This is a genomic window from Xenorhabdus bakwenae, from assembly GCF_030272115.1.
In the GTDB taxonomy this organism is placed as follows: domain Bacteria; phylum Pseudomonadota; class Gammaproteobacteria; order Enterobacterales; family Enterobacteriaceae; genus Xenorhabdus; species Xenorhabdus bakwenae.
Window position 1 is genome coordinate 864862 of record NZ_CP119194.1, and the last position, 461373, is coordinate 1326234.

General features: G+C 44.0%; 396 protein-coding genes, 3 tRNA genes, 28 pseudogenes and 1 other annotated feature (1 of these 428 only partly in view). Of the genes and pseudogenes, 211 read left to right on the plus strand and 216 right to left on the minus strand.

Going from position 1 to position 461373, the window contains the following annotated elements; translation table 11 throughout:
• Positions 1–12 precede the first annotated feature (12 nt).
• The 12 genes and pseudogenes from PXH59_RS20040 to PXH59_RS20045 form a co-directional block, all read right to left on the minus strand.
• Positions 13–144: an Arc family DNA-binding protein gene (locus PXH59_RS20040; RefSeq protein WP_352232115.1), complete on the minus strand. Its 132-nt coding sequence runs from the start codon at positions 142–144 to the stop codon at positions 13–15.
• The gene (locus PXH59_RS04910; protein WP_285810591.1) at positions 137–406 is read right to left on the minus strand and encodes a PDDEXK family nuclease; all 270 of its coding nucleotides are present in this window, start codon (positions 404–406) and stop codon (positions 137–139) included. Before PXH59_RS04910 ends, PXH59_RS20040 begins: the two co-directional genes overlap by 8 nt.
• Positions 366–599 (minus strand): ANR family transcriptional regulator, encoded by a 234-nt coding sequence (locus PXH59_RS04915; RefSeq protein WP_285810592.1) that lies wholly within the window; start codon positions 597–599, stop codon positions 366–368. Before PXH59_RS04915 ends, PXH59_RS04910 begins: the two co-directional genes overlap by 41 nt.
• Positions 600–609: 10 nt before the next feature.
• On the minus strand, positions 610–876 hold the full coding sequence (locus tag PXH59_RS04920; protein WP_285810593.1) for a hypothetical protein: 267 nt from the start codon (positions 874–876) through the stop codon (positions 610–612).
• Between the two features lie 7 nt (positions 877–883).
• Positions 884–2944 (minus strand): DNA polymerase, encoded by a 2061-nt coding sequence (locus PXH59_RS04925; protein WP_285810596.1) that lies wholly within the window; start codon positions 2942–2944, stop codon positions 884–886.
• Complete coding sequence (locus tag PXH59_RS04930) at positions 2937–3566, minus strand: Nmad5 family putative nucleotide modification protein (protein ID WP_285810598.1); 630 nt, start codon at positions 3564–3566, stop codon at positions 2937–2939. The genes PXH59_RS04925 and PXH59_RS04930 overlap by 8 nt, the downstream gene beginning before the upstream one ends.
• A gap of 54 nt (positions 3567–3620) precedes the next feature.
• Positions 3621–4181: a DUF2815 family protein gene (locus PXH59_RS04935; RefSeq protein ID WP_285810599.1), complete on the minus strand. Its 561-nt coding sequence runs from the start codon at positions 4179–4181 to the stop codon at positions 3621–3623.
• Positions 4182–4214: 33 nt separating this feature from the next.
• Complete coding sequence (locus tag PXH59_RS04940; protein ID WP_285810600.1) at positions 4215–5501, minus strand: DUF2800 domain-containing protein; 1287 nt, start codon at positions 5499–5501, stop codon at positions 4215–4217.
• A 2-nt stretch (positions 5502–5503) separates the two neighbouring features.
• Positions 5504–6307 carry a hypothetical protein gene (locus PXH59_RS04945; RefSeq protein WP_285810602.1) on the minus strand — a complete coding sequence of 268 codons (804 nt, stop codon included), beginning with the start codon at positions 6305–6307 and terminating at the stop codon, positions 5504–5506.
• A 242-nt stretch (positions 6308–6549) separates the two neighbouring features.
• Entirely contained in the window at positions 6550–6954 is a 405-nt protein-coding gene (locus PXH59_RS04950; RefSeq protein ID WP_285810604.1) for a hypothetical protein, read from the minus strand.
• A gap of 5 nt (positions 6955–6959) precedes the next feature.
• Positions 6960–7187: a hypothetical protein gene (locus PXH59_RS04955; protein WP_285810605.1), complete on the minus strand. Its 228-nt coding sequence runs from the start codon at positions 7185–7187 to the stop codon at positions 6960–6962.
• Between the two features lie 6 nt (positions 7188–7193).
• A pseudogene (locus PXH59_RS20045) lies at positions 7194–7373 on the minus strand (helix-turn-helix domain-containing protein); the annotation flags it as partial.
• A 540-nt stretch (positions 7374–7913) separates the two neighbouring features.
• Between PXH59_RS20045 and tnpA (PXH59_RS04960) the strand changes: the two are divergent.
• Positions 7914–8369 (plus strand): IS200/IS605 family transposase, encoded by a 456-nt coding sequence (tnpA, locus tag PXH59_RS04960; protein ID WP_047767579.1) that lies wholly within the window; start codon positions 7914–7916, stop codon positions 8367–8369.
• Between the two features lie 136 nt (positions 8370–8505).
• Here the strand turns inward: tnpA (PXH59_RS04960) and PXH59_RS04965 are convergent, their stop codons facing one another.
• Positions 8506–9180 carry a S24 family peptidase gene (locus PXH59_RS04965; RefSeq protein ID WP_285810607.1) on the minus strand — a complete coding sequence of 225 codons (675 nt, stop codon included), beginning with the start codon at positions 9178–9180 and terminating at the stop codon, positions 8506–8508.
• A gap of 140 nt (positions 9181–9320) precedes the next feature.
• Here PXH59_RS04965 and PXH59_RS04970 point away from each other — a divergent pair, with 140 nt between their 5' ends.
• The 29 genes from PXH59_RS04970 (at position 9321) to PXH59_RS05110 (ending at position 31628) form a co-directional block, all read left to right on the plus strand.
• Positions 9321–9521: a helix-turn-helix transcriptional regulator gene (locus tag PXH59_RS04970; protein ID WP_047771058.1), complete on the plus strand. Its 201-nt coding sequence runs from the start codon at positions 9321–9323 to the stop codon at positions 9519–9521.
• 13 nt (positions 9522–9534) lie between these two features.
• Positions 9535–11793: a DUF5906 domain-containing protein gene (locus PXH59_RS04975; RefSeq protein WP_285810609.1), complete on the plus strand. Its 2259-nt coding sequence runs from the start codon at positions 9535–9537 to the stop codon at positions 11791–11793.
• A 384-nt stretch (positions 11794–12177) separates the two neighbouring features.
• Positions 12178–12570, plus strand: coding sequence for an antiterminator Q family protein (locus tag PXH59_RS04980; protein WP_285810611.1), 393 nt, complete (start codon positions 12178–12180; stop codon positions 12568–12570).
• Between the two features lie 402 nt (positions 12571–12972).
• Positions 12973–13143 (plus strand): hypothetical protein, encoded by a 171-nt coding sequence (locus PXH59_RS04985; protein WP_285810612.1) that lies wholly within the window; start codon positions 12973–12975, stop codon positions 13141–13143.
• A gap of 88 nt (positions 13144–13231) precedes the next feature.
• The gene (locus tag PXH59_RS04990; protein ID WP_285811637.1) at positions 13232–13564 is read left to right on the plus strand and encodes a phage holin, lambda family; all 333 of its coding nucleotides are present in this window, start codon (positions 13232–13234) and stop codon (positions 13562–13564) included.
• Positions 13545–13940, plus strand: coding sequence for a structural protein (locus PXH59_RS04995; RefSeq protein ID WP_285810614.1), 396 nt, complete (start codon positions 13545–13547; stop codon positions 13938–13940). The genes PXH59_RS04990 and PXH59_RS04995 overlap by 20 nt, the downstream gene beginning before the upstream one ends.
• A complete protein-coding gene (locus tag PXH59_RS05000; RefSeq protein WP_285810616.1) occupies positions 13937–14398 on the plus strand; it encodes a lysis protein in 462 nt (153 codons plus the stop codon). The genes PXH59_RS04995 and PXH59_RS05000 overlap by 4 nt, the downstream gene beginning before the upstream one ends.
• Positions 14395–14625 (plus strand): crAss001_48 related protein, encoded by a 231-nt coding sequence (locus tag PXH59_RS05005; protein WP_285810617.1) that lies wholly within the window; start codon positions 14395–14397, stop codon positions 14623–14625. The genes PXH59_RS05000 and PXH59_RS05005 overlap by 4 nt, the downstream gene beginning before the upstream one ends.
• Positions 14626–15140: 515 nt before the next feature.
• Positions 15141–15710: a terminase small subunit gene (locus tag PXH59_RS05010; protein WP_047771787.1), complete on the plus strand. Its 570-nt coding sequence runs from the start codon at positions 15141–15143 to the stop codon at positions 15708–15710.
• A gap of 4 nt (positions 15711–15714) precedes the next feature.
• Positions 15715–17334 carry a TerL protein gene (locus tag PXH59_RS05015; RefSeq protein ID WP_285810619.1) on the plus strand — a complete coding sequence of 540 codons (1620 nt, stop codon included), beginning with the start codon at positions 15715–15717 and terminating at the stop codon, positions 17332–17334.
• Entirely contained in the window at positions 17334–19010 is a 1677-nt protein-coding gene (locus tag PXH59_RS05020; RefSeq protein WP_352232116.1) for a DUF1073 domain-containing protein, read from the plus strand. Before PXH59_RS05015 ends, PXH59_RS05020 begins: the two co-directional genes overlap by 1 nt.
• 19 nt (positions 19011–19029) lie before the next feature.
• Entirely contained in the window at positions 19030–19623 is a 594-nt protein-coding gene (locus tag PXH59_RS05025) for a phage head morphogenesis protein (RefSeq protein WP_352232118.1), read from the plus strand.
• A 142-nt stretch (positions 19624–19765) separates the two neighbouring features.
• Entirely contained in the window at positions 19766–21004 is a 1239-nt protein-coding gene (locus PXH59_RS05030) for a DUF2213 domain-containing protein (RefSeq protein WP_285811639.1), read from the plus strand.
• On the plus strand, positions 21001–21492 hold the full coding sequence (locus PXH59_RS05035) for a structural cement protein Gp24 (protein ID WP_285810621.1): 492 nt from the start codon (positions 21001–21003) through the stop codon (positions 21490–21492). The genes PXH59_RS05030 and PXH59_RS05035 overlap by 4 nt, the downstream gene beginning before the upstream one ends.
• Before the next feature lie 8 nt (positions 21493–21500).
• Positions 21501–22439, plus strand: coding sequence for a DUF2184 domain-containing protein (locus PXH59_RS05040; RefSeq protein ID WP_285810622.1), 939 nt, complete (start codon positions 21501–21503; stop codon positions 22437–22439).
• Positions 22439–22804 carry an STY1053 family phage-associated protein gene (locus PXH59_RS05045; RefSeq protein WP_285810624.1) on the plus strand — a complete coding sequence of 122 codons (366 nt, stop codon included), beginning with the start codon at positions 22439–22441 and terminating at the stop codon, positions 22802–22804. Before PXH59_RS05040 ends, PXH59_RS05045 begins: the two co-directional genes overlap by 1 nt.
• Entirely contained in the window at positions 22785–23195 is a 411-nt protein-coding gene (locus PXH59_RS05050) for a DUF4054 domain-containing protein (RefSeq protein WP_047771319.1), read from the plus strand. The genes PXH59_RS05045 and PXH59_RS05050 overlap by 20 nt, the downstream gene beginning before the upstream one ends.
• Positions 23192–23737, plus strand: a complete 546-nt coding sequence (locus PXH59_RS05055; RefSeq protein ID WP_047771321.1) for a hypothetical protein — start codon at positions 23192–23194, stop codon at positions 23735–23737. The genes PXH59_RS05050 and PXH59_RS05055 overlap by 4 nt, the downstream gene beginning before the upstream one ends.
• Before the next feature lie 2 nt (positions 23738–23739).
• Positions 23740–24120, plus strand: a complete 381-nt coding sequence (locus tag PXH59_RS05060) for a head-tail adaptor (RefSeq protein WP_285810626.1) — start codon at positions 23740–23742, stop codon at positions 24118–24120.
• Complete coding sequence (locus PXH59_RS05065) at positions 24117–24656, plus strand: phage neck terminator protein (protein WP_285810627.1); 540 nt, start codon at positions 24117–24119, stop codon at positions 24654–24656. Before PXH59_RS05060 ends, PXH59_RS05065 begins: the two co-directional genes overlap by 4 nt.
• Positions 24657–24659: 3 nt before the next feature.
• Positions 24660–26126, plus strand: coding sequence for a DUF3383 domain-containing protein (locus PXH59_RS05070; protein WP_285810628.1), 1467 nt, complete (start codon positions 24660–24662; stop codon positions 26124–26126).
• 4 nt (positions 26127–26130) lie between these two features.
• Positions 26131–26571, plus strand: a complete 441-nt coding sequence (locus PXH59_RS05075) for a DUF3277 family protein (RefSeq protein WP_285810630.1) — start codon at positions 26131–26133, stop codon at positions 26569–26571.
• A 17-nt stretch (positions 26572–26588) separates the two neighbouring features.
• Positions 26589–26996, plus strand: coding sequence for a phage tail assembly chaperone (locus PXH59_RS05080; RefSeq protein WP_047771329.1), 408 nt, complete (start codon positions 26589–26591; stop codon positions 26994–26996).
• Positions 26997–27046: 50 nt separating this feature from the next.
• A complete protein-coding gene (locus tag PXH59_RS05085; protein ID WP_434223343.1) occupies positions 27047–27202 on the plus strand; it encodes a DUF6889 family protein in 156 nt (51 codons plus the stop codon).
• On the plus strand, positions 27189–29531 hold the full coding sequence (locus PXH59_RS05090; RefSeq protein WP_285810632.1) for a lytic transglycosylase catalytic: 2343 nt from the start codon (positions 27189–27191) through the stop codon (positions 29529–29531). Before PXH59_RS05085 ends, PXH59_RS05090 begins: the two co-directional genes overlap by 14 nt.
• Entirely contained in the window at positions 29531–30148 is a 618-nt protein-coding gene (locus PXH59_RS05095; RefSeq protein WP_285810634.1) for a phage baseplate protein, read from the plus strand. Before PXH59_RS05090 ends, PXH59_RS05095 begins: the two co-directional genes overlap by 1 nt.
• Complete coding sequence (locus tag PXH59_RS05100) at positions 30145–30447, plus strand: phage baseplate plug family protein (protein WP_285810636.1); 303 nt, start codon at positions 30145–30147, stop codon at positions 30445–30447. The genes PXH59_RS05095 and PXH59_RS05100 overlap by 4 nt, the downstream gene beginning before the upstream one ends.
• 173 nt (positions 30448–30620) lie before the next feature.
• Positions 30621–30917, plus strand: coding sequence for a superinfection immunity protein (locus PXH59_RS05105; RefSeq protein WP_053014324.1), 297 nt, complete (start codon positions 30621–30623; stop codon positions 30915–30917).
• Between the two features lie 21 nt (positions 30918–30938).
• The gene (locus PXH59_RS05110) at positions 30939–31628 is read left to right on the plus strand and encodes a lysozyme inhibitor LprI family protein (RefSeq protein ID WP_053014325.1); all 690 of its coding nucleotides are present in this window, start codon (positions 30939–30941) and stop codon (positions 31626–31628) included.
• Between the two features lie 21 nt (positions 31629–31649).
• On the opposite strand, the gene PXH59_RS05115 is transcribed toward PXH59_RS05110, so the two are convergent.
• On the minus strand, positions 31650–32015 hold the full coding sequence (locus tag PXH59_RS05115) for an Arc family DNA-binding protein (protein ID WP_047771333.1): 366 nt from the start codon (positions 32013–32015) through the stop codon (positions 31650–31652).
• Positions 32016–32116: 101 nt separating this feature from the next.
• Between PXH59_RS05115 and PXH59_RS05120 the strand changes: the two genes are divergently transcribed.
• From PXH59_RS05120 to PXH59_RS05170, 11 genes are all read left to right on the plus strand, one after another.
• Positions 32117–32269 carry an Arc family DNA-binding protein gene (locus PXH59_RS05120; protein WP_285810640.1) on the plus strand — a complete coding sequence of 51 codons (153 nt, stop codon included), beginning with the start codon at positions 32117–32119 and terminating at the stop codon, positions 32267–32269.
• Between the two features lie 70 nt (positions 32270–32339).
• Positions 32340–32891 (plus strand): Rha family transcriptional regulator, encoded by a 552-nt coding sequence (locus PXH59_RS20190; RefSeq protein WP_434223344.1) that lies wholly within the window; start codon positions 32340–32342, stop codon positions 32889–32891.
• Complete coding sequence (locus tag PXH59_RS05130; RefSeq protein ID WP_285810641.1) at positions 32851–33462, plus strand: KilA-N domain-containing protein; 612 nt, start codon at positions 32851–32853, stop codon at positions 33460–33462. The genes PXH59_RS20190 and PXH59_RS05130 overlap by 41 nt, the downstream gene beginning before the upstream one ends.
• A gap of 644 nt (positions 33463–34106) precedes the next feature.
• Complete coding sequence (locus PXH59_RS05135; RefSeq protein WP_285810642.1) at positions 34107–34367, plus strand: hypothetical protein; 261 nt, start codon at positions 34107–34109, stop codon at positions 34365–34367.
• A 104-nt stretch (positions 34368–34471) separates the two neighbouring features.
• On the plus strand, positions 34472–35425 hold the full coding sequence (locus PXH59_RS05140; RefSeq protein ID WP_285810643.1) for a phage protein: 954 nt from the start codon (positions 34472–34474) through the stop codon (positions 35423–35425).
• Positions 35422–36177: a phage baseplate assembly protein V gene (locus tag PXH59_RS05145; protein ID WP_285810644.1), complete on the plus strand. Its 756-nt coding sequence runs from the start codon at positions 35422–35424 to the stop codon at positions 36175–36177. The genes PXH59_RS05140 and PXH59_RS05145 overlap by 4 nt, the downstream gene beginning before the upstream one ends.
• Positions 36177–36524, plus strand: a complete 348-nt coding sequence (locus tag PXH59_RS05150; RefSeq protein ID WP_285810646.1) for a contractile injection system sheath initiator — start codon at positions 36177–36179, stop codon at positions 36522–36524. The genes PXH59_RS05145 and PXH59_RS05150 overlap by 1 nt, the downstream gene beginning before the upstream one ends.
• A gap of 159 nt (positions 36525–36683) precedes the next feature.
• The gene (locus PXH59_RS05155; protein ID WP_352232120.1) at positions 36684–37715 is read left to right on the plus strand and encodes a baseplate J/gp47 family protein; all 1032 of its coding nucleotides are present in this window, start codon (positions 36684–36686) and stop codon (positions 37713–37715) included.
• A complete protein-coding gene (locus PXH59_RS05160) occupies positions 37712–38362 on the plus strand; it encodes a DUF2612 domain-containing protein (protein ID WP_285810649.1) in 651 nt (216 codons plus the stop codon). Before PXH59_RS05155 ends, PXH59_RS05160 begins: the two co-directional genes overlap by 4 nt.
• Positions 38363–38369: 7 nt before the next feature.
• A complete protein-coding gene (locus tag PXH59_RS05165; protein WP_285810650.1) occupies positions 38370–39791 on the plus strand; it encodes a phage tail protein in 1422 nt (473 codons plus the stop codon).
• 2 nt (positions 39792–39793) lie between these two features.
• Positions 39794–40153 (plus strand): tail fiber assembly protein, encoded by a 360-nt coding sequence (locus PXH59_RS05170; RefSeq protein WP_285810160.1) that lies wholly within the window; start codon positions 39794–39796, stop codon positions 40151–40153.
• 26 nt (positions 40154–40179) lie between these two features.
• Here the strand turns inward: PXH59_RS05170 and PXH59_RS05175 are convergent, their stop codons facing one another.
• Both PXH59_RS05175 and PXH59_RS05180 read right to left on the minus strand, forming a co-directional pair.
• Entirely contained in the window at positions 40180–40359 is a 180-nt protein-coding gene (locus tag PXH59_RS05175) for a hypothetical protein (protein WP_285810162.1), read from the minus strand.
• On the minus strand, positions 40346–40699 hold the full coding sequence (locus tag PXH59_RS05180; RefSeq protein ID WP_285810651.1) for a hypothetical protein: 354 nt from the start codon (positions 40697–40699) through the stop codon (positions 40346–40348). Before PXH59_RS05180 ends, PXH59_RS05175 begins: the two co-directional genes overlap by 14 nt.
• A 437-nt stretch (positions 40700–41136) precedes the next feature.
• Between PXH59_RS05180 and PXH59_RS05185 the strand changes: the two genes are divergently transcribed.
• Entirely contained in the window at positions 41137–43083 is a 1947-nt protein-coding gene (locus PXH59_RS05185) for a DNA topoisomerase III (protein WP_047771906.1), read from the plus strand.
• Between the two features lie 56 nt (positions 43084–43139).
• On the opposite strand, the gene xthA is transcribed toward PXH59_RS05185, so the two are convergent.
• Complete coding sequence (xthA, locus tag PXH59_RS05190; protein WP_285810653.1) at positions 43140–43946, minus strand: exodeoxyribonuclease III; 807 nt, start codon at positions 43944–43946, stop codon at positions 43140–43142.
• Positions 43947–44597: 651 nt separating this feature from the next.
• Between xthA and PXH59_RS05195 the strand changes: the two genes are divergently transcribed.
• On the plus strand, positions 44598–45461 hold the full coding sequence (locus tag PXH59_RS05195; RefSeq protein ID WP_047770987.1) for a helix-turn-helix domain-containing protein: 864 nt from the start codon (positions 44598–44600) through the stop codon (positions 45459–45461).
• A gap of 328 nt (positions 45462–45789) precedes the next feature.
• Here the strand turns inward: PXH59_RS05195 and PXH59_RS05200 are convergent.
• From PXH59_RS05200 to PXH59_RS05210, 3 genes are all read right to left on the minus strand, one after another.
• Positions 45790–45874: transfer RNA gene (locus PXH59_RS05200), tRNA-Tyr, on the minus strand.
• Positions 45875–46084: 210 nt separating this feature from the next.
• A complete protein-coding gene (purU, locus tag PXH59_RS05205; RefSeq protein WP_047770986.1) occupies positions 46085–46933 on the minus strand; it encodes a formyltetrahydrofolate deformylase in 849 nt (282 codons plus the stop codon).
• A gap of 67 nt (positions 46934–47000) precedes the next feature.
• A complete protein-coding gene (locus PXH59_RS05210) occupies positions 47001–47462 on the minus strand; it encodes a YchJ family protein (protein WP_285810655.1) in 462 nt (153 codons plus the stop codon).
• A 245-nt stretch (positions 47463–47707) separates the two neighbouring features.
• Here PXH59_RS05210 and galU point away from each other — a divergent pair, with 245 nt between their 5' ends.
• The 3 genes and pseudogenes from galU to PXH59_RS05225 all read left to right on the plus strand — a co-directional run bounded on the left by galU (position 47708) and on the right by PXH59_RS05225 (position 51010).
• Positions 47708–48625, plus strand: coding sequence for a UTP--glucose-1-phosphate uridylyltransferase GalU (gene galU / locus PXH59_RS05215; RefSeq protein ID WP_285810656.1), 918 nt, complete (start codon positions 47708–47710; stop codon positions 48623–48625).
• Positions 48626–48649: 24 nt separating this feature from the next.
• Positions 48650–49994, plus strand: a pseudogene (locus PXH59_RS05220) (UDP-glucose dehydrogenase family protein).
• Positions 49995–50002: 8 nt separating this feature from the next.
• On the plus strand, positions 50003–51010 hold the full coding sequence (locus PXH59_RS05225; RefSeq protein WP_285810658.1) for an NAD-dependent epimerase: 1008 nt from the start codon (positions 50003–50005) through the stop codon (positions 51008–51010).
• Between the two features lie 238 nt (positions 51011–51248).
• Here PXH59_RS05225 and PXH59_RS05230 read toward each other — a convergent pair whose 3' ends face one another.
• Positions 51249–51650: an H-NS family histone-like protein gene (locus PXH59_RS05230; RefSeq protein ID WP_047770981.1), complete on the minus strand. Its 402-nt coding sequence runs from the start codon at positions 51648–51650 to the stop codon at positions 51249–51251.
• Positions 51651–52293: 643 nt separating this feature from the next.
• Here PXH59_RS05230 and PXH59_RS05235 point away from each other — a divergent pair.
• Positions 52294–52890 carry a thymidine kinase gene (locus PXH59_RS05235; RefSeq protein WP_047770980.1) on the plus strand — a complete coding sequence of 199 codons (597 nt, stop codon included), beginning with the start codon at positions 52294–52296 and terminating at the stop codon, positions 52888–52890.
• A 238-nt stretch (positions 52891–53128) separates the two neighbouring features.
• Here PXH59_RS05235 and adhE read toward each other — a convergent pair whose 3' ends face one another.
• Positions 53129–55786, minus strand: coding sequence for a bifunctional acetaldehyde-CoA/alcohol dehydrogenase (gene adhE / locus PXH59_RS05240; protein WP_285810661.1), 2658 nt, complete (start codon positions 55784–55786; stop codon positions 53129–53131).
• Positions 55787–56835: 1049 nt separating this feature from the next.
• On the opposite strand from adhE, the gene PXH59_RS05245 reads away from it, so the two are divergent.
• The 6 genes from PXH59_RS05245 to oppF all read left to right on the plus strand — a co-directional run bounded on the left by PXH59_RS05245 (position 56836) and on the right by oppF (position 64173).
• A complete protein-coding gene (locus tag PXH59_RS05245; protein ID WP_285810663.1) occupies positions 56836–58476 on the plus strand; it encodes an ABC transporter substrate-binding protein in 1641 nt (546 codons plus the stop codon).
• A 122-nt stretch (positions 58477–58598) separates the two neighbouring features.
• The gene (oppA, locus tag PXH59_RS05250; protein WP_285810664.1) at positions 58599–60242 is read left to right on the plus strand and encodes an oligopeptide ABC transporter substrate-binding protein OppA; all 1644 of its coding nucleotides are present in this window, start codon (positions 58599–58601) and stop codon (positions 60240–60242) included.
• A gap of 81 nt (positions 60243–60323) precedes the next feature.
• Positions 60324–61244 carry an oligopeptide ABC transporter permease OppB gene (gene oppB / locus PXH59_RS05255; protein WP_047770976.1) on the plus strand — a complete coding sequence of 307 codons (921 nt, stop codon included), beginning with the start codon at positions 60324–60326 and terminating at the stop codon, positions 61242–61244.
• A 14-nt stretch (positions 61245–61258) separates the two neighbouring features.
• Positions 61259–62167: an oligopeptide ABC transporter permease OppC gene (oppC, locus tag PXH59_RS05260; protein ID WP_047770975.1), complete on the plus strand. Its 909-nt coding sequence runs from the start codon at positions 61259–61261 to the stop codon at positions 62165–62167.
• Between the two features lie 9 nt (positions 62168–62176).
• Complete coding sequence (locus tag PXH59_RS05265; RefSeq protein WP_285810665.1) at positions 62177–63175, plus strand: ABC transporter ATP-binding protein; 999 nt, start codon at positions 62177–62179, stop codon at positions 63173–63175.
• The gene (gene oppF / locus PXH59_RS05270; protein WP_285810666.1) at positions 63172–64173 is read left to right on the plus strand and encodes a murein tripeptide/oligopeptide ABC transporter ATP binding protein OppF; all 1002 of its coding nucleotides are present in this window, start codon (positions 63172–63174) and stop codon (positions 64171–64173) included. The genes PXH59_RS05265 and oppF overlap by 4 nt, the downstream gene beginning before the upstream one ends.
• A gap of 106 nt (positions 64174–64279) precedes the next feature.
• On the opposite strand, the gene PXH59_RS05275 is transcribed toward oppF, so the two are convergent.
• Positions 64280–64609, minus strand: a complete 330-nt coding sequence (locus PXH59_RS05275) for an HI1450 family dsDNA-mimic protein (RefSeq protein WP_047770993.1) — start codon at positions 64607–64609, stop codon at positions 64280–64282.
• A 161-nt stretch (positions 64610–64770) separates the two neighbouring features.
• A complete protein-coding gene (gene cls, locus PXH59_RS05280; protein WP_285810667.1) occupies positions 64771–66231 on the minus strand; it encodes a cardiolipin synthase in 1461 nt (486 codons plus the stop codon).
• A gap of 369 nt (positions 66232–66600) precedes the next feature.
• Here cls and PXH59_RS05285 point away from each other — a divergent pair, with 369 nt between their 5' ends.
• The 3 genes from PXH59_RS05285 to PXH59_RS05295 all read left to right on the plus strand — a co-directional run bounded on the left by PXH59_RS05285 (position 66601) and on the right by PXH59_RS05295 (position 67687).
• Complete coding sequence (locus tag PXH59_RS05285) at positions 66601–66783, plus strand: YciY family protein (RefSeq protein ID WP_285810668.1); 183 nt, start codon at positions 66601–66603, stop codon at positions 66781–66783.
• Between the two features lie 234 nt (positions 66784–67017).
• Positions 67018–67287 carry a hypothetical protein gene (locus tag PXH59_RS05290; protein WP_285810669.1) on the plus strand — a complete coding sequence of 90 codons (270 nt, stop codon included), beginning with the start codon at positions 67018–67020 and terminating at the stop codon, positions 67285–67287.
• Complete coding sequence (locus tag PXH59_RS05295; protein WP_285810670.1) at positions 67268–67687, plus strand: TonB family protein; 420 nt, start codon at positions 67268–67270, stop codon at positions 67685–67687. Before PXH59_RS05290 ends, PXH59_RS05295 begins: the two co-directional genes overlap by 20 nt.
• A gap of 66 nt (positions 67688–67753) precedes the next feature.
• Here the strand turns inward: PXH59_RS05295 and yciA are convergent, their stop codons facing one another.
• Both yciA and PXH59_RS05305 read right to left on the minus strand, forming a co-directional pair.
• Positions 67754–68191 carry an acyl-CoA thioester hydrolase YciA gene (gene yciA, locus PXH59_RS05300; protein WP_047770992.1) on the minus strand — a complete coding sequence of 146 codons (438 nt, stop codon included), beginning with the start codon at positions 68189–68191 and terminating at the stop codon, positions 67754–67756.
• A 77-nt stretch (positions 68192–68268) separates the two neighbouring features.
• Positions 68269–68805: a septation protein A gene (locus tag PXH59_RS05305; RefSeq protein ID WP_047770970.1), complete on the minus strand. Its 537-nt coding sequence runs from the start codon at positions 68803–68805 to the stop codon at positions 68269–68271.
• A gap of 228 nt (positions 68806–69033) precedes the next feature.
• Between PXH59_RS05305 and PXH59_RS05310 the strand changes: the two genes are divergently transcribed.
• Positions 69034–70740 (plus strand): SulP family inorganic anion transporter, encoded by a 1707-nt coding sequence (locus PXH59_RS05310; RefSeq protein WP_047770969.1) that lies wholly within the window; start codon positions 69034–69036, stop codon positions 70738–70740.
• A gap of 61 nt (positions 70741–70801) precedes the next feature.
• Here the strand turns inward: PXH59_RS05310 and PXH59_RS05315 are convergent, their stop codons facing one another.
• On the minus strand, positions 70802–71557 hold the full coding sequence (locus PXH59_RS05315) for a YciC family protein (RefSeq protein ID WP_285810672.1): 756 nt from the start codon (positions 71555–71557) through the stop codon (positions 70802–70804).
• 473 nt (positions 71558–72030) lie between these two features.
• Here PXH59_RS05315 and ompW point away from each other — a divergent pair, with 473 nt between their 5' ends.
• The gene (ompW, locus tag PXH59_RS05320; RefSeq protein WP_047770967.1) at positions 72031–72672 is read left to right on the plus strand and encodes an outer membrane protein OmpW; all 642 of its coding nucleotides are present in this window, start codon (positions 72031–72033) and stop codon (positions 72670–72672) included.
• Between the two features lie 77 nt (positions 72673–72749).
• On the opposite strand, the gene trpA is transcribed toward ompW, so the two are convergent.
• The 6 genes from trpA to PXH59_RS05350 form a co-directional block, all read right to left on the minus strand.
• Positions 72750–73556 (minus strand): tryptophan synthase subunit alpha, encoded by an 807-nt coding sequence (trpA, locus tag PXH59_RS05325; protein ID WP_047770966.1) that lies wholly within the window; start codon positions 73554–73556, stop codon positions 72750–72752.
• The gene (trpB, locus tag PXH59_RS05330; protein ID WP_285810673.1) at positions 73556–74746 is read right to left on the minus strand and encodes a tryptophan synthase subunit beta; all 1191 of its coding nucleotides are present in this window, start codon (positions 74744–74746) and stop codon (positions 73556–73558) included. Before trpB ends, trpA begins: the two co-directional genes overlap by 1 nt.
• Positions 74747–74776: 30 nt before the next feature.
• Positions 74777–76141 (minus strand): bifunctional indole-3-glycerol-phosphate synthase TrpC/phosphoribosylanthranilate isomerase TrpF, encoded by a 1365-nt coding sequence (gene trpCF / locus PXH59_RS05335; protein ID WP_285810674.1) that lies wholly within the window; start codon positions 76139–76141, stop codon positions 74777–74779.
• The gene (gene trpD / locus PXH59_RS05340) at positions 76138–77142 is read right to left on the minus strand and encodes an anthranilate phosphoribosyltransferase (protein WP_285810675.1); all 1005 of its coding nucleotides are present in this window, start codon (positions 77140–77142) and stop codon (positions 76138–76140) included. Before trpD ends, trpCF begins: the two co-directional genes overlap by 4 nt.
• 63 nt (positions 77143–77205) lie before the next feature.
• Positions 77206–77784 carry a glutamine amidotransferase-related protein gene (locus PXH59_RS05345; RefSeq protein WP_285810676.1) on the minus strand — a complete coding sequence of 193 codons (579 nt, stop codon included), beginning with the start codon at positions 77782–77784 and terminating at the stop codon, positions 77206–77208.
• Entirely contained in the window at positions 77784–79343 is a 1560-nt protein-coding gene (locus PXH59_RS05350) for an anthranilate synthase component 1 (protein WP_285810677.1), read from the minus strand. Before PXH59_RS05350 ends, PXH59_RS05345 begins: the two co-directional genes overlap by 1 nt.
• 27 nt (positions 79344–79370) lie before the next feature.
• Positions 79371–79476, minus strand: a sequence feature (Trp leader region).
• A gap of 284 nt (positions 79477–79760) precedes the next feature.
• On the opposite strand from PXH59_RS05350, the gene rnm reads away from it, so the two are divergent.
• The 3 genes from rnm (at position 79761) to rluB (ending at position 82278) form a co-directional block, all read left to right on the plus strand.
• Entirely contained in the window at positions 79761–80633 is an 873-nt protein-coding gene (rnm, locus tag PXH59_RS05355) for an RNase RNM (protein ID WP_285810679.1), read from the plus strand.
• A 19-nt stretch (positions 80634–80652) separates the two neighbouring features.
• Complete coding sequence (locus PXH59_RS05360) at positions 80653–81273, plus strand: L-threonylcarbamoyladenylate synthase (protein WP_285810681.1); 621 nt, start codon at positions 80653–80655, stop codon at positions 81271–81273.
• Between the two features lie 81 nt (positions 81274–81354).
• Entirely contained in the window at positions 81355–82278 is a 924-nt protein-coding gene (gene rluB / locus PXH59_RS05365) for a 23S rRNA pseudouridine(2605) synthase RluB (protein ID WP_047770958.1), read from the plus strand.
• 80 nt (positions 82279–82358) lie between these two features.
• Here the strand turns inward: rluB and cobO are convergent, their stop codons facing one another.
• Together cobO and PXH59_RS05375 are read right to left on the minus strand one after the other, a co-directional pair.
• On the minus strand, positions 82359–82955 hold the full coding sequence (gene cobO, locus PXH59_RS05370) for a cob(I)yrinic acid a,c-diamide adenosyltransferase (RefSeq protein WP_285810682.1): 597 nt from the start codon (positions 82953–82955) through the stop codon (positions 82359–82361).
• Positions 82955–83719 carry a YciK family oxidoreductase gene (locus tag PXH59_RS05375; protein WP_047770956.1) on the minus strand — a complete coding sequence of 255 codons (765 nt, stop codon included), beginning with the start codon at positions 83717–83719 and terminating at the stop codon, positions 82955–82957. The genes cobO and PXH59_RS05375 overlap by 1 nt, the downstream gene beginning before the upstream one ends.
• A gap of 234 nt (positions 83720–83953) precedes the next feature.
• Here PXH59_RS05375 and sohB point away from each other — a divergent pair, with 234 nt between their 5' ends.
• The gene (sohB, locus tag PXH59_RS05380; protein WP_047770955.1) at positions 83954–85000 is read left to right on the plus strand and encodes a protease SohB; all 1047 of its coding nucleotides are present in this window, start codon (positions 83954–83956) and stop codon (positions 84998–85000) included.
• 91 nt (positions 85001–85091) lie between these two features.
• Here sohB and PXH59_RS05385 read toward each other — a convergent pair whose 3' ends face one another.
• Positions 85092–85235 (minus strand): DUF2498 family protein, encoded by a 144-nt coding sequence (locus PXH59_RS05385; RefSeq protein WP_083446712.1) that lies wholly within the window; start codon positions 85233–85235, stop codon positions 85092–85094.
• Positions 85236–85542: 307 nt separating this feature from the next.
• On the opposite strand from PXH59_RS05385, the pseudogene topA reads away from it, so the two are divergent.
• Positions 85543–88141: pseudogene (gene topA, locus PXH59_RS05390) on the plus strand (type I DNA topoisomerase).
• A 361-nt stretch (positions 88142–88502) separates the two neighbouring features.
• Complete coding sequence (cysB, locus tag PXH59_RS05395) at positions 88503–89477, plus strand: HTH-type transcriptional regulator CysB (protein WP_047770953.1); 975 nt, start codon at positions 88503–88505, stop codon at positions 89475–89477.
• Positions 89478–89576: 99 nt separating this feature from the next.
• Here cysB and PXH59_RS05400 read toward each other — a convergent pair whose 3' ends face one another.
• Positions 89577–90416 carry a hypothetical protein gene (locus PXH59_RS05400; protein WP_285810686.1) on the minus strand — a complete coding sequence of 280 codons (840 nt, stop codon included), beginning with the start codon at positions 90414–90416 and terminating at the stop codon, positions 89577–89579.
• 295 nt (positions 90417–90711) lie between these two features.
• Here PXH59_RS05400 and acnA point away from each other — a divergent pair.
• Positions 90712–93403, plus strand: a pseudogene (acnA, locus tag PXH59_RS05405) (aconitate hydratase AcnA).
• 102 nt (positions 93404–93505) lie between these two features.
• On the opposite strand, the gene ribA reads toward acnA, so the two are convergent.
• A complete protein-coding gene (gene ribA / locus PXH59_RS05410; protein WP_047770950.1) occupies positions 93506–94102 on the minus strand; it encodes a GTP cyclohydrolase II in 597 nt (198 codons plus the stop codon).
• A gap of 370 nt (positions 94103–94472) precedes the next feature.
• On the opposite strand from ribA, the gene PXH59_RS05415 reads away from it, so the two are divergent.
• The 4 genes from PXH59_RS05415 to yciH all read left to right on the plus strand — a co-directional run bounded on the left by PXH59_RS05415 (position 94473) and on the right by yciH (position 97104).
• A complete protein-coding gene (locus PXH59_RS05415; protein WP_047770949.1) occupies positions 94473–94787 on the plus strand; it encodes a LapA family protein in 315 nt (104 codons plus the stop codon).
• A gap of 6 nt (positions 94788–94793) precedes the next feature.
• Positions 94794–95963: a lipopolysaccharide assembly protein LapB gene (lapB, locus tag PXH59_RS05420; RefSeq protein WP_285810688.1), complete on the plus strand. Its 1170-nt coding sequence runs from the start codon at positions 94794–94796 to the stop codon at positions 95961–95963.
• Positions 95964–96047: 84 nt separating this feature from the next.
• Positions 96048–96788: an orotidine-5'-phosphate decarboxylase gene (gene pyrF, locus PXH59_RS05425; protein WP_047770947.1), complete on the plus strand. Its 741-nt coding sequence runs from the start codon at positions 96048–96050 to the stop codon at positions 96786–96788.
• Positions 96781–97104: a stress response translation initiation inhibitor YciH gene (yciH, locus tag PXH59_RS05430; protein WP_047770946.1), complete on the plus strand. Its 324-nt coding sequence runs from the start codon at positions 96781–96783 to the stop codon at positions 97102–97104. The genes pyrF and yciH overlap by 8 nt, the downstream gene beginning before the upstream one ends.
• A gap of 58 nt (positions 97105–97162) precedes the next feature.
• On the opposite strand, the pseudogene bla reads toward yciH, so the two are convergent.
• From bla to PXH59_RS05485, 11 genes and pseudogenes are all read right to left on the minus strand, one after another.
• Positions 97163–98117 (minus strand): annotated as a pseudogene (bla, locus tag PXH59_RS05435) (class A beta-lactamase).
• Positions 98118–98212: 95 nt separating this feature from the next.
• Entirely contained in the window at positions 98213–100150 is a 1938-nt protein-coding gene (locus PXH59_RS05440; protein WP_285810690.1) for an exoribonuclease II, read from the minus strand.
• A 400-nt stretch (positions 100151–100550) separates the two neighbouring features.
• A complete protein-coding gene (gene nth, locus PXH59_RS05445) occupies positions 100551–101183 on the minus strand; it encodes an endonuclease III (protein ID WP_285810692.1) in 633 nt (210 codons plus the stop codon).
• Between the two features lie 11 nt (positions 101184–101194).
• Positions 101195–101896: an electron transport complex subunit E gene (locus tag PXH59_RS05450; protein WP_285810694.1), complete on the minus strand. Its 702-nt coding sequence runs from the start codon at positions 101894–101896 to the stop codon at positions 101195–101197.
• 2 nt (positions 101897–101898) lie between these two features.
• Positions 101899–102525 (minus strand): electron transport complex subunit RsxG, encoded by a 627-nt coding sequence (rsxG, locus tag PXH59_RS05455; protein WP_285811650.1) that lies wholly within the window; start codon positions 102523–102525, stop codon positions 101899–101901.
• Positions 102526–102807: 282 nt separating this feature from the next.
• Positions 102808–103827, minus strand: a complete 1020-nt coding sequence (locus PXH59_RS05460; RefSeq protein ID WP_047771998.1) for an IS110 family RNA-guided transposase — start codon at positions 103825–103827, stop codon at positions 102808–102810.
• Between the two features lie 150 nt (positions 103828–103977).
• Positions 103978–105057 carry an electron transport complex subunit RsxD gene (gene rsxD / locus PXH59_RS05465; RefSeq protein WP_285810696.1) on the minus strand — a complete coding sequence of 360 codons (1080 nt, stop codon included), beginning with the start codon at positions 105055–105057 and terminating at the stop codon, positions 103978–103980.
• 12 nt (positions 105058–105069) lie between these two features.
• Positions 105070–107085 (minus strand): electron transport complex subunit RsxC, encoded by a 2016-nt coding sequence (rsxC, locus tag PXH59_RS05470; protein ID WP_285810698.1) that lies wholly within the window; start codon positions 107083–107085, stop codon positions 105070–105072.
• Complete coding sequence (gene rsxB / locus PXH59_RS05475; protein ID WP_285810700.1) at positions 107078–107701, minus strand: electron transport complex subunit RsxB; 624 nt, start codon at positions 107699–107701, stop codon at positions 107078–107080. The genes rsxC and rsxB overlap by 8 nt, the downstream gene beginning before the upstream one ends.
• Positions 107701–108282, minus strand: a complete 582-nt coding sequence (gene rsxA / locus PXH59_RS05480; RefSeq protein ID WP_047770938.1) for an electron transport complex subunit RsxA — start codon at positions 108280–108282, stop codon at positions 107701–107703. Before rsxA ends, rsxB begins: the two co-directional genes overlap by 1 nt.
• A gap of 117 nt (positions 108283–108399) precedes the next feature.
• The gene (locus tag PXH59_RS05485; RefSeq protein ID WP_047770937.1) at positions 108400–108840 is read right to left on the minus strand and encodes a DUF2569 domain-containing protein; all 441 of its coding nucleotides are present in this window, start codon (positions 108838–108840) and stop codon (positions 108400–108402) included.
• A gap of 149 nt (positions 108841–108989) precedes the next feature.
• On the opposite strand from PXH59_RS05485, the gene PXH59_RS05490 reads away from it, so the two are divergent.
• Positions 108990–110030 (plus strand): oxidoreductase, encoded by a 1041-nt coding sequence (locus PXH59_RS05490; RefSeq protein WP_285810703.1) that lies wholly within the window; start codon positions 108990–108992, stop codon positions 110028–110030.
• A 37-nt stretch (positions 110031–110067) separates the two neighbouring features.
• Entirely contained in the window at positions 110068–111057 is a 990-nt protein-coding gene (locus PXH59_RS05495) for a bile acid:sodium symporter family protein (RefSeq protein WP_285811652.1), read from the plus strand.
• 39 nt (positions 111058–111096) lie between these two features.
• Here PXH59_RS05495 and add read toward each other — a convergent pair whose 3' ends face one another.
• From add to manA, 3 genes are all read right to left on the minus strand, one after another.
• Positions 111097–112098, minus strand: a complete 1002-nt coding sequence (gene add, locus PXH59_RS05500) for an adenosine deaminase (protein ID WP_285810705.1) — start codon at positions 112096–112098, stop codon at positions 111097–111099.
• A 206-nt stretch (positions 112099–112304) separates the two neighbouring features.
• Complete coding sequence (locus PXH59_RS05505; RefSeq protein WP_285810706.1) at positions 112305–113837, minus strand: YdgA family protein; 1533 nt, start codon at positions 113835–113837, stop codon at positions 112305–112307.
• A gap of 113 nt (positions 113838–113950) precedes the next feature.
• Positions 113951–115123 (minus strand): mannose-6-phosphate isomerase, encoded by a 1173-nt coding sequence (gene manA / locus PXH59_RS05510; protein WP_285810708.1) that lies wholly within the window; start codon positions 115121–115123, stop codon positions 113951–113953.
• 172 nt (positions 115124–115295) lie between these two features.
• Between manA and fumC the strand changes: the two genes are divergently transcribed.
• A complete protein-coding gene (gene fumC / locus PXH59_RS05515) occupies positions 115296–116690 on the plus strand; it encodes a class II fumarate hydratase (RefSeq protein ID WP_047770931.1) in 1395 nt (464 codons plus the stop codon).
• 59 nt (positions 116691–116749) lie between these two features.
• Here fumC and tus read toward each other — a convergent pair whose 3' ends face one another.
• The gene (gene tus / locus PXH59_RS05520; protein ID WP_285810710.1) at positions 116750–117676 is read right to left on the minus strand and encodes a DNA replication terminus site-binding protein; all 927 of its coding nucleotides are present in this window, start codon (positions 117674–117676) and stop codon (positions 116750–116752) included.
• A gap of 211 nt (positions 117677–117887) precedes the next feature.
• Between tus and PXH59_RS05525 the strand changes: the two genes are divergently transcribed.
• On the plus strand, positions 117888–118520 hold the full coding sequence (locus tag PXH59_RS05525; protein WP_285810711.1) for a helix-turn-helix domain-containing protein: 633 nt from the start codon (positions 117888–117890) through the stop codon (positions 118518–118520).
• 112 nt (positions 118521–118632) lie between these two features.
• On the opposite strand, the gene PXH59_RS05530 is transcribed toward PXH59_RS05525, so the two are convergent.
• Positions 118633–119838: an MFS transporter gene (locus PXH59_RS05530; protein WP_285811654.1), complete on the minus strand. Its 1206-nt coding sequence runs from the start codon at positions 119836–119838 to the stop codon at positions 118633–118635.
• 201 nt (positions 119839–120039) lie between these two features.
• Between PXH59_RS05530 and PXH59_RS05535 the strand changes: the two genes are divergently transcribed.
• Together PXH59_RS05535 and bioD are read left to right on the plus strand one after the other, a co-directional pair.
• Positions 120040–120954 (plus strand): LysR family transcriptional regulator, encoded by a 915-nt coding sequence (locus PXH59_RS05535; protein WP_285810713.1) that lies wholly within the window; start codon positions 120040–120042, stop codon positions 120952–120954.
• A 152-nt stretch (positions 120955–121106) separates the two neighbouring features.
• The gene (gene bioD, locus PXH59_RS05540; RefSeq protein ID WP_047770927.1) at positions 121107–121775 is read left to right on the plus strand and encodes a dethiobiotin synthase; all 669 of its coding nucleotides are present in this window, start codon (positions 121107–121109) and stop codon (positions 121773–121775) included.
• Between the two features lie 57 nt (positions 121776–121832).
• Here bioD and PXH59_RS05545 read toward each other — a convergent pair whose 3' ends face one another.
• The 6 genes from PXH59_RS05545 to PXH59_RS05570 form a co-directional block, all read right to left on the minus strand.
• Positions 121833–122123: a DUF1161 domain-containing protein gene (locus PXH59_RS05545; RefSeq protein WP_200897793.1), complete on the minus strand. Its 291-nt coding sequence runs from the start codon at positions 122121–122123 to the stop codon at positions 121833–121835.
• A 33-nt stretch (positions 122124–122156) separates the two neighbouring features.
• The gene (locus PXH59_RS05550; protein ID WP_285810715.1) at positions 122157–122513 is read right to left on the minus strand and encodes a DUF1283 family protein; all 357 of its coding nucleotides are present in this window, start codon (positions 122511–122513) and stop codon (positions 122157–122159) included.
• Positions 122514–122583: 70 nt separating this feature from the next.
• Positions 122584–123330 (minus strand): bifunctional NADP-dependent 3-hydroxy acid dehydrogenase/3-hydroxypropionate dehydrogenase YdfG, encoded by a 747-nt coding sequence (gene ydfG / locus PXH59_RS05555; RefSeq protein WP_285810716.1) that lies wholly within the window; start codon positions 123328–123330, stop codon positions 122584–122586.
• Positions 123331–123554: 224 nt separating this feature from the next.
• Positions 123555–125198, minus strand: a complete 1644-nt coding sequence (locus PXH59_RS05560; protein ID WP_285810717.1) for an ABC transporter ATP-binding protein — start codon at positions 125196–125198, stop codon at positions 123555–123557.
• Between the two features lie 251 nt (positions 125199–125449).
• The gene (locus tag PXH59_RS05565; protein ID WP_285810718.1) at positions 125450–126376 is read right to left on the minus strand and encodes a dimethylarginine dimethylaminohydrolase family protein; all 927 of its coding nucleotides are present in this window, start codon (positions 126374–126376) and stop codon (positions 125450–125452) included.
• Positions 126377–126409: 33 nt separating this feature from the next.
• Entirely contained in the window at positions 126410–127135 is a 726-nt protein-coding gene (locus PXH59_RS05570; RefSeq protein ID WP_285810719.1) for a phosphatidylserine decarboxylase, read from the minus strand.
• Between the two features lie 865 nt (positions 127136–128000).
• Between PXH59_RS05570 and PXH59_RS05575 the strand changes: the two genes are divergently transcribed.
• From PXH59_RS05575 to PXH59_RS05605, 7 genes are all read left to right on the plus strand, one after another.
• Positions 128001–129431, plus strand: coding sequence for a gamma-aminobutyraldehyde dehydrogenase (locus PXH59_RS05575; protein WP_285810720.1), 1431 nt, complete (start codon positions 128001–128003; stop codon positions 129429–129431).
• A 16-nt stretch (positions 129432–129447) separates the two neighbouring features.
• Positions 129448–130221 carry a nuclear transport factor 2 family protein gene (locus tag PXH59_RS05580; protein WP_285810721.1) on the plus strand — a complete coding sequence of 258 codons (774 nt, stop codon included), beginning with the start codon at positions 129448–129450 and terminating at the stop codon, positions 130219–130221.
• 53 nt (positions 130222–130274) lie between these two features.
• A complete protein-coding gene (locus PXH59_RS05585) occupies positions 130275–131030 on the plus strand; it encodes a FadR/GntR family transcriptional regulator (RefSeq protein ID WP_285810722.1) in 756 nt (251 codons plus the stop codon).
• A 34-nt stretch (positions 131031–131064) separates the two neighbouring features.
• The gene (locus PXH59_RS05590) at positions 131065–131820 is read left to right on the plus strand and encodes a cache domain-containing protein (RefSeq protein WP_285810723.1); all 756 of its coding nucleotides are present in this window, start codon (positions 131065–131067) and stop codon (positions 131818–131820) included.
• A 36-nt stretch (positions 131821–131856) separates the two neighbouring features.
• Positions 131857–133143 (plus strand): 4-aminobutyrate--2-oxoglutarate transaminase, encoded by a 1287-nt coding sequence (locus tag PXH59_RS05595; RefSeq protein WP_285810724.1) that lies wholly within the window; start codon positions 131857–131859, stop codon positions 133141–133143.
• A 98-nt stretch (positions 133144–133241) separates the two neighbouring features.
• Positions 133242–133652 (plus strand): DUF805 domain-containing protein, encoded by a 411-nt coding sequence (locus PXH59_RS05600; protein WP_047769074.1) that lies wholly within the window; start codon positions 133242–133244, stop codon positions 133650–133652.
• Between the two features lie 12 nt (positions 133653–133664).
• Entirely contained in the window at positions 133665–135206 is a 1542-nt protein-coding gene (locus PXH59_RS05605) for an NAD(P)/FAD-dependent oxidoreductase (RefSeq protein ID WP_285810727.1), read from the plus strand.
• A gap of 299 nt (positions 135207–135505) precedes the next feature.
• Here the strand turns inward: PXH59_RS05605 and PXH59_RS05610 are convergent, their stop codons facing one another.
• Both PXH59_RS05610 and PXH59_RS05615 read right to left on the minus strand, forming a co-directional pair.
• Positions 135506–135901: a negative control protein of sporulation gene (locus tag PXH59_RS05610; protein WP_285810729.1), complete on the minus strand. Its 396-nt coding sequence runs from the start codon at positions 135899–135901 to the stop codon at positions 135506–135508.
• Between the two features lie 160 nt (positions 135902–136061).
• Positions 136062–136259 (minus strand): hypothetical protein, encoded by a 198-nt coding sequence (locus tag PXH59_RS05615; RefSeq protein ID WP_285810731.1) that lies wholly within the window; start codon positions 136257–136259, stop codon positions 136062–136064.
• Positions 136260–136386: 127 nt separating this feature from the next.
• Here PXH59_RS05615 and PXH59_RS05620 point away from each other — a divergent pair, with 127 nt between their 5' ends.
• The 9 genes from PXH59_RS05620 to PXH59_RS05660 all read left to right on the plus strand — a co-directional run bounded on the left by PXH59_RS05620 (position 136387) and on the right by PXH59_RS05660 (position 143492).
• Positions 136387–137670 (plus strand): phage/plasmid replication protein, II/X family, encoded by a 1284-nt coding sequence (locus PXH59_RS05620; RefSeq protein ID WP_285810732.1) that lies wholly within the window; start codon positions 136387–136389, stop codon positions 137668–137670.
• Positions 137671–137688: 18 nt separating this feature from the next.
• The gene (locus PXH59_RS05625; protein ID WP_285810735.1) at positions 137689–137982 is read left to right on the plus strand and encodes a DNA-binding protein G5P; all 294 of its coding nucleotides are present in this window, start codon (positions 137689–137691) and stop codon (positions 137980–137982) included.
• A 69-nt stretch (positions 137983–138051) separates the two neighbouring features.
• Positions 138052–138126 (plus strand): tail virion protein G7P-2, encoded by a 75-nt coding sequence (locus PXH59_RS05630; protein ID WP_434223361.1) that lies wholly within the window; start codon positions 138052–138054, stop codon positions 138124–138126.
• Positions 138127–138241: 115 nt separating this feature from the next.
• Complete coding sequence (locus tag PXH59_RS05635) at positions 138242–138445, plus strand: major coat protein (RefSeq protein WP_434223362.1); 204 nt, start codon at positions 138242–138244, stop codon at positions 138443–138445.
• A 61-nt stretch (positions 138446–138506) separates the two neighbouring features.
• Positions 138507–139952: a hypothetical protein gene (locus PXH59_RS05640; RefSeq protein ID WP_285810739.1), complete on the plus strand. Its 1446-nt coding sequence runs from the start codon at positions 138507–138509 to the stop codon at positions 139950–139952.
• Between the two features lie 2 nt (positions 139953–139954).
• Entirely contained in the window at positions 139955–140296 is a 342-nt protein-coding gene (locus tag PXH59_RS05645) for a minor coat protein (RefSeq protein ID WP_285810741.1), read from the plus strand.
• Entirely contained in the window at positions 140296–141354 is a 1059-nt protein-coding gene (locus PXH59_RS05650) for a zonular occludens toxin domain-containing protein (RefSeq protein WP_285810742.1), read from the plus strand. Before PXH59_RS05645 ends, PXH59_RS05650 begins: the two co-directional genes overlap by 1 nt.
• A complete protein-coding gene (locus PXH59_RS05655; protein ID WP_285810744.1) occupies positions 141335–142600 on the plus strand; it encodes a secretin GspD/PilQ domain-containing protein in 1266 nt (421 codons plus the stop codon). The genes PXH59_RS05650 and PXH59_RS05655 overlap by 20 nt, the downstream gene beginning before the upstream one ends.
• Positions 142601–143333: 733 nt before the next feature.
• Positions 143334–143492 (plus strand): hypothetical protein, encoded by a 159-nt coding sequence (locus PXH59_RS05660; RefSeq protein WP_285810745.1) that lies wholly within the window; start codon positions 143334–143336, stop codon positions 143490–143492.
• A gap of 533 nt (positions 143493–144025) precedes the next feature.
• Here the strand turns inward: PXH59_RS05660 and PXH59_RS05665 are convergent.
• Both PXH59_RS05665 and PXH59_RS05670 read right to left on the minus strand, forming a co-directional pair.
• On the minus strand, positions 144026–144421 hold the full coding sequence (locus PXH59_RS05665; RefSeq protein ID WP_285810729.1) for a negative control protein of sporulation: 396 nt from the start codon (positions 144419–144421) through the stop codon (positions 144026–144028).
• Between the two features lie 160 nt (positions 144422–144581).
• Positions 144582–144779: a hypothetical protein gene (locus tag PXH59_RS05670; RefSeq protein ID WP_285810731.1), complete on the minus strand. Its 198-nt coding sequence runs from the start codon at positions 144777–144779 to the stop codon at positions 144582–144584.
• A gap of 127 nt (positions 144780–144906) precedes the next feature.
• On the opposite strand from PXH59_RS05670, the gene PXH59_RS05675 reads away from it, so the two are divergent.
• The 10 genes from PXH59_RS05675 (at position 144907) to PXH59_RS05720 (ending at position 152013) form a co-directional block, all read left to right on the plus strand.
• Positions 144907–146190 (plus strand): phage/plasmid replication protein, II/X family, encoded by a 1284-nt coding sequence (locus tag PXH59_RS05675; protein WP_285810732.1) that lies wholly within the window; start codon positions 144907–144909, stop codon positions 146188–146190.
• An 18-nt stretch (positions 146191–146208) separates the two neighbouring features.
• Entirely contained in the window at positions 146209–146502 is a 294-nt protein-coding gene (locus PXH59_RS05680) for a DNA-binding protein G5P (protein WP_285810735.1), read from the plus strand.
• 69 nt (positions 146503–146571) lie between these two features.
• The gene (locus PXH59_RS05685) at positions 146572–146646 is read left to right on the plus strand and encodes a tail virion protein G7P-2 (protein WP_434223361.1); all 75 of its coding nucleotides are present in this window, start codon (positions 146572–146574) and stop codon (positions 146644–146646) included.
• A gap of 115 nt (positions 146647–146761) precedes the next feature.
• A complete protein-coding gene (locus PXH59_RS05690; protein WP_434223362.1) occupies positions 146762–146965 on the plus strand; it encodes a major coat protein in 204 nt (67 codons plus the stop codon).
• A 61-nt stretch (positions 146966–147026) separates the two neighbouring features.
• Positions 147027–148472, plus strand: a complete 1446-nt coding sequence (locus tag PXH59_RS05695; protein ID WP_285810739.1) for a hypothetical protein — start codon at positions 147027–147029, stop codon at positions 148470–148472.
• A gap of 2 nt (positions 148473–148474) precedes the next feature.
• Positions 148475–148630, plus strand: a complete 156-nt coding sequence (locus PXH59_RS05700) for a hypothetical protein (protein ID WP_285810746.1) — start codon at positions 148475–148477, stop codon at positions 148628–148630.
• A 16-nt stretch (positions 148631–148646) separates the two neighbouring features.
• The gene (locus tag PXH59_RS05705) at positions 148647–148817 is read left to right on the plus strand and encodes a DUF5455 family protein (RefSeq protein ID WP_285810748.1); all 171 of its coding nucleotides are present in this window, start codon (positions 148647–148649) and stop codon (positions 148815–148817) included.
• Positions 148817–149875, plus strand: a complete 1059-nt coding sequence (locus PXH59_RS05710; protein WP_285810742.1) for a zonular occludens toxin domain-containing protein — start codon at positions 148817–148819, stop codon at positions 149873–149875. Before PXH59_RS05705 ends, PXH59_RS05710 begins: the two co-directional genes overlap by 1 nt.
• Positions 149856–151121, plus strand: coding sequence for a secretin GspD/PilQ domain-containing protein (locus PXH59_RS05715; protein WP_285810744.1), 1266 nt, complete (start codon positions 149856–149858; stop codon positions 151119–151121). The genes PXH59_RS05710 and PXH59_RS05715 overlap by 20 nt, the downstream gene beginning before the upstream one ends.
• A 733-nt stretch (positions 151122–151854) precedes the next feature.
• Entirely contained in the window at positions 151855–152013 is a 159-nt protein-coding gene (locus PXH59_RS05720; protein WP_285810745.1) for a hypothetical protein, read from the plus strand.
• Positions 152014–152681: 668 nt separating this feature from the next.
• Here PXH59_RS05720 and aptA read toward each other — a convergent pair.
• Positions 152682–154013, minus strand: a complete 1332-nt coding sequence (gene aptA / locus PXH59_RS05725) for an omega-aminotransferase AptA (protein ID WP_285810750.1) — start codon at positions 154011–154013, stop codon at positions 152682–152684.
• A gap of 284 nt (positions 154014–154297) precedes the next feature.
• Here aptA and PXH59_RS05730 point away from each other — a divergent pair, with 284 nt between their 5' ends.
• Entirely contained in the window at positions 154298–154699 is a 402-nt protein-coding gene (locus PXH59_RS05730; protein ID WP_285810752.1) for a DUF2946 domain-containing protein, read from the plus strand.
• Between the two features lie 86 nt (positions 154700–154785).
• Positions 154786–156899, plus strand: a pseudogene (locus tag PXH59_RS20195) (TonB-dependent copper receptor).
• Positions 156900–156936: 37 nt separating this feature from the next.
• Here the strand turns inward: PXH59_RS20195 and PXH59_RS05745 are convergent.
• Positions 156937–157437, minus strand: a complete 501-nt coding sequence (locus PXH59_RS05745; protein ID WP_047769083.1) for a MarR family winged helix-turn-helix transcriptional regulator — start codon at positions 157435–157437, stop codon at positions 156937–156939.
• A 266-nt stretch (positions 157438–157703) separates the two neighbouring features.
• On the opposite strand from PXH59_RS05745, the gene PXH59_RS05750 reads away from it, so the two are divergent.
• Both PXH59_RS05750 and PXH59_RS05755 read left to right on the plus strand, forming a co-directional pair.
• Positions 157704–158591, plus strand: coding sequence for an EamA family transporter (locus PXH59_RS05750; RefSeq protein ID WP_285810754.1), 888 nt, complete (start codon positions 157704–157706; stop codon positions 158589–158591).
• Positions 158592–158609: 18 nt separating this feature from the next.
• Positions 158610–159206, plus strand: coding sequence for an NADPH-dependent FMN reductase (locus PXH59_RS05755; RefSeq protein ID WP_285810756.1), 597 nt, complete (start codon positions 158610–158612; stop codon positions 159204–159206).
• Between the two features lie 109 nt (positions 159207–159315).
• Here the strand turns inward: PXH59_RS05755 and PXH59_RS05760 are convergent, their stop codons facing one another.
• Positions 159316–159468, minus strand: coding sequence for a hypothetical protein (locus tag PXH59_RS05760; RefSeq protein ID WP_285810758.1), 153 nt, complete (start codon positions 159466–159468; stop codon positions 159316–159318).
• Positions 159468–159899, minus strand: a complete 432-nt coding sequence (locus PXH59_RS05765; protein ID WP_285810760.1) for an N-acetyltransferase — start codon at positions 159897–159899, stop codon at positions 159468–159470. The genes PXH59_RS05760 and PXH59_RS05765 overlap by 1 nt, the downstream gene beginning before the upstream one ends.
• A 547-nt stretch (positions 159900–160446) precedes the next feature.
• Here PXH59_RS05765 and PXH59_RS05770 point away from each other — a divergent pair.
• From PXH59_RS05770 to PXH59_RS05780, 3 genes and pseudogenes are all read left to right on the plus strand, one after another.
• Entirely contained in the window at positions 160447–163479 is a 3033-nt protein-coding gene (locus PXH59_RS05770; protein ID WP_285810763.1) for an autotransporter domain-containing protein, read from the plus strand.
• 180 nt (positions 163480–163659) lie between these two features.
• On the plus strand, positions 163660–165144 hold the full coding sequence (locus PXH59_RS05775) for a trypsin-like serine peptidase (protein ID WP_285810765.1): 1485 nt from the start codon (positions 163660–163662) through the stop codon (positions 165142–165144).
• A 170-nt stretch (positions 165145–165314) separates the two neighbouring features.
• Positions 165315–165530, plus strand: a pseudogene (locus PXH59_RS05780) (IS66 family transposase); the annotation flags it as partial.
• Positions 165531–165637: 107 nt separating this feature from the next.
• Here PXH59_RS05780 and PXH59_RS05785 read toward each other — a convergent pair.
• Together PXH59_RS05785 and PXH59_RS05790 are read right to left on the minus strand one after the other, a co-directional pair.
• Positions 165638–165814, minus strand: a complete 177-nt coding sequence (locus PXH59_RS05785) for a winged helix-turn-helix transcriptional regulator (RefSeq protein ID WP_285810767.1) — start codon at positions 165812–165814, stop codon at positions 165638–165640.
• Position 165815: 1 nt separating this feature from the next.
• Positions 165816–165998, minus strand: coding sequence for a winged helix-turn-helix transcriptional regulator (locus tag PXH59_RS05790; protein WP_285810769.1), 183 nt, complete (start codon positions 165996–165998; stop codon positions 165816–165818).
• A 119-nt stretch (positions 165999–166117) separates the two neighbouring features.
• On the opposite strand from PXH59_RS05790, the gene PXH59_RS05795 reads away from it, so the two are divergent.
• The gene (locus tag PXH59_RS05795; protein WP_285810771.1) at positions 166118–166675 is read left to right on the plus strand and encodes an NAD(P)H-dependent oxidoreductase; all 558 of its coding nucleotides are present in this window, start codon (positions 166118–166120) and stop codon (positions 166673–166675) included.
• Here PXH59_RS05795 and PXH59_RS05800 read toward each other — a convergent pair.
• Positions 166667–167101, minus strand: a pseudogene (locus PXH59_RS05800) (IS630 family transposase); the annotation flags it as partial. The gene PXH59_RS05795 and the pseudogene PXH59_RS05800 overlap by 9 nt on opposite strands.
• Between PXH59_RS05800 and PXH59_RS05805 the strand changes: the two are divergent.
• Positions 167088–167213 carry a helix-turn-helix domain-containing protein gene (locus PXH59_RS05805; RefSeq protein ID WP_285811864.1) on the plus strand — a complete coding sequence of 42 codons (126 nt, stop codon included), beginning with the start codon at positions 167088–167090 and terminating at the stop codon, positions 167211–167213. The pseudogene PXH59_RS05800 and the gene PXH59_RS05805 overlap by 14 nt on opposite strands.
• A 211-nt stretch (positions 167214–167424) precedes the next feature.
• Here the strand turns inward: PXH59_RS05805 and PXH59_RS05810 are convergent, their stop codons facing one another.
• The 6 genes from PXH59_RS05810 to PXH59_RS05835 all read right to left on the minus strand — a co-directional run bounded on the left by PXH59_RS05810 (position 167425) and on the right by PXH59_RS05835 (position 183892).
• Positions 167425–168279 (minus strand): 3-hydroxyacyl-CoA dehydrogenase family protein, encoded by an 855-nt coding sequence (locus PXH59_RS05810; protein WP_285810773.1) that lies wholly within the window; start codon positions 168277–168279, stop codon positions 167425–167427.
• Between the two features lie 150 nt (positions 168280–168429).
• Entirely contained in the window at positions 168430–169161 is a 732-nt protein-coding gene (locus tag PXH59_RS05815; RefSeq protein ID WP_047769101.1) for a GNAT family N-acetyltransferase, read from the minus strand.
• Positions 169162–169296: 135 nt separating this feature from the next.
• On the minus strand, positions 169297–170409 hold the full coding sequence (locus PXH59_RS05820; protein WP_047769103.1) for a cupin-like domain-containing protein: 1113 nt from the start codon (positions 170407–170409) through the stop codon (positions 169297–169299).
• Between the two features lie 10 nt (positions 170410–170419).
• On the minus strand, positions 170420–175438 hold the full coding sequence (locus PXH59_RS05825; protein ID WP_285810776.1) for a beta-ketoacyl synthase N-terminal-like domain-containing protein: 5019 nt from the start codon (positions 175436–175438) through the stop codon (positions 170420–170422).
• Positions 175439–175565: 127 nt separating this feature from the next.
• Positions 175566–182075, minus strand: coding sequence for an AMP-binding protein (locus PXH59_RS05830; RefSeq protein WP_285810778.1), 6510 nt, complete (start codon positions 182073–182075; stop codon positions 175566–175568).
• Between the two features lie 11 nt (positions 182076–182086).
• Complete coding sequence (locus tag PXH59_RS05835) at positions 182087–183892, minus strand: condensation domain-containing protein (RefSeq protein ID WP_285810779.1); 1806 nt, start codon at positions 183890–183892, stop codon at positions 182087–182089.
• Between the two features lie 56 nt (positions 183893–183948).
• Between PXH59_RS05835 and PXH59_RS05840 the strand changes: the two genes are divergently transcribed.
• Positions 183949–184655, plus strand: a protein-coding gene (locus tag PXH59_RS05840) for an IS1 family transposase (protein ID WP_285808308.1) whose coding sequence is annotated in 2 segments (ribosomal slippage) — positions 183949–184198 and positions 184198–184655 — 708 coding nt in all. Because the reading frame shifts where the segments join, the coding sequence is not laid out codon by codon here.
• On the opposite strand, the gene PXH59_RS05845 is transcribed toward PXH59_RS05840, so the two are convergent.
• The 4 genes from PXH59_RS05845 to PXH59_RS05860 form a co-directional block, all read right to left on the minus strand.
• Positions 184652–185548, minus strand: coding sequence for an AMP-binding protein (locus PXH59_RS05845; protein WP_285810780.1), 897 nt, complete (start codon positions 185546–185548; stop codon positions 184652–184654). The two genes, PXH59_RS05840 and PXH59_RS05845, sit on opposite strands and share 4 nt — an antisense overlap.
• Before the next feature lie 85 nt (positions 185549–185633).
• Positions 185634–186788, minus strand: a complete 1155-nt coding sequence (locus PXH59_RS05850) for an acyl-CoA dehydrogenase family protein (protein WP_285810782.1) — start codon at positions 186786–186788, stop codon at positions 185634–185636.
• Positions 186781–187032 carry an acyl carrier protein gene (locus tag PXH59_RS05855; RefSeq protein ID WP_053014242.1) on the minus strand — a complete coding sequence of 84 codons (252 nt, stop codon included), beginning with the start codon at positions 187030–187032 and terminating at the stop codon, positions 186781–186783. Before PXH59_RS05855 ends, PXH59_RS05850 begins: the two co-directional genes overlap by 8 nt.
• 451 nt (positions 187033–187483) lie before the next feature.
• On the minus strand, positions 187484–188197 hold the full coding sequence (locus tag PXH59_RS05860) for an intradiol ring-cleavage dioxygenase (RefSeq protein WP_285810785.1): 714 nt from the start codon (positions 188195–188197) through the stop codon (positions 187484–187486).
• 302 nt (positions 188198–188499) lie between these two features.
• Here PXH59_RS05860 and PXH59_RS05865 point away from each other — a divergent pair, with 302 nt between their 5' ends.
• Complete coding sequence (locus PXH59_RS05865; RefSeq protein WP_285810787.1) at positions 188500–189279, plus strand: class I SAM-dependent methyltransferase; 780 nt, start codon at positions 188500–188502, stop codon at positions 189277–189279.
• Between the two features lie 156 nt (positions 189280–189435).
• Here the strand turns inward: PXH59_RS05865 and PXH59_RS05870 are convergent, their stop codons facing one another.
• Both PXH59_RS05870 and PXH59_RS05875 read right to left on the minus strand, forming a co-directional pair.
• Positions 189436–191379, minus strand: coding sequence for a pyridoxal phosphate-dependent decarboxylase family protein (locus PXH59_RS05870; RefSeq protein ID WP_285810788.1), 1944 nt, complete (start codon positions 191377–191379; stop codon positions 189436–189438).
• A gap of 468 nt (positions 191380–191847) precedes the next feature.
• Complete coding sequence (locus PXH59_RS05875; protein WP_285810790.1) at positions 191848–192735, minus strand: dimethyl sulfoxide reductase anchor subunit family protein; 888 nt, start codon at positions 192733–192735, stop codon at positions 191848–191850.
• Positions 192736–192999: 264 nt separating this feature from the next.
• Here PXH59_RS05875 and fnr point away from each other — a divergent pair, with 264 nt between their 5' ends.
• Together fnr and uspE are read left to right on the plus strand one after the other, a co-directional pair.
• Positions 193000–193755 (plus strand): fumarate/nitrate reduction transcriptional regulator Fnr, encoded by a 756-nt coding sequence (fnr, locus tag PXH59_RS05880; protein ID WP_285810792.1) that lies wholly within the window; start codon positions 193000–193002, stop codon positions 193753–193755.
• 126 nt (positions 193756–193881) lie between these two features.
• Positions 193882–194826, plus strand: coding sequence for a universal stress protein UspE (uspE, locus tag PXH59_RS05885; RefSeq protein ID WP_285810793.1), 945 nt, complete (start codon positions 193882–193884; stop codon positions 194824–194826).
• A 79-nt stretch (positions 194827–194905) separates the two neighbouring features.
• Here the strand turns inward: uspE and PXH59_RS05890 are convergent, their stop codons facing one another.
• The 5 genes and pseudogenes from PXH59_RS05890 to PXH59_RS05910 form a co-directional block, all read right to left on the minus strand.
• A complete protein-coding gene (locus tag PXH59_RS05890) occupies positions 194906–195772 on the minus strand; it encodes a 2OG-Fe(II)-dependent halogenase WelO5 family protein (protein WP_285810794.1) in 867 nt (288 codons plus the stop codon).
• 39 nt (positions 195773–195811) lie between these two features.
• Positions 195812–196828, minus strand: a pseudogene (locus PXH59_RS05895) (fatty acid desaturase family protein).
• Positions 196829–196883: 55 nt separating this feature from the next.
• A complete protein-coding gene (locus tag PXH59_RS05900) occupies positions 196884–197975 on the minus strand; it encodes an amidinotransferase (RefSeq protein WP_285810795.1) in 1092 nt (363 codons plus the stop codon).
• Positions 197976–198148: 173 nt separating this feature from the next.
• Positions 198149–199006, minus strand: a complete 858-nt coding sequence (locus PXH59_RS05905; protein WP_285810796.1) for a DMT family transporter — start codon at positions 199004–199006, stop codon at positions 198149–198151.
• A 93-nt stretch (positions 199007–199099) separates the two neighbouring features.
• Positions 199100–200017: a tyrosine-type recombinase/integrase gene (locus PXH59_RS05910; protein WP_285811658.1), complete on the minus strand. Its 918-nt coding sequence runs from the start codon at positions 200015–200017 to the stop codon at positions 199100–199102.
• Between the two features lie 551 nt (positions 200018–200568).
• On the opposite strand from PXH59_RS05910, the gene PXH59_RS05915 reads away from it, so the two are divergent.
• On the plus strand, positions 200569–202233 hold the full coding sequence (locus PXH59_RS05915) for a cyclic peptide export ABC transporter (protein ID WP_285810797.1): 1665 nt from the start codon (positions 200569–200571) through the stop codon (positions 202231–202233).
• A 10-nt stretch (positions 202234–202243) separates the two neighbouring features.
• On the opposite strand, the gene PXH59_RS05920 is transcribed toward PXH59_RS05915, so the two are convergent.
• The 4 genes from PXH59_RS05920 to PXH59_RS05935 are packed head-to-tail and all read right to left on the minus strand — an operon-like array spanning position 202244 to position 206827.
• Positions 202244–203479: an HlyD family secretion protein gene (locus PXH59_RS05920; RefSeq protein ID WP_285810798.1), complete on the minus strand. Its 1236-nt coding sequence runs from the start codon at positions 203477–203479 to the stop codon at positions 202244–202246.
• On the minus strand, positions 203472–204908 hold the full coding sequence (locus PXH59_RS05925) for a TolC family protein (protein ID WP_285810799.1): 1437 nt from the start codon (positions 204906–204908) through the stop codon (positions 203472–203474). The genes PXH59_RS05920 and PXH59_RS05925 overlap by 8 nt, the downstream gene beginning before the upstream one ends.
• A complete protein-coding gene (locus PXH59_RS05930; protein ID WP_285810800.1) occupies positions 204901–206097 on the minus strand; it encodes an ABC transporter permease in 1197 nt (398 codons plus the stop codon). The genes PXH59_RS05925 and PXH59_RS05930 overlap by 8 nt, the downstream gene beginning before the upstream one ends.
• Entirely contained in the window at positions 206090–206827 is a 738-nt protein-coding gene (locus PXH59_RS05935; protein WP_285810801.1) for an ABC transporter ATP-binding protein, read from the minus strand. The genes PXH59_RS05930 and PXH59_RS05935 overlap by 8 nt, the downstream gene beginning before the upstream one ends.
• Before the next feature lie 306 nt (positions 206828–207133).
• Here PXH59_RS05935 and PXH59_RS05940 point away from each other — a divergent pair, with 306 nt between their 5' ends.
• Together PXH59_RS05940 and PXH59_RS05945 are read left to right on the plus strand one after the other, a co-directional pair.
• Positions 207134–207406, plus strand: a complete 273-nt coding sequence (locus PXH59_RS05940; RefSeq protein WP_285810802.1) for an LCI fold-containing protein — start codon at positions 207134–207136, stop codon at positions 207404–207406.
• Between the two features lie 293 nt (positions 207407–207699).
• The gene (locus tag PXH59_RS05945) at positions 207700–207963 is read left to right on the plus strand and encodes a hypothetical protein (RefSeq protein WP_285810803.1); all 264 of its coding nucleotides are present in this window, start codon (positions 207700–207702) and stop codon (positions 207961–207963) included.
• 224 nt (positions 207964–208187) lie between these two features.
• Here PXH59_RS05945 and pntB read toward each other — a convergent pair whose 3' ends face one another.
• Both pntB and pntA read right to left on the minus strand, forming a co-directional pair.
• The gene (pntB, locus tag PXH59_RS05950) at positions 208188–209576 is read right to left on the minus strand and encodes a Re/Si-specific NAD(P)(+) transhydrogenase subunit beta (RefSeq protein WP_285811660.1); all 1389 of its coding nucleotides are present in this window, start codon (positions 209574–209576) and stop codon (positions 208188–208190) included.
• A gap of 25 nt (positions 209577–209601) precedes the next feature.
• Entirely contained in the window at positions 209602–211137 is a 1536-nt protein-coding gene (gene pntA, locus PXH59_RS05955; protein ID WP_285810804.1) for a Re/Si-specific NAD(P)(+) transhydrogenase subunit alpha, read from the minus strand.
• A gap of 386 nt (positions 211138–211523) precedes the next feature.
• Between pntA and ydgH the strand changes: the two genes are divergently transcribed.
• From ydgH to PXH59_RS05990, 7 genes are all read left to right on the plus strand, one after another.
• A complete protein-coding gene (gene ydgH, locus PXH59_RS05960; RefSeq protein WP_047770128.1) occupies positions 211524–212477 on the plus strand; it encodes a DUF1471 family protein YdgH in 954 nt (317 codons plus the stop codon).
• 548 nt (positions 212478–213025) lie between these two features.
• Entirely contained in the window at positions 213026–214417 is a 1392-nt protein-coding gene (locus PXH59_RS05965; RefSeq protein ID WP_285810805.1) for a basic amino acid/polyamine antiporter, read from the plus strand.
• A 136-nt stretch (positions 214418–214553) separates the two neighbouring features.
• Positions 214554–215876, plus strand: coding sequence for an IS4 family transposase (locus PXH59_RS05970; protein ID WP_285810806.1), 1323 nt, complete (start codon positions 214554–214556; stop codon positions 215874–215876).
• Between the two features lie 879 nt (positions 215877–216755).
• On the plus strand, positions 216756–217286 hold the full coding sequence (locus PXH59_RS05975; RefSeq protein ID WP_285810807.1) for a fimbrial protein: 531 nt from the start codon (positions 216756–216758) through the stop codon (positions 217284–217286).
• Positions 217287–217372: 86 nt separating this feature from the next.
• Positions 217373–218077 (plus strand): fimbrial biogenesis chaperone, encoded by a 705-nt coding sequence (locus PXH59_RS05980; protein ID WP_285810808.1) that lies wholly within the window; start codon positions 217373–217375, stop codon positions 218075–218077.
• Positions 218078–218217: 140 nt separating this feature from the next.
• Positions 218218–220662 carry a fimbria/pilus outer membrane usher protein gene (locus PXH59_RS05985; RefSeq protein WP_285810809.1) on the plus strand — a complete coding sequence of 815 codons (2445 nt, stop codon included), beginning with the start codon at positions 218218–218220 and terminating at the stop codon, positions 220660–220662.
• Between the two features lie 32 nt (positions 220663–220694).
• Positions 220695–221726, plus strand: coding sequence for a fimbrial protein (locus PXH59_RS05990; protein WP_285810810.1), 1032 nt, complete (start codon positions 220695–220697; stop codon positions 221724–221726).
• Between the two features lie 149 nt (positions 221727–221875).
• Here PXH59_RS05990 and hrpA read toward each other — a convergent pair whose 3' ends face one another.
• A complete protein-coding gene (hrpA, locus tag PXH59_RS05995) occupies positions 221876–225790 on the minus strand; it encodes an ATP-dependent RNA helicase HrpA (protein ID WP_434223345.1) in 3915 nt (1304 codons plus the stop codon).
• Positions 225791–226091: 301 nt separating this feature from the next.
• Here hrpA and PXH59_RS06000 point away from each other — a divergent pair, with 301 nt between their 5' ends.
• Positions 226092–226730, plus strand: a complete 639-nt coding sequence (locus PXH59_RS06000) for an FMN-dependent NADH-azoreductase (RefSeq protein ID WP_285810811.1) — start codon at positions 226092–226094, stop codon at positions 226728–226730.
• A gap of 57 nt (positions 226731–226787) precedes the next feature.
• Here PXH59_RS06000 and PXH59_RS06005 read toward each other — a convergent pair whose 3' ends face one another.
• From PXH59_RS06005 to PXH59_RS06020, 3 genes and pseudogenes are all read right to left on the minus strand, one after another.
• Positions 226788–227108 carry a YdbL family probable chaperone protein gene (locus tag PXH59_RS06005; RefSeq protein WP_047770079.1) on the minus strand — a complete coding sequence of 107 codons (321 nt, stop codon included), beginning with the start codon at positions 227106–227108 and terminating at the stop codon, positions 226788–226790.
• A 9-nt stretch (positions 227109–227117) separates the two neighbouring features.
• Positions 227118–227294, minus strand: a complete 177-nt coding sequence (locus PXH59_RS06010; RefSeq protein ID WP_285811662.1) for a YnbE family lipoprotein — start codon at positions 227292–227294, stop codon at positions 227118–227120.
• 44 nt (positions 227295–227338) lie between these two features.
• Positions 227339–229964: pseudogene (locus PXH59_RS06020) on the minus strand (YdbH family protein).
• A gap of 246 nt (positions 229965–230210) precedes the next feature.
• On the opposite strand from PXH59_RS06020, the gene PXH59_RS06025 reads away from it, so the two are divergent.
• On the plus strand, positions 230211–231206 hold the full coding sequence (locus tag PXH59_RS06025; RefSeq protein WP_285810814.1) for a 2-hydroxyacid dehydrogenase: 996 nt from the start codon (positions 230211–230213) through the stop codon (positions 231204–231206).
• A gap of 445 nt (positions 231207–231651) precedes the next feature.
• Here the strand turns inward: PXH59_RS06025 and ghoS are convergent, their stop codons facing one another.
• From ghoS to PXH59_RS06050, 5 genes are all read right to left on the minus strand, one after another.
• A complete protein-coding gene (gene ghoS, locus PXH59_RS06030; RefSeq protein ID WP_285810815.1) occupies positions 231652–231963 on the minus strand; it encodes a type V toxin-antitoxin system endoribonuclease antitoxin GhoS in 312 nt (103 codons plus the stop codon).
• Between the two features lie 162 nt (positions 231964–232125).
• On the minus strand, positions 232126–232563 hold the full coding sequence (ycgN, locus tag PXH59_RS06035; protein WP_200897778.1) for a cysteine cluster protein YcgN: 438 nt from the start codon (positions 232561–232563) through the stop codon (positions 232126–232128).
• Between the two features lie 17 nt (positions 232564–232580).
• Positions 232581–233237: a fumarylacetoacetate hydrolase family protein gene (locus PXH59_RS06040; RefSeq protein ID WP_285810816.1), complete on the minus strand. Its 657-nt coding sequence runs from the start codon at positions 233235–233237 to the stop codon at positions 232581–232583.
• Between the two features lie 45 nt (positions 233238–233282).
• The gene (locus tag PXH59_RS06045) at positions 233283–234383 is read right to left on the minus strand and encodes a lytic murein transglycosylase (protein WP_285810817.1); all 1101 of its coding nucleotides are present in this window, start codon (positions 234381–234383) and stop codon (positions 233283–233285) included.
• 49 nt (positions 234384–234432) lie between these two features.
• Positions 234433–234714, minus strand: a complete 282-nt coding sequence (locus PXH59_RS06050) for a YcgL domain-containing protein (protein WP_285810818.1) — start codon at positions 234712–234714, stop codon at positions 234433–234435.
• A gap of 156 nt (positions 234715–234870) precedes the next feature.
• Here PXH59_RS06050 and minC point away from each other — a divergent pair, with 156 nt between their 5' ends.
• The 3 genes from minC to minE are packed head-to-tail and all read left to right on the plus strand — an operon-like array spanning position 234871 to position 236663.
• Positions 234871–235554: a septum site-determining protein MinC gene (gene minC, locus PXH59_RS06055; protein ID WP_285810819.1), complete on the plus strand. Its 684-nt coding sequence runs from the start codon at positions 234871–234873 to the stop codon at positions 235552–235554.
• Between the two features lie 23 nt (positions 235555–235577).
• Positions 235578–236390: a septum site-determining protein MinD gene (minD, locus tag PXH59_RS06060; RefSeq protein ID WP_047770055.1), complete on the plus strand. Its 813-nt coding sequence runs from the start codon at positions 235578–235580 to the stop codon at positions 236388–236390.
• 3 nt (positions 236391–236393) lie between these two features.
• The gene (minE, locus tag PXH59_RS06065) at positions 236394–236663 is read left to right on the plus strand and encodes a cell division topological specificity factor MinE (protein WP_047770052.1); all 270 of its coding nucleotides are present in this window, start codon (positions 236394–236396) and stop codon (positions 236661–236663) included.
• Between the two features lie 280 nt (positions 236664–236943).
• Here minE and rnd read toward each other — a convergent pair whose 3' ends face one another.
• From rnd to PXH59_RS06080, 3 genes and pseudogenes are all read right to left on the minus strand, one after another.
• On the minus strand, positions 236944–238074 hold the full coding sequence (gene rnd / locus PXH59_RS06070; protein WP_285810820.1) for a ribonuclease D: 1131 nt from the start codon (positions 238072–238074) through the stop codon (positions 236944–236946).
• A 93-nt stretch (positions 238075–238167) separates the two neighbouring features.
• A pseudogene (fadD, locus tag PXH59_RS06075) lies at positions 238168–239860 on the minus strand (long-chain-fatty-acid--CoA ligase FadD).
• A 384-nt stretch (positions 239861–240244) separates the two neighbouring features.
• Entirely contained in the window at positions 240245–240868 is a 624-nt protein-coding gene (locus tag PXH59_RS06080) for a Slp family lipoprotein (RefSeq protein ID WP_434223346.1), read from the minus strand.
• A gap of 204 nt (positions 240869–241072) precedes the next feature.
• Between PXH59_RS06080 and PXH59_RS06085 the strand changes: the two genes are divergently transcribed.
• Positions 241073–242041, plus strand: coding sequence for an IS110 family RNA-guided transposase (locus tag PXH59_RS06085; RefSeq protein ID WP_285808913.1), 969 nt, complete (start codon positions 241073–241075; stop codon positions 242039–242041).
• An 87-nt stretch (positions 242042–242128) separates the two neighbouring features.
• Here PXH59_RS06085 and tsaB read toward each other — a convergent pair whose 3' ends face one another.
• Complete coding sequence (gene tsaB / locus PXH59_RS06090) at positions 242129–242824, minus strand: tRNA (adenosine(37)-N6)-threonylcarbamoyltransferase complex dimerization subunit type 1 TsaB (protein ID WP_285810822.1); 696 nt, start codon at positions 242822–242824, stop codon at positions 242129–242131.
• A gap of 77 nt (positions 242825–242901) precedes the next feature.
• Entirely contained in the window at positions 242902–244821 is a 1920-nt protein-coding gene (gene yoaA, locus PXH59_RS06095) for a DNA repair helicase YoaA (protein ID WP_285810823.1), read from the minus strand.
• A gap of 100 nt (positions 244822–244921) precedes the next feature.
• Between yoaA and PXH59_RS06100 the strand changes: the two genes are divergently transcribed.
• Complete coding sequence (locus PXH59_RS06100; protein ID WP_285810824.1) at positions 244922–245266, plus strand: RidA family protein; 345 nt, start codon at positions 244922–244924, stop codon at positions 245264–245266.
• A gap of 91 nt (positions 245267–245357) precedes the next feature.
• Here the strand turns inward: PXH59_RS06100 and mdtI are convergent, their stop codons facing one another.
• From mdtI to zwf, 3 genes are all read right to left on the minus strand, one after another.
• Positions 245358–245690 carry a multidrug/spermidine efflux SMR transporter subunit MdtI gene (mdtI, locus tag PXH59_RS06105; protein WP_047770043.1) on the minus strand — a complete coding sequence of 111 codons (333 nt, stop codon included), beginning with the start codon at positions 245688–245690 and terminating at the stop codon, positions 245358–245360.
• A gap of 1 nt (position 245691) precedes the next feature.
• The gene (gene mdtJ / locus PXH59_RS06110; RefSeq protein ID WP_047770042.1) at positions 245692–246102 is read right to left on the minus strand and encodes a multidrug/spermidine efflux SMR transporter subunit MdtJ; all 411 of its coding nucleotides are present in this window, start codon (positions 246100–246102) and stop codon (positions 245692–245694) included.
• Positions 246103–246675: 573 nt separating this feature from the next.
• Positions 246676–248151: a glucose-6-phosphate dehydrogenase gene (gene zwf, locus PXH59_RS06115; RefSeq protein ID WP_047770040.1), complete on the minus strand. Its 1476-nt coding sequence runs from the start codon at positions 248149–248151 to the stop codon at positions 246676–246678.
• A gap of 470 nt (positions 248152–248621) precedes the next feature.
• Here zwf and PXH59_RS06120 point away from each other — a divergent pair, with 470 nt between their 5' ends.
• Together PXH59_RS06120 and pyk are read left to right on the plus strand one after the other, a co-directional pair.
• Positions 248622–249470 (plus strand): MurR/RpiR family transcriptional regulator, encoded by an 849-nt coding sequence (locus PXH59_RS06120; RefSeq protein ID WP_047770038.1) that lies wholly within the window; start codon positions 248622–248624, stop codon positions 249468–249470.
• A gap of 228 nt (positions 249471–249698) precedes the next feature.
• The gene (gene pyk / locus PXH59_RS06125) at positions 249699–251141 is read left to right on the plus strand and encodes a pyruvate kinase (protein ID WP_285810827.1); all 1443 of its coding nucleotides are present in this window, start codon (positions 249699–249701) and stop codon (positions 251139–251141) included.
• 82 nt (positions 251142–251223) lie between these two features.
• Here the strand turns inward: pyk and lpxM are convergent.
• From lpxM to znuA, 4 genes and pseudogenes are all read right to left on the minus strand, one after another.
• A pseudogene (lpxM, locus tag PXH59_RS06130) lies at positions 251224–252193 on the minus strand (lauroyl-Kdo(2)-lipid IV(A) myristoyltransferase).
• 173 nt (positions 252194–252366) lie between these two features.
• Positions 252367–252822: an IS200/IS605 family transposase gene (gene tnpA, locus PXH59_RS06135; RefSeq protein ID WP_047767579.1), complete on the minus strand. Its 456-nt coding sequence runs from the start codon at positions 252820–252822 to the stop codon at positions 252367–252369.
• 222 nt (positions 252823–253044) lie between these two features.
• Positions 253045–254361 (minus strand): murein DD-endopeptidase MepM, encoded by a 1317-nt coding sequence (gene mepM, locus PXH59_RS06140; protein ID WP_285810829.1) that lies wholly within the window; start codon positions 254359–254361, stop codon positions 253045–253047.
• A gap of 20 nt (positions 254362–254381) precedes the next feature.
• Positions 254382–255338 (minus strand): zinc ABC transporter substrate-binding protein ZnuA, encoded by a 957-nt coding sequence (znuA, locus tag PXH59_RS06145; protein WP_285810831.1) that lies wholly within the window; start codon positions 255336–255338, stop codon positions 254382–254384.
• A gap of 57 nt (positions 255339–255395) precedes the next feature.
• Between znuA and znuC the strand changes: the two genes are divergently transcribed.
• Together znuC and znuB are read left to right on the plus strand one after the other, a co-directional pair.
• Positions 255396–256178, plus strand: coding sequence for a zinc ABC transporter ATP-binding protein ZnuC (znuC, locus tag PXH59_RS06150; protein ID WP_285810833.1), 783 nt, complete (start codon positions 255396–255398; stop codon positions 256176–256178).
• Positions 256175–256960 carry a zinc ABC transporter permease subunit ZnuB gene (gene znuB, locus PXH59_RS06155; protein ID WP_285810834.1) on the plus strand — a complete coding sequence of 262 codons (786 nt, stop codon included), beginning with the start codon at positions 256175–256177 and terminating at the stop codon, positions 256958–256960. The genes znuC and znuB overlap by 4 nt, the downstream gene beginning before the upstream one ends.
• Before the next feature lie 89 nt (positions 256961–257049).
• On the opposite strand, the gene ruvB is transcribed toward znuB, so the two are convergent.
• The 6 genes from ruvB to aspS form a co-directional block, all read right to left on the minus strand.
• Positions 257050–258057 (minus strand): Holliday junction branch migration DNA helicase RuvB, encoded by a 1008-nt coding sequence (gene ruvB, locus PXH59_RS06160; RefSeq protein WP_285810835.1) that lies wholly within the window; start codon positions 258055–258057, stop codon positions 257050–257052.
• 16 nt (positions 258058–258073) lie between these two features.
• The gene (ruvA, locus tag PXH59_RS06165; RefSeq protein ID WP_285810836.1) at positions 258074–258691 is read right to left on the minus strand and encodes a Holliday junction branch migration protein RuvA; all 618 of its coding nucleotides are present in this window, start codon (positions 258689–258691) and stop codon (positions 258074–258076) included.
• 78 nt (positions 258692–258769) lie between these two features.
• Positions 258770–259291, minus strand: a complete 522-nt coding sequence (ruvC, locus tag PXH59_RS06170; RefSeq protein WP_047770020.1) for a crossover junction endodeoxyribonuclease RuvC — start codon at positions 259289–259291, stop codon at positions 258770–258772.
• A gap of 108 nt (positions 259292–259399) precedes the next feature.
• Positions 259400–260143: a YebC/PmpR family DNA-binding transcriptional regulator gene (locus PXH59_RS06175; RefSeq protein WP_047770018.1), complete on the minus strand. Its 744-nt coding sequence runs from the start codon at positions 260141–260143 to the stop codon at positions 259400–259402.
• A gap of 30 nt (positions 260144–260173) precedes the next feature.
• Complete coding sequence (gene nudB, locus PXH59_RS06180; protein ID WP_047770016.1) at positions 260174–260608, minus strand: dihydroneopterin triphosphate diphosphatase; 435 nt, start codon at positions 260606–260608, stop codon at positions 260174–260176.
• Positions 260608–262377, minus strand: a complete 1770-nt coding sequence (aspS, locus tag PXH59_RS06185) for an aspartate--tRNA ligase (protein ID WP_285810837.1) — start codon at positions 262375–262377, stop codon at positions 260608–260610. The genes nudB and aspS overlap by 1 nt, the downstream gene beginning before the upstream one ends.
• Positions 262378–262647: 270 nt before the next feature.
• Here aspS and PXH59_RS06190 point away from each other — a divergent pair, with 270 nt between their 5' ends.
• The 3 genes from PXH59_RS06190 (at position 262648) to cmoB (ending at position 265006) form a co-directional block, all read left to right on the plus strand.
• Positions 262648–263046, plus strand: a complete 399-nt coding sequence (locus PXH59_RS06190) for an MAPEG family protein (RefSeq protein ID WP_047770012.1) — start codon at positions 262648–262650, stop codon at positions 263044–263046.
• 191 nt (positions 263047–263237) lie between these two features.
• The gene (gene cmoA, locus PXH59_RS06195) at positions 263238–264038 is read left to right on the plus strand and encodes a carboxy-S-adenosyl-L-methionine synthase CmoA (protein ID WP_285810840.1); all 801 of its coding nucleotides are present in this window, start codon (positions 263238–263240) and stop codon (positions 264036–264038) included.
• Positions 264035–265006: a tRNA 5-methoxyuridine(34)/uridine 5-oxyacetic acid(34) synthase CmoB gene (gene cmoB / locus PXH59_RS06200; protein ID WP_047770008.1), complete on the plus strand. Its 972-nt coding sequence runs from the start codon at positions 264035–264037 to the stop codon at positions 265004–265006. Before cmoA ends, cmoB begins: the two co-directional genes overlap by 4 nt.
• Before the next feature lie 99 nt (positions 265007–265105).
• On the opposite strand, the gene cutC is transcribed toward cmoB, so the two are convergent.
• The 6 genes from cutC to PXH59_RS06230 form a co-directional block, all read right to left on the minus strand.
• The gene (cutC, locus tag PXH59_RS06205) at positions 265106–265858 is read right to left on the minus strand and encodes a copper homeostasis protein CutC (protein WP_047770006.1); all 753 of its coding nucleotides are present in this window, start codon (positions 265856–265858) and stop codon (positions 265106–265108) included.
• Positions 265859–265886: 28 nt separating this feature from the next.
• Positions 265887–267179, minus strand: a complete 1293-nt coding sequence (locus PXH59_RS06210) for an MFS transporter (RefSeq protein ID WP_285810842.1) — start codon at positions 267177–267179, stop codon at positions 265887–265889.
• A 112-nt stretch (positions 267180–267291) separates the two neighbouring features.
• Positions 267292–268440, minus strand: coding sequence for a galactonate dehydratase (dgoD, locus tag PXH59_RS06215; RefSeq protein ID WP_047769998.1), 1149 nt, complete (start codon positions 268438–268440; stop codon positions 267292–267294).
• A complete protein-coding gene (locus tag PXH59_RS06220; RefSeq protein ID WP_285810844.1) occupies positions 268437–269054 on the minus strand; it encodes a 2-dehydro-3-deoxy-6-phosphogalactonate aldolase in 618 nt (205 codons plus the stop codon). Before PXH59_RS06220 ends, dgoD begins: the two co-directional genes overlap by 4 nt.
• Positions 269005–269916, minus strand: coding sequence for a 2-dehydro-3-deoxygalactonokinase (locus tag PXH59_RS06225; RefSeq protein WP_285810846.1), 912 nt, complete (start codon positions 269914–269916; stop codon positions 269005–269007). The genes PXH59_RS06220 and PXH59_RS06225 overlap by 50 nt, the downstream gene beginning before the upstream one ends.
• 212 nt (positions 269917–270128) lie before the next feature.
• A complete protein-coding gene (locus PXH59_RS06230; protein ID WP_047769991.1) occupies positions 270129–270677 on the minus strand; it encodes a VOC family protein in 549 nt (182 codons plus the stop codon).
• A 192-nt stretch (positions 270678–270869) separates the two neighbouring features.
• Between PXH59_RS06230 and argS the strand changes: the two genes are divergently transcribed.
• Positions 270870–272600: an arginine--tRNA ligase gene (gene argS, locus PXH59_RS06235; protein WP_285810848.1), complete on the plus strand. Its 1731-nt coding sequence runs from the start codon at positions 270870–270872 to the stop codon at positions 272598–272600.
• 76 nt (positions 272601–272676) lie between these two features.
• Here argS and murJ read toward each other — a convergent pair whose 3' ends face one another.
• Positions 272677–274215: a murein biosynthesis integral membrane protein MurJ gene (gene murJ, locus PXH59_RS06240; RefSeq protein WP_285810850.1), complete on the minus strand. Its 1539-nt coding sequence runs from the start codon at positions 274213–274215 to the stop codon at positions 272677–272679.
• A gap of 400 nt (positions 274216–274615) precedes the next feature.
• Between murJ and PXH59_RS06245 the strand changes: the two genes are divergently transcribed.
• Positions 274616–275449, plus strand: coding sequence for a serine/threonine protein kinase (locus PXH59_RS06245; RefSeq protein WP_434223363.1), 834 nt, complete (start codon positions 274616–274618; stop codon positions 275447–275449).
• On the opposite strand, the gene rimJ is transcribed toward PXH59_RS06245, so the two are convergent.
• Entirely contained in the window at positions 275438–276013 is a 576-nt protein-coding gene (gene rimJ / locus PXH59_RS06250) for a ribosomal protein S5-alanine N-acetyltransferase (RefSeq protein WP_285810852.1), read from the minus strand. The two genes, PXH59_RS06245 and rimJ, sit on opposite strands and share 12 nt — an antisense overlap.
• Positions 276014–276285: 272 nt before the next feature.
• Between rimJ and PXH59_RS06255 the strand changes: the two genes are divergently transcribed.
• Positions 276286–276849, plus strand: a complete 564-nt coding sequence (locus tag PXH59_RS06255) for a lipoprotein (RefSeq protein WP_285810853.1) — start codon at positions 276286–276288, stop codon at positions 276847–276849.
• 94 nt (positions 276850–276943) lie between these two features.
• On the opposite strand, the gene PXH59_RS06260 is transcribed toward PXH59_RS06255, so the two are convergent.
• Both PXH59_RS06260 and ghrA read right to left on the minus strand, forming a co-directional pair.
• The gene (locus tag PXH59_RS06260) at positions 276944–277486 is read right to left on the minus strand and encodes a TorD/DmsD family molecular chaperone (RefSeq protein ID WP_285810855.1); all 543 of its coding nucleotides are present in this window, start codon (positions 277484–277486) and stop codon (positions 276944–276946) included.
• An 85-nt stretch (positions 277487–277571) separates the two neighbouring features.
• Positions 277572–278522 carry a glyoxylate/hydroxypyruvate reductase GhrA gene (ghrA, locus tag PXH59_RS06265; protein WP_285810857.1) on the minus strand — a complete coding sequence of 317 codons (951 nt, stop codon included), beginning with the start codon at positions 278520–278522 and terminating at the stop codon, positions 277572–277574.
• Positions 278523–278838: 316 nt separating this feature from the next.
• Between ghrA and PXH59_RS06270 the strand changes: the two genes are divergently transcribed.
• Both PXH59_RS06270 and PXH59_RS06275 read left to right on the plus strand, forming a co-directional pair.
• Positions 278839–278928, plus strand: a tRNA-Ser gene (locus PXH59_RS06270).
• A gap of 131 nt (positions 278929–279059) precedes the next feature.
• Positions 279060–279149, plus strand: a tRNA-Ser gene (locus PXH59_RS06275).
• Positions 279150–279355: 206 nt separating this feature from the next.
• Here the strand turns inward: PXH59_RS06275 and PXH59_RS06280 are convergent.
• Entirely contained in the window at positions 279356–279865 is a 510-nt protein-coding gene (locus PXH59_RS06280; RefSeq protein ID WP_285810858.1) for a DUF6622 family protein, read from the minus strand.
• A gap of 411 nt (positions 279866–280276) precedes the next feature.
• Positions 280277–280783 (minus strand): VOC family protein, encoded by a 507-nt coding sequence (locus PXH59_RS06285; protein ID WP_285810859.1) that lies wholly within the window; start codon positions 280781–280783, stop codon positions 280277–280279.
• 83 nt (positions 280784–280866) lie between these two features.
• On the opposite strand from PXH59_RS06285, the gene PXH59_RS06290 reads away from it, so the two are divergent.
• Positions 280867–281190 carry an IS630 transposase-related protein gene (locus PXH59_RS06290; protein WP_285808283.1) on the plus strand — a complete coding sequence of 108 codons (324 nt, stop codon included), beginning with the start codon at positions 280867–280869 and terminating at the stop codon, positions 281188–281190.
• Complete coding sequence (locus tag PXH59_RS06295; protein WP_285811610.1) at positions 281159–281707, plus strand: IS630 family transposase; 549 nt, start codon at positions 281159–281161, stop codon at positions 281705–281707. The genes PXH59_RS06290 and PXH59_RS06295 overlap by 32 nt, the downstream gene beginning before the upstream one ends.
• Here PXH59_RS06295 and PXH59_RS06300 read toward each other — a convergent pair.
• Together PXH59_RS06300 and PXH59_RS06305 are read right to left on the minus strand one after the other, a co-directional pair.
• On the minus strand, positions 281699–282001 hold the full coding sequence (locus PXH59_RS06300; protein ID WP_285810861.1) for an SRPBCC family protein: 303 nt from the start codon (positions 281999–282001) through the stop codon (positions 281699–281701). The genes PXH59_RS06295 and PXH59_RS06300 overlap by 9 nt on opposite strands.
• An 84-nt stretch (positions 282002–282085) precedes the next feature.
• On the minus strand, positions 282086–282772 hold the full coding sequence (locus PXH59_RS06305) for a helix-turn-helix transcriptional regulator (protein WP_285810862.1): 687 nt from the start codon (positions 282770–282772) through the stop codon (positions 282086–282088).
• A 240-nt stretch (positions 282773–283012) separates the two neighbouring features.
• Between PXH59_RS06305 and PXH59_RS06310 the strand changes: the two are divergent.
• The 3 genes and pseudogenes from PXH59_RS06310 to PXH59_RS06320 form a co-directional block, all read left to right on the plus strand.
• A pseudogene (locus tag PXH59_RS06310) lies at positions 283013–283267 on the plus strand (CDP-alcohol phosphatidyltransferase family protein); the annotation flags it as partial.
• A 16-nt stretch (positions 283268–283283) separates the two neighbouring features.
• Complete coding sequence (locus PXH59_RS06315; protein ID WP_285810863.1) at positions 283284–283484, plus strand: hypothetical protein; 201 nt, start codon at positions 283284–283286, stop codon at positions 283482–283484.
• 18 nt (positions 283485–283502) lie between these two features.
• The gene (locus tag PXH59_RS06320; protein WP_285810865.1) at positions 283503–283778 is read left to right on the plus strand and encodes a class I SAM-dependent methyltransferase family protein; all 276 of its coding nucleotides are present in this window, start codon (positions 283503–283505) and stop codon (positions 283776–283778) included.
• Between the two features lie 1174 nt (positions 283779–284952).
• Here PXH59_RS06320 and PXH59_RS06325 read toward each other — a convergent pair.
• Complete coding sequence (locus tag PXH59_RS06325; protein WP_285810866.1) at positions 284953–285273, minus strand: hypothetical protein; 321 nt, start codon at positions 285271–285273, stop codon at positions 284953–284955.
• Between the two features lies 1 nt (position 285274).
• Positions 285275–285718, minus strand: a complete 444-nt coding sequence (locus PXH59_RS06330) for a Panacea domain-containing protein (RefSeq protein WP_285810867.1) — start codon at positions 285716–285718, stop codon at positions 285275–285277.
• Between the two features lie 471 nt (positions 285719–286189).
• On the opposite strand from PXH59_RS06330, the gene PXH59_RS06335 reads away from it, so the two are divergent.
• Positions 286190–286813: a gp53-like domain-containing protein gene (locus PXH59_RS06335; RefSeq protein ID WP_285810868.1), complete on the plus strand. Its 624-nt coding sequence runs from the start codon at positions 286190–286192 to the stop codon at positions 286811–286813.
• Between the two features lies 1 nt (position 286814).
• Positions 286815–287240, plus strand: coding sequence for a tail fiber assembly protein (locus PXH59_RS06340; RefSeq protein ID WP_285810869.1), 426 nt, complete (start codon positions 286815–286817; stop codon positions 287238–287240).
• 26 nt (positions 287241–287266) lie between these two features.
• Here PXH59_RS06340 and PXH59_RS06345 read toward each other — a convergent pair whose 3' ends face one another.
• Genes PXH59_RS06345 through PXH59_RS20200 form a run of 7 tightly spaced genes read right to left on the minus strand, consistent with a single transcriptional unit; the run spans position 287267 to position 292094 of the window.
• Entirely contained in the window at positions 287267–287863 is a 597-nt protein-coding gene (locus PXH59_RS06345) for a tail fiber assembly protein (RefSeq protein WP_285810870.1), read from the minus strand.
• Entirely contained in the window at positions 287863–288984 is a 1122-nt protein-coding gene (locus tag PXH59_RS06350; RefSeq protein WP_285810871.1) for a phage tail protein, read from the minus strand. Before PXH59_RS06350 ends, PXH59_RS06345 begins: the two co-directional genes overlap by 1 nt.
• Before the next feature lie 10 nt (positions 288985–288994).
• Entirely contained in the window at positions 288995–289618 is a 624-nt protein-coding gene (locus PXH59_RS06355) for a baseplate wedge 1 family protein (protein ID WP_285810872.1), read from the minus strand.
• Positions 289619–290809, minus strand: coding sequence for a baseplate J/gp47 family protein (locus PXH59_RS06360; protein ID WP_285810873.1), 1191 nt, complete (start codon positions 290807–290809; stop codon positions 289619–289621). It abuts the gene before it with no gap.
• On the minus strand, positions 290806–291159 hold the full coding sequence (locus tag PXH59_RS06365) for a hypothetical protein (protein ID WP_285810874.1): 354 nt from the start codon (positions 291157–291159) through the stop codon (positions 290806–290808). Before PXH59_RS06365 ends, PXH59_RS06360 begins: the two co-directional genes overlap by 4 nt.
• Before the next feature lies 1 nt (position 291160).
• Positions 291161–291850, minus strand: coding sequence for a Gp138 family membrane-puncturing spike protein (locus PXH59_RS06370; RefSeq protein WP_285810875.1), 690 nt, complete (start codon positions 291848–291850; stop codon positions 291161–291163).
• Positions 291831–292094, minus strand: a complete 264-nt coding sequence (locus PXH59_RS20200; protein WP_434223364.1) for a baseplate hub protein — start codon at positions 292092–292094, stop codon at positions 291831–291833. The genes PXH59_RS06370 and PXH59_RS20200 overlap by 20 nt, the downstream gene beginning before the upstream one ends.
• A 95-nt stretch (positions 292095–292189) precedes the next feature.
• On the opposite strand from PXH59_RS20200, the gene PXH59_RS06375 reads away from it, so the two are divergent.
• A complete protein-coding gene (locus PXH59_RS06375; RefSeq protein WP_285808283.1) occupies positions 292190–292513 on the plus strand; it encodes an IS630 transposase-related protein in 324 nt (107 codons plus the stop codon).
• On the plus strand, positions 292482–293030 hold the full coding sequence (locus tag PXH59_RS06380) for an IS630 family transposase (protein WP_285811610.1): 549 nt from the start codon (positions 292482–292484) through the stop codon (positions 293028–293030). The genes PXH59_RS06375 and PXH59_RS06380 overlap by 32 nt, the downstream gene beginning before the upstream one ends.
• Here the strand turns inward: PXH59_RS06380 and PXH59_RS06385 are convergent.
• The 4 genes from PXH59_RS06385 to PXH59_RS06400 are packed head-to-tail and all read right to left on the minus strand — an operon-like array spanning position 293022 to position 294897.
• Positions 293022–293633 (minus strand): baseplate hub protein, encoded by a 612-nt coding sequence (locus tag PXH59_RS06385; RefSeq protein WP_285810876.1) that lies wholly within the window; start codon positions 293631–293633, stop codon positions 293022–293024. The two genes, PXH59_RS06380 and PXH59_RS06385, sit on opposite strands and share 9 nt — an antisense overlap.
• Positions 293623–293895: a phage baseplate plug family protein gene (locus PXH59_RS06390; protein ID WP_047771100.1), complete on the minus strand. Its 273-nt coding sequence runs from the start codon at positions 293893–293895 to the stop codon at positions 293623–293625. The genes PXH59_RS06385 and PXH59_RS06390 overlap by 11 nt, the downstream gene beginning before the upstream one ends.
• Complete coding sequence (locus PXH59_RS06395) at positions 293895–294695, minus strand: phage baseplate protein (RefSeq protein ID WP_285810877.1); 801 nt, start codon at positions 294693–294695, stop codon at positions 293895–293897. The genes PXH59_RS06390 and PXH59_RS06395 overlap by 1 nt, the downstream gene beginning before the upstream one ends.
• Positions 294682–294897, minus strand: a complete 216-nt coding sequence (locus PXH59_RS06400; RefSeq protein ID WP_285810878.1) for a lysis system i-spanin subunit Rz — start codon at positions 294895–294897, stop codon at positions 294682–294684. Before PXH59_RS06400 ends, PXH59_RS06395 begins: the two co-directional genes overlap by 14 nt.
• Positions 294898–294916: 19 nt before the next feature.
• Here PXH59_RS06400 and PXH59_RS06405 point away from each other — a divergent pair.
• From PXH59_RS06405 to PXH59_RS06420, 4 genes are all read left to right on the plus strand, one after another.
• Positions 294917–295623, plus strand: a protein-coding gene (locus tag PXH59_RS06405; protein WP_285808308.1) for an IS1 family transposase whose coding sequence is annotated in 2 segments (ribosomal slippage) — positions 294917–295166 and positions 295166–295623 — 708 coding nt in all. Because the reading frame shifts where the segments join, the coding sequence is not laid out codon by codon here.
• Between the two features lie 162 nt (positions 295624–295785).
• Positions 295786–295968, plus strand: a complete 183-nt coding sequence (locus tag PXH59_RS06410; RefSeq protein WP_047771413.1) for a hypothetical protein — start codon at positions 295786–295788, stop codon at positions 295966–295968.
• Entirely contained in the window at positions 295958–296380 is a 423-nt protein-coding gene (locus PXH59_RS06415; RefSeq protein WP_285810879.1) for a hypothetical protein, read from the plus strand. The genes PXH59_RS06410 and PXH59_RS06415 overlap by 11 nt, the downstream gene beginning before the upstream one ends.
• A 172-nt stretch (positions 296381–296552) precedes the next feature.
• Complete coding sequence (locus PXH59_RS06420; RefSeq protein WP_352232125.1) at positions 296553–296918, plus strand: MT-A70 family methyltransferase; 366 nt, start codon at positions 296553–296555, stop codon at positions 296916–296918.
• Here the strand turns inward: PXH59_RS06420 and PXH59_RS06425 are convergent.
• Positions 296919–297625 (minus strand): IS1 family transposase gene (locus PXH59_RS06425; protein WP_285808308.1). Its coding sequence is split into 2 segments (ribosomal slippage): positions 296919–297376 and positions 297376–297625, totalling 708 coding nucleotides; the frame shifts between segments, so codons are not numbered across the junction.
• Between the two features lie 56 nt (positions 297626–297681).
• Here PXH59_RS06425 and PXH59_RS06430 point away from each other — a divergent pair.
• Positions 297682–297798: a class I SAM-dependent methyltransferase family protein gene (locus tag PXH59_RS06430; protein ID WP_434223347.1), complete on the plus strand. Its 117-nt coding sequence runs from the start codon at positions 297682–297684 to the stop codon at positions 297796–297798.
• Positions 297799–297969: 171 nt separating this feature from the next.
• Here PXH59_RS06430 and PXH59_RS06435 read toward each other — a convergent pair whose 3' ends face one another.
• Entirely contained in the window at positions 297970–298347 is a 378-nt protein-coding gene (locus PXH59_RS06435; RefSeq protein ID WP_047767245.1) for a hypothetical protein, read from the minus strand.
• Positions 298348–298661: 314 nt separating this feature from the next.
• Between PXH59_RS06435 and dauA the strand changes: the two genes are divergently transcribed.
• Both dauA and PXH59_RS06445 read left to right on the plus strand, forming a co-directional pair.
• Positions 298662–300350, plus strand: a complete 1689-nt coding sequence (dauA, locus tag PXH59_RS06440) for a C4-dicarboxylic acid transporter DauA (RefSeq protein ID WP_285810880.1) — start codon at positions 298662–298664, stop codon at positions 300348–300350.
• Positions 300351–300476: 126 nt separating this feature from the next.
• Positions 300477–301388, plus strand: coding sequence for a hypothetical protein (locus PXH59_RS06445; RefSeq protein WP_285810881.1), 912 nt, complete (start codon positions 300477–300479; stop codon positions 301386–301388).
• Positions 301389–301455: 67 nt separating this feature from the next.
• Here the strand turns inward: PXH59_RS06445 and kdsA are convergent, their stop codons facing one another.
• From kdsA to hemA, 5 genes are all read right to left on the minus strand, one after another.
• Positions 301456–302310, minus strand: coding sequence for a 3-deoxy-8-phosphooctulonate synthase (gene kdsA / locus PXH59_RS06450; protein ID WP_285810882.1), 855 nt, complete (start codon positions 302308–302310; stop codon positions 301456–301458).
• A gap of 85 nt (positions 302311–302395) precedes the next feature.
• Positions 302396–303205, minus strand: coding sequence for an invasion regulator SirB1 (gene sirB1, locus PXH59_RS06455; RefSeq protein WP_285810883.1), 810 nt, complete (start codon positions 303203–303205; stop codon positions 302396–302398).
• Positions 303189–304049, minus strand: a complete 861-nt coding sequence (gene prmC / locus PXH59_RS06460; RefSeq protein ID WP_285810884.1) for a peptide chain release factor N(5)-glutamine methyltransferase — start codon at positions 304047–304049, stop codon at positions 303189–303191. The genes sirB1 and prmC overlap by 17 nt, the downstream gene beginning before the upstream one ends.
• On the minus strand, positions 304049–305131 hold the full coding sequence (gene prfA, locus PXH59_RS06465) for a peptide chain release factor 1 (RefSeq protein WP_285810885.1): 1083 nt from the start codon (positions 305129–305131) through the stop codon (positions 304049–304051). Before prfA ends, prmC begins: the two co-directional genes overlap by 1 nt.
• A gap of 35 nt (positions 305132–305166) precedes the next feature.
• Entirely contained in the window at positions 305167–306429 is a 1263-nt protein-coding gene (gene hemA, locus PXH59_RS06470) for a glutamyl-tRNA reductase (RefSeq protein ID WP_285810886.1), read from the minus strand.
• 297 nt (positions 306430–306726) lie between these two features.
• Here hemA and lolB point away from each other — a divergent pair, with 297 nt between their 5' ends.
• The 5 genes from lolB (at position 306727) to PXH59_RS06495 (ending at position 314210) form a co-directional block, all read left to right on the plus strand.
• Complete coding sequence (lolB, locus tag PXH59_RS06475) at positions 306727–307344, plus strand: lipoprotein insertase outer membrane protein LolB (RefSeq protein WP_047767160.1); 618 nt, start codon at positions 306727–306729, stop codon at positions 307342–307344.
• Positions 307344–308264, plus strand: coding sequence for a 4-(cytidine 5'-diphospho)-2-C-methyl-D-erythritol kinase (gene ispE / locus PXH59_RS06480; RefSeq protein WP_047767162.1), 921 nt, complete (start codon positions 307344–307346; stop codon positions 308262–308264). Before lolB ends, ispE begins: the two co-directional genes overlap by 1 nt.
• 54 nt (positions 308265–308318) lie before the next feature.
• On the plus strand, positions 308319–309266 hold the full coding sequence (gene prs / locus PXH59_RS06485) for a ribose-phosphate diphosphokinase (protein ID WP_120211349.1): 948 nt from the start codon (positions 308319–308321) through the stop codon (positions 309264–309266).
• Between the two features lie 776 nt (positions 309267–310042).
• Positions 310043–312034: an autotransporter outer membrane beta-barrel domain-containing protein gene (locus tag PXH59_RS06490; RefSeq protein ID WP_285810887.1), complete on the plus strand. Its 1992-nt coding sequence runs from the start codon at positions 310043–310045 to the stop codon at positions 312032–312034.
• Positions 312035–312281: 247 nt separating this feature from the next.
• Complete coding sequence (locus PXH59_RS06495) at positions 312282–314210, plus strand: autotransporter outer membrane beta-barrel domain-containing protein (RefSeq protein ID WP_285810888.1); 1929 nt, start codon at positions 312282–312284, stop codon at positions 314208–314210.
• Positions 314211–314326: 116 nt separating this feature from the next.
• Here PXH59_RS06495 and ychH read toward each other — a convergent pair whose 3' ends face one another.
• Entirely contained in the window at positions 314327–314602 is a 276-nt protein-coding gene (gene ychH, locus PXH59_RS06500; RefSeq protein WP_285810889.1) for a stress-induced protein YchH, read from the minus strand.
• Between the two features lie 263 nt (positions 314603–314865).
• On the opposite strand from ychH, the gene pth reads away from it, so the two are divergent.
• From pth to PXH59_RS06515, 3 genes are all read left to right on the plus strand, one after another.
• Positions 314866–315456, plus strand: coding sequence for an aminoacyl-tRNA hydrolase (gene pth, locus PXH59_RS06505; protein ID WP_047767170.1), 591 nt, complete (start codon positions 314866–314868; stop codon positions 315454–315456).
• Between the two features lie 110 nt (positions 315457–315566).
• The gene (ychF, locus tag PXH59_RS06510; protein ID WP_285810890.1) at positions 315567–316658 is read left to right on the plus strand and encodes a redox-regulated ATPase YchF; all 1092 of its coding nucleotides are present in this window, start codon (positions 315567–315569) and stop codon (positions 316656–316658) included.
• Between the two features lie 420 nt (positions 316659–317078).
• Entirely contained in the window at positions 317079–317261 is a 183-nt protein-coding gene (locus PXH59_RS06515) for a hypothetical protein (protein WP_152669758.1), read from the plus strand.
• Between the two features lie 238 nt (positions 317262–317499).
• Here PXH59_RS06515 and PXH59_RS06520 read toward each other — a convergent pair whose 3' ends face one another.
• Positions 317500–318330: an alpha/beta fold hydrolase gene (locus tag PXH59_RS06520; RefSeq protein WP_285810891.1), complete on the minus strand. Its 831-nt coding sequence runs from the start codon at positions 318328–318330 to the stop codon at positions 317500–317502.
• Positions 318331–318622: 292 nt separating this feature from the next.
• Between PXH59_RS06520 and PXH59_RS06525 the strand changes: the two genes are divergently transcribed.
• On the plus strand, positions 318623–318742 hold the full coding sequence (locus tag PXH59_RS06525) for an amidase family protein (RefSeq protein WP_285810892.1): 120 nt from the start codon (positions 318623–318625) through the stop codon (positions 318740–318742).
• A 196-nt stretch (positions 318743–318938) separates the two neighbouring features.
• On the opposite strand, the pseudogene PXH59_RS06530 reads toward PXH59_RS06525, so the two are convergent.
• Positions 318939–319082: pseudogene (locus PXH59_RS06530) on the minus strand (IS5/IS1182 family transposase); the annotation flags it as partial.
• A gap of 604 nt (positions 319083–319686) precedes the next feature.
• Between PXH59_RS06530 and PXH59_RS06540 the strand changes: the two are divergent.
• Together PXH59_RS06540 and PXH59_RS06545 are read left to right on the plus strand one after the other, a co-directional pair.
• A complete protein-coding gene (locus tag PXH59_RS06540) occupies positions 319687–319953 on the plus strand; it encodes a hypothetical protein (protein ID WP_285810893.1) in 267 nt (88 codons plus the stop codon).
• Positions 319954–319973: 20 nt separating this feature from the next.
• A complete protein-coding gene (locus PXH59_RS06545; RefSeq protein WP_285811665.1) occupies positions 319974–320672 on the plus strand; it encodes a methyltransferase in 699 nt (232 codons plus the stop codon).
• Positions 320673–320714: 42 nt separating this feature from the next.
• Here the strand turns inward: PXH59_RS06545 and PXH59_RS06550 are convergent, their stop codons facing one another.
• Together PXH59_RS06550 and PXH59_RS06555 are read right to left on the minus strand one after the other, a co-directional pair.
• Complete coding sequence (locus PXH59_RS06550; protein WP_285810894.1) at positions 320715–323807, minus strand: MexW/MexI family multidrug efflux RND transporter permease subunit; 3093 nt, start codon at positions 323805–323807, stop codon at positions 320715–320717.
• 13 nt (positions 323808–323820) lie between these two features.
• Positions 323821–324957: an efflux RND transporter periplasmic adaptor subunit gene (locus PXH59_RS06555; protein WP_434223365.1), complete on the minus strand. Its 1137-nt coding sequence runs from the start codon at positions 324955–324957 to the stop codon at positions 323821–323823.
• 446 nt (positions 324958–325403) lie between these two features.
• On the opposite strand from PXH59_RS06555, the gene PXH59_RS06560 reads away from it, so the two are divergent.
• The gene (locus PXH59_RS06560) at positions 325404–326534 is read left to right on the plus strand and encodes a thioester reductase domain-containing protein (protein WP_285810896.1); all 1131 of its coding nucleotides are present in this window, start codon (positions 325404–325406) and stop codon (positions 326532–326534) included.
• A 192-nt stretch (positions 326535–326726) separates the two neighbouring features.
• Here the strand turns inward: PXH59_RS06560 and PXH59_RS06565 are convergent, their stop codons facing one another.
• Both PXH59_RS06565 and PXH59_RS06570 read right to left on the minus strand, forming a co-directional pair.
• Complete coding sequence (locus tag PXH59_RS06565; protein WP_285810897.1) at positions 326727–327527, minus strand: GNAT family N-acetyltransferase; 801 nt, start codon at positions 327525–327527, stop codon at positions 326727–326729.
• 38 nt (positions 327528–327565) lie between these two features.
• Positions 327566–329053: a class I adenylate-forming enzyme family protein gene (locus PXH59_RS06570; RefSeq protein WP_285810898.1), complete on the minus strand. Its 1488-nt coding sequence runs from the start codon at positions 329051–329053 to the stop codon at positions 327566–327568.
• A 171-nt stretch (positions 329054–329224) separates the two neighbouring features.
• Between PXH59_RS06570 and PXH59_RS06575 the strand changes: the two genes are divergently transcribed.
• From PXH59_RS06575 to bhsA, 4 genes are all read left to right on the plus strand, one after another.
• The gene (locus PXH59_RS06575; protein WP_285810899.1) at positions 329225–330403 is read left to right on the plus strand and encodes a Cmx/CmrA family chloramphenicol efflux MFS transporter; all 1179 of its coding nucleotides are present in this window, start codon (positions 329225–329227) and stop codon (positions 330401–330403) included.
• A gap of 239 nt (positions 330404–330642) precedes the next feature.
• Complete coding sequence (gene trxA / locus PXH59_RS06580; RefSeq protein ID WP_047767188.1) at positions 330643–330963, plus strand: thioredoxin; 321 nt, start codon at positions 330643–330645, stop codon at positions 330961–330963.
• 101 nt (positions 330964–331064) lie between these two features.
• Positions 331065–331361: a geranylgeranyl reductase family protein gene (locus PXH59_RS20205; protein ID WP_434223348.1), complete on the plus strand. Its 297-nt coding sequence runs from the start codon at positions 331065–331067 to the stop codon at positions 331359–331361.
• 174 nt (positions 331362–331535) lie between these two features.
• Positions 331536–331787, plus strand: a complete 252-nt coding sequence (gene bhsA / locus PXH59_RS06590) for a multiple stress resistance protein BhsA (protein WP_047767192.1) — start codon at positions 331536–331538, stop codon at positions 331785–331787.
• Between the two features lie 275 nt (positions 331788–332062).
• Here the strand turns inward: bhsA and PXH59_RS06595 are convergent, their stop codons facing one another.
• On the minus strand, positions 332063–333004 hold the full coding sequence (locus tag PXH59_RS06595) for an omptin family outer membrane protease (protein ID WP_285810900.1): 942 nt from the start codon (positions 333002–333004) through the stop codon (positions 332063–332065).
• Between the two features lie 304 nt (positions 333005–333308).
• Positions 333309–333878: a HutD/Ves family protein gene (locus tag PXH59_RS06600; protein ID WP_047767195.1), complete on the minus strand. Its 570-nt coding sequence runs from the start codon at positions 333876–333878 to the stop codon at positions 333309–333311.
• Between the two features lie 233 nt (positions 333879–334111).
• Between PXH59_RS06600 and PXH59_RS06605 the strand changes: the two are divergent.
• Positions 334112–334193 (plus strand): annotated as a pseudogene (locus PXH59_RS06605) (IS5/IS1182 family transposase); the annotation flags it as partial.
• A 63-nt stretch (positions 334194–334256) separates the two neighbouring features.
• Here PXH59_RS06605 and PXH59_RS06610 read toward each other — a convergent pair.
• The 5 genes from PXH59_RS06610 to PXH59_RS06630 all read right to left on the minus strand — a co-directional run bounded on the left by PXH59_RS06610 (position 334257) and on the right by PXH59_RS06630 (position 342040).
• On the minus strand, positions 334257–335009 hold the full coding sequence (locus PXH59_RS06610) for an energy transducer TonB (RefSeq protein ID WP_285810901.1): 753 nt from the start codon (positions 335007–335009) through the stop codon (positions 334257–334259).
• A 28-nt stretch (positions 335010–335037) separates the two neighbouring features.
• On the minus strand, positions 335038–337275 hold the full coding sequence (locus PXH59_RS06615) for a M16 family metallopeptidase (RefSeq protein WP_285810902.1): 2238 nt from the start codon (positions 337273–337275) through the stop codon (positions 335038–335040).
• Entirely contained in the window at positions 337166–337843 is a 678-nt protein-coding gene (locus PXH59_RS06620; protein ID WP_285810903.1) for a M16 family metallopeptidase, read from the minus strand. The genes PXH59_RS06615 and PXH59_RS06620 overlap by 110 nt, the downstream gene beginning before the upstream one ends.
• Positions 337840–339510, minus strand: coding sequence for an ABC transporter ATP-binding protein/permease (locus PXH59_RS06625; protein ID WP_285810904.1), 1671 nt, complete (start codon positions 339508–339510; stop codon positions 337840–337842). Before PXH59_RS06625 ends, PXH59_RS06620 begins: the two co-directional genes overlap by 4 nt.
• A gap of 181 nt (positions 339511–339691) precedes the next feature.
• Positions 339692–342040 carry a TonB-dependent receptor plug domain-containing protein gene (locus PXH59_RS06630; RefSeq protein ID WP_285810905.1) on the minus strand — a complete coding sequence of 783 codons (2349 nt, stop codon included), beginning with the start codon at positions 342038–342040 and terminating at the stop codon, positions 339692–339694.
• Between the two features lie 409 nt (positions 342041–342449).
• On the opposite strand from PXH59_RS06630, the gene PXH59_RS06635 reads away from it, so the two are divergent.
• From PXH59_RS06635 to efeB, 5 genes and pseudogenes are all read left to right on the plus strand, one after another.
• Positions 342450–343004, plus strand: coding sequence for an iron transporter (locus PXH59_RS06635; RefSeq protein ID WP_047767203.1), 555 nt, complete (start codon positions 342450–342452; stop codon positions 343002–343004).
• A gap of 114 nt (positions 343005–343118) precedes the next feature.
• Positions 343119–343421 carry a cupredoxin domain-containing protein gene (locus PXH59_RS06640; RefSeq protein ID WP_285811667.1) on the plus strand — a complete coding sequence of 101 codons (303 nt, stop codon included), beginning with the start codon at positions 343119–343121 and terminating at the stop codon, positions 343419–343421.
• A gap of 22 nt (positions 343422–343443) precedes the next feature.
• Positions 343444–344283, plus strand: coding sequence for an FTR1 family iron permease (locus PXH59_RS06645; RefSeq protein WP_047767205.1), 840 nt, complete (start codon positions 343444–343446; stop codon positions 344281–344283).
• Positions 344273–345172 (plus strand): EfeM/EfeO family lipoprotein, encoded by a 900-nt coding sequence (locus PXH59_RS06650; RefSeq protein ID WP_285810906.1) that lies wholly within the window; start codon positions 344273–344275, stop codon positions 345170–345172. Before PXH59_RS06645 ends, PXH59_RS06650 begins: the two co-directional genes overlap by 11 nt.
• Before the next feature lie 57 nt (positions 345173–345229).
• Positions 345230–346463, plus strand: a pseudogene (efeB, locus tag PXH59_RS06655) (iron uptake transporter deferrochelatase/peroxidase subunit).
• A 161-nt stretch (positions 346464–346624) separates the two neighbouring features.
• On the opposite strand, the gene PXH59_RS06660 reads toward efeB, so the two are convergent.
• Positions 346625–348034 carry an aminotransferase-like domain-containing protein gene (locus tag PXH59_RS06660; RefSeq protein ID WP_047767210.1) on the minus strand — a complete coding sequence of 470 codons (1410 nt, stop codon included), beginning with the start codon at positions 348032–348034 and terminating at the stop codon, positions 346625–346627.
• A 136-nt stretch (positions 348035–348170) separates the two neighbouring features.
• Here PXH59_RS06660 and PXH59_RS06665 point away from each other — a divergent pair.
• Positions 348171–348485, plus strand: a pseudogene (locus PXH59_RS06665) (molecular chaperone); the annotation flags it as partial.
• 545 nt (positions 348486–349030) lie between these two features.
• Positions 349031–349978, plus strand: coding sequence for a hypothetical protein (locus PXH59_RS06670; protein WP_285810907.1), 948 nt, complete (start codon positions 349031–349033; stop codon positions 349976–349978).
• 484 nt (positions 349979–350462) lie between these two features.
• On the opposite strand, the gene PXH59_RS06675 is transcribed toward PXH59_RS06670, so the two are convergent.
• Entirely contained in the window at positions 350463–350864 is a 402-nt protein-coding gene (locus PXH59_RS06675) for a hypothetical protein (RefSeq protein WP_285810908.1), read from the minus strand.
• A 25-nt stretch (positions 350865–350889) separates the two neighbouring features.
• The gene (locus tag PXH59_RS06680; RefSeq protein ID WP_285810909.1) at positions 350890–351999 is read right to left on the minus strand and encodes a hypothetical protein; all 1110 of its coding nucleotides are present in this window, start codon (positions 351997–351999) and stop codon (positions 350890–350892) included.
• 449 nt (positions 352000–352448) lie between these two features.
• Between PXH59_RS06680 and PXH59_RS06685 the strand changes: the two are divergent.
• The 4 genes and pseudogenes from PXH59_RS06685 to PXH59_RS06700 all read left to right on the plus strand — a co-directional run.
• Positions 352449–352598: pseudogene (locus PXH59_RS06685) on the plus strand (IS982 family transposase); the annotation flags it as partial.
• Positions 352599–352885: 287 nt separating this feature from the next.
• Complete coding sequence (locus PXH59_RS06690) at positions 352886–354238, plus strand: cytochrome ubiquinol oxidase subunit I (protein WP_285810910.1); 1353 nt, start codon at positions 352886–352888, stop codon at positions 354236–354238.
• Positions 354228–355234: pseudogene (gene cydB / locus PXH59_RS06695) on the plus strand (cytochrome d ubiquinol oxidase subunit II). Before PXH59_RS06690 ends, cydB begins: the two are co-directional and overlap by 11 nt.
• Positions 355215–355373, plus strand: a complete 159-nt coding sequence (locus PXH59_RS06700; protein ID WP_285810911.1) for a DUF2474 domain-containing protein — start codon at positions 355215–355217, stop codon at positions 355371–355373. Before cydB ends, PXH59_RS06700 begins: the two are co-directional and overlap by 20 nt.
• A gap of 293 nt (positions 355374–355666) precedes the next feature.
• Here PXH59_RS06700 and PXH59_RS06705 read toward each other — a convergent pair whose 3' ends face one another.
• From PXH59_RS06705 to adiA, 5 genes and pseudogenes are all read right to left on the minus strand, one after another.
• The gene (locus tag PXH59_RS06705) at positions 355667–356707 is read right to left on the minus strand and encodes an endonuclease (RefSeq protein ID WP_285810912.1); all 1041 of its coding nucleotides are present in this window, start codon (positions 356705–356707) and stop codon (positions 355667–355669) included.
• Positions 356708–356938: 231 nt separating this feature from the next.
• Positions 356939–357376: a universal stress protein gene (locus PXH59_RS06710; protein WP_047767226.1), complete on the minus strand. Its 438-nt coding sequence runs from the start codon at positions 357374–357376 to the stop codon at positions 356939–356941.
• A 93-nt stretch (positions 357377–357469) separates the two neighbouring features.
• A complete protein-coding gene (locus tag PXH59_RS06715; protein ID WP_285810913.1) occupies positions 357470–357898 on the minus strand; it encodes a universal stress protein in 429 nt (142 codons plus the stop codon).
• A 552-nt stretch (positions 357899–358450) separates the two neighbouring features.
• Positions 358451–359795: pseudogene (adiC, locus tag PXH59_RS06720) on the minus strand (arginine/agmatine antiporter).
• Positions 359796–359812: 17 nt separating this feature from the next.
• Positions 359813–362086 (minus strand): arginine decarboxylase, encoded by a 2274-nt coding sequence (gene adiA, locus PXH59_RS06725; RefSeq protein ID WP_285810914.1) that lies wholly within the window; start codon positions 362084–362086, stop codon positions 359813–359815.
• A gap of 414 nt (positions 362087–362500) precedes the next feature.
• Here adiA and PXH59_RS06730 point away from each other — a divergent pair, with 414 nt between their 5' ends.
• The 8 genes and pseudogenes from PXH59_RS06730 to PXH59_RS20060 all read left to right on the plus strand — a co-directional run bounded on the left by PXH59_RS06730 (position 362501) and on the right by PXH59_RS20060 (position 401633).
• Positions 362501–362833: a phage holin, lambda family gene (locus tag PXH59_RS06730; protein ID WP_047767235.1), complete on the plus strand. Its 333-nt coding sequence runs from the start codon at positions 362501–362503 to the stop codon at positions 362831–362833.
• Positions 362814–363209, plus strand: coding sequence for a structural protein (locus PXH59_RS06735; RefSeq protein ID WP_047767237.1), 396 nt, complete (start codon positions 362814–362816; stop codon positions 363207–363209). The genes PXH59_RS06730 and PXH59_RS06735 overlap by 20 nt, the downstream gene beginning before the upstream one ends.
• 287 nt (positions 363210–363496) lie before the next feature.
• On the plus strand, positions 363497–363712 hold the full coding sequence (gene cspG / locus PXH59_RS06740; RefSeq protein ID WP_047767238.1) for a cold shock protein CspG: 216 nt from the start codon (positions 363497–363499) through the stop codon (positions 363710–363712).
• Positions 363713–364277: 565 nt separating this feature from the next.
• Positions 364278–377090, plus strand: a pseudogene (locus PXH59_RS20210) (amino acid adenylation domain-containing protein); the annotation flags it as partial.
• 108 nt (positions 377091–377198) lie between these two features.
• Positions 377199–378506 (plus strand): annotated as a pseudogene (locus tag PXH59_RS20215) (condensation domain-containing protein); the annotation flags it as partial.
• Entirely contained in the window at positions 378483–386915 is an 8433-nt protein-coding gene (locus PXH59_RS20220) for a non-ribosomal peptide synthetase (RefSeq protein ID WP_434223366.1), read from the plus strand. The pseudogene PXH59_RS20215 and the gene PXH59_RS20220, both read left to right, overlap by 24 nt.
• The gene (locus PXH59_RS20055) at positions 386915–395212 is read left to right on the plus strand and encodes an amino acid adenylation domain-containing protein (protein ID WP_352232126.1); all 8298 of its coding nucleotides are present in this window, start codon (positions 386915–386917) and stop codon (positions 395210–395212) included. The genes PXH59_RS20220 and PXH59_RS20055 overlap by 1 nt, the downstream gene beginning before the upstream one ends.
• Positions 395118–401633: an amino acid adenylation domain-containing protein gene (locus PXH59_RS20060; RefSeq protein ID WP_352232127.1), complete on the plus strand. Its 6516-nt coding sequence runs from the start codon at positions 395118–395120 to the stop codon at positions 401631–401633. The genes PXH59_RS20055 and PXH59_RS20060 overlap by 95 nt, the downstream gene beginning before the upstream one ends.
• A 133-nt stretch (positions 401634–401766) precedes the next feature.
• Here the strand turns inward: PXH59_RS20060 and sfnG are convergent, their stop codons facing one another.
• Positions 401767–402849, minus strand: a complete 1083-nt coding sequence (sfnG, locus tag PXH59_RS06755) for a dimethylsulfone monooxygenase SfnG (protein WP_047770700.1) — start codon at positions 402847–402849, stop codon at positions 401767–401769.
• A 489-nt stretch (positions 402850–403338) separates the two neighbouring features.
• On the opposite strand from sfnG, the gene PXH59_RS06760 reads away from it, so the two are divergent.
• Together PXH59_RS06760 and fghA are read left to right on the plus strand one after the other, a co-directional pair.
• Positions 403339–404448 carry an S-(hydroxymethyl)glutathione dehydrogenase/class III alcohol dehydrogenase gene (locus PXH59_RS06760; RefSeq protein WP_285810916.1) on the plus strand — a complete coding sequence of 370 codons (1110 nt, stop codon included), beginning with the start codon at positions 403339–403341 and terminating at the stop codon, positions 404446–404448.
• Between the two features lie 120 nt (positions 404449–404568).
• Positions 404569–405399, plus strand: coding sequence for an S-formylglutathione hydrolase (gene fghA, locus PXH59_RS06765; protein ID WP_285810917.1), 831 nt, complete (start codon positions 404569–404571; stop codon positions 405397–405399).
• Positions 405400–405571: 172 nt separating this feature from the next.
• Here fghA and flgL read toward each other — a convergent pair whose 3' ends face one another.
• The 11 genes and pseudogenes from flgL to flgB form a co-directional block, all read right to left on the minus strand.
• Positions 405572–406534 (minus strand): flagellar hook-associated protein FlgL, encoded by a 963-nt coding sequence (gene flgL, locus PXH59_RS06770; protein ID WP_047770698.1) that lies wholly within the window; start codon positions 406532–406534, stop codon positions 405572–405574.
• A gap of 35 nt (positions 406535–406569) precedes the next feature.
• Positions 406570–408207 (minus strand): flagellar hook-associated protein FlgK, encoded by a 1638-nt coding sequence (flgK, locus tag PXH59_RS06775; protein WP_285810918.1) that lies wholly within the window; start codon positions 408205–408207, stop codon positions 406570–406572.
• A 102-nt stretch (positions 408208–408309) separates the two neighbouring features.
• Complete coding sequence (gene flgJ, locus PXH59_RS06780) at positions 408310–409308, minus strand: flagellar assembly peptidoglycan hydrolase FlgJ (protein WP_285811670.1); 999 nt, start codon at positions 409306–409308, stop codon at positions 408310–408312.
• Positions 409305–410422, minus strand: a pseudogene (locus PXH59_RS06785) (flagellar basal body P-ring protein FlgI). The gene flgJ and the pseudogene PXH59_RS06785 overlap by 4 nt, the downstream one beginning before the upstream one ends.
• Positions 410423–410437: 15 nt before the next feature.
• A complete protein-coding gene (locus tag PXH59_RS06790; protein ID WP_285810919.1) occupies positions 410438–411217 on the minus strand; it encodes a flagellar basal body L-ring protein FlgH in 780 nt (259 codons plus the stop codon).
• 67 nt (positions 411218–411284) lie between these two features.
• Positions 411285–412064, minus strand: a complete 780-nt coding sequence (flgG, locus tag PXH59_RS06795) for a flagellar basal-body rod protein FlgG (protein ID WP_047770693.1) — start codon at positions 412062–412064, stop codon at positions 411285–411287.
• Between the two features lie 17 nt (positions 412065–412081).
• Positions 412082–412837 (minus strand): flagellar basal body rod protein FlgF, encoded by a 756-nt coding sequence (locus PXH59_RS06800; protein WP_285810920.1) that lies wholly within the window; start codon positions 412835–412837, stop codon positions 412082–412084.
• A gap of 21 nt (positions 412838–412858) precedes the next feature.
• The gene (gene flgE, locus PXH59_RS06805; RefSeq protein WP_047770691.1) at positions 412859–414094 is read right to left on the minus strand and encodes a flagellar hook protein FlgE; all 1236 of its coding nucleotides are present in this window, start codon (positions 414092–414094) and stop codon (positions 412859–412861) included.
• A 15-nt stretch (positions 414095–414109) separates the two neighbouring features.
• Positions 414110–414829 carry a flagellar hook assembly protein FlgD gene (locus PXH59_RS06810; protein ID WP_285810921.1) on the minus strand — a complete coding sequence of 240 codons (720 nt, stop codon included), beginning with the start codon at positions 414827–414829 and terminating at the stop codon, positions 414110–414112.
• 13 nt (positions 414830–414842) lie between these two features.
• Entirely contained in the window at positions 414843–415247 is a 405-nt protein-coding gene (flgC, locus tag PXH59_RS06815) for a flagellar basal body rod protein FlgC (RefSeq protein WP_047770689.1), read from the minus strand.
• Between the two features lie 5 nt (positions 415248–415252).
• Complete coding sequence (gene flgB, locus PXH59_RS06820; protein ID WP_047770688.1) at positions 415253–415669, minus strand: flagellar basal body rod protein FlgB; 417 nt, start codon at positions 415667–415669, stop codon at positions 415253–415255.
• A 217-nt stretch (positions 415670–415886) separates the two neighbouring features.
• Here flgB and flgA point away from each other — a divergent pair, with 217 nt between their 5' ends.
• The 7 genes from flgA (at position 415887) to PXH59_RS06855 (ending at position 422877) form a co-directional block, all read left to right on the plus strand.
• Positions 415887–416564 (plus strand): flagellar basal body P-ring formation chaperone FlgA, encoded by a 678-nt coding sequence (gene flgA, locus PXH59_RS06825; protein WP_285810922.1) that lies wholly within the window; start codon positions 415887–415889, stop codon positions 416562–416564.
• Between the two features lie 122 nt (positions 416565–416686).
• A complete protein-coding gene (gene flgM, locus PXH59_RS06830; protein WP_047770686.1) occupies positions 416687–416986 on the plus strand; it encodes a flagellar biosynthesis anti-sigma factor FlgM in 300 nt (99 codons plus the stop codon).
• Between the two features lie 24 nt (positions 416987–417010).
• Entirely contained in the window at positions 417011–417451 is a 441-nt protein-coding gene (locus tag PXH59_RS06835; protein ID WP_285810923.1) for a flagella synthesis protein FlgN, read from the plus strand.
• Positions 417452–417915: 464 nt separating this feature from the next.
• The gene (locus tag PXH59_RS06840) at positions 417916–418464 is read left to right on the plus strand and encodes a fimbrial protein (protein ID WP_285810924.1); all 549 of its coding nucleotides are present in this window, start codon (positions 417916–417918) and stop codon (positions 418462–418464) included.
• Positions 418465–418661: 197 nt separating this feature from the next.
• Positions 418662–419384: a fimbrial biogenesis chaperone gene (locus PXH59_RS06845; protein WP_285810925.1), complete on the plus strand. Its 723-nt coding sequence runs from the start codon at positions 418662–418664 to the stop codon at positions 419382–419384.
• A gap of 55 nt (positions 419385–419439) precedes the next feature.
• Entirely contained in the window at positions 419440–421923 is a 2484-nt protein-coding gene (locus PXH59_RS06850; protein WP_285810926.1) for a fimbria/pilus outer membrane usher protein, read from the plus strand.
• 12 nt (positions 421924–421935) lie between these two features.
• Positions 421936–422877: a fimbrial protein gene (locus PXH59_RS06855; RefSeq protein WP_053014286.1), complete on the plus strand. Its 942-nt coding sequence runs from the start codon at positions 421936–421938 to the stop codon at positions 422875–422877.
• A gap of 202 nt (positions 422878–423079) precedes the next feature.
• On the opposite strand, the gene flhA is transcribed toward PXH59_RS06855, so the two are convergent.
• The 3 genes from flhA to PXH59_RS06870 form a co-directional block, all read right to left on the minus strand.
• Positions 423080–425182 carry a flagellar biosynthesis protein FlhA gene (gene flhA / locus PXH59_RS06860; protein ID WP_285810927.1) on the minus strand — a complete coding sequence of 701 codons (2103 nt, stop codon included), beginning with the start codon at positions 425180–425182 and terminating at the stop codon, positions 423080–423082.
• On the minus strand, positions 425175–426326 hold the full coding sequence (flhB, locus tag PXH59_RS06865) for a flagellar biosynthesis protein FlhB (RefSeq protein ID WP_285810928.1): 1152 nt from the start codon (positions 426324–426326) through the stop codon (positions 425175–425177). The genes flhA and flhB overlap by 8 nt, the downstream gene beginning before the upstream one ends.
• A 195-nt stretch (positions 426327–426521) precedes the next feature.
• Complete coding sequence (locus tag PXH59_RS06870) at positions 426522–427898, minus strand: alanine/glycine:cation symporter family protein (protein WP_047770680.1); 1377 nt, start codon at positions 427896–427898, stop codon at positions 426522–426524.
• 312 nt (positions 427899–428210) lie between these two features.
• On the opposite strand from PXH59_RS06870, the gene PXH59_RS06875 reads away from it, so the two are divergent.
• Positions 428211–428774 (plus strand): recombinase family protein, encoded by a 564-nt coding sequence (locus PXH59_RS06875; RefSeq protein ID WP_285810929.1) that lies wholly within the window; start codon positions 428211–428213, stop codon positions 428772–428774.
• A 168-nt stretch (positions 428775–428942) separates the two neighbouring features.
• On the opposite strand, the gene PXH59_RS06880 is transcribed toward PXH59_RS06875, so the two are convergent.
• The 15 genes and pseudogenes from PXH59_RS06880 to mgtA all read right to left on the minus strand — a co-directional run.
• Complete coding sequence (locus PXH59_RS06880) at positions 428943–429155, minus strand: hypothetical protein (protein WP_047771146.1); 213 nt, start codon at positions 429153–429155, stop codon at positions 428943–428945.
• A gap of 64 nt (positions 429156–429219) precedes the next feature.
• Positions 429220–429876 carry a protein phosphatase CheZ gene (cheZ, locus tag PXH59_RS06885; protein ID WP_047771147.1) on the minus strand — a complete coding sequence of 219 codons (657 nt, stop codon included), beginning with the start codon at positions 429874–429876 and terminating at the stop codon, positions 429220–429222.
• Positions 429877–429885: 9 nt separating this feature from the next.
• Entirely contained in the window at positions 429886–430275 is a 390-nt protein-coding gene (cheY, locus tag PXH59_RS06890) for a chemotaxis response regulator CheY (RefSeq protein ID WP_047771148.1), read from the minus strand.
• 80 nt (positions 430276–430355) lie between these two features.
• A complete protein-coding gene (locus PXH59_RS06895; RefSeq protein WP_047771149.1) occupies positions 430356–431408 on the minus strand; it encodes a protein-glutamate methylesterase/protein-glutamine glutaminase in 1053 nt (350 codons plus the stop codon).
• Positions 431401–432288, minus strand: coding sequence for a protein-glutamate O-methyltransferase CheR (gene cheR, locus PXH59_RS06900; RefSeq protein WP_285810930.1), 888 nt, complete (start codon positions 432286–432288; stop codon positions 431401–431403). The genes PXH59_RS06895 and cheR overlap by 8 nt, the downstream gene beginning before the upstream one ends.
• Before the next feature lie 6 nt (positions 432289–432294).
• On the minus strand, positions 432295–433926 hold the full coding sequence (locus tag PXH59_RS06905) for a methyl-accepting chemotaxis protein (protein ID WP_047771151.1): 1632 nt from the start codon (positions 433924–433926) through the stop codon (positions 432295–432297).
• A 55-nt stretch (positions 433927–433981) separates the two neighbouring features.
• Positions 433982–435674: pseudogene (locus tag PXH59_RS06910) on the minus strand (methyl-accepting chemotaxis protein).
• 178 nt (positions 435675–435852) lie between these two features.
• Positions 435853–436350: a chemotaxis protein CheW gene (cheW, locus tag PXH59_RS06915; RefSeq protein WP_047771153.1), complete on the minus strand. Its 498-nt coding sequence runs from the start codon at positions 436348–436350 to the stop codon at positions 435853–435855.
• A 4-nt stretch (positions 436351–436354) separates the two neighbouring features.
• Positions 436355–438391 carry a chemotaxis protein CheA gene (gene cheA / locus PXH59_RS06920; RefSeq protein WP_285810932.1) on the minus strand — a complete coding sequence of 679 codons (2037 nt, stop codon included), beginning with the start codon at positions 438389–438391 and terminating at the stop codon, positions 436355–436357.
• The gene (locus PXH59_RS20225; protein ID WP_285810933.1) at positions 438346–438588 is read right to left on the minus strand and encodes an Hpt domain-containing protein; all 243 of its coding nucleotides are present in this window, start codon (positions 438586–438588) and stop codon (positions 438346–438348) included. Before PXH59_RS20225 ends, cheA begins: the two co-directional genes overlap by 46 nt.
• A 6-nt stretch (positions 438589–438594) precedes the next feature.
• The gene (gene motB / locus PXH59_RS06930) at positions 438595–439608 is read right to left on the minus strand and encodes a flagellar motor protein MotB (protein ID WP_285810934.1); all 1014 of its coding nucleotides are present in this window, start codon (positions 439606–439608) and stop codon (positions 438595–438597) included.
• Positions 439609–439610: 2 nt separating this feature from the next.
• Positions 439611–440492: a flagellar motor stator protein MotA gene (gene motA / locus PXH59_RS06935; RefSeq protein WP_047771156.1), complete on the minus strand. Its 882-nt coding sequence runs from the start codon at positions 440490–440492 to the stop codon at positions 439611–439613.
• Positions 440493–440626: 134 nt separating this feature from the next.
• The gene (gene flhC, locus PXH59_RS06940) at positions 440627–441208 is read right to left on the minus strand and encodes a flagellar transcriptional regulator FlhC (protein ID WP_047771157.1); all 582 of its coding nucleotides are present in this window, start codon (positions 441206–441208) and stop codon (positions 440627–440629) included.
• Between the two features lie 2 nt (positions 441209–441210).
• Entirely contained in the window at positions 441211–441561 is a 351-nt protein-coding gene (gene flhD, locus PXH59_RS06945; protein ID WP_285810935.1) for a flagellar transcriptional regulator FlhD, read from the minus strand.
• Positions 441562–443121: 1560 nt separating this feature from the next.
• Positions 443122–444630, minus strand: a pseudogene (mgtA, locus tag PXH59_RS06950) (magnesium-translocating P-type ATPase); the annotation flags it as partial.
• An 80-nt stretch (positions 444631–444710) separates the two neighbouring features.
• Between mgtA and PXH59_RS06955 the strand changes: the two are divergent.
• A protein-coding gene (locus tag PXH59_RS06955; protein WP_285808308.1) for an IS1 family transposase occupies positions 444711–445417 on the plus strand; the annotation gives its coding sequence in 2 pieces (ribosomal slippage) (positions 444711–444960 and positions 444960–445417; 708 coding nt in all).
• A gap of 3 nt (positions 445418–445420) precedes the next feature.
• Here the strand turns inward: PXH59_RS06955 and PXH59_RS06960 are convergent.
• Positions 445421–446372 (minus strand): annotated as a pseudogene (locus PXH59_RS06960) (P-type ATPase actuator domain-containing protein); the annotation flags it as partial.
• Positions 446373–447527 (minus strand): annotated as a pseudogene (locus tag PXH59_RS06965) (ISAs1 family transposase).
• A gap of 496 nt (positions 447528–448023) precedes the next feature.
• On the opposite strand from PXH59_RS06965, the gene PXH59_RS06970 reads away from it, so the two are divergent.
• Positions 448024–448431 (plus strand): tetratricopeptide repeat protein, encoded by a 408-nt coding sequence (locus PXH59_RS06970; RefSeq protein ID WP_053014348.1) that lies wholly within the window; start codon positions 448024–448026, stop codon positions 448429–448431.
• A 315-nt stretch (positions 448432–448746) separates the two neighbouring features.
• Here the strand turns inward: PXH59_RS06970 and fliT are convergent, their stop codons facing one another.
• The 3 genes and pseudogenes from fliT to fliD form a co-directional block, all read right to left on the minus strand.
• Complete coding sequence (fliT, locus tag PXH59_RS06975) at positions 448747–449121, minus strand: flagella biosynthesis regulatory protein FliT (RefSeq protein ID WP_285810936.1); 375 nt, start codon at positions 449119–449121, stop codon at positions 448747–448749.
• Positions 449121–449531 (minus strand): flagellar export chaperone FliS, encoded by a 411-nt coding sequence (gene fliS, locus PXH59_RS06980; RefSeq protein ID WP_047771768.1) that lies wholly within the window; start codon positions 449529–449531, stop codon positions 449121–449123. The genes fliT and fliS overlap by 1 nt, the downstream gene beginning before the upstream one ends.
• A gap of 13 nt (positions 449532–449544) precedes the next feature.
• Positions 449545–451004 (minus strand): annotated as a pseudogene (fliD, locus tag PXH59_RS06985) (flagellar filament capping protein FliD).
• A 275-nt stretch (positions 451005–451279) separates the two neighbouring features.
• Here fliD and PXH59_RS06990 point away from each other — a divergent pair.
• From PXH59_RS06990 to fliZ, 3 genes are all read left to right on the plus strand, one after another.
• A complete protein-coding gene (locus PXH59_RS06990; protein WP_285810937.1) occupies positions 451280–452215 on the plus strand; it encodes a flagellin N-terminal helical domain-containing protein in 936 nt (311 codons plus the stop codon).
• A 273-nt stretch (positions 452216–452488) separates the two neighbouring features.
• Complete coding sequence (locus tag PXH59_RS06995) at positions 452489–453211, plus strand: RNA polymerase sigma factor FliA (RefSeq protein WP_047771773.1); 723 nt, start codon at positions 452489–452491, stop codon at positions 453209–453211.
• Between the two features lie 53 nt (positions 453212–453264).
• A complete protein-coding gene (fliZ, locus tag PXH59_RS07000) occupies positions 453265–453777 on the plus strand; it encodes a flagella biosynthesis regulatory protein FliZ (protein ID WP_047771774.1) in 513 nt (170 codons plus the stop codon).
• A 130-nt stretch (positions 453778–453907) separates the two neighbouring features.
• Here the strand turns inward: fliZ and putA are convergent, their stop codons facing one another.
• Positions 453908–457888: a trifunctional transcriptional regulator/proline dehydrogenase/L-glutamate gamma-semialdehyde dehydrogenase gene (gene putA, locus PXH59_RS07005; RefSeq protein ID WP_285810938.1), complete on the minus strand. Its 3981-nt coding sequence runs from the start codon at positions 457886–457888 to the stop codon at positions 453908–453910.
• A gap of 516 nt (positions 457889–458404) precedes the next feature.
• Here putA and putP point away from each other — a divergent pair.
• Positions 458405–459889, plus strand: coding sequence for a sodium/proline symporter PutP (gene putP / locus PXH59_RS07010; RefSeq protein ID WP_285810939.1), 1485 nt, complete (start codon positions 458405–458407; stop codon positions 459887–459889).
• Positions 459890–459917: 28 nt separating this feature from the next.
• Here the strand turns inward: putP and PXH59_RS07015 are convergent, their stop codons facing one another.
• The 3 genes from PXH59_RS07015 to PXH59_RS07025 form a co-directional block, all read right to left on the minus strand.
• Entirely contained in the window at positions 459918–460103 is a 186-nt protein-coding gene (locus PXH59_RS07015) for a transposase domain-containing protein (protein WP_200897811.1), read from the minus strand.
• Between the two features lie 114 nt (positions 460104–460217).
• Positions 460218–461027: an OB-fold protein gene (locus PXH59_RS07020; protein ID WP_047771777.1), complete on the minus strand. Its 810-nt coding sequence runs from the start codon at positions 461025–461027 to the stop codon at positions 460218–460220.
• Positions 461028–461123: 96 nt separating this feature from the next.
• Positions 461124–461373: the 3' portion of a hypothetical protein gene (locus PXH59_RS07025; RefSeq protein WP_285810940.1), read on the minus strand. It continues 95 nt past the right edge of the window; 250 of the gene's 345 nt are visible here — the last part of the coding sequence; the start codon falls outside the window, past its right edge — the gene reads right to left on this strand; the stop codon is at positions 461124–461126.

Consider the following 461373-nt stretch of genomic DNA (forward strand, 5'->3'; position numbering starts at 1 on the left):
AAGAAATACTTACTACTTTTTTAATCTAACAAGTATTTCGGCATTTATTGACCTCATATTTTCTTTCGCTGATTTCTTTAATTCCTCTGCTAATTCACGAGGAATTCTGAGTTTAAATTGCAAACATTCGCTAGGTTTATTCAATTATCCCCTCCACATTTTTACTGTCCAAAACAACAACTGTTTGCCCCAGTGCCCGTAGACGTTCGTGTTCCCGTAACTGGTCAGGGCGAGGTTTTTCGCCCGGTGCTTTGCATTCGACGAACACGACACGCCCATTGGGTAAAATAACAATACGGTCAGGAACACCACGGCGACCAGGGGAAACAAATTTATAGGCGATACCCCCCGCTTTTTTCACCTCATTAACCAGATGTCGTTCTATTACGTCCTCTCGTATTTTCACTTTCCCTCTCCAATTGCTTTAAACAAAAATCAGAACAATTTTCTGCCCCTTCGATATTTAATGCGTTGCGCGAATGGCGAGCTGCTTTGTTCCAAACTTTTGACGCCCGTCGATAATCGCCCTCGCGTTCAATTTGCGCAGCCTCTCGTGCAGCCCGAAAATATAACGGGCTGTCTCGGTATTTAAATGACATAGACGTTCTCTCAGGTACGGGAACAGGTACAATAACCAACAAAGGCGAGCGTAAGCGGTGATGGATCATCGGGGTGGGTGATGCTGTCAACATGATATATGGTTTTACGGTAGATAACGGAGTAACCATCATTTTTAATGAGAAACAATTTCCCAGTTACTGCGCGGTATTTGATTGAAAGCCCGTTACCGGTGGTAATGGTAAAACCGCATTTCTCGCCAACAGCAACGGGTTTCGGTTCACCGTAATAACCACGGCATTTTTCACAACGTTCCATAAACCATTCAATCCTTTCTGTATCGATATGCCTCAAATCCGCCAGCGCTCAGAGGTAGGTCTGGCGCCCAATCGGGATTTGTAGCGAGTAATGAGCTGAGATGCTCATGGGAGTAATCGGGGGTGTCAGGCGCTTCCGTCAACACTTCATCATGTACGGTTAGCACAATGTCATAGCCCGCGTAGCCAATGAGTGGCATGTTACCTGCCAGTACATCACGTGCCGCGGCCTGTGTGACGTTTTCGACCAGTTTCCCGCCGTAGGTTTTGAGCCGTTGCCATTTGCGGCTGTACGGGTTAGTGCCCATGTAACTGATCTGCCCGTCATCGAGACGAGGTGAGGGATAACACACTGCGCGACCCGATGGCAAAACAATACGGAGCCAAGCGCCATCGCGTCGGACTCGTAATTTACGGCAAGGAATAGTGACATTGGGTGAACTGATAGCCCGCTTCACTGCCTCTTCCAGCTCATACCAGAACGGTACTGTAGCGGTATGGGCGTTACGCCACATGCGTTTGAGTGAATCACAGGTAATGAAGACCCGCTCGCTCAATCCGTAGGTCTGTTTCTGCTCGACCGATTGTTTATACCAATTCATCGCATTCCGCTGAACTGAGACAGGAATGTTGGGTAACGCAGCGGTCGCCAGTTCGTCTAAATCGAGTGCATAGGTGAGGGCGAATGTCACGAACGCAGCGACGCCACCCCCGTATCCCAATCCTAGCTCCATCACTTTACCGATCTGGCGCTGGTCTTTTGTGACGTCATCCGGTTCGATGTTGAATGCGCGGGCATAGGCCAGTTTGTAGAGGTCTGCACCAATGTCATTGTCATATTCACTAAACGCCCGCAGTTTCCAGTCTTCACCCGCCAGCCACGCGAGCATTCGCCCCTCAATGTTGGACAGGTCACTAACGACGAGCTTCTTGCCGTTCGGCGCGATGATAACACCACGTAATGCCGAACTAGTCAGTTCCATGATATTGTCAAACAGCAGATCCGCGCAGTCAGATTTCAACGCCTCAATACCTGTGTCAATAGTGGCCTGATTGAGGGTGGCTCTCGGTAAATTTTGGGGCTGGAATAGGCGTCCTGCCCAACGTCCGGTACGTGATGCGCCACAAAATTGTAATGTTCCGCGTAAACGCCCATCGGCGCTTATCCCGTTCATTAGCGCTTTGTATTTACTGGTACTGGTAGTGCTGGCTTGTAACCGGATGGTGAGCAATTCCCGTAACGCGACGGGTAGATCGGGGTCTGCTATGCGTCGTTCCAACGTGCTTTTTTGCATATCAGGTAATTCAATACCAAATGCCGTGGTGATATGCCGTAGCATGGCGTCACGCTGGGTCGCGGCCTGTACATCACCCTCGGTCAATGCCTGCGTGCGTTTTGCCAACCGTTTCTGTTCCTGCTCAACGGCTGCGATGGCTGATTTTGCCAACTCGATGTCCATATACACGCCACGGTCATTAATTCGCTGGTCATAATGCCAGAGTGCCAGCTCATCGCCCTGATAGTTCCATTTGGGTAGGCGTTTATGTACCTCGCGCATGGCGACGATATCTAGCGCTGCGTACTCAACGAACCGTTGCCACTCCTCTGAGTGGGTTTTACTGGTGGCACGGCGAATGGCGACATTTTTCGGGCGGGGTTTGCAGAATAATTGGATCAGCGCTTTGCCCTCCTTGTCTTTGGCTCTGTCTGATGGGATACCCAGCACCTCACACAATGCCCCTAACGCACCAGGTAAACCATGCGCCAGCGCCTGAACCATCGTGTCACGCCAGCGGCTGATATCGTGATCAAATCCAGGCCAATAACAGCGTAAAACTGTGCGGTCAAAATGCGAATTGTGTGCAAATAGAATAACGTTCGGATCGAGTAATGCAGTGCGTAATTCGGTAGGTATGTCTGTACCGCTGGTAACATCCCACACCTGAACGGGGTTGTCGTCAATTGCCCACGCAAACAGCATGATTTCTGCATGCGCGGCGTAGGCATGAGTGCCATTTTTGATCGGTATCTCACTATAGGTTTCGAGGTCGAGCCACAATTTATCCATTGTTCGCCTCTGTCGGTAGCCCAATTAACTCATTAAGTGCCTCACGGCGAACGGCGGGAACAGGTGCTGCTTTCGCCGTTGATTTAGGCAGTAATTCCGTCGCTTCCGGCCATTCTGCTAATAAGCGTTTAACAGTTCGCACTTTTGATAGAGCAGCTTCTACAATATTGGTAATATCTTCCCTTTGGTTTTCTAATGTTTTATGTCGATTTTCCAATTCATAGAATTCATTAACTAATGGATTATCGGCTAATATTACATTTTTAATTTTTGGCGTTATTTTAAATACACGTTCACGATATTCACAACGTGAATATCGTAGGCTGCCGTTGTAAAATGCTAACACTGAAATGCCCGCTAAATTAATTTCTATATAGCTGGATTCATAAATAGGAAATGCATCTATCCGCAATGCTGGTGGTATTTTATTAGCTAGTTTTTTAATCTCGGAAATAATATCATTTATCCCCGAATCCGTATTCGAACCGCCAATAGCCTCTATTCTAACTTTTTCAGCCCAATCCGCGCGGTCTTTAAATAACTGCTCTTCTTTTTCGAAGATACCGGATTTTACCAAAGCGTTTTTAACAATTTCGCTTTTTATATCTTTAGTTAGTGTCATGGTTTTGTACCCTAATAAATGCCCCACATAATTATGTGGGGCAATAATGGTTAATTAACTAAAAATATCAGCTTCTGCGTCAGCACCTTCGCTGATATCGTCAAAATCATCGACAGAAGCAACACCGCCACCTGCGAATGCGTCGCCATCTCGGAAGTACTGAACCCCCGCGAGCGATGCGGAAATGCCCTTGCCGTTATTGTCGTAGGCAAAAATATTGATGGTGGCATTTACATAACAACCTGAATAGGGGCGACCATCCTGAGCAGTGAGTGGCGTTCTGTCGCGGTCAATAACCAGCGGACGCGATTTATTACTGGCGGAAATATACATACACCCCGGGTAGCCGTCATAATCGGGTTTATCATCGCCATCACGGAAATTAAAACGCATGTTATTTCCGCGAATAGATTTTAAAATAGATTCCGCTTTAGCACCCCATTTTTCAGTTGCCACTTTTTTAATTGCGGCTTCAATTTGATTAATTAACTCTTTTTGGCGCTCCTTGTCGATTAAAAAAGTAGAGCGAAATTTAAAATCGCCTTGGCCGTTAACTTGGGTTGCTTCATATAAATCAGGAAATGCCAAACGTACAATTGGTAATTTAATTTTCATGCTATTTTGTGCCTTGTTATTGGTTAGATGTAATTATGCGAATATATCGTCTGATATATCGTCAAAATCATTTATGGGGTTGACGTCCAATGCTGGACGGGGATCGGATTCCGGTACAACAGTGGGTTTACCGTCAGCCCGAATAATAAGGGGTTCCAGTTTGGCCCATCGGCGCGGGTTGTCCTTTTTAATCAGCTTTTCCGCTTGGGTCGGACTGATAATTTTCTTGGCGTACATCTGGTCTTGTTTGAGCTTAAACGATTTCAACATCGCTTCAGCTTCTGACTCTATACCCCAAGAACGGTTGCCCTGTTTACCCTCGACCAGTTTAAATCCTGGTATTGGGTATCCTGCATTCAACTCATCGCTGACGCGGGCACGGATCGATTTACACCAGTTCTCAACAAACTCTACCTGAGCATATTTGGCAGCGAGTGTTTGGTTGTCATAAAGTGGGATTTGCTCGGTTGCTTGTTTTATTTGCGGCTCTAATGGTTGCGTCAGATCGTCAAAATCATCTAAGACAGTGTTCATCACGTGCTTCGCTAATGCAGGGCAATCCGCCTTTGCCTTGCAGAAACGACACTGTTTATCGCCTGGGGTGAAACTGTCAGCGGGCAGTGTTTCTACGCCATCACACTGAGCGATATTGAACATGATAATGACCGATGCGGCGGCATCTCTGGCGCGTTCCCCAAATTGCCGTAACTCGTCGACATTGACCGTCCATTCTGATACATGGTTTAATCGGGGCTGGTGGATGAATAAACGCACTGTGTTAAAATCGTACAACATATCGAACTGATCGAGGGCACCTAGCGCGTATAACATCAACTGCTCATTGCTCTCTGCATCAACACGCACGCCGCGGCCGTATTTCAGGTCATGGATTTGTAGCTCATTACCGTTGATGATTATCGCGTCCGCTGTGCCGAATGAATTTTCGACGCCAATCACATCGGAAAAATCGACACGTTGCTCGATCAACAACTCATTACCCTGAGCCAGCCCCCATACCGTTTCGACATAGTCACCCACCATCTCCACCATCTCATCATCGACGGTTGGGGTGTTGGGTTTGAGCAGGACGTTTTGCCCCAGATACTCGGCGGTGGTTTGCCCCATAGTGCAGGGTTTACCTGCTAGTGTCGGGTTTTGGCGATTACGTAATACTGTTTCGGCGAGGGTATGTGCCGCGGTGCCCTCCAGCGCGAACGGTGATTCGGTATTTGGCAGTCCAGCCTCCATCGCCAGACTGCCATGACAGCGCAACCAGCGATGTGATGCTGAGGGGGATAGTTTTGCGTGTACCTCCGGCATAGCTATTCCTCCACCCACGCGGCCTCAGCCATTTTTAAAACCTCTGGGAGTTTTTCTGGAGGGATATCGCTAACTTTTATAGCTCCAAATTTCTGTACTATGCTGACAGCCTCCCTGCGATACCCCCCTGTTGACAGACGTAACAATGCCTGTCGGGCCTGTTCAAATATTACTGCGGGATCAACCTCTGGTTCTGGTTCTGGTTCTGGTTCAGTGGTGTGTTTGCCCTCATTCAGCAATGCCAACGCAAATTCGCGGCGTTCAGTAATGCCTGGTATTTCGTCCCAGCTCGCTACCATTTCCAGACACAGGTCTAAAATAACAGCGTTCGTCAGTGATTTTAATTCCGGTAGACCTTGTAGTGCACAGTCCAGCGCGTCTACCTGTCCGTTGCGGGCTTTACCCACGCCATCAATAACCGCGCGAGCCTGAGCCAGTTTATCGGCGGTCAGGGTGTAGGCGTCATTTTTGAACAACACGGCGATGGCGGACACAGTTTCCAAATCCAGCGTTTCGATATCCACGGGGGTGTTATCTACAACTTTTTTAACGCTGGATTTTTTCGGTTTGGCGGGTCGGCTATCCCACGCCTCATCAACAGCTTCTGCAAGGATTCCCTCAACCACCACCTCCTCCTCCGGGAGTTCCATAGCGTAGGTTTTAAGGTCTGCCTCATGTATGTCAGAATTAGCAGCTGGTGCTACCGCTGTTTGAGGCGTAACAAATGTCGAAAGGAGTTGTGATAACAGCGCGTTATTTGTTTCCAATAACGCATTATTTTTATCTAAAGATGTTTCTAAGCTCATTTTCCAGCCCTTTTATTATGAATACAAAGTGATTGGGAATTTACTATCAGGATTGCGTTGTAATTCTTCGAGTTTCCGTTGCCAGCGTAGGCGGCGAACGGTGTTATTTACCGGGTATCGGTCAACTGGTATTATTTTTGGTTTCATAACGCTTTTTTACACACCAAAAAGCACACCCACCAAAACTGGCAGATGGGTGTGGTAGCCAAAGGACGATAATTTGGTACGGACGTAATGCGGTTTTATTTCGTAGCGGTCAGCGCTATCAACGCCCGGGCGTGCAGTTCGGCGGATTCGCGGTCGAGGTGGATTAGGCCGTTTTGCAACCTGTCTTTATCGTTATCATCCCCATCCCACAAATGGCAATCTGCGTCCGAGGTTCCGAATGTATTTATATCAGGGCAATAATATTCAGTATATTCCTCCAACGGCTCCCTCACTGGCTCTGGAACCTCGATATCCCCGATTTTGATAGTACGGGGTTTCAGGCGATACTCACGGTCGAACCAGAATGCAATAGGTGTAATGCAATCATCCCAATCGTTATTGGTGAGCGTTTTACATTGAAAATGTCGCCACGGTTCATTATCTGTTTGCGCCATTTCTGCGTATGTCGCCATTAAATCGGCGTGAATATGTTTAGTCATTGTTATTAGCTCTCAATAACTTTTGAAAAACCGTGTACTAAAGCGGAAGCCAGATCTTCTAAGCTATCTGTGCCAGGATATAATCGTTCCTCACGTGTCACTATTTCGCAGTACGTATTAATGACGGCGGCCTGTACTTCTGGCGGGAAATTCTGGTATTTCGATGTTGGCGTACTATCGGTAAAGTGGATATAGGGGTTACCACCGTCAAGATCCGCTAAATCGAGTTCCATTAGCCCGCTAGTTGTGCGTCCGAAATAGTCTGCAATGGTTTTCAAAGTAAAGTATTTAGGGTCTTCCACTTCGCCGGACACTATTCGGTGTAGTGTTGATTGGGGTATTTCAAGAGTTTCAGCTAGCTTGGTTACGCTTTTTATTCCATGTATCGCCATTAGGTACGATATGTTTCTTATTAGCATTTTAGTTATCTCATGTTGTAGGTTGGCTCACCATAGATCACTCATTGAATGGCCTACAGTTAGCCGCTCTTTATTGGTAATTTTCCTCCTATAGGTTGAATTTTGCGTTCGCACACTCCCTACCGCCAGTGTTGCCCGTTCGCGCCCATTTGGGGCTAATCTTCCCATCGACCGGATCGCGCTCGATGGTACGTCGCATTTCATGCGTAGGGGTCTAAACAGCAGGTAGTGTGCGTTCCGACTTTCTAAAATGTTAAAGAGCGTTATATACGAAATTGAATTCGTATTCGATAATGTATTTGTATACCATCATGGTTTAAATGTAAATACGAAAAAGTATATTTTTAGGAAAAAGAAAAGCCACCCTGATGGTGGCTTCATTTATTTAGGGCTTTAGCCAGTTTAAGAAGCCCTATGCTTCTTAAACATAAAACCACCCGCTATGCGGGTGGAGATCAGGGGGTTATACCAAGAAAAACACCTTTCCGTTACGATATAGATGTTCAAGCTAATATGCGTAACTAAGAAGGAAAGGTGTTTATGGGAATTAAAGCACAAAGCTTGGCCCACACAAAGTGGCTCTGCAAATACCATATCGTCTTTTCGCCGAAATACAGACGTAAAGTTATTTTTGCAAGTTTACGTTCAAGTATAGGTGAGATTTTAAAAAACCTTTGTAAGTACAAAGGGGTAGAAATAATAGAAGGACATTTGATGCCAGATCATGTGCATATGTTGGTGAGTATCCCGCCGAAAATCAGTGTATCGAGTTTCATGGGATATTTGAAAGGTAAAAGTTCACTGATGATATTTGATAAGCACGCGAATCTAAAATACAAATTTGGCAACAGGAAGTTTTGGTCAGAAGGATATTATGTGAGTACAGTAGGACTCAATGAAGCCACGATCCGTAAGTATATCCGAGAGCAGGAAAAGCAAGATTTCATACAGGATAAATTGAGTGCACGTGAGTATGAGGACCCCTTTAAGGGGTAAGCCAAAGAGACAATGACATTTAGCTTGAACAAAGAGAAAGCGGCGTCATTTTGGCGCAGTCGGTAACATGCCCTTATAGGGCGAGAGCAAACCACCCGCTATGCGGGTGGTTTTGATTGTTTTATAAGTAATTTAATTATCTAATTAACGCGGTTAATTTTGCTATCCCTGCTACGTAGTGCATAATTTCAATTGTGTTTTTAGGTATAAGTGCGGGGGCTTGGTCTTCGTTTACTGGTAGTAGGTGATAGTACCCGTCCCGCTCAAACAAAAAAGTTTTTATAAATGCGGTATTATCCGTTGTCACAATTAGAACCTCATCCCCTGGGGCTAATATGTGATTCGGTTCTATAACAACAAATTCGCCCTGTTTAATGCGTGGCATCATAGAGGTTCCGATACAACGTACCGCGTATACGTCTTTATCATAGGATGCCCACCTAATATACATTGAGTGTTGGTTTTTTGGGGGAGGAGGTGCACTTTTTTCAACATCACCAATAATGATGTCGTTGCGAATCGGTACATTGGTAAACGTATGGGAGTGATGATCCCCCTCTGTCTCAACAATAGCGGTAGATTCTGAACTCGTTAAATCACATTCGACCAGATCTATCGGTGAAACTCCAAAAAAATCAGCTAGTTGTTTTAGAGTTGAGTATTTTGGCTCTTTAACTTCCCCTGTCAATGTTCGGTGTAGGGTTGGTTGGTGCATTTTTATACGTTTAGCTAGATCTTTTACAGTTGTTATGCCGTGTATATCCATCAAGAAACGTATGTTGTTAGTTAACATGCTCAGTTCAGATGTCATCTGTCACACCTCAAGTTGGGTGATTACTAATCGATTATTCATATTCGCATATTCTAGAACGTTTTTGTTTACGTTTCTGTATTGCCTTTGAATTCGTTTACGTATAATTTAAATTCATTCACCAAATGAGGGTTTTGATTATGTACGAAATTCATCCGCAAGATTTGATCAAAAAAATTATAGATGCTGGATTTAGCCAAGCCCAAGTAGCTAAACAAATCGGCGTTAGCCAGGCATCGCTAAGCCGTATTATGACTGGAACCAGCCCAGATCCCCGTTTATCTACCGTTAGAGCTATTGAGCGTTTTTATACGGAATTTGTGAAAGAAAATAACAAATAAGGCGCGTACCCATATGTCAGAACAAACAAACTGGGGGGCGACGCCTGATGAATGGTTCCATATGGATCTGATACTGGGCTGTGCGGAGAATCTGCTACCCGTGGTATGTAATCCTGATGCCCTCGTTTCCCCTGATTCATCATTGAAAAGCATTGGCAAAACTCCTAGCCGTTACAATCGATTACGGCAAGTGGTGGGTATCCCCCGGTGGACAGAAAAAATAGTCACGGATTCGGATATTACAACATGGTCGAACGAACCGGACTACGGTATTTGTATGCGTACCGGGCGTAATGAGCTGGCGGTGGATTGCGATAGCGAAGATGAGAAAATACAGGCGCAAATTCAGGCGCTGTTAACCCAGATGTTCGGCAAGCTGCCTCCGCGCCGTTATCGCAATAACAGTAATAAGTGCCTGTATTTGTTGTCAGTTAAGGGCGAGTATCGTAAGCGCGTCCATCGTTTGGACGGCGATTTGGGTATCATTGAACTGCTGGCCGACGGTCAGCAATTTGTGGCTGCGGGCACGCATCCTAGCGGTGCTCGCATTCAATGGGATGGCGGTTTACCCAGCGACCCGCTCGAAATAACACCTGAACAGTTAGAAATGCTGTGGTCAGCGCTGGCTGAACAGCTGCCCGTTGCCGTGTCTACCGAAGCGGGTGTTGCCGGAAAGCTCCGTGATCGTGGCATATCTACCCCCAATGCTACTGACGAGACCGCCGACTATCTGGACGCGAACGGCTGGACGTTGGGCGTTGGCAAAAATGGCGAGCGCTATATCACATGTCCGTTTGCGGACGGACATAGCATTGATAGTGACCCGACCAGTACCGCGTATTTTCCGTCAAGTACCGCGGGGTTCACAATGGGGCATTTTAAGTGCCTGCACGCCTCGTGTGCACATCGTAATGATGGCGATTTCCTCAATATTATTGGGTTTGGGGTGCGCGATTTTGAGGATCTGACCGAGCAAGAAGGCGCACCGAATTTCACTGATATCAATACCGATATGACCAGCCATTTTATTGAGCGGTTTATCTATGTTGTGAAAGGGGATCAGGTCTGTGATCTGTCCAGGCCTCCCTATCGTAGCATCATGGATATGAAGTCGTTTAAAAACCTAATGGCTCCGTTCCAGTTTCCGGCTATGGGGAAAGGGCAGCCTACACCTGCGACTAAACGTTGGTTGGAACACCCTAAAAAACTGGTTGCGGAGAGCACAGGGTATCACCCAGGTAAAGGGCGACTCATACAGGGGCAAGATGGTTGGCTAGAAATTAATGAGTTCTATTTACCTGAACACCAGAAAGTGGCCAATTTCACCAAAGCGGAAGCCATTTTCCTTAAACACATCGCGTACTTAGTGCCGGATGAGTCCCAACGTTTGTTTTTTATCGCCCGTCTCGCATGGATGGTTCAGCGACCAGAGCGCCGTTGTCCGGTTACCGTGCTTCATATATCCGTACTGCATGGTACGGGGCGCGGCTGGGTTATTCAGTTAATGGAATCGATATTAGGCCATTGGAATTGTACCCGAGCAAAGATGGATGTGATTTGTAAGAACCAATATCACGATTATCTGTACCACTCGTTGTTGTGTACCGTCGATGAGGTGAAGGAAAACATAGAGAAACGTTATTCAGTCAATGATCAGCTTCGTGATTTGCTGACCGAACCCCGGTTTGAGGTCAATAACAAGTACGGCAAGAAGATGACAATGGATATCTTCACGCACTTTCTGCTTTTCTCTAACCATATCGACGCTATTTACTTGCCTCCAGAAGACCGCCGTATTGCCGTGTTTGGTGGCCCTGACTTTTTGCAGGGCGACAATTACTTCAAGCAGTTGTACCAGGCACTAAAAGATCCAGAGTTTATCGCTCAGGTCTACTGGTATCTGATGGGTATCGATTTAGATGCGTTTGACTGGCAGCGTGCCCCAGAGACCGAAGAACGGCAATTAATGATTGATAGTAGCCGGACAGATGCCGATAAGGTGCTATTCGACTTGTTGGCTGACCCCCCAGTTGCTGCTATGACCTATCAACAAATAGTGAGTTATATCGTCGCGGAACTTGGTCTTGACGCTGATATCAATCCGAAGCGTGTTAGCGGCATTTTGCGAAGTAAAGGGTTGGGGCAGGCAGGAGCTATTAAGTTCGAGGGGAAGACGGAGCGACCTTGGGTATTGGTAAAAAATCGCAAGTTCAGTAATGAACAGCTTCGCACTGAGCTAGAAAGTTGCAAAAAATTACTAATTGAGATGTAAAAGGTTGCAGATAGGTTGCAGATAAAAACAGACCTGCAACCCTTTAAAATAAAATAAAAACAATATGTTAGATGAAAAAGGTTGCAGGTTGCAGTTATTTTTAACATACACATGTGAGAGAGATTATATACACCTCATATATATATATATATGTTTTAAACATCTGCAACCCGCAACCTAAAACGGGACAAACCAGAAAATACGCGGGGTTAGGCAGGTTGCAGATAGCTTTTTATCTGCAACCTATCTGCAACCCAGAAGTATAAAAATTGAAGCAAGAGGCCATCGAGCTTGGTTTAGCCTTTTAATAATCACACCGGCACGTAAGCACGACGGCAACTGGTAAAAATTTTCACAGTACACGAAACTACAGGGCAAAATTCTATGCGCAATATTCAGCAAGTTTTAGTTCGATGGGGCGGGTGGTCGTCAAATCTAACCAATGTTGGCTGGTCGTCTGTTGCTGCGGGGTTCAGCGGCCTCCTGCCCGCGAACGGCGATACCCGGCTGACATGCAGCGACGAGGACGGATTGATCATTGATTTGTGCGTGGCACGACTCCAGGCAATAGGGCAGGGCGAGGAATTGGAATATATCCAACAGCATTACATACACGGGCGTTCTAAACGCGAGATTGCCCGCCAATACGAAACAAACGAGCGAGAGGTCAGGCACCGTATACAATGCGGTGAGCGTTTCGTAGCCGGGTGTCTAGATACACTGGGAATTCAATTAGATATGGATTTAATGGTTAAAAAGAAACCAATCGAAACATGAAAACTAGTGCGACCCGCAAAAACTGTGCTATTGTGATAAGAGTGGTTTTTATACCCTACGAAAAGGCGCCCAATGTTAGGCGCCTTTTCTTTTGGGCGAAAAGTGGAAACTTGGGAAAACAACCGTTAGACATCGAGATTTACCTGAACCCTAATAGTGGCGATTTGTTAACAAAATGTTATATCGAGAAATGACCTAAAATGAGCGAGAAGATTGTCGCTTTTACATGTTTGGGGTGACATTTTGATTGAGTTGAAAAGTCGGGGTTCATGTAAGAACCATTATGTTAAATAGAACCTGTTTTTAACAAATTATCTGTGCCATTCGTTGACCGCTCACAATCGTTTAAATCTCGCTATACGGGGGTATTTTGAGACGGCAACTGGGGTGAGCGGTCAGCCAATGGCATATTTGGTCGCCAACTACCGAGACAGTGTTGGGTGCGTTGCGGAGTTACCTATTCCAGCCGACCGCAAACGCTCATATTGGCAGGATCACAATTTAACATCTGAAATTATGCAGGGTTATACCTGCTATCAGTACGCACTGCGTATCTACCGCCCTCAATTCTGAGGGCTGGCATCCCACTCACTACAACTCACAGGGGTAACCATCGTTCACCCCACGGACGCCCATTGTTCAAATGGGGTGGAATATGAAGATGAAAGAAAATCCTGATATCTGGGTACAACTCGGAGACTGGCTCATATCGGTAAGGGAGCAAGGTATCTGGGCAACTCTCGCCGGAACAATGGCATTTTTCCGAGGCCGCTACAACGGTGGCGGCTGGGTAAAGGTCTCAATCGATGCCTTTATGTGCGCCATGTTCGCCTGGTTCATTCGTGATGTATTAAATCTGTTCGGTCTGAATCCTGACTTGGCCTACATCGGCAGTGTGGTGATTGGCTATCTGGGGACAGATTTCATTGGCCAATTGCTGCGTAAGATGGCAGAGAAAAGAGCGGGAGCCAACAATGACGAGAGGCATTCGTAATAACAATCCGGGCAATATCCGCCACGGGGATAACTGGCAGGGACTGTGCAGCAGGCAGACAGATAAGTCATTTTGTCAGTTTATTGCACCAGAGTACGGTGTACGCGCTATGATCAAAATCCTGCGCACTTACGAGCGCAAATATGGTGATAACACTATCCGCCAGTTTATATCCCGCTGGGCACCACCGAATGAGAATGACACTGAGGCCTACATTGCTTATGTGAGCGATGCAGTGAGTGTCTCTCGCGATTCGGTGATTGATGTTAATAATCAGGACGTCATGACAGCGTTAGTCAAAGCGATGATCCAGATGGAGAACGGCAAGCAGCCTTATTCCGATGACACTTTCACACGGGCATTTGAGATGCTATGAAATTCAACACTCAATACCTGACTTTCGGTTATCTGGCGATTCTCACTACTTTGGTCTGGTTCGGCTACGGCAAATATCAGGACAAGGCTAAGGAATACCATAACTTAAAGTTAACGTATAACGAACAGGTCACCATCAACACCACCCAGCAAGAGCGCATCCAGCAACTCGCAGAACTGGACACCCAACACACTCAGGAACTCGCCAATGCCCAGATTGAAATCGATACTTTGCGCACTGATGTTGCCGCTGGCCGTCGCAAGCTGCGCATCAAAGCCACCTGTCCCGTGTCTGAAACCACTCCCTCCGGCAGCGTGGACGCTACAACCACCGTCGAACTCACTGGAGAAACTGGATCAACTGTTCTCGATATCCGAGCAGGCATCATTAACGACCGGGCAAAACTGAGATATTTGCAGGATTACATAAACACTGAATGTTACAAGGTGACAAAATGAACGACCAGCAAACTCTACAGCCACATCAACAACGTGTTATTGATGAATTAGCAGAACTCAATAAGAGAATCGAAAAGCTGTCTGGTTTCATAGGTGGCGATATTTATAACGCACTGGAGGAGACTGACCGCTACCTGTTAAGAGTACAACAGTCAGCAATGTATAATTATGCTGAAATCCTGCATATGCGCGTTAAGCGGTTTTCATCACCACCTCAGAGCAAATGATACTGAGGTGGGTAAACCCTAACAAGTGGGGCGGAGCCCTCCGACCGCCTTACTCGCAGAATGTTCCGCTTCCTCCAGCTTCGAAGCACTGAGTTATACAATCTTTCCAATCGGGGCTGCCTGGAGAATATAGCCGAGAGCAGATCAAAGCGGAAGCTTGCGCTGAAGCTAAAAGTGTAGTGCCTGCCAACAGGCAAAGAAGAATGAACTTTTTCATTTTACTCACCCCATTTCACTAACAACAACAAAAACCAATCAACCTGGTAAACCCATTTCCACACAATAACAAGCGAATAATACTTAACAATTAGTTACTCTCTGAAACTAAATGAAATATTTCGGTGTCCATTCCCTGAGTGGGGCAGGACTATGTTAGAGGGCGGTGTCAGTGGGATAGTTCCTCTCTGTAATCGCTTTGCGATTATATCCAACCAAAGTGATTAAAAAGTGATCTACATAACCTTTACTGCCACCCGCGTTAACGGATGGCTTTTTTCTTTTTAGGAACTCAGAAAATGACCAGTACAAAAATGACGACAAAACAAAAAACGTTTTGTCGTGAATACCTGGTCGATTTAAACGCAACGCAGGCAGCAATCCGAGCAGGGTACAGCCCGAAACGTGCCAGTGAAATTAGCTATCAATTGATGCAAAAACCGTTTGTTATCGCGCTGATCGATGAGCTGAAACAGACGCGCAACAAACAACTGGGGATTGATGCTAACTATGTACTGATGCGCCTCGTTGAAATCGACCAGATGGATGTGGCTGACATTCTGGAGGAGGATCTTAGTATCAAACCGTTGTCCAAATGGCCGGAATCGTGGCGTCGTTATCTCAGTGGGTTCAATCTGGCTGAGATGTTCGAGGGCAGGGGCGACGACCGCGATATGGTCGGCATACTCAAAAAAATCAAATGGCCGGACAAAGTAAAAAATCTCGAATTGCTGGGTAAACACGTCTCTGTTCAGGCATTCCGTGAGAATGTGAAAAACGAACTGACGGGAGCGAATGACGGCCCGATAGCGGTGGCTAAACTGACACCCGAACAGGCAGAGGCTGCCTACAAGAAAATGATGGGGTGATGCAATGCCTGTGCCGTTTCCGTTTGATTTTCGTAAACCCGATTATAACGCGATATTCGAATGGCGGATGGAGCGGTTACAACGCATTCGCCAGAACCCCACGCTATTACCTGCGATGCGGACATTTTACCGCGATAATCCAGGGCAATTTATTATTGACTGGGGCATGACGGTAGACCCCCGCAACGTTGAGCGGGGTTTACCTGCCCGTATCCCCTTTATTCTGTTCCCCCGTCAGGAGGAATGGATTGAATGGTTTATGGAATGCTGGCGTACTCAGGAGCCGGGGATCACTGAAAAAACCCGCGACATGGGGATTAGTTGGCTGACCATCGCCACGGCCAGCTCAATATGTCTGTTCAATCGGGGGGTTGCTGCGGGTTTCGGTTCTCGCAAAGAGGAATATGTCGATAAGCTGGGTTCACCCAAGTCGTTGTTTGATAAGGCACGAAATTTCATCAACTTGTTGCCCGCCGAATTCAGAGGCACGTGGGATATTCGCAAGCACGCCCCCCACATGCGTATTCTGTTCCCTGATACTGACTCAGTTATTACAGGTGAGGCAGGCGATGGCATCGGGCGGGGTGACCGTGCCAGCTTCTATTTTGTGGATGAGGCCGCGTTCCTCGAACGTCCAGCGCTGGTGGATGCGTCGTTGTCGGCCACAACCAACTGCCGACAGGATGTTTCGACACCAAACGGTATGGCGAACTCATTCGCCCAGCGCAGGCACAGTGGCAACATCAAAATTTTCACATTCCACTGGCGAGATGACCCACGGAAAGACGATGCCTGGTACAAAAAACAGGTGGAAAAACTTGACCCGGTCACGCTGGCGCAGGAGGTTGATATCAACTATCAGGCGTCGGTAGAGGGAATATTGATACCGTCTGAATGGGTGCAATCCTCCATCGATGCGCATATCAAACTCGGTATTCAACCAACAGGTATTCGCATGGGGGCGATGGACGTAGCCGACGAGGGTAAAGATAAAAACGCGTTTTCATGGCGGCACGGCGTCTTGTTGGGGGGAATCAAAGAATGGTCTGGCAAAGGCAGTGATATTTTTGGTTCCGTTGAAAATGTCTTCGGTTGGTGTGAGCAGAATAATCTAGATTCGTTTCGATTTGACTCTGACGGACTGGGCGCGGGTGTACGGGGCGATGCCCGTATTATCAACGAACAACGTAAATCCCTGCGAATGAGCGCGGTAACCGCGACACCGTTTCGGGGGAGTGGTGCCGTGTTTGATCCTGATGGCGAAGCTGTGCCGGGGGATGCATTCAGCGAACCCCGACTAAATAAAGATTTTTTCGCCAACGCGAAAGCGCAGGCATGGTGGGCGCTGCGCACCCGCTTTCAGAAAACCCACAGGGCAGTGAGTGAGGGGCGTTTTTACGATCCTGATGAGCTGATAGCTATACCTGGTGAAATGCCGCTGAAAGATAAGTTAATCATGGAATTATCACAGCCTACCTATTCAGTGAATGGTGTCGGAAAAATCGTTGTGGATAAAAAGCCGGACGGGACAAAATCCCCGAACTTAGCAGATTCCACCATGATCTTATACGCCCCGATGGATATCTCAATGGAAATCTGGGAAATATTAGGACGAGGTTCTTAATGGCGAAAAATAATCGCAAACCGCAGCTCACCGCAGACAGCTACGAGAACATGATGGCGCGTGTTGGGATGCACACACCGAACCAGCACGCGGCGTCTACGTATCGTCCAAACTGGACGAGCCGTAACCAAATGCTGATAGAAAACGCCTACCGTTCGTCCTGGATTATCGGTGCTGCGGTGGATTCGGTGGCCGACGACATGACCCGCAAGGGTTTTCGCATCACCTCAGAAATAGACCCCAAAGCGCGTGGTGTGCTGGAATCACTGTTTGATGAGCGGGAACTGTGGGAAAACCTGAACAATATCATCAAATGGTCACGGCTCTACGGCGGAGCGGTCGGATTAATTCTGATTGAGGGGCAGGCGCCATTTACGCCGCTACGCCCTGAAACTATCGGCAAAGGCAAATTCAAAGGGCTGTTGCCCCTCGACCGCTGGCAGGTTGAGCCTGATTTAAACCGCCGTATTAACGAGATAGGTAAAGATCTGGGTAAGCCCGAATTTTACCAAATCACGAATACGGGGCGTGGGATACCCGCATGGAAAATTCATCACAGCCGCTTGATTCGGTTCGATGGTGTAACCCTGCCATACCAGCAGGCGCAGACCGAAAACGAGTGGGGTATGTCGATTGTTGAACGCATTTACGACAGGCTCACGGCATTCGATAGTGCCACAACCGGTGCGGCACAGTTGGTTTATAAGGCGCATCTGAGAACTTACAGTATCGACAAACTGCGAGAAATCATTGCGATGGGCGGGGCACGATTGGACGCGTTGCTCAAACACATGGACATGATCCGTCAGTTCCAGAGTAACGAAGGCATGACACTGATGGATAAAACCGATGAGTTTGAAACGCATCAATACTCGTTCAGTGGTCTGGATAATGTGCTGGCACAATTTGCTGAACAAATATCAGGCGCGGTGGGTATTCCGTTGGTACGTTTGTTCGGGCAGTCGCCACAGGGTTTTTCTACCGGCGATGCGGATCTTGCCAACTATTACGACAATATCGGCACCCAACAGGAGCGGCGGTTACGCCAACCTATCCGCCGTTTATTGGATGTGATGCACCGCTCTGAGTTTGAGAAACCATTACCGGATGATTTTACATTCGAGTTTAATCCGCTGTGGCAAATGTCCGATCTCGACCGCTCCACAATTGCAGTGAATACCGTCAACGCCCTGAATGGCGCACTCGATGGCGGCATGATGAATTTACAGGCAGCCATGAACGATTTACGCGAAATGGCTGATGTTACGGGCATTGGTGGCTCAATAACCGATGAGGATATCAACAACGCTGATGATGGTGCACCGCCTCAACTCGATGAGCTGGACAGCACGATACTACCCAATACCCTTGTTGAAAATACGGGCAATACCGATCTGAATGGTGCTCAAATATCGAGCATGGTTGAAATTGTCAGTTCTGTAGCATCGGGGGTGCTCCCCCGTGAAACCGGAATTCAAATGCTGATATCGGCCTATCACATGGAGCAATCGGAGGCTGAACAAATCATGGGGAGTGTAGGTAATGGTTTTGTCGCGAAATCGGAAACGGAAAGTGCCGAAAATATCCAGTCAACCAGAAAAACAGTATCGAACAAGCCTACGGGCGATAGCACAGGCGGTAGGCGACATCGTAAGAAATTCCTACGATGGTTCTAATGATTCCGTCACGGAAATCATGGACGCACTGGACAGTTACAGCGAGTTAATTACGCCGTGGGCGCAGCGAGTGGCACAACGTTTTGCGTTGGATGTGAATCGCCATAACGAGAAAGAATGGCGTCAGCGTAGCCAGTTAATCAGCCAGGAACTTCGCCATTTAGTGAACAACACGCCCGTTGGGCATGTGATGCGCTCCATCGTTGATGAGCAAATTAAATACATCAAATCACTGCCTATAGCGGCGGCGGATCGGGTGTACGACATCCACAATCAGGCGATAGAGGCTGTTGTTACTGGTGGTCGGCATGAGCTGTTCGCACAGGAAATTGCCAGAACGGGCGAGGTGGCATTATCCAGAGCTAAATTCATCGCCAGAACAGAACTAGGCAGGGCACAAGTTGCGCTGACGCAGTCACGGGCACAATCTATTGGTTCAACCGGTTATATCTGGCGCACGGCTGACGATCCGGACGTTCGCTATTCTCATCAAAAAATGGAGGGGCAATTTGTTGAATGGGCTAAACCTCCGACACTGGACGGCCTGACAGGACACGCGGGCACGCTGCCTAATTGCCGTTGCTACTGCGAGGTTGTCATACCGGAGGATTGATCATGAGCGATTTTGAATTCTATAGTTGGGTAACCCCATTACTCGGGGGACTCTGGTTCATGTTACATGGTACATGGGTCGATTTTCTGTATGGGCTATCGTGTTGGAGTATTTCCGCGGTCTGGATGTGGTGGAGGATACGTTGAAATATTTTTTCACTACTCGTCTGGGTAACACTCGTTACCAACTGGCAGACGGTTCCTTATTGTGTAAGGACGTTCCCATAGCCAGAACGGGAACGCAGCTTTACGCGGATTTTGATTTGCCCGATTTAGAGCCAGACGATGATGGCGAGATTGTTGTTGAACGCTCAGCTGACGAGGTTTTCAGTGAGGCAACGCTAGCCTCGTTTGAGGGGATGACGGTCACGATACAACACCCTGAAGACGACAACGGCAATATCATGTTTGTTGACCCTGATAATTGGCGTGAACTGGCCTACGGCCATGTTCAGAATGTCAGGCGCGGCGAGGGTGAACAGTCTGATCTGATGTTGGCTGACCTCATCATCAAAGATAAGGAGGCGATGGCGGCCATTGATATGGGGCTGGATGAGGTTTCATGCGGCTATAACGCAGAGTACCGGCAAATCGCCGCAGGTAAAGCCGAACAGTATCAAATTACGGGTAATCACGTGGCGCTGGTTCAAAATGGCCGCGCCGGTACACGTTGTTCAATTGGAGATAGTATGTCTACTACATTACAAACATGGTATCAGCGCATAAAACGAGCGCACAAAACCAAAGACTCGGCGGCGATGGAAGCGGCACTAAACAGCGCCCCTGAATCGGTCACGGGTGATGAAGGCACGGGCGAAGTGCCTAAAGCGATCAATATTAATATCAGCCCGCAACACCCGCTACCCAACACCAATCCAGAGATGGGTAAGGGGAACACAGGAGATAACGATATACCCTCATGGGCGCAGGTCATTCTGTCTCGTCTAGATGCGCTGGAAGGAAAAACAGGGGATAACGGCACTGACTCTGAAAAGGATAAACCGACGGGAGACGATGACACCTCCCCTGAAGAGAAAAAGGAAAAAGAGGAAAAAATCACAGGCGATTCAGCCTATAAAGCGGAGCTAATCATACCCGGGGTTGATTTGTCTCAACCATCAAAATTGACTGCGTTCAAACGTCAGGTACTGGTCAGTGCCGATCAGGCGATGGTTCGTAATATCGTTGGCGATGCTGAAATCAGAAAATTGCCTAAACACGTCGTCGATCTGGCGTTTAATGCCGTGGCTGAACTGGCAAAAAATCGCAATGTCCAGACGCAAACAGGCGATAGTAGCACACGTAAACAATCATCTGGCAACACCATTGCCGACTTGAACAAACAAAATGCCGAATTCTGGGCGAACAGGAGTAAACAATGACAGCATATCTAAAACGTATGCCGATGGGCATTGCGGGGGCTATCTCACGTCTACAGGACATGACCGTTGAGCCGGTATTGCTGAAATCGGCAAATGCGTTTTCAGCGTATGGGCTGGTGGGTAAATACGACGGTGACTATTTCGTGCCATTGGCGGAGGGTGATACCGCAGACAAAATTCAAGGCATTTATGTTCGCCCCTACCCCACAACCAGTATGCCGGATAAGTCATACATTATCGGCACTGGCAATAACTACACTGGCGACGCTCTGAAACGCGGGTACATGACAGTGAAATTGGATGGTGACGCATCTAGCATCAAAAAAGGGGCGCTGGTCTATGCGCGAATCGGTAAACCTACCGAAAACAGCCCCTTGGGTAGCGTTCTGAATGTAGCGATAGACGGTGAGTCCGTTTTATTCCCGAACGCTCAGTTTACCGGCGCGGGCGATGCTGACGGTAATGTTGAAATTTCTTACAAAATTTGAGGGAAATTATGCTTACATTTGACCAAAAAACTATTGATGGCAGCGGTACTTTCCTGATAGGTGAGCTGGAACGACTCGATCAGACTCTCAATCTGCCTCTGACGCAATACACGTACAGCCGCGATATTCGGTTTCGCGAGGACGTGACTATTGCTGATGAAATGGCGACGTGGACAAACACGCAGTTTGCCGCCGCAGGTTCAATCAACCCGTATGGTAAAAACTGGGTAGCTGGAAACTCAACAGCGCTAGCCGGGATCAGCGTTAATATTGAACGCGACGGACACCCATTGACCCTGTGGGGAATGGAATTAGGCTGGACGATTATCGAACTGAACGCAGCACAACAGGTTGGACGCCCCATCGATTCCCAGAAACACGACGGCATGACATTGAAATGGAACATGGATACCGACGAGCAGGTTTATATGGGTGATGAGAGTCTGGGGTTACAGGGGTTGTTGAACCAGAAACGCGCCAATCTCAGCAATGCACGTAAACCGTGGGCGCAGTCCACACCGGACGAAATTCGCGAGAGTATCAACCATTTGTTGAGCGATGCGTGGGCACACTCCGCGTATACCATGGTGCCAACCGATTTGTTGATTCCACCTGAACAGTACGCGTTGCTCTCGTCGATTATTGTTTCCACGGCGGGTAACCAATCATTGCTAACGTATCTGCAAACTAACACCATTGCCTACCATCAAAACGGTACACCGTTGAATATCCGTGCGGTGAAATGGGCTAAAAATGCTGGCGTTGCGGGTAAAGATAGAGCGATTGCCTACACCAACGACAAAAAGTTCATTCGCTTCCCAATGGTGCCATTACAGAGCATTCCGATCCAGTATCGCGGACTGTACCAGATGGTGACCTATTACGGAAAATTGGGTGCGGTTGAGCTGGTCTACCGTGAAACTCTGAACTATATGGATGGTATTTAATGATGAAAATCAGGGTACATACGCCATTTCGGTTTACCCATGATAACGGTGAGTCTGAAACATTCACTGGCGGAACACATAACGTCAGTGAATCAGTAGCCCAACACTGGTTCGTGCAAGCACACGCCGAAGTTATCGATGCAGTAGAGAACACGGAACAGGTTGGTCATGAGTTGCTCATTGCTGAACTCCGGGCATCAACTACTGATTTGACCCAACAATTGGCAGAGCGAGATACCCAAATTGCTGAGTTAAAACAGCAACTGGAGGAACGTGATAACCAGATAGCCAGGCTGATTCTACACGGCGATCCGGAACCTCAGACCACCAATAGCGGGGGTAAAAATGGGGGCAACAAAAAATAGGGTTCTGCCCACCGTAGCTCAGTTCCGCCTCGATTTTCCTCAGTTCTCTGACACCGTCAAATTCCCCGATACTCGAATCCAGTTCCGGTTGAATCTGGCTGATAAACAGCTAGACGAAAACAGGTTCGGGGATATGTTCGGCTATGTGGTGGAATTGATGGTAGCCCATTACATGACACTGTGGGCGGCGGATAGTCGGTCGGTAGCAGCGGGCGGAACAGGTGGCGCTAATAGTGGCGTAGTATCCTCTAAATCGGTGGATAAAGTCAGCGTCAGTTATGACACTGGCGCGACCCTGAACCCTAACGCCGGATTCTGGAACAACACCCGCTATGGTTCTGAGTTCTACGAACTGTTGATGTCGTTTGGCGCAGGAGGTATCCAGTTATGAAAAGCGGGCTGAAAATCAGAGTTGACAGGGCTAACGCCATTTTAGACGCGCTAAAAACCATCGGCAATCGTGACGTACTGGTGGGCGTTCCCGCTGAAAACAGTAGTCGTGATGATGTGCCGTTCGGCAATGCTGGGATTGGCTATATCAACGAATTCGGTTCCCCTGCTCAGAATATTCCGCCCCGTCCGCATCTCCGCCCCGGGGTTCATTCAGTGGAAGATAAAACCACAGAACAACTGAAAATCGCGGCGGAAGCGGTACTGGACGGTAAACAGGACAAGGCGGAAAAAGCGTTGAATAAAGCGGGGATGCTGGCAGTTCAGGGCGTGCAACGTTACATGACGACGCATGATTTTGAACCACTGGCAGACCCAACCGTTGCCGCCCGCGCCAGACGAGGGCGCAAAGGGGCGAAAGCTGAGATGGAGAATCGACGGGCAGGGAATACACCCGATAATTCTAACGCCCGACCACTGATAGACACAGGTTCGTACCGTCGTTCAATCACCTATGTGGTTCGGAATAAATCGGAGAAATAACCATGCCACTATTGGATGTCACGGATGTGCTATTCGACCCTGATTTTTGCGACACATCATTGATATATCGACGCAGACAGGTTGGGGTAGATGCAGATGGGTTTCCAAAATCGACCGATACCGTCAGTCAATTCGCTGGGGTAGTGACGGTTGATCGGTCGGTAGAGGCGCAAATTCGTATGTCAGGGCAAACCGTCACGGGCAATATTTTAGTGATAACCACTGAACGTTTGATTGCGGGTGAAACAGGTCACGCGGGTGATATCGTCACCTACCAAAACCGTGAATACCTCGTCAAATCCGTTGACCCCTACACCACGTATGGGTCGGGATTTGTTCAGGCGCACTGTGAGTTGTTGCCATTTGATGGAGGTTCGCCATGAACACCTCAGAACAGGCAGGGTGGCTAACGCCGGATAATGAACACGTCTATGATGAGGCGTTGGAGCGTTTACTTAGTCAATGGTTGCGAGGTGTAACAGAACTACCGGCTCAGATGGTTCGCCCCCGATGGACGCCTGTTCCGGTTGCACAGCCGCCTGCCAGTACTGACTGGTGCGGGTTCGGTATTGTTGAGCTGCCTGCGGACGATAATCCGGCCTGCGCCGGCCAAACCGATGAGCACGGGGAACTCTGGCGCCATGAGGAATTCGAATGCGCAGCCTCGTTTTATGGCCCTCGCAGTCAGGGGTATGCCTCGCGTTTCCGCGACGGTATTACGCTGAGCCAGAACAACGCTGAACTCAACCAATTAGGGCTATCGGTAGTTAAACATTCCCGCATCACATCGTTCCCTGAACTCATTAATAACCAATGGGTACGCCGCCATGACATTACCGTCACATTGCGGCGTAAATCGGTTCGTCGATACGGCGTTAAATCGCTACTCGACGCACCAGTTAAATTCTTTGGAGATTAGCCCATGCAGGGTTTACCAATTTCAAGCATTGTTAATGTCAAGATTAACATGGCCCCCCGCGCAGCTTCAGCCAGAAATTTTGGCTCGTTGCTGGTTGTGGGTGCCAGCAACGTAATCAACACGCACGAACGGCTGCGTTATTACACGGATATTGAGGGTGTTGGTGCCGATTTTGGCATGGATACCCCTGAATATCAGGCCGCAGCGCTGTACTATTCGCAATCACCCCAACCCGTTGATTTGTATATCGGACGCTGGGCAAAAACAGCGGTATCTGCGGCTGTGCGGGGGGCCGTATTGACCAAATCAGAACAGGCTATGAGTCGATTTACCTCGATTACCGATGGCTCATTCAAACTCACTGTTGACGGTAAATCAACGGCCATTATTGGCATCGATTTTAGCAACGAGACCAATTTAAATGGCGTCGCGGAGCGGGTGTCTGAAAAATTGAAAAATGCCTCAGTTCACTGGGACAGCACATCATCCCGTTTCGCCGTGACTCTGCAAACCACGGGGAAACTAGGCTATGTCGCCCGCGCAGACAGTGGTAGCTATATCGGCGATATTCTGAAACTGGATGATATATCCGGCGCTACCGTTATTGATCCCTCCCAACCGGAGACTATCGCGGAGGCAGTCGCGGCATTGGGTGATGCATCGAGCGCATGGTACGGGCTGGTAGTTGCGGATAATTCCCTGTCTGACAGTGATGTGCTGAGTGTGGCTCGTTACATTGAATCGGCGTCTGTTTCCCGTATTTACGGGCATACGGTCACCAAAACCGATGTCCTCGATCCTGATGTAGACACTGATATCGGTTCGCAGCTCACAGGCACATTTCTGAGCCGCACGCTGTGGCAATACTCAGCACAACCCTACGCTGTGGCATCGTTATTTGGTCGTATGTTCACGGTGGATTTTCAGGGTAACCGCACCACTATCACCCTGAAATTCAAACAGGAACCTGCTATCAGTGCTGAGTTATTGACCGCTACACAGGCGAATTCACTCAAATCGAAAAACGGCAATGTTTTTGTCCATTACAACAACGACACCGCCATCGTCCAAGAGGGTGTGATGGCGAACGGGACGTTCATTGACGAACGCCACGGGCTGGATTGGCTACAAAACTATGTCCAGACCAACCTCTATAATCTGATGTATACCAGCACGACTAAAATTCCACAGACCGACGAGGGGGTGACCCAATTGTTGGCCAACGTGGAGCAATCACTGGCTCAGGGCGTCACCAATGGGTTGATAGCCCCCGGTCTCTGGGGCGGAGATTCATTCGGGGCACTGAACCGGGGCGAAATGCTGACTAAGGGGTACTATACCTATGCTCAACCAATATCAGAACAGGTTCAGGCTGTGCGCGAGAAACGGATAGCCCCGGTTATTCAGTGTGCTATCAAATTGGCAGGTGCGATCCATTTCGCTGATGTCATCATTAACGTAAACAGGTAATCACATGGCTACATACTCATTTCTGGATGTATCCGCCACGATAACGGGCATTGGGGGAATGGTCGATTTGGCTAACGGGGCGGCGACCTCGGAGGAGGGGATCGTTATCGCCATGTCAGAGGCCAAAAACACCATGACCGTAGGGGCTGACGGCGAGGTCATGCACTCACTGGCGGCGACCAAATCAGGCACCATCACAGTGACATTGCTGAAAACCTCACCTGCCAATGCCAAACTCATGTTGATGTACAACGCCCAACAATTTTCGTCAGCGACGTGGGGGAATAACGTCATTCTCGTGCGTAACAAACACTCAGGCGATATACACACGGGGCGTTCTGTCGCGTTCCAGAAAATACCGGATATTTCCAACGCCAAAATCGGCAACACAGTCAGCTGGGTTTTTGATTGCGGCAAAATCGACATGATACTCGGCACATTTTAACGAGGGTTAATAATAGTATGGAATTCGAAATTAACGGCAAAAAATACCGTGCAGGTAAACTGAATGCGTTCCAACAACAGGATCTAGCAGTCGCATTGATACCCGCCATACCGGCGTTAAAACCGATTTTTGACACGCTCAAACCTACCGTCGGTATCACACCAACACTGGGCGATATGGCCGATTTTATCACACCATTGGCAGAGGCTATTCGCTCAATGGGTAAAGAGGCGCGATACGAAATTAATGACATATGCCTGTCTGTGGTCAGTCGTGAATCAGGGGGTGCCTGGAGCGGTATTTACAGCGGTCAGCAATTGATGTTTGACGATATCAACGGATTGGATTTATTGAAAATTGTCGGGCATGTCATTAAATCGTCGCTCAGTAATTTTTTTCCCGACCTGCCAGAGAGCGACGCGTAATCCCTGGTCAGCCAAACCTAGACCTAGAAACCCTGCCTGATGGACGCGGCATGCTGATGCGTCCTGTGCGCCACGGTATGTGTAGCTATGAGTCATTAAAAAATGGCGATATCGATCTGGCCGATATCGCTCTGATGAATGACGCATTGGACGTAGACGCCGAAAACGAGGCACTAATAAAACGGTGGCATGATGAGCAACACTAATGCAGAAACAATCCGCGATTTTCTGATTTCTCTGGGTTTTGAGGTCGATGGCGCGGGTGAGAAAAAATTCAGTGCGATACTGGCAGGTGTCACCGGTAATGTCCTGAAACTCGGTGCCGCCGTGGAGAGCGCGGCGGCCTCTGTGGTTGGTTTTACGGCGATTGTGGCTAATGGTCTGGATAAATTGTACTGGCAGGCACAACGCACAGGCGGAGCCGCAGAACAGATCAAATCGCTGGGCTACGCGGTCAGTCAGGCAGGCGGCACGGTCGAGGGGCTGAACGCGTCGCTGGAGGGCGTCGCCAAGTTTTTACGCAATAACCCCGGTGGCGAGGGATTCTTGCGTAACATGGGTATCCAGACCCGTGATGCCAACGGGAACCTGCGCGATACCGCCTCATTGGTGGCGTTGATAGGTGAACGGTTGTCAGCGCTACCAACGTACCGGGCAAATCAATATGCCAGTATCCTAGGTATTGATGAAAATACCCTCATGGCGATGCGTCGGGGTGTGGGCGAATATGCCGCTGATTATCAGAAGATCATAAAAGCGCTGGACTATGACCCCGAAGTAGCAGCCAAGCACGCCAATACTTTCATGACCGAGTTCTCACGATTCGGATTGGTTATAAAGTCCGCGAAAGAAAAGGTCGGTGGTGAACTGGCACGGATATTAACACCGAGTTTAGAGAAATTCACCAAGCTGATCCTAGATAATTGGCCGACTATTGAAAAAGTCATTATGTCGGTAGTCGATGCCATCATGGCTATGGCGGATATTCTAGGCCAGTTGGTTTTTCGCGGCGCCAAAGGCATTCAAGATCTGATTGGCTGGTGGGGTAGGCTGGATGATGAAAGCAAAACGCTCATTAAAACATTCGGTTTAGTCGCGGCGGCATGGTGGGCGCTTAACAAGGGCTTCCTGACCTCACCTATCGGTATTATCATCGCCTTGCTAGCAGCAATGTTCCTGCTCTATGACGATTACCAAGGGTGGAAAGAAGATAAAAATAGTTTTATTGACTGGAGTAAGTGGGAAGGTACGCTAAAGGCACTGGGGAAAAAGCTCGAGTCCTTTAAAGAAACGCTATTAGGGATTAAAGATGCTGTCGGCGGTTGGGAAAATATTTTCTGGGGATTTGCCTTGTTTCTTGGTGGCAAGTGGTTAACCAGCGTACTAGGGTCATTAACTAAGTTATCCACGCAGTTAGGTAAAGGTAACTTAGTTAAAATATTACGAGCTGCGGGATGGCTGGCGTATGCAGAATATTTATATTCTGATTGGGACAACATAAAAGCCAGCGCGGAATCTTCATGGAACTCTAACGTTAAAGATGTAAAACACCTTATAGGTAACGCGGGGCAGGCTTTGGGCGTAGAAAATACATGGGGTAGTCAACACCAGGGCTATCATTTCACAGAAACCACAATAGATATACCAACAGGCGATCCATACCTTGATCAGCTTCAGCGTAAAGTTCAGCGTAAAGAACTGACGCTAGAGGAAGCCAACAAAATTCTTGACGAAAAATTTGCTCCAAATAAAAACGGTGGAAAAGCACAGGAAGCACTAACACGAGGTGAACGCAACAATAACCCGCTGAATATAGAATTTGCTAAACAACGGGGCGCAGTGAAAGAAGATCACCCTCAAAAACGCTTTGCTAAATTCAGCACGCCTTACGTAGGTTTAGAGCGCACCGCTTGGCAATTACGCCGTTATTTCAATGGACTGACAGATGACGTTAAACGCCAATCCGTCGATTTAATTGTACGAAAATGGGCACCCCCGGGTGGAAAAGATAAGAACCACACAGAGGATTATATTGATAGAGTGGCGCAACTGCTGGGTGTAGGCAGGCATGATCGCCTAGATTTAAATAACGACGATGTTATGTTCGCGTTGATGAACGCCATGAGTCGGGTAGAAATAGAAAAACCGCTTCCGTATCCCAAGCCTCTTGTCATGGCTGCAATCCAGGGACAGGGCGACCCGACACCAGCGCTGGCTAAAAACCTGAACTTTGGACTACGGGCACTTGAGAACTCAATGGCGAATATCAGCAGTATTATAGGTCCTGTTGACCCGAAAAAGTTCGATAATACAATGGCGAATGCCAATAACATGATGAGCTATAGGAGTAATCCCCCTGAGCTAACAAGGTTGGCATCCTCTAATACCACCCATAGGCAGACCACAGTTGCACCGGTATATAACATTAATGTCACGGGCGTTGAATCCCCGCACGAAGCAGCCGCACTTACTGGCGAAACAGTGCAGCGCAACACGGCGATATTGGTACGTAATCTACAAACTAAGGTGAGTTAATGGACATTTTATCAACGTTACTCTTTCAGAATACGCGAAAAATAGGGCTGATAGTGCCGAGTGTAGTGATATCGGAAAAACACTACGACACCTCAGAGATTACTGAGCATCCGGTACAGCATGGTGCAGCTATCAGCGATCATGCTTACGATAAGCCGTCAGAAGTGACAATGGAAATTGGCTTTGCTGGTGGTGGTGGTTCATTGATTGACGGCTTTGATATGCCAACGAAGGTGTTTGACTTTGACACCGAAGAAGTCTTGGGCAAAAGCCCTAAAGAGATATACCAACAATTGCTCGAACTCAGAGCTTCTAAGGAGCCATTCGACGTCATCACGGGCAAACGTCGGTACAGAAATATGCTGATCAGGGCAATCGAGGTTAAGACCGACAAGACCTCTGAGAACGTGCTTATGGTCACGTTGACCTTGCGTGAGGTGATTATTGTCGATATCGCAACGGTCGAGGGTGTGAAAGTCCCGCCACCTGAGCGAATGAAAGACCCGCTTAGTAACGGACCTGTTGTGGATAGGGGGACGGTGACGCCAGTAGTGCCCAAAAACAACGACACGTTGCTAAACCAAGCGATAAACGGGATTAAGGACTTGTTGTCATGAACATAGTTGAGATCCCTGTATTAAATGGAAACCAATTATTTGATATTCAGCTAGGCGGCATAGAATATCGCATGAGAATACAGTACAGGGGAATTGCGGGCTGGATACTAGATATTATGCGCCCGAATGGCGAGCCGATAGTGATGGGTATACCATTAGTTTTTGGCGTAGATATTTTGGAGCGGTATAGGTATCTAGGTTTTAACGGTAATTTGATTTTTATGAATCATAATCCAAAAAATGAGACAAACGGGGAAGAGTTAGGTAGCAGTAACAGGCTATACTTTATCAAAATTTGATGCTTATGGCACCGGAGGCTCCTATGCTAAGTGAGTATATTTTACCCTTGCCCTAGTCGCATCCTTAGCGTGTGTCGGATTTAACATTTATATCTATATAAAAATAAAAAAAACTGGTTACTAATCAGTTGGTTTTCTTCATAACAAGTGGAAATTAACTTGAGGAGGTATTAATGGAAGGCTTTATAGGCTTACTTCTGGCAATTGCTGCACTCTTTGTCTATTTCTTTCCGACCTATGTAGCCTCTAGAAAGATACATAGTAAGATCTATATCATTGCTTTTATAAATCTCATCGTGGGATGGACAGTTATTGGATGGCTAGGATGTTTGGCGTGGGCAATGAATGAAAATAAGGGAGTAGCTCCGGTTATGGCTAAGATCGATGAGGATTTAACAAACTGCCCATACTGCGATGAATTAATCAAAAAGAAAGCCATATTCTGTAAGCATTGCCGTAAAGACCTATAGCTTATTACCAACGGAGTTATGATGTTAAAGAAAATAGCCGTCGCACTATCTCTGGTAGCTACTACTGCAACCTCTACTAGTTTCGATTGCACCAAAGCAACGAGTAAGGCCGAAAAACTAATATGTTCCACACCAGCTCTATCTCAGGCTGACGATACGCTTTATGTTGATTATCTTCAAGCTAAAGTTGTTACGGGTAATAGTAATGACTTTAAAAAGTTAGTTAAGCAAAACTGGAAACTGCGCGAGAAGAATTGTGAAACAGAAGAATGTTTGCTTGGTTGGTATAAACGGTCTACCGAATTATATAGACAGATCGCAGCTATTAGACCAAAACAAAATGTACAAGCAGAGCAACAAGCACAGCCCGAACGTAAAGCACCTGAGCGAAGCAAATCTGTACGGCAGACCATAGATGATTTCTTTGATGATAATCCGGAACTATCTGAAAATATATACCTCAGAAAAGCCATAAAAGATGCAGTATCTGGGGAATCTTTCTCTGATACATTCTCTAATGCTCTTACCTCAAAACAGGAAGGGGTAAGTATGCTCAGAGCTATGAAAGATAATGTAACGGAAAATGGGTATAACTACGCAAGATTGGCAGTTAGGTCATTACAAGATAGTTGTAACATAGGTATGGGAAGTGTATTTGGTCTTCGAGGTACTGAGTGTCAAATACTAAGTAGATACCGAGATACGTATTAGTCTAAAAGGTAATACGCCCCATCACGGGGCTTTTTTTCTATCGGGGAGGGGGGTTAATTCATCCATGTCAACACCTAATTTCTCAAGTCTAGCGGTTAAATCTTCCAGATACCCCATGATCTCAGTTCTAAGCTCCTCGTTTAGTTTCATCGCATTTTTAACATTCTGAGATTCTTTAGGGGTAGATGTGTTTTCGTCTATGTTTTCTAATTTTTGATGCTCATTAACTAGATTGGGCATGCTGTGGTCTTGTGCCGCTAAAGCGAACTCTATAAGAGTAATAGCCTCTGCATTCGCTGTTCTGTTATTTGCTTTAGCTGATGCCTCTATTCTGTCCTTTAGATCTCTAGTCATTCGTATGTTCAGTTGAACGTCTTTTTTAGTCATGTTGGTAGCCCTAAAATGAAACTATTGACATGTTAGCATTTGATAGCTAGACTTGGCAAATGGTAGCAAATGATATCATTTGATAGCATAAGAGAGGAAACATGCAAAAAGAAACCGTTAAGCAAAAAAATATACGTCTGCCCGAAGAGTTATTCTGGAAGATAAAAGATGCAGCATTGAAAAATCGCAGGGCTGAATATCAGGAAATAATTATTCGTTTGGAGAGGTCATTTGATGAAACAAGTGAACAATAAAAGCAAAACCCCAACGGCTGCAACCATCGGGGCTTCAAGAACAACGTTAAATTTAACAGGAAATAACGCTATGAACATTTTAGCACCTACAACACAAGCTGTCACCATGTCAAGCCGTGAGATTTCTGACTTAGTTGAATCACGCCATGATAGCGTAAAAAGAACTATCGAAAGGTTAGCAAAACGTGGTGTTATCCAACTTCCACCAATGGTGGAAGTTAATAATAATCAATCAGATAGCCCGAATGCGCGCAGTAATGTTTATGTTTTCTCAGGCGAAAAAGGCAAGCGCGATAGCATCGTTGTAGTTGCTCAATTGTCGCCTGAATTTACTGCACGTTTAGTTGACCGTTGGCAGGAGCTGGAGAATGAACTGGCAAAACCACAAGCACCTCAACCTGCTGTTAGCAACATCATACTTATCACAGATGCACTAGGGCGGATTAACCTGAATATGTTGCAGCGGTCGAGCGGTATTGACCTCAACTTTAAAAGACCGTATCAGTGGGTGCGCAGTAAACAAGCTCAAGAATTGATTGCAGAGCTAACGCCAAATCTGTCGGTAGGCCAAGGCGATCACCATGGTACGAGGCGGAGCAATTCAGGGAACTTTTGCGCATGAACTCTTAGCCGTTGCCTATGCAGGTTATATAAGCTCTGAGTTTCAAACGCAAGTCACGAAAGCACTTACTGATAAGCAGTTACGTAGCAAAAAAAGTATTGAGGTTAACCACTCGGAATGTAACGTGGCAGTATCATTCAATAGAAGTCTGCCTAAGGGGGTTTACCTGCAAAACAGCAAGGTCAACCCGTACCGGGCGATGGTTTGGGTGAATTCCAAGCAAATTTCTGTTGGTTGCTACCCCACAGTTGAAGCCGCTGTCGATGCACAGAACCGATTTTTCGATACGGATAACATCGAACACACCAATAACCAGCCATCGAAACCCATTAACTTTAACTTTAGCCGAGACGGCCAGTACTTAGTTACGGTCACGAACGGGAAAGTTTCGAAATATAAAATCATGGATGATAAAACGCTGGTAAATGCAGAGTCTTATTGGAGGCTCCGCAAAGACCTTAACGTCACCCGTGACATGCTCACTGAGCTACTTAATAGGATGCGATTCATCCATGAGGATAAGTGCATTACCGGTTTTGATTACCCCATTAACGAAATAGTTTTACGCTAAGTAACATGTTCCCCGCGCACGCGGGGATAAACCGGCGAGGGAAGAAGGTTTGTCTATTAACGCGGCATGTTCCCCGCGCACGCGGGGATAAACCGGTATCAGCTATTCGGAACAAGTTCTTTCGGAGCTTAAAAACCGTATGAGATTTGTTCACGATGAACGCAGTATAGCCAGTATCGACTACCCTATAAATGAAGTGCTTTCACGCTAAGTAGTAATATGTTCCCCGCGTACGCGGGGATAAACCGCATCCTGAGTACGATCAATGAGGCAACTGGAGATGTTCCCCGCGTACGCGGGGATAAACCGCCCCTTAACTTTAGCCGGGACGGACAATACTTATGTTCCCCGCATCTGCGGGGCTTTTTTTTGTACGCCGGATAAGGAGATCGGTATTTGATCTATAAAAAAGAATTGACCAATTTAACAGTGGTTGCCGACGTTAACAATAGGTTTTTACCTGTATTTGGTGTAGAAATAGTTTAATATTCGAAGCGTATCGCAATTTAAAATTAACTTTCTTTACAATACGTTACAATTTCATATTAAATAGTACCGCTCTACAACGGCGAAGCCCTGACTGTCTGGCAGGACGTCAGGGCTTCTTGTGAAATAGTCTAATACCCAATTCGAGGAACATAGACATGACGATTATAGCAGTTAACGAAACACGTAACGCAACAACAAATGCTCAATTTTATGACGATACGCAAACTATCGCCAGCGATAGTGTTCTGCCCGAGGGTAAAGTTTTAGTCGATGCCGAGGCGTATTGGAGACTCCGCAAGGATCTAAAAGCGGTGGAGAAAATCGTTGCGGAGCTGCTTAATCGGATGCGTTTCATCCACGATGGAAACAGCATAGCTGAACACGACTACCCCATACACGAGGTATTTTTACGGTAAGGGTGAGTCTAAGTTATTGATAATTTCGGAATCCACCAATGGTGGAAGCCGGATAACGCAACCCGCTCAAAAGGCGGGTTTTTTCTTTTATACGGAGTCACGCTATGTCAAAACAATGGCTACGTGAATGCAAGCTGATTGTGGCAGATGAACAGGGTAACGGCCTCGACCTCTCTGAGCTGAAAATCAAATTCAGCATTACCCGTCCTAGTTTCGCTTGGCCTGCCACGGGCATTTTCAAAATCTATAACCTGAACGATGAGACACGCAATAGGATACGCAAGCACGAGTACAAAATCGTAAAATTCTCAGCGGGATACCGTGGTAACTCAGGACAGATATTCTCCGGTCAGATCCAATACACCTACACGGGGAGGGACAGCCCCACTGATACCTATGTCGTGATACAGGCAGGCGATGGTGACCGGGCGTACAATAATGCGACAATCAGTATCACCATATCGGCGGGGTACACACAGGAGGATGTAGACCGGGTACTCATGCGGGATATTGAGCAATACGGAGTTCTCGCCGGTTTGCGTCCTGAATTTAAACAGAATATTGCCCCTCGCGGTAAAGTATGTTTTGGTATGCACCGCGATGAACTCAGCAATCTGGCAAAACAAAACAATGCTGAATGGCGCTACGAGGACGGGCAATGTCACATTATCCCGAAACGTACCTATCTCACGGAGGCTGTGGTACTGACCTATCAAACCGGGCTGATTGGAATGCCGGAACAAACGATTGGCGGCGGGATCAACGTTAAGTGCCTCATCAATCCCAAGATTCGCCCCGGAACATTAATCCGGCTGGATAATGAGTCTATCAATATGGCGGGGTTATCTACGGGTGGGATTGCGCAGGGCAATAGCACTAACGGTTCCACGGAACAACCCGCTCCGATTGATGCTGACGGCGACTACGTTGTTATCAACGTCAGTTATTTCGGGGATACGCGCGAGACCATGTACTACATGGAAATGGTTTGCGTAGCGAAATCCGACCAAACAATACTCAACCAATCCGCAGTACAAGCAGACGTGAGGCAAGCATGATTACTAATACCGAACGGATCAACCAGCCTGAAACACCGTTCCTGCTAATGCAGGAGGCGATTAGTTCAGGCCTGTATGTGGCAATACCTGGCATTATCCAGTCATTTAACGCCGATGCGGTGACCGTGACGGCACAACCCGCGATACGTTGGTCAGTCACGGACAGTGACGGCAAAACGGAGTCAGTGGCGCTCCCGTTGCTGGTGGACGTGCCCGTTATTTTTCCTCGCGGCGGCGGCGTAACTCTGACGTTCCCCGTTAAATCGGGGGATGAGTGCCTGGTTATTTTTTCTGACCGTTGCATTGATTACTGGTGGCAGAACGGCGGCATTCAGGAACCCGTAGACCCGCGTCAGCACAATCTGTCTGACGGGTTCGCCATTGTTGGCCCTCAGTCACAGGCGCGAAAAATAGGTAATATTAGCACCAGCACAGCACAACTGCGCACAGATGACGGCGCAGCGTACATTGAACTGTCACCCGGTAACCATAACATCACGGTTAAAACCCCCGGTAAATTAACTGCAACGGCTAACAGCGGCACCGAGATCAATTCACCTGAGATTGTGCTCAACGGCAACGTGACGATTAACGGTAACCTGTCACAGGGGATGGGCGCGGATGGTGGGGCGGCCACGATGAATGGCCCTGTTACCGTGAAAAATGATGTAACTGCGGGGGGTATCAGTTTGATGAAACATCGACATGGTGGTGTTCAATCAGGTGGCGGAACAACCGGAGGGCCTCAATAATGCGATACCGACGAGAGGATAGTAACGGCGATTACAGTTTCGGACAGGGTGACAACACCTGCTGGATCAATTCGCCTGACGCAGTCGCACAGGCAGTTAAAACACGGCTCAATTTATGGCGCGGGGACTGGTTCCTAGACATAGCGGAGGGCACCCCCTACCGCGAGGCGGTATTAGAGAAAAACTATGCTAGTGCAATGGCCATTCGTGAGCGCATTCTCGGCACTGAGGGCGTGACTGAGATAGTTTCACTCGATGCCAGTCGTAATCCCGATACCCGAAAAATTACCCTCACTGCCACTATCAACACCCGCTACGGCAGAGCCACAGTAACCAGCGAAAGATAAATTATGCTCAATCTAGAATCATTAGGGCTTGCGGCCAAAATTACCGCGAGCGGCATTACCGCGCCTGATTACCCGACCATATTTGCCCGGCTCAAAGGTTATTTTCGCCAGATTTACGGCGAGGACGCCTACCTCGAGCCGGACAGCAAAGACGGGCAGATGATCGCTATTTACGCGCAGGCATACCACGATGCGAACAACGCTGTTATTGCTGCGTTTAACTCCTATAGCCCGTCAACGGCGATGGGTGCGGCATTGTCCAATAACATAGCAATCAACGGTATGACACGTCACAGTTCAACGAAATCCACCTGTGACGTGGAGATCATTGGTCAGGTCGGTACTATGATCAAAAACGGCACTGTGCGCGATGTACAGGGCTATTCATGGAACTTGCCTGATACTGTCGCCATTGGCACTCACGGAACCGTAACAGTGACGGCAACGTGCCAGACAATCGGAGCGGTTACCGCTGCGGTGGGTGATATTGCTGAAATCGGTACACCAACACGCGGCTGGCAGAGCGTCAAAAACCTCTCAGTCGCGACTCCGGGGCGAGCCGTAGAAACAGATGCCGATGTCCGGGTGCGCCAACGTAACTCTGTTGCTCTACCCTCCAGAACCGTACTCGATGGCATGCTGGGTGCTATTAGTTTGATACACGGTGTTTCTCGTCTGCGGGGATTTGAAAACGATACCGGTGAAAACAACGAGCACGGCATATCGGCGCATTCCATCGCGGTGATCGTTGATGGGGGTGACGCTATGGAAATAGCCAGAGCCATTGCATTGAAAAAAACACCGGGCGGGGGAACCTATGGCGACACCGTCATCAAAATTACCGACTGCTACGACATTGTACGCCCTATACGGTTCTCTCGCCCGGTAGATATAGAGACGTTTATTGAAATCCACCTGATCCCGTTTGAGGGCTATACAACTGCGGTAGGTAACAAAATCAAAACCGCGATAGCGGACTACATCAATTCGCTGCGTATTGGTGACAGTGTTTATCTCACCAAAATTTTTGTACCAGTGAACCTGCCAGGTGACGAGGAGGGGAAAACCTACGACATTACCGAAATCAAAATAGGGCGATCGTTTAAATCGGCAATATCTGGCAATTTAAAAATTCGATTCAACGAGGCAGCAACCTGTAAACCGGACAATATAAAACTGGTGGTGACATGAGCGACTATCTAAAACTCATTACCCCTCAGCACCGTGATTCACCTAAATTTGTCGCCCATATCGATCTCGTCACCCGAATATTTTCAGACATTACCCAAACAGCTCGACAACTCAATGCAGCCTACTCACTGGACAACGCAGTAGGCGAGCAGCTTGACGCAACGGGGGAATGGATAGGGTTATCGCGATACGTGCGTACACCTATTGTTGGCGTGTATTTTTCGCTCGATACCGCAGAATTGGGCTTTGATCACGGTAGTTGGCAGCGACGGTACGACAGTGAGAGCGGATTTACTGAGCTGGACGATGAAACGTACCGTACGTTGCTGCGGGTGAAAATCGCGGCCAATCACTGGGATGGTTCGGGTGAAATGCTGGAACGGATCTACCAGCGGATATTACCGGATGGGGAATCGCGAATATTTTTCATGGATAACCAGGACATGTCGATGGACGTATTTCTAACCGGAGGTGCAATACCAGAGGTCATCAAATCGGTTATTCGTCAGGGTTATCTGAACATTAAACCAGAGGCAGTGCGGGTTAATAATTATATTAACTCAGCGTCCGGCGGGCTATTTGGTTTTGATATTAACAATGATTATGTCGCGGGTTTTGATACTGGCGGCTGGGCTGTGAAATTGTGAGGTAAGTATGGCAAAAAATGAGTTTCTACCGTTCGGACTCGCGGACGGATCGAACGTATTATCGAACGAGGAATATGGGAAACTGGCCGCACGAACTAATGGGTTTAGCTCCGGTGTGGCTAAATCACAGGAGTTAAACAAAGTTTGGCGTCAGGCGTCAGTAATTACAACTGTGGTAGCACAGTTTATTGCTGAAACGACGGGTAGTGACGTTTTAGATGATGGTAATTTGGTAACGTTGCAAAACGGATTACTCAACGCATTACGGGCTACGGTTGATTCTACTGTACCCGCCGCGTCATTGACGACTGCGGGTATCACCAAATTGAGCAATGCTATTGATAGTAATGCTGAAAATATGGCAACGACGCCTAGAGCGGTAAAAACTGTTGCCGATACTCGCCTCGAAAAATCCAAGAACGGCGCAGACATTCCCAACAAACCGGAGTTTGTGAAAAACCTCGGTTTGACGAAAACAATGGAATGGGCAGAGGATGCCTACCCTAAAACAGGCGGTGTGGTTGACGGCTCCGTCTCTGCTGAGGGTGAAATCACGGGAAACAATATCGTCCGTGCCCGCAGTAATCTATCAACGGTCGAGATTAATGCGTCTGAGTCTAGTCCTAAATTGACTAGCCGTCAGGGTAATGGTGACTGGAATAGCGCTTATATTCCGCAAAAAAACGGAACCATCGCATTTTTGGACGATATCCCAGCACCTATAACACCCACTACAATTGCCCAATCCACAGGCCAATCGACAACCAGTATTATGAGTCAGCAGGCAACAACTCGGGCATTGGAGACGAAATTTAGCAAATCTGGCGGTAATATTGATGGTTCTGTTTCTGTTGCGGGTGAAATCACGGGAAACAATATCGTCCGTGCCCGCAGTAATCTATCAACGGTCGAGATTAATGCGTCTGATCCCCAACCGCAGCTAACCAGTCGCATTGGAAATAACGCGTGGTTTAACGCCCGTATTCCACAAAAAAACGGCACACTGGCCTGTTTGGATGATATACCCGCGCCAACCCGTATCGCGCAGTCAACTGGCACGGCAACAGATGTGGTAATGAGCCAGAAATCGGTCACCGATGCCATTTCTGCTCACGGGGTCGGGTATGCCCAGTCGTGGGTTCATGTGACAACGAGCCGGGTGATTGGCGCCTGGTATGTCAATGACACAAACAGGCCCATATTTGTTGTCATAGCGGTATCCCGCGACACTCGCGAGGGAACAGAGCAGTCAGCCGCGAATATTTCGTTTAAACAGGGCGGGGACGTTATACATATTCCCCTGGTTAGGGGGGCCAATAGTGGGGGCGCCCAGCGTGGGACAGGCAGTGCAATCATACCTGTCGGTGCTGCCTATTCAGTGACGACGGAATTTGATAATAAAATTACGAATTGGTGGGAGTTACGATAACAATGACAATGATGAAATATTTCAAATCACTGGATAATCAGGTATATGGATATACTGCCGACGGGTCGCAGGACGCGTGGATTAGACCAGATTTAATCCCAATTACTGAAGCTGAGGCCATAGCCATCGGCACGCCGCCGCCAACGCCGGAACAACTACAGCAGCGTGCGGCGTATGAGAAACGCGGCCTGTTGAGAACGGCAACCGAAAAAATTGCGATTTGGCAGGATGCGATTGACCTCGATATGGCCACCGACGCCGAAAAATCCGCATTAACCGAATGGCGTAAATACCGGGTGCTGCTCAATCGGGTGGATTGCTCTACCGCCCCCGATATCCAATGGCCTGAGCAGCCGGAGTGATTAAAGGGGCTACGTGCCCCTGATTGTTATTCAGTTGGTGCATCAATCAAAATAGGCTCACCTACCTCATTAACTGATAATATTTTCCCCTGCGGTATTTCCCGTTCGCGGAAAAACCAGCAATCATCGGGTAATTCAATCGCCCCTGTTGTGTCGTGAATGGCCGGTAACACCTCAGTCATCGTGTTTGGATTAAATAGGCGCATAGTATAATCTCCATGAAAATCCGTTAGTGGACGTAAACCCACTCACCATTAGGCAGCGAGCCTGAAATCCTGTGCGGGTTAATGTTGAATCAATAATCATTGATGTGTGAGCTGTGTTTGCTGTTCCTGTGTCACTCGCTAAACGTTCTGCAATGCTAATAAAATATGAGACCCCGGGTAGCTCAATTGGGAAATACATAGTAGCGAGGCCATTTACTGGTGAACCCAGTCCAAACAGTTCAATCGCACCATCTGACCACCTCACCCACGCACCATTAGCATTGCGCCCGCGCTCAACCACAAATTTCGCATTTTTCGCCAGCTCCACTGTTTCCGCCAAACCGAGGTTTTCTAGAATTACGCACTGGGTTGATTTGGGCAGTAGAGACGGGTAATTGACTATTGAACGGGTTGAAATTAAACAAATTTTCAGTTCAATAAATGTACAAAATGTGAGTTTGGAGGAACATCGGCGTTGATGGGTAAAATTTGGTCGGTTATTGGTTGTGAAATCTCATATACTGAGTGGACTGAGGGGCATGGGAAGGTAGGGGTTACCACTAGTATTGATCTGGCTGAATAGATGGAGCGAGGTGAAGGATTTAGAAATAAGTGGGTATGTAATGAAAAATGATATAGACGCTGATATATTTATTTATCAATACAAAATGAACTCAGAAGATGTTTTACCAAAGGTTTTGATAAACAGGACAATATACCGGATAATATTTAGTGTTTAATTATAATTTAAATTTAAAATCAAATGGATAGAATTCCATGCGTCTTTTTATTGCAGAAAAACCCAGTCTTGCGAGAGCCATCGCGGATGTTTTACCGAAGCCCCATCGACGTGGGGATGGGTTTATCGAATGCGGTGATAACCAGTTTGTGACTTGGTGTGTTGGTCATCTATTGGAACAGGCCGAACCCGATGCTTACGATAGCCGTTACGCTCGTTGGGTATTGGCTGATTTACCGATCATTCCTGAAAAATGGCAACTAAAGCCACGGGCAGCCGTGGCCAAACAGCTCAACATTATTAAATCCCTGCTGGAAAGAGCGACCGAAATCATCCATGCAGGTGACCCTGATCGTGAAGGTCAATTGCTGGTGGATGAAGTGCTGGATTTTTTAGATCTGGATACTGAGAGAAAATACAATGTCCAGCGATGCCTGATTAATGACCTGAATCATCAGGCGGTCGCAAAAGCGATTGAACGGCTGAGGAGCAATCGGGAGTTTATCCCCTTATGTGTTTCTGCACTCGCCAGAGCCAGAGCAGACTGGCTTTATGGTATCAATATGACCCGTGCTTATACCTTATTAGGCAAAAGTGCAGGTTATCAAGGGGTATTATCGGTTGGGCGGGTTCAAACGCCTATTTTAGGTTTGGTTGTGCGTCGTGATGAAGAGATAGAAAATTTCGTGCCGAAAGACTTCTTTGAGGTCAAAGCACATGTTGTTACACCTGATGAAGAGCGATTTACCGCTTTATGGCAACCCAGTGAATCGTGCATTGATTTTCAGGATGAAGAAGGGCGAATTATTCACCGGCCGTTAGCTGAACATGTCGTTGCGCGTATTGCCGGACAACCCGCCTATGTCTCTTCCTATCAGGATAAGCGTGAATCAGAAACAGCCCCATTGCCTTTTTCTCTTTCATCCTTACAGATTGAAGCGGCCAAACGTTTTGGCTTGAGTGCTCAGGATGTACTTGACATTTGTCAGCGGCTTTATGAAACCCATAAATTGATCACTTATCCGCGCTCTGATTGTCGTTACCTGCCGGAAGAGCATTTTGTCGGGCGTCATGCGGTCCTGAATGCCATTTCGATTCATGCTACCCATTTACTTCCACAGAATGCTTTAGATATAGGGCAAAAGAACCGCTGTTGGGATGATAAGAAGGTTGATGCTCATCATGCCATTATTCCTGCTGCACGTAGTAGCCAAGTCAATTTAACCGAAAATGAAAGCCATATTTATAGCTTGATTGCGCGGCAATATCTGATGCAGTTTTTTCCTGACGCGGTATTTCGGAAATGTACGATTGAACTTGATATTGCAGGTGGAAAATTTATCGCCAAGGCACGTTTTCTGGCAGAAGCGGGTTGGAGGACCCTGCTTGGCAACAAGGAACGGGATGAAGAGAATGAAGGCACGCCATTACCTGTTGTTGCTAAAGGAGATGAATTATTGTGTGAGAAAGGCGAAGTGGTGGAAAGACAGACACAACCTCCACGGCCTTTCACAGATGCAACATTATTGTCTGCAATGACTGGCATAGCTCGGTTTGTGCAGGATAAAGCTTTGAAAAAGGTGCTTCGTGCCACTGATGGCCTGGGGACGGAAGCGACTCGAGCAGGGATCATTGAGCTGCTATTCAAACGGGATTTCCTGTACAAAAAAGGGCGTTATATTCACGCGACTCCGGCTGGCAGGGCTTTAATTCATGTCTTGCCGGACATGGCGGTATTGCCGGATATGACTGCACATTGGGAATCTCGGTTGACGCAAATCAGCGAAAAGCAATTCCGTTATCAGGATTTTATGTTCCCCCTTCAGGAAACATTGCAGCAGTTGATTTGGCAGGCAAAACAACATCGTAATTTGACGGCTTTTAGGGACTTGCCTCCTGTTCCCGTTAATGCCAAAAAAGGGAAAGGAAAGCAGGCAAAATCCAGCAAGAGCAGGGCAAAGAAAGATCAAGCCAATCAGGGATGATCCCGAAATGCTGACACAGCACCATAATGGGTGGTGCTGTGTTTCATGGTCGCTGTTTATATCTTAAACTCAGTCCAGACAGGGGCATGATCGGATGGTTTTTCCATGCTGCGGATAGCATAATCGATACCAGAAGAGATACATCTTTTTGCCAACGGATGGCTGGCAAGCAGCAAATCAATGCGCAGCCCACGATTATCATCAAAGCCTTTTGAGCGATAGTCGAACCAAGAAAACTGGTCATTGACTTCGGGGCTTAGTGCTCGGAATGTATCGATGAGTCCCCAGTTTTTCAAGCGTTCTATCCATTCACGCTCTTCTGGCAAAAAAGAACATTTCCCCGTCTTTAACCAGCGTTTCTGGTTGTTTTCTCCGATGCCAATATCGAGATCTGTTGGACTGATATTCATGTCTCCCATAATCAGAATGTGTGATTCTGGAGAATGGTTAATTTCCAGGTAAGACAGTAGATCCTGATAAAACTTTTCTTTTGCAGGAAATTTAATCAGATGGTCACGGCTCTCCCCTTGCGGAAAATAGCCATTGATTACAGTTAATAAACCAAGCGGTGTCTCGATATCGGCCATAATAATGCGGCGCTGTGCATCATCGTCATCAGTAGGAAAACCTTTACGGATATCTACGGGTTGTTGGCGAGTGAGCAGTGCGACACCGTAGTGTGATTTTTGACCATGGTAAAAGACGTGATAACCCAGCTTACTGACTTCTTCCAGAGGAAACATTTCATCATGGACTTTTATTTCTTGTAATCCGATAACATCAGGTTGGTGTTGTTCAACAATGGCAGCAAGTTGATGATGACGTGCTCTTAATCCATTAATATTGAATGATATAAATTTCATATTGTTATAATCACCTATAAAATATTCTTATTCTTAATATTAACAGATACAAATAAGGATGTAACTATTTATTAAATAATAAATTTCACCTGATTATCTTGATAATTCGCTATTTTACTCACATATGTAATACTATACTGATTATAATACTCTCGTTACCTCAAATTTAAAGTGTCGAATCGATTTTTAAATAATAAAAAGACACCAAATCAATAAATAGTAAATTAATGGATTTATAATAATTTACTAATTGTTATGTGTTATATTCAACAGTTGATATTATAATTTCCCGTGAGAGTTTTTATTATTGAAATTTATTTTATGTTGTGTGTTACAAAAATTAATTAATGAAAAAGTAGAAGAGTTAATCAATCTCTGATAGAAATTTGAATGTGTAGGTCATGGTTATATTTATTAATGGCTTACAATCACAGTGGAATATTCATCATGATATAGATGAATAATATAGTTCATCTAAACCGCATTATTGCATCAGGGACTGGTATTTTATATAAATGCCATTTGAAAAATACTTATTTTTATTGTACAAAGCTATACCTTCATAATATCAAGTTTGATTTAGCGGTTACCTGATGGAAGGCCATTTCAAGGAAATTATTTTAGCCACAAGTTACATAGGAACGGTGAATTATGTTTTTTTCTCGTAAATTAGAAGCATTCATGGCGGTGGTGGAAATGGGTTCTTTAAGCAAAGCGGCAAGAGTGATGAACCGTACGACTCCCCCAGTCGCTAAATCAATTAAAGACTTTGAAGCGACGTTAGGAAAGCGCTTATTCAAAAGGGAGAAGTTTGGGATGATTCTGACCAAAGACGGAGTGGAGTTATATAATGACTTAAAAGAGCTCTATTTGAAAGAGAAAGAAATTACAAAGAAACACATTAGCGGGAGTATTTGTAATGTTGTAAATATATACCATGATTGGGGTAAGAAAAAGCATCTGATTTCACTTTATAAAGCAGCGGACAGAAATAATGCTCAAGTGAATATATTACGCTTCAGTTATGATAACATTGATGAAATAGTTGACTATGAGGGCAATACAATAATTTTAAGTTCGGAAAAAATACTTAGTGATCGATTCAGTCTGGTAAGGAAAATTGATGGCCCAAATTTGGGGATCTGCTGCCGCAAAGAGTTATTGGATGAAGTCAATGGGGACTTTACTCAATTGCTGAGAAAGAGAACGTGGTTATGTGATCCCGTGCTCTATAAAGGCAATTTGATAAAGAATCTGGAAGAGGAAATGATAAAAAACGGAGAAAAAGTTAATATTCGACAGATGGATAATATAGAATGCTGTCTCAATTTTATCCAGTCAACCGATTATATTTTTATTACAGATTCCCACTCCGGTGCACTGGAAGAGGGAGAAAGTCTGGGCTTCATTCCTATATCACGGCCTGATGCAATTAATCAGTGTTATGTCTACAAATCAAAATCTCATTCAAGCGTGTTAAATCGTTTCATCGACTCCGTCAGTGATATGGAGTAACTGACAGCATGAGCGGAGTTTCTCAGCTCCGCTATGGGTGTTTACCTAAATGCATTAAAAGAGCTTAGAACAGATTTTTTGATGGTGGTGAGGAAGGATGATGTGCCATTTCGTTCCTCACCTTTGGCTTATCTAGGTATTACGCATCTTGACATTTCATCTTGCTTCTCCTTGCCCATAACCATTCTATGGTATTCCAATTTGAATGTTAGCTTGAACGTATTAACACTTTCCAAATCGAGATATTTTATGAACCAGTAAGCTATAATTTACTGTTTAGTAAGATAAGTATGTTTTTTGATTTTTATATAATGAAATGTGTTCTTGATGGTGGTGGGGGAAGGATTCGAACCTTCGAAGTCTGTGACGGCAGATTTACAGTCTGCTCCCTTTGGCCGCTCGGGAACCCCACCAGATTTTGAATTATATACTGTCGTTAGCAGCGAGCGGCATAATATCAGATAAACCGCCGCTGTAAAGCAGATAATTGAAAATAAAGTATCGTACGCTTGCTTTTTGATCCGGATGCTCATATTACAACCTATTGGGTGATAAGGTTGCATTTTGTCCAAACAGCTATAGGCACAATACCTTATTGTTTATTAAAAAGATAACATGGTTTATTAAAGAATGACGGTACGGTTGCCATATACAAAAACCCGCTGGGAAAATACCCAGTGTAATGCTTGGCTCAATACATTCTTTTCGACATCCCGTCCTGCACGCATCATCTCCTCAGCGGTATAGGTGTGATCCACATTTATCACATCTTGGGTGATAATCGGGCCTTCATCCAAATTGTCATTTACATAATGAGCCGTCGCACCAATAATTTTCACACCACGCTCATAAGCCTGATGGTAAGGGCGAGCACCGATAAATGCGGGTAAGAATGAATGGTGAATGTTGATTATTTGATTTGGGTAATATTGAACAAATGCTGGTGTTAAGACTCGCATATACTTGGCCAGCACAACATAATCCGGCTTATATTGATCAATTTGAGCCATCAATGCTTCGTCATGTTGTTCACGGGTTAGACCTTCATGACTGATGTAATGGAATGGGATATCAAACTGCTCAATCAATTTTTGCAAAGTAGTATGATTGCCGATGACAGCCGCAATTTCGACATCCAGTCCACCATAGACACTTTTGACTAAAATGTCGCCAATGCAATGCGCTTCTTTTGTCACCATGATAACGATACGGCGTCGGCCTGCTGTATTTAATTCACGGTTTGAACCCGCTGGGAGAGCGTCATCCAAATCGGCCAGAAGAGTTTCGTCATTAAAAATACCCTCCAGTTCGGTACGCATAAAAAATCGTCCAGTGCGATGATCAACAAACTCATTATTTTGAACGATGTTTAATTGATGTTTGTAACAAATGTTTGTGATTTTTGCGATTAATCCTTTGGAATCAGGACAAATCGTACGCAAGATTTTTTTTTGTATGTTTGCGTTTTGCATGGATTACGAGAACCTCAAATATTCTTCACTGTGTGTGAGTGGTTGCGTTTGATATTTAGATGCTGATTTAACCACAGCATTTCTTATATTTTTTGCCTGAACGACATGGGCAAGGGCTATTTCGGCCTATTTCAGGGCGTATGCCATCTATATAAAACCAACGCTGATCAAGGCACAAAAAACGTGAGCGCTCATGAATCAATTGCTTATCTTGCTTTCCTTGTTCAATAAAGCAAGCAGAAAATTCAACATAAGCTTCGTTATTATGTTTCCCCTGATTAGTTTCGAGGACATTTAATCCCAGCCATTGTACACCGGCAAAACTTTGTTCTATTTCAGTACGCCAATTTTCAGACTGGCAATCCGGGTGCCAGGTTGCGATAAGATAGTCTGCATTTTGTGTAACGTAAGCACTATATCTGGAACGCATCAGGGATTCAGCATTTGGGGCATGAAGATGGTTTTCAAGATAGGGGCTACAGCAAAAGTCGAAAGATGAGCCACTGCCGCAGGGACACATGTTTGTCAAAATAGCTCCAGTTATTTAAAGTGGTTGCAGATTATCGTTAATTGTAAGGTAAATCAGTATTTATTGAACAGGATTAAATGCCAGCGCACTGTATATCTGGCCGAATTAACTGGTGTATACTCGTGCGCGTTATTTTTTGCGAGTGCTATTTTCCTCACACATACGATTTTTTTTTGAGAGTTAATGCTATTGTTTAAACTGTAAAGGAATTTTTCAGTGAAAACATAGCAGTAGGAGACGATGTAATGTCAGTAATAAATAAAAAGGTCAAAAAAGCGGTTATACCTGTTGCTGGTTTGGGAACCCGGATGTTGCCAGCCACCAAAGCCATCCCAAAAGAAATGCTCCCCTTGGTGGATAAACCACTTATTCAGTATGTGGTCAATGAGTGTATCAAAGCAGGGATTAATGAGATCATTCTGGTCACACATTCATCCAAGAACTCGATAGAAAACCATTTTGATACCAGCTTTGAGTTGGAAGCGATTCTTGAGAAAAGAGTTAAGCGCCAGTTATTGGACGAGATACAATCTATCTGTCCAAATCATGTGACCATCATGCAAACCCGTCAAGGAATAGCAAAAGGATTGGGACATGCCGTGTTATGTGCTAAACCCCTTATTGGTGATGAGCCGTTCGCTGTTGTTCTGCCTGATGTTATTTTGGATGAGTACAGTACCGACCTATCAAAATATAATTTGAGCGAAATGTTATTACGCTTCAACAGCAGTGGTGCAAGCCAAATTCTGGTTGAACCTGTCCCTGTAGAAAGTGTTGCGGATTATGGCATTGTTGATTGCCTGGGTGAAAGTTTACAGCCTGGGGATAGCAAACCTATTGTCCGTGTGGTTGAAAAACCAAAACCGGAAGAAGCACCATCGAATCTTTCCATTGTTGGTCGTTATGTATTATCCGAAAAAATCTGGCCATTATTGGCTAAAACTGCGCCAGGGGCAGGCGATGAAATACAACTGACAGATGCTATTGCCATGCTGATGGAAAAAGAGTCCGTTGAGGCTTATCACTTGCAAGGTCGTAGTCATGATTGTGGTAATAAGTTGGGTTATATGCAGGCATTTGTTGAATATGGCATGAAACATAAAGAATGGGGCAAGTCATTCACGGATTGGATCATGACCCTGCAAAATCAGTTTGAAAAATAATCTACTCGTACTTTAAGGTGTGATATGAAAGTTACTGTATTTGGTATTGGCTACGTAGGTTTAGTGCAAGCAACCGTATTTGCTGAAGTAGGGCATGATGTTCTTTGTGTCGATGTTGATGCAAAAAAAAGTCGAAAACCTAAAAAACGGTCAAATTCCTATCTTTGAGCCGGGCTTGACGCCCTTGGTAAAGAAAAATCATGCTGAAGGACGGCTGAATTTTACAACGGATGCCAAAGCCGGTATTGCTCATGGCAAATTACAGTTTATTGCAGTAGGCACACCTCCCGATGAAGATGGCTCTGCTGATCTTAAGTATGTTACTGCTGTAGCCAGAACGATTGCGGAAAATATGGATGGTTACAAAGTTGTTGTTGACAAGTCAACTGTGCCGGTAGGTACGGCTGATAAAGTCAGGGCAGTGATGCAAGCAACACTGGCAGAGCGTAATCTGGAACTTCCATTTGATGTCGTTTCCAATCCTGAGTTTTTGAAAGAAGGCGCCGCTATTGCTGATTGTATGCGACCTGAACGCATTATTATTGGTTGTGATAATGATGATGTGGTTGATGTCATGCGTGAACTGTATGAGCCATTTAATCGTAATCATGATCGCATGATAGTCATGGATATCCGCAGTGCTGAATTGACTAAATATGCAGCTAATTGCATGTTGGCGACAAAAATCAGTTTTATGAATGAAATGGCTAACTTGGCTGAAATGCTGGGAGCTGACATTGAGCATGTGCGTCAGGGAATTGGTTCCGACTCACGCATCGGATATCACTTTATTTACCCTGGATGTGGATATGGCGGATCATGTTTCCCTAAAGATGTTCAGGCATTGATCCGGACTTCTGAACAAATTGGATATACACCCAAAATTCTTCAGGCAGTGGAGCAGGTTAACGAAAAACAGAAAAGTAAATTACCTGCTTTTGTAAGACACCATTTTGGTGATGATTTATCGGACAAGACATTTGCTATTTGGGGGCTGTCATTTAAACCTAATACAGATGACATGCGTGCAGCATCGAGCCGTGTCTTGATGGAAACGTTATGGAAATACGGCGCTAACGTTCAGGCGTATGATCCTGAAGCTATGCAGGAAGCCCAACGTATTTATGGGCAGCGTGATGATCTCTCTTTAATGGGAACAAAAGAAGCGGCATTAAAAGGTGCTGATGCTTTGATTATCTGTACAGAGTGGCAAAATTTCAGAGCACCTGATTTTGATGTGATTAAGGATTCATTAAAAACGCCTGTGATTTTTGATGGACGCAATCTTTATGATCCCGAACGCCTGCAATCGCGTGGTTTTACTTATTATGGTATTGGTCGCGGTGCCTCAATCAAACCCGTCATTTGAGTTAATTTATGAAATTTTTAGTTACAGGCTCTGCTGGTTTTATAGGTTTTCATGTTAGTCAGCGGCTATTGAATATGGGGTATGAGGTTGTTGGTATCGATAACCTCAACGATTATTATGATGTTAATTTGAAACAGGCGAGATTAAATTTATTACTCTCTTATTCAAATTTCAAATTTCAAAAATTAGACCTGGCTGACAGAGTTGCAATACCCGAATTGTTTGCGAAACATCAATTCCAGCGAGTTATCCATTTAGGGGCTCAACCGGGTGTGCGTTATTCAATACAAAACCCTATGGCATATATAGATGCCAATATCGTCGGTCATATCAATATACTTGAAGGTTCCCGCCATCATTCTGTAGAGCATCTATTATATGCATCTTCCAGTTCAGTCTATGGCTTAAATAAAAAGCAACCTTTTTCTACTGATGACTCCGTTGATCACCCGGTTTCTTTATATGCAGCAACAAAAAAAGCCGATGAGTTAATGTCTCACAGCTATTCACATCTTTATCAACTTCCCACTACAGGATTAAGATTTTTTACCGTATATGGACCGTGGGGGCGTCCTGACATGGCTTTATTTAAATTCACTAAAGCTATGTTAGAAGGTCAGCCAATTGATGTTTATAATCATGGTAATATGGTGAGAGATTTCACATATATTGATGACATTGTTGAATCTATAATCAGATTGCAGGATATCATTCCTGCCTCCAATAAAGACTGGTCAGTTGAGGATGGGCAAATATCTGCCAGCTCTGCGCCATACCGGGTTTACAATATTGGAAATGGACAACCGACAAAACTGGGTGACTTTATTGAAGCCATTGAAACCTCATTAGGAATTGAGGCAAAGAAAAACTTTATGGAAATTCAAGATGGCGATGTATTGTCAACATGTGCAGATTCAAACGCGCTTTACAATAAGATTGGTTTTTCACCTAACACACCGGTAAAGGAAGGGGTGAAACGATTTACCGATTGGTATTTAGGCTTTTATCAGAAGTGATGACAGCAAAAATAGAAAAGGAGCGGTTAGCTCCTTTTCTATAAGTTTATGTTAATAAAAAACTAAGTTAGTGTTAAATTGTTTTTTATCACATCGAGAATATGAAGATGACTTAGTCACTAATATAGCTCTTTGTGTTTCTACATCAGCCCGTAATTAACCTAGTTAGTTAATATTAATCATAAAACAAAAATACCCTATCAAGGGTATTTTTGTTATCAGGTCTTAAAGCAACTGATTAGATCAGGAAATCTTCCAGTTTTTTACCTTCTTCTTCAATTGCTTTTTTGATTACAGCGGGGGTACGGCCTTGGCCAGTCCAGGTTTTAGTTTCACCTTCATCAATGTATGAATATTTAGCTGGACGCGCGGCACGTTTAGATTTACCAGTAGATTTACCACTTAAAGCATCTACTAAATCGCTTAATTCAATACCATCTTTTTCCAGCATTTCACGGTATTCTTGAAGTTTACGTGTACGCTCTTCTATTTGTACACGAGCCTGATTTTCTTCGTCACGACGTTCTTCAACAACAGTCGTAAGTTTTTCCAGCATTTCTTCCAAAGTAGTAAGTTCACATTCTCTTGCTTGTGCGCGCAAGGTACGGATGTTATTTAAGGATTTTAAATTTTCGCTCATTGTCCTGGTCTCAAATTATAATGATGATAGCTGATGTAGAGATAATAATAGAATGCTATTTTATTTTCTGCAATAGTGAATTTACTTTCTTAGGCTAAAACATGTCATTTTAAAATGCAATTTTTGAAGTAATCGATATATTGCGTTTTAATCCGGCTATTAGGTTTACCATTTTTCAATAAGAATGAAGGGGATTACTGTAAAGTTTAGTAAGGGATAAAACTTAGGGTATAAAACTAATTTATAGTCAATGCGTAAGAAACATTAACTGTTTTTCTGAAAATAAGTTGATGAGTAAGTGTAAGATGAAAGTTTTTTATGGGTAATCCATTAGTTATGATCATGGTGGGTGAATTGAACAAAAGTAAACCACTATGATTATTAATATTCAAAGGATGAGGGTAAAAATAGCTATTTTCTTTTTATGTTAATTTTGTGCATTTGGTATGCAGGAAGTCCTTGTGGTGCTGATTTTATATGCGCAAATGTGATGATTATCATGAAAATAATCTTTTCTTATTCATTTTAATTTGTTTCTGTTACTCCACATTTGACAATGACAGGGATAATTTTAACCAGAGTTTGTGGTAAACTGGTGCTGTTATATCGCCTGATTAAATTTGACAAGAGGATGAACAGGCCAATGGCTCAGCTTTATTTTTATTATTCCGCCATGAACGCAGGGAAATCAACTTCCTTATTGCAGTCTTCCTATAACTATAACGAAAGGGGAATGAGAACGCTGATCTTTACAGCAGAGATCGATACTCGATTCGGTAAAGGAAAGGTCAGTTCCCGTATTGGATTATCCGCTGGAGCGTTGTTGTTTTCACCAAAAACAAATATTGCTGAACTTATCAGAAAGGAAAATAGGGCAGAAAAAGTCCATTGCGTTTTGATTGATGAATGCCAATTTTTAACGAAAGAGCACGTCGAGCAACTGTGTGAAATTGTAGATTATGATGATATCCCTGTTCTTTGTTATGGTTTAAGGACAGATTTTCAAGGTGAGTTATTCAGCGGCAGTGAATATCTCCTTGCGTGGTCAGATAAATTGGTAGAGTTGAAAACAATCTGTCATTGTGGGAGAAAAGCCAGCTGTGTACTTCGTTTTGGCAACGATGGCAACGTTGTTTACGATGGTGCTCAGGTTGATATTGGTGGTAACGAAAAATACGTCTCTGTGTGTCGCAGGCATTATACTGACGTTATTCGTGAAGCCAGGGCCAAAAAGGTTTAATACGCCGCCAGTTGTCATCGAGAAATCTAAAACTATATATACCAATCCAACGTCAGGATGCGTGTTATATTTCCTCGCGCAGCGGGGAAATATAAGGCCTCGCGTCGTCAGGCGGATTGCAACTTGAAGTTTATCGAGTATAGGCTGAGAAGGCTGGAAAATAAAATAGTAAAAAGGCGCCGGGTTGCCCTAACGCCTTTTAAGTTACATCCATCAGCCTATCATTTATTATTCTTTCTTACTTATTATTTTTTCTATTTGATTTGACTGCCCCCAGTGGTTTGTCCTCTTCGGTAAATTTACGGCCATAAAAAGAATCTAGCAGCAGTTGTTTCAATTCAGAAATTAATGGGTAGCGCGGATTTGCACCGGTGCATTGGTCATCAAATGCGTCTTCTGCAAGCTTGTCGATTTTTGCCAGGAAATCAGCTTCTTGCACCCCTGTTTCACGAATTGAAGCTGGAATATCTAGTTGAGACTTCATTTCGTCCAGCCAGGCCAATAGTTTTTCAATCTTGGCAGCAGTACGATCATCTGATGAGGTTAGCCCCAAATGATCTGCAATTTCCGCATAGCGACGTCGTGCTTGTGGACGATCATATTGGCTAAAAGCAGTCTGTTTTGTTGGATTATTATTAGCGTTGTAGCGGATTACGTTACAAATTAACAGGGCATTAGCTAAACCATGAGGGATATGAAACTCAGAGCCAAGCTTGTGGGCCATAGAGTGGCATACGCCCAAGAACGCATTAGCAAAGGCAATACCTGCTATCGTCGCTGCATTATGGACACGTTCGCGCGCAACGGGGTTTTTTGCCCCTTCGTGGTAACTAACCGGCAGATAATCTTTTAGCAGCTTTAGTGCTTGCAGTGCTTGCCCATCAGAATATTCATTGGCTAAAACAGAAACGTAGGCTTCCAATGCGTGGGTTACTGCATCCAGACCACCAAAAGCACATAGCGATTTTGGCATATCCATGACCAGGTTCGCGTCAACAATCGCCATATCAGGGGTGAGTGCGTAGTCTGCCAAAGGATATTTCTGCCCGGTGACGTCATCGGTAACAACCGCGAAAGGTGTGACTTCTGAACCCGTGCCTGAGGTGGTGGTAATGGCGACCAATTTAGCTTTTACACCCATTTTGGGGAATTTATAGATACGTTTACGGATATCCATAAAGCGCAGAGCCAGTTCCTCAAAATGGGTTTCTGGATGCTCATACATCACCCACATAATTTTAGCCGCATCCATCGGGGAACCGCCGCCAAGGGCAATGATGACATCCGGTTTAAACAGATGCATGTGTTCAGCACCTTTGCGAACGATGCTTAATGTTGGATCTGCCTCGACTTCGAAGAATACTTCAGTTTCAACGCCATAAGATTTCAAGACATTAATAACCTGATCGGCATAACCGTTATTGAATAAGAAACGGTCTGTCACAATAAAAGCGCGTTTAACACCATCGGTAGCGACTTCTTCCAACGCAATGGGCAGAGAGCCGCGTCGGAAATAAATTGATTTTGGAAGTTTATGCCACAACATATTTTCGGCTCTTTTAGCGACGGTTTTTGTATTGATCAGGTGTTTTGGCCCAACATTTTCAGAAATAGAGTTGCCTCCCCAAGAACCACAACCTAGCGTCAGAGAAGGAGACAGCTTAAAGTTGTACAAGTCTCCGATACCACCTTGAGATGCAGGTGTGTTGATCAAAATACGTGCGGTCTTCATTTTGTGACCAAAGTATTTAATACGCTCTGCCTGATTATCTTGTTCGGTATAGAGGCATGAAGTATGTCCAATACCCCCCATCTCAACCAGTTTCTCGGCTTTTTCGACTGCATCTTCAAAGTTTTTGCCACGATACATGGCAAGCAGTGGTGAGAGCTTTTCATGGGCAAAAGGCTCGGTTTCATCTGCCAGAGTCACTTCACCAATCAGAATTTTAGTGCTTTCAGGAACATTGAGACCGGCCATTTCAGCAATTTTTGTTGCAGGTTGACCTACAATCGCTGCATTTAAGTTACCGTTTTTCAAAATAATATCCTGTACGGCTTTTAACTCTTCTCCCTGGAGAAGATAGGCACCATGAGTTGAAAACCGCTCACGAATCTGCTCATAAATAGCATCAACAACAATGACAGATTGTTCTGAAGCACAAATCACGCCGTTATCAAACGTCTTAGACATCAGGATAGATGCAACAGCACGTTTAATATCCGCTGATTCATCAATCACCACGGGGGTATTGCCAGCACCGACACCAATAGCGGGTTTACCTGAGCTATAGGCTGCTTTGACCATGCCAGGGCCACCGGTTGCCAGAATCAGGTTAATATCCGGGTGGTGCATTAAGGCATTGGAAAGTTCAACGGAAGGTTCATCTATCCAACCAATAATGTCTTTTGGTGCCCCTGCGTTCACCGCTGCATTTAAGACGATTTCTGCCGCTTTGTTCGTCGCTTTTTTGGCGCGTGGATGAGGAGAAAAAATAATACCATTACGGGTTTTCAGGCTGATAAGTGCTTTGAAAATGGCAGTAGATGTTGGGTTTGTTGTTGGAATAATTCCGCAAATCAGGCCAATAGGTTCAGCAATAGTAATAGTACCGAAAGTACTGTCTTCAGACAAAATACCGCAAGTTTTATCATCTTTATAGGCATTATAAATATACTCAGAAGCGAAGTGGTTTTTGATCACTTTATCTTCCACAATTCCCATACCTGATTCAGATACGGCTAATTTTGCCAGTGGAATACGAGCGTCAGCAGCGGCAAGGGCCGCAGCCCGGAAAATTCGGTCAACTTGCTCCTGAGTAAAATTAGCAAATTCATGTTGGGCTTTTTTTACGCGAGCAACTAATTCATTGAGTTCTGCGACTTGAGTTACAGCCATAAAAATTACTCCTGATAAATGTTAAATTTTTTAAGGCAATCAGATGCAATATTGTTAGGGTATTAAATAATATTATGAGATTAATCGTTTGGATTTCATCGTGAATACCGCTAATTGCCTTAAAAAATTGCTTAACAAAATGATTAATCTAGTAATAGTTTCTTTCCTTGAAATTCTACGTCGGATACAGCTTATCATTCACAGCTATTAGTATTGTGATTTAGATCATGAAAACATTAAGCTGACTCAATTCAGCTATTGTTTCTGGAACAATAGTATCTATTGATATCTGAATGGCGTTTACCTGCGGATTTAACGGTGCAAATACAACCTATTAACTTTGCAGCGAACTGATATTAATATGATTATTCGAACATGGAATTATTGTTAATATCTTTATTATAAGACCCTGACCTTATTTTCTGGGTTGCTGTGATTGTGATATAGAAAAGATAACTTATGTATTTATTTAAACTGTTTATGCAATAAGATGAAATTTCACCTTTGGATTGGGAGTAAATTAATCAAAAGCTAACCGATAAATGACCAGTTAAAGCGTGATTAATCGATAACATCATTCCGGTGTAATTTCCTTGAAACCATTGTTTATGTTTTATTCCTTTTTAGTCTGTGGTTTTCTTAAAACAATACTGTAATTTTCTACACGTATTTTTCGTTTCATAATCTTGTTTGACTGGTGGCTTGTGTCGTTACTTTGTGATGAAGATGGACTTTTACTCCGTAGTGATTGCATTTTGTTAAAATAATGTTTATTTTCTCTTTTGATAACATTCCATGAATATCGTCGGGAGATAATAGAATAAAATTCATTATTATCAGATTATTACATTAATTTTTCGAATGCATTGTATGCAGGGGTAACGAATATTATTAATGTTTTAATAAATTTATTGTAAAAATCAAATAACAATTATTATGTGAACATCATTTTTTAGTAGGTTAATTACCCTTTGTTAACGTGATAAGTGAATTATTGGAGTGAGTAGATTAAAAACGATTCATTTGCTGTTTATAACTTGGAGCAAAATATGAGAAAAAAAACATCAAAGTTAGGTCAGTTGATTTCGAATATCGTTTTATTCTCTTTTCCCGCCGCGCAGAGTATTGCTGCAACTGTTCCCGCAGGCGTTACACTCACCGAAAAACAAGAAATAACCGTTAACAATGGTGTCGAAGTCACTTCATTGGACCCTCATAAAGTTGAAGGTACTCCAGAAACCGTCATCATCCGCAATCTGCTGGAAGGGTTGGTAACGACAGGGCCAAATGGTGAAACCGTGCCTGGCATAGCAGAAAGATGGGAGAATGAAGATTATAAAGTATGGACGTTCTATTTACGCCATGATGCCAAATGGAGTGATGGTAAGCCTGTGACTGCGCAGGATTTTGTCTATAGCTGGCGCCGGCTCGCTGATCCAGATACTGGGTCGCCTTATATCAGTTATTTGCAATATGCCTATATTCAGAACGTTGACGATATTCTGAAAGGAATAAAATCACCGGAACAATTGGGGGTCAAGGCGTTAGATGATCACCGTTTTCAGGTAACACTCAGCCAGCCTGTGCCTTATCTGGTCGACATGTTAAGCCATACAGCGATGAAACCTGTCAGGCAAGATGTGATTGAAAAATGGGGAAATAAATGGACATTGCCAGCAAACTATATTGGCAATGGTGCTTATACATTGAAAGATTGGGTGGTTAATGAGCGAATTATCTTAACGCGCAATCCTCAGTATTGGAACGATAAAGAAACCCTCATTGAAAAAGGCACTTTCCTGCCGATTGTCTCTGGCGTTAGTGGTGTTAACCGCTATCGTAGCGGGGAAGTGGATATGACTGATAACGCTATTCCTCCTGATCTATACCAAAAAATGAAACGGGATATACCCGAACAATTGCAAGTTTCACCTTATCTGTGCACGTTTTACTACGAAATCAATAACCAGAAGCCCCTGTTTAAAGATAAACGGGGGCGTGAAGCCATAAAACTGAGCCTTGATCGCGATATCATCACCGAAAGAATTATGGCACAGGGGCAAATTCCGGCGTATGGATTTACTCCGACTTATATTGGCGACGGTTTGACCATTAATCCAGAATGGGCAAGCTGGACCCAGGGACAGCGTAATCAACGGGCGAAAGAATTGTTGAAGGAAGCGGGTTTTGATGCCAGCCATCCCCTTAAATTTACCTTGTTGTACAACACATCAGAACAAAATAAACAACAAGCCATTGCTGCGGCTTCTATGTGGCAGAAAAATATTGGCGCAAAAGTCACTTTGCAAAATCAGGAGTGGAAAACCTCTCTCCAGAACCGCCATCAAGGAAATTATGACGTTGCGAGGGCAACATGGTGTGGCGATTATAACGAACCTTCTTCCTTCTTGAATATGTGGCTGTCAAATAGCAGTAACAATACTGGTTTTTATCAAAGTGAGGCTTTTGATAACTTTCTTAAGCAGGCCCTGACTGCCAAAGAGAGTGCAACCCGTAAGGAATTTTATCAGCAAGCCGAAGCCCAGCTTGATAAAGATTCAGGGTTGATCCCCGTTTATTACCGCGTCAGCGTACGCCTCATTCGCCCGACAGTTGGGGGAATGACTGGGAAAGATCCCCAAGATTATGTTGATCTAAAGAATTTGTATATTAAAAAGGTGAATCACTGATTATCGTCACAACATATTATTTTGCCGTAAACAAAATAGTTCCTTTTGGATACGGAAAATGACCGGCCCAATGCGTGGATATGACTTTAATGGGTCAAATGATATCAATTGGAGAGAATAAGATGATAAACACAACAAAGAAAAAACTGGCTACTGGCATTACGGTAACGTTAGGCATGATGATAGGGTGGCCGGCCTTTGCAGCACAAGTGCCTGCTGGCGTGCAACTTGCCGATACTGCAAAACAGGTGTTAGTCCGCAACAATGCCTCTGAACCACAATCGTTGGACCCGCATAAAATTGAAGGTGTGCCAGAATCTAATATCGCGCGGGATTTGTTTGAAACTCTGGTGATCAATGCCCCTGACGGTAAAATTATACCGGGAGTCGCAGAAAGCTGGGAAAATAAGGATTTCACAGTTTGGACATTCCATCTGCGCAAAGATGCAAAATGGTCCAATGGTGACCCTGTCACTGCACAGGATTTTGTCTATAGCTGGCGCCGTCTGGTAGATCCCAATACCGCATCCCCATATGCAAGTTATCTGCAATATGCCCATCTGCTTAATGTTGACGATATCATCAGGGCTAAACAGAAACCGGAAGCGCTGGGCGTTAAGGCATTAGATGACCATACATTACAATTAACACTCAGTGAAGCCGTTCCCTATTTAGTCAAATTATTTGTTCACCCGACGACCTCTCCGGTGCATCGTGCAACCATTGAAAAATATGGTGAGAGATGGACACAACCACAAAATTTTGTCGGTAACGGTGCCTATAAGCTGAAAAGCTGGGTGATTAACGAGCGCATTGTTCTGGAACGCAGCCCAACGTATTGGGATAACAAACACACCGTTATTAACCAGGTCACAGTCTTGCCTATTTCCTCGGAAGTCATGGATGTTAATCGCTATCGTGCCGGCGAAATTGAAATGACTTATAACAACTTACCGGTCGAACTATTCCAAAAGCTAAAAAAAGACATTCCCGAACAGTTGCATATCAACCCGTATTTATGTACTTATTTTTATGAAATAAATAACCAGAAACCCCCATTTAATGATCCCCGTGTGCGTACCGCACTGAAATTAGGGATGGATAGTAATACGATAACTTATAAGGTTAAAAATCAGGGAGATTTACCTTCCTATGGTTATACTCCTCCTTATATTGCTGATTTTAAAGATGAAAAACCGGATTGGTATACCAGGCTGAACCAGCAGCAACGTAATGAAGAAGCGAAAAAACTTTTGGCAGAAGCGGGTTTTACTAAAGATAACCCACTGAAAATTAACCTGTTGTATAACACTTCTGATCTCCATAAAAAATTGGCCATTGCTGCCGCATCCATTTGGAAAAAGAATCTTGGTATTAAAGTTAACCTCGAAAACCAAGAATGGAAAACTTATCTTGATTCCCGCCATCAGGGAAATTTTGACGTTGCCCGTGCAGGGTGGTGTGCCGACTACAACGAAGCGTCCAGTTTCCTGAACGCTATGCTATCCGATAGCAGCAATAATACAGCCCATTATAAAAGCAAAGCGTTTGATGCCCTGATGGAACAATCCCTGCAAGTCCAAACTGATGAAGAGCGTGCGGAAGTTTATGCCAAGGCAAATGCTTTATTAGACAAAGATTCTGCGATAGTTCCTATTTTCTACTATGCCAATACTCGCTTAGTGAAACCTTATGTCGGTGGTTATACCGGTAAAGATCCCTTAGATAACTTCCATACCAAAGACCTATACATAATAAAGCATTAGAAATTAGCAGGTGATCTCGTTGGATCGCCTGCTTGTCAAATAATTAAAGGCCACGGTTTGGCTAAACAGTAGGAGCGGGCAATGCTAAAATTTATTTTACGTCGCTGTTTAGAGGCGATCCCGACACTTTTTATCCTTATTACTATTTCGTTTTTTATGATGCGGCTTGCGCCGGGTAGCCCATTTACAGGAGAAAGAAAGCTGCCGCCAGAGGTTATGGCAAATATTGAAGCGAAATACCATTTAAATGATCCTATTTATAAGCAATATTTCAATTACTTAATCCAACTCTCTAAAGGGGATTTTGGCCCTTCATTCAAATATAAAGACTACAGTGTCAATGATCTGGTTGCAGAAGCTTTGCCGGTTTCTGCTAAATTGGGATTTGCCGCCTTTGTTATGGCGGTAATATTCGGTGTCAGTGCAGGCGTTATTGCGGCATTGAACCAGAATACGAAATGGGATTACACGGTAATGGGGTTTGCCATGACAGGTGTCGTGATCCCTGGTTTCGTGGTCGCCCCCTTATTAGTTTTGATATTCGCCATTACATTAAGATGGTTGCCGGGAGGAGGCTGGAATGGCGGGGCACCTAAATATATGCTTTTGCCAATGGTCGCACTTTCCCTCTCTTATATTGCCAGCATATCCCGTATTACCCGGGGTTCCATGATAGAAGTTTTGCATTCCAACTTTATTCGTACAGCACGGGCCAAGGGTTTGCCACTGCGGAAGATTATTTTCCGTCATGCGTTAAAACCTGCCTTATTACCCGTTATTTCTTACATGGGTCCAGCATTTGTCGGCATCATTACGGGTTCAATGGTTATCGAGACTATTTTCGGCTTACCCGGTCTGGGGCAATTATTTGTTAATGGCGCATTAAACCGCGATTACTCACTGGTACTGAGTTTGACGATTCTGGTGGGGAGCCTGACCATTATGTTTAATGCCATCGTTGATGTGCTGTATGCCGTCATTGATCCGAAAATTCGTTATTAATACTGGAGCACGCAATGTTACTGAATAAAAAAAATAGCGAAGCTCTGGAAAATTTTTCTGAGCAACTGGAAATTGAAGGCCGCAGTTTGTGGCAGGATGCACGTCGCCGTTTTAAGCATAACAAGGCGGCGATTACGAGTTTATGTATTCTATTCCTGATCACATTATTTGTGATCTTAGCACCGATGTTGTCCCAATTTGCCTACGATGACACTGATTGGAATATGATGACAATGCCGCCGGATTTTGAGTCCAAACACTATTTTGGCACTGATTCATCAGGGCGTGATCTGTTGGTGCGCGTTGCCATTGGCGGGCGTATTTCACTGATGGTCGGGGTTGCCGCCGCTTTGATTGCTGTGTTATTGGGCACTTTATATGGTGCGATGTCAGGCTATCTTGGCGGCAAAACTGACATGGTCATGATGCGTTTGTTGGAAATCCTCAATTCTTTCCCATTCATGTTCTTCGTTATCCTTCTGGTGACTTTCTTTGGTCAAAACATTCTGTTGATTTTCGTTGCAATAGGCATGGTGTCGTGGCTGGACATGGCACGTATCGTCCGTGGTCAGACACTGAGTTTAAAACGCAAGGAATTCATCGAAGCCGCGTTGGTTTGTGGTGTTTCTACCCGTCATATCGTTTTGCGCCATATCGTGCCAAACGTATTGGGTGTTGTGGTGGTTTATGCCTCATTACTTGTACCCAGCATGATCCTGTTTGAATCCTTCTTGAGCTTCCTTGGCTTGGGTACTCAGGAACCCCTCAGTAGTTGGGGGGCTTTGTTAAGTGATGGGGCTAATTCAATGGAAGTGGCTCCGTGGTTGCTGTTATTTCCGGCAGGCTTTCTGGTGATAACCCTGTTTTGTTTTAACTTTATTGGTGACGGCCTGCGAGATGCCCTCGATCCGAAAGACCGTTAAGGAGAGCCTGTGAATAGCGTAGAAACGTCGAAAAATGTTGAATCACTTTTATCGGTAAAAGACCTGAATGTCGTATTCAGCACGCCAGACGGCAACGTGACGGCCGTAAACAAATTAAATTTTGACTTACAAGCCGGAGAAACCCTGGGGATCGTGGGAGAGTCTGGCTCAGGTAAATCGCAGACGGCGTTTGCATTAATGGGATTATTGGCCAGCAATGGTTTTGTCAGTGGTTCTGCTCATTTTCATGGGCGAGAAATCCTCAACCTGAAAGAAAAAGAGCTGAACCGGATGCGGGCAGAAGAGATCTCGATGATATTTCAAGATCCCATGACTTCCCTTAACCCTTATATGCGGGTAGGTGATCAATTAACTGAAGTATTGATGTTGCATAAGCGTATGAGTAAAAGCGCGGCTTTTGAGGAATCCATCCGTATGCTGGATGCCGTTAAGATGCCAGAGGCCCGTAAACGCATGAAAATGTACCCACATGAATTCTCCGGGGGGATGCGTCAACGAGTCATGATTGCCATGGCATTATTGTGTCAGCCTAAGTTATTAATTGCCGATGAACCGACAACGGCATTGGATGTAACGGTTCAGGCACAGATCATGATGTTGCTTAACGAGCTGAAAAATGAGTTTAACACGGCCATTATTATGATCACCCATGACTTGGGGGTGGTTGCCGGCATTTGTGACAAAGTATTAGTAATGTATGCCGGAAGAACGATGGAATATGGCACAGCGCGTGACGTATTTTACCGGCCTACCCATCCATACTCTATCGGGTTACTGAATGCTGTTCCTCGTCTGGATGGTGATGGGGAGTCATTGGAAACGATTCAAGGCAATCCCCCCAATTTATTGCGTTTGCCAAAGGGATGCCCATTCCAGCCGCGCTGTCAGTTTGCCACAGAGCATTGTGTTCGTGAGGAACCACAGTTGGAAAAATTTGGCCTTGGGCGCTTGCGTGCCTGCTTTAAACGCCAGGAGGAGTTAGTATGAACACAATAGCTGAAAAACGTGTCTTATTGGAAGTGGATGACCTCAAAGTTTATTTTGATATTAAAGATGGAAAACAGTGGTTCTGGCAGCCGGCAAAAACCTTAAAAGCGGTAGATGGCGTTACCTTAAGACTATATGAAGGTGAGACTCTGGGCGTTGTAGGAGAATCTGGCTGCGGGAAGTCAACACTTGCCAGAGCCGTTATTGGGTTAGTGAAAGCGTCTGGCGGGGCAGTCACCTGGCTTGGTCAAAATCTGCTGGCTATGAGTGACAAACAATGGCGGGATATTCGCAATGATATTCAGATGATTTTTCAAGACCCTTTGGCATCGCTGAATCCGCGTATGACCATTGGTGATATTATTGCAGAGCCATTGAAAACGTATTACCCCAAAATGAAAGCTGGGGAGATAAAAGAAAAAGTTCAAAAAATGATGATGCGGGTAGGATTGTTACCTAACCTGATAAACCGTTACCCGCATGAATTTTCAGGCGGACAGTGCCAACGTATTGGCATTGCCCGCGCCCTGATCCTGGAGCCTAAATTAGTTATCTGCGACGAACCTGTTTCAGCGCTGGATGTTTCTATTCAGGCACAAGTCGTTAACTTGTTGCAGGAATTACAGCGGGAAATGGGGCTTTCCCTGATATTTATTGCTCATGACCTATCAATAGTAAAACACATATCAGACCGCGTTTTGGTGATGTATTTGGGGAATGCTGTAGAATTAGGCACTTACGACGAGGTTTATCATAATCCGTTGCATCCATATACCAGAGCGCTTATGTCGGCGGTGCCAATTCCTGATCCAGACAAAGAGCGCAACAAGCATATTGAATTGTTGGAAGGAGAACTGCCTTCACCCATTGATCCCCCGTCTGGATGTGTATTCCGTACTCGCTGCCCAATGGCTGATGCTGAATGTGCCAAGACTCGACCACTGCTTGAAGGAAGTTTTAAACATGCGGTATCTTGCCTTAAGGTTGATCCACTCTAACCAGCCAGATTCGGTTAATGTGACGCTGTCACGACTTTAAATTCAATGCCCTCACAATGAGGGCATTTTTGCCGATCAAGGAAGTGTATTGAGGAAGGCGGTCTGATTATTTTTTCCATAGGATATGGCAGATGGGGTAAGATTTTTCCCGGCAGAGCAAGATACGGGCAAAGATGTCATCAATTTCGGCATCGTCTGATTCAGCCAGGCCAATAATGACTTCTGAGAAAAAGTCTGGATCCAAATCAAAATCAACATGTTCAAGCCAGACTCTTGAAGGCTCCAATAATTCAACCCCTCCCCGTTCTTCAAATTGCAAATTAAACAATAGGCTGTCAGCCGGATCAAGGTGAGAAAGCGCTTGTTCCAAAAAGATGTCGTAAGCTTTTTCAAGCGCGTCATCTTCAGTCATTCGGTTATTTAAGTCTAATTGCATAGCGTGTGTCGGTTGATTTTCCATGATGCAAGGTCCGAAATTAATTACAAGATGAAATTAAAACATGTTCTGTATTGAATGAATACTGTTATTCGTGGTGAAAATATTCATGTTGAAAAAGTGACTGGTCAATTTATTTTCTGTCTGTTTTCAGTCATGAATTATAAAAGCGGGCTGAAAAAGTAGCAGATACGTTCAAGAATACGATGCCACATAGGCCGTTTTTCCCATTCACTGTTCGCAAGTAGTACTGAACGCATAATATAGTCTTGTTGAACCAGTGCTAAATCATTGCCAAAGTGTTCATCATCAATGACCACCGTAATTTCAAAGTTCAGCCATAAGCTGCGCATATCTAAATTGACAGAACCGACCATACTGAGCTGGCCATCGACCAACACACTTTTAGTATGTAATAAACCATCTTCAAATTGATAAATTTTCACACCCGCTTCCAGTAATTCTGAAAAAAACGCACGGCTGGCCCAGCGAACAAGAAATGAGTTGTTTTGGCTTGGTACAATGATACTGACATCAACACCACGCATAGCTGCGGTACAAATTGCATGCATTAAATCATCGCTGGGAACAAAATAGGGAGTGGTAAGAATAAGTTGTTTGCGGGCAGCAAAAATAGCGGTCATCAGGGATTGTTGGATCAATTCATCAGGGAACCCTGGCCCGGAAGCAATAACTTGCGCGGTATGACCGCTGGCTTGTTCGAAGGGCATGGTAGTACTGTCAGGAGGAGGGGGAAGATGACGCTCTCCTGTTTCCATTTCCCAGTCAAAAGCATAAATGATCCCCAGTGTTGTCGTAACAGGGCCTTCCATTCTCACCATGATATCGACCCATTGACCGACCCCGGCATCTTGTTTAAAAAAACGGGGGTCAACCATATTCATGCTACCGGTGTATGAAATATGGTTGTCGATCAGAATAATTTTTCTATGCTGGCGTAAGTCCATACGACGCAAGAATAAACGGAAGAGATTAACTTGTAGCGACTCGATAAATTCAATACCTGCCTTTCGCATAATATCAGGATAAGGGCTGCGGAAAAATTGCCAGCTTCCTGCCGAATCTACCATGATTCGACATTTAACACCGCGTTTGGCTGCACGCATCAGGGCATCAGTGACCTGATCAACCAGCCCTCCCGATTGCCATATATAAAACACCATCTCGATATTGTATTTGGCGTTTTCAATATCATGAACAATCGCTTTTAGCGAATTATCATAAGATGTCATTAATTGCATTTTATTCCCTCTGACACCTTTGATATTTTGTCGACGCTCACACAGCTGAAACAGCGGAGTAGCAACTTCACTGTTTTCATCGGCAAAAATTTGCGGAGAATTTCTTAATTCGGCCAGCCACTTGACTACAGATGAACGCATTTGTTTGGCTTGCTCAACTCTGCGTTTGCCAAGGTGTAATTCGCCGAATGACAAGTAAGCAATGATCCCGACTAAAGGAAAAATATAAATAATGAGTAACCACGTCATTGCTGATGTCACAGGACGACGTTTCATCAAAACTCGAATAGTGATACCGGCAATAATCAGCCAGTAGAAGAAAATCGTCAGCCAGCTCAGTACAGAGTAGAAAGTTGTCATACGTGGCAATCAATCCTATTTATTTAAGTATCTTATGCAGTCATTGCCGCAAGTTTCTAGAAATTTTGGCAAACTATCAACCTAATAATTATTAATTAAACAGCCGTAATTTTAGCAAAAAAGCGCCAAGTATAATGAATATCATTACTATTTAGCCACTTATAACGACTGACTTTGGCTTCATGCACTGTATGCAGATTGATACGAAAAAATCATGAATGGTTTATCATAATTATTAAACTGATAATTTTGGGTAATATACTATTATGGCAGAATCACGAACCAGATTGGCAATTGATTGACATTGAGAATAGTGACGATTAAGAATAATGTTATTTACCCACTGAGAGAATTAGCCTGGAATAGCTTATGAAACATAGCAGAAGAGAAGTCGGGCGTTGGAGAATGCTCCGCCAAGGTATTCGTATCCGCCGTCGCTGGTCGGAAGGGCAGTCACGTCGTAACTTACGAATATATGCACTGCGTAAGGCAGATGCTTATAAGCGTCATAGATCGATTCTATTTATCCAGAATATAGAGTGGATTTTATAGTAATACCTTAAATTGATGCATGATACGACTCGTGACGAATGGGTTCACGGTCGATATCAACTCTGTTCTAGATAATAATGCATATCTGACGCGTTGTTTTCCCCTTACTACCGACTGAAAAATGCAAGTCATGCTGAGATGTTTTTGAATCTTTATTGAATATGATAGTCATTTGCATTTAAACTAATACCTATCTGAAAACTGACTATCATGCTGTTAAACAAGAATTCTCTTATGCGTTGGATACATTGGCCGATACTACTTTCTGTTTGTTTACACATTTCTATTGCGGCGGCGCTTTTCCATGCCATTAAACCTGAAAAACAGGTAGAAGCCCCGTCTATATCTGTTGCCATGATCCAGTTGGCGGCTGAAGAGGCGCCTGTCTCTAAACCTGCCATACCTGAATCAATTCCTGAACCGGAGCCAGAGCCAGAACCTATTGCGAAAATTGCTCTGCCTAAACCTAAGCCTGAGAAAAAAATTGTCAAAAAAAGAAATTAAGCCAAGAGAGAAAAAGACAGAAAAAGCTTCAGAACAACCACTGAAACCTGTTTCTGATCAGGAACCTCAGACGGCAAAAAGGTTGGACAATCAAAAATCGGAGCACCATACCATTAATGAAAACGTGGGTACACGAAGCGGACCAAAAGCACTAAACAGGCCAGATCCCATTTACCCATCCAGAGCACAACAGTTGGGGACAGAGGGGACGGTAAAAGTAAAATTTGATATTGATGAAAATGGTCGAGTTAAAAATATCGAAATTATTTCTGCCAATCCGAAGAATGTCTTTGACCGTGAAGTGAAAAATGCGATGAGGAAATGGCGTTATGAAAAAATACCTGCTGCCGGGCACATAACGACTATCGAGTTTAAAACTACGGGTATTTCACAATCCTGACTTAACCAAAGTTTCTTACCCGGTCAGGGGATGCAAAGCATCCCCTGACTTCATCAGCAAAATGAATTATGACTCTGAATCACTGCTTGCCAATTTAAAGTGCCTTTTATCTTCAGGCAAAGGACGGGAAGCGTTATTTTCATCAACGGCAACATAGGTGAAAACAGCATCTGTCGCACGATAACGCTGACCGACTGGCTCAGAAGCCACTTTTTTCACCCACACCTCAATATGAATGGTAATAGATGAATTTCCCGTTTTAAGACAACGGGCGTAGCAGCATACGACGTCACCTACCGCAACCGGTTTTAGAAAACTGATGCCATTTACGCTAACAGTTACTACGCGTCCCAGAGCAATCTCTTTTGCCAGGATTGCGCCGCCAATATCCATTTGAGACATCAGCCAGCCACCGAAAATATCCCCATTGGCATTAGTATCAGCAGGCATGGCCAGTGTACGGAGAACCAATTCTCCGTTTGGTAAGCATTGTTGTTGTGTCATTAGAAAACTTGCTTTATTTGGTGAATACAACAATACCTGCCGCTGCATCGGCAGGTATCCATATGAAGGTTATTATATTATTTTTGTTCGCGAGGCAGATGACGGTAGATATATACCACACTCAATACAGTAAAGACCAGTGTCAATGCCGTTAACCCGAACACTTTAAAGTTTACCCAAACATCTTGAGGTAGCCAGAAAGCGACATAAATATTTGCTAATGCACAGGCAATAAAGAAGATTGCCCAAGCCATATTCAGTTTGTTCCAGACAAAATCAGGTAATTCTAACTCCTTGCCTAACATGCGTTGAATTAATGGCTTTTTCATCACCCATTGGCTGATAAATAGTCCCAGAGCAAAAATGGCATAAATGACAGTCACTTTCCATTTAATAAATAAATCACTGTGGAAAGCCAGTGTCAGAGTGCCGAAAACAGCAACCATAACAAATGTAATTAAGGAGGATTTCTCAACGCGACGATAAATGAGGTAAGTAATGACAACCACTAACCCTGTTGCAGCAATTAAGGCACCAGATGCATAGAAAATGTCGTACATTTTGTAGACGACAAAGAAAACGACTAGCGGCAAAAAGTCTAAAAGTTGTTTCATAAATTGAACCCATTGTGAAGTCAATGATGGCATGTTTTTGAATTTGTGCCAGAGTGTACCAGATCTCAATGAAATGGTTTATTTATCAGGTAAAAAACATTTTTCATCTGTTTGGCTAATTTTATCACAATGAGCGACAAGCTAAGTGTGAGAGAGGGGAAACGGGTGAGTTTCCATTTAGCAACGCACTATAACTAGGTTTCATTTTCACAAAAGGGCATAAAGGTCATGTTGTGGGGAAGATTACATCGTTGGATGCCGGGCTTGGGAAATATTTGTCATTACCGTAGAGAGTATTTCAGCCATGATATGCGGGCGGGTCTCTCTGTTGCCGCAGTCGCGCTGCCTGTTGCGATTGCTTATGCTGAATTAATGGGAATTAGTGCCATTATTGGTTTATATGCCTGTATTTTACCGATGTTTGCGTATGCACTGTTTGGTACTTCGCGGCAGTTGATTGTTGGGCCAGATGCTGCAACTTGTGCGGTTATTGCTGCTGCTGTGACACCGCTGGCATTGGGAAATGAGCATGTGCGCTGGCAACTTGCCATAGTTATGACGTTAATGACAGGGTTTTGGTGTATTTTGGCCAGCCATTTTCGATTGGGTGCCTTCGCTGATTTTATATCTCATCCCATTTTGAAGGGCTTTATTAACGGCGTTGCGATTACCATTATGGCGGATCAGCTGGCTAAAGTTTTTGGGCTGTCTGGGTTGCCTGTGGAATTGATTGAACGATTAATTGCACTTCCCCGTAAACTATTAGAATCTCACTGGCCGACGGTAGGGGTGTCAGTAATGACGCTGCTGGTACTGCTTAGTGTGCATTTCCTCCGTCCGAGTTGGCCTGCGCCACTGGTAGCAATGATCGTATCGACTTATATCAGTTGGCAATTTGAACTCAGCCAATATGGTATCCAGATTGTGGGTAGTATGGGGAGCGGTTTGCCTATTGTTCCTGTACCCGAATTTGAACCCGGTATCATACGTGATTTAGTTGTTCCTTCCATTAACTTAGCGGTGATCAGTTTCGTCAGTTTTATGATGACTGCTCGTAGTTTTGCCAGTAAAAATGGCTACCAAGTCGATGCAGATCTGGAACTTAGGGCATTGGGTATCGCCAATATTGCTTCGTCATTATCACAAGGTTTTGCTGTCAGTGCTGCCGGTAGCCGTACTGCGGTCAATGATGCGCTTGGTGGTAAAACGCAAATGGTTTCGGTGATAGCGGCTTGTGCTATTTTGCTGGTATTGCTGTTTATGACAGAATTTTTGGTGTCTATTCCTCTGTCATCACTGGGTATTGTTTTGATCTTTTCCACTTGGTCTTTATTGAGTTTAAAAAACCTTTGGGCTTATCGAAAACGTAATCGTCAGGCTTTTACTCTGTCAATTTTTACGTTAATTGCCGTCTTGCTGGTGGGGGTGATCGATGGTATCGGTTTTGCTGTTTTGTTAGGATTATTGCAATTTTTGCGGATAGTTTTTCGGCCTTCGGATCAGCTGCTGGGCGTGAATGACCAAGGTATGGTTCGTTCTATCCATAAACATAATGATATTAAACCCATAGATGGCATTATGATGTACCGCTTTAACTCTCCTCTCACTTATTTTAACGTTGGATATTTCAAAAAACGGGTATTACTGCATGTGAAAAGTGCTGCAAATGATCCTGTGTGGTTAGTGGTCGATGCGACGGTCAGTTTTACCTATGATGATGTCAGTGTTTTTGCCGTGTTGGATGAGTTAATCACAGAATTAAAAGAGAAAGGTGTAACATTGGTTTTGGCAGGGCGCAGAACAGAGCTAAATCGCTGGATTAAACAGAACAAACTAAGTCGTAGCGATGACGATTTAATAGTTGTGCCGGATCTCTACTTTGCCATTCGTTTACTTCAAAGTAAGCAGCAGGTGGAGGACAAACAGGAAAAGTAAACTGCGGTTCACCCCGCTGCATTAGTATTACAGCGAGGTGAACTATTTTAAGTGCTTTTTATTAAATACCGTTTATGGTTTTATTTTGTGGCTTGACTAACATATACAAACGAAATAGGTAAATCAGTAACAGAGATGATAAGAAATTATCCAGTGTTGATAGCAACATATCGGGCATTTTTGTCAGCACAAGAGCCAGGATTAGCTTGGCGACAAGCCATAACAATATAGCTGGGATCAACAACCGCATATTACCAAATGCCAACTTCCAACTATTTTGCATGGCTGCAAAAACATTTTTGCTTTTTTCAAACAAAAAAATTGGAGCCAGTGAGAATGCAATAGAAAACAGTAGCCCCGGCAGGACCATTAAAGCGTAGCCGATTTGGACCAACAGGGTACAAATCAGCATTAGCAAGAACATCTTAGGTAGTTGTGTTATTGATAATGTACTGGCATGAATGGCATTAGTTTTCTGACCGCGAGAGATAGCATTGATGAGTACCAGCACACTGGCCGTTAGTAGGGTATTACCAAATATGTGGGTAAATAAAACCCCGAACATTGTGCGCATTAACGTGAATTGCTCATCTGGCGTTAATTGCATCACGAAACGTTGGATACCTGTATTGCCGGACTCTCTGACTATATTTTGCAACTCGGCTAATAGATTGAGCTGTTCATCATTCGGCATGAGTAAATGCCCCAGCAGTGTTGTCACCAGCGCGGCCAGGACAGAGAGGATGACAATATTCAACAGTTGATTCTTTAAAAAGTTGATGCTGTCACGATACAGGGTATTTGCCGTGATGGGCATGAAAGTGGCTCCTATCAAATAAAACAATAATAGTGCACAATTGTACCTTGTTAGGGGGATTATTGGATACCTAAGATTTACTCCTGTATCTTGAGGCTGATGGGGCACGAAATCTTGTTTGCCAGGCTCCTTATTGTCGATTTTATAAAAATGATCAACTCATTAACTTTGTGTTAATAAATTGAGGGTGGGCTGGAATATTAAATAAGGTTTTTTAATGTATAATTTCTATTGTTTTTTATTGTTATTCATTTAAAAATTGATATTAAGATATAAATCATGGGTGGCATTAAAATTAATATGCAGAAAATTTTGATTTGGATCAATTTTAAATATCCAGTAAATGAAATAATAAAGCAGTAAATACCTTATTTAGCCAAAAATATTTAAAAGATGTGATCTGTCTTAGATCATAATAGTAAACAAACGGGTATATTTCTGACTGTTTTAAAACCACATAAATGGGATGGATAATGAAGAAGATTTCTGCGCTTGTATTGGCTGTTGCTACGTTAGCCCCGTCATTGACTTTTGCCCATGAAGCAGGTGACTTCCTGTTCCGTGCAGGTACAGCAACGGTAAGACCGCATGCGGGTTCTGATAATGTATTAGGATTGGGATCTTTTGGTGTCAATAATAATACTCAGTTGGGGTTAACTTTTGGTTACATGATTACTGATAATATTGGTGTTGAATTATTGGCAGCAACACCATTTCAGCATAAAGTCAGTTTGCCGGGCGCGGGTGAAATTGCTGAAGTTAAACATTTACCACCAACACTAATGGCACAATATTATTTTGGTTCTTCAGAAAATGAATTTCGTCCTTATGTCGGAATTGGTGTTAACTACACGACATTCTTTAGTGAAAAATTTACTAATAATGAGACGGTAAAAGGCGTTAATTTAAATAGCCTGGATCTGAAAGATTCTTGGGGTATCGCTGGGCAGGTTGGCCTGGATTATCAACTGGACAAAAACTGGATGCTGAATACTTCGCTTTGGTGGATGAATATTGAAACTGATGTGAAATTCAAAGTCGGTGATGTAGATAAAAAATATAAAACTCGCCTTGATCCGTGGGTCTTTATGTTCGGTGTTGGTTATAGTTTCTAACTAAAGCTACGTGTGTTTGACGTTGACATAAGAGAAGAACCAATGGGGCGTCATTGCCCCATTTTTTGGTAGCTTGCTTATAATTGTGTGGCGTTTTTCATGGCACGAACAAAATCCGTTAACTTTTCCAGCATGATGTTGGGTTGATGTAAGTTATCTTCAATAATTTTGACAATAGCTGAACCTGAAATTGCACCCGCAGCACCGGCATTGAGAGCGCTCATAACCTGTTCTGGCTCTGAAATGCCAAAACCTTGTATAGCCGGGGCAGCGTGATATTCTTTGAGCTTATTGACAATATGATTAAATGGCTGTTGAGCGCGATTTTCACTGCCTGTCACTCCCGCTCTTGATAGCAGATAGGTATATCCCCGTCCAAATGAAGCAACTTCACGCAGTAAATCATCATCTGCATTAGGGGGACAAATAAAGATCGGGGCAATATCATGCTTTATGGCAGCTGAACGGAAAGGCGATGACTCGGGTAATGGCACATCAGCGACAAGTACGGAGTCAACACCTGCACTTTTGCAGCGACGATAAAATTCATCAATGCCATTGTGAAAGGCGAGATTGGCGTAAACTAACAGGCCAATGGGTATATCAGGGTGTTTAGCGCGAATTTTAGCCAGCAGGTCAAAACATAGTGTGGGCGTGACTTTGGATGATAACGCCCGCAGATTGGCATTTTGGATAGTTGGGCCATCAGCCAGGGGATCTGAGAACGGAATACCCAATTCAAGCGCATCAGCACCACCTGAAATTAAGGTATCAATAATTTCCAATGATAATTCAGGATTAGGATCACCAAGGGTGACAAAAGGAACAAAAGCGCCTTGATTTTGGTGTTGTAACTTCTTAAAAAGTTGTTCGTAACGTCCCATCAGATTTCCCCCTTGGATTTTAAAATATCGTGAACGGTAAAGATGTCTTTGTCACCACGACCAGATAAATTGACAATTAATAGTTGTTCCTTGTCTGGAGATTCATGGATCATTTTCAAGGCATAAGCCAACGCATGAGCGGATTCCAGTGCAGGAATAATCCCTTCATTGCGTGAGAGTTCCTGGAAGGCCTCCAGGGCTTCATCATCAGTAATTGAAACATAATCGGCTCTACCGATGCTGTTTAAATAGGCATGCTGTGGGCCGACGGAAGGAAAATCTAAACCCGCCGAAATGGAATAAGATTCTTCAATTTGCCCGTCTGCTGTCTGCATCATTGGCGCTTTCATGCCAAAGTAAATTCCCAATCTTCCGTGTTTCAATGGGGCACCATGCTCTCCGGTTTCAATACCATGCCCCGCAGGTTCAACACCGATCAAGCGAACATTATTTTCTGGAATAAATTCAGCAAACAAACCGATGGCATTTGAACCACCACCAATGCAGGCGATAACGGCATCAGGTAAACGGCCTTCTTTTTCCAGAATCTGAGCTTTGGCTTCTTCACCAATCATACGTTGAAATTCTCGTACCATTGTCGGATATGGGTGAGGGCCAGCCGCAGTGCCTAATAGGTAATGTGCTTTTTCATAGCAACCCGACCAGTCACGCATTGCTTCGTTACAAGCATCTTTCAAGGTTGCCGAGCCGCTGTGGACAGGGATCACTTCTGCACCCATCAAACGCATGCGAAAAACATTGGGCGATTGGCGTTCAATATCTTTTGCCCCCATATAAATACGGCATTTCAGCCCCAATAGCGCACAAGCCAGGGCGGTGGCGACGCCATGTTGACCCGCGCCTGTTTCAGCAATGATCTCATGCTTTCCCATGCGTTTTGCCAACAATGCTTGCCCTAAAACCTGATTGGTTTTGTGAGCACCGCCGTGGAGTAAATCTTCACGTTTCAGGTACAAACGTGTTTTTGTCCCTTTTGTCAGGTTTTGACACAGCGTTAAGGCAGTGGGCCTGCCTGCGTAGTTTTTCAAGAGATCCTGAAAGGTATGCTGAAACTCTGGATCTTTCTGTGCTTCAATAAAGGCTTCTTCTAATTGGTTAAGTGCAGGGATCAAAATTTGTGGCACAAATTGCCCACCAAAATCGCCAAAATAAGGATTCAATTTACTCATTGTTCTACTCATCCATTTTTATCTGAAAAATTAGTGATAACAGCGTAATTGTTGAAACACCTGTTTGATTTTCTGGCTGCTTTTGATACCCGGAGACACTTCAACTCCTGAGTTAAAATCCAGTCCATAACAGCCAAATGTTGCTGCCAGTTGGCAGTTTTCAGCGTTCAGGCCACCAGCCAGAAAACTGTTATGCTGAATGAGTGGGTTGATTAACTGCCAGTCAAATGGTTTTCCTGTTCCGCCTGCTCCGTTATCCAACAATAAGTGTTCAACATGGGGTATTGCGGAAACTTCCTCAACCTTAGACATATTAATGGCTTTCCAAATTTCACAATGTTCAGGCAGCCCTGAACGTAGGGAGTTAATGTAGTTTTCATCTTCATCTCCGTGCAATTGAACTGCGGTGAGCGAAAGCTGACGGGCGGTATTATTGACAAAATCAATGGATTGATTTTGAAACACGCCAACATATAGAAGAGAGGCTTCATTGATGATTTGTTGAGCTTTTTGCAGGCTGATTTTGCGCGGTGATTTTTCGGCAAAAATTAAACCACCGTAAACGGCTCCCATTTGCAATGCGGCTTTGGCATCCTGTGGGCGAGTCAGGCCACAGACTTTGTTGTCACCCAAAATCAGGCGGCGTAAAGCGAGATCTAAATTTTGTTGTGCCATTAAAGAACTACCAATAAGAAAACCATCGGCAAACCGGCTCAATTCCCGCACCTGACGATGCTGGTGGATACCGGATTCACTGATAACGATCGTGTCTTTGGGTAAATCAACTGACAATTTACGGGTACGCCCTAAATCAATGGACAAATCACGCAGATCCCGATTATTGATACCAATAACTTTTGCCCCCAATATAATCGCGCGTTGCTTTTCATCTTCATTACTGACTTCGGTCAGTACGCCCATCCCAAGACTGTGTGCCAGTGATGACAGCTCACGATACTTATCATTATCAAGAACGGAGAGCATAAGTAAAATAGCGTCAGCCTGATAATAACGGGCAAGATAAACCTGATAGGCATCAATAATAAAATCTTTGCACAGAACAGGTTGATGTACAGCAGAACTGACCCTGGCGAGAAAATCATAACTGCCCTGAAAGTATTTTTCATCAGTCAGAACAGAAATTGCAGCAGCATAAGGCTGATAAGTTTTTGCAATGTAAACAGGATCGAAATTTTCACGAATTATCCCTTTTGACGGAGAGGCTTTTTTGCATTCCAAAATAAAAACGGTTTGCTTATGGGTCAACGCCTGATAAAACCGACGGTGACTTGGAACGATAACCTCAATAAAGCTCTCCAGCGGTTGCTCTGCCTTACGAGTAATCAGATATGCCGCTTTATCATCAACAATTTTCTGTAATATGCTGGTTTTCATGATCGAGTCCTTGCTGCCAATGCCATTACTTTTTCATAAGCCTGGCCGCTGTAAATAGTATTAAGGGCCAGTTGCGTGTTTTCTCGCAGATTTTCATGTCCGTGAATTTTCATCAAAAGAGCCACATTTGCGGCTACCGCATCAGCATGGGCCTTTCGTCCCTGGCCTTGCAGTAACATTGCCAGCATATCGCGATTCTCTTCTGGGGTTCCACCTTGCAGTGAAGATATCGGATGGCCCGGTAAGCCAAAATCGGTTGCTGTTAACTGGTATTGATTAATCTCACCGTGACTGAGTTCTGCAACATAGGTTGGGGCATGTAAAGCAACTTCATCCATTCCGCCACTGTGTACAACGGCGGCGCGTTGATAACCCAAGGCATGTAAGGTATGGGCTATCGGTTCAACTAATTCAGGGCTATAGACTCCGATAAGAGACACAGGAGGGTGCGCCGGATTGATCAACGGGCCAAGCACATTAAATAATGTTCGGGTTTTTAGTTGCTGGCGAACTTGCACCGCATGACGGAATCCACGGTGATATTGAGGTGCGAACAGGAAACAGACACCAATATCATCTAAGGCTCTGCGTGATTCTTCAGCCTGGGCATCCAATGCAATGCCGAATGCAGCTAATAAATCGGATGAGCCAGATCGACTGGAAATACTGCGATTTCCATGTTTTGCTACCTTAAGGCCACAGGCAGCAGCAATAAAAGCGCTGGCTGTTGAAATATTGATGCTATTGGAACCATCTCCACCTGTGCCGACGATATCACAAAATGTGTAATCGGGGCGTGGAAAGGGGGCTGCGTTTGCCAGGAACGCCCGGGCTGCGCCCGCAATTTCTTGTGGCTGCTCGCCCCGCAGCTTCAGGCTAATTAATACAGCAGCCAGTTGTGTATCGCTCAACTCGCCATGAATAATGGCAGTGAATAGCTGTTGGCTTTCTTGTTGTGTCAGTGCTTGCGCACTGAATAATTTGTCAAAAATCAACTGCATCTTCCCATTCCTTTAAGTTTAGTGCCTTTAATTCGATACCCTTAAACTCACGACCTTTAATTGTTAGCTCAATGCCCAGGTTAGCGTTTGTTCAAGCAGTTTGGCACCTTGTGTAGTCAAAATAGATTCGGGATGGAACTGAAAACCACAAACTTTGTGCTCATCATGGCGCACCGCCATCACGATATCACCGCATGAAGCAGAGACAGTCAGGGCTGTCGGAACGTGCACAGCGGCAAGAGAATGGTAACGAGCGACAGACAAAGGATTTGGGAGGCCGGAAAACATATTTTTCCCATCATGGATAGCTGATGTGGCTTTGCCATGCAGAATTTCCTGAGCAGCAGAGACTTTTCCTCCGTAAGCTTCAATAATCGCCTGATGTCCAAGACAAATTCCGATTATCGGGATCTGGCCTGTTACTTGCCTGAGCAATTCAGGCATACAGCCTGCCTCTGAGGGTTTCCCTGGACCGGGGGATAACATCAAAAGAGGAGATTCCATCTCATTAAGTTTGGTAATAATGATGTCTGCTAACACGGTATTGCGGTAAATAACGACATGGTGACCATGAGTACGCAGTTGATCCACAAGGTTATATGTAAAGGAATCTACATTATCAAGTAAAAGAATAGTAGCCATCAGAATGTCACCTCCACATGATGCGCTTGTGCAATTGCACGAATAACGGCTCTGGCTTTACTGTGCGTTTCATCTACTTCTGACTGAGGAATGGAATCCAGTACCACACCGACTCCAACCTGAATGGTCGCTTGATTGTTTTCCACGTAGGCAGAACGGATCACTATGCAGGTGTCAAAATCCCCATTGCCCGTGAAGTAACCGACGGCTCCGCCATAACTGCCACGCCGTTCACCTTCATATTCTGCGATGAATTGCATCGCCCGAACTTTAGGGGCCCCTGTCAATGTGCCCATATTCATGCAGGCTTGATAGGCATGGAAGACATCTAAATCATGCCGGAGTGTGCCGACAACACGAGAAACCAGATGCATAACAAATGAATAGCGATCGACTTTGGTTAAATCGGCGACATATCGACTGCCCGGTTCGCAGATACGGGCTAAATCGTTGCGAGCCAAGTCAACTAACATCACATGCTCAGACATTTCTTTAGCATCTGTGCGCATTTCCAGTTCAATTCGGCTATCAAGATCGGCATCCAATTCTCCGTTGTTATCGCGTCCACGTGGTCGAGTACCGGCTATCGGATAAATTTCGATCTGGCGGTTGTCGGCATCATATTTAAGCGCACTTTCTGGTGAAGCCCCAAACAGGCAAAAATCCTGATCTTGCATAAAAAACATATAAGGGCTTGGGTTTTGTTTTTTCAATACATGATAAGCGCTCAGAGGAGAAGGGCATGGCAAGGTGAAACGACGTGATGGAACGACCTGAAAAATATCCCCTTGACGGATAAATTGCTGTAGCTGGTGCACTATATTTGCGTATTGTTCATCACTTTGGTTGCAGCCAACAGTAATACCGGGCAGAGTGACAGGTAAGAGTGGCTGAAGTGGGGCTGAAATGGCGGCAACTAAGGTTGTTAAACGTTTTTTAAGGCGTTTTCTTTCTGAATCGGATTCGCCAAACAATGAAGTTTGCAGACGTGAGTGTTTATCTTGATGATCGATCACTAATAGCGCTTCTGCGAGATAAAAACAGAAATCAGGGCAGCGCTGGTGATCTTCTACTGTCGGCAATGGTTCAAACCCGGCGACTAAATCATAAGCAAACAATCCACCAACAAAAATGGCATCGGGAGCGTCTGAGAAGGATGCTAATGCTGCCAGGGCACGTAATGCGTCAAAAACGGAATCGGATTTTAGCCGGCTATCTTCGTCCAGATTGTGCTCAATAGCAGGAAACCGTGCTCGCATAACCTGTGGCTCTAAATCTAATAGGGCTTTGTCTGAAAGTAAATTAGCGAGTATTGGGATCAGGTTTTGGCCATTTTCAGTGAGTGCTTCAAAAGTAACTTGACGCCCGTTGGCTGTAATGCGCATAGCACTATCAATGATCAGGATGCTTTTGAGATTCTTTTTACTGTGAATTTCAGCCGAATCCAGCAATAACGTTGCTGGGCGATTACTACAAAGTTGATGAAAAAGCCGTGTCGGATCTGTCTGATAGAGGGTATCTACCTGATTTATAGAAATATTAAATTCTTTGCCTGTCATCTTCATACCCCGTTTCTAATCTTTATTCATAAAAAACCCGCCTCTTAGGGCGGGTTTTGGCACTTGCGTATCTATTCTTAACTTATGTGCGCGAGCCAACCGCCCTGACTGGGAAGTTGTGCCACCAACACTTTGACTGCTTAGTTTGCATAAATACGCTCATTTCGAGTGCCTCATCAGTTCAATAGTTTTTTTAATAAAGAGTGTTTCAGTTAACCCATGTACTAGTAAACTAGTTCGATGGTTGCTTGTCAATGATTTTTTATGTTTGCAAACCACATTCATTATCATTGTTTCAACAAACTCGCCTCTTGAACTTTACTCTTGTGTTATCATTAGCGCCTTGCGCTTGATAGCGCTGCATATCACTTAATCGATAGTGCCTTTTTCCCCACCCGAAAAACAGGTAAAAAAATAATGACTGAAGCCGCCAGTGAAACGACAAAACGCTATGATCTGCATAGCCATACGACCGCTTCAGATGGCGTTTTATCACCTGAGCAGCTCGTGGACAGAGCCATTGCTATGGGGATTGATGTACTGGCCATCACCGATCATGATACGACGGAGGGTATTCCGTCTGCTTTAAACCATATTCAGCAAAATAATTTGCCATTAACTTTGATACCCGGCGTTGAAATTTCGACATTATGGCAAAATCTGGAAATTCATATCGTTGGCTTACATATTGATATCAACGCTATTTCCTTAAGGAAGTTATTAGCGCATCAGGTTGATTTAAGGCAACAGCGTGGTATTGAAATGGGGCAACGGTTGGCCAAAGCAGGTATTGCTGATGCCTGGGAAGGGGCATCCAGATTAGCCAATGGTGGACAAGTCACTCGCGGTCATTTTGCCCGTTATTTGGTCGAGGCGGGAGTTGTACCGACTATCCCGAAAGTGTTCAAAAAATATCTGGTAAAGGGAAAAATCGGTTATGTCCCACCGCAATGGTGTACAATTGAGCAAGCTATTGAAACCATTCACCAGGCAGGGGGACAAGCTATAATTGCTCATCCCGGTAGGTATAATTTGTCGACGAAGTGGCTAAAACGGTTAATAGTTTGGTTTAAACAACATGGTGGTGATGCAATGGAAGTTGCCCAGTGCCAGCAAGCCCCTAATGAAAGACAGCAACTTGGTCAACTGGCAAGAGAATATGGGTTGAAAGTATCATTAGGATCGGATTTTCACCAACCTTGTTCATGGATAGAACTTGGGCGCAATTTGTGGTTACCCGGTGATGTTGTACCGATATGGCACGACTGGTCACGGCGTGGGGCTGCATAGAAGTATAGAGGTTATTTGTATGAGCCAGTTTTTTTATATCCACCCTGACAATCCACAAGTCCGTCTTATTGACCAAAGTGTGGATGTACTGAAAAAGGGCGGAGTTGTCATCTATCCGACTGATTCAGGTTATGCCATGGGTTGTTGCCTTGAAAATAAAGAGGCTATGACCCGTATATGCCGTATCCGCCAATTGGAAGGACGCCACAATTTTACGTTGATGTGTCGTGATTTGTCTGAAATTGCCACTTATGCCCATGTAGATAATCAGGCGTTCAGGTTGATCAAAAATAACACGCCAGGCAATTACACTTTTATTTTACAGGCGACAAAAGAAGTACCGCGCCGCTTGATGAACGAAAAACGCAAGACTATTGGCCTGCGTGTTCCTTCTAATCCTATTGCGTTGGCACTGCTGGAAAAGATGCGTGAACCACTGATGTCATGTAGCTTGATTTTGCCTGGAAATGATTTTGCTGAATCTGATCCTGAAGAGATTAAGGATACTTTGGGTAAACAAGTTGATTTAATCATTCACGGTGGTTATCTTGGGCAGCAACCGACGACGGTAGTGGATTTAACTGGGGATTCACCAGTCATTCTTCGTGAAGGCGAAGGTGATGTAACCCCTTTTTTATAAAGTGTACGTTTTTTTAAAGTATATGATTCAATTTTTATTTAGTATCACGACGCCTGTGAAGGCGACAATAGAGGTTGCTCAATGAGCGATAAAACAGAAAAGTTACAAAAAGTTCTTGCCCGTTCTGGTCATGGTTCCCGGCGCGAAATCGAGGGGTATATCCAACAAGGTCGCATTAGCATTGATGGTAAGATCGCAACGTTGGGTGATCGAATTGAAATTAAGCCCTCAGTAAAAATTCGTCTGGACGGACGGATCTTAAATATCAAAGAGCCACAGAAAACAGTTTGCCGTGTTTTAGCTTATTATAAACCGGAAGGGGAATTGTGTACTCGCCATGATCCTGAAGGTCGTCCGACGGTGTTTGATCGTCTGCCAAAAATGCAGGGCGCACGCTGGATTGCGGTAGGGCGTTTGGATATCAATACCAGCGGGTTGTTGTTGTTTACTACCGATGGGGAATTGGCTAACCGTTTAATGCACCCAAGCTGCGAAGTTGAGCGTGAATATGCAGTTCGTGTGTTCGGTGAAGTAGATAGCGCAAACCTCCGTCAATTGACACAAGGTGTACAACTGGAAGATGGCCCGGCTTCATTTAAGACCATTGCGTTTAAAGGCGGAGAAGGTATCAACCAATGGTATAACGTCACTCTGACAGAAGGTCGTAATCGCGAAGTCAGACGCTTATGGGAAGCCGTTGGTGTGCAAGTTAGCCGCCTGATCCGTGTGCGTTATGGCGATATCAATCTGCCGAAAGGTTTGCCACGTGGTGGCTGGACTGAATTGGGGTTGGAACAGACTAACTATTTACGTCAGTTGGTTGATTTGGATGAAGAGATTATGACCAAAGTCGCAGTTGGACGTGATCAACGTCGCGTTAAGGCTAATCAGATCCGCCGTGCGGTAAGACGACATACTCAGGTTGCATCCCGTCCGGCAGGGAAACGTCCTGCAAGCAGCTCTCGTCAGAATGCAGGGAAGACGACGACATCTAAAGGTCGTTAATACGCTTAAGCCGCTGTTTCAGCTTATATCAACATTTATATCAACATTTATCTAAACGAGATATGAAACAGCGGATTCATTTACCAATCAATGCCTTTTTGTGCCTTGATTCCGGCATTAAACGCATGTTTTGCCGGACGCATTTCCGTAATCGTATCGGCATATTCCAGTAATTCTCGATGACATCCTCTGCCAGTGATAATCACACTTTGATGAGCCGGACGCTGTTTAAGGGCAGCCAGAACATCAGTGAGTTCTAAGTAACCATAACTGACCATATAGGTTAATTCATCCAGCACGACAAGGTGTAATGAAGGGTCAGATAGCATTGCCACAGCATGTTGCCAGGCTGTTTGGCAGGCTGCGGTGTCTGATTCTCGATTTTGAGTCTCCCAGGTGAAACCTGTTGCCATCACATGAAATTCAACACCTTGCTGTATCAGCAAGTTCCTTTCGCCGCTTTCCCATGTTCCTTTGATAAATTGGATAACACCAGCACGTTGGCCGTGTCCGATTGCACGAGTCACTGTGCCAAGTGCTGCGGTCGTTTTTCCTTTACCGTTTCCAGTGAACACAATGACAATCCCTCGTTCTTGTTGTGCTGCTTCAATGCGGGCATCGATTTTTTCTTTCAGGCGTTGTTGCCTTTTCTGGTACTGGCTGTTATTTCTGGTCATTATTCGGCAGGTCCCGCTTTACGTCCGGGTTGAGCATCAAAACTGATGCCGGAATCATTTCGGCTGTCATCTCCCATTACATAAAGATAGACGGGCATAATATCCGCTGGTGTTTTTAACTTAGCGGAATTTTCATCAGGAAAAGCATTTGCTCGCATGTTGGTACGTGTTCCGCCGGGATTGATGCAGTTGATACGCAGGGAAGTATCCCGATATTCTTGTGCCAAAACTTGCATTAGGCCTTCTGTAGCAAATTTGGAAACAGCATAGGCCCCCCAACCACGTCTGCCCTCACGGCCGACACTGGAGCTGGTGAACACCAAAGAAGCGCTGGTGGATTGTAATAACAGAGGGAGCAATGCCTGAGTCAGCATAAAAGTGGCGTTGACATTCACTTGCATCACTTCATGCCAAAGCTGAACAGGCTGTTCTGAGATAGGAGAAACAGCACCAAGAAGCCCCGCGTTGTGCAAGACGCCATCCAAACGTGAATAGCGCTGTGCCAGATCATTGGCGAAAATTTGGCATTCTTCTGCGGTCACGGTCAGCAGATCCATCGTATACATGTCAGCTGGTAAACCACCATCATTTGCAATTTGCTGCCTGACTGCGTCCAGTTTTGCGGTAGTACGTCCCAGTAAAATAACCTGCGCACCGTGGCGGGCATAGGTCAGTGCGGCTTCACGTCCGATGCCATCGCCAGCACCGGTTACTAGAATAATTTTTTGTTGCAGTAGATGACTATTTGGTTGGTAATTAAACATCGAACAATCTTCCTATATTGCTTGTGGATCTATGACCCGCCATTTCAGGATGGCAGGTCATCATCAGAACAAAACTTAAGGTTCCCGTCAAATTTGCCAGCATTGAGTGAAAAATGGGTAAAAGAGCGTCATTTCAATTGAGATAGGGTTAAGCAAACTGTTAGGGCAAGGCGTTCGGTTTTTAGTTAGAATGAAACATATTATTGTTCATTATAAATTAATAAAGGTGGATCTGTGGAATATTTGTCTCTATACGGATTGTTCTTAGCCAAAGTGCTCACGGTGGTTTTAGCAATCACCATTCTGACGGTTGTTTGTATCGGATTAGGTGTACGTAAGACAATGCACAAAGGGGAATTAAAGCTGACCAATCTTGGTAAGGCATATCAGGAAAGGCAGCATCAGATGCAGCAGGCTCGAATGAGTGAGGCAGAACAAAAAATTTGGCAAAAAGCATTAAAAAAACAACAAAAAAGTGACGCTAAACAGAAAAAAGCAGAAGCCAAAACGGGTCAGAAAGGTATACAGAAGCCGAATCTTTATGTTTTGGACTTTAACGGCAGTATGGATGCCCGTGAGGTGGAGTCACTCCGCGAAGAGATCAGTGCGGTATTGGCTGTGGCTGATAAAAAAGATGAAGTTTTGCTGCGACTGGAAAGTCCTGGTGGTGTGGTTCATGGATATGGCCTGGCAGCATCTCAATTGGTTCGTTTGCGGCAAAAAGGGATACGCCTGACAATTGCCGTAGATAAAGTAGCAGCAAGTGGTGGATACATGATGGCTTGTGTGGCTGATCGCATTATTGCTGCACCGTTTGCCATTATCGGTTCCATTGGTGTTGTGGCTCAATTACCCAATATTCATAGGTTATTGAAGAAAAATGATATTGATGTTGAATTGCATACTGCTGGTGAATATAAACGTACCCTGACTGTTTTGGGAGAGAATACTGAACAGGGACGCAAGAAATTTCAGGAAGATTTGAACGAAACGCATAAGTTATTTAAATCATTTATCCATCAATACCGTCCCTCTTTGGATGTGGAAAACGTAGCCACTGGTGAGTATTGGTACGGTACACAAGCAAAAGAGAGTGGGTTGATTGATGATGTGGGTGTCAGTGATGATTTTCTGATTGAAAAAATTGAACATTGTGAAGTAATTGGCGTCAATTATTATCGCCGCAAACGTGCCATAGACCGTTTTATGGGGAGCGCGATGGAGAACGTTGACAAATTGTTTATGCGTTGGTGGCAAAGGGGAGAAAAACCTTTGTTGTAACGGAAAAATCAGTTATCGAAAACTACCGCAGATAATATGCGGGTAAGATAAATAGAAGAGAGTTATCTATCCTTTATTGCCCGCATATTTATTAACCAGTCAGGGATGATGTTCCACCTCTTTGTTCTACGCGCTCTGCGTACATACCGTGTATAAAATCTTCGTGTTTCTTAATGATTTTATTTACTTTTTTCAGTAACTGCTCTCGCTTAATAGGCAGGGTTTCAGTTTTCATTTATTGTGCTCCTTCAAGAAATAAGTTGTTGCGCATCGTTTTTTATCAGGTAGAGTGTGGGCTTTTCGTCATGCAGATGGAAGATTTTGTTTACAACTGTTAAAACAGACAATTGCATGGTGTGTGTCGGTATATAAAATACCCTAAATATTTCAAAGGGTTTTGCGCTTAAGTAAAAGTACAAGATAAAAATTAGTTGATATCTTGCAAATCTATCGCAATATAAAAAGAGGTTTTATTTTATATATCGCAACATAACGCCGTGATTTTCGCCATCTGAAAAGAAGATAATTAGGTAAAGGTAACTATGGCTAAAGCTCTTGTTATAGTGGAGTCCCCGGCAAAAGCCAAAACAATCAATAAATATCTGGGGAATGACTACGTTGTAAAATCCAGTGTAGGTCATATCCGTGATTTGCCGAAGAGTGGAACAGTGAGTCAAAAGAGTTCAAGCTCATCTACCGATAAGAATAAAAAGAAAGCAAAAAAAGATGAAAAAACGGCGCTGATAATTCGTATGGGCGTCGATCCTTATCATGGTTGGGAAGCGAACTATCAAATTTTGCCTGGCAAAGAAAAAGTTGTTTCAGAGCTGAAAACGCTGGCTGAGAAAGCCGATCATATCTATCTTGCAACGGACCTTGACCGTGAGGGAGAGGCTATTGCATGGCACCTGCGGGAAGTAATTGGTGGAGATGAATCCCGTTTCAGCCGGGTGGTATTCAATGAAATTACCAAAAATGCAATCACGCAGGCTTTTGATAATCCCGGTGAATTAAATCTTGACCGTGTGAATGCCCAGCAAGCGCGTCGTTTTATGGATCGCGTTGTCGGCTACATGGTTTCACCGCTGCTGTGGAAAAAAGTTGCCAGAGGGCTATCCGCTGGGCGGGTGCAATCTGTCGCAGTTCGTCTTGTGGTTGAGCGGGAACGCGAAATCAAGGCATTTGTGCCGGAAGAATATTGGCAGCTGCACGCGGACTTAATGGCTAAGAACGATCTCTCTCTCCATATGGAAGTGACACATGAGAAGGGAAAACCATTTAAACCCGTAAATGCGCAACAAACGCAGTCAGCATTATCTCTGCTTGAAAAAGCGAGATACAAAGTGATTGAGCGTGAAGATCGTCCAACATCGAGTAAACCAGGCGCACCATTCATTACCTCAACATTGCAACAGGCTGCAAGTACACGGCTTGGGTTTGGGGTTAAAAAAAACCATGATGATGGCGCAACGCTTGTATGAAGCTGGTTATATCACTTATATGCGTACCGATTCGACTAACTTGAGTCAGGACGCGTTGGAAATGGTTCGCGATTATATCAACCACCATTTTGGTGATGAATACTTGCCGAAAAGTGTCAATGTTTACAGCAGCAAAGAAAACTCTCAGGAAGCCCATGAGGCGATTCGACCTTCTGATGTTAGTGTCATGGCAGAAGAATTGAAAGATATGGAAACTGATGCACAAAAATTGTATCAGCTGATATGGCGTCAATTCATTGCCTGTCAGATGACACCTGCGAAATATGATTCCACGACACTGATCGTTCAAGCCGGCGATTTTGAGTTACGTGCCAAAGGCCGTACTCTGCGTTTTGATGGTTGGACAAAAGTAATGCCGATTTTGCGCAAAGGGGATGAAGAGAATACCTTGCCGGCGATGGAAGTAGGTACAGAGCTTGATTTGCAACAGTTGATACCAAGCCAGCACTTTACAAAACCCCCCGCACGTTTCAGTGAAGCGTCCTTGGTCAGGGAATTGGAAAAACGCGGAATTGGTCGTCCATCGACTTATGCATCAATTATTTCAACCATTCAAGAGCGTGGTTATGTTTGCGTTGAAAATCGGCGGTTCTATGCAGAGAAAATGGGTGAAATTGTCAATGATCGTTTGGAAGAAAATTTCAACGAACTGATGAACTATGATTTTACGGCAAGAATGGAAGACCAGCTCGATCATGTAGCTAACAATGAGGCGAATTGGAAAGGCATTCTGGACGAATTTTTCTCCAATTTCAGTGAGAAGCTTGATGTTGCCAGTAAAGAGCCAGGTGAAGGTGGGATGCGTCCAAACCCGATGGTGATTACCTCGATTGGGTGCCCGACCTGTAACCGCCCAATGGGAATTCGTACTGCGACAACAGGGGTATTTCTTGGCTGCTCTGGTTATGCGTTATCACCTAAAGAGCGATGCAAGCAGACGATTAACCTTATCCCGGAAAATGAAATCCTAAATATTTTGGAAGGGGATGATGCTGAAACCAATGCATTGCGTGCTCGTTGTCGCTGCAAAAAGTGTGGTACAGCGATGGACAGTTATTTGATTGATAACCAGCGTAAATTGCATGTGTGCGGTAATAACCCAGAGTGTGATGGTTATGAAGTTGAAGAAGGTGAATTCCGCATTAAGGGTTATGATGGTCCAGTAGTTGAGTGTGATAAGTGCGGTTCAGAAATGCACCTGAAAATGGGGCGTTTTGGTAAATACATGGGTTGTACAAACGAAGAGTGTAAAAATACCCGTAAGATTTTACGCAATGGGGAAGTGGCACCACCAAAAGAAGATCCGGTTCCGTTACCGGAGCTGGCATGTGAAAAATCAGATGCCTACTTTGTTCTGCGTGATGGCGCGGCAGGGGTATTTTTAGCCGCCAACACCTTCCCTAAATCTCGCGAAACGCGAGCACCATTGGTTGAAGAGCTTGTTCGGTTCCAAGATCGCTTACCGGAAAAATTGCGTTATTTAGCGCAAGCGCCTGTTGCTGATCCTGAAGGGAATAAAACAGTTGTTCGTTTTAGCCGTAAAACTAAACAGCAGTATGTTTCGTCAGAGAAAAAGGGCAAGGCGACCGGATGGACCGCATTTTTTGTTGAAGGGGATTGGGTGGTGAAAGAAAAGTAATCGATCTTTAAGATAAATTTGTGCATTATATCTTCATTTAGTGGGTATAATTCATAGAAATATATTTAGAGAGATATTTCTTTTTTTGTGGGAAATGTAACTTTTCTTTCTAAAAAGCCAGTTCCATGGACTGGCTTTTTTTGTATTTCAACAAAATTAAAACACAATATATCTGCAACAGGCGTTTGATAATAGTTACTCAACTTAATTATTTGTTATATATATATATAGCAAGTGTTATAGTGGTTATATTCTTGCAAACATATATTCTATATGGTTATAAGTGGGTAACCATTAGCAATATAGAAATTGGTTCAACTACAAAACGTTCATACATTTGATTATTAGGGACAGTGCTGATATGAAACTACAGCAGTTGCGTTATATTGTAGAGGTGGTTAATCACAATCTAAATGTATCTTCTACAGCAGAAGGGTTGTATACCTCCCAACCGGGGATCAGCAAACAAGTCAGGATGCTTGAAGATGAGCTGGGGATTCAGATATTTGCTCGTAGTGGTAAACATTTGACGCACGTGACTCCGGCTGGTGAAGAAATTGTCCGTATTTCACGTGAGGTTCTGTCAAAAATTGATGCCATTCGTTCTGTTGCCAGTGAACACACCTATCCTGATCGTGGTTCTTTATATATAGCGACTACCCATACACAAGCAAGATATGCTTTACCTCCTGTTATTAAGGGCTTTATTGAACGCTATCCCAATGTATCACTGCATATGCATCAAGGTTCTCCAACGCAAATTGCGGAAGAGGTATGCAAAGGAAATAGTGATTTTGCGATAGCAACAGAAGCACTGCATCTCTATAGCGATCTGATTATGTTGCCTTGTTATCATTGGAACCGTTCTATTGTGGTGACGAAGGATCACCCGCTTGCCAGTAGACAGAATGTGACGATTGAAGAGCTGGCTGAATATCCGGTTGTAACCTATACGTTTGGTTTTACTGGTCGCTCTGAGTTGGATGTTGCTTTTGATCGGGTCGGTTTGAAACCTAAAATCGTATTTACAGCAACAGATGCTGATGTGATTAAGACTTATGTGCGGTTAGGGCTAGGGGTTGGTGTGATTGCCAGTATGGCCGTAGAACCCGTTAAGGACAGTGATTTAGTACGTATTGATATGCGAGAGCAATTCGGTTACAGCACGACCAAGATAGGCTTTCGACGTAGTAGTTTTCTGCGCAGTTATATGTATGATTTTATCTGGCGTTTTGCGCCACATTTGACGCGTGATGTCGTGGATAAAGCCATTGCGTTACGCTCCAATGAAGAAATAGAAGAAATGTTCAAAGATATCGAACTGCCGATAGTATAAAAAGATATTTAATATCAGCAAAATAGATATAAAGAAGATAGGCAGTATCAAGAAGATTAAACCACCTCCAAACAGCTGGTAGGTGGTTGATCTTTTATTTTATGTCCCCTTTGGGATCATTGTCTTAAATTCACCACTGAAAAAATTGTCAGAATTTTCGATTGAAGATTTTTGATTTTTGAGAATGAAATTATCGAAAGCTATTTTAACTTCGTGATTTTCTAACGATTGATAATTAAATAAGGAAATACAAGAGGAGTAAGTAAATTCAACATTAATATTCTCACTAGAAGCGCAGTTTGACGTCATTTCTGAGTTGGTTCTGTTAAAATCTATTTTATAGAGTTTTATTTTAGGGACATACATGACCCGATCTTCGACTCCAATTGCTTCAATAACACTGGCTAATGTGAGGGTAGAATAATGATCTCCATTCCGTTTTAAACCCAGCCTTATAGCATCCCCTTGTTTTTGCAAAAAATCGGAAAAACTTTTCAGGCTTGGAGAGTTTGCATTTAAAACAATTTCCATGATGAGTTGGAGTAAATTTGTTGCAATAGAAACACCTTTCATTTCATGCTGATAGGTTTGACTTTCGACATTCATGATACTCATCAATGGCAGTTTTGCCATGATATTTCCCCAAAATTGAATGTCAGTCTTATATGCTTTGCCATGAGCATTGGTATATTTGGCAATATAATCGGCGGCTATTGAAGAAAGGGCGATCTGTATTTTTTTGATTTCATTCATTTTCTGTATGACACTGCCTTTGTCGACAATATTTGACGTCATAATAAATTGGACAAGGCCGTCTGTATCACTAAGCTGATAATCCGACAAGGAAAATTTATCTCTAATGCCAGCCGAAAAAAACTGATCTGCTTGTTGTATATGGCTTAGGTAATGTTGGTATTCTTTGTTTTTTTCTGTGTCCATAATCTTACCTCCAATCGCTAATAAACGTATTGAGTACTCTGAATACACCTTTATTTTGCAAATTTCAATTTGAAACCGATTAGCCAGCAATGTGTAGAAACTTTAGAGTCAATTCAATCAAACTCTTATGGCATGAATAAAACATATCTACTTTAGAGGTGTCATCATTAAAATTTATCAATAAATGAGGATTTACAGCGAGTTAGCAAAATGTGTGGTGACGGAATAACAAATAGTTGCTTATATGTTATGTTTAATGGTATCTGACCATCAATAATAAGAAAGGAGAGGAGTTATGTCGTTTAAATTGAAAACGGACTGTGCTTCAAGGCTCTCGATTGGAAGCAAATCCACTGGCCGTAAAACCTACCACTATTACAGTTTACCTCTGTTATCTGAACAAGTTGGCGATATATCCCGCCTGCCAAAGTCTCTGAAAGTTCTGCTCGAAAATCTCTTGCGCCATGTTGATGGTGAATCCGTAGTGGAAGATGATTTGCAGGCGCTGGTGGAATGGCAAAAAACCGGTCATGCAGAACGAGAAATTGCTTATCGCCCCGCCCGCGTACTTATGCAGGATTTTACAGGTGTGCCGGCTGTCGTGGATTTGGCGGCGATGCGGGAAGCGGTGTTGAGACTCGGTGGAAATGTAGAGCAGGTTAATCCGTTATCCCCTGTTGATTTGGTTATCGATCATTCAGTGATGGTTGATAAATTTGGCACTGAACAGGCATTTTCAGAAAACGTGCAGAGAGAGATGGCACGTAACTATGAACGTTATCTGTTCTTGCGTTGGGGACAGAAAGCGTTTAATCGTTTCCGCGTAGTGCCTCCGGGAACGGGGATTTGCCATCAAGTTAACCTGGAATATCTGGGTAAAGCCGTCTGGTATGAAAATCAGGATGGTAAGGATTTTGCTTATCCTGATACGTTGGTCGGAACGGATTCTCACACAACCATGATTAATGGATTGGGTGTTCTGGGATGGGGCGTAGGGGGGAATTGAAGCGGAGGCCGCGATGCTGGGGCAGCCAGTTTCTATGCTGATCCCAGATGTGGTTGGTTTTAAACTGACCGGAAAATTGCAAGAAGGGATCACGGCAACTGACCTTGTACTGACTGTGACACAAATGCTGCGTAAGCACGGTGTTGTGGGTAAATTTGTTGAATTTTACGGTGATGGATTATCTGATTTGCCGCTGGCAGATCGGGCAACTATAGCCAATATGGCTCCTGAATATGGTGCAACTTGTGGTTTCTTCCCTGTTGATGACATTACATTAGACTATATGCGTTTAACGGGGCGTCATGAAGAAGAAATTGCTTTGGTTGAAGCTTATTGCAGAACTCAGGGCTTATGGCGTAATGCAGGGGATACGCCTATCTTTACCAGCACCCTAGAGTTGGACATGTCGACAGTTGAAGCAAGTTTAGCCGGGCCGAAACGCCCTCAAGACCGGGTTGCATTGGGAAATGTACCACAGGCTTTTCAGTCTGCTATGGAATTGGATATCCATAAAACGCAAGAGCACTTATCAGCGGTATCAGTGACTTTAGATAACCAAACTTTTTCATTGCAAGATGGTGCCGTGGTGATTGCTGCCATTACCTCTTGCACAAACACCTCTAACCCCAACGTATTGATGACGGCGGGATTACTTGCCAAAAAAGCGGTTGAGAAAGGTTTACAGCGTCAACCGTGGGTTAAAACTTCACTGGCACCCGGTTCGAAAGTCGTGACAAGTTACCTGGAACTGGCCGGTTTTATGCCATATCTGGAAAAACTGGGTTTCAACTTGGTAGGGTATGGCTGCACTACCTGCATTGGCAATTCCGGGCCATTGCCTGATCCTATTGAAGCTGCAATCAAGCAATCTGATCTAACCGTTGGGGCGGTGCTTTCCGGTAACCGAAATTTTGAAGGGCGTATTCATCCTTTAGTGAAAACTAACTGGCTGGCATCACCGCCGTTGGTGGTGGCCTATGCGCTTTCTGGCAGCATGAAAAAGGATCTGACGCGAGAACCTATCGGAAAAGATCAACAAGGCAATGATGTTTACTTGAAGGATATCTGGCCTGATAGTACAGAAGTTGCGGAAGCGACTGGAAAAGTCAGAACCGAAATGTTTCATAAAGAATATAATTCTGTGTTTGAAGGTGACGAAAGTTGGCAATCCTTGAGCGTAGAAAGTTCAGCGACTTATGCCTGGCAGCCGGATTCAACCTATATACGCCATCCTCCTTTCTTCAGTGATATGACGGCTGAACCTAAACCGATTACAGACATACATCAGGCTCACATTTTGGCGATACTGGGGGATTCAGTCACGACGGATCATATTTCCCCGGCTGGAAATATCAAGGCTGACAGTCCAGCTGGGCGTTATTTGCAAGAACATGGCGTTGCACCAAAAGATTTTAATTCGTATGGCTCAAGACGTGGTAACCATGAAGTTATGATGCGAGGAACGTTTGCTAACATTCGTATTCGTAATGAAATGGTAGCAGGGGTTGAAGGAGGTTATACCCGGCATATTCCTTCACAATCCCAACTTGCTATTTATGATGCCGCTATGCGTTATCAGGAGGAAAAAATACCATTAGCCGTTATTGCGGGGAAAGAATATGGTTCAGGGTCAAGCCGTGACTGGGCTGCAAAAGGAACAAAATTACTAGGGATCAGGGTTGTGGTTGCAGAATCTTTTGAACGTATTCACCGCTCTAACTTGATTGGTATGGGGGTCTTGCCATTGGAATTTCCTCAAGGCGTCAGCCGCAAGAGCTTAAACCTGACGGGAGATGAAAGGATTGATATTACAGGATTATCAAACATTCAACCCGGGCAGACAATTGCAGTGAAAATTACTTATGTCAATGGACAGGAAATTGTGATTGATACCCGTTGCCGCATTGATACGGGAACAGAACTGGCTTACTTCTATCATGATGGTATTTTGCATTATGTGATCCGTAATATGCTGAAATAATAAAAACTGAAAAATATCAATTAAAAAACCACATTTAGAAACAAAGACTGCGCCCACACCGACGCAGTTTTTTATATTTTACAGAAAGTAATGAGAGAAATTTTAGCTTGATTCGGACAGCAAATGACCCATCCGGTTGGCTTTGGTATCTAAATAGTGAGCATTTTGGGAATTACGTCCTACGATCAATGGAACACGTTCAGTGATATTAATACCTGCTTCTATCATGATTTCAACTTTTTTAGGGTTGTTAGTAAGAAGACGGATTGTATTAATATTCAATATCTTATACATGTCTGAACACAGGGTGAAATCTCTTTCATCGGCAGAAAAACCTAATTGATGGTTGGCCTCAACAGTATCAATACCTTGATCCTGTAAAGCATAGGCACGAATTTTATTCAGCAGGCCAATATTACGCCCTTCCTGGCGGTGATAGAGTAAAACACCACGGCCTTCCTGACTAATTTGCGAAAGTGCAGCTTCTAATTGAAAACCACAGTCGCATCTTAGGCTGAATAAAGCATCTCCGGTGAGGCATTCTGAGTGGATGCGCGATAATACAGGCTCATCACCAGAAATATCGCCGAAAATAAGAGCGACATGATCGCGGCCTGTTTTGATTTCTTCAAATCCAATCATTAAAAACTCACCCCATGGCGTAGGTAATTTTGCTTCAGCTACCCGTTTTAGCTGCATTTTTGTATTCATATGTTGATTTAACTCGTTATAAATATTGCAATATCAGAACAATACCGGTTGAGAAATCAGCTAAAACTACGCAAAAATTTTTTCTGATTACAACGCATGCACGCCGCAGTATTGTAACAGAAATTATTAATACGTATGAATATAAAGCGTCGGGTTCTTTAATGATAAATATATTAACATGCTAAACTATAAGCATATTTTTGCAGATGTATTTATTACAAAAAGAGGGAAATCAGCGTTTATTGCAATAAATGCTTCCTTTACGTAGACGTGTGTAGACGAGAAATGCTAATTTAACACGCCACTATGTCTGTTATTTGGCATAATCAATCAGCAACGATAGATAACAGGAAGAAATGTGAAATATTTTCTGATCTTATTACTGGCACTGGTTGTTTTTGTTATCTCAGTGACACTGGGAGCAAATAATAATCAGATAGTGACGTTTAATTATTTGATTGCTAAGGGTGATTACTCTGTATCCACATTGCTGGCTGCGTTGTTTGCTGTTGGCTTTATCCTCGGTTGGGGAATTTGTGGTTTTTTTTACCTACGCGCCTGTGTTTCTTTGCGGCATGCGAAACGCAAAATCAAACGACTGGAAACTCAAGTGGAACAGCCATCTGAATCATCCAAAAAAGTCGCATCTACCGTAGCGTTAAACAAGGAATAATTCTCTATGTTAGAGCTGTTGTTTCTGTTGCTTCCCATTGCCGCCGCCTATGGCTGGTATATGGGGCGCAGAAGTGCTCAACAAGATAAACAACAATCGGCTGACCGCCTTTCGCGTGAATATGTTGATGGTGTTAACTTTTTGCTCTCCAATCAGCAAGATAAGGCGGTAGATTTATTTCTTGATATGCTGAAAGAGGATAGCTCTGCATTTGAGGCTCACCTAACATTGGGAAACCTCTTCCGTTCCCGTGGTGAAGTTGAAAGAGCCATTCGTATTCATCAGTCCCTGATGGAAAGTGCTTCCCTGACATTTGAACAGCGTTTGCTTGCGATCCAGCAGCTTGGGCAAGATTATATGGCTGCTGGAGTCTATGATCGAGCAGAGAACATGTTCGTTCAGTTAGTCGACGAAACTGACTTCCGTGAAAATGCCTTTAATTCCTTGCTAACCATCTACCAGTCAACCAGTGATTGGAATAAAGCCATTGATATCGCTGAAAAACTCGTAAAACTGGGTAAATCCCATTTTCGGGAAGACATTGCGCATTTCTACTGTGAGTTGGCTCTGCAATGTATGGGCAGTGATGATTTTACTGCTGCGATCGGTTATTTGAATAAAGCGGCTCAAGCAGACAAAAATTGTGCCCGTGCTACTATTATGTTTGGTCGTATTTATATGGCTCAGGGGGAATATTTTAAAGCGACCCACGCGTTGAAACGCATTCTTGAGCAGGATAAGCAATTGGTCAGTGAATCTTTGCCAATGCTGCAAGAATGTTACCAACATTTGTCTCAACCGGCCGAATGGCAAACTTTTATTCAGCGTTGTGTAGAAGAAAATTGTGGTGCGATCGCTGAACTTCATATGGCCGATATCCTTGAGAAGAAAGAAGGGCGTGAAGTTGCTCAAAACTTCATTAACCGTCAGTTGGAGCGCCATCCAACAATGAGATTATTTTATCGTCTGATGGATTACCATATGACGGAAGCGGAAGAAGGGCGGGCTAAAGAAAGCCTGATCCTTTTGCGCAATATGGTCGGTGAGCAAATCCGCACAAAACCTGATTATCGATGCCATAAATGTGGCTTTACTTCCCGTTCGTTATATTGGCATTGCCCATCATGTCGTTCTTGGGACTCTATTAAACCGATCCGGGGGTTGGATGGTCAGTGACACTGTCACTATCATACTGCTACTCACTAGTAATTAAAGTTTATAAATAATTCAATTTAATTAGTAAATCAAAGGGCCTAATAAATGATCTCCCACACAGTTCAAACTTTAGATAAACAGATTGACTCGCCTGTTATTGTTGCACTGGATTATGACAATCAGGATGCGGCGCTGGCATTTGTCGACAAGATTGATCCACAATCCTGTCGTCTGAAAGTGGGCAAAGAGATGTTTACACTGTATGGCCCGCAATTTGTTCAGGCGCTGCATCAGCGTGGTTTTGATGTGTTTTTGGATCTTAAATTTCACGATATCCCCAATACAACGGCAAGGGCGGTTGCGGCTGCTGCAGAATTAGGTGTGTGGATGGTTAATGTTCATGCCAGTGGTGGTGCGAGAATGATGACAGCAGCTAAAGAGGCGCTGCTCACTTACGGTAAGGATGCACCTTTGTTGATTGGTGTGACAGTGCTGACCAGTATGGAGCAATCTGATTTATCAGGCACAGGCATTGACATGACACCAGCGCAACATGCGGAGCGTTTGGCATTATTGACAAAACAGTGTGGTTTAGATGGCGTAGTGTGTTCAGCCCATGAAGCACAGCAATTGAAAGCAGTGTGTGGACATGCATTCCAGCTTGTTACTCCGGGTATTCGCCCTGAAGGGACAGACGCGGGAGATCAGCGCCGGATCATGACACCACCTCAGGCGGTACAGGCTGGGGTGGATTATATGGTGATCGGGCGTCCAATTACCCGCGCAGAAAATCCGACATTAGCACTACAGCAGATTAACCAATCTCTTGGACTCATTCATGGATAATAACTCTCGCTTGGTTTATTCGACGGATGGTGGCCGCATCCAGGAGGAAAAAGTAAAGCTTTCTCGTCCGAAAGGTGATGGTATTGTTCGTATCCAGCGTCAGGCCAGTGGTCGTAAAGGGAAAGGTGTTTGTGTGATTACAGGCATAGATGCTGATGACCAAACTTTGGCTAAGCTAGCAGCCGAATTGAAGAAAAAATGTGGCTGTGGAGGTTCTGTTAAAGAGGGCGAAATTGAGATTCAAGGCGATAAACGCGACTTGTTGAAGCAATTGCTGGAAGCGAAAGGAATGAAGGTAAAACTGGCTGGAGGCTGAACCCAGTTTGTTATTAACCAGCTATGTAACCAATAAACAGCATAGCTGGTTAATTGAACTAATTAATCGAATTAACCCGTATCACAATACGTGTAGCCGCTGCCAATACGTCAGGACGGGCATTGGCTTCTTTGTTATTTGGCTGAGTAAAATAAGTAACCAAAACCAATGGTGCGCGGTCAGGTACTGGCCAAATTACCGCGATATCATTTGTTGTACCATAATCGCAACGGCCGGTTTTATCTCCTACAATCCAATTTTGGGGTAATCCTGCACGAATGCTGGTGCCGCCAGTTGTATTGCCTTTTATCCACTCCGTTAATTGTTCACGTTGAGTTGTCGCTAAGGCATTGCCCAACACCAAATTATATAAACTTTTTGCCATAGCTTGTGGTGTAGAAGTGTCTCGGTCATCACCTGGAATAGCAGTATTTAATTCGGGTTCACGGCGATCGAGGCGAAAATAATGATCACCGATAGTGCGGGCAAACCGTGTCACTTCATGTGAGCCATTCAGTTGGTTAAGAAGTAAATTCATAGCCGTATTATCGCTATATTGTAGTGTTGCTGCGCTCAACTCTCCTAAGGTCATCCCCTCTTTGAGATGTTTTTCCGTCATTGGGCTATATTCGACAAGATCTGATTGTTGATAGTGAACGCGTTGATTTAACAGGTGGGCATTTGTTTCGTTTTTTTTGCAAAATAGCGGATACCGTCATCAACTTACTGGTGCTGCATAGAGGAAAACGCTCGTTTTCACGGTAAGAGATGATGGAATGATCAGATGTATCTATCAATACTACACCAAGTCGGCCATTGGCATTTTTCTCCAATATGGAAAGTTGGTGGATGATTTCATTTATCTTGTGTGGGTTTATTGCAGATGATGTTTTATTTGGGTAAGAAATTCGAGTGTTATAAGCGGTTGCACTGGCTGGAAAAGTGAATAGTACACCAAGTAAGGAAGCGAGGGCGGTAGTGAAACCTATCCGACGCACTGGGGAAAATAGCATGTGGAAGTCCTCATAGGGATTATCTTATTGTTATTGCGAAACTGCCGCCATTTATGGCGGCAGAGATGTTTACAGAAATTATTTATAAGATAGTCCTATACAGGACGTGCCACAATATTGCGGGTTTCCATTCTGACCTCTTCAATACGAACATCGATGATGTCATTCAGGCGATGAACCGTTTCACCCTTAATCAATACGGAACCTGTTTCTTGACTGCATTGAAGTTCATCACGAACAGCATGCAAAAATGGTCCGGGGACGAAAGCGATAGCTCCGTTATCTACTAGTCGAACTCGTAGACCACCACGGGTGATATCGATAATTTCTGCCGGGAATGTTTTATCTGTGCCAGCATGAGGCTGCAAGAAACGGGCATAGAGCCAATCACCAACATCACGCTCTGCCATGCGGTTAGCTCGGCGCCGCTCTGTTAATCGCAGGCAAAAATCTTCAGTGGGTTTTTCTATTTCCACTTGCTGGATAATTGCTTTCAACAGACGGTGGTTGATAATATCGCTGTATTTACGGATAGGGGATGTCCAGGTCGCGTAAGCATCAAATCCTAAACCAAAGTGTGGGCCTGGTTCTGTTTTGATTTCAGCAAATGTTTGGAAACGGCGGATACGACTGTCCAGGAATTGGGTCGGTTGTTTATCCAGTTCACGGCGCAATTCACAAAACCCGTTCAGATTCAGTAATGCTTCGGCATTAGCTTCAATGCCGTTTTCCTTGAGAACTTCAACGACCTGCTCAATCTGGGTAGGTTCAAAGCCAGTGTGGACGTTATAAAAACCAAAGCCTAACTTATCACGCAGAATTTTAGCTGCACATAAGTTTGCTGCAATCATGGCTTCTTCGACAATACGGTTAGCTGTACGGCGCTGTTCAATAACGATATCAACAACATGGCCATTTTCATCAAGGATAAATCGATAATCCGGGCGTTCCTTGAAAACCAAGGCATTTTGCAGACGCCAGTTGTTTCGACGTTCGAACATCTCTTTCAGAAGGGTGATTTGGCTAATTACGGCGTTTGATCCTGGTTTCCAACCTTCCCGGTCTTCTAACCAGTCTGAAACTTCGTCATAAACCAGTTTAAATTTAGATTCAACCCAAGCAGAGAAAAATTGAATATCATCGCCCAGTTGACCATCTTCGAAAATTGAAACCTGACAAACCAGGGCAGGGCGGCGCACGTTAGGGCGCAGGGAACATAAGTCATCAGATAGCTCACGAGGGAGCATTGGAATATTGAAGCCTGGCAGGTAATTGGTGAAACTACGCTGATAGGCAATTTTGTCCAGTTCGCTACCCGCTTTGATATAAGCAGTGGGATCAGCAATTGCAATAGAAAGTTTCAGGCTGCCATCATCATTTTTGGTGATGTGCAGGGCATCATCCATATCTTCGGTTGTTGCACTGTCAATAGTGACAAAATCAAGAGCGGTCAGATCGATGCGTTCGATAGAACTATCATCCAACTGGCAATCCAGCATCGCTGGCGCTTCGCGTTCCAGTTCGTGGCGAGTTAATGTTACCCACCACGGTGCGTAATGGTCATCACCTTGCGTAATATAACCCGTTATTTCGGCATGGAAACCACGATCGCCTTTCAGGGGATGTCGGCGCATTTCAGCTACGGCCCAATCGCCATTTTCAAAGGTATGGTCAACGTGGTTTGCTGGGCGGCAAGGGATAGTGTCTTTTAATAATGGGTGATCAGGAATAATCCATAGTCGGTTATCATTTTCTTTCTTCTGGACCTTTCCTACAAAACGGGTCAGGAAGGGTTCAATCAGAGACTCAGGTTCGGCAATTTCTTTCTCTTTGTCTGTGTGGATAGCCGCAGAAATCCGATCACCGTGCATGACTTTTTTCATGTAAGGGGGCGGAATGAAATAACTTTTTTGGCCGTCGACTTCTAAAAATCCAAAACCTTTCTCAGTTCCTTTGACTAAACCTTCTACACGCAGGGTCTGGGCGTGAAGTTGCTGTTTTAGCTGTGCAAGCAGCGGATTATTTTGAAACATAATATCAAGAGAATATGGAGTTATTATTGATAATTTTGGACAACAGTTTTACGCGAATCGAGAGTGTGGAGCAAGTAACATCTTATCAAAACAGGAAAAACTGCGGTATAAGGTCAAAAATTAGCCGTTTTTTGAAACGCGGAAAGCTATTTCTGCTCATCCACTGATACGACAGTGTTGTTAGTGATATTACAGTCTAATCCGTATTAGGTAACGTTTGAAAAAGCAATATTTAGTTACAACATACTTATGAAGTTATCCAAAAAACCGAATCCATCTTAACGTGTCTATAAATTTCAACAGGGAAGGAACAATAATGATATGGTTTTTCAGTCTGCCTCCTGTAATGATCAAAAATGATCAAATAGAAGACAGACTAATGGAAATTTAAGATTTTTTACTATTCGGTTTTATCCGCATATTCACAAAGATCCTCAATAATACAAGATCCACAGCGCGGTTTACGAGCAATGCAAGTATAGCGACCATGCAGAATCAACCAATGGTGACAATCAACCTTGAATTCGGCTGGCACAACTTTCAATAAGTTCTTCTCAACTTCATCAACATTCTTTCCTGGGGCAAAGAGGGTTCGATTGCTGACACGAAAAATATGTGTATCAACGGCAATGGTTGGCCAACCAAAAGCGGTATTTAAAACAACGTTAGCAGTTTTTCGACCGACACCTGGCAGCGCTTCCAGCGCTATGCGATCTTCCGGTACTTCTCCTTGGTGTTTTTCCAGCAATATCCGGCAGGTTTTGATCACGTTTTCCGCTTTAGTGTTATATAACCCAATGGTTTTTATATACTCCTTTAAACCATCAACACCCAAATCAAGGATCGCCTGCGGAGTATTAGCTACGGGGTATAGTTTTGCTGTTGCTTTATTTACGCTGACATCTGTAGCCTGCGCAGATAGCAATACAGAAATCAGCAACTCAAATGGAGAATTAAACACCAGCTCAGTAGTTGGATGTGGATTGTTATCCCGTAAACGGGTGAGTATCTCAATCCGTTTTTGTTGATTCATATCTGATTACTTCAGCCTCTTGTGATATGGCTTCCACAGCCTTTTTCCAGGTACTGGCGTTCTTTATTTTCTGTCCGATTTTTGATGCGTTCATCGATGATATATTTTCCTGCCAGCATCAAACCTAACCCAATGAAAGCACCCGGTGGCAAGATGGCAAGTAGGAAAGGGGAGTCCAGATGAATTATTTCAATCCGCAGTGATTTGGCCCAACTACCCAGCAATAAATCCGCACCATCAAAAATCGTCCCGTTTCCCAAAATTTCTCGCATGGAACCCAATACGAATAAGGCGAAAGTTGCTCCCAGCCCCATTGAAAGGCCATCAATCGTCGAATGGTAGATCGAATTCTTTGATGCGTAGGCTTCAGCACGACCAATCACGATGCAGTTAGTCACAATCAGGGGAATAAAAATACCCAATGATCCGTAGAGTCCGAAAGCAAAGGCATTGATTAACATCTGGACAGCGCTGACGACAGACGCGATTATCATCACATAAATTGGGATACGGATTTCATGAGGAACCCAGCGACGTAAGGCTGACACTGCCATATTGGTACTCACTAAAACCAGTGTTGTCGCTAATCCTAATCCCAGAGCATTGGTTGCTGTGGAGGAAACGGCCAATAAAGGGCAAAGCCCTAAAAGCTGCACCAATGCGGAGTTATTTTTCCATAGTCCCTGAATAAATAGATTCTTAGCTTCATTCATGATTATTTCTCTTCACAAGTTGGCAGGGAAGAAAGTTGCGTTGGCACTGTTTCCAGATAAAGCGCAGTTCGTTTAACGGCACTGACAACAGCACGTGGTGTAATGGTTGCACCGGTAAATTGGTCAAACTCTCCGCCATCTTTTTTGACTGCCCAATTGTGATCATCCTTTGACATGATTTTTTTGCCAGAGAAAGCATAGATCCAATTGGAAATTCTGGTTTCAATTTTGTCGCCCAAACCCGGTGTTTCATGGTGTTCAGTGACACGAACCCCCAGTACGCTACCGGAAAAATCGGCACCAACCAGTAATTGAATTGCCCCTGAATAGCCATCAGGCGCCGTACTTTCTAACGCAGCGGCGACCGGAACGTCTTTTTTGCGGGCGAGGTAAAGACGGTGAGGTAGTTCATTGCCTAATGCATTGTTTGTCACTAGATAGCATTCATTTTGCAGATCATTGTCGTATAAAGCAGGAGGAACAACTTGATCCAATAATACCTTATGCTGCAAAGCTGCCTGTTCGGCGATCCGATCCTTTGTTAATGAATAAACAATGGCGGTTAACCCTGTCGTACAAGCCGCGAAAATTGCAAGGGTAATCCCGTGACGACGCATAGTTTCTAACATAGTACACTCTATATGAACGCATCCCGTTTGCAAGACAAAAACCACGCTGACATCGACGGTAGGTTGCAGCTCTATATCCGGCCTTATTGCAGCCAAAACTGCGGGCCTCGATGTAATCCGCTGGCTTGCTCCTCATTCTCCTGACGAGCTTTATGCTCAAGGAACTATTCAGGTTTAGCAAGTCACGGTCTTACCTGTCTTTGTCATCGTTACCTTTGCCTCAGCAATCTTTCTGCATTCATCCTTGTTGTGTTACAAGTTAAAGTTGACCAGTGAAGCGCCTTAGTAAGGCCTGACACTGACGTAATCTTTTTGGTAGTCCCGTTGATGGGCAACCAGTGCCCAAACGGTACGGGCCAGCTTATTAGCCATGCCTACTATCGCTACACAGGCTGGGCGTCGTTTTTTCAGTTCTGTCACCCACGGCGACGGGGTTTTCGTGAGTAAGGTGGCTGCTCTGGCACCGTGAATAAACAGGGTTCTCAGGTAGGTATCTCCCCGTTTACTGATCCCCAGTAATTTAATTCGGCCTCCTGTTCCCGTCTGTTTTGGCACCAAGCCCAGATAGGCCGAAAACTCTCTGCCCGACCGGAACGCGCTGGGATCACCCATGGTTGCGATAGCCGCTGTCGCAATCAGGACACCGATACCTGGAATTTTCATAATCCGCTGACAATCTGTATTCTGTTTTGCCCATGCAATAAGGTGTTTTTCCACCTGGTCGATTTGCTCATCAATTTCGTTCAAACGATGGTATTGCTCTTCAAGTAGATTGAGCAGAAACGGGGCCAGTCTTTCTCTGAGTCGCTCAAGTACTTCGGGCATCGCTTTATCCAGTGAGGCTCTGCCCTTATGCACCGTTTCACCAAATTCCAACAGCAAACCGTGCAGTGCATTGATTTGCGCGGTTCTGAATTTGAGCAATTGGTGGCGCATTCGGTGTAATGACAGAATCGCCTGTTGTTCTTCGTTTTTGACGGCGACCGATTTACCGGGTTGCTGAACCGCCAGCCAAATAGCCCGGGCATCCTGAACATCGTTTTTATTGCCCATTCGGAACGCCCTGACAAATTGCGCCCGAAGCAAACGGACTTCATGCCCAAGCTTCCTTAGCTCCCGTGCCCAATAATGCGCACCGCCACAGGCTTCCATGCCAATCAGGCAAGGCTCACGGTTACTAAAGAACGTTAAAAAGTCATTTCGCCTCAGTTGCTTATCAATGAGTTCACCGGTGTATTCATCAACAAAATGAATCTGCATCAAATGTTTTGCAATATCGACGCCAAAAGGAGTATGTTTCATGAGTGGATCCTCCAGTCATCAGGGAGCAACAGGCTCCCGCTTTTAGGCACTATAAGGCCGGAAATCTGTGAGGATCCACGCCTCATCTCTCAATTCCAGTGCGGTGCCAAAGGCCAAGTGGTTGGGATGCGTTCATTACATTCTCTTTTCCTATTTATGGCCGTAAGCACGAGGCTGGGTGTAATGGTCAATAAGTGGTACACATATGTTTGCCAGTAATACCGCAAATGCAACCGCATCAGGATAACCACCATAAACTCGAATTATCCAAATAAGCCCACCAATAATGGCTCCGTAAATCAAACGGCCTTTTGGTGTTGTTGATGCGCTAACGGGGTCAGTTGCAATAAAAAATGCGCCTAACATGGTTGCACCAGAAAAGAGTTGCAATAAAGGCGGTGAATAACGAGTAGGATCAAAAAACCAACTCATCAATGCACAAATACCCAGTGACAAAATAAATGCCGTTGGGATTTGCCAGTTAATGATTTTTCGGTTGAGCATAATCAGGCCGCCAACCAAATAAGCCACGTTAACCCATTGCCAGCCAATGCCGGCTAAAACACCTTGTAATATAGGTTGTTGCAATACTTCATCAATATTGTGAGTCAACCTGCCAGTTTTGAAACTGTCCAACGGTGTTGCCTGACTTAATCCATCAATACCTTGTTGCAGTTGTAACAAAGTAGAGCTATCTGGCGTATGTCCTGTGAAAATGACCACCAAGCTATCCCATGGCGTTAAAGTGAATGTCTGCAAAGATTCAGGGGGCAACCAACGGGTCATTTGGACAGGGAATGAGATCAACAGAACGACATAGCCAATCATGGCAGGGTTAAACGGGTTTTGCCCAAGTCCTCCATACAGATGTTTAGCAATAATGATAGCAAAAAAGGTGCCTAGCACGATTAGCCACCATGGTGCTAATGGTGGCAAGCTAATACCTAAAAGCAATCCTGTGACTAAAGCAGAGTTATCTTTGAGATAGGGCAGTATTAGTTGTTTTTTTAATGCGATAGCAGCAGATTCAGCTAATAATGCGGTAATGATAGCCAATAAGATCTGGAATAAGGTTCCGGGGCCAAAGAAACAGGTCTGGACAGCAATACCGGGTATGGCAGCTAAAACCACCCAAAGCATGATCTGGCTGGTGCTTTTTTGATTATGTGTAAAAGGCGAACTAGCGACTTTTAGTTGGTTGTTGTCAGTTTTTACTGGCCTAAATTTCATCGATAAATTTCACTATTCTGTTGTAACTTTTTCTTGAGCTTGAGCGGCTTTTTTGGCTTTGGCCCGTGCAATAGCTGCCGCGACAGCCGCTTTACGGGGATCGGTTTCTTCCGGTTTTTCGGAACCCGTCTGGGGGAGAGTCGATTCAGGTTGGCTTTGAGCGGCTTTTTTGGCTTTAGCACGCGCAATAGCCGCAGCAACGGCTGCCTTACGTGGATCTTGCTTATCATCCGCGCTATTTTTTTGCGGTTCCTCTGGTGACGTTGCCACCTCTCCACTTTTTTGTGCTGCCTTTTTCGCTTTTGCCCTGGCTATTGCAGCCGCGAGGGCAGCTTTTCGCGGATCATTACCTTCAACCGATATTGATGTATCTTCTTCTATATTTAATCTTGTAGTAATTTGTTTTTCTGCCTGACGAGTACGCAACTGGTCTTTTCTGGCCTTACGTGCTGCAATTGCTGCCGTATTGTCAGGTAATTGGCCTGCCTGCACAATGACAGATTCGCCTGTATTTCCCTGTTTTTCCTTCGCACGGGCAAGAGCGGCTTGTACAGCACTTTTATCACTGCTATTTACTTGAACCGCCGCTTTCTTATGACGTTCTTCACGCGCCAATTTTTCCCGTTCCATACGTGCCTGTTTGGCTTCAAAACGCATTTTAGCTTCAGTAGAACGGCGTGCTTCTGCTTCTATCGCCCATATTTCAGCTTTTTCCTGTCGGTAGTATTGAACCAGGGAAATATTACTTGGGCACACATAAGCACAGGCGCCACATTCAATACAGTCGAATAAATGGTGATTTTTGGCCTTTTCATGTTCTTGCCCACGGCTGAACCAAAACAGTTGTTGTGGCAACAATCCAGCAGGACATGCTTCAACGCATAAGCCGCAGCGGATGCATGCTTCTTCAATGACTTTGGGTTCCATCTCTTGTACCGAAGGTGCAAGAATACAGTTACTGATTTTGACGATGGGGACATTCAAATCAGGCAAAGTGAATCCCATTAATGGCCCACCCATAATGACCATTTGTTCTGATCCTGGGTTAAATCCGGCTTGTTGTAACAGGAAGTGAACGGGGGTGCCGAGGCGAGTCCAGAAATTACCGGGAGAAGTGACAGCTTCGCCTGTTAGCGTAACTACACGTTCGATTAACGGCTCGCCATCAATAATAGCCCGCTTTATCGCCACGACTGTTCCCACGTTTTGCATAAGAACGCCGATGTCAGAAGAACGACCGCCAGAAGGTACTTCTTTTCCGGTCAGGATCTTGGTCAGTTGTTTGGCACCACCAGAAGGATATTTTGTTGGAATGACGCGCACAATAATGGACTTATCACCATTAAGTGCTGTGTTTAAGGCATTAATTGCTTCGGGTTTGTTATCTTCAATACCGATCAACACCTGCTTTGGATTAAGCAAATGCATCAGAATACGGATACCCGAAATAACCTCTGGCGCATGTTCCTGCATTAAACGGTCATCAGCGGTGATATAGGGTTCACACTCAGCCGCATTGATGATCACCGTCTTGAGATTGTGTCGTCCGCCTTTAAGTTTTGTTTCGGTAGGAAAACCAGCACCACCTAAGCCAGCAATACCGGCTTGTTGAATGCGTTGCAATATTTCATCGACATCCAGCGTGGTGTAATCAGCGACTGGGTTACGTTCTCCCCACTGGTCTTTACCATCAGGACGCAACCGGACGCACAATTCTTTTAGCCCGGAAGGGTGAGCCGTAACGTAAGGCTCAATTGCAATAATTGTCCCGGATGTGGAAGCATGAACAGGTACTGTTCTGCCCACTCCAAACGTTAAAGCCTGGCCTTTCAGCACATTATCACCCGCTTTAACCAGCAGTTCGCCTTCTGGTCCCAAATGTTGCTGTAAAGGGATGATTAATTCATGCGGCAATGGTGCATGGCGTAATGGGATACGGCTGGATTGCAGCTTCATTTCTGGTGGATGGATACCACCAGCAAAATCCCAGATTTTATTTTTGTTAAGCAAGTTGAGCAGATTAAACATGGGTTTTAACCTCAACAGGATTAACAGAAGTGAACAAAGTAGATTCGGGTGTCACGGGAATATTTTTTACTGGGATGGTGTTTAAATCCCATTTCCAATTTGAGGTAGTAGTAGCAACGGGGATCATCGTAATGCAATCTGTCGGGCAAGGTGCGACACAGAGGTCACAACCTGTGCAGAGATCTTCAACAACCGTGTGCATGGCACGGTTTGCACCAATAATGGCATCTACAGGGCAAGCCTGAATGCATTTTGTGCAGCCTATGCAATTTTCTTCATCAATGAAAGCCACTTTTCTGGCTGGATTTTGAACGTTATCATCGCCATCCAACGGTTGTGGATCAACACCCAGCAATTCAGAGATTTTGATCATAACTTGCTCTCCACCGGGGGCGCATTTATTGATCATCTCGCTATTGTTGGCAACCGCTTCAGCGTAGGGTCGACAACCAGGGTAACCGCACTGTCCACATTGACTCTGGGGTAATAGGTTGTCGATATTTTCAACAATCGGATCTTCTTCTACTTTAAAACGACGAGCAGCAAAACCAAGGATTAGGCCAAAAGCTAATCCGAGTATGCTTAACACGCCGATAGCAACCCATAATGACATCATTAGAATTTCACCAAACCACTAAATCCCATAAATGCGAGGGACATTAACCCTGCGGTAATAAGCCCTATTGATGAACCACGAAATGGGAGAGGAATGTTGGCAACGGCCAGGCGTTCCCGAATGCCGGCAAATAGCACCATGACGAGCGAAAAACCTGCGGCAGCGCTGAAGCCATAGACAGCAGATTGTAAAAAATCGTGGGATTGATTGACATTCAGTAATGCAACACCAAGGACAGCACAGTTAGTTGTAATCAGTGGCAAGAAAATGCCTAACAAGCGATAAAGCGTCGGGCTGGTTTTGCGGACGACCAGTTCAGTAAACTGAACGACAACCGCAATAACGAGAATAAAGCTCAGAGTTCGTAAATAAGCCAAGTCAAGCGGGACAAGAATGAATGTGTTTACCAGCCATGAACAAATAGAGGCCAGGGTAAGAACAAAAGTTGTGGCCAGCCCCATACCGATGGCGGTTTCGAGTTTTTTGGATACACCCATAAATGGGCACAGACCCAAAAATTTTACTAAAACAAAGTTATTGACCAAAACTGTGCCAATAAATAACAAAAGGTATTCAGTCATTGCTATACCCGAAAATAAGATATTGGAAAATGGAACACGGCTTACATAGTTTGAGTAGAAATTCCCCACCTGAACGTGGGGAAGTGGGGCAATGATAACAATCAATTGTGGGGTATGTTATCGATCTTGTGTGAAAGTCATTTTCACCCGGTGGGAGCGTTTAATATAAGGAATGAAAACGGCAGCAGCCAGTAATGGCCATAATAGGGAACGTATTGCCATTTCATCAGAAATAGGAGAAAAGGCAAAAGTTTTTATGGCTATCAGCACGGAAACCATCAGCCACATAATAAAGATTCGTGGGAATCGTTTTGAACGAATAAAAAGGAGTTTCAATACCCATACAGTAAAACACCACATCATTGTCGTGGTTAATACTGAGGCATACCACAATGCAGTAAAACTCCCCCCTATTTGATGAATAGCTTCATTTTTATGGATAAACGTCATTATATATAACAGTAACATCAAACCGGCAGCAATTAATGTCATGATTAGATATGCCGCAGGTGCTAATAACCAGCCATTAATACGATAATAATCATTGGACTGATACATAAGAGGTTTTCACTCCATCATGAGTGTTTTGGATATTAGGAAAATGATTATAGGAAAAAGAGCGTAATACTGGAATCAGGATTTGCTAACGTGTGAGAGGTGGTGATACTTTCTGATGCCTGATTTACGATCATTTTTTAGAGGCAGCTATGAGTGATTTTTTAAAAGTTGGGTTGGTAGGTTATGGTTATGCAAGTAAAACGTTCCATGCGCCATTGATTGCAGGAACATTCAATATTGAATGCGTTGCTATTTCCAGCAGTGATGCAGATAAAGTTAAAAAAGACTGGCCAGCAATATCGGCCGTTTCTTCACCGGAGGAACTCTTCCGTGATCCCAACATTGACCTTATTGTGATCCCAACTCCAAATGATACTCATTACCCATTGGCACAACAGGCATTGGCGGCAGGTAAACATGTCATCGTTGATAAGCCCTTTACTATTACGGTAGAACAAGCTCAAGCATTGAAAAAGCAAGCGGAAGAAGCCAATTTATTGCTATCTGTATTTCATAATCGCCGCTGGGACTCTGGTTTTCTGACGGTGAAATCAATTATTAAAGAAAATAAATTGGGAACACTAAAATATTATGAAACCCATTTTGATCGTTACCGTCCCGTTGTTCGTCAGCGCTGGCGTGAAGCTGCCGGAGCCGGTAGTGGTATTTGGTATGATTTAGCTCCTCATTTACTGGATCAGGCCGTTCAACTTTTTGGCAAACCACAAGCCATCACAACAGATTTGGGCATGATGCGTCCGAATGCAGAGACGGCGGATTATTTTCATACCCAACTTACCTATCCTGATTTGAAAGTTGTATTACATGCAACGATGCTCGCAGCGGCAGAATCACCTATTTATACATTGCATGGTATGGCTGGCAGTTATACTAAATATGGGTTGGATACTCAGGAAGAGCGTTTAAAGGCGGGGGAAAGACCACCACGGGCAGACTGGGGATACGACGCACGGGATGGTTATATGACGTTGTCACAAGATGATAACTTGGTTACGAAAGTTGTTCCTACTGTACCTGGCAATTATGGTGCTTATTATGCCGCTATTCGTGATGCGATTTTATTTGGAAAACCGAACCCAGTGACTGCCAGCGAAGCTATTTTGATTATGAAGCTTATTGAAGCCGGTGAAAAATCGGCAAAAGAACGGCGCACAATCTTAATTGACTAATTAAACAATGGCAGGTGGGGCAAGGGGGCTTATCTTGATGAACGTGTTGCAAAAATTAAGAATTGATCCTTTTTTAGTTATACTGATTGCGGTGGTCATCATTGCATCGTTTTTTCCTTGTGAAGGTGAAGCGAAAAAGTGGTTTCAGTACTTAACAACGGCCGCTATTGCGTTGTTATTTTTTATGCATGGAGCGAAGTTATCCCGTAATGCCATTTTGGCAGGAATAGGGCATTGGCGGTTGCACTTGGTGATTTTCACTAGCACTTTTATTTTGTTTCCCATACTGGGAATGGGGTTAAGTTTCATCGTGCCAGAGTGGATGTCACCAACGATTTATATGGGCTTTCTTTATCTTTGTGCTTTACCTGCCACGGTGCAATCGGCTATCGCTTTTACCTCCGTTGCCGGGGGAAATGTTGCTGCCGCGGTATGCAGTGCTTCCGCCTCAAGTTTATTAGGCGTATTCCTGTCTCCATTATTAGTTGGTTTTTTGATCCAGGCTCATGAAGGCGCTGCTCAAACTGATACCTGGCAAGCGATAAAAGATATCATCTTACAGTTGATGGTGCCTTTTATTGCTGGACACTTATCGCGTCCTCTGATTGCCGGTTGGGTGGAAAAGCATAAAAAATGGGTCAACATGACCGATCGTTCTTCTATCTTGCTGGTGGTTTATGTTGCATTCAGTGAGGCGGTGGTGGGAGGTATATGGCATAAAATCGATGCTTATTCACTGCTTATGATTGGGATCGTTTGCTGTGTTTTATTGGCTATCGTACTAATAATTAACGTATATAGCTCGCGTCTGCTGGGGTTTAGTAAAGATGACGAAATCACTATTGTGTTTTGTGGTTCGAAGAAGAGCCTGGCGAATGGTGTGCCAATGGCAAATGTATTATTTCCCGCGCCAATGGTAGGTGTGATGCTGTTACCGCTGATGATTTTCCATCAGATCCAATTAATGGTTTGTGCTGTTCTTGCACAGCGTTATGCGCAGCGCCTAAAAACAAAAAAGGCAGAGTAGTTTTCTGCCTTTGGAACAATTTAGCATAAATAATGTTTCTTAGCGGTTGGCGGCTTTTTCTTTCAGTGCCTGTTTTTCTGCTTCACTAAGGAATGCAGTTGCCAGACCATTAATCTGCGCCTGTCGGATCAGCGCTGGAGACAGCCCCGCTGCTGGCGCAGCAACGTTATACTCATGACGAATTTCAATGCCTTCTACTGCCGGATCATCGGTATTAATTGATGCCAAGATCCCGTGCTCAAGAAATTGTTTCAGCGGGTGAGCTTGCAAAGAACTGACTGTGCTGGTTTGCAGGTTTGATGTCAGGCAGGATTCAATACCGATGCCATATTCAACCAAATAATCCATTAGGGCTGGATCAGTGATTGCTTTGACACCGTGGCCAATGCGGGTTGCCCCCAATTCACGAATAGCGTGCCAGATGCTTTCCGCACCTGCGGCTTCACCTGCATGTACGCTAATATTCCAGCCTGCGTCACGCGCTTGGATAAAATGTTGCTCAAAGAGATGGCCGGGGAATCCTAATTCATCACCGGCCAGATCTAATGCGGTGATATGTTGTTTATGAGCAAGAAGTCCAGTGAGTTCTTCGGTGCAAGCTTTTTCCCCAAATGTTCTACTCAGAATACCAATTAAACGGATCTGAATATCATGTTTCTGGCTTGCTGAATGAATACCCTCGATGACTGCTTCCACAACACCTTCAACGGGAAGTTGGTGCTTCATAGCCATGTAATAAGGGGAGAAACGCAGTTCAGCGTAGTCAAGACCCGCATTGACCGCATCTTCAACGTTTTCAACGGCGACCCTGCGGCAAGCTTCTAAATCGGCAAGTACAGTCACACCCCAGTCCAATTTTTGCAGGAAACTGACAAGATTAGGTTCATTTTCAATGATTTGGACATGAGGACGTAATGCATCCAGCTCATAAGCTGGGAGTGGGATATTATGTTGACGAGCAAGATCCAAAATGGTTTCGGGACGGATATTACCGTCGAGGTGACGGTGCAGATCGGTCAGTGGAAGCTGTATGTCAATCATTTTCTTATCCTTCTTATCAAATTTTATATACAAAAAAGCCAGCCAACGTGTTGACTGGCAAGAAAGTGAAAGCACTATTGATATCTTAATGTTAGCGATGTCTTAGCTGAGGAGGTTTTTTTAACCTAAGCATGTACTTTCTTGTGGGAGAACCCGAAAGCCGGGTTCTGGTTATTTATTTAGATGACGGTGAGTTAACTGTACACTTATTCAACGAAAGGAAGTTCAGCTTTGGTATCATCATGCTGATTTTGTTCACCATCTGCTTCATCATAGGACCCTGCAAGGCCATTATCAAGCAGGAATTGATGTAAGCTGGACTCTTTGTCGTTTAATTTGACTTTATTATTGGTGTAGTGAAAGTTGAGACCAATGATACCGTCTTTATCAGTAAGAATTTTGTTTTGAACCCCTTTTTGAGTCATCATTTTAACTTGTTGTTCTGCCTGAGCTTCTGCGGCAGCTTTATCCTGACCATCTAGCATCGCTGATTGCGTAATAGATTCCATCAACATGGCTTTCGGTACATTAATGTGCAAGGACAACTCTTGGACCAGGGTACGAACTATCTCTTCCGGTCCCATGAGTTGCAATGCACTTTTATCTTCAGGAATGTTTTGTAAGGAAAGTTTGAAATCTACTGAACTCTCGCCTTTACTGTTTTTCCAGCTAAAAGGAGAAATGCTAAATTGTGGATTGTTATTCAGGAGGAGATGTAAGTTACTGAGTACTGCCAGGGAAGTTGCATCATAAGATGCTTTATCTGTAGTCAAGGCGGCTTCTGCCGCATCATTATAAGCTTGGGTAAATTTACGTACAGACTGGCCATCGAGTTTTTCCATACCCAGGGCTAACTTACCAGAGCCAAACTCGATATCCTCAATTTTTACACCATCAATGCTATAAACGATTTTGATGTTCAGATTGTCCTTGTCCTCATCTAAATTGGATATCACTTTCATTCCCCTAAGCGCAATATTTGGCTCATTAGGAATTCCATTCATACTGAATTCGCCAATACTGTAGCTTTGATCTCCGGTATAGATATCAAATTTACCTTTTTTATTATCTCCCTTAAAATCAATACCTTTAAGTGAAACTGTTTCTTTTTTGGTAGGATCACTAAAAGACAATTCATCACTTTTGACTGTGAAGGAAAATTCACTGAGATCATGATTAACGTCGGCACTGATTTTTGCGCCTGAAAATGACAGAACCCGTTGGTCACCATTTTCAGGCGTTTCCGTATGATTAATCGGGACCAGTTCAATGTTAGCAGAGAGCGCACGGCTATAACTGACTTTAGCATTTAAGTTAAACAATGATTTTTCATTTGTGATATTAAATAGTTTTTTCAACGCATCATTTTTTTCCAGTTCTGCGTGGACAGAGGCCATTTGGGGTATCAGGTTGAATTTCTTCAGGTTAGAAATCGGAAATGGCCCATGATCAATTGTCGATTTGAAAATGATTTCTTCATTTGGCGGAATATCGGCATTTTTTACACCATTCTTGATGTTTAGGATCAAACGGACATCGGAGCTGAAAATCCCTCGTTTGAAATCTTTTGCTTGCCATTCTATGCCACTTTCAGGAAATGATTTCACCAGTTCAGTGTTCGCCTGTTTTATGAAGCTATCTAAACGGTCTTCAAGTTTCTTACCTGTATACCATGATGTTCCTGTCCATACCGCACCCATAGCAACAACAACGCTTACTGCAACTAACGATTTTTTCATGTGGAAATCCCATCCTTTTAACGCGTTATGCGTTTTGTATTTATGTCAAAATTCACTGAAAAATATGATTAATAATCAATAAAAGCAATCATAACCATATTAATATAATAAAATTAATTAGATACTCTGGCTATTCTCCCCTGACCATAAACAGTGACGGCTTTTTCAATAGCAGGTAAGAAGATTGATTCACCTGAGAGTAATTTTAACTGCTGCTTATCAGTGCTGATAACTGCTTGCCCTTCAACACAAAATAGAACCGATGCTGAATCATTTTCCAATGAGATTGGTTGTTCTGAAACAGAATAAACAGAAAAACAAAAATCATTAACAGGAACAGGATAATTCAGCGCCTCTTTTTCCTGCCTTGGTTCGGTTAGCAAAGTATCGGCAGCTTTTGGAATAAAATCCAGATTAGCCATTAATTCAGGGACATCAATATGCTTACTGGTTAAACCGGCACGCAACACATTGTCAGAATTGGCCATAACCTCCAAGGCGACGCCATCAAGATAGGCATGGGGAGTACGGGCATATAGAAACATCGCCTGGCCGGGTTCGAGTTCAACGACATTGAGCAGGAGTGGTGTAAACAGTCCATTATCATCGGGATAGAAGAAGGTTATTTGTTTGATGGTATCCCACGGTTCGCCCTGATGACAGTTTAATGCTGACTTTAAGACAGCCATTGCCAACTGTTTTTGTTCGCCTTGCATATTCAATAACTGTGAAAACAGAAACGACAGATTTTGTTCAGTCGGTTGCTGGAGGAATGCCTGAATATCTGGATGTGCGGCAGAAACATGATCCAGTAATTGTGCGATCTCAGATAAAGGTCTAAAAGCATTCATGGCCTTGAACGAGGTCAGCGCATAGACCAATTCAGGTTTATGATTATCATCTTTGTAGTTGCGTTGTGCTGAATCTAACGGTATCCCTTGGGCATTTTCTTTGGCAAAACCTATTTCTGCGGATGTCTTATCAGGATGCACTTGAATAGACAGTGGTTGAGCTGCACACAATATTTTGAACAAGAAAGGCAAGCGCTGGAATTGCCGGGCTACTTTTCTTCCAAGGTATTTCTCTGGTTCTTGGTCGATCAACATACTCAAGGCGCTCATTTCACCCGTTTGAGGGTCTGTGACCAGTGAACTACATTTTGGATGTGCTCCCATCCATAATTCTGCCATTGGCTGATTATCCGAATTCTCGATACCATAAATATCCGTCAGAGCGGTTTTACTTCCCCAGTCATAATGTTGGATTTTGTTGGTCATTTTCAGCATGGCGGAATTTCCTATAATAAAAAGTAACTTATTTATATGACAACAATACAATAAACACGGTTAGGTCGCATTATCGATAATAACTTTATGGCATGATACGCGAATGCCGACTAATTTATCCGCAAAGTTTGTTCCGGCGTATTCAATTATTCTGTGTGCTAAGGAGATAGTAATGGCAGCCACTCGCATTGAAAAAGACTCAATGGGACCTATCGAAGTACCTGCTGACCAATTATGGGGGGCGCAAACTCAGCGCTCACTGGAGCATTTCCGTATTTCTCAGGAAAAAATGCCAGTTGCATTGATTCATGCGCTTGCATTGACTAAACAAGCTGCGGCTAGCGTCAATATGGATCTGGGCCTTCTGCCTAAAGAACGTGGCGAAGCAGTCATCGCTGCGGCGAAAGAGGTGTTGGAAGGCAAACACCCAACAGAATTCCCTCTTGCTATCTGGCAGACCGGTTCGGGAACTCAAAGCAACATGAATATGAATGAAGTGTTGGCGAACCGTGGTAGTGAGATCCTTGGTGGTCAAAGGGGCAATGAGCGTCTGATTCATCCTAATGATGATGTTAACAAGAGCCAAAGCTCTAATGACGTTTTTCCAACGGCCATGCATGTTGCAGCAGTGACTGCATTACGTGAACATCTGTTACCAGAGTTAAAAGTACTACAAAAAACCCTGGCAGATAAAGCGGAAGCATTTAAAGGCATTGTAAAAATTGGCCGTACTCACTTACAAGATGCAACTCCATTAACCTTAGGTCAGGAAATTTCCGGCTGGGCCGCCATGTTGACACATAACTTGAAGCACATTGAAGAGAGTATTCCTCATGTGTGTGAACTGGCTTTGGGAGGTACTGCGGTAGGAACGGGACTGAATACACATCCTGAGTATGCCGTTCGTGTTGCGCAGAGAATTGCTGAATTATCCGGCCATCCTTTCGTCACTTCGCCAAATAAATTTGAAGCCCTGGCAACTTGTGACGCGCTGGTTCACTCACACGGTGCATTGAAAGGTTTGGCTGCATCATTGATGAAGATTGCTAACGATGTTCGTTGGTTGGCCTCTGGCCCTCGCTGTGGTATTGGTGAGATTTCCATTCCTGAAAATGAGCCAGGCAGCTCCATCATGCCAGGCAAAGTGAACCCAACTCAGTGTGAAGCGATGACCATGTTATGTGCGCAAGTGATGGGTAACGATGTGGCAATCAACATTGGTGGTTCGTCTGGTAACTTTGAATTAAACGTATTCCGCCCAATGGTTATCCATAACTTCTTGCAATCTGTACGCTTGCTGGCGGATGGTATGCGTAGTTTCAATGAGCATTGTGCTATTGGTATTGAACCTAATCGTGATCGCATCACCCAATTGTTGAATGAATCACTGATGCTGGTAACCGCATTAAATACTCATATTGGTTACGATAAAGCGGCTGAAATTGCTAAAAAAGCACATAAAGAAGGCCTGACGCTGAAGCAGTCAGCACTCCAGTTAGGATATTTAACGGAAGCTGAATTTGATGCGTGGGTTCGTCCAGAAGATATGGTTGGCAGCATGAAGTAAACTTGCTATATCAGCAAAAATGAAAAAACCGGAGAGCATTTGCTCCGGTTTTTTATTTCTCAGCGTTCTTTGTAGAGATGTAAGCGGGGAATGACCAACTCAAGTGGCTTCGCTTTGGGCTTATACTTATGTTTAATTGCGTTGGCATTGTAGTTGGACAAGGTGCCGATTTTAGGTTTGATTTCACCATCCTCTGTGTAGAAAACAATTACAGGAACCGGGCAGGCATACTGGACTTGCTTTTGTATCTCTGAATACCATACACGGGTAATAGGTTGCACTTTGACTGGTCGTTTGATTTTCAATACCACATCATCGGGTAATTTTTTAATATCTGTAATCTCCAATGCCACCAATGTTGCCCATTGATCACTGGAGTAGGGTGGGACTGTTCTGCCCGCATTGTAGCTTTTCTCCAGCCTTTCCAAAATTTGTTGTTTGGTGATTTTATTAATGATGTTCTTATTAGCCCACCCAAAATTAATGGAATCAGGGTTTAATAGAGGGGTGATAGTGCGATAGGCATTCAGGGTAATAAGACCACGCAAATGATTATGAACAAATTCAAATCGTTGTTCTTTGCTGATGCCTGATTCTTTGGTAACGATATTTTCTAACTCTATTTTTAATTGGTTGACTTCATTAATGACTTCCATTGCTTCTTTATATTGCTGGTGGTTAACAGCAAAACACAAGGCACCTGGCAGGCGGCTCGCCGCTTTACTGCTGATATTAGGATTATTATGGTGTATGAATAGTTTCTGATAGAAGTGTAAACCTACATTGAGCGCTTCATTTCCCTGTAGCTGATTGACCATAATTTCGGTTATTTGTTCATGTTCTTCACCTTTTTCAATTTTTGGTAATTCAAATACCCGTGCATCAAGAAGCCGATAACACATTAACAACTCCATCAGTTCAGAGAGCTTTTCTTCTTGTTTTTTAAAGCAAGTTGTGAGTGATTCTATTGAAAAATATTTATTCATGATTGTTCTCAAGTATACTCAATTTATTTAGTTACAACATACTTTTAGTATAAAACAAACCAAAAACAATCTACAACTTACCATCCCAAAAGCCAACCAAAAAAGAAAACGCCTATTGCGGAATAATTTAACATTGTGTTAAAAACACAATAACACGTTAATTGAAAATTAGATGATTGACACAGTGGGGCACACACCAGGGTCGTTAAATATGAAAAGACTAATTAAACCAATAAATTCCTTTAAGAAAGTGATCGATGCATTGTTACCATACTCTGACTTGATCACTACTGATTTATCAACACAAGAAAAAGCGATTAAAATAGACAGTGAATTTGCTAAGTTTTTTTTATTAGAGCAAGGATATATCAATATGCGCAGAATCAACGACAATTTAATCATTGCTACATTTTTTTCACCCTATATTATTGGTTTATCTTTCTATTCTGGAGCAGAAATCTATTATTCCATTGAGCTGGGGGAAAGTTGTAAAATTTATCAAATTCCTCGGGTTAGTGCATTGAATGCCATAAAGAAGCATGACCTCTATAGAGAGTGGATGAGGATAATTTCCTATAAAATCTCTTTCTTATATGCCAGAGATATTAGCCTCTTCCGTCATGACAATAAGGAAGTCGTATGTAGTTTGTTATCTCACCTGATGACCTTACCGACAGAATTCAGAGAAAATATTACGGCAATTAAATATATAGAACAAAGATGCACACTTTCGCGCAGTTGTATACAACGAATGTTATTTTCTCTAAAAAAAGAAGGATGCATTGAAATTATTGATGGGTATTTAACAAAAGTTTTAGTGCTACCGATTGAATCTTATTATTAATAATATTTCAGGTATCAGATAAACAATGAATAATTCAGATTATTTTAAATATTTTGTTAAAAAAGCCGACATTTATTATTTAAATAAAATTGATGTCGGCAGCTATATTTTATTATTTTGGTAATTTATTGAGTTTTAAGCCTAAACAAATAGCAATTATCATTAATAATGAAATGAATACAACAACGCCGTTCCATGCAAAATAGAACCAGAATACTCCACCTAATGTTCCAGCAATACTGGAGCCAGAGTAATAACAGAATAAATAGAGGGATGAAGCTTGTGCTTTGGCGCGCTTGGCTCTTTGTCCTATCCATCCACTAGCAACGGCATGAGCGGCAAAGAAGCCTGTTGTCAATATCATCACTCCCAGTATTACTGCCCAGACAGGAGAAAATAGGGTGATTAAGCAACCAATTAGCATCATACCAATAGCGGCTAACAAGACTTTTCCTCTTCCATGCTTGCTTATTAATCCACCGGCTTTAGTTGCGCTGTAAGTCCCTGTTAAGTAGACGACAGATAATAAACCAACAATAGTCTGGCTTAAATGATAAGGCGCTTCTAACAATCGATAACCAATATAGTTAAACATAGTGACAAAACTTCCCATAAGCAAAAAAGCTTCGGCAAATAGCAGGGGAAGACCTTGATCACGGAGATGTAGCTTCAAATTAATAAGTAATGATTTAGGTTTTAATGAGCTGGATTTAAAGTGCCTGGATTCTGGTAACATCTTCCAAAATGCAATAGCGGAGATTAAAGCAAATGTCCCAAGTAAGACAACGGCAATCCGCCATGAATAGTGATCAGCAATCACACCAGTAATCAAACGTCCACTCATACCCCCGATTGAATTACCACTGATATAGAGACCGATAGATAAGGCTACATAACTGGGATGGATCTCTTCACTTAAATAAGTCATCGCAACCGCGGCAACACCACTTAATGATAAACCCACTAGTGCGCGCATAAACAAAATCCCGTGCCAACTAGTTACGACAGAGCTTAAGAGAGTAAAAATGGCAGCGGCAATAAGTGATACTACCATGACATGTTTACGGCCAAGGGCATCGGATAAAGGACCGGTTATTAATAGACCGAGGGATAACATTCCCGTGGAAAGGGATAAAGCCAAACTACTATTGGCCGGCGAGATATCAAATTCATCTGACAAAATTGGCAAAATGGGTTGAACAAAATAGAGTAATGCAAATGTTGCCAGCCCTACGGCAAAGAACGAGAGAGTGACCCGCAGGTATACAGCATCTTCACGTTGAATGTAAGGCTGTTTACTTTTGTATCCTTGATTAATCGTGTTTTCAACATCTCTTTCGACGCCAGAGACTGCTGATTTTTCACTGACGCTTTGGATTGTATTCACGCTACTTCCTTACCTATGTAAAACAAACGTTAATTACTTGATGTAGATCAAGGATAGAAATTCATGAATATTTTGTCTAATATATTAATTATTCAGAATGATACTTTTAAAGTATCAATAGGATCATAAATAATGACTACTCATATTGAACTCAGACATCTGCGTTACTTTATTGCTGTGGCAGAAGAGCTGCATTTTGGACGTGCAGCAGAACGATTAAATATTTCACAACCCCCATTAAGCCAGCAGATCCAAGCGCTGGAAGCGAATATAAATGCCCAGTTACTGGTACGTAATAACAGGAATGTTAATTTAACACCTGCTGGGCATATGTTTCTTCAGGAAGCCTATCAAATCATTTCCCAAGTTGATGCGGCAGCAACCAAAGCGGCCAGAATGCAGCAAGGGGAGTTAGGGGAGATATCAATTGGCTTTACATCCACCACACCTTTTATGCAAAAAGTAACACTGAGTTTACGTCAATTCCGGGAACGTTATCCTGATGTTGCCATCCATATGCATCAAATGAATACCAAACAGCAAATCGCGCCTTTGCAGACAGGCAGAATCGATATAGGGATTATGCGTAATACGTCATTGCCCGATAACCTGGAGCATCAGTTACTCTTCCGCGAGCGCTTTATGTTGGCCGTATACGATGATCATCCTTTGCTGAAGTACGCTAGTGAAGGTGTGAATTTGGAAATGCTATCTGATTATCCACTGGTGTTTTTTGAGCGTGATGTAGGAACGGCATTGTATGATGAAATTATTTCCTTATTGGCTAATGTGGGAGTGGTTCCAACGATTTCTCAGGAGGCGGGGGAAGCCATGACGATATTAGGATTAGTCGCTGCGGGATTAGGAGTAAGCATTATTACGGAGTCGTTTACCCGAATGAAACTGGATGGGGTTCAATATCTGCCTTTAGCCAACAATCCTGCCTACTCCGAAGTTTGGTTGGTTAAACATAAAAATTACAATAACAGCACGGCGGCAGATCGGTTAACTCATCTCCTGATTTCAAACATTGTGGATGAAGTTTGAAGTTTTTAGTGGTAGCACGGATAACACCCATCACGCAAAATATTGAGCTAACGCAACCCCTATCTTAAACACATCTTCTACACTCTAACCTTGCTCGTTAAAAAGAGTAAGTAACCGGTCAATCTATTCTGTTATTACGGAAAAATGAATTTATGTTAACGCGCGTATTTGTTACAGGCACGGATACCAACATCGGTAAAACAGTTGTTACCCGCGCATTATTGCAAGTCTTTAATCGTGAAGGAACAACCGCAGTAGGATATAAACCTATTGCGACAGAAAAACATGAAACTCCGGAGGGAATACGTAATCGTGATGCCTTAATCATACATAAATCTTCACCGGTACAAGTGGATTATGAAGAAATCAATCCTGTTGTTTGGGAAAACAATTATAAAGAAGAAAATCGTGCTGATTTTACTCAAATGACAAAAGGTCTAAGAAATTTAGGCTATAAAGCAGATCGCGTCATCATTGAAGGTAACGGTGGTTGGCGTATGTTGCTGGAAGATGAAACGTTTTATTCTGATTGGGTAGTGCAAGAGAAACTCCCCGTCATTTTGGTCGTTGGTATTCAGGCTGGTTGTGTCAGCCATGCTATTCTAACGGCGCAATCTATCATGAATGAGGGGATTCCCCTGATTGGCTGGATTGCTAATCGTATCAATCCAGGATTAGCACACTACGCTAGGGTATTGGAAAGGTTACGGCGTCACATACCAGCTCCGCAGCTGGGGGAAATACCTTATCTTTTAAGGCCCGAAGAACGCGACTTGTCTTGCTATCTGGATATTGCTGCGATATCGGCAATTGATGATTAAAAAGAGAAATAAAAAGGGAGCAAATTCCGCTCCCTTTTCCGAAAGTCAGAAAGAATACTACTCTTGACCTTTCTTATCATGAGAAAGACGGACATAGACTATTTTTTGTTTACCATAATCACAATGACCAACAACTTTTCCACTTGTCGTATTGTTTTCAGTAACTTGATCACTAGGAACCAAGTCAAGTCTAAAATCCGTTGTTGAAACACCATTTTTAATGATCTTCTGCGCAATCTCTTCTTTCAAGTTTTCACATGTTTTCTTTTGTGAAGCTTGAGCTGCTTGTACTGTAAAGGAAGAAAACGCAAAAAACAAAGCTCCGGTCAGTAGGATCTTTTTCACCATCATCTCCTTATCTTGATGTCAGTGTTGATTTTATTAAGGTTTAATCGGGCGGCCTGTATTGATATTCAGACAACGTTTTGTGCTCGGTTCCCAATAAGCATTAATATCGACACTTTTTAAACAGGCTTCACGATTATCAGCTTCCATTTCATACTTATCAAACTCTTTTTCTTTACGTATATCTGCCTTATAGCGCAATCTTTTCTGTTCATTCCATTCTTCTTTGCTTTGACGGGCCATTTCTTTGCTCAAGGAAGTTTCTCCACCATTGATGGTTACACACGTGCTTTCTGACGTACATGGCGTAGAGAATGCGGACGTCTGCCAAAAGAGAGAAAATACCAGAGCAATAGCAGAAACACTTTTAACAATCAAAGAACGAACGTTCATTTTTGAACCTCTTTTACTATGTTACTTAAACTATAAGACTAAGCCATTTAACGAAACTGCCAAAAAACTATTAATCCCTATAAACACTTAAACCCGCGAATGACTGACAAACTGGCATCATTTCCAATGTATTAATATTGACGCGAGAAGGTAAGTTAGCAACCCAAAATACCGCTTCTGCAATATCATCCGCCGTCAATGCATCGGCACCTGCATAAGTTTTATCAACTTTTTCCTGATTGCCTTTAAAACGAACATGAGAAAATTCAGTTCCTTCAACCAGACCAGGTTCAATATCGGTGACTCGGATATTCTTTCCATGTAAGTCAGCTCTCAACCCTAAACTAAATTGTTTGACAAAGGCTTTAGTAGCACCATATACGTTACCGCCGGCATAAGGCCAATTTGCTGCGGTGGAGCCAATATTAATAATGTGGCCATGATTGGCTTGTACCATATTAGGCAACAAAGCCCGCGTCATGTTCACTAATCCTTTCGTATTGGTATCAATCATTGTTTCCCAGTCATCAGGGTTAGCTTGGTGAGCGGGTTCTAACCCTAACGCAAGCCCTGCATTATTCACAAGAACGTCTACATTACGTAGGCTATCTGAGAGTTGTTGAACGGTTTGCTCGATTGCAGTGCGATTTCTCACGTCAAGTTGGATGGGGTGGAAGTTCTCACCCAATTCATTTTTCAACTGATCTAATCTATCCTTACGGCGTCCTGTTGCAATAACGATGGAGCCATGTGTGATAAATTTTCTTGCAATTGCCTCACCAAAACCAGACGTTGCTCCTGTCACAAAAACAATCATAACTATCCTCTTATCTGCAATTTATTATCGTAATGTCCATATTAGTAGAAAAAGTTGTATCTCATTAGTCAAGGTGAAATTATGGATTTATTGCCAATTCATTGTTTTTTTAATTAATTATTTGGCTGTGATTTAAAAAATTTAGAATTGAAATCGGGGAATTTGCTTTGAATGAATATCTTAAGATAATGACCCGCCTTTGGCGGGCCTGGAAAGATCAGTATTTAGTTTGTTTTTGCCTGTCCCATATATTCCTGTAGGGGGCCATCAAATGCTATTTTCCCTTTGTCGATTCGGATAACTCGTTCAGCCAGTCTAAATACCCGTGGATCATGGCTTATCATGAGCACAGTTTTACCACGAACGATATTGTTCAATGACTCGGCAAAGCTGTTTATTTTACTATTATCCAGATAGGTAGTCGGTTCATCAAATAGCAGTATTTCTGGCGTCTTAAGGTACAAACGCGCTAACCCAATAATCTGCCTTTCACCGCCCGACAAGGAAGAACCTTTTTCATCAATGTATGAATCCAGACCATCCTTCAATTTGTCCAACAGTTCACTACCACCAGCTTGAATCAACGCAGAAATCATCTCTTCCCTGGTTGATTCTGTATTGGCAATGTGCAGATTATCGTATAACGTGCCTTTTATAATCTGAGTCTGTTGTGACATCACCCCAAATTTTTGCAACCAACGCTGAGAATCGGGATTATCCAGAACCTCACCAAAAATTGAAACATAGCCTTCATTTAATGGTGTTAAGCCCGTCACGATATCAAATATTGTACTTTTACCTTGACCATTATCACCGACGATAAGAATTCGTTCGCCTTTTTGTATAGAGATATTCATATCTCTGAACAAAGTATCTCTGTCGTTATAGGAAAATCTCTTAACGTTGATATCAATAGCATTAGCACTACCATTTTCTACTGGTTTACTCTGTTTACGATTGTTTGGCTGATAAGCGCCCAATAATTCGAAAACCCTGTCCAACAACGATTTGAGTGAAGCAAATTTATTTAAATGATTACTGTATCTCTTAATGGAATCAGACATTAATTGTTCATAGGTAAATGCAGCAACAAAGTTACCAGGGTTTATCGTTCCATCCATCAATAGCAAACCACCATACCAAAGTACGGCAATTGTCGACGCTAACTGTGCAAAAAAACCAAGAGGAATAGATAGGGACATAAACAGCCCGGTGATCCTCTCAACATTTTTCACTTTAGTATTAGCATTATTAATTCTCTTTTTCTCTGATTCTTCAGAATTGAAAATCTTGACGGATTTGATCCAAGAAAGAGATTCTTGGATGACACCGGTTAATCGTGAGTTATAAATTTGCAGAATTCTTTCATAAACAGCCACCCGGTTAGTAATTGGTTTACTGATTAAAGTCATCAGACAAACCATCATAAATGCCAGAACAGCCAATTTAATATCAATCAGGGCCATCGCAATAAATGGCCCAATGATGGATAACGTATCATAGAGAAATTCGCTATATAAATCTCTAATTCTATCTGATACAAGGTAAGTGTCATTTTTTATTCTGAATGCCAGATTCGCTGAATGAAATTTCCTGGTGATATGATAGGGAAAAGAGAGGAAAGAGTCGACGAGAGATTTCCTCATATTGTAACTCAATTCTGATGCGTTGATTGTTTGCATCCAAATAATAATAGCGTGACTGATGACAATCAATAGTGACACTGCGATTAGAGAAGCAATTAATTCATTAAAGGAGAAAGAAAGAATTAACTTATCCTTCAATAAAGTATTGACCAGCTCCTGAACCAGAAATGGAAATAAGACCTCCGCTAAAGCTGCCACTACCGTAAAAACAATAGCCAGCACCAATGCTGCTTTTTGTTTACGTATAAAAGAATAAAGGAATATAATATATTTCATATACTGATCACTGTTAAGTTACCAATCTAACTAGTATAGACAACATGTTAAAACTTATCATCCTACAAAAAAGCGACTAACTCCATCCTTGGAATATATTCATCCTATGACAATAAAATACACTTTATATTGCAACCAACTCAATAATTTTGAGTGAAATTATGTGATCAATATTATTGAATGACTTATCGCAATTTTTAAATTACTTGTATTTTATAAGAATATCTATTTAAATGCATAACCATGCAGGAAAGCAGGGCGCCGCTCTTCATATATTCAGATAAATTGAAAAGTTTTGGCGTTAATGCCAATTTAGAGCAAATTTTTTCCAGCTCATGGTTTTTGTTCATTTCATAGATATACTCCTCTGTACCTGCTTTCAGGTCATTAATATTGGATGAACAGAGAATATGTTGATTGACTCTGACAGAGTTACAAATTCCACTGTATGCAATATCTTTATTGATACTGATAATGTTGGTTACTTTTTCCAGTCCTTTCAGCTCGTCGCTGTTGAATCCGCCGGTATAAACGAGCGTATTTTCTTTATCCAGTGGGAATATGCTGCAATCCAAATGGTAAAGATAAGGATCTCTTTCTTCCACTTTTACGATGTTGAGGCCGAATTTTTCTTCCATCCAGTCATAGGTTTTAATATCACTTCTTATTCCATAACCACCGACCAGTACATTATCATGCAAATGTTTTAACTCAGCTTCCCCTTCAAAATAGTAGGGAGCGACTTCAGTTTTATAGCCCAATGATTCAAAGAAACTTACCCCAATAGGGGTTTCTGATCTTCTGATTTCTGATGCAAAATTGGCAACTATTGCTGTTGGATCTTCATCACCAATAATAATTCCCAAGTTAGCAACATAGACTTGATCTTGTAACGCCTGGTGAGTATCTGATGGCAGCAAATAGACCAACGATTGTGATGACATAAAGCTATATAACTTATAGAACTGCCTTAAAGCCACTTTGCTGTTAACATTGATAGCGGACTCATCCAGTTCCTCCATCCAAATATTATTTCTTACATTGGTATTTAATGAAAATGGAGGTGCTAATAAAAACACTGGCATTTTCAGATCAGAAATGATATTGGGAGAATTCTTTAACATCTTAAAACCTCAATTTTAGTTTATATTATTTGTTTATAGAGAGTTATCGTTGATTCTAACTAACTTAGTTATACCACCAGTGACATGTTCTTTTTCAGTGACCAATGAAGTTAATTCATCATCATCAGCAACAGGGATCACCAAGTCGACTTGTGAACCATACCGGATCATTGAAAATCTATCCCCCTGATATACAGGAGTATTTTGTTGTATATGGAACGGTGTTATGGTATCAACATCATAATCACCGACTTGAACCATATAGTATTCTCGATTAATGCCAGGTGAGTAGACTTTATTAACGACTCGTTGATTCAGATATAAATAGTCGTCATAAATTAATTCAATGTTCTCTTTATAAAAAATATTATTTTCTACATCAATCATTGGTAGATTGTTGGTTTCCAGAGGTTCATGTTCCGCGTAACTCAGGATGCCATCGTAAGGAACTCTATTGATATGCACGTCATAGCATGTCATAAAAATACCAATGACAAGCGAGCGTTTATCATAATGTTTATCTCTGATGATATCCTGAATGCTATATTTTTTTCCTTTTACTTCGGTGATCGCTTCACCTGGATTTATTATTCCGCTATAGATAACGAACCCATCAGCAGGGGATAAAAAATACCTATCATCTGTATTGATTGTTCTCGCTGGGTCCCTGAAAAAACCTTCCTGAAAATAAGTTTCAGGCGGAAGATCAGGGAGTCCATTAAATATCGATTTAATGGTTTCGTTCATTTTGTTACTCATTGTTACCTCTAAAAATGTTCATCAACTAGAACACGAAGCAGAGAAAAAACAACATCATATAAACAGTTACAGCGAGATATGTTACAGCCTAATATTAATGATTCAATTTTATTTTTTTTATGGGTATGTTTATTTTTTGTTTGTCAATAAACAAAATTCCACCTAAGTTAACTGGACTGATATATATAGACAACTAAATATAAATATATTGATGGTATAAATTATGGGTAGTAAGGTAGTTTATTATATATATCTGTCAGTGACATTTATCACAAATGTGGCAAAAAAATTAATTAGAATTGAAGTAAACGAAGTATTTAGGTCAATTTTTAGGCCATTCAATATTTAGCGTAGAGGGATTTTTATGAACAAATATAACGTTAAAGTCAATTAAAATAAATTCAGAGTTTACTATTTGAACATTTGATTTTTAGGTAACTCATCAAAAGAACAACAAATCAATGTCAATTGCATGACACATTTTATTTAATTTATGCCAACTTATTGCTGGCTGTCAGGCAAGAAATTAGAAGAACAAGTTAAACAGATATGCAGAAATTATTTGCGTAAAAATTTAGATAATTTGCAAATATATGCAAAAAATCAAGCGTAATACGAAAAAATATCTGGTAACGAGCCTAAATTTTATCGTTAATCGAAATGACATGAACCACATGAAATCCTAGATCCTCCTCACAGATTTAAATATTTTTTCCTGATGGAAACCCTGAAAGTTACATATATGTATATAACATTTCTCGTTTTTTTACATTTTTGCTACAAATTTGACTAAAACGCAACCGTTAAATATATTAAATCATAGGTTATATTTTATCCATTCAATCCATAAGGAGAGGAAGTCACCATGCCGATACCCACACTCAGGCATTTCATTAATGGTCAGTATATTGAGTCTAACGGTTGCGAATATTTTGATCTGGTAAGCCCGGTCACAGGTGAGTTTTATGCGCGTTCTCCTAATGCAACCGCTGCGGATGTTGATGATGCTTATGCAGCGGCTAAAGAGGCGTTTAAAGTATGGGGACGCAGCACGCCCTCGGCGCGTCAGCGGGCGTTACTATCGCTGGCTGATACGATAGAAAAAAACGCTGAACGTCTGATTGAAGTGCAAAGTCGTAATACAGGACAGCTCAAACACCTGATTGCTTCTGAGGAAGTTGCGACGTCTGTGGATCATATCCGCTTCTTCGCCGGTGCCGCTCGTTTTTTAGAAGGCAAGGCTACAGCTGAATATCTCCCTGATATGACTACCAGTATCCGGCGTGAACCGCTGGGCGTGGTGGGGCAGGTTACCCCATGGAATTATCCGTTGATGATGGCGGTGTGGAAGATAGCACCTGCTCTGGCCGCAGGTAATACCGTGGTGCTTAAACCAAGTGATACTACACCGGAGAGTACTCTGTTACTGGCTGAACTGTCCGCACCGTTTTTCCCTGCCGGTGCCTTCAACGTGGTATTGGGTAATGCGAACGCGGGCACCCTGGTCGTTTCACACAAAACGCCTGCGATGGTTTCTATCACCGGTTCCATACGTGCAGGTTTTCAGGTTGCCTCTTCGGCGGCGGCTAATCTCACCAGAGCGCATCTGGAGCTGGGTGGCAAAGCACCGGTGGTTGTTTTTGCTGATGCAGATATCGACAAAGCAGTGGATACCATCGTTACCGCAGGGTACTTCAACGCTGGTCAGGACTGCACGGCGGCTTCACGTGTGCTGGTGCATGAAGCTGTTCACGATATCTTCGTCGCTAAATTGGTAGCGGCAGCTAAAACCATCCGTTTTGGCGATCCAGAAGATAAAGAGGCGCTGTATGGGCCGCTTAATAATATTCGTCAGTTGGATCAGGTTAAAGGGTTTATGGCGCGTCTGCCCGCGCATGCCCGTATTGAGACAGGAGGCCGTCAGGCCAATCGTTCGGGGTATTATTTTGAACCTACAGTGATTACGGGTCTGGAGCAGCACGATGAAGTGATTCAGACTGAAATTTTTGGCCCTGTTATCACAGTGCAGAAGTTCCTGACAGAACAGGAAGCTATCGAGAAAGCTAACGATGTAAAGTACGGATTGGCCTCCAGTGTCTGGACCCGCGATCATGGCCGCGCGTTACGCCTGTCTCGTGAGCTTGATTTTGGAACTGTCTGGATTAACACCCACATTCCTCTTACGGCAGAAGCACCCCATGGTGGCTTCAAGAAATCTGGATACGGTAAAGATTTGTCGGCTTATGGCTTCGATGAATACACACGTATCAAACACGTGATGAGTTCCCATGATTGATACAAGGACACACACAATGAATCAAAATGAATCTTTGCGCGACCGGGTATCACGTGCGCACCACGAACTCTTTACTGACCGTGATGTGGGGGCGCTTGGGCGTTATTTTGCGCCGAATTTCATTGAACATTCTCCACTAGTCAAAGACGGACTTATCGGGCTGCGTGAGCGGGTCCAGTCACATCCTGAACTGCATCATGAAACATTTCGTGTACTACAAGACGGTGATCTGGTTGCTATCCACGGCCGTTTCACGGGTTTAGACGATCAGCCGTTAGTCGGTTTCGATCTTTACCGGGTTACCGATGGATTAATCGCAGAACATTGGGACGGCCTGGTACCGCAGTCCGCGCCCAACGCCAGTGGACGAACTCAGTTAGATGGCCCGACTGAAACAGGCCATAACCGTGACAGAGAAAAAAACCGCGAACTGGTGGTTAATTTTTTCACACGAACCCTGATTGAAGGGCACTATGATGAGTTTGGAAATTACACCAATGGTAAGGCGTTTCGCCAACACAGCCCCGATATTCCTGATGGTACAGCTGCGGTCATTGCGTTTCTTAAACAACTTAAAGATGAAGGGCGGGGCCTGCATTATGCAAAAATCCACCATACAGTAGCCGACGGGCAGTTTGTTCTGACCCACTCAGAGGGAAATATTGCCGGAGCACGCCACAGTTATTTTGAGCTATGGCGCGTCGAGAACGGCAAAGTGGCTGAACTTTGGGATGCTATCACACCAGTACCGGAGGATGCGCAAGCGCTGCATCGCCACGGTATTTTTTAGCGTTGTTTGCAAACATGCTGAAACCCTGTGTCATTTCAATCAGGAGTTAGAAAATGACGGCACATTCCATCGTCTACGCACCACTCGATCAGGCCACCAGAACCGAACAGGTGGTGGAACGTTTAAGTAATGCGATCATCTCCGGGATATTACAAACTGATGAGCAGTTGCCTAACGAAAACGAGTTGTCGCGGCTGCTGGGCGTGTCACCGGTAACTGTTCGAGATGCCCTGAACACACTACGTGCCAGGCAGTTGATTGATACTCGGCGCGGACGTCATGGCGGTAGTTTTGTGTGCCAGGTTTCGGTTGAAACAATGCGGAAATACCATCCATTGCGGCTGATGGCTTCAGGTGAACTGGCGGATTTCGGCGAGTTTCACTGTGCAGTGATTGGCCACAGTGCGAGGCTTGCAGCTCAACGTTCAACAACCAGTGAACTAATAAAACTTGAGCAACTCATTGACAGCTTCGCTAGCGCGACACAGCCGGATGCCCGTATACAGACAGATATGCGCTGTCTGTTAACCCTGGCATCACAGGCACAGTCGGCCAGGCTTGCCAATCAAGAGCTGGAGATACAGGCTGAATGGGTTCCTTTGATGGTGCTTCTGTATCGAGAGGCAACTATTCACAGCGAGGTGGCTGCCGCCTGGTATACACTCTTGGCCGCTCTGTATAAGGGGGATGGCCTCGCCTGTTACCAGCTGGCACAGAAGATGATTACTCGAATTACTGACCACCTGCTTGAATGCAAATTACGTATAGATACTGATACGTCATTCTTGCAGAGATCTGATCGAGAGTAATGCGACTGTATTCATCCCTGGAAAAGGGGGACATATGTACAACGACATATACGTAGAACAAGCCAGGGATATCCTGGATGATATCTTGATCGCCGCGCAGCGGGCTACTACAACTTTAGCGGATAAGACAGCGCGTATTTTATTAGAGCTGCCGTTATATCGAACGAAAGGTGTTCGTCTGGAGCAAGAGCAGCGCGACGCATTGCAAAAACATATCCAAGATGTACTACGGCGTAATCACGTTTGGTGTAATGGGGCGGGATTTGCCAGTTATGCGATACAGAAGACGGGGAGGGAGGATAACGGTTACTGGACGCTGGAATGGTGGCGTCAGGAAGGGAATACCATTCAGTATGCGCCACTGGAACATAATCAAGAACAACGCAGGCGTCTGGATTTCCGATTATTCGAGTGGTTCCGGCAGCCGGCCAGCCGTCACCTTCCCATCATCGACGGACCCTATGTAGATTATATCTGCAATGGTGCCTACACGATTACGATAGCCCATCCGGTGCTTATCGGTGAGGAGTTTGCTGGTGTTGCGGCAGTGGATATTCTGGTCTCGACACTGGATCGGTTACTGCTGCCGGTTCTGGGGGCCATCGGTAAGCCAGCATTAATTATTAATGGCGATGCGCGTGTCGTGACTTCAACTGTGCCTGGAGTACGGTCAGGTTCGCTATTGAAGAGCCTGGATGTTAACCGATCGGACAATAGTGAAATACCTTCTCTGCGCCTGGTGATCCTACCGTCATCACACACTGAATCACACAGGGCGTTTGTTTGCTGAAACCCACTTATTAAGATTACACAGGAGTTTTTGCTTATGACTGAATCTACGTTATCTAAAAGGCGTAGGGCGGCTATCGCAAGAGGCGTAGGCGTGACCACACAAATCTATGCTGAACGTGCGGAAAATGCTGAAATCTGGGATGCTCAAGGGCAACGTTATATTGATTTTGCCGCTGGTATCGCTGTGGTGAATACCGGTCATCGTCATCCGCGCGTCATTGCCGCCGCCAAAAAACAGTTGGAACGGTTTACTCATACTTGTCATCAAGTCGTGCCTTATGAAAATTATGTAGCGTTAGCCGAACGGTTGAATCGTCTGGTGCCGGGTAATTTTGTGAAAAAGACTGTCTTTGTTACCACCGGGGCTGAGGCAGTAGAAAATGCCGTGAAGATCGCGCGTGCCGCTACCGGACGCAGCGGTGTGGTGGCTTTCAGCGGTGCTTTTCATGGCCGTACCTTCCTCGGTATGTCATTAACCGGCAAAGTTGCACCGTACAAAATAGGGTTTGGCCCGCTGGTTAGCGATGTTTACCGTATCCCATTTCCGGTAGAGCTACACGGTATCAGCGTCGAACAGACACTGAACGCGCTGGAGAATCTCTTCAAAACCGATATTGAACCCACGCGCGTCGCTGCCATTATCATTGAGCCAGTTCAGGGAGAAGGTGGTTTCTATCCTGCGCCTCCCGAATTGCTTAAATCCCTACGTGAAATTGCTGATCGCTACGGCATTGTACTCATTGCCGATGAGATTCAGACCGGTTTCGCGCGCACGGGTAAACTGTTTGCCCTGGAACATCATGACGTTGCGGCCGATCTGACCACAATGGCAAAAGGTCTGGCGGGGGGATTTCCGCTGGCGGCGGTAACGGGGCGATCAGAGTTGATGGACGCTGTAGTGCCAGGAGGATTGGGGGGAACCTATGGAGGTAACCCTGTGGCGATTGCAGCTGGTCATGCGGTGCTGGATGTGATCGAAGAAGAAAAACTGGCCGAGCGTGCAGCGCAGCTGGGAGAGAGGCTAAAACAATGTCTGCATAAACTACGGCCGTATGTCCCACAGATCGCTGATGTGCGTGGGCTTGGGCTGATGATTGCGGTAGAGTTTAATCGAGTGGACAGTCAGGAACCTGATGCCGATTTTACCACCGCAGTGCGCCAGAAAGCGCTAGCGCGGGGCCTGATTTTGTTGACGTGTGGTGTACATGGCAATGTAATTCGTTTCCTTCCACCGCTGACCATACAAGATGATGTTTTTGACGAGGCGCTCAACGTTCTGAAATCTGTGCTGCTCGATCTGAACTGTAAAGAAGAAAAGTAACACGGGGCTATCTCTGCCGCTTAACCGGAGACAACTAAGGAGAAATATACACATGGCGGCCGGGAAGAGCCTGTACGGGTTCATAAGAGAGGGCAACAATGCACTGGTATTTAAATGTATTAAAGAATTATGCCTGTTTCAAGGGACGGGCTCCGCGTAAGGAGTTCTGGTATTTTGTTCTGTTTCAGCTCCTTGCTGTTCTCAGCATTTCTTTTCTGGAAAGACTGTTTGCTGTTGCCAACCCCGAAATTTATATGGGGTGGTTTAGTGCTATTTATTTACTGATCACATTTTTGCCAGCATTGGCGGTAAATGCCCGCCGTCTGCACGATATTAATTGTAGCGCCTGGTGGCTACTGTTACATCTGGTTCCCTTTGTCGGCACTGTTCTTTTGCTGATTCTCGCCGCTCTGAAAGGACAGGCGAACAGCAATAAATATGATTCAAAGAGTCGATTCACTCACAGGGAAATACCCCAGGCCAGGTTAACGGATAATTCCCGATCATAAAGGAGTGCTGAAATGGCAATGAACAGAAGAGATTTTATCTCTACTGCCGCAACTTTTGCAGGGGTGGGAGTACTTTCATCCATACATCCCTCTACATCTCTGCTCGCTCAGGCCCTAACTGCGGTTGATTCCCCGGCCATCAATATTAACCTCCGGCCGACGCTGTTGCAGGATGCACAGTACAGAACCAGCCGGTTGGGCTTGGATCCGCGCATCTGGAACTGGCACAGAGACATGATGACTACTAACACCATGCCCGCCAACTACTATGAGGCCTCTCTGGCTGATTGGCCAGCGTTTGGGAGTTTTTCCAGAGATCAGCGCTGTGAGGTTGTTGTTATTGGCGGCGGATTGCTAGGATCTTCCACTGCGCTGCATCTTGCTGAAGCGGGCGTGGATGTGATTCTGGTTGAAAAGGACCACATTGGTTCGGGAGCCTCTGGCCGTAATGGGGGACAGTTGACTCCCGGAATTGCCCGCTGGGAAGCTGAAACCATACTGGAAAAATTTTCACCTGATGAAGCCAAACGCTTATGGCGTTTTGCATCGATTGAAGCAATGAATCTTGTGGATGAACTTCGAGAACGTTACGGTTTTGAATGTGACCGCAAATATGGTCATATTACCGCTGCGATACATCCAGGTCATATGGGATCATTGGTTGCTAACGTCGATGCCCGACGCCGACTGGGAGATAGGGCCGTGAAGGTTATTGGGCCACATGAATTGCAGGAAGAGTATGTGCGTTCAAATATCTATCACGGTGCCAATGTCGATAGTATAGGCGGACAGGTTCAGCCTCTGGCGCTGCTGCGAGGACTGGTTTATGGCTTTGTCAGACTGGGGGGACGAGTCTATGACGGTACAAAAGTGAAAGGGATTAGACAGGATGCCAGCAGCACGGTTATAGAAACTGAGCGGGGAATTATCAGAGCGAGTAAAGCAGTGGTTCTGGGGGTACATGGCTCCACCGATGAGTTTATCTCAGGCCCGTCTACTACAGTACCTTTTTTCACCTATGTGGCAGTAACTTCGCCGTTGTCAGTGGATATCAAAGAGCTTATTCCGTCAGGTCTGCCGGTCTACGATACACAGTTACAGATAGACTATTATCGTGCGGTGCGTGACAACCGTCTGCTATTCGGTGGACAGGGCACCGGCAACTCCTGGTCACCGCGTGATGTAAACAACTACTTGCTTGATCGTATCAGAACCGTATTCCCGCATCTGGAAAAACCAGAACTGGAATATTCTTGGGGTGGGATCAGCGATCTAACCCTGAACGGTGCTACCGATGCCCGCAAAAGCGGTGCCAACATCCCTGTGTATATGGTGCATGGCTGGAGCGGACATGGCGTGGCGCAGACGGTACGCATTGGCAAAGCCATCAGCGACGACCTCACCGGACGCAACCAGGATTTTACTATGCTTACCTGCATTGATCACATGAGGATCCCGCTAGGTTCCTATCTCTCTCCGATGGCTATTCCATTGATAAAAGGTGCCATTGGGATAATAAGCACACTTAATCCAGCAGATATAGTTTCGTTCTGAGTGGTGATTTCCATTAGCCAGGAGGCCGGAGAAAAACGCTAGTGCCTCCTGGGGAAAAGTTCATTTTACAGCCTGTCTTTCATTATTTTTTAAACCACGAGCCAAAGTGAATATCAAAAAAAGGCGAATGTCCTTCTTGCAGCAAAAAGTGACATTACTATATTGGTGCTACAACGCTGGTTCGCATAATGTATGACGCTATGTTACAAAAGGGTTCTCGCTTATTTCGGCAAAATAGCGATAGCCGAAATAAGCGAGGTTCGTCTTTAACATAGAGTGGATTAGGCGATCCAGTTAAATTAGGCTGTGCCTCCAATACTATTTTTCATATAGAATTCAGTAAATAATATATCTATTTCTCTTTCGGAAAATGCTTGCTGGACAGTGCCATTTGCTAAATTGAACCTCAGTCTGCTTATTGGCATGGAACGCATTTCTTTTATTATTTTTTCAGTTGGCTTATGTTTCTCAAACATCATAAGGGCAACATCAGATAGTTTTGGATCTGTTTTGTCTTCTATGCTTGATATGAATATTCCTGCTGCAATTAATTTTTTCTTCTTGTTCCGCATTCCAACAATGTAAGCGGTTTTTAGTATTTCATATGCTTCATTTGCTTTGAATCCGGTATCTACGTCATATCTTGTTTGTGTAGTATCTGTGTAAATACACAGTGCGATAGGGATGTTTAACATTGACTGTCCTTTTTGGGGTATTAGAAAATCAATTGCTGTGCAAATTTTGCCCATTAAAGAGTACATGACTCTTTAATTATGTACTCTTGTTTCAATTTGAAACGTGACTAGAGATTTTTGACTGCTATTAGTATGTTTATTGACAATGTCAGATTAATCTTTAGCTTTTCCGTGCCGCTTTTTTAGCGATGATGTCTTTTACAGCATCATCGAGATAATTATCTATCAGATAGCTGACCAGTTCGGACTGCTTTAGCAGTTCGCCTGTTTTATTACCGATTTCCAGAATCTTTCTCTTTAACTCTAATTTTCTGTCTTCGTTGATTCTTACGGTGGTATCTGCGCGTTTAGTCGTCATTTTAAAATCTCCAGTTTTTGACCTTTAAGCATATCGTATTTTCCATGAATATTTAGCGCATGCGTATTTACATCATATGAAATTTCTGTGTATCATGTGTGCATGGTGTAAATATTGAGATTTGTATATGATAGATCTTCTTGAGTTACAGATTCCTTTTAAGGACGAGTATGTGATCAAGACCTCTCGTGATATTGAACATGGGGGCGGCTCTATCGATTTGGTACAGATTGCGAAACTGTCGGGCTTGCGTCTTTCTGCGCGTGATGTTGAATTTGAGATAAAAGGGGATTTGTCCGTTCAGGGACTGAGCCATCCTTTTGAATCGTTACCCACGCATTTTGCCAGTTTGGGCATGAAAGTGTATCAGGGGACACATTTGATTTTTCCCCGCGTTAACCTGAAAGCCTCTCCGGCGAAATTATTGCAGGGGCATAATGTTTTTGGTTCGACAGATATCGCGTTATGTGGTGTTGAATTACTGGCTAATCTGGCGGCGTCACAACCTGAACTGTATGATTTATTGGATGTTGATAATACCGAAGTGTCAGAAATTCATACCACCTGTTCAGCGAGATTACCGTCTGAAACTATTTGTAAACAGGTCATTTCTTACCTGAAAAATATCAGTCATGGTCAGACAAAAGCGACTAAAGCGAATGACCATGAATCGACGGTGTATTTTAATCGTGGGTCAAAACACCGTGAACTGTGTATTTATTATAAGGCGTCTGAGGTAGCGAAACGCACGGAAGAGATCCAGCGGAAGTTGCGTAAAAATCCGACCGATGCGGCATTGCAATATCAGATGGCAGTGTTAAATGATAAACGGTTAATTGAATTTTCAAATAACCTGTTGCGGCTGGAAGGGCGGTTAAAAAAGCGGTTTTTACGGGACAATGATATTCCCGTTAAATTTTCGGATTTGTGTCTATATCAGGAACAGTACGAAGCGGATGGCAAGAGCCTAATTTATGATTTATGGATGAAAAGTTTTCATGATTTATTGATGGCGCTGCGAGGTGTGGAAATGAATATTTATGATGATGAGCATATTTTTAATTTATTGAAATCAACTTATTTTTCTATTACCCCGAAAGGGAATACGTCATATTCCAAAGCCCAGCGTGTATTTGGTTTTTATCGTCGGTTAGTGAATGAAGGGTATTCAAATGTACTCAGTTCAATGAGCAGAGTGACTTTTTGGCGTCATTTGGCTTTGTTAACCGATGTCGGCATCAGTAAATCACAGTTACAAAACTTAACCGGTGATAAAACCAACGTCATTCCGTTTTATAAAGTCATTAATATTGATTTTGCGCAGCAGCGCCCTGACTGGTATGTCGAACCCGTGAGCGTCTTCGAACGCCAAGGCAATGTATACGATTTTAAATTAGCAGCGAATGCTTAATAGATAGGATTTTAAATTATGTCTGAATTACCATTATTTCATACTGTTATCAGTGGGAAAGTTATCCGTATTAATTCGTCGAATGACGGTTATGTTTTTACAACAATTATATTGCCAGCACCAGACCCTTATTCAAAACCGCCTGTGGTTAAAGTGCGGTCGCGCAGAAAATTAGCCAGTATTGATTCAGAAGTCACTGAACTGGTTTGCCGTATTTCAGGTTTCGAGCGCTCATTTAAATATCATGATAAACAAACAGGGCAGCCTTCAGTGGGTCATAACGTCGAAATGTTTTTAGATTTAGTGGAATAAATTAAGTTATAACAATTTGATTAATGACAGGGTGAATAAATTATTATCCATGAATATAACTTAGCAGATATTTATAATTTGGCATTTAATGCCGGGCTTGTTATTTGTTTTGCGCTCGGCATGATTTCTGGAGGCCAAAGGTAATGGTGTCTTATTTCTTTGGCGCGTTTGTGTTGGGTTGGTGTCTTGCCCAGTCTATTTTGTATTTTAAACGGTTAGTTGAGGTGTCGACGTGAAAATTTTTATTGTTAAATCAGTTGTGGCGGTGTCTTCGTTGGCGGTGTCTGTGGGAGCATTGGCCGCGGAGGCCGGAGCGCCGGGTGCGGCAGCGAAAGCAGCCTTTGACCAGATGGTGTCTCAGACATTGGAGTATTCCGCGTATGCTTGGCCGTTTGCGATTGGGGTGACTGGATCGCTTATCGGCATTAAATTGTTCAAGAAATTTGTCAATCGTGCGTCTTGATGGTTTTTTTTCTTCAGGGAACGAAGGGGCTTGTGCCCCTTTTTTTGATCTGGGGGTTTATATGCGGCTTATTTTTTTATCTCTCTTGATCGTCCCTTTTTTTTCTTATTCTTCAGATTTAACGGCAGAACAGTGTAAAGCTAGGTCTGCTTTTACGGGAAATATGACGAACGTCTGGAAAGAAAAAGGTGCTGACTATTCGTATACCCGTTATGCCAATTTTGAAGGCTGCCTGTATTCTCTTTCTGGTATTTCTGTTTGTAATGGCGAGGATGCTTCTTCTTGTCATGGGGATTGGACACCGGTTGGCGCAGTTAAAGAAGGAGGCTCCGGTGATGGGGCTGATGAATCAGGGGCGAAGGGTGATGGGGGCGTTTCTGGTGTATCAGGTGGGAACGCGGGGTTAACTCCGTTGGAGATGGGGAAATTTGTGGCGGTTCCCGATCCGGCTGCGGTTGTTTTACCTTCTGGGGCGGAGCTTGCGGATAGTATTGATGATAAACATGCGATTTATACTAAAGCGGGAGCAAATGGATATATTCTTGGGGATAATGCGGATGCTGTTGCGCTATCCGGTATACTCAGTGATATTAAATCGAATTATATTCCGGTTGATTTGTGGTTTAATCGTACTGATGATTATGGTCATCGTGTTCGGTTAAAGACTAATGAACAAAAAATATATTATCGGCTTAATGAAAAGAAAGTTTCCCCTTTGGAACCCAACTTTATTAATTATGAGTATGAAATAAAGACTCATTACACGAATTACGATCCGAGTAATGTGTGTATTTATGATGAGGATACCGCCACAACACGCTGTGATGAATCTCGTCTTATCGCGCAGTCTTCACATGAATCTTCGAATGTTTATACCCTGCAAGTGATGCCAAATATGAATGCCCTGGGCGGGAGGAATAAGGATTCTTCGGGTTCTGCTAATGGTGATCATCATTCTTCTGGTAACAGCGGTAATACTACTTCTGGTAATAAAGATAATGGTTCCTCTGGTCAGGGTGGCAATGGGATAAGTGGTTTTGGGATGGATAGTTTTGATTATGAACGGATGTCAGATGCGAATAAAAATGCCATGACAGAAGAGTATGACGAATCACGCATTAAGTCGGGTATAACCTCGGAATTTGAATCTGTGTCGTCTTCGTTGATGGCGGCATTTAATAATCATATTGATAGTGTGTCGGGATTAATTCAGGGCGGCGGTCAAATTGGCGATGAATTTCAGGAATCAGCGGGATATATGTCACAGGTCGGCAATGGGGATAAATCTTCCTTAATTGATAATTTTATGAAAGGGGGGTTATTTCCAGCCTTGCCTTCTGCCATGGAATGCAGGCCGATAGTGTTTGGTGAAGGGAAACAATATGAATTCATGATTGATTGTAAATATCTTGATATTTTTAAAAATATTTTTGCCTTTATTCTTTATTTTTGGACGTTTGTAACAATTTACGATACGTTCACATCTATTCTGCGTAATAAGGGGTGATCATGCCTGCGTTACTGGGGATACCCGTCTTAATTCGCTTTTTAGGCTGGCTGCTGTCTTTTTTAATCGGTTATTTAGTCAAGTATTTTACGTTGGGTATTGCCCGTATTGCGTTGGCGATTGGCCTTTTTTTGGGATTACTGGTTGGCCTGAATAGTTTATTGGTTTCTTATTTGTCTAATTTGGTTGCCGTATTGCCGCCTGAGATTAGTGGGGCAATTTCTTCTGTTTTGCCTGCTAATGCGATGCCGTGTTTATATGCGATTTTTTCTTTAAAAGCAGCAGTGTTTATTTTTGATGTGAAAGATCGCGTTATTTCTTACCTTGATTGGAATAAATCATAATGGCGGTTTATGTTGTTACCGGAAAATTAGGCTCAGGGAAAACGCTGGTTGCCGTGGGTAAGATTCAGGACAAGATAGTATCAGGGTGTAAGGTGGCTACGAATCTGGATTTACGGGTGTTTAATCTGCCCCGTGTGGGGCGGTTTGCTAAGTCACCGCGTGTGATACGGATTCCTGATAAGCCGTCTTTGGTTGACCTTGAGTATATTGGTCGGGGTAATGAGTCGTATGATGAAAATAAAAACGGGTTACTGGTACTGGATGAGTGTGGGACGTGGTTTAACTCGCGTTCGTGGTCGGACAAACAGCGCCAATCAGTAGTAGACTGGTTTCTTCATGCCCGTAAGTTGGGCTGGGATATTATTTTCTTAATTCAGGATCTTTCGATTATGGACAAGCAGGCGCGTTTAGCCCTTGCTGAGCATGTCGTCTATTGTCGTCGGCTGGATAAGATAACGATCCCGTTTATCGGGGCGATTTACAGCCTGATAACAGGGGATAAAATGCCCTTGCCAAAAATTCATGTTGGCATTGTGAAATATGGGGATTCGCCCCAGTCAATGACGGTTGAGCGCTGGACATACACGGGGCGTGATTTGTATTCATCGTATGATACCAAACAGGCTTTTTCTGATTCGTATGAGCAAGGTGTTTATTCTTATTTAACGCCTTATTTGTCTCATGGTCGTTATGCTTGCCCGCGTAATTTGAGTTTTTATATGCGTCTGACAAAAATTTATTTCAAACGATTTTCTCGTATTGCTGTTTTTATTATTGGTTTTTTAATGAGTGTCATTTTTAATTTTATTTCTCAGGATAATTCTGTTGGTAATATTCCTGCTTTGGAGGTTAAAGAAAATAAAAAATTTCCATTGGATAAATTTAAAATTACATCTTCTTCGCGTTATGGAGTTGAGATTAATATGATTTTTTCTGATGCAAAGGGAAATGAAATCACGTCTAAAGAATTAGTTCAGAATGGTTATGACATTGAATTTATGGATGCGTGTCATGTTGTTATCTTGAAAGGAACTCAAAATGAAAAAATTGGCTGTTAATGTATTGCTTTTTCTTTCGGTCACGTTTTCTTGCTTTGCATGGTCAGAACAGGTTGAATTAAATAATGCCTCATTGCGGGATTTTGTGGCATGGTATTCGAAGGAAGCGGCACAAGCGATTGTGATTACGCCTGATGTGAAAGGTGAGATAACCGTTTATTCTGCGGATGTCACCAAAGAGAACATCACGGATTTCTTTGTTTCTGTATTGCGGGCTAATGGGTACGATTTTTTTCCTGGTGAGCCGGCTATTGTGGGTAAGTATCAGCCCGTTCCTGAGCAAGTCGAATCGGAGGGTTTTTACCGTGAGGCTTTCCCTGTTTTGTCTGGGGGGGCTGATGCAGCGGTTGATTTGGTCACGCGGACTTATAAGATTAATCATGTGAGGGCGAAAGATTTAGCCCCGGTGATTGACATTTATTTGAAGTCGGGGCGGGTAGCGGGCGTTAAAGCGTTTCCGTTCGATGGGGCAAATATATTGGTCGTGACAGCACCTGAAACACAACATGAGCAGCTAAAAACCGTTTTGCCTGATATTGATGTACCGCGTGATCAGGTGTTGATAGAGGGCTTGATGTTTGAAACCACGGAAGGGAAAGCGTTTGATTTCAGTTTTTCCGCTGGCTCTCAGACCGGAACGGTAGCAGGGGGTGTGAATACAGACAGACTGGCGTCCGTTCTGGCAGCAGCGGGAGGATCATTTGGGGTATTTAACGGGAATGTGTTGGGGCTGTCGCTTAAGGCCGTTCAGAAAGACAGTTCTTCGTCTGTGCTTTCCGTGCCGCGTATTCTGACGATGTCCGGTCAGCGGGGGTATATCTCAGTGGGGCAGAACGTGCCCTTTGTGACAGGGAAAGTCACGGGAGAGGCCGCCAGTGTGAATAATCCGTTCCAGACGATTGAGCGACATAATGTGGGCGTGTCTTTGGCAGTGACGCCCATTGTGACGGCTTCTGACAGGGTGATTATGAATATCAATGTCAGTGCAGACAGTATCAGCAGCTTAACCGGAGCCAGTGACATTATTACGAACCAGCGCCAGATTGAGACGACGGTGCATCTTGAGAGTGGGCAGACGTTGTTATTAGGGGGTCTTATTGACGACCGTGCTTCAAATGAAGACAGCTTTGTGCCGTTTATGTCCCGCATTCCGTTGATCGGGTGGTTATTCAGTTCTGAATCTGATGATTCGCAGAAGCGTGCGCTTTACGTGATGATTCATGCACGGGTTTTGCGATCTCTTTGATAGAATGATTAAGATAAAGCATTGGCCCGCGTTATAGACGCAGTCTGTGACGCGGGTTAATGCTTTATCGATAACGCCCATTTTTAGGCTGAATGACCGTTGATGTTTTTTCCCGTGACGAACGCGCCCGAAGTTATTGGATGAATAACGTGATTATGTTATTTTTTCACGTAGTCGAACAAACGAACAGTGTTCTTTCAATACTACAGGTAAAAGTTATCTGATGTTATATTGGCTATAATCTGGAATAAAACAGGGCATTGGATATTTTTGGTAAAAATATATGCAACAAATTATAGGATATGAGCAACTTGATATTTTCTAAGTAATTCATTACTTAGAGAATATTTTTATGTCTGTGAAAAATCAGAGTCGTGATCGTCTTCCAAACGGAAGATTAAAGTCTTATCGTCGGATAGGAAAGCGTTTTCCCAGTTGTAAGAAATGGCTTAGTAAAGCCCCATCTTGGTATCGTAATTTAATGATGACCAGACCAGAACGGCGGGAAGTAAAACAGCTTCTGTCTAAGGTACTAAATGGAAGCGATCCTGATGGTATGCCGTTTCCGGTTCATAATAAGCCGTTTGTATGGTTTTATTGAACGTTGTTAGTTTCGTCTGTATTTACGTTATCTTTATGATGTAAAGAGGTGTCAGGGATGACAAATCGCCGCTTTCAATGCAGTAAAATCAAAGAGAATAAATCATCATTTGTTATCGAAAAGGTAATGTAAATGAAGAAAATAATGACTTTCCGTGAAAAGCTGGAATTGAAAAAGAGAGAAGAAAATCCTGCGTTTATTAAAGCGTATGGAGAGGCTAAACAAGATTTAGAGCTTTACTTTCGGAGTGTTAGTGATGAATGCTGTTCTAAAAACTCAACTTCCGAATGAACCATTTTGAAAGCGTTATTAAGATCTCTGTTCCAGCGTCTAGATTTTAAACTGCGATTTGTTACCCCTGTTTGGTTTATGCCCGTTAGGGCATGTAAGGCGGCTCATCTGAAATTACTGGGGACACTGTTGTCAATTCGCCGATAAAACGGGGGGACTGATTGGGGAGCACTGACTATCCACTTCCTGCTAAGCCGTCTTTTAGCGGGCTGTCCGCACCCCGAAAGCCGGACGGTCGGAGACAAAAGAACGGTTCGGCTGGCACGGGACAATTTTTTTTTCAGTATAGAGGCGAAGTGATGAATTGCTTTTGGTGACCGGACTTCGTTGAGGGTCAGGAACGCGGCGCTGAACATGATGGGTAGGCATAATTACGTGACGATTTTCACGTAACAACATGAATAGCATCTTAGGTTCGCATAATGTATGACGCTATGTTACAAAAGGGTTCTCGCTTATTTCGGCAAAATAGCGATAGCCGAAATAAGCGAGGTTCGTCTTTAACATAGAGTGGATTAGGCGATCCAGTTAAATTAGGCTGTGCCTCCAATACTATTTTTCATATAGAATTCAGTAAATAATATATCTATTTCTCTTTCGGAAAATGCTTGCTGGACAGTGCCATTTGCTAAATTGAACCTCAGTCTGCTTATTGGCATGGAACGCATTTCTTTTATTATTTTTTCAGTTGGCTTATGTTTCTCAAACATCATAAGGGCAACATCAGATAGTTTTGGATCTGTTTTGTCTTCTATGCTTGATATGAATATTCCTGCTGCAATTAATTTTTTCTTCTTGTTCCGCATTCCAACAATGTAAGCGGTTTTTAGTATTTCATATGCTTCATTTGCTTTGAATCCGGTATCTACGTCATATCTTGTTTGTGTAGTATCTGTGTAAATACACAGTGCGATAGGGATGTTTAACATTGACTGTCCTTTTTGGGGTATTAGAAAATCAATTGCTGTGCAAATTTTGCCCATTAAAGAGTACATGACTCTTTAATTATGTACTCTTGTTTCAATTTGAAACGTGACTAGAGATTTTTGACTGCTATTAGTATGTTTATTGACAATGTCAGATTAATCTTTAGCTTTTCCGTGCCGCTTTTTTAGCGATGATGTCTTTTACAGCATCATCGAGATAATTATCTATCAGATAGCTGACCAGTTCGGACTGCTTTAGCAGTTCGCCTGTTTTATTACCGATTTCCAGAATCTTTCTCTTTAACTCTAATTTTCTGTCTTCGTTGATTCTTACGGTGGTATCTGCGCGTTTAGTCGTCATTTTAAAATCTCCAGTTTTTGACCTTTAAGCATATCGTATTTTCCATGAATATTTAGCGCATGCGTATTTACATCATATGAAATTTCTGTGTATCATGTGTGCATGGTGTAAATATTGAGATTTGTATATGATAGATCTTCTTGAGTTACAGATTCCTTTTAAGGACGAGTATGTGATCAAGACCTCTCGTGATATTGAACATGGGGGCGGCTCTATCGATTTGGTACAGATTGCGAAACTGTCGGGCTTGCGTCTTTCTGCGCGTGATGTTGAATTTGAGATAAAAGGGGATTTGTCCGTTCAGGGACTGAGCCATCCTTTTGAATCGTTACCCACGCATTTTGCCAGTTTGGGCATGAAAGTGTATCAGGGGACACATTTGATTTTTCCCCGCGTTAACCTGAAAGCCTCTCCGGCGAAATTATTGCAGGGGCATAATGTTTTTGGTTCGACAGATATCGCGTTATGTGGTGTTGAATTACTGGCTAATCTGGCGGCGTCACAACCTGAACTGTATGATTTATTGGATGTTGATAATACCGAAGTGTCAGAAATTCATACCACCTGTTCAGCGAGATTACCGTCTGAAACTATTTGTAAACAGGTCATTTCTTACCTGAAAAATATCAGTCATGGTCAGACAAAAGCGACTAAAGCGAATGACCATGAATCGACGGTGTATTTTAATCGTGGGTCAAAACACCGTGAACTGTGTATTTATTATAAGGCGTCTGAGGTAGCGAAACGCACGGAAGAGATCCAGCGGAAGTTGCGTAAAAATCCGACCGATGCGGCATTGCAATATCAGATGGCAGTGTTAAATGATAAACGGTTAATTGAATTTTCAAATAACCTGTTGCGGCTGGAAGGGCGGTTAAAAAAGCGGTTTTTACGGGACAATGATATTCCCGTTAAATTTTCGGATTTGTGTCTATATCAGGAACAGTACGAAGCGGATGGCAAGAGCCTAATTTATGATTTATGGATGAAAAGTTTTCATGATTTATTGATGGCGCTGCGAGGTGTGGAAATGAATATTTATGATGATGAGCATATTTTTAATTTATTGAAATCAACTTATTTTTCTATTACCCCGAAAGGGAATACGTCATATTCCAAAGCCCAGCGTGTATTTGGTTTTTATCGTCGGTTAGTGAATGAAGGGTATTCAAATGTACTCAGTTCAATGAGCAGAGTGACTTTTTGGCGTCATTTGGCTTTGTTAACCGATGTCGGCATCAGTAAATCACAGTTACAAAACTTAACCGGTGATAAAACCAACGTCATTCCGTTTTATAAAGTCATTAATATTGATTTTGCGCAGCAGCGCCCTGACTGGTATGTCGAACCCGTGAGCGTCTTCGAACGCCAAGGCAATGTATACGATTTTAAATTAGCAGCGAATGCTTAATAGATAGGATTTTAAATTATGTCTGAATTACCATTATTTCATACTGTTATCAGTGGGAAAGTTATCCGTATTAATTCGTCGAATGACGGTTATGTTTTTACAACAATTATATTGCCAGCACCAGACCCTTATTCAAAACCGCCTGTGGTTAAAGTGCGGTCGCGCAGAAAATTAGCCAGTATTGATTCAGAAGTCACTGAACTGGTTTGCCGTATTTCAGGTTTCGAGCGCTCATTTAAATATCATGATAAACAAACAGGGCAGCCTTCAGTGGGTCATAACGTCGAAATGTTTTTAGATTTAGTGGAATAAATTAAGTTATAACAATTTGATTAATGACAGGGTGAATAAATTATTATCCATGAATATAACTTAGCAGATATTTATAATTTGGCATTTAATGCCGGGCTTGTTATTTGTTTTGCGCTCGGCATGATTTCTGGAGGCCAAAGGTAATGGTGTCTTATTTCTTTGGCGCGTTTGTGTTGGGTTGGTGTCTTGCCCAGTCTATTTTGTATTTTAAACGGTTAGTTGAGGTGTCGACGTGAAAATTTTTATTGTTAAATCAGTTGTGGCGGTGTCTTCGTTGGCGGTGTCTGTGGGAGCATTGGCCGCGGAGGCCGGAGCGCCGGGTGCGGCAGCGAAAGCAGCCTTTGACCAGATGGTGTCTCAGACATTGGAGTATTCCGCGTATGCTTGGCCGTTTGCGATTGGGGTGACTGGATCGCTTATCGGCATTAAATTGTTCAAGAAATTTGTCAATCGTGCGTCTTGATGGTTTTTTTTCTTCAGGGAACGAAGGGGCTTGTGCCCCTTTTTTTGATCTGGGGGTTTATATGCGGCTTATTTTTTTATCTCTCTTGATCGTCCCTTTTTTTTCTTATTCTTCAGATTTAACGGCAGAACAGTGTAAAGCTAGGTCTGCTTTTACGGGAAATATGACGAACGTCTGGAAAGAAAAAGGTGCTGACTATTCGTATACCCGTTATGCCAATTTTGAAGGCTGCCTGTATTCTCTTTCTGGTATTTCTGTTTGTAATGGCGAGGATGCTTCTTCTTGTCATGGGGATTGGACACCGGTTGGCGCAGTTAAAGAAGGAGGCTCCGGTGATGGGGCTGATGAATCAGGGGCGAAGGGTGATGGGGGCGTTTCTGGTGTATCAGGTGGGAACGCGGGGTTAACTCCGTTGGAGATGGGGAAATTTGTGGCGGTTCCCGATCCGGCTGCGGTTGTTTTACCTTCTGGGGCGGAGCTTGCGGATAGTATTGATGATAAACATGCGATTTATACTAAAGCGGGAGCAAATGGATATATTCTTGGGGATAATGCGGATGCTGTTGCGCTATCCGGTATACTCAGTGATATTAAATCGAATTATATTCCGGTTGATTTGTGGTTTAATCGTACTGATGATTATGGTCATCGTGTTCGGTTAAAGACTAATGAACAAAAAATATATTATCGGCTTAATGAAAAGAAAGTTTCCCCTTTGGAACCCAACTTTATTAATTATGAGTATGAAATAAAGACTCATTACACGAATTACGATCCGAGTAATGTGTGTATTTATGATGAGGATACCGCCACAACACGCTGTGATGAATCTCGTCTTATCGCGCAGTCTTCACATGAATCTTCGAATGTTTATACCCTGCAAGTGATGCCAAATATGAATGCCCTGGGCGGGAGGAATAAGGATTCTTCGGGTTCTGCTAATGGTGATCATCATTCTTCTGGTAACAGCGGTAATACTACTTCTGGTAATAAAGATAATGGTTCCTCTGGTCAGGGTGGCAATGGGATAAGTGGTTTTGGGATGGATAGTTTTGATTATGAACGGATGTCAGATGCGAATAAAAATGCCATGACAGAAGAGTATGACGAATCACGCATTAAGTCGGGTATAACCTCGGAATTTGAATCTGTGTCGTCTTCGTTGATGGCGGCATTTAATAATCATATTGATAGTGTGTCGGGATTAATTCAGGGCGGCGGTCAAATTGGCGATGAATTTCAGGAATCAGCGGGATATATGTCACAGGTCGGCAATGGGGATAAATCTTCCTTAATTGATAATTTTATGAAAGGGGGGTTATTTCCAGCCTTGCCTTCTGCCATGGAATGCAGGCCGATAGTGTTTGGTGAAGGGAAACAATATGAATTCATGATTGATTGTAAATATCTTGATATTTTTAAAAATATTTTTGCCTTTATTCTTTATTTTTGGACGTTTGTAACAATTTACGATACGTTCACATCTATTCTGCGTAATAAGGGGTGATCATGCCTGCGTTACTGGGGATACCCGTCTTAATTCGCTTTTTAGGCTGGCTGCTGTCTTTTTTAATCGGTTATTTAGTCAAGTATTTTACGTTGGGTATTGCCCGTATTGCGTTGGCGATTGGCCTTTTTTTTGGGATTACTGGTTGGCCTGAATAGTTTATTGGTTTCTTATTTGTCTAATTTGGTTGCCGTATTGCCGCCTGAGATTAGTGGGGCAATTTCTTCTGTTTTGCCTGCTAATGCGATGCCGTGTTTATATGCGATTTTTTCTTTAAAAGCAGCAGTGTTTATTTTTGATGTGAAAGATCGCGTTATTTCTTACCTTGATTGGAATAAATCATAATGGCGGTTTATGTTGTTACCGGAAAATTAGGCTCAGGGAAAACGCTGGTTGCCGTGGGTAAGATTCAGGACAAGATAGTATCAGGGTGTAAGGTGGCTACGAATCTGGATTTACGGGTGTTTAATCTGCCCCGTGTGGGGCGGTTTGCTAAGTCACCGCGTGTGATACGGATTCCTGATAAGCCGTCTTTGGTTGACCTTGAGTATATTGGTCGGGGTAATGAGTCGTATGATGAAAATAAAAACGGGTTACTGGTACTGGATGAGTGTGGGACGTGGTTTAACTCGCGTTCGTGGTCGGACAAACAGCGCCAATCAGTAGTAGACTGGTTTCTTCATGCCCGTAAGTTGGGCTGGGATATTATTTTCTTAATTCAGGATCTTTCGATTATGGACAAGCAGGCGCGTTTAGCCCTTGCTGAGCATGTCGTCTATTGTCGTCGGCTGGATAAGATAACGATCCCGTTTATCGGGGCGATTTACAGCCTGATAACAGGGGATAAAATGCCCTTGCCAAAAATTCATGTTGGCATTGTGAAATATGGGGATTCGCCCCAGTCAATGACGGTTGAGCGCTGGACATACACGGGGCGTGATTTGTATTCATCGTATGATACCAAACAGGCTTTTTCTGATTCGTATGAGCAAGGTGTTTATTCTTATTTAACGCCTTATTTGTCTCATGGTCGTTATGCTTGCCCGCGTAATTTGAGTTTTTATATGCGTCTGACAAAAATTTATTTCAAACGATTTTCTCGTATTGCTGTTTTTATTATTGGTTTTTTAATGAGTGTCATTTTTAATTTTATTTCTCAGGATAATTCTGTTGGTAATATTCCTGCTTTGGAGGTTAAAGAAAATAAAAAATTTCCATTGGATAAATTTAAAATTACATCTTCTTCGCGTTATGGAGTTGAGATTAATATGATTTTTTCTGATGCAAAGGGAAATGAAATCACGTCTAAAGAATTAGTTCAGAATGGTTATGACATTGAATTTATGGATGCGTGTCATGTTGTTATCTTGAAAGGAACTCAAAATGAAAAAATTGGCTGTTAATGTATTGCTTTTTCTTTCGGTCACGTTTTCTTGCTTTGCATGGTCAGAACAGGTTGAATTAAATAATGCCTCATTGCGGGATTTTGTGGCATGGTATTCGAAGGAAGCGGCACAAGCGATTGTGATTACGCCTGATGTGAAAGGTGAGATAACCGTTTATTCTGCGGATGTCACCAAAGAGAACATCACGGATTTCTTTGTTTCTGTATTGCGGGCTAATGGGTACGATTTTTTTCCTGGTGAGCCGGCTATTGTGGGTAAGTATCAGCCCGTTCCTGAGCAAGTCGAATCGGAGGGTTTTTACCGTGAGGCTTTCCCTGTTTTGTCTGGGGGGGCTGATGCAGCGGTTGATTTGGTCACGCGGACTTATAAGATTAATCATGTGAGGGCGAAAGATTTAGCCCCGGTGATTGACATTTATTTGAAGTCGGGGCGGGTAGCGGGCGTTAAAGCGTTTCCGTTCGATGGGGCAAATATATTGGTCGTGACAGCACCTGAAACACAACATGAGCAGCTAAAAACCGTTTTGCCTGATATTGATGTACCGCGTGATCAGGTGTTGATAGAGGGCTTGATGTTTGAAACCACGGAAGGGAAAGCGTTTGATTTCAGTTTTTCCGCTGGCTCTCAGACCGGAACGGTAGCAGGGGGTGTGAATACAGACAGACTGGCGTCCGTTCTGGCAGCAGCGGGAGGATCATTTGGGGTATTTAACGGGAATGTGTTGGGGCTGTCGCTTAAGGCCGTTCAGAAAGACAGTTCTTCGTCTGTGCTTTCCGTGCCGCGTATTCTGACGATGTCCGGTCAGCGGGGGTATATCTCAGTGGGGCAGAACGTGCCCTTTGTGACAGGGAAAGTCACGGGAGAGGCCGCCAGTGTGAATAATCCGTTCCAGACGATTGAGCGACATAATGTGGGCGTGTCTTTGGCAGTGACGCCCATTGTGACGGCTTCTGACAGGGTGATTATGAATATCAATGTCAGTGCAGACAGTATCAGCAGCTTAACCGGAGCCAGTGACATTATTACGAACCAGCGCCAGATTGAGACGACGGTGCATCTTGAGAGTGGGCAGACGTTGTTATTAGGGGGTCTTATTGACGACCGTGCTTCAAATGAAGACAGCTTTGTGCCGTTTATGTCCCGCATTCCGTTGATCGGGTGGTTATTCAGTTCTGAATCTGATGATTCGCAGAAGCGTGCGCTTTACGTGATGATTCATGCACGGGTTTTGCGATCTCTTTGATAGAATGATTAAGATAAAGCATTGGCCCGCGTTATAGACGCAGTCTGTGACGCGGGTTAATGCTTTATCGATAACGCCCATTTTTAGGCTGAATGACCGTTGATGTTTTTTCCCGTGACGAACGCGCCCGAAGTTATTGGATGAATAACGTGATTATGTTATTTTTTCACGTAGTCGAACAAACGAACAGTGTTCTTTCAATACTACAGGTAAAAGTTATCTGATGTTATATTGGCTATAATCTGGAATAAAACAGGGCATTGGATATTTTTGGTAAAAATATATGCAACAAATTATAGGATATGAGCAACTTGATATTTTCTAAGTAATTCATTACTTAGAGAATATTTTTATGTCTGTGAAAAATCAGAGTCGTGATCGTCTTCCAAACGGAAGATTAAAGTCTTATCGTCGGATAGGAAAGCGTTTTCCCAGTTGTAAGAAATGGCTTAGTAAAGCCCCATCTTGGTATCGTAATTTAATGATGACCAGACCAGAACGGCGGGAAGTAAAACAGCTTCTGTCTAAGGTACTAAATGGAAGCGATCCTGATGGTATGCCGTTTCCGGTTCATAATAAGCCGTTTGTATGGTTTTATTGAACGTTGTTAGTTTCGTCTGTATTTACGTTATCTTTATGATGTAAAGAGGTGTCAGGGATGACAAATCGCCGCTTTCAATGCAGTAAAATCAAAGAGAATAAATCATCATTTGTTATCGAAAAGGTAATGTAAATGAAGAAAATAATGACTTTCCGTGAAAAGCTGGAATTGAAAAAGAGAGAAGAAAATCCTGCGTTTATTAAAGCGTATGGAGAGGCTAAACAAGATTTAGAGCTTTACTTTCGGAGTGTTAGTGATGAATGCTGTTCTAAAAACTCAACTTCCGAATGAACCATTTTGAAAGCGTTATTAAGATCTCTGTTCCAGCGTCTAGATTTTAAACTGCGATTTGTTACCCCTGTTTGGTTTATGCCCGTTAGGGCATGTAAGGCGGCTCATCTGAAATTACTGGGGACACTGTTGTCAATTCGCCGATAAAACGGGGGGGACTGATTGGGGAGCACTGACTATCCACTTCCTGCTAAGCCGTCTTTTAGCGGGCTGTCCGCACCCCGAAAGCCGGACGGTCGGAGACAAAAGAACGGTTCGGCTGGCACGGGACAATTTTTTTTCAGTATAGAGGCGAAGTGATGAATTGCTTTTGGTGACCGGACTTCGTTGAGGGTCAGGAACGCGGCGCTGAACATGATGGGTAGGCATAATTACGTGACGATTTTCACGTAACAACATGAATAGCATCTTAGGTTCGCATAATCTATATTATGTTAAATTAAGCCGCAAGCAGTTAATTTATTTTTTCCGTAAACCTCGTTCTAAAGAATTACTAGCTGTTATCGAAAACTTATAGCCGCACTGCAATGTGGATTTAACTCCCCTTCTCATTTATCTGCCACATGTCGAAAATTAGTGGGAATAAAACCAAGAAGAGAACCACCCCTGATGTGGGTTTGGGCGGTTAGGATACCACCCATAGAATAAGTTAATAATGAAGATTTCTGTTATTTAATTTGGTACAGAACATCACCCACCACATTGAACAGACGATCAAGATCATCAATTTTAGCATTGAACATAGGACCAAATTGCAACGTGTCACCACCAAAACGGACATAAAACCCCGCTTTCCATAATGCAATACCGGCATCAAAAGGCCGGACTACTGCATCTCCATCCCGTGGAGCAATTTGGATAGCCCCCACCAGCCCGCAGTTACGGATATCCACGACATTTGGGCAGTGCCTTAGGTTGTGTAATTTTTGTTCAAAATGTGGTGCCAATTCCGCAGCTTGTTGAGGCAGATTTTCTTTTTCCAGCAATTCCAATGAAGCCAAACCGGCCGCACAGGCAACCGGGTGACCTGAATAGGTATACCCGTGGCTGAATTCAATCATATGTTCGGATAGAGATTGTGACATAAAGGTGTCGTAGATCTTGCTGGACGCAATCACCCCTCCCAGAGGAATTGCACCGTTGGTAATCTGTTTGGCAAAGTTAAGGATATCTGGGGTTACACCGAAATATTCAGCGCCACTCCAGCATCCCAGACGCCCGAAACCGGTAATCACTTCATCAAAAATCAGCAAGATATCATATTGGGTACAAATTTCCCGTAAACGTTGCAAATAACCTTGTGGTGGGATAATAGCGCCGGCAGAACCAGAAAGGGGTTCGACAATAACGGCAGCGATATTACTGGCATCATGCAATTCAATGAGTTTGAGGAGTTCATCTGCCAGTTCCGGGCCACCAGCCGCAGGCATTCCTTTAGTAAAAGCCATATTAGGTTGTAATGTATGTGGAAGATGGTCAACATCCATAAACTGACCAAACATTTTGCGATTACCCCCAATACCGCCAAGACTGGTTCCTGCGATATTGACACCATGATAACCCCGTGCCCGACCGATAAATTTAGTTTTTGCAGATTGACCTTTAATCCGCCAGTAAGCACGAGCCATTTTTACTGCGGTATCGGCAGCTTCTGAACCTGAGCTGGTAAAAAATACATGATTTAAATCACCTGGCATAAGGCTGGTAATTTTATCAGCCAACTTAAATGACAAAGGGTGTCCATATTGGAAACCTGGGGAATAATCCAATGTTCCCAGTTGATCTGAAACAGCCTGCCGAATTTCAGTGCGTGAATGGCCTGCTCCACATGTCCATAATCCTGATAAACTGTCATAAATTCGACGACCTTGATCATCAAGTAGCCAGTTTCCTTCTGCTGAGACAATCAAACGGGGATCTTGTTGAAAATGACGATTAGCGCTGAACGGCATCCAATGTGCTTTAAAGTTCAATTTTTGGAAAGAGTTTCTATTTGACATTTTATAGCTCCTCGCACAAGGTTGTAACCAAGAGTTTGCAATGAAACTATACTCAAGTTAAACCTCAATTATCGAATCATTAGTGATGAGTTTACTCACGTAAATGAAACTAACAAATTTAAAATATGAAATGGTAGTAGACAAAGGATTTCCATAATGATGGTGAACTTACCAATGCCATGAAACGCTTGTGACTGATATACAATCCAAAAATATTTTAACAACCCCACCCCAAATGCAGTAAGATTAGCCCTCAATCGTAGAAATTGATCCGGATCATTAGCGTGTTATCGCTTTTTCGCCTTTCACAGAACCGAACACCCGCCATTATTGCCTTACTGGCGATTTTGATGTTGTTCATTGCACCGGTGGTATCAAAAACACTGGAGCACCACTGTGAAGAAATAAAAAGCGGAACAAATCACTGCATGTCTATGTCTGATATGCTATCGACACACACGATGAATCATCATGGTGTGGATCATGTCCATATGGGATTGATGGATGATATCGCTTGTGGTTACTGCCAGCTTCTGATTAATCTGCCATTATTAGCAGGTGGTTTTGTTTCTTTCATTCTATTGACACTCATCGCGTCCCGAGCACCACCAGTATCGCGCTTCTTTGGACCCGTTATTCGGCTGTTTTACGGCGAATCACAACCACGCGCCCCACCCCTTAATTAGTCAGTCTGCTTGAAATAAACCATTCTATTCTATTTTCCTTGCCTTACGCAGTTTGTATGGCAATGTTGCTAATTAAGGGATTTTTTATGTTTACCACACAACTATTTCGTCTATCACCTCTGACAGCAGCTTTGGCTATTGCACTCACCATGCCGGCCAGTGGCTGGGCTGCCAATATGGAATATAGCAAAGAAACAAAAGAAAAACGCATTGCCCTTGATCACGATAATGAAACGGTGATCACCGTAACTGCACCGGTAATTTCCCCCCTTGAGGTAGTTTCTTCACTAAAAGCCCCTCGCCAACCAGTCCCTGCTAGTGATGGTTCTGATTACTTAAAAACCATTCCGGGATTTTCACAGATCCGTAATGGTGGCACTAACGGCGATCCTGTCTTCCGTGGCATGTTTGGTTCTCGTCTGAGAATGTTAATTGATGACAGTGAAATACTGGGTTCTTGTGGTGGACGTATGGATGCGCCAAGTTCTTATATTTCACCAGAAAGTTATGATGTTTTGAGTTTAGTAAAAGGTCCACAAACCGTACTTTGGGGACCGGGTAATTCAGCGGGAACTATTCGTTTCGAGCGTATTCGCCCTCAGTTTGAACAATTTGGCGCTCAAGGTAATGTCAGCACAGTTATTGGTTCTCATGGTCGCTGGGATGGTAATGCTGATCTCAGTATTGGCAACGAACTGGGTTATATCCGTTTGATCGGCAATAAATCCCGCTCCAACGATTATAAAGATGGTGACGGCAATCGCGTTCCTTCCCGCTGGGATAAATGGAATACCGATCTCGCCTTAGGTTGGACACCTGATGAAAATACGTTACTGGAGTTAAGCGCTGGACAAGGTGATGGTGAAGCGCGTTACGCCACACGAGGCATGGATGGCTCTCAATTCAAACGCAAAAGTCTTGGCGTGCGGTTTGAAAAATCTAACATTGGCGAGGTGTTTGATAAATTCGAAACGAATTTTTATTACAATTATACCGACCATGTGATGGATAACTATTCTATGCGTCATTCAAACATGAAAATGGCCTCAGAACCGGATCGCCTGACAATGGGGGGTCGTATGATGGGAACCTGGATGTGGGAAAATTTCAGGTTACAGAGCGGTGTGGATATGCAAACTAATATTCACCGAACCAATACCGATCGTAAGATGGCTAAAGCCGAAAGAAATGGCTGGGTGAAAAATGTTCGTTTCCGTGATTACGGTATTTTTGGTGAATTAACCTGGGATGCAACGGCCCAGAATAAAGTTATCGGTGGTGTGCGATTAGATCGTACAACAGCGTATAAATATGTTTCCGTGATTACGGTATTTTTGGTGAATTAACCTGGGATGCAACGGCCCAGAATAAAGTTATCGGTGGTGTGCGATTAGATCGTACAACAGCGTATAAATATACTACTCAACAAGAACGTAAAGAAACCCTGCCTGCTGGCTTTATTCGGCTTGAACATAACCTGAAAGAGTCTCCTGTGATGCTCTATGCCGGCATGGGTTATACCGAGCGTTTTCCTGATTACTGGGAGCTGGTTTCGGGTAAAGCGGGCAACAATGCTTTCACTAATATCAAGCCCGAAAAAACCACCCAATTGGATATCGGGGCGCAATATAATGATAACCGACTGAAAGGTTGGATATCAGCGTATGTGGGTAAAGTGAATGACTTTATCCTGTTCGATTATAACAACAAGAATCCGGTAGCCGGCAACGTGAATGCCACCATTATGGGCGGAGAAACGGGGGTTGCTTATCAGTTTAGCGAAAACTGGAAAACCGATGCCAGCCTGGCATATTCCTGGGCGCAAAATACCACCAATCATCGTCCACTCCCGCAGATCCCACCTTTAGAAGCTCGTTTCGGCCTGACCTGGGAACATGGAGACTGGACAAGCAGCGGTTTGCTGCGTCTGGTAAATAGCCAGCACCGCGTGGCAATCAATGAGGGTAACGTTGTAGGCAAAGACTTTGATCGTAGCAAAGACTTCGCCATTCTATCTGCTAATGCAACCTATAAGGTGACCAAAAATATTCAAGTCAGTACTGGTGTTGACAACATTTTTGATAAAACCTATAGCGAACACCTTAATTTAGCGGGTAATCAGGGCTTTGGTTATTCCGGCAATACGGCAGTAAACGAGCCTGGGCGTACTTATTGGGCCAGAGTTAATATTAAGTTCTAATACTGCTATTTCTGGGCCTATCTCGCCCTGACATCAATCAGGGCGAATCACTAGATGATTCATTATCCAGCAACCAATGACGCAGCAGTGTTACAAGTTGCTCTTGTTGAATTTCTGTCAGTGGTTCGAGAATGGCTTTCTGGTTCTCCAAATGGCTTTCCACTGCTTTGTCTATCAATGCTTTTCCTTCTGAGGTCAGAAAAACCTTACAGCTACGTCGGTCTTCTTCGTTAGCAATACGCCCAATTAATCCTCGCTGTACCATATGTTCAATACGAGTACTCATTGCTCCAGAAGTTAGCATAACGGATTGATATAGTTCAGTAGGTGTAATGGGTATGTTGTTCCGTCGTAGTGTCGCAAGGATATCAAACTCTATGGCACTTAGGCCGTGTTCTTTGAAAGCATGTTGCAAGCGTTGTTCAATAATTTTGTTTATGCGACATAACCGCCCAATGACGCCCATCGACGACGGATCAAGGTCTGGACGCTGTTCTGCCCACTGTATCAGTAATCGGTCAACGTGATCGTACTTCATGCTTTTTCCTTATTCATTTATTTTGATGAAAAGATACTTGATAAAAATTAATTAAGCCATTATTTTAATATATCTTTATATAAAGATACTTTTGTTGGTGGTATCTTTTCGTTGATAGAGTGATATACCAATCCAACTTCAAGATGCGTGTCATATTTCCCCGCTGCGCGGGGAAATATGAGGCCTCGCGTCGTCTGGCGGATTGCAACTTGAAGTTTATCGAGTATACACAGGATAAAAAATGAATAAATTAGAAGGACAGCGACATGTCAGAAATTAGATCTATCCAGAATATATTACTGACTGCATTGGCCCCAATTGTTTGGGGGAGTACTTACATTATTACGACAGAGGTATTGCCACCCAATATGCCTTTGCTGGCTTCTACCATCAGAGCGTTACCCGCCGGGATATTATTACTGTTGATTTGCCGTACCATGCCTAAAGGTATTTGGTGGTTACGTATTATGATACTGAGCTTACTCAATATCGGTGCTTTCTTCTATTTTCTCTTTGTTGCAGCGGAATATCTCCCGGGTGGAACGGCATCATTAATCGTGGCTTGCCAACCCATAATGGTTATTTTATTAAGCACTTACATATTGAAAACCTCCCTTACCATAAAACACATTATTTCAGCCATATTGGGTATTATCGGGATCGGCTTATTGGTATTAAATTCAACCACCAGCCTAAATTGGCAAGGCGTTATTGCAGGCTTTGCGGGATGCAGTTGTATGGCTTTAGGAGTTGTGCTTACTAAATATTGGAATCGCCCTACCAATTTGTCATTACTCAGTTTTACTGGCTGGCAATTAACTCTTGGAGGATTAATGTTATTGCCTGTTGCTATCTCCATCGAAGGTTTACCACAACATCTTACCGTAACCAATATTCTCGGCTACAGCTATTTATGCATGGTCGGTGCGGTGTTTTCTTATATTATCTGGTTTCGGGGAATTGAAAAGTTACCTGTTGTGACAATTTCTTTCCTGGGATTCCTTAGTTCTTTATCTGCTTGCATTTTAGGATATTTTTTTCTAAAACAAACATTTTCCTTACTACAAATGTTTGGGGCATGCACCATCATTATTGCTGTTTGGCTTTCAATTCCACGGGATCAGACAAAAAAATCTGATAATTCTATAACCTAATGAGTAACAGGAAAATCAATGAAACTGACTATAATTTCAGGGAGTCAACGCCCAGATTCTCTCAGCCAACGTGTAGCTCGTTATTTGCAAAAATTAAGTAGCGAATATGGATTTACTGAGATAACACTTTTGGAACTCTCCAATGTAGAATTGCCATTACATGATGGTTATACAACAGATATATCAGCGGGATCTCATCCCTGGCAGTCAATAGCACAACATTTAAAAGAAAGTGAAGCATTTATCTTTGTGACTCCAGAATGGCATGGAATGTCAACTCCGGCATTGAAGAACCTTCTATTGTATTGTTCTATAGCAGAATTAGGCCATAAACCAGCATTATTGGCGAGTGTATCAAGTGGAGTTAACGGTGTTTATCCTCTTTGCGAATTACGAATGACAGGTTTTAAAAATAACCATGTCTGTTTCTTGCCAGACCATTTAGTCTTCCGTCATGGTGAAAGTTTGATTTCAAAAGATCTGATTTGTAACGATGAGAAATTTGCAAGCCGTGTTAACTATACGCTGAAACTGCTTCAATCCTATGCTAAGGCACTGGAGCAAGTTCGTGAAGAGGTTGGCGAAGAAAGCAAAAATTATCTGTATGGTATGTAAATAGACAATATCTCGTTCTTTATGTATAACCTCGGCTCAACTAGTTGAGCCGAGTGCATTCCCCTTTTCTATCGAGTAATTTCATCGAACAAGTTACAAATTATTATTATCATGCTGTATAAAAACACAGGGTATCGTATTTTTGGCATTTTTGTTTAATAAAAGAACGTAATTCGCTGATTTTGCGCTCGATTGGATTAAAAAACATCTCTTTATTTATTAATATAGTTATCTTTAAGCCTCTGAGGCCATTTTTCATCATTATTGCTCCCTTTTTAGGCACATAAGATATTCTTGGTATCCAGTGTGTCCATCGACTTCTTCGCTGACAACATAAAATCCTTGCGATAAGTAAAACTCATAACTTGCCTGGTTTTGCTGATAAACCGATAGCGTGAGTTCAGTTCTTCTATTTTTGGCATCATTCACTAATGCTTTGCCAATTCCCTGCCCCTGTTTATCTGGTGATACAAAAATCGCAGCCAAATTATTTTCGTGAAGCGCATAAAAGCCGACAACGTTAGAATTTTGTACATAGACATAAGCTTCTGAAGCCGGAATATAGATGCTTCTCATGTTTTCTATTTGTGATTGCCAAAATTCAGTTGCCACAAAATTGTGTGCTTTGATAGAAGCTTCCAACCAAATAGATAGAACCGTATTCATATCTGCTTTTGTAAATGATCTGATCACTTTTGATATCCTCGTGATTTACTTTACTTTCGATGTAATTTTTTCATTTTAAAAATAATTTAAAAATAAAGCACCTCGTCCAAATAATCATAGAAAAGCCTCTCATAATAATGTGAGCGTTACAAACAGTAACCACCCCATAAAAAATTACATATCAACAACAATTGACATGTAATCAATTCACATTATGCCAAAATCATGCCATTTAAACGGGATTTAAAACAGAGGTATGTTATTTATATGATGCCTCCATTGTTATAAAATAGTTATAAAAAAGTTAATTATTATCCTTGCGTTTTGAGTCTAATTATTATGCTATAGCAACTTGTGGGCAAAAAATAATATGGTCTGCATTGTTCTATAGCCGTTCTAAAAATAGAGATCAATCCCACCATGGCCTACTTATTTCAGTTCAATTATCGGATTTATTAATAAGGACTTTTCAAGGAGCGATGTGCCAAACAGCGAATTGAAAGTTGCCACTTTTTGAAAAATGGGATCTCTTTTATGAAAAAAAAACAATTCGGCACGACCGATATTTTTGTGGATGACGTTATTTTTGGGATTATTACCTGTCAGTGTTTCAATGGCTACTGAATATCTGGAACAGGGTAAAAAAAACTCACTCGATAGTTGGTTATCAGATGAATTTAATCATCAGTGGGGATTAGCCGCTATTGGTGCTCATTATGCCTATGCTCGTGGTTACACGGGAAAAGGTATTAATGTGGGGGTATTGGATGAAGCCGTTATCAATCATCCCGAATTTGCAGGTAAACTTAAAATTCTAAGCCCAGACGACACTTGGAATTACGATGAAAACCCCTACACAGGGATTATCAGTTTTGGTGCTCACGGTAACCATGTCTCAGGGATCATTGCAGCAAACCGGGATGGCAAGGAAATGCACGGTGTAGCATTTGATGCAGGTTTAATTACTGGGAAATATTTACAAACTCCCTATAACCGTACAGAAGCCCTGATCCAAAGCAATGCACGTATTATTAATAACAGTTGGGGGGTTCGCCCTTCTTATGAAACTGATGAGTATGGCAGGCCTAAACGATGGGAAAACGGGACAGTCAAGTATGACCAAGTTACGTTGCAAACACTCATTAATTATGTCACGCCAATTAAAGATGATTTGGATAGGTTAAGCCGCTCTCCAATTCCAGAACTCGATGACTATACAACAAGAACTGCGGGTCTATTGCGTGCCGCGCGTCATGGAAAATTAGTTGTTTTTGCTGCGGGGAATGCAAATAACTATAACATCACCTGGTTACATGCGGGTATGCCCTATTTCTTCCCTGATGCATTGAAAAACTACCTCAGCGTTGCCAACCTGACCAGGGAAAACGAAATTAACGTTTCATCAACGCGTTGTGGTTATACTGCCAGTTACTGTTTGTCGGCACCAGGCACAAAAATTTACAGCAGCACGGGAAAATTCGTTTCTAAAATTGATGGAGAGATCGACGAAGATGCTTTCCAAAATGGTGAGCTGACGATTGATCCCACCTATGATGCTTACACCGGTACATCAATGGCATCACCGCATGTAGCCGGAGCCGCTGCTGTCTTGATGCAACGCTTTCCTTACATGACTGCCGGGCAGATCGCTGATGTCCTCAAAACCACGGCAACCGATTTAGGGAAGCCTGGCTTGGATGACATGTATGGTTGGGGAATGCTGAACCTGAAAGTTGCTATTGATGGTCCTAAAATGTTCATCACCGAAAAGGATATTCCGAAGAAATACTCTATTCCCGGTTCTTATTCTGAAACGCAATTCATTGCCGATATTCCAGGTATTGGTGGCATAGTTGAGAAAGGCACTACCGTAGAACGCGTCTGTGATGGTATTGAATGCGCTTATGACAGTTGGAATAATGATATCTCCGGTCATGGCGGATTGACGAAAATCGGTAACGGTACACTCGAACTAGCCGGTAAAAACAGTCTCTATAAAGGGCCAACTTTGGTTGAGCAAGGTCGTTTACTGGTTAGCGGTTCTATAACTTCGGATGTTACTGTGCAAGATGGCGCAATACTTGGAGGGGATGGTACTGTCGGTTCAATCATGGTCAATGCTGGTGCCAATATTGTACCCGGCAGCTTAAATGCCAATTCTAACCTAAGTTCTAGCGGTACGCTGAAAGTTGATCGTGATATTACTTTCCAGACTGGCTCACGTTATCAGGTAGAAGTTGTACCAGATAGCCAAGGTCATAGTGACCGTATTGTCAGCAATGGCCTGGCTATGTTGAAGGGCGGTGAAGTTCAAGTCACGTTGGAAAATAGTAGTAACTTGTTATCGAAGCAAGAAGTTCGTAGTTTGCTTGGTCAGCAATATAATATTCTGCAAGCAAACCGTGGTATCAACGGCAAGTTTGCAACCGTAGTGCCAAACTATTTATTCGTTGGCACTGAGCTTAGTTACCAAACTGATCGAGTGATGTTGGATATAAAACGTAATTCCACCACATTTGCCAGTTTAGGCCTAACCGCTAATGAACGTGCTGTGGCTAATGCTGCTGATAAGCTGAGTTTGGGCCATCCGGTTTATGAAAGTATCCTGATGTTTGATACAGCAACGCAAGCACGTCAGGCATTCCAGCAACTTTCTTCCGGTCAGATCCATGCCGATGTTGCTGCGGCACAAATCAATAATAGCCACCATCTGCGCGATACACTGAATACCCGTTTGCGCCAGGCTAAGGGGGGAACCATTGAACAGAATATCAAAGTTGATAGAAACGGTGCTTGGGGACAACTCATAGGTAACTGGCAACGTGCCAATGGTAACAGTGAAGTCAACGGTTATCGTGTATCCAACTATGGCGTGTTATTAGGAGCGGATAAAGAATTCGGTGATGATTGGCGGCTCGGTGTCGCTACCGGATATACCCGCTCTTCATTGAATGGTGGATATAACACTTCAGCACGCAGTAACAATTTCCATTTGGCGCTATATGGTAGCAAACAGATTGATGCTTTGGCATTGCGTGCCGGCGCTACTTACAGCTGGCATCGTTTTGATACCAAACGCTCGGTTGCTTTTGGTCATCAATCCGACAATCTGAAAGCAAAATATGGTGCTCAAACCGGTCAATTGTTTACTGAGACCGCTTACGGAATAAATACTTCGTGGCTGAACCTGGAACCATTCGCCAACCTGTCTTATGTTAATTTTCGTAATGAAGGGATTAATGAACATGGTGGTGCGGCTGCATTGAACGGTAAGAAACAATCGAAAAATGCCACCTTCTCCACATTAGGTTTACGTGTTGATCAAAAATGGCAAACTGAAAACGAAATCACAGTAGGAGCATATGGTGAATTGGGTTGGCAACATCAGTTTGGCCATGTAGATCGAGGCACTAAATTAAGTTTTAACAATAGTGATACCACGTTTACTGCCAACAGTATTTCAGCGGCACGAGATGCTGCTGTAATTAAGGCAGGTACGGAATTGGAAATTAATAAAAATACTAAACTGTCACTGGGGTATAACGGTGTTTTATCAGGCAGTCATAAGGATAATGGTGTATTCCTGAATGCTCATTGGAAATTCTAGCTAATAAAAATTGCATATGTTCTTGATAACAGAAACTCACTGCTGGCAGTGAGTTTTTTTATGGCGTGAGATGTTTAGGTTTTTGTATCCTCTCTGATACAAACCCCCTTGGTAGCACTGAATAATGATTAAATTAGATAATGAATTTAAGTCATTAAACCGATCCAAAGGAGGAAAATTGTGACTTATCGTAACATCCTATTAATCAGCTTATTTTCTGTTTCAGCAAGTTCTTTCGCTTCAAATAATAATGGTGCTCCGTTGATGAAATCAACCGATCCCAGCGCTGAAAAATTTAGAACTGTTGGTAAATTAAATGGAATCTCACACTGTACAGCAACCCTGATTTCTGGTGAAACTGCACCGGATAAGGATACACCAGCATTGATACTTACCGCAGGGCACTGTGTAGATAGCAATGTAGGCACAAATGACGCCATCGTTGATCAGCCGGCCCCTGAATATTGGCGATATACCCCAGATTATTTTATTGATAAGAAAAATGCGTTATCACCAATAAAAGTCAACCGTATTTTATATTCAACGATGAAATACGAAGATATTGCGGTATTGCAGTTGGCTGCAACTTATGGTGATTTAGCGAAAAAAGGCTATCATCCTTTGAAGTTGAAGAAACACCTTGATATGAAACACCAGCCTATTGTGTTGACTCATATTCCTGTCGATAATGTTGATTATAATTACGCTTATCTCAGAAAATCTGAGTGTAATATCACTGGAAAATCACCCGTCTTATATGAAGGTGGCTCCCCGTGGATTTGGGCTTCGGTTTTCGCCGTGAATTGTGATGGTGTCGCTGGTGGAACGTCTGGTTCCCCTGTTTTTGAGAAAGATAAAACAGATGTGATTGGTGTATTGAACACAACAGTCACACCAGGAATGACCGGCTGTGGACTTGGCAGACCTTGTACTATCGAAAATAATAAAGGTGTTTCAACAGAAGGGGCTAGTTATTTTATTCCTGTCGATAGTATTGCTAATGCGTTGACAAGGGATAGCAAGTTAGACCTGTCGAAACTGGAAAATAACAGCGGTAATATTCTGGAAAGAAGCCCACTTTGGTCACGTTGGATAACTCAGAGCGTTAATCCTGCTGACGGTGAGAAAGCAAAATGGGATATCGTTATCAAGGAAAATGCTAACGTTAAGAATATCCGATATAAAACAGGATTAATCAGTGATGTCGATTGTTCAGCTGAAGCAGGATACAGTGCTGCTATTTCTGTAAGCCAAAGCCCGTTGCAAAACATGCTGGTTCCTGCCAAAGAAGGCATTTATAAACTCTGTGTTATTCACCAGAATAATAATGGTCAATGGCAAAAGACAAAAGATGCTTCTGTCATGTTGCGAGAAATTGATAATACGCCACCATCAATTAAGCCCGTGTTAAATAAGGATGATTTCGGGGATGCCTGGCGTATAACAGCTAACGCTCGTCCGTATGATATCTCAAGTATACAAATTAAATATGGACCGAAAGCAACAACGAATTGTGACGACAAAACAGGCTATAGCTATCCCTGGAGGCTAACAATGTTGGCAAAATCTGAAGCACCATGGCGTGTTTGCGCATATGGTGAAGATATGGCAGGAAATGCTGGCCCGATTAATGTACTTGATATTGAAACAACGACTACTAAGTAAAAAGTAAATGAACTCACTGTTGGCAAAAGCTGGCAGTGAGTTTTCCTTTTAATTCTCATTTCTTCTTGCTGATGATAAAAATCATTTCTTCTGACTGATCATGATAAGTTTCTCCTTGCCAGTTACCTAATACGTTTGTCGCAATTAAATTCGCGTCAGCTAGTGCTTACGAGGCGGAGCGGTGCCTGCGTGGCAGTGTGATCATGCGAAAAATCTGCTTTGGGACAAATTCCTATCGGGGTGAACAGTACCGCTCCCGACTGCTGTCGGTGGTGGAAACCTGCAAACAACGGGGATTATCGGCACTGGATGTACTCAGTGAAATCGCGACAGCGGTGACCCGAAAACAACCCTATCCGGATGTCTTTAATCTGCTTCCCTGCTAGTCAATACAGGGCTGGTGAATGGTTACCTGTTGATAGTAGGTTTTATTGCAAAAATATCATCAATAAAATAAATTTTGCTAAAAATGCAATGAAAATCTCAGGGTAATCTATACGCCTCCAGATATTTCATGCGACCATGCCGATACAGCTTCCAAAACGGGTTTAAATGACTCCCCAAAGTCAGTCAAAGAGTAAATAACCTTAATTGGCGGTTTATCTCCATATACTTCTCTTAAAATTAATCCATCTCTCTCTAACTTTTTAAGTTGTATACTTAATGTCATCTCAGTAATGTGAGGAATATCTTTTTTTTAACTCACTGAATCTTTTATTTTTATCTTTCAGATAATACAAGATGACTCCTTTCCATTTACCTCCAATCAGATCCATAGCCATACTGACAGGGCAAGGGTAACTTTTCCCATTTAATGAAACTTGGCAGGCCTCACCTTTCGTAACTTCAACCATAAACTCCTCCCTACTATCTAACTGGATAGTTATTGTAATAGAAAAAAATCATCATAAACTAATTATAGTAACTATCAAATTGATAGATTTTAATAAATCATACCTTAAGGAAATTTAATATGCCTTTAATGATATTGGCCCACCCCAGATATGAACAATCAATTGCGAACAAAACAATTGTTGAAGAATTAAAAAATAGTAGCATTGACCTTGAAATCCGTAATATTTATCAATTAAATCAAAATTACAATATTGATATTAATTCGGAGCAAGAAGCCTTATTAAGGCATGATTTAATAATTTTACAATATCCGATGTACTGGTTTAATATGCCCGCAATTCTTAAAATTTGGTTTGATCAAGTTTTCACATATCAATTCGCTTATGGTTCAAAAGGAAATAAATTAAAAAATAAAAGACTCCTGCCCAGTCTTACGATAGGGCAACCAGAGAAAAACTTCAAACAAGATAACAATCCTTTTCTTATAGATAGCTTTCTTAAATCCATTAAAAAATCAGCAGAATATTCACAAATGAAATATATAGAGCCAGTTATTCTTTATGATATAGCCACTGTTAGTGGACATAGTGAGCACGAAATAAAAGAAAAAGCTAAAACTCATAGTGAAAGTCTACAGAGAGTAATTGAAAACAATATCTATACGCAATTAACGTGAAGATGCAGGTTTTAGGATCTGGAAATTATCAGTCAACCGGGTAATAAGCTCACTGGCTTTTTTTGGCAACGTGACATGAAAAAAATGATGAAGGGTTTCACGGAAGGTTTTGGCATCCGGGAAATAGACGTTATTTCGCACTTGTTCGTTCACGTATTTCCATAATTGCTCAATGGGATTGAGATTCGGGCTATAAGGTGGTAGATAGTGCAACTCAATATTTAACACTTCGGCAAAAAATTGAACGATTTCAGAACGGTGATAACCCGCACCATCCAGAACAAGGTGGATTTTTTGTGAAAGCGGGTAAGTTTTCCGAATTTCGCCGAAAAACAGGACGACATTTTTCGCATTAATCGTCGGATATTCACGAATAGTGGTGTCTTCAATTCGTTGCAAATTGATGGCACCCATGATGTTAAGCCGGTTGCACGGTACAGGTGAGTATTCTATCAGTGATTTAACCGAAATCTTTTTAGTATCAAGGCTCACGGTTTACCGGACGCTGACCCGTAACAAAGCAGCAAAAGATGACTAATGGAAATTGATTATGAAAGATAAACAACTCAAAAAACTCCGGCAGGAACTTGATACCTTTGTTGCAAAAACGAGGGCGTCCATAGATTTTTATGGTCTCCAAATGATAAAATCTTGCTGTGACATAGCCTTTTGTTCTCTCTGTTTGACGACTTAAAGCTATAAAGGAGCGGCTATGTCATTTCAACTCATCATAAAAGTCGAGCATCGCGTTAAGTGTATGTATAAAAACCCTTGCCAGTTTTGCGCCCTAAATACCCCGCATCAACCATTGTTCTCATCAAGGGGCAAACACGATATTTCGAGTCCTGAAAAATTTGGTAGAGTACGTCAAGAGAATTAACGACAGTATCAATTCCGATCAGATCAGCCGTTTCCAACGGCCCCATTTTATGCCCGAAACAATCCTTGAATATTGCATCGACATCTTTGGGCTGAGCAAGTCCATCCTGGACTGTAAATGCCGCTTCATTCATAAATAAATGAGAAATCCGGTTGGAAACAAAACCGGGACCATCTTTCACCACGACCGCCTGTTTACATAATATAGTCAGAATTTCCAGACATCGTTCCTGAACAGACTCCGAAGTACTAAAACCAATAATGACCTCAACCGTCGGTTTCAAATAGACCGGGTTCATAAAATGCACTCCAATCACCTGAGACGGCACGCGATGGAACGACCCCAGTTTTGTGATGGGAATACAGGAGGTATTCGCTGCCAGTACAGCATGAGGAGCGATAAATTCCGCCATGCTCGCATATAGCGCCTGTTTTATTGCAATATTTTCGGTAATGTTTTCTACTACAAATTCCCGATCAGAGATAGCCGATAAATCCTGCGACCAGACGATATTTTGCAGTATCATTTCTGCCGTTTTTCCCTTGGCAAGTGGACTGAACAGCGGCGCATAATCGGCAGTTTCTACGATATTTTCCCTGCTTTTTTCACAAGAAATCGCATCTTTTTCAATAACAACAACATCATGTCCGCGTAAAGCGCAGTCGAAGGCAAGGCTAGAGCCGATATTTCCTCCTCCAACCACAGCTATTTTAAGTTTTGGCATAGTGACTGTTTCTTCTTGTTGTAATGAAATAAGTAATGGAGTGAGTAACGGATTTAGTGATGAAAAAACAGGTTGCAGTCTGATTGACTACAACCTTCATTAAAAAATGAACGGATTATTTCAATTCAGAAAATTTTTTGCGGAGATAACTCAGTTAACTGAATCAGGAGAAATGATTTCCCATTTACCGAACAACGTTAAACCGGCAGCTTTCGCCAGTGCCGCAGAAGCGAGATTATCAAGCTGGCATCTGAACTGAGGTTCATACCCCTGAGCGCAGGCATGTTGACTGATTGCACGTACCACTTTTCGGGCATAGCCTTGACTGCGGAAAGACTCCAGCGTCAGTACGCCCATATCAGCAAGTTGTGAACCATTCCACGGGTACATGCTGGCCGCGCTAACCAGATGGTTTTTCTCATCAAAAGCACCGAATACCGACCAGTGATCCAGTTCAACATAAGCGTTGTCCAGATCCTGCTCCGAAGCCAATGCCTGAAATGCCGAGAAGATTTCACCATCTTGCTCTTCCATCAATTGACGCTGTTTACCTGAATTTTCCTGCAATAATTGGCGCTTTTCTGTTTCTGGAAAATAAAAAATATAGTCAGCACCATGCAAAGTAATATTCGCCTGATTTAATTTCTGGCGAAAAATAGATTCAGACATTTTTTCCTGATGATAAAGCCCGGCTTTTTCAGCCATCTCTGGCGTCAGAACTGCCATTACCCGGCCGTCACTGATTTCCAGTACCATCACGCGATCATTTTGTTCCAGACGGGCATTGGTAATAATAGTAAAAACATCATCCTTATAAAGAATATCTTCACCCAACATCAGGGCCTGCCAGAAATCAGTTATTGTTTTTGAAAATAAAGGCATACTTTTTACTCTCGTGGATTTACTTATATAAAATGAAGAACCCCGCTGTCAGCGACGGGGGATGCGTGCCTATAATACTGCTCAAAAAATCACAAAGCATCACTATTCATTAATACCTTATTTGTGCGTTGCCTATCATTTAGAGCAACGGGAAGAGGAGATATTGCGTTGGTAAATCTGAAAAAATTCCGGTACGGCAATCAGCGGTGATTTAGCAATCCAGCCGTGACCCCGTTGTTTTTTAAAATCAAAATAATCCCGATATTCTGCAGAGGTAATGAAATTATAAGTCAGGGAAATACTGGGGGATAATGTATGCACCTCATGAGCCAACCCTTTAGGGATCAGCATTATCTCCCCCGGCAATAGATCAAACTGCCAAATCCGATCTTGGTTATGCTCAACCCGCTTGTTGCCTTGGTTCATCGGCTTTTGCTTTTCTGCGCGAGGCAAACCTGCTCGCCCTTCAGCAGTGTTTCTGACCACATCCTCCAGCGAAGCTGAAAAAATCCAGCCGGCTTTACGGCCTTCTATCTGGCACAACACCGCATTGGTGCGCATTCCATCAACATGTAAACGAGTGCAGACACCCGGCGCTGAAAAATAGAGTCCCCAATCCTGACTCATCCTTTTATTGGGCTGGAAGATTCCGAATTGAATACAGGGGATCTTATAACCACTTTCAGTCAGGAAATACGGCCTGCGCCAGTGTTCCTGAATACGCTGAAACGCGCGAAAACTGAAGGAGTCGGTTTTTACCCAATGCCCTAATTCCCATGTGAATAACAGGTGTTTAAAAAAAGTGTCATAGGTATATCTCAGGTAGTTGAGATCAGGGTTAATCTGCCCCAGTTCAACCGCAGGCAGTGAAGCGATTTCCTGCAAATAGGTGCGCAGTTCGACAATTTGCTGGGGTTTGAACCCGGTATCCTGTAACTGCACCTGCATCTCACCGAATTCCTGAGAAAAATAATCGAAATTCCAAAGTTGTTTCCCTTTCCAGTCCCTCAGACCGTCAGAAATAATCACAGGCTCTTTTTTCATCAAATAGAGTTCGTGAAATTCGGCCAGCGAGATATCAGAAACTTTCGGCACAGGGCGATATTCTGCTGACTCCAGACGAGCCAGTGCATCAGGGCTTTCCGTTTCCCGCACAATTTTGTTACTGTGACGGTAAATACTCACTTCTTCATGTGCCCACATAGCAAGATCACCGAGTATATTCCAGGCATTACTGAAAAAATTCATTTTTCACTCCCTAAAAATTAAACTCTGAATCAATATCCTGATCGTTCACCTGAGCGAACGATTCCGGCGTATAACCATAAGTAAGGTTCTTAAGCAACTCCTGAATTTCTTCTTCAGGATTAGCAATAACTTCATTCATTAATTCAAAGAAATAACCAAATATCACTCTGGCTGTCTCTTCGCTGAACATCTGCAGGCGAAGCTGAATCAAACAATGAAAAGCATCTTTGGTTTCAGACACTTCCAGTTCCAGATCGAATTTGGCTGCCTCTGACGCCAGTTCAAACCGGGAAAAATCGCTTCCATCATGGATATCCGCACTGCTCAGGCTCAAAGGTAAATAGTTGAACACCACGTCAAACAGGGGATGTTTGCCCTGACGATTCGGCATCTGGCATTCAGTGCTGAGATCATCCAGCAGAGTACTCATCGGATAAGTTTGGTAAGGCACACTTTCAGTCCATTGAGCATTCAGTTGCAGCAGATAATCCGCCACAGGCAAGTCAGCTTCCGGTTCAACTTTCAAGGCCAGCATGTTGACAAGATAACCGACCAGTTCCAGCTCTTCCGGCTGCATACGTCCTGTCACCGGAACCCCCAGCAGGAAAGTATCGGCACGGGCAATTTTTGCTATCAGGACACCAAATATGCCAAGGAAAAAGGTAGAGACAGACAAACCAAGTTCATCACATAACTGCCTGATTTCAGCACTGGTCTGCGAGGTAAGAGCTTGTTTCAGCGTCAGTCCCTGCTCTCTTTCCGTATCGGTATGCCAGCTATATCCTTCCTTCATCGGTAATGATAACGGCGCAGGCAGAGGTAACAGATTGGCAAGCCAATATGCCTTTTCTTTGCGCGTCCTGTCCTCGTTGGCAGACTCCTGCCGGTAACGCCTGTAAGCCGCAAAACTGTACTGCGGTGTCGGTAACGGCAAACCGTGCAACAGGCGCTGAAAATCATCAACCAATATCCCCAGAGAAATGGCATCACAAACAATGTGGTGTACCACGATCAACACCTGATGGTATGGATAAGATACTGAAGCGGTGAGCATCATCGCCCGGACAGGTAAATCAGTATGCAGGTCGAAAGGCTGATTGGCGAATTGCTCCAGACGAACTGCATTCTCTTCTGGTTTCTCGCCTGCTTCGGATACCCATAACCTGACTTCGGATGTGCGCTGAGGCAGCATCATCAGATTGGCACCCTGACGCTGAAACAGGCATTTCAGTACAGGATGCCTGTTAGCGAGCTGTTCCAGTGCCTCCGCAATCACAGCTGCGCTGATCGAGGCGGGACAGCGGAAAGCTGTTGGCATGTTATAACTGCCATCGGCAAACGTGATTTGGTGGATATACAGTAAATCCTGATCAGAACTGGCGACAATTGGCGCGTCCGGATCAACAGAAGGTAGCATTGGCACAGGATTCTGCTGCTCGCTGAGGAACTGCCGTTCAATTTCAATAATGGTCGGCTGGACGAAGAAATCCTGAATCGCAATCCGTTTGCCGGTTTTTTTATACACTTTTTCTGCCATGACGATAGTTTTTAAACTATCGCCTCCCAACGCCATAAATTTGTCCTCAATACCGATACCATCAATGCCGAGGATCTGGCTCCATATGTCGGCAATTTCCTGCTGCATCTTGTTGGTCGGCGGCTGATACTCAGCGTGCAGGGTTTCAGGTCTGGGTTTCAGCCGGATTCTGGCTGGCTTCGGAGCATCAACGCTGCTGGCTGTACGTCTTCCTCCCCAGCTGTATAACCGCTCCATAAACTGCCCGGCGGAGAAAATTTTCTGATCTGCATTGTCATATTCACGCAGGCTGCGTTCAAACAGCGCGGGGAATTCAGCGCCGGAAAAAGCAACTTCATTGTCCCCCCAACCCTGTACTTCTTTTGTTGCATCTTCTTTCGTAGCGTCAGTGGGTTGTTCAAAATGTACCGTTTCCCAGTTGATGACAACCCAGTGCGTATTCGGTGAATGTGTTTTTTGTAGAAATAAATTTTGTTTCTGCGCCCAGCCATCCAGAAACAGATTGGCGGTTGCATAAGGCGCGTGAGCGATGCCGCCGAAAAATACCGACATAGACGAAGTGACAAAGCAATATTCGACCGGAATATGTGTAAATACGCTGGCAAGCACCGCCGCAACCTGAGCTTTGGGCTTAAGTTGCGCGCTGTAATGTTCAGCATTGAGCTGAATCAGAGGAGAAAACGAATCGCCGTCCGTCACACCTGCTGCATGGATAACGGCATAAATATCTCCCAGACGATGACGAATGGATGTAAATAGTGCGAGCGCATTTTCTTCATTTTCCAGCGTATACGGGAAAATCTCCACCGCAGTAGCACCGCATTCTGACAACTCATTTCGTAAGTCCTGCATCGCAGCTGTCTCTGCAGACTGGCGGCTGATCAATGCCAGTTTCCCCTGAAAGCGCCGGGCAATAACCATTGCCATCGCTCTGGCCATTCTTCCGCTGGCACCGGTGATCACATAAGTTTTACCTATAAAATGAGCATTATCTGCGACTTCATTTTCTTCCGGATCAGGGCAACGGAAATCCTCAACAAACAGACCATCACGATTCAGTTTCAGCGGGCCATATACGGTTGTTTGCAGTAATCGTGACAACGTCACAGATACCCTGTTCACATTCAGATCCTGCAAACTTAAAAACGTACATGTGATACCCGGTATTTCCTGTGGCAGCACCAGAGCCAGAGCCTTAAGTGCCGACTCAGTTAAAACCGATTCAGCGGAATATCTGTCACCGACGGGGGCTATCAGGTAAATATGGACAGAACTGAATGCAGAGAAATCATTCTCTGCCAGCGTTTTTCCTAATTCTGATAGTGCTTGCAGTGAATCTACTGAGAAAGAGAAGCTATCTGCCGTAAACATCAGCGATAACACTAAAGATGTGCTTTCTGGTAACTCATTGATTTGTAAATTATCAGATAGCCCGGCGAGCACATTGCGGATTTCACGGGAACAGGCCAAATTCAGATGGAGCGCCTCAATCTGGCTGTTATCCGCCGGAATATTTGCCGGTAACGCCAGATGCTGATCAATCAGTAATCGTGAATAAGGCGTTCCTTCCTGTTCTTTTGGCAGACGGATCGCTTTCCAGAATGGCAACAACAACCCCGGCATATTTTTGGACAGATTATTGCTTTCTGTTGTGGTAATCACACTGGCAATCTGTGCCCAATTTTTATCCGTAATATATCCGGCACCATGCTCTTCCCGAATAAACGCATATCCGGGAACATCTGTCAGCGGCTGACCTTGGGAAGAAGGAAAAAAGCATTCTGCCGGTTCTTTTACCTGACGGGAAATCCAGCGACTGATATCCGCTACTATCTCAGAGTGTTTATCCGGCGGTATAGTGCTTTGTTGTAGAAACTGTGGGATCAGCGCCAGTTCATCATGTTCCTCCTGCGCCAGATACGTTTTAATCTGCTGCATTAAGGCAAATCTTGACTCTGCCACAAACATCATTCGGCACGGGAAACTACGCCGTTTACTCAGTGTATGGGACAATGCGGCGAGATCCAGATCAGACAGCTGTACTAACCAGTGAGAGACTGATTCCAGTTGTTGTACCAGTGCCGCCTTGTTTTTCGCAGAAAAAGGGAAAAAACAGGGCTGCGTAATATCAGGAGCGGAAGCCGCAGAAGCAGGAATATACTGCTGCAGCACGATATGCGCGTTCGTACCGCCAATACCAAAGCTGCTGACACCGCCAGTTCTTGGTTTCCCTTGTTCAGATAACCACGGTTCAGCCCGTGTATTGATATAAAACGGTGACTGTTCAAGTCCCAGCAACGGGTTAGGCGAGTGGAAATACAATGTCGGCGGGATCACGCCATACCTGACGGCCATAACTGTCTTGATAAATCCGGCAATACCTGCGGCAGAATCCAGATGCCCAATATTCGTTTTGACCGAACCCAGCGCGCACTGATTTATCGGTATCGATTGGGAAGCAGATTCAGCAGCAGAGCGATTTTCATTAAAAATCTCCTGCAATGCCATAAATTCAATACTGTCCCCTAAGGAAGTCGCTGTGCCGTGACATTCAATAAAGCCCAGATCTGCCGCATCCATCTCAGCCATCTGAAAAGCGGTACGGATTACATCCGTCTGCCCTTTGACGCTGGGTGCGGTATAGCCGACTTTCCGGATTCCATCATTGTTAATCGCGGAACCTTTCAGGATCGCCCAAATAGGGTCGTTATCCGCAATCGCATTTCCGGCACGCCGTAATACCACCGCCCCCAGACCACTGCCGAATACACTGCCGGTTGCATCGGCATCAAAAGCTCTGGTTTTGCCATCTTTTGAGAACAGCATACCGTCCTGATAGATATGCCCGTTTTGTTGTGGCAACAATAGGCTGACTCCACCGGCAACCGCAAAATCACATTCACCACTTAACAGGCTCTGTACCGCCTGATGCACACTAACCAAGCTGGTGGAACAGGCGGTCTGGAGGGTAAAACTGGGGCCTTGCAGACCCAGTTTCCACGAAATCAGCGTACTCATCGCATCTTTGTTGGCTAACTGAGAGGCAAGGAAACCGCCCACATTTTCTGTCTGCTCGGACAGCATTGCCTGCATTGTCCACGATACCGTACTGCGTGCCCCCAGAAATAACCCGATATTGTGCCCGCGTTTATCCGGGTCAACACCGGCATTTTCCAGTGCATGCCAGACACACTGCATCATCAGGCGGGTTTGCGGATCTAACAGCGCGGCTTCGGCCTGACTGTACTCAAAAAATTCAGCATCAAAATAACCAGCTCCCTCCAATACACCATTTACCGGAACAAAATCTTTATTGCGTATCTTTCTGCTATCGTGCCCGGCCTGTAGCAGCTCTTCTTCGGTAAAACGGGAGATACTATCCACGCCCATCAACAAATTGCGCCAGAACGCAGTGTAGTTTTCTGCCCCTGGAAACCTGCCTGACAAACCAATAACCGCGATATCCAAATCTTCTCTTATTACTGTATTCATGATCTGCCCTGTTCCCTATCTTTCAAACTCTATAAGCCTTAAAACTTCAAAACGATATAAGGCGTTGTCTATCCCCGTTTTGCGGGGATAGACAACACGCATCTTGAAGTTGGGTTTGTATAAGTTGTTACTGTTCCACGCCGTTAAAATCATCAGCAGATAACCGCTGAATAAATTCAGAATGACTGCCATTCCGGTGATGGATAGAAACCTGTCCTCGCAATTGCTGCTTCAGTTCATCAATGTCTGCGTTGTTTGCATCGTCAGAAAAGAACATTGCAATGGAGACTGAGGGGAATGGCTGCGCCAGCATCCGTGTATGGAATGTCTTGTTTTCGAGGATCTGGTGTTGTAACCAATACTGACGCCACTCCTGATAGAGCGCCGGTGATATTTGCCGTAATGTTTCAGCATCTGTGTCAGTATTCATGTCGATCCCCTTTTCAGCTGCGTGGTGAATTTCAAGGCAGAAATCCATAAATTCCGCATACAGTACTTGACCATCAAACAGGCTGGTTTTGAGATTGGGATCGAAGAAAATTAATTTTTCTATATGTGTGTGCGGCATTAATTCGGATAAAAATATCTCATGCTGTAATAACGCCGCCAGCATTTCTGCACCGAGGGAATACCCCCCCAGCCACAAGGGGCGTGATGGTGATAAATTGTCTGCCTGTAATTTCAGGGCGTTAAGCAGTGCCGATTTAAACGCTGACGCAGACAGGTTTTCAACAGCCGCAGGCTGTAGGGTCAGAACAGAAACAGTTACCCGACCCGCTAAATTATTTGCCAGCGCCTGTAGTTCCACCAGACTGCCCAGCGCTGGTGGTAACAGCAACAATTTCGGTAGAGCCGGATTGTTTTCATTCAGGTATTTTTCTCGGAATATCGCCTCATAATTACCGTTCAGCCGCGCTTTAATCAACGCCCACTGCTCGCCTATCGTGGCATTGCGGAACACATCAACCGGGCTGAATATCACCTCAAACACCTTTTCCAGTTGACCCGCCAGATGTACGGCACTTAACGATGAACCCGATATCAGGAAGAAATCGGAATTGAGGGTCAGTGTGCCTTTATAACCCAGACATTTTCTCCAGCACTCCATTAGATTCTGTAATGTCTCATCGGTGATAAGATCTGGCTCTTGTTGTTCATGTCCAAACCACTGCCGGAACAGCTGCACAATCCGTGGCCTGTCCATCTTGCCTATCTCTGTACGGGGCAGGCTTTCTACCGGAAAGATAGCCGAGGGCAGATGAGAACGCGGGTAATGGCGAGCCAGATATTGCTGCAATCCTGACTGGATATGCGCTTTTCCTTCAACCGCTAGCACCAGACAGGCCTCCGGAGTACCTGCAAACGCTACGGCAGCACCCGCTGCAAGGATCCCCGGATACTGTCTGGCTCGGTTTTCCAGTTCCCCCAGACCAATAAAATTACCGCGCACTTTGCAGCTGTTATCCATGCGCCCTTTGAGATAAAACAGGCCATTTTTATCCACCATTGCCAGATCGCCGGTACGGAAGAAAGCCCCCTGTTCATCCTGTCCAAATTTTTCGGCTGTCAGCTCAGGGTCATTCAGATAGCCGTGCTGTGCAAACTCGCCATAGATCACCATCTCGCCCCACTGCCCGGCTCTGAGTGGTGCGCCATATTGATCCACCACACTGAAAGCGACATGCGGCAAGGGTTCACCAATAGACAACGCGGTATCGGATGGCAGTTCTGCGCAATTCACCATGGAAACAGCGATACAGGTTTCTGTCGGGCCATAACTGTTCCAGATCTGGGTTCGGTCAATTAACTGATCAATATCGCCACGGGTCAGAAAATCTCCGCCACTAATGCAGACTCTGGGTAAAGGCGATAAATCCGTCATCCGGTTCCAGACGGAGAACAGAGCCGGAGCAGCAGAGATAATATCCGGTTGGTAACGGTTCAGAAACGCTTTCGCTTTCCTTTCATTCAGTAAACTATAGCGATCCGCAATAACACTGGTACCGTGTAATGCCCAGACCAGCAGGATCTCTTCAAGATAACCGTCGAAGCTGGGGGAAAACTGTTGAACAACCCGCAGGCTTTGTTGTGTTGATGATGGTTCGGTTACGGGTTTTAATGCCAGCCGGTTAATCAGCGAATCAATATACTGCGCGGCAATGTCCGCGCTGACGCAGATACCTTTCGGTCGTCCTGATGTGCCAGAGCTATACAATATCCAGCCAATCGGGTTGTCATCACGGGATTTAACGCTGTGAAAATGATGCCAGTCCAATGTTGTAGCATTGATTTCGCTATTTAGGTCTAAATTCAGTACCCAATCAGGTTCTGCGTGGCGGATAACTTCATTAAGACGCTCTTGCGGTGTTCCTGTTTCCAGCGCCAGATAGGTTGTACGCGTCAGAAAACAGGCAGCCAGAAATGCCTGCATCTGGCTGCCCGTATGCCCGATAATCAGCGTCCGCCGGATAGCGCTGTGGTTCAGTATTTGCGTATAAGCCGCAGTTAATTCTGCAAATTCTTTCCAGCTGATGGTACTGTCACCCTCAATCACCGCAGGGCGTCCCCCTAATGTCTGGAATGCGGTCAGCAGCAGGGTATCAATAGGCACCGCAGGTGTACTGCGCTGTACAGGCCGGAGCGCTTTTCGTGTCCCGTTCTCAGGTTCAATCAAGTCATTCACCTGCAACACAGTGGGGTTATGATGCATAATCCGTTGAAAAATAGCCTGATAACCGACGATAAGAGCCGCAATTTGTGTTTCCGTGAAAACATCAGAATGGAATTCCAGAACCAGTCGATAACCCTGTGCAGTACGGACGACAGAAAGCGTGATCGCTTCTCCGGCTGGTTCCAGTACATTATCCTCGTCCGATATTTCATCGAACTCTTTGGAAAAATCTTCGGCAATATCAATGTAGTTATAGGAAATATTCTGGAGAGGATTACTGCCGAACATTCTTGGGTCACGGTTCAGCAACGCAAAGGTTTCTTCAATGGGGAAAAATAGATGTTCCGTAGTCTGCCACTGCTCATCCGCCAGCTTCCTGACAAACTGGTCAAAATGTTCACCGGATTGATCCAGCCGGAATGCACAGGGCGATAGGGAGACAAACATTCCTACCGTACTCAGCATGAGTTCAGAGCGTAGCGCATTTGCAACGGAAATAGAAAACCGGTTACTGCGCCCTTCACGCGCCACCGTTAGCCCCCATACAGACAGAAATAGTATGGCTGGCGTGATGTTAAATGACTGACACAGCTGTTTTATTTTTTTCTCACTCTTACTCGGCAATGCCCAGTCTGTGTACTTTATCTGCCCGCCCATCTCGATGGCGCTCCGTCCGGACAGAGCGGAGAATGGATCAAAATCCAGTCCTTCCATGTAATTCTTCCAGAACGTTTCGGCCTGAACCCAGACAGGATGTTGGCGGGCATTGACCTGCGCCATCGCATAACGCCGGTAATTCAGTTTAACCGGCGCCAGCGGCGCATCAGCCAGTAACTGTGCAAATTCGTGCTGGAGAATTTCCAGCGAAGGTTTATCCGTCAGGATGTGGTGGATTTGTAACTGCAAACAAGCCTGTTCTGTCTCTGCGTCCTGTACAAAGCCCCTCAGCAGAGGGCCTTCATGCAAATCGAACACCTGCATCTGCCTATTTAGCCACTGGCTCTGGTCATCTGTCAGAATCAGGTCAACGGACAGCGAGGGTAATGTTTCGGCATAGGGGATCCCTTCACTATCGATGCGGTATCGGGTACGCAAAATATCGTGACGATCCACCAACATCTGCAAGGCTTTTTTGACCGCTTCACGCTTACTTTTGCCTGTTTCAGCGTCAGACGTGGCAAATATTCCGGGCGGCAGCGGGATTTTCAGCGGCACAATATTAATGAGCAAATCAGGATACAGGCGGTATTGCGCATAAAGCCGGGCTTCCTGCGTCGATAATGGCCCGCGACCATCCGGTGAAAGCGGAGGTGCCGCATCCAGCAAGCTAAGAAAATCTTCCGGAGCTGCTTTCTTATCAGAAGAACTCTGTGCATCAATCAGTGCCGCCAGTTTTTCAATGGTGTCATGCTGAAAAAACGCCTGCAAAGAAACACTCTGGCTACCGAACTTTTGCTGAACGTCTGCCAGCATTTTTACCGCCCGCAGCGAATGTCCGCCCAGCGAGAAGAAACTTTTATTTACCGCTAGCTCTTCAGTATCCCGCTCTAAATGCCGTTCCCAGCATGTCGCCAGCCATTTCTGCGTTTCTCCGGCAGGTCGGGCATCGGTAGCCTCTTTTTTCAGCAGCTGCTTCAATGCCTGCCGATCCAGTTTGCCGGTGCGGGTCAACGGTAATACGGAAACCAGCGTTATCTGGCCCGGCACCGTATAAACCGGTATCCGGCTCAACAAGGCTTCCCTGATATCCTGCTCTGTACTCTGACCGCCATCCATCGGAACGATAAACGCCGCCAGATGAGCATGTCCCCGTTTATCTTCAACGCCAATGACTGCCGCTTCGTAAACCATAGGTAAATCCAATACTTGTCTTTCAATCGCGTCCAGTTCAATGCGGAAACCATTCACTTTGAGCTGGCGGTCACGCCTGCCCAGAATTTCCAGTTCTCCCTGCGCATTCCAGCAGCATAAATCGCCACTGCGATAATATCGCCCTGACAGCCATGCGTTATTCAGGCTGATAAACGTTTTTTCCGTGAGATCCGGTCGGTTGAAATACCCCGAACCCACCCCGATCCCGCCGATCAGTAACTCCCCCGCCACACCGATGGGACAAGGCAGCAACGTATCGGGGAATACCACGGCACACTGGCATCCGCCGAAAGGTTTACCGATAGTGACTTTCTGCTCATTGTGTTCAATCGCGGAATAAGTCGTTAAAACGCCGGTTTCACTGGGACCGTAAACATTAAAGAGCTGGTAATTGTTCTTCTTAAACGTTCGCAAACTTTCACCACCGAAATAAAGCTGGTGGAGTGTGGGAATATCCCCCTGCTCCATGATGTCTTCAGCAAATACCGTGGTCGTGAACAGCGCATCAATCCGGTTTTCCCGCAAAAACGCGACACACTTTTTCGCATCCAAACGGGCTTCTTCCGGCACCATAACCAGCACCTGATCTCGTGTTAAAACCTGCACACACTCCAGCACAAAATAATCAAAAATATGATTGGATACAGAGGCAAGGCGTCGGGGAGTTGGATGAAAATTAGCGGAACCGCTCAGAAGATACATTTCGGTGCTGAGGCTGAGTAATGCTTGATGAGTATTGATACAGCCTTTGGGTTTTCCTTCACTACCCGACGTCATCACAATAAACAGAGGATCATCGAGGCTGACAGATTCCCCCTTAAGCAACAGTTCTGCCAGTAACGGTTTCTCCGTTACCGATAATGTTGAAAACGCTGACTGTTCCGGAGCAACAGCAAGGTAATCAGGCAGAATAACCACCTGACAACCATGCTGGCGGAATAAATTCGCCCACTGGCCTGAATGTGTCTGCTCCGTGTTTTGTAACAGCACCGTTCGGGTGCAATGCAGTGCAATCACATCCAGTAACTGCTGCTCCGGCATACTGTCTGATTGCAGGCAGAAAGACTTACCAATGCGCATACAGGCCATTGCCGCCAGTGTGGTTTCCACGCCTTTGGCACCAATAATCAGGATGCAATCCCCCAATGAATCCCAGTGAGGAAACCGGGGTAAGGTCAGTAAATTTTCCGTGTAGTGCGCGAGCTGAGTAAAGTTAACCGTCCTTCCATCAACCTCTATAAATACAGTATCTGCTCTGTCACGAATTGACGCCGTTATCGCCTGAGCGACATTCAGATATTGCAATGTCTGCCGCTGTGAAACCGGTGCGGACAAAGCACGTAGCCTCTCCTGCTCCGGCTGAGGTATCCAGTTCATTGATGCCAGTAATGCCACTGGTTCAAAGACCATACTGCTCAACAAACAGACCAACCGCTCCATAAATAACGCAATCAGTTCCGGTGCTATTTTTTGCGGATCAAAGCGGACATGCAGTACGGATTTTTCCGCATCGGCCTGTAACCAGATCGCCAGTACTTCAGACTCTGAATCCATAAATGGAGGCAGTGTTTCCGAATAACCTACTAAAATTTCCGGCAATGTCGGCATCATGGAAGATACCGTTTGCGGTGGCAGATCAGAAACCAGTGCTGCAACTTGTTTCCAGCGGTTCAGCTCTTCGCCAAACAGACGTTTTACCGGTTGTTCCAACGCTGTTTCCGTCAGGTGCCATTTCATCGGAACCCGATATCCGCCCATTATTGACCGGGTATTTCCCGTTATATCACTTTCGCCAACCGCCCATGTCAGACAACCTTCCGGTTCATGGCAATGCAGAAAGGCAAGGTAGTTAACCGCAGCGGAAAACAGGGATAGGCGATGTAATGGTGAAGCTGCTGCCATAATGAAAAGCCGGTTATTCAGTGTTTCCGGCAGGGGCAATGAGGTGATGGCAAACTCGGTATTGATTTCCGGCATCGATTGCGCCAGCACAAAAAAAGGACACCCCTGATATTCGGTGTCTAGCTGTTGGCTAATATACTCTTTTATTACCTGTTTTCTGACGTTCAGTGCAATAGGATCATTAATGAACATTTCTTCGTGCCTCACTTATTCAGGGCATTCTGTAAAATTGAACTAAACAAGAATCCCCAGTTTTCCACTTTATGGGCTGCCCTGAATGAAAATGCTTCCAGATGCACATCAAAACCCGCCGGATGCTCTGCAATCTCACAGGTCAGATCCCAGTGTGATTGCCCGTCTGAAACATGGGAGGTTTCGAGCTGATAGCAGGAAATACCGCAGATACAACCGTCAAATCCTGCTTTCTGGAAGTAACCGAAAAATGTCGTCGGCATTAATGCCTGACCATGCAGCACTGGATAGCGGCTCTGTAGCTCTTCAGCATCAAACAGATAATGGCGACAGGCTTCACGCACCTCTTGGCTTACGGTGGTAAAATCTTTCTGAGCATTTTTCTCATCATCTGCCTCACCATATAGAGTCACCCGCACGGGAAGCACAGCCATCAAAGGCGCAATCACGGCCTGTTGTTCCAGCCGATCACGACCATGAAAAATAGTGGAAATAAGCTGTTCTGAGGCGGATGGGATAAAAGATGCTGCAGAATGTTCCAGATAAGATTTCAGGCGTAAAAACACCGTCATAAAGAATTCAGGCACACTGATCCTGAAATGCGAAGTGAACGCTTCAATCTGCGCTTTTTGTTCAGCGCCCACCGTGACCAGACAGGAACCCGTAACCATCTCTTTGCTGTCATCAGGACAGGAAGCCAGTTGCCAGCCCTGTAATTTTGTATACCAGAACTCAGCATGTTGCTGGCGCAACGTGGCAAATTCGCTACCGTAGAACAAGGCGGAATAGGCTGCCAGACTAACGTCTGGATCGGCGTTATCTGCGGTAGCCAGTTCATCAAGAATACGCATCAGACCGGAACCATCGATACAGGCGTGGGAGAAATCCAGCAGTAACATCGGGTTTGGTTCCGCCACCAGCCACCGACCACGGACATTCATCCCGTCTTCCAGTGAAAACGGACGGATAAAATCACGTAAATCGTCTTCCAGCGATCCAAGACTCTGACGTTTTTCCAGCCGGAACATAAACCGCTTGGCAGGCTGTAGATACAGTTCGTTATCCACCAGCATAAATTGCGCACTTAATCCCAAATGGCGGGAAAGTACCGATTGCAGTAAGTTACGCAATAGTTTCAGATCAGGTTCAGCTTCAAACGACAGGGCAATAAAACTGTTATTACTCAAATCCTGCGGATTAAGTTTCAGCGCTTTATAGATCGATTTTTGCGGCGGTAAGGCACGGATTAATCCGGCAGCAGCCGGTTCAGGCAAGGAGATTTCCGCTAAATCAGCCGTGTCAGCTTCGTTCAGTGTGGCATCAATCAGTTCTGCCTGCGAAGCGAGATCCAGATGGCTGACTATCGAACTCAGCAGCAATCCAACGCCAAATTCCTGTTTTATCCGCATCATAAGCGTAACAGCCAGTAATGAATGGCCTCCCGCTTCGAAAAAATGGGACTGGCGGCCCAATGTGTTCACGGTTAATGTGTTCACGGTTAATGTGTTCACGGTTAATGTATTCACGGTTAATGTATTCACGGTTAATAATTCTTGCCATAACTGCACCAGCCTGATTTCCGTTTCAGTGCGGGGAGGTTCGATATCCTCCTGCGGCATGACGGAAATATCGGCCGGAGCAGGCAACGCCCGGCGATCCAGTTTACCGTTGGTACTGAGCGGAAGTTCCGCCAACCACACAATATGAGAGGGGATCATAAATGCCGGTAAACAGGTCTGGAGATGCTGTTTCAGCGCCGTTGCAGAGGTATCGATGCAATCAGGGGCAGAGGCTGTGACATAAGCCACCAGGGTCATGCTTCCAATCATTAGATTGTTGTAGTAAACTCCCCACTTTTTATTACTGGTGAGATATGGCTAAAGTTGATGTGGTTTGTCGTTACTGTCACAAAGCGGAAGAGGTCAAAGGGCATGGAAAAGGAAGCAGCGGACATCAGCGTTATCACTGTTATGCCTGCCGTAAAACCTTTCAACTGAATTACACCTACCAAGCCTGCAAACCCGGAATGAAAGATCAGATTGTGGATATGGCTGCGAATAATGGCGGTATCAGAGACACCGCTCGTGTCCTGAAGGTGGGTATCAACACCGTTCTTCGTACCCTAAAAAACTCGAACCCAGACAGGTAACTACACTGCCGCTGGCCGCAAATAATATTCATATTATCTGCGAAATTGATGAACAATGGTCTTTTGTCGGTAACAAGAAGAATCAGCGCTGGCTTTGGTATGCCTGGGAACCGGAGCAAAAGCAAATAATCGCGCACGTATTGGGGGATCGCAGCAGGAAAACACTGAGCAAATTGCTGGCACTTCTGGCTCCTTTCGAAATTCAATTTTTCTGTACCGATAATTATGCCGTTTACGATTGCCTTTCTGAGGAAAAACACTTTAGAGGGAAGAAATTTACTCAACGTATCGAAAGAACCAATCTGACCTTACGTACTCGCATCAAGAGACTGAATCGGAAAACGATCTGTTATTCCAAATCCGAAGAAATGCATGACAAAGTGATAGGCACTTTCATTGAGCGTGAATACTATCTTCCAAAGGTTATCTAACTATTGGGTGCATGACCGGCGGGCAGAGATTCCCCACTCACATAGACTTGGTGCAAATCGGCTAATGGCGGGTCAGATTCCAGACCATCCGGCATATCACTGTTCTTAAGTTCCTGCAAAACCGGCTTGAGCAGACTGGGAACAAAGTGAACCACCGTAATATTTTCGCCTGCCAACGCCGCTACAATGGCTCTGGGGTAAGATTCCAGCCCCGGCTGGAGTAAATAGTGGCTTGCCCCATTCAGGGCAGGCAAAAAAAGTTCCCACAGCGATACATCAAACATCAGTGCCGTTCTTTGCAGGATGATATCGGTATCCACCAGTTCACTGTGTCGCTGATGCCATTCTAGCCGATTGATAAACGCACCATGATTGACTAATACTCCTTTAGGCGTACCCGTCGTACCAGAAGTAAAAATTAAATACGCCGGATCAGTCGCCTGTAACTGAGGCAAATTCAGCGGGGAATCTGAACTCAGTTGTGTGGTTATCTCTTCCAACTGATCACGCTGAATCAATACCAGTTTATCGTCTATATGACTGAATAAATTGACCTTATCGGTCGCACAGAAAGCAAGACGGCAGCGAGCCGTTGCAAACATAGATGACAGACGAGCCACTGGAGTTTTCGCATCGACCGGAAAATAAACTCCGCCGGCTAATAACACCGCATAGGCCGCAACCAAAAATTCCGGGCTGCGTTCAAGGCCAATGGCGACACATTCTCCCCGACGAAGCTCCCACTCATATATGAGATGATGCGCCAGCCGTTTTGCTCTCAGATATAGAGCCTCCCAGGATAAGGTGTTGCCTTTTCCCCAGCGTATCGCAGAGTTTGGGTTATCTCTCGCTGTACTTGCGAAATAATCAGTTATAAATCGACCTGTTTTCATGACGCAGGAATCCTCTGATCAATGCCACGGGCGGATATCAGATAAAATATTCTGTGATGTGGAATAGACGTTATTGGAGAGCGGCTTATGAATGAGCGTGGTGGCTGTATCGGGTACAGAGCTGTTTACCGATCAGCATCTTTTGCAATTCATTGCTGCCTTCGACGATTTGCAGGATCTTGGCATCCCGATAAAGGCGGCTGATACCGTTGATTTCATCGCAACCGTGACCACCGTGGATTTGAACCGCTTTTGCCGCACTCACACCCGCTTCATGGGATGCAAAAAGTTTGGCTTGAAGGATCTGCTCAAGCGCATCTTCATCTTTGGCTTCTTTGGTTTTTGTCGCTGACAGGCAGATAAGTTGGGAGGCAAGCAGACTACCGGACATTTCCGCTAAATAGCCTCGGATAATGCCCTGATCTGCAAGGAATGAACCAAAAGTAGAGCGGGAACTGGCTCTATGTACTGACGCAGATAGGGCCGCCTGCTGTATACCTACCGCAGCCCAGGCCACACTGATGCGTCCGTAATCCAGCGCACTGTTAGAAATGAGATTTTGCCCGAAACCGGGTTTCCCGATGATATTAGTTTTCGGAACCCGGCAGTCATTGAAATCTAACATTGCCAGATGAGCACTCCTGAACCCCAGCATGTTTTTCTTAGCTGTGACGGTTAACCCCGGTGTATTTGCGGGAAGCAAAACCGCCGTATCTAATCCCTGATATTTGCCGAAGACCAGAAACAGATCTGCGGATTGAGCAAACGTAATCCAGCTTTTCTGCCCGTGAATACTTAGCTCATCGCTGCAATCTTCAAACTGGGTGGTCAGGTTTTTTGAATCCCCGCCGGCGGAAACCTCCGTCTGGGCAAAAGCACCGATAATTTCACCTTTGACCAGCGGCGTTAAAAAGCGTTGTTGCTGCTCCTGAGTGCCCCAATCCTCAATGGTTTTTAACATCATCGAATGGACATTGAGCAGGCCGGTAAGTGAGCCGCTTCCGGCCCCAATCGCCATATTCAGCAGCCCGAAGGTCGTCGCATCAAATCCCAGACCGCCATGTTCTGTTTTCGCTAATCCGCCTAACCAACCGTTATGTGCCAATTGCTCTATTACACTGTCAGGCATGGTTTCAGAAAGATCCCATTCATCGGCATAAGGGGCAATATTTGATGCTGAAAACTGCTCAAATATCTGTAACCATTCTTGCTGTGCAGATGATAGAAAACGGTTAAACATTTGCTGCCACCTTTTTATCCAGAAAATGACAAACTGCTTCAATACTGGAAAAATTGGCATTATCAAGATCATCAATTTCTACTTTAATCCTGAAGTTTTTTTCCAGAAAAGCAATTAACTGGATAACAGCAAGAGAGTTAACTAGACCGGTATCGAAAATATTAACAGTATCACCTAAATCCTGCTTACCTGAAAGTTTGCAGAAATATTCAGATACCTGATTTTTACGTTCAGATATATTCATAACGACTTCCCTTATCAATTTTCATTTACCTTATCAAGATAATTTTTATTAATTAAATTAAATATAAACGTAATAATTTCCCTATTAATCTTGTTTGTCCCCATATTTATTTATTGGGATTTTATAACCAATAAACATAGCTACCGCAAAGGCGTGTAATCACCCAAATAAAAATAACAAAATTACACATTCAATCAGACATAAATTTAACTTACATTAACATCTTTTTTATATAATAAAAAAGATAACGACACAATAAAAATCAAAACGTGTGCGATAACACGTTTAGACGTGGCTCCCAAGCGTGTTCCGGTTAAGGAAGTTTTTTCCTAAATTAGATTCACCTACACCGTGTATTTAGCCAAGTCTTTAGGGGTTATTTTTTTAGACACATTGTCTTTATTAATAGATAAAACTACCTTTCCATGTAATCCATCCAAAAGATTATCACCTATTTTTTTATTGTCAAAATTGCAGCCCTATGTTTAACGCCAGAAAATATGGAATCATCTTCATTTTTAAGCCTATTAACATCCCTTGGAGAATACATATCATCACTCATGACTTCTTTAGATATATCCTCGGGGAAATATAGTTGGCCTACAAAATAGAATTTATCTTCCTGTCTTTTTTGTACATTCGCACTCCTTGCTGATAAATGAATATGTATAGCTCTTCCAGCATAAAAACCGGGGAAAATTGTGATGAATCTGACTATGCCTTCTTTGTCTGTCCTTTGTGCCCCACGAAGAAATGTGCTTTCATCAGTTCTCGAAATTGTTCCTATATTACTAGATGGAGCCTCAAGGTCTGGATTGATGTATTTCCAACCTGAATACTTTCCCATTGCATTACAATGCCATATATCAATAAGGATATCATGTAGAGGTTTACAGGTTACAGAATCAATGATTTTCATTGTCAATAAAAGAGGTATTCCTGGTTCATCCTCTGTTATATTCCTTCTCAGTAATTTGTTATTTATAAAATATGGCCCTGACATTTCCTCTGGAGTCATTTCGCAAACGCCGATATCAATACTATCCTCTTTCTTTGATTGATTATGTGAAGAGGCAAAAACTCCTGCTGGAACCAGAGGCAATAATGAGAATGCTGCACCAGTAATACTTGCCTGTTTCAGAAAAAGTCTTCTTTCATTTTTCATAAAGTGGCTCCTTATAGGCCATTTAATTATTGTCTATATAGCAAGACGATGTCTGAATATATATAAATTCCTCTTTTTTAAACAGAACTAAATTATGTATCACATTGATATTAAATGATAATGGGTTCACATAAAACAACCAATGGTGTTAATTGTAAAGTTTGTTGAAGTCTATCAATTGTCAATGTCAGTAACCCAAATGTATCATTGGTATCATTTTAATGGGATTAGGTGTTTCTTTAGGTGTAAGCCCTATTATCAATTGATAAGTTACAAAAACACAATCATAGAGGTTAACTATTATGCCAATCAACTTTAATTCTCCAGAAAATAGACATAGTTATCTTGGTCGTGAAGCTCAACAAGAATGGTTCGATTTAATGCAGAAGCTGGTGGATCCATGCGATAAGGAAATCGCGGATATTGGTTGTGGTGGAGGTATTTATTCTCTGGCATGGCAAAAAATGGGAGCTAAAAAAGTTACTTGCGTTGATTTTTCCCCGCAGATGCTGTCTGATGCAGCGGAAAATACCCAAGGTTTGCCAAATATCGTTATCAAACAGGGTGATGCTCTTTGCACTGGTTTACCTGATAGTAGTCAAGATGTTATCTTTGAAAGAGCACTTATTCACCATATTAATCAAGAAAATAGAAACACTTGTTTTGCTGAAGCTTATCGCTTATTGCGTTCTGGCGGAGTATATATCTTGCAGGACAGAACTATGCAAGATATCCAACTTCCTGGATCACCCGAGCATATTCGTGGCTATCTCTTCGACGTTTATCCTCACCTGCGAAATTTTGAAAATCAACGCAGACCAGACAAGGTTGAAGTGATTGATGGCTTACAATCCGTTGGTTTTAAACAAGTTAAAGCATTTTCTCTTTTGGAAAAATATACTGTCTATAAGAATTTTTCACAATTAGCCTCAGAGCTTCGGGCGCGTAAAGGACGCTCTATATTGCATGAATTAAGTGATGAAGAGATAGCTTATCTAATCAAGCATATTGAAAAATCGCTGGGTAATGATACGGATATCGTTGAGGAAGATTTTTGGACTGTATGGATAGGAGTAAAATAAAGGATAAGCGGAGATAAAATCATTAACATTTTGAAAAATATGAATTTATAAATTACGAATAGCGGAGAAATATGAATTTTGAAATAAAAAAGAGCTTAGGTAAATATAAGCTCTTTTTTCAATTAGTTAAACAATTCCGATGAACATCCGGGTTTATTAACCAATAAATGGTACACTTGGTTCTAATCTTAACCGAGATTTTTTCTCTTCTTCATCAAGAATCAGGTTCAATTTCTTAACAAAGATAGCTTGGAGTTGTTGCCAAAACTCTTCAAAGTGTTCTTCATTGCGTAAGCAATAAGTCATTACCGCAGCTCGTAGTACATAGATATTGCGAACTTTCTCCCATTCACTACGGCTAAAACCACATTTCTCTGCATAGTGCCACGGTGTATCACCATATTCTTTATAATCTAATATGGTTGATGATGTGAGAAAATCATTGGCATAAGCACGCCCTGTGGAGTATGAACAAAGCTCGTATAGACGCTTGTTAAGCGCATTGTGATTGCTCAGACTTTCGCTACCAATTTCTTTGAACGTAAAGTTGATCATATGGAAATCAGGGGATGGAAAGATATGTACTTCAAATCGATGTTTACCCATTTCTATTGGCGGTAAGTTTGCCAGTTTATTCAACAACCTTTGTGCTGTGACGATACCAGCAGCAATTATTTTTCCATATCCATTAATATTCAAAGGTAACAGACGATGAGCAGCCCAAAGTGCCGCGGCTGTTGCTCCTGATTTTGAACCTTCCATGATGGATGAACCAAGAATTCCCCGATTGATGGTATTTGTTTTATCATCATGGTCTTCAAACACATATGCTGCATGTGAAGAGATCAATTCGAGAATACGCTTGTCTTTCATGCAGACAGCGCCCGCTGCATATTGAATGAAGCCAACTTTATGCGGATCCACAGTAATTGAGTCTACTTCTTTCAATGCCTTGAAACTTTGGTAAACTTCCGGTTTTGGCCAACTGATATTTTCTGGCATGATCCCCATTGAGCGGTGGTAACTGGCCAGTTCATCATATTCTACAAATTCTCCCCGCTCATTCAGGAGCATGGAACACGCATATCCTGCGTAAGCAGCATCAACGTGAATATAGAATGACTCGCCATAACGTTCCTCACACTCTTTCCTCAATGTAATGATTTCATCAATCCGATCAATGGCCCCCACTTCAGTTGTTCCCACCACTGCAATCATTGCCAGGATTGGTTCACCTTGTTCAATTAATTCAAAGGTGATTTTCCGCATTTGGGCAATGTCAGTTTGATAGTTCTCATTTACAGGTAATGGAATAATGTTTTCTTGACCAATACCAAAAATATCCGCAGCTTTCATCCAAGAATAGTGCTTGGATTGTGGGACCAGTAATTTGCCTAGAATTTCCGCCTTAACTCCTGTACCACGACATGTCATATCGCGAATTTCTTCAAACAGCCCACGTTTTTGCAGTTCGGTAATAAGATCCAAAAGTTCAGCGGTGGGTATATTTTTCAATTGCCGGGACGTTTTATGTTCGATGAGATCTTTTGCTTTAGGATGTTGAGATATCGCATAAGACAATGTTTTTAAATTCCTGGCTACCCATAGACCTTCATAATTAGCTACTGTGCCACCAGAAGTAATATGCCCCCAGGATTTCTGCGGATCATAACCAAACATGCGACAGAGATCTAATCCTGAGTCAAGCTCTAATTCTGTTGTTGTCGGGGATGCTTCATAACTACAGTTATTCGGGTTATACATCATGGCCATAACGTAGGCAAGATTAGAAACCATTAAGGTATCACTACTGATATGACCAAGGTAACGAGGGGAAAAGAAAGGAATAGATGTGTTTTTCAGTTTTGCTGACAGCTGATTTAAGATCCCTTCTGTACGGTAAAGCGTTTCTCTATAGTTATGCTCATAGCGAGCAACGGATGTGACTGGCGTTGAATCTTCGGGATGAAAACCTGAACGCCAATGTAAATGTTCACTCACTGCATAATCCATCATCTCTCTAAAAAAAACAGCGTTTTCTGATTTTGGTCCCAAAAACAATGCATCTACATTTAAATTAGGATGAAATGGTTTAGTCATGATCATATAACCTTTTAATTGATTTTTTTGTCTTGTCTTAAATTAAATTTTTATAAAATTATTAATGTGTTTTTTATTTTCTGTTGTAACGACAAATGTCTTGCGGAGGTTATAAAACCCCCACAATAACTAACTGAAAATAATTGTTTGATTTTCGATCACAACGGTTGCATAAAAAGCATTCTGCAATATTATATCGAATAAATCTATTTTATATGGATATAAAACATAATTCTTATAATATTAATAATAAGTTAATAATTAACTTTAATTTTGTGCGCTACCACAAAGAAATGAAAATAATCCCATTTAGTATTTCGCTGAAAATATTTCTATTGAAATTATAAATTGAGTCACTTTAATGCAAAATGCAAACCGTGACGTTGTCACAGTTTGCATTTTGTCGAAAGGAGAGTGAAAAGAGTTAGGGTAATCAATTGAAATAGTATGAATTATCTATCATACGTTTCACATAATAAAAAATGTATATTGATTGATTACTTCAGCAACAAACATGATGATTGCTCCAATGATAATATAATAGTTACTATTAATCAATGAGTTATCCTTTGTTTTCCAGAGGGAGTAAGTCCAGATTACCATTGCAATAATATACAAACACCATGAAAGCATTCTTAATCCGAAGGCGCTTTTGATATTGAATTCAGCTTGATGTGGAAAAATAACATTATCATTAACGATTGTGATTTCCGATAGCCACTCCATATAGGCGGGTTGCTCAATCAGCCGTATGGTAACGCTGATGAAAACAACCAGCAAAGCGGCCATCACTAATTTGATCGGCAATATTCCTCGAAGGTATTTTCCTAATGGATAGTAAATAAATAACAGCGCCAATGCAGGCCCTAATGTAAATACTGCACTATAGAATAAAAAATAGGTGTTAATGTTTGCCCAAGTAATCATGGCGCTATTAGCATAAATAATTGCCATATAATAAAGGTCAATTAAACCAATAACCCCAATTGCCAGCATAATATAAACATATGCGCGTTTTGTAATCACAAAAAAAAGTGTATATAAGACCAGCAAACCAAAATAGATGACAGCAAAAAATATTTCTATGTTTACCCATTCATGTATTATGTTTTGCAATGTGTGATAAACACTAAATGGGTATTCTATAATGTTCAAAGAAGCAACTAACCCTATCCCAGCCAATGCGCTACTGACTAGTAATGTTCTTAGTAATATTTTTTGCACTAAAATAGTCACTGAATGTTGCCATGTGTTTAACTCATGCCTAATCCAGTAAGTATAAAGCCCGCTCATCAATACAAGCCCCACTGAACTCTGTACTATCATTGTAAATGCAATTAATGACCATTCACTCATGCCACAACCCTATTCTATCTATCTGTAACCAAATAACATCATCAACGCGTATTATATCCATATATAATTAATTAAATTTCAGTTTTATCAAAATATTATCTTGAGTGGCTAAAATTTTACACAAGTTAAACGTTAATACAAAAAAAATTTATTTTTCCACTAGTGATGATAAATACTACGATTAATGGCAGTATCTTGCCCTTATCAGAGCAACCTAAATGTGTTAAATTTACACATATCAATCACTTCTAATGAGCATTTCCTATGATCCAGGAAAAACGTATTATTCGTCGGATTCAATCTGGTGGTTGTGCAATCCACTGTCAGGATTGTAGCATTAGCCAGCTTTGTATTCCTTTCACCTTAAATGAACATGAACTTGATCAGCTTGATAACATTATTGAGCGTAAGAAACCTATCCAGAAAGGGCAAACGTTATTTAAGGCCGGTGATGCATTAAAATCACTCTACGCCATCCGCTCTGGGACCATCAAAAGCTATACCATTACCGAAGAAGGCGATGAACAAATTACAGGTTTCCACCTTGCTGGTGATTTAGTTGGATTTGACGCCATCATTAATACTGAACATCCAAGCTTTGCCCAAGCTTTGGAAACGTCAATGGTATGTGAAATCCCATTTGAAACGCTGGATGACCTTTCTGGAAAAATGCCTAATCTCCGCCAGCAAATGATGCGTTTGATGAGTGGAGAAATCAAAGGTGACCAGGAAATGATCCTGCTGCTTTCCAAAAAGAACGCAGAAGAGAGATTGGCTGCTTTTATTTACAACCTGTCACGCCGCTTTTCACAACGCGGCTTCTCACCGCGTGAATTCCGCCTTACCATGACACGCGGTGACATTGGTAATTACTTGGGGCTGACTGTTGAGACAATTAGTCGCCTACTTGGCCGCTTCCAGAAAAATGGAATTTTAGCGGTCAAAGGTAAGTATATTGCGATCGAAGATATGAATAAATTGACTGTGTTGGCTGGCAAGTCCCCAGCTAATGTATCCTGAGTTAGTTAAAATTTAGGCCAGATCACTATATTTTGCTGATCTGGCTTACTCTTATCCTGTTATAGTTGTTTATATTGGTTTATTTTCTGTACGAAAGAGGCATTCAGACTCTGCGAGGAACTCAATATGGCAAACTACCAAAACCTCTTGGTTGCAATTGACCCTAATCAGGATGATCAGCCCGCATTAAGGCGTGCAGTCTATATCGTGCAACGCAGTGGCGGGCAGATTAAAGCGTTTTTACCTATTTATGACTTTTCATATGAAATGACCACTTTACTTTCTCCGGAAGAAAGAAATGCTATGCGAAAAGGTGTCATAGGCCAACGAGTCGCCTGGATAAAACAGCAAGCCCATTACTACCTTGAATCAGGCATTGATATTGAGATCAAAGTGGTTTGGCATAATCGTCCTTATGAAGCCATCATCCAAGAAGTTATTACTGGAAATCACGACTTATTATTGAAAATGGCACATCAACATTCCCGACTGGAATCGATGATTTTTACCCCACTTGACTGGCATCTGTTACGTAAGTGCCCTTGCCCAGTCTGGATGGTAAAAGATCAAGTATGGCCAGAAAATGGTTCTGCTGTTGTTGCTGTCAATTTATCTAATGAAGAACCTTACCATAATGAATTGAATCTGAAATTGGTGCATGAGACACAAGAACTTGCCCATCGAATTGTAAAAGACCCTCTGATCCATCTGGTTAGCGCTTATCCAGTAGCACCTTTAAATATTGCAACTGAATTGCCTGACTTTGATCCTAATGTGTATAACCAGGCATTACGTGGTCAACATTTAATCGCCATGAAAGAGCTAAGACAAAAATTTTATATTGATGAGCAGCAAACTCACGTTCATGAGGGTATACCGGAAAAAGTCATCCCTGAAATATGTGATGAACTTAATGCGGGTGTGGTTGTTTTAGGTATTCTTGGTCGAACGGGTTTATCAGCCGCGTTTCTTGGCAATACTGCCGAACATGTCGTCGATCGACTAAGATGTGATTTGCTAGCTATAAAGCCTGATGGTTTTGTTTGCCCAATCAAAATAGATGTAGAGTAACGTGCTTAGTCGTTGATAGATTGCCCGACTTTCATTTCGGGCAATCTCACGTTTTATCATCAACAATATTTTTCAGAACTTATGTCCACCAAATAATATCACCATCTTCGTGACGTCCCATAAAGCATGTAATGAGTAGCCGCTTTTCCTGCAATTGATTGGCATTTCCAGTTAAAACTGCATGTATCAAATTGCCATTGAGTAGGATCAAATCCCCTGGTGCTATATCAATGACCATACTCTCATGTTCTTCGAGTAGATCTGTAGGATAAGGAAAACCACTGTGGGTGAGTCCAAGAGCAGAACGTGATTCCATATCAGGGTTAATATTCCACACTTTCAATTGCCCGCCCCCTTGTGGAACTTCCGCATAAAAATTGACTGCCATGACACGCTTGATACTCTGAATCTCAAAATCATTTTGTCGAGGATCGCCAAGTTGAGCTAAATCATCGTGAGGTAATAATAAAAACTCCCCTGAATTATTCCAATAGACTGCTTTGACATCACCAGCCGGCATTCCTTGATACATGGCTGGACGAACCTGTAATAAGTTTTCTGACTGCGAATCATTTAATTGCGCTATAAAATATGCTTGAGGATTAAGCGTCCCCTGAAAAAGTTGAGTAATTGCTGGACGAAAATATTCAACCTCTTTGAAATACGCAAGCGTTGTTTTTTCTATGTGAGAAGCACCAAGGAAATACCCTTCTATACCATCTATCCCGTCACCATATCGAGGTTTTCTTGCTGTAGATGACCAAAAATTATCAATGATTTTTTGTCGTTGTTCCCACGATAAGAAATCACGGACTCGACATGCTGCAAGATGACCATCCAGAAGAGCATCAACAGCTCTTTTTTCTATGCGGCCTTCAGTTTCATGTATAACAAATTCTGATTCTTCCAGCTTCACTCCTGTGAGTGATAAATTTTTGTGCGTCATGACTATTCCTTCAATATATTGAATCATATTTCGTTTAATTTATTTTTGGATTCTTTCTTTTATATCTTGAGTTTTATATAACATTTTTCGTTTCCTATGCAAAAAGCCTACAATTGCAGGAACGGGACTTACTATTCTCTCCTGTTCTTTAAATTTAGAATCATATCTTTCCCGCAATTTAGGCAGAAAACTCCAGTGTGTGCTACCTGAAATATGGTGTTCTTGATGGTGACCATCATTAAAAGTTAATAAATTGTACAATTTACCATAATAACTGACTGAATTGGAGAATTGATTTTCTGGATTTGCTCCATAATGTTCATAATAGTTTTGAATATTAACCAAAATAAAAGAGACTAATAATGACGGCAAATAACAAAGCAATGTCCATTGTCAAGATAAGGTAAAGAAAAAAACCAGTCCAACAAACATAGCAAGCCGATCCAAACGCAGTTGGATAAGTTCTTTCTTCTTATTAGCCTCAATTTTTGAAATTAATTTTTCAAATCCATGATCATATTGACTGAAAGGCTTTCTCCATGAAAATATTGCCCATAACGTATGAGGGATGATTTTATAAAGGGTATTTAGCCCGCCTAAAATAGCATAATTCAATAATGTATTATGTTTCCCATCTTTACCACCCAAAAATGTTGACGAACCATCCTTAATAGGATCACCATTATCATTATGATATTTATGGTGATTTCTGACATGTGTAAATTGATAAGCTTGGATTGATTGCCCTATATTGATAGAGTTGAGCATAGAAACGAAACCATTCATAGTTGGCGATATAAACCATGGAGTATGACTAAAAAAATGTGAAATGACTATAATATTGTATGTGGTTATAAATGAAAGAATAGCCATATTAAATAGCCAATTTGAAATTGAAAAATCACTCCAATATGACGATAGCACTATACTTATAATAATATTTAACAAGCTAAAAATAAACATGATGGAATCTTTAGTGGAATATTTCAATATTTTCATATTTACCTCATTTTTAAAATTGCAATAGTAAATACACTTTAAAGTTAATATTTTCATTATGTAATCATATAATGATTAACTTTGCCAGATATTCACTATTAATGATTTTTTATTAAAAATAAGATTGCAAACTTCCTCGGCGTCTGACATCTAATGTTGCACAATGGAAAGATCCACCGAAGCTGTTGAAATTCCTGAAATTACATGGAATAGGTGTGAACCCCCAACGTTTCATTGCGTCTATCATGGGTTCATCTTGCTTTTCTACGATCACTCGATTTTCATCCAACATTAGTATATTCATATTAATCCATTTACTGGTCATATATAAAGGATGGGAATCTGGAATAATCGGTTTTGGTGCATGCAATACATCCCAGCCTTTAAATAACCCTGGAATTTCCGATACCTTATCAGGATTAATCAGTAACTTCCCTGGTGCAATAGGAACAAAAGTTGTGTCAATATGCATTGGGTTTGGATCATCAAATTCAAAAACATGTATACGATATTCATCTCCAATATGTCTTCTTAGCCATTCAATTCCAAAATCATTTGTTACATGACTTTTCTGAGCAATTATATCTCTGCCACAACGATAAAAATCAGCCGCGTCAAAAGTGGGTTCAAACTCTGTTACTGCAAGAACAACTTTCTGTTGTTCTATACTCTCTTTCTCCCAATTAAAATTATATTGTTCATCAGTCAATTGCGGTTTAGGGGCAGCGCTCCATTTAGCTCCAGCCTTAAAATATTCTTTCAGCAAAGATTTATAGGCTGACGTTTCAAAATAACGAGAACGCCATGCCAGCGGGCATTCGATAATATTATCACCAATAACAAAAAGTATATCCCTAGGCATGGCACAATATAATCCTGTACTTGCCCATCCTGGTGCACCGAATACTTGTGATTGATCTTGGGTATCGGGACGACGAACTTTGACTCCTTCATTTGTAAGAATATTAACAAATTCCTCTAACTCTCTAGAAGCTGCTTCAATACGTTCTTTAGGAAAAGAACGTCCCGCATTCCGTTGGAAATTAATGACCTGATCATCTGGTAATACAGGTTCCAGTGCCATATGCCATGTAGGAAATCTGGCACCATCAACAAGACCAACAATCACTTCTTCAAGTGGATCCCACTCGGTAAATGCATTGACGGGTGACTTAGGTGATTCTAAATGAGATAATTTTTTCATGTTGCCCCCATTTTGTTATTTAATGTTATTCATTATCCTCGCCTGTTGAGATTAATCAGATTTTAAAAATTAGCAACTCTGGTGATCTTTAGTTATTTTATTATTGTCAGACTACAAAATAATAATCCATATAAATCACAAGTATTTTAGCTATTTGAATTTATTAATTTTATTTATCTTTTTTCACGAAAAACCATAGCCAAACCGGCTATTATCGCGAACATACCAACGATACTTAAAATAGATAACGCATTACCTAAAAATAAGTAATCCATTATTGCTGTTACTCCCGGAACAAGGTAAAACAAACTAGTGACATTAACTAAATTACCAGCTCTTATAAGTCTATAAAGTAATAATTGAGCTACTACAGAAATCACTAAGCCAAGCCATAATGCAGGTACAATAAAACCGATGACAGGTTCAATATGGAAAGGTTTGAAAGGTATAAATAACAGGCAAAGCAATAAACTGACACCATATTGTAATGGTAATACTTCAGAGGGAGCTTGCTGGATTTGTTTCTGAAAGATGGCTCCGATGCTCATACAAGCCAGAGCCGCTAAAGCAAAAAAAGTTCCTGAAAAGGAAAACTTTGTCAAAACCAACCCTTGAAATACAACAAGCATTAATCCGATGAACGACAGAGATAATCCTATTAAACGGCGAGCTGTGAAATTTCTTTCCATCACCCAAAGTGTAATAATCGGCTGAATTCCCATTACCGTAGCCAAGATGCCGGGGGTTATTCCATTTTCTAACGCCAGAAAATAAAAAATCGAATATCCTCCAATGATTAGTAACCCAACCGCAGCAATTTTATTCCTGCTTCCAGAAGCTGGAAGGAAATGTTTTTTGAACATGCAGAGTGCTAACAAAAATAGAAATGCAATCGCAAAACGCACCGTCAAAATAGCAAAAGAAGAACTATGATCCAGTCCCCAACGAGAAAAGATTGCGCCACTACTCCATAATAAAACGAAAAGGGAAGTTGAACCGTAAGCACTCCAAAGTGTTGTTTTTGAGGTCATACAAATACACCTGTCATTGTTATTTAAGAAAGGTAAAAATATGTCGAATAATATTTGATCGCAAAAATAGAGCAAGATAGCGGCCCTTTCCTGTCAAAAATTCAGATTTCTGGCGGCGTTTCTTAGACGTTCATCTCCACGGCGATCATACTTTTGGGTTGTAGTGATGCTTGAATGCCCCATTGCATCTTTGACAGTCACGATATCTTCACCATTATCCAGCATGGCTGATGCAAAAGTTCTGCGCAGATCATGCGGGGCAAATTTTTCCAATCCGCTTTCTATTCTGCGTGTCTCAAGGATGTGATAGATGGCTTGATCTGATAAACGATTATCAGTGACATCATCATGACGACGAATTCGGGTAAAAAGCGGGCCGGAGTGATCTCCACGCACTTCATCCACCCAACGATTTAAACGTTCCCATGTTCCTTCCGGCATATAGGACAACCGCTCTTTATTACCTTTTCCCATCACTCTTAATGCCTGCTCACGACGAATAATGTGCTTCATATCGAGTGAAACAATCTCTGAACGACGAAGCCCGCACCCCACAAGCACACCAATGATAGCTGCGTCACGTAACCCTTTTGTGCTGATATCATTTTCGCAGGTAAAGAATAAAGTTTTTATTTCATAACGTTCAAGTGCTCTGCCTTTCGGCAGTCTATTTCCTCTGACAGATCGCACCTGTTTTATATGTTGAAAATTGTCGGTGTCGAGTTGTTTCATTGTCCATGCTTCCAATGCAACTCCTTTCAAGGCGGCGAGATAAGTATTAATTGTTGCAGGGGCTTTACCCGAATCTGAAAGCATTTCCATAATGGCTTGAACATGATGGCGACGAAGTGCATGCCAGGTACAATCCTGCACATTTTGATATCCCAACATTTTTGCCACGATATCCAGAAAAGATTTCATGGTTTGGCGACTGCGTTTTGATCCAAGACTGACAAGATAAGCAATGGCGGGATTGTCATATATCTGTCCTCCCGTTGCTGATAGCGACATCAGCATACCCTGTTCTTGTTGATGATCGTTCGGCACAATCAATAATTGTTTATCACCGTTATTTTCATGATCGAACGGAACTGACATTTCCATTTCCCTATTCCTGATGGTTTGTTTTTTGTGCAGATTAGCTGCGACTTGGTCGTTACGCTCTGTAAAAATTAGGGCTTATCCCCCACGTCATCTTATTCAATAAGTCTTACTTTTTCAAATGTATCTTTTAATAAGTAGATGAATGACGATAAAAATACGCCAAACATAGCGTATCGTAACACATTGAATTTATTGGATATTTACTTACAATGATTAGCAATGACCCTGGAAAGGGTTTCGACTGGCTTGCTTTATGACGTTATCACTTATTTTATCTGATACGTTTTAGGGAAATTTGGTTTATGTTAATAATTATAATGTATTTAAGGTGCGTTGAGGATACGTCATGAAACAGAGTGATACAATGCCGTTATCCTAGCCAGCCTTATGGGACAATCGCTTTCGCCAGAAAGGATAAATACTTTGGCTAGTAACCTACATAATTTATGGACCCATAAATGAACATATCGACAATAAAACAACCTGCTCATCAAATTTTATTCTCACTTTTGTTCCGTTCACGCTGGGCACTTACCATTGCTGTCCTTGCCAGTATCGCCAATGGCATTTCCAGTGTTTCTTTGATTACATTAATTAATAGAGCAGTGACAATCCCCAGCGAAAATTACTCTTCATTCGCTTGGTCTTTCGGTATCCTGGCTGTGCTGGCTATTACCTGTCGCATTTTGAGTGGCGTGATTTTCGCTAAATTAAGCCAGAACACAATAGCGAAGATGCGCCAACTTATTTCAGAGCGCGTTGTTCGTGCCCCCTTTCGTCAGATTGAGCTACTTGGTACTTCTCGGGGGCAGTCCATTATTACTGATGATACAACTAATGTATCAATATTATTCTTCACCTTGCCCAATATCATAATGCAGGGAGCGATCGTACTAGGCTGCCTCGGTTATCTGGCCTGGTTATCCTGGCCTGTATTCTCTTTAGCATTGGCTGTAGTCATCATTGGTTCACTCGGTTATAGTCTTGGCGGCGCCAGAGCGATCTCTTCATTCAAAGCAGCAGGCAAGGCACAAGATCGTCTTTTCAATCACTTCAACGCCTTATTTTCTGGAGCAAAAGAGTTGAAGTTGCATTTCTCACGCGCCCAGTCTTTTTTTACCCGCTCACTTAGCAGTGAAATTGATGCGGTACGCCAGCATCGTACTCGTGCTTTTAGTGTTTATGCTTTTGGCTCTGGCTGGATCCTCTTCTTATTTTATGTGTTCTTAGGCGTAGTGATATTCGCCCCGACTGTGATGCCATCTCTTGGAACAACGACTTTGGCTGGCTATTTGATTGTTTTTCTGTTTATGCTGATGCCCCTGGATGGGCTGTTAAACAGTATTCCAACACTGAATGTCGCTCGTGTGTCGCTGCACCGCATTGGAAATGTACTTGCTGAATTGAATGAGCAAGATCACTTTGGTCAGCAAATCTCTGCTAACGAATTTGGTGAAGTTCACTCACTACACCTGTCTGGCCTTACCCACAACTATTATCGGGAGAGAGAGGATGAAGTATTCCAACTCGGTCCCATTGATATGGAACTTAAAAGAGGAGAAATTACTTTTCTGATCGGTGGTAATGGCAGTGGTAAGACGACACTCGCCAAGCTTTTAGTCGGTCTCTATGCACCTGAAAGTGGCGTCATTACCGTTGATGGACATGTCATTACTGACAGCAACAGAGCAAACTACCGACAATTATTCTCAGCGATTTTTTCTGATTTCCACCTTTTCGAAACTTTGGTCGGTCTGAGTGACTCAGATTCAACGCTGGATGCGCGTGCTAACGCGTTACTCGCTAAACTACATTTAGATCACAAGGTAAAGATTGAGCACGGTTGTTTCTCGACCCGTGATTTGTCACTGGGACAACGGAAACGTCTTGCCTTAGTGGTTGCTTATTTGGAAGACCGGCCATTTTACTTGTTTGATGAATGGGCGGCTGATCAAGACCCACTGTTTAAGACGGTATTCTATCAGGAATTATTGCCCGAATTAGCCGCACGTGGTAAAGCCGTGCTGGCGATTACACACGACGATCGTTTTTTCCACTTGGCTGACCATTGTATCAAGCTGGAAAATGGCCGACTTCTTGTCAAAGATGAGACCGTACTGTAAGGCTGGATAATCAGCGTGGCAATGCGATAAATCCCTCTTCCAGCCCATGAATTTCTATCCCTTCCGGCATAGCCTCACCAACAGTGACCAGGCGGGATATAGCCTGACTGTTGAAATCCGGACGCCAGTTTACGGTTAATTGTTCATTGCTGGCTCGAATTAGTGCTGCTTCTGGTATCACCATTCCCTGTTCATTGCGATAAATAACAATATTGACTTTGGCACTCATTCCGGGCCTGATGGGATAGCCCTGATTCAGGGATGAAGTCACTTTAATCACAACATCATAATAAATCGCTGAACCTGATTTATCCGTACTCACGCTTTGCATCGCAATGGTTTCAATTTCGCCATCCAGAGAGTGCTCAGAAAATCCCTCCCCACTAATTTTTACTGCCTGCCCTTCTTTGAGTTTGGCGAGATCGGTTTCTTCGACCTGCGCCAGTACCTGATATTGGGTTGTGTCCATAATTTCCAGTAAAGGCATTCCTTCTGTCACCCGAACGCCTGTCTGAATCGTTAAGAGCTTCTTACTTTCTCCCTGTGTTGCCCTAAGCACAACACCCGAAAATGGCGCTTTGATTTCTTTATGTAGATATTGTTCTTGTAGCGCCTGATAGCGGCTTGTTGCATTTTGCAGCTCCATTTCTGCAACACGGACGTTGTCAATGTTTCCTTTTTGTCGAATGGATGCAAGATCGTCCTGTACTGAAGCAAGTTCCGTGAGTTGTCGGCGAAGTTGCTGCTGGAGAGTTTCCACTTCCATTTTTGGCACGATACCCCGTGAAAACAGAGCCTGGGTTTTGGCGAGATTATTTTTCAGTTCCATAACCATATGGTTTGCATTTTCGACGTTTCTTCTGGCTCGGATAACTTCTTGGCTATTCTCCCAGTCATGCAATTGGTCAACGACTGATGAGGCTTTGATCATCTCAACTTGCGCTTGCCGAAGATCAATATCAATCTTTCGGGTATCAAGCATAACTAATGTCTGGCCTGCTTTCACCCACTGTCCTTCTTTGGCCAAAACGTGTTTGATAATGGCATCAAATGGCGCGGGTATAGTTTCAAGACGTGCAGATTGTAGATGGCCGACCAGGCCAATCCGTTTTTCTATAACAGTTTGTTTTACCTCAATCCATTGTGCTGACTCCTGAGCTGGCGATTGCTTTAAGGATAAAAAGGTAAAAAAGCAAGCCACCACAATAAATATGCCAGCGATGACCCATCGATAACGTTTAATCATTGAGTGTTATCTCCCAGCTTTCCAGTGTAGTACCAAGAATTTGATCCAGTTCAGCCTGAGCATTGAGATAGTGAATCAGCGTATTCAGGCGTGCATTTTCGGCATTTCTTAGGTCGGTTTCAAAACTCAGAACCTGAAAGTTGCTGGATCGGCCAGCCTGTAACTTTTCCTGTTCAATATTGAGTTTCTTTTGAGAAAGTGAACTGGCTTTTATCGCCAGTTGATATTCCTGCCAGCGTGATTCTGTATCACGGATTGCATTAATGACTTTTTGTTCCAAATGTGCTTTTTCCTCCTCCAGGCGTAAGGCTTGCTTTTGGACATTGACTTTCGCCTGAACTTCTGCTTGTTTCTGAGTCATATCACCAATTGGAATATCCAATTTTATACCCACAAAATTTTCCCAGTTCCGGGTTTCAGAAGTTGAACGATCCTGAGATGCACCGCCAACCAGTGATAAATCCCAGAGCCGGTTATTTCGGGCCTGCAATAATTGAATATCGGCGGTTTTTGCAGAAAGTAATTGAATAAGGTAATCAGGCTGCTGGGCTTGTGCCTTGGCAATTGATTGTTCAATATGCAGACTGATCTGCACTCCTTTTAGCGTATCTGTCGCATAGATGGGAGTTTTATGGTTTAGGGCAAGTAACTTAAGTAATGCCAGCCTTGTGGAATGCACATTGTTTTCCGCCTCTTTGGCCGAAAGCTCCTGCATTGCCAAATCAGCCTGTGTTTGTATGATATCGGTCTGGGCCATTCTGCCTGCATCAATTAACTCTTTGTTAATTTCAACTAATTTCCGCATACGCTTCAGGGAAGCGACAGATAATGATTGTTGCTCCTGCGCACGGAGTAATGCATGGTATGCGAAAATTATTTGCGTGATTGAATCGGAAATCGTCGCTTTTAAATTCAACCGATTGGTTTGCTCCTGGAGTTTAGCCAGTAAAATCGGGGCATTGTTAACATCGGTTCCTGCTCCCCGTAAGAGAGGCTGTACTACAGTAATACTTGCGCCATCATTATGAAAATTGTTTACCCCGGCTCTCGTGTTCTCGCGCGTCCAGGAAAGAGTGAAACGCGTTCCCAACGGAGTGAGCAGTGTGGCATTCGGAGAAAGGTTGGTTTTCCTGAAGTTTTCATCCTGATTTTTACCCGCAATGTAACGCCCACTTAGCTGTAGTTTTGGTGTAAATCGATCTTCTGCCACCCGTAAGTCAAATTTCTGGGCAATACGATCCAGATAAACACTACGGATTGCGTAGTTATTCCTTAAACCAAGCGATATCGCATCACTCAATGACAAGCCGATAGCCTCTTCTGAGGCTTCCCGACGCAGACTGTAACCCTGTTCAGATGCAGAAAGCCCTGTTTGGAGAAAAAGGAAAAACAAGCTCAGAGAGCCATAAAGGAAATATTTTTTAATCATCACGTAATGCCTGTACGGGTTCCATTTGAGAGGCTTTATGTGCGGGATAAAAACCGGAGATAAGTCCCGCCATGACAGAACTACCTATCCCTAAAGGAATAGATAAAGGGGCTAAAGAAAATGACCAGCCAGAATAACGGACAAAAAGAAAGGAGACGATAACCCCTGTCAATGTACCAAGAATGGCACCGGCTAAAGTCAGTGCCGCCGCTTCATACAAAAAAAGACGCCGGATATCCTGCGTTCTTGCACCTAACGCCATACGTAACCCGATCTCTTTTCGGCGGGCGGAAACGTTCATCAGCATCACATTTGAAATGGCAATACCGCCGGTAAGCAGTGAAATGCCCGCCAACCCGATCAACATAAACGAAAAGGTTTTGCTTTGTTCTGTCTGCCCTTTCAGTAGTTGCTGGGCTACCCGAACGTCAATATCAACCGCCGGAAACTTGCGCTTGAGCAACGCCAATAACTCCTTCGCATCGGTTTCTGTGGTTGCGGTTGTTATGGTGCGAGCGATGATGCCATTCAAATCGGTATTGGGTGAGATTTTTCGCATGGCATTGATAGGCACAATCACCACCGAATCCAGCGAAAAAGGAAAGATAGGGTTTTGCCCTTTTATAGCGAAAATACCAATCACGGTGTATAAATAGTTACCAAGCTGAATCTGCTTACCAAGTAGACGGGATGGCTTCTTTTCACCAAGGGTAACAGCAACTTCATTGCCAATGACCACATAAGGCGAATGTTGATCATAATCAGAGATAAAACGGCCATAACGAAGCCGCAATTGCATGACTTCCCTAAGTTCCGCAGAGGAGCCTATCATGGTAAAGGTTTCTGTTTTCCCGTTATAGCGCCCGGGCGAAGGATAATAGATCCAGGGGGCGGCGGAAGATAAACCCGGAATAGCGGTTGTCAGATCGGCCATAGTAATTGACTGACTATTAATCCCATGCTCATAGGAATACAAATCTGCTGTAATGACGTTGATATCAAGCCCGCTGAACATCTTCAACGCAGCCAGTGTCGCGTTATGTCCGGTATTAACAAATGCCACAACAGATGCGCAACCAATAGCGATACCCGATAAAGCCAGCAGAGTACTTCTCCCCGTTGCCATTAAGTTCCGCCAGGCTTCTCGCCAGATCATTAATACCGACATGCCATAGTTGCTATCATGCATGTATTGTCATCCCTCTGGTTTCATGCAATTGACCGTCAACGATACGTAACTCCCGCTGCATATGGTTCGCAACTATAGCATCGTGGGTTATTACGACCAGCGTCATCGCTTTGTCTGTATGAAGAGAAGAAAGTAGCAATAAAATTTCTTCTGCGGTTTGGCGATCCAAATTGCCGGTAGGTTCATCAGCCAGCAGTAACGAGGGTTCTCCGGCCAATGCCCGGGCGAGCGCTACCCGTTGTCGCTGCCCGCCGGATAAGTCTGCCGGATAGTGAGCAGCACGATGTGAGAGACCAACTAAATGCAGTTTTTCTCTGGCAATTTTATGGGCCTGCGAAGCAGAAATACCGCGGTAAAGAAGTGGCAAAGCGACGTTCTCTGTGGCTGTTATTCCGGCTAACAACTGGAAATTTTGAAAAACAAAGCCAATTTCTTTATTGCGCATTCTGGCTCGGAGGTCAGCATCGGCGGTTGACATATCAACGCCGCAAAGAAAATATTCACCGGAGGTGGGTTTATCCAGCAAGCCAAGGATATTTAATAATGTACTTTTACCTGAACCCGATGTTCCGACAATAGCACAGCTCTGACCGGCATAAATTTGTGCAGTAATGTTTTTTAGAACGGCTATTTGATTCTTTTCACCCTGTTGATAAATATGGGTTAACCGTTGCATATTGATAACAGGTGATATTGGTATTGTGGGATGAATCGAATTTATAGTATCCATTATTTTTATAATATCCTCTCTCTTTAATATCTACCAATCTTAAACCAATATTGTTATGGTGAATTGCGTTGTAATTATAAATATATTATTTTCCCTCTATGAATAATAGCCAAATCATTGTTGTTCATAAATTATGATAATAGAGGTTGCATTTCTAATCCAGAATATAAAAATACAGTCATTTTCTAAATTTTAAAATTGCAACATCGGCAGGTGTTGATTTAGATTTAGCGTGCGTTATCAAATAGAAATTTATAAGTAGTGTATTTAAGTTTTAAATTCTAAAACTATTACAGGAGAATGTTTATGTTTAAGAAACTATTAACAATTGGGGCGTTAGCAGCAGGTATTGCATTAACTGGAGGAATTGGGACTGCATCGGCAGAAGGAAGGTCTTACTCTTGTGAAGGCACGTGGATTCAAGATCAGGTTCCTGTAGGGAATAGTATGTGGGTTGTCAATCCTTATAGAAATTTTGCCAATTCATTTGAAAAATACGGAAAAAAATGGTATTTCCATGGGCCAATTTATTCTTGTGATGGTGAGAAATGGGCCGGCCATTATAGAAGTAGTAATTAAATCAGATAAAATTTAACATAAGCGTATTTTTCATAACAATGGCAATCCTCGTTGTAAATAACGAGGATTGCCATGAGTACTGAAAGTGAATTCTATTAATAATAGAAATTATATAGTTTGCCTCATAAATTATGGCAATAGAGATCAGGTTTATGATCAGAAATTAAATATATAGATATATTATAAATTTTGCATAGTCAGATAATGATTTGTATTTAGCGTGCGTTATCAAATAAAACCTTATAAAAGAATGTTTAAGTTTAAAACTCTAATGCTATTACAGGAGAATATTTATGTTCAAGAAATTATTGGCTGTTGGCACATTAACTGCAGCATTATTTGGAGGAATTGGGACTGCATCGGCAGAAGGAAGATCTTACTCTTGTGAAGGCACGTGGATTCAAGATCAGGTTCCTGTGGGGAATAGTATGTGGGTTGTCAATCCTTATAGAGATTTTACATATTCATTTGAAAAATACGGGAAAAAATGGATTTTTTATGGCCCAATTTATTCTTGTGATGGTGAAAAATGGGCTGGTCACTATAGAAGTGAATAGGTAAATAAGGTAAAAAATTCCCAAAAGGAAAATGGATGGCATTTCAACAATCCTGCTATGGTGGCGGAAAGACAAACATTGGAGCCAGATACTCCAGCAATTTTGGTAGCTGAGTAGAATTAATATTCTGTCGTATTCTTTGGAATATATATAAAAGAACTTCGCGTTATAACGCGAAGTTCTTAGGATCTTGAAGTTGTCTGAGTTGTCTGATATCCATGCAGCTATAAAGCCCGAAGGATGGCACCTACACTTTCTTTCGCATCACCAAACAACATTTGTGTATTGTCTTTAAAGAATAATGGATTTTGTACTCCGGCATATCCCGTATTCATCGAACGTTTAAACACGATGACATTTTGTGCTTTCCAGACTTCCAACACCGGCATACCCGCAATAGGGCTTGAAGGATCTTCCTGGGCGGCTGGGTTTACCGTGTCATTGGCGCCTATAACTAAAACCGTATCTGTTTCAGCAAAATCGTCATTAATTTCATCCATTTCTAAGACAATATCATAAGGAACTTTAGCTTCGGCAAGTAGTACGTTCATATGGCCTGGCAACCGCCCCGCAACCGGATGAATGCCAAAGCGAACATTGATGCCCTTCTCACGTAATTTCGCTGTAATGTCATGCACAGGATATTGTGCTTGAGCCACGGCCATACCATAACCTGGGGTAATGATGACCGAAGTGGAATTTCTCAACAGTTCAGCGACGTCTTCCGCAGTTGTTTCCCGATACTCTCCCAGATCTTGTTCATCGCCGGAAGAATGGCCATCAGTACCGAAACCACCCGCGATGACGCTGATAAAGGAACGATTCATCGCCTTACACATAATATAAGAAAGGATTGCCCCCGAAGAGCCGACTAATGCCCCTGTGACTATCAGCAAATCATTGCTCAGCATAAAACCGGCTGCGGCAGCCGCCCAGCCTGAATATGAGTTCAGCATGGAAATAACGACCGGCATATCTGCCCCACCAATTGAGGCAACCAGATGCCAGCCAAAAGCGAGTGCGATAACGGTCATTACCAGTAAAGTGAAAACTTGCAGGCCAACAGTGTCTGTTTTGATAAAGGTGAACATTAAGGCCAAAGATACGATCAAGGCTGCCAGATTAAGTTTGTGTCGGTGTGGCAACATCAATGGCCTGGAAGAGATTTTTCCCCGTAATTTACCAAATGCGACAACCGAACCAGTAAAGGTTACGGCACCAATAAATACCCCAAGGAAAACTTCTGTCAGATGTATGTTTTCCATAATGGAGCTGGCAAAATTATCATGGGTGATAAAACTATTGAACCCAACCAGCACTGCCGCCAATCCGACAAAACTGTGCAGGATAGCCACCAATTCTGGCATTTCAGTCATCTCCACTTTTTTGGCGAGACGAATGCCAATAACCGCACCGATGACCATCGCTAAAATAATCCAGCCAACTTTACCTGTATCAGGCCCTAATATCGTGGCAATCAGCGCAATCGTCATCCCAACGATACCCAAAATGTTACCGCGTCTGGAGCTTTCGTGGCGGGAAAGCCCGGCAAGGCTGAAAATAAACAAAATGGCGGCAACAATATAGGCTGCTGTCACTATTCCGTTCGATATTACTCCGTTCGACATAAGTTACCCCTTATCCTTTACGAAACATTTTCAGCATACGTTGAGTGACCGTAAAGCCACCGAAAATATTGATGCTGGCAATTAACACCGCAATGAATGAGAAGAAACTCACCCACCCCCCTTCACCAATTTGCAGTACGGCACCAACCACAATGATCCCGGAAATCGCATTGGTGACGGACATTAATGGTGTGTGCAATGAGTGACTGACATTCCAGACAACGTAATAACCCACCACACAGGACAAGGCAAAAACAGTAAAATGAGATAAGAATTCTTTCGGCGCAACATGTGCTAACCAGCCATACAGGATTATCACTAGTGCGAGTGCGCCATATTTCAGCCACGGAGATTTCGGCTTTTCTGCTGGTTTCTCCTCTTTTTTTACTGGCGTCGATTTGGCAGTTACTGGTTGGGCTGAAACCTGGATAGGGGGCGCTGGCCATGTGATTTCACCTTCTTTAATGACGGTGACGCCACGTACAACGACATCATCAAAATCAATGGTGATTTCTCCATTTTTTTCTTTGCACAGGAGTTTCAGCAAATTGACCAGATTTGAACCATAAAGTTGTGATGATTGGGTCGGCAACCGGCTGGGTAAATCTGTATAGCCGATAATTTTCACCCCGTTTTCTGTCATAACAATTTGATTGGCTTGCGTATATTCACAGTTGCCGCCATTTTGAGCAGCCAGATCGACAATCACGCTGCCCGGTTTCATGGAATCAACCATTTCTTTTGTGATTAGCCGTGGTGCCGGTTTCCCCGGAATCAATGCCGTTGTAACGATAATATCGACCTCTTTTGCTTGTGCAGCAAACAAGGCCATTTCTGCTTTGATAAAAGATTCTGACATCACTTTTGCATAACCGTCACCACTGCCCGCTTCTTCTTTGAAATTTAATTCCAAGAATTCAGCTCCCATGCTTTGTACTTGTTCCTTGACTTCTGGACGTGTATCAAAAGCACGGACAATTGCACCAAGGCTACCGGCTGCACCAATTGCCGCTAATCCGGCAACCCCTGCACCAATGATCATAACCTTTGCTGGTGGTATTTTGCCTGCCGCTGTAATTTGCCCCGTGAAAAAACGACCAAATTCATGAGCGGATTCAACAATAGCACGATAACCCGCAATATTTGCCATTGAGCTTAGGGCATCTAACGACTGTGCGCGGGAAATTCGAGGAACGGCGTCCATAGCAAAAACAGTAACCTTACGTTCGGCTAATTTTGCCATTAATGCCGGATTTTGCGCTGGCCAAATAAAACTAATCAGCGCAGCACCTTCTTTCATTAAGGCAATTTCATCATCTTCAGGGGCGTTTACTTTTAAAATGATATCTGATTGCCAAACTTGGTGGGCTTCTGCTATATCAGCCCCTGCTTTTTGGTAAGCAACATCGCCAAAACTGGCAAGTTGCCCTGCTCCTGTCTCAACTGTGACGTTAAATCCCAATTTCTGCAATTGCTCCACGGTTGATGGTGTGGCAGCAACGCGCGCTTCATTGGAAAGTCGCTCTTTTGGTACACCAATACGCATAATGTTTCCTTCTTTAAGAATGAAATATTGCTGATTATTACCTTGTTGATGCCTATTTAACGATTAGATTGGCTTTATTGCTGCTATCAGCAAAATCTATCAATAGAATACCAAATAGTAACTCAATGAAAATAATATCAACGAATTATCATGAAATCAGAAAAACAAAATGACCTTTTAATGTAAACAATTATTTAGCTCGTATAATTTACCATATTCAGTAAAATTCTTAGTGTCATAAACTAAAAGTTAGCAATCGTTTCTTTAGAAGGCATAATTTCTTGCGACAATTGGCATTATTACATGTAATAATTGCGTTCTATGTGATGCATAACAATGTTCAGCACGTTATAAATATTTTAATGCGCAAGGCGAAAGGATTTTTTATGAAGCTGAAGACAACGATCATCGCGACTGCGGTGTTCTCACTAACCACGATGACCGCTGCACATGCGGCTAAAGAGTTAACTCCAGAGCAATCGGCAGAGCTTAAACCTTTTGAGCGGATCTCAGTTACTGGTCGTTTTAATGCAATTTATGAAGCGGCGGATGCGGTTTCCCGTCAGGCCGATAAAAAAGGCGCTGACAGTTTTTACATTCAAAGTCTTGATGATCTTAATGGACGAGGTAATTTGCGTGTTGTCGCCGATTTGTACCATAAAGATGCGGAAAAAGCAGATAAAACACCTAATTATCGCATCTATCGTGGCATCAAAGAGTTACCTAAAACTGAAGCCATTATTTTAGAGCCTTTCGATACTGTCACAGTGAATGGTTATTTCCCGACTGATCCTGACCTGAAAGAAGCTATCGCTAAGGCAGCTAAAAAGAAAGATGCTGCATCTTTCTTTATTGTCCGTGATATTGCACCGAATAATGGTGGAAACCAAATAGTCACAGCCTATGTTTATAAAGAAGATGCGCCCAAACGTAAGGTTCAGTCTAGTGAAGCTATGATCCCGGCCGATTCTGAAGCAGGGCGACAGGCTCTGGCTCAGGGCGGAGAGGAAGCCAAGAAAGTTGAAATTCCAGGTGTTGCTTCTTCAACTTCAACAAGCAATGTGGTTGGGCACTTTTTTGAAACCCAGTCATCAAAAGGTGGGCGTTACACAGTAACTTTACCTGATGGCACAAAAATTCAAGAGTTAAATAAAGCCTCCGCCGCTCTGATGGCTCCATTCGATTCCGTCACCTTTTCTGGTTATTACACGACCTCACCTGAAGTTTCTTATCAGGTTGCTAAACGTGCAGCAGAGAAAGGCGCAAAATACTACCATATCACACGAGAATGGCAGTCTAATGGTGGTAACGTTACCATCAGTGCAGATTTATTCAAATAATCATCGTATCGTAGTTCAGCAATTCATGAAAAAGGCACAAATATTCTTTGTGCCTTTTTCATCGGCTCTTTTTGGTATTTCGCTATTTATTTGCACCAATAATTCCCTGAAAATTAACAATTAATCAACATGGCAGTGTGTTATGATTTGCAGATTAGTCTGTTTATCCTTCCTTTTTATTAATGCTATCTACATAATTGTTTGTTATTTGTTTCAATAGAGTAAAATATATAACTAATATTATCTAAAGTGCTTATCTTGTGATCATCGCCATGTTTATTAAGGCAATAACACACATTAGAAAAATTATCCGTAATTTGTTTTCTTACTCCTCTGCATAATTTTATGCATAAAATTTATATTTTTTTGCATAGTAACCCATTGCATACATTCCTTTCACTCCGTAGAATCGCCCTGTTTTTAGATTTATCGACTAAATCCGTTCTGCAATCCATCGCATGGATGCAATAAATGTCCAATATGTGTTCGATATTCAGAACAAATGTTCTGGCTAATCGTGTCGATTATATTTTTTTAGGAACGTATCTTTGGAAAAGAAATTAGGCCTTACGTCTCTGACCGCACTGGTACTCAGTTCTATGGTCGGTGCCGGCGTATTCAGTTTGCCGCAAAACATGGCGCAAATAGGCAGTCCTGCTGCATTAATGATTGGTTGGGGAATAACAGGCATAGGTATTCTCTTTTTAGCCACTTCCTTACTTTTACTTTCACGACTGCGCCCTGATTTGGATAGCGGTATTTTTACTTACGCAAGAGAGGGTTTTGGCGAGTTAGTTGGCTTTTGTTCTGCATGGGGATATTGGTTCTGTGCCATTATTGCCAATGTTTCTTACTTGGTTATCGTTTTTGCTGCGTTAAGTTTTTTCACTGATACCGAACACTCTGTCATCTTTGGCGATGGCAATACCTGGCAATCGTTAATAGGTGAATCCATCCTACTTTGGTTTGTTCACGGATTGGTTTTGCGTGGTGTACAAACAGCAGCGGGAGTTAACCTGCTGGCTACATTGGCAAAATTATTACCGTTGACCCTATTTATTATCTTAGCTGTCATCGCTTTCAAAATGGATGTGTTTTCTTTTGATTTCAGCGGCATTGAGATGGGTGTTCCGGTTTGGCAGCAAGTTAAAGACACGATGCTAATTACACTGTGGGTTTTTATCGGCGTGGAAGGTGCGGTGGTTGTTTCAGCCAGAGCCAGAAGACGCAAGGATATTGGTATCGCCACTATATTGGCTGTGATTTCAGCATTAGGGGTATATGTACTGGTAACCCTGCTTTCACTAGGGTTGGTCACCAGACCTGAATTAGCGGCTATGCGTAACCCTTCTATGGCAACTTTAATGGTCGGGTTAATAGGTTCGTCGGGTGAAATTGTGATTGTTGCTGGCTTGATCATCTCTGTTTGCGGAGCTTATCTGAGCTGGACAATCATGGCAGCAGAAGTCCCCTTTATCGCTTCTTTACACGGTTCATTCCCTAACGTATTCAAAAAACAAAACAGCCAAAAAGCCCCTGCATCATCACTTTGGATCACAAATGGCGCGGTTCAACTCGCTTTGGTTTTAATTTGGTTAAGCGGCAGTAATTACAATACATTACTCTCTATCGCTTCTGAGATGATCCTTGTCCCCTACTTTCTTGTCGGTGCATTTTTAGTGAAAGTTGCCTTTCAACGTGGTAGCCGTGCTTTACTCTCTATTGCTCTGGGTTCTTGTATTTATGGGTTATGGTTACTTTATGCTTCGGGCCTAATGAACCTCTTACTCTCGATAGTACTATACGTTCCTGGATTGCTGGTTTTTCTGTACGCACGCAGACAAAATCAGGAAAGAGTACCGTTAACTGTTACAGAAAAATCGACTATTGTGGTTTTATTCTTGATAGCGCTTCCGTCTACATGGCAATTAATGCACTAATCATCATTTACAACACAGCGTACCCTCAAAAATCAACTCGTCCAAAGAATCCGGCCTTTGTGCTAATACCGCTCGCTTAAGAAAACTAAGATAAGTCATAATTGGTCTTAGACAAGCATCTGAGGCCAATTTTTTTATGTCTGAATTTTCTCGTGAACTCCAAGCCACTGCGGCCTTAAATTACCCGGGATCCATGGATGCCTTTAGTCAACACATTCCGATGGCATGGGTGACTGAAGCGGTTAAAGAAACGGGGCGAGCCACTGTGCGAAAACGTCGATTTCCCGCCGAACAAGCCGTCTGGTTAGTGCTGGGTATTGGGCTCATGAGAAATCGTTCGATCAATGATGTTTGTGACAAATTAGATCTGGCGTTTCCTGACGCGAAAGGGAAACTGCCGCCATTAGCGTCAAGCAGTCTTTCAAAAGCCAGACATCGTCTTGGTATTGAACCCTTGCGACACCTTTTTCATACCACGGCCACCGAATGGGAAAAAGAAGATACGGCTTATTCTGCCTGTGGACTGAAAATCTTCTGCGTGGATGGCACCCAGTTTAAGGTGCCCGAAACGGCTGATAATCAACAGCTGGGTTATGCCTCAGGCAAAGCCCCCTTTCCCTCTGTGCTGGCGGTGACCCTGATGTCCGCCCGGACACATCTTATCTCCGATGTGGCGTTTGGCCCCATCACCCAAAGTGAGATTAGCTACGCCCAACAACTGGTGGGCTCTGCCCCCGAAAATACCCTGACGTTGTTTGATCGGGGCTTTCTCTCTGCGGAGTTATTTCAGGCCTGGCAAGGCACCGGCAAAAATACCCATTGGCTCACTCCGATAAAAAGCAAAATGCGTTATGACGTCATTCAGGAATACAGTCCTTATGACAAACTTATCGATATGCCGGTTTCTCCCCAAGCCCGGCAACTGCATCCTCACCTTGAAAAAACCTGGCGGGCGCGCCTCGTTCTGATCCCGGAACCGAAGGGAGAAATTAAAGGGTTTATTACCTCTATGGAATGTCCCGTGACGTATCCCCTCAAAGAGATCCTCACTGTGTACTGGGAACGATGGGAAACCGAAGAAGGCTATGGTGAGCTGAAACAAAGACAGCTCAATAATACCGCCCTCCTGAGAAGCCAGACACGGGCAGGTATCTATCAGGAGTTATGGGGCATCCTGATCGCCTACAATCTGGTTCGGCTGGAGATGAGCCGGATGGCAAAGGACTATCGTGTTGAACCGCTTCGGATCAGCTTTATCAATGCGTTACGACTGATACAGGATGAATTTTTATGGTGTTCAGGACGCAGCCCCGGCACGATCCCGCAAAAATTAAAAGCCCTCAGAGAAAGTGGCAAACGGCTTATTTTACCTCAAAAGCGAAAACGCCCATCGGTTCCAAGGCAAGTGCTCTGCAAAGCACCCTGTTACCCTTATAAAAAAAGAACCGCTCGTGCTTAAGCGAGCGGTATTAGCCTTTGTGCCGGTTTTTTTTATGTCCCTTGTTGACCTTTGGTGTGACGCCTGATAATTGAGGACAGATGCCCCCTACTGTTAGGTTTATGTCTTTAATAAATCTAGAAAGTGAATAATTCGTTCACTAGCCCTACCTGAAATGGTGTTTTTATAGATTTTTTATATTTAATAAATGTTGTAACTAAAAAATCGCCAACAGGTTATTTTGCAACCAAATCATAATAATTAGTTATGTTTTAATATCAATATATTCTTCAAATGTATATAATTTGAACTATGGCAGGGTATCTGTCATAAAGATTTTATCAATAAAAAATTAACTTTAATCAGATGCAATTGATTTTCATTTAGCCTAAGTCTAGATTTTAGCTCTTACATAATTAAAATAATTAGATACAAAAATCAAAAAATAAAATTCACGTTACAAATAAATAATAACTATATAATATATGGTTAAAGTTTTAACAAAAAAAGAAAAATTTAAATATATTATGTGCCTTGTGTTATTTTATTTTTACAGAATGTCATCAATTAATAATTAATCTTATAAAATAGAATAAAACCTCATTTATGTTCAGAAAAAAATCTATGTTATGCATAACAATTCTATTAATTCTTTCATAATAGCTTAAAATTTCAAATTATGAGATTAGTCAAGTTATTATTTTTATATTTTTTAATTATTCGCTACTATATTTTTATCTCATCTGTTGATGAGAAAATATGCGTTGTTGTTTCTGTGTTATTTTTCAGAAATAAGCTTAAGTAATCCGTGGTCGTATTTATATACGGCACTAACATTAACAATAATCTGTTTCTCTGTAGAATAAGTGTGTCAGAGGCAGGTGCATTAAGAATTAAGAAATGAAAACCAAGCTAATTATTTCATCTTTATTTGTTTCATCTGTATTTATGTCCGCCGCTCATGCTGCTGATGGGCAAATTAAATTTACGGGAAAAATTACCGCCAGTGCGTGTAAAATCGATTCAAGTTCGGCTAATCAAACCGTAAATATGGGAACTATCAGCTCAAGTTCATTTACTGGGGCTTATAGTACTTCTGCCGCTACCCGTTTCAGTATCAAATTGACCGACTGCCCGAAAGATTATCGCCAAGCTCAGGTCAAATTTGACGGCCGGTCAGACAGAGCCAGTAACAGGCTGTTGTCGTTAAATAGTAATAGCGGAGAGAATCCAGCCCAAGGCGTCGCAATTGCACTTTATGAAGATGATAGTAATACCCTGATCGATCTGGCAAGAAATTCACGTCTTCAATATTTTTCAGATGGAAAGACACAAGAGTTGAAATTTGTTGCTAAATACATGGCAACGGCTGAAACCGTGACTCCAGGTGCGGGTGACGCAGTCGCTAACTTCACGATTGTCTATAACTAACTTATCTATATTATCTATAACTAACTACCTATAACCAAAGGAAGTTATGGCAGGGAAGCCAAAACAATATCACTCTGGTTTAAATATTGTTTGGAGCGACCGCTTTGAAATATTTGCGCGTTTTAATTTTTATTTTTATCTACATTTTCAGTACTAATAGTTCTTTTGCAGGCGTCGTCATCGGCGGTACACGTGTTGTTTATGTCAGCGACCAAAAAGAAGCCTCTATTTCTATTAACAATCCAGAAACGGATATCTCTTACCTCATTCAATCATGGGTTCAAGGTGAAGATGATGAAACTAAAGCCCCTTTTATTATCACTCCCCCTCTTTTTAAATTAACAGCCGAGAATGAGAATGTTTTACGAATTGTTAAAATTGGCAATGGATTACCTGATGACAAAGAATCTTTGTTCTGGCTCAATATCAAATCTATTCCTGCCACAACTAAATCAGAACAGAATCAATTGCAAATCACGGTAAAATCTCGGTTTAAGTTATTCTATCGCCCCGCCAATTTAGCCAATAATTCCGGTATTGCTTATAAGGCTCTGAAGTTCAAAACCGATGGACACAAACTCATTGCAGAAAACCCAACGCCCTACTATATCTCTTTTTCTGTGTTGACCACCGGCAATAATGTAGAAAATTACGAGATTAAATCTGCGGGGATGATCCCACCTTTTCAACAAGAGAATTGGGATATTCCTATTAAAAATATCAATCGAGTGACCTGGACAACGATTAATGATTTTGGTGGTGTAACACCAGAAGAAAGACGTGAGTTGTAGGATAGTAGGTATATCACAATTAAAAATTTATTATTATGAATAACTATCGTCATTATCTTCAACAAAATAGTCCTGATAATTGGACATTACTTATCAAGCTAAACTTGCATTGTCTATCTTGTAAGGTGCCTCTTTGTGCATTGTTAACCACATCTCTTTGGATGTATAACAATAAGGCTTACGCTGAAGAGTATTTCAACATCAATGCACTGGAAATCCATTCAGGCTTTGAAGATATTGATCTTTCTATCTTTACTCAAGATGATCAACAGCCTCCCGGGCGTTATTGGGTGGATATTTATCTTAATCGGGAAAAAGTAGATACGGGGAATATCGATTTTATTATCGTTAATAACAAGTTATCTCCCGAAATTAAGATACAGCAGCTCAGGAAAATGGGGGTAAATATTGAGTTATTTCCCACGCTGCTTACTTTGCCGCAAGAAACGGGGATTGCCGATCTTGACCAATATATTCCATCCGCATCGACATCTTTCGATTTCAAACATCAGCGGCTGGATATCAGTATTCCCCAAGCAGCCTTGAAGAGTCAGGCGAGAGACTACGTACCTCCTCATTTGTGGGATCAGGGATTAACGTCCCTGTTAGTCAGTTATAGCTATAGTGGCTCCATGACCTGGCAGGATGATCAAGTAGATTCAACAAAAAACCATTTTCTCAACCTGAGGACGGGCGTTAATTGGGAAGCATGGCGTTTGCGCAATTATTCCACTTACAGTAGTCAAAATAGAAAATGGCAGAATATCAATATATACCTCCAGCGAGATATTCATGCACTGAAAAGCCAATTAATATTTGGCGACAGTTACACACCTTCACTTATATTTGATAGCTTTCAGTTTCGCGGTATGCAATTGTCTTCCGATGACAATATGTTGCCCGATAGCTTAAAAGGATTTGCACCGATAATTAGAGGAATTGCCCAAAGCAATGCGCAAGTTACCATCAAACAAAATGGTTACATTATCTATGAATCCTATGTTTCTCCTGGGCCTTTTGTCATCAATGACCTCTATCCAACAAGTTCCACCGGAGATATAGAGGTCATTGTTAAAGAAGCTGATGGGAAAGAACATCGTTCTGTGCAAACTTTTTCCACTGTGCCGATTATGTTACGGGAAAATAGCCTGCGACATTCACTGACTTTGGGAAAATACCAATCTCACCGTGGAAAAACACCCTATTTCATGCAGGGTACGATGATTTATGGTATTTCTAATCATGTCACTGCCTATGGTGGAAGTACGATTGCAAAAGATTATCAATCCATTGCTTTGGGTACAGGCTATAGTCTCTCTGACTGGGGTTCCCTTTCGTTTGATGTAACTTACGCTAAAACCAATTTAATGCCGAACTCCAACAATTATGGTCAATCGTACCGTTTCCAATATGCCAAAGATCTATCCCAGACAGGCACTAACTTCACTCTCGCAGGTTATCGTTACTCAACACAACATTTTTACGATTTTAAAGAAGCGAATGAGTTAAATACGGCAATCGATGGAAGGAGCAGCAATAAACGTAGTAAATTGCAATTACATATTAATCAAACCCTTGGAGATTGGGGAACCATTTATTTATCTGCTTTTCAACAAGATTACTGGCATCAAAAAGGCTACGAAAGGAATATCAGCGCGGGTTATAACACAAGTTACAATTCAATTAATTATAGCTTGAATTATGCTCACAGCGCTTTCCCCGGTTCAAATCGCAGTGAGCAAATTGTTTCATTCAGCATGCAGGTTCCCTTTGATCGTTGGCTGAAAAACAGCTGGGTAAGCTATAACATGACCAACAGCAAAAACAGTGATACATCTCATCAAGTCAGTTTAAATGGTACTGCTCTTGAAGATAACAATCTGATTTATAGCATTCAGCAAAATTACACTAACCGTAATCAAAGCGTTGGCGGAAATATCAGCGCAGAATATAAAGGAACCTATGGCCAAGTCAGCGCGGGTTACAATTACGACAAATATACCAGGCAACTGACTTATGGTTTAAATGGCGGGATTGTTGCCCATCCGTATGGTATCACCCTTTCCCAACCGTTGGGAGGTACGTCGGTATTAGTACGCGCCAATGGTGCTTCAGAAGTCAAGGTGCAAAACCATACCGGTATCAAAACTGACTGGAAAGGCTATGCCATTGTGCCTTATGCCAGTAGCTATCGGAAAAACCGTATTGCGCTGGATACGCATTCAATGGGTAACAGCGTTGATATTGATATCAATACGCAAACGATTATTCCAACCCAGGGTTCACTGGCACTGGCCAATTTCCAGACTCGTATTGGTTATCGCGCTTTACTGACACTTTCTTATCAAGGCAAAGAGATCCCATTTGGTGCAACTGCGACACTGGAAAAACAGCAGGATATTGATGTTCCCAACAGCGCGATTGTCAGTAATGATGGGCAAGTTTATCTCAGTGGGATTCCTAAATTTGGTCGGATATGGATTAAATGGGGATATAAAGAAATGCAAGAGTGTTATGCCAACTATCGACTCTCTGGTGAAGAGCCTGCTTCAGGTTTGTATATGCTTGAAGCTTCTTGCGAATAATCTCTTGTAAATGACAATGACGGTATATTCAATTGATATATAACAAAAATAGTGGAAATTATTCTATGGCCAACAAATTAAAATTATTATTGGCAAGTATATTTCTCATCGGCACGATGAGTAGTTTTTCCAGTTTCACGAACGACTATTGCCAGTATTCAGCGGGTTTTGTACCTGGCATGACGCCAGTTTCTTTTGGTACGGTTACAGTTCCCAGAAACCATCCTATCGGAACAACTATCAAAGAAATACGTTTGGATCAGGTGGATGAAAAAGGTAATATCGCCCTCTGCGATACTCCCTTACCTGCAATATGGGAACAACCCGATCTTACACCTGCAAGCTATAATCAGGATGCCATTTATGAATCCGGTGTTTCGGGAGTTGGTATCCGTATTAACACCTGGGGGCCCGGTTATGGTATTGATTGGCTGCCCAGAACCGTGACCTATCCATCCACTTGCCACTCCTCGTCGCAATTTCAGTGGAAAAAACAATATTGTGGTAAATCATGGGGTTATTTGACGGTACAGTTAATCAAGATTGCACCAACAACCTCTTCAGGAGCTGTTAAGTCGGTGAAACTGACTCGTGCTACATTAGGTCACAATATCCCTGTTCATACTTTCAATTTATCGAACACAAATATCATGACCAAAGGTTGTTCTCTCAATCAAAAAATGATTTCAGTCAACATGGGAGATATTAAAAAAAGTGATTTTCGGGGTATTTATAGTACAGCGGGAATGCAACGTTTTGATATTAATATAGATTGCGATGCTGATGTGAATGTAGGACTGGCGCTGGATGGCAGATCTACAAGCTGGAATGCCCAAGATATCTGGGCATTGGATCACAGTGACAACGTCACGGCAAAAGGGGTTGGTTTACAGATATTATATCAAAACCGCCCCGTAACAATGCGTTCTCCAGTTGTATTTGGCTCCACTCAATCTGGTGGAAATATAACCATCCCATTAGTTGCCCGTTATATTCAAACGGAAACGGAAATTAAGCCGGGCAAAGCAGATACAACAGCAACAATTACTTTTGTCTATCAATAGACGAAGATTATCCCCCTGTTTGGCATTGATTAGCTGTGTTGTTAAATGGGGGAATTAAGTAGTTTAAATAAGTATGTTGTAACTAAAATGACAGTTGAACCTTTATCATCGTTTTTGGGCAGCTGTAAACGACAACTGCCCTGCATATATCACGATGCGATATTTTCCATCGCCTGTAAAATACGCTTATCTGATATTGGATACGCAGTACCCAGTTGTTGGGCAAACAGGCTAATCCGAAGTTCTTCAATCATCCAACGAATTTCTTCGACTTCCGCTAACTGCTTCTGCTGAACAGACAGTTTTGCCAACCATTGTTGCCATTGACGCTGGATATGCTCAACCCTGCTCATATGCGCCCTATCTTTATTAGGATCTACCGCCAATTTTTCCAATCGCCGTTCGATACCATTCAAATAGCGCAAAACATCTGTCAGGCGTTTCCAGCCGTGCGAAGTCACAAAGCCATTAAAGGCCAGACCGGAAATTTGTTCTTTAATATCGGATAATGCCAGCGCGAGAGAGATATCCACCCGCCCTTTCAGGCGCTTGTTGATATTAAAGACCGCAGTCAGGATCTGCTCTACTTGTTTGGCAATATCAACCACTGCGTCATTCAAATTGGCACGAACTTTATCATGCAAACCGGAAAATGCCTGTTCATCCCAGGCTGGCCCACCATTTTCTGCGATCAATTTATCAACACCACAGGAAATACAATCATCAATCAAATCCAACACTTTTCCATATGGATTGAAGTACAGACCCAGTTTAGATTTGTTCGGTAATTTTTCATGCAAATATTTAATCGGCGATGGAATATTCAGCAATAACAGGCGACGTGTTCCTGCCCACATTGCATTCTGCTGTTCAGATTCGGTTTCGAACAGTTTAATACCGATGCTGTCCTTTTCGTCCACCAATGCCGGAAATGCCTTAACAGAATAGCCTCCGCGCTTCTGCTCATAACATTCAGGCAATGCCCCAAAGCTCCAGATATGTAACCCATTTTGCTCTATGCCATTATCTGCAACTGCCGAAAGAGTTTCCTGAACTTTTTCTTTCAATTTCAGTTTCAATGCTGACAGATCTTTGCTTTCCGCTAGCGGTTGATTTTTTTCACCTGTTTTCTTCTCTCCAATAATGCGGAATGTGATCTTTAAATGATCAGGCACTTGTTCTAATTGCCAGTTATCACGTGACACCGTCACACCGGTCATGCGGCGTAATTCTTTCTCAAGGCTATCCAGTAAAGGGATCTGAGGTTGTGTCACACGCTCCAGGAATGCTTGCGCATAGTTAGGTGCCGGAACAAAATTACGACGTATTGGTTTTGGCAATGATTTAATCAACGCAACAACCAATTCATGGCGAATTCCCGGAATTTGCCAATCAAATCCTTCATCTTTGACTTGGTTCAATACCGGTAAAGGAATATGTACTGTTACGCCATCAGCATCGGTTCCCGGTTCAAATTGATAACTCAAACGGAATTTCAAGTTACCCTGATACCAGTAATTTGGGTAATCCAGCGCACTGACTTTATTTGCGTCTCCTTTGATTAACATACTCTTTTCAAAGTTGAGCAATTCCGGCTGATCTTTGCTGGCGACTTTCCACCACTGATCAAAATGGCGCGACGATACAACGTCTCTGCCAATACGCTGATCATAGAAAATGAACAAGGTTTCATCATCCACCAAAATATCTCGGCGGCGAGATTTATGTTCCAGTTCTTCTACTTCTTCACGTAATTTCAAATTAGCGCGGAAAAATGAATGTCGAGTTTGCCAGTCACCTTCTACCAGTGCATGGCGGATAAATAATTCGCGGCACAACATCGGATCGATCCGGCTGTAATTGACCAGGCGACCCGGCACAATGGGCAAACCATATAAGGTGACTTTTTCGGTTGCCATTACCGCCCCCTGAGACTTCTGCCAGTGCGGTTCACTATAATGCTTTTTGATTAAATGGGCCGCTAATGGCTCTACCCATTCTGGCTCGATGCGGGCGGCAATACGTCCCCACAAGCGGCTGGTTTCCACCAATTCAGCCACCATCGCCCATTTTGGTGGTTTTTTAAATAGTCCAGAGCCAGGAAAAACAGAAAAACGGGCATTACGCGCACCGGTATATTCCTGTTTATCCGTATCTTTCTGGCCAATATGGGATAACAACCCCGCCAACAAGGCAACATGGATACTGCGATAATCTGCTTCCTGACTGTTAATCGGCAGCCCAATTTCTTTCACAACTTGCCGGAGCTGAGTATAAATATCCTGCCATTCCCTGACACGAAGATAATTCAGATAATCCTGCCGACAAAGTTTACGGAATTGGGAACTGGAAAGCGCGTTCTGCTGTTCCACCAGAAAATCCCACAGCTTGAGGAAGGCGATGAAATCTGAATCCTTCTCCGCAAAACGACGGTGTTTTTCATCAGAAGCCTGCTGTTTTTCCAACGGTCGCTCCCGTGGATCTTGAATTGACAATGCGGAAGCAATCACCATCACTTCGCGAACGCAACCATGTACCTTAGCTTCCAGTACCATACGTGCCAGACGGGGATCGATAGGCAACTGGGCCAATTGTCGTCCCATTGGGGTCAGTCGGTAACGCCCTTCTGACAATGACTCCGGATCAATAGCCCCCAACTCTTCCAACAGGCGAACACCATCCTGGATATTGCGTTTATCCGGTGCTTCAACAAATGGGAAGGCACTAACATCGCCCAAGCCAATGGCGGTCATTTGCAAAATAACGGAGGCCAGATTGGTACGCAGAATTTCAGGATCAGTGAATTCCGGGCGTGACAAAAAATCCTCTTCCGAATAAAGGCGAATACAAATTCCGTCCGAAACACGGCCACAACGCCCTTTTCGCTGATTGGCTGATGCCTGCGATATCGGTTCTATTGGCAAGCGCTGCACTTTGGTGCGATAGCTGTATCGGCTAATACGTGCAAAACCGGTATCGATCACGTATTTGATGCCTGGTACAGTCAGTGACGTTTCCGCCACGTTGGTTGCCAAAATAATGCGGCGACCGACATGGGGCTGAAATATTCTGTTCTGTTCGCTGTTAGACAACCGTGCAAAAAGTGGCAAGATTTCGGTATGTGGGAAATTTTGCTTGTTGAGGGCATCCGCCGTATCACGAATTTCACGTTCACCGCTCATGAATACCAGTATGTCACCTGAGCTTTCACGCCCTAATTCATCCACTGCGTCAATAATGGCTTCAAGCTGGTCGCGATCATTATCCTCACCCGCCACAGGACGATAACGCACGTCTACCGGATAAGTACGTCCAGATACTTCGATAATCGGAGCAGTGTTAAAATGACGGGAAAAGCGTTCAGGATCGATAGTTGCTGAGGTAATGATGACTTTCAGATCCGGGCGTTTTGGCAGTAATTGGCGCAGATAACCGAGGATAAAATCAATATTCAAGCTGCGTTCATGAGCTTCATCGATAATTAACGTATCATATTGCAATAACAAACGATCTTGCTGCAATTCTGCCAGCAGAATACCGTCAGTCATCAATTTGACCAACGTATTTTCACTGACCTGATCATTAAAACGAACTTTATAACCGACCGTCGAGCCAAGCGGCGTTTCCAGTTCATCCGCAATACGGTTAGCAACCGCACGTGCAGCTAAACGACGAGGCTGGGTATGGCCGATCAGCCCTTTGACTCCCCTTCCCAATTCAAGGCAGATTTTGGGGATCTGAGTTGTTTTACCTGAACCGGTTTCCCCGGCAATGATAACAACCTGATTATCCCGAATAGCTTTATAAATATCTGCTTTCTTCTGGCTAACCGGCAGGTTTTCAGGATATTGAACCGAAGGACATGCAGCCTGGCGATTCATGACTTTCTGTTTTGCAGTCGCTATATCCGCCGCAATGGATTGTACTACAGCCTGCAAGGAGACTTGATTCTTAATTTTTGCTGCGCCATGCAGACGTTTTTTTAAACGGAACTGATCGCGCAGCGGTGTGTGATCAAGTTCAGCGGATAATTCAGCAAATGGTGCTGTCAACGGTGATTCCACGTGATAAATCCTTGTGACGTTTTTTAACTGAGTAGCGCTGTCTTTGCAGGCCAAGAGGATTATTTTTTATGACATAACGATATCGGAAGTGTAACATATCTTATGCTATCTCACGTACTCCATATATAGTCCCTTCCTCACCAATTCATTGTTTGATTCAATGAATTTGAATGAATATCTCAAAATATTGAGCTATTGACTGAACAATTCCCTATATAAAATATGATGCACAAACAATATTATCAATGAAGTTATTAGTATCTTAGGTAACTTGGGTTGTAGATAACTGAGGAAATAGAGAATGAGTAAAGTACTGGTTCTGAAATCCAGCATTCTGGCACAATATTCCCAAAGCAATAAACTGGCCGACTATTTTGTTGAAAAGTGGTTGGCTGACCATTCAGAGAGCAACATTACCACACGTGATCTGGCTGAAAACCCCATTCCAGTACTGGATGGAGAGTTAGTCAGTGCCTTGCGTCCAAGCGATGCGGAATTGACAGAACGCCAAAAAACCGGATTGGCGCTCTCAGATGAGTTGATCGCTGAGTTAAAAGCACACGATGTTATTGTCATCACTGCGCCAATGTATAACTTCACTATTCCTGTTCAACTAAAAGCCTACTTTGATCTGATTGCCCGTGCGGGCATGACTTTCCAGTACACTGAAAAAGGCCCACAAGGGTTGCTGGAAGGCAAACGAGCAGTTATTTTAACCAGTCGGGGCGGCATTCACAAAAACAACCCAACAGATTCGGTGACCCCCTACTTACGTACTTTCCTCGGATTTATCGGTATTACAGATGTGGAATTTGTATTTGCTGAAGGCTTGGCTATGGGGGAAGAATCCGCTAACCAGACACATCAAGACGCCCGTGAAGAGATAGATAATATCATATTGAAAATGGGGCAGAAGCAAATCGAAAAAATCGTTGCCTGAGATCGTTCAATAAAATATCCCATAAGAAAAATGAGATAGCGCGCCAAACGGGCGCGTTTATTTCTGCACCCAATGACCATTAATACTGAGCACATATTCTCCAGAGGCTGCTCGGTTTACCAACTTCTCTCCTGCCATCCTGGCAACTTGTTCTGTCGTCATGTTGTTTTGAGCCGCGATCTCAGTATATTTCTTTTGTCGTTCATCATTAATTCTTTCCACGACTGATTGAGCATCTTGAGTGTTTTTTACCGGTGCCAGATAGCCGCTGAATGTCTCACCCACCAGCCCCTGTTGTTTTGCTTCATTCAACGTCATGCCCATGGCAAAAGAACTGAATAACAGGCTTAACAGAAATATCGTTCCTACTTTTTTCATGTGTTAGCCTTAGAATAAGTTAGAATTGTTTTTAAGCATATCTTCAATTTGCCTGTCAACTTTAATATGAATTTCGTGCTCAATTTTGACATTCATATTGATGTCGATAGGCTTATCCGGTGTTGCCATTTCCAGCCTGATGCAGCCCATCAATGCCATACTGAATAAGGCTACACTGACCAACATCACACCCCTTCTGACCGTTGACAACCTGAATCCAATGTTCGTTATCATTTATCACTCCCACCCATTACAGATATATTTTTCTGCAACCATTCTTCCAAGTTACTGCCAAAACGCAGGCTACGCCATAATTGAAAAATATTTTCCTCATGATGATAGTTAAGCCTCACTTCACGTTTTCTATCCACCACAGGATTTACACCACTAATTTCTGAATGCAATGTTAAGATCCCCAAATTATCGAGCGTAACATACGCTTTTGACCGGTCGATTTCTAAATAACGCAGCCAATCCATTGCCATACCTGCCGATAAGTCATTTTTTCCTATAGAATCAACTGTATCCTTATCCAACCTTAATGTCAGATAATCCTCATTGGCTAGCCATCCCCGTTGAATAATCCAGCGTTTATCATTTAATAATACGGGTAATTCACCACTGATTTTTCCTGACATCGCCATTTGTTTGACTTTTAATATGCCAAACAATTTACTCAAATTCAGTTTGTTAAACCGTAATACAGCGGCTTCTTTTTGTGGGATCTGTAATTGATCCATTGCCAATTTCCCATCCAGCATATCCACATTCACATTGGTCAACGTCAATGGTTGTCCGTCCGTGGCTGGGTAGTAACCCAGCAGATCAGCTGTTACATTTTGCATATCAAACAGCCCCTTAATGGCTTTGATCCGCAACTGAACGGGAGATCCTAGCCCTAATTGCCACGTGTGCCCCTGTAAAACGCCACGGTAAAACAAAATCCAGATCATTCACTTCCCCATTTTTCAGCCACATACCCGCATTTTTGACCACCCAATGCCCCCCCGCCCGCAATCCTTGCCCCTTTGTTGCAGAAAAAGCGGCCTGAGCATAAATAGTTCCACCAAGTACGGTAATACCCAAATCTGACGGAATTAGAGATTGAAAGGCTAATAAAGATTGCCTCGGCCAGCGGGCTTCTCCCCTCAATCGCTCTCCATCCCAACGACCATAAAAAGGAATGGGACCAATACCGTTAGAGTACAGTTTGCCATTCAACATAAAGTTATCTGGAGATGATCCTGTAAGCGTGGCCTTAAAATCAAAGGCAGGCAAAAAACCACCAGAACGAAATTCTGTTTTCTGGGCAGACAATTGTAAATCTCCCGTTAAATTAGGGCGATCTGCCGCCCTCTCCCAAATTAACGAATTTGTCAGTTGTAAGCGCGGTGCTTTCATCTTCACAAGACCATATTGGATAAGATCAAAGCCGGTATTTAATTTCTCTACTGTTATCTTTGATTGATTCCAACTGCCTCTGCCAGCGATATCCCAGTTAGCTTGTAATGGTGGTAAATGCCCATTCCCCCAATAACGCCAATGCCAATTTCCCTGATCGGGTATAAAATCTTTTGCCCAACCATCCAGATGTAGCTTAAATTCCCCCCAATAACGGTCTTGTGCCATCACAATGGCTTGAAGACGGCCAGTAAAGCCATCACGAGTCAAATAAGTGCCCGCCAAAGGTAATCTGGCTTCCTTGACCGTAAATGTTTCACTGATCTTCCCCCATGCCCGAAACAGGGCACCTGGACGAAAAGTGATTTTAGGATCAACCAATGGCCCTGTAATAATGGCAGGCAATGACATGGTCATGACCATCCGACCACGATTCATTTGCCCGGTAAACTGAAACGGAATATGAGCATTGGTTATATTGACTGGCGTTGGTTTCACGGAAAGAACAACATTACCTTTGCCCTGCTCATTTTGGGTGACCAGATTTACCCGTCCACTGACGAACATACCTGACAAACCTTTTTTCCATTGTTCAAGTGTAATATTCACCCTTCCAGACAACGCTTGATTACTCTCCAACCATTGCCATTTTCCATTAACAATCTGGAACTGCGACTCATCAAATGACCAGGGTAATTCTGCCAATACCCGCTGATTTTTTCCTTCAATCACGGTGAGCAACCCACTCTGTTCCTGCCAATTCAATATCAGTTGCAACGGATCGGGATATTGGCTCAGAGATAAGTGCGCTATGATTTGGCCTTGTTCTGGAAGCGTTGCAGTATTCAAGGGTAATGCGATATTTCCATTCAAGGACATCACCTGTTCAGGCAACTTCACAATAAAACGCTGAACAATGAGTTCCTGTTTGTCTGCAATATGCGCATTGAGTTTTAATTTTTCACTCTGATAAGAGAAAACTTGCCCCTGAGATGATGAGCTAAATTGAAATCTGCCAGCAAACTCCTGCCAGGGTATAAGAGCCAGCCGATCAACAGTAAGATTAACCGAAGGTATCGCAGATAATATCTCTTGCACTGATAATGGGGCTGATTGCCCTTCTGTTACAGGGAGTTGCGCCAGGCATTGGTTCTGGCTGTCAATATTGGCGACATGAATGTTCCAGCGGCGATTTTCACTATTTTCCCCGGATAAATATTCCACAGATAGCCCGGAGACGTTGATCCATTCACACTCTTTCGCTTGCAATGACAATTCATCTAACCACAATTCACTGTTCTTCCACCGAGGTTGGCTCAACGAAAAAGTGACTCCTTGTGGCAACCAATAACTGGCAAGCAATGGTAACCAGCGAGGAAGTGTATACCATCCCATCGACACCAATAACGCCAGCAGTATCCCCATCACTGCAAACATTTTGAGTATTTTTGCCATTAAATCCTTATCTCATCTTGTCAACCTGAGAACAACTTCCTGTTATGATAATCTCATATCAGGCTCTAAGCCGATTTATTATACAAGCTATCCCTATGAATAGCTTATCCGGCGATTTATTCGAGTATAGCGAAAGATAACGCTTAGAACCTTCAGGAGACATCATGATTGCAGGCCGTTTTTGCAGCAAAGTGAATTTAATGAATGGCTCGAATGATTTTATAGTTACTGAGTGGAGATGTTGTTATGAAACTGGTTGTTTACAGTACAAAGCAGTATGACCGTAAGCATTTTGAAATGCTCAACCAAAAACCTGGCTTTGATTATCATATCGAGTTTCTTGATTTTCCTTTAAGTCCACAAACTGCCAAAAATGCCGTTGGTGCGGATGCCATATGTATTTTCGTCAATGATGATGGTGGACGGGAAGTGCTGCAAGAACTGGCAGAGATGAATATCAAAATCCTGGCACTACGCTGTGCCGGATTTAACAATGTCGATCTGGATGCAGCGAAAGAATTAGGTATTCAAGTTGTTAGAGTGCCTGCTTATTCCCCTGAATCCGTTGCTGAACATACTGTTGGGTTGATGTTGTGTCTTAATCGACGTATCCACCGTGCCTACCAGCGCACCCGAGATGCCAATTTTTCCCTTGAAGGGTTAACCGGTTTTAACATGTATAAACGCACGGCGGGCATTATCGGAACAGGAAAGATCGGTATTGCTACTTTGCGGATTCTGAAAGGCTTTGGAATGCGTTTACTGGCACATGACCCCTATCCCAATCCTGAAGCCTTGAATATGGGTGTGGAATATGTGGACCTGGACACTTTATATGCTGAATCAGATGTGATCTCCCTGCATTGTCCCATGACACCGGAAAACCACCATTTATTAGATGATACAGCATTCACCAAAATGAAAGATGGCGTGATGATCATCAATACCAGCCGAGGTGCCCTTATTGATTCCGTGGCTGCCATTAACGCGCTGAAACAACAAAAAATTGGTGCATTAGGTATGGATGTTTATGAAAACGAAAGAGATTTATTCTTTGAAGATAAATCAAATGACGTTATCCAGGACGATATTTTTCGCCGCTTGTCTTCTTGCCATAATGTACTGTTCACCGGCCATCAGGCATTCTTAACCGAAGAAGCCTTAACCAGTATCAGTGAAACAACTTTGCAAAATATTCAGCAATTAGCTTCTGGAAAGGTTTGTCCAAATATTGTTGAATAGACTGGAAAAAGAGAGAGTAAAGCAGGTTATTTGTTGTCCACGTCTCTTGACCTATGAAATATGATCAAGAGACAGGACAATGCAGGGTTTATGGTTAATTTCTCTTATGTTCTTATGACAAGATAATACCAATCGTCAATGTTACGGTAATCCAAACCCCTACAAACGTTACATAGCTCATCAATCTGTTCTTCATTTTACTTTCCCTCATTATCAAACAAACATCCATAGCTGCACGGTAGTGGTCCCGGCTGTCTGACATAAAAAATATAAACAGCATTTAATATATATTTGGTATGCAGCATAAGTTCCAGACTAATATTTATTACAAAGGGTATTAAATTAGTCAGGTTGTTGTAGTAATAAGACAATGCTCAGGTAATAAAACTGACCAGAATAGGAGAGTTAACGCATAAAAAAACCACAATACGTGGTTTTTAACAAATTATTCACCTGAACCGGATTCAGTATGTGGTTTTTCGGGATATAACGATGCACTCCAGTTACTGTAAGTGCAAACAAATATCGACGGATCTTTGTTTGAAAATGGCGTAGCCATAGATTTGATTTTTTCCGCCAACTGCTCGTATTCCATCGTCGAATTACCAATATAAGTTCCACCAGGCAGGCGATGCCATTTCCCATTAGGAAAACGGATAGATTGGCTGAATTGATTCGCCGTCATCCTTTTATGTAATTTTTCATAACCCTCAATACCCGTGCCATAAAGCTCTACGCGAATCAAATAACTTGCCATTTCTCTTTCCTTGTTTTTAACTTTCAACCAAACAAGTTATCAGTTTTTCTTTACTGCTTAAAGTCAGAAAAACGGGAGAAAAATTCGATATTAATGCCAATTCCAGTACTTACATTATATGTATTTGATATAAAATCCCTTTCATATCAAATAATAAAATAATTACATTGGTGTATTTAAAATATGGTCTTCCCAATCTACCACATCCGCTTCACGCACAGCGATATGCCTGACAGAAATACGCTCCGCATGCAGTGCCGATTTTGAACCGCTAACCAGTGGGTGCCACGGAAGGAGTTTCCCCCCCTCGCCAATCAGACGGTAGGCACACGTCTTTGGCAGCCATTCAAAGGTGTTCATATTCTCACGGGTCAATTTGATGCAGTCAGGCTCGTATCTGAAACGATCTTCATAATTCTTGCACTGGCAGGTTTTAATATTCAGTTGATTACAAGCAACATTGGTGAAATAAATTTCATCCGTATCCTCATCCATCAACTTATGCAGGCAGCACTGACCGCAGCCATCACATAGCGCTTCCCACTCTTGATCTGTCATTTGTTCTAAGGTTTTCACCTGCCAGAAAGGTTGAGACATAATTTCTGTCATTCCTCGTGTTAAATCACTCTGGTTGTCAAAACGTGCTCATTGAGAGAAACATCTAACACATCACCAGATTGCAATGGCCCCACGCCTTCAGGCGTTCCCGTCAAGATAATATCGCCCGGACGTAAGGTAAAAAAACGCGACATGTAGCTAATCAACGGGATGATAGGCATTCGCATGTCACTCGTATTGCCGTTTTGGCGCAATTGGCCATTTACTGTCAAAGAAAGTTCGGCATTTTGTGGATCATCAAAAGCATTGACAGGAATAAATCCCGATATCGGGCATGATCGATCAAATGCTTTACTTTTTTCCCACGGTTGCCCCGATTGTTTAAATTCACGTTGCAAATCACGTAATGTCAAATCCAGTGCAACTGCAAAGCCTGCAATCGCCTGACTGACTCGCTCTTCATTGGCATTCTTAAGTGCCGAACCAATCAAAACAGCCAATTCTATTTCATGGTGCACAGCACCTAATTCCTGTGGAATGAAAACAGGTTGGCGCAGATCACACAACGCGGTTTCAGGTTTAATGAATATCACTGGCTCTTCAGTGGATTGAGAACCCATTTCTTTCATGTGCTTGTCGTAATTACTGCCGACACAAACAACCTTATTAGCAGGAAAATCCAACAATATCCCCTGCCAATCCCGATGTTGGTACATTACATGGTTCCTTTATCTTGTTTTCAGGATTTGATTTTCAGCGATTCAGCGAGTGAAAAAATGAGTACGTTGCATGATACCGTCCGCCATCATACCAACACTGAGCGCAAAATAGTAAGAACGATTCCAGTGCATGAGAGTGCGGAAATTTTGTGTCACCCAAAATGCCCGTTGTGCCGAATCATCAGGGATGACTATCCAACCTTTGGTATTTGCGGGCAACTTAGCAAAATGAGGAGATGAAATTCCCAATACCTGCCACTGTGCAATGGTTTTTCCCTGTTCAGGTTTAACGCCTTCTAAAGCGATATCAAAGCCTGTAGGTAACGAAATAGCATACCCCCAAGGTAAACCTTGTCTCCACCCTTCCTTATGTAAATAATTGGCAGTCGAGGCAAAAACATCTGCTTTATTATTCCAAATATCAATTTGGCAATCACTATCGCCATCAGCACCATACGTTAAGTAAGAAGTTGGCATAAATTGATTTTGGCCCATTGCACCCGCCCAGGAGCCTTTCAGCGCCTGATCTTTATCAATATATTGATTTTCAATTATTTCTAACGCGGCCAGTAACTGTTTGATAAAAAATACTTCTCGGCGTCCCTCAAAAGCCAGCGTGGATAACGCCGAAATGACATCTTCTTTTCCCTGAAATTTGCCAAAACCGCTTTCTAATCCCCACAATGCAACAATATAGGCTTTGGGTACACCGTATTTGTCGCTGATCCTTTTTAGCTGGAGATGATTATCTTCATACTCCTTGACACCCTGTTCAATCTTCCGCGCTGGCAAGATGCGGGTCAGGTAATCATCCAAAGTCACTTTTTTTTCTGGCTGGTTACGATCGGCTTTAATGACGCGCGGAATAAAATGGATGTTGGCAAATGCCCGATCCAATGTTTTTTCACTGATCCCCTGCTCTCTGGCTTGCTGTTTTAGCAAGGCCACATAAGCAGGAAATTGTGATGGCTCACGGGCATTCAATGGAAAATCCTGCTCCAATGCCCTGACTTCGGCTTGAGATCGTGAAGCCAACACGGATGGATAGTACAATTGTTTGGCACTTATTTGTTTACCACTTAGTGTACTGCACCCTGTCAGCAAAGTTGCTGTCAATAAAGTCAGCCCAGTGATTAATTTCATAAATCGGCTCCTCATCAATAATTCAGGATCAGGCAGTGACCAGCGATTTTTATTGCTTAGGCGGCTTATTGGGTGCCAGGTGCTCATTGAGCAAACTTCCCACTGGCGGTGGTACTTGCAGGTAAAAACCCTGCTCACTCAACGCGAGTTTTACTTTTTCAATATCAGCATTAGCCAGTTTTTTCCTTTCAGATAATGAAATCATCATTGAATATTGAGGTTCACCAAATGCGTTTAACAGATCTTCAGGAACGCGTGAAAAATTCCCCTTTCTTTCAATATATAGATATGTTTGGTCACGTTTTGGGCTTCTGTAGATTACACAAATCATTGTTATAAACTCTTTTAAATTAACGCTGTGACTTGCTTGAATAATTCACTAACTATAACATGCTTATTATATCTAAGAATATCGTCTCCCAGAGGCTTAGGAAAATGTTTGTATAAACTACCTTGGGAAACTTAACCTTGCTGAGTCAGAATATCGATGTCACAATCGCCAATTGAGCTAAAAGGCAGTAATTTTACGCTTTCGGTCGTTCATTTATATGATGACCAACCGGAAGTCATTCATAAAGCTATGCAGGAAAAAATGGAGCAAGCGCCCGAGTTCCTGAAAAATGCGCCCGTTGTTATCAATATATCTGCTCTCCCTGTTGATGCAGATCTCCCCACACTCCACCGAGCCATCGAGTCAGTTGGATTGCGCATCGTCGGCATCAGCGGTTGTCAAAATGAAGAACAACGAGAATTCGTTCTAAAATCTGAACTTCCTTTATTGAAAGAAGGTAAAAGTCAGAAATTTCTTACTCAAGAAAATAAACCGGCTGAACCTATTTTCAAAAAAACTCGTATAATTAATACACCTGTTCGTTCAGGACAAAGAATTTATGCACCAAACAGTGATCTTATTGTGACAAATAATGTGAGCGCTGGTGCAGAATTAATCGCTGATGGAAATATTCATATATATGGTGTGCTGCGTGGACGAGTATTGGCTGGCGCATCTGGTGATCAAGAAAGCCAGATTTTCTGCACCCATTTAAACGCTGAACTCACCTCTATTGCAGGTCAATATTGGCTCAGCGAGAAAATCCCTGAAAATTTTGTTGGCAAGGCAGCAAAATTACGTCTGGTAAACAATGAATTAACTATTGAAACTTTAGTCTAGCCCTTATAACAAGGAATCGCTTCATGGCACGCATTATTGTTGTTACATCTGGTAAAGGTGGCGTTGGCAAAACCACTTCAAGCGCGGCCATTGCTACCGGCCTCGCCCAAAGAGGAAAAAAAACCGTCGTTATTGATTTTGATATCGGTTTACGGAACCTCGACCTCATTATGGGCTGTGAACGCCGTGTGGTTTTTGACTTTGTGAACGTCATTCAAGGTGACGCCAGCTTGAATCAGGCAATTATCAAAGATAAGCGCACAGATAATCTCTATATTCTGCCCGCGTCCCAGACCCGCGATAAAGAAGCCCTCACCCGAGATGGCGTTGAGAAAATTCTGAATGAATTGGATCAACAGGGATTTGATTTCATTATCTGTGATTCACCTGCTGGTATTGAAAGCGGCGCATTGATGGCGCTCTACTTTGCCGATGAAGCAATTATTACAACAAACCCAGAAGTATCTTCTGTTCGTGACTCTGATCGTATTTTAGGTATCCTGGCATCCAAATCACGCCGGGCAGAAAAAGGTGACGAATCTATCAAAGAGCACCTCCTGCTAACACGCTATAATCCGGGACGTGTGAACCGTGGCGATATGCTGAGTATGGAAGATGTACTGGAAATTTTGTGTATCCCTTTGCTTGGTGTTATCCCGGAAGATCAATCTGTTCTCCGTTCATCCAACCAAGGGGAACCGGTCATTTTGGACAAAGACTCTGACGCGGGTAAAGCATACGAAGATACTGTTTTACGTTTACTTGGTGAAGAGCGGCCTTTCCGCTTCATCGAAGAAGAAAAAAAGGGCTTTTTAAAACGCCTGTTTGGGGGGTAACGCATGGCTTTGTTAGATTTCTTCCTGTCGAGAAAAAAACCGACAGCCAATATCGCCAAGGAGCGGCTACAAATCATCGTGGCAGAGCGGCGCCGTGGTGACTCTGAGCCTGCCTATTTGCCCGACATGAAACGGGATATTCTGGCTGTAATTTGTAAGTATGTACAAATCGATCCAGATATGCTTTCTGTGCAGTTTGAGCAAAAAAATGATGATATCTCTGTACTAGAACTGAATGTAACATTACCTGAGGTTGAGGAATCGCCAAAATAGCCATATCAAACGACGCTATTTAATTTAAGTCGGTGATTTTTGTAAAACAGTTTGTTATTTAAATAATATACTCGATAAACCTCAAGCTGCAATCCGCAAGACGACGCGAAGCCTTATATTTCCCCGCTGCGCGGGGAAATATCACACGCATCTTGAAGTTGAATTGGTATAGATCAGGAAGTAAAGATAATTTTCCCTGCCTATATATCAGGCAGGGATCAAATTGACATCTTATGTACTACATCTCATAAATAAGACTATAATTGTGATTGAATTAACGCTATTCCTGCGAATAATTTGCCAATATTTCAGCGATAGGTTCAGCCAGTAACTTGCCTCGCCAACCCCTGATTAACTCAGGTTGATATTCCGGCGCTTTCAATTTCCAATGCCAACAAAGTAATTGATTAATTTGACGGCGAGAAGCCAGCAGTTCGGCACTGAAATAATGGGATTCCCCCACCTGAGCGACCAAAGATTTAATTTCTTTAAATGCCTTACGATAGCCAGGATAATCAACCAAATTCACAATTTGAGCCGGACACGCTTCTGCGGGAATATCCCTGCTCTCCGCAACCATCGCCAGCAACCGACGACCATGACAACGAATTTCTTGCCCACTCAATCCCAGAGCGTCCAATTCAGCCAAAGAAGTTGGCATATAACGGGCAACCTGCCATAAATTTTCTTCGCGGATCACGAAATTGACCGCCAAGTCACGTTCACGAGCCTGATTTAAACGCCATGCAGCCAATTTTTTCAAACAGGCCAATTGCCTTGGGCGCAATTGCCAGGCGTTACTCATATCCTTATAAGCACATTCCGGCATCAATACTTCTTTACGGCGTTCGGCTATCAGATTGCTTTCATCTTTTGCCGCATCCAAATATCCCGCCTGCCCTGTTTTTTCCATCAAAATATCGGCCAGCGGTAATAAATAGTAGACATCCGCCGCCGCATATTGACATTGCTTTTCGCTCAACGGTCGAGCCAACCAATCAGTGCGGGATTCACTCTTATCCAATTCAATATGCAAATACTCAGCAACTAATGTCGCAAAGCCGCATGACATGGGGTGACCAATAAATGCAGCCAGTACCTGAGTATCAATCATGGGTTCTGGCAAGCACTGGAAACTATTACTAAAAACCTCTAAATCTTCACTGCCGGCATGGATAAATTTTAATACGTTCGGATCTGTCAATAGCTCCTTAAAGGGCTGCCATTTCGAAATTTCGAGGGAATCAATCAGAGAAAGCTGTTCACCATCAAACAGTTGTATCAGACCTAATTGAGGATAATACGTCCGTGTACGTACAAATTCAGTATCCAGTGCAATTCTTGCGTGTTTTTTTGCCTGCTCACAAGTTGACTGCAATTGGGCATCGGTAGTAATCAACTGATAATTCAAAACATCATTCTCTTAACCATTCATAAGACATGCACAACAACGCCGGTAAAACCGGCGCTGTTGATGTGCAATGGGATATGGCAATAAACAGGCTCAATTTGTAGCAGCATTATCCACTTTTGCCAATTCTTCATTGCGAAGTTCTCTGCGAAGAATTTTACCGACATTAGATTTTGGTAATTCATCACGAAATTCAATGAGCTTCGGCACCTTATATCCCGTCAGGTAACGACGGCAATGCGTTTTAAGTTCATCCTCAGTCAAACTGGGATCTTTGCGTACCACAAATATTTTGACAATTTCTCCTGAGTTTTCACTCGGAACGCCCACTGCTGCCGACTCTAACACTTTAGGATGGGAAGAAACAACATCTTCTACTTCATTTGGATAGACATTAAATCCAGAAACCAGGATCATATCTTTTTTTCCGGTCAACAATGTGTAAAAAGCCTTTTTCATCTACGCTGGCAATATCCCCAGTTGCCAACCAGCCATCTTTCAACACCTCATCAGTCGCATCAGGGCGATCCCAGTAACCTTTCATTACCTGTGGTCCCCGCACCCACATTTCACCTGCTTCGCCCAGTGAAACTTCATTACCATCATTCCCTACCAGCTTGATTTCTGTTGAAGCAATGGGAAAGCCAATACTGCCACTGTAATAGGTCAAGTTATGCGGGTTAGCTGAAACCAGAGGGGAACACTCCGTCAATCCATATCCTTCCAACAGATGACAACCTGTCAAGTTTTGCCATTTTTCAGCCACTACTCGTTGTACGGCCATGCCACCACCAACAGATAAACGTAGTGAGGAAAAATTCAGCTTCTGGAATTCCGCATTATTCAGCCAGGCATTGAATAATGTGTTAACACCTGATAGTGCGGTAAAATGATAACGCGACAGTTCCTTGATTGTGCCATTTACATCACGAGGGTTGGTAATCAACAAATTTTGCCCCCCCAATTCAATAAAGAACAGGCAATTTATCGTTAAAGCAAAGATATGGTACAACGGCAGTGCAGTTACCACTAGCTCTTGCCCAGGCCTCAATAACGGAGAATAACAGGCTCTGGCCTGTTCAAGGTTTGCCAGCATATTACGATGAGTCAGCATTGCACCTTTCGCAACCCCTGTGGTTCCCCCCGTATATTGCAGAAAAGCCAAATCCTCGTTTTTTACATCCGGTTTGACATACTGCATGCGGTAGCCTTTATGAATCGCACTACGGAACGAAATAGCATCCGGTAAGTGATATTTAGGTACGAGCCTCTTAACGTATTTAACGACGAAATCAACAAGAGTCCCTTTGGGACGTGAAAGTTGGTCACCCATACGCGTCAAAATAACGTTCTTGACTTGCGTATTAAAGACAATCTTTTCTAGGGTATGTGCAAAGTTAGAAACGATAACAATGGCAGATGTGCCACTGTCATTAAGCTGGTGTTCCAATTCACGTGGGGTATAGAGCGGGTTCACATTGACAACAACCATACCTGCACGCAGGATACCAAATAGTGCCACAGGGTATTGCAGCAAATTGGGCATCATCAATGCCACGCGATCCCCTTGTTTTAACCCCAGACCATCCTGTAAGTAGGCAGCAAAGGCACGACTACGCTCTTCCAATTTACGGAAAGTCATTACCTCGCCCATATTGATAAATGCGACTTGATCGGCATAACGCGCTACAGCATTTTCAAACATTTCAATCAACGACGAATAACGATCGGGATCGATTTCTGCCGGAACATCTGCCGGATAATGTTTTAGCCAAACTTTTTCCAAGTTGAATACTCCTGAAATCTAATTGCGATGTAACCACTGACCATAAAACAAACCTGACCTGTATATTTAACAAATTATTAACTCAGCGTGCCAGTTTGCAAAGCAACAATGTTCAGGTTGGCGATACACATCACTAATTTAATACTATCAATGACTGCAAAAAAATAAGGCAGCTTTTGCCGCCTGAGTATTTTTTATTATTTATCAATAAATTAGTTAAATTATTAACACTTGGATTTATAATTAACTAATTATACACTGATTTAATAATTTTTGGCTTGGAGTCTTACTATTATTCCAAACAGCTATAAGTAAGGCATACCAGTTAAAGGATGATTATCAGGAGTTCATGTCACACCAGATCCCCCTTGGTTGACAAGAGGTTTATTCAGTTAAAATTGTTTCAACTGATACAGGCTGTAATGATGAATAACCGCGCCAAAACGGATCATAAGGGTTGCCATAATAGCTCCATGGATCAGTTCCTACAGCAGGGGGAAAAATCATTCGCTGAGATTCATACCAACGTTTTACTCCTGTTGCATTCATCACAACGTAATTGTACGGACTATTGCCTACTTTTCCTTTTTCAAGACCAGTAATCAAACCTACAACAGTCACATAATGATCTTTAAAATCACTGGGTTCTAAAAAAGTATTCACGTAGGCATAAACTCGCCCCAAAGAAGGCGTATCCATACGAGGGGAAGCATTGCCTGCTAGTGGCATGGCAGATATTTCTAATCGAGTCTGGCTTTTTTCATTCAAGACACTCAGCACTTTGCCGCCAAATCTCCCTTCATGTCCAATGTATAACTCAGGCATATTCTTGACAGAAAGCAGATTTTCCATTGGTGTTTTAGTCGTTCCTTTAATAACATCAGGCACTGACACACAACCCGTAAGTACCAGGGTTCCCAATAATGCCACCGCTTGCAGTATGCTTCGATAGTATATTCCATTGAACATAACGCCTCCAACGTAGAAAAAACTTATTAGACTAACCATCCATCGTCTGGTTAGTCAGACTCTAGCCCTTGTATCTTAAAAGTAGGTTAAAATAAATACGATTAGATTTGGCACAGTGTACGCAGTCTGAGTTGCCCTGGGGTTTTAAGCCCGTTTTAAAGCTATTGACGCATACACTGAGCCACTCATCTGAAACCCGAACAGTTGTCCGTCATCCATAACGTATTTGCAAGGCAGGGTAATATGAGTCAGCCAAATCCACTTTGTGTGGGCATCGATGTTTCCAAAGCCTCATTAGATATCGCCGTGAGTACTGGCGTAGAGGCATTCACTGCCAGTAATGATCCTGATGGTTTTGATGCCATTGTGTCCGTACTGAAGCAACATCTCGTGTCCCTGATTCTGATGGAAGCCACCGGTGGACTGGAATCTGCTGTTGCCTGCTCGCTTCAGGCCGAAGGGTTTGATGTCGTTGTTATTAATCCCAGGCAAGCGCGAGATTTTGCCCGGGCCATGGGATATCTGGCAAAGACTGACCGCATTGACGCCAAGGTCCTGACTCAGATGGCAGAAGTGATAAACCGTCATCCCGAACGAGAACGGTTTATTCGGGCGCTGCCAGATGCGGAACGTCAGATTCTTTCTGCCATGGTGGTGCGCAGACGGCAGTTGATTACGATGCTGGTTGCTGAGCGTAATCGCCTACATCCTGCGCATCCTCAGAGCAGAAAGAGCATCAACACTGTCATTAAAGCACTGGAAGCTGAGCTGGCGCGGATCGATGAAGATATGAATAAACATATCCAGATTCATTTTAAGGAACTGGCTGACCGGCTCAGCGCCATCAAGGGCATTGGGGCAATGACAACAGCAGCCCTGCTGGCAGAAGTCCCTGAACTGGGCAAGCTCTCGCGTCGGGAAATCAGTGCACTTGTTGGCGTTGCTCCTGTTAACCGTGACTCGGGAACTATGCGGGGTCGACGAACCATCTTTGGCGGGCGCGCTGGGGTTCGGACAGCGTTGTATATGGCCACACTCGTGGCAACCCGTTTTAACCCGGTAATCAAGACGTTTTACAACCGCCTGCTGGCGGCGGGTAAGGCCAAAAAAGTGGCTCTTGTGGCTTGTATGCGCAAGCTGCTGACCATCTTGAATGCGATGATTAGAAAAAATGAAGAATGGAATAATTCGTATCATCAGATAACGCCATAAAATCGCGTTCAAGACAGTTGCTTTATACTCATGGACACTGCTTTCTGCCGCAAGTTGCATGAATTTTATTGCGCCAGGCAGAAGACCTTAACGGCCCGGTAATTTTTTCCATGTCACTTCATTACGTAAGTAAACAGGTTCAGCGTGTTCAACCGCTGTCGCCTCCCCTGCGTCCCACATCTGAATGGCCAGTGGCAGCATATCTTCCGCATGGGGTAAAATAACATCGCCTGCTGTCAGCATTAAGTGGCAGTCCAATAATTGAGGATAGGCTTCCCATCCCGTTCCCGCAATTCCCCATTCGCCTGATAAGGAATTCATAATCTCTTGCACTTGCTCAGGTTTCAAAACTGCTTCCGTTTCATCGCCCTGCCATTCACCTTGTGAATTCCGAGTGTATTGTCCCCAGTAAACTTCCCCCATCCGCGCATCAATCGCAACCAAAACGTTTGTTGCTCCTGTTAAGCGAAAAGTCCCTTGCGCCATTGTTTTCAGCGAAGAAACACCAATCATCGGTAATTCAGCGCCCAGTGCCAGCCCTTGGGCAATGCCAACACCAATCCGTACACCGGTAAAACTGCCCGGTCCACGACCAAACGCTAACGCATCCAATTGTTGCAGGTTTACTCCACCTTTTGATAAAACCGCTTGAACCATCGGTAAAATACGTTGCGTGTGCTCCCGTGGGGAAATTTCAAACTGTGCTTCAATAGCACCTTCATTCCAAAGTGCAACAGAACAGGCTTCAGTTGCAGTATCAATAGCTAAAATTCGTGTGGACATGCCTTAACTCCGGCAAGATATAGGATCCAAAATAAGGGGCTATACTACCATAGCCCCAACATCATCGCCCCGACATTTTATTCCCCAGACCGCGGTGGGCGTGAGTTCAGAAACGCAATTGCTTTTGATAAATCACGGGTACGGGAAGCGGGAGGCAAGCTGTTTAGAAAAACCTCACCGTATGGACGCATCACCAGCCGATTATCACAAATGACCACAACGCCATAATCATCAATATCACGGATCAGACGCCCAACGCCCTGCTTCAAATCAATCACGGCATCGGGAAGCTGGACTTCGTGAAAAGCATCCCCGCCCTTAAGTTGACAATCCTCAATACGGGCCTTAAGCAAAGGATCATCCGGCGCAGTGAACGGCAATTTATCAATAATAACGCAGGACAATGCATCACCGCGGACATCCACCCCTTCCCAAAAGCTGCCGGTCGCCACCAACAATGCATTACCCGCAGAGATAAATTGTGCCAACAGTTGTGACTTGCTCGTCTCACCCTGCACTAATACTGGCAATGTCATACTGGCACGGAACTCTTCCGCTAAACTGCGCATCATTTGGTGAGAAGTACAGAGGAAAAAACAGCGCCCTTTATTGCTTTCAATTAATGGTTTCAGCATACGAGCCAGCCATTTTGCACCACCATTTTGGTTAGGTGATGGCAAATGACGCGGCACACACAATAACATTTGACGCTGATAATCAAAGGGGCTAGACAAAAGTAATGTCTGGGCCTGTTTTAGCCCTAAACGTTCAGTGAAATGATTTAGCTGTTCATTGACCGACAATGTTGCCGATGTAAAAATCCAACTACCTGATTGTTCACGGAGCATCTCACTGAATTTGTCGGCAACCGATAACGGTGTCAGAGCCAGTAAAAAATGCCGCCCATAACTTTCGAACCAATAGCTGTAATTAGGTATGCTGACATCAATCAGACGCTTAAGACGATTGCGATACACCGTTGCCCGTTCAAAAGCCGCATCCAGCATGGTTGAACGCCCCAAAGAGAGTTTCATCACGTCATAACACAGCTCAAGGGCATCATCCAACCGCACCAATGCGCGCTGAACTTGCTGCTGTTGCAAGGCTTCACGAAGATTACCCCGATAGCTGTTTTCCCCCAATGACAAACGGAAATCTTGTGCACTTTGGCTGAGACGATCTGCACTTTTTTGCAATTGTGCCTGATCCCGCACTTCAGTACGGTAAGCCATGATGATATCACGCGATAAATCCATCAATTGACGGCTGCTTAATTGCTGGCCAAAATATTGGCTGGCAATATCAGGGATCTGGTGCGCCTCATCGAAAATCATCACATCAGCCTGCGGGATTAATTCACCAAAACCGGTATCCTTAACCATCATATCAGCCATAAACAGATGATGGTTAACAATCACCACATCCGCTTCCATTGCTTTTCGACGGGCTTTCAGAACGAAACATTGCTGATAGCATGGGCAATCACTGCCAAAACAATTGTCATTAGTACTCGTGACCAATGGCCAAACAGTGCTATCTTCCGCCACTTGGTAGCAGGTGCTGATATCACCATCTTTTGTATGGCCTGACCAATGCTTCAATTTGATGACTTCCGCCAAGATTTCAGTGTCTAACTGGGAATTGCCGATCGTCTGCTGCTCAAGGCGTTCAAGGCATAAATAATTTGAACGCCCTTTTAATAGCGCCAGCTTGCCGGTAAAACCTAACGCCTCAACGATAGTGGGTAGATCTCGATTGTAAAGCTGATCCTGTAATGCCTTAGAACCCGTAGAAATAATCACTTTTTTACCGGAGCGCAAAGCAGGTACTAAATAAGCAAATGTTTTACCGGTTCCCGTTCCTGCTTCTACGACCAATTGTTGCTGTTTTTTAATCGCAATTGTAATAGCCGAAGACATTTCCCGCTGGGCATCGCGTGGCTTGAAACCTGATATGGCTTTGGCTAGTATGCCATTTTTCGCAAAATCGTCTGACACAAACAGTCTCTTTCAATAAAATGTGGCGGAATTATGCCAATACTGAGTTGTAATAACTACTCAATTCAGCAAAAAACTGGATAAATTAACAGGAGATTTAATGACTATTAAACGCATTGACCCAGATACCCGTTGGTCAGAAGCGGTCGTTCACAATGACACTATCTATTATACCAGTGTGCCAGAACAACTGGACGGTAATATTACAGAGCAAACCGCCGATACTCTGGCAGCCATTGATACCCTGTTACATCGCCTTGGTTCAGATAAAAGCAAGATTTTGGATGCTACAATTTTTCTGGCAGATAAAGCCGATTTTGCAGGCATGAATGCCGCGTGGGACGCATGGGTTGTTGCCGGAAGTGCGCCAGTCCGCTGTACTGTTCAAGCAGCATTGATGAACCCTAAGTATAAAGTCGAAATCAAAATTATTGCCGCTTTATAGTCTGTATCTATCAAACAAATATGGCCTTAAATGAGCTATTGTTCATTCAAGGCCATGTTAGAAATGAAATTTAAGGAATGGAGAGTAGAAATTAGGCCATTTTAATAATAATTATGCCAATCAACAGCAGCACAATACCACTCCATCCCTTAAAATTCAGTCTTTGGTTAAACATTACCCAGCCAGCGGCGACGGTAGCAATAATGCCGAATGCTCCCCATAAAGCATAAGCAATGGAAAGCTCAATCCCTTTCACTGCCTGAGCCAACGCACTGAATGCGCCCAAAACAGCAACCAGAGACAAAATACCCATCCAGAAGCGCTGAAATCCATTGGATAATTTCAATAAAATATTTGCTACAATTTCCAAAACAACGGCCAAGACCAGGAACGCACCATGCCACCATTCAAATTGAGTTAGCATATCATGCCTCCTTGATTTGCTTGTTCAAAATACCGTTTAGTGAGCTTGATGGATTATGTTTTGATGTCTTGTTTGAAGCATGGGCTTTGGTTTTTTTCTCCCCCACCTTGATTAAAGCAATCCCAGCTATCAACAATGCTAATCCACTTATTTTCATCAATGACAGCGACTCGTTAAACCACATTACGCTAAAAGCGGTAATAAACAGGATCCCAATACCTTCCCAAAGTGCATAAGCCACGCCCAATGACACTTTTTTCACAGCGATTGCCAGCAAAATATAAGAAGTTGTGATCATGGTATACATCACAATCATGCCTGTAAAACCACCTGAAACGCTGGCTTGTTTCATTGACAGAGTGCCAATGACTTCTGTCACAATCGCCAGTACAAGAAATACCCAATAAAACATTTTTTTCTCCTGAACATACTAATAAGCATGCCAAGATATCAAGCTATAAATGCCCACAAAGTCGGCGGCAAATGCGATTATGCAACATCAGAATCAAACTGACTTTTAGCAAAATATTTTGGCAAGTGATAATTAATTACCGGTGAAGAACCGGTTAGCAGGAGAAGGCCCTAAAGGGCGCCGCACCAGTAGTGCTCACTGGATAAGATAGTGGAAAGGAAAAAAACATGGGTACAACGTTGAATTTTGTTACTATGTTGAATGTTGACGCTTTTGGCGCTATTCATGATGTTTTATTCGTTCATCACACATAACTACCGCGTGATATACTAAGAACCCTCGTCTTAAAATGTAATGATGTATTTCTATCATAGCACCAAATAAAAAGCAATAATTTATATTTGGTTAGCCAATCTTCACTTTTAGTAAAAAAAGTGGAGTAAGTAGCTATTTTTACTATAATTTTATCATTCAGATATCAAATTTTGAATTATTTTCACAAAAACCGGCCGGACATTAAGTCCGGCCATTCTTTTGATGAGTCGTTTAGTACAAACTAAAAAAAACCACCGTTTATTCAAACTCATTCCATGAACGACCATCACGTGTAATCAGCGCGATAGAAGCCACGGGTCCCCACGTGCCGGCCTGATAAGGTTTCGGGGGTTCATTATCCGCCGCCCATGCATCGATAATGGAATCCACCCATTTCCAGGCTTCTTCCACTTCATCACGACGGACAAACAGTGCCTGAATACCGCGCATTGCTTCCAACAATAACCTTTCATAAGCATCAGCAAGGTGTGTCTGATTAAATGTTTCAGAGAAACTCAGATCCAACTTGGTCGTTTGCAAACGGTGTTTATGTTCCAGCCCCGGTGCTTTATTTAGCACTTCAATATCAATGCCTTCATCTGGCTGCAAACGAATTGTCAATTTGTTTTGTGGTAATTGCTGGTAGGATTCAGCAAACAGATTCAGGGAAGGTTCTTTGAAATAGACGACAACTTCAGAACACTTAGCCGGCAACCGCTTTCCGGTTCTCAGGTAGAAAGGCACCCCAGACCAGCGCCAGTCATCAATATCGACACGAATCGACACAAAAGTTTCTGTTTTACTGGCTTTATTCGCCCCTTCTTCTTCCAGATAACCGGGAACTTTCTTACCATGCACAAAACCTGCTGTATATTGCCCGCGAACCGTTTTTTCCCTGACATTGGTCTGATTAATCCGACGCAATGAACGCAACACTTTTACTTTTTCATCACGAATACGATCTGCTGTCAGGTCAGCCGGTGGTGACATGGCAATCATAGTCAGAATTTGCAGAAGATGATTTTGGATCATATCGCGCATCTGCCCTGCCTGATCGAAATAGCCCCAGCGCCCTTCGATACCAACTTCTTCAGCAACGGTAATTTGTACATGATCAATCGTGCGATGATCCCAATTATTGACGAAAAGCGAGTTGGCAAAACGCAGCGCTAATAAGTTCAATACCGTTTCTTTCCCCAAATAATGGTCAATACGGTAAATTTGGCTCTCATTGAAATATTTTGCAACTTCATCATTAATCGCTCTGGAAGAAGCAAGATCGGTTCCCAGCGGTTTTTCCATCACTACACGATTGGGTTCCGTATTCAGCTCCGCAGCGCCTAATCCATGGCATACTGCACCAAATGTACTTGGAGGCATGGCAAAATAGTGAATAGCGGGTAAGTCATCTTTATTAATTATTTTTGCTAATTCGTTGAAATGCTCCGTTTCATTTACATCCAAATTACAAAATTCCAGACGTGAACGGAGTTTCTTCCACAATTCTGCATCCAGTTTTTCGGACATAAATGTCACCAATGCTTCTTCAACGACTTTGGTGTAGGCTGTTTTATCCCAGTCAGCTCGACCGACGCCGATAATTCGGGTATCAGGATGGATATAACCCGCTTTTTCCAACTGGTAAAGGGAAGGCATTAATTTCCGGCGTGCTAAGTCTCCTTTCGCCCCAAAAATTACCAAATTACAAGCCTGAGCTGTAGACGTCACCGCCATGTTGCATCTCCTCAATTACGGGATATTGTAATTTTTTTACAGAATCTGTGGGTAATGTACTCTTTTGGTTATATGCAGTAAACACTGATTATTCATGGATTATTGATATAGCTCTTCGTATTTCACGTTGCTGCTGGATTAGTGACAAAATGAAACCCATTGTGCGCAGGCTATTAAATAACCGCACAGCCGCTTCCTGTACCCCCTTTCACATTCATGGTAATTTTGTATTCACTGGCAATATGGTTATAATTCATACCGAGCAGTGATTGTAAACTGAAAATTTACAACGATTAAGAATTAATCTTACCAAGTTGAAAGTTAGACTCCTGTCATGTTTTCATGAAAAATCCCATGTTATCCGGTTATTGCCACTGCCAGCTTTCAATAACAAGTAGTATATTTTCATGAAAATGAAATAGATTTCGCCTGTTAATGAAATCGTTAAAACCGAGGTTAAACTTCGTTTTATGAACACACTGGAACGGCTCCAAAATAGTCTTGATGTTTTGAGTAAGTCAGAGAAAAAGGTTGCGCAGGTCATTCTTGCTTCACCACAAACTGCCATCCATTCAAGCATTGCCACTCTGGCTAAAATGGCGAATGTGAGTGAACCGACGGTGAATCGTTTTTGTCGTCGCCTCAACACCAAAGGATTTCCTGACTTTAAATTGCATCTGGCACAGAGCCTCGCCAATGGTACACCTTATGTGAACCGAAACGTGGAAGAAAGTGACAGCGTCACCTCTTATACAAACAAAATTTTCGAATCAGTCATGGCAAATCTGGAAACGGTCAAAAGTAATCTGGATATTGCCGCCATCAACCGCGCAGTCGACCTTCTGACACAAGCCAGAAAACTCTCTTTTTTTGGTTTGGGAGCATCAGCCGCTGTGGCCCATGATGCCATGAACAAATTTTTTCGCTTCAATATTCCAGTGACCTATTTTGATGATATTGTGATGCAACGAATGAGCTGTATTAGCAGTACCGAAGGCGATGTTGTCGTATTAATTTCCCATACTGGAAGAACAAAAAGCCTTGTAGAAATTGCTAAACTGGCCCGCGAAAACGATGCAACAGTGATCGCCATTACCTCAACAGGCTCCCCATTAGCGCACGAAGCTACCCTCCCCATTTTGTTGGATGTTCCCGAAGATACAGATATCTATATGCCGATGGTCTCAAGAATAGCTCAATTAACCATCATTGATGTACTGGCAACGGGTTTTACACTGCGCCGCGGCTCAAAATTCAGAGATAATTTGAAGAGGGTCAAAGAAGCGTTGCGTAATTCACGGTTTGATAAGCCTGAATAAACCAGAAAATAGACTGTGTTTTTGTTCACTATTTATCAATTCTCCAGACTGATAGCATATGTAGACTTTTCCCCACTGCATATTCGCAGTCGGGGTTAATAATCAATAAATTAATGGTTATCCTACGGTAATCGAAAACTCATATACCCTATGGATTTCAAGTGACCACCCACCGATGCGGCAACTTGAAAAACAAAAGGTATACTTCACAGGTCAACGGAGTAATGCATGTCCAGACGGCTCAGAAGAACAAAGATCGTCACTACACTTGGCCCAGCTACAGATCGTGACGATAATCTTGAAAAAGTTATCCAAGCAGGGGCCAACGTCGTTCGCCTTAATTTCTCTCATGGTACTGCGGAAGATCATATCCAACGTGCTAATAAAGTACGCGAAATTGCGGCCCGTTTAGGTTGTCATGTTGCCATCCTCGGTGATCTTCAAGGGCCTAAAATACGCATATCCACCTTTAAAGAAGGAAAAATTTTCCTGAATATTGGGGATAAATTCCTGCTGGATGCCAATCTAAGTAAGGGAGAGGGAGATAAAGAAAAAGTCGGTATTGACTACAAAGGTTTGCCATCTGATGTAACGGCTGGTGATATCCTGCTATTGGATGATGGACGTGTTCAATTGAAAATCCTGGAAGTTCAGGGGATGAAAATCTTCACGGAAGTGACTGTGGGAGGCCCGCTTTCCAACAATAAAGGCATCAATAAATTGGGCGGCGGGTTATCAGCCGAAGCACTGACAGCAAAAGATAAGGAGGATATCATCACAGCTGCCAAAATTGGGGTTGATTATCTTGCGATTTCTTTCCCTCGTTCAGGTGAAGATTTGAATTATGCGCGCCGTCTCGCACGAGATGCTGGTTGCGAAACCCAAATCGTTGCAAAAGTTGAGCGGGCAGAAGCTGTTAGTAGTGACGAAATTATTGATGAAATTATTCTGGCATCGGATGTTGTCATGGTCGCTCGTGGTGATCTCGGTGTTGAAATTGGTGACCCCGAACTGGTTGGTGTACAGAAAAAACTGATCCGCCGCGCTCGCCAACTGAATCGTGTTGTGATTACAGCCACACAAATGATGGAATCTATGATCACCAACCCAATGCCGACGCGTGCTGAAGTCATGGATGTCGCCAATGCGGTACTGGATGGTACTGATGCGGTTATGCTTTCTGCTGAAACAGCCGCAGGTCAGTATCCTGCGGAAACCGTTGCCGCTATGGCACAAGTCTGTCTTGGCGCGGAAAAAATGCCAAGTGTCAATGTTTCCAAACATCGCCTGGATATTACATTTGATAGCATTGAAGAAGCGATTTCAATGTCTACCATGTATGCCGCCAACCATCTGAAAGGCGTCAAGGCAATTATTGCCATGACTGAATCTGGCCGCACGGCTCGCATGATGTCCCGCATCAGTTCTGGCCTGCCTATCTTCTCTATGTCTCGCCATGAATCAACCTTAAACCGTACCGCCCTGTATCGTGGTGTAACACCCGTTTATTGTAGCTCGCATACTGATGGGATCGCAGCGGCAAATGAAGCAGTGAATCGTCTGCGCGATAAAGATTATCTCATCTCTGGGGATTTAGTACTTGTGACCCAAGGTGATCAGATGGGAACAATTGGCAGTACCAATACCTGTCGCGTACTTGAAGTAGAATAATGGGCTATTCATAAAAACAAATGGTAAAGGATAAGGGGCAGTACACTGCCTCTTATTATGATTAATTTTATTATTCCAATCATCACAGATCTTCCCTTTTATAAGGCTCAATATCCCCTGCTTTCCGCGTCTTAAGTAATTTTAAGATCCAGGTGTATTGTTCAGGATTCGGCTTCACCAATGCCTCCAATTCCTCATTCATTCGGCGAGCAATATAGGTATCATCCTGTCCTGCAATATCCTCCATGGGTGGACGGATATAAATGTCCAACTGATGAGTTTGGCAATTATAAACCGGAAATAGCGGAACAACGGCGGCGCGGCAAACCTTCATTAAGCGCCCAAGTGCAGGCAACGTAGCCTTGTAAGTGGCAAAAAAAATCGACAAATTCACTGTGCTCTTCGCCATGATCCTGATCAGGCAAATAGTATCCCCAAAAGCCTTCACGCACTGTAGAGATAAAGGGTTTAATTCCCGCATCACGGGAATGCAAACGACCACCAAAGTGACAGCGCGCTTTATTCCATAAGTAATCAGCCACGGGATTACTTTGATGATGAAACATCGCTGACATTTGTTGGCCACGGGCAGCCAACAACATCGCGGGAATATCAACAGACCAACCATGTGGAACCATAAAAATCACATTTTTGCCTTGTGCTTTTAAGGCTTGAATAATGTCTTCACCATGCCATTGGGTTCGCTCAAGTGTCGATTTTGCTCCCCTGAGACAAAGCTCCGCCAGCATAACAAACGATTGAGGGGCGGTAGCAAACATGCGATCAATCAGCTCTTCGTGCTGCTGTTCCGTTAATTCAGGAAAGCAGTAAATTAAATTGATTTTCGCCCTGCGACGAGCACTTTTCACTTTTCTTCCCGCCCAAATACCTATCCTGGCCAGAAATGGATCACGCCATTTTACAGGGACATAAGACAATCCTGCCAATAGCCCCACGCCAGCCCAAAGACCCCAATAACGGGGATGTAAATAAGCTCGATGAAACCGAGGGACATATCCCAATTTACTATCTGTATCTTTTTCTTTATTCATGAGCTAACTCTGATGATCCCAATATTTGCTCTCAAGGCGAAAGTTTACAACAAAAAATCAAAACCACCCGCATAGCGGGTGGTTTGCTCTCGCCCTATAAGGGCATGTTACCGACTGCGCCAAAATGACGCCGCTTTCTCTTTGTTCAAGCTAAATGTCATTGTCTCTTTGGCTTACCCCTTAAAGGGGTCCTCATACTCACGTGCACTCAATTTATCCTGTATGAAATCTTGCTTTTCCTGCTCTCGGATATACTTACGGATCGTGGCTTCATTGAGTCCTACTGTACTCACATAATATCCTTCTGACCAAAACTTCCTGTTGCCAAATTTGTATTTTAGATTCGCGTGCTTATCAAATATCATCAGTGAACTTTTACCTTTCAAATATCCCATGAAACTCGATACACTGATTTTCGGCGGGATACTCACCAACATATGCACATGATCTGGCATCAAATGTCCTTCTATTATTTCTACCCCTTTGTACTTACAAAGGTTTTTTAAAATCTCACCTATACTTGAACGTAAACTTGCAAAAATAACTTTACGTCTGTATTTCGGCGAAAAGACGATATGGTATTTGCAGAGCCACTTTGTGTGGGCCAAGCTTTGTGCTTTAATTCCCATAAACACCTTTCCTTCTTAGTTACGCATATTAGCTTGAACATCTATATCGTAACGGAAAGGTGTTTTTCTTGGTATAACCCCCTGATCTCCACCCGCATAGCGGGTGGTTTTATGTTTAAGAAGCATAGGGCTTCTTAAACTGGCTAAAGCCCTAAATAAGATAAAAGCGGATGATAGTCATCATCCGCTTTTATCTCTGTCAATAATCGGAAGTTGATGCGCTTAATCTAGCAACAATTGAGGCTTAGTTTCCTTAACCATGGCTACATATTCTGTACGCTCTTTACCACTCAACCCACCAGAACGCGGCAATTTTGCAGTGAGCGGATTAACCGGTCTCTGGTTATCCCAGAATTCAAAGTGCAAGTGTGGGCCTGTTGAACGCCCCGTATTCCCTGATAGCGCAATACGTTCACCCCGTTTCACTTTCTGACCCGGTTTTACCAGTATTTTTCTCAAGTGCATGTATCTAGTTGTATATTGACGACCGTGCCGTATGGCAATGAAATTACCGGCCGCACCATCAAATTTGGCGACAACAACTTCACCATCACCGACTGCCAAAACGGGAGTTCCTACTGGCATAGCAAAATCAACCCCTTTATGAGCTGTAATTCTGCCGGTTACCGGATTTAAGCGATGTGGATTGAAAGAGGAAGATACTCTGAACTGTTTAGTTGTAGGAAAGCGCAGGAAACCACGCTCAAGACCGGAAGCATTGCTGTCGTAAAAACGACCATCACTGGCCCGGAAAGCATAATAATCATTGCCACCACTCTGTAAGCGAACGCCTAACAATTGGCTCTGCTCACTTTTCCCATCAAGCATTTCACGGGACATCAGCACAGAAAAATGATCACCTTTACGCAATTTGCGGAAATCTATCTGCCATTGCAACGCTTTTGTCACTTCTCTGGCTTCGCTGCTTGTTAATCCAGCAATCAGGGCACTACTATTAAAACTGCCATCAACTGTACCTGTGATGACACTATTTTTCCATTCTCCCTTCTGGAACTCTTGCGTTTCGTTAAAAATATCTCCTTCGCTAGTATAAACGCGAGTTTCACGACGTGATATATCCCAGGTCAGCGTTTTTAAATTCCCATTATCGTCAGTCGTCCACGATAATGACTGACCAATACCTAGATTACGCAATGACTTATATCGGTTTGCTAACAAAGCAACATCAGAGGAGTCAATTCCGAACTGAGTCAAAATCGAACTCAGAGTATCACCACTGGAGACAACATATTGGTGCGGAACATTTGCTGCTGTATCAACAGAACTGCCATCATCATCCCCAATGCCCTCATTGGGGAGTTGTTCATTAGCATCCCCAGCGACATCATCCGTTGCTTCTGGAATGCTATCCGGAGTACTGAGAATAATACTACCTGTCCGTTCTTCTTGTTCATGATAAACAACAGGCCGCCATATCGCGATAGCCAAAGTGACCAGCGTTAGAGATCCAAGCATGATCTTGTGTGGTTTGGGCAGATTGTTGTATACCAGAACGATAGTTTTAGCTATCTGCTGCACTAATAAAATTCCTTATTGTACTAATTCAGGCAGCTCGCGTATTGTTTTGATAGTTGAGTTATAAATTTCATGTAGCTATCTTTATCCAATACGATGCCGCTCCCTAAAGGGTCAAGTATTCCAATACGTACATCAGTACCTTTTGCTACGGCATGAATAACGGCTGGCCTGAATTGAGGTTCAGCAAAAATACACCTTGCTTTCTGCTCAACCAATTGTGTTCGTATTTTGTGTAATCTCTGCGCACCAGGTTGTATTTCAGGATTGACCGTGAAAACACCTAGCGGAGCCAATTGGTAATGTTTTTCAAAATAACCGTACGCGTCATGAAAAACAAAATAACCCTGATTTTGTATGGGCTTTAAAACATGAGTAATATTCTTATCAGTTTGTGCAAGCTGTCCATTGAATTTACGTAGGTTTACTTCTAATTGCTGTTTTTGTTGAGGATATTGCTCAATAAGCTGGTCATATATTGCTTGAGCGGCTTTTTCCGCAATCTCTGGAGAAAGCCAAAGATGCATATTATATTCACCGTGATGATGTTCGTGATCTTCCTCATGTTCATGCTGATATGATTCAGTCTCGGAATCATTCCCATCTTCACTATTTTTCAATAAAAATGGCTTAATGGTAGATAATTCAGCCAGTGCCAGTTGTTTATTCTGCTCAATTTTAGCTATCGGTTTTGCCAAAAAGGTTTCCATATCTGGGCCAATCCAAACCACCAAATCGGCTTGATTAATTTTCCGTACATCCAGAGGCCGTAACGCATAATCATGTGGAGAAGCACCATCGGGCAGAAGTACCTGAGTATTTGTTACACCATCAGCAATGGCAGCAGCAATAAAGCCCAATGGACGAATGGATGTGACAACATCTGCCTGCACAGAGCCATTCACTCCTGCCACTAACACAGCAGCTAATGCGATTTTATGAAAAAGTTTATGCGCGTATTTCTGTGAATTGTGTAACATAATATGAATATTCCATGCAGAAAATTGAATTATGTTATATTATATTATAACATTTCAATGATTCTGCAAGATACTTTTAACTCGTCAACTATGATCACCCTAAAAAACATTACGGTTGAATTTGGTAACCGCAAGGTATTAAACAATATCTCATTCAATCTCAAACAAGGGAAAATTCTGACCCTAATCGGCCCAAACGGTGCGGGAAAATCAACTCTGGTTCGCGTCGTTCTTGGATTAATCCAACCCACTTCGGGCACTATCGAACAAAACCCTACGTTGAGAATTGGTTATGTTCCGCAAAAACTAAACCTTGATCCCACTCTGCCCTTGACCGTTAAGCGTTTTATGATGCTGAGACCCAACGTGAAACAAGCGGATATCTTACCGGTATTAAATCGGGTCAAGGCTGCTCATTTACTGGAGCAACCAATGCAAAAGCTATCTGGTGGCGAAACTCAGCGGGTGCTACTTGCCAGAGCCTTACTTAATCAACCTCAGATTTTGGTTCTTGACGAACCAACACAAGGTGTCGATGTCAATGGACAACTGGCACTTTACGATCTGATCAATCAAATCAGAACAGAACTTAATTGCGCGGTGCTTATGGTATCCCATGACCTGCACTTAGTGATGGCGAAAACAGACGAAGTTTTATGTCTTAATCAACACATTTGTTGTTCTGGCACACCGGAAGTGGTGTCAATGCACCCAGAGTTTATTGCAATGTTTGGATATCATGGCGCAGAGCAACTGGCAGTTTACCGCCATCACCACAATCATCATCATGATCTTAGAGGGAAAATTATTTTGAAAAAGGTTGGGGAATCACATCGATGATTGAATTATTGCTTCCCGGCTGGCTCGCCGGTATTTTTCTGGCAATTGCCGCAGGACCTCTTGGTTCTTTTGTCGTCTGGCGCAGAATGTCCTATTTTGGCGATACACTGGCACACGCATCACTGCTCGGTGTTGCATTCGGTTTCTTACTGAATGTGAATCCCTTTTATGCGGTTATTGCGGTTACACTTATCTTGGCTACTATTTTAGTTTGGCTGGAAAAACGCCCGCAATTGGCAGTTGATACATTATTAGGCATTCTGGCTCACAGTGCCTTGTCGTTGGGCTTAGTCGTCGTTAGTTTTATGACCAATGTCAGAGTCGATCTAATGGCTTATTTATTCGGCGATTTATTGTCCGTAACTTATGAAGATCTCTGGTTGATTGCGGCCGGTGTTGTGATTGTTACCGGATTACTGACATGGCAATGGCGCGCCCTGCTATCAATGACAGTCAGCCAGGATCTGGCTTTTGTTGATGGAATGAAAATTCAACGTCTACGTGTCCTGCTGATGTTAGTGACAGCATTAACTATTGGGCTGGCAATGAAATTCGTCGGGGCGTTAATTATCACCTCCCTGCTGATTATCCCTGCCGCTACCTCCCGTCGTTTCTCCCACACGCCTGAGCAAATGGCCGCTTTGGCAATTATTGTCGGTATGCTTTCTGTTACGGGAGGATTAACGTTATCGGCGTTTTATAACACACCCGCAGGACCTTCCGTGGTACTTTGTTCGGCCGTGTTATTTGCATTGAGTTTAACGATCAAGGCAAGAAGCTGATATTTATTCCCTCTGTCTTTCAATTCGCTGCTTTTTAGCGGTAATGCATACAAGTGACAAGGGTTATAATTTAGGTAAGTTATAACCCTTTATTCGCCTTCCTTGCTCAATCCAAAATGCCGATAAGCATGATGGGTTGCAATACGCCCGCGTGGCGTTCGTTGAATAAATCCTTGTTGGATCAGGAAAGGTTCCAGCACATCTTCGATAGTTTCTCGTTCTTCACCAATCGCCGCTGCCAAGTTATCCAAGCCAACGGGACCGCCCATAAATTTATCAATAATGGCAATCAGCAACTTACGATCAAGGTAATCAAATCCAGCTGAATCCACATTCAGCATATCCAGAGCCTGGGAGGCAATATTATTATCAACTGTGCCATCACCTTTTACTTGCGCAAAATCACGGACACGACGCAATAATCGATTGGTAATACGGGGAGTGCCACGGGAACGCATCGCTATTTGCCTTGCCCCCTCATCTGAAATGTCTAATCCCATATAGCGTGCACTACGGGAGACAATGCTTTGCAAATCATCAACATTGTAAAATTCAAGGCGCTGTACGATACCGAATCGATCACGCAACGGCGAAGTTAAAGAACCTGCACGAGTGGTTGCACCAATCAAAGTAAATGGGGGGAGATCAATCTTGATAGAGCGGGCGGCTGGCCCTTCGCCAATCATAATATCCAGTTGATAATCTTCCATTGCCGGATAAAGGATCTCTTCCACAACCGGCGATAAACGGTGGATTTCATCAATAAACAGGACATCATGCGGTTCCAGATTAGTGAGCATAGCGGCAAGATCCCCTGCCTTTTCCAATACCGGCCCAGAGGTGGTACGAAGATTAACCCCCATTTCATTGGCAACAATATTTGCCAGCGTGGTCTTACCTAATCCAGGGGGACCAAAAATCAATAAGTGATCCAGTGCCTCACCCCGCTGACGTGCCGCCTGAATAAAAATTTCCATCTGCTCACAAACATGGGGCTGCCCAACATATTCAGACAGAAACTTCGGCCGAATGGCACGATCAATGGCTTCATCATCTTGCAGAACTTCTGCTGAAACCAGACGGTCAGCTTCAATCATCACTTAACTCCTGTGATTACAGAGCCGCTCGAAGCGCTTCTCGAATAAGGGTTTCACAATCTGCCCCCGGTTTAGCAACTTTGTTTACCATCCGGCTGGCTTCCTGTGGTTTATATCCCAGAGAAACCAGTGCCGCTGCGGCTTCTGCTTCAATATCGGCAGCGGAATTCGCTTGTTTGCTGACAGCCGGCAAATTAACATCACTACTTTGGTTAAATAGATCGCCATTAAGCCCCTTAAAGCGATCTTTCATCTCTACAACCAGCCTTTCAGCCGTTTTTTTGCCAACCCCCGGCAACTTAACCAGTGAAGCAATCGCTTCTTGTTCTATAGCCGTAACGAATTGCTGGGCAGACATACCCGACAGGATCGCCAGCGCTAATTTAGGCCCAACGCCATTGACCTTAATCAGTTCACGGAACAGTGCACGCTCTTGTTTATCATTAAAACCGTATAATAGCTGGGCATCTTCACGCACAATAAATTGTGTAAATAAGATAGTTTCCTGACCAATTTCAGGCAGTTCATAAAAACAGGTCATTGGCATATGAACTTCATAACCGATACCATGAGTTTCCAACAAAACCAACGGTGGCTGTTTTTCCAACACGGTTCCTCTCAAACGCCCTATCACTGCTTACCCCCTGAAAATAAAATAAATCGTTCCGCTAGCTTATAGCACAAAAAAAGCTGGATGTATATCCAGCACTATCTATTTCAGACGGCCTCGCGTTAAATTTAACCGCGCATTACCTACCCGAAGTAAATTTTGACTGAGATGACAATGTGTAATCGCAATAGCCAACGCATCGGCAGCATCGGCCTGCGGATTAGCAGACAGTTTCAACATCGAACGAACCATGTGCTGTATCTGGCTTTTTTCAGCCGCTCCCGTACCGACTACAGTCTGTTTAACCTGACGGGCGGCATATTCAAATACCGGTATGGATTGGTTAGAAGCCGCAACAATTGCTACACCTCGCGCCTGCCCTAATTTCAAGGCAGAGTCTGCATTTTTTGCCATAAAAACTTGCTCTATGGCAAAAACTGTGGGCTGGAATTGAGTGATAATTTCAGTAATTCCGGCGTAAATCTTCTGCAAACGACCGGGTAAGTCATCTACTTTTGTTCGAATACAACCGCTACCGAGATAGATAAGTTGTCGTCCCTGCTGGCGAATAACGCCATATCCCGTGACTCTGGAGCCTGGGTCAATACCAAGAATAATCGCCATATCGAATTATTCGCTTAAATCGGTTTGCCTGTGATATGGGATAAAAACGTTAGAGAAAGTGCCCTGATTCGAGGAACACTTTCTCTACGCTGTGAATCCTAATGCTAATTACAACAGTGCTGCAACTTCATCAGAGATTTCACCATTATGATAAACTTCCTGCACATCGTCAGAGTCTTCAAGCATATCGATCAGACGCAGTAATTTAGGCGCAGTTTCTGCATCCAGTTCCGCTTTCGTCGATGGGATCATAGAAACTTCCGCAGAATCTGCCTTGAAGCCTGCTGCATCCAGTGCATCTTTCACTTCGCCAAAAGACTCTGGAGTAGTATAGACGTCAATCGCACCATCATCATAAGTTTCAACATCGTCAGCACCCGCTTCCAATGCGGCTTCCATCACCGCATCTTCGTCCAGGCCTGGTGCGTAGGAAATAACCCCTTTCTTGGTGAACAAATAAGCAACAGAACCGTCAGTTCCTAAGTTACCACCTGTTTTGGTGAACGCATGACGAACTTCGGAAACCGTGCGGTTACGGTTATCACTCAGGCATTCAACCATCACTGCCGTACCACCAGGGCCGTAGCCTTCATAAATGATGGTTTCCATGTTGTCCGATTCGTCGCTGCCAACACCACGGGCAATTGCACGATTCAACGTATCACGAGTCATATTGTTGGACAGCGCTTTATCGACGGCAGCTCGCAGACGTGGGTTGGAATCTGGATCACCACCGCCCAATCGCGCAGCCGTGACTAATTCACGGATAATTTTTGTGAAAATCTTACCGCGTTTTGCATCCTGTGCAGCTTTGCGGTGTTTCGTATTGGCCCATTTACTATGACCTGCCATGCAAATATCTCCGATAAAACATCTTGTAGACTAAATGACAAATTCTTCAATTGCTTGCCGATTGCTCCACGACTTCGTCAATCTGGCCGCTTCTTCCGCAGCCAGCCATTGATAAGCCAGATGTTCGGTCAGCAAAATTTCTCGCTCCTCAGGTAACGCCAGAGAGAACCAATGTTCTTTATTGCGCGTTATCCCCGGAGCATATCGATGCCGTAGGTGCGAGAAAATCTCATAATAAAGACAGCGTTGACAATCTTTCAGTTCAAGATTTTCATTGATAATATCAATGCCTGTCTCTTCCTGTACTTCACGTAACGCCGCCTCCGGCGGTTTTTCGTCCTCTTCAAGGCTACCTGTCACAGATTGCCAAAATTCAGGATCGTCCCGGCGCTGTAGCATCAGCACCCTTTTGCTGTCAACGGCGTAAATCATAACCAGTACAGATTCAGGGCGCTTATAAGCCATTATTCGTTCTCTTTTTTAACGACTGAAATAGCCAGTTCTTCCAACGCGGCTGAACTCGCTGGGCTTGGTGCATCCGTCATCAAACATGCCGCAGCCGTTGTTTTCGGGAAAGCGATCACATCACGAATATTATCGGTATCAGTCAACAACATGACGAGGCGATCCAAACCGAAAGCCAAACCGGCATGTGGCGGTGTGCCGTATTTCAGGGCATTCAGCAAGAAACCAAATTTTTCCTGCTGTTCCTGCTCATTGATCCCCAGAATGCGGAATACCACCTGCTGCATTTCATTGCGATGGATACGGACAGAACCTCCCCCCACTTCATAGCCATTGATCACCATGTCGTAAGCGTTTGCGATAGCGGATTCTGGGTTACTTTCCAATTCAGCCGCCGACCTATCACGCGGAGAAGTAAATGGATGATGCATTGCCGTCAAGCCGCCAGCTCCGTTGTCTTCGAACATAGGGAAATCAATAACCCAAAGCGGTTTCCAGCTTGCCAGATCGGTGATGTTCAAGTCGCGGCCCAATTTCAGGCGCAGTGCTCCCATCGCATCAGTAACAACATTTTTCCGGTCAGCGCCAAAGAACAGGATATCACCATCTTGCGCATTGGTACGGGACAGCAGGGCTTCAACCACTTCCGCAGACAGGAACTTAGCTATCGGGCTTTGCACACCTTCCAGGCCAGCAGCACAGTTATTTACTTTCATCCATGCCAAACCTTTCGCGCCATAAATGCCAACAAATTTACCGTACTCATCAATTTGCTTGCGACTTAGCTCTGCCCCGCCGGGCACGCGAATAGCCGCAACACGGCCTTTTGGATTATTTGCCGGTTCGGCAAAAACAGAGAATTCCACGTCTTTAACCAGATCGGCGATATCCACCAATTCCAGAGGGTTACGCAAGTCTGGTTTATCTGAACCAAAACGGCGCATGGCTTCTTCAAATGTCATCATTGGGAAGCAGCCCAAATCGACATCTTTCACATCCAGCCACAGTTCACGGATCATTTTTTCCATGATTTCGCGAACTTGTTCAGCGGTCATAAACGAGGTTTCAACGTCGATCTGGGTAAACTCAGGTTGACGATCGGCACGCAGGTCTTCATCGCGGAAGCACTTCACAATCTGGTAATAACGGTCTAAGCCAGACATCATCAACAACTGTTTGAAAAGCTGCGGAGACTGCGGCAGTGCATAAAATTCACCTTTATGTACGCGGCTTGGTACTAAATAGTCACGCGCACCTTCTGGTGTTGCTTTCGTCAGCATTGGTGTTTCAACATCAATGAAACCTGCAGTATCCATAAAACGACGCACAAAACTGGTGATCTTTGCACGGGTTTTCAGACGCTGCGACATCTCAGTGCGACGCAGATCAAGATAGCGGAATTTCAGGCGCTGCTCTTCACTGTTATTCTGGTTGCTGTCCAGAGGCAATGGCTCCGAGCGGTTGAAAACCATCAGGCTTTCTGCGAACACTTCAATTTCGCCGGTTGCCATCTCTTTATTGATTTGGTTATCAGGGCGCGCACGCACAATCCCCGTAATTTGAATACAAAATTCATTACGCAGTTCAGAAGCCTGAGCAAAGACCTCTTTCTGGTCTGGGTCAAAAAATACCTGAACGATACCCTCGCGATCTCGCATATCAATAAAGATCAAACCACCTAAATCACGGCGACGATTTACCCACCCACAAAGAGTCACTTTCTGGCCTTCATGGGTCAGGTTCAACTGCCCACAATAATTAGTACGCATACAATATCCTTTTACTCAGCTCGTTATGCTTTCTGCTGCGGAAATTTTGGCATTGTTCTTTTCTGGAAGAATTGCAAAAAAAAGGTCGCCATTATACTGGAAATTCTGACCGGAGATAAGGCCATAACGCCGTTCTTGACAAGACAATTTTTTGCTATCAGTTAACATTCATAGAATTTATTATTAAATACTATGATTTATAGCGACAGTTTTCTTTTTGCGGTTTATCATCATTTGGCCGTTTTTTGGTTAGGCAATTGGAGTTAAAAAATGGTTAGCTCGCTTTATATCGTACTGGGCGCACTACTGTTAATTAAGCTGTCTCTGGATGTCGTCAAATTAAGAACCCAATATCGGGTCGCTTATGGCGATGGCGGTTTTTATGAATTACAAACAGCCATCCGGGTTCATGGTAATGCAGTTGAATACATTCCAATTTCAATGTTGTTATTGATTGTGATGGAGATGAATGGTGCCCCCGTTTGGATGCTGCATATTTGTGGATTGGTATTACTATCAGGCAGAATACTACACTACTTTGGCTTACGTCATCGAGAAATACGCTGGCGACGTATGGGCATGGCAGCAACCTATATCTCAATGATCATAATGATTCTTAACAACATCTACTATTTACCGTGGGAGCAGATCTTTTCTCTCTATACATAATCTATTCCCTGTATAAATAGTTTGCTGCATATTTTGCGTTTTTGCTCAATGGCAAAGCATAGGTGATTAGAGTGATACCCAGGGCGGTGTGCTACCGCCTGAGGGTTTATCTATTGATTATCCCCCTTTCTGCCTTTTCCTGCATTCTGTTAGAATAACCGCTTCTTATTGTTTCCAAAATCAATGCTGTTATGTCAAATCAAGAATCTCATAATCAACGGGACAGCCTGTTCTCTGCCCCAATTGCCAATTTAGGTAACTGGAGTTTCGATGAACGCGTTGCCGAAGTCTTTCCTGATATGGTGAAACGTTCAATTCCCGGTTATTCCAACATCATTTCCATGATAGGTATGCTGGCAGAACGTTTTGTAACACCAAATAGTCAAATTTACGATCTCGGTTGCTCCCTTGGTGCAGCCACGCTGTCAATCCGTCGTGCTATTAGTTCCGAAGATATTCGTTCCGAAGATAATAGTGTCCATCCCCATACAAAGGGCTGCCGTATTATTGCCGTCGATAACTCACCGGCAATGATCGAACGCTGCCGTCGCCATATTGACTCTTTCAAAGCCAATATCCCCGTTGAAATCATCGAACAGGATATTCTTGATACCGACATTCAAAATGCATCAATGGTCGTTTTGAATTTCACATTACAGTTCCTGCACCCTGATGATCGCCAGAAAATGCTGGATAAAATCTATGCCGGTCTAAAACCCGGAGGCGTTTTGGTGCTATCTGAAAAATTCAATTTTGAAGATGAGCAGATTGGCGAGTTGCTATTCAACATGCACTATGATTTCAAGCGAGCCAATGGTTACAGCGAACTGGAGATCAGCCAAAAACGCAGTATGCTGGAAAATGTCATGCGAACAGATCCTGTTGAAACGCACAAGTCACGCCTCAAACAAGCAGGATTCCAGCATGTGGAAGTCTGGTTCCAATGTTTTAACTTTGGCTCATTATTAGCAATAAAAGGCGCTGAACAATGATTGATTTCGGTAACTTTTATCAATTGATCGCCAAAAACCACTTAAGTCACTGGTTGGAATGCCTGCCTGCACAATTAAGCCATTGGCAACAAGCCTCATTGCATGGTCAGTTCAGTTCATGGGTAAAAATTCTGGAGAACCTGCCTGAAATTAACCCCACCCAACTTGATCTGAAAAATGGTGTCATTGCGAACCATGAACCCGAGCTACCAAACGGTGAAAAAGCCCGTATTCAAAATATCCTGAAGCTATTGATGCCGTGGCGTAAAGGACCTTTTTCACTGTATGGTGTGGAGATTGATACCGAATGGCGTTCTGACTGGAAATGGGATCGCGTCCTTCCCCATATTTCTTCTTTAGCAGGCAGAACCGTCCTTGATGTCGGCTGTGGCAGTGGTTACCACATGTGGCGCATGGTGGGTGAAGGTGCCCATTTAGTTGTCGGTATTGACCCAACCCAGCTTTTCCTTTGCCAATTTGAAGCCACCAGAAAGTTACTGGGTAACGATCAGCGTGCCCATCTTCTGCCCTTGGGCGTTGAACAATTACCTGAACTAAAAGCCTTTGATACGGTGTTTTCAATGGGTGTGCTTTACCATCGCCGCTCCCCCTTCGACCATTTATGGCAACTGAAAAACCAGTTAGTTTCCGGCGGGGAATTAGTTTTGGAAAGCCTGGTGATTGAGGGGGACGAACATCAATGCCTCATTCCGGGTGAGCGTTATGCTCAAATGCGGAATGTCTACTTTATTCCGTCTGCCAAAATGCTGAAAGTCTGGCTGGAAAAATGTGGTTTTATTGATGTTCGAATTGTTAATCATGCAATGACGACTTTGGATGAACAGCGCCAGACAGAATGGATGAAGACTGAATCGCTGATCGATTTTCTTGATCCAACCGACCAGAGCAAAACGACAGAAGGCTACCCCGCACCACTGCGGGCAGTACTTATTGCCCGTAAGCCATAATCTTTTACTTTATATTTTAGATTATTACTTTACTTTGCTGGCTGATTACCCCAGTGACATCCTTGACAATGTCACTGGGGGTTTGAAATAAAGCGTGTGCTATTTTTTCCGTTGAACCAAACTCATCACGCCCTTCATCGATTCAACTAACTGGCCATCAACACAGTGATAAGCATATTCATCTACATCACTGTCATCAGAACTCATTTTTACGCCGGCTTTCCGGTATTTCATGGCAGAAGGCACGATCTTACCTGCTGAACTGTGGACTTCTGTGATGCCAATTTCCAGGAATTTACTGATATTACTCATTCTGACTCCCGCCCCGGGCATAATAATCGGTCCCTGGCTAGCCTGTAACAACTCGTTTAATAAAGGTAATCCCAACTCAGCACTTTGTTGCTGACCCGAAGTTAAAATACGCTGCACACCAAGCTCTGTCAGTTGTTCCAACGCAACATGTGGATTAAAACACATATCAAAGGCGCGATGAAAAGTGATTGCCATATTCCCTGACAATGACATCAATTGCCGCATACGCAGCCTGTCGATATGACCTTCTTCGTTTAGCACGCCGAAAACGACGCCAGGAAATCCCATATCACGGATACGAGCAACATCATTTTTCATCACTTCAAAATCAATGTTGCTGTAACAGAAATCTCCTCCTCTTGGCCGTACAATAGGATGTACTGCAATGGATAAACTCTGTCGCGCGTGCTGCAATGCTCCGATGCTGGGTGTTACCCCGCCTTCCGACGGGCTTGCACACAATTCAATGCGATCAGCGCCTGCCTTTTGTGCAACCAGAGCACAGTTTACGCTATAACAACAAATTTCCAGCTTTATCATTCAAAGCCCCTCGGATATAAACGCCCAATTAGCCGACACGTTTCACATCGCCCACAAGAAAGATATAGGAGAGTGCACCAATCAATGTGACGACAGAAATGTAAACCAGTGCTGGAGAAAAACCGTAACTCTGCGCCAAATAGCCAATCACAAGTGGTACAGAGATCCCTCCCAACCCGCCGACAAAATTAAAGATACCGCCGGTCAAACCAATCAAATGCCTCGGTGCCAGTGAAGAAACCAGTGACCAGGTAATGGAAGCAAAGCCGTTACCAAAGAAAGCCAGTGCCATTAGCACCATGATCCATATCGGGTTGTTAGTGTAATTGGCGCCCATAATACAGGTGGAAATTATCAAACCACAAATAATCGGGGTCTTACGCGCCACCCCCAGAGAAAAACCTTTACGTACCATTTTATCTGCCAACCAGCCAGAGAGCAGTACACCGAGAAATGCAGCCAGAAACGGAACGGTAGTCATGAAACCGACTTTTAGAGCAGTAATCCCCTTCTCCTGAGTCAAATAACTCGGGAACCAGGTCAAAAAGAACCACAACGTTGAAGCGACGGCGAATTGCCCCAGATAGACACCCACCAGCTTATAGTGGAACACCAGCTTCCAGTCAGCGATAGTCAGAGACTGGCGTGCCATTTTCTTAGCGGGCGAGTCATCATCGACTAGTCCTCCGCCCATGCGAATATATTCAAGCTCCGCATGACGCATGTTTTTTGTTAACCGTGGCCGCCGATAAACGTTAATCCAGATTAATGACCAAATAATTCCGATACCCCCGGTCAGGAAAAAAACCCAGTGCCAGCTAATTAATTCCTGGATCCATATTAGAAATGGCGTCAGAAAAGCAAGCCCGACAAACTGCCCTGATGTGTAAAAACCAACGGCAGAGGCACGTTCATGTTCAGGGAACCAGCTTGTTACCATACGGTTATTGGTGGGAAATGTCGGTGCTTCAAAAATACCAATAATGGAACGTAATCCAATGAGTGACATCAGTCCGATTGCAAAGCCCTGTAATAGCGTCGCCACCGACCAGCCCAAAATGGCAATAAAATAGGTCACGCGTGAGCCAACGCGATCAAGGAACCACCCCCCGGGAATTTGACATAAGGTATAAAACCAGGAGAAAGCAGAAAAGATATAGCCCATTTCCGTTTTCGTGATAGCAAACTCTTTCTGGATATTTGCTGACGCAACAGCAAGGTTGGCCCGATCAACATAACAAATAACGACCGTAATAAAGATCATTATCAACGTCAGATAGCGCCGACGCCCAATTTTCGCAGTTGTTACTGAAATATTCATCTCAATCTGTCTCCAGATTTTGGGCACAGTGAAACCGTTCACCCTGCCCTATAGTTAACAGAGTGTGTAAAAGAACACATTGATTTAATTATTTATTTAATAACGGACATGATTACCATTCAGCAACGGAGCCATCTTTATGTCGCCACATTGGATTTCGCCAATCTGGTACATTTTTGCTGCGCTCAATGACCTGTGCTTCGTCAATTTCAACACCAAGACCCGGTTTCATTAAGGGTTTAAAGAACCCCCCTTCCATACTGAAATCTTCTTTATTTTTCACAAAATCAAGTAATTCCGCCCCTTTATTGTAATGAATGCCCATACTCTGCTCCTGAAATACCGCATTACGTGATATGAAATCGATGTGCAAACAAGCGGCCAGCGCAATCGGCCCTAGTGGGCAATGTGGTGCCAGTGCGACATCATAAGCTTCAGCCATGCCCGCAATTTTGTAGCATTCGGTAATGCCTCCCGCATGCGATACGTCTGGCTGGAGAATTGCCAGACCGCCCGTTTCCAGTACACGTTTAAATTCAAAACGGGAAAACATACGCTCACCTGCCGCAATTGGAATATGGGTTTGCGCCGCCAGGCGGGGATAATATTCCGCCTGTTCCGCCAGCACGGGTTCTTCAATAAATAAAGGGTGATATGGCTCTAACGCCTTAATTAATACCTTCGCCATGGGTGCGCTAACACGACCGTGGAAATCAAGCCCAAATTCAATTTCATTACCGAACACTGCTCGGATCTGCGCTACCGTATTGACGGCAGTGTCGATTTTTCGCAAATCATCAATGATGCTCAGTTCTGCACAACCATTTAATTTGAATGTATCAAAACCGATCTTCCGTAAGGTTTTAATACCGTCAATCACCTCCGACGGGCGATCACCGCCCACCCAGCTATATGCTTTGATCTTATCGCGCACCAATCCCCCCATCAGTTGCCACACGGGCGCATTCAAGACTTTGCCTTTGATATCCCATAAAGCCTGATCGATTCCCGCCAGAGCACTCATCAGAATGGGACCGCCACGGTAAAAGCCGGCACGATACATCACCTGCCATAAGTCATTAATGCGGGCAGGATCTTGTCCAACCAAATATTCACCTAGCTCGTGCACTGCCGTTTCCACTGTGCGGGCACGGCCTTCAATCACCGGTTCCCCCCAGCCGACAACACCTTCATCTGTTTTAATTTTTAAGAACAGCCAGCGTGGAGGCAAACGATAAGTCGTGAGTTTAATTATTTTCATTGCACCGCCTCCCGATACGCATTAACAAATAGGGTTGCCTGCCGTGCAGTACGATCAACCGATTGACCGGCACGATAAAGATCACTGCCTAAACCGGCGCCCATGCAACCTGCGTTAATCCATTGAGACAGATTATCCGGCGTTACACCGCCCACGGCGAAAACAGGCACGTCTGGCGGTAAAACCGCTTTCAGCGCTTTGATATAAGCTGGACCAAATGCCGATGAGGGAAAAATTTTTAATGACTGTGCCCCCGCTTCCAGCGCGGTAAAAGCCTCTGTGGCCGTCGCACAACCTGGACATACTGTCATACCATAAGCAACCGCTCTGCGGATCACTTCACTGCGGATATTAGGCGTGACAATCAGTTTGCAACCCATTTCCGCCAACACATCTACCTGTTCTGATTTGAGTACAGTTCCCGCTCCAATCAACGCCTTACTGCCAAACGCTTTCACCATGGCCGGAATACTCTGTTCCCACTGCGGAGAGTTAAGTGGGATCTCCACGGTGTCGAACCCAGCGTCAATGACCGCCGCGATGTGTTCAAGCGTTTCGTCCGGTTTAATACCGCGAAGAATAGCGATAAGCGGAAGATGGGTTTGCCACAGCATTTGCGATACTCCTTATACCTACCTGAAAAACGGTATCACCGTCTGCCAGAGAGATATTCCGTCCGATAGCGCTGAACGCCTGCTTATAACGAGCCGCTAACGAAAGTCCGGCGACAAGTGTGATAGCCTGTTGATCCACAAAATAGTGACTCATACTCGCAACTTCTGCACCAATCAACAGGCCGGATAAAAATTCACTGACATATTCGCGCGGCAGAGCACCCAATACATGCGAGGCGCGAACTTCGAATAAAAATGGCAAATGCACAGGAGAATCTATTCCCCGTTTAAGCCCCGCATTAAAAGCTTCTGGACAGGCAACCTGTTCTGGCAACCCTGCTCCCACCAGTGAATGATGCAAAAGTAAATGGTGGAGTTCGCCGGTCATCACAGTACGAAAATCATGGATTTGTTGGTCGTCAGCTAATACCCATTTACAGTGAGTGCCGGGCATGACATAAAGAGAAGCAGGAAAAAGCTGATGAGCGCCTAATAATTGAGTCTCTTCGCCTCGCATCACGTTGTGGTTATCTTCACGTGAAACACACAATCCCGGAATAATCCAGACATTGTCTGCAACGGGGGTTAATTGCTCACCTATCGCAGAGAACCGAATGGGAACCGACAAATATGGCGCAATTTTCCAACCCACGTTGCTACCGATCATCCCTGCCATGACAATCGGCGTTTGGTCATCCCGCCAGTTTTGAGTGATTTCTGCTAACACCACCTGTGGGGATTTTCCATTGAGACGGGTGATCCCCGCTGCGGATTGCCTGCTTTCCTGACATTCATCACCCTGATATAGCCAGGCGCGTAAATTGGTCGATCCCCAATCAATCGTGATGTAGCGTGCTGTCATGTGATTTCCTTAAGCCTTTGTGCTGAACTGGCAATCATGACAAAGGCCGCTGATTCCCATCTTGATGCCGTACCGTATCAAACAGCGCCTTCTTTTCCTGGCGTGTCCTAATCGCTCATCCAGATTCGTTCAAATATCGCTCACTGAAACGAGCTTATCGCTACGCGGAGTTGCAGTACTACGATAAAGATCACAAAAAGAACACAGCATGTTTAATTTTTGATAATCTCTTTGAGAGAAAAAGGGTGAAATTTGATTGTGACATCATCTTTTGTCACTGCTAACGTTGGATTTGGTAACCTTTCATTGTCACCTTGCGGATGGCTCTCTTTTGTACGAAAAACAACGGGCAACGGATCAGGCAGTAATTTATAGGCTTCGGGTATCAGTTGTTCTGGTGGCACAGGCAGGACAAATTCGACATGTTCCCAACCTTCGTGAATATATGGCTTTTTACCCGGATAAGGTAATTCGACACAATCAATTTGCCAGCCCAGTAAAGTAATTGGCTGTTCTAACTCAAATAAGCAGATCGGCCGGCCATTGATCCTGCTTTCAGACAACAATTGACCACATTGCAGAAAACCTTGACGCCAGCGATCAGCGATTGAAATAGCATTACAACGCAGGGAAATATGATCCGCTGTATACTGTGTAAGTTCCAGGCCCAAATGTTCACCAAACTGCTTTAGCTTTTGTTCAAACTGATATAAATCAGCCACCAAATCCTGTAATTCAGGAATTGTTGAAAAGTGTGTCATCTTTCCCCCAGCAAAAAACTATCGCCTGAAAGGCGAACGGAAAACAAAAAGTCATACCGCAAGCGGCGGCTGATGGTAGCATGCAGGAGGCTGAATATGGTATAAAACCCGTTATTTTGTCTAACCCACACGCTTGAGAGTATTTGCACAGTCCAGATGCAGGGGCTTTTGTGCGTAATTTAAGGTAACCCGGTGAATATTCAGGCCATTCTTTCAGAAAAAATCAGCCATGCGCTGATTGCTGCTGGTGCTCCAGCCGACAGTGAAGCTCACGTCCGTCAATCTGCAAAAGCTCAGTTTGGTGACTACCAGGCAAATGGTGTCATGGCGGCTGCGAAAAAAGTGGGCATGCCCCCCCGACAATTAGCAGAAAAAGTCGTCAGTTTGCTGGACTTGCAAGGCATTGCCAGCAAAGTTGAGATTGCAGGCCCTGGCTTTATCAATATCTTTCTGGATAAAACGTGGGTCGCTGCCAATGTTGAAACAGCGCTGAAAGATGAAAAACTGGGCATCACGCCGGTCGCGCCGCAAACCATCGTTATCGACTATTCTGCGCCGAATGTGGCAAAGCAAATGCACATTGGGCACATTCGTTCCACGATTATTGGCGATGCCGCAGCACGTACCCTTGAGTTTTTGGGGCACAAAGTCATTCGAGCCAATCACGTTGGTGACTGGGGTACTCAGTTCGGGATGCTGATTGCCTATCTGGAAAAAATCCAGAACGAAGATGCCAGTGATATGGCATTAGCCGATTTGGAAGCTTTCTACCGTGAAGCGAAGAAAACTTACGATGAAGATGAAGAATTTGCTGTTCGCGCCCGTAGCTACGTCGTAAAACTGCAAGGCGGAGATGAATATTGCCGGACTATGTGGCGCAAACTGGTTGATATCACCATGTCACAGAATCAGGAAACCTATGATCGCCTGAATGTGACGCTGACAAAAAACGATGTTATGGGTGAAAGCCTGTATAACGATATGCTGCCCGGCGTTGTTGCCGACCTGAAACAACGTGGGCTTGCCGTTGAGAGTGATGGTGCTATCGTGGTTTACTTTGATGAGTATAAGAACAAAGAAGGCGAACCAATGGGTGTTATCATCCAGAAAAAAGATGGGGGCTATCTTTATACCACCACGGATATCGCTTGTACCAAGTACCGTCATGAAGTCCTGCATGCTGACCGGGTTCTTTACTACATCGATTCACGCCAACACCAACACCTGATGCAAGCCTGGACAATCGTACGCAAGGCAGGTTACATTCCTGAATCCATGTCGCTCGAACACCATATGTTCGGCATGATGTTGGGCAAAGATGGCAAACCATTCAAAACCCGTGCAGGTGGTACAGTAAGACTGTCTGATTTGCTGGATGAAGCGATCGAACGTGCAGACGCTCTGATCCGTGAGAAAAACCCAGATATGTCGGAAGACGAACTGAAAAAAGTTGTCAACGCCGTAGGTATTGGCGCGGTGAAGTATGCCGATCTCTCCAAAAACCGGACTACCGACTATGTATTTGACTGGGATAACATGCTCGCCTTTGAAGGTAATACCGCACCTTATATGCAATATGCCTATACCCGCGTAAATTCTATTTTCAAACGTGCACAAATCGATGAAAACAGCCTGACCTCCCCTATTCTTCTGAACGAAGAACGTGAGCAAGCGCTGGCAACGCGTCTGTTACAATTTGAAGAAACTATCACAATCGTTGCCCGTGAAGGCACGCCTCACGTAATGTGTGCTTACCTCTATGATCTGGCTGGCCTGTTCTCTGGTTTCTACGAACATTGCCCAATCCTGAATGCGGATAGCGAAGAAGTGCGTCAGAGCCGCCTGAAATTAGCCCTGCTGACGGCAAAAACGTTGAAGCTAGGTCTGGATACCCTGGGTATTGAGACGGTAGAACGGATGTAATCACCTTGTCTGAAACTGGCATGGAAAAATCATGCCGGTTTCAGTTCACTTAATACAAACGCAATTAATTAATCAGTTACTGCAATCCGCGTTGAGCAAAATCCTTCAATCGAAACCCCATGACAGCCAATGTGGCAAAATAACTCCCCGCACCGGCAACCACGACCCCCATCAACCGTAACAGGCGCAATGCCATATTGCTCTCATCCCAGGCAGGCATAAACCACAATATCGTCAACAATACCCCGACCATGACCGCAATGGCCACCACCAGTTTCAACAGGAAAATGCCCCATCCTGCCAGCGGTTTAAAAATCTCACGCTTGCGCAATTGCCAATAAAGCATACTGGCATTGAAGCAAGCAGCCAAACCGATAGAAAGCGCCAATCCCGCATGTTTTAATGAGCCAATAAAAGCCAGATTCATTAACTGAGTCAAAATCAGGGTTGCAATCGCAATCTTGACTGGGGTTTTAATATCCTGACGAGAGTAAAAACCAGGAGCGAGGACTTTAACCACAATCAATCCCATCAGGCCAAAGCAGTACGCAATTAATGCGCGTTGTGTCATTTCTGCATCAAAGGCAGAAAAATTGCCGTACTGAAAGAGTGACACGGTTAATGGCTCTGCTAAAATGCCCAATGCCACCGCACAAGGTAAAGCCAACAAAAAGCAAAGGCGCAACCCCCAATCCATTAGCTTTCTATATTCCTGGTGATCCCCATTGGAAAAACTTTTTGCCAGTGAAGGCAAAAGGATTGTCCCTAACGCCACGCCCAATACTCCCGAAGGCAATTCCATTAAACGATCGGCATAATACATCCACGAAACCGAGCCAGAAACCAGAAATGAAGCAAAAATGGTATTGATGATCAGTGAAATTTGACTGACTGAAACCCCCAAAATAGCCGGTCCCATCTGACGAATAACACGCCATACTCTGCTGTCACGAAAGGAAATTCGTGGCAATACCAGCATACCTATTTTTTTCAAGTGCGGAAGCTGATAAGCCAATTGCAAAATACCACCAGCGATCACAGCCCAACCTAATGCCATCACAGGTGGATTGCAGTAAGGTGCCACAAACAGCGAAAAAATAATCATGCTGACATTAAGCAATGTTGGAGCAAAGGCAGGCACAGAAAAGCGATTCCACGTATTGAGAACCGCTCCCGCTAAGGAAGCCAGAGATATCAAAAAAATGTAAGGGAAAGTAATTCTGAGTAGATCACGGGTTAAAGTGAATTTATCCGGTATATCGGTAAAACCCGGTGCCGTGACATAGATGACCCAAGGCGCGGCAATCACCCCAATCACCGTGACTATCGCCAAAATCAGCGTCAACATCCCTGATACATAGGCAATAAAGGTGCGTGTTGCCTCATCCCCCTGCTGATTTTTATACTCAGCAAGTATCGGAACAAACGCTTGTGAAAAAGCGCCTTCAGCAAAAATACGGCGCAATAAGTTAGGGAGTTTGAAAGCAACGAAAAAGGCATCCGTTGCCATACCCGCACCAAATATACGGGCAATGATGGCATCACGAATAAAGCCCAGAACGCGGGAGAACATCGTCATTGAGCTGACCGCTGCCAGTGATTTCAGTAAATTCATGGTATCTTCTAAGATTGATTTTTATGGAATAAGCATAAAAGATGTAAAGCGATCAGGCCAAAGAAATCAAGATAATATTGTTGAAAATTAATAATTTCCATTCATTTCAATGACTGGACAGGTGAACACAAAACCTCGTTCATATCCTATCAGATATATATTCCATAAACAGAGTCACATCCACAGATCACAAATAATAAACATTATGCTTAACTCAATATATGACTGGTCATTCCTTACTATCCATTGAATGATGAAGTTATTTGAGATGTCATGATCAGCAGGTGTCCAGAAATAACCAAGAGGCCATCCATTTGCAAAATTTTCACAGGACACATATCGGTGGTAGCATTGGCTTTACCCCCCTCTTCCAATCGGATACTGCCTCAATGAATTCGAAATCGAAGAAGTCATTGGCAAAAGCGGCGGCAGTATTGTGTATCGTGTTTGGGATCACCATCTCAAGCAATCTATTGCTATCAAAGAATATACGCCCCACTCTTTTGCTATACGCCGTCAAGATATGAAACTCAACTTACGAGGAAAAAAATTAGAAGAACGATTTTATGCTGGGTTGCAAGACTTTATCCGTGAAGCCCACTTGATGTCCTGTTTCCAACACCCCTGTCTTCCCCGTTTTCTGCGCTTTTGGCAACAAAACTGCACAGCATATATAGCAGCTTCCTTCTATAAGGGAATGACATTAAATAAATTGAGGATAAAACATCCACATTTCATCAATGAACATTGGCTGCGTCAGATACTGTTTCCCTTGTTAAATGTCCTTGATACGCTCCATCAAAGAAATTATTTACATTGTGATATTTCCTTGGACAATATCTTGATCCAAGAGAATCAATCACCCATATTGCTGGATTTAGGATCTACCCGCCAAACAACAACACGCTTGTCTGATGATACAGAAATAACCATCCGCTCCGGCTTTACGCCCGTTGAGCAATACACTGCCAATGAAGAAAACCAACATGGTCCCTGGACAGATCTCTACGCGTTGGGGGCCGTACTCTATACTTTGATTGTGGGTAAATCCCCTCCGGTCAGCATCGTGCGCAATCTTGACGATAATTATCAGCCGCTGGTCAAACTGCGTCCAGCGGGATATTCCTTACCGTTTCTGCATGCCATTGACTCCACCCTGGCAATAAACCCCTCAAGACGGCCACTGTCTATATCCGAATTCATCGCTCTTTTTTCAACAAATTTATCCCCATGAATCATCAATCAGTGATGTCAACACATGATCCTGCCAAACTCCGTCAATCATTAAATAGTTCCTGGCATAACCTTCTCGTTCAAAACCTAACCTCTTAAGTAAATTTCCACTGCGATGATTATGTGGCATGTAATTAGCCATAATCCGGTGCATTTTTTGGTGGCGTTGCATATAACGGATTGTCGGTTGCAAGGCTTCATACATTAACCCTTGACCTTGCCATTTTTCGCCTAAAGAATAACCCAGATAACAGGAATAGAACGCTCCCCGTACAACATTAGTGAAATTAGCAATCCCCATGACTTCATTTTCATTAAGATCTAATAACAAAAAATTAAATGCCGATCCCTGCCGCTGTAATTCCGCAATATAATTCAGCCTATTTGTCCATCCAGAAGGTTGATAAAAACTACTCTCTCTTGTTGGTTCCCATGGCTTAAGAAAATCTTTATTTTCTGCATAATATTCAGCCAATTTATAGGTATCCCGTTCATACACCACACGAACAACCATTCTATGCGTAATAAAACGAATCTTGGGAGATGCAGAACGATAACCAAACATGTTTTCTCCTGATATTTACCTTGGAAAATTTATCAAGTAATTTAGCGATTACGGCATTTTTAATCACCATCCGCCGATAAAAAAAATATCATATCTATCCCTTTACCTTAATACTTAAAATTAGTGGACTTAGTTACCACTTATGTCCTGCACCCTCAATTCAACCAGAAGAAAATTGAACCTATTATTATTGGCAAGCATTAATCATATGATGAGCTAATTACGTCATAATTAGTGTAAGATCTGCCCATTGAAAACGAAAGGAGATAACAATGAGACGATTTTTCTTAGGGGCTGTATTGGTATTGGCAGGATTAATCAGTGGCTGTGATCAATTCAAGGAAGTCAGTATTAACGAAGGTTTGCTGAATGATTATTTATTAAAAAGAGTTCATTATCAAAAGCAAATTAGCCTGCCCGCAGCGACCAAAGCCAATATCACACTGGGAGAGTTGACCAGTCAAATCGGCCGCCAGGATCCAGAAAAAATTGAATTATCAACTCTGGCAAAAGTTCAATTAGTGACCTTGCTGGGAACGGTTCATGCTGATATGAAACTGACTATCAGGGCTAAACCGCTATTCGATGCGAAAAAAGGCGCTATTTTCATTAAGGAATTGGAAATCGTAGATTACCAAACCACACCAGAAAAAGTCGCCACGCCAATTAAAATGTTACTCCCTTATTTGAATGTGTCTTTAAGTGAGTTTTTTGATGCTCATCCGGTTTATGTCTTAAATCCAGAAAAAAGCAAGTCTGAAGCCGCTGCTTTGAAATTAGCCAAGGGCTTGAAAATTCAACCCGGTAAATTGGTTATTGATTTGGGTGATAAATAATTTTCATTATCGATAAAATAGTAAAGGCGGGTCATTTAACAACCCGTCCTTACTTATTGTCGCTATTTACCGATTGACTTATCTGTGTGAGTGATCACTCTACTTCCAGCTCTTCACGTAACGCTTGCAATGCCTCTCGGGTCATCATCGCCAGTGTTCGATAAAAACCGCTGGTCGCATGGACTTCAACTTTACCAAGAAATTGCCCACACCAAGGCAACAAATATTCATCAAACAACTTAATCTGGGCCTGGACTTCATCCTCTGCGGCCTGATCTTCCAGCCATGATGCAGCCAACAATAAGGAGCCAAATTGATCGGCCGGAGTATCAGACAAAGGCATGCCTCGTTCCACCAAAAACTGGCGTACTTCACTTTCATCCTGATCAGTATAATCAGAACGGCAGACTGCAACACCCGCAGACGCTCCGGTAAACAAGGCATGATAATCGACTTCAATTACCGATAACTCACTGTTTTTCTGTAACCTATCCAATAACTCATCCTGTTCCAAAGGCCACAATGGTTTCAATTTTCCCTCAGCAATCAGGGTGATTATAGGTTGCAAAACAGGATCTTGTGGTGCCCGGTTAAACAATGTTCCCAATATGCGGCAGACAATAGAAAATTCGTTCATGGTTTAATTTACCTCCCAATAACTTACCTGAATAATAGATATCTGTTATTGTCCCTAATCGTCTGCCTTGCTGTAAAGCGACTTGTCAATAACCAAGGCCCATATCAACGAGACCAATGGGTGATTCACCTTTTTCCATTCGTCTGATATTGTCACAAATCATATCCATAGCTTCATCAGGAATAGTCTTAGCCGCGATATGTGGAGTGATATTAATGCGTGGGTGAGTCCAGAAAGGGTGAAAATTTGATAGTGGTTCATCAACAAATACATCAAGGGTCGCACCAGCCACATAACCTTTATCAATGGCTGTCAGCAAATCTTGCTCTACCAATTGGGCACCTCGTGCAATATTGATCACATATGAGCCAGATTTTAACTGCCTGAATAATGAAAGATTTAAGAGACCACGAGTTTCTGGCGTATCTGGCAGGATATTAATCAATACCTTACATTCAGAAAGAAAGTCATCTAGCTGTGCTTTCCCATAGAAATTCTCGACATGATCAATTTGTTTTGGCGTTCGGCTCCAGCAACGAACGTTGAAACCAAATTCTTTCAATTTTTCAATAACGCTACGCCCCAAAATGCCTGCCCCCAAGACGCCAATAACAAACTCTTTTCGATTATAGGCAGGCATGGGATTCCAGAGACGCTGTGCTTGATATTGTTTATATTCATCCATGCGGCGGAAATAATATAACACTGAGGAAACCGCATATTCCTGCATTTGCTGTGCCATACCTGTATCTTCAAGACGTATTAGCGGGATCCCTTTAGGTAATGTTCCCGGGTTTTCTAGCTCTTTTTGAAGGATGGCATCCACTCCAGCCCCAAGCGAAAATATCCCTTTGATATCCTGACGGCTAGATAACATTTCATGGGGAGGCAACCAAACTAAAGCATAATCAGCAGGAGCATTATCACCCCTCACCCATTGCCGGATGTTAGCCTCAGGTAACCTAGCTTGTATGCCCTGAAACCATTTATCGCAATTAAAATGAGGAGCAGAAGAGTGAAAGAAAATGATGTTCATAAAATCTCATTCCTTTTTGTTTTTCTAATAGGGTTAACTTATTGCTGAAAGGTTGCAAGCCTCCGATTAGGAAGACAGGAATGAAAATATTGATAATGTTATCTGGTTAACAAATTTGCCATGACGCGTTGCAACAAAAAAGCATTTTTACTCCCGTAATTGGCTACCCGCCACACAAATTGTTTTTTATTTGTCTAATCGGTCAAAAAGCCTGAAAAAATCGTCATAAGCCTGTTGACGCCCGCCCTGCTTTTCCCTATAGTAGCGCCCCGTTGCAGCGATGAACTCAAGAGAAATCACTGCAATATAAAAATATGGTGAGGTGTCCGAGAGGCTGAAGGAGCACGCCTGGAAAGTGTGTATACGTGAAAACGTATCGAGGGTTCGAATCCCTCCCTCACCGCCATATTCTACGAAAGAGCCTGAACAGAATGGTCAGGCTTTTTTAATGCCTGACAAATTAACCATAATTAGTTGGGTTCATTAGTAATACAATTACGATAGTGCATTCTTATTGAATGCAACAAAGCAAAATTCGGTGAGGTGTCCGAGAGGCTGAAGGAGCACGCCTGGAAAGTGTGTATACGTGAAAACGTATCGAGGGTTCGAATCCCTCCCTCACCGCCATTTTCTATGAAATAGCCTGACTATCCGTTCAGGCTATTTCTCATTCCCAATACCCAATAAAATCGCCTATACCACCAGCCATAAGATCAACCATCACATTGGCACCACGTCTATTAGGCGCTTGATTTATTTCTCCTTATTCGATCATATGAGTGTTACTATCGGACAGCCATTTTTATTAAAATGAAATATAAAATATATTCAACTTATTCCTTTTTATTATTTTTATAATAAGGAATAAATAAATTAAGCGTTCCTCCCCAAAAGACACCATCCGATAGACCACAGATAAAACCGAACAGTAAATTAAAATTGAGAGAATATAACAAATTAGAGTTAATACTCATCATGGCAGAAATAATAAACTTCACTATAAAAACAGTAAGAATCAGACTCAAACTCAAAGGGGTTCCTGAACGAATGATTGAGCCATCTTCATTACCCTTTCTTAACCTTGGTTGACTACGCCATAAGCCCCATCCGACACCCCCTCCCACAACAATACCTACAATAAGCGCCAGGAATGCCGAATTTGGAAATGTCGTTTCATTTAATACACTGTAAACAGCCCATATTAAAAACAAAACCGGCATAAAAAACAGTCGATCAATACGCATTTCTCTGTCATATAACGCATCGATACCCCGTTTAATCAGAAAAACAAATAAAATCCAAACCCAGATAGGCGTACCTTTAATAATGGCTAAAATTGACATATCAATTACCCTTCTTACATTGAGCATTAAGCCCTTTACATTTTAAATAAAATAGTCCATTCGTCATATTTATTCATCATTAACCGGTTAATTCTTAATATGATATGGACAAAATCGTTATGTCAGTATCAGTTACTGATAACATTCAAGGTTAATAGTAACAAATTGAAACAATATCAAATATAAACCAATTGCACTTTGATTTACATTATCAGTAACCTTATGACAAATAAAAACTTACTCAATAATCACCTTCTACTTTTAACCACAACATAGGGATAAGCAGTGACATTTTTAGGAATAGCCAATAGTAAAGAATATAAGAATACGCCTACCGCGTGTGCCAAGCGGGTTGAGGTATGTCTGGATACCTCGTCGGAAAGATTTTCACCCAACGTATCTTCATTTCCCTTAATCCAAAAGACAAACCCGAATCATATGACCATCCGGATCTTTCGCGAGAAAAGTGCGACCAAACACGTCAGTATAGGGTTCCTGCTGAATGTCAATATTTGGATTTCGTTGCCATTTTTCAAAGAGTTGATCAACCTCTTCGCAAGTGGGTAACATAATACCAATTTCTGAAAACCGTGGCATTGTGTTGTCTGGCTTTGCTCCTCCACTCCAAATAGCAAAAATAGCTTCTTTACCTACAGTAAATGCGACATAACGCGGGCTGGAAAAAACCGGTTCCGCATTAAAAATAGTTGAATAAAAGGCCGTAGAACGTTCGATATCAGAGACATAAATCAGCTGGAGATTGGGTTTAACAACAGAAATGAGTTTTTCTGTCTCGGTTTTTTCAACCACAGCTTTAAGCCTTGAGAGTGTTTCTACCAAGTCTTGCGTCACTTGCTTAAAAAAACTGACTGCCTGGGAATCAGGAAGATGCTTTTCAGGCTCAAAAGAAACACGCACCTGAATGCCATTTGCCCTGTTATAGCAAAATCATACTAATATGTCATAATATCCAAATCCAAAATGACAAGGCATAAAGTGAAATGGGTTACAGTCTAGATTTTCGAAAAAGAGTACTGGCATACAAAGATAAGCATTCGTTGACTTTCGAACAAACGAGTGCCCATTTTGAGATTTCTATTCGTACCCTGTTCCGGTGGAGTCATAAAATAGAACCTTGCATGACGCGTGATAAGCCTCCCATGAAAATTCCTGATGAGGTGCTCATCGCGGATGTCCAAAATTTTCCTGATGACTATCAATGGGAAAGAGCAAAGCGCTTAGGGGTCTCACAATCGGCGATTCATTACGCGTTGAAACGGCTTCGCCTCACTCATAAAAAAAACCTTAAAACATCCTCGCGCTGATCCTCAGCTTCGTCAGGCGTTTGTCGAGCGCATCAGCGGCTATAAACAGGAAGGCAAACCGATTGTGTATTTGGATGAAAGTGGTTTCGCGCAGTCAATGCCACGGATATACGGGTATTCAGAGAAAGGGCAGCGTTGTTTTGGTACACAGGATTGGCACGCGAAAGGCCGTATTAACGTGATTGGGGCCATTCTCGAAAATACGTTCATCACCTTAAGCTTATTTACTGGCAACATTAACGCCGATGTCTTTCATGCGTGGGTGACGCAGGATTTATTGCCCAAACTCCCACACGGTGCCGTGATAGTCATGGATAATGCGCGTTTTCATAAACGACTTGATACGATACAAGCGATAGCAGAGAGTCAATATCAATTAGAGTGGCTGCCCGCTTATAGTCCGGACTTGAATCCCATAGAACACAAATGGGGTGGGGCAAAAGCGATAAGAAGACAAAAAAGATGTTCAGTTGATGAGGTGTTCACCGAGCACATCGAGTGTGTCAGGTTATGTTGATTCTGCTATACTTTCGTCGGTCAAAATTTGGTGACAGAAAGTTAACTCTCCCATCTGTGGCAGATTGACCTGGTCAGTGAATTCTTTATTGATTTCAATATTTGCAAGATAGAAACGAATTTCCGGCATACCACTCAATACCATTTTGCCGTATTGTCCTGTTTTCACTTCACTTTCAAATTCAAAATATTCAAGATCCACTTCCCATTTTTTTCGTAAGTCAAAATCGACATAATGGGACCAAATATGAGAGGGATTTGCATTTACCGATGTAGAAAAAGTGAGGGTTAACATAAAAAAACTCCAACAGTCAGATAGCGGGCTAGTACATTAAGAACCTTCAAGGTAACAAACCCGTGTGACAGTTTTTGTCAGTAGTTAACGCGATATTTTTTCCATTTCCCGCCATTCTTTAAGTAAAGACTGCCTTGAACGGGGATAACACTGTTGTTCTATCTTCAAATGGCTCATTCTATCCGATCTGAAATGGCGAAATGATTTTCTTAATTCACACCAGCCAATAACAATACTGATATTCTCAAAATATCCCAATGCAAATGGCCATATTGTTCTTGTCGATTGATTGTTTTTCAGATCTAAATAAGTGAAAGTGATTTTATGCCGATGACTGATCGCTTGCCGTATTTGCGGAATATCAACGGAGGGTTCGATTTTCGCAGCCGCAGGCCCAATTAATAATGCATTCGTCTCAAGATATTGTCTGAGTTCTGTTGGGATAACTGAGGCAATTTTATTGATTGCACTATTGGCAGAGGCTTTTAATTGTGAATCAGCGCGTCTAGCCACCCAACCAGCCCCTAATGCCAGAGCTTCTATCTCACTTTGCGTTAACATCAATGGGGGTAAAACAAATCCCGGTCGTAAAACATAACCGATACCCGCTTCTCCCTCGATATTTGCCCCTTGATCCTGCAAAGTCACAATATCCCGATAGAGAGTTCTTAAACTAATATTCAACTTTTGCGCCAATACCTTGCCCTGTACGGGAAAGTGATAACTCCGCAATATTTCCATCAGAGTTAACAAACGTTGTGCCCTAGACAATTTATCATATCCTTAAATTAAGCCATTGATTCATCTAAAATTTGTAACAGAAACCATCATGTCTCCGTAATAATTTCTGTTATTGAATAATTAAAACATTTAATTATGGATAAAAATCAATAACACATCATCTACTTCAATAAATTATTAATCACCTAAACAAAATCTATTTTATTTGTTCACTCTTTTCTGTTATTTATTCTATTGATATCAGTTTGGCCTATAAAGGACTTAGGTAAGATGACCCTCTATCATCTAAAACCACTTTTCCAAAACCTATTACGTCCTCTCGTCATTTGTCTACAAAAATATGGGATCACTGCCAACCAGGTCACATTAAGTGCGATGTTCCTGTCAATCGTCGTTGGCCTATTGTTGAGCCTGTTTCCTTATACCCGTTTCTATTGGTTACTGCCTATTTTTCTTTTCATTCGTATGGCACTCAATGCCATTGATGGTATGTTGGCACGAGAATATCACCAGAAATCTCAAATCCAAATAAGGCATTAACATGACACTCTTGGCAAAAACACCAGCTTCAAAAACGCAAGCATTAAATCAACGCATTGCCGAAGAACATGATTTCACCACATCAGATCAGGCTTCCCTGTTTTATCGTTATTGGCCCCAGGAGCAGGATAAGGCAGAAAAAGCGATTATTATTTTTCACCGAGGCCATGAACATTCGGGGGAGAATTCAGCATGTTGTTGATGAACTCAATCTTCCTGTATGGAAACCTTAATCCGTCAAGCAATTCACCAGCTACATCAACAAAACCAACCGATTCATATTGTAGATATCGCGGCCGGACATGGACGCTATATTTTTGATGCGATCAACGATTTCAGTAAAATTGACTCGATTTTGTTAAGGGATTACAGCGAGATTAATGTTAATCAAGGCCAGGCTTATATTGAAGAACGTAATCTTACCGATAAAATCCTTTTTGTCATCGGTGACGCTTTTGATACTGAAATACGTAATAATATAAATTATATTATTTAAAACAACATATTACAAACAAAAAATCTTTTATAAAACCATAAATGCACGCAGTCATGTACAAACAAAAAACGTACATAATGTAGTACATAGAAATGGACTTTATGCCCGTTAGATAGAGAAAGTTTAGGATCATGGGTAAAAAGAGCCACTATTACCATAGGACAACAACCCACCCTTTAATCTCTAGGTTAACGATTTCCCCGATTTGAAATCGGGAAAATCAGCAGCCATTCAACTATAGAAGAAATCCCTATAGTTGCCGTAGATGGCTCAAATCTGAATCATGGTGGAAATTCCAACCATCTTCAAAGTGTGATATCCCACTTTAGGTATGGTGATTTCCACCATACCTTTTACCCTCACAGGGTTACTTAATGTAACTCAGTGACTGACGATGAATTTCGTCGGTAGTGAGAGGTCAGTACGTTAAACGTTCCGACCTTGTGAGGGGTTACGACGAATTTCGTCGGAACCAATGGTCACCAGACTGCATACCGATACTTTCGGCGCTCAAACCAAACCTCTTAAAGAGGTGAGGTTCTTGATCCATACAACGAAACAACCAACCCAAAGTTATTGGGTAACCCTTTGATTTTTCCGAGGTGGTCATTTTGACCACCCGGAACATTTCAATATTTCCAGTTCCCAAAGTGAGGACCACGGTATTCTTCGAGGTCACTGAGCTAATGACCTCGACAACAGGACCCCTTAAACTCAAGGAGTCCCTAGAGTTAATTTCACTGCTCCGTTTGTGACGGAAGAATGCTGAATTAAAGGTGAGAAATCCCACCTTTAGCTAACTCGTTGATTTTGCTTATTTCCTGCACAGAACAGGAATTCAATTAAATCAATGGGTTAAAAGGTGATAATTATCCTATTTAACGTAACTTACTGATTTTGCTTATTTCCGGCACAGGGGCAGAGATTAATAGAATCAAGGCATTAAACGCGTGCGGAGAGTTGAATGAATTGATGGGGGTTGTGTGGGGGATGGGACAAGTGGGAAGGAAGAGTATTAAGGGATGTTGCCTACATGAAGACTCGCCCGGGGCGGACTTGGTATTATCCGTGATCGTATAAAGTGTAAGCTCTATCTAACCATACAATGAAAAAAGTGGAATCACGTCTATAGCCAACCATGGGCTTCTTACCACTGAACCTAAAAGCGATAAGGTTAACATCTTCTGTTATGTGCGCAGGGATGGGGGGGTTTTATTGCCGTCCTGTGGATTTTTTCAAATCCAAGCGCATGTCGGTGTTGTTGCTTTATTTGACCCCATGTTAATTTGCTAAGCCGGAATAATTTGTCAGATAAAGCCGCCTTATCATCCCTTTTACAACTGCTTACACAGTAATTATCTTGCAGATATCTTAAAGAAAATTCTGGCGGCCTGTTTTCTGAATTATCGTTAAATTCAGGGCCAATCTTAAGCCTGACAGATTTTTCCTGAACTTCCTGAGGCGCTTTTATTCTTTTAGGTTTTTTCTGTGCCATATTAATTTATACGAGTAAGAAAGTAATCCTTAAGCTCATTATGGGAAATAACCTGATAGCCTACCCCTTCGATATAATTATCTTTCCATGGCGCTTCTTCATGAGTCATATTGCGCAGCTTCCAGGCAGAGAACTGACCAAATACACTATAAACTTCATCAAGAAGTTCTCTTTCATCATTGGAAAATTTATCTAAATCAAGGCGGGCAGGGATAGGCAGCGCTTGATTACCATGCTTTTTATATTTCCTATAAATCGCCGGAACCACAGGGCCATGCATCCACGCTTCTAGCTGCTCCTCAAATAACGGCTTTTCCAGCAACGCCAAAGAAAAACCTTGCGCGTAATAAACCAGCTTCTGTAATTTTAAATTGGAAATAGTGTCGCCGCTTTCCTCATTACAGCAAGCCAAAAAATAATCAGCCACATCAAAGCAAGTAGGCATAACACTCTCCATTGATAATTTAATAAAATACTACACGCCAAGTTTATCAAATTGATATATAGCTATGGTTATATTAGTGTCATTGAACCTTAAGCTCAACCACGTAGGCTGTATTTATTTTGTTTCATTGATGATTAAAATGTATCAACCTGTTTCAGATTTTAGCCATCCATAACTTGGGTTCAGGCGCTAACTTTATAGCGCCCTATAGCTTTTTCATATCATCAAGGCTCTGAATTCACCGCCCCTGCCCCACATTCCACACCGAATCTGCAAAATATCAGCCGTTCCATAGTCAATAACCGTTCAAATTTCCCCCATCCATTCCAATATCCCTGTAAACTCACATTTTGCACATTTATTGAACTGAAAATTTGTTTAATTTCAACCCGTTCAACAGTCAATTACCCGTTTCTACTGCCCAAATCCACCCAGTGCGTAATTCTAGAAAACCTCGGTTTGGTGGATACCGTGGAGCTGGCGAAAAATGCCGTTCCCGGTAGCAGGAAAATTAACGGGAAATCGTTGTATAACGACGTGAATTTACATGCGGGCGATGTAGGCGCGTTATCGGCATTCGGCGGCACAATCATTTCGGACAATAAAATCATTGAGCTGAAAAACGCCACGCCCGGAGCGGCAAATTATATTTATGGAGCAGGCCACAACGGAAAACCACGATATCTGTTGGGATGTGGCGCCGGCAAAGATCACGTGTCGTTAGTAAATTCCGCAACCTCTACGCATTTAACGGTGGGAAATGGTAACGTCACGTTAAACGAAAAACCGCTGGCGACTGTCGAGAGCATACCCAAAAACATACTGGTTAAATCAACGACAGGGTATTGGCGATGCGCTGACACGGGGTTGATTTTACAATGGGGAACCATCAACAGAGCTGACTCCGACAGTACGTGGATACAATTTCCTACCTTGTTCCCAACGGAATGTGCCAACGTGCAGATAACCGTGTCGTTATCCGGCAGTGGTTCCAGCACAATGAATGTTCAGGCACGTAACCGTGGTAACACAGGTTTTACAGCGATAATGGCGACAAATGAAACACAGTGTAACTGGTTAGCGGTGGGGTATTGATATGAATTATTTCTATAGCGCAAAAAATAACGCATTTTGTCCGATTGCGTGGAAACAAAATTATGTGGATGCGGGATCATGGCCGGACGACGGCATCGCCGTGAGTGTTGATGTTTTTAATGAATTTGCTATTAACGCCCCTCCGGCGGGAAAAATCCGCATTGCGGGGCCTGACGGGTTGCCCTCATGGGGCGATATCCCGCCGCCAACGTCAACGGAATTGCAGCAACAGGCCGAATCCCAAAAACGGCATTTGATGTCACAGGCTGCAAATGCCATAACACCGTTACAGTATGCTGCTGACCTCAAAATGGCGACGAACGCAGAGCAGAGCAAATTGACAGAATGGAAAAAATATACAGTGTTATTGAACCGCGTCGACTGTTCGACAGCACCTGACATCGACTGGCCTAAAGCGCCAGAGTAACAATTAGGGGCACGCAGCCCCTATATTCACTTCGGCTGTTCTGGCCATTGGATATCGGGCGCGGTAGCGCAATCTACCCGATTGAGCAGTACCCGATATTTGCGCCATGCGGTTAATGAGGATTTTTCGGCGTCGGTGGCCATATCGAGGTCAATGGCATCCTGATAAATATCGATTTTGGCTCTGGCTGTATCCAGCAATTGCCGTTTCTGAGACTCCGCCTGTTGCTGTTTATGCTGGCGTAGTGCCTGAGCATCTGTCACCCACCGTTTGCCATCCCATTTGTCAAATGGTGTTGTAGGTGCAATTGGTGTTGTGTCCGACGGATAATCACCCAGCGCTGCAATCACCTGTGCGGCACCTGTTTCAATGTCGTAGACCGTTTCGCCACGATGATCGGCGACGTATTCCCATTCTAACAAATCCGACGTCCGGCAAATGGCATAACCCGCTCGGCTATCACCCGGTGCATCAATACACGAGTGGGCAGGAATGCCAACGCCGACAGGCAAAAACTCAACAGATGAGGAAAAATGTTCCCGTGTTTCATTGTGATAGTTAAATACCGTGATATTACCAGCGATTATAGCAATTTGATTTTTATCTAATTTTGCCTGAGTCATTATACTGCCCTCACAATGTAATTAAATGCGATGTTATGCGGTCGGGTTTCCGTTGCTGTGCGGACTGTACGGGATGCGTCAAACGTCCAGTTTACAGCTCCGTATCCTATATTGCTGATTGTTGGCGGCGCCAGCCCGACTGACCGTTCTGCCTCAACGCCGACAAATGGCCCCCAGCTCGTTTGGTCTATAAATAGCTGGGTTCTGCCAAATTTCCCGACAATATTTTGAATCGCATCTGTCTGAATTGATAATAATTTACGTCCGGCATCCAGCCCCTCGCCATCATTCCATCCGCGAATAAATTCACCCCTCAAATCCGGTAATCGCAATGATGGGTATACCCGTGCCAGCTCGGGATATTGAGCAGCGGTAAACGTCGAACCATTACATTTCAACCACCCATCAGGCGGGGTCGCTAACGGCCATGGAATAGGCACACCAACAGGTAATGCCGAGCCTGCCGTTAAACCGAGGTTTTTTACAAACTCCGATTTATTCGGAATGTCCGCACCGTTCTGCGATTTTTCGAGGCGGCTGTTGGCGTTGGTGTTGGCATTGACTGCATTTTGATTTACTGTTGATGCCTGCGTTCTAACATCACTCAGGACGTCAGTTACGGATTTCTGACTCATCACCTGCGTTTGACTGCCACCGACAGATTGAACCACATCCGATTTATCGAATTTTTTATTCAGCTCATCGAGAATTTGATTTGTATTAACCAATTTCCACGCTGAATTAATTTTATCCGCTGACGCTGTATTGAAATTAATTTTGTTGTTATCAATGAGGCTCTGAAACTCTTTTGTTTCATCATCCGATTGTAATATTGCCCCTCTGGAATACCCGCCAATAGAATTGGCATACTCTAGTGAGAATTTATATTTTCCGCCCTTGGATAAATGAACGATATTATCAGATATCTGATTAAATATACCGTTAAAATCCCTGCCACTGGGAGGTAATCCACCAGCCGTCACGGGCATCATAGTAATTTGCGGGAATCCTGTGTCCCACGTTGCTTTTTGGCTGGGTAAATCTGATTTGTAATCAGAGGGTATTTCGTCCTTTTGTCCATTTTGAGCAAAAGGTTTTGCTATTAAATTTGGGTTTTTCATTATTCACCTGTTATGCAAATGATGCCTGACCAAATGGTTGAAATCCGGTTCCGTAAAATCCGAAAAATTCACCTAATGGTAATTCTACAATGCTGATTTTCACTCCCGATGGGCGGGGTAATATTTGTCGGTTGTAAATTAGATTTTTTTCTAATTCAGATAATCTATATTCAAATACATATCTGGCTGTCATATGTCCGGTTATTAGATAATATGAACGGCCCCGCAAAAAGCAACAACCCAGCCAATTATTAATATTAGGCGCGGTTGCATACAGTATATTTGAAAATGCCTTCATTAGAATCACCTCCCTGAATGTTGAATCATCCATCATATATGACGCATCAGTTCCTCCAGAATAAAATGGTGACTGGTCGAATGGTGTAAATTTTTTCGTTTCTTTAAATCCGAAATAATCAACATTCGGGTCGGGTATAGATAAATCTCTGCCAATACCAACAATACGCCCCCAAATATCCAATCCGAATCCTCTCGCCGTGAGAACGTTGACCGCCAAATTATAAAACTCGTCAGCATTAGCTCTGGGGTCGATGGTTTCATTTATTGAGTTGAGAATAGTGCAGATGGTAGGGCTATTGGCGTACTGGCTGGATAGTGTCTCTTTTATATCCAATTATTCTATCCTTATATCATCTATAGATAATGTCGGAAACTCATCAATACCGAAATCGAGATAATTAGCCACAGCGCCTTTCTTCCTTGCTATTTGAACCGATATCAACCGCTCCCGTGTTGATTGCGCAGTCGCACAAATGTAGTCACTGGCAATGAGTTTTTTAGCTATTCTGCCTTTACCCCTGCCTGTCTCAAATTCATTCAAAACAGCTTTGCGAACAGCTTCCTTGTCTTGGTATGTTAGACGTAATTTGTCTTCAAATGTCACAATAAACTCAATAGGAATGTGATGTGGCCGGATAAATTTAATGTCATAACTGGGCGGCAGATAGGGGAAATTGTCCGTGTCCTCATATTTGACCGTCGTATTCCCCACAAATGAACAGCCGGTTCCGGCTCTAGCTAAAATCTGTCGTGCTATCTCATTATCATCACCACCTACGACAGAGACAGCGATAGAATTTCGGATTAACGGGTAATTGGTTACTCCGACTGTGATAGTTTCACTATCTGGGTTATCGATAACATAACAATCAATGACATTTTTGATATTCGAGACTGCACCATAGGTGGCGGCATTGGTGTTTTTGGCATTGATAGCGACAGACTCCTGTCGTCTCAGTTCAAACTCCTGCCGTGATTCATCATCCCGGCCAACAATAGCAGCCGCTTTATTGATAACCGAGTCAACGCCATTGATATTTTTAACAACGCGGTTAATGGCGCCAGTCGAGGCTGAAATTCTGCCCGCAACATCACAATGAGCGTCGACTGTTGCAATGCCATTATCACCAATGATTGCCTCTACCTGAGTGCTCCATGTTTTTCCAGCATCATCTGTGACCTGAAATCCGGCAGGAATAACCGTGTTTGCCAGTCCGTTAATCGTGACCTCAGCAACAGATTTTGTCGCCCGGTGACGCTGGAGAAAATAGATATAGCCTAATGCATCCTGCATCATGCCGTCAGCGTACCGGGGATCGAAACTGTTCAGGAGATTGATAAAAAAGTTTCGCTCATCGGTGATGATGGCTGTCAGAGTAGTGACTAATTGACCCTGCGGCGTATCCATTGATTTATTGAGATTATCGCCAAAACAGGACTGCATTAGCCGCCACACTCCCGCGATTACCTCATCGGTCGGTGGCGCTAATATCCCCTGTGGGGTGATTTGTAGTTTCGGTATCATAGTTCTATTACTCCCTCCCGTCCGTCAATGTCGGTAAATTTAATTCTGCCTCTCACAACCCGGTCATTTGCCGTACTCAGTTCCGCTGTGGCAGAAATTACGCCCTCGACTGACATCGCGGCGTCCTCCAGGTTTTTTCTGTACATCGCCAGTGAATACCGGTTTTTGCCTAGTATTTCCTCCAGATAGGGAATGCCCGCGCCCTGTGAGTAGTACATATCTTTCACAAACACCCGACAGGCATTAGCCACTGATTGCGCTCTGGCGTACTGGTCTGAGGCAATAGCAATATTCCCCGCCACATCGAGAGCGAGATCCCATGTGGCAGGCATTAGAAATAATGTCCGCATGTTAAGCCTTTTGGTTAGGTGGGCTGGTATTGGAGCCTTGTCCGTGCTCTGGATGGGTATGACTGTTGTAAACCTGGCGCATTCCTGCCATCGACAAACTATTAGTGGTTGTGTTATCAGTAATATCGCTCTTGGCCTGAATAGTGCTGGTCGTCTCTACTGGTGCATCTAAAATGATTTTCGTGCCTTTGACATTCACTACCCCTGTAGCAACAACGTTAATGCCGCTATCCAGAAAATGGACATACTGGCTTGGTGCGCCATTCAGCAGGCCGCCGATATAGAGGCTGTCAGACCAATCGAACCGCCGCTTACTCTCCGGCGGCGCTGAGTTCTTGGCTCGCTTCACCTTTGAAATGTCACGGGTACAAACGAGGCAAATACCCAAATCACCGGGTTTCGGGTCGAGAATAACGGCATTTGCACCTCCCTGATACCGGAAATAGGGCACGTTGTAGATAATGGCATTCTCGTAGACATTCCCTGCTCCGTCTACCTGTTGCACTAGTGGCAGAATGTCAACATAACCCACAGGAGCAACGCCACCACCACGAACTTTCATCACCTTGCAGATTGTTACTGTTCCCATCTTGCCAATGAGTGACCAGATGATCGCCTCCTGACTGCGAGCGCCACCCGCCGTAGTCTGTGGGTCATATAACGATACCCGTTCATTTTTTGATTGCGACATGGTTATCACCTCTCCGACTGGCTGAGACCCCCATGAACCACTGTGCCGAATCCTGCTCAGTTTCTAATATTGTCCTGATTCCGTAGATCAGCCAGTCACCGTTACAGATTTTTATCTGGCTGCCAGCAATGCGCACGATGCCGCCGAACCTGACTAACGGGTCATAGAAGCACTTGAACTGAACGCCGATCATGGTTGGAACGGGATAGCCAATTAATCCAGTATCAGGGGAAATAACTGGTATTTTTAATGTTCGTCGTGGGAAATCTTTGTAGGTATAGCAAAATCATACTAATATGTCATAATATCCAAATCCAAAATGACAAGGCATAAAGTGAAATGGGTTACAGTCTAGATTTTCGAAAAAGAGTACTGGCATACAAAGATAAGCATTCGTTGACTTTCGAACAAACGAGTGCCCATTTTGAGATTTCTATTCGTACCCTGTTCCGGTGGAGTCATAAAATAGAACCTTGCATGACGCGTGATAAGCCTCCCATGAAAATTCCTGATGAGGTGCTCATCGCGGATGTCCAAAATTTTCCTGATGACTATCAATGGGAAAGAGCAAAGCGCTTAGGGGTCTCACAATCGGCGATTCATTACGCGTTGAAACGGCTTCGCCTCACTCATAAAAAAAACCTTAAAACATCCTCGCGCTGATCCTCAGCTTCGTCAGGCGTTTGTCGAGCGCATCAGCGGCTATAAACAGGAAGGCAAACCGATTGTGTATTTGGATGAAAGTGGTTTCGCGCAGTCAATGCCACGGATATACGGGTATTCAGAGAAAGGGCAGCGTTGTTTTGGTACACAGGATTGGCACGCGAAAGGCCGTATTAACGTGATTGGAGCCATTCTCGAAAATACGTTCATCACCTTAAGCTTATTTACTGGCAACATTAACGCCGATGTCTTTCATGCGTGGGTGACGCAGGATTTATTGCCCAAACTCCCACACGGTGCCGTGATAGTCATGGATAATGCGCGTTTTCATAAACGACTTGATACGATACAAGCGATAGCAGAGAGTCAATATCAATTAGAGTGGCTGCCCGCTTATAGTCCGGACTTGAATCCCATAGAACACAAATGGGGTGGGGCAAAAGCGATAAGAAGACAAAAAAGATGTTCAGTTGATGAGGTGTTCACCGAGCACATCGAGTGTGTCAGGTTATGTTGATTCTGCTATAACAGCAATATTTTTATTTTCAATATACAAATCCAGATTGGCGGCATGGGCCAGTTGCCGGATTTTGTCGATTTCAGTACCGTGCAGATACGGGTTGGATACGCTGACGGTGACGTCATTAGGCTCAAAGGTATAGCCTATGCGCTTACAGATGCTGCTCATGATATTGACGACATCGTGATCACCCTCGTAGCTTTCGGCATCAACACCCATCATTTTATCCAATACAGCAGTCTGAGACTCAATCACCAGCGCCACATTAGGCGCATCGCCAAAATCAGGGTAAGCAAAAGTTATCCCACCTTTAAACACCTGCGACAATTCTTCGCCTTCCTCACCGGCCTCAATCGTTACGTTATTGCGCAATGCGGTTATCTCATTCCATTTGATACGTAACAGCTTCTCCATTGTTTCCATTGGCAACCCGTAGGCTTTAATTCGCGCATGAGGCGTAATGGCGCCATTGCCGTAGTTAATCTCGGCGCTGATCCGAAGTCCGGTTGCAGAGAGTTTATTTTGATTACTGGAGGTGAATGATTCGTCTTTACCTGAGAGGGTGAGGGTGATTCTTATTGATTTTCGATTAAAAGCCATTTATCCATACCAACCTATATCGAGAGCCTAATTGTGAATATTCTGGATCGGTATTACCTTCTATATCTGAGAACACCAGCCACTGACAGATATAAGTCATATTCCGACAAACACGATTACATACCAGATATTCCCCATTTTTCTTAACAGTAGCGAATAAATTATCGAGTCTTGTTTCTAATGTTAAATCGTAATTATCACTTTCTAAAAAAAAGGAAAGAGTTTGATTCGGAATTTTTTCTAAAGGTATTTCGGTTATCATTAAAAACTCCCGTTACTTATTTGGTTAACCATATTTTCAGCTTGAGATTTTATATCTGATAAATCTTTTCCTATACCTTTAAATCCTTCCCATAAAATTCCAGCACCTTCTTTTCCCTTTACTAGCCATGATTTATTTTCGTCATCATATAAATCACCAAGATCATTCACCATTTTTTCTAATGAACCGCTGGATGCGTTAGATTCAACTTTTTGAGTTTTATCACCGGTATCCTTTTTCTTGGCATCATCGGGGTTTTTGACCTGTTCCTTATCATATAAGACCGTCACCTCCCTGATTTCCTCAAGATGCAGGTTTACCTTAAGCAGCGTCGCCCCATCTTTAGCCTCTCTCGCAATGTCATATCCCACGATAGCGGCATTGGTGTAGACAAATTCAGGTGTGACAACATGAAATTTCAGTGTGCTTTTCGCCAAAATTTCTAGCTGAGACAGGAAAGCGCCGCGCTCCAGCGTTCCACCAGAGCTTTTACTTATCTTAATAACGGTAAATACGCAACGTAGGGAGGTAAAGCCAAGTGCCCCAACAACAACAAAAAGAACCATATACACACAACCTTCATTGTAAATATAGCTCTCTGTTGCCCTCTTCCATATGTAGCCAACCAATAACGTTAGCGCCAGAAACAAGATAAACAACAAACCATTTGCCCATAATTGCCAAAGCATCAATTGTTCTATGACTGTGGGTAATTGATCTTTACCAAATCCAATCATGCCGTCGATACCAGACAGTGCCTTGTTAATCAGTTCAGCTAATGCCTTATCAGCGTTTTCCATTATTCCTCCCACATTCAGTCTTCGCCCAATCTCTCAGTCCGAGGAACTGGGCTTCGAGGGTTTCCAGTTCTCCGAGGAGACGTACATAATCCTGTTCAGCGTCTTTCGCCAGTCTGGCGGGTCTTGAACCATCCACGCCGGAGGGGGCAGCGGTTTCAGGGTCATGCTCCCAATCATTAGATTGTTGTAGTAAACTCCCCACTTTTTATTACTGGTGAGATATGGCTAAAGTTGATGTGGTTTGTCGTTACTGTCACAAAGCGGAAGAGGTCAAAGGGCATGGAAAAGGAAGCAGCGGACATCAGCGTTATCACTGTTATGCCTGCCGTAAAACCTTTCAACTGAATTACACCTACCAAGCCTGCAAACCCGGAATGAAAGATCAGATTGTGGATATGGCTGCGAATAATGGCGGTATCAGAGACACCGCTCGTGTCCTGAAGGTGGGTATCAACACCGTTCTTCGTACCCTAAAAAACTCGAACCCAGACAGGTAACTACACTGCCGCTGGCCGCAAATAATATTCATATTATCTGCGAAATTGATGAACAATGGTCTTTTGTCGGTAACAAGAAGAATCAGCGCTGGCTTTGGTATGCCTGGGAACCGGAGCAAAAGCAAATAATCGCGCACGTATTGGGGGATCGCAGCAGGAAAACACTGAGCAAATTGCTGGCACTTCTGGCTCCTTTCGAAATTCAATTTTTCTGTACCGATAATTATGCCGTTTACGATTGCCTTTCTGAGGAAAAACACTTTAGAGGGAAGAAATTTACTCAACGTATCGAAAGAACCAATCTGACCTTACGTACTCGCATCAAGAGACTGAATCGGAAAACGATCTGTTATTCCAAATCCGAAGAAATGCATGACAAAGTGATAGGCACTTTCATTGAGCGTGAATACTATCTTCCAAAGGTTATCTAACTATTGGGTGCATGACCCGTGTGGCAATCCACAACCATGTGGATGTAATAATCCTGATCCGTTGTATGTAGAGTCATTTTATTGGCAGTGGGTGGATATTTACGGCACTGATAGCTGGAACTCTAACCCGTGGGTTTGGACAATTGAGTTTCGGAGGATTGAATGAGAAATGACAAAGTAGTATGCGCCAAACGTCAATGTAAACATATTCATTATGAAAACGATCGGGTTGGAGTTCCAGACCCTGAATTCCCAAATTTTGCATTTATTCAAACGTGTCCAAAATGCGGCGCTGATAATTTTTATATAATAGAAGAATTGAGCGAGAATAATCATGAACAATAATGTAATTGAGTTGGCGCGAGAATCAGTTAGCAATATCACCGATGAATATATTACTGAACATTTTAAAGGAACTAATTACGGGCACGAAAATCATCGAGCCATAATTGAACAAGGATGTTTAAAAACCATGGCGGGATATAGTAATGGCGGAACCACGAAATCAATATTAATTAAAATGGGGTTAATTACAGAAAGGGGTAAATTAACCAAATTAGGTCGTGAATTTTTATATCGTTCGTTTGAACTGAGGCCATGTAATGGCAGGTTAGGAGATAAACTCGCTGAATATGAAAATATGAAGCCTGTGGCTATATATAATTTAGCTGATGGCGAGGTTTATAAAAGCATTCATGATATAGGTGATGGAAAAAGCGTATTCGCAGTAAACCTATATCCTCACCGCAACAAATAGAGAATCATCATGGATATTATCGACGCAGCGAATGAATTAAATGAGCTGAGGTTATCTCATGCACTCCAGAACCGCCCACCAGCATTAACCAGTATCAACGGCATGTGCCGATGGTGTGAGACGGAGCCAGCAGCACACGGTGCATTCTGTAGCCGGGAATGCGGGGAGGATTATGAGCGGGATAGGCGGAGAGATGGAACAAAAATACAGCCTGATATTAGCTGATCCCCCGTGGCAATATAATAATGCAGTCAGCAACGGAGCCGCTAATAACCACTACGCTACCACCGATTTTTATTCCCTCACCCGACTCCCCATAGAACAAATAGCCGCGGAAAACTCCGTACTCTGTATGTGGTGCACAGGGAATTTTTCGGCTGAGGCTATGAAGTTGGCCTCAGCATGGGGATTCACGGTCAAAACGATGAAATTGTTCACGTGGGTAAAACTCAACAAACTGGCAATGGAGCGCATAGATAGAGCCATTCAGGAGGAGAAACTGCTCGACAGTTGGGATTTTAGGTCATGCACCCAATAGTTAGATAACCTTTGGAAGATAGTATTCACGCTCAATGAAAGTGCCTATCACTTTGTCATGCATTTCTTCGGATTTGGAATAACAGATCGTTTTCCGATTCAGTCTCTTGATGCGAGTACGTAAGGTCAGATTGGTTCTTTCGATACGTTGAGTAAATTTCTTCCCTCTAAAGTGTTTTTCCTCAGAAAGGCAATCGTAAACGGCATAATTATCGGTACAGAAAAATTGAATTTCGAAAGGAGCCAGAAGTGCCAGCAATTTGCTCAGTGTTTTCCTGCTGCGATCCCCCAATACGTGCGCGATTATTTGCTTTTGCTCCGGTTCCCAGGCATACCAAAGCCAGCGCTGATTCTTCTTGTTACCGACAAAAGACCATTGTTCATCAATTTCGCAGATAATATGAATATTATTTGCGGCCAGCGGCAGTGTAGTTACCTGTCTGGGTTCGAGTTTTTTAGGGTACGAAGAACGGTGTTGATACCCACCTTCAGGACACGAGCGGTGTCTCTGATACCGCCATTATTCGCAGCCATATCCACAATCTGATCTTTCATTCCGGGTTTGCAGGCTTGGTAGGTGTAATTCAGTTGAAAGGTTTTACGGCAGGCATAACAGTGATAACGCTGATGTCCGCTGCTTCCTTTTCCATGCCCTTTGACCTCTTCCGCTTTGTGACAGTAACGACAAACCACATCAACTTTAGCCATATCTCACCAGTAATAAAAAGTGGGGAGTTTACTACAACAATCTAATGATTGGAAGCATGACCGAAATAGACGCATTGGTAGAAACAGCGGGGTTTGAAAAACAGTATCAAATAACAGATAACTGGGGGATTTTTACTGTATCGATTGCCAAGAAAGTCCATATTGAGAATTGATTTATTATCGCCTACGCCTCCTCAGAGGCGTAGAAATTAACCGATTAGTTTGATACTGGAAGATTATATTGGATCTTTAGAAAGTCGTTTTCATTAAATTCAATGTTTGCTTTTTCTCCCTTATCATTTAATATTTTTTCCACAATAAGATTGTTCAATGGCCTAATAATATTAAGAAGCTGATTGATCATTATCAGCAGAGTGCTCAGACCAGAAAAAGTCATCATTACCAATGCCGCCATATCCTCCTGTTAACCAAATTATCGCCGGATATTTTTTAGTCTTATCGACTGGTGGTGTGCTAAGAAAGGCAGCCATGTTCCCATCTTCAGCAGGATAATGTATTAAAGAAAAAATATCTTTTGGCGGTATGGCCGGTTGTCCATCACCAACAAAACTGCTATCAACAATTTGAGTTTTGAATTTATTATGTGCTTCAGCATAAGCATCTTCACGTAATTTAAAACTGTAATTGTCTTCATCACACGCCGAGAGTAAAGAACTAAAAACAAGAGGAACAACTTTTAACCATTGGTATTGTTTTTTCATAAAAATTAGCCTAATAACTCTTTGTTAAACGTTATATTTTCTTCTCTTTATTTTTATCATTTAGACCTAGACTTTAAAAGCTCAAATATAAGTGTAATCCAACAATTATCTGACTGTTTTAATAACTTCAATACAATTTCCCCATCGATAAAACTCGTACTACAATGATTGAGAAAGAGCATTTTCCAAAAGCTGACAAGTAAAATTAGTTAACTTTTTGACATATAACACTTTTCTGAGCTGATAAAAGCGATATGCTAATATCACTTTTTTCAGCTCATCACTTGCTATCTTATTTTTGGGTTCTCAATTAAATGAATACTCGTAAAATTAAGGGAATACGTCCATTTAGTGCGCTTATTGACGCTTGTTGGAAAGAAACTTACTCTTTCCACCGTTTTATTAAAGACCTGATTGCCGGGATCACCGTGGGAATCATTGCTATCCCACTGGCGATGGCGCTGGCAATCGGCAGTGGTGTTGCACCACAATACGGCCTGTATACTGCGGCCATTGCCGGCATGATTATTGCTGTGACCGGAGGATCACGCTATAGCGTTTCCGGCCCTACTGCGGCTTTTGTGGTGATACTCTATCCTGTATCACAACAATTTGGCCTCAGTGGCTTGCTCATTGCCACGCTCATGTCAGGCATCATTCTGCTTATCATGGGATTAGCGCGATTAGGCCGACTGATTGAGTACATTCCACTGTCTGTTACGCTTGGATTCACTTCTGGTATTGCTATTACCATCGCTACCATGCAAGTGCAGAATTTCTTCGGCCTGAAATTAGATCCTGTGCCGGAAAATTATATTAATAAGGTGATTGCCCTCTCCCAAACGTTTCCTTCATTACAACTCAGCGATACCCTCATTGGTTTAACAACCCTGCTGGTATTGATTTTCTGGTCAAAGCTTGGGTTAAAGTTACCGGGTCACTTACCGGCTTTGATGGCAGGTACGGGTATTATGGGGATCATGCATCTGCTAGGCCACGATGTGGCAACGATTGGTTCATCATTTAGCTATACGCTGGAAGAAGGTACACAAGGCCAAGGTATTCCCCCTATTCTTCCTCAATTTGTCCTGCCGTGGCAATTACCTGATACTCATCCGTTTGATATGAACTGGAATACAGTATCAGCATTACTGCCCGCTGCATTTTCGATGGCAATGTTAGGGGCAATTGAATCCCTGTTGTGCGCTGTTATTTTGGATGGCATGACCGGAAAAAAACATCATTCCAACAGTGAATTAATCGGTCAGGGAATGGGTAATATTGTCGCCCCTTTCTTTGGCGGGATCACCGCAACTGCGGCTATTGCGCGTTCAGCCGCCAATGTGCGGGCAGGCGCAACCTCACCCATTGCCGCTGTTGTTCACTCCCTGCTGGTATTATTAGCGCTGCTGGTTCTTGCCCCAATGCTTTCTTATCTACCGCTTGCCGCCATGTCAGCCATTTTGTTGATTGTGGCGTGGAATATGAGCGAAACCCATAAGGTGGTGGATCTCATCCGCCGTGCTCCCAAAGACGATATCATCGTGATGTTGCTGTGTATGTCATTAACTGTTCTGTTTGATATGGTAGTGGCAATCACGATAGGCATTGTGCTGGCTTCACTGCTGTTTATGCGCAAAATTGCCAATATGACCCGAATCAGCATTTCTCCTGTCACAAATCAGGATACGGGTTTGTTGGTTGTGCGAGTTAATGGTCCTCTGTTTTTTGCAGCTGCGGAGCGCATTTTTGCTGAACTGAAAGAACAAGGAACCGATTATCACACCATTATTATGCAGTGGGATGCGGTTCCGGTTCTGGATGCAGGCGGGTTACATGCCTTTCAAGGGTTTGTTCGGGAGATGGGAAAAGAGAAACATCTCGTTGTGTGCGATATCGCTTTCCAGCCCTTGAAAACGTTGGCACGCGCCAAAGTCGAACCGATCAAAGGGCAATTGAGTTTTTATGCCACTTTATCCAACGCGCTGAAAGAAATAAATTAACCTAAATCTCCGAATAAGAATATTAGATGATTTTTTTGGTCTAATATTCTTCTTGTCAGTCTCAAAATAAACTCACTTTTCACCCCGAATTTGACATAACTATGAATGCAGATAGGGAGAATTTTCATGCTTTTTTCACTCAATAAACATCTTACGGCAATTATATTAATGGTTTTCTCTTCCGTTACGCCAGGGTTTGTCACAGACTCCATGGCTGCTGAAGAAGTCATACATATAGATTTTCAGTTTGATGAATTTTCTATACCAATAGCAAATCTCGAAATTGATGGAAAAAAGCAAAATTTAATGTTCGATACGGGATCATCTCGAGGATTCCATTTAACTAAAGAGTTTATGTCGGAAATACCAGGCTTAGAGATAGATCCTGAAAAAGCACGCTCTACCGACGTTACAGGCAAAGTTTATTTTAATGACCAATTTAACATTCCAAAACTTTCAATAAACGGGATGATATTTAAAGATATTACCGGCGTTTCGCTAAAACCATGGGGAGTGACCTTATTAGGTAAAGAAAAGAAACTTCCCACTTCGATGGTAATAGGCCTTGGTTTATTCGAAGACAAAGTTATTCTTATTGATTACAAAAAACAACGATTGTCAGTTTCTGACCATTTACAAGCATTGAGCGTCAATATATCTGATGGTTGGAACGAATTACCGCTGAGGCTCACGCAAGAAGGCATTGCTGTCAAAGTTTCACAAAACGCCAAGAGTTACAACATGATCCTGGATACTGGTGCGTCAGCTTCGGTTTTTTGGAGAACAAGGCTGCAATCACCTCCCGTTATCCTTCCCTGTGGGGCGTTAAGAGAAGATCTGGCCAATGAAGAATGTACTGTATCGGCATTTCAACTTGATGAGGCAGGCGCTAACGCCATAAAACTGAATTCATTACTGGTTGATGGGGAGTTTAATCAGTTAAATGCTGATGGACTCATTGGCAATAACTTCTTCAATCAATATGCAGTATTAATTGATTTTCCTGGCAAGAGATTATTTATTAAAAATAATACGTAAAAAAATCAGCGGTTACAGAGTCAAGTATCTGTAACCGCATTCTCAAAAAATTCGAAAGCTCAAATGATTATTTGCTGGTATCCAGCTCTGGGAAATTTTTCACCACATCATCAATGGCTTTTATCTGCATCAGGAATGGCGCCAGTTTTGCCAGCGGCAGTGCTGACGGACCATCACATTTTGCATTTTCTGGATCAGGATGGGCTTCAAGGAACAAACCGGCAATTCCTACCGCCATACCCGCACGGGCCAGTTCTGACACTTGCGCACGACGCCCCCCGGAAGCTGCACCAAAGGGATCACGGCATTGTAATGAGTGAGTGACATCAAAAATCACGGGTGAGCCATTGGTTGCCTGTTTCATGACACCAAAGCCCAACATATCGACAACCAGATTGTCGTAACCAAAATTACTGCCACGGTCACACAATATTACCTGATCGTTGCCACCTTCTTGAAATTTGTCAACGATATTCCCCATCTGGCCCGGGCTAACAAACTGCGGTTTTTTGACATTGATCACTGCACCCGTTTTTGCCATCGCTTCAACCAGATCAGTCTGGCGGGCAAGGAAAGCGGGAAGCTGGATAACATCAACCACATCTGCAACAGGCTGGGCTTGCGCGGGTTCATGTATATCAGTGATGATTTTCACGCCAAAAATCTGTTTCAGATCCTGAAAAATTCTCAGGCCCTCTTCCAAACCAGGCCCGCGATAGGAATGAATAGAAGAACGGTTAGCCTTATCAAAAGACGCCTTAAAAACATAAGGAATGCCCAGTTTTTGCGTTACGGTCACATAGTGTTCACAAATGCGCATGGCCAAATCCCGTGACTCAAGGACATTCATACCACCAAACAGTACAAAAGGCAGATCATTTGCGACCTTGATGTCACCAATATTAACCACTTTCTGTTGCATGTTTATACCTTCTCTTGTTAAGGGCAAATAAATTTGTATCTATAAAAATAAATAAAGGGCAAAGAAATGCTGCCTTATAACGCCTTTAATGGAGGATTAGCGTTCTCTGATCAATAGAGTTAATCTGCATTTTTATCATTTCTGAGATAGGGTCTTCAGGACAATGCTCCACGAAATAACTCAAATCTGAAACAGCAATGTGATTACAATCGAGCTGCGCATAAATCAACCCTCGGTCGCGGATTTCATATGGATCATCGGGATCGAACATCAGCACGATTTCGCTGGCTTTTAACGCCAACTCCATCTTTTTCTCTTCCATTAAGGAAATTTTGATAATATCGGTAACTTTTCGCACAATGCTGTTATTATCGGCTTCCTGTAAATCCTTATTTTCCAAACGGATCATCGGGCCAATATTACCTTTCAACCAGACATCAAGGATATGTTCGTTGAGCGTATCGCCATTCATCGGGTTAATAAACCATGTCGGCTCATCAGCCAAATCAAGTCGCAAGATTAACTGTGTCGGGAATATAACAGGCTGTACGGGCAATGCCAGCGCCTGAGCAATATGGGTAAATATCGTTCCCAATGTTACGGGAGCGCCTTGGCGTGAACGCAATACATTATCCAACCACAGGGTATCAGATAAACAATACACCCCATTCGCGCCGCCAAATTTCCATTCTCGATAGAAAAGTGTCAATAGTGCTTGTAATTTTGCTTTGGCATCAGTAATAGAGGAAAGTTTTTGGCGCGCTTCTTCAATCAATATAATTAACTGCTCAGTCACCATTGCGTGGTGGAAATCAGGACGAATGGCCCGCGTTACCAGAATAATACCCTCTATCAGGGAAGCATTATTGAATTCATAATTAACTATGGTTTTCATCTTTATTCCATCGACCTACCGTGATACGTTCGTTACCACCATAATCCTGAAAAGTTGCTATCTGTTGATAACCTTTTTCCAAAAATAGGTTTCTGACAACGATTCCCTGTTTCCAGCCATGTTCCAATAATAGCCATCCGTTTGGTAACAGGAAGTGGCGAGCCTGCTCTATAATTGTCTGCAAATCGGCTATACCATTTTGTGCAGCGATCAATGCAGCGGCTGGTTCAAACCTGACATCTCCTTCGTGCAGATGAGGGTCAAGCTCATCAATATAGGGAGGATTACTGACAATCATATCAAATTGTCTTTCCCCAACCGCAGAAAACCACTCACTTTGCAGAAAATTCACATTGTGAACAGGCAATTTTCCCGTGTTTCTTGCCGCATTATGTTTTGCCAATGCGACGGCATCAGGATTGATATCCACGCCAGTGACACTGCAATCCTGCCGCTCACTTGCCAGCGCCAGTGCAATGGCTCCGGTTCCCGTGCCGAGATCCAAGATCTGTGCCGATGATTCAGGCAATAGTTCCAAGGCTTTTTCAACCAGGCATTCCGTATCAGGACGTGGGATTAACGTTGCGGGTGATACCGTAAGAGACAGCGACCAAAATTCACGCTCCCCCACAATATAAGCAATCGGCTCTCCCTGAATGCGACGAGCCAGCAAAATATCAAGCTGGCTCGCTTCCTCTGGGGAAACAGGCGTTTCATTGAATGCAATTAAATAAGTACGGGAACGCCCTGTTACATGTTGCAACAGGATTTCTGCATCACGCTTCGGGCTATCACTTGTAATCAACTGCGCAGCCGCATGCTGGAGCCAGTGTTGATAATTCATCAATCCTGCTCTGACAATGCAGACAGTTGGTCTGCCTGATATTCAGTAACAATAGGCTGGATAAGCATATCCAGTTTGCCTTCCATCACTTCCTCAAGACGGTATAACGTCAGGTTGATACGGTGATCAGTAACCCGCCCTTGTGGGAAGTTATAGGTACGGTTGCGATCTGAACGGTCACCGGAGCCGAGCAAATTACGCCGTTCGCAAGCTTCAGCTTCTTGACGCTTCCGCATCTCAGCGGCACGAATACGCGCACCAAGCACCGACATTGCTTTTGCTTTGTTCTTATGCTGGGAGCGCTCATCCTGGCACTCGACGACAATTCCCGTTGGTAAGTGGGTAATTCGAATTGCAGAATCCGTGGTGTTGACGTGCTGTCCACCCGCACCGGAAGAACGAAAAGTGTCAATTTTCAGGTCGCCCGGATTGATTTCCGGTAATTCTGCTTCTGGAATTTCTGGCAGAACAGCCACGGTACACGCAGAAGTGTGAATACGCCCCTGTGACTCTGTTTCCGGCACCCGCTGAACACGATGACCACCAGACTCAAATTTCAGGTGACCATAAACTTGCTCGCCCGAAATTTTAGCAATCACTTCCTTATATCCACCATGCTCACCCTCATTAGCACTCATAAGCTCCACTTTCCAACGACGGGATTCTGCATAACGGCTATACATACGGAATAAATCGCCCGCAAATATCGCCGCTTCATCACCACCGGTTCCGGCACGGACTTCAAGGAAACAGTTACGCTCATCATCCGGATCTTTCGGCAATAACAGCAGTTGCAGTTGCTGTTCCAGCTCTTCATTACGAATTTTTGCGCTTTTGAGTTCTTCCTGTGCCATTTCCCGCATTTCGGGATCATTAAGCATCATTTCAGCTGTTTCAATATCATCCTGAACGCTTTTCCAGGCTTTAAAACAGTTAGTCACATCGGTCAGCTGGGCATATTCCTTTGATAACGCGCGAAAACGTTCTTGATCAGAAATGACTTCTGCATCACCGAGGTGAGCCAAAACTTCTTCATGGCGTTCTTGTAGTGCTTCCAATTTAGCGACAATAGAAGGCTTCATTCGTAATATCAGACCTTATTTAGAATAGGGTTAGGTTAGTTATGATCCAGCCCAAGGCTGTCCCGTAATAGATTCAGGCGTTCCAAATCGCCATCACTGGCAGCCTGTTGGAGAGATTTAGTCGGTGTATGGATCAGACGATTCGTCAATTGGTGGGTCAATTGGTTAATGATCTGTTCGGCATCAGCACCCTGCCGTATGGACATCAATGCCTTTGCCGTCATCTCAGCCCTGATTTTCTCTGCCTGTTCTCGATATTCTCGAATTGTATTAACCGCGCCTTGAGAACGCAACCAATCCATGAAATAGCTGCTTTCTTGTTGCACAATCCCTTCCGCAACCACTGCCGCAGCTTTACGTTGGGCAAGATTTTGCTGAATGATAGCCTGTAAATCATCCACACTGTACAGATAAACATCACTCAATTTTTCCACATCCGGTTCAATATCACGAGGAACGGCAATGTCAATCAGCAACATGGGTTGGTTACGACGTAATTTCAACGCCCTTTCGACCATGCCTTTGCCGATGATCGGCAAGGGGCTGGCGGTGGAGCTAATAACAATATCCGCTTCAGCCAATCGGGTATCGATATCTGGCAGGGAAATGACTTCTGCATTGACTTCACTGGCAAGCATCTGTGCCCGTTCTTTTGTCCGGTTGGCGATCATCATGTGATTCACACCATGCTCTTTTAGATGACGGGCAACCAGTTCGATCGTTTCCCCCGCGCCCACCAGCAGGATATTCAATTGGGAAAGGGATTCGAAAATTTGCCGTGCAAGTGTACAGGCCGCAAATGCTACGGAAACGGCATTGGCGCCAATTTCTGTTTCTGTTCTGATCCGCTTCGCCACCGAGAAAGATTTTTGGAATAAACGTTCCAGTTCACTCGACAGAGATTGATAATTTTGCGACTCAGCGAAAGCCTTTTTCACCTGTCCCAAAATCTGCGGTTCCCCCAATACAAGGGAATCCAGGCCACTCGCAACCCGCATTAAATGGCTGACGGCCGCATTGTCTGAATACCAGTAGAGGCTTCCTGTCAAATCATCAGGGTTAAGTTGATGATATCGGCATAGCCAATTAATCAGCTGTTCTTCAAAATTACCCTGTTGTTCAACACTGAGGTAAAGCTCTGTACGGTTGCAGGTGGACAGCACAACGCCGCCTCGCACCAACGGTTGCTGGAGCAAGTCATCAAGCGCTAATCCTATCGTGTCAGGAGAAAAGGCCACCCGCTCACGTAAAGAAACAGGCGCGGTTTTATGGTTAATACCGAGTGCTAATAAAGTCATCTTAACTGCATTGAGTTATCATAGGAGGCAAGGTTATGATGATATCGATAATTATTCTCATAAACTCCCACCCTTCATAAGGACTCTCATTGGTCGAGCATTCTACTTGATGCATCAGTGCAATAAAAGTCAATCAGGTGATTATGCGATAATTTTATTTGAGAATTCTCAGCGAACTTTCGCTAAATTACGTTATATGATTATAGGCTTGGGGAGCATACTTTAAGTTGTTATATAAATATTGCCATATTTATAACCGATAAAATACCACGCTCTCTTACTACCAAGGGTTACCGTATGAAAATGTCTGTTTTTTTTCGCTTACTTCCTCTCTCCGGCGTTTTACTGACTGCCTGTACCGTCACGCAACCCCCTATGGGCACGGGATCAGCGGATACACCACAATGGCACGCCCGTGAACAGCAATTGCAAAAATTAGGGCATTACCAAACCCGAGGTTCTTTCGCTTATCTGGCAGATGAAAAAAAAGTGTACGCCCGATTTTTCTGGCAACAATATTCGCCTGACAATTATAAATTATTGCTGCTCAATCCACTGGGTACAACAGAGTTGGAATTATTCGTTAAACCGAATATGATTCAGGTCACGGATAATAATGGTAAAAAATATCTCAGTGATAAACCCGAATCTTTAATTTACCAACTGACCAATATGAATATTCCTCTGGATAATCTACGAAGCTGGATCATCGGACTACCTGGTAGTGCCAACGTTTTTCAGTTGGATGCCAATTACCTGCTTAAATCCGTTAGTGACAAAAATGATGGTGAAGTTTGGCGAGTGAATTATCAAGGATACGATACCTCGATCACGCCAGCCTTACCCACCCGACTGGAGCTGACGCAAGGAAACAACCGCATAAAATTAAAGATGGATAACTGGACAATTCAATAATGACGTTAACCTGGCCTTCTCCGGCAAAATTGAATTTATTTTTGTATATCACCGGGCAGCGGCCTGACGGCTACCACGAACTGCAAACACTGTTTCAATTTTTAGATTATGGCGATGAAATCACTATTTCACCGCGCCAAGATAATCAAATCCGCTTACTGACGCCGGTTGCGGGTGTAGCCCATGATGACAACCTGATCGTACGGGCAGCCCGATTATTGCAGAACCATCTATTACAAAAACGCACATTACAGCATCACCATGCAAACACTCAATTCGGCACCGGGCAATCTGTCACCGAACATTTGGGCGCCGATATCTGCGTTGATAAATGCCTGCCGATGGGTGGAGGTTTAGGCGGCGGCTCTTCCAATGCTGCAACGATATTGATTGCCCTGAATTACCATTGGCAAGCCAATCTGCCCGATGATGAATTGGCACAGCTTGGCGTCTGCCTTGGGGCAGACGTTCCCGTATTTGTCAAAGGCCATGCCGCTTTTGCCGAAGGTATTGGAGAAAAACTCCAGCCTGCTTCACCGGAAGAAAAATGGTTTTTGGTTGCCCACCCTGGAATTGAAATATCAACTCCGACGATTTTCACAGATCCTGAATTAAAAAGAAATTCTCCGATTCGCTCTCTACCCGCATTATTACAGGCACCATTTGCCAATGATTGTGAACCAATCGCAAGAAAACGTTTTCGTGAGGTTGAACAGCTTCTTTTATGGCTGTTAGAATACGCACCGTCACGCCTGACCGGAACCGGTGCATGTGTTTTCGGCGAGTTCGAATCAGAAGCATCGGCCCGTAAGGTGTTAAATGAAACTCCAGAGTGGATGCAGGGTTTTGTTGCGCGTGGCGTTAACATTTCGCCATTGCATACATTCCGCTCTGGGATACCCGTGTTATTGAACCAATGAGTTTGTTTGATTGGTCAACAATATCTCTCTGGACGCAAGCCTGAGGTTTTTCTCGTGCCCGATATGAAGCTTTTTGCTGGTAATGCCACACCTGAACTAGCACAACGTGTTGCCAACCGCCTGTACACTAATCTGGGAGACGCTGCTGTCGGTCGTTTCAGCGACGGTGAAGTCAGTGTTCAAATCAATGAAAATGTACGTGGTGGTGATGTTTTCATCATTCAGTCCACCTGTGCACCGACCAATGATAACCTGATGGAATTAGTTGTTATGGTCGATGCGCTACGTCGTGCTTCTGCTGGTCGCATTACCGCTGTTATTCCTTACTTCGGTTATGCCCGTCAGGATCGCCGTGTCCGTTCGGCACGTGTACCTATCACTGCAAAAGTTGTTGCTGATTTTCTGTCCAGCGTTGGTGTAGACCGTGTTCTCACTGTTGACCTACACGCCGAGCAGATCCAAGGTTTCTTTGATGTTCCAGTTGATAATGTATTTGGTAGCCCAATCCTTCTGGAAGATATGCTCCAGAAAGAGCTGGAAAACCCGATTGTTGTCTCCCCAGATATCGGCGGTGTTGTTCGCGCCCGTGCGATTGCCAAGCTACTGAATGATACAGATATGGCTATCATCGATAAACGTCGCCCACGAGCAAACGTTTCTCAGGTCATGCATATTATTGGTGACGTTGCTGGCCGTGATTGCGTTCTGGTTGATGACATGATCGATACAGGTGGCACACTGTGCAAAGCAGCTGAGGCATTGAAAGAGCGCGGAGCGAAACGGGTATTTGCTTACGCAACCCACCCTATTTTCTCTGGCAATGCAGTGGAAAACATCAAGAACTCAGTGATCGATGAATTTGTGGTCTGTGACACCATTCCTCTGTCTGATGAGATTAAGGCGTTGAACAAAGTTCGCACTTTGACACTGTCTGGCATGCTTGCTGAAGCTATCCGCCGTATCAGTAATGAAGAGTCAATCTCTGCGATGTTTGAGCACTAATGTTTTAGTTTTTAGCTTAAATGTTGAGCTAAAACTTATTCAAGTGATTAAATAAATCATTGCCTGAAAAACCCCGTTGTTGCATTTGCAGCAGCGGGGTTTTCTGTTTATTTGATATATTTAGCTAATGTTTTCGCCTTGAATTAATTATCATTATCAATAGTTTTTATTTGAAAATGATTAATTTTTTCAAAAAGTTACCTAACCGTTGTAAATTTCATTCAATAAAATAAAACGATTAAATTGACATACAATCTAATATTAATATCCCACAATTATTCCAACTCATCTGGTACGTCCAGTTCCAGATGCTCTAACAATACTGGTGTCATTGGATAGTTGCTGCTAACCTGTCGCACGCTTAATGGCGGGGGTTTTATTTCCTTACATCACAAATAGTATTGAAAAACAGGTATTATTTCTTATCTAAAAAAATAAATTATCCTAATATGTAAACCATCAATCTCCAGGAACGAAAAGAATAATTTTTGACTGGTTATTTTATATTCATGTTTAAGAGCGGAACTTTTTAAGCTCACATTATCCATAAAAAATGCAAAGCAACATGGCAGTTCAATAACCAGAAACCATAATTAATCGTAGGCAGCCGTTATTAATAAGTCAGCTGTCTTATATGGGGTTATTTCAATATTAAACATATCAACATCTCTAACCTGCTGAGGAAGAGTTGCAGGGTACTTTTTGTCCAAAAACAAGCTTTTCCAAAGACAAGATGTTGATTAATAGCAAAAACGACCTTTTTAAGGAGAGTGCCAATGAAAAAGGCATTTTTATTTACACCTGCACTGCTAGCGCTTTCAATCAATGCTATTTCTAATGCTCATGCTTATAGCCAAGTTTATGTTTTTGGTGATAGTTTGAGTGATAGCGGGAATTTGGGCCGTTTTACCAGTGATGGCAAGAATAGCGTATTGTATGATGAATACTTTACCCAGCAAATAATCGGCAAGACATTGATGCCTTCCAACCGTAAAGGAACTAATTATGCTCAGGGAGGCGCAACCGCTCTTGAAATTCACCGCCAAGATCCTCGATTGAATGCCTTAAATCCTACTACAAAAAAACAGGTTAGCGATTATCTCAGTCAAAACAATAATCAGGCAGATTCCAATGGCATATTCATTCATTGGGTAGGTGGTAACGATCTCGCCGAAGCCTTAGTTGTTGGACTGAAAAATCCTTCTGAGGCTTATAAAATGATCAATACCAGTGCTACCGAAGCCGCTAATCAAATTGATGAACTCATCGATGCAGGTGCAGGGCTGATTGTCGCACCCACAGTCCCTGATATAGGAACGACGCCTACTCTTTTGGGTGGCTTAATAAAAACAGGGTTGGAAGAGAAAGGCGTTTCCGAAAACACCAGTAATGCTATTTTACAAGATGTTCATGTAGGACTTAATAAACATGAAATTCCCAATGATCAGGCTCGTGATATTGCCCTAAAAACAGTGTTTCACACCTTAGCACAAAAAGGTACAGAAATAATTCCAGGGGCTTCTGCGGAACAAATTGAAAAAGAGCTTACGGAGAAATATGAAAAAGCCAGCAAGGATGCCACAGACTCCACAAATCTCTATAACAAACTCATAGATGAGAAGATCAGCCAAAAAAATGCCAATATCTTGCGTGCCGATATCAATGGCTTGCTGAATGAAGTCATTGCCAATCCTCTGATTTATGGCATCCAAAATACATTAGGTTATTCCTGTGCATTAAATGTAGGTGCCAATAAATGCTCCGTCAACGATCCAGGGTTTACTAAAGACAAAGAATTTTTATTCTCTGATTCTTTCCACCCAACTCCGTTGGGACATAAAATAATGGGCCAATACATAACCTCTATCTATATTGCTCCATCACAGGTAATGACCCTGACGCAAGTTAACCGTACCTCCGTTAAAAGCGCCCTCTCCTCCCTTGATGGTCACCTGCAACAACTGCGTAACGGTGGCAACGAACAGGGCAAAGTCGGTGTCTTTGGCGGCTACACGGGCAACCGGAATAAAACCTTTACACTGGGTAGCGATTATCAGCTGATAGATAACCTGCTGTTGGGTGCCATGTACTCTAACTATAAAGAGGAGCGCTCACCTATTGCCGACTTTTCTTATGCAGGCCATGGTCATGTTTTGACAGCGTATACATTGTGGAACTATTACAACAATGGTTGGTTAAGCGGTGACTTCCATTATTCGCGCACCGATTATGACAGCCTGACCCGTGCCATCCAGCTTGGAGAAGCGACACGCAGGGAAACCGGTTCTACCACAGGTAAACAATGGGGAGCACGCATTACCGCTGGTTGGGATATTCCTGTTACTCACTATCTGACCACCAGCCCAATCATCCAGTATGCCTGGGATAAAGGTGAAGTTGATGGCTACCGTGAATCCGGCAACAATAGTACTTCCATGCATTTTAGCGATCAGGATTATACCTCTAACGTTGGCACCCTGGGTTGGCGCGTAGATACTAAACTGGGCCATTTCAATCCTTACGCTTCTGTTCAGTTTAATCACCAATTTAGTGATACACGCTACAAACTGAGCAGTGCCATTAATTCCACCAAAACGTCTTTTGTACAGGAAAGTGGCAAGCAGAGTACTAACTGGCGTCAATATACGGTGGGTTTGAACGCAAACCTGAACAAGAACCTGCGCGGATTTGCTTCCGTCACCCGTAATGACGGCAATAGCCAAGATCCTAGCTACCATTTCAGCTTAGGTATCAACGCGAGTTTCTAAGAAAGCACTGACTCAGGGACGCAGGGCTATAAATATTATGGCCCCGCGTTTTTATTTCATAATCGTTCAACATTTGCATACCTTAGTTAACATTTCATTTAATTTTCGTATATGCAAAGGGAAGTAGTATCGGACTGAAACAATCAGAAAATCAGCCATCAATCGGAGGAGAATGGGTAAATACCCTTTTAAATCAAGGTGTTTTGGCTGGTATGAAAATAATGCGCTGTTTTTTCAGGAGAACGATATGAAAAAAGCACCCTTTTTAGTATCAGCCACGACCGCACTGCTAGTTAACCTCATCACAAATGCTTATGCCTATAACAATGTGTATGTTTTTGGGGATAGTTTGAGTGATGGCGGAAATGTTGGAAGATTCACAACCGATGGAAAAGACGCTGAACTCTATGATGAATATATAGCCCGAAATCTCACTGGCAAAAAACTGACCCGCTCTAAAAATGGCGGGACCAATTATGCATATGGAGGAGCAACAGCCCGTGATACAGGGGATCCATTCTATGATTATATTTCCCACTCAACACAAAAACAGCTTGATGACTATTTGCAAGCGCACTCAGGACGGGCTGATCCGAACGGTTTATACATACATTGGGTGGGAGGCAATGATATATCTCAGGCTCTGCGAGATTCGGCGCAAGGTGACGAAAAAACAGCACAACAGCGTATCAATGACAGTTCTGCATCCGCCGCATCGCAGATTAATCGACTCATTAAGGCTGGAGCGGGGTTAATTATTGTACCTAATGTTCCCGATATTGGTACGACCCCTAAAATTATGGAAGCCGTGCTTAAAGGCGCATTAGAAAAAAGCAAAATACCCAAGGACGAAATCGACAACATTCTGAAACAGGCTCATGAAGCTATCAACAAGTACCCGACACCGAATACGAAAATCAGAAATGGAATCATTCAGGGGGTGTTTAAAAAAATTGCTGAAGGTGCTTCTCCCCAGGATCCAGACAAAGCAAACGAAATTTATCATCAATTGCTTGATGCTTATAATAATACCAGCAAAACTGCTTCCCAATTTTCCAACACATTTAACCAAAACGAAGAAAATCAACTCATTGACGGCAATATCCTGTTTGCCGACGTCAAGCATCTCTTACATGAAGTCATTGAAAATCCGACCATTTATGGTGTTTCTAATACTCTTGGTTATGCCTGTCCATACGATAAGATGGCGTTTGTTTGTTCTTCTTCCGATCCCGGCTTTGATAAAAGCCAACCCTATTTATTTTCCGATAGCTTCCACCCGACCCCTTACGCACACAAAGTCATCGGCCAGTACATCACGTCTATCTACAACGCACCTTTACAAGTGATGGCATTGAATCATATCAACCGAGTCCCAACGACTACCGCGCTAAGCTCGCTTGATGGTCACCTGCAACAACTTCGTAATAATCATCAGGCCAAAGGTAAAGTTGGCATATTCGGGGGCTATACAGGCAATCGCAATAATACCCTCTCATTGGGCAGCGATTATCAACTGACGAATAATTTATTATTAGGCGCAACAATTTCCCGTTATAAAGATGAACAAAATGCAACACCTAATTTCAACTATGCTGCTACCGGTCATGTCATAACCGCTTACACACTATGGAACTACTATGGCAGCGGCTGGCTGAACGGTGATATCCATTATTCACGTACCCATTACGACAATCTGTCGCGCTCCATTCAGCTTGGTCAAGCCACGCGCAGGGAATCAGGTTCAACGATGGGCACACAGTGGGGTTGGCGGATTGCAGCAGGCTGGGATATTCCAGTCACTCGTTACCTGACTACCAGCCCGATCATCCAATATGCATGGGATAAAGGGGAGGTTGATGGCTATCGTGAAACAGGTAACAACAGCACCTCCATGCATTTTGCAGATCAACGCTATCACTCAAAAGTTGGCTCGGTGGGTTGGCGCGTAGAGACTAAACTGGGCCGTTTCAATCCTTATGCTTCTATTCTGTTCAACCATCAATTCGATGATGAACGCTATGCTCTTCGCAGCGCGATCAATGCGACCAAAACAAGTTTCGTCCAACCGGGAGGGAAACAGAATAGAGATCATGTCCAATATACGGTCGGTGTTAATGCCAACCTGACCAATGACTTTCGCGCATTTGCCGCCGTATCACATGAAAAAAAATGATAATGAACCGGATCATGACTACTATTTCAATCTCGGCTTCAATGTCAGCTTTTAATATACTGAACAGTTAACCAATAAGGATAAGGCGGTAGCCATGACCGCCTTATCCAAAATAATCACGAATGTCGCTGGTTTTTACGGCAATAACGTTCATCGTAATTCTTCAGCCACCAATATTTATCAGTAACCTGTTCGCGGCCGCCAATACTGGCTCCTACCAGCCAAATAAACGCCCCAACAAACAATCCCATTAGTGAGAGGCTTGTCAAAAACTCCGAAAGACCAAAATTAAAGATATGACTAAGCAATACATACGCTAAACTAATAAGCATTGCCGCCATGCCCACTCCCATGAGAATATTGCCAAAAATAAAAGCCTTTTTACGTCTCATAACCAACCTCCAATACTTTTTGTGAACGCTAATTTGCAAAGACAACGAACGCAAAAGCACGAAAGTAGATATCTTCTTCAAGATTAATTATAGGCTTATTATATGAAAGGTTATTGCGGCGGCGATCACAAGCTGTACAAATTTAAGCCTAATTTTTTTACATTCCATCAGAATAATCTTTGTTAAATCAGTTTTGTACTCAAGCCTTGAGATAGGTAAACTAATCTCCTTTTTGTTCTATTGCCAATAAGCGAAATTAAACCGTGAGTAACATAAAATTAATCGTTGGCCTGGCAAACCCTGGAGCCGAATATGCACAGACCAGACATAATGCCGGAGCATGGTTTGTTGATTTGTTAGCACAACGCTATAACCAATCCCTGAAAGAAGAGAGTAAATTTTCTGGCTATACCGCCCGTATCAACGTGAATGGGCAGGATATTCGTTTACTGGTCCCCACCACTTTCATGAATCTAAGCGGTAAATCTGTCCTTGCCCTTGCTGGATTTTATCGTATTCTGCCGGATGAAATCCTGGTGGCCCATGACGAGCTGGATCTACCGCCTGGAGTGGCAAAAATGAAACTCGGTGGCAGCAATGGCGGTCATAATGGCTTAAAAGACATTCAGAACAAACTCGGTAATAATCCTAACTTCCACCGTCTGCGTATCGGTATTGGTCATCCGGGCGATAAAAACAAGGTCGTCGGTTTTGTCCTCGGCAAGCCGCCTGTCAGCGAACAAAAACTGATTGACGATGCCATAGATGAAGCGTTGCGCTGTACTGACATCCTGATTAAAGATGGCATGAACAAGGCAATTAATCGTCTGCATGCCTTTAAAGCCAGCGCTTGACTGGGAGTGCATGGCGCATCGGGCTATTGCGTGTATAATAGCGCCAATTTTGTAAACTCACCGACAAGCCTATTCTTGTTGGTTTATAAGTGATTTAAGGTGATAAATATATGGGATTCAAATGCGGTATCGTTGGCCTGCCTAACGTCGGGAAATCTACATTATTCAATGCGCTGACCAAAGCAGGTATCGAAGCAGCAAACTTCCCGTTCTGCACTATCGAGCCAAACACAGGTGTTGTACCGATGCCAGATCCGCGTCTTGAACAGTTGGCTGAGATTGTGAAACCACAACGCATTCTGCCAACCACGATGGAATTCGTAGATATTGCCGGTCTGGTAAAAGGTGCATCAAAAGGTGAAGGTTTAGGTAACCAATTCCTGACCAACATCCGTGAAACAGAAGCGATTGGCCATGTGGTGCGTTGCTTTGAAAACGACAACATTATCCACGTTTCTGGTCAGGTTGACCCTGCCTCTGATATTGACATTATCAATACAGAACTGGCACTGTCGGATTTGGATACCTGCGAGCGTGCTATCCATCGTATCCAGAAGAAAGCCAAGGGTGGCGATAAGGACGCTAAAGCAGAACTGGAAGTCTTAGAAAAATGCTTTCCACACCTTGAACAAGCAGGTATGCTACGCGCTTTAAATCTGAGTGCGGAAGAAAAAGCGATCATTCGCTATCTAAGCTTCCTGACCTTGAAACCGACCATGTACATTGCCAACGTCAATGAAGATGGGTTCGAAAATAATCCACACCTTAATACCGTCCGCGCCATTGCTGAAAAAGAAGGTTCCGTTGTTGTTCCTGTTTGTGCAGCGATTGAAGCCGATATCGCAGAGTTGGAAGATGCTGACCGCGAAGAATTTATGGCAGAGTTAGGTCTGGAAGAACCGGGTTTGAACCGTGTCATTCGTGCCGGTTACCAGTTGCTGAATCTGCAAACCTACTTTACCGCAGGTGTGAAAGAAGTTCGTGCCTGGACGATCCCGGTTGGTGCAACCGCCCCACAAGCAGCAGGTCAAATCCATACTGATTTTGAAAAGGGCTTTATCCGTGCTCAAACTATTTCGTTTGAAGACTTTATCACTTACAAAGGTGAACAAGGCGCGAAAGAAGCGGGCAAAATGCGTGCGGAAGGAAAAGAGTATATCGTTAAAGATGGCGATGTGATGAATTTCTTGTTTAACGTCTAAATCGCTTGTGTAATCTCATGAGGTTCCACTGAAACTCACGTAGACAGAGAAACCACATAAAATCCACGCAACCGCGTGGATTTTAATTTTTATCTGGCCGCGAATACAATAAATAACCCTAATAATTATCACACATAAAATAAAACATTCCCTTAACGTTATTTAAAATATATAAATCCATTCAAAACGCTTTTTTATCTCTTTTGTGATCATTTTTTCTATAAAATAATAAAAAACAAATTGTTAAAAAAATGTAAATAGAACATCAATACAATAAAAAAATCAATAGCAAAAAACACAGAACACTTGTAAAAATGAGTATGTTGACATTAATCCTCGTTCTAACGTCAACTTCGTTTCTACATAATTTATCGTTATGTTTTTATTCATGTTAATTCCTAACTCTATGAGGTACAGATTATGAAAAGAAAATTAGCTGCTTGTATGCTTTCATTACTCGTAGGAACAATCATCACAACTAACGCAAATGCGTTTTTATGTAAAGCGTTTAATCCAGATGTACGGGAATCATGTGACAATTTATGTAATATAATACCTGATGGCGGTACCGCTCTTAAACTCGCTAAAGGCTTTTGCTTATAACTGTAACTTAGTTATGACACTGTACGAAAAACAAAGATATTCTTGTTTTTATTGAATTATATTCTAGCCTGAATTTTGCTATTACAGTAAAAAACTGAGGTTAGAATAGAGATAACAGTGAAGTGATGACACCTTAAAATATAATAGTGGGAGCGCTTTTACGTGTTTTACTAAATAAATAGGTAATAAAAGTCTCCCTCTATTATTTATCATAATCAATGGATTATTACACTTAGTTTCATTGAAAATCCTTAAGAAATTTGACCAGGATAGGATTAAATAATTCCGGTGCCTCCCAGAACGGGGCATGACCAACACCAGACAAATTAAATACCTTTCCTTTCCAAAGAGTTAGGTAATTCAGACCATTAATATAATCAAAATTAATATAAGGATCATCTGCTCCATTAACAATCGCCAATGGCATTTCACTGGATTCGGCCAATAGTTTTTGATCCGTTGCCTGAGAAGAAAGAAAGGCCTCAAACATAGACTGCCGGGCCAATCCCTCTGTTCTTACCACCGCTTCAATGATAAAAGGTTCATGAGGAGCATTAACACCATAGGTATCAGATACAAAAATTTTGATATCTTCCTCAGTAAACTCCACCTTGCCGGCAAGCCCCAAACCAGGACGGAAACCCAGAGCCACGTTATCGGCACCGGCGGATACCGGCGGCGTACCGCAAATCATTAAGCCAATCATCTTAGGAAATAACGCCAACATTTCCAACCCAATATGACCACCTAATGACCAACCAAACACCACCACTCTGTTAATGCCTATTTTTTCCAGTACCTCAATGACCGTATGTGCATAACCCGGCATTGAATAGGCCTGACGTGGTTCACTGGCATTTGATGATGAACCATGCCCTGGCAAATCTAACGCCAAAACCCGATACTGTCCTTTTAATTGGTTAATTTGATGACGAAATATTTCTTTACAGCTTGAATTGCCATGAATTAACAAAACGGGCAATCCATTTCCGCCCGTATCGATGACCGATATATTTGCATAACGAGTGCGGATATTATAGTGATGAATATCATGATGTGTAGTAACCATTATTTATCTCCTCAAGGGTCAATAACAGATTGGTTTAAGGAAATGTTAGAAATTTCGACTGTTCTACCGAATTGAGATTAGTTTAACGTTAATATTAATTTTATTTATAATAACCTGATTTTTTTATCCTCTGCAATATATACAGTGCTCTTTTCTCACTTAAAATCTATCAGTGACAGCCTATTTTTTAGATATACAAAACACCTATCACAAATTTTCAACATCAAACTTTGAACCAGATAAGTAATGTTGTATACCAAGCTAACTTCAAGATGCGGGGAAATATAAGACCTTGCGTCTTCGCAAGGCTGGATTTAATTTTTTCGGGCGATCTACGACACCTGAATTTGGTGCGAACTGCACGACTGAAGCACTTGTTTATGGTGCACCAACGCGCAATCCTTGGAATTAATGAACGCATCCCAATCACTTAGCTTTTGGTACTGTGCGAGAATTGAGAGATGAGGCGTGGTTCCTCTCAGATTTCCGGCCTTATAGTGTAACCGTCCGGTGATCTCACCTTGCTTTGCCAATGTTAGTAATTCAGACTTAATCTGATGAGATGGACGTCCCACATGGCGTCAATTGTACCAAAATGAATAGCATACTCATTTTACGGGAGAGTCCATACTGGCATAATTCCGTTCAAATTTATCGTATCTCGTTGCTATTGCTCGAAAATGTTTTATTCGAGCAATAGCATTTTCCACCAAACGGCGATGACGGTATAAATATTCATCAATGCTTTGGTCTGTTTTTTGACTATTTTTGCCGTGAAATTTTTCGGTTCGAGGCGACAGAACCGTCCTCCATCCAGACACAGACTTGCAAAACGTTTTTGGCGAGGTCAATGTCAATGACTTTAATCGTATTCATGAGATGTTCTCCCGAAATTCAGTGCATCAGAAAAAAAAGATGGCACTATTTGCTGCTGAAAAAGGGACGTCCATCACATCACTACATTATAATGTTTATCAATTTCATACTATTATTTGATGCCATGTAGTGGTAACAGTTCATATAGAATGATAGGCAAGATCTCACATTTTTAATATGGTTATCATGAGCAAAAGTAACACTCTTTTCTTTCAATAAACATACAGACCAGAGATAGGAATCTATCAATGATATCGTATTGAATGTATAAAATTATCAATACCTGACTAATGATTAATTTTTAATTAAAGTGGAATCCCGCCCTGTATAGAATGATGTAAGCTAAAAATATAGCGTAACCAGATAGTTAACAATATTTCGTAATTGAATTTTTTCATACTAATGAATTCGCAAAATAAAATTTTCGGTAAAAAATATTTTTCGACCCTATTGATAAAATTTGAATAAGGAAAATAAATAATGTTATTTGAACTGACGGTAGCTTATCGCAAATCGGCAGCACTATTTGCCTTTGTAGAGAGCAAAGCACCTTTATACTTAAATAACCAAGCAGGGAGAACGGTGAAAGAACTTGCCCAATTATGCAATATTCCACAAGATAAAATCGAACGGTTATGTAACTATATGCAATCCCTTAAAGTGTTAGAAAAAAAGAGGATAAGTTTTACCTTACTGAGCCATGCTTATCACTCAGTAATCCAAACAGTTTTAAAACAACGCATATAAAATTCGAGCTAAACCCAGCAATCTGGAACGCCTGGTCACAATACAGCGCATCCTTAACTGAAACGAACAGTAAATCTGCCTTTGAGCTTTATCATAATGAACCCCTTTATGATTATTTCAGTCATGAGGAAAACCATTCCCACAAAATGGACTTTGATAATTTAATGGCAAAAATGTCTGAGGTAATGAGTAAATATATTATTAACTCTATCTCTTTAAATGGGATTTCTTCAATTATTGATATAGGTGGAGGGTTAGGCTCTTTGGCAAAAAATATAAAAATTCACTACCCTGATATTCAATGTCATGTCATGGATCAATATGATTTCACCCGAAATGAGTCAGAAGGAATTACATTTATCAATGGAGATTTCTTTTCTACTATTCCATCCGGATATGATGCCTATTGTTTAAAAAATGTCTTGCATAATTGGCCGGATAATCGGGCGATTAATATTCTGAAAAATTGCCATGATGCAATGAGTGAAAACTCTGTTTTATATATTATTGAGATGGTTAAAGAACCCAACATTTCAGATGCTGCATCATTTGATCTATATATGGATATTATGTTGTCAGGTAAAGCACGATATCAGTCTGAATTTCAATCGATCGCAGAACACGCTGGCCTGACAATCACCAATATACAAGACTTGAAACTTTCCCTAACCGGCAGTAGGGAGTGTATTATTGAAATGAAGAAACAACCTAAATTATAAATAAGATATCTCCCCGCTCTGCGGGGAGATATTGGCAGCAGGTTAATGTTTTGAGTTCAGTATCTCATCTGCTTTATTCAATAGCTGTTTTCTCGGTGTTACCGCTGCTGCTGTGTGATTTCTCGCCAAAAATACGTATATCGTCGGCAACACAAACAAGGTGAAAAACGTCCCCACCAACATTCCGGTGACGATCACAAGCCCAATACCAAAACGACTGTTGGCACCGGCTCCACTTGCAAATAGCAATGGGATCAAACCAATCACCATCGCTGCCGTTGTCATCAATACCGGACGAAGGCGAATTTTCGCCGCCTGTACGATGGCAGAACGTTTATCCAGCCCCTCACTTTCCTGCAATTTATTGGCAAACTCCACCATCAGGATACCGTGTTTACTGATAAGCCCGATTAATGTCACCAGACCAATCTGGGTATAAATATTCAGGGTGATATAACCCATCGCCAACGGTATCAGGGCACCACAAATTGAAAGTGGTACGGTGATAAGGATAATCAACGGGTCAACCAGGCTTTCATATTGCGCTGCCAATACCAGATAGATGATCACCAATGCGGCCAGAAACGTCAGAGCCAATGCGTTCCCTTCCTGCTTATATTGGCGGGAGTCTGATTGCCAGTCATGGCTGTAACCTGCCGGCAGATCACCCGCAATACCCTCAAGAAGATCTACTGCTTGCCCTAATGTGACCCCAGGGGCGGGAATAGCCTGAAAAATAGCCGCATTCTGTTGGTTAAATTGGGTCAGCTTGTTGGGTTCGACTCTTGTCGAGACAGAAACGAGGGTCGAAAGCGGGATCATTTTTTGGTCTTCCGTCCTGACATAATGGTGAGACAATGCTTCCGGCGTTAATCGCTGACGACTGATACTTTGCGGAATAACATCATAAGAGCGGCCCTGCATACTAAACCGGTTGATGTAGTTTTCCCCGACCAGCACCGCGAGAGATTCGCCAATATCCTGCATTCTTATCCCTAAGCTATTGGCTTTGGCACGATCAATCTGCACTTGTACCACAGGATTGTTGTAATCCAGATCGCTGTCCACAACAACAAACAGCCCACTTTCACGCGCACGTTGTTTGATCTCTTCCATCGTCCGGTATAGCGCAGGGTAATCTTCAACACTGCGGAGTACCATTTGAATCGGCAAGCCTCCCGTAGAACCTGGCAATGGGGGGAGCTGGAAGATAAAGACACTGCTTCCCTCAACATCATTGACCTCACTTTGCAATTGCGCCTGAATCTCTGCCGCTGAGCGCTTACGTTCATCCCATGCCGATAAATTCACTCCACCAAAACTGGCCGAAGGCCCATCAGTACCATTGACAATCCATGTTTCGACCGCCTCTGGGATTTCACGGAAGATGCCACTCAGTTTATGAGCAAAAAGTTCTGCATAATCCAAATTAGCATATTGCGGAGATTTGATGGCGGCCAGCACCACTGCTTGGTCTTCCGAGGGGGCCAACTCCTGCCGAGCATGTTGATACAGCAAAGGCAAACTGATCACAACTAGTAAGACAAACCCGCCCATGACCCAACGGTAGCGCAATGAAACATTGAGTATGAGAGAATAATAATGCGCCAATTTTTCGAAAAAAACCTCAGCCGACCGAGCAATTCGCCCCTCATTCTGTTTAGAATGAAGTAAAAAAGAACTCATCACTGGGGATAACGTTAACGCCACCACGCCAGACACGATAACGGAACCGGCTAATGTCAGCGCAAACTCTTTAAACAGTGCTCCCGTCAGCCCTGACATTAAGCCAATCGGCGCATAAACAGCAGCCAGTGTAATCGTCATCGCAATGACCGGTCCTGCCACTTCTCTTGCACCGATTAACGCGGCAATAACTGGTGGTTTCCCTTCTTCAATATGGCGGTGAACGTTTTCAACAACGACAATAGCATCATCCACCACCAACCCGATAGCTAACACCATTGCCAATAGCGTCAATAAATTAATGCTAAAACCAAAGGCCAGCATGAGTCCTGCCGCGCCCAACATCGATAAAGGAATGGCGACAATTGGGATCAGTACGCTACGTAATGAGCCTAAACAGAAGAAAATCACGGTAATTACAATGATTAGTGCTTCCAGTAAGGTATGTACGACTTCTTTAATTGAAGCATTAATAAAACGAGCAGTATCAAATGACAACTCTACTTCCACACCGGGTGGAAGAGTTTTCCGGATATCGGGAAACAGCTTATTGATGCCATCAACAATCACTAGCGGGTTTCCCGTTGGGGTGGAAAATAACGCCAGATACACCGCCATTTTATCATTGTATATACCGCTGCTGTCTGTTGTGGCAGAACCTAACTCCACAGTGGCAACATCTTTCAGACGGACTAATGCATTGCCGTCATTGCGAATAACGAGATCACGAAAATCCTCGATACTGGTCAGATCAGTATTCACATGGATATTTGAAATAACAAACTCCCCTTTGACTTTACCCGGTGCCGCCTGATAGTTATTCTGCCTGACGGCGGCGGCAACATCGGCGGCCGTCAATCCACGCCCTGCCAGCTTGTCCACATCCAGCCACAGGCGCATGGAGAGTTTCTGCCCGCCAAAAATTTCGATTTTTGAAACGCCCTCAATCGACGAATACATGGGTTCAACCACGCGGGAGAGGTAATCAGTCAGTGCCGATGCCGACAGAGTATCACTGGAAAATCCAACATAAGCCACAGCCGTGGATTCTCCCGATGAAAGTTCAATGACGGGATCATAAGCTTCTTTCGGCAGCTTGTACCTGACCTGATTGACCTTGGCCATGACTTGTGCCAGGGCTTGGGTTGAATTACGGTTCAATTCCATACGGACAGTGACAACACTCCTACCCTGTACAGAAGACGAAGATAGATAATCCACCCCTTCGACAGAAGAGACGGCTTGTGCAATTGGTTGGGTGACAAACCCTTGCATCAGATCGGCGGATGCCCCCGGATAGGTCGTTGTAATGGTGATGGTTGAGCTTTCTAGTTGTGGATACTGCCGAATGTTAAGTTTGCTCACGGCAAACACGCCCAGTAACAGAATCAATGTGCTCACCACCAATGCGAGTACCGGACGACGAACGAAAAGATCGGTAAAAGTCATTTTTCCGCCTCCATCAAGAATCCGTAGCCGCTGATTCCGCTGCCTTCAGCGTATCGACGGCAATGGCAACAACTGCTGTCCCATCCGTTAATTTCATTTGTCCTGATGTGACGACCTGCTCCCCCTGAGACAACCCTTTTTTGATTTCAACCAAGCCATCCCAACGCTGGCCAACGTCAACCGAAACCCGTTTTACGGTCATTCCCTGCGAAGTGACCGGCTTGCCTGCTTGATTTTCCTCCTGCTCCGTCAGTTGAGTAACAAAAACGGTGTCACCATAGGCGGTATAGGTGACGGCAGTTTCCGGGATAACCAGCGCTGGCTGGTTATTCTGGCGCATAACCTGAATGTTGGCATACATGCCGGCTTTCAGTTTTCCGCCGGCATTATTCAGCCGAGCCTGTACTTGCACCGTGCGGGAATTACCAATCAACGGATCTATCGCATTGACGGTGGCGGGGAAATTTTGATTCGGATACGCATCAACCTGTAGGTTAACGGACTGCCCGACATGCAATTCTGGGCTTGTCTGTTCATTCAGAGAAAAATTGAGTTTCAGATTGTTAGCATCCACCAAAGTGGCAATCGCATCTCCGGCATTCAGGTATTGTCCCTCGTGTATTTGCCTTATTCCCATCACCCCTGAAAAAGGTGCCCGAATATTTTTTTGGGCAATCAGTGCTTCTGTTTGACGAATGGCCGCTGATGCCATATCGCGTTCTGCTAATGCCTTATCCAATTCTGATGTGGAAACGACCTTACTGGTAAATAATTTATTGGTACGTTGATATAACCGCTCCGTATTTCTCCATTGCGCCTTTAGGCGGGCAAGATCTGCCTTTTCAACCGCATCGTTGATTTGCACCAATAATTGCCCTTTTTCTACATATTGACCCGATTCAAATTCAATTTTGACGACCCTGCCACTGGTTTCTGCCGCCAGATGAACTTGTCGCTCAGCTTCAAGTTCTCCGACGCCATATAATGCTTTTACTAAAGTGGTTTTTTTTACTTCTGCCAGAGCCACTTTTACTGGAGGGTAGTCGATATTTCCTGAATTATTCCGGTCAGAACCCTGCTGGACATAAACGAAGAACCCGATTAGCGCCAATAAAACTATTCCTAGACCAACAACAATTGTCTTATTCATCATCTCTCTCAATCCTTAGTCATATACCAATTCAACTTCGAGATGCGTGTTATCACTCTCCGTTTCGTAGGGAGTAATAACGCTTCGCGTCGTCTTGCACGCTGTATCTTGAAAAGTGGTGGGTATACACATGGAAATAACGATCTCAAATAACCCGCCCTCAAACAATCAATTATTATATTGAATATGAAGTCAAGTCAATAACCTTTTATCTTGTTATTAATAACAAACAAAATAGTTACATAATTTAATTATAAAATTAATAATAAATTGCATTGAAACTATATCAGCAAGGTATTATTTTTTGTTTTTCAGCCTTTTTTATTCACCTTTTATCAAAAAACAAGCATTGACATAAATTTAACTCAATTAAATAATTGAATCTTCATAACAAATAGGTATAAAAACACAATTTCACTAGTAAATATTCTATAAAGGTAATTAGGATGATAAAAGTAAAATATAACGTTTTATTAACGGGTGCAACCGGTTTTATTGGCTCACATCTTTTGGACTTTTTTTTGCAGAAAGAAGAAATAGGCACAATTTATTTATTATGCAGAACCGTTGATGATGAAAACAAATTATCTCGTGTAGAAGAAGCCTATAAAAAATTTTCTATAGAAGGTATTCACTACTTAAAGTCCGCAAAAAATATTAAAGTTATAGAAGGAGACATTACTTTACCCCAGTGTGGAATTAACCATTCAGATTTTCAAGAATTGTGCAATGAAGTCGATGTTATTTATCACATAGCCGCACGAGTGAATCACGTGCGTCCCTATGACGTACTAAAAGCGCCTAATGTTGATAGTGTCAATGACATGATTACTATGGCTAACACAGGTAAAAAGAAAGTGATAAATTATGCCTCTACGCTTTCAGCCGCCTCTAAAACGGATGAATACGGGAATATTGTGGAGGATTTTCCCGGAGACACCATGCTCAATTCTGAAATGGGATACTTAATTTCTAAATGGGAAGCTGAACGCCTGTTGGAAAGTTTCGTAAAAAAAGGGGGTAAAGCAAACATATTTCGTTTGGGTTATATTTCAGGGCACAGTAAAACGGGAGAGGCACCCTTTGCTGATAATCAATTTATGCTTTTCATGAAGAGCTGTATTCAGTTAGGTTACGCTCCTATTTTTCCTGGTCTTATGAATTTCACCCCTATTGATTATACCGTATCCATCATGGCGTTAACTAAATATACCATTGAAACCGGCAATGTCCTTAATTTATTTAATTATGAAGGTCTGATAAATTGGAACGATATTATTATCTGGCTAAATAACTGCGGGTTTAATATAGAACTAGTAGAATATTATCAATGGCAAAAAAAATTACTTTCCAGCGGTAAAAGTAATGCTCTGTCCCGTTTCTTGCCACTCTATGGTGTAGAAGACTCCTATGATAAGTTATTAAGTCTCTGGCAGGAAATAGATAAATTCCACCATACAAAAACAAAAGAAGCAACGGGGATGATTGATATGACATTGCCAAAGTTACGTTATGATTTACTTGATACTTATTTGGCTTATTTGCAAAAGAAAGATTTTTTACCGATACCAATTTAACTTCACAGAGCATGTTATCTCTCCCCCGTATCGCGGAGAGAGATAAGTCTTCTTTCCGTATTATTGATGGCAACTTGAAATATGGTAGCTAGCTTACAAAATTACCCTAAGTCTAAATTAGCAATACCATACATATCATTTGGCATATTCATTTTAAAACTACCATTGTGCATATAAACAACATGATATTGTTCAAATAACTCTCTTTTTTCTTAAAAAAGAAAAAAATGATCCATGTACATATTCAGGTAAGAAAATAGAGATTTTTGTGTTTTCCGGCAAGCCTGAAGTTAATGTGTTAAATAACTCCTCCGCATCGGCTGGCGTTCTTGCGACTAATGGCCCAATACGGAAACCATCGGGCAAAGGCCGAATCACACCATAACCATAAATGTCTCCATTAACCGTTTTTAAATATGAGGTATGTCCAGGGAAAGATAACCAACTGTTTAGAAATTTTTGCCGTAATGTTGGAAAAAACAGACCGTCATATTTTATGATATTGTCAATATGATGGGGTTTAACGATAGATATTTCTTTTATATTTTCTGATGCTATTTTTTTTAGTTTTCCCGTATAGTGAACGATATTATAAATAGGCTTTAACCCTGACCTTGTATAATTAGAAACCATGTGAGGCATTGCATTTGAACCGATATCCCGATTACCTGAATGGGATCTCGCAACTTTACATACCGCTTTTCCATATCCTTTTCCCCTAAACTCATTATTAACTAAATAGTTACCCCATATCGCATACTGTTCTGAGTGATTGATGAGAGAAACAGCCGCAACAGCCTGATCACCAAGCCATCCAATGAAAAGCCCATCATTATCCACTGAATACATACAATCTGCGTCATGGTAACCAATATTCCAACCTTCTTTATTCCCCCATTGAACGACACACTCCCAATCCTGACGTGTGGCTTTTTTAACTGTAAAATCATTTGACTTATTTATAAAGATTATCTTTTTCTCTGATGAGTTCATTATTTATTATTTCCTGGCTAATTATTTTTAACGATAACTTAATTTCTTAAGTTATTATTAATAAACGTTAAAAGTTCAGTATGATTTATTTTTCCTACTGCCGTTTTAGGTAATTTATCTATGGTAAGAAAATGTTTCGGTATTTCATAAGGCAATAATTCTTTATGACACAGGCTAACTAACTCATTGACTTTTGAATATTTATTTGAATTGGTTTCGATAACGGCGACAGGAATAGTATTAAGCCTAACATCGGGAACGCCTACTATTGCGGCCTCATTAACCCAAGGGTGAGTTTCCAGTAAATTCTTTATTTTCTCAGGCTGGATTTTAAATCCACCTCGTATAATCATGTTATCGGCTCGCCCTAATATCCAGAGAAAACCATCATCATCAATATTCGCTAAATCACTGGTACGGCTCCACCGGCACTTATTCTCCTCTGAGATCCTTCCTTCCGGGCAAACTTCTAAGAAACCGGCTTGTCCAATGGGAAGTTCGTGACCAAATTCGTTGGTAATTCGAAGCTTTATACCGGGGTATGCTTTACCTGCACTACCTGATTTTAAGGTCCACCATTCCCTATGTAATTCGTAATTCCAGCCTGCAACAGCACCCGCAAATTCAGTTGCGCCATAGGACATTAACACTCGTATTCCGTAAAGAGCCAGAATTTGATCAATTAATTTAGTGGGACAATAGGTTGAGCCAGAGGTAATTATCTTTAATGAATTAATTTTAGCCGGATCAATATTGGCGCTTTGTAAATCATGCAAAGCAGCAGGTACAAGAAATGTTGCTCGTATTTTGTGGCGCTCGATGGCTTCAACCCAAGGTTCTAACACAAATTTAGGCATTAATACTATTTTTCTTCCGGTATATAGAGCGCTTAATACTCCCCATAGACCAGAGATGTGAAAAATTGGCATTGACACTAATGAGACTGAATCAATTAATAATTGATTGTTCCTGGGTGTTTGCCCGCTTGCTATAAGAGAGTTTTCTATTTCTTTATAGCTTAATTTTATTTGTTTAGGTATTCCCGTTGTGCCTGACGTTAATATTTCAATGGCAATATCAGAAGCAGTTATATTATTTGTGTGTAATTTCCTCCCAATAGAATAAATTTCCCCACTATGATTTAATTCAAAAATCACAGTATTCATCATTATTTTGCTCAGTAATCTTTTATCTTGAAATAATGTCGCTCCGACTATAATCACCTTGATATTTAATTGCTTGACATCTTCTAATAATTTTTGTGCCAATTTTAAAGGGTTTAATACAACTATAGTCTGCTTGCTCTCCAAGAGTTTCAAAAGAACCGCAATATGTTCAGGACGATTTTCCAGAATAACGCCAACTCTTTCAAATTTTGGCACACCTGTTTTTTGTAATAACTCATCAATCCTATTTGTAATGCCACGTATTTTTGCCCATGTCCACCAAGATTGAAGATATTCAATTGCATTAGCATCGTCCGGTGTTTCATAGAGTAATCGCTTAAAATGTTCACGAATTCCCATAAATGCTCCTTACATTTATTAATAGGTTTCTTGGATTCGCCTAATAAGTGTAATTTCTAAGAAAGGCGACACGCATCTTGAAGCTGGGTTGATATAGATATTAAAAATTCAATTTATAAATTGAATGATAATAATGTAATATACTTAAAGTCAATCACTATGGAGTCCATGATGGCCATTTCAAATGTTACTCAATCGCGTATTCCGGTGGTAGTTTACCTCTTAGGAATCAGCCTGTTTGCGATGGGAAGCTCTGAATTTTTGATCTCAGGTGTGTTACCAAAAATTGCTGAGGACTTACAAATTTCTTTACCGCTGACAGGAACGTTAATTTCCGCTTTCGCAGTAGGGGTTTTACTTGGAGCTCCCCCTATGGCAGTGGCAACACTACACTGGCCCAAACGCACAACGTTATTGATCAGTCAGGCGTTATTTATTGCCGCCACTGCCGCCGGAATGCTTTCACAAGGTTATTGGTCATTATTAGTTAGCCGTATTGTGGGAGGCGTGGCTTATGCCGGATTTTGGGCGGTCGCGGCAACGACAGCGGTTAATTTGGTCACCAAGGAGCACACAGCAAGAGCACTGTCCATTGTGGTGAGTGGGTTAAGTATGGCAATGGTGATTGGAGGGCCGCTTGGCACCATGATCAGTGATATTGCCGGATGGCGAGCGGGGTTTTGGGTGATTGCCGTGGTCACGTTGATTACCGCGATTGTCTTGTGGTTTATGCTGCCCGACATACAACAGGGGCAGTCTCCCGCATTACATATTGAATTAAAAACGATGGCCCGTCCCGGATTATGGGTGGCTTATGGTACGACAATCCTGACAACCGCTGCTTATATGGCAATCTTCGGCTATTTAGGAGCGCTGCTTATTGATACCAGCAAACTGACCGTCACCTGGCTTCCGGCGGTTCTCTCCCTGTTTGGTATCGGGGCTTTTTTCGGACTCACTATTGGTGGCCGTACAACTGATAAATACCCTTTCAGAACGCTGATTATTGGCACATTAGGCGTTATGCTGATCTCTGTTGCATTAGCCTTTTTAGCCGAAAATTTGATTATCACCATTTGCCTGGTATTTTTGCTCGGTATATTTGGCTTCGTCGTCAATCCTGCGGTCATGAATCGAGTTTATACCATTGCCGATGGTGCCCCCACATTAGCCGGAGCAACCAACGTCTCGGCCTTTCAGCTTGGGATTACATTGGCCCCTTTACTTGCCGGGTTAGCTATCAATGCCGGTTATGGTTTAGCTTCTATTGGTTGGGTGAGCGCACTACTGGCAATGACCGCTCTTATTCCGATCCTGCTTGATTATTATGTAAATAAAGTAAAATGTTAGTGATACCCGTTGTCTGACCCCATGACAAACCTCATTGAAAATCATGATTTTTTTTAACATTCGCCGCTTTTTATCCCTGAGCGCATGTGATTTCTCAGCAATTCATTGGCACCTGATGCGATATGTCTTGTTCAAGACACATTAAATTAAAATAACATTCAATATAATAATTGACTATGTGATATCAGGTATTCTAAGATAACCATAACCGTATGCATAATCCTGATTAAGGATCCAATATGAGTACATTAATTGAACTAACCGAAGCGAATTTTGATAGTGTTATCAATACGAAAGGGGTTTGTGTTGTCCGGTTCTGGGCACCGTGGTGTGGGCCTTGCCTTGCCGTTGCTCCTACATTCAGCCAATTATCAAACGACATGAAAGAGAACGCCACTTTTGGAGAGGTTAATATCGATGATTTTCAGAATATTGCCGTAAAATATGGTATTCGCAGTATACCCACGACATTAGTTTATAAAGATGGAAAACCCGTAGATTCTCTGATTGGCGTTGTTTCACTATCACAATTTAAGAGTCTGGTTTCTCAAAATTTGTAGCCCTGTCTGAATTAATTCAGTAAATTATTGGGCTGATTTATTTTGTTAATCCCGCTTTAGATCCCAGGATTATCATTTACGGATAAAACAAGGAGCATTTAATGTCTTTTTATACGAAAGTGCTAATTATAGGAACAGGCCCTGCGGGATATATTACGGCGATATATGTCGCCAGAGCGGGTCTTTCTTTTATTGTAGCCTTCGGTGAGAAAAATAAATATCAGGCAGAGAGTATAATCATTGCAACCGGGTTAACCATACGTTCTCTGGTGTATTTGCCGCTGGAGATGTTGCTGATGGCAAATATCATCAGGCCATTACTTCTGCGGGTTCTGAGTGTATGGCTGTGCTTGATGCGGAAAAATGGTTACAGATTAATAATCGGTAACCACTATTAATTTATATTCTATTCTCAAATTTTATGCTCTCAAATTAATATGTTTATATTTTTCTCTATATCTCTTGACCTAAAGCTAACTTTAGATTTTGTAGTAAAAACCTGACGTTTCTGTCAAATTTATAAAATACTATATAGATTTTTCGCAAACTGAAAATTAACATAGGATTTCAAAATGAAAAATTCAAGATACATTACTTTATTATTTGTATTAAGCGCTATTTCATTTGGCTCATCGGCCGCAATTGAGGTCAGATCAGCTGTAGGAGAGAAGATTGGCGTTATTTCTGTAACAGGAGCAGAAACTTTGGATGCACTCACTGATAAATTATCCAAAAAGGCTGATGAGGCTGGAGCAAAATATTTTCGAATCACTTCTGCTGTTGGTCAAAATAATTTAAATGGAACTGCCGAAATATATAGATAATTGATAGTTCCCCATCCAATAATGGCATTATCCTATACCCATCCAACCTTCAAGATGCGTGTTATATTTCCCCGCTGCGCGGGGAAATATAAGGCCTTGCGTCGTTCTGCGGATTGCAACCTGAAATTGATCAAGTGACATATTAACATGTACCTGAATCAAATTTTAGGTGTGATCTAGTACGGAATAATTAGTCGGACTTGGCACCGACAATGCTTTTTAAACTGACAGATACCGAAAAAACGGTAACTGTCAGTGATATCATCATAAGAAAATTAAAAATGGTACTGTAATCCAAGATCGATACTGTAGTTTCGGTTTTCAATTCCGCCAGAATTATAACCTAAATCTTCGGTGTAGCCAGTATCATAATAGATGAGCTTCGTTTGACCTTTACCTTCACGATATTTGTTCCAGGTAAACGCCGTATATACCTTCGTATTTTGAGTTAAATAATAACCGGCATCTATACTGGCACCAAAATAACGCACTTTATCAGATCGCTGAGGAAAGGTTAAACGACGCATATAGTGCTCATCGTTACCCCAGGCTTTTACCCACGGGCTATATTTTAGTAAAAGGCTAAATTCAAAATCCTGATAGCGGTACTGTCCAGTTAATCCAATATAGGGCAGGCTATATTTTTGTTTATAGCCAACTCCGGCCACCCCCGCAGGAAATTCTCCGATATCAGCGCCATTATCATAGACATAATTACCGCCATAAGCCGTCCAACTAAAACGCGTTTCCTGATAACCTAATACCGCCCCCAATTTATAATTAAATTGTTTAATCAACCAACCTGCGGCATTTAAATCAAATTCATTGGCATCGTTTAGAGAAGTATCAGGGCTGGATGACCAATGAGTCCAATGACTCTGGTTTACATCCAGCCAGTCGTAATCAACCATTTTGCTATCACGTGACGATAATTTGACCCAACCACCCGCATTCATGGTTAGCCTGTCAAGGAGATCCCAGGAAACTTTGCCTCTGGCAATCAGAGCATCGCCAATTTTCCAATTCAATTGGCTACTTTTGTATTTTTGATCCTTAGTATATCCATAAAGATGTTCGTTAGATTCTCCTTTTAGCCAACCAAGCCCAAATGCAAAAGATACATTACCATCGTACCAATCTAATTGTGATAGAGCAGGTTCTGCCATGACTCCAAAAGAAAAAGCCAATAGTGGAGTCGCTCTCAAGATTTTTTTCATAATTATTAATGACCTTACCAGAGTGTAAATTAAGTTTTCACTACTTCTGTTATTTTGATAGCGATCCAAAACCAGCAGAGATAATTTATTTAACTATTAATAACAGAAATAATAATATCTTGGATATATTACTTTTATCGTTATATGTCTATAGTTTAAGATTATACGCTTTTAGCTATTTTTCATTTTTTTAGGTTAAATTTTTTTAACTAAAACTTGAAACCATTGGTTTTGAGCACATAAAACTAAGCGGCCCACTATAAAGCAGGCCGCTTATTGTATTAATTTTCAATGAGTATCCCATTCACCCAATCGGGCGTAAATCAACCCACAAAAGCTTGCTATCCACAATCAATGGCTTAATTACCCCTTCTCGTATATCTGGTAACCACCATGCACCTTGACCAAAAGCAAGCTGGACACAATTCGCCCCTGTCATTTCCCAGCGCCCTTTTAAAACATAAAGTACACCACTGTGTGACGTTGGCAGTAAACGTTCATCAGAAATCACTGAAATCTCAGAAGCCCAACATGAACGGCGAGTCATGATATTGAAACACTGTACAGGACCATCCAATAATTCCTCATGGGTCAAAATATCACCTGAAAAATTAAATGGCGTCATCTTTTTTACCAATTCGTGTTCCAAAAAGCCCGGACTGGTCAAGCGGACGCCCTTTCCTTCTAATAAAATGATTGAGCATTCAATATCAGGGAATTGCCCTAATATCCCACTTTGATGGATCGTCGTAAAACACGCTCGCCAGGCGAAATCATCAGACACAGGCCAGCAAACAATATCCCTAGTTTCGCCTTCCCCTCCAGACCATTGCACTCTTGGTAATGTTGCATAATCGAAACATTTCATTTTCATGCCACTCCTTCACCGCTTTTAAATTTTGTTTACAGAACTAAAAGATAACCCGTGTCAACTTGTTAACAGAAACATTGGCAAATAATTTCCCTTACGACAATATTGAGATAGTTGAAATGTGATTGATTCCCCGCATTCTTTTAAGAGCATGTTTACGCTCTCTGAATAAGTTGTACAACATGAGGATGAGAAAAAAATAGCCACGTGATCTGAGACGGGAATAGTTCGAGCAAATAAGGCCATTGCTGGAGACTGTACGCAAGCAGACTAAGCCTCGCGTGGTTGATCTTTATCACAATATTCTGTAGGGTGCTGTAGGTACTCAAAAATGGTTGCCAGTAGCGAATACTGCCAACTAAATGGGCATCTGCCCGGAACTTATTTTAAAAACTCTATATAAAAAGTCACTGTATTTTCAAATCCCTCTGGTGGTACTCCCACAGATTGACTATGAATAACAGCTATTAATGCCTCTTTATCTAATTTTCGGTTACCTGAACTTTTTATTAAAGTAGGTGATTTTATTTCACCTGTTGGCGTTACTAAAAATCTAACCTCAACGAGACCTTCAATTTTCTTTATTAGATTAGGATATTTGGTGTGTTTCGCAATTTCTTTGCGTAAATTCTCTCTGTAAAGATCTATTGCGCTAGGGTCAATATTACCAGACCGAGAGTTAAACTGTGGGTTTTTCGCATTGTCAGTTGCAGAAGAATCTGAGTTTTCAAATTCATCACGTTTGTTTTCAATAGCGGATATTTTTTGGCTCTCACGGATTTTATTTATCCTTTTAGTTTCCCTTACAAGTTTATCCTCTGTAATATCTTTATTAACCTTATTTCCTTGTGTTTGTTTTGGTTTCTTTTTCATCTGAATTTCAGCTTCTTCTATATTATCAATATCAACGTTTTCTAAAGTTGGATCTTCACTGAATAAAGTGTCTTTTTTATGGTTAATCTCGTTAAATTCCTTAAATTTACTCTCGGCTGTTAACAATATAGGTGAAAATGACATATGATTGAGTGATTGAGACTTGTAATCTACCTGCTGAGTTGATGCAAATAATAACGAAAACACACCGGCATGAAGCAGTAATGAAAGCATTAAAGTAAGTAAATTATTTTTATTCATAGTTGTTCCATAAATGCATTCCATTTCACTACTTTACTGTTTTACTTGGCAATAAAACAGCTTCAAAGATCTCAGCATTTTCGAGAAAATAGCGAGAAATACGCTCGATTTTATCTTTCGTGGCTTCTTGATTAGCGCGCAAAGTGGCATCTATTAATAGTGGACTATCAGTTAGCATGTAACTACGCTCGATTAGATCAAGCATACCCTGCACTGAACTATGTAAACGATTAATATTATCTCTACTCTGAATGAGAGTATTATTTAGCACCTGAGGATCAATACCATTCTTTGCAATGCTATTAAGAACTTGATGAGTCAGATTTATCATTTCATCAACTCTCTCCGGTGCACAAGAAAACATAATCCGGCCTTCATTCTGAGGCTCTTTTGCATTGTGCCAAAACCAACTTGTAACACTGTAAATTCCAGATGCCTGTTCGCGTAATTTTAAACGCAATTGTTCCTGCACTAATTCACCAACCAGTTCAAGATAATAAGCATCATCAGGACGCCAACCCGCATTCATTGTGAGATAAAGCTCAACTTCAGCTCGCGGTTCTGATGAACTTGCTTTTATTAGTCGTTGCTTTGGTGTTTTTGCATATAATGGGTATAATTGGGGATTATCCGAATTTACCCTTACAGACGCTAAGTATTTTGCGGCTAATTGTTCAACTTGCTGTTGTTCAATATCGCCTACAATGAAGTAGGTATAATCCGTTCTTTGCGCGATATATTTGTTATAAACATCATTTAATTTATCTGTTGTGAGCGTATTTATATCATTGATATTCACATCGTAAATAGTCTTTTGTCCAGGATAGCGCAACGCTGAAATCTGACGTGTAAATTGATACTGACTATCCGCATTATCTTCAGACAATTGCTGTTGCATTTCTGTTTGATATTTACTTAAGACTTTGCTGGAAACTGAACTTTCAGCAAGTTTCAGATGAAATAAGGTCAGTATATTTTCAACATTTTCACTTTCTGCCCAGCCAGAAAAACCTTGTTGAAAATCATCTATTAAGGTAGCCATTACGATAGGACTTTGATTAAAGAGGTTGCGTAGATCATCCACAGGTATTGAACCAAAACCGGTTTCATCAACCAAATTAGCTGCAATTCGTAATACATGATAATCTTCGGTGGGTACAGAGCGTAGTCCACCTTGAGTTAATGCCTTAAAGAATACTTTTCCTGGATTGGTATCATCATATTGATAAACCAATTTGCTACCATTACTGAGTCGATATTCGGTAATGTTATATTTATCCCATTTATGTAATATCTTAAGTTTTCCAGGGCGGAAATCTAATTGTGGAAGTTGGGTAACTTTTACCTTATTTTGCTGCCAACGAGGTTGAGATGTTTTTATCGCTTGCTCCCAATTTAAAGATAATGTGTCTTTATTCATAAGAGGAACTGTATTTTCACTCGTTTGCGTTGCTAAAACTAAGCGCGAATGCGCATCAATGATACGTGAAAATGCATCATTAATTTCTGCTAATGAAAGTTGTTCAAGTAATGATTTATTAAGCTGGTATTTATCCTGTTTACCTATTAGCCATTGCTGGCTAGCAGCGCTAACCATAACATCTGCTGCTAAATCAATACTATATGTAGCCTTTTTGCTGTTTTTTTCATTCAGTTGTGCTAACCGCTTAACCTCTTCATCAAATTCAGCCTGACTAAAACCATTTTGTTTTATTTCGGCTAAAAAATTGAACAATGCTAACGTCGCCTGATCAAAATCATCATGGCTTAGTTGCAGAGAAAATACAGATTGTGTTGTCTGGCGCCCTATATTTGATGAAAAATAGTTAGCCGTGTTAATTGCATGCTCATTCTCTTTTTCAAAACGCTGTAGACGGATATTCAGTAAACGAGTTGCGATCTGATTAGCAAAATCTTGACGATAGCGCTCTATACCATTATCTTCTTGATAATTATTAAAAAAACTCACTTCAACGGCGGGAGTTACTCTATCCGCCTCATAAACAGAGGCACTGCGCCATTCTGCGACTAAAGGGATCGTGTAATCAATTTCAGTTAATTTTGTTGTAGCGATTGGCTGAGAACCTAATTTATTTTCCAACATTGTCAGGATCTTTTGTTTGTCAATATCACCAATGACAATGACAGACATATTATCAGGGCGATACCATTGGTGATAAAAATCGGCTACACGTTGCGCACTGACTGTTTTTATTGTGTCTACATCGCCAATCGGATCGCGTTTTATATAGCGTGAACCCGCCATTTCTATTGCGCTTTTTTTTATCGCCAAGACGTAACATCGGCCCTAACCGTGAACGCCATTCTTCAAGAACAATACCCCTCTCAGCATCTAAATCATCCTTAAATATCGTTACGTGCCCTGCCCAATCGGCAACAATATCTAAAGCTAATTCAATGGATTTTTTATTATTGGCAGGCAAGTTAAGCGTATAAACTGTATTTTCAAAATCAGTAAACGCATTGATATCAACCCCAAACTTTAAACCCGCTTTTTCTAATTCAGTAATCAATTGATTACCGGGAAAATGTTTAGTGCCATTAAAAGCCATGTGTTCAACAAGGTGCGCGACACCGCGTTGATCATCATCCTCATTCATTGAGCCAGCATTAACGACTAAACGAATATAAACTCTGTCTTTAGGCGTTGTATTTTCTGCCAAATAATAACGAAATCCGTTATTAAGTTTTCCTGTTTGTATTTCAGGTGCATATCTTAATGAAATAAGCGATGAAGTTGGATCTAATGATGCCGTTGTCTGACAGCTTATCATCCATAATAAACCCGTTAATATAAGTGTGATCTTTTTCATAATGTGAATTGCATTTGATTAAATTGTTGCTCTGAACGATGGGAAATTTCAATAATGTGGCTATTCGCTAATTTTGTTCTGAGCAGTTGGCTCAATGCGATATAACTTTGATGATCCAGTGCAGATAGCGCTTCATCCAGGAATAACCATTCTGGTTTTTGTACCAAACACCGGGCTATCATCAGCTTTTGTATCTCTCCGCCAGACAATTTATGTTGCCAATTGTCAATAATATCTAATTTATCAATAAGTTGTTTAAGACTGACATCATTCAAAGCCTGTTTTAATACCCAATCATCATAATGGCAATCTATGTTTGGATAGCTCAAAATTTCTCTTAATGAGGCTTTTGGTAAGTATGTTTTTTGCGGGATAAACATACAACTATCATCACAAGGCATTGATAATTGTCCTTTATAATGAGGCCACAATCCGGCAATAGTGCGTAAGAATGAACTTTTGCCACAACCTGACGGTCCGCAGATGGTACTGTTTTGGATAAATGACCCGGTCATATTGCTTTGTATCGCCTTATTATCAGGCAGCATAATGTCTAAACCAGACCATGATGGCTGAGTTGCGCGATGAATTCTTTCCGTAGGGGAAATGGATTCGAGTTGAGTATAAAAGGTGATTAAACGCTCTGTTACTGCTCGCCAATTTGCAACAGATTCATAAGAATCCACAAACCAGCTGAATGCTTCCTGAACGCGGTAAAAACCGGTCGCTGTTTGCATCATATCGCCAAGTTGTAGACTTCCCGTCATGAGCCGAGGTGATGCAACAAGATAAGGAAAAATACGAGCCACTTCATTATATCCACTGGTAAAAGCCTCATATTTAACCTTCATTCCAGTAAGATGCTGCCAGTTCTTCCAAATTTTAGAAAACAATTTTTTAGAGCGTGCTAACTCTGCTTTTTCCCCACGAAGAAAAACGATAGATTCAGCATATTCTTTTATTCTCATTAAATGAAAACGAAAATCAGCCTCACATTTTTCTTGTTCAAATGTTAACGGGATCAAACGCTTAGTTATTTTGTGTGTTAGCCATGTTCCGATGACTGAATATAGAATGGCAACCCATAACATATAACCAGGAATAACCCATGAGATACCGGCAAACTCAAAATGCAAAGTTCCAGAAAGTTCCCATAAAATAACAGCAAAGGAAATTAGACTGGTTATCGTGCGTAATAAACCGAATCCGAGATAAAGTGTTTGATCACAAAACTCTTTTACATCTTGAGATATTCGCTGATCTGGATTATCACTATTACTGTATAATAATTGATGGCGATATAACCGCTTATGACTCAACCATTGATTCAGAAAAACATTTGTTAACCAATTACGCCAACGAATTCTTAAAGTCCGACGAAAATATTCTTCAGCAAGATCAATCAGAGAGTATATCGCCATAATTAAAATAAACTGCCCTAACATTGGCCAGAAATTATGCCACTCTTTATTTTGCATTAAATTGAAGAAATCACGGTTCCAATCACTGTATTTCACCGCAACTTCAACAATAAAATAATTAAGCGCAATAACGAGAGTTAATAAAAACCATGCAATTCTTTTTTCTTCACTTCGCCAATAAGGTGCAGTCAGAGAATAGATTTGCTGCAAAAATCGTTTGTTACTCAGATTTAATTGATTTTTCATCTTGTATTTATATTCGCTAAACTTCAAGTTGCAATCCGCAAGACGGCGCGAGGCCTTATATTTCCCCTCTGAGCGGGGAAATATAACACATATATTAAAGTTGGATTGGTGTACAATAATCACACCAACCAGACTAATTTTCTGGTTGGTGACTGATAAAAAGAGAATTTAATTAACTTTATTAAAATTCATACCCTACTTCCAACCATAATTGGCGGCCTGGAGTATATATTCCGTACTCATTAGAGCTATATCCGCCTGTTTCAAGTTTGCGTACTTGATTGAGTACATTAAGCAGTTCTGCCTGGAAATATATTTGATGTGAACCGAGTAATTGTGGTTGCCAACGAATACGAGTATCCCATTGAACATGGGTGCCAAAATCAATGCTTTTATAGAGAGTTAATTGTTCCGTATTATTGGTTTCTATATAGCTATGGATGGGTGCCTTAACATACACTTTATTTGACCAAGTTATATTGTACTGCGGCATTTTCATGTCTAAACCTAATCGGATTGTCCACTCTTCTTCATTGCTATTAACTTCTTTTTCCATTTGGGCGCGAGTCATTAATTTGCCATCTAAACTGACCATTTCATCAGCGTCAAGTGCACGATCTAAATTTGCTCTTCCCGTATTAAGCCAATCCGCACCTAATGTGGCATTCCATTCTGTTGCACCTAATACCCATGGTGTTTTGTTACTTATCTGCAAGGTATAAATATGGGCATTGAAATCATCACCATTAATAAATGAATCATTTTTTTTATCACCAATTTCATTACGTTTAACGACAATACGTTGTTTGTAATTTCTGAAGGTATAATTGGCTGAAATAAGCCAATTGCTCCACCCTTGATTAACGCCAAAGCTAAGTTCATTTGAATAAGGCGTTTTTAAATTTTCGATAGAGCTATAATCACGAACATGATCATCGCTCAGTTTTAATATTTCACCTGAAAGTTTCATTTCTGCAAATGAGCGACCGTAATAACGATTCAAGCCAAAATTAACTTTAGTCTGTGGCAATGCTTGCCAATTAACCATAAATCGTGGCGCAATATTTGTATTATTAAGATAGTTATCTCGCTCAATACGAACACCGGGGCGAATAGTAAAATCACCCCATTTAACCGTATCCTGAGTATAAATAGCATAATCCTGATGCTCTGTATTTATCTGCCCTTCGTGCGCAACCAATATGTCAACAGGTGGGGTCTTGCTTCCATCAAATATGGTATAAATAGCAGAAGTTACATCTTGATCACGATTAAATTCATATTGAGTTCGACGATAATCTGCTCCCAGATTAAAGACATGCTGACTATTTCCTAGCGTCATGCTGTCCATAGCATAATCTAAATTTAAATGAATATTTTTCTGAGTTAACTGACTATCTCCATAACCACCTAGCTCAAAATCTAATCCACTATCCAAATCATTAATCACTTCAGCTTGTGCGCTATTTGAATCACGCTTATCGGTAAATTTATCGTAGGCCGCTGTTGTGGTTAATGTTCCGTTATTTACATTTTTTATCCATCGTACTGTTGAGCCATAAGCTTGATGTGTATCGGATACATTACCATCAATATTTGTCGCGTAAAATTTTCCTTCACGATAATCTGAATAACGCAATCCGATTTCTAACGTTTGATCAACATCAGGAGTCCAATTAAAATTAGCAAGAATATTATCTGAACGGCGAGTGTGATTACGCTTATCCGTTTCACCTTCTGGATTAAGCATCCGTGTTTGTTGGATATTAGAATCTCTACGACTAAAACCCAAAACAACGCCGACATCATCAGTCAGGCCATACTCAGCGACCATATTGAAGAAGTCTTTTTTATAAACAGGCTGAAATTCTGCGTTAAAACCGTTTGGAATGGCTTTGTCCATCGCTTCTTTTGCATTTTCATCAACTCGTAGTGATGACCAACCAGAACGTGTAGTTCTATAACTCGTTGAAAAATGATTTTCACCACTATATTGCCGCGTTTTTGCTACAACAGCGCCGCCAGTAAATCCGCCTAAATTAGCAGGCACATTGTTGTTATATACCGTAATCCCCGCAAGCATATTGGCGTCAAAAAAGTATGCTTGCTCTGCACTTTTATTAGGATTAACGCCCATTATTCCATCAAAAAGTGAAGATGTGGGATCGATATCATTATTAACATTAACCCCATCAATCATATATGCAGTTTGTTCTGATGGAGCGCCATTAATAGAAATTGGCAATGGTTTTATTTCACCATTATTATGACCATTTTGAACGCTATTATCAACACGAACGCTAGGAACGGTTTGCAGATAATCATTCAAATTACCATTATTGGCAGGTGTGTCTTTTATCTCATTAGCCCCTATAGTCTGCTTTGACAAAACATCTGCAGAATCCTCTTCTTCTGCTTTTACTGTTATTGTCACAGATTCTTTACTAAGATTTTTTTCTGCATGTACATAAAAACTGGCAAAAAAACTACTAATAACAGCAGCTAACATCGTTTTATTTGTGTGTGTCATCTCATCATCCATATGCAAATAGTAATGATAATCATTTACATTATCATTAATAACAAGATGTTAGCATGTGAAATAAAGAAATCGCAAATAATATCTTCCCTAGTTAAGTAAAATATAACGACGATAGCAATCACGCTATAAGACTGTCACACAGACCTTTAATTAACCTGGCGAATCAAAAAAGCTCAATAACTTGATGGATATCGGCAATCAATCATCAACATATCGATTAAATTATCTTCAAAAAACACGTTGTTTACTGATGCGCTGATACCGCGCGGGCAATTCACTGGGGTCACCAATGCCATTAAAAAAATCCAGGATAAATAACAATTTTTCTTGAATAATAAATGTGATAATGATTATCATTATTAGTAAACTATTTGCACTATAACAGCGAGGTATCAAAATGCGTATCGGGATGAGTGTCATGGCAACGTTACTGGGAGTGGTATCAACATCAGCTATGGCATTGGAATACCCTCTTGGGCAACCGGTTATCAAAAATGGACTGGAAATTCAAGGGGTTTACTTGCAACCGATCACCATGTCATTGGAAGGCAAACATAAAATGCATCATCTGGCGGCGGAAAAATCCGATATTCATCTGGAAGCGGATATCCACGCCGTCGAAGAGAATCCAAATGGTTTTGCCGAAGGGGATTGGATCCCATACCTGAAAGTCGATTATAAGGTTACTAAGTTAGATGAGCCGGAAAAAACACAATCCGGCACATTTATGGCCATGGTCGCCAGCGATGGTCCTCACTATGGTGAAAATTTGAAACTGAATGGTTATGGAAAATACCGTGTGGAATATCGTATTTCCCCGCCGAGTATGAATGATGAGGTTACATTCGGGCGTCATATCGATAAAGAAACTGGCGTAGCGGCCTGGTTTGAACCCATTGATGTTTCGTGGGACTTCGATTACGCCGGAACGGGTCGCAAAGGCCGCTATTAAGTCATTGAAAACAGCGAGCAATAATAAAGCGCTCGCTGTTATTAGACATTGGACGTCCCGCTCTCGTCGAGGTTTATCTTGAAATCGTTCATTTTCACTCTGTGTATCGTGGTCATGTCGTTGATTTATACGCCCATGACGATTGCCGCTGAAAAATTTACTGTTGAACTTGAAATGAATAACGGTGAGTTAACGCCACCGGTGTTAAATGTGCCAGCGAAAACCCCCGTTCGGATCAAAATTCGCAATACCGGTACGGAGCCTGTTGAATTTGAAAGCACGCAATTGCGTAAAGAAAAAGTCCTGGCACCCGGTGCAAGATCAGTGGTAGTCATCGCACCGCTTAAACCGGGAAAATATACATTTTTTGATGATTTTCATCTCGCGCACCCCGCCGGTGAGATAATAGTTAAATAATCATTTGTTTGTAGGATACGGAATGGGACAAGTTCTTTTTGTGGTATGGCGCGAAAGCTTTGAGGCGCTACTCGTGGTCGGCATTATTTATGCGTGGATCAAACAACACCCTGATGCAGAGGCAGGACGCCGTTATTTATGGGGTGGTGTCGCGCTTGGGAGTGCCTTATCCCTCTTTTTAGCTCTGTTAATTTACGGCGTATTTCATGTGCTCGATGACAGCGGACAAACCTATTTTATGATTGGGATGTCGCTCTTTGCCTGTATCCTTATCGTACAAATGGTGTACTGGATGAACCAGCACAACGCCTCACTCAAATCGGGTATTGAACACGAAATGGTTCGTGGCGCACAACATCACTCTTGGTGGGGCGCATTGGTTATCGTCGCAATTGCGATTGCACGTGAAGGCAGTGAAATCGTTGTGTTTCTCTCCAGTATCGTAATGGGGCTAACGCGAGATTCCATGTGGTCATTTGCGGGAGAAGTGATATTAGGGATCGTGATAGCCGCACTGACGTTGTATCTGTTCTCACTTAGCTATCGAAAAATTGCGTGGAAATGGTTTTTCCGTATTACCGGTATCGTGCTGCTTTTCTTAGCCTGTTCATTGCTTCTTAAAGGCGTGGAAGAGATTTCCAATGTGCTGTTAGAACACGATATTGAGCTGAATGATTTTCTCATCTACCCAGTATGGGATACCAGCAATGGGTTAGATGACTCCGGGTTAATCGGGAATTTTATGGCTACCTTATTTGGGTATCGGGCGCAACCTATTGGGATAAGTGTGCTGGCGTTTGCTGTTTATTGGATCGTTGTGATTGCATTATTCCGTCGTCAGGGGCGTCGTCATGCAGCGTAATACGTTGAGAATGACGGTTTCGCTAATGCTGTTATTGAGTTTAGCTGCGGGGGCGGAAAAGTATCGTGCGGGGCGTCCAGACATAGGCAATGAAGTCGTTATTGCCAAAGGAGATATTCCTACGCCGACGCAATATCAACCGATAATTGCGGTCTATATGAAAACGATGGGCGTACAAGTGGCAGCCATCGAAGCGCAGTTAATCACATTGCAGCGTGCATTAAACGCAGGAAATTGGCAAGCCGCACAGCAAGCATATATTCAGGCTCATTATGATTATGAGACGATCCGCGCGGTGGTGGTTGTTTTTGGTCATGCCGATCGTGTGATTAACCCCCATGCCCGTTATTTTCTTGAACAGGAGCGCGATCCGAAATTTATCGGTTTTCATCGTGTTGAATACGCCCTGTTTTCAACGAACGATAAATCGGATGCTTTGGCAGCAACGCAAGCGCTACTGCATAATGTACAAGATTTAAAACAGCGTGTGGCGGTGGAAACGCTTCCGATAGCAAAATTAGTGCAATCCGCAGATGATGGCATTGAGCTTATTTTAGAGACAAAACTCGGCGGTGATGAAAACCGCTACAGTCGCAGTGACTTAGCGGATATTGCGGCAAATTTGCAGGGTGCTCGCTGGATAGTTGACGGGTTGGCACCCTTTTTATCCCCTGAAATAGTGACATCACTCAATACGCAATTTGATGCACTTGATTCCGTCATGGCGAATTATCGCTCTGCACAAGGGCAATACTTCCGTTATGAGCAACTCTCTCGTCGGGATAAACATAAGCTTTACGCCCAACTGACACAGTTAGCGCAGACGTTGTCTGGACTGCGGGCGGCATTGAAGATAGATGTGTATTATAAATACCGGAACGAACCATGAAGCACGAAAAAAAACACGATCCCCAGTGAGAATGAGTCGATTTCGCTGAGTAAACGCATGACATTAAAATGGCTGGGAGCAGGCAGTGTTCTGTTATCCAGTAAGGCGCTGAGTTTACCGACAATGGCGACACCGGAAACGAAAGCATGTGACAACCTCAGCCGCACACACGCCATTCCCTATTTAGGAAAACATCAGGCTGGCGTGATTACACCAGAACAAAAAGAAGCGATTTTTTTGTCGCTGAATTTAACCGTTTCCACGCTTGATGAGGTTGAAGACATTTTTAAGCGCTTAACACAATGTATTGCTCGATTAACGCAAAACCGTCAGGCGGAAAAAACCACGAATGACCGGATGCCACCAGCAGAATCTGGGATCCTCGGGCGTTATTTAGCGGCGGATGATTTAACTATAACGGTTTCACTCGGTCATTCGCTCTTTGATAACCGTTTCGGGTTAACCTCGCTAAAGCCGAAAAAATTTGTTGCGATGACCGCGTTCCCAAATGATCGCTTAGAAGCATCGTGGTGTGGGGGTGATCTCTTACTGCAATTGTGTGCCAATAGCCGAGAAACTGTGATTTATGCATTACGTGACGTTTTACGTCAGTTATCGGGAAAGGTTGCACCGCTTTGGAAGATAGATGGTTTTTTACCTGCTCGCGATATTGAATGTAAAACAACGCCCATTAATTTGTTTGGCTTTAAAGATGGCACCGGCAATGCCGATGCGAAAGACAATGACTTAATGGACTCTCTCGTCTGGATTACGCAAAAAGAACCCGCGTGGATAGAAAATGGCAGTTATCAAGCCGTTCGTCTCATCCGCTTTGCCCTGGAGTTTTGGGATAGAACACCGCTTGAAGATCAAGAAAATGATTTTGGACGACATAAAGCTAGCGGGGCACCGATAGGAAAACAGCATGAGCACGACGACCCCGAATTTAATCGTGATCCGCATGGCGATCGGGTGTTATTTGACTCCCACATGCGTCGGGCTGAGCCTCGAACAACCGAACGACATGTTTCCAAATTACGTCGGCGCAGTTATAGTTACTCACTTGGATTAACATCAACAGGCCAACTCGATATGGGGCTGATTTTTGTTTCATTCCAAAATGACCTGAAAAAAGGCTTTATTGATACCCAAAAACGGTTAAATGGTGAACCCTTAGAGCGTTACATTAAAACCTTTCGGTGGGGGTTACTATCTGGTTTTACCAGGTATATCATCCACATATGACTATCTTGGTGAGAGTCTGATCCGAGCCGCTCGTGCCCTCACTTAATTTACGACAGGTACGCATGGGCAATAACGATTCGATACCTTTTTTGGTAAACACCGTTTTGCCCAATGCACATTGACAGCTCACTCATACTCCCCGATGCTCCGCTCCCTGTTTGGGTTTGTTGCAAAAAATCAGGTCACGACGCATATTGTGTATGGCCACTACAAAAGCATGTGGCACATATTCCCCAATTCTTTCATTGCCAAGGCCTGTGTTTCATTCCAGGCAAATGAAGTATTCAAGCGGAAGGCATGATCAAACTGGGTACTCGTGGAAAACATGCTACCTGGTGCGATACTGATATTCTTTGCCAATGCCAGTTGATAGAGTCGGTTGGCATTAAAAGGGGGGTCAAACTCCAGCCAGAGAAAATAACCACCACGTGCACTGTTTACTTTCACAGATTGGGGAAAGTATTCACTGATTGCCCATAACATCCGATTTTGCCTCTGCTCCAACTGCCGCCTCAATCGACGCAGATGATTGTCATATCCTCCCTGCGACAGATAGTCTGCAATCGCCAACTGGGTTGGCGTGCTGGCAGATACCGTACTCATCATCTGTAATTGCTGAATTTTCTTCGCATGTTTGCCTGCTGCAACCCAACCTACCCGATAACCGGGCGCAAGACATTTTGAAAATGATGAACAGTGCATGAAATTATTTTCGCTATCCCATGCTTTGATTGGTGCCGGTGGTTCCTGCTCAAAATACAATTCACCATATACATCATCTTCAATCAGGGCGATCTGGTTTTGGTTCAAAATCTCTACCAATCGCTGTTTATTTTCAGGGGGCATTGTGCTGCACAGTGGGTTTTGAAAACGTGACATCAGCCAGCACGCTTTTATTGAATATTTCTGCACGACGTCTTTCAAAGTATCCAAATCAATGCCTGTATGGGGATCTGTCTTAATAGCAATAGCTTTCAATCGTAACCGCTCTATTGCCTGCAACGCGCTATAAAAAGCCGGCGATTCAATCACCACCCAATCCCCTGGCGAAGTGACAGATTGCAAACTGAAACTTAATGATTCCATTGCTCCGGCAGTAATCACAATTTCATCTGGGGAAACATGGATACCGTGAGAAGCATAGCGACGAGAAATATTACGCCGTAACTTTTCATTGCCTGGCGGCAAATTTGCCAGCGAACTGTGTGGCACGAAACGGCGAGCGACTGAAGCCAGCATTTTTGATAATTTGGGTTCGACTAATAAAGAAGGATCGGGAAATGCCGAACCGAAAGGAATAATTTGCGGATCTTTACATGCCTGTAATACATCAAATATGGACGCACTGATCTCCACATTTTCACTTAAGTTGAGTCCCTTCCCCCCTTTTGCTGCCGCAAAGGGTTTTAACCGAGTGGCAACATAATACCCTGATTGTGGACGTGCCACGATCCAACCCTGACTTTCCAGCAACTGGTAAGCTTGTAGCACTGTCATCAAACTCAAACCCGACGATTTCACCGATTCCCGCAATGATGGCAATCTATCACCCACTTGCCAAATATCGTCTTCTATTTGTTGGCGGATCACGCCAGCCAATTGTTCGTAACGCGTCATATACTTGGCCTTTGTCTAAACTGTTACAGGCATAAAGTGAAAATTTTCAATATATTCGCTCAATATCTGGAAGATCCTCAAGAAGTTTATTACATTAAATCGCCAAAGTCTTTTCTGCTGGAAAAACCTATCTGTGCGCAATGACAGCTTACTGGCGCACACAGGTCAACGCATCGGGGGAAATGATTTAGATATTAATCTAACCTTTAAACAACTCATGCATCCTTTTGGATTAGGCAGCAAAGTCTCTTCGGGTATTGACATGCCCCTGACGCAGTTCTGGAACCCGATTGCTATCAATGACATACAAGCTCAGAAAGCGTTTTACTCTCGCCAGAATTTAACGACATTAAAATCCTTGCACAGAGACGTCCAAGAACCCGAAAAACTCGCCCGTTTATTGAAAGTGCACCAAGAGACATTAGGATACAGCCTGGCACGCTGGGCAAAAATTTGTTTTGCATAATAGGCATAAGCAGACTCAGTATCATTGAGTCTGCTTTAATGCTACCGATAATTTTTTGCTCAGTCATATTCTGCCAGCTTAAATAATATGAATATCACTAAGCTATTTATTCTTAGGGTTAATTTCCACATCAAACAGTGCCATATTAATAAGCTTCACCGTGTTTTTCAAAGAGACAAATTAGTTCCATTATCGCTATACATTAATTGACTCTATAAAGTAGGGGGAGTATTGTAGCTTCTACTTCTAGTAGATAGCCTGTAGCCACCAAAGACAACGATGACCATCATCTCCAAGTTTTTATGCTGTCCTTAATTGCCCTACGGGAAAAATGAAGCGTAACATAATGACATGAAATCGAAATTTTTATTTATATAAATCAATCTTATTTTGTCTAGAATTAAGATGTGTTTTATAAACATATCATTTTTAGCCCCATAAATTCAGCCTGAAACGAGGGACGTGTTGAGTATTCTCTTTTAGAATACATCTTCATCAATACATGATCATAATATAAAAGGGGAAATTATATGTATAAAAAAATTTTCAAATCATTAAAAGCATTTTCTTTATTCAGTTTTATTTTACTTACAGCAACGGTTCAGGTTCATGCTCAACCTCAACCTTCTCATTTTGACCCATCTGATCCAGCCTATAATCATGTTGGCTTCATGTTTGAATATGAAACACTGCACACTAACCCTACGCCATATTCAGCAGTACACCATTATGGACCTTTTATGCATTATTACATAGATCCACAAATGACAATTCATTTTAATATAGAAGGTGGTGGGGGTGAAGATATTCGTTTGCAGCCTCTTGTTGATGAAGCGGCAACATATTGGAATGAAATTCTTAGGGATCGAGGCCTAGTTATAGAACCATTTGTATCAAGTCATGGTTTTCCAAATTTTGTCGTACGAACAGTTCCAAATTCTTATTTTTCAAACATGCAATCTTCTATGGCAATTACATATGAAGCAGGTTATCACGAATTAGTAAATCTTACTAGACGATATCCTTTTATTACATCGCCTGGAATATACTTTCGCCAAAGTGATGAAATAAGTAGCGAAGAGTTACAACAATTAGAAACTAACTTTGGAACCAACGATAGGAGGGTTTTACTAGAAAATTTCACTTATACACTTATTCTCCATGAATTTGGTCATGCGGTAGGGCTTACTCATCCAAGAACAAGAACAAATGCAATTGCGTTTTATCCACCACCAAGAGAAAGATGGCATCTTTATAGTGAACTGGGTGTTGCCTCTCTTGAAAATTTACAAGATAGGCCACAGCCAGGTCTTATGGAAAATTATCAATTTGAATTTTTGCAAGCCCTTTATCTTTATAATCAACCGCAATATCAACACCTTGCAAGACATATGATCCATTTATCCGATGGTGAGAGGCTTTGGGTCCGAAGCATGGTTTATTGCACCCGTAGGTATAATCCAATTCCTCCTCACTGAGGAAAAAAGAGAGCTAAATTCTAACATCAACAATCAAGCGTATTCAAAATTTGTTTTTCTCAATCGGAAATACACCCGTAGAACAGCTTAAAATGATACGATTTCTCAGTTTATTGATTATCAGATAACACATTAAATATCAATCTGACAGGCGATTATATCTGGCAAAGCAATCACACATCCGCTTCCGGTAAATCCCCAAGCCTAAAATTGTAAAAGGTTTTTAATTTTGATACAAACATAAATAAATCACCCACCGCCTCGAGTCGGTGGGTGATTTATTAACGGACTGAAAGCCCAGAGCTGCCATATCTGTATCCATATTGCACCTCTCGTGTAATACGGTATCGCAGCTAAAGCTGACCAACTAAAGTCGGTTTTAACCTTTCATATGGAAAAATAAATAAATATTTATACACTTTTAAAAGTAAAATGATGAAATCTGCTTTAATCATTAGTGTTTTAAATATTTCGGTAATTTGCGTTAATAAGAATCAGGTCCAACCGACAAATATTTAATATAATTATTGGTGTCACATTGAATAATAACTTTTTGTCCACTCGATGCAGCATAAATTGCCGTTGCAAGGGTGGCTTTCCCTGCCGGAGTATCAACTTGATAAGCTCCCCAATACCAAGCCTTGTCACCTTTTTCATTTTTAATTGTATAAGTTGCCCAGTTTGTATTACCACCATATCCTACAGATAAAGAAATAAGATAACCCTGTTTGATAGAAGAGCAGTCTTTTGCAGAATCCAGCATAATTATTGGGTCACCGATATTTAATTTGGCTTGTGTATTATTTGTAGTGTCTTTAGGTGTTGTAGCAACCGCTATGTTGCTAATTAAACTTAAAAACAAAGCAAGTATGGTAAATATTTTCATCTTATTTAACCTCTTTTTAACGTATTTATTCATATGTAGTATATTCAATTTTCCAACTGATTGTTTTAGCTTCGTTCCAACAATTCCACCACCTGATTCCATGATAGGCATTGCTCGTTTTTATATTAATAAGATAAAATGTGCCTGAATTAACATAAAATGAACTAGGGCCTGTGGAATGATAACAACTAGAAGTAATATATGAAATTTTTGCAGTACCACTGCCTTTATTTTCAAACATCATATTATTGATTGATTCTAGATTGATCGGACGGTGAGGTACATTACTTTTTTCTATGTTTTGAAGACGTTTAATAGACTCTTTTTTATGATTTTTTTCATCATCATATATAATTAATTTAAATTGATTTTTTGTGGAATAATCTCCAACAGAAGGGGAACACGAGTTTTCACTTCCATCACAAATTAACTTAAGTTTAATCTGACAATCTCCCTTAGTAATGAAAGTACTATACCATGAACTAAAAGCCCAATTCTTTGTTGTGTTTAACTCAACTTCGCATGTTTTTATTTTAAGTTTATAATCAGCTAGCAGCAACATATTGGTAATGGGAATTAGACTTTTTGCTATGGGATAGACAACAGTAAAGTCATGATCAAAATCACTGCATTGTGAACTACTCAAAATTTTCTCTGTATGCGATAACGGAGAAGAATGGTCACGCCCACAATTAACCATAGATCGAGTTGGTTTTCGCTCATAATCAGATAAGCGGATCATGCTCCTGTCAATAAAAATATTAGCATAAGGATCATTAGCATTGCTGTATTCATGACTGTCTTGTAAGTATTTCATTTCATTAGTGCGCATCAGAATAAGTGGACTAAAGGAATCAGAAACTGAGTTTATCTGAGCGCCATTTTTTAGTATTCGATAACGAAAGGAGTGATTTGGATCAAATACGCCATAATTTATCTGCTCTCCGTAATTATATGGAGCAGAATAAAGAAAAGGTTGTCTTTGTGTACTTATATGGTTTTGTTGAATTAAAAATGCAGTACGGTTGTTAACTGGGTCATTTTCATTAAAGGTGGCGTAGCTTTGCACCGCTGAAGCAGACAGTGTAAAACTTAGAAGAAATATCATCTGTGATAGTCTAAAAAAAAATTTCATATATTTAATTTCCTTTTAGTTTTTGAAATATCATGTTTTTTACATTTGGCAGTTTACCTTGGGATTACAAATATTCATCTTCCGCTACTATCCTTTTTCAGCGCAAGCCTTGTTAACTTCATGATATGCATCCCTACATTACCAATATGTCTTGTCTAACCCATAAAGATTGTATGTTATAATGAGTTCCACGATTTCCTGCTACCTCCATATTCGATTGCAACAGAGCTAACACAACTGTGTTTTATCATTTTCCACATAAATGATATTTACAGTACTAATCGCTAATCGCTAGTTTTAAAATATTTTTTTATATTGACCTCTTATGTGATGGTTAATTTTCATAATATGATATTTAACTCGAATTCTGGATAAGACATTGACAAAAAATCTGTTCCGGGAGCAAAGCTTTGGTGAACGCCGAAAACAGCTCCGGGGCGGAACAGACTATGAATAACTTAGTTGAAATTTACTGCGATGTCGACGATTTTTGTTGTTTTTTCATCCCCTATTGAACGCAGTTTTTTCTTGATAACGGATACCGTCTACGCCGTCAGCAAGGTCGTATGTATCACAGTGAAATCATGACCATTTTTATAAAATGAGATATTGCCCAATTAGTTATTAAAATAAGATCCTACTTCAATAAGGTTGTTTAGATTATTATTTTTTAAAATGTCAGTGAAATACTTTCAACACCCTCTTATCTGTTTTTCAAACAGTACCCATTGCCCACAACACATCATATGACTGGTTTCCACTCAAAACTGTTATAGTCAATAAAAAAGAAACTGTCACTATTATACCTCAATTCCCTGTGTTCTACTTGTCTGCATCTTCTAACTTCGTTTCCCCATATACCCAAAGATTTCAATAAGAGGTCACTATGCTAGGGTTGAATGCCCTTGAACTCGCAAGGATACAATTTGCATTTACGGTTTCTTTTCACATTATCTTTCCTGCCATTACGATAGGCTTGGCGAGCTTTCTGGCGGTATTGGAAGGTCTATGGCTTAAAACACGTAATACGGACTACAAAACGTTATATCACTTCTGGTCAAAAATTTTCGCGGTTAATTTCGGTATGGGCGTGGTTTCCGGCTTGGTGATGGCCTATCAGTTCGGCACCAACTGGAGTTTCTTTTCTGATTTTGCCGGCTCTATTACCGGCCCGTTGTTGGTCTATGAAGTGCTGACCGCATTTTTCCTTGAGGCTGGGTTCCTCGGCGTTATGCTGTTTGGCTGGCATCGGGTCGGAGAGAAGCTACACTTTTTCTCAACCTGTATGGTGGCGCTCGGCACGATTATTTCGACATTCTGGATATTGGCCTCTAATAGCTGGATGCAGACACCACAAGGCCATGAAATTATCAATAATCAGGTTGTTCCTGTTGATTGGTTCGCAGTGATTTTCAATCCCTCTTTCCCCTATCGTCTGCTGCATATGGGAACGGCGGCATTTCTGGCCTCAGCATTTTTCATTGCGGCTTCTGCTGCCTGGCATTTACTGAAAGGCAATGATTCATCCGCTATGCGGAAAATGTTGTCAATGGCGATGTGGATGATCCTGATTATTGCCCCGTTGCAAGCCATCATTGGCGATATGCACGGGTTGAATACATTAAAACATCAGCCGGCTAAAGTCGCTGCCATGGAAGGGCATTGGGAAAATCATCCTGGTGAAGCCACCCCATTGATTTTATTTGGTATACCCAACCAGGAAGCGGAAGAAACACGTTATGCAATCAAGATCCCCTATCTTGCCAGCCTGATTCTGACACACAGTCTGGATAAGCAAGTTCCAGCACTGAAAGAATTTCCCCCGGAAGATCGCCCAAATGCGTTTATGGTGTTTTGGTCATTTCGCATCATGGTGGGATTAGGCATTTTGATGATCCTTGCCGGCGTCTGGGGGTTATGGTTACGTCATAAAAAGCGCCTGTATGAAAACCCGCTCTTTCTCCGCTTTATGCTCTTGATGGCACCTTCTGGCCTTATTGCGATTCTGGCAGGTTGGTTTACCACAGAAATTGGCCGTCAACCGTGGGTCATCTACGGCTTAATGCGCACCAAAGATGCGGTATCAGCACACGGGGAAATCCACATGAGCATCAGCCTGCTTATTTTCTTTGTCGTCTATGCCGCCGTCTTCGGCGTGGGTTACGCCTATATGATGAAACTCATTCGTAAAGGCCTTCCACAAATAGTCCCAAATAAGGAGTCAGCAAATGGGTATTGATCTTCCTCTCATTTGGTTCCTGATCATTATATTTAGTACCATGATGTATATCGTAATGGATGGTTTTGATCTTGGCATCGGCATTTTATATCCAGCGATTAAAGCGCAATCCGATCGTGATTTGATGATGAATTCTGTTGCTCCCGTCTGGGATGGCAATGAAACCTGGCTGGTGCTGGGAGGCGCTGGATTATTTGGTGCGTTTCCACTGGCTTATGCAATCGTTTTAGATGCACTGGCAATTCCATTGACCATCATGTTATTAGGCCTGATATTTCGTGGCGTAGCCTTTGAATTTCGGTTCAAAGCTACACCAACGCACCAACACCTCTGGGATAAAGCATTCATTACCGGTTCAATGCTCGCCACCTTTATGCAAGGTATCGTCGTTGGCGCAGTTATTACCGGTTTTCCTGTCGAAAATCGTGTTTATATCGGTAGCTATTTTGATTGGCTGGCTCCTTTTCCTCTGTTTTGTGGCATTGGACTCGTCATCGCTTATGCTTTATTAGGATGTGGCTGGCTGATAATGAAAACAGAAGGTCATCTGCAACAACAGATGTACCGTGTCCTGCGCCCTTTGACATTGCTGATGCCGGCCATTATTGCCATTATCAGTATTTGGACACCACTCGCTCACCCAGCAATTGCTGAACGTTGGCTCAGTTTGCCAAATCTATTTTTTTCATGCCCGTACCATTATTGGTACTGTGGTCAAGCTGGCAGCTATTGAAATCTAACCCAAACTCAAGCCATTACACCCCATTTTTAACAGCACTGTTATTGATTTTCATGGGCTTTACTGGATTGGGGATCAGCATTTGGCCGAACATTATCCCTCCCTCGATTAGCTATGAAGAGGCGGCCTCCCCTCCTCAATCATTGGGTTTTATGCTGGTTGGTGCTCTGTTCATTATTCCGATAATTTTGACTTATACCTTTTGGAGTTATTATGTCTTCCGAGGAAAAATCACCCATGAACAAGGCTACCATTAAACCAGTACCACCGCGTCCTTCATTGTGGAAGCGCTTGAGTTGGATGGTAGCAATTTGGTTTTGCAGTGTATTGGCTTTATACGCCGTATCTACGTTATTTCGTACTCTAATGACAATGGCGGGAATGAAAGTCAAGTGATAACTCACTTTTTTAATGGCTGAGGCGGTATCTGAATTAAGGTTTTGATCAGAGCAACAACAGAATGGTTTAACTGATTAAACCAATCCAACTTCAAGATGCGTGTTATATTTCCCCGCACAGCGGGGAAATATAAGGTCTCGCGTCGTCTTGCGGATTGCAACTTGAAGTTTATCGCGTATACACATACATTACTGAATGTATACTATCAAACACTATACCCCGGCCACAAAATCTCCCAGGTTAAATTTTACTGAAACATTGTTTGATTTTTATTAGCCATGCATTGAGAGCTATTTTTTACAATTACCTGCCAAGCGATATCCCGCTTTTTTAGCTTCTGCTTCTGAGCGGAAGTAAATTGCGTTTTTATCTGCCACCGTTTTATAGCCAGCACAGTGTGCAAAATGATAAATCTGGCTATTTTTATTCCCCTTAATTATCTCATTTGACGCCGTTTTTGATGTCATCCTTTGGGTTGATATCTGGCTGTTTTCTGCATGTAAATGACTTGGCTTTGGCGCACGGCTCTGTACTTCTCCTCTTTTTTGCGCCATCAATCCTTGCTGCGATATTAAACCCTGGCCTGAATTTTTATGTCCCAATTCCCACTTTTTGCTGCCAGTCACAAATGGGTTATGGTGCCCCATAATCCTGGCGATTCGGTTATCTCTTTCACGCTCCCAGGCATCCACTGGATACTGGCGATCCCATGCCATCATCAGTTGTTGCTGTTGGCGTGACATAGTCAGATTATAGCGGTCATGCATATAGAAATAGACTCTGGCAACCATACCTTTTACTCTATCGCGTGGTTCAAACAAATGTGATTTAAAATCCACCTTGCTGCTACATGAACCATACATATTAGGTGTGTTTCTGGCGAGCATTCCGTAACCAAAATTACTGCGATCACCATTAACTTCACCGATTGATGGCGCCAGGTTATGTATGTCTGATTCGATTATGCGAAATACAGGATCGGTTGCAACGCAGTTTTTCCGCCCCCCATTCTGCCAACATTGACGCTGATGCCCAAATACCCAGGCGGGCACCATATGTTCCCATTCAATGCGTGCAGCCCTTGTTTGCTGTGATCTGACGTGATAACCGCAAGAAGCCAGATCAACGCGCCCACCACTTTTGCCAACCCATTGCCAATCACACCCACAATATAGTGTGCCTATGCCTGATTTTGTTTGTCCATTATAAACATTTTTTCTTGATTCAACTTTAGCTTGTTCGAAGCTGGTCGGTGCACTCCATGCATGAAAAGAGAGGGTTAACCCAAAAACCAAAAGATAGCGTGCCAACTGGCCTATTTTACTATTCAAAATAATACCTATTTACTTATTGTGCATAACATCCATCTATTATCCTGCCTGACAACACGCTAAAATGGCAAATATTATTCGTCGATTTCCCTTTAACGATGAGGAAAACGTCAATGCATTATTTGAATTAATTGATAGTAATATGATTTAAGTTACTAAAAAAACAACCGTGCTATATTCAGGCACGGTTTTTATAAATAATAATAATTAACTTTACCCAGATGCGGTCAGTTATCTCACAACCAAAACAGAGATATTGGCATATCCTACAATGCCCGACGCATTTGAACCCAACAAGTGAGTTGAGATATCGGGCCGACGAGATCCGACAATAATCAAATCTGCATTAATCTCACGTGCTGTAGACAACACCTTATCCCGTGGAGAGCCGAAGGCAACAGAGAATGATACCCTCTCTTTAGGTACATCAATTCGTTCTACGATTTTTTTCAGTTCCTCTTCAGAATTCTCGATGGCTTTTTTAGCAAAAGCACTCAATAAATCATAGTGGTAACTATAATTCACGGAAAATCGGGAAATATCTGGCACAGAGTGAAAAAGATGAACCTTTGCATTAGATATTTTTGCTAAATACTCAGCATGCTTGATTGCATTATCAGTTAATATATCTTCCGCAATATCAATTGGAACTAAAATCGTGTTATACATACATACTCCCCCTGTAATCGGATATAACCGCGCACTATTGAGCATCAGTTAAAAGCAGAAAAATCAACAAATTAACATTATCATCACCAGTACTTATCGCACTACTAATACAGATATTTTTGCATATCTGACAACTCCGGCTGAGTTGGAACCCAACAGATGCGTCGTAATATTAGGTCGTCTTGAACCGATAACAATCAAATCAGCGCCAATTTCATCCGCTGTCGCAGTAATTTCGTCTCTTGGTGAACCAAATGCAATCGAATAGGAGATTTGACGATTGGGTAATTCAATGGAATCAACCAGCTTTTTCAAGTCCCGCTCTGCCTTGATAGTCGCCTTGTCCTTAATTTCCATATAGCCTAGTGCATAAGCATTAATAATCGCCGATGAAATGGGTAATACATGTAAAAAATGTAGTTCAGCCCCGGTTTCCCTGGCGATTTTAAGTGCACAGTCAACTGCCTTGTTGGTGAGATCTTCTTCTGAAATATCGACTGGTACTAAAATAGTTTTGTACATATGCACGCTCCTACTTTTCGAAATACCAAGTTATCCTGATTTCTTTTAGTTTATTGAAATGGGGATAACTTACTGTGAGTTATCTAACACCTAAACCATGTTAGCGCCTATTCAGATTCATGGATAGGAATTAGTCCGATAATTTCAGGTGTTCAACGTGTTGTTTATCGTACTTTCATCGAAAGAAGATATGATGTTTAAGTTCAATCAACCCTTTGAATATACTACCTTTATCTCATAACGAAGTTTTGAGGTTCTCATTAAATGTTCCTCCCTTAAAATTTTATCAATTTCCAGAAAAACCAGAAAAATGATCCACGATTATGGAAACCAGGCTTGTACTGAATCGAATTGCGGGTCTTTATATGAACCAGAACCCCATTTGTTACATCGAAATCCAATATCATCATCCATAAGTTCTACCTTCTGTCCGTTTGCCTGGGCCGCCAGAAGCGTCAATATCAGGGCACGATCACAAATTGCGAATATTTTTTTGATCAAAAAAAGGTGCTGAAATAACAGCACCAAAATAGTGACACCCCAAAATCGAAGTTACTCTTTTTTATCTAACGGAAAAGGGACAGGGTGTTTCGTGTTGTAGTTAAAGGTATACATTGCTGTTATGACCATCATAACAACAAGTGTCCATACCACTTCTTGTGCTCCGGTTCCCAAAACTGCCCAGATGCAATAAATAAAGGCAATAAACGTAATGATGATATATCGCGTTTTCTCCTGCCCAAGATGACCATGACCAATTAACAGCAAAGCTGCACAGGTATACAGGTAAGGTATCAAGGTAAAAATCACGGAGACGGAAGAAACCAAGCCAAATTCTTTCGCGGCATTTGGCGAAATACTACTGAGTTGGAAAAGCGTCATTAAAACACCCAATATCAACAAACCCGCAACTGGCGTTCCGGCTTTGTTCACTTTGGCAAAGATTGAAGGAAACAGCCCATCATCTGCGGCAGCTTTGGCAGTTTGCCCTGCGAGCAATGTCCAGCCACCCAATGATCCCAAACAGCCGGCCGCTGCACAAAAGGCAACTACGGCTCCTGCGGTATCGCCCAACGCCAATCGGGCAGCATCGCCAAAAGGTGAAGAGGAGATTTTCAACGCCGCGTTAGGGATCATGCCCATAATCACGCTGCTGGACAGAACATAACTGACGGCAGCAATCAGCACACCACCAATCGTCGCGATCGGCACATTACGCTTAGGATTTTTGACCACACCAGCCGCAACAGAAGCACTTTCAACGCCAATAAAAGACCATAATGTGACGTTTAAAATACTCTGAATCGCGCCAAAAGTATTCAAGCCACTGACGTTCCACGCATCCATATAGGTCTTGCCGTTGAACCAGAACCAACCCAATACGGCGGTTGCTACAATCGGAATCAATGCTAAGGTTGTCGCTACCGCTTGCACTCGGGTAATAACATGCGGCCCGATAATGTTCAAAATGACAAATATCCACAGTATGACTGTACAAGAGAGGGTTAAAATAATGGGATCTTTCAGGACAGGGAAAAAATAACTCAGGTAACCCACGCCAATTACAACCATAGCGATATTACCGATCCAACACGCCAGCCAATATAAAATATTCGTCTGATAGCCTAAAAAAGGGCCAAAAGCCCGCCGTGCATAAGCATAAGATCCCCCCCGGACTGTCATCCAGTGAGGAGATTTTCGCATAGACGATTGATAACCCCACAGCACCAATGATAGTCACCAACCAGCCAAGGATCGCAATACCACCGGTTGATGCCAGGCTGGCAGGCAGCAAAAAAACGCCCGATCCCATGATGTTACCCGCAACCATCAGAGTAACGGGGATCAATCCGACTTTTTTTGCCTCTGAAACATTTGCCTCTGAAACAATAGCCATAATTTATCTTCCCGTTTTCACTTTTTTATACACATCACGTGATAAATGCCGTTGATAATCTCTGTGCCTTCCGTTTCATGCTCAAAACCAGGAAATTCATGATCCCACTTTTGTAACGCATGCAAATATCCAATTTGGGGACTGGTTTTATCACCAAAGTTTTCGCCTGAAAGCAGCATGGGAATACCGGGCGGATAGGGGATGATAGAGTTTGCCGCAATGCGATGAGGTAAATCGTCCAGGGCCACCATTTCCACATTATTGGTCACAATGGCCTGATAAGCGGCTCGCGGGATCATTTCCATTTTGGGTAAACCGGCATATGCCCGATTCAGTTTTTCTCCCGGATTATTCTGCCGCAAATAATCGAACATTTTATCGCCTAACTCTTTCAGTCCTAATTGCTCATACACTTCTGGGTGCTGCTCTACCCAATCTGGCAACACCTTATTCAAAGGCGTATTAGCATCATAATGATGTTTGAAAGACAACAGGGTGTTAAGCAATGTTCCCCATTTTCCTTTGGTGATCCCCATTGAAAACAGGAACATAATTTGGAAGTCTGTCGTGCGGGTCGGTACGATACCGTGCTGGCTTAACCAGGCAGTGACTAATGCTGCCGGCACGCCCTGTTTTTTCAACTTACCATTATCTCCCATGCCCGGAGCCAATATGCTGACTTTAATCGGATCAAGCATACTCCAGTTAGCCGGCAAATCTTCAAAACCGTGCCAACTGTCTCCCGGATTCATTAGCCAGCAACTTTGTTCCTTCGCCAGTAATTCCTTTGGCGCATCTTCAAAAGCCATTTTCTTACCGGTTGCAGGATCGGTTACTTTTTCCTGATTCCAGGGTTTAAAGAACCAACCCCCCTTCTTATTGAAATCACGATGCAAGCGTGCTAATGCCTGACGAAAATCAATGGCTTCCTCAATGACTTCCTGAGTTAATGAGTAGCCGCTGTTGCCATCCATCATCGAAACTGCAATATCGTTTGAAGCGCAAATCGCATACAGCGGAGACGTTGTTGCATGCATCATGTAGGCTTGATTAAACCTTGAAAAATCCACCGGGTTGCGTCCGTCCCGTACGTGGATAAAAGAGGCTTGAGATAGTGCGTTCAACAACTTGTGAGATGAATGGGTAGCAAAGACTGTCGGCCCGGAGTGGTTTTTGGGATCTCCACGCATGGCAAAATGATCGTGATAGATTGGGTTAAACCGCGCATAGCCATACCATGCCTCATCAAAATGTATTCTATCGACGCTTTTATCCAATAACGCCTGTACCTGCTTGGCGTTATAACAGACACCATCATAGGTACAGTTTGTCACTACGCTATAAACGGGTTTCTGGCTCGTTATGCCCTGAATCAGGGGATTTTGTTTCAGTTTTTTCTGTAATGTTTTTACCTGCATTTCTTGTGGATAGATAGGCCCGATGATGCCATAGCGGTTACGACTCGGCAGCATATAAACCGGTTTGGCGCCTGTCAGTATCAGCCCTTGCTCAATGGATTTATGGCAATTTCGGTCAATGATCACCACGTCATCTTCGGTCATGCACGCCTGCATAATCGTGCGGTTAGAGCCTGATGTTCCCACCACGACAGAATAAGAATGGTCTGCGCCAAACACTCTGGCGGCGTTTTTTTCACTTTCACCAAATGCACCGGAATGATCTAATAGCGAACCCAATGAGGCTCGTTCAATTCCCATATCGGTACGGAAAAGATTTTCCCCATAATAGTCATGATAAAAGCGGCCAACCGGTGTTTTATTAAATCCGACTCCCCCCTGATGCCCAGGTGCCGCCCAGGAGTATTCATAGGTTCGGCTGTATTTCATCAACGCTGACATTAAAGGAGGAAATAATTGTTGACGATAACGCTGCATAGCAGCAATAGCACGACCCGCGATAAAAGCCGCTGAATCTTCTAATATCCAGGCAAATTCAGTTAACTGCTCCAATAATTCATGATTTAGCAAAAATACCGTTTTTTCCCGATCACTTAACAAAAAGACCGGAACATTTTCCTGTCGTTCAAATAATTTATTTAATATTCTCTGTACTTGAAGATATAAATCATCATCCATGAGTGCACAACTTATCATTAAACAATCAAACGGCTCATTGGCAGAAATTATTGTATAGCTATCATCAAAAGACTCAGCAATAACAACATCAACCTCTTTCTCGGTTAATTTATCTGCCAACCTATGCACGGCATTTTCAACATAGTGGCTATGATATCGTGTACCCACTTCATTTTTTGCTATCAATACTTTCATGACATTATTCCTTACTCTATCTCTACTTAAACTGACAGGATAAATTCAGCGTTACTTGGCGATGACCATCGAATAGTTGATACAATCAAGGAAATTTAGTGATGCTAAAATGAGCTACAGAAAAGATTATCAACAATACAATTATTTAAATTAACTATTTGTTAAAATATAATTTTATGATTAAAAATCACATTGATTAATATAGTGTCTATTTGAATTTGTGCAATTCATTTGCTTTTTGTCTATCTCTAAAATTTGGCGTTTATGGGTTTAGTAAGAGCCAGAGCACAATAGCGTATCCATGTGGATTTTCTTTACCCGCGTTACTATGAAAAGGTACGGGACGTCATTCATTCAGTCAGTGTTGATGATGATGATGATGATGATGCCCATCACCAAATTATGGGAACAATAATGAAAGAACATCCTGATTTATGGGCCGATTTATTAAACGGTCTAAGAAACGCTTGGCCGCAAATTTCTGGTTCTATTTTGGCCGTTATGATCTGTTACGGCCGGCTTATTTATGACGGTGTGGAGCGGAAAAATCGCTGGGTCGAGCCGCTACTGTGTGGAGCGCTGTCGTGGGGATTTTCCAGTGGACTGGAACTATTTGGTATTCCAAACAGCATTTCACCTGCCCTCGGCGGGGCCGTTGGTTTTATTGGCGTAGAGAAAATCCGAGAGTTTTCCATTCGTGCCATCAATAAACGTTTAGGAGATAACAATGACAAGAGGAATTCGTAACCACAATCCCGGCAATATCCGTCATAGAGACAAATGGCAAGGTTTGCGTGATATCCAGACAGACAAATCATTTTGTCAATTTGTGGCGCCGGAATATGGCATACGAGCGATGCTAAAAATTCTGCGCAACTACGAACGCAGATACGGGGACAATACGATTCGCCAGTTTATTTCCCGCTGGGCACCACCGAATGAAAATAATACCGAGAGTTATATCGCTTATGTATCTAAATCAGTTGGCATAGCTAGCAGTGCCGTAGTGGATGTAGAAAATGTCACCACAATGAGCCGACTGGTTAAAGCGATCATTCAAATGGAAAACGGCCAACAGCCTTATTCCGATGCGGTGATTAAGCGAGCATTTGAATTGTTATAAGTTCTAATCACCGCCAGCCGGCGGTGATTTTCAACCATATCGTCTCCTTCTTACCCGCAATTATACAAATCCGCTAAAATATTACTTGCTTAATATCTCAGGTCATGCGTTAATATCGGCGTCGGTTTGAAAGACAGACCTCATACAAAGCAGTTTATTAAAGCAGTTCTCATCCTCAGGCGTTATCCCAGATATCCCTTCTTGTTGAGTCTCTACGTTAAGCGCTAAGTAGTTTCTGTAAAACAAGCCATATTCGCCTAAAAAGGCTCAATTAAAGGAAATATCATATGTCTAATAAAATGACTGGTTTAGTAAAATGGTTTAATGCGGATAAAGGTTTTGGTTTTATCTCCCCTTCTGATGGAAGCAAAGACGTGTTCGTACACTTCTCTGCAATTCAGAGTAACGACTACCGTACTCTGTTCGAAGGCCAGAAGGTCGAGTTCTCCATCGAGAAAGGCGCCAAAGGCCCGGCAGCCGCAAACGTTGTGCCTACAGCGTAAGATATTCCCTGAATCCTTTCCTCTGCGATAACGAAGACGGCCTCAGGCCTGAGTGGACAGAGTGACGGAGGTCAGAATATTTTTAGTTGCCGGTCTGGATAAAACCAGACCGGTTTCTGAAACATCCCTCCCGCGTTCCCGCGCTGGTTAATCCCTTTCTTGGTGAGGGGATATTTATACCAGATGCCTTCAATAATACCGCCCAAAAGATTATATAAGAACAAAACATTATATAGGAATTTTAAAGATCTGAATTCTTAAGAACTCGTATATGATAGCCCCACAGGCACACCATCAGCATTTTCAAACATTCTCTATCTCTATCTCTATCTTTCTGATCCTATTCAAAAATTCCCCAAACGATACCTATATCAGTATTTTTTATACAAATAATCAAAAAACACACAAACTTATTCTCTTATAACAAAAATCAAAAAAACAAAGCATCCGTTTATGAAAGCGTTAGTTAGCCAATCATATTCTAGCGTGCAGCACTGTTACATAACTCAAATTTAATTTATTAGCATGACTAATTATTATCACGAGCAGGAGTTAAGCGATGCCTATGCCACGCAATAGTAACAATAATATTAAATTCCCACTCAGCTCTCCCCAGCAAGTCGTCTGGCTCGACCAGATCCTCCGTCCTTATAGCACCTGCTATAACTTAGGTTCCGTGATCCTTGTTGAGGGAAAGTTGGATGATGCGCTGTTAGTTCGCGCTGTTGAGACCGTTGTTCATCGTCATGATGCATTGCGTTTACGACTCGTTAAAACTCAGGAATTACCACAGCAAGCGCTCACCAATGCCTTGCCTGTATCCGTAACAATCCACGATTTCTCAGGTTATGCTGACGCTGAAGAACAAGCAGAACACTATATCCGTACTGCCTTCATACGTCCGTTTGATTTGTACAATGAATTATGGCGTTTTGCACTGTTACGAGTAAGTGATAACCGTTGGTACTGCCAGTTTTGCTGTCATCATCTTATTGGCGATACGACGACTTTAAAACTTATTTCCGAAGAGATAGCCAATACATATACTCGGTTAAGCAAAGGAAAGAAATCGACAAAAGCGGCCCCCTCTTATCTAGACTTGATTAATGAAGATCATGCCTATTTAAACTCACAGCGCTATCGACAAGACCAGCAATTCTGGTCAGAGCGCTATAAAAACTTACCACCTGCTTTAATTCAGCCATCAAATTCAGGAAAAATAACAGATAACGAACATACCGAACCTTTAATTTGGCCACTGGATAAAACGCTCTTCCAGCGAATCGAAGAGACTGTCGCTGCACATGGATTGTCTGTCCTGCATTTTATGTATGCCGCGCTGGCTTGCTATTTTTCACGTACTGCTTACTCGCTGACAAACCGTACCGAAGATGAAGATATTGTTATTGGGATTCCCGTAGATAACCGTAAAAACAGCAAACAAAAACGCACGGTGGGGATGTTTTCATCGGTGATTCCGGTTGGTATCACCGTTTCGCCCCATGATACTTTTCTTGATGTGATGGGCAAAACTGCAACAGAATTGCGGCGTTGCTACAAACATCAGCGTCTTCCCCTCGCAGAAATCAATCGGCTCACACAAATCCAGCAGCAGACCGGACGCACCCGGTTATTCGATATCATGCTGTCATTTGAGCGAACAGAAGTGAACGCCGATATCCCCGACGCCACACTCAAATACGCCAAAATACAACGTGGTGCATCGTTTCCTCTTGTTATCGCTGTCCATCAATATGCTTTTGCTGACAGTGAGGATGCACAGAAACCGGTCACTCTTGAGTTTAATTTTTCGCCCAATTACCTGAGTCGTGCTGAAGCGACAGCACTCCAGTCCCGCCTCATGGTGTTGATAGACGCTGCCCTGACGTCTCCTGAAACCCCGATCCGATGCTTACCCCTATTACCACTCACAGAGCAGCAACAATTACGGGTGGATTTCAATGCCACACAGATGGACTTCCCACAAGAGACCCTGATCCATCAATTGTTCGAAGCACAAACGGCAAAAACACCCAATGCAACAGCCGTCGTGTTTGCCGGGCAGTCCCTGAGCTATGACGAGCTTAACCGCCGCGCCAACCAACTGGCCCATTACCTGATTGAGCTGGGCGTGCGGCCGGATGATCGGGTCGCTATCTGCGTCGAACGCAGTCTGGAGATGATAGTCGGCTTTCTGGCTATCCTCAAAGCTGGCGGGGCTTATGTGCCGCTTGATCCCACTTACCCCGCCGAACGACGGGTCTATATGCTGGAAGATGCCGCCCCGGTGGCTTTACTGACCCAAACTGCACTGGCCCGGTCAGAGTGGCTCGCTCAGTTTAACGCTTTGCCAACGGTCTTGCTGGATAACCACGAACCGTCTCTGGCAACACAACCTGCTGATAACCCAGCGCCTCAAGCCTTAGGGTTGACATCCCGCCATCTGGCCTATGTCATTTATACTTCCGGTTCGACCGGTCAACCGAAAGGGGTAATGGTCGAACATCATAGCCTGTGCAACCTGGTAACCACCCAGCAACATGCTCTGACACTCACTGCCGACAGTCGCGTCTTACAGTTCGCCTCCAACAGCTTCGATGCCAGTATCTGGGAATGTAGCATGGCTTTAATGGCAGGCGCTCGTCTCTATCTGGCCAAACGAACCCATTTATTGCCCGGCGCCGCACTGTCCGGCTACTTAGCCGATCAGGCCATCAGCCATGTTCTCTTGTCACCGACTGCGTTAGCCGCGATGGATTCCCTGCCCGATACCGTGCAAACCCTGTTGGTGGGGGGAGAGTCCTGTCCATCAACCTTAGTCAAACGCTGGTCACCAGGCCGGCAGATGATCAATGCCTATGGACCAACAGAAACCACGGTCTGTGCCACACTCTATCCCTGTACTTCCTTCGCAGAGGATAATCCGCCCCCGATTGGCCGCCCGATCGCCAATACCCGGATTTATATTCTGGATGCACACGGCCAGCTTGTTCCTCGCGGTGTGGCGGGAGAAATTTATATTGCGGGTGTCGGCGTGGCCCGCGGTTACCTGAATCGCCCTGAGCTGACCGCCGAACGTTTCCTCGCTGACCCGTTCTCTTCCACCCCCAATGCGCGGATGTACAAGACCGGCGACCTCGGCCGCTGGCGGCCCGATGGCAATATCGACTACCTCGGGCGCAATGACTTTCAGGTCAAATTGCGTGGCTTCCGCATTGAACTGGGGGAAATCGAAGCCAGACTCAGCCAATGTCACGGCGTGCGCGAAGCGGTGGTGCTGGCCCGCGAAGATGAACCCGGGCAGAAACGACTGGTCGCTTACCTGCTGCCACAGGAAGGGATTGAACTGGTGCCCGCTGCACTGCGCCAGCAACTGGCCCGACACCTCGCTGAATATATGTTGCCCAGTGCGTTTGTCACGCTGGAGTCCTTCCCGTTGACCCCCAATGGCAAGCTAGACAGCAAAGCCTTGCCTGCCCCCGATTTATCGGCCGTGGTAGTGAGAGATTATGCCGCCCCCGTGGGCGAAATAGAAATCACCCTGGCCCAAATTTGGCAAGCGTTGTTAGGTTTGGAACAAGTGGGTCGTCACGATCATTTCTTCGAACTCGGGGGGCATTCCCTGCTTGCTACCCAACTGGTAGCAAGAGTCCGCCAGCGATTAGCGCGGGAATTGCCATTACAGCAACTCTTTGAGCAACCGGTTTTGATGCATTTGGCCCAAACGCTCACCAGTGCTTCCACAATGGCTCAGATAGTGATCCCTGTCGCTGACCGCAGCCAGTCGTTACCCCTGTCCTTTGCTCAACAAAGACTGTGGTTCCTGGGGCAACTCGACCCGGCGGCCAGCCTGGCTTATCATATTCCTGTGGCATTGCGCCTGACAGGACAGCTCAACCGCCCTGCCCTGAACCGTGCATTCGACCATCTGGTCGCCCGTCATGAAAGTTTGCGTACCCGCTTTGTACTGGTTTCCGGCCAGCCTTGCCAGCACATCGATTCGGCTGATATCCGTTTTGCCCTGCCCTACCAGGATCTGCGTGCATTAACGCCAGACGCCCGTAACAACCGTATTACCGAAGTCACGGCACTTGACGCGCAGACGCCTTTTGACTTTACCCAGGGTCCGCTACTGCGTGCTCACTTACTGCAACTGACAGACGAAGAGCATGTCTTGCTGCTCACTCAGCATCATATTATTACTGATGGCTGGTCCGTCGGTGTGCTGATGCATGAACTCAGTGTTTTTTACCGCGCCATCCTTGATGGTCAAGACGCGCCTTTACCGCCTCTGCCGATTCAGTATGCCGACTATGCCGTCTGGCAGCGCCACTGGCTGCAAGAGGAAAAGGCGGCGCTCACAGCACAACGTGATTTCTGGTGCACCCAGCTTACCGGAGCACCGGCCTTACTGACGCTCCCGACTGACCGACCGCGCCCGGCTGTACAATCCTTTGTTGGCAGCCGCGTCCCTGTGCACATTGATGCCGATTTATTGGACTCACTGAAAAACCTGGGATTGTGCCATCACACCACCTTGTTTATGACGGTGCTCAGTGCCTGGAGTCTGGTACTGGCTCGACTTAGCGGGCAGGATGATATTGTTATCGGCACCCCTGTCGCTAACCGTCCACATCATGAACTGGAAGAATTAGTCGGTTTCTTTGTTAACACACTGGCTTTACGTATTACCTTCAATGATGATCTCAGTGTGGCCGATTTGTTAGCCCAGGTTCGGGAGCGGGCACTGGCCGCTTATGCCCATCAAGATTTACCCTTTGAACAGGTGGTAGAAGCACTCCAGCCCGAACGCAATCTCAGTTACAGCCCAATCTTTCAGGTGATGCTGGCTTTAGATAATACCCCCGCCCAGACACTGGCATTTCCTGATGTCCAATCCACGCCCATTGAGCAAATGCACACCAGTGCGCATTTTGATTTGACCTTGTCACTGAGCGAAACCGAGACCGGTCTGGTCGGTGAACTGGAATATGCCACCGATTTATTCGACACCACCACCGTTGAGCGGATAGCCGGTTATTTCAATAATGTGCTGACCGCCATGGTAGCAGATGAAACCCAGCGGATTGCCACTTTGCCGATGCTACCCGTCTCAGAACAGCAACAACTGCTGGTGGATTTCAATACCACTCAGGCCGATTTCCCGCAAGACATGTTGATCCACCAACTGTTTGAGGCGCAGGCCGCTCAGCATCCCGATAGCCTTGCTGTCGTCTATGAAGACCAGACACTGAGCTATGGTGAATTAAACCACCGCGCTAACCAGCTGGCCCATTACCTGATTGCGCTGGGGGTACGTCCGGATGATCGGGTCGCCCTCTGTGCCGAACGCAGTCTGGAGATGGTGGTCGGCTTACTGGCTGTCCTTAAAGCCGGCGGGGCTTATGTCCCGCTTGATCCGTCCTATCCGGCCGAACGACTGGCCTATATGCTGGAAGATGCCGTTCCGGTGGCTTTACTGACCCAAACTGCACTGGCCCGGTCAGAGTGGCTCGCTCAGTTTGACACCTTGCCAACGGTCTTGCTGGATAACCACGAACCGTCTCTGGCGACACAGCCTGCTGATAACCCAGCGCCTCAAGCCCTGGGATTGACGCACCGCCATCTGGCCTATGTCATTTATACTTCCGGTTCGACCGGTCAACCCAAAGGGGTAATGATCGAACATCATGGCCTGTGCAACTTGATAGCCACCCAGCAACATGTCCTGGCACTCACCGCCGACAGTCGTGTCTTACAATTCGCCTCCAACAGTTTCGATGCCAGTATTCTGGAATATTGCATGGCCTTAATGACGGGGGGGCGTCTCTATCTCGCCCAACGAGCCAGCCTGTTGCCCGGTGCCATACTGTCCGGCTACTTAGCCGATCAGGCCATCAGCCACCTTATCTTGTCACCCACCGCGTTGGCCGCCATGAATTCCCTGCCCGATACCCTGCAAATCTTGCTGGTGGCGGGCGAAGCGTGTCCACCGTCCCTGGTCAGACGCTGGGCACAAGGCCGGCAGATGATCAATGCCTATGGGCCGACGGAGATCACGGTCTGGGCCACACGCTATTCCTGTACTTCCTCCGCAGAAGATAGTTCAGCCGATAATCCGCCCCCGATCGGCCGCCCGATCGCCAATACCCGGATTTATATTCTGGATGCACAGGGTCAGCTCGTTCCTCGCGGTGTAACGGGGGAAATTTATATTGCCGGGGCGGGTGTGGCTCGCGGTTACCTGAATCGGCCTGAACTGACCGCCGAGCGTTTCCTGCCTGATCCGTTCTCGTCAGAACCCGATGCGCGGATGTACAAAACCGGCGACCTCGGTCGCTGGCGGCCCGATGGCAATATCGACTATCTTGGCCGCAATGACTTTCAGGTCAAATTGCGTGGCTTCCGCATTGAACTGGGGGAAATCGAAGCCCGCCTCAGCCAATGTGACGGCGTACGTGAGGCGGTGGTCATTGCCCGCGAAGATGAACCCGGGCAGAAACGGCTGGCCGCTTACCTGCTGCCACAGGAAGGGGTTGAACTGGTGCCCGCTGCACTGCGCCAGCAACTGGCCCAGCACCTCGCTGATTATATGTTGCCCAGTGCCTTTGTCACGCTGGACGCCCTCCCTCTCACGCCAAACGGCAAACTCGACCGTCAGGCCCTGCCGACCCCCGACTTATCGGCGGTCGTGGCCCGCAACTATGAAGCCCCCATCGGTGAGACAGAAACCGCGCTGGCGCAGACTTGGCAAAAATTATTGAACCTGAGACAAGTCAGTCGCCATGACCATTTCTTCGAACTCGGTGGCCATTCGCTGATGATTATCAGCCTGATCGAAGAGTTGCGCAATCTGGGCTGGCAACTCCATGCCCGCAGTGTATTCGCCGCCCCCATTCTGACCGATATGGCCCAGGCTATCCAGCGTGATACCCATACCTTTATAGTGCCTCCCAACCTTATTCCTGAGAACTGTGCGGCCATTACCGCCGATATGCTGCCACTGGTTTCGCTGTCCCAATCCGAAATTGATGCCATCATTGATACCGTTTCCGGCGGGGTAAGTAATGTACAGGATATCTATCCACTGGCCCCGTTGCAGGAAGGCATCCTGTTCCATCATCTGTTACAGACACAAGGTGATGCCTATTTATCACGGATCGTATTTGCCTGTGACACCCGCGAACATCTTGATGCCTTTCTGGCAGCATTACAGCAAGTTATTGATCGTCATGACATCCTGCGTACAGCGGTTTATTGGCAAGGACTGGCGCAACCGGTGCAGGTGGTCTGGCGTCAGGCATCGCTGACTGTCTGTGAATTCACCCCTGCCCAGACGGACGATATTCCGGCGCAGTTACTGGCTCACACTGATCCGGGTCAGCATCGTATTAATTTGAACCGGGCGCCCCTCTTTGCGGCTGATATCGCCCATGATCCCGCCCAAAATGAGTGGTTGCTGGTGCTGCGCTTCCATCATCTGGTCAATGACCATATGACCTCAGATCTGATTTTCGCCGAGATTGCCCAGATACGACAGGGCAATGCCAAAACATTGCCCCCCATGCTGCCCTACCGCAATTTTATTGCCCAGACATTAAGTGTGCCCGTGGCAGAGCATGAAGCCTATTTCCGTAGCCGACTGGCGGATATTGATGAACCCACCGCCCCCTTTGGGATACTCAGCGTCCCCGCCGATAATAGTGCTATCCACGAAAATAGCCTTCTGCTTGACCCCACGTTGGCACAGGCAATCCGCACTCAGGCGCGCCGTTTCGGTGTCAGCCCGAGTGTCTTGTTCCATGTGGCCTGGGCACAGGTACTGGCCCGAACCAGCGGCCGCGATGATGTGGTGTTTGGCTCTGTGCTACTGGGCCGTTTGCAAGGTGGGGCAGGGGCTGATCGCATATTGGGGATGTTTATCAATACGCTCCCCCTGCGTCTTTCTCTGGATGGGCGCACGGTACAGGAAATCGTGCAGGAGACCTATCACAATTTAAGTACCTTGCTGGAGCATGAGCAAGCCCCATTGGCACTGGCACAACGGGGCAGTCGCGTGACCCCACCGCTACCGCTGTTCAGTACCCTGCTCAATTATCGCCATAGTCAGGCTGAAAAGGATAAGTCCATTGATACCATATGGACAGAAATGCGCCTGGTGGCGGCTGAGGAACAGACCAATTATCCCATTACCCTGTCTGTGGATGACTTTGGGGACGATTTCCAGCTGACGGCCCTGACTGTCACCGACATTGCGCCCGAACGCATCAATACCTATCTGACGACGGCCATCAGCGGTTTGATCGATGCCCTGATTCACAATCCGCAACAAACAATCCGGGCTATTCCCGTCTTACCGGCGGCAGAGCGGCAACAACTGCTGGTGGATTTCAATGCTACTCAGGCCGATTTCCCGCAAGAGGCGTTGATCCACCAACTGTTTGAAGCACAGGTTGCCCAGCATCCCGCTAACATTGCTGTCGTCTATGAAGACCAGACACTGAGCTATGGTGAATTAAACCGCCGCGCCAATCAACTGGCGCACCATCTGCTGGCACTGGGCGTACAACCCGATGACCGGGTCGCCATTTGTGTTGAACGCAGCCCGGAGATGGTGGTGGGATTATTGGGTATCCTCAAGACGGGTGCTGCTTATGTACCACTCGACCCGGCTTATCCACCCGAACGGCTGGCTTATATGCTGGACGATGCGGCACCGGTAGTATTACTGACCCAGACGTCACTCATTGACAAGACCGGCACCCACCTGCCTGTCGTGCTACTTGATGCCCCTGTTTTCGACAATCACGCGGAAAATAACCCTGACGCCCAAGCCCTGGGGCTGACCTCACATCATCTGGCGTATGTCATCTATACCTCTGGCTCGACCGGCCAGCCCAAAGGGGTGATGGTTGAACATCGTAATGTCGTTAGCCTGATCATCAATAATGGCTTTGCCGATATGGGACCTGACGATTGTATTGCCCATTGCGCCAATGTCTCATTTGATGCCGCCACCTGGGAAGTGTGGGCTGGTCTGGTTCATGGTGCGCGCATTCTGCTCATCCCGGAAAAGACTCTGTTACACCCCACCCTTTTTGGTCAGTGCCTGTCATCGGAAGGGGTCAGTGCCCTCTTCCTGACCACGGCCCTGTTTAACCAGTATGCAAACCTGATTGGATCCTCCTTATCCGGTTTACGGTATGTTCTTTTTGGCGGCGAGCAGGCGGATACTCGTCCGGCCATTCGCCTCAGCACCGAATCCCCTCCCAAACATTTACTGCATGTGTATGGGCCAACGGAGACCACCACGTTTGCCACCGCCTATGAAATCCCGGCTATGGCAGGTCAGGAAGTTGACGGCAAAATCCCTATCGGCCACCCAATCGCTAATACCCGGATTTATATTCTGGACGCACAGGGGCAGCCCGTTCCTTGCGGCGTTGCCGGTGAAATCCATATCGCCGGTGACGGTGTGGCCCGTGGCTACCTGAATCGGCCTGAACTCACCGCTGAACGCTTCCTGCCCGATCCGTTCTCTTCGAAACCCGATGCGCGGATGTATAAAACCGGCGACCTCGGCCGCTGGCTGCCCGATGGCAATATCGACTACCTCGGGCGCAATGACTTTCAGGTCAAGTTGCGCGGTTTCCGGATCGAACTGGGGGAAATCGAAGCCCGGCTCAGCCAATGTGACGGCGTACGTGAGGCGGTGGTGCTGGCCCGCGAAGACGAACCCGGCGAAAAACGGCTGGTCGCTTACCTGCTGCCACAGGAAGGGATTGAACTGGTGCCGGCAGAACTGCGCCGCCAACTTGTTCAGCATCTCGCTGACTATATGCTGCCCAGCGCCTTTGTCACGCTGGACGCCTTCCCGCTCACGCCTAACGGCAAGCTGGATCGTCGGGCTTTGCCTGCGCCAGATGTATCGGCCGTGGTGGCTCAGAAATATGCCGCTCCCGTAGGCGAAATCGAAATCACGCTGGCCGAGATTTGGCAAGACCTGCTCGGCTTAGAACAGGTGGGTCGTCATGATAACTTCTTCGAACTCGGGGGCCATTCCCTGCTGGCTGTCCAGTTGGCGGCCCGCATTCGTCAACAACTGGCCCGCGAGTTGCCATTACAGCAACTTTTTGACCAGCCACTTTTGAGCGATCTGGCCCACGCGCTGACGGATACGACAACCACCTCTCTGGTAGACATCCCCGTGGCTGACCGCAACCAGCCGTTGCCCCTGTCCTTTGCTCAACAGCGTTTATGGTTCCTCGCTCAGCTCGATCCGGCGGCCAGCCTGGCCTATCATATCCCGATGGCGTTGCGCCTGACCGGTCAGCTTCATCGCCCGGCCCTGACCCGCGCGCTTGACCATCTGGTCGCCCGCCATGAAAGCTTGCGTACCCGTTTTGTGCTGATTTCCGGCCAGCCTTGTCAATATATCGATCCGGCCGATATCGGCTTTGCCCTGTCTTACCAGGATCTGCGGGCATTAACGCCAGACGCCCGTAACAACCGTATTACCGAAGTCACAGCACTTGACGAGCAGACGCCATTTGACCTGGCCCAAGGTCCGTTGCTGCGGGGTCACCTGCTGCAACTGACCGATGATGAGCATCTCCTGCTGCTTACCCAACATCATATTATCTCGGATGGCTGGTCCATCGGTGTACTGCTGCATGAACTCAGTACCCTTTACCGCGCCACCCTTGACGGGCAAGAGACGCCTTTACCGCCATTACCCATTCAATATGCCGACTATACCGTCTGGCAGCGAACATGGTTACAAGACGCCGTTATTGCTGAACAACGTGATTTCTGGCGCAACCGGCTGGCCGGCGCACCGGCCCTACTGACATTACCCACCGACCGGCCCCGTCCCGCAGTACAAACTTATGCGGGCAGCCAGATCCCAGTCCACATTGATGCAGCCTTACTGGCTTCGCTTAAAGAACTGGGACAGCGCCATCACGCTACCTTATTTATGACGATACTCAGTGCCTGGAGCATCGTCCTCGCCCGGCTCAGCGGGCAGGAGGATATGGTTATCGGTACACCGGTAGCTAACCGCCCGCATCATGAACTGGAAGGATTAATCGGATTCTTCGTCAATACGCTGGCTTTACGTATCACGCTGGATGACACCACCCGTGTCGCCGACTTGCTCGCCCAAGTGCGGGAACACGCTTTCGCGGCCTACGCCCATCAGGATCTGCCCTTTGAACAGGTGGTGGAACTCCTCCAGCCTGAACGCAGTCTGGGTTACAGCCCAATCTTCCAGGTGATGCTGGCCTTAAACAACACGCCACAGCACTTATCACTCCAAACGGCCGCGTTACCTGATCTGCAACTCTCACTCGTTGAGCAGGAACACCATAGTGCGCACTTTGATTTAACCTTCTCCCTGACCGAAACCGAAGACGGTTTGGTCGGTGAACTGGCTTATACCGTGGATTTATTCGACGCCACAACCATTGAGCGCATGGTCGGTTATTTAACGAATGTGCTGACTGCAATGGTAGCCGATGAAACCCAACTGATTACCGCCCTGCCCATGCTGACGGTATCGGAGCGGCAACAGCTGCTGGTGGATTTTAATGCCACTCAAGTGGATTTCCCGCAAGAGGCGTTGATCCACCAACTGTTTGAGGCACAGGCCGCCCGGCATCCCGCGAGCATTGCAGTCGTCTATGAAGACCAGACACTGAGTTATGGTGAATTAAACCACCGCGCTAACCAGTTGGCTCATCATCTGATTGCGCTGGGCGTCCAACCCGATGATCGGATTGCCATTTGTGTTGAACGCTGTCCAGAGATGGTGGTGGGCTTACTGGCTATCCTCAAGGCAGGAGCCGCCTATGTACCGCTTGATCCGGCCTACCCTGCCGAACGGCTGGCCTATATGCTGGAAGATGCCGATCCGGTGGCTTTACTGACCCAAACCCCATTATGTGACAAACTGAACAGCCCCTTACCTGCGGTCTTGCTGGATAGCCCGGAACCGAGCCTGGCAGCCCGGCCGACGGATAATCCCGATGTACACGCGCGGGGCCTGACATCCCGTCATCTGGCCTACGTGATTTACACGTCAGGTTCGACCGGTCAGCCGAAAGGGGTGATGGTCGAACACGCCAATGTCACCCGCCTGTTAGCCGCCACGCAAGCCCGTTTCCAGTTTGATGATCAGGATGTCTGGACGCTCTTCCACTCGTTTGCTTTCGATTTCTCCGTCTGGGAATTGTGGGGGGCGCTGGCTTACGGTGGCCGACTGGTCATTATCTCAGCAGAAAATGCCCGTTCACCGCACCGGTTCTATTCACTCCTGTGCCGTGAACACGTCACGATCCTAAACCAGACTCCCAGTGCTTTCCGTCCTCTGATTGCCGCTCAGGATGCGACTGCGCATTCCCTGCGGTGCATCATTTTTGGCGGCGAAGCCCTGGAGTTACATACCCTCGCGCCGTGGGTAGAGCGCAACCCGACGGCGCAAACCCGTCTGGTCAATATGTACGGCATCACCGAAATCACCGTTCATGCTACCTACCGTGAACTCACCGAAGCCGATATCCACTCAGGGCGGGGCAGTCTGATTGGTCAGCCCTTGGCGGATCTGCGGATTTATATCCTCGATACCCACGGCCAACCGGCACCACTCGGTGTGGCGGGGGAAATCTATATCGCCGGTGACGGAGTCGCGCGCGGCTACCTGAACCGGCCTGAACTGACGGCCGATCGCTTCCTGACCGATCCGTTCTTCCCAGACACGGCGGCCCGCCTGTACAAGACCGGTGACTTGGGACGCTGGCTACCCGATGGGTCGATTGAATACCTCGGCCGCAATGATTTTCAGGTCAAGTTGCGGGGATTCCGCATCGAGCTGGGAGAAATCGAAGCCCGACTCAGCCAATGTGACGGGGTGCGTGAGGCTGTGGTACTGGCACGCGAAGATGAGCCGGGACAGAAACGGTTGGTCGCCTATCTGCGGCCACGGGAGGGCGTTGAGCTGGTGCCGGCTGAACTGCGCCAGCAACTCGCCCAACACCTCGCTGACTATATGCTGCCCAGCGCCTTTGTCACTTTAGAGACTTTCCCGCTCACCCCTAACGGTAAACTCAACCGTCAGGCTCTGCCTGCGCCTGATTTATCCGCAGTAGTCACGCGCAGCTATGAAGCCCCCATCGGTGAGACAGAAATCGCCCTGGCTCAAATCTGGCAAAAACTCCTGAAGTTAAAACAGGTCAGCCGCCATGACCACTTCTTTGAGCTTGGCGGTCATTCGCTGATGATTGTCAGTCTGATCGAAGAGCTGCGCAATCTGGGCTGGCAGCTCGAGGTGCGCAGCGTGTTTGTCGCGCCGGTTCTCATTGATATGGCCCGGGCAATACGGCGTGAGGGCAGCACTTTTGTCGTGCCCCCCAACCGTATTCCCGAAGATTGCCCCAATATTACGCCCGATATGCTGCCTTTGGTTGCCCTGTCCCAAACTGAAATTGATGCCATCGCCACCACTGTGCCGGGCGGCGTCACCAATGTGCAGGATATCTATCCGCTGGCTCCATTACAGGAAGGTATCCTGTTCCATCACCTGTTACAGGCTCAGGGGGATAATTATCTGCTGCAAAGCCTGCTCGCGTTCGATACCCGTGAACACCTCGATGCCTTTTTAGCGGCACTGCAACAGGTTATCAACCGCCATGATATCCTGCGCACCGCCATTTGCTGGCAGGCGCTGGCACAACCGGTGCAAGTGGTCTGGCGTCAGGCACTGCTGACGGTTAACATTTTCAACCCGGCTCCAACGGGTGACGTTGTCACTCAACTCAGGCATCATACCGATCCACGCCAGCATCGTATCAATTTAAATCAGGCCCCCCTCTTTGCCACCGATATCGCCTATGATCCGGCACAAGATGAATGGTTGCTGGCGCTGCGCTTCCATCATCTGGTCAGTGATCATATGACACTGGAGCTGATTCTGGCGGAAATCGCGCTGATCCTGCAAGGCAAAACGGAGAGGCTGCCAGCGGTACTGCCTTATCGCAACTTTATTGCCCAGACATTAAGTGTCCCCGTGGCAGAACATGAAGCCTATTTCCGTAGCCGGCTGGCGGATATTGATGAACCCACGGTTCCCTTTGGGGTGCTCAAAGTACCCCCAAACAACGACTGCGTGACTGAGTCCCGTCTCCCTGTCGCCCCTAATCTGGCCAAAGCCATCCGCACTCAGGCGCGTCGTTTAGGGGTCAGTCCGAGTGTCCTGTTCCATGTCGCCTGGGCACAGGTGCTGGCACACACCAGCGGGCGCGATGACGTCATCTTTGGCTCTGTGCTATCGGGACGTCTGCAAGGTGGCGCGGGGGCGAATCAAATACTGGGCATGTTTATTAACACGCTGCCCCTGCGGATCTCCCTGAGCGGACACACGGTACAAGATATCGTGCAGGAGACCTATCACAACCTGACCACGTTACTGGAGCATGAACAAGCCCCGTTAGTGCTAGCACAACGGTGTAGTGGTGTAGAGCAACCCATGCCGCTGTTCAGTAGCTTGCTGAATTATCGTCACAGCGCGTCGAATGGAACGGAAATAGGGGAAACCGGGGCGCTTGATACCCTCTGGGCGGGCATCCGTATTTTGACCGCAGAGGAGCGCACTAACTATCCTATCTCCTTATCAGTCGACGATTTAGGGGATGACTTCCTGCTCACTACTCTGACCGTCACCGACATTGCGCCCGAACGCATCAACGCCTATCTGGCGACGGCCATCAGCGGTTTGATCGATGCCCTGGTTCACCACCCTCAACAAGCGATCCGGGCTATCCCCATCTTACCGGCAACAGAGCGGCAACAGCTGCTGACCGATTTCAATGCCACTCAGGCCGACTTCCCGCAGGACGCATTGATCCACCAACTGTTTGAGGCACAGGTTGCCCAGCATCCCGCTAGCATTGCTGTCGTCTATGAAGACCAGACACTGAGTTATGGTGAATTAAACCGCCGCGCCAATCAACTGGCGCACCATCTGCTGGCGCTGGGCGTACAACCCGATGACCGGGTCGCCATTTGTGTCGAACGCAGCCCGGAGATGGTGGTCGGCTTACTGGCTATCCTCAAGGCGGGGGGGGCTTATGTCCCGCTTGATCCCACTTATCCGGCCGAACGGTTGAGCTATATGCTGGAAGATGCTACCCCCGTGGCTTTACTGACTCAATCGGAACTGGCCCAATCAGAGTGGCTCGCTCAGTTTAACGCCTTGTCAACGGTCTTACTGGATGACCACGAGTCAGGCCTGGCAACACAACCCGCTGATAACCCAGCCTCCCAAGCACTGGGATTGGCATCCCGCCATCTGGCCTATGTCATTTATACTTCTGGTTCAACAGGGCAACCGAAAGGCGTGATGATTGAACATCAGAACCTGTGCAATTTAATCACCACCCAGCAACATGCTCTGGCACTCACCAGCAACAGCCGCGTCTTACAGTTCGCCTCAAACAGCTTCGATGCCAGTATCTGGGAATGTTGCATGGCCTTAATGGCAGGCGGTTGCCTCTATCTGGCCAAACGGGCTAATCTCTTGCCCGGAACCACACTGTCCGGCTACTTAGCCGATCAGGCCATCAGCCATGTTCTCTTGTCACCGACCGCGTTAGCCGCGATGGATTCCCTGCCCGATACCGTGCAAACCCTGTTGGTGGGGGGCGAGTCCTGTCCACCAACCTTAGTCAAACGCTGGTCATCAGGCCGGCAGATGATCAATGCGTATGGGCCGACGGAGATCACAGTCTGTGCCACACTCTATTCCTGTACTTCCTTCGCGGAGGATAATCCGCCCCCGATTGGCCGCCCGATCGCCAATACCCGAATTTATATTCTGGATGCACAGGGTCAACCCGTTCCTTGTGGTGTGACGGGGGAAATTTATATTGCCGGGACGGGTGTGGCTCGTGGTTACCTGAATCGGCCTGAACTGACCGCTGAACGCTTCCTGTCCGATCCGTTCTCGTCAGAATCCGATGCGCGGATGTACAAAACCGGTGACCTCGGTCGCTGGCGGCCCGATGGCAATATCGACTACCTCGGCCGCAATGATTTTCAGGTCAAGCTGCGGGGTTTCCGCATTGAACTGGGGGAAATCGAAACCCGACTCAGCCAATGTGACGGCGTACGTGAGGCGGTGGTCATTGCCCGCGAAGACGAACCCGGTGAAAAACGACTGGTCGCCTACCTGCTGCCACAGGAAGGGGTTGAATTGATGCCCGCCAAACTGCGCCAGCAACTGACCCGGCACCTCGCTGACTATATGTTGCCCAGCGCCTTTATTACGCTGGACGCCTTCCCGCTCACGCCTAACGGCAAGCTGGATCGGCGGGCCTTGCCTGCGCCAGATATATCGTCCGTGGTGGTTCAGGAATATGCCGCCCCCGTAGGCGAAATAGAAATCGCCTTAGCCCAGATTTGGCAAGACTTGCTCGGCTTAGAACAGGTGGGTCGTCACGATAATTTCTTTGAACTCGGGGGCCATTCCCTGCTGGCTGTCCAACTCGTCGCACATGTCCACCAAAAGTTGGCACGGGATTTGTCACTACAGAAACTCTTTGACCAACCGGTTTTGATGCATCTGGCACAGACGCTCACAGGTGCTTCGACAATAGCTCAGATAGTGATCCCGGTGACTGACCGCAACCAGCCGTTGCCCCTCTCCTTCGCCCAACAGCGTTTATGGTTCCTCGCTCAACTCGATCCGGCGGCCAGCCTGGCCTATCATATCCCTGTGGCATTGCGCCTGACGGGTCAGCTTCATCGCCCTGCCTTAATCCGCGCTCTTGACCATCTGGTTGCCCGCCATGAAAGCTTGCGTACCCGCTTTGTGCTGGTTTCCGATCAACCTTGCCAGCACATTGAGTCGGCTGATATTGGCCTTGCTCTGTCTTATCAGGATCTGCGCTCATTACCATCTGAGACACATCGCCACCGTATTGTGGAATTAACGGCACTCGAAGCACAAACGCCTTTTGACTTGACTCAAGGCCCGCTGCTCCGCGGCCACTTGCTGCAACTGGCAGACGAAGAGCATGTCTTATTATTGACACTACACCATATTATCTCGGATGGCTGGTCCACGGGGGTAATGCTACATGAACTCACTGTTCTTTATCGCGCCATCCTTGATGGTCAAGATACGCCTTTACCGCCACTGCCCATTCAGTATGCCGACTATGCCGTCTGGCAGCGTCACTGGTTGCAGGAGGCCGCGCTTACGGCCCAACGTGATTTCTGGTGCACTCAGCTTACCGGAGCACCGGCCTTACTGACGCTCCCGACCGACCGGCCGCGCCCGGCAGTACAATCCTTTGTTGGCAACCGCGTCCCGGTACACATTGATGCCGGCTTATTGGACTCACTGAAAAAGCTGGGACTGCGCCATCACACCACCTTGTTTATGACGGTGCTCAGTGCCTGGAGTCTCGTGCTGGCCCGGCTTAGCGGGCAGGAGGATATCGTTATCGGCACCCCTGTCGCTAACCGTCCCCATCATGAACTGGAAGGGTTAATCGGTTTCTTTGTTAACACGCTGGCTTTACGCATTACCTTCAATGATGATCTCAGTGTGGCCGATCTGCTGGCCCGGGTTCGGGAGCGGGCACTGGCTGCTTATGCCCATCAGGATTTACCCTTTGAGCAGGTGGTAGAAGCGCTCCAGCCCGAACGCAATCTCAGTTACAGCCCAATTTTTCAGGTGATGCTGGCTTTAGATAATACTCCCGCACAGGCGCTGGCATTTCCCAATATTCAATGTTCACCTATTGAGCAAACGTATCCCGGCGCCCACTTTGATTTAACTTTGTCATTGGCCGAAACCGAGGCGGGTTTGGTCGGTGAACTGGAATATGTCACTGCTCTATTCGATACCGCTACCGTTGAGCGAATAGCGGGTTATTTCAACAATGTGCTGGCCGCTATGGTGGCGGATGAAACCCAGCGGATTGCCACTTTGCCGATGTTACCCGCCTCAGAGCGGCAACAACTGCTGGTGGACTTCAATGCCACTCAGGCCGATTTCCCGCAGGACGCGTTGATCCACCAACGGTTTGAAGCACAGGCCGCGCAGCATCCCGATAGCATGGCGGTCGTCTATGAAGACCAGACACTGAGCTATGGTGAATTAAACCGCCGCGCCAATCAGGCAGCCCATTACCTGATTGCGCTGGGGGTGCGGCCTGATGATCGGGTCGCCCTCTGTGTCGAACGCAGTCTGGAACTGGTGGTAGGATTACTGGCTATCCTGAAAGCAGGTGCCGCCTATGTGCCGCTCGATCCGGCTTATCCGGCCGAACGGCTGGCCTATATGCTGGATGATGCCGTTCCGGTGGCTTTACTTACCCAAGAATCGTTAGTTGAAACACTGAGCAGCGACCAACCTACCGTACTGCTGGACACCGTGGATCTTGATACCTGCGCAATACATAATCCTGATGCTTATGCACTGGGGTTAACGTCACACCATCTGGCCTATGTGATCTACACCTCTGGTTCCACGGGTCAGCCCAAAGGGGTGATGGTTGAGCATCGTGGCCTATACAATCTCACTCAGGCACAGATTGAAGCATTCCATATCACAGCTAACACCCGCCTATTGCAATTTGCTTCTTTCAGCTTTGATGCCTGCATCTCTGAAATTGCCACTACGCTGTGCCAAGGGGCCAGCCTTGTCCTGGCCCCCCGTGAAGCGCTATTACCCGGCGAAGCTCTGATTAATACCTTGAAAACGCAGGCGATCACTCATGTAACCCTACCGCCCGTTGCCGCCAGCGCCTTAACACCGGATGCTGAATTACCCGACCTGACCATTCTGGTGCTGGCCGGTGAAGCCTGCTCATCGTCGTTGATCAAACGTTGGGCAACAGACCAACGGATCATCATCAATGCTTACGGGCCAACGGAATCCACTGTTTGTGCAACGCTCACCCCCTGTGATACCCGTGATGAAAGAGTGCCACCGATAGGCCGGCCTATTGCGAATACGCAAATTTATATTCTGGATCCACAAGGTCAACCCGTTCCTCTTGGTGTGGCGGGGGAAATTTATATTGGCGGAGTGGGTGTCGCCCGTGGTTACCTGAACCGCCCTGAACTCACCGCTGAACGCTTCCTGCCCGATCCGTTCTCTTCGCAGCCAGACGCCCGGATGTATAAAACCGGCGACCTCGGCCGCTGGCTGCCCGATGGCAATATCGACTACCTGGGTCGCAATGATTTTCAGGTCAAACTGCGGGGCTTCCGTATTGAACTGGGGGAAATCGAGACCCGACTCAGTCAATGTGACGGGGTACAGGAGGCGATAGTACTGGCCCGCGAAGATGAGCCGGGGCAGAAACGGCTGGTGGCCTATCTGCGGCCGGTGGCGGGAATTGAACCGGTGCCGGCTGAACTGCGCCAGCAACTCGCCCAACACCTCGCTGACTATATGCTGCCCAGCGCCTTTGTCACTTTAGAGACTTTCCCGCTCACCCCTAACGGCAAACTCGACCGTCAGGCTCTGCCTGCCCCCGATTTATCGGCGGTTGCCACGCGCAGCTATCAAGCCCCCGTCGGTGAGACAGAAATCGCCCTGGCGCAGATTTGGCAAAAACGCCTGAGACTCAAACAGGTCAGTCGCCATGATCACTTCTTTGAACTCGGCGGCCATTCACTGTTGATTGTCAGTCTGATCGAAGATCTGCACAATCTGGGTTGGCAACTTGATGTTCGCAGCGTATTTGTTGCGCCGGTTCTCATTGATATGGCTCAGGCTATCCAGCGTGAAGTCTGTACCTTTGTCGTGCCCCCTAACCGTATCCCCGAAGATTGTACGGCTATCACGCCCGATATGCTGCCTTTAGCTTCTCTCTCTCAGACTGAGATTGATACCCTGATTGAGCAGATCCCGGACGGTGCAGGTCATGTACAGGATATCTATCCACTGGCCCCGTTGCAGGAAGGTATCCTGTTCCATCATCTGTTACAGACCCAGGGGGATAATTATCTGCAACAAAGCTTACTCGCTTTCGATACCCGTGATCGTCTCGATAGCTTCCTGAATGCCTTGCAACAGGTTATCAATCGCCATGATATTCTGCGCACCGCCATTTATTGGCAGGGACTGACACAGCCGGTGCAGGTGGTCTGGCGTCAGGCAACGCTGACTGTCCATGAATTCACGCCGGCCATAACAGACGATATTCCGGCGCAGTTACTGGCTCACACTGATCCGCGTCAGCACCGAATCAATCTGAACCGTGCTCCCCTCTTTGCCACCGATATCGCCTATGATCCGGCACAAGATGAATGGTTGCTGGCGCTGCGCTTCCATCATCTGGTCAGTGACCATCTGACACTGGAGCTGATTTTTACAGAAATGGCGCTCATCTTGCAGGCAAAAACGGAGAGGCTGCCTGCGGTATTGCCCTACCGCAACTTTATCGCTCAAACCCTGAATACATCAACCGCCGAGCATGAAGCCTATTTCCGCGCCCAATTAGCGGACATTGACGAACCCACCGCGCCATTTGGGTTACTTAATGTACAAACTGACAACAGCCTTGTCACTAAAGCCCATCTCCCTATCGCACCTGATCTGGCCAAAGCCATCCGCACTCAGGCGCGTCGTTTCGGTGTCAGCCCAAGTGTCCTGTTCCATGTGGCCTGGGCACAGGTACTGGCACTCACCAGCGGCCGCGATGATGTGGTGTTTGGCTCCGTGCTACTGGGCCGTTTGCAAGGCGGCGCGGGGGCGGATCAAATACTGGGCATGTTTATTAACACGCTGCCCCTGCGCATCTCTCTGGATGGGCGCACGGTACAGGAAATCGTGCAGGAGACCTATCACAACCTGACCACTTTGCTGGAACATGAACAGGCTCCGTTAGTGCTGGCACAACGGTGCAGTGATGTGGAGCAACCCCTGCCACTGTTCAGCACCTTGTTCAATTATCGGCACAGCGCTTCGAATGAAACGGAAGGGGAAGAAACGGAGGCGGTTGATACCTCCTGGACCGGTATACGTGTGCTGGCCGCCGAAGAGCGTACTAACTACCCCATCACCTTGTCAGTCGATGACTCAGGAGACCGTTTCCAATTAACGGCTCTGACTGTCAGCGACATTGCACCGGAACGCATCAATACCTATCTGGCGACAGCCATCAGCGGCTTGATCGATGCCCTGACTCACAATCCGCAACAAGCGATCCGGGCTATCCCCATCTTACCGGCAGCAGAGCGGCAACAACTGCTGGTGGATTTCAATGCCACTCAAGTGGATTACCCGCAGGAGGCGTTGATCCACCAACTGTTTGAGGCACAGGTTGCCCAGCATCCCGATAGCCTTGCTGTCGTCTTTGAGGAGCAAACCCTCAGCTATGACGAGCTTAATCGCCGGGCCAATCAGTTGGCCCATTATCTGATTGCGCTGGGGGTGCGGCCTGATGACCGGGTCGCCATTTGTGCTGAACGCAGTCTGGACACCATCGTGGGCTTACTGGCCATCCTCAAGGCAGGGGGGGCTTATGTCCCGCTTGACCCGTCCTACCCGCCCGAACGGTTGAGCTATATGCTGGAAGATGCCGCCCCCGTGGTGGTGCTCACCCAGACGGCACAAGTCCACCCGCTGCCCAATACCGTGCCGACCGTTTTACTTGACCGTTTATTTGACAATCAAGAACCGACGTTGGCATCACAGCCAACGGATAACCCCGACATACCGGCACCGGGACTGACATCACGTCATTTGGCCTATGTCATTTACACGTCAGGATCGACGGGGCAACCGAAGGGAGTGATGGTCGAACACCGCAATGTCCTTCGTCTTATCGTGAATAGCGGATTTGCTGATATTGCGCCGAATGACTGTGTCGCCCATTGTGCCAATATCGCTTTTGATGCCTCGACCTGGGAAATTTGGTCTGCCCTGCTCAATGGGGCACGCCTGCAGGTGGTTCCACAATCGGTACTGCTGGATCCGGTGAGTTTCTTCAATGTACTGGTAAAAGGACAGGTCACGGCACTTTGGTTAACGGTCGGCTTATTTAACGAATATCTGGATCATCTTATTCCCCTGTTTGGGCAGTTACGTTACCTGCTTGTCGGCGGGGATGTCCTTGACCCGAGAAAGATACAACAGGTGCAGTTGGCGCTGTCCCAGCCCGCGCATCTGATAAATGGGTATGGTCCAACAGAAACCACCACCTTTGCCACCACCTATGCGATGACTTCTCCGGTTGATGTCACCCGTGCCATTCCTGTCGGCCGTCCGATTGCCAATACCCGGATTTATATTCTGGATACGGGGGGGCAGCCGGTTCCCGTCGGGGTTGCCGGTGAAATCCATATCGCCGGTGACGGTGTGGCCCGTGGTTACCTGAATCGCCCTGAACTGACCGCTGAACGCTTCCTGCCCGATCCGTTCTCGTCAGAACCCGATGCACGGATGTACAAAACCGGCGACCTCGGCCGCTGGCTGCCCGATGGCAATATCGACTACCTCGGCCGCAATGACTTTCAGGTCAAACTGCGGGGCTTCCGTATCGAGCTGGGAGAAATCGAAGCCCGGCTCAGCCAATGTAACGGCGTGCGCGAAGCCGTGGTACTGGCCCGCGAAGATGAGCCGGGACAGAAACGGCTGGTCGCTTACCTGCTGCCACAGGAAGGGGTTGAACTGGTGCCGGCAGAACTGCGCCAGCAACTGGCCCAACACCTCGCTGACTATATGCTGCCCAGTGCCTTTGTCACTTTAGAGACTTTCCCGCTCACGCCTAACGGCAAGCTGGATCGTCGGGCCTTGCCTGCGCCGGATCAGGCTGCCGTGGTGACTCAGGGTTATGAGCCGCCACAAGGCAGGATAGAAACCGCGTTGGCCCAGATTTGGCAGGAGCTATTAGGGCTGGAGCGTATCAGTCGCCACGACCACTTCTTTGAACTCGGCGGCCACTCGCTGATGGTCGTCAGACTGATAACCCGCATACAAGACAAATTCCTGGTCAGCATCCCTCTGACGTCGTTATTTGCCTCGCCCACATTGACAGAGCAGGTCACTGTCATTCTCTCAGCCCAAATGAGTGTAGTAGGGGAAAACGAACTTGAGTCAATCCGGGACGATCTTGACTCACTGTCAGCAGAAGAATTGATGGCTATTTTAGGCGGGAAAGACCCCCGCGGAGGCAGTAGATAATGACAAAGATCAATATGAATATCGATGACTTGAAACGTGCGGTGCTGGAGAAAAGACTTGCAGAACAGCTGAAAGCCCGCGGGGAACAACAGCAACCGGCATTGATTAAACCCGCAGACAGACATCAATCTCTGCCCCTTTCTTTTGCCCAGCAGCGGTTATGGTTTATCAACCAGCTCGATCCGGCGGCCAGTCAGGCTTATCATCTGCCAGTAACTTTACGCCTCACAGGTCAGCTCAACGCCCATGCGCTGAAAACATCACTTGACCGCCTGATTGCCCGCCATGAAAGTCTGCGTACCCGCTTTATCCTGGTAGAAGGCCAACCCTGCCAGCATATCGATCCGGCTGATATCGGTTTTGCTCTGTCCTGTCACGACCTGCGCTCGCTTGATCCGGCCCTGCGTACCCAGCGTGTCACCGAACTCGCTGATATTGAGGCGCAGGCGCCCTTCGATTTGGCCCAGGGACCGCTGATCCGTGGACAATTGCTGCAACTGGCAGACGAAGAACATGTGCTATTACTGACCCTGCATCACATTATCACTGATGGCTGGTCCATCGGTGTGCTGGTGCAAGAGTTAGGCACCTTTTACCGTGTGGCCCTTGACGGTCATCATGATGACCCTTTGCCTCCCCTGCCCATTCAGTATGCTGATTATACGGTCTGGCAGCAGGCGCAGTTACAAGGCACGTTCTTCACTGAACAACGTGATTTCTGGTGTGCCCAGCTTGCTGACGCCCCTGCCTTACTCACTCTCCCAACCGACCGGCCACGCCCGGCGGTACAAACCTATGCGGGCAACCAAGTGCCTGTGCACATTGACGCAGACTTATTGGCTTCACTAAAGGAACTGGGACAGCGCCATCACACCACCTTATTTATGACGGTGCTCAGTGCCTGGAGTCTCGTACTGACCCGGCTCAGTGGACAGGAGGATATCGTTATCGGCACCCCGGTTGCCAACCGCCCACACCGTGAACTGGAAGGGTTAATCGGTTTCTTTGTTAATACGCTGGCCTTGCGCATCTCCTGCCATGATGAACTCTGTGTGGCGGATTTGCTGGCCCAGGTTCGGGAGCGGGCACTGGCCGCCTATACCCGTCAGGATCTGCCCTTCGAACAGGTGGTAGAAGCACTCCAGCCTGAACGTAGCTTAAGCTACAACCCCCTCTTTCAGGTGATGCTGGCCTTAAATAACACCCCAGCCCAAGCGTTGACCCTGCCGGGTTTGCAACTGACTACGATTGACCAGGAACATCGTAGTGCTCATTTTGATTTGACTTTGTCACTGAGTGAAAGCGAAGCCGGTCTGGTCGGTGAGCTGGAGTATGCCACCGATTTATTCGACGCCACCACCGTTGAGCGGATAGCCGGTTATTTCAACAATGTGCTGACCGCCATGGTCGCGGATGAAACCCAACAAATTGCCACTTTGCCGTTGCTGCCTGCCTCAGAGCGGCAACAACTGCTGGTGGATTTCAATGCCACTCAAGTGGATTACCCGCAGGAGGCGTTGATCCACCAACTGTTTGAGGCACAGGTTGCCCAGCATCCCGATAGCCTTGCTGTCGTCTTTGAGGAGCAAACCCTCAGCTATGGCGAGCTTAATCGCCGGGCCAATCAGTTAGCCCATTACCTGATTGCGCTGGGGGTGCGGCCTGATGATCGGGTGGCGATTTGTGCTGAACGCAGTCTGGACACCATCGTGGGCTTGCTTGGCATCCTCAAGGCGGGGGGGGCTTATGTCCCGCTTGACCCGTCCTACCCGCCCGAACGGTTGAGCTATATGCTGGAAGATGCCGCCCCCGTGGTGGTGCTCACCCAGACGGCACAAGTCCACCCGCTGCCCAATACCGTGCCGACCGTTTTACTTGACCGTTTATTTGACAATCAAGAACCGACGTTGGCATCACAGCCAACAAATAACCCCGACATACCGGCACCGGGACTGACATCACGTCATTTGGCCTATGTCATTTACACGTCAGGATCGACGGGGCAACCGAAGGGAGTGATGGTCGAACACCGCAATGTCCTTCGTCTTATCGTGAATAGCGGGTTTGCTGATATTGCGCCGAATGACTGTGTCGCCCATTGTGCCAATATCGCTTTTGATGCCTCGACCTGGGAAATTTGGTCTGCCCTGCTCAATGGGGCACGCCTGCAGGTGGTTCCACAATCGGTACTGCTGGATCCGGTGAGTTTCTTCAATGTACTGGTAAAAGGACAGGTCACGGCACTTTGGTTAACGGCCGGCTTATTTAACGAATACCTGGATCATCTTATTCCCCTGTTTGGGCAGTTACGTTACCTGCTTGTCGGCGGGGATGTCCTTGACCCGAGAAAGATACAACAGGTGCAGTTGGCGCTGTCCCAGCCCGCGCATCTGATAAATGGGTATGGTCCAACAGAAACCACCACCTTTGCCACCACCTATGCGATGACTTCTCCGGTTGATGTCACCCGTGCCATTCCTGTCGGCCGTCCGATTGCTAATACCCGAATTTATATTCTGGACACGCAGGGTCAGCCGGTTCCCGTCGGCGTTGCCGGTGAAATCCATATCGCGGGTGACGGTGTGGCCCGTGGTTACCTGAATCGCCCTGAACTGACCGCTGAACGCTTCCTGCCCGATCCGTTCTCGTCAGCACCCGGTGCACGGATGTATAAAACCGGCGACCTCGGCCGCTGGCTGCCCGATGGCAATATCGAATACCTCGGCCGCAATGACTTTCAGGTCAAACTGCGCGGTTTCCGCATTGAACTGGGGGAAATCGAAGCCCGGCTCAGCCAATGTGACGGCGTGCGCGAAGCCGTGGTACTGGCCCGCGAAGATGAACCCGGCGAAAAACGACTGGTGGCCTATTTACGTCCGTCAGAGGGCGCTGAATTGGTGCTGGCTGAATTACGTCAGCAACTGACTGAGCATCTTGCCGACTATATGCTGCCCAGCGCCTTTGTCATCTTAGAGACTTTCCCGCTCACCCCTAATGGTAAACTTGACCGTCAGGCCCTGCCTGCTCCCGATTTATCGGCGGTTGTCACGCGCAGCTATCAAGCCCCTGTCGGTGAGGCAGAAATCGCGCTGGCGCAGATTTGGCAAAAACTCCTGGGACTCGAACAGGTCAGTCGCCATGACCATTTTTTTGAACTCGGCGGCCATTCACTGATGATCGTCAGTCTGGTGGAAGAACTGCGCAATTTAGGCTGGCAGCTCGAGGTTCGCAGTGTGTTCGCCTCACCGGTCCTTGCCGATATGGCTCAGGCTACCCAGCATGGGGTCAGCACCTTTGTCGTCCCTCCCAACCGTATCCCCGAAGATTGTACGGCTATCACGCCCGATATGTTGCCACTGGTTTCGCTTTCCCAATCTGAGATTGATGCTATCGTTGAGCTGATCCCCGGCGGAGCAGGTAATGTACAGGATATCTATCCACTGGCCCCGTTGCAGGAAGGTATCCTGTTCCATCATCTGTTACAGACTCAGGGGGATAATTATCTGCTGCAAAGCCTGCTCGCTTTCGATACCCGTGATCGTCTCGATAGCTTCCTGAATGCCTTGCAACAGGTTATCAACCGCCATGATATCCTGCGTACAGCGGTTTATTGGCAAAAACTGGAACAGCCGGTGCAGGTGGTCTGGCGTCAGGCAACGCTGGCTATCCATGAATTCATCCCGGCCACGACAGGCGATATTCCGGCGCAGTTACAGGCTCACACTGATCCGCGTCAGCACCGGATCAATCTGAACCGCGCCCCTCTCTTTGCTGCCGATATCGCCCACGATCCGCGACAGAATGAATGGCTGCTGGCTTTACGTTTCCACCATCTGGTCAGTGACCATCTGACACTGGAGCTGATTTTTGCGGAAATTGCCCAGATACTACGGGGCAATGCAAAAACACTGCCCACGATGTTGCCCTACCGCAACTTTATTGCCCAGACATTAAGTGTGCCCGTGGCAGAACATGAAGCCTATTTCCGTAGCCAACTGGCGGATATTGATGAACCCACCGCCCCTTTCGGGATACTCAGCGTACCCGCCGATAATAGTGTTATCAACGAACACCGTCTTCCACTTGACTCTACGTTGGCGAAAGCCATTCGCTCTCAGGCGCGTCGGCTGGGCGTCAGTCCCGGCGTCCTGTTCCATGTGGCCTGGGCGCAGGTACTGGCCCAAACCAGCGGCCGCGATGATGTGGTGTTTGGCTCCGTGCTGCTGGGTCGTTTGCAAGGCGGAGCGGGGGCTAATCGCATACTGGGTATGTTTATCAACACCCTGCCCCTGCGTATCTCTCTGAGCGGACGCACGGTACAGGAAATCGTGCAGGACACGTATCGCAATCTGACCACCTTGCTGGAGCATGAGCAGGCACCGTTAGTGCTGGCACAACGATGCAGTAGCGTGGAACAACCCATGCCGCTGTTCAGCACTTTGCTCAATTATCGCCATAGCGCTTCTGGTGAAACGGAAGTGGTTGATACCCTTTGGGCAGGCATACGGACTTTATCCGCAGAGGAGCGCACTAGCTATCCCATCACTCTGTCAGTGGATGATTTAGGGAACGGCTTCCAGCTAACAGCCCTGACTGTCACCGAAATCGACTCCGAACGCATCAACACCTATCTGGTGACAGCTATCAGCGGTTTGGTTGATGCCTTAGTTCACAATCCGCAACAAACGATCCGGGCTATCACCATCTTACCGGCGGCAGAGCGGCAACACGTGCTGACCGATTTTAACGCCACTCAAGTGGATTTCCCACAAGCGGCACTGATCCATCAATTAATCGAAGCACAAGCGGCAAAAACGCCCAATGCAACCGCCGTCATTTGTGGCGCTCACGCTCTCAGCTATAAGGAGTTGAATCGTCATGCTAATCGTCTGGCACATCACCTGATTGCGCGGGGAGTTCACCCTGACGATCGGATCGCAATTTGTGTCGAACGCAGTCTGGAGATGGTCGTGGGGCTACTTGCCATTCTTAAAGCAGGTGGGGCTTATGTTCCGCTCGATCCGGCCTACCCCACCGAACGGTTGGCCTATATGCTGGAAGATGCGGCACCGGTGGTTTTACTGACGCAAACCTCGTTACGCGACAAACTTGACAGCACTTTGCCTGCGGTCTTGCTGGATAAGATCTTTGATAGCCATGAATCGTTTCTGACAGCACAACCGACTGACAATCCAGACGCCCAGGCGCTGGGGCTGACATCGCGTCATCTGGCCTACGTCCTCTACACCTCTGGCTCCACCGGATTACCCAAAGGCGTGATGAATGAGCACCGTGGTGTGGTTAACCGTTTGCTCTGGGCACAGGCGACTTATCAATTAACCCCGCAAGATCGCGTCTTACAAAAAACGCCGTTCAGTTTTGATGTCTCCGTTTGGGAATTCTTCCTTCCCCTGATGGTTGGAGCCCAATTAGTGATGGCTCGGCCCGGCGGTCACAAAGAACCGCACTATTTATTGGAAGAGATAGAAAACCGTCATATCACGACGATCCACTTTGTGCCTTCCATGTTGCAAATTTTCCTCCATTTCCTTCCGGCTGGACGCTGCCTTTCTCTGCGCCAGATTTTATGCAGTGGGGAAGCGCTGCCCTATGCCTTGCAACAACACTGTCTGTCCCATTTACCTCACAGTGAACTGCATAATTTATACGGTCCCACAGAGGCGGCCATTGATGTCACGGCCTGGCAGTGTGTTCCGGGTCGCTATATCGGGCAAGTGCCGATTGGGCATCCTATTGCCAATATCCAAATCTATATTCTTGATGCTCACGGTGAGGTCGTTCCCATTGGTGTGGCGGGGGAAATTTATATTGGCGGAGTAGGTGTCGCCCGTGGCTATCTGAATCGCCCTGAACTCACGTCCGAGCGCTTCCTGCCCGATCCTTTTTCTTCAGCCCCCGATGCGCGCCTGTATAAAACCGGCGACCTCGGCCGCTGGCTGCCCGATGGTAATATCGACTACCTTGGCCGCAATGATTTTCAGGTCAAGTTGCGCGGTTTCCGCATTGAACTGGGGGAAATCGAAGCCCGGCTCACCCAATGTGACGGCGTGCGCGAAGCCGTGGTACTGGCCCGCGAAGATGAGCCGGGACAGAAACGACTGGTGGCCTATTTGCGTCCGTCAGAGGGCGCTGAATTGGTGCTGGCTGAATTGCGTCAGCAACTGACTGAGCATCTTGCCGACTATATGCTGCCCAGCGCCTTTGTCATTTTAGAGACTTTCCCGCTCACCCCTAATGGTAAACTTGACCGTCAGGCCCTGCCGCCCCCCGATTTATCGGCGGTTGTCGCTCGTGGCTATGAAGCCCCCGTCGGTGAGACAGAAATCGCGCTGGCGCAGATTTGGCAAAAACTCCTGAGACTCAAACAGGTCAGTCGCCATGATCACTTCTTTGAACTCGGCGGCCATTCGCTGATGATTGTCAGTCTGGTCGAAGAGCTACGTAATCTTGGCCGCCAGCTCGAGGTTCGCAGTGTATTCGCCTCACCGATCCTCAGCGATATGGCCCGGGCTACCCAGCATGGGGTCAGCACCTTTGTTGTGCCCCCCAACCGTATCCCCGAAGATTGTACGGTTATCACGCCCGATATGTTGCCACTGGTTTCGCTTTCCCAATCTGAGATTGATGCTATCGTTGAGCTGATCCCCGGCGGGGCAGGTAATGTACAGGATATCTATCCACTGGCCCCGTTACAGGAAGGCATCCTGTTCCATCATCTGTTACAGACTCAGGGGGATAATTATCTGCAACAAAGCCTGCTCGCTTTCGATACCCGTGATCGTCTCGATAGCTTCCTGAATGCCTTGCAACAGGTTATCAACCGCCATGATATCCTGCGCACTGCCGCTTACTGGCAGGGACTGACACAACCGGTGCAGGTGGTCTGGCGTCAGGCAACGCTGACTGTCCGTGAATTCACGCCTGCCATGACAGACGATATTCCGGCGCAGTTACTGGCTCACACTGATCCGCGTCAGCACCGTATCAATCTGAATCTCGCGCCCCTGTTTACCGCCGATATTGCCCCCAATCCGGCACAAGATGAATGGTTGCTGGCGCTGCGCTTCCATCATCTGGTCAGTGACCATCTGACACTGGAGCTGATTTTTACAGAAATTGCGCTCATCTTGCAGGCAAAGACGGAGAAGCTGCCAACGGTATTGCCCTATCGCAACTTTATCGCCCAAACCCTGAATACATCAACCGCCGAGCATGAAGCCTATTTCCGCGCCCAATTAGCAGACATTGACGAACCCACCGCGCCATTTGGGGTATTTAACGTAAAAATTGGCAACGACCTTGTTACTGAGGCCCATCTCGCTATCGCGCCTGATCTGGCCAAAGCCATCCGCACTCAGGCGCGTCGTTTCGGTGTCAGCCCGGGTGTCCTGTTCCATGTGGCATGGGCACAGGTTCTGGCCCACACCAGCAGCCGCAATGATGTGGTGTTTGGCTCCGTACTCCTGGGCCGTTTGCAAGGCGGGGCGGGGGCGGATCAAATACTGGGCATGTTTATTAACACGCTGCCCCTGCGCATCTCTCTGAGCGGACGCACGGTACAGGACATCGTGCAGGAGACCTATCACAACCTGATCACTTTGCTGGAGCATGAACAAGCCCCGTTAGTGCTGGCACAACGGTGCAGTGCCGTGGAGCAACCCCTGCCGCTGTTCAGCACCTTGTTCAATTACCGTCACAGCCCTTCGGGTGAAACGGAAATGGGTGAAACCGAGTCCGTTGACAGCACTTGGGCAGGCATCCGTATTTTGACCGCAGAAGAGCGTACTAACTACCCCATTACCTTGTCAGTGGATGACTTAGGCGACGGTTTCCAATTAACGGCTCTGACTGTCAGCGACATTGCGCCCGAACGCATCAACACCTATCTGGCGACAGCTATCAGCGGTTTGGTTGATGCCTTAGTTCACAACCCGCAACAAGCGATCCGGGCTATCCCCGTCTTACCGGCGGCAGAGCGGCAGCAACTGCTGGTGGATTTCAATACCACTCAGGCCGATTTCCCGCAAGAGGCATTGATCCACCAACTGTTTGAGGCGCAGGCCGCACAGCATCCCGATACTCTTGCTGTCGTCTATGAAGACCAGACACTGAGCTATGGCGAGCTGAATCGCCGGGCCAATCAGTTAGCCCATTATCTGATTGCGCTGGGGGTGCGGCCTGATGACCGGGTCGCCATTTGTGTTGAACGCAGCCCGGAGATGGTGGTCGGCTTGCTGGCTATCCTCAAGGCGGGGGGGGGCTTATGTCCCGCTTGATCCGTCCTATCCGCCCGAACGGTTGAGCTATATGCTGGAAGATGCTACCCCCGTGGCTTTACTGACTCAATCGGAACTGGCCCAATCAGAGTGGCTCGCTCAGTTTAACGCCTTGCCAACGGTCTTACTGGATGACCACGAATCAGGTCTGGCAACACAACCCGCTGATAACCCAGCCTCCCAAGCGCTGGGATTGGCATCCCGCCATCTGGCCTATGTCATTTATACTTCTGGTTCAACAGGGCAACCGAAAGGCGTGATGATTGAACATCAGAACCTGTGCAATTTAATCACCACCCAGCAACATGCCCTGGCTCTCACCAGTGACAGCCGCGTCTTACAATTCGCCTCAAACAGCTTCGATGCCAGTATCTGGGAATGTTGCATGGCCTTAATGGCGGGCGGTTGCCTCTATCTGGCCAAACGGGCTAATCTCTTGCCCGGCGCCATACTGTCCGGCTATTTAGCCGATCAGGCCATCAGCCATGTTCTCTTGTCACCGACCGCGTTATCCGCGCTGGATACCCTGCCCGATACCGTGCAAACCCTGTTGGTGGGGGGAGAGTCCTGTCCACCAACCTTAGTCAAACGCTGGTCACCCGGCCGGCAGATGTTTAATGCCTATGGACCAACGGAAATCACGGTCTGTGCCACACTCTATTCCTGTGCTTCCTCCGCAGAGGATAATCCACCCCCGATCGGCCGCCCGATCGCCAATACCCGAATTTATATTCTGGATGCACAGGGTCAGCTCGTTCCTCGCGGTGTACCGGGGGAAATTTATATTGCCGGGACGGGTGTGGCTCGCGGTTACCTGAATCGGCCTGAACTGACCGCTGAACGCTTCCTGCCTGATCCGTTCTCGTCAGAACCCGATGCGCGGATGTACAAAACCGGTGACCTCGGCCGCTGGCGGCCCGATGGCAATATCGACTACCTTGGTCGCAATGATTTTCAGGTCAAGCTGCGGGGTTTCCGCATTGAACTGGGGGAAATCGAAACCCGACTCAGCCAATGTGACGGCGTACGTGAGGCGGTGGTGATTGCCCGCGAAGATGAACCCGGCGAAAAACGACTGGTCGCCTACCTGCTGCCACAGGAAGGGGGTGAACTGGTGCCCGCTGCACTGCGCCAGCAACTGGCCCAGCACCTCGCTGATTATATGTTGCCCAGTGCCTTTGTTACGTTAGACACTTTCCCGTTGACCCCTAATGGTAAACTCGACCGTCAGGCCCTGCCGCCCCCCGATTTATCGGCGGTTGTGGCCCGCAACTATGAAGCCCCCGTCGGTGAGGCAGAAACCGCGCTGGCGCAGATTTGGCAAAAACTCCTGGGACTCAAACAGGTCAGTCGTCACGATCACTTCTTTGAACTCGGCGGTCATTCACTGATGATTGTCAGTCTGGTGGAAGAACTGCGTAATTTAGGCTGGCAGCTCGAGGTTCGTAGTGTGTTCGCCTCACCTGTGCTCACCGATATGGCTCAGGCCACCCAGCATGGGATCAGCGCCTTTGTCGTCCCCCCTAACCGTATCCCCGAAGGTTGTACGGTTATCACGCCCGATATGCTGCCTTTAGTTTCTCTCTGCCAGGCCGAAATTGATGCCATCGTTGAGCAGTTGCCGGACGGAGCAGGTAATATACAGGATATCTATCCACTGACCCCGTTGCAGGAAGGTATCCTGTTCCATCATCTGTTACAGTCACAGGGAGATAATTATCTGCTGCGAAGCTTACTCGCTTTCGATACCCGTGATCGTCTCGATAGCTTTTTGGATGCCTTGCAACAGGTTATCAATCGCCATGATATCCTGCGCACCGCCATTTATTGGCAAGGACTGGAACAGCCGGTGCAGGTGGTCTGGCGTCAGGCACCGCTGACTGTCCGTGAATTCATCCCGGCCACGACAGGTGATATTCCGGGGCAGTTACAGGCTCACACTGATCCACGCCAGCATAAAATCAATTTGAACCTGGCCCCCCTCTTTGCCGTCGATACCGCCCATGATCCGCAACAAAATGAATGGCTGCTGGCTTTGCGTTTCCACCATCTGGTCAGTGATCATATGACACTGGAGCTGATTTTTGCGGAAATTGCCCAGATACTGCTGGGCAATGCCAAAACACTGCCCCCCATGCTGCCCTACCGCAACTTTATTGCCCAGACATTAAGTGTGCCCGTGGCAGAACATGAAGCCTATTTCCGTAGCCAACTGGCGGATATTGATGAACCCACCGCCCCCTTCGGGATACTCAGCGTCCCCGGCGATAATAGTGTTATCAATGAACACCGTCTTCTGCTTGACCCCGCTTTAGCGAAGACAATCCGCTCTCAGGCGCGTCAGCTGGGCGTTAGTTCCAGTGTGCTGTTTCATGTGTCCTGGGCGCAAGTGTTGGCACAAATCAGTGGCCGCGATGATGTCGTATTTGGTTCCGTGCTGCTGGGCCGTCTGCAAGGCGGCGCGGGGGCTGATCGTATACTGGGGATGTTTATCAACACCCTGCCCTTGCGTGTCGCTCTGGGCGGGCGTACGGTACAAGAAATTGTGCAGGATACCTACCATAACCTGACCGCCTTATTGGAGCATGAACAAGCTCCGTTGGCACTGGCACAACGGTGCAGCGGTGTAGCACAGCCAATGCCGCTGTTCAGTGCCTTACTGAATTATCGCCATAACCGACCAGATACAAATGAGACTGTCTGGCGTGGCATACGCCTGTTGCTTTCCGAGGAGCGAACTAACTACCCGTTGAGCCTCTCAGTGGATGACTCAGGGGAAGCGTTCAGCATATCAGTCAAGGCCGTCGCCACAATTGATTCTCCCCGGGTAGCTGATTATTTGGTCACTGCCATTAGCAGCCTGACCGAAGCCCTAATGAACGAACCTCGGCGACCGGTTTTGGATCTGTCAATCCTGCCTGCCACGGAACGCCAACAGTTACTGGCCGGGTTCAACACCACAGGGATTGACTTCCCGCCAAACGTTCTGATCCATGAATTGTTTGAGCAACAAGCCGCCCGCACACCTGACGTCACCGCCGTCGTCTTCGGCGATCTGTCTTTCAGCTACGGTGAACTGAACCGGCGGGCCAATTGCCTGGCGCATCATCTGATTGCCATAGGGGTACGTCCTGATGATCGTGTGGCTATCTGTGTTGAACGTAGCCTTGAGATGATGGTGGGACTGCTGGCTATCCTCAAAGCCGGTGGGTCCTATGTCCCACTGGATCCGGCCTATCCGGCCGAACGACTGACTTACATGATAGAAGATGCTGCACCGGTAGCCCTGCTTACCCAATCTGCGTTCGTTGACATGCTGGACTACACCCTGCCCAGCATTTTACTCGATACTCAGTCACGCTCTCTCTTTGCGCAGGGATCTGAAAACAATCCCGATGCTCAAACGCTGGGACTCACACCACATCATCTGGCCTACGTGATTTACACCTCCGGTTCTACGGGACAGCCCAAAGGAGTGATGGTGACACACAGGAATGTCATCAATCTTCATACCGGTTTGAATGCCGCGCTCGACCTCAGCCCACCGTGCCGCGTAGCGATGAATGCCAGTATTGTGTTTGATGCTTCGGTGAAAATCTGGCTTCAGTTACTTTCCGGTCATACATTGATCATCGTGCCTGAAGAGATCCGTGCCGACAGCCAGCAACTCTGGCGCTATTTTGCACGCCACCTTGTGGACATGTTCGACTGTACGCCAGTGCAATTACAATGGCTGTTAGAGTCCGGGCTGGGAACCCGTGTCGGTTATCAACCCAGATTGGCGCTGGTGGGTGGTGACAGTATTCCTCCTTCAATGTGGTCCAGACTGCAAGAAATAGAAACAACCCGCTTTATCAATGTTTACGGACCAACAGAATGTACGGTAGACGCCACCCTCTGTCCGGTTGATTTAACATTGTCACAGCCCAGCATCGGCCGGCCAATTGCTAACACACAGATCTATATTCTGGATGCCCAAGGCCAGTTGCTGCCTCTTGGTGTTGCTGGTGAGATTTATATTGGTGGCACCAGTGTGGCCCGAGGCTATCTCAACCGCCCTGAGTTGACAGCGGAACGCTTTGTTCCCGATCCATTCTCAGCCACACCTGATGCCCGCATGTACAAAACCGGTGACCTCGGCCGCTGGCGGCCCGATGGCAATATCGACTACCTGGGTCGCAATGATTTTCAGGTTAAACTACGTGGCTTCCGCATTGAACTGGGGGAAATCGAAGCCAGACTCTGCCAATGTGACGGCGTGCGTGAAGCGGCAGTGATTGCCCGCGAAGATGAACCCGGCCAGAAACGACTGGTCGCCTACCTGTTACCGCAGGAAGGGGTTGAATTGGTGCCCGCCAAACTGCGCCAGCAACTTGTCCAACACCTTGCCGACTATATGCTGCCCAGTGCCTTTGTCACGTTAGCGACTTTCCCGTTAACCCCTAACGGCAAACTCGACCGGCAGGCGTTACCTGCCCCCGATCTGTCCGCTTTCGTGGTGCGGGGCTATGAATCTCCCATCGATAAAACAGAAACCACGCTGGCCCAGATCTGGCAAGATTTACTGGGACTGGAAAGGATTAGCCGCCATGACCATTTCTTTGAACTTGGCGGACACTCGCTGCTCGCGGTACAGTTGCTGAATCACATGCGCGAACAAAATATGCCGGTTTCATTAGCCACTCTGTTCACCCATCCAACCTTATGTGATCTGGCCCTGGCGGTTAAGGAACAGTTCGTCATGCCCGTATCCCCATTTGACGAAAATCCTGTACCGCTTAGTCCGGCAGGCACTTTACTGCCTTTGTTTTTGATCCACGAAACATCGGGCGATCCTCTGGTGTATTCTCCCCTGACTACCCTGGTGCCCCCTGAACTTCCGGTCTATGCCTTGCAGGCGCTTGGTATTCATACACTGACGCATCCTCCGGGGTCGATTGAAGCACTTGCCGCCTGCCATATTCAGGCTATTCGCCGTATCCAACCACAAGGGCCTTATCGCCTGATGGGCTGGTCGATTGGGGGGGTAATTGCCTACGAGATAGCCCAACAATTAACCAGTGATGGTGAGACAGTCGAGTTTATTGGTATGATTGATTCTTATTATCATGCCCATAAAGATAATAGTAACGCCTTAACAACTGCCGCCCCCTCTGTCAGCGAAGAAGCAAGACGAATTGGATTCGTTATTAACGCACTGCGTGCCCAAAAAATTCTTGATGATAAAAAGGATTTGGCGGAACTGTACCACCTCAGTAATGTAGAACAGGTGCTTGAGTACTTCATTGAACACCAGTGGTTGCCAGCGGGGATCACACGCGAAGATATTCTCCTGCGTGTCTATACCGCCGAGATGATTTCACAGCTTGGTCAAGAGTACACCGCGCAAAAATCCGCTTTACCGGTCCACCTCTATACTACGGAGGAGTTAGTCAACGGCGACAGCTGGCACGGTTGGCATGACATTGTCGGTCCCGATTCGGTGCTCTATCCTATCGGCGGGACACATTTCTCCATTATGCAGCCTCCTCTGCTAAACCAAATCGTGGATTCAATCACTGAAAACCTACGGGATGTGCCTTCCTTTAACCCACTGGTTATTATTCAGCAAGGCTCTCCGGCCGTATCGCCGCTATTTTGTCTGCCGGGTGCCGGTGCCAGCCCGTCCAGTCTGCTCGAACTGGCACTATCGTTCCCACAGCAACTTCCGATATACGCTTTACAGGCACGTGGGTTCACGATTGAGCACCATTCCCCTTACAGCAGTGTTGAAGGGGCCGCTCGTGCCTATATCCAGAGTATCCGCCAGATCCAACCGCATGGCCCTTATCACCTGCTCGGTCACTCTTTTGGGGGCTGGATTGCCTTTGAAATAGCCCTGCAATTGCAGGCCGATGGAGAACAGGTATCCGATCTTATTCTTATTGATACCGATGAACCGGATCAGCAAGGGAGTGCCCTCAAGTCAGTCAACCGTATTGAAACAATCATGGAGTTGATCGATATCTATAATATGCTACTAAACCAGCCTCTTCCGCTCACCAGACAAGATTTTGCTGACCTGGCTGCGGATGAACAAATCCAGCATCTGCACAGTGCTCTGGTTAGGGTCGGGCTTTTCCCGGCAAAAACACCCATATCACTGTTGCAAGGGATTGTTCGCGTTATGCAGGCTAATCTGAACACCCGTTATATACCGCGTACCCGTTATGAGGGACTTGTTCATTTGGTTAATGCCGGGGAAGGCGATAAAGAAGAGGCAAGGAGAACTCGAGAAACCCAATGGCGTCTTCACGCGGCTGAACTCAATACGATAGTTGTGCCCGGCAATCACATGACTATGCTGTCCTCACCCCATGTCGGACAATGGGTAACCAGCCTATGGCAGAATATCGGGACATTTAGTCAATTGAGTGGATGACCTAATATCCCAATATCAATTTGATTAACGGATATACCCAATAGACTTCAAGCAGCCGTTTGAAATCTATTGGGTGCTTTTTTACCAATACAAAACGCAAATAACATGGCGTTTAAAATCAATAAATGGTTATTCAATCAGTTTGCTGTTCCAATTCTCTGACAAGTGGGATCACGTTTCTACCAAAATACGCTAGATCTTCCTGCATATGCAAAAATCCAAGCAATATCAGGTTCACACCAACCTTTTTATATTCAATAATTCGTTGGGCTATTTGTAATGGTGTGCCAATAAGGTTGGTTTTAAAGCCGTCATTATACTGTACAAGATCTTCGAAAGTTGATTTTGCCCAGTTTCCTTCTTTTTCCGGTGATGCATTTCCCGCATTTTGCACTTCATGATGGAAACTTTTCACCGCTTCAAAATCACTATTATCTAAAATATCCTGTAATACTGCGCGAGCCTCTTTCTCATCATCACGGGCAATAGCAAAACCATTAACGCCGATTTTTACCTGATGATGATTCAATAACGCTTTCGCTTTAATATCTTCGATTTGTTTGTGAATATATTCCACACTACCGCCATTCGTAAAATACCAATCAGAAACACGGGCAGCCATGTCTCTGGCGGCTCTGGAACTGCCTCCTTGAAAAATTTCCGGTATGGGTGACTGTGGCTTGGGGTTTAAAACATAATCATGAAAACGATAAAAATCACCAGAAAAACTGAAAGCGGGTTGCGACCAGATCCCTTGCAAGCAACGGATAAATTCTTCAGAACGTAAATAGCGTTCTTCATGATCCAACCACGGTTCACCAATCGCTTTAAACTCACCACGAAACCAACCACTAACAATATTAACCGCAATACGGGCACCATAAAGTTGACTGATGGTTGCTATCTGTTTAGCGGCCAACACGGGTTTCCAAGGCCCGGGTAAAAGGGCGGCAATGATTTTCAGTTTATGGGTTACTGAAAGCAGATCTTGCGAAAAAGTCATCGATTCATGCTGGTTTTCAGCACCATATCCAGCAGTAAATCTAATTTGGGTCAATGCATAGTCAAAACCTACACTTTCGGCGATTTGAGCCAGACTGCGATTATAAGTATGATCCCAGTTGGTACGTTGCTGGATTTTACTTATCACCAATCCACCGGACACATTAGGCACCCAATAAGCAAATTTAATGGGTTGAGAATTGAAGTCAGCCATTAAACCTCCATGATTTGAAATCAGAATATATACAGAATATATAGCGACTCGGTAAGGGCGTTTATTATCTTCAATGATTTTTATAGAACGATATAAAATGAGTTAATCGATGAGACATATTATTAACAGGTCTCAATAAAATCTATCAGTTATTATTTAATTTTAAATAATTTACAAAAGATACTATCTATACGCGATAAACTTCAAGTTGCCATCCGCAAGACGATGTGAGGCCTGATATTTCCCCGCGCAACGGGGAAATATAACACGCATCTTGAAGTTGGATGCCGATAGCAGTTTAAAGTCAATTGACAACGCTATGGTTATGGGGTCTTTTATAAAAATCTCTAATCATGGTGATATTGATGCGTATAAATATTTTTTATTAATTGATTGGTCATAGCTCAAAAATAAAATCAAACCATACGGATAATATCCAGACAAATAAAAGTATTAAAATATTCTGTGCAAAAATCAAAGAGGGATTATATGAAATCACGTGCTGCCGTTGCCTTTGGGCCAAATAAACCACTCGAAATTATCGAAATTGACGTTGCTCCACCAAAAGCAGGTGAAGTCATGATAAAAATCAGCCATACAGGTGTCTGCCATACGGATGCCTTTACCCTTTCAGGTAGCGATCCTGAAGGAATATTCCCTGTTATTCTGGGGCATGAAGGAGCCGGTATCGTGGTCGAAGTAGGTGACGGTGTCACAAGTGTAAAACCAGGTGACCATGTCATTCCATTATATGCGGCGGAATGTGGCAAATGTGAGTTCTGTCAGTCTGGGAAAACGAACCTTTGTATCGCAGTCCGCGAAACGCAAGGTAAGGGTCTCATGCCAGATGGCACAACCCGCTTTTCTTACAATGGACAGCCTATCTATCATTACATGGGGTGTTCCACATTCAGTGAATACACTGTCGTTGCTGAAGTATCCGTAGCAAAAATAAATCCAACGGCAAACCATGAACAAGTTTGCCTATTGGGCTGTGGTGTCACTACTGGTCTTGGTGCCGTACATAATACAGCCAAAGTACAGCCGGGAGATTCTGTTGCCGTTTTCGGACTGGGTGGGATTGGTCTGGCCGTTGTTCAGGGCGCTCGCCAGGCAAAAGCGGGACGCATTATTGCCATTGATACCAATCCAACTAAATTTGAACTTGCCAGACAATTTGGGGCCACTGATTGCCTCAATCCCAATGACTACGACAAACCTATCCAACAGGTCATTCTGGAGATGACTAAATGGGGTGTTGATCATACTTTCGAATGCATCGGTAATGTCAATGTCATGCGTGCCGCTCTGGAGAGTGCGCACCGGGGATGGGGACAATCCGTCATCATTGGTGTAGCCGGCGCTGGACAAGAGATCTCCACCCGGCCATTCCAACTTATTACCGGACGTACATGGAAAGGCACAGCTTTCGGCGGCGTAAAAGGACGCAGCCAGTTGCCGGGAATGGTGGAAAAAGCGATGAAAGGTGAAATCGAACTTGCACCTTTCGTTAGCCATACAATGCCTCTGGGATCCATTAATGAGGCTTTCGACCTGATGCATGAAGGTAAATCGATCCGAACAGTCATTTACTACTGACTGCTGACTACTGACTACTGACGAAGTCTGGATCGTGGACAGAAAACCGTGTTGCAGGCCAACACGGTATCTGATAAATCATAAAATATCATTGCAACAAATGACATTAGAGAGGAAGTAATGGAAAGAATCGAACATCACGCTTGTTTTGGTGGTTGGCAGGATGTCTATCAACATGAATCAAAAGTTTTGGGTTGCCAGATGCGTTTTGCAATTTTCTTGCCTCCTCAGATGAAAGCAAGAAGATTACCCGTCCTTTACTGGCTTTCTGGCCTGACCTGCACCGAGCAAAATTTCATCACAAAATCAGGTGCTCAACGTTATGCTGCTGAACAGGGTATCGTTATTGTGGCTCCAGATACCAGCCCGCGAGGCGATGATGTCGCTGACGATCCCGCCTATTTTCTTGGAAAAGGGGCTGGCTTTTATCTCAATGCATCAAGACATCCCTGGGCTTTACATTATCGTATGTATGATTATGTTGTTGCAGAACTCCCCAATTTGATTGAAACACACTTTGCAGTCACGAATATACGGGCAATCAGTGGACACTCCATGGGAGGCCATGGTGCAATGACTATTGCATTGAAAAATCCAGGACGTTATCGCAGTGTGTCGGCATTTTCACCTATTGTGGCCCCTGCTCAGGTTTCATGGGGAATAAAAGCATTTTCAGCCTATCTTGGTGAAGATATATCGGATTGGAAACAATATGACACGGTAGAACTGATCAAGAATGCGAAAGAACAGTTTCCTATTTTGATTGATCAAGGTCTCAATGACGGCTTTTTGGATGAACAGTTACGCCCTGATTTATTGCAGGATATTTGCGATGAAACCGGTTATCCCGTGACTATAAATCTCCGGCCAGAATATGACCATAGCTACTACTTTATCGCCAGCTTTATTGAAGAGCATATCGCTTATCATGCTAACGCAATGCAAAAGTAATGCAAATCAAGCAAGCCACCTATAGTCAACTCTAATATTCCATGACGTCTAAATCAGATTTCTTTATAAAGAAGCCCTTATTTTTCCTCATTTAATGAAAAAGCAAGGGCTGTATCACTGGGATAAGAAAATAAGACTGCAACCTGAAAATGTGGAAGTATACCAATCTTAATTAGCGATACACCTCAAACAACGACATGCCTTTTAAATCAGCAAAAGCCTTATAAGAAGCCTGTAATGACGCCTGTTCCTGGTAATAATCGGAAATGGTGGAGAGCCAATCTACATCGACCAATTCCCCCATGCGAACTTTATTGGCCACACTGCGTTCACGAGATAAGTCATCCAAATTGTCCATTTCCTGAAGTTGCAGCCCTAGCACAGCCTCTGCCGAAGAAAAGTTGTTCAGGCTATTACGCACACCTCGGTTAGCCTTGTTAATCTGCTCCAGTGCTGCATCTTTTTCTGCCTGGCTGGCATCCGTGAATGGCTTTCTAAGCGCTTCGATCGCGTAATCAATGGAAGCAAAAATATTTGATTCACTTGCTTTACCATCAGGTTCTTTAATCGGGTTGGAGGTTGCCGATAAAAAGACGTCTTTTCCTGTATGGGCGATAATCATGGAACGGTTGTCATCTACCCTTTGGCTTATCGCCTGATCTCCGCCTTCATAGGTAACTTTCCCGTTACTATCAGCGTTGAAAGGGGGTTTATCCGTTTTATAACCAGCAAAAATATAACGTCCATCGCCATCGGTTTTATTGCTGAGATTCAGCAATTGCTGTTTAAGCCCATCTAACTGCTGAGCATAAGATGCACGATCGTGGTCGCTCTGTTCATCCGCCGCCGCAACTAATGTTTCCAGAACACTATGTGTTACCGATACCACACTGGAGATAGTGCTCAATTGGGTTGACATTGTGTTTTTGGCAAAGATCCGCGCCATCGCAAATTGCTGGTTCTGCGATTCAGATTGGGAAGTCACAATATTCTGAGAAGCCGCCAATGGATCATCCGATGGATTGATAACACGTTTCCCACTGGATAACTGTTCACCATACCGCATCCATTTAGACTGAGCACCAAAAACCCCATTCATTTTTTGACTGTATAAAAGATTCGTACTTACACGCACAATATCAGTTCCTTTTTCTCTTTTGCCACAAGTGATTAACGAATGTCTAAAATGGCATTAAACAGTGTTGATGCTGTCTGGATAATACGAGCATTTGCCAGGTAGTATTGCTGCAAACGTTGCAGTTCGCCGTATTCTTCGTCCATATTGACGCCAGATAGCCGCTCACGGGCGGTGAAACACGCCTCTAAACTAATCTCTTGGGCTTCCAGACTGCGCTTAGCACTATTGGTTTTGCTACCCACCGTACTGACCAGAGAAGCATAAGCATCAGTCAAGGTATTTTTACCATTAATTAGCTTTTCTTTTTGCAGGAGAGTGAATTTCTTCGCATTGTCGTTATCACTCGGACCATTGTTTCCTTTGCCAGCAGTGGCTAATCGAGCAGAATCCTTAATATTGACTTCAAGTGTCGTTATGACACCACTGACCGTTTTCAGTGTGTACCGATCATTATCCTGTGAATGAGTCGCATCAATCTCGACTTTCAGACCGTCAAATTCCAGCGTATTACCCTTTTTAGTAACAGAGATCACTTCCCTGTCAGCAACACGCTGGACTTTCCAATCCCTGCCTTCGTACTTGATGGTGTAGTCACTGTCTTTTACTTTCGTGGTATCTGCATATTCCACTTTAATTTCAGCCGTACCTTTGTTATTGCTGTTAGCAATGGTTGCCGGCTGCGCAAAATTGAAGAAATTAATACCTGGTTGACCTTCCAGATCGTAGCCACCGTGCTGAACCTGATTGAATCGATCCGCCATCACTAATCCCAATTGGTTTACTTGATTGCGGGTTGGATCGATCACTTCACTACGGACACGTAATGCACCCCCCAACTTTCCTTGCGAGATAAAGCGTTCATCAATCTCTCTGGTTCCTGTACCATTATCATAGCCCAGCGTAATACGGCTGCTATCTGCACTGGATGGGAGCGCGTCTAACCGATAGGATTTGCTACCCGATACCAGCGACATGCCACCACCAAATGAGACGTTGTAAACGCCACCGTCTTGCTGAGTCATTTCTACGTCAACAAGCTGATTTAACTCATACAGCGCACGATCACGTTTATCCAGTAAAGCCAGCGGTTCACCGTGTCCTGCGCCACGCATACGAGAAACCTCATCGTTCAGAAAGGCAATTTCTTCCGCGTATTTATTGATTCCTTTAACATTCTGTTCAATTTGGCTATTGATACCATCGTCCAACTTACCGAGAAATTGATCCGCTTCTTTAAATCGGTTAACCAAACCTTCAGCTTTGCCTCGCACCGTCGTTCTTGCCGCACTATTATCTGCGTTATTTTCAAGCGTGCTCAGGCTGTTAAAAAAGTCTTCCATAGAGCTGGAAAGGCTGGTTGCCTTATCCGCCAGTAGATTATCAATTTGGGTGACCTGCTCCTTGTATATCTTTAATGCGTCATGTTTGGTTTGTGCAGCGTTATATTGCTGGTTAATAAATGTATCGTATTGGCGGTTGATAGAATTAACATTCACACCATTGCCAATAAAACCAACCGGTGACATGCTGCCACTATCCGGCGACATTACCGTTGTCTGTCGGTGATATCCTTCAACCTTAGAGTTGGTAATGTTATTACCCACTACACCCATTGCCACCTGTGCAGCATTAATACCACTCATGGCAGTATTGATAAGACTATTGGACATGTGTCTATCCTTTTACGTTTTCGTTATGCCTCCATCGTGGGAGGTAATGCACTGCTACAGTTATCGGCAAAATACCCTGATTCTTGAGTGACATTCATCCCGTTAAAACAGGTTATCGAAATCATCGGTATAGGCTTTTGCCATTTGATTGCCGGTGTTTTTTAACTGCTGGATCAATGACACTAATTTTTGAGCATAACTGGGATCGGTGGCATAGCCTGCCTCTTGCAAGGAATGCGCTCCCTGCTCCGCTGTGGTTGATTGTGCAACCTTAGCGTAACGGGGATTATCCGTCAGCAAATTAACGTAATCGGTTATCGCTTCCCGGTAAGAGCCATAGACGCGGAAACGGTCCTGCATTTTCTTCGGCTCACCATCAATGTATTCCGTCGTCATGATATTGGTGACGGGGCCTTTCCAGTGTTTCCCTGCTTTGATACCAAACAAATTATGACTTGGCTTACCTTCCGCAGTCAGAATCTCTCGCTGTCCCCAACCGGATTCCAGCGCTGCCTGGGCAATAATCAATAAATGAGGAATCCCGCTTTGCTGGCTTGCCAACTGGGCCGGCAAGGAAAGCATGGAAACAAAACTGGCGCTGGGCATTGGCAATGATTTTGGTTTAGCCGAACTCTTGGCGAAAGCCGAAGAAGAGTTGTTAGACGTGGAGTCAGGTATACCATCAGGAGCCGGAATAGCCCGACGTATAAATTGCGCCAATGCCTGGTTCGGCAATGTTTGCAGAATTTCATTATCCAGCGGCAACGGCACGTTGTCAGCTAACCCATCGGGCACATTATTCGCATTAGAGAATTGCTTCACGATCATGTCAGCAAATCCCAATCCCTTTTGGGAAAGATCCTGGGCAATTTGCTGATCGTACATCGAAGTATAAAAACGAGTCTGCTCACTGCTTAAAATGCCATCCTGCGGCAACGAAGAACGCATACTTTTCAGCATCATCTGGACGAAGACGCCTTCCAGTTGCTGGGCTACTTGCCGTAGCCCTTGTTGTGGTTCCTGTGACAGTTTAGCTTTCAATGAATGCAAAGCGTTAACATCGTAAGCGGCACCGGGCATCGTCAGAAAGTCATTCATCAGATAATCTCCAATTTCGCACGCAGACAACCTGCGCTCTCCATTGCCTGCAAGATAGACATTAAATCGGTTGGCGTTGCCCCCAACGCATTCAATGCACGCACAACCTGGGTCAGATTCGCACTGGCACTGAGTTGCTGCAATGCCCCCCCTGCTCCTGAATACCAACGCCCGTATTGCGGGTCACGACGGTACTGCCTCCCGCCAATGGCGTATTGGGTTGACTGACGACTATCTGACGTTCAACAGTCACCGACAAACTCCCATGAGCAATCGCACAACTGTCCAACGTCACATTGCGGTTCATCACCACGGAGCCTGTTCGGGAGTTGAAAATCACTTTGGCATCACCGGCATCTACACGGATAGACAAGTTCTGTACTTGCGCCAGAAACTTCACCTGTTCGCTGTTCTCAATCGGCAAACGCAACTGGACTGTGCGGGAATCCAACGGTGTCGCCGTCCCTGTTCCTTTCAACCGGTTGATTGCCTCACTGATTTTCTGAGCCAGCCCGAAATCATCATCATTCAGTTGCAGATTCAGCGTGCCTTTCTGACCAAACCGGGTTGGCAATTCACGCTCAATCACGGCACCATTGGAGATCCGTCCGCCGGCAAGCTGGTTGATTTTGATGCTATTGCCTCCGGCACTCGCACCTGCCCCTCCCACCAGAATATTGCCCTGAGCCAAAGCATAAACCTGGTTATCTACCCCTTTTAACGGCGTCATCAGCAATGTCCCGCCACGCAGACTCTTGGCATTACCCAGCGAGGAAACGACAATATCAATGTTCTGCCCTACACGCGCAAAAGGAGGCAGTTTTGCTGTCACCATCACGGCGGCGACGTTTTTAAGCTGCATATTCGTACCGGCCGGTACGGTGATGCCTAATTGCGACAACATATTGCTCAAGCTTTGGGTGGTAAAAGGCGTCTGCATGGTTTGGTCACCCGTTCCATCCAATCCGACTACCAGACCATAACCAATCAGTGCGTTATCCCTGACCCCCTCAATCGTCATCAAATCACGAATACGTTCCGCAAAAACACTGGCAGAAGTGAACGTACCGAACAGCACCAACCATAGCGTAAAAAGGCGGGTGACTAATTTTCTCATCCTGACCATCCTGTTTTAAAACGGTGAGATATTCATAAAGAAACGTTGCAACCACCCCATGTGCTGCGCTTCGTTGATATAACCATCACCAACATATTCAATACGGGCATCAGCAACCTGGTTGGAACTCACCGTATTGTTGCCCGTAATGGTGCGCGGGTTAACAACGCCAGAGAAACGGATGAACTCCGTGCCCTGATTAATGGCGATCTGTTTTTCCCCCACGACATGCAGGTTGCCATTGGCCAGCAGCCTGTCTACGGTCACCGTAATGGTGCCCCTGAAGGTATTGTTGGCATTTGCACCGCCCTTGCCGCCAAATTCGTTATTTCCTTCCATGCCTAAATCGGTTTTTCCTCCTCCCATCAATCCCTGTAGAAAGCGTGGGGTCAAGGCCGCTGCGAAACTGGTTTTTCCATTGCGGCTGGCATTGGCAGAAGAGTTTTTGCTCGCACTGACGTTCTCTTGCAAGATAATCATCAGCGTATCACCGATATTGCGTGGACGGCGGTCTTCAAACAGCGGTTGATAGCCGTAATAAACCGGTTGGACCGTTTGGAAAATAGAGCCATTTGGCGTTGGAGCAGGTGCTTCGGTGGGGTTTGCGGTTGTTTGTCCTTTCACCAGTGGCTTGTGCGGCATATAAGCACATCCCCCCAATGTCAGTGCCGACAATGCGAGTACCGTCACAGATATGCTGATACGCCACTTATTTCTCTGGTTTTTCCGTAAACCCGTGGAGCCATAAGCTACATGGTTTTTAGCATGGCTTTCGGCAACAGGCATTGTATCCATCTTCTATGCTCTTAAATTTATCGTAGAAATAGTGGAGGAACGTGTTCCCCCACCATTAATGGTTAGGTTATAACTGGGACAGTTTTTGCAGCATTTGATCAGAGGTTGATACTGCCTTGCTATTGATTTCATAGGCTCGCTGCACCTGGATCATATTGACCAACTCTTCTGCCACATTGACGTTAGACGTTTCGACAAAGCCCTGACGAAGCGTTCCAGCCCCATTAAAACCTGGCGTGTTTTCCACCGGAACACCGGAACTGTTGGTTTCCAGATACAGGTTCTCACCAATGCTTTCTAACCCACTTTCGTTGATGAACGTCGTCAGCGTGAGTTGCCCGACCTGTTGAAAAGCGGCTTGTCCCTGCACTTTTATGCTGACAATCCCATCAGCGGCAATACTGAGATTGGTGGTGTTGTCTGGAATGATGATGGCTGGCACGACCTGAAAACCCCCGGCCGTAACCAACTGGCCGTTCTGGTCTTTCTGAAATGAACCATCACGGGTATAAGCCGTGGTGCCATCAGGCATCTGGATCTGGAAGAAGCCGCGTCCTGAAATTGCCACATCATTAGTACTGGCTTTGACGATATTGCCCTGACTGTGCAGCCGTTCCGTCGCAACTGGGCGTACCCCTGTGCCAATCTGCAACCCTGAGGGCAGATTAGTCTGCTCAGATGACATTGCTCCCGGCTGACGCTCGGTTTGGTAGAGCAAATCTTCAAATACTGCCCGCTGGCGTTTAAAGCCATTGGTGTTGACGTTTGCCAGGTTGTTAGCAATAACATCCATATTGGTTTGCTGGGCATCCAAACCCGTCTTGGCAATCCATAAAGATCGGATCATGAATTTATCTCCCCCGATTAGCTCATAGCAAGAATTTGATTAGCCCGTTGTGCATTTTCATCGGAACTGTGTATGACTTTCATCTGCATCTCAAAGCGACGCGCGTTGGCTATCATGTTGACCATGCTTTCCACCGGGTTAACATTGCTGCCTTCCAGTACACCCGGCATCACTTTCACTTCGGTACTGGCCGCCAATTCATTGCCCTGCTGTTCCCGCGCCTGTGGCGTTAAATGGAACAGGCCATCGTCGCCACGCACCACCTGGTTGGCTTCCGGTTTGACGACTTTCAGCTTGCCAATCTGCCCCAATAACGTGGGCGGATCGCTGGCAATCAAGGCAGAAATGGCGCCGTCTGTCGCAATAGTCAATTCGGCCTGCGGCGGAACATCAATCGGCCCGTTTTCGCCCATCAACATGCGCCCCTGCACCATCAGTTGCCCTTCGGGAGAAATTTGGATGCTGCCGTTACGGGTATAGGCTTCTGTCCCGTCTTCAAGCTGGACAGCCAAATAGCCACCTTGTCCGACAGCCACATCTAACGGACGGGAAGTGTAATTCATGGGTCCCTGACGGCTATCCATGCCAGAGGTAGAGGCAACAACCAGCGAGCGGGTCGGTAAAGTTTCGCCTTCAATGGGGACGGCACGCAGTGCCGCAAGCTGGGCCTTAAAGCCCGGCGTTGACGCATTGGCCAGATTGTTAGTGGTGACAGCCTGATGCTCCAGCGTTTGGCGCGCAGCTCCCATAGCGGTATAAATGACGTGATCCATAATGCTATCCGCCTGAGCCTATTAACGCATGCTGACCAGCGTTTGCAGAATTTGGTCCTGCGTTTTGATGGTCTGGGCGTTGGATTGGTAATTACGCTGGGCGACGATCATGCTGACCAGCTCCTGGCTCATATCAACGTTTGATGATTCCAATGAGCTACTGATAAGCTTACCGAAGTTACCGGAACCCGCCGTGCCCACAACCGGACTACCCGATGCACCGGTTTCTATCCAAACGTTATCACCCTGTGAAGCCAAACCGGCCGGGTTGGAGAAGTTTGCCAAGACGACCTGTCCCAACACCTGTTTCTGTTCGTTAGAATAAAGGCCGTAAATTTTGCCATCACCGTCAACCTGGTAGTTGGTGAAGTGACCTGCCGCATAACCGTCCTGCTTCTGGTTAGAAACGGAGGATTCTTTGACTCTCTGCTGTTGGCTACCGTTAAAATCGAATTTGACTTCTGCCGGATTAGAACCATTCAGGGCTGGCATATTGAAAGCAAATATGTTTTCAGCCGTCGTTGCTGCCGCAAGCTGACCAGTGCCATTAAATTGAACGCTGTCTGTGTTTAATTTTTGAGCCGATGAATTCTTAACCGAAGTATCCAGGGCATAAACATCCCACTGGTTATCATTTGTTTTGACGAAGAACACATTGATGTTATGTTCATTGCCGAGGCTATCGTATACCGAAATACCGGAACTGTAGCTAAAAGTATCTTTATCGCCTGGTTCAAATGGCTTCGCTTTCGTATCGATCTTGTCATGCATCGAGTTCAGGTTAGTCTTCATCTTGACTTCTGTCGTCGCTTTGGCCGTCAACATATCCGTTGGGATCGAAATTGGCCCTGGTGCGGCACCCTGTTGAATTTCAGGACCCTCTTTGCCCTGAATGGCCGGATAACCGGTCAATTTCATGCCCTGCATATCGATCACATTACGATCGGCATCCATTTTAAACTGGCCATTGCGGGAATAAAAAATATTGCCGTTGGTATCCTGCATACGGAAAAAACCGCCCTGCGTGATCGCCATATTTAATTGATCGTTGGTTTTGGTGATTGAACCATCCTTAAAGTTCTGCACCATGCCAGAAACCTTGACGCCCAATCCGACATCCGAGCCACTGAACACATCCGAAAAAGCCGCAGAACTGGACTTAAATCCGTATGTTGCCGAGTTTGCGATATTATTACCAATAACGTCTAAGTTGTTCGCAGCGGCATTCAAGCCACTGACCGCTTGTGAAAAAGCCATATGTCCTCCGTTTAATTAAAGAATCTGACGAACTTCGTCCATGTTTACCGTACCCACCAGCCCTAAATCCAATTTAGTGCTATTCTCCTGCCGCACAACGCCCTGAACTTCGGCATATCTCAGGGAAGTTATCCCCAATCCCTGATCCTGTTGGCTTGCGTAAACGGTGAAGTTGTAAGCGCCCTGTTCCACGATATTGCCGTCTGCGTTTTTACCATCCCATATGAAGCCGTGTACGCCCGCCTTCAAATATTCGGATGTGTTGGGATCTAATTTATTGAATTCCATCTCCCGGACAACTACGCCACTTTTATCTCTGATGGTCACTTTGACAGTGTCGGCAGGCCGGCCTAGTTCAAAACCGATTGGGGTTGTGCTGATGCCCTCTTCTGCGCTGGAACCCAGCAAAATCTCATTGCCGGGCACCATGACACCCCGGCCAATCAGGGCCACCTTTTGCATCGTGTGGTTACTGTCCATTTGTCCGACAATGGAACCCAACGTCTTATTGAGTTTCTCAATCCCCTCAACAGTGCTGATCTGCGCAATCTGTGAAGTCAATTCACTGTTTTCCATCGGGTTGGTCGGGTCTTGGTTCTTAAGCTGGGCAACCAAGATATTCAAGAAATTATCTTTGATATCACCACTACTTTGCGTTTTTTGGTGGGTCAAGTTAGACAGCCCACTGACGGCTGAATTATCCAATGATTCATTAATTGGAACGGTAATTCCCATAACGATATTCCTGTTACTGGCCCAGTGTCAGCGTTTTCAACATGATGGATTTGGTGGTATTCAGTACTTCAACGTTCGCCTGATAGCTGCGGGAAGCCGAGATGGTATTGACCATTTCCCCGACCACATCCACATTCGGCATACGTACATAACCTTTTTCATCGGCCAGCGGATGGCCCGGCTGATATTCAAGACGGAAAGGTGATGGATCATCCACCACTTCACTAACGCGAACACCGCCAACCTCTTGGCCTGCTGGTGCAGCAACGCGGAATACAACCTGCTTGGCCCGGTATGGTTCGCCATCCGGCCCCGCAACACTGTCGGCATTCGCCATATTACTGGCGCTGACATTCAGTCGCTGAGACTGAGCAGAAAGCGCGGAGCTGGCAATATCAAAAATACTGAGTAGAGACATTCCCATTATCCTTGTGACTGTAGAACTGACATCATGCTTTTGATTTGTGCATTCGTCATCGTGAGTTCAGCCTGATATTTCAAGCTGTTATCAGCGAAATTGCTGCGTTCCATATCCATGTCAACGGTATTTCCATCCATAGCTGTCTGGTATGGCACCCGATACAGCAGATCCATCTCCAGACGTTTTTGAGGCTGAACGGGAATATGTCGATCGGAAGTCAGCGTTAGCCCAACGCCATTTCCGGTTACACGACCATGTGCCATGACTTTTTTTAGTTGAGCAGCAAAATCGACATCACGCGCCTGATAGCCAGGGGTATCCGCATTGGCAATGTTGGCAGACAAAATTTCCTGCCGCTGGTTGCGCAGTGCCAGCGCTTCTTGTCGAAATTGAAAGGCGGCATCTAATTTATCGAGCATACTCCTCCCCCGGATCTGTTCGTGAAATTTGCTGGGTATAAGCCCCAGGCAGCTAACAGAATAAACGGAGAAGAAAAAGGTAATTCGAAGAATAGAAACAAATTGAATTGCTATTTATCCCATTAACGAATAATCAATCGAGTTACACTGCTCACATCCAACAGGTGCTGAATATTTTTTGAAATCATGGTTCGCTAACAGGATCCAAGGTGGTGAAATGCCTGCATTAAAGTTTATCGGGTTGTTTGCCTTTTTCCTTAATCTATTTTTTGTTTTCGGCAGCGCTTTAGCCTGGGGAAACCCGTTACCGCAATTAATAGATGACTATTTCAGGCAGATCCATCGCCCATTGAATCATAAGGTCTTAGTCGAAATCAAAACACCTGAACAACAATGGCCCGCTTGTGAACACCCTGAAATACAACCGTTACTTAGCAACAAAAATTGGGGTAACCTTTCCGTTCCTGTGACTTGTGGTCAGCAACGCCGTTTTGTTCAGGTTTATGTCAATGTCGTCGGCCCTTATTGGGTTTCTAAGCGGGCCATTAACCGCAATGCGGTTCTGACAGAAAAAGATTTTCAAGTAAAAACGGGTTCCTTAGATAAGCTGCCGAATGACATAATCCGTAACAGCAAGGCCATACAAAATGGTATTGCACTGCGCAACATCCCTGCCGGACAATTCATCACACGTAATATGATCCGGCGTCCCTGGGCAATTCAAGCCGGGCAAAATGTAGTTGTCACCGTAGATGGACACCATTTTCAGGTGCGTTACGAAGGAAAAGCAATTAACAACGCCGCGAGTTTTGATAATATCCGTGTCCGCCTGAACTCTGGACAGGTTATTACGGGTGCAGCTCAAGAAAATGGCAGTGTAAAAATGATGTTATAAATGGCTAAAGTTTTATTTTTTCACGCCGATATAACCAACAGACCATGATTTACAGGCATGCCAGCGGTATATCGCCTGCTACCTAAGACAAATAAATAATGCCTGATTAAAGGATTACGATTATGAGTATTGAACGCACTCAACCTCTACTGGCTATAGCTGCTTTACAGCAACGCAATGCCAATGAAGGTGCTCAGAGCACTCGCAGAATTGTGGCTGTTGCAGAAAAAAGCGCAGATACACAAGTTAAGTTGAGCGAAGCGCAGAAAAAGCTCGTCCAGCCAAGCAGTCAGGATATTAATATCCAAAAAGTACAACAATTGAAAGAAGCCATTGCAAAGGGAACCCTAACGATGGACAGCGGTAAAATTGCTGATGCTCTATTTAGGGAGGCCCTTGAAAACATGGAATATGATAAATAAACACTAAAATTTAAAGAGCCATAAATGGAAGAACTTCAACTCTTGCTTGAACAGCAAAGCGCGCACTTAAATTCGCTTTCGCAAACTATGGCAGAAGAACAGCACATATTGAGCGAAGGCTTTATTGACGCGAATCAGTTACATCGTGTGACGGAACAAAAAACATTTTTGCTTTCAGCACTCGATCATGCTGAACGAAAACGCCAGCAGTTAAATGACACGCTAAAAATAAATGCGCCTTATGCTAACCATAAAGTGTTAGCCGTATTATGGAGTCAAATTAGTCAATCTGTTGAACGTATCTGTGATTTAAATTCACATAACGGATTTTTACTGGAACAACATATTGAGTTGAACAGTCAAGCAATCGCTTTTCTGAAAACTCACCACAGCCCTTCTCTTTATGGTGCAGACGGCCAGGCCCGTCATCATTCAGCGCTATCAGGCCACAAGATCAGCGTTTGATCATTCGGTTACTGCCTAAGCAGTAAGTTCTACAGACCTCTTGGTTTATTGGCAATGATAAGGGGTCTGTTTCTGTGTATCTGTATTTTTCCCTCGCCTGATAAAAAAGAAAATAATTCTCATTATATTGATGAAACTTATTACTTTCTCACACCTAAGAGGTGGTTTTAGCATCATAAAATGAGTATCAAATAATTTAAAAAGATGATAAGTCACGCTCATTTGAGAGTTGGACGAACAATGCTTTTCTCAAATTCTTTACCTTTCCTTGATTGATAAACCCTATCAATATATTGTTAATTGATCGTGAACACCGATAGTTTTGTTGATCTTTTTTAATTCATAAGGTAAATTTTTCTTCTGCGCACAAAAAAACTGTGCCCGAATCTTTTTGTTATAACGCGTTATTATTTTGCGTTATACATAATAAGTAGTTTTATATTATGATTGTTATGGATATGTAAATGAAAAATGTTTTAGTTTCATCTTTTATTGTTGCAATATTAGCTTTAGTAAGTAATATTTCTTATGCGGCACCTCCGGCAACAACCGGGGAAGTAAAATTCACGGGGAGAATTATAGAAACCACTTGCACTGTTAGTAATGATACTGACAAGATTGTGAACATGGGGACATATCTCAAAAGCGATATAAAAACAGCGGGAAGTAAAGTTGCGGGAAGCGAAAGGGATTTTAAGATCAAATTAACTGGGTGCCCTATTGATGCGTCTGCACCTATTATGATGGACGTTACATTTTCTGGGAGTAATGCGGATGCCGAAGATCCAAAGTTATTGGCATTAGACGCACTTTCAAGTTCAAAAGGGATTGGCATTGGTATTTATGACGAAAATGACAATCAGATAAGTTTATCTTCCACTTACTCATTCCCTGATACAATCAGTAAATCCGATATGGTAATACCTTTAAAAGCGGCTTATGTATCTAATGGAGCCCCCTCTAAAGCCGGAACGGCCGAGGCCACACTTCATTTTAATATAAATTACAGATAAAAATTAATCAATTATACCCGATAAACTTCAAGCTGCAATCCGCAAGAAGACGCGAGGCCTTATATTTCCCCGAGCAGCGGGGAAATATAACACGCATCTTGAAGTTGGATTGGGAAATAAATATTTATTTCCTGGCCGCAGCGGCACTTTTACGGCTGCGGCCAGGAGCTATTAATATCATAAGTAGTCATGTAATAATGAAAGATAAAATAAAAAAAATATTTACATCGTATATGTTAACGAAAAAAATAACGATTATATTATTATTCTTTATATCTCCTTCCTGGGCGGGTGTAACTATTGGTGGAACCCGTGTTATTTATAAAGGAAATAAAAAAGAAACTTCAATTTCAGTGAAAAACTCTGACGAAAGCCGGCCTTATTTAATTCAGTCTTTTATCACCACGGATTCAAAAGGAGAAAAAGCGCCTTTCATTGTGACTCCCCCGCTATTTCGTTTGGATGCTGGCAAAGAAAGTACTCTCCGTATTGTTCGTATCGGCGGTCATTTACCTGATGATAAGGAATCGGTTTTTTACCTTAATGTGAAGTCTATCCCTCCCGTACAAGAAAACGAGCAGAATACTTTATTGATTGCGGTGAAAACCCGGATCAAACTGTTTTATCGGCCTGAAGGCATTGAAGGTGATTCTGAAGAAGCTTATAAGACGCTGACATTTTGTCGCATTGGTCACCAACTTGAGGTCAGAAACCCCAGTAATTATTATGTAACCATCGGGCAGCTCAAAGTAGCCGGGAAAATCCTGACGGGTACTGACATGATCGCTCCGCAAGGTGTAGCGCATTTCGTCCTGCCATCTGAATCATCAGGCTTAGTCAGCTGGAATAGCATTAATAGTCATGGTGGCATAAGCAAAGAGGTAAGTAAAAATCTGCCTCAAAAAGAAGATAAAAGATAAAGACAGGGGACGAAAAATCATATTTGTTAAATATAAAACGAGTGGCGGCACAATTATGCCAACATGTTTACTTTCAGTCTTTATTTTATGTTTTTCCGTATTGCTATCATTACCCGTCACGGCACAGGATTACTTTCGATCATCAGCATTGGAATTAGATGATACTCAACCGGTGATTGATTTAAGCGTATTTTCATTCCCCGGTGGTCAATTACCGGGTCAGTATCAGGTGAACATATTTCTTAACGGAAAAGAAAAAGACACAAAACAGGTTAATTTTATTAAACTAAAAAACGGGAAACTGTCTCCACAACTAACGGTCGATGATTTAAAACAGTATGGCGTGAAAATGTCAGTTTTTCCTGCACTGATGAAACTCTCTCCTGAGCAAGTTATTGATGATATTAGCGAATATATTCTACAGGCATCAACCTCATTTGATTTCTATGAGCAACGTCTGGATATCAGTATTCCTCAGGCAGTATTGGATAATCAAGCCAGAGATACTGTGGCATCACATTTATGGCAACATGGAGAGACCGCATTTTTAATGAGCTATAACTTTAGTGGATCGGAAAATTATAATAAAAACATAAAAAAACAAAGCTACTTTTTAAATTTACAAAGCGGAATAAATATCGGAGCCTGGCGTATCAGGAATCAATCAGTTTATAACTATCAGTCTGGAAAAAATAAAGATGAGGGTCGTTTTTCATCTATTAACAGCTACATCCAACGGGACATTCCAGAACTAAAAAGCCAAATAATTCTTGGCGAAACCGTTACTGACGGAGATCTATTTGAAAGCGTGCCGTTTATCGGTGCTTCTATGACATCCGATAGTTTAATGTTGCCCAGCAGCCAGCGTGGATTTGCGCCAATTATCCGGGGTATTGCTCAAACCAATGCGCGTGTAACGATCCGCCAAAATAATTACGTCATCTACGAAAGCTATGTTCCGCCAGGGCCTTTTGTTATTACGGATCTTTATTCAACCTCCGGCTCCGGTGATTTGGATATCACGATCACCGAAAAGGACGGGCGGCAGCGTAAATTTGTACAACCATTTTCATCAGTGCCAATGATGCAGCGAGAAGGACAATTAAAATATCAGGTTACCCTGGGACGTTACCGTTATTCCAATGCCAGCGCTGATAAACCTTATTTTAGCGAAGCGACATTTATCTATGGACTCTCCAATCGGTTAAGTTTGCTATCTGGTATTCAGGTAGCAGAAAACTACCGGGCGTTTAACGCTGGCCTGGGGATGGGTTTAGGGAATTTTGGTGCGATTTCTCTGGATATGACACAAGCAGATGCCTGGTTGCAGAAAAATGGACATAAACAAGGGCAATCATATCGAATCCAATATACGAAAAGTATCGAGACAACGGGGACATCCCTGACATTGGCCGGATATCGCTATTCCTCACCAGAATACTATTCATTTGCAGAGGCGAATGAATATTCAGTCAGAAAAGAAGCCGGCCGCGCACAAAATAAGCGTAGCCAATTGCAGCTGACTCTAAACCAAGTAATGGGGGATTTTGGCAATATTTATGTGTCTGCCTATCAGCAAGATTACTGGGGAAAACAAGGCTCCAACCAATCATTATCTACCGGTTATAACATTAACCTTGCCGGGATCAGTTATGGGTTGAATCTTTCCTATGAAGCCAATCACCAATCCATGAGGAGTAAGGATATGCAGGCATCGTTTAACGTTTCTATTCCACTGGGGCAGTGGCTGCCTAATGGATGGGTAACTTACAGCATGAATAGAAATGACCACAGTCGAGGAGGCCAACAATTGACGGTTAGTGGCAGCGCATTGGATGCCCATGCCTTGTCATATAGTATCCACGGAGAGCACAGCAATAACATGGAAGGAGCGAGCGGTGGTGTTTCCCTGGAATACAGCCATTCTTCTGGTCGTGTGAATCTGGGCTACAGCTACAGTGATACTGGCCAATCGCTTAACTACGGGCTGTCTGGCGGTATTATCGCCCATCAAGACGGCATTACGTTTTCCCAGCCATTGGGTGAAACCGTCGCACTGGTCAAAGCGGCGGGTGCAGCCGAAACAAAAATTTTAAATCACAGTGAAATTAAAACGGATTCACGTGGCTACGCCGTAATCCCGTCGATCGAACCTTATACCTACAACCGGATTGCCCTGGATACTGAGATGCTGGCAGATGGCGTTGACCTTGATAATTCAGTGCAACACATTGTACCGACTCGTGGTGCCGTGGTTGCTGCCGATTTTCGCGTTCGTCAAGGGTATCGTATATTGGTGACATTACGTTACAACGGCAAACCTGTGCCTTTCGGTGCCAGCGCAGCGTTAACAAACAATGACAGTAGCGGGATTGTTGGCGATGACGGTGAGTTGTATCTGAATGCTGTCCCCGAGCAGGCAGAAATAAAAGTACAATGGGGAGAAAATAAGGATCAACAATGTCGTGCAAAAACAGATTTATCAATGCTGCCCGAAAAGTCAGGCGTATTACGCCTGATTGCTGATTGCCGCAACTAAAAGGAATTTATCATGTTTAATTTTGAACGTAATAATCACTTTCAAATTAAAGCGAATAACTTTTTATTGGCATTATTCATTGTTATTGTCGCGGGAAGCTATTCAACGCGGGTTATAGCTGCAGTATGTAAGGCGAATAGTATGCAAAAAATAGTCAAATTTGATGATATTTCTGTTGACTATAAAAATTTGCCATACATAAAACACGCCTCCAATAATGAGATGGCGGTAACATGCAATATATACGGTCAGAGAATAAAGGTAAAATCCATGACTGGAGTCATTATAGGCTCCCTCAAAAATAACTCTTATGAAACCAGTCTTCCTGGTGTCAGATTTAAATGGGAACTCCAGCCTAATAAGGTAGTGAGTCAGGATATGGTTGTGGGCAGTTCAAGAGGGATCGGCAAAGCACAAAGAACATTGAACGGTAAATTTCATATAGAGATCAATAATAATGTTCAATCAGGAACAGTCAATGAAATAATAATAACGATGGCTGATACTACAAATCATGATACGGTTTTCACTTATAAAATCCCTTCTTTTAACATCACGGCAAGATCTTGTGCAATAACCACGCCGATTATTCATGTTCCGATGGGAGCCGTATCAAAAAATCACTTTAAAAACATAGGTGATACCGCCGGTGGACGTTCTTTCGAGATCAATGTGCAGTGCAAAGGATCCCCGAACGCGAATATTACCTGGGAGCCGGGAAAGACTAATACAAATGGCGTGATAAATGCTGATTCAACCTCATCAGCAACAGGGATCGGCATTCAGATGTTAGATGACAGGGACAATCCTGTGAAGTTTGGTGAACAGCAAGCTCTTGGCACGATAAATTCTTTGAAGACATTGTCATATAAGGCAAAGTATTATCAAACCAGTAATACCGTCATTGCCGGTAGCGTTAATGCCACAGCCACCTTCACTGTCGATTATAAGTAATGAGCCTGTATGAGTGCAGATTAATCCATAATAAGGTGATCGCCAAAGCGATCACCTTATATACCAATCCAACTTCAAGGTGCGTGTTATATTTCCCCGCGCAGCGGGGAAATATAAGGCCTCGCGTCGTCTTGCGGATTACAACCTGAAGTGTATCGAGTATATTCATTATTTTTTCGTCAAGACAGTGTGTTTATTAAGACTACCTCGCTCCCCCAATCGTTGCCGTCATTCTGATTTGACGATTGTCGGTGATTTCAAGGTTGGACAGTACAACTAATCTAGGCAGTACACGTCGCAAGAAGCGAGACATCAGTGGACGAAGTGCATGGTTGACCAATAATACAGATGGCGCTCCCAACATTTCCTGGCGCTCCAATGCCTCTGCCGCCTGACGTTCCAAACTTTCTGCCAAACCTGGCTCCAATCCACCACCATTTTGCAGTGCTTGCAGCAGCAATCTTTCCAATCCGGTATCCAGACCAATGACTTTGATTTCATCCGCACCCGGGAACCATTTCTGGGCAATCGCTCTGCCAAGTGCGATTCGAATAATAGCAGTCAATTCATAAGGATCTTTCTGTACCGGAGCATGTTCTGCCAGTGTTTCAACAATCGTACGCATATCGCGGATCGGCACTTGTTCCGCCAGCAGGTTTTGCAAAACTTTATGCAAAGTTGTCAGGCTGACTACATCAGGAATAAAATCCTCTGTCAGTTTTGGCATTTCCTGACTGACTCGCTCAAACAATTGCTGTGCTTCCTGCCTTCCAAATAGCTCACTGGAATACTGGGATAGTAAATGGTTTAGGTGAGTGGCAACAACCGTGCTGGCCGCTACAACTGTATAGCCTTGCACTTGCGCCTGTTCCCTTAGGCTGTCATCAATCCAGACAGCAGCCAGACCAAAGGCGGGATCTGTCGTCAAGTCACCTTGCAGTTCGCCCACAGCTCCACCCGGATTAATCGCCAACCATCGTCCCGGATGGGCTTCGCCACGCCCAATTTCTACGCCTTTCATCATGATACGGTAGCTGGCGGGTGCCAATTCAAGATTGTCACGAATATGCACCACGGGGGGCAGATATCCCACTTCTTGCGCAAATTTTTTGCGAATACCGCTAATACGACCCAGCAATTCGCCGTTTTGGCGAAAGTCCACCATGGGGATCAAACGATAACCCACTTCCATACCCAGTGGATCTTCCAGTTGCACATCCGACCATGAGGCTTCTGCGGTTTGTTGCTGCTCTTCCACCGCTTTCATCTCTTCATGTTGTGCCACCAGCGGATTTTTATCCTTACGCAAGAGGAAATAGCCCACGCCCGCCAAAGCGGCCGTAAATAACAAAAAGACAAAATTAGGCATTCCCGGCACCAACCCAAGCAGACCGAGTACACCCGCACTCAACATCATGACTTTGGGATTGTTGAAAAGCTGGGTCACCATTTGCTGGCCAACATCTTCATCCGTCGCTACACGCGTTACGATAACACCTGCCGCTGTGGAGATAATTAATGCAGGCAACTGAGCAACCAATCCATCACCAATGGTCAGCAAGGTATAGGCTTCTGCGGCATCCCCCAAAGATAAGCCGTGTTGAGCGACACCAACGATCAAACCACCAATAATATTGATCACCAGTATCATGAGTCCGGCAATCGCATCGCCACGTACAAATTTGCTCGCACCGTCCATTGAGCCGTAAAAATCCGCTTCCTGCGTAACGTCGGCCCGACGTTTTTTGGCTTCATCTTCGCCGATCAATCCAGCGTTCAAATCAGCATCTATCGCCATCTGTTTACCCGGCATCCCATCCAATACAAAGCGCGCACCAACTTCTGCAATACGCCCTGCACCTTTGGTAATAACCATAAAGTTAATCAGGATCAAGATAACGAAAACGACGATACCAATGGCAAAATTACCACCGACCAGAAAGTGACCGAAGGCTTCTACAACTTGCCCAGCTGCGGCAGATCCTGAGTGCCCTTCCAGCAGGATTATTCGCGTAGAAGCGACGTTAAGTGATAGACGCAGTAAGGTTGAAAATAGCAAAATGGTCGGAAATGCGGCAAAATCCAGCGTCCGGCGGGTAAACATTGCCACCAGCAGGACCATAATGGAAAGCGCGATGTTGAAAGTGAATAGCAGATCAAGCAGGAATGGTGGCAACGGCAGTACCATCATCGACAAGATCATGAGGATCAGAACAGGCCCTGCAAGCATTTGCCACTGGGAGCCTTTTATATTCCCCGGTAAACGATTTCCTGATAAACGTAGTAATGAGGCCAGATTAGCCATGACGATTATTTTCTCCAGCAAAATCCAGTGCTGGCGGCACTGGCAGATTTTCAGGTTTTTTCGGTTTCAGGCCACCTTCCTGTTTCCAACGTTTCAATTGGTAAACCCAGGCAAGCACTTCTGCGACAGCTGCATATAACGCCGCAGGAATAAAGCCGCCAACCTCAGCATGGCGAAACAACGCCCGTGCCAAGGGTGGAGCTTCCAGTAATGGGATGCGATTTTCCGCACCCATTTCTTTAATACGCAAGGCAATGAGTCCTGCCCCTTTTGCCAATACTTTGGGAGCGCTCATTTTTTTGCTGTCATACTGCAAGGCAACGGCGTAATGAGTCGGGTTGGTGACAATGACATCCGCCTTCGGCACATCCGCCATCATGCGCTTACGTGCAGCCGCTCGCTGTTGTTGACGAATTCTTGCCTTTACATGTGGATCCCCTTCTTGCTCCTTAAATTCATCCTTGATCTCCTGACGGGTCATTCTCAATTTTTTCAGGTGACTACGGATCTGATAAAGCACATCAAACGCGACCATAGGTATCAACATAAATAAGACAATGTAACTGGCAAAAATCAGCATCATCATGGCATCGCTCAAGGCTATCAGCGGATGCTGGGCAGCCAAGTTGAGCATAGTAGGCCAGTTAAGCCAGATAAACAGGGCTGCACCACATCCCACCAGTGATGCCTTCAAAATGGCTTTGAATAATTCAGCCAGTGCATTCATGGAAAAGATTTTCTTCAGACCAGAGAGGGGATTCAGTTTAGCCAAGTCAAATTTGATGGATTTTGAGCTGAATAGCAGCCCTCCCATCAAGGCGGGTGCACTGAGGGCAACCAATACCAAACCGATAAAAACCGGCAACAGCGCCCAGACCGCTTGTTTCAGTAATCGCCCGACTTGTTGCACCATCTGTTTGTCGTTACTGACCATGTTATGGTCGAAATTGAATCCTTCAAACACCATCAGGGAAAGTTCATGAGTCATCGATTGTCCACTCATCCAGAGCAGGCTTACCCCTCCCGCTAACATCAGGATTGAAGTGAGTTCCTTAGAACGCGCAATTTGCCCCTCTTTGCGAGCTTTTTCCCGTTTATGGGGCGTGGGTTCTTCGGTTTTTTCGAGATCGCTATCTTCAGCCACAGCTTTCCTTGGTGAGCGTTCATGATTACATGCAGAAAATTTGCCTTCAGGAGAGGGCAAATAAAATGATGTTAAGCATGACAAAAGCCCAGAAATTCAATGGCGGGAACACTGCAAAATTTGCGGGGGTATTTGAGGCATTATGATAACGGTCTTGAATTGAGATGGCTGCTATCAGCCATCTCAACGCGTTTTTCAATCCGTTTTAACGGGTGCCTTGATATCAATACTATCGGCATTAACATCACGAATATGATCTTTCGTCAGACGATAAACAACCGGACTGAGAAAGGCAATGGCTATCAGGTTGGGGATCGCCATCATGGCATTAAGGGTATCCGCCAGCAACCAGACAAAGGTTAACGACTGAGTAGCACCAATCGGCAACGCAATAATCCAGGCGATACGAAAAGGTACTATCGCTTTTGGACCCAATAAATATTGGATACATTTCTCACCGTAAAAACTCCACCCCAAAATGGTTGTAAAGGCGAAAATAGCCAGGGCAACAGCAACGATATAGTTGCCTCCCGGGATCACGGCTGAGAAGGAAGCGGCGGTCAGTGTTGCGCCTGTTTGACCTGTCAGCCACCCACCGGTAATAACAATGGTCAAGCCCGTCACGGAGCAGACGACGATCGTATCAATAAAGGTTCCCAGCATGGCAATTAAACCCTGACGAATGGGGTTTTGGGTTTTTGCCGCTGCGTGGGCAATAGGTGCACTTCCCATGCCCGCTTCGTTAGAGAATACACCACGGGCAATACCAAAACGGATCGCCGCCCAAACTGCGGCACCAGCAAATCCCCCCTGTGCCGCAACGGGAGTAAAAGCGGATTTAATGATTAAAGCAAATGCATCGGGAATAGCGGTAAAATTGAGTGCCAAAACAATAACCCCTGCCCCAAAGTAACCAACCGTCATCACAGGCACTAATTTACCTGCCACATCAGAAATGCGTTTGATACCGCCAATTAACACGGCACCAACCAAAACGACCAAAATACCGGCCGTTATGGTTTTTTCAATCCCAAAGTTACTTTGTAATACGTCAGCGACAGAGTTGGCTTGTACCGTATTGCCGATACCAAAACCCGCAATACTGCCAAAGAAGGCAAAGAGAGTTCCCAGCCAAATCCACTTTTTTCCCAAGCCATTTTTGATGTAATACATCGGGCCGCCAACGTAATTACCGTTTTTATCGGTTTCACGGAAACGTACCGCCAGTACTGCTTCCGAATATTTCGTTGCCATACCCACCAATGCGGTCATCCACATCCAGAACATGGCTCCCGGCCCGCCCATCACAATGGCTGTCGCCACACCTGCGATGTTTCCGGTTCCGATTGTCGCTGACAAGGCTGTCATGAGTGCGTTAAAAGGTGAGATTTGACCTTCACCCCGTTGTTCATTTTTTTGAAAGAGTAATTTGAATCCTGTGCCGAGTTTACGGATCGGCAGGAAGGACAAGCGGATTTGCATGAAGATCCCAATCCCCAAAAGCCCAACTAGCATGGGAACACCCCATACTACCCCGTTTAGCGTACTTAACCACTGTGTAATTAATTCCATATACACCCTCGGCATTTAACTTAACAAGTTGGCAACAAAATAATTTCAATTAAATAAAGAGCATTTTGGGAAAATAAGCGAGGATTAATTGAGTATCTTTGGCAAGAAAAAATGGATACTGTGAGTTGAGTCACTCGTTAAGGTTATTCTTTATCAATCTTATGAATAATAATTCTTCTTACATCCTTATTCTTATATCTCCCCCCATAATTAAATTTTTATCTCGACATTAAATAAATTAAAGGTTTTTTATAGCAAATAAATGCGTATTATTTACTTTAAAATAGTTCCAGGGTAACTAAAGGACTATCTGTGGCAAGAGTTGGTTACATCCGAGTGTCAACAAATGACCAAAATAGCGATTTGCAAAGAAATGCGTTAGTCAGCATTCACTGTGAGCTGATCTTTGAAGACAAGATCAGCGGGAAGACGGCTAATCGTCCGGGGCTAAAACGCGCCTTAAAACATCTCAAGTCTGGCGATACGCTGGTGGTTTGGAAGTTGGATAGACTAGGGCGTAGTGTGAAGAATCTGGTCACACTGATTTCAGAATTGCATGAACGTGGTATTCACTTTCAAAGCCTGACCGACAGTATTGATACCAGTACAGCAATGGGACGGTTTTTCTTCCATGTGATGAGTGCACTGGCAGAAATGGAACGTGAACTGATTGTGGAAAGAACCAATGCAGGTCTAGCCGCAGCACGGGAACAAGGGCGAATTGGTGGACGACCGGTGGTATTTACCGAGGAAAATCGACAACAAGCCGCCAGATTACTCAATAAAGGGCACAGCCGAAAGCAGTTGTCGATTATTTACAATGTCTCGTTGTCAACAATTTATAAGTATTTACCTGTAGGTAAGGTAATGAATTAGCTTATAAAATCTTTTATCAAACTCACCCACTCTGTGGGTTTTTCAATGTGTACTGCGTGACCACTGTTAATAGCTTTATATGTACTGTTGTTAATGTTTTTATGAACTTCACGTACCCGATAAGGCGGGATCAATGTATCACTGTTTAATCCAATAACCAGTGTGTCTTTATCTATTTGAGTAAGATACGCTTTTATGTCTATGGTTAATCCCAATACAATAGACAATTGGTTTTTTGTTATTTTGCGGATTTTCTGGCAATTCCTGACGGTAAGAAACCAATGAATCTTTTAACTTAATGACTTTATCAATCAACGCCACAATGCTTTCCTCTGCATAACCTGAATTAATGCCATCGGAGCAGGCGTTTGGGCCAGCCATCCGGCTCACCCAAGCGCACCAAAATATAAAGTTCTGTTCGTTGTTAAAACAATGACACGCGTTATCAAAAACCTAAACTATCTAACAAATCATCGACCTGTTCCTGATTGGTAATAACGCCAGCACCATTCTGGTTAACCTGAGGGCCGTTAAGAAGACTATCGTTCTCTTTTTTCGCTTTAGCCATCTGGTCAGAAGGCATATTTTCCATTAATACCATAACCAACTGTTTTTCCAGCTCCTGAATAACTTCCATCATCCGTTTAATTACCTGCCCGGTCAGATCCTGAAAGTCTTGCGCCATCATAATCTCAAGCAATTGGGTGTTGGTAAATGAAGTATGATCAGGGACGAGATTCAGATAGTTTCTCGTGTCCGTTACCAGTGAGCGGGCATCGGGCAGCGCTAAATTTTTCGGATTTGCAAACCATTCATCCCAACGTTGGCTCAAGGCTTTTGCAGACGATTCCAATTCGTTCTGACGAGGCTGTGCGACTTCAACGCAGTTCAACACCCTTTCAGCCGCTTGTGCTGTCATTTGAACAACGTAATTTAATCGCTCTCTCGCATCTGGGATCGCTTCAGCCGCCTGAGCGATAGTTTGATCCAATCCCAGCTCACGTAAACTATCGCGCAGCATTCTGGTTAACTGCCCAATCCGGCTGATTATTTCACTGGTTGAAATCGCCTCACTTCTCGGCATGACTGGATTTTCACTCATTTTGTCTCCTTAGAGCCCCAATTTTTCAAATATTTTATTGAGTTTCTCTTCCAAAATAGCCGCAGTAAACGGTTTCACAACATAACCGCTAGCGCCGGCTTGTGCTGCTGCAATAATATTCTCTTTTTTTGCCTCCGCCGTTACCATCAGGACAGGTAAAGCGGCCAGCTTTTCTTCATTGCGAATCGTTTTCAACAACTCAAGGCCATCAATATTTGGCATGTTCCAGTCAGAAATCACAAAATCAAATTCGGCAGTGCGGAGTTTAGTCAACGCTTCTGCCCCATCCTGTGCTTCATCTACATTGTTGAACCCCAACTCTTTCAGTAGATTACGCACAATTCGACGCATAGTTGAAAAATCATCGACGACCAAAAATCTCAGATCCTTACTTGCCATAAAAACTCCTTGGAATTTCACTTATCCAGCAGCACAGCGCTGCAAAAATTAACATCAAATACAACTACCAAATACAACGACTAAATACGAACCGATTGCCCCGCACTGATTTTGGCCAGCATCGTTTTACTGATTTTTTGCAAATCCATGATTTCATCTACCGCCCCTAACTGGATCGCGGCACGTGGCATGCCAAATACGACACAACTTTTTTCGCTTTGTGCCAATGTGTAAGCCCCTGCCTGCTTCATTTCCAACAAGCCCGCCGCGCCATCATTACCCATGCCAGTTAAAATAACGCCTACCGCATTGCGCCCGGCAGATTTAGCAACGGAACGAAAGAGAACATCAACAGAAGGACGATGGCGATTAACTGGCTGGGTATGCGTTATCATGATTTGATAATTGGCACCACTGCGGCAAAGTTCCATATGACGATCGCCAGGTGCAATGTAGGCATGTCCCGGCAGGACACGTTCCCCATCCTCAGCTTCTTTTACCGTGATCTGACTCAGTTTATTAAGTCGTTGTGCAAAAGAACGGGTAAAACCCGGAGGCATATGTTGAGTAATTAATAAAGCCGGACTGGTGATCGGCAGGGGTTGCAGCAGGTTTTTGATTGCTTCTGTTCCTCCTGTCGATGCCCCTACTGCGATGAGTTTTTCACTGGATAATAGTGGTTTGAAATTCAGTGGTGCGGTACTTATAGATATCGGTTCCACAGGACTGATTTTAGCCTGGGCTGCGGCACGGATTTTTTCGGCAATCAGTTCGCTATAAGCTAACATACCTTCACGGATACCCAATTGTGGCTTAGTCACAAAGTCCACAGCCCCCAGTTCCAATGCCTTTAATGTAATTTCCGAACCTTTTGCAGTCAGAGAAGAAACCATCACAACAGGCATAGGACGTAACCGCATCAATTTTTCCAAAAAATCAATGCCATCCATACGTGGCATTTCAACATCCAGTGTTAATACCTGCGGATTGTGCTTTTTGATTAAATCACGGGCAACGAATGGATCCGGCGCACAATCCACAACTTCCATATCAGGGTGACTATTGATAATTTCCCGCATGATTTGACGCATTAACGCCGAATCATCCACACAAAGAACAGTTATTTTATTCATGACCCCTCCTTGCCCGATTGACCCCGTAAACGGTATGTCCTTGCAAGTAGAACTCTCGGCTGATTTGAGTGACGTTTTCGGAATGCCCTGCAAAGAGCAAACCATCCGGTTTTAAGAAAGTGACAAAACGGCGCAAGATCCTTTCCTGTGTCTTTTTGTCAAAATAAATCATAACATTACGGCAGAATATCGCATCAAATTTACCTTCGAGTGCCCAATCAGAATCCAGTAGGTTCAAATGCTGAAAGCTCACCATTTCAGCCAGTAAAGGACGAACCCGTGCATATCCTTCAAAGCGTCCAACCCCTTTGAAAAAATATTTTTTCTTTTGGCTTTCACTCAGACACTGTAATTCTTCCAGTCGATAAATACCCTGCCTGGCTTTTTCCAGCACACTGGTATCAATATCGCTGCCAATAATTTTTATCCGATTTGACCGATGCCCCAGTGCATCACACAAGGTCATTGCAATAGAATATGGCTCCTCCCCGGTTGAAGCGGCAGCACTCCAAACACGGTATGTTCCGCCATTTTTCCCGCTGGCATGAGCGGCCAGAATAGGAAAATGATGAACTTCCCTGAAAAATGCAGTGAGATTGGTGGTCAATGCATTAATAAAAGATTCCCATTCTTTGCTGTGACTGTCTTGCTCCAGAATTGACAGATATTGACCAAAATCATTAAGTCCTAATACACGAAGCCGCCTGACTAAACGGTTGTATACCATCTCACGTTTACTTTTTGCCAGTACTATGCCAGCCCTTTGATAGATAAACTGGCAGATGCGCCCAAATTGCGCATCCGACAAAGCATGTCGCTGAAGCATAAAGTTCAGCGGTGCAGTAGCTTCAGTATCTGAAGCTATTGAATTGGCTTTCATCTGACCTCAGCGTAGTTGATTTACAACATGCTCATCAGTCATGTTTGATGTAGCGGTCGCTTGATGATCGTACTCATCTTCCAAATTGTCGGGCAGTTCAAATTGCGCAACAGTTTTTACCAACATGTCCGCCTTGTCTTCAAGGGCAGCGGCGGCAGCGGCAGACTGTTCCACCAATGCAGCATTTTGCTGGGTGACTTGATCCATCTGACTGACGGCTTGAGCAACTTGATGAATGCCACGGCTCTGTTCATCAGAGGCAGCAGCAATTTCAGCCATTAAATCAGTTACCTGGTTCACCGACCTAACCAGCTCATCCATCGTTTGTCCCGCATTATTCACCAATTCTGAACCCTGGTTAACACGATGGACAGATTCATCAATTAAGGTTTTGATTTCTTTCGCCGCTTCGGCGCTACGTTGTGCCAAGTCACGTACTTCACCGGCGACGACAGAGAATCCGCGTCCCTGTTCGCCGGCACGTGCCGCTTCAACGGCAGCATTCAGCGCCAAGATATTGGTCTGGAAAGCAATGCCATCAATAACACTGATAATGGCGCTGATTTTCTTCGAACTTTTGGCAATTTCATCCATAGTTGCCACGACACTTGTGGTCAACTCACCACCTTTTGAAGCGGTCTGAGAAGCAGATGTTGCCAGTTCGCTGGCTTGACGTGCATTTTCTGCGTTCTGTTTCACGGTAACCGTCAACTCTTCCATACTGGCAGCCGTTTCTTCTAATGATGCGGCCTGTTGCTCTGTACGTGAAGATAAGTCCGTATTACCCTGAGAGATCTCTTGAATGCCAGAGTACATCTGGTTGGTATTCTCACGCACAGCAGCAATGGATTTGACTAATGATGCCTGCATGTCCCGCAGTTTGCGGAAAATATCACCAATCTCATCATCGGTGAACACGGCAATTTCCTTATCCAAACGCCCTTGCGCTACATCCTGGAAACAAGTTCTCATATTCGAAAACGGTCTGAGCAGGTTACGTTTCATCCACCAATTAGCGGCGACTGAAACAATAAATACCATCAAGACGGCACCAAAAAACATGGCAATGGATACTTTGTAGTAAAATTTTCCCTCAGAAACTGCTGAGTTAATGTTCGCGCCGAGAAATTGCATGTAATTGTTAAATGCAATTTCCATTTTACGCTGGTAATCTTCTGTAGGTTGATCAAGGAAGGCCTGAAAATTACCTTCATACAGATAAGTTTTTAGCTCTTTTAATGCGTTGATATATTCTTGATAAGAATGTTCAACCGCAGTTAATAAAGCGGCGCCATGATCAGTTTGTTCCATCCGGGGCAGTGAACTGAATTTGGCAAAATTCCGGTCTGCGTCATTCATTGAGCCTTTGAGTAACGCCTCCATTGTCTCTATCTGCGTTTGTGGCTGCCCCACTCTCTGGGCTATTGCGATTTTGTTCAAAGTATTACGCGTTTGCAACAATGCCGACCAACTCAATCCAAGGGTATCTCTCCGCTGAGTACCCAGATCAATTCTTTCGATATATGTCTGGTCTGTATGAATTATTCCCAGAGACAAACCACTCGAAATAATTTGCATAACACAAAACATCATCAGTAACAGATATAAACTGGTTGATATGCGAAGCTTGCCTAACATGTAATCACCTCGTTTAACGGCTGCATTATGCAGCCGTGGTTATCGCTATTATTTTTTAGAATGTTTCCCAATTAGAGGGGTCTTCCGCATTACTGTCTTTTTTTCAGCATGGGAGGATTCGTTTTATTAGCTGGAGGAGTCATCGATAAAACTTCATGTTTTCTTTTTTCAGGCTGCTTCCTTTCTGCCTGCTCCGTTAACTGGAACATCGCAACTGCTTTGGTCAATATCCTGGCTTGTTCTTCCAATGCGGCGGCGGCGGCGGCGGATTGCTCAACCAATGACGCATTTTGCTGTGTAACTCTGTCCATTTCGGAAATAGCGACGCCGACTTGTGTGATCCCCCGACTTTGTTCATCAGAAGCCGATGCAATTTCGCCCATAATGTCAGTCACACGGGTAACAGAATCGACAATTTTGTTCATGGTTTCACCCGCACTTTCTACCTGTATAGAACCCGTATCTGTGCGATTTACCGAGTCTTCGATTAACGCTTTGATCTCTTTAGCCGCTTCTGCACTGCGCTGTGCCAGATTGCGCACTTCACCAGCAACCACGGCAAAACCACGGCCATGTTCACCGGCACGGGCAGCCTCCACGGCAGCGTTAAGGGCGAGAATATTGGTTTGGAAAGCAATGGCATCAATGACGCCAGTGATATCAGAGATCTTGCGGGAACTGTCCGCGATTTCATGCATGGTCTGAACAACATTGGCCACCACTTTACCGCCCTGACGGGCGATCTCAGAGGCGTTGTCAGCCAAGTTACTGGCTTGACGGGCATTATCAGCATTCTGTTTTACTGTCGCAGTCAACTGTTCCATACTGGCCGCCGTTTCTTCTAACGAAGCCACTTGCTGTTCAGTACGGGAAGAAAGATCGTTGTTGCCTGCGGCAATTTCGCTGGTGCCGGTATAAATGGTTTCGGTACTTTGATGAACACTTCTGACCGTATTGATCAATTCTTCCTGCATGTGTCTCAAGCCAACGGCTAACATGCCCATTTCATTATTGCCAGTTACCGTGATCGCCTGAGTCAAGTCCCCTCTTGAGAAGGCCCTGATATTATCCAGCAGCTTGTGTAGCGGATCGATCAATGTCTTACGTAAGCCAATCCAGCTTATTCCCATGACTACAACCAGCAGCGCCATCACAAAGATCAATGAAGCAACGATATTGCTGTAAGTTTGGTCAGCTTCTTCTGCCACCTGGTCATAAAATTTTGTGCTTTGGGAAAGATAAAAGTTAAATTCCACATTAAACGCGTTCTGATAATCTGTCGTTTTATGGAGAAAAAACGCTTCAAATTTGTCATGCGCTAGCATGTTATCTAACTCTTTCAGCGCATTAAGATAGTCATTGTGAGTCTGTTTTAGACGTTGAAGATGTGCTTGGTCATAAAAAGACAGTTTTTCAGTCTGTTCATATTTCTCGAAGAGCCGTTCAGCACGGGCAATATTAGCCTTGGCTTCCGCCAGAGCACCATCAATTTTATAACTACCTTCAACACCGCGATTTTTCATCATGTACATGATGCCAACACGGTTAAGGTTATTGCGGGCTTGCAGCAGGTTAACCCAGCTCTCATCCAAATAGATTTGCTGCTCTCGCATTTTATCTATTAAATCAAAGGCTTTTATATCATTCTTCAACCCTTTGAAGAACAATCCCCCGGAGATAAGTTGCAAAGCACCAAACAATATGATGACTGAGATTAATCCCGTCACTATTTTCATTCGGTTAAACATAACTTCCCTTTTTTACTAAATTTCTATGCCGATTTTTGGAATTACAGATAGTTATCGGCACATTAAAAGGGAACTTTACGTATAATTCTAAAAATTGATTTTTTACGGTATTTTTTTGATCTAAAACAAAGGGGCAGCTGTTTTTTATTGCAGTAGCCCCAAAACATCAATCTTTACATCAACTTTTAGCGACTGAATCAACCAATGCCATTTCTTCACTATTGAGAAGCTTTTCGATATCAACCAGAATCAGCATCCGTTCATCAATCGAACCCAGCCCCGTTAGATACTCTGTTGATAAAGTGACCGCAAATTCTGGCGCAGGACAAATTTGATCATCTTTCAGGGACAGCACGTCAGACACACCATCAACCACAATCCCAACAACACGGTTAAGCAAATTCAGGACAATCACAACAGTGTTGTCGTTATAGGTGACATCTTCCTGTGAGAATTTGATCCTCAAATCGATGATAGGAACAATCACCCCACGCAGGTTCGTAATCCCCTTTATAAAAGCAGGTGTATTTGCAATGCGGGTAACCTGGTCATAGCCGCGAATTTCCTGCACCTTTAATATCTCAATTCCATACTCTTCATCACCCAGGGTGAAAACCAGATATTCCTTTCCGGTCGTTTCCCCCGATAATTTATTTAATTCTTCTATGGCCGACATGATGTTACCTTTTAGTGTGAAACGTTTTGCGCTGTGCCAATTGTTCGTGGTTAAGTTTTTGCAAAGCAGGAATATCGATGATAAGCGCAACGCTACCATCCCCCATAATGGTGGCCGCCGAAATACCCGATACTTTGCGGTAATTGCTCTCAATATTTTTAACAACAACTTGATGTTGCCCCACCAGTTTATCCACCAGCAAGGCATAACGACGTCCGGCACTCTGCACAATAACAGCAATGCCTTTCGTTGGATCAGTGATTCCATTAGGGATATCGAATATCCGATACAGTTCAAGCAGAGGTAAATATTCCCCACGTACCAGTAATAATTTTTCATCACCCGCCAATGGATAAATATCTTCCTCTTGTGGTTGCAATGAACTCACTACGGCACTCAGTGGCAGGATGAAAACTTCCTCATTGACTCTCACCGACATGCCATCCAGTATCGCTAATGTCAGTGGCAGCAAAATGCGAATGACAGTGCCCTTTCCTGACTGGAAGTTAATCTGAATTTGCCCGCCCATATCCTGAATATTGCGTTTGACCACATCCATGCCAACACCACGACCAGAAACATCAGTGACTACTTCTGCGGTAGAGAAGCCGGGAGCAAAAATCAGCATAGCCACTTCTTCGTTACTCATATTTTCACTGACGCTTAAGCCCTGAGATTGTGCTTTTGCTAAGATCTTTTCACGGTTCAGACCCGCACCATCATCAATAACTTCAATACAGATATTTCCACCTTGATGTTCAGCCGCCAGAGTCAAATTACCCGTTTCAGGTTTACCCGCTGCAAGCCGGTTTTCTGGGCTTTCAATACCATGATCAAGACTGTTACGTACCAGGTGGGTGAGAGGATCGATAATCCGTTCAATTAAACTCTTATCCAGTTCTGTCGAACTGCCAATGAGTGTCAATTCCACTTTTTTATTGAGTTTTCCAGCCAAATCCCGTACTAAACGCGGATAACGGCTAAAAACGTATTCCATCGGCATCATGCGAATTGACATGACAGATTCTTGCAAGTCACGGGAATTTCGCTGCAATTGGGCCATACAGCTCAACAATTCACTGTGTTTGGTCGGTTCCAGACCGTTACAATGTTGGGCCAGCATAGATTGGGTAATAACCAATTCACCCACTAAATTGATAAGCTGATCAACTTTTTCTACGGCAACACGAATACTGGATGATTCCGCACGTTGGCGTGGCGATCCTGCTGCCGGGCGTGGCGCCGGACGCCCAACTTCACGTACATCTGTTTTTTTCGGAGCATCATCCGGCTGTGGATTATTTGTAATTATCGTATTTGTTGTAGGCGTATCTTTTGCTGTATTGCTGTCTGTTGTACTATTTTCTGCCGCAGTTTTTACCGTATCCGTTTTTACTATGGCATCGACAGCATCACCTTTTACTACTCCTGCATCTTGTTCTGTTTCAGTGTCCGCACCTTTTGACTGAGGCTCATTTGTTGGTAAAAAAGTGATTTGCTCAGGCTCAATCACAAAACACAATACAGCCGTAATATCATCTTCTGTCGCAGATGTGATCAATGAGGCTTCAAGGCTGTTGGTAGTCTGTTCTACATCATAAATCTCACCAAGATGCCTCAATTCATCCTTCATTAAACTGACTTCGCGTTCTTTCAATCCAGATAAATGAACACGGATCTGTCCATGATTGGGTTTGTCTGCTGAAGTATGCCTCTCTTCTGGCTGATTATCTTCGGACTGAACCGATGCTACTGTCTGTTTTTCCTCAATTTCATTTACAACGGCTTCCGTGACAAGTTCAGTCTGCATCTCAGGTGTTGCTGCAAAAAATTCTTTTTCCTGCTGCCCTTGCTGTAGTTCTAATGCAAGCTGACGCAGTGTCTCGCAGATATAATTGAATGTGTCTTCATCCGGCTCCTGAGAACTTTTATAGGCATCCAATTGTTGCTGCATAATATCTTTCGCTTCTAAAAACAGGTTGATAATGTCAATGGTCAAACGTATTTCATCACGTCTGGCGCTATCGAGCAGATTTTCCAAAACATGCGTGGTCTGTTGCAGACGGGTAAAACCAAAAGTCGCAGCCCCCCCTTAATGGAGTGGGCGCTGCGAAATATTGCATTTAGCTGCTCATGATCAGGCTCATCGGCATCGAGTAGCAATAAATGCTGCTCCATATCAGCCAATAGTTCATCTGCTTCATCAAAGAAAGTCTGATAAAACGCGGTAATATCCATCGTTACTTACTCTGTCATCTTGTTATCACTCAGCGGTTCAGCCGATAGCTGTTCCGATTTTGCGATTTCATGTTTTATGATCACATGGGATTGTTCGGTGGATTGCTGAACAGCCGCTCCCTCATTTGAATCCATTCTGATGACTTCTTGCATATCCATACTATTGTTAGCGATCAGGGCGTTACCGCCACTGTTTTCCTGCTCAATCCTTTTTTCTGCATCTTTATTGAGTACAATAATGCTGATACGACGGTTAACCGGCGCATTAGGATCGATATCTTTCTGCATACTAACAGTAGATGCCATACCCACAACTCGCAGGACCTTGGTGCCATCCAGACCCCCTATCAGCAATTCACGCCTTGATGCATTGGCGCGCTCGGAAGAAAGCTCCCAGTTACTGTAACCCCACTGACCGTTAGCATACTGTAAATTATCGGTATGACCAGAAAGACTGATTTTGTTCGGAATATCGTTCAAGATCGGCGCAATTGCCCGCAAGATATCGCTCATGTAACTTTCGACTTTAGAACTGCCAATCATGAACATCGGGCGGTTTTCTCGATCGATAATCTGAATACGTAAACCTTCCTCCATCATGTCAATCAATAGATGAGGACGCAGCTCTTTAAGGCGAGGATCGGTAATAATCAATTGATCAAGTTGCTGGCGTAATCGATTTAAGCGACGAGTTTCTTCTTTCGCTTCAACTATATTAGATTGACGGAAAACTTCCCCATCTTGTTGGACGATATCATCCCCTCCCCCGGGGATCGGGTTGGTGCTATCGCTGCTTTTCTGTCCCTGATTAATCGCTACCTTTAAAGGAGTACGGAAATACTCAGCAATGCTGGTTAATTCCTGTGGACTGGCTATCGATATCAACCACATAACCAGAAAAAATGCCATCATTGCCGTCATAAAATCAGCATAAGCAATCTTCCATGACCCACCGACATGGCTCGCATCATGTTTTTTACGCTTTTTTATTCTGATGACGGAAACATTATTCGCTCTCATAATTATTCTTCAACTTCTTGTTGTACAGGGGATTTAACCCGACGAACATGTTCTTCCAGTTCTGTGAATGAAGGACGATCTGTGAGGAATAACGTTTTACGACCGAATTCAACTGCAATTTGTGGTGCATAACCATGCAAACTGGAAAGCAGTGTCACCTTGATGCATTGCATCATTTTAACCTGCTCACTGCTGCGTTGACGAAGGAGTGTTGCCAGTGGGGAAACGAAACCATAAGACAATAAGATCCCAAGGAATGTTCCCACCATTGCATGTGCGATCAACGCACCCAATTCTCCTGCCGGACGATCCGCAGCTCCCAGTGCGTGAACAACCCCCATGACAGCCGCAACAATTCCGAATGCAGGCAGCGAATCCCCGACTAATGCCAAACTGGTCGCAGGTACTTCACTTTCTTGTTCGTAAGTCTCAATTTCTTCATCCATCAAGGCTTCAATTTCATGAGGATTCATGTTACCGCTGATGATCAGGCGCATATAATCAGTAATAAAATCCATCAAATACTGATCTTTTAACAAACGAGGATACTGGGTGAAAATGTCGCTTTGGTGTGGATTTTCAATATCTCGCTCCAAAGCCAGCAGCCCGTTCTGGCGAGATTTGGACAACAGACGAAACTGCAATGCCATAAGGTCCATATACATCGCTTTGTTGTATTTTGATCTACGTAATATTTTTGGTAAAACACGCAGTGTTGCCTTTATCGCCTTGCCATTATTGCCCACGATAAAAGCGCCGATTCCCGCACCTGCAATAATCAAAAATTCCGCTGGCTGATAAAGTGCGCCCATGTGACCACCGACAAGTAGGTAGCCACCAATTACCGCACCAAAAACCACGATATATCCTAAAAGTACTAACACGCGATATCCTTTAGCTAAGTTGGTGAGCAGATGGGATCTGAACAGGGAGAATCGATAAATGAAGAAGAGTATGACGACAGGTTACAGAGTTTATAATCAAACCTGTAACCTGAATTTTACTTTCCCATTTAAATTCACACAGCTTGCTGAGCAAATCCATCCAGCAGTTGTGAATTAGTATCGGCAGGTTGAGAGGAAAGTTTACGTTTTTTTACTGCCCGTGAAGGGGGCTGGCAAAGACTACAAACAAAGCTATTTACCGGCTGGTGAGCGTGTGTGATAAAAGTTCCACCACAGCAGCGACATTGTGTTGGCTGTAACATCCCGCTGTCAACAAAACGCACCAATGTCCAAGCTCTGGTTAATGCCAGAACAGGCGCTTCTTCACTCGCCGGAGGACATTGCTCAAGATATAAACGATAAGCTTTGACAACAGCCTCTACACCTTCACAATGTCCACTTTTCAACAGAAAACGGTAAGCATTGTAGAACATTGACGAATGAATATTCTGTTCCCAAGTCATAAACCAATCCGTCGAAAAGGGGAGCATCCCTTTAGGCGGAGGGCTTCCCCGCAGCTCTTTATACAACCGGATCAATCGGCCTCTACTTAGTTGTGTTTCACTTTCAAGCATCTGCAATCGCGCGCCTAAAGTGATGAGTTCCATTGCCAGCTGAATATCTTTCGCTTCCTGAACAATACTTTTTTCAACCATCTTTACGCTCTTTTCTTGATTGAGGTGTCATCCCGGGCGGATAACTGCTGAAAAAGATGAGTAGACAGTAAGATACCCGTATGAATTTGTTGCAGATCGTCCACCCGCGATTCTTTCGTTAACTGCTGTACGGTTTCGTGGTCTTCAAACCGAAAATGGCAAATCAGTTGGTTTGTTTCAGCTAATTTTACTAACTGAGGCAATGTCAGCGAGGCCAACGTATCAGCCATCGATTCACTAATACCTAAACGGAACATCGCAGATGCTTTCTCATGGTTAATTAGCCGTTGTGCCAAAAGCAAATACGATAAATTTATGTCATAAATATGTTTGAGCAATTCAACCGTACTCATTTCTATATATCCCGTCCGATTACATGAAAAAATCAAATTAAGTGATCAAAGAATCACTCACGACAAAATTACCAGTAGCATGAGATTCAATAATCTCCGACATAACTGAAATATACATCTTTAGCCAGAGCAGTAACTGTCCTTTGTATTACTCTTGGGATCGCCCAATTTCTAAAATATTTCGGTAATGGGTTGTAAAAGTATTATTGCGTCATCTGAGTAATGCACTTGCCACAATTGATTAAGAATATTCTTAATGCTAATTAACTTTACTCCTGAATCATCAACTTATACAACGGAGAATATATGTCATTTTAAATACTATGTGATACAGATCACAAAACTGGCACTTTTTATTATGATTCTAGCTCATTAACTATTCAAGAAAAAAAAACGAGAAATAGTCTACAATTAATAAGTTAAATTATTTAAATAAAAACATTAGGGAGCGTTTTTTGTTTTATACGATCTATTAAACTTATAAATCCAAAATAACGATAAAAAATCTTTCCTTTAGTTAAATTAGCAATATTATAATAAAATTTGCTTCTTGATAATGTCGCCAGGCATTCATCTTCCACTATAACTTGATTGAGATCATAGTCATGCCAAATTTATTAATTAAATGTGAATACTAGTTATTAAAAAGCTATCAGTATGATCATTTTTAGTTTATGTTCGTACCATTTTCAAACAGAACAAAAAATACACACACCCCGCTTTGGGCGCAAACATCACACAGATCACAAAAATAAGATAAAATACAGTATGATATTGAAATAAAAAAACATCTGCATCGTCATCCCCTGTAAACTCAACTAGCAACGCTTTGCTAATTAAACAAAATTCAATTCCCTCTGCAATCTGTCAAGGATATTTTTTACCACTATAATAAATAAATTTTACTAAACAAAATTAATACATATACCGCCTGCTTGTGACATAAATTTCACTCAGAACCCCTTGTTGATTATTCCCCCTCTTTAGCCAGCTCACACGCACAATTGATAATAAAAATTAATCAATAATTTTCACATCCATAACAAAAATGATAAGAATGATAAATGTTTTATAAGGTTTTTCAACGCGGGGAAATCAGCAGTTAAATTCTCAAACAAGATAGCTTATTGATCAAAAATTAATTTACTTAAATAACAAGGAATATAAATATAAAATCATTCCCAAATGCAAATTTGGCAACAGCATATTATCACATAAAGACTAATTAAAAGACGAATAAAGAATTAGAATAAAAACAAATAAAACCAGATGTAAACACAAATATAAAAAGGCAATTCATCCCATTTAACCTTGTGAATAAATAGTAATAGATAGATTAATTTGTCGGTTTCAAATAAAAAAAATAACAGGAAAATATAACGTTATTGTTTCCTTAAATTCATTTGTGTTGTGATAGGTAGTTCGTTTTTAAAGAATAACATCAAGACCCATTCTAAATATTTGTAAAAATTCGTCATGATGAGAGTCATAATGTTATATATTCCGTATGAATGACTCCCTTAACCCACACAGAATAAGATATTATTTAATGAGAATTATTTACAACCATCCACCAAATCGATGAATGTAAAACCGCTTCATCATTTGAGCAATGATACAGTAGCTTATTAATGTCCCAATTAACCATGGAAAATATTCCCACGGTAGTGGATGTAACCCAATCAGGTTATCAAATGCAGAGAATGGAATGTAAACACCAAGTACCATTATTATTAATGCCGTTAATAAAACAGGGAGCGCTGCCGTACTTTGCACAAAAGGAATTTTTTGTGTGCGCAACATATGTACAACTAAGGTCTGTGATAGCAATCCTTCCACAAACCACCCCGATTGAAATAATGTTTGATGTTCTATACTGTTAGCTGCAAATACATACCATATCACAGCGTAAGTCGTGATGTCGAAGATAGATGACGTAGGACCAATCCAGAGCATAAAACGCCCTATATTCTTTGCATCCCATTTACGAGGTTTTTTCAGAAACTCCTTATCCATTTTGTCCCACGGCAAAGACAGTTGAGAAATATCGTACATTAGGTTTTGTACAAGCAAATGAATGGCTAACATCGGTAAAAATGGAATAAATGCACTGGCAACTAATACAGAAAATACATTTCCAAAATTTGAACTAGCCGTCATATTTAAATACTTGATGATATTCCCAAACGTTTCCCTTCCCTTAATTACCCCCCTCTTCCAAAACCATCAAATTCTTCTCAAGCAGGATGATTCGGCTGATTCTTTTGCGATATCCGTCCCTGTATCAACTGAAATTCCAACATCGGCATCCCGTAATGCCGGCGCATCATTTATTCCATCACCAAGAAAACCAACGGTATGTCCATTATTTTGCAATGATTTTAAAATGCGTGATTTTTGCAGAGGGACTAACTTACAAAAGACTGATCTTAATTCCACTTCTTTTGAAAGGTTTTCATCACTCATGAGTTCAATATCAGGGCCAATAAGAATATTTCCAGAATCTAAATCCACATCTCGGCAAATTCTAGCCGTAACAACAGGATTATCTCCGGTAAGCACCTTAATCGAAACACCATTTTCCCTTAATGTTGCAATTGCCATTGCAGCACTTTCTTTTGGTGGATCTAAAAATGTTAATAACCCTTGTAATGCCATCTCCTTTTCATCCGCAACAGAAAGTGGATGTTTCACTTCATCGTGACTTAACTTCCGAGTCGCTAAGATTAACACTCTGAAACCTTGTTCGTTATAACTGCTAACTAATTCCATTACATTGTTGCGGCTTTCTTCAGTTAGAGAAATAATTTTCTCTTTTATCCTTATATAGGAGCAAACTGATAGCATTTCCTCTGCGGCTCCTTTGCAAACTAATTGATAATTATTAGACAAATCCTGTATAGAAATTGACAATCTGCGCCTAACAAAATCAAACGGTAACTCATCAATTTTTCTGTAGCTGCGGAGGAAATTAAGGTCTGAATTATCGCAGCCATACCTAACAATGGCTTGATCCATTACGTTTTTGGTGCCACTTTGATGAAAACTGTTTAACCAAGCCCAGTGGAGTATAGAAGCATCTTCCTTGGTCATGCTCCCAATCATTAGATTGTTGTAGTAAACTCCCCACTTTTTATTACTGGTGAGATATGGCTAAAGTTGATGTGGTTTGTCGTTACTGTCACAAAGCGGAAGAGGTCAAAGGGCATGGAAAAGGAAGCAGCGGACATCAGCGTTATCACTGTTATGCCTGCCGTAAAACCTTTCAACTGAATTACACCTACCAAGCCTGCAAACCCGGAATGAAAGATCAGATTGTGGATATGGCTGCGAATAATGGCGGTATCAGAGACACCGCTCGTGTCCTGAAGGTGGGTATCAACACCGTTCTTCGTACCCTAAAAAACTCGAACCCAGACAGGTAACTACACTGCCGCTGGCCGCAAATAATATTCATATTATCTGCGAAATTGATGAACAATGGTCTTTTGTCGGTAACAAGAAGAATCAGCGCTGGCTTTGGTATGCCTGGGAACCGGAGCAAAAGCAAATAATCGCGCACGTATTGGGGGATCGCAGCAGGAAAACACTGAGCAAATTGCTGGCACTTCTGGCTCCTTTCGAAATTCAATTTTTCTGTACCGATAATTATGCCGTTTACGATTGCCTTTCTGAGGAAAAACACTTTAGAGGGAAGAAATTTACTCAACGTATCGAAAGAACCAATCTGACCTTACGTACTCGCATCAAGAGACTGAATCGGAAAACGATCTGTTATTCCAAATCCGAAGAAATGCATGACAAAGTGATAGGCACTTTCATTGAGCGTGAATACTATCTTCCAAAGGTTATCTAACTATTGGGTGCATGACCCATCTTCCTTGCCTTCTGTATCTAAATAGTGCTGGAGAATAATTTTATCTTGCTTTAGCGATCCTGTTTTGTCCGTACATAATATGTCCATTGCCCCAAAGTTCCGGCTTGCATTGAGTCGTTTGACAATGACCTTTTTCTTTGACATAGCAATAGCCCCTTTTGCCAAATTGGAACTGACAATCATGAGGTGTTAAGCCAACAGCAACCGCCAGTGCGAACAACGCCGCGTCAAACCAATCTCCTTTTGTTAATCCATTGATTAACAATACAATCGGCACCATAACCAACATAAAACGGATCAATAGCCAGCTAACACTATTAACGCCATGATCAAAGGCGGTTTGTGCTCGTGTTCCTACGATAGATTTTGCCAGTGAACCAAAGTAAGTTTGCTTTCCTGTCGCTACAACCACCGCCGTCGCAGTACCACTGGTTACATTGGTTCCCATTAAACAGACATTAGAAAATTCAAGTAACTCTGTTTCAGATACATTATCAGAACGGGCTGTCTTGGCACTCACATGAGCCATCGTGTCATATTTTTCGACAGGGATCGCTTCTCCCGTCAAAATTGCCTGGCTGATAAATAAATCTCTGGATTCGGTTAAGTACAGATCTGCTGGGATCATGTCTCCGGCAGATAAATAAACAATATCTCCCGGAACCAGATGCTTGATTGGAATTTCTTTTTTCTGTGATTTAGTCTTATCAGAAGGGCGTCTCAAAACGGTTGCTGTTGTATTCACCATTGATTTCAAGGCTTCCGATGCCTTATTTGTTCGATATTCCTGCCAAAAACGAAGTAATCCACTTAATGTAACCATTATTAGAATAATAATGACACCCGTAAGCTCTGTTTCTTCTCCGTTGAGTGAGGGCAACAAATATTCAGTACAAAAACTGATAGCAGATAATAATAGCAATACATAAATAAATCAGGGCAAGAGCGTGAATATTCTCTTCTTGCCCAACGCCTTAAACCCTGCAACTAATACCTTATCCAAATAGTTAATATCCATGCTCACAAGCCGTTGTTTTAGCCGAATACTGGTTTTTTTGGTTGTCTCTGCCCGCAACATATTGACACTGATGTGACGCATACATCCCAATATTTCAGCCGATTCTTCCCGGTGGATAAGGCAAGCATCTTCTCCCATCGTGACATCAAGAACCCAATGTAAGCGGGTTTCGATCCCCCAGTGTCCCCTGACAGCGGCGGCAAATTTGTCGGTGCTCAGTTCCGCTGAACTGATGTAATAACGATAATCAAGCGATTCTTTTCCTTTATTATCAATTCGATATCCAATTGCCACGCCCACAGTTTTTAAGTTTTTCCATTCTGGAAATTGTTGAGACAGCGCTTGGGCGGGTAACACATGATATTCACGGGCTTCTATACGACCATGTCCTTGTTCTATCGTGATATGTTCGACATGACTCACGGCAGAAACTTGGGCTGACAACGCCTTCTTAACCGCGCGCTACAACGTCTCCTGATCCCCTTTCACCGCCAGAAGATTGTCACCTTCCTGCTGCACAATTTGTTCCGCAATCTTCGTTTGGCATCCCATCGCATCAATTGTTATCAGGCAATCTGTGATATCCAGCAAGCGGAGTAATTTTGGGATCGCAGTGATTTCATTGGACTTTTTGTCTGTCTTCAGTTGTCCCATCACTACGCCGTTCTGGGTGGCAAACGCACTCACCATGTGGAGCATCGACTGCCGATTCTTGCCATCATAAGTTCCCCGCAACGTTTTTCCGTCAATGGCGATAATGTTCCCTTCTGAGCGTTCGTTAACCCATTGAACCCAATGAATAAAACAGTGCTGAAACTCAACGGGATTGAGCCGAGAAATCAGGCGAGCGATAGCATCATGTCCCGGTATTCCATTAGGAAAAAGGGGTTTTTCTTGATACCAGTTCAGGTACGTTTCGCCGAAATCTTCAATATCTTCCCATCCTTCTGCACCGGCGATGATGGCTGTAATCGACAGAAAAAGGACATCAAACAAAGGATAACTGATCTTAGACGACTGGCGGGGGTCTGTTAATGTACTGAAATACCGAGAAAAAGTATCGATACTCATAAGAATACTTCCCGAAAAAAGAAGTATGAAATTATATTTTTTCTTATTCGTCAAACCTGAAATTTTTTAACAAAAAGTTCACGCTCTCGCCCTGATGTTCGCCCGCAATACGAATCAGGTAATATGTATTTTAACGGCTTAGGTGTAAACTATAACCATTTATACCAATCCAACTTCAAGATGCGTGTTATATTTTCCCGCGCAGCAGGGAAATATAAGGCCTCACGTTGTCTTGCGGATTGCAGCTTGAAGTTTATCGAGTATAGAAGTAATCCAATGGTATATTAAATTCGCTGAAAATGGATATCTATATTCCCAAAATAAATTAGGCGATATATATAGCAAAGGATTAAGAGTTAAGGAAAATTATTCTGAAGCAATTAAATGATATATCAAAGCCGCAGAACAAGGTGATACCTATGCCCAAATCACCTTTGGCCTCTTCTACGCAAAAGGATTAAGCAGGGAGCAAAGCTATCAAAAAGCAATAAAATGGATGACCCAGCCTGCCGAAAAGGGAGAATCTGAAGCACAAAATGCAATGGGATATCTTTATATGGAAGGATTAGGTGTTTCAAAAGATGGCGTAATTGCAATGGAATGGCTGATGGAATCAGCCTTGCAAGGTAACACAGCCGCCCAAAATAATATTGGCCAATTATATTGGTATGGGAATAACGGTGTGGAGCGAGACCAGGCCAAGGCTATGCAATGGTTTCTTAAATCAGTAGCGTTAGGTGATGATTACGCCCACTTAAATTTGGGAATGATTTATGAACGTGGTCAGATTGTGCCTCAAGATTATGAAAAAGCACTTGGACATTATCAACAAGCTGCTAGTAAAGATGTTCCCAACCTGGAAAGTAGGATAAAAGAATTAAAAGAAAAAATTAATTATCAATAACGAAAACTTAGGGGGGCTGCTCTCCCCCATAGCGTTGGTTTGCATTATTCATCCCTTAATTAAAAAATAATATGTGATGATAATATCGCCTGTTAATTGCCTTAATGAATCGCCACTATCATTTGTTGGTTAATTTTTTGTTAAAAATTATGGATAAGATATCTTGATTGTTTGCAAATTATAAATACAATAAAGTGCCGAATTAGGTTAACCAAAAAAACGATAGTGACGAATTGACACCGCCTGAAATAAAAAATAAATGACACCATTAATCAGAGTTATTGTGAAATGGAATCACTGATGCCTGTGTTTTGTCTATTTTAAGTCCGTCGTAATCAACTCCATTTCATAGTTATCAGTCGGGAACTGTCCGTATGTATCATGTAAGAGTTGTTTACGGCTTTCCTGTTTAATCAGGTCACTGAGTTCATTTAACCTTCTTTGCAACAATCTCTTAGTTTCTTTTTCATTATCCAAGACAGTTTGCAAAATTTTGGTTAATTGCTGTTGTAATGAAATAGGGGCGTCTGAGTTTTCTGATAGTAAAGTCACCACTTCAACTGCTTTCAGATAAGTGATCTCCATATCAACAAGTTCATCCCACTTTTCATTTCTAGCTAAATCAATCATTTGCTCACTTAAACTAAGGATTTGCTGATAAGCTGACAAAAGATCCGTATCATTTTTCATTAAACAATATCCTGACTGGCGTTGTAATGAGGACCTATTTGCCGCCAAGCATCTGAAATCTCGGTAAGTAAATCAATCACTTCGGTAATAGCCTTCTCATCATTGCGTAAATTGGCATGGAGTAAACGGCGGCTCATATAATCATATAAAGCAAAAAGATTCTGGGCAATCTCGCCGCCTTTCTCGAAATCTAATCCCTCTTTTAGACCATTATCAATGATATTAATCGCCTTTGAAATAGCTATCCCTTTTTCTGGGATATTCCCTTGTTGCATCAGAATGATTGCGCGACGTAGGGCGCTCAGCGCCCCGTTGAACAATATCTGAATCAACTGATAAGGAGAGGCATTCATAATTTCGCTCTCAAGATCTACCTGAGCGTATAACTGGCTTGCCGAACGTTGATACATTAGTGTCCTTTTATTATCTTAAAAGTTGGGCCAGGGATGAACTTGTCTGGTTCATTGAAGAAGAAAGTTTATCCAGTGCGGTAAATTGTTTTTTATAGCGCTCCATTGTGGCTTCAATATTTCTATTCGTCTGTTCTGCTTGTCTTTCCAGTGTTTTCAGACTTTTATTGATACCTTCGGTCGCTGTTGCGATAGTCCCTTCGTGACTGTCCAGGGTTTTTTTCAGTAAATTATAAGTCTGGGTGGCAAAACCGGTTTTTTCTCCATCCCCCATAAAGAAAGCCTTAACGTTAGCTGGTTTTTCTTTCAGGTTCTTTTCCAGTTTTTCGTTGCTGATTTCCAGTGTACCATCCAATTTTTGTTTAATGCCCAGTTTATTTAAGGTAGCAATATCAGCAACTTCCTGTGCTACAAACAATTGTTGTCTTAACTGGCTTTGAATACCTTTTAACGTGCTGTCGCCGAGCAAGGCACCATTGTCTTTTGAAGCCGCTTCACCTTTTCTTACGGGTTTGAATTTAGTCAATGAACTGACCGTGTTTTGTAGCTCATTATAAGCATCAACCCACTTTTTAATTGCCTCTTTCATTGGCTCAATATCACGAGAAACCACCAGTGTTTCTGCTACCGGTTTTTTTTCAGTTTTGCCATTGATTTCGACTTCTTCTTTTTCTGAAACCTTTTTCAGATTCAGGGTAATGCCTTCTGGTGCATCTTTTATTTCATTAGTCTGGCGTTCAATCTTAATACCATTGACTGTTAATTTTGCATTGGCCGCTTGAGTCACTTGTTCCATTGCACCAGAACCACCACCTTTGTCGTCAGATTTGTAGTTCAGCAAGTTACCCAGTTCAGCATCACCTTGAACCTCAATGGTCATGACGGATTTTGTGCCGGCTTTTTTCGAAGTCAGGAGCAAATAGTTTTTATTATCTTCTGCTTTGATAATGCTGGCATTAACGTTGCCTTCTTGTTTATTAATGGCCTCGCGGATTTCAACCAAAGAAGTTTCATTATCGTTCAGGGAAATGCGCATCGGCTCTATTTTTTTTCACCGACTTTTTCTTCACCGGGTTGCGTAATAATAATGGTACGGGTGCCTTTACCTTGTTCTCCTAACGGTTTTTTGACATCCGTAATTGCCGGAGATTTCAGGGATTGAGACTGGGCAAGCTGTTCGACTTCAATAACATAGTTACCTGGGCTGGCTTTAGAATCTGTACTTGGCGTAAATGTTTTATGATCTTCGTTGGTTTTAGTGGTATTGAGCTTATCGAATTTTTTGAGTTCTTCGGATGCACTCTTTAATTTTTCCAAACTGCCTTTTAATGAACCAAAAGCGGTAAGTTTAGCGTTATAGCTGGTTTGTTGCTGTGTTAATGGCTCTAAACGTTTTCTTTCATTAGATTCAAGTTTATCCAGTATTTTTGGATCTATCCCAGATGCGATCCCTACCGCGGAAATGCTAGCCATATTGACTCCTTTTAATAAAAAGCATCACTGGACATGTTATCGGATTAATTTGCGAAAAGTTTACTGACAAAATGATTTTTTTGATGGACGGAATAATTGATCAGAACAGGCGCTGTTTGGGTTATCGGGGTAAAGTGAGAAAAAAATAAAAAAGTTTTTTCAAGAAATATTAAAGGTTCTTTTTAAGGAGCCGATAAAACTGTTGTCGGTGATGAACACCGTGAGCAAAAGGCTCAAACTAATTATATCGGATTGATTTTAAAAGGAACTCTACCATGGCATCAGTCATTAATACTAACTACTCATCTCTGCTGGCGCAAAATAACCTGACAAGATCTAAAGGTACTCTGGGTACTGCGATTGAACGTCTGTCTTCTGGTTTACGTATTAACAGCGCGAAGGATGACGCTGCTGGTCAAGCGATCGCTAACCGTTTTACTGCTAACGTAAAAGGCCTGACTCAGGCTGCTCGTAATGCTAACGACGGTATCTCCATTGCCCAGACTACCGAAGGCGCCCTGAACGAAATCAATAACAACCTGCAACGTATCCGTGAACTGGCTGTTCAGGCGCAGAACGACACTAACTCTGATAGTGACCGGAATTCTATCCAGACAGAAGTTACACAGCGTTTAGAAGAAATTGACCGTATCTCTAAACAAACTCAGTTCAACGGGGTAGAAGTATTGAGCGAAAATGCTAAATCAATCTCTATTCAGGTTGGGGCGAACGATGGCGAAACTATCAAAATTGATTTGAAACAGATTGATAGTGATAAACTGGATCTAAAAAACTTTAGTTTAGTTGATAAAGAAGCTGTTGTAGGTAAAGCAGCTGTTCCAGCTCAAGCAGCTGTTCCAGCAACGACTACTGATCCAGCTAAACCAGCTGTTCCAGCTCAACCAGAAGTAAAAGCTCAAGCAGCTGTTACAAAAACTAAGAATCCGTTAGATGCATTGGATAAAGCACTGGCTCAAGTTGACGATATGCGCAGCTCTTTAGGTGCAGTACAAAACCGTCTGGAATCCACCGTTAACAACCTGAACAACACGGTTAACAACCTAAGCGCAGCAAAAAGCCGTATCGAAGATGCTGACTACGCGGTTGAGATTTCCAATATGAACCGTGGCCAGATCCTGCAACAGGCAGGTACTTCTGTTCTGGCTCAGGCGAACCAGATCCCACAAACCGTTATGTCTCTGCTGCGTTAATTTTTATTTCCCAGTTGAGCGCTTATGCAGGGCGACCTGCATAAACAATGCTTATAAAATAAGGATCGGTTCGCCGATCCTTATTTTTTAGTTTTTAGTTAGTGTTTTTATCAGTTAGTCAAGGACAGCCTGAAACTGATTATGCATTTGGGCGGACAGCAAAAATTTCGCATAGGTGAAAAAGAAGTGCTTTTACTTCATTGTTCCAACGATTGTACCGGTTAGGGGATTGGATAATGGTATCCAGTCTCTTATCCAAAGGTGTCTGTTGTTGTGAGCGATTTGTATACCGCCGAAGGCGTGATGGACAAAAATAGCCTCTGGAAGCGCTATGTACCACTGGTTCGCCATGAAGCATTGAGGCTACAGGTCAGGTTGCCTGCCAATGTAGAACTCGATGACTTGCTTCAGGCCGGTGGCATAGGCTTACTGAATGCGGTGGAGCGGTTTGATTCCATGCAGGGAACCGCCTTTACCACCTATGCGGTACAGCGCATCAGAGGTGCAATGTTGGATGAGTTGAGGAGCCGTGATTGGGCTCCGCGTAGTGTGCGGCGTAACGCACGTGAAGTCACGCAGACCATCCGTAAACTTGAGCAAGAGTTAGGCCGTCCAGCCAGTGAGCAGGAAGTTGCTAAAGAATTAAAGATTAATCTGATAGAATATCGGCAAATACTGTTAGACACGAATAACAGTCAACTGTTTTCTTATGACGAATGGCACGAAATTCACGGTGAAAGCTGTGAGCCAGTAATCGAGGAGGAGCATGAGGCAAATCCTCTGCAACAATTACTGGAAGGTGATCTTCGTCAGCGGGTCATCGATGTCATAGAATCGTTGCCTGAACGGGAAAAGATGGTTCTTACGTTGTACTATCAGGAAGAACTGAATCTTAAAGAGATCGGCGCGGTGCTTAATGTGGGTGAATCCCGCGTAAGTCAGCTTCACAGCCAGGCGATAAAAAGGTTGAGGGCGCGTTTGAATCCAGAGAAGTAACTTTTTGCTTGTTTGTTTTTTTTGTTAAGACTATACACAGGGCTTTATCTCTTATGTCTATTACAACACAAAAGAAACGGCCTCTTAGCCGTTATATCAAAGATTATAAACACAGCCAGACTCATTGTCTGCACTGTCATAAAACCCTTGACCGTATTTCGCTGGTTTTTAACGGTCAGGTCATCAATAAAGAAGCTATTTCTGAGATGACTGAATTGGTGGATGACAAAACCTGGCATGAGTTGCAGGGTAAATTTGTGGCGTTGTGCCGCTTTTGTAGTGAAATTTATTGCAATAGCCAGACTGATTATTTCGACATTATGTCATTTAAACAGTATCTGTTTGAGCAAACAGAGATGAGTCATAGTACTGTGCGTGAGTATGTGGTTCGTTTAAGGCGTTTGGATGAATTGCTGACTTCAAGTAATTATCCGACCAGTGAGTTTACGCCAGAAAAAATTCAGGAAAAACTCAGCGAGAAATTATCTCAATCCGCTTTCAGTAATTACAATATTGCCCTGCGTAAATATGAGCAATATCTGAGTTGGCAACAGAACGGTCATTGATTAATTATACCGATAGATAATGTTGTCAAATCGAAACGATTTCAGAGGGGAATGTGATTACCACGCATTCCCCTCTATGTATCTAACCCATTGTGTATTTAATCAATTGTGTATTTAATCAATTGTGTATTTAATCAATGGTCATCAGGCTGGCATTACCGCCTGCGGCTGCCGTATTAACACTTAATGAACGTTCATGCAGTAAGCGTTCTAGCAGTAAATGAGTTTCACCACGGGCAAAACCCTGTACGGAGATAATTGGCCCTTTACGCTGGGCAACCCCCTCACATACTCGGCGCAATTGGTCGCAATCGCCATGATAAATAACCGCTTCCATCGCTGTCTCTTCATTCTGCCAATCGTTAACCCAATGGATATGACGGTGAATTTCATTCGGTAACTGGCGTTGCAGCCCCTGATGCAGTTCGTCTTTCTCCCAAAGGGCCTGACAACCGGCAGAAAGTACGGCGGCTAATTGCACCAATGCATCTTGTTCGTTATCTGCAAGGCAAAGAACATAACCGCGCGGCAGTAGGGTATAAGTATTGCGCTCTCCGGTTGGTCCCGGTAATAAGCGTATTGTTCCGCCTTGTGCGACTAAACTGTATTCCTGAATCACCTGATTTAATGTTTCATTGTTCTGCTTGGTTGCCCAATCTGCCAGTTTGTAGAGAGGTGAGAGCAGGTCAATACGGGCTTTGGCATCAATCTCATACTCTGTATCCTGTCGCTCCAGGGTTTGGCTGGCGGCATTGAGAGGGCGTTGTGACAGTAAGCGATACAGATACAGCGGCCCACCGGCTTTTGGTCCTGTGCCTGACAACCCTTCGCCCCCAAATGGCTGCACGCCGACAACAGCACCGACTATATTACGATTGACGTAAATGTTGCCGACTTTCGCTTTGCTGGTGACCTGGGCGATGGTCTCATCAATACGGGTGTGGACTCCCAACGTCAGGCCATAACCCGTCGCGTTGATTTGATCCAGCAGTTTATCCAACGCATTATGTTTAAAACGAACAACATGCAGGACTGGCCCGAAAATTTCTTTCTTCAATTCATCGAAACTTTCCAACTCGATAAGCGTCGGTTTGACGAAAGTGCCTTGTGACCACGCCTGGCTATCGGTGGCATTTTCGTATGCCGCCTGATAAATAGCCCGACCCTTGGTACGCATGGTTTGGATATGACGTTCGATACCCGCTTTCGCTTCTGCATCAATGACGGGACCAATATCTGTGAATAAGTGCTCAGTATTCCCCATCCGGCATTCAGCCATCGCACCTTTCAGCATGGCGATAGTCCTTTCAGCGACATCCTCCTGAACACACAGGATACGCAGGGCAGAACAGCGCTGGCCCGCACTGTCAAAAGCCGAAGCGATGACATCGGTAACCACTTGCTCGGTTAACGCGGAAGAGTCGACGATCATGGCATTCAGGCCACCGGTTTCTGCGATCAACGGTGTCGGGCGCCCTTGTGCATCAAGACGGCCGGCAATATTGCGCTGCAACAAGCTGGCAACTTCGGTCGAGCCGGTAAACATCACACCGCGTACACGTTCATCACCAACCAGTAGCGCGCCTACTGTTTCCCCTTGTCCGGGCAGTAATTGCAGCACTTCACGAGGAATACCCGCTTGGTGCAATATTTTGACCGCAACGGCGGCAATAAGTGGCGTCTGTTCTGCGGGTTTTGCCAGAACACTATTGCCTGCGGCCAGTGCAGCAGCGATTTGGCCGGTGAAAATTGCCAGCGGGAAGTTCCACGGACTGATACACACGACAGGTCCCAGTGGGCGGTGGGTATCATTGGCAAAGTCTTGGCGAACCTGGCTTGCGTAATAATGGAGAAAATCTACGGCTTCGCGCACTTCGGCAATCGCATTGTTGAATGTTTTACCCGCTTCACGAACCAGAATGCCGAGCAAAGATTGCAGGTCATTTTCCATCAATTCCGCTGCACGTACTAAAATTGCGGCCCGTTCTGAGGGGGGAGTGGCAAACCAAATTGCGCCGGCATCGGTAGCCATATCCAGCGCGTGGCTGACTTCTTGTTCAGTGGCTTCACGAACATAACCCACAATATCGGAATTTCTGGCGGGATTGTTCATCGGCTTAATGGCAGGCAGTTCTTCTGTCGGTTGGTAATCACCCCCTAACAACGGTTCGCTGTTCCACGTTTCCATTGAAGAACTGAGCAGGGCACTGGAAAGAGAAGCTAAACGATGTTCATTGGAGAGATCTAGCCCTAATGAGTTAACACGGTTTTTGCCGTATAAATCACGTGGCAGAGGGATTTTAGGGTGTGGCAGGCCGATTTGCCCTTCAGTCTGCGCCAATTCCTGTACAATTTTTACCGGATCAGCGACCAATTCATCAATCGGCAGTGACGTATCGGCAATGCGATTAACAAACGAAGTATTCGCCCCATTTTCCAGTAAACGGCGCACCAGATAGGCCAGTAATGTTTCGTGTGTGCCTACCGGTGCGTAAATACGGCATGGGCGATTGAGTTTACCTTCTGAGATCTTACCGACAACTTGTTCATAAAGCGGCTCTCCCATGCCATGCAGACATTGGAACTCATATTGTCCGGGATAATAGTTTTGCCCAGCCAGATGATAAATGGCGGATAAAGTATGAGCGTTATGGGTAGCAAATTGTGGGTAGATCAGATTAGGGACAGCGAGCAGTTTGCGGGCACAGGCAAGGTAAGAAACGTCGGTATAGACCTTGCGGGTATAAACTGGATAGTCTTCCAAGCCATCGATTTGGGCACGTTTAATTTCACTATCCCAGTAAGCCCCTTTCACCAGCCGGATCATCAATCTGTGACGGCTGCGCTGTGCCAAATCAATAATACTGTCAATGACGAAGGGACAGCGTTTCTGGTAAGCCTGAATAACAAAACCAATGCCGTTCCAGCCTTCCAGTTTGGGTTCGAAACACAATTTTTCCAACAAATCGAGGGAGATTTCCAGACGATCAGCTTCTTCCGCATCAATATTGATACCGATATCATATTGGCGAGCCTGTAAGGTCAGGGAAAGCAGGCGAGGATAGAGTTCATCAATAACACGTTCGTACTGGGCGCGGCTGTAGCGCGGGTGCAGGGCAGAAAGTTTGATGGAAATGCCCGGTCCCTCATAAATACCCCGGCCATTTGATGCCTTGCCAATGGCGTGGATCGCTTGCTGATAAGAAACCATGTAGGCTTGCGCATCTTCTTCGGTTAAGGCGGCTTCGCCAAGCATATCATAAGAATAACGGAAGCCTTTTTCCTCCAGTTTACGGGCATTGGCAAGGGCTTGCGCGATGGTTTCTCCCGTCACAAATTGCTCCCCCATCAAGCGCATCGCCATATCCACACCCTTGCGTACCAACGGCTCGCCGCTTTTGCTGATAATACGGTTTAACGATTTGGATAACTTGGCTTCATTATGGGTGGACACCAGCTTGCCCGTGAACAACAAACCCCACGTTGCAGCGTTGACAAACATGGAGGAACTTTGGCCTAAATGAGAATGCCAGTTGCCGTTGCTGATTTTATCGCGGATCAAGGCATCGCGGGTTGCTTTGTCGGGAATACGTAACAAAGCTTCGGCGAGGCACATCAATGCCACACCTTCTTGTGAAGAAAGTGAAAACTCTTGCAACAATCCCTGAACCAAACCTGAGCGGCCAATGCCCTGTTTTTGTTGACGTAGCTTTTCGGCAATAGAATAAGCGAGTTTGTGAGCTGCTTTCGCGTGTTCTTCTGATAGCTGTGCACGTTGCAGCAGCATAGGAACTGCTTGAATTTCGGGGAGACGATAGGTCGCAGTAATTGCAGAACGTTTCACCGATTGGGGTAAAATATGTTCGGCAAAATCCAGAAAGGGTTGATAAGGCGCCTCAATCTGTGATTCTACTTCGGAAATCATTTCTTCTTTGTTATCCTGACTGGATGATATTTCTGGGAGCTTTCCCTCATTTTCCAGACGTTCAAGATAATTAAAAATGGCTTGCTTAATTAGCCAGTGTGGTGTGCGTTCAATTCGTTGTGCTGCGGCTTTGATTCGATTACGCGTTGCTTCATCGAGCTTTACACCCATAGTGGTACTACCCATTTTCACTCCTTAATAGGTAAGACTATAACAAGTTACATAACAATATCTTCCATGTTGCAACTTTGTGCAACTTTGTTAAAAGCAATCATTCTAAATTTGTGAAATTAATCTTGTTTTCACTATTTTTTCAGTGAAACTTAGTATTGATTTTTATTTATTTTATTGATATTTATTGTTTTTATTATAATTGTTAAATTTCGGGTATAACCCGTTATTCAATTTCAGGTGCAACTTTCGGGGCGATAAATGTGATTTGGCAAGCGTTTTTTATAAAAATACAGTTAATTAGTTGTTAAAAATGTTTTGGCTAAATTAGGATAGAATGTAATTTTAAAATAATTACCAGCATAAATAGTACACATGAAAACTAATGACATCTTCAGGTACAACTTGTTACAGCCTGGTCAAGAAGATGAGGTATCACTTAAAGGTACTTCAAGCATAGATGACATTATTTACGCAAATAACACATTTGCAGAGACATAATTTATAAAAACACTATGGAGAAGAACCTGCATGACAGTAAATTCACCAATGCTCATTACCTTCATTATCTATATCGCAGGGATGTTGTTGATAGGTTTTATGGCTTATCGTTCCACCAAGAATTTTGATGATTACATATTGGGCGGACGGAGATTAGGTAGTGTGGTAACCGCATTATCTGCTGGCGCTTCTGATATGAGTGGCTGGTTATTGATGGGATTGCCGGGAGTGATCTTTTTCTCCGGTATTTCAGAAAGTTGGATCGCGTTGGGCTGTTTGCTGGGTGCGTATTTGAACTGGCGTTGGGTCGCGGGTAGGTTGCGTGTGCATACTGAGATAAATAATAACGCGTTAACTTTACCAGACTATTTCACCCATCGTTTTGAAGACCGGAGTAAAATCCTGCGTATTATCTCCGCTCTGGTTATCCTGATTTTCTTCACCATTTATTGTGCATCGGGTGTTGTAGCTGGTGGATTGTTGTTTGAAAACACGTTCGGCATCAGCTACGAAAAGGCTATCTGGCTAGGTGCATTGGCAACAATTGCCTATACCTTCCTTGGCGGCTTTTTGGCCGTGAGTTGGACGGATACGGTTCAGGCAACTTTGATGATTTTTGCCTTGATTTTGATGCCGGTGCTGATCCTGCTTAAAGTGGGCGGTGTTGGTACTGCAATCAATATCGTTGAAGCTAAAAACCCAGCTTACTTGGATATGTTCAAGGGGCTGAATATCATTGCCATTATTTCCCTGTTGGGCTGGGGGTTTGGTTATTTTGGTCAACCGCATATTTTGGCGCGTTTTATGGCGGCAGATTCCCACCAGACTATTCATAAGGCTCGTCGTATTAGTATGACGTGGATGCTGTTGTGTTTAGGGGGAACTGTAGCAGTGGGTTTCTTTGGTATCGCGTATTTTGAATTATATCCAGGACAAGCTGCTGCTGTACTGCAAAACCGTGAGCGCATCTTTATAGAGTTGGCTGTCATTTTGTTCAATCCGTGGCTCACCGGCATATTGCTATCTGCTGTACTGGCTGCGGTTATGAGTACCTTAAGTTGTCAGCTATTGGTTTGTTCCAGTGCATTGACGGAAGATCTCTATAAAGCTTTTATCCGTACCAAGGCTAGCCAGAAAGAATTGGTATGGGTGGGGCGTATGATGGTACTGCTGGTAGCAACTATCGCGATTGTGATTGCAACTAACCCGAATAATAAGGTATTGGCACTGGCGAGTAATGCCTGGGCAGGATTTGGTGCATCATTTGGCCCTGTGGTACTGATGTCAGTACTCTGGAAACGTATGACCCGTAACGGTGCGCTGGCTGGCATGTTGGTGGGCGCTATCACTGTATTGGTTTGGATGGAATACCGCTGGTTTTCCCTGTATGAAATTATTCCGGGCTTTATCTTCGCGACGCTTGCCATTATTGTGGTGAGCTTACTAGGAAAAGCGCCAAGCCAAGCGACACAACAGCGTTTTGCTGATGCAGAAGCGCATTATAAGACTAAGTAATCCAATAAAATAAAAAGCCTCTGATTATTCAGGGGCGCACTGTTATATCCATCAATTCCCCGAGTTCAGCCGGTAACTTGCGCCACCGGATACTGAATTTTTGTGTTGACTCAAGGGCTTGTTCAATCCACTTAAGCGGGATGGACTGCTGAAATGTCGATAATGACTCAGGTGCAGCAAATGTCTCCATATCGAGTAACCAATGATTAAGCAAAAAAATACCCTCATAACCTAATAGTGAAGAGGGTATTTTGAACTAATCTGAGGATCGGTCAATCGATCTGAACAAGTAATTCCTTAACTGAATGGTGTTACCTTTCGGGCGGGTTTATATTTCTAGTGTAGCGGGTTCTACTCCTAATTTTTCCATTACTGCCTTAATCTCTTCATTATTTTTCAAATTATTTTCGCCGTACTTAGAGATAGCAGAAGATAAACATTTTTGATCAGTGGCATTGCATGTTTTAAAATCTTCTGTTGCTACAGAAGCAACCTTAACAAAAAGAATTATTTGTTTATCATACTCGCTTGCTTTACCTGGATTTTTTAAAGCATTATTTGCAGATGATACAAACTTATCAGTCAATTCATTTACGGCAACCGAAACGGGAGTACAATCCCTCACCGATGGAGACCCTATAATGACACTACTACCAACACAGGCGTATTTAACCTTTTGATTTTTATTTAGTTCAGCGGCAAGGTCTCTATATTTTTTAGAAAAATTGACATGCACTTTATTAAACATATCGCCTGTTTTTAATGTCACAACAGGAATATCGCCAAAGCTAGAATCGATTGAATCAATAATACCAGAGACAATAATTTTTTTACCTTTGTAGATCTTATCACCTCTGGCTTCATTGTCTGCGTAGACTTTTTGCATTTCTCTGGCTGATACAGCTAAATACTCTGTATCTAGCTGTGAACTACCTCCATCAAAGCTGGTTTCCACTTCATCGTGAATCATCTCTTTGGCGGCTTGTAATTCATTTTCGGTCAACTTAATTGCTTTTTTCGATGATATTGCCGCAGAGGAGTTGCTACTTGATGATTTACTTTCATCATTTCCTGCAATGAAGATTATAACGATAAGAACAACAAATACTATCCCTACCCATTTCAATACGTTTTTCATTTATATATCCACATACATTAAGTTATCTAACGTCAAGTTTTTTTGATACAAATATTGTGTAATTATTAACCCTATTGTTAAGGGGGTATTTTGTAATTAGCCCGCTGTAACGGTTTCTTTTTTACTTGTTTTTTTCTTAAAAATCACTGAGATAATAATTGCCAATACAAAAAGAACGATATGAAAGCCAACATAGAACCAATAAAGCCCTACACCATCGCCACCATCGCTGTGTATTGAGGCCGCCGTCACCATGAGGCTTGGAGATAAAAAAGCCGTGGAAATGATGTTCATACCAAATGTGACACCAGATAATGTTGGGCTTTTATAAAATGACATTAGAGCA

Excerpts from the sequence above, each read along its gene's own strand:
- rsxA (WP_047770938.1), bottom strand. The coding sequence starts at position 108,282 with ATGACTGAATACCTTTTGTTATTTATTGGCACAGTTTTGGTCAATAAC.
- PXH59_RS05160 (WP_285810649.1), top strand. The coding sequence starts at position 37,712 with ATGAGCGACTATCTAAAACTCATTACCCCTCAGCACCGTGATTCACCT.
- dauA (WP_285810880.1), top strand. The coding sequence starts at position 298,662 with ATGAATACTCGTAAAATTAAGGGAATACGTCCATTTAGTGCGCTTATT.
- PXH59_RS05165 (WP_285810650.1), top strand. The coding sequence starts at position 38,370 with ATGGCAAAAAATGAGTTTCTACCGTTCGGACTCGCGGACGGATCGAAC.
- PXH59_RS05025 (WP_352232118.1), top strand. The coding sequence starts at position 19,030 with ATGGACGCACTGGACAGTTACAGCGAGTTAATTACGCCGTGGGCGCAG.
- minD (WP_047770055.1), top strand. The coding sequence starts at position 235,578 with ATGGCACGCATTATTGTTGTTACATCTGGTAAAGGTGGCGTTGGCAAA.
- PXH59_RS20060 (WP_352232127.1), top strand. The coding sequence starts at position 395,118 with ATGACCGGGTCGCCATTTGTGTTGAACGCAGCCCGGAGATGGTGGTCG.
- oppC (WP_047770975.1), top strand. The coding sequence starts at position 61,259 with ATGTTACTGAATAAAAAAAATAGCGAAGCTCTGGAAAATTTTTCTGAG.
- fliS (WP_047771768.1), bottom strand. The coding sequence starts at position 449,531 with ATGTATCAACGTTCGGCAAGCCAGTTATACGCTCAGGTAGATCTTGAG.
- PXH59_RS05820 (WP_047769103.1), bottom strand. The coding sequence starts at position 170,409 with ATGAATTTTTTCAGTAATGCCTGGAATATACTCGGTGATCTTGCTATG.
- prmC (WP_285810884.1), bottom strand. The coding sequence starts at position 304,049 with ATGAATTATCAACACTGGCTCCAGCATGCGGCTGCGCAGTTGATTACA.
- yciA (WP_047770992.1), bottom strand. The coding sequence starts at position 68,191 with ATGACACAACAACAATGCTTACCAAACGGAGAATTGGTTCTCCGTACA.
- PXH59_RS05310 (WP_047770969.1), top strand. The coding sequence starts at position 69,034 with ATGTTGTGGGGAAGATTACATCGTTGGATGCCGGGCTTGGGAAATATT.
- PXH59_RS05710 (WP_285810742.1), top strand. The coding sequence starts at position 148,817 with ATGGCGGTTTATGTTGTTACCGGAAAATTAGGCTCAGGGAAAACGCTG.
- PXH59_RS06395 (WP_285810877.1), bottom strand. The coding sequence starts at position 294,695 with ATGGAAAACGCTGATAAGGCATTAGCTGAACTGATTAACAAGGCACTG.
- trpD (WP_285810675.1), bottom strand. The coding sequence starts at position 77,142 with ATGCAGTTGATTTTTGACAAATTATTCAGTGCGCAAGCACTGACACAA.
- fnr (WP_285810792.1), top strand. The coding sequence starts at position 193,000 with ATGATCCAGGAAAAACGTATTATTCGTCGGATTCAATCTGGTGGTTGT.
- PXH59_RS05070 (WP_285810628.1), top strand. The coding sequence starts at position 24,660 with ATGCAGGGTTTACCAATTTCAAGCATTGTTAATGTCAAGATTAACATG.
- PXH59_RS05750 (WP_285810754.1), top strand. The coding sequence starts at position 157,704 with ATGTCAGAAATTAGATCTATCCAGAATATATTACTGACTGCATTGGCC.
- PXH59_RS06300 (WP_285810861.1), bottom strand. The coding sequence starts at position 282,001 with ATGTTAACCCTCACTTTTTCTACATCGGTAAATGCAAATCCCTCTCAT.
- PXH59_RS05715 (WP_285810744.1), top strand. The coding sequence starts at position 149,856 with ATGAAAAAATTGGCTGTTAATGTATTGCTTTTTCTTTCGGTCACGTTT.
- PXH59_RS05400 (WP_285810686.1), bottom strand. The coding sequence starts at position 90,416 with ATGGACACAGAAAAAAACAAAGAATACCAACATTACCTAAGCCATATA.
- rsxB (WP_285810700.1), bottom strand. The coding sequence starts at position 107,701 with ATGATGTCATTATGGGTTGCTATCGGCGTGTTAAGCATACTCGGATTA.
- PXH59_RS05720 (WP_285810745.1), top strand. The coding sequence starts at position 151,855 with ATGAAGAAAATAATGACTTTCCGTGAAAAGCTGGAATTGAAAAAGAGA.
- murJ (WP_285810850.1), bottom strand. The coding sequence starts at position 274,215 with ATGAATTTACTGAAATCACTGGCAGCGGTCAGCTCAATGACGATGTTC.
- PXH59_RS05360 (WP_285810681.1), top strand. The coding sequence starts at position 80,653 with ATGAGCCAGTTTTTTTATATCCACCCTGACAATCCACAAGTCCGTCTT.
- lapB (WP_285810688.1), top strand. The coding sequence starts at position 94,794 with ATGTTAGAGCTGTTGTTTCTGTTGCTTCCCATTGCCGCCGCCTATGGC.
- PXH59_RS05490 (WP_285810703.1), top strand. The coding sequence starts at position 108,990 with ATGAGTGATTTTTTAAAAGTTGGGTTGGTAGGTTATGGTTATGCAAGT.
- PXH59_RS06385 (WP_285810876.1), bottom strand. The coding sequence starts at position 293,633 with ATGGCTTTTAATCGAAAATCAATAAGAATCACCCTCACCCTCTCAGGT.
- PXH59_RS06290 (WP_285808283.1), top strand. The coding sequence starts at position 280,867 with ATGGGTTACAGTCTAGATTTTCGAAAAAGAGTACTGGCATACAAAGAT.
- PXH59_RS06735 (WP_047767237.1), top strand. The coding sequence starts at position 362,814 with ATGACAAGAGGAATTCGTAACCACAATCCCGGCAATATCCGTCATAGA.
- PXH59_RS04995 (WP_285810614.1), top strand. The coding sequence starts at position 13,545 with ATGACGAGAGGCATTCGTAATAACAATCCGGGCAATATCCGCCACGGG.
- PXH59_RS06870 (WP_047770680.1), bottom strand. The coding sequence starts at position 427,898 with ATGGAATTAATTACACAGTGGTTAAGTACGCTAAACGGGGTAGTATGG.
- PXH59_RS05450 (WP_285810694.1), bottom strand. The coding sequence starts at position 101,896 with ATGAATGAAGCTAAGAATCTATTTATTCAGGGACTATGGAAAAATAAC.
- PXH59_RS06565 (WP_285810897.1), bottom strand. The coding sequence starts at position 327,527 with ATGAACTCATCAGAGAAAAAGATAATCTTTATAAATAAGTCAAATGAT.
- PXH59_RS04920 (WP_285810593.1), bottom strand. The coding sequence starts at position 876 with ATGGAACGTTGTGAAAAATGCCGTGGTTATTACGGTGAACCGAAACCC.
- kdsA (WP_285810882.1), bottom strand. The coding sequence starts at position 302,310 with ATGCAACAGAAAGTGGTTAATATTGGTGACATCAAGGTCGCAAATGAT.
- PXH59_RS20190 (WP_434223344.1), top strand. The coding sequence starts at position 32,340 with ATGAACATTTTAGCACCTACAACACAAGCTGTCACCATGTCAAGCCGT.
- PXH59_RS06220 (WP_285810844.1), bottom strand. The coding sequence starts at position 269,054 with ATGCTGTGGCAAACCCATCTTCCGCTTATCGCTATTCTTCGCGGTATT.
- PXH59_RS05595 (WP_285810724.1), top strand. The coding sequence starts at position 131,857 with ATGACTGAATCTACGTTATCTAAAAGGCGTAGGGCGGCTATCGCAAGA.
- ydgH (WP_047770128.1), top strand. The coding sequence starts at position 211,524 with ATGAAGCTGAAGACAACGATCATCGCGACTGCGGTGTTCTCACTAACC.
- PXH59_RS06040 (WP_285810816.1), bottom strand. The coding sequence starts at position 233,237 with ATGTACCAACATCGGGATTGGCAGGGGATATTGTTGGATTTTCCTGCT.
- PXH59_RS05290 (WP_285810669.1), top strand. The coding sequence starts at position 67,018 with ATGCGTTGGATACATTGGCCGATACTACTTTCTGTTTGTTTACACATT.
- PXH59_RS05090 (WP_285810632.1), top strand. The coding sequence starts at position 27,189 with ATGAGCAACACTAATGCAGAAACAATCCGCGATTTTCTGATTTCTCTG.
- nth (WP_285810692.1), bottom strand. The coding sequence starts at position 101,183 with ATGAATCAACAAAAACGGATTGAGATACTCACCCGTTTACGGGATAAC.
- minC (WP_285810819.1), top strand. The coding sequence starts at position 234,871 with ATGTCACAATCGCCAATTGAGCTAAAAGGCAGTAATTTTACGCTTTCG.
- PXH59_RS05115 (WP_047771333.1), bottom strand. The coding sequence starts at position 32,015 with ATGACTAAAAAAGACGTTCAACTGAACATACGAATGACTAGAGATCTA.
- PXH59_RS05550 (WP_285810715.1), bottom strand. The coding sequence starts at position 122,513 with ATGAACGTTCGTTCTTTGATTGTTAAAAGTGTTTCTGCTATTGCTCTG.
- PXH59_RS05045 (WP_285810624.1), top strand. The coding sequence starts at position 22,439 with ATGATGAAAATCAGGGTACATACGCCATTTCGGTTTACCCATGATAAC.
- PXH59_RS06430 (WP_434223347.1), top strand. The coding sequence starts at position 297,682 with ATGACCGAAATAGACGCATTGGTAGAAACAGCGGGGTTTGAAAAACAG.
- PXH59_RS04945 (WP_285810602.1), bottom strand. The coding sequence starts at position 6,307 with ATGAGCTTAGAAACATCTTTAGATAAAAATAATGCGTTATTGGAAACA.
- PXH59_RS06630 (WP_285810905.1), bottom strand. The coding sequence starts at position 342,040 with ATGACACACACAAATAAAACGATGTTAGCTGCTGTTATTAGTAGTTTT.
- PXH59_RS05525 (WP_285810711.1), top strand. The coding sequence starts at position 117,888 with ATGAAAAGACTAATTAAACCAATAAATTCCTTTAAGAAAGTGATCGAT.
- PXH59_RS05795 (WP_285810771.1), top strand. The coding sequence starts at position 166,118 with ATGCCTTTAATGATATTGGCCCACCCCAGATATGAACAATCAATTGCG.
- ychF (WP_285810890.1), top strand. The coding sequence starts at position 315,567 with ATGGGATTCAAATGCGGTATCGTTGGCCTGCCTAACGTCGGGAAATCT.
- PXH59_RS05805 (WP_285811864.1), top strand. The coding sequence starts at position 167,088 with ATGATGTTAAGCCGGTTGCACGGTACAGGTGAGTATTCTATCAGTGAT.
- add (WP_285810705.1), bottom strand. The coding sequence starts at position 112,098 with ATGATTGACATACAGCTTCCACTGACCGATCTGCACCGTCACCTCGAC.
- PXH59_RS05055 (WP_047771321.1), top strand. The coding sequence starts at position 23,192 with ATGAAAAGCGGGCTGAAAATCAGAGTTGACAGGGCTAACGCCATTTTA.
- PXH59_RS05535 (WP_285810713.1), top strand. The coding sequence starts at position 120,040 with ATGACTACTCATATTGAACTCAGACATCTGCGTTACTTTATTGCTGTG.
- PXH59_RS04965 (WP_285810607.1), bottom strand. The coding sequence starts at position 9,180 with ATGACATCTGAACTGAGCATGTTAACTAACAACATACGTTTCTTGATG.
- PXH59_RS05865 (WP_285810787.1), top strand. The coding sequence starts at position 188,500 with ATGCCAATCAACTTTAATTCTCCAGAAAATAGACATAGTTATCTTGGT.
- pyrF (WP_047770947.1), top strand. The coding sequence starts at position 96,048 with ATGATCTCCCACACAGTTCAAACTTTAGATAAACAGATTGACTCGCCT.
- PXH59_RS05345 (WP_285810676.1), bottom strand. The coding sequence starts at position 77,784 with ATGGCTACTATTCTTTTACTTGATAATGTAGATTCCTTTACATATAAC.
- cheR (WP_285810930.1), bottom strand. The coding sequence starts at position 432,288 with ATGAAAGCCAATTCAATAGCTTCAGATACTGAAGCTACTGCACCGCTG.
- PXH59_RS06640 (WP_285811667.1), top strand. The coding sequence starts at position 343,119 with ATGTCGTTGATTTATACGCCCATGACGATTGCCGCTGAAAAATTTACT.
- prfA (WP_285810885.1), bottom strand. The coding sequence starts at position 305,131 with ATGAAGCCTTCTATTGTCGCTAAATTGGAAGCACTACAAGAACGCCAT.
- motB (WP_285810934.1), bottom strand. The coding sequence starts at position 439,608 with ATGAGAGCGAATAATGTTTCCGTCATCAGAATAAAAAAGCGTAAAAAA.
- PXH59_RS06345 (WP_285810870.1), bottom strand. The coding sequence starts at position 287,863 with ATGACTCAGGCAAAATTAGATAAAAATCAAATTGCTATAATCGCTGGT.
- PXH59_RS06835 (WP_285810923.1), top strand. The coding sequence starts at position 417,011 with ATGGAAGAACTTCAACTCTTGCTTGAACAGCAAAGCGCGCACTTAAAT.
- PXH59_RS05195 (WP_047770987.1), top strand. The coding sequence starts at position 44,598 with ATGTTTTTTTCTCGTAAATTAGAAGCATTCATGGCGGTGGTGGAAATG.
- PXH59_RS06520 (WP_285810891.1), bottom strand. The coding sequence starts at position 318,330 with ATGGTTACTACACATCATGATATTCATCACTATAATATCCGCACTCGT.
- PXH59_RS05080 (WP_047771329.1), top strand. The coding sequence starts at position 26,589 with ATGGAATTCGAAATTAACGGCAAAAAATACCGTGCAGGTAAACTGAAT.
- PXH59_RS05785 (WP_285810767.1), bottom strand. The coding sequence starts at position 165,814 with ATGACATTAAGTATACAACTTAAAAAGTTAGAGAGAGATGGATTAATT.
- PXH59_RS05545 (WP_200897793.1), bottom strand. The coding sequence starts at position 122,123 with ATGGTGAAAAAGATCCTACTGACCGGAGCTTTGTTTTTTGCGTTTTCT.
- PXH59_RS06620 (WP_285810903.1), bottom strand. The coding sequence starts at position 337,843 with ATGAAAAAGATCACACTTATATTAACGGGTTTATTATGGATGATAAGC.
- PXH59_RS06850 (WP_285810926.1), top strand. The coding sequence starts at position 419,440 with ATGCCAACATGTTTACTTTCAGTCTTTATTTTATGTTTTTCCGTATTG.
- PXH59_RS05385 (WP_083446712.1), bottom strand. The coding sequence starts at position 85,235 with ATGAAAACTGAAACCCTGCCTATTAAGCGAGAGCAGTTACTGAAAAAA.
- trpB (WP_285810673.1), bottom strand. The coding sequence starts at position 74,746 with ATGAGTAAATTGAATCCTTATTTTGGCGATTTTGGTGGGCAATTTGTG.
- flhC (WP_047771157.1), bottom strand. The coding sequence starts at position 441,208 with ATGGTTGAAAAAAGTATTGTTCAGGAAGCGAAAGATATTCAGCTGGCA.
- manA (WP_285810708.1), bottom strand. The coding sequence starts at position 115,123 with ATGCTGAAAATGACCAACAAAATCCAACATTATGACTGGGGAAGTAAA.
- PXH59_RS05505 (WP_285810706.1), bottom strand. The coding sequence starts at position 113,837 with ATGAAAAAATCGTTAGTTGCAGTAAGCGTTGTTGTTGCTATGGGTGCG.
- PXH59_RS06675 (WP_285810908.1), bottom strand. The coding sequence starts at position 350,864 with ATGAAAATATTTACCATACTTGCTTTGTTTTTAAGTTTAATTAGCAAC.
- PXH59_RS05060 (WP_285810626.1), top strand. The coding sequence starts at position 23,740 with ATGCCACTATTGGATGTCACGGATGTGCTATTCGACCCTGATTTTTGC.
- PXH59_RS05845 (WP_285810780.1), bottom strand. The coding sequence starts at position 185,548 with ATGAAAACAGGTCGATTTATAACTGATTATTTCGCAAGTACAGCGAGA.
- PXH59_RS05875 (WP_285810790.1), bottom strand. The coding sequence starts at position 192,735 with ATGAGTGAATGGTCATTAATTGCATTTACAATGATAGTACAGAGTTCA.
- PXH59_RS20055 (WP_352232126.1), top strand. The coding sequence starts at position 386,915 with ATGACAAAGATCAATATGAATATCGATGACTTGAAACGTGCGGTGCTG.
- trpCF (WP_285810674.1), bottom strand. The coding sequence starts at position 76,141 with ATGAAAACCAGCATATTACAGAAAATTGTTGATGATAAAGCGGCATAT.
- PXH59_RS06255 (WP_285810853.1), top strand. The coding sequence starts at position 276,286 with ATGAGACGATTTTTCTTAGGGGCTGTATTGGTATTGGCAGGATTAATC.
- PXH59_RS06625 (WP_285810904.1), bottom strand. The coding sequence starts at position 339,510 with ATGAAAAATCAATTAAATCTGAGTAACAAACGATTTTTGCAGCAAATC.
- PXH59_RS05915 (WP_285810797.1), top strand. The coding sequence starts at position 200,569 with ATGAACATATCGACAATAAAACAACCTGCTCATCAAATTTTATTCTCA.
- galU (WP_285810656.1), top strand. The coding sequence starts at position 47,708 with ATGTCAGTAATAAATAAAAAGGTCAAAAAAGCGGTTATACCTGTTGCT.
- cheZ (WP_047771147.1), bottom strand. The coding sequence starts at position 429,876 with ATGAGTGAAAATCCAGTCATGCCGAGAAGTGAGGCGATTTCAACCAGT.
- mdtJ (WP_047770042.1), bottom strand. The coding sequence starts at position 246,102 with ATGTTTTATTGGGTATTTCTTGTACTGGCGATTGTGACAGAAGTCATT.
- PXH59_RS05680 (WP_285810735.1), top strand. The coding sequence starts at position 146,209 with ATGTCTGAATTACCATTATTTCATACTGTTATCAGTGGGAAAGTTATC.
- PXH59_RS06990 (WP_285810937.1), top strand. The coding sequence starts at position 451,280 with ATGGCATCAGTCATTAATACTAACTACTCATCTCTGCTGGCGCAAAAT.
- PXH59_RS06280 (WP_285810858.1), bottom strand. The coding sequence starts at position 279,865 with ATGTCAATTTTAGCCATTATTAAAGGTACGCCTATCTGGGTTTGGATT.
- lolB (WP_047767160.1), top strand. The coding sequence starts at position 306,727 with ATGAAAATGTCTGTTTTTTTTCGCTTACTTCCTCTCTCCGGCGTTTTA.
- PXH59_RS05105 (WP_053014324.1), top strand. The coding sequence starts at position 30,621 with ATGGAAGGCTTTATAGGCTTACTTCTGGCAATTGCTGCACTCTTTGTC.
- PXH59_RS05225 (WP_285810658.1), top strand. The coding sequence starts at position 50,003 with ATGAAATTTTTAGTTACAGGCTCTGCTGGTTTTATAGGTTTTCATGTT.
- flhD (WP_285810935.1), bottom strand. The coding sequence starts at position 441,561 with ATGAGTACGGTTGAATTGCTCAAACATATTTATGACATAAATTTATCG.
- PXH59_RS05155 (WP_352232120.1), top strand. The coding sequence starts at position 36,684 with ATGATCGCTATTTACGCGCAGGCATACCACGATGCGAACAACGCTGTT.
- PXH59_RS05910 (WP_285811658.1), bottom strand. The coding sequence starts at position 200,017 with ATGTCGCTATCAGCAACGGGAGGACAGATATATGACAATCCCGCCATT.
- PXH59_RS06045 (WP_285810817.1), bottom strand. The coding sequence starts at position 234,383 with ATGAAATTAATCACTGGGCTGACTTTATTGACAGCAACTTTGCTGACA.
- PXH59_RS06000 (WP_285810811.1), top strand. The coding sequence starts at position 226,092 with ATGAGTAAAGTACTGGTTCTGAAATCCAGCATTCTGGCACAATATTCC.
- pyk (WP_285810827.1), top strand. The coding sequence starts at position 249,699 with ATGTCCAGACGGCTCAGAAGAACAAAGATCGTCACTACACTTGGCCCA.
- PXH59_RS06025 (WP_285810814.1), top strand. The coding sequence starts at position 230,211 with ATGAAACTGGTTGTTTACAGTACAAAGCAGTATGACCGTAAGCATTTT.
- flgA (WP_285810922.1), top strand. The coding sequence starts at position 415,887 with ATGCCTGCATTAAAGTTTATCGGGTTGTTTGCCTTTTTCCTTAATCTA.
- PXH59_RS05935 (WP_285810801.1), bottom strand. The coding sequence starts at position 206,827 with ATGGATACTATAAATTCGATTCATCCCACAATACCAATATCACCTGTT.
- PXH59_RS05015 (WP_285810619.1), top strand. The coding sequence starts at position 15,715 with ATGCCTGTGCCGTTTCCGTTTGATTTTCGTAAACCCGATTATAACGCG.
- PXH59_RS06715 (WP_285810913.1), bottom strand. The coding sequence starts at position 357,898 with ATGTACAAAACTATTTTAGTACCAGTCGATATTTCAGAAGAAGATCTC.
- PXH59_RS05120 (WP_285810640.1), top strand. The coding sequence starts at position 32,117 with ATGCAAAAAGAAACCGTTAAGCAAAAAAATATACGTCTGCCCGAAGAG.
- PXH59_RS05305 (WP_047770970.1), bottom strand. The coding sequence starts at position 68,805 with ATGAAACAACTTTTAGACTTTTTGCCGCTAGTCGTTTTCTTTGTCGTC.
- PXH59_RS06540 (WP_285810893.1), top strand. The coding sequence starts at position 319,687 with ATGTTATTTGAACTGACGGTAGCTTATCGCAAATCGGCAGCACTATTT.
- PXH59_RS05975 (WP_285810807.1), top strand. The coding sequence starts at position 216,756 with ATGAAAACCAAGCTAATTATTTCATCTTTATTTGTTTCATCTGTATTT.
- flgK (WP_285810918.1), bottom strand. The coding sequence starts at position 408,207 with ATGTCCAATAGTCTTATCAATACTGCCATGAGTGGTATTAATGCTGCA.
- PXH59_RS05350 (WP_285810677.1), bottom strand. The coding sequence starts at position 79,343 with ATGACAGGCAAAGAATTTAATATTTCTATAAATCAGGTAGATACCCTC.
- flgC (WP_047770689.1), bottom strand. The coding sequence starts at position 415,247 with ATGTCTCTACTCAGTATTTTTGATATTGCCAGCTCCGCGCTTTCTGCT.
- PXH59_RS20205 (WP_434223348.1), top strand. The coding sequence starts at position 331,065 with ATGTCTTTTTATACGAAAGTGCTAATTATAGGAACAGGCCCTGCGGGA.
- PXH59_RS04970 (WP_047771058.1), top strand. The coding sequence starts at position 9,321 with ATGTACGAAATTCATCCGCAAGATTTGATCAAAAAAATTATAGATGCT.
- PXH59_RS05000 (WP_285810616.1), top strand. The coding sequence starts at position 13,937 with ATGAAATTCAACACTCAATACCTGACTTTCGGTTATCTGGCGATTCTC.
- cysB (WP_047770953.1), top strand. The coding sequence starts at position 88,503 with ATGAAACTACAGCAGTTGCGTTATATTGTAGAGGTGGTTAATCACAAT.
- PXH59_RS06350 (WP_285810871.1), bottom strand. The coding sequence starts at position 288,984 with ATGAAAAACCCAAATTTAATAGCAAAACCTTTTGCTCAAAATGGACAA.
- PXH59_RS05570 (WP_285810719.1), bottom strand. The coding sequence starts at position 127,135 with ATGAGTAACAAAATGAACGAAACCATTAAATCGATATTTAATGGACTC.
- cmoB (WP_047770008.1), top strand. The coding sequence starts at position 264,035 with ATGATTGATTTCGGTAACTTTTATCAATTGATCGCCAAAAACCACTTA.
- PXH59_RS05175 (WP_285810162.1), bottom strand. The coding sequence starts at position 40,359 with ATGCGCCTATTTAATCCAAACACGATGACTGAGGTGTTACCGGCCATT.
- PXH59_RS06315 (WP_285810863.1), top strand. The coding sequence starts at position 283,284 with ATGACACTCTTGGCAAAAACACCAGCTTCAAAAACGCAAGCATTAAAT.
- PXH59_RS06700 (WP_285810911.1), top strand. The coding sequence starts at position 355,215 with ATGAACAAGGCTACCATTAAACCAGTACCACCGCGTCCTTCATTGTGG.
- PXH59_RS05245 (WP_285810663.1), top strand. The coding sequence starts at position 56,836 with ATGAGAAAAAAAACATCAAAGTTAGGTCAGTTGATTTCGAATATCGTT.
- ghrA (WP_285810857.1), bottom strand. The coding sequence starts at position 278,522 with ATGAACATCATTTTCTTTCACTCTTCTGCTCCTCATTTTAATTGCGAT.
- PXH59_RS06595 (WP_285810900.1), bottom strand. The coding sequence starts at position 333,004 with ATGAAAAAAATCTTGAGAGCGACTCCACTATTGGCTTTTTCTTTTGGA.
- PXH59_RS06010 (WP_285811662.1), bottom strand. The coding sequence starts at position 227,294 with ATGTTGGTCAGTGTAGCCTTATTCAGTATGGCATTGATGGGCTGCATC.
- PXH59_RS05835 (WP_285810779.1), bottom strand. The coding sequence starts at position 183,892 with ATGACCCTGGTGGCTTATGTCACAGCCTCTGCCCCTGATTGCATCGAT.
- PXH59_RS06895 (WP_047771149.1), bottom strand. The coding sequence starts at position 431,408 with ATGAATAAAATAACTGTTCTTTGTGTGGATGATTCGGCGTTAATGCGT.
- PXH59_RS05085 (WP_434223343.1), top strand. The coding sequence starts at position 27,047 with ATGCTGATGCGTCCTGTGCGCCACGGTATGTGTAGCTATGAGTCATTA.
- ispE (WP_047767162.1), top strand. The coding sequence starts at position 307,344 with ATGACGTTAACCTGGCCTTCTCCGGCAAAATTGAATTTATTTTTGTAT.
- PXH59_RS05580 (WP_285810721.1), top strand. The coding sequence starts at position 129,448 with ATGAATCAAAATGAATCTTTGCGCGACCGGGTATCACGTGCGCACCAC.
- PXH59_RS06610 (WP_285810901.1), bottom strand. The coding sequence starts at position 335,009 with ATGAATAAAAATAATTTACTTACTTTAATGCTTTCATTACTGCTTCAT.
- tnpA (WP_047767579.1), top strand. The coding sequence starts at position 7,914 with ATGGGAATTAAAGCACAAAGCTTGGCCCACACAAAGTGGCTCTGCAAA.
- PXH59_RS06810 (WP_285810921.1), bottom strand. The coding sequence starts at position 414,829 with ATGGGAATTACCGTTCCAATTAATGAATCATTGGATAATTCAGCCGTC.
- PXH59_RS05640 (WP_285810739.1), top strand. The coding sequence starts at position 138,507 with ATGCGGCTTATTTTTTTATCTCTCTTGATCGTCCCTTTTTTTTCTTAT.
- PXH59_RS04980 (WP_285810611.1), top strand. The coding sequence starts at position 12,178 with ATGCGCAATATTCAGCAAGTTTTAGTTCGATGGGGCGGGTGGTCGTCA.
- flgG (WP_047770693.1), bottom strand. The coding sequence starts at position 412,064 with ATGATCCGATCTTTATGGATTGCCAAGACGGGTTTGGATGCCCAGCAA.
- znuB (WP_285810834.1), top strand. The coding sequence starts at position 256,175 with ATGATTGAATTATTGCTTCCCGGCTGGCTCGCCGGTATTTTTCTGGCA.
- PXH59_RS06760 (WP_285810916.1), top strand. The coding sequence starts at position 403,339 with ATGAAATCACGTGCTGCCGTTGCCTTTGGGCCAAATAAACCACTCGAA.
- PXH59_RS06615 (WP_285810902.1), bottom strand. The coding sequence starts at position 337,275 with ATGGCGGGTTCACGCTATATAAAACGCGATCCGATTGGCGATGTAGAC.
- PXH59_RS06370 (WP_285810875.1), bottom strand. The coding sequence starts at position 291,850 with ATGTCGCAATCAAAAAATGAACGGGTATCGTTATATGACCCACAGACT.
- PXH59_RS06120 (WP_047770038.1), top strand. The coding sequence starts at position 248,622 with ATGAACACACTGGAACGGCTCCAAAATAGTCTTGATGTTTTGAGTAAG.
- PXH59_RS05145 (WP_285810644.1), top strand. The coding sequence starts at position 35,422 with ATGATTACTAATACCGAACGGATCAACCAGCCTGAAACACCGTTCCTG.
- PXH59_RS05095 (WP_285810634.1), top strand. The coding sequence starts at position 29,531 with ATGGACATTTTATCAACGTTACTCTTTCAGAATACGCGAAAAATAGGG.
- PXH59_RS06390 (WP_047771100.1), bottom strand. The coding sequence starts at position 293,895 with ATGATAACCGAAATACCTTTAGAAAAAATTCCGAATCAAACTCTTTCC.
- PXH59_RS05005 (WP_285810617.1), top strand. The coding sequence starts at position 14,395 with ATGAACGACCAGCAAACTCTACAGCCACATCAACAACGTGTTATTGAT.
- znuC (WP_285810833.1), top strand. The coding sequence starts at position 255,396 with ATGATTCTGCAAGATACTTTTAACTCGTCAACTATGATCACCCTAAAA.
- PXH59_RS05925 (WP_285810799.1), bottom strand. The coding sequence starts at position 204,908 with ATGATTAAAAAATATTTCCTTTATGGCTCTCTGAGCTTGTTTTTCCTT.
- mdtI (WP_047770043.1), bottom strand. The coding sequence starts at position 245,690 with ATGCTAACTCAATTTGAATGGTGGCATGGTGCGTTCCTGGTCTTGGCC.
- PXH59_RS06435 (WP_047767245.1), bottom strand. The coding sequence starts at position 298,347 with ATGAAAAAACAATACCAATGGTTAAAAGTTGTTCCTCTTGTTTTTAGT.
- PXH59_RS05035 (WP_285810621.1), top strand. The coding sequence starts at position 21,001 with ATGACAGCATATCTAAAACGTATGCCGATGGGCATTGCGGGGGCTATC.
- PXH59_RS05905 (WP_285810796.1), bottom strand. The coding sequence starts at position 199,006 with ATGACCTCAAAAACAACACTTTGGAGTGCTTACGGTTCAACTTCCCTT.
- PXH59_RS05235 (WP_047770980.1), top strand. The coding sequence starts at position 52,294 with ATGGCTCAGCTTTATTTTTATTATTCCGCCATGAACGCAGGGAAATCA.
- PXH59_RS06050 (WP_285810818.1), bottom strand. The coding sequence starts at position 234,714 with ATGATTTGTGTAATCTACAGAAGCCCAAAACGTGACCAAACATATCTA.
- PXH59_RS04925 (WP_285810596.1), bottom strand. The coding sequence starts at position 2,944 with ATGGATAAATTGTGGCTCGACCTCGAAACCTATAGTGAGATACCGATC.
- PXH59_RS06415 (WP_285810879.1), top strand. The coding sequence starts at position 295,958 with ATGAACAATAATGTAATTGAGTTGGCGCGAGAATCAGTTAGCAATATC.
- PXH59_RS05010 (WP_047771787.1), top strand. The coding sequence starts at position 15,141 with ATGACCAGTACAAAAATGACGACAAAACAAAAAACGTTTTGTCGTGAA.
- PXH59_RS05790 (WP_285810769.1), bottom strand. The coding sequence starts at position 165,998 with ATGGTTGAAGTTACGAAAGGTGAGGCCTGCCAAGTTTCATTAAATGGG.
- rsxD (WP_285810696.1), bottom strand. The coding sequence starts at position 105,057 with ATGAAATTTAGGCCAGTAAAAACTGACAACAACCAACTAAAAGTCGCT.
- PXH59_RS06560 (WP_285810896.1), top strand. The coding sequence starts at position 325,404 with ATGATAAAAGTAAAATATAACGTTTTATTAACGGGTGCAACCGGTTTT.
- PXH59_RS06730 (WP_047767235.1), top strand. The coding sequence starts at position 362,501 with ATGAAAGAACATCCTGATTTATGGGCCGATTTATTAAACGGTCTAAGA.
- cspG (WP_047767238.1), top strand. The coding sequence starts at position 363,497 with ATGTCTAATAAAATGACTGGTTTAGTAAAATGGTTTAATGCGGATAAA.
- PXH59_RS06085 (WP_285808913.1), top strand. The coding sequence starts at position 241,073 with ATGAGTCAGCCAAATCCACTTTGTGTGGGCATCGATGTTTCCAAAGCC.
- PXH59_RS06080 (WP_434223346.1), bottom strand. The coding sequence starts at position 240,868 with ATGGTTAGTCTAATAAGTTTTTTCTACGTTGGAGGCGTTATGTTCAAT.
- flgB (WP_047770688.1), bottom strand. The coding sequence starts at position 415,669 with ATGCTCGATAAATTAGATGCCGCCTTTCAATTTCGACAAGAAGCGCTG.
- PXH59_RS06190 (WP_047770012.1), top strand. The coding sequence starts at position 262,648 with ATGGTTAGCTCGCTTTATATCGTACTGGGCGCACTACTGTTAATTAAG.
- rsxC (WP_285810698.1), bottom strand. The coding sequence starts at position 107,085 with ATGTTTAATCTGCTCAACTTGCTTAACAAAAATAAAATCTGGGATTTT.
- tsaB (WP_285810822.1), bottom strand. The coding sequence starts at position 242,824 with ATGTCCACACGAATTTTAGCTATTGATACTGCAACTGAAGCCTGTTCT.
- PXH59_RS06575 (WP_285810899.1), top strand. The coding sequence starts at position 329,225 with ATGGCCATTTCAAATGTTACTCAATCGCGTATTCCGGTGGTAGTTTAC.
- rluB (WP_047770958.1), top strand. The coding sequence starts at position 81,355 with ATGAGCGATAAAACAGAAAAGTTACAAAAAGTTCTTGCCCGTTCTGGT.
- purU (WP_047770986.1), bottom strand. The coding sequence starts at position 46,933 with ATGCAAAACGCAAACATACAAAAAAAAATCTTGCGTACGATTTGTCCT.
- PXH59_RS05675 (WP_285810732.1), top strand. The coding sequence starts at position 144,907 with ATGATAGATCTTCTTGAGTTACAGATTCCTTTTAAGGACGAGTATGTG.
- PXH59_RS05625 (WP_285810735.1), top strand. The coding sequence starts at position 137,689 with ATGTCTGAATTACCATTATTTCATACTGTTATCAGTGGGAAAGTTATC.
- PXH59_RS06360 (WP_285810873.1), bottom strand. The coding sequence starts at position 290,809 with ATGATACCGAAACTACAAATCACCCCACAGGGGATATTAGCGCCACCG.
- PXH59_RS05585 (WP_285810722.1), top strand. The coding sequence starts at position 130,275 with ATGACGGCACATTCCATCGTCTACGCACCACTCGATCAGGCCACCAGA.
- PXH59_RS04950 (WP_285810604.1), bottom strand. The coding sequence starts at position 6,954 with ATGACTAAACATATTCACGCCGATTTAATGGCGACATACGCAGAAATG.
- PXH59_RS06880 (WP_047771146.1), bottom strand. The coding sequence starts at position 429,155 with ATGGCTGGCCCAAACGCCTGCTCCGATGGCATTAATTCAGGTTATGCA.
- PXH59_RS05665 (WP_285810729.1), bottom strand. The coding sequence starts at position 144,421 with ATGTTAAACATCCCTATCGCACTGTGTATTTACACAGATACTACACAA.
- ruvC (WP_047770020.1), bottom strand. The coding sequence starts at position 259,291 with ATGGCGATTATTCTTGGTATTGACCCAGGCTCCAGAGTCACGGGATAT.
- putA (WP_285810938.1), bottom strand. The coding sequence starts at position 457,888 with ATGGGTAGTACCACTATGGGTGTAAAGCTCGATGAAGCAACGCGTAAT.
- PXH59_RS05755 (WP_285810756.1), top strand. The coding sequence starts at position 158,610 with ATGAAACTGACTATAATTTCAGGGAGTCAACGCCCAGATTCTCTCAGC.
- cls (WP_285810667.1), bottom strand. The coding sequence starts at position 66,231 with ATGACAACTTTCTACTCTGTACTGAGCTGGCTGACGATTTTCTTCTAC.
- flgM (WP_047770686.1), top strand. The coding sequence starts at position 416,687 with ATGAGTATTGAACGCACTCAACCTCTACTGGCTATAGCTGCTTTACAG.
- zwf (WP_047770040.1), bottom strand. The coding sequence starts at position 248,151 with ATGGCGGTGACGTCTACAGCTCAGGCTTGTAATTTGGTAATTTTTGGG.
- PXH59_RS05870 (WP_285810788.1), bottom strand. The coding sequence starts at position 191,379 with ATGACTAAACCATTTCATCCTAATTTAAATGTAGATGCATTGTTTTTG.
- PXH59_RS05930 (WP_285810800.1), bottom strand. The coding sequence starts at position 206,097 with ATGCATGATAGCAACTATGGCATGTCGGTATTAATGATCTGGCGAGAA.
- PXH59_RS06420 (WP_352232125.1), top strand. The coding sequence starts at position 296,553 with ATGAGCGGGATAGGCGGAGAGATGGAACAAAAATACAGCCTGATATTA.
- PXH59_RS04930 (WP_285810598.1), bottom strand. The coding sequence starts at position 3,566 with ATGACACTAACTAAAGATATAAAAAGCGAAATTGTTAAAAACGCTTTG.
- PXH59_RS05825 (WP_285810776.1), bottom strand. The coding sequence starts at position 175,438 with ATGAATACAGTAATAAGAGAAGATTTGGATATCGCGGTTATTGGTTTG.
- PXH59_RS06100 (WP_285810824.1), top strand. The coding sequence starts at position 244,922 with ATGACTATTAAACGCATTGACCCAGATACCCGTTGGTCAGAAGCGGTC.
- PXH59_RS05610 (WP_285810729.1), bottom strand. The coding sequence starts at position 135,901 with ATGTTAAACATCCCTATCGCACTGTGTATTTACACAGATACTACACAA.
- fliZ (WP_047771774.1), top strand. The coding sequence starts at position 453,265 with ATGTCTATTACAACACAAAAGAAACGGCCTCTTAGCCGTTATATCAAA.
- PXH59_RS07020 (WP_047771777.1), bottom strand. The coding sequence starts at position 461,027 with ATGAAAAACGTATTGAAATGGGTAGGGATAGTATTTGTTGTTCTTATC.
- ruvB (WP_285810835.1), bottom strand. The coding sequence starts at position 258,057 with ATGATTGAAGCTGACCGTCTGGTTTCAGCAGAAGTTCTGCAAGATGAT.
- PXH59_RS05655 (WP_285810744.1), top strand. The coding sequence starts at position 141,335 with ATGAAAAAATTGGCTGTTAATGTATTGCTTTTTCTTTCGGTCACGTTT.
- PXH59_RS05970 (WP_285810806.1), top strand. The coding sequence starts at position 214,554 with ATGTCTGAATTTTCTCGTGAACTCCAAGCCACTGCGGCCTTAAATTAC.
- cheW (WP_047771153.1), bottom strand. The coding sequence starts at position 436,350 with ATGTCGGCCATAGAAGAATTAAATAAATTATCGGGGGAAACGACCGGA.
- PXH59_RS05660 (WP_285810745.1), top strand. The coding sequence starts at position 143,334 with ATGAAGAAAATAATGACTTTCCGTGAAAAGCTGGAATTGAAAAAGAGA.
- PXH59_RS06320 (WP_285810865.1), top strand. The coding sequence starts at position 283,503 with ATGGAAACCTTAATCCGTCAAGCAATTCACCAGCTACATCAACAAAAC.
- xthA (WP_285810653.1), bottom strand. The coding sequence starts at position 43,946 with ATGAAATTTATATCATTCAATATTAATGGATTAAGAGCACGTCATCAT.
- PXH59_RS06210 (WP_285810842.1), bottom strand. The coding sequence starts at position 267,179 with ATGAATATTTCAGTAACAACTGCGAAAATTGGGCGTCGGCGCTATCTG.
- PXH59_RS05495 (WP_285811652.1), top strand. The coding sequence starts at position 110,068 with ATGAACGTGTTGCAAAAATTAAGAATTGATCCTTTTTTAGTTATACTG.
- nudB (WP_047770016.1), bottom strand. The coding sequence starts at position 260,608 with ATGGCTTATAAGCGCCCTGAATCTGTACTGGTTATGATTTACGCCGTT.
- PXH59_RS04990 (WP_285811637.1), top strand. The coding sequence starts at position 13,232 with ATGAAAGAAAATCCTGATATCTGGGTACAACTCGGAGACTGGCTCATA.
- PXH59_RS05890 (WP_285810794.1), bottom strand. The coding sequence starts at position 195,772 with ATGACGCACAAAAATTTATCACTCACAGGAGTGAAGCTGGAAGAATCA.
- PXH59_RS05230 (WP_047770981.1), bottom strand. The coding sequence starts at position 51,650 with ATGAGCGAAAATTTAAAATCCTTAAATAACATCCGTACCTTGCGCGCA.
- putP (WP_285810939.1), top strand. The coding sequence starts at position 458,405 with ATGACAGTAAATTCACCAATGCTCATTACCTTCATTATCTATATCGCA.
- cmoA (WP_285810840.1), top strand. The coding sequence starts at position 263,238 with ATGTCAAATCAAGAATCTCATAATCAACGGGACAGCCTGTTCTCTGCC.
- PXH59_RS05855 (WP_053014242.1), bottom strand. The coding sequence starts at position 187,032 with ATGAATATATCTGAACGTAAAAATCAGGTATCTGAATATTTCTGCAAA.
- PXH59_RS05850 (WP_285810782.1), bottom strand. The coding sequence starts at position 186,788 with ATGTTTAACCGTTTTCTATCATCTGCACAGCAAGAATGGTTACAGATA.
- PXH59_RS06555 (WP_434223365.1), bottom strand. The coding sequence starts at position 324,957 with ATGAATAAGACAATTGTTGTTGGTCTAGGAATAGTTTTATTGGCGCTA.
- PXH59_RS05170 (WP_285810160.1), top strand. The coding sequence starts at position 39,794 with ATGACAATGATGAAATATTTCAAATCACTGGATAATCAGGTATATGGA.
- PXH59_RS05020 (WP_352232116.1), top strand. The coding sequence starts at position 17,334 with ATGGCGAAAAATAATCGCAAACCGCAGCTCACCGCAGACAGCTACGAG.
- adiA (WP_285810914.1), bottom strand. The coding sequence starts at position 362,086 with ATGAAAGTATTGATAGCAAAAAATGAAGTGGGTACACGATATCATAGC.
- PXH59_RS06365 (WP_285810874.1), bottom strand. The coding sequence starts at position 291,159 with ATGCGGACATTATTTCTAATGCCTGCCACATGGGATCTCGCTCTCGAT.
- aptA (WP_285810750.1), bottom strand. The coding sequence starts at position 154,013 with ATGTCAAATAGAAACTCTTTCCAAAAATTGAACTTTAAAGCACATTGG.
- PXH59_RS06800 (WP_285810920.1), bottom strand. The coding sequence starts at position 412,837 with ATGGATCACGTCATTTATACCGCTATGGGAGCTGCGCGCCAAACGCTG.
- PXH59_RS05830 (WP_285810778.1), bottom strand. The coding sequence starts at position 182,075 with ATGTTCATTAATGATCCTATTGCACTGAACGTCAGAAAACAGGTAATA.
- PXH59_RS06175 (WP_047770018.1), bottom strand. The coding sequence starts at position 260,143 with ATGGCAGGTCATAGTAAATGGGCCAATACGAAACACCGCAAAGCTGCA.
- PXH59_RS05130 (WP_285810641.1), top strand. The coding sequence starts at position 32,851 with ATGGTACGAGGCGGAGCAATTCAGGGAACTTTTGCGCATGAACTCTTA.
- PXH59_RS06855 (WP_053014286.1), top strand. The coding sequence starts at position 421,936 with ATGTTTAATTTTGAACGTAATAATCACTTTCAAATTAAAGCGAATAAC.
- PXH59_RS05590 (WP_285810723.1), top strand. The coding sequence starts at position 131,065 with ATGTACAACGACATATACGTAGAACAAGCCAGGGATATCCTGGATGAT.
- PXH59_RS06905 (WP_047771151.1), bottom strand. The coding sequence starts at position 433,926 with ATGTTAGGCAAGCTTCGCATATCAACCAGTTTATATCTGTTACTGATG.
- PXH59_RS06330 (WP_285810867.1), bottom strand. The coding sequence starts at position 285,718 with ATGCCTACTTGCTTTGATGTGGCTGATTATTTTTTGGCTTGCTGTAAT.
- fliT (WP_285810936.1), bottom strand. The coding sequence starts at position 449,121 with ATGAAAAATGATACGGATCTTTTGTCAGCTTATCAGCAAATCCTTAGT.
- trpA (WP_047770966.1), bottom strand. The coding sequence starts at position 73,556 with ATGGGACGTTACGAACAACTTTTTAAGAAGTTACAACACCAAAATCAA.
- PXH59_RS05700 (WP_285810746.1), top strand. The coding sequence starts at position 148,475 with ATGCCTGCGTTACTGGGGATACCCGTCTTAATTCGCTTTTTAGGCTGG.
- PXH59_RS04915 (WP_285810592.1), bottom strand. The coding sequence starts at position 599 with ATGTCATTTAAATACCGAGACAGCCCGTTATATTTTCGGGCTGCACGA.
- PXH59_RS06005 (WP_047770079.1), bottom strand. The coding sequence starts at position 227,108 with ATGAAAAAAGTAGGAACGATATTTCTGTTAAGCCTGTTATTCAGTTCT.
- PXH59_RS06495 (WP_285810888.1), top strand. The coding sequence starts at position 312,282 with ATGAAAAAAGCACCCTTTTTAGTATCAGCCACGACCGCACTGCTAGTT.
- PXH59_RS06680 (WP_285810909.1), bottom strand. The coding sequence starts at position 351,999 with ATGAAATTTTTTTTTAGACTATCACAGATGATATTTCTTCTAAGTTTT.
- minE (WP_047770052.1), top strand. The coding sequence starts at position 236,394 with ATGGCTTTGTTAGATTTCTTCCTGTCGAGAAAAAAACCGACAGCCAAT.
- PXH59_RS05770 (WP_285810763.1), top strand. The coding sequence starts at position 160,447 with ATGACGTTATTTTTGGGATTATTACCTGTCAGTGTTTCAATGGCTACT.
- fghA (WP_285810917.1), top strand. The coding sequence starts at position 404,569 with ATGGAAAGAATCGAACATCACGCTTGTTTTGGTGGTTGGCAGGATGTC.
- flhA (WP_285810927.1), bottom strand. The coding sequence starts at position 425,182 with ATGGCTAATCTGGCCTCATTACTACGTTTATCAGGAAATCGTTTACCG.
- PXH59_RS05760 (WP_285810758.1), bottom strand. The coding sequence starts at position 159,468 with ATGATGAAAAATGGCCTCAGAGGCTTAAAGATAACTATATTAATAAAT.
- PXH59_RS05040 (WP_285810622.1), top strand. The coding sequence starts at position 21,501 with ATGCTTACATTTGACCAAAAAACTATTGATGGCAGCGGTACTTTCCTG.
- PXH59_RS06570 (WP_285810898.1), bottom strand. The coding sequence starts at position 329,053 with ATGGGAATTCGTGAACATTTTAAGCGATTACTCTATGAAACACCGGAC.
- PXH59_RS06840 (WP_285810924.1), top strand. The coding sequence starts at position 417,916 with ATGAAAAATGTTTTAGTTTCATCTTTTATTGTTGCAATATTAGCTTTA.
- oppA (WP_285810664.1), top strand. The coding sequence starts at position 58,599 with ATGATAAACACAACAAAGAAAAAACTGGCTACTGGCATTACGGTAACG.
- PXH59_RS06260 (WP_285810855.1), bottom strand. The coding sequence starts at position 277,486 with ATGAACGAATTTTCTATTGTCTGCCGCATATTGGGAACATTGTTTAAC.
- fumC (WP_047770931.1), top strand. The coding sequence starts at position 115,296 with ATGGCAGCCACTCGCATTGAAAAAGACTCAATGGGACCTATCGAAGTA.
- PXH59_RS06325 (WP_285810866.1), bottom strand. The coding sequence starts at position 285,273 with ATGGCACAGAAAAAACCTAAAAGAATAAAAGCGCCTCAGGAAGTTCAG.
- PXH59_RS05150 (WP_285810646.1), top strand. The coding sequence starts at position 36,177 with ATGCGATACCGACGAGAGGATAGTAACGGCGATTACAGTTTCGGACAG.
- PXH59_RS05615 (WP_285810731.1), bottom strand. The coding sequence starts at position 136,259 with ATGACGACTAAACGCGCAGATACCACCGTAAGAATCAACGAAGACAGA.
- PXH59_RS05565 (WP_285810718.1), bottom strand. The coding sequence starts at position 126,376 with ATGTTAAAGAATTCTCCCAATATCATTTCTGATCTGAAAATGCCAGTG.
- PXH59_RS05440 (WP_285810690.1), bottom strand. The coding sequence starts at position 100,150 with ATGTTTCAAAATAATCCGCTGCTTGCACAGCTAAAACAGCAACTTCAC.
- flgE (WP_047770691.1), bottom strand. The coding sequence starts at position 414,094 with ATGGCTTTTTCACAAGCGGTCAGTGGCTTGAATGCCGCTGCGAACAAC.
- rnm (WP_285810679.1), top strand. The coding sequence starts at position 79,761 with ATGACTGAAGCCGCCAGTGAAACGACAAAACGCTATGATCTGCATAGC.
- PXH59_RS06490 (WP_285810887.1), top strand. The coding sequence starts at position 310,043 with ATGAAAAAGGCATTTTTATTTACACCTGCACTGCTAGCGCTTTCAATC.
- PXH59_RS05275 (WP_047770993.1), bottom strand. The coding sequence starts at position 64,609 with ATGCAATTAGACTTAAATAACCGAATGACTGAAGATGACGCGCTTGAA.
- PXH59_RS04985 (WP_285810612.1), top strand. The coding sequence starts at position 12,973 with ATGGCATATTTGGTCGCCAACTACCGAGACAGTGTTGGGTGCGTTGCG.
- PXH59_RS05605 (WP_285810727.1), top strand. The coding sequence starts at position 133,665 with ATGGCAATGAACAGAAGAGATTTTATCTCTACTGCCGCAACTTTTGCA.
- PXH59_RS06375 (WP_285808283.1), top strand. The coding sequence starts at position 292,190 with ATGGGTTACAGTCTAGATTTTCGAAAAAGAGTACTGGCATACAAAGAT.
- sirB1 (WP_285810883.1), bottom strand. The coding sequence starts at position 303,205 with ATGAAAACCATAGTTAATTATGAATTCAATAATGCTTCCCTGATAGAG.
- PXH59_RS05745 (WP_047769083.1), bottom strand. The coding sequence starts at position 157,437 with ATGAAGTACGATCACGTTGACCGATTACTGATACAGTGGGCAGAACAG.
- PXH59_RS06970 (WP_053014348.1), top strand. The coding sequence starts at position 448,024 with ATGACCCAGCCTGCCGAAAAGGGAGAATCTGAAGCACAAAATGCAATG.
- PXH59_RS05575 (WP_285810720.1), top strand. The coding sequence starts at position 128,001 with ATGCCGATACCCACACTCAGGCATTTCATTAATGGTCAGTATATTGAG.
- PXH59_RS06410 (WP_047771413.1), top strand. The coding sequence starts at position 295,786 with ATGAGAAATGACAAAGTAGTATGCGCCAAACGTCAATGTAAACATATT.
- PXH59_RS06670 (WP_285810907.1), top strand. The coding sequence starts at position 349,031 with ATGTATAAAAAAATTTTCAAATCATTAAAAGCATTTTCTTTATTCAGT.
- PXH59_RS05065 (WP_285810627.1), top strand. The coding sequence starts at position 24,117 with ATGAACACCTCAGAACAGGCAGGGTGGCTAACGCCGGATAATGAACAC.
- znuA (WP_285810831.1), bottom strand. The coding sequence starts at position 255,338 with ATGTTACACAATTCACAGAAATACGCGCATAAACTTTTTCATAAAATC.
- PXH59_RS06845 (WP_285810925.1), top strand. The coding sequence starts at position 418,662 with ATGAAAGATAAAATAAAAAAAATATTTACATCGTATATGTTAACGAAA.
- bhsA (WP_047767192.1), top strand. The coding sequence starts at position 331,536 with ATGAAAAATTCAAGATACATTACTTTATTATTTGTATTAAGCGCTATT.
- trxA (WP_047767188.1), top strand. The coding sequence starts at position 330,643 with ATGAGTACATTAATTGAACTAACCGAAGCGAATTTTGATAGTGTTATC.
- PXH59_RS06445 (WP_285810881.1), top strand. The coding sequence starts at position 300,477 with ATGCTTTTTTCACTCAATAAACATCTTACGGCAATTATATTAATGGTT.
- PXH59_RS05620 (WP_285810732.1), top strand. The coding sequence starts at position 136,387 with ATGATAGATCTTCTTGAGTTACAGATTCCTTTTAAGGACGAGTATGTG.
- PXH59_RS06340 (WP_285810869.1), top strand. The coding sequence starts at position 286,815 with ATGAATTATTTCTATAGCGCAAAAAATAACGCATTTTGTCCGATTGCG.
- PXH59_RS05460 (WP_047771998.1), bottom strand. The coding sequence starts at position 103,827 with ATGAAACATACTCCTTTTGGCGTCGATATTGCAAAACATTTGATGCAG.
- ribA (WP_047770950.1), bottom strand. The coding sequence starts at position 94,102 with ATGCAGCTAAAACGGGTAGCTGAAGCAAAATTACCTACGCCATGGGGT.
- PXH59_RS05920 (WP_285810798.1), bottom strand. The coding sequence starts at position 203,479 with ATGATTAAACGTTATCGATGGGTCATCGCTGGCATATTTATTGTGGTG.
- PXH59_RS04955 (WP_285810605.1), bottom strand. The coding sequence starts at position 7,187 with ATGGAACTCGATTTAGCGGATCTTGACGGTGGTAACCCCTATATCCAC.
- PXH59_RS06600 (WP_047767195.1), bottom strand. The coding sequence starts at position 333,878 with ATGAAAATGAAATGTTTCGATTATGCAACATTACCAAGAGTGCAATGG.
- rimJ (WP_285810852.1), bottom strand. The coding sequence starts at position 276,013 with ATGTTTGGTTATCGTTCTGCATCTCCCAAGATTCGTTTTATTACGCAT.
- PXH59_RS05140 (WP_285810643.1), top strand. The coding sequence starts at position 34,472 with ATGTCAAAACAATGGCTACGTGAATGCAAGCTGATTGTGGCAGATGAA.
- PXH59_RS05285 (WP_285810668.1), top strand. The coding sequence starts at position 66,601 with ATGAAACATAGCAGAAGAGAAGTCGGGCGTTGGAGAATGCTCCGCCAA.
- sfnG (WP_047770700.1), bottom strand. The coding sequence starts at position 402,849 with ATGGCTGACTTCAATTCTCAACCCATTAAATTTGCTTATTGGGTGCCT.
- PXH59_RS06225 (WP_285810846.1), bottom strand. The coding sequence starts at position 269,916 with ATGACAGCACGCTACATCACGATTGATTGGGGATCGACCAATTTACGC.
- PXH59_RS05600 (WP_047769074.1), top strand. The coding sequence starts at position 133,242 with ATGCACTGGTATTTAAATGTATTAAAGAATTATGCCTGTTTCAAGGGA.
- hemA (WP_285810886.1), bottom strand. The coding sequence starts at position 306,429 with ATGACTTTATTAGCACTCGGTATTAACCATAAAACCGCGCCTGTTTCT.
- PXH59_RS05670 (WP_285810731.1), bottom strand. The coding sequence starts at position 144,779 with ATGACGACTAAACGCGCAGATACCACCGTAAGAATCAACGAAGACAGA.
- PXH59_RS05860 (WP_285810785.1), bottom strand. The coding sequence starts at position 188,197 with ATGAAAAATGAAAGAAGACTTTTTCTGAAACAGGCAAGTATTACTGGT.
- rsxG (WP_285811650.1), bottom strand. The coding sequence starts at position 102,525 with ATGTTAGAAACTATGCGTCGTCACGGGATTACCCTTGCAATTTTCGCG.
- ghoS (WP_285810815.1), bottom strand. The coding sequence starts at position 231,963 with ATGGCAAGTTATTTGATTCGCGTAGAGCTTTATGGCACGGGTATTGAG.
- bioD (WP_047770927.1), top strand. The coding sequence starts at position 121,107 with ATGTTAACGCGCGTATTTGTTACAGGCACGGATACCAACATCGGTAAA.
- PXH59_RS20225 (WP_285810933.1), bottom strand. The coding sequence starts at position 438,588 with ATGGATATTACCGCGTTTTATCAGACTTTCTTTGATGAAGCAGATGAA.
- tnpA (WP_047767579.1), bottom strand. The coding sequence starts at position 252,822 with ATGGGAATTAAAGCACAAAGCTTGGCCCACACAAAGTGGCTCTGCAAA.
- PXH59_RS05940 (WP_285810802.1), top strand. The coding sequence starts at position 207,134 with ATGTTTAAGAAACTATTAACAATTGGGGCGTTAGCAGCAGGTATTGCA.
- PXH59_RS06660 (WP_047767210.1), bottom strand. The coding sequence starts at position 348,034 with ATGACGCGTTACGAACAATTGGCTGGCGTGATCCGCCAACAAATAGAA.
- PXH59_RS05695 (WP_285810739.1), top strand. The coding sequence starts at position 147,027 with ATGCGGCTTATTTTTTTATCTCTCTTGATCGTCCCTTTTTTTTCTTAT.
- PXH59_RS05650 (WP_285810742.1), top strand. The coding sequence starts at position 140,296 with ATGGCGGTTTATGTTGTTACCGGAAAATTAGGCTCAGGGAAAACGCTG.
- PXH59_RS05375 (WP_047770956.1), bottom strand. The coding sequence starts at position 83,719 with ATGTTTAATTACCAACCAAATAGTCATCTACTGCAACAAAAAATTATT.
- dgoD (WP_047769998.1), bottom strand. The coding sequence starts at position 268,440 with ATGAAAATAATTAAACTCACGACTTATCGTTTGCCTCCACGCTGGCTG.
- PXH59_RS05485 (WP_047770937.1), bottom strand. The coding sequence starts at position 108,840 with ATGTATCAGTCCAATGATTATTATCGTATTAATGGCTGGTTATTAGCA.
- PXH59_RS05110 (WP_053014325.1), top strand. The coding sequence starts at position 30,939 with ATGTTAAAGAAAATAGCCGTCGCACTATCTCTGGTAGCTACTACTGCA.
- oppB (WP_047770976.1), top strand. The coding sequence starts at position 60,324 with ATGCTAAAATTTATTTTACGTCGCTGTTTAGAGGCGATCCCGACACTT.
- PXH59_RS05815 (WP_047769101.1), bottom strand. The coding sequence starts at position 169,161 with ATGCCTTTATTTTCAAAAACAATAACTGATTTCTGGCAGGCCCTGATG.
- PXH59_RS06710 (WP_047767226.1), bottom strand. The coding sequence starts at position 357,376 with ATGTATAACACGATTTTAGTTCCAATTGATATTGCGGAAGATATATTA.
- PXH59_RS04975 (WP_285810609.1), top strand. The coding sequence starts at position 9,535 with ATGTCAGAACAAACAAACTGGGGGGCGACGCCTGATGAATGGTTCCAT.
- PXH59_RS06635 (WP_047767203.1), top strand. The coding sequence starts at position 342,450 with ATGCGTATCGGGATGAGTGTCATGGCAACGTTACTGGGAGTGGTATCA.
- PXH59_RS05135 (WP_285810642.1), top strand. The coding sequence starts at position 34,107 with ATGACGATTATAGCAGTTAACGAAACACGTAACGCAACAACAAATGCT.
- PXH59_RS06230 (WP_047769991.1), bottom strand. The coding sequence starts at position 270,677 with ATGACACACTTTTCAACAATTCCTGAATTACAGGATTTGGTGGCTGAT.
- tus (WP_285810710.1), bottom strand. The coding sequence starts at position 117,676 with ATGAATAAATATTTTTCAATAGAATCACTCACAACTTGCTTTAAAAAA.
- adhE (WP_285810661.1), bottom strand. The coding sequence starts at position 55,786 with ATGGCTGTAACTCAAGTCGCAGAACTCAATGAATTAGTTGCTCGCGTA.
- PXH59_RS04935 (WP_285810599.1), bottom strand. The coding sequence starts at position 4,181 with ATGAAAATTAAATTACCAATTGTACGTTTGGCATTTCCTGATTTATAT.
- cheY (WP_047771148.1), bottom strand. The coding sequence starts at position 430,275 with ATGGCAAGTAAGGATCTGAGATTTTTGGTCGTCGATGATTTTTCAACT.
- PXH59_RS06550 (WP_285810894.1), bottom strand. The coding sequence starts at position 323,807 with ATGACTTTTACCGATCTTTTCGTTCGTCGTCCGGTACTCGCATTGGTG.
- uspE (WP_285810793.1), top strand. The coding sequence starts at position 193,882 with ATGGCAAACTACCAAAACCTCTTGGTTGCAATTGACCCTAATCAGGAT.
- PXH59_RS06790 (WP_285810919.1), bottom strand. The coding sequence starts at position 411,217 with ATGGATACAATGCCTGTTGCCGAAAGCCATGCTAAAAACCATGTAGCT.
- ydfG (WP_285810716.1), bottom strand. The coding sequence starts at position 123,330 with ATGATTGTTTTTGTGACAGGAGCAACGTCTGGTTTTGGTGAGGCAATT.
- ompW (WP_047770967.1), top strand. The coding sequence starts at position 72,031 with ATGAAGAAGATTTCTGCGCTTGTATTGGCTGTTGCTACGTTAGCCCCG.
- PXH59_RS06690 (WP_285810910.1), top strand. The coding sequence starts at position 352,886 with ATGCTAGGGTTGAATGCCCTTGAACTCGCAAGGATACAATTTGCATTT.
- cobO (WP_285810682.1), bottom strand. The coding sequence starts at position 82,955 with ATGACCAGAAATAACAGCCAGTACCAGAAAAGGCAACAACGCCTGAAA.
- PXH59_RS06645 (WP_047767205.1), top strand. The coding sequence starts at position 343,444 with ATGGGACAAGTTCTTTTTGTGGTATGGCGCGAAAGCTTTGAGGCGCTA.
- pntA (WP_285810804.1), bottom strand. The coding sequence starts at position 211,137 with ATGCGTATTGGTGTACCAAAAGAGCGACTTTCCAATGAAGCGCGCGTT.
- oppF (WP_285810666.1), top strand. The coding sequence starts at position 63,172 with ATGAACACAATAGCTGAAAAACGTGTCTTATTGGAAGTGGATGACCTC.
- PXH59_RS05945 (WP_285810803.1), top strand. The coding sequence starts at position 207,700 with ATGTTCAAGAAATTATTGGCTGTTGGCACATTAACTGCAGCATTATTT.
- ychH (WP_285810889.1), bottom strand. The coding sequence starts at position 314,602 with ATGAGACGTAAAAAGGCTTTTATTTTTGGCAATATTCTCATGGGAGTG.
- PXH59_RS05315 (WP_285810672.1), bottom strand. The coding sequence starts at position 71,557 with ATGCCCATCACGGCAAATACCCTGTATCGTGACAGCATCAACTTTTTA.
- PXH59_RS05050 (WP_047771319.1), top strand. The coding sequence starts at position 22,785 with ATGGGGGCAACAAAAAATAGGGTTCTGCCCACCGTAGCTCAGTTCCGC.
- PXH59_RS05100 (WP_285810636.1), top strand. The coding sequence starts at position 30,145 with ATGAACATAGTTGAGATCCCTGTATTAAATGGAAACCAATTATTTGAT.
- cutC (WP_047770006.1), bottom strand. The coding sequence starts at position 265,858 with ATGATAAAGCTGGAAATTTGTTGTTATAGCGTAAACTGTGCTCTGGTT.
- PXH59_RS06650 (WP_285810906.1), top strand. The coding sequence starts at position 344,273 with ATGCAGCGTAATACGTTGAGAATGACGGTTTCGCTAATGCTGTTATTG.
- PXH59_RS05185 (WP_047771906.1), top strand. The coding sequence starts at position 41,137 with ATGCGTCTTTTTATTGCAGAAAAACCCAGTCTTGCGAGAGCCATCGCG.
- PXH59_RS05075 (WP_285810630.1), top strand. The coding sequence starts at position 26,131 with ATGGCTACATACTCATTTCTGGATGTATCCGCCACGATAACGGGCATT.
- PXH59_RS06515 (WP_152669758.1), top strand. The coding sequence starts at position 317,079 with ATGAAAAGAAAATTAGCTGCTTGTATGCTTTCATTACTCGTAGGAACA.
- PXH59_RS05810 (WP_285810773.1), bottom strand. The coding sequence starts at position 168,279 with ATGCCAAAACTTAAAATAGCTGTGGTTGGAGGAGGAAATATCGGCTCT.
- PXH59_RS04940 (WP_285810600.1), bottom strand. The coding sequence starts at position 5,501 with ATGCCGGAGGTACACGCAAAACTATCCCCCTCAGCATCACATCGCTGG.
- PXH59_RS05900 (WP_285810795.1), bottom strand. The coding sequence starts at position 197,975 with ATGAAAAAATTATCTCATTTAGAATCACCTAAGTCACCCGTCAATGCA.
- PXH59_RS05645 (WP_285810741.1), top strand. The coding sequence starts at position 139,955 with ATGCCTGCGTTACTGGGGATACCCGTCTTAATTCGCTTTTTAGGCTGG.
- yciH (WP_047770946.1), top strand. The coding sequence starts at position 96,781 with ATGGATAATAACTCTCGCTTGGTTTATTCGACGGATGGTGGCCGCATC.
- aspS (WP_285810837.1), bottom strand. The coding sequence starts at position 262,377 with ATGCGTACTAATTATTGTGGGCAGTTGAACCTGACCCATGAAGGCCAG.